Annotated in this window: 460 protein-coding genes, 7 tRNA genes and 5 pseudogenes (2 of these 472 cut by a window edge); 188 read left to right on the top strand and 284 right to left on the bottom strand. The window is 64.6% G+C overall.

The window, feature by feature from the left end:
- The 18 genes from IVB23_RS38320 to rpoZ all read right to left on the bottom strand — a co-directional run.
- Window positions 1–39, bottom strand: the beginning of a protein-coding gene (locus tag IVB23_RS38320; protein ID WP_082822287.1) for a hypothetical protein. The gene continues 705 nt to the left of window position 1, outside the view; the window shows 39 of its 744 coding nt (coding positions 1–39); the start codon lies at window positions 37–39; its stop codon lies off the left edge, out of view.
- 87 nt (window positions 40–126) lie between these two features.
- Window positions 127–342 (bottom strand): hypothetical protein, encoded by a 216-nt coding sequence (locus IVB23_RS38315; protein WP_247802045.1) that lies wholly within the window; start codon window positions 340–342, stop codon window positions 127–129.
- A gap of 35 nt (window positions 343–377) precedes the next feature.
- Window positions 378–1,097, bottom strand: coding sequence for a cytochrome c biogenesis CcdA family protein (locus IVB23_RS38310; RefSeq protein ID WP_061883119.1), 720 nt, complete (start codon window positions 1,095–1,097; stop codon window positions 378–380).
- 2 nt (window positions 1,098–1,099) lie between these two features.
- On the bottom strand, window positions 1,100–1,477 hold the full coding sequence (locus IVB23_RS38305; protein WP_247802044.1) for a thioredoxin family protein: 378 nt from the start codon (window positions 1,475–1,477) through the stop codon (window positions 1,100–1,102).
- Window positions 1,478–2,170: 693 nt separating this feature from the next.
- Window positions 2,171–2,572, bottom strand: a complete 402-nt coding sequence (locus IVB23_RS38300; protein WP_247802043.1) for a hypothetical protein — start codon at window positions 2,570–2,572, stop codon at window positions 2,171–2,173.
- Window positions 2,573–3,812: 1,240 nt separating this feature from the next.
- A complete protein-coding gene (locus IVB23_RS38295) occupies window positions 3,813–5,357 on the bottom strand; it encodes a GMC family oxidoreductase N-terminal domain-containing protein (protein WP_247802042.1) in 1,545 nt (514 codons plus the stop codon).
- A 4-nt stretch (window positions 5,358–5,361) separates the two neighbouring features.
- A complete protein-coding gene (locus tag IVB23_RS38290; RefSeq protein ID WP_247802041.1) occupies window positions 5,362–6,912 on the bottom strand; it encodes an ABC transporter substrate-binding protein in 1,551 nt (516 codons plus the stop codon).
- 293 nt (window positions 6,913–7,205) lie between these two features.
- On the bottom strand, window positions 7,206–9,464 hold the full coding sequence (parC, locus tag IVB23_RS38285) for a DNA topoisomerase IV subunit A (RefSeq protein ID WP_061877339.1): 2,259 nt from the start codon (window positions 9,462–9,464) through the stop codon (window positions 7,206–7,208).
- Between the two features lie 61 nt (window positions 9,465–9,525).
- Window positions 9,526–9,816, bottom strand: coding sequence for a hypothetical protein (locus tag IVB23_RS38280; RefSeq protein WP_247802040.1), 291 nt, complete (start codon window positions 9,814–9,816; stop codon window positions 9,526–9,528).
- Between the two features lie 99 nt (window positions 9,817–9,915).
- The gene (gene recO, locus IVB23_RS38275) at window positions 9,916–10,668 is read right to left on the bottom strand and encodes a DNA repair protein RecO (RefSeq protein WP_247802039.1); all 753 of its coding nucleotides are present in this window, start codon (window positions 10,666–10,668) and stop codon (window positions 9,916–9,918) included.
- Between the two features lie 88 nt (window positions 10,669–10,756).
- Window positions 10,757–11,137: a hypothetical protein gene (locus tag IVB23_RS38270; RefSeq protein ID WP_197969566.1), complete on the bottom strand. Its 381-nt coding sequence runs from the start codon at window positions 11,135–11,137 to the stop codon at window positions 10,757–10,759.
- 21 nt (window positions 11,138–11,158) lie between these two features.
- Window positions 11,159–12,085, bottom strand: coding sequence for a GTPase Era (gene era, locus IVB23_RS38265; protein ID WP_247802038.1), 927 nt, complete (start codon window positions 12,083–12,085; stop codon window positions 11,159–11,161).
- The gene (gene rnc / locus IVB23_RS38260; protein ID WP_247802037.1) at window positions 12,075–12,911 is read right to left on the bottom strand and encodes a ribonuclease III; all 837 of its coding nucleotides are present in this window, start codon (window positions 12,909–12,911) and stop codon (window positions 12,075–12,077) included. The genes era and rnc overlap by 11 nt, the downstream gene beginning before the upstream one ends.
- Window positions 12,908–13,672 carry a signal peptidase I gene (gene lepB / locus IVB23_RS38255; protein WP_061877333.1) on the bottom strand — a complete coding sequence of 255 codons (765 nt, stop codon included), beginning with the start codon at window positions 13,670–13,672 and terminating at the stop codon, window positions 12,908–12,910. Before lepB ends, rnc begins: the two co-directional genes overlap by 4 nt.
- 249 nt (window positions 13,673–13,921) lie before the next feature.
- On the bottom strand, window positions 13,922–14,341 hold the full coding sequence (gene acpS, locus IVB23_RS38250; RefSeq protein ID WP_131868067.1) for a holo-ACP synthase: 420 nt from the start codon (window positions 14,339–14,341) through the stop codon (window positions 13,922–13,924).
- A complete protein-coding gene (locus IVB23_RS38245) occupies window positions 14,338–15,090 on the bottom strand; it encodes a pyridoxine 5'-phosphate synthase (RefSeq protein ID WP_197969564.1) in 753 nt (250 codons plus the stop codon). The genes acpS and IVB23_RS38245 overlap by 4 nt, the downstream gene beginning before the upstream one ends.
- Window positions 15,091–15,135: 45 nt before the next feature.
- A complete protein-coding gene (locus tag IVB23_RS38240; protein ID WP_061877330.1) occupies window positions 15,136–17,424 on the bottom strand; it encodes a bifunctional (p)ppGpp synthetase/guanosine-3',5'-bis(diphosphate) 3'-pyrophosphohydrolase in 2,289 nt (762 codons plus the stop codon).
- Between the two features lie 205 nt (window positions 17,425–17,629).
- Window positions 17,630–18,022 (bottom strand): DNA-directed RNA polymerase subunit omega, encoded by a 393-nt coding sequence (gene rpoZ / locus IVB23_RS38235; RefSeq protein WP_007603391.1) that lies wholly within the window; start codon window positions 18,020–18,022, stop codon window positions 17,630–17,632.
- Between the two features lie 327 nt (window positions 18,023–18,349).
- Here rpoZ and IVB23_RS38230 point away from each other — a divergent pair, with 327 nt between their 5' ends.
- Both IVB23_RS38230 and IVB23_RS38225 read left to right on the top strand, forming a co-directional pair.
- Window positions 18,350–18,994, top strand: a complete 645-nt coding sequence (locus tag IVB23_RS38230; protein WP_028179699.1) for an NYN domain-containing protein — start codon at window positions 18,350–18,352, stop codon at window positions 18,992–18,994.
- Window positions 18,975–19,649: a uracil-DNA glycosylase gene (locus IVB23_RS38225; RefSeq protein WP_197969563.1), complete on the top strand. Its 675-nt coding sequence runs from the start codon at window positions 18,975–18,977 to the stop codon at window positions 19,647–19,649. The genes IVB23_RS38230 and IVB23_RS38225 overlap by 20 nt, the downstream gene beginning before the upstream one ends.
- Window positions 19,650–19,732: 83 nt before the next feature.
- Here the strand turns inward: IVB23_RS38225 and IVB23_RS38220 are convergent, their stop codons facing one another.
- Genes IVB23_RS38220 through dapA form a run of 4 tightly spaced genes read right to left on the bottom strand, consistent with a single transcriptional unit; the run spans window position 19,733 to window position 22,213 of the window.
- Window positions 19,733–20,314 carry a peroxiredoxin gene (locus tag IVB23_RS38220; protein WP_247802036.1) on the bottom strand — a complete coding sequence of 194 codons (582 nt, stop codon included), beginning with the start codon at window positions 20,312–20,314 and terminating at the stop codon, window positions 19,733–19,735.
- 4 nt (window positions 20,315–20,318) lie between these two features.
- The gene (smpB, locus tag IVB23_RS38215; protein ID WP_024341117.1) at window positions 20,319–20,792 is read right to left on the bottom strand and encodes an SsrA-binding protein SmpB; all 474 of its coding nucleotides are present in this window, start codon (window positions 20,790–20,792) and stop codon (window positions 20,319–20,321) included.
- 60 nt (window positions 20,793–20,852) lie between these two features.
- Window positions 20,853–21,266: a large conductance mechanosensitive channel protein MscL gene (mscL, locus tag IVB23_RS38210; protein WP_061877353.1), complete on the bottom strand. Its 414-nt coding sequence runs from the start codon at window positions 21,264–21,266 to the stop codon at window positions 20,853–20,855.
- 56 nt (window positions 21,267–21,322) lie between these two features.
- Complete coding sequence (gene dapA / locus IVB23_RS38205) at window positions 21,323–22,213, bottom strand: 4-hydroxy-tetrahydrodipicolinate synthase (protein ID WP_197969561.1); 891 nt, start codon at window positions 22,211–22,213, stop codon at window positions 21,323–21,325.
- Window positions 22,214–22,440: 227 nt separating this feature from the next.
- On the opposite strand from dapA, the gene IVB23_RS38200 reads away from it, so the two are divergent.
- Window positions 22,441–24,891 (top strand): transglycosylase SLT domain-containing protein, encoded by a 2,451-nt coding sequence (locus tag IVB23_RS38200; RefSeq protein WP_247802035.1) that lies wholly within the window; start codon window positions 22,441–22,443, stop codon window positions 24,889–24,891.
- A gap of 478 nt (window positions 24,892–25,369) precedes the next feature.
- Here IVB23_RS38200 and IVB23_RS38195 read toward each other — a convergent pair whose 3' ends face one another.
- Entirely contained in the window at window positions 25,370–26,926 is a 1,557-nt protein-coding gene (locus IVB23_RS38195) for a porin (RefSeq protein ID WP_247802034.1), read from the bottom strand.
- Between the two features lie 832 nt (window positions 26,927–27,758).
- Here IVB23_RS38195 and IVB23_RS38190 point away from each other — a divergent pair.
- The 3 genes from IVB23_RS38190 (at window position 27,759) to IVB23_RS38180 (ending at window position 29,281) form a co-directional block, all read left to right on the top strand.
- Window positions 27,759–27,851 (top strand) — tRNA-Ser (locus tag IVB23_RS38190).
- Window positions 27,852–28,047: 196 nt separating this feature from the next.
- On the top strand, window positions 28,048–28,545 hold the full coding sequence (locus IVB23_RS38185) for an N-acetyltransferase (RefSeq protein WP_247802033.1): 498 nt from the start codon (window positions 28,048–28,050) through the stop codon (window positions 28,543–28,545).
- Between the two features lie 307 nt (window positions 28,546–28,852).
- Complete coding sequence (locus IVB23_RS38180) at window positions 28,853–29,281, top strand: VOC family protein (RefSeq protein WP_247805030.1); 429 nt, start codon at window positions 28,853–28,855, stop codon at window positions 29,279–29,281.
- 347 nt (window positions 29,282–29,628) lie between these two features.
- On the opposite strand, the gene IVB23_RS38175 is transcribed toward IVB23_RS38180, so the two are convergent.
- The 8 genes and pseudogenes from IVB23_RS38175 to IVB23_RS38140 all read right to left on the bottom strand — a co-directional run bounded on the left by IVB23_RS38175 (window position 29,629) and on the right by IVB23_RS38140 (window position 37,456).
- Window positions 29,629–29,895: a hypothetical protein gene (locus IVB23_RS38175; RefSeq protein ID WP_061877321.1), complete on the bottom strand. Its 267-nt coding sequence runs from the start codon at window positions 29,893–29,895 to the stop codon at window positions 29,629–29,631.
- Window positions 29,896–31,403: 1,508 nt separating this feature from the next.
- A complete protein-coding gene (gatB, locus tag IVB23_RS38170) occupies window positions 31,404–32,882 on the bottom strand; it encodes an Asp-tRNA(Asn)/Glu-tRNA(Gln) amidotransferase subunit GatB (protein WP_061877320.1) in 1,479 nt (492 codons plus the stop codon).
- Window positions 32,879–33,181, bottom strand: coding sequence for a hypothetical protein (locus IVB23_RS38165; protein ID WP_247802032.1), 303 nt, complete (start codon window positions 33,179–33,181; stop codon window positions 32,879–32,881). The genes gatB and IVB23_RS38165 overlap by 4 nt, the downstream gene beginning before the upstream one ends.
- Window positions 33,172–34,647, bottom strand: a complete 1,476-nt coding sequence (gene gatA / locus IVB23_RS38160; protein ID WP_061877319.1) for an Asp-tRNA(Asn)/Glu-tRNA(Gln) amidotransferase subunit GatA — start codon at window positions 34,645–34,647, stop codon at window positions 33,172–33,174. The genes IVB23_RS38165 and gatA overlap by 10 nt, the downstream gene beginning before the upstream one ends.
- Entirely contained in the window at window positions 34,644–34,856 is a 213-nt protein-coding gene (locus IVB23_RS38155; RefSeq protein WP_027547180.1) for a hypothetical protein, read from the bottom strand. The genes gatA and IVB23_RS38155 overlap by 4 nt, the downstream gene beginning before the upstream one ends.
- 18 nt (window positions 34,857–34,874) lie before the next feature.
- Entirely contained in the window at window positions 34,875–35,162 is a 288-nt protein-coding gene (gene gatC / locus IVB23_RS38150; RefSeq protein WP_061877317.1) for an Asp-tRNA(Asn)/Glu-tRNA(Gln) amidotransferase subunit GatC, read from the bottom strand.
- A gap of 76 nt (window positions 35,163–35,238) precedes the next feature.
- Window positions 35,239–36,315 carry a nitronate monooxygenase family protein gene (locus tag IVB23_RS38145; protein ID WP_247802031.1) on the bottom strand — a complete coding sequence of 359 codons (1,077 nt, stop codon included), beginning with the start codon at window positions 36,313–36,315 and terminating at the stop codon, window positions 35,239–35,241.
- A 104-nt stretch (window positions 36,316–36,419) separates the two neighbouring features.
- Window positions 36,420–37,456: pseudogene (locus IVB23_RS38140) on the bottom strand (nitronate monooxygenase).
- Window positions 37,457–37,553: 97 nt separating this feature from the next.
- Here IVB23_RS38140 and IVB23_RS38135 point away from each other — a divergent pair.
- Together IVB23_RS38135 and IVB23_RS38130 are read left to right on the top strand one after the other, a co-directional pair.
- Window positions 37,554–38,444: a LysR family transcriptional regulator gene (locus IVB23_RS38135; RefSeq protein ID WP_197966102.1), complete on the top strand. Its 891-nt coding sequence runs from the start codon at window positions 37,554–37,556 to the stop codon at window positions 38,442–38,444.
- A gap of 186 nt (window positions 38,445–38,630) precedes the next feature.
- Window positions 38,631–39,566 carry a cyclase family protein gene (locus IVB23_RS38130; RefSeq protein ID WP_247802030.1) on the top strand — a complete coding sequence of 312 codons (936 nt, stop codon included), beginning with the start codon at window positions 38,631–38,633 and terminating at the stop codon, window positions 39,564–39,566.
- A gap of 57 nt (window positions 39,567–39,623) precedes the next feature.
- Here IVB23_RS38130 and IVB23_RS38125 read toward each other — a convergent pair whose 3' ends face one another.
- Window positions 39,624–39,839, bottom strand: a complete 216-nt coding sequence (locus tag IVB23_RS38125) for a hypothetical protein (RefSeq protein WP_061877313.1) — start codon at window positions 39,837–39,839, stop codon at window positions 39,624–39,626.
- A gap of 46 nt (window positions 39,840–39,885) precedes the next feature.
- Here IVB23_RS38125 and ruvX point away from each other — a divergent pair, with 46 nt between their 5' ends.
- Both ruvX and IVB23_RS38115 read left to right on the top strand, forming a co-directional pair.
- Window positions 39,886–40,377, top strand: coding sequence for a Holliday junction resolvase RuvX (gene ruvX / locus IVB23_RS38120; RefSeq protein WP_197966104.1), 492 nt, complete (start codon window positions 39,886–39,888; stop codon window positions 40,375–40,377).
- A 3-nt stretch (window positions 40,378–40,380) separates the two neighbouring features.
- Complete coding sequence (locus tag IVB23_RS38115; RefSeq protein ID WP_197966105.1) at window positions 40,381–41,301, top strand: AEC family transporter; 921 nt, start codon at window positions 40,381–40,383, stop codon at window positions 41,299–41,301.
- Window positions 41,302–41,346: 45 nt separating this feature from the next.
- Here IVB23_RS38115 and IVB23_RS38110 read toward each other — a convergent pair whose 3' ends face one another.
- The 3 genes from IVB23_RS38110 to IVB23_RS38100 form a co-directional block, all read right to left on the bottom strand.
- Entirely contained in the window at window positions 41,347–42,117 is a 771-nt protein-coding gene (locus IVB23_RS38110; RefSeq protein WP_197966106.1) for a type II CAAX endopeptidase family protein, read from the bottom strand.
- A 115-nt stretch (window positions 42,118–42,232) separates the two neighbouring features.
- Window positions 42,233–43,876 (bottom strand): isovaleryl-CoA dehydrogenase, encoded by a 1,644-nt coding sequence (locus IVB23_RS38105; RefSeq protein ID WP_247802029.1) that lies wholly within the window; start codon window positions 43,874–43,876, stop codon window positions 42,233–42,235.
- 18 nt (window positions 43,877–43,894) lie between these two features.
- Window positions 43,895–44,653, bottom strand: a complete 759-nt coding sequence (locus IVB23_RS38100) for a M15 family metallopeptidase (protein WP_197966108.1) — start codon at window positions 44,651–44,653, stop codon at window positions 43,895–43,897.
- A gap of 178 nt (window positions 44,654–44,831) precedes the next feature.
- On the opposite strand from IVB23_RS38100, the gene IVB23_RS38095 reads away from it, so the two are divergent.
- The 4 genes from IVB23_RS38095 to IVB23_RS38080 all read left to right on the top strand — a co-directional run bounded on the left by IVB23_RS38095 (window position 44,832) and on the right by IVB23_RS38080 (window position 49,137).
- A complete protein-coding gene (locus tag IVB23_RS38095) occupies window positions 44,832–45,779 on the top strand; it encodes an aspartate carbamoyltransferase catalytic subunit (protein ID WP_061877308.1) in 948 nt (315 codons plus the stop codon).
- Between the two features lie 5 nt (window positions 45,780–45,784).
- On the top strand, window positions 45,785–47,086 hold the full coding sequence (locus tag IVB23_RS38090; protein WP_061877350.1) for a dihydroorotase: 1,302 nt from the start codon (window positions 45,785–45,787) through the stop codon (window positions 47,084–47,086).
- 47 nt (window positions 47,087–47,133) lie between these two features.
- The gene (plsY, locus tag IVB23_RS38085; RefSeq protein WP_247802028.1) at window positions 47,134–47,730 is read left to right on the top strand and encodes a glycerol-3-phosphate 1-O-acyltransferase PlsY; all 597 of its coding nucleotides are present in this window, start codon (window positions 47,134–47,136) and stop codon (window positions 47,728–47,730) included.
- A gap of 216 nt (window positions 47,731–47,946) precedes the next feature.
- Window positions 47,947–49,137: a patatin-like phospholipase family protein gene (locus IVB23_RS38080; protein ID WP_061877306.1), complete on the top strand. Its 1,191-nt coding sequence runs from the start codon at window positions 47,947–47,949 to the stop codon at window positions 49,135–49,137.
- Window positions 49,138–49,146: 9 nt separating this feature from the next.
- Here the strand turns inward: IVB23_RS38080 and IVB23_RS38075 are convergent, their stop codons facing one another.
- From IVB23_RS38075 to IVB23_RS38065, 3 genes are all read right to left on the bottom strand, one after another.
- Entirely contained in the window at window positions 49,147–49,743 is a 597-nt protein-coding gene (locus IVB23_RS38075; protein WP_197966111.1) for a cupin domain-containing protein, read from the bottom strand.
- Window positions 49,744–49,785: 42 nt separating this feature from the next.
- Window positions 49,786–50,643 carry an AraC family transcriptional regulator gene (locus IVB23_RS38070; protein ID WP_247802027.1) on the bottom strand — a complete coding sequence of 286 codons (858 nt, stop codon included), beginning with the start codon at window positions 50,641–50,643 and terminating at the stop codon, window positions 49,786–49,788.
- Window positions 50,644–50,713: 70 nt separating this feature from the next.
- Window positions 50,714–51,955, bottom strand: coding sequence for an amidase (locus tag IVB23_RS38065; RefSeq protein WP_247802026.1), 1,242 nt, complete (start codon window positions 51,953–51,955; stop codon window positions 50,714–50,716).
- Window positions 51,956–52,046: 91 nt separating this feature from the next.
- Between IVB23_RS38065 and dprA the strand changes: the two genes are divergently transcribed.
- Window positions 52,047–53,189: a DNA-processing protein DprA gene (dprA, locus tag IVB23_RS38060; RefSeq protein WP_247802025.1), complete on the top strand. Its 1,143-nt coding sequence runs from the start codon at window positions 52,047–52,049 to the stop codon at window positions 53,187–53,189.
- On the opposite strand, the gene IVB23_RS38055 is transcribed toward dprA, so the two are convergent.
- The gene (locus tag IVB23_RS38055) at window positions 53,186–53,608 is read right to left on the bottom strand and encodes a helix-turn-helix domain-containing protein (RefSeq protein ID WP_197966115.1); all 423 of its coding nucleotides are present in this window, start codon (window positions 53,606–53,608) and stop codon (window positions 53,186–53,188) included. The two genes, dprA and IVB23_RS38055, sit on opposite strands and share 4 nt — an antisense overlap.
- Window positions 53,609–53,691: 83 nt before the next feature.
- Here IVB23_RS38055 and IVB23_RS38050 point away from each other — a divergent pair, with 83 nt between their 5' ends.
- The gene (locus tag IVB23_RS38050) at window positions 53,692–54,300 is read left to right on the top strand and encodes an FMN-dependent NADH-azoreductase (protein WP_197966116.1); all 609 of its coding nucleotides are present in this window, start codon (window positions 53,692–53,694) and stop codon (window positions 54,298–54,300) included.
- Between the two features lie 78 nt (window positions 54,301–54,378).
- Here the strand turns inward: IVB23_RS38050 and IVB23_RS38045 are convergent, their stop codons facing one another.
- Window positions 54,379–54,546 carry a hypothetical protein gene (locus IVB23_RS38045; protein ID WP_061877300.1) on the bottom strand — a complete coding sequence of 56 codons (168 nt, stop codon included), beginning with the start codon at window positions 54,544–54,546 and terminating at the stop codon, window positions 54,379–54,381.
- A gap of 176 nt (window positions 54,547–54,722) precedes the next feature.
- The gene (locus IVB23_RS38040) at window positions 54,723–55,496 is read right to left on the bottom strand and encodes an SDR family oxidoreductase (RefSeq protein WP_247802024.1); all 774 of its coding nucleotides are present in this window, start codon (window positions 55,494–55,496) and stop codon (window positions 54,723–54,725) included.
- Window positions 55,497–55,617: 121 nt separating this feature from the next.
- Between IVB23_RS38040 and IVB23_RS38035 the strand changes: the two genes are divergently transcribed.
- A complete protein-coding gene (locus IVB23_RS38035; RefSeq protein WP_247802023.1) occupies window positions 55,618–56,082 on the top strand; it encodes a helix-turn-helix domain-containing protein in 465 nt (154 codons plus the stop codon).
- A 47-nt stretch (window positions 56,083–56,129) separates the two neighbouring features.
- Here IVB23_RS38035 and IVB23_RS38030 read toward each other — a convergent pair whose 3' ends face one another.
- On the bottom strand, window positions 56,130–56,519 hold the full coding sequence (locus IVB23_RS38030) for a hypothetical protein (protein ID WP_197966118.1): 390 nt from the start codon (window positions 56,517–56,519) through the stop codon (window positions 56,130–56,132).
- A gap of 9 nt (window positions 56,520–56,528) precedes the next feature.
- Entirely contained in the window at window positions 56,529–56,732 is a 204-nt protein-coding gene (locus tag IVB23_RS38025; RefSeq protein WP_247802022.1) for a hypothetical protein, read from the bottom strand.
- 264 nt (window positions 56,733–56,996) lie between these two features.
- Here IVB23_RS38025 and topA point away from each other — a divergent pair, with 264 nt between their 5' ends.
- The 6 genes from topA (at window position 56,997) to rpmG (ending at window position 65,352) form a co-directional block, all read left to right on the top strand.
- Entirely contained in the window at window positions 56,997–59,768 is a 2,772-nt protein-coding gene (topA, locus tag IVB23_RS38020; protein ID WP_247802021.1) for a type I DNA topoisomerase, read from the top strand.
- Between the two features lie 7 nt (window positions 59,769–59,775).
- The gene (gene rnr, locus IVB23_RS38015; protein ID WP_247802020.1) at window positions 59,776–62,118 is read left to right on the top strand and encodes a ribonuclease R; all 2,343 of its coding nucleotides are present in this window, start codon (window positions 59,776–59,778) and stop codon (window positions 62,116–62,118) included.
- Entirely contained in the window at window positions 62,112–62,552 is a 441-nt protein-coding gene (locus IVB23_RS38010) for a DUF983 domain-containing protein (protein ID WP_061877294.1), read from the top strand. The genes rnr and IVB23_RS38010 overlap by 7 nt, the downstream gene beginning before the upstream one ends.
- A gap of 31 nt (window positions 62,553–62,583) precedes the next feature.
- Window positions 62,584–63,336: an NUDIX domain-containing protein gene (locus IVB23_RS38005; RefSeq protein ID WP_061877348.1), complete on the top strand. Its 753-nt coding sequence runs from the start codon at window positions 62,584–62,586 to the stop codon at window positions 63,334–63,336.
- 315 nt (window positions 63,337–63,651) lie between these two features.
- A complete protein-coding gene (locus IVB23_RS38000) occupies window positions 63,652–64,977 on the top strand; it encodes an LLM class flavin-dependent oxidoreductase (RefSeq protein WP_247802019.1) in 1,326 nt (441 codons plus the stop codon).
- Window positions 64,978–65,184: 207 nt separating this feature from the next.
- Window positions 65,185–65,352, top strand: a complete 168-nt coding sequence (gene rpmG, locus IVB23_RS37995; protein ID WP_007603295.1) for a 50S ribosomal protein L33 — start codon at window positions 65,185–65,187, stop codon at window positions 65,350–65,352.
- Between the two features lie 1,080 nt (window positions 65,353–66,432).
- On the opposite strand, the gene IVB23_RS37990 is transcribed toward rpmG, so the two are convergent.
- Complete coding sequence (locus IVB23_RS37990) at window positions 66,433–67,665, bottom strand: MFS transporter (protein WP_247802018.1); 1,233 nt, start codon at window positions 67,663–67,665, stop codon at window positions 66,433–66,435.
- A gap of 129 nt (window positions 67,666–67,794) precedes the next feature.
- On the opposite strand from IVB23_RS37990, the gene IVB23_RS37985 reads away from it, so the two are divergent.
- Window positions 67,795–68,400 carry a TetR/AcrR family transcriptional regulator gene (locus tag IVB23_RS37985; RefSeq protein WP_061877291.1) on the top strand — a complete coding sequence of 202 codons (606 nt, stop codon included), beginning with the start codon at window positions 67,795–67,797 and terminating at the stop codon, window positions 68,398–68,400.
- 351 nt (window positions 68,401–68,751) lie between these two features.
- Here IVB23_RS37985 and IVB23_RS37980 read toward each other — a convergent pair whose 3' ends face one another.
- Window positions 68,752–70,125, bottom strand: coding sequence for a PleD family two-component system response regulator (locus tag IVB23_RS37980; protein ID WP_061877290.1), 1,374 nt, complete (start codon window positions 70,123–70,125; stop codon window positions 68,752–68,754).
- Between the two features lie 14 nt (window positions 70,126–70,139).
- The gene (locus tag IVB23_RS37975) at window positions 70,140–70,505 is read right to left on the bottom strand and encodes a response regulator (protein ID WP_035709808.1); all 366 of its coding nucleotides are present in this window, start codon (window positions 70,503–70,505) and stop codon (window positions 70,140–70,142) included.
- 239 nt (window positions 70,506–70,744) lie between these two features.
- On the opposite strand from IVB23_RS37975, the gene IVB23_RS37970 reads away from it, so the two are divergent.
- Genes IVB23_RS37970 through IVB23_RS37960 form a run of 3 tightly spaced genes read left to right on the top strand, consistent with a single transcriptional unit; the run spans window position 70,745 to window position 72,749 of the window.
- A complete protein-coding gene (locus IVB23_RS37970; RefSeq protein ID WP_061877289.1) occupies window positions 70,745–71,056 on the top strand; it encodes a DUF3572 domain-containing protein in 312 nt (103 codons plus the stop codon).
- A complete protein-coding gene (locus tag IVB23_RS37965; RefSeq protein WP_247802017.1) occupies window positions 71,053–72,342 on the top strand; it encodes a DNA polymerase IV in 1,290 nt (429 codons plus the stop codon). The genes IVB23_RS37970 and IVB23_RS37965 overlap by 4 nt, the downstream gene beginning before the upstream one ends.
- Window positions 72,342–72,749 (top strand): ACT domain-containing protein, encoded by a 408-nt coding sequence (locus tag IVB23_RS37960; protein ID WP_247802016.1) that lies wholly within the window; start codon window positions 72,342–72,344, stop codon window positions 72,747–72,749. Before IVB23_RS37965 ends, IVB23_RS37960 begins: the two co-directional genes overlap by 1 nt.
- Before the next feature lie 30 nt (window positions 72,750–72,779).
- Here IVB23_RS37960 and IVB23_RS37955 read toward each other — a convergent pair whose 3' ends face one another.
- Together IVB23_RS37955 and IVB23_RS37950 are read right to left on the bottom strand one after the other, a co-directional pair.
- Window positions 72,780–73,181, bottom strand: a complete 402-nt coding sequence (locus IVB23_RS37955; protein ID WP_247802015.1) for a RidA family protein — start codon at window positions 73,179–73,181, stop codon at window positions 72,780–72,782.
- 204 nt (window positions 73,182–73,385) lie between these two features.
- Window positions 73,386–74,231, bottom strand: a complete 846-nt coding sequence (locus IVB23_RS37950; protein WP_247802014.1) for a cell envelope integrity EipB family protein — start codon at window positions 74,229–74,231, stop codon at window positions 73,386–73,388.
- 223 nt (window positions 74,232–74,454) lie between these two features.
- Between IVB23_RS37950 and IVB23_RS37945 the strand changes: the two genes are divergently transcribed.
- The 4 genes from IVB23_RS37945 to IVB23_RS37930 all read left to right on the top strand — a co-directional run bounded on the left by IVB23_RS37945 (window position 74,455) and on the right by IVB23_RS37930 (window position 77,637).
- Complete coding sequence (locus tag IVB23_RS37945) at window positions 74,455–74,922, top strand: RidA family protein (protein WP_061021329.1); 468 nt, start codon at window positions 74,455–74,457, stop codon at window positions 74,920–74,922.
- 5 nt (window positions 74,923–74,927) lie between these two features.
- Window positions 74,928–75,674, top strand: coding sequence for a glycerophosphodiester phosphodiesterase (locus IVB23_RS37940; protein WP_247802013.1), 747 nt, complete (start codon window positions 74,928–74,930; stop codon window positions 75,672–75,674).
- Window positions 75,675–75,891: 217 nt separating this feature from the next.
- A complete protein-coding gene (locus tag IVB23_RS37935; protein ID WP_247802012.1) occupies window positions 75,892–77,148 on the top strand; it encodes a GNAT family N-acetyltransferase in 1,257 nt (418 codons plus the stop codon).
- Between the two features lie 60 nt (window positions 77,149–77,208).
- Window positions 77,209–77,637 (top strand): HIT family protein, encoded by a 429-nt coding sequence (locus IVB23_RS37930; protein WP_247802011.1) that lies wholly within the window; start codon window positions 77,209–77,211, stop codon window positions 77,635–77,637.
- A gap of 120 nt (window positions 77,638–77,757) precedes the next feature.
- On the opposite strand, the gene tsaA is transcribed toward IVB23_RS37930, so the two are convergent.
- The 4 genes from tsaA to IVB23_RS37910 all read right to left on the bottom strand — a co-directional run bounded on the left by tsaA (window position 77,758) and on the right by IVB23_RS37910 (window position 80,578).
- A complete protein-coding gene (gene tsaA, locus IVB23_RS37925) occupies window positions 77,758–78,249 on the bottom strand; it encodes a tRNA (N6-threonylcarbamoyladenosine(37)-N6)-methyltransferase TrmO (protein WP_197966130.1) in 492 nt (163 codons plus the stop codon).
- Window positions 78,250–78,279: 30 nt separating this feature from the next.
- Complete coding sequence (locus IVB23_RS37920; protein WP_061877280.1) at window positions 78,280–78,630, bottom strand: AzlD domain-containing protein; 351 nt, start codon at window positions 78,628–78,630, stop codon at window positions 78,280–78,282.
- Entirely contained in the window at window positions 78,627–79,367 is a 741-nt protein-coding gene (locus IVB23_RS37915; protein WP_061877279.1) for an AzlC family ABC transporter permease, read from the bottom strand. The genes IVB23_RS37920 and IVB23_RS37915 overlap by 4 nt, the downstream gene beginning before the upstream one ends.
- Before the next feature lie 257 nt (window positions 79,368–79,624).
- The gene (locus IVB23_RS37910; RefSeq protein WP_061877278.1) at window positions 79,625–80,578 is read right to left on the bottom strand and encodes a transglycosylase SLT domain-containing protein; all 954 of its coding nucleotides are present in this window, start codon (window positions 80,576–80,578) and stop codon (window positions 79,625–79,627) included.
- An 88-nt stretch (window positions 80,579–80,666) separates the two neighbouring features.
- On the opposite strand from IVB23_RS37910, the gene IVB23_RS37905 reads away from it, so the two are divergent.
- Window positions 80,667–81,305: an HAD family hydrolase gene (locus IVB23_RS37905; RefSeq protein ID WP_061877277.1), complete on the top strand. Its 639-nt coding sequence runs from the start codon at window positions 80,667–80,669 to the stop codon at window positions 81,303–81,305.
- 26 nt (window positions 81,306–81,331) lie between these two features.
- Here the strand turns inward: IVB23_RS37905 and IVB23_RS37900 are convergent, their stop codons facing one another.
- Window positions 81,332–82,348, bottom strand: a complete 1,017-nt coding sequence (locus tag IVB23_RS37900) for a carbon-nitrogen hydrolase family protein (protein ID WP_247802010.1) — start codon at window positions 82,346–82,348, stop codon at window positions 81,332–81,334.
- 190 nt (window positions 82,349–82,538) lie between these two features.
- Here IVB23_RS37900 and IVB23_RS37895 point away from each other — a divergent pair, with 190 nt between their 5' ends.
- The 4 genes from IVB23_RS37895 to IVB23_RS37880 all read left to right on the top strand — a co-directional run bounded on the left by IVB23_RS37895 (window position 82,539) and on the right by IVB23_RS37880 (window position 86,636).
- The gene (locus tag IVB23_RS37895; RefSeq protein ID WP_061877275.1) at window positions 82,539–83,495 is read left to right on the top strand and encodes a helix-turn-helix domain-containing protein; all 957 of its coding nucleotides are present in this window, start codon (window positions 82,539–82,541) and stop codon (window positions 83,493–83,495) included.
- A gap of 150 nt (window positions 83,496–83,645) precedes the next feature.
- Window positions 83,646–84,671, top strand: a complete 1,026-nt coding sequence (locus tag IVB23_RS37890) for an aldo/keto reductase (protein ID WP_247802009.1) — start codon at window positions 83,646–83,648, stop codon at window positions 84,669–84,671.
- Window positions 84,672–84,891: 220 nt separating this feature from the next.
- On the top strand, window positions 84,892–85,083 hold the full coding sequence (locus IVB23_RS39530; RefSeq protein ID WP_311976943.1) for a hypothetical protein: 192 nt from the start codon (window positions 84,892–84,894) through the stop codon (window positions 85,081–85,083).
- Window positions 85,084–85,214: 131 nt separating this feature from the next.
- On the top strand, window positions 85,215–86,636 hold the full coding sequence (locus IVB23_RS37880; protein WP_247802008.1) for an MFS transporter: 1,422 nt from the start codon (window positions 85,215–85,217) through the stop codon (window positions 86,634–86,636).
- 100 nt (window positions 86,637–86,736) lie between these two features.
- Here IVB23_RS37880 and clpA read toward each other — a convergent pair whose 3' ends face one another.
- The 3 genes from clpA to IVB23_RS37865 all read right to left on the bottom strand — a co-directional run bounded on the left by clpA (window position 86,737) and on the right by IVB23_RS37865 (window position 90,852).
- A complete protein-coding gene (clpA, locus tag IVB23_RS37875) occupies window positions 86,737–89,145 on the bottom strand; it encodes an ATP-dependent Clp protease ATP-binding subunit ClpA (RefSeq protein WP_247802007.1) in 2,409 nt (802 codons plus the stop codon).
- 290 nt (window positions 89,146–89,435) lie between these two features.
- Window positions 89,436–89,768: an ATP-dependent Clp protease adapter ClpS gene (clpS, locus tag IVB23_RS37870; RefSeq protein WP_212377472.1), complete on the bottom strand. Its 333-nt coding sequence runs from the start codon at window positions 89,766–89,768 to the stop codon at window positions 89,436–89,438.
- Between the two features lie 745 nt (window positions 89,769–90,513).
- Complete coding sequence (locus IVB23_RS37865; protein WP_061877269.1) at window positions 90,514–90,852, bottom strand: phasin family protein; 339 nt, start codon at window positions 90,850–90,852, stop codon at window positions 90,514–90,516.
- 387 nt (window positions 90,853–91,239) lie between these two features.
- Between IVB23_RS37865 and IVB23_RS37860 the strand changes: the two genes are divergently transcribed.
- On the top strand, window positions 91,240–93,105 hold the full coding sequence (locus IVB23_RS37860; RefSeq protein ID WP_247802006.1) for a D-alanyl-D-alanine carboxypeptidase: 1,866 nt from the start codon (window positions 91,240–91,242) through the stop codon (window positions 93,103–93,105).
- A 238-nt stretch (window positions 93,106–93,343) separates the two neighbouring features.
- Here IVB23_RS37860 and IVB23_RS37855 read toward each other — a convergent pair whose 3' ends face one another.
- The 4 genes from IVB23_RS37855 to IVB23_RS37840 all read right to left on the bottom strand — a co-directional run bounded on the left by IVB23_RS37855 (window position 93,344) and on the right by IVB23_RS37840 (window position 97,166).
- A complete protein-coding gene (locus IVB23_RS37855; protein WP_247802005.1) occupies window positions 93,344–94,069 on the bottom strand; it encodes a DnaJ domain-containing protein in 726 nt (241 codons plus the stop codon).
- A 73-nt stretch (window positions 94,070–94,142) separates the two neighbouring features.
- On the bottom strand, window positions 94,143–94,892 hold the full coding sequence (locus IVB23_RS37850; protein WP_247802004.1) for a VWA domain-containing protein: 750 nt from the start codon (window positions 94,890–94,892) through the stop codon (window positions 94,143–94,145).
- Window positions 94,893–95,035: 143 nt separating this feature from the next.
- Window positions 95,036–95,896: an alpha/beta fold hydrolase gene (locus IVB23_RS37845; RefSeq protein WP_197966140.1), complete on the bottom strand. Its 861-nt coding sequence runs from the start codon at window positions 95,894–95,896 to the stop codon at window positions 95,036–95,038.
- A gap of 346 nt (window positions 95,897–96,242) precedes the next feature.
- Entirely contained in the window at window positions 96,243–97,166 is a 924-nt protein-coding gene (locus IVB23_RS37840) for a division plane positioning ATPase MipZ (protein WP_061877347.1), read from the bottom strand.
- A 285-nt stretch (window positions 97,167–97,451) separates the two neighbouring features.
- Between IVB23_RS37840 and panC the strand changes: the two genes are divergently transcribed.
- The gene (gene panC / locus IVB23_RS37835) at window positions 97,452–98,303 is read left to right on the top strand and encodes a pantoate--beta-alanine ligase (protein WP_061877264.1); all 852 of its coding nucleotides are present in this window, start codon (window positions 97,452–97,454) and stop codon (window positions 98,301–98,303) included.
- 83 nt (window positions 98,304–98,386) lie between these two features.
- On the opposite strand, the gene IVB23_RS37830 is transcribed toward panC, so the two are convergent.
- From IVB23_RS37830 to IVB23_RS37815, 4 genes are all read right to left on the bottom strand, one after another.
- On the bottom strand, window positions 98,387–98,827 hold the full coding sequence (locus IVB23_RS37830) for a DUF1489 domain-containing protein (RefSeq protein WP_091889570.1): 441 nt from the start codon (window positions 98,825–98,827) through the stop codon (window positions 98,387–98,389).
- A gap of 42 nt (window positions 98,828–98,869) precedes the next feature.
- On the bottom strand, window positions 98,870–99,838 hold the full coding sequence (locus IVB23_RS37825) for a hypothetical protein (RefSeq protein ID WP_247802003.1): 969 nt from the start codon (window positions 99,836–99,838) through the stop codon (window positions 98,870–98,872).
- A gap of 154 nt (window positions 99,839–99,992) precedes the next feature.
- Entirely contained in the window at window positions 99,993–100,196 is a 204-nt protein-coding gene (locus IVB23_RS37820) for a hypothetical protein (protein ID WP_085966667.1), read from the bottom strand.
- A gap of 304 nt (window positions 100,197–100,500) precedes the next feature.
- A complete protein-coding gene (locus IVB23_RS37815) occupies window positions 100,501–101,163 on the bottom strand; it encodes a glutathione S-transferase family protein (RefSeq protein ID WP_247802002.1) in 663 nt (220 codons plus the stop codon).
- A gap of 135 nt (window positions 101,164–101,298) precedes the next feature.
- Between IVB23_RS37815 and IVB23_RS37810 the strand changes: the two genes are divergently transcribed.
- Complete coding sequence (locus IVB23_RS37810) at window positions 101,299–102,015, top strand: DUF599 domain-containing protein (protein ID WP_197966145.1); 717 nt, start codon at window positions 101,299–101,301, stop codon at window positions 102,013–102,015.
- A 752-nt stretch (window positions 102,016–102,767) separates the two neighbouring features.
- Here IVB23_RS37810 and IVB23_RS37805 read toward each other — a convergent pair.
- From IVB23_RS37805 to mgtE, 5 genes are all read right to left on the bottom strand, one after another.
- Window positions 102,768–103,700: a hypothetical protein gene (locus tag IVB23_RS37805; protein WP_247802001.1), complete on the bottom strand. Its 933-nt coding sequence runs from the start codon at window positions 103,698–103,700 to the stop codon at window positions 102,768–102,770.
- Between the two features lie 49 nt (window positions 103,701–103,749).
- Window positions 103,750–104,568 carry an aldo/keto reductase gene (locus tag IVB23_RS37800; RefSeq protein WP_247802000.1) on the bottom strand — a complete coding sequence of 273 codons (819 nt, stop codon included), beginning with the start codon at window positions 104,566–104,568 and terminating at the stop codon, window positions 103,750–103,752.
- 121 nt (window positions 104,569–104,689) lie between these two features.
- Window positions 104,690–104,986 (bottom strand): helix-turn-helix domain-containing protein, encoded by a 297-nt coding sequence (locus tag IVB23_RS37795; RefSeq protein WP_061877258.1) that lies wholly within the window; start codon window positions 104,984–104,986, stop codon window positions 104,690–104,692.
- A gap of 206 nt (window positions 104,987–105,192) precedes the next feature.
- A complete protein-coding gene (locus IVB23_RS37790; protein WP_247799878.1) occupies window positions 105,193–106,464 on the bottom strand; it encodes an IS110 family transposase in 1,272 nt (423 codons plus the stop codon).
- Window positions 106,465–106,752: 288 nt separating this feature from the next.
- A complete protein-coding gene (mgtE, locus tag IVB23_RS37785; RefSeq protein WP_061877257.1) occupies window positions 106,753–108,174 on the bottom strand; it encodes a magnesium transporter in 1,422 nt (473 codons plus the stop codon).
- A gap of 116 nt (window positions 108,175–108,290) precedes the next feature.
- Between mgtE and IVB23_RS37780 the strand changes: the two genes are divergently transcribed.
- The gene (locus IVB23_RS37780) at window positions 108,291–109,064 is read left to right on the top strand and encodes a polysaccharide deacetylase family protein (RefSeq protein ID WP_061877256.1); all 774 of its coding nucleotides are present in this window, start codon (window positions 108,291–108,293) and stop codon (window positions 109,062–109,064) included.
- A gap of 161 nt (window positions 109,065–109,225) precedes the next feature.
- Window positions 109,226–110,563: a polysaccharide deacetylase family protein gene (locus IVB23_RS37775; protein ID WP_197966148.1), complete on the top strand. Its 1,338-nt coding sequence runs from the start codon at window positions 109,226–109,228 to the stop codon at window positions 110,561–110,563.
- 4 nt (window positions 110,564–110,567) lie between these two features.
- Here IVB23_RS37775 and IVB23_RS37770 read toward each other — a convergent pair whose 3' ends face one another.
- A complete protein-coding gene (locus IVB23_RS37770) occupies window positions 110,568–110,942 on the bottom strand; it encodes a hypothetical protein (RefSeq protein ID WP_061877254.1) in 375 nt (124 codons plus the stop codon).
- 292 nt (window positions 110,943–111,234) lie between these two features.
- On the opposite strand from IVB23_RS37770, the gene IVB23_RS37765 reads away from it, so the two are divergent.
- Window positions 111,235–111,492, top strand: a complete 258-nt coding sequence (locus IVB23_RS37765; protein WP_193374346.1) for a hypothetical protein — start codon at window positions 111,235–111,237, stop codon at window positions 111,490–111,492.
- 45 nt (window positions 111,493–111,537) lie between these two features.
- On the opposite strand, the gene IVB23_RS37760 is transcribed toward IVB23_RS37765, so the two are convergent.
- Both IVB23_RS37760 and IVB23_RS37755 read right to left on the bottom strand, forming a co-directional pair.
- Window positions 111,538–112,803, bottom strand: coding sequence for an ABC transporter substrate-binding protein (locus IVB23_RS37760; RefSeq protein ID WP_247801999.1), 1,266 nt, complete (start codon window positions 112,801–112,803; stop codon window positions 111,538–111,540).
- A 59-nt stretch (window positions 112,804–112,862) separates the two neighbouring features.
- On the bottom strand, window positions 112,863–113,549 hold the full coding sequence (locus IVB23_RS37755) for a DJ-1/PfpI family protein (protein ID WP_061877252.1): 687 nt from the start codon (window positions 113,547–113,549) through the stop codon (window positions 112,863–112,865).
- 92 nt (window positions 113,550–113,641) lie between these two features.
- Here IVB23_RS37755 and IVB23_RS37750 point away from each other — a divergent pair, with 92 nt between their 5' ends.
- Window positions 113,642–114,580, top strand: a complete 939-nt coding sequence (locus IVB23_RS37750) for a GlxA family transcriptional regulator (protein WP_247801998.1) — start codon at window positions 113,642–113,644, stop codon at window positions 114,578–114,580.
- 19 nt (window positions 114,581–114,599) lie between these two features.
- Here the strand turns inward: IVB23_RS37750 and IVB23_RS37745 are convergent, their stop codons facing one another.
- The 6 genes and pseudogenes from IVB23_RS37745 to IVB23_RS37720 all read right to left on the bottom strand — a co-directional run bounded on the left by IVB23_RS37745 (window position 114,600) and on the right by IVB23_RS37720 (window position 117,606).
- Entirely contained in the window at window positions 114,600–114,788 is a 189-nt protein-coding gene (locus IVB23_RS37745; RefSeq protein ID WP_247801997.1) for a hypothetical protein, read from the bottom strand.
- Between the two features lie 43 nt (window positions 114,789–114,831).
- Window positions 114,832–115,068 (bottom strand): annotated as a pseudogene (locus IVB23_RS37740) (four-helix bundle copper-binding protein); the annotation flags it as partial.
- A 90-nt stretch (window positions 115,069–115,158) separates the two neighbouring features.
- Complete coding sequence (locus tag IVB23_RS37735; protein ID WP_247801996.1) at window positions 115,159–116,061, bottom strand: NAD(P)/FAD-dependent oxidoreductase; 903 nt, start codon at window positions 116,059–116,061, stop codon at window positions 115,159–115,161.
- A complete protein-coding gene (locus IVB23_RS37730) occupies window positions 116,058–117,134 on the bottom strand; it encodes a flavodoxin family protein (protein WP_247801995.1) in 1,077 nt (358 codons plus the stop codon). Before IVB23_RS37730 ends, IVB23_RS37735 begins: the two co-directional genes overlap by 4 nt.
- Before the next feature lie 62 nt (window positions 117,135–117,196).
- A complete protein-coding gene (locus IVB23_RS37725; RefSeq protein ID WP_061877247.1) occupies window positions 117,197–117,397 on the bottom strand; it encodes a hypothetical protein in 201 nt (66 codons plus the stop codon).
- Entirely contained in the window at window positions 117,397–117,606 is a 210-nt protein-coding gene (locus tag IVB23_RS37720; protein WP_247805029.1) for a hypothetical protein, read from the bottom strand. Before IVB23_RS37720 ends, IVB23_RS37725 begins: the two co-directional genes overlap by 1 nt.
- 197 nt (window positions 117,607–117,803) lie before the next feature.
- On the opposite strand from IVB23_RS37720, the gene IVB23_RS37715 reads away from it, so the two are divergent.
- Window positions 117,804–118,088, top strand: coding sequence for a hypothetical protein (locus IVB23_RS37715; protein WP_061877246.1), 285 nt, complete (start codon window positions 117,804–117,806; stop codon window positions 118,086–118,088).
- Window positions 118,089–118,249: 161 nt separating this feature from the next.
- On the opposite strand, the gene IVB23_RS37710 is transcribed toward IVB23_RS37715, so the two are convergent.
- Together IVB23_RS37710 and IVB23_RS37705 are read right to left on the bottom strand one after the other, a co-directional pair.
- Window positions 118,250–118,447: a hypothetical protein gene (locus tag IVB23_RS37710; RefSeq protein ID WP_131868321.1), complete on the bottom strand. Its 198-nt coding sequence runs from the start codon at window positions 118,445–118,447 to the stop codon at window positions 118,250–118,252.
- 828 nt (window positions 118,448–119,275) lie between these two features.
- Entirely contained in the window at window positions 119,276–120,058 is a 783-nt protein-coding gene (locus IVB23_RS37705) for an SDR family NAD(P)-dependent oxidoreductase (protein WP_247801994.1), read from the bottom strand.
- Window positions 120,059–120,225: 167 nt separating this feature from the next.
- On the opposite strand from IVB23_RS37705, the gene IVB23_RS37700 reads away from it, so the two are divergent.
- Entirely contained in the window at window positions 120,226–121,401 is a 1,176-nt protein-coding gene (locus IVB23_RS37700) for a zinc-dependent alcohol dehydrogenase (protein ID WP_197966159.1), read from the top strand.
- 11 nt (window positions 121,402–121,412) lie between these two features.
- Window positions 121,413–121,982, top strand: coding sequence for a hypothetical protein (locus IVB23_RS37695; RefSeq protein WP_061877243.1), 570 nt, complete (start codon window positions 121,413–121,415; stop codon window positions 121,980–121,982).
- A gap of 177 nt (window positions 121,983–122,159) precedes the next feature.
- Here the strand turns inward: IVB23_RS37695 and IVB23_RS37690 are convergent, their stop codons facing one another.
- The gene (locus IVB23_RS37690) at window positions 122,160–122,768 is read right to left on the bottom strand and encodes a cysteine hydrolase (RefSeq protein ID WP_247801993.1); all 609 of its coding nucleotides are present in this window, start codon (window positions 122,766–122,768) and stop codon (window positions 122,160–122,162) included.
- A 372-nt stretch (window positions 122,769–123,140) separates the two neighbouring features.
- Between IVB23_RS37690 and fdhD the strand changes: the two genes are divergently transcribed.
- Window positions 123,141–123,830 (top strand): formate dehydrogenase accessory sulfurtransferase FdhD, encoded by a 690-nt coding sequence (gene fdhD / locus IVB23_RS37685; protein WP_346659160.1) that lies wholly within the window; start codon window positions 123,141–123,143, stop codon window positions 123,828–123,830.
- Between the two features lie 52 nt (window positions 123,831–123,882).
- Here fdhD and IVB23_RS37680 read toward each other — a convergent pair whose 3' ends face one another.
- Window positions 123,883–126,666 (bottom strand): VCBS domain-containing protein, encoded by a 2,784-nt coding sequence (locus tag IVB23_RS37680; protein WP_247801992.1) that lies wholly within the window; start codon window positions 126,664–126,666, stop codon window positions 123,883–123,885.
- Window positions 126,667–127,228: 562 nt separating this feature from the next.
- On the opposite strand from IVB23_RS37680, the gene IVB23_RS37675 reads away from it, so the two are divergent.
- Both IVB23_RS37675 and IVB23_RS37670 read left to right on the top strand, forming a co-directional pair.
- Window positions 127,229–127,861, top strand: coding sequence for a FecR domain-containing protein (locus IVB23_RS37675; RefSeq protein WP_247801991.1), 633 nt, complete (start codon window positions 127,229–127,231; stop codon window positions 127,859–127,861).
- 5 nt (window positions 127,862–127,866) lie between these two features.
- The gene (locus IVB23_RS37670) at window positions 127,867–128,787 is read left to right on the top strand and encodes a tetratricopeptide repeat protein (protein WP_247801990.1); all 921 of its coding nucleotides are present in this window, start codon (window positions 127,867–127,869) and stop codon (window positions 128,785–128,787) included.
- Window positions 128,788–128,877: 90 nt separating this feature from the next.
- On the opposite strand, the gene IVB23_RS37665 is transcribed toward IVB23_RS37670, so the two are convergent.
- From IVB23_RS37665 to IVB23_RS37650, 4 genes are all read right to left on the bottom strand, one after another.
- Entirely contained in the window at window positions 128,878–129,069 is a 192-nt protein-coding gene (locus IVB23_RS37665; protein WP_061877237.1) for a hypothetical protein, read from the bottom strand.
- Window positions 129,048–129,278, bottom strand: coding sequence for an aminotransferase class IV (locus tag IVB23_RS37660; RefSeq protein ID WP_061877236.1), 231 nt, complete (start codon window positions 129,276–129,278; stop codon window positions 129,048–129,050). The genes IVB23_RS37665 and IVB23_RS37660 overlap by 22 nt, the downstream gene beginning before the upstream one ends.
- Before the next feature lie 75 nt (window positions 129,279–129,353).
- Entirely contained in the window at window positions 129,354–130,898 is a 1,545-nt protein-coding gene (locus IVB23_RS37655; protein WP_247801989.1) for a calcium-binding protein, read from the bottom strand.
- Window positions 130,895–137,848, bottom strand: coding sequence for an ExeM/NucH family extracellular endonuclease (locus IVB23_RS37650; RefSeq protein ID WP_247801988.1), 6,954 nt, complete (start codon window positions 137,846–137,848; stop codon window positions 130,895–130,897). Before IVB23_RS37650 ends, IVB23_RS37655 begins: the two co-directional genes overlap by 4 nt.
- A gap of 436 nt (window positions 137,849–138,284) precedes the next feature.
- Here IVB23_RS37650 and IVB23_RS37645 point away from each other — a divergent pair, with 436 nt between their 5' ends.
- Both IVB23_RS37645 and IVB23_RS37640 read left to right on the top strand, forming a co-directional pair.
- Window positions 138,285–140,144, top strand: a complete 1,860-nt coding sequence (locus tag IVB23_RS37645) for a type I secretion system permease/ATPase (RefSeq protein WP_247805027.1) — start codon at window positions 138,285–138,287, stop codon at window positions 140,142–140,144.
- 10 nt (window positions 140,145–140,154) lie between these two features.
- On the top strand, window positions 140,155–141,477 hold the full coding sequence (locus tag IVB23_RS37640) for an HlyD family type I secretion periplasmic adaptor subunit (protein WP_131867879.1): 1,323 nt from the start codon (window positions 140,155–140,157) through the stop codon (window positions 141,475–141,477).
- Between the two features lie 249 nt (window positions 141,478–141,726).
- Here the strand turns inward: IVB23_RS37640 and IVB23_RS37635 are convergent, their stop codons facing one another.
- The 5 genes from IVB23_RS37635 to IVB23_RS37615 form a co-directional block, all read right to left on the bottom strand.
- Window positions 141,727–141,816: a hypothetical protein gene (locus IVB23_RS37635; protein ID WP_247801987.1), complete on the bottom strand. Its 90-nt coding sequence runs from the start codon at window positions 141,814–141,816 to the stop codon at window positions 141,727–141,729.
- A gap of 198 nt (window positions 141,817–142,014) precedes the next feature.
- Window positions 142,015–143,331: an aspartate aminotransferase family protein gene (locus tag IVB23_RS37630; RefSeq protein WP_247801986.1), complete on the bottom strand. Its 1,317-nt coding sequence runs from the start codon at window positions 143,329–143,331 to the stop codon at window positions 142,015–142,017.
- A gap of 21 nt (window positions 143,332–143,352) precedes the next feature.
- Window positions 143,353–143,562: a hypothetical protein gene (locus tag IVB23_RS37625; protein ID WP_246515367.1), complete on the bottom strand. Its 210-nt coding sequence runs from the start codon at window positions 143,560–143,562 to the stop codon at window positions 143,353–143,355.
- Window positions 143,563–143,929: 367 nt separating this feature from the next.
- Window positions 143,930–144,014 (bottom strand) — tRNA-Leu (locus IVB23_RS37620).
- Window positions 144,015–144,196: 182 nt separating this feature from the next.
- The gene (locus IVB23_RS37615; protein WP_011088012.1) at window positions 144,197–144,439 is read right to left on the bottom strand and encodes a FliM/FliN family flagellar motor switch protein; all 243 of its coding nucleotides are present in this window, start codon (window positions 144,437–144,439) and stop codon (window positions 144,197–144,199) included.
- Between the two features lie 68 nt (window positions 144,440–144,507).
- On the opposite strand from IVB23_RS37615, the gene lipB reads away from it, so the two are divergent.
- Together lipB and IVB23_RS37605 are read left to right on the top strand one after the other, a co-directional pair.
- Window positions 144,508–145,257 (top strand): lipoyl(octanoyl) transferase LipB, encoded by a 750-nt coding sequence (lipB, locus tag IVB23_RS37610; RefSeq protein ID WP_247801985.1) that lies wholly within the window; start codon window positions 144,508–144,510, stop codon window positions 145,255–145,257.
- Window positions 145,258–145,429: 172 nt separating this feature from the next.
- A complete protein-coding gene (locus tag IVB23_RS37605) occupies window positions 145,430–146,143 on the top strand; it encodes a DNA helicase (protein ID WP_247801984.1) in 714 nt (237 codons plus the stop codon).
- A 50-nt stretch (window positions 146,144–146,193) separates the two neighbouring features.
- On the opposite strand, the gene IVB23_RS37600 is transcribed toward IVB23_RS37605, so the two are convergent.
- Window positions 146,194–146,616 carry a tautomerase family protein gene (locus IVB23_RS37600; protein WP_247801983.1) on the bottom strand — a complete coding sequence of 141 codons (423 nt, stop codon included), beginning with the start codon at window positions 146,614–146,616 and terminating at the stop codon, window positions 146,194–146,196.
- A 114-nt stretch (window positions 146,617–146,730) separates the two neighbouring features.
- Between IVB23_RS37600 and IVB23_RS37595 the strand changes: the two genes are divergently transcribed.
- Together IVB23_RS37595 and IVB23_RS37590 are read left to right on the top strand one after the other, a co-directional pair.
- Window positions 146,731–147,585, top strand: coding sequence for a LysR family transcriptional regulator (locus tag IVB23_RS37595; protein ID WP_247801982.1), 855 nt, complete (start codon window positions 146,731–146,733; stop codon window positions 147,583–147,585).
- A 129-nt stretch (window positions 147,586–147,714) separates the two neighbouring features.
- Window positions 147,715–149,232: a PAS domain-containing sensor histidine kinase gene (locus tag IVB23_RS37590; RefSeq protein ID WP_247801981.1), complete on the top strand. Its 1,518-nt coding sequence runs from the start codon at window positions 147,715–147,717 to the stop codon at window positions 149,230–149,232.
- A 94-nt stretch (window positions 149,233–149,326) separates the two neighbouring features.
- On the opposite strand, the gene IVB23_RS37585 is transcribed toward IVB23_RS37590, so the two are convergent.
- From IVB23_RS37585 to IVB23_RS37570, 4 genes are all read right to left on the bottom strand, one after another.
- The gene (locus IVB23_RS37585) at window positions 149,327–149,626 is read right to left on the bottom strand and encodes an acylphosphatase (protein WP_057751581.1); all 300 of its coding nucleotides are present in this window, start codon (window positions 149,624–149,626) and stop codon (window positions 149,327–149,329) included.
- Complete coding sequence (locus IVB23_RS37580) at window positions 149,623–150,489, bottom strand: isocitrate lyase/PEP mutase family protein (RefSeq protein ID WP_247801980.1); 867 nt, start codon at window positions 150,487–150,489, stop codon at window positions 149,623–149,625. Before IVB23_RS37580 ends, IVB23_RS37585 begins: the two co-directional genes overlap by 4 nt.
- Before the next feature lie 158 nt (window positions 150,490–150,647).
- On the bottom strand, window positions 150,648–152,663 hold the full coding sequence (locus IVB23_RS37575) for an acetyl/propionyl/methylcrotonyl-CoA carboxylase subunit alpha (protein WP_247801979.1): 2,016 nt from the start codon (window positions 152,661–152,663) through the stop codon (window positions 150,648–150,650).
- A 165-nt stretch (window positions 152,664–152,828) separates the two neighbouring features.
- Window positions 152,829–153,920 carry a putative zinc-binding peptidase gene (locus IVB23_RS37570; RefSeq protein ID WP_061881309.1) on the bottom strand — a complete coding sequence of 364 codons (1,092 nt, stop codon included), beginning with the start codon at window positions 153,918–153,920 and terminating at the stop codon, window positions 152,829–152,831.
- A gap of 215 nt (window positions 153,921–154,135) precedes the next feature.
- Between IVB23_RS37570 and IVB23_RS37565 the strand changes: the two genes are divergently transcribed.
- From IVB23_RS37565 to IVB23_RS37550, 4 genes are all read left to right on the top strand, one after another.
- A complete protein-coding gene (locus tag IVB23_RS37565) occupies window positions 154,136–156,613 on the top strand; it encodes a PAS domain S-box protein (RefSeq protein ID WP_247801978.1) in 2,478 nt (825 codons plus the stop codon).
- Window positions 156,614–156,838: 225 nt separating this feature from the next.
- Window positions 156,839–158,122, top strand: coding sequence for an MFS transporter (locus IVB23_RS37560; protein WP_247801977.1), 1,284 nt, complete (start codon window positions 156,839–156,841; stop codon window positions 158,120–158,122).
- 26 nt (window positions 158,123–158,148) lie between these two features.
- On the top strand, window positions 158,149–159,399 hold the full coding sequence (locus IVB23_RS37555) for an arsenic transporter (RefSeq protein WP_247801976.1): 1,251 nt from the start codon (window positions 158,149–158,151) through the stop codon (window positions 159,397–159,399).
- A 121-nt stretch (window positions 159,400–159,520) separates the two neighbouring features.
- Window positions 159,521–159,757 (top strand): hypothetical protein, encoded by a 237-nt coding sequence (locus IVB23_RS37550; protein ID WP_247801975.1) that lies wholly within the window; start codon window positions 159,521–159,523, stop codon window positions 159,755–159,757.
- Between the two features lie 113 nt (window positions 159,758–159,870).
- Here IVB23_RS37550 and IVB23_RS37545 read toward each other — a convergent pair whose 3' ends face one another.
- Complete coding sequence (locus IVB23_RS37545; protein WP_197966178.1) at window positions 159,871–161,235, bottom strand: MFS transporter; 1,365 nt, start codon at window positions 161,233–161,235, stop codon at window positions 159,871–159,873.
- Between the two features lie 25 nt (window positions 161,236–161,260).
- Window positions 161,261–162,028 carry a GntR family transcriptional regulator gene (locus IVB23_RS37540; RefSeq protein ID WP_197966179.1) on the bottom strand — a complete coding sequence of 256 codons (768 nt, stop codon included), beginning with the start codon at window positions 162,026–162,028 and terminating at the stop codon, window positions 161,261–161,263.
- Between the two features lie 177 nt (window positions 162,029–162,205).
- Between IVB23_RS37540 and IVB23_RS37535 the strand changes: the two genes are divergently transcribed.
- Genes IVB23_RS37535 through IVB23_RS37525 form a run of 3 tightly spaced genes read left to right on the top strand, consistent with a single transcriptional unit; the run spans window position 162,206 to window position 165,237 of the window.
- Window positions 162,206–163,405, top strand: a complete 1,200-nt coding sequence (locus IVB23_RS37535; protein ID WP_197966180.1) for a mandelate racemase/muconate lactonizing enzyme family protein — start codon at window positions 162,206–162,208, stop codon at window positions 163,403–163,405.
- A 12-nt stretch (window positions 163,406–163,417) separates the two neighbouring features.
- Window positions 163,418–164,185 (top strand): SDR family oxidoreductase, encoded by a 768-nt coding sequence (locus IVB23_RS37530; RefSeq protein WP_247801974.1) that lies wholly within the window; start codon window positions 163,418–163,420, stop codon window positions 164,183–164,185.
- A 20-nt stretch (window positions 164,186–164,205) separates the two neighbouring features.
- Window positions 164,206–165,237 (top strand): L-idonate 5-dehydrogenase, encoded by a 1,032-nt coding sequence (locus tag IVB23_RS37525; protein ID WP_247801973.1) that lies wholly within the window; start codon window positions 164,206–164,208, stop codon window positions 165,235–165,237.
- A 6-nt stretch (window positions 165,238–165,243) separates the two neighbouring features.
- Here IVB23_RS37525 and IVB23_RS37520 read toward each other — a convergent pair whose 3' ends face one another.
- Window positions 165,244–166,110: a DUF3280 domain-containing protein gene (locus IVB23_RS37520; RefSeq protein ID WP_061881302.1), complete on the bottom strand. Its 867-nt coding sequence runs from the start codon at window positions 166,108–166,110 to the stop codon at window positions 165,244–165,246.
- Window positions 166,111–166,300: 190 nt separating this feature from the next.
- On the opposite strand from IVB23_RS37520, the gene IVB23_RS37515 reads away from it, so the two are divergent.
- Window positions 166,301–167,683 carry a histidine kinase gene (locus tag IVB23_RS37515; protein ID WP_247801972.1) on the top strand — a complete coding sequence of 461 codons (1,383 nt, stop codon included), beginning with the start codon at window positions 166,301–166,303 and terminating at the stop codon, window positions 167,681–167,683.
- Complete coding sequence (locus IVB23_RS37510) at window positions 167,680–168,327, top strand: response regulator transcription factor (RefSeq protein WP_247801971.1); 648 nt, start codon at window positions 167,680–167,682, stop codon at window positions 168,325–168,327. Before IVB23_RS37515 ends, IVB23_RS37510 begins: the two co-directional genes overlap by 4 nt.
- Before the next feature lie 11 nt (window positions 168,328–168,338).
- Here IVB23_RS37510 and IVB23_RS37505 read toward each other — a convergent pair whose 3' ends face one another.
- Window positions 168,339–169,301 (bottom strand): MBL fold metallo-hydrolase, encoded by a 963-nt coding sequence (locus tag IVB23_RS37505; RefSeq protein ID WP_247801970.1) that lies wholly within the window; start codon window positions 169,299–169,301, stop codon window positions 168,339–168,341.
- A 38-nt stretch (window positions 169,302–169,339) separates the two neighbouring features.
- The gene (locus IVB23_RS37500) at window positions 169,340–170,323 is read right to left on the bottom strand and encodes a VOC family protein (RefSeq protein WP_247801969.1); all 984 of its coding nucleotides are present in this window, start codon (window positions 170,321–170,323) and stop codon (window positions 169,340–169,342) included.
- A 147-nt stretch (window positions 170,324–170,470) separates the two neighbouring features.
- On the opposite strand from IVB23_RS37500, the gene IVB23_RS37495 reads away from it, so the two are divergent.
- Window positions 170,471–171,262, top strand: coding sequence for a DNA-binding transcriptional regulator (locus tag IVB23_RS37495; RefSeq protein ID WP_061881297.1), 792 nt, complete (start codon window positions 170,471–170,473; stop codon window positions 171,260–171,262).
- Window positions 171,263–171,317: 55 nt separating this feature from the next.
- On the opposite strand, the gene IVB23_RS37490 is transcribed toward IVB23_RS37495, so the two are convergent.
- Both IVB23_RS37490 and IVB23_RS37485 read right to left on the bottom strand, forming a co-directional pair.
- Window positions 171,318–172,502 carry a cytochrome P450 gene (locus IVB23_RS37490; protein WP_247801968.1) on the bottom strand — a complete coding sequence of 395 codons (1,185 nt, stop codon included), beginning with the start codon at window positions 172,500–172,502 and terminating at the stop codon, window positions 171,318–171,320.
- 32 nt (window positions 172,503–172,534) lie between these two features.
- Window positions 172,535–173,683 (bottom strand): ABC transporter substrate-binding protein, encoded by a 1,149-nt coding sequence (locus IVB23_RS37485; protein WP_061881295.1) that lies wholly within the window; start codon window positions 173,681–173,683, stop codon window positions 172,535–172,537.
- 204 nt (window positions 173,684–173,887) lie between these two features.
- Between IVB23_RS37485 and IVB23_RS37480 the strand changes: the two genes are divergently transcribed.
- The 3 genes from IVB23_RS37480 to IVB23_RS37470 are packed head-to-tail and all read left to right on the top strand — an operon-like array spanning window position 173,888 to window position 177,523.
- On the top strand, window positions 173,888–175,396 hold the full coding sequence (locus IVB23_RS37480) for a bifunctional 3-(3-hydroxy-phenyl)propionate/3-hydroxycinnamic acid hydroxylase (protein WP_247801967.1): 1,509 nt from the start codon (window positions 173,888–173,890) through the stop codon (window positions 175,394–175,396).
- Window positions 175,397–175,418: 22 nt separating this feature from the next.
- On the top strand, window positions 175,419–176,270 hold the full coding sequence (locus IVB23_RS37475) for a fumarylacetoacetate hydrolase family protein (RefSeq protein ID WP_247801966.1): 852 nt from the start codon (window positions 175,419–175,421) through the stop codon (window positions 176,268–176,270).
- Window positions 176,271–176,311: 41 nt separating this feature from the next.
- A complete protein-coding gene (locus IVB23_RS37470) occupies window positions 176,312–177,523 on the top strand; it encodes an ABC transporter substrate-binding protein (RefSeq protein ID WP_247801965.1) in 1,212 nt (403 codons plus the stop codon).
- 3 nt (window positions 177,524–177,526) lie between these two features.
- On the opposite strand, the gene IVB23_RS37465 is transcribed toward IVB23_RS37470, so the two are convergent.
- The gene (locus tag IVB23_RS37465; protein WP_247801964.1) at window positions 177,527–178,369 is read right to left on the bottom strand and encodes a hypothetical protein; all 843 of its coding nucleotides are present in this window, start codon (window positions 178,367–178,369) and stop codon (window positions 177,527–177,529) included.
- 213 nt (window positions 178,370–178,582) lie between these two features.
- On the opposite strand from IVB23_RS37465, the gene IVB23_RS37460 reads away from it, so the two are divergent.
- Genes IVB23_RS37460 through IVB23_RS37445 form a run of 4 tightly spaced genes read left to right on the top strand, consistent with a single transcriptional unit; the run spans window position 178,583 to window position 182,953 of the window.
- Window positions 178,583–179,470 (top strand): IclR family transcriptional regulator, encoded by an 888-nt coding sequence (locus tag IVB23_RS37460; RefSeq protein WP_247801963.1) that lies wholly within the window; start codon window positions 178,583–178,585, stop codon window positions 179,468–179,470.
- A 1-nt stretch (window position 179,471) separates the two neighbouring features.
- On the top strand, window positions 179,472–180,668 hold the full coding sequence (locus IVB23_RS37455) for a CaiB/BaiF CoA-transferase family protein (protein ID WP_247801962.1): 1,197 nt from the start codon (window positions 179,472–179,474) through the stop codon (window positions 180,666–180,668).
- Window positions 180,669–180,725: 57 nt separating this feature from the next.
- Complete coding sequence (locus IVB23_RS37450; RefSeq protein WP_247801961.1) at window positions 180,726–181,712, top strand: tripartite tricarboxylate transporter substrate binding protein; 987 nt, start codon at window positions 180,726–180,728, stop codon at window positions 181,710–181,712.
- Window positions 181,713–181,732: 20 nt separating this feature from the next.
- Window positions 181,733–182,953: an ABC transporter substrate-binding protein gene (locus IVB23_RS37445; protein WP_061881287.1), complete on the top strand. Its 1,221-nt coding sequence runs from the start codon at window positions 181,733–181,735 to the stop codon at window positions 182,951–182,953.
- 122 nt (window positions 182,954–183,075) lie between these two features.
- On the opposite strand, the gene IVB23_RS37440 is transcribed toward IVB23_RS37445, so the two are convergent.
- Window positions 183,076–183,573 (bottom strand): ferritin-like domain-containing protein, encoded by a 498-nt coding sequence (locus IVB23_RS37440; RefSeq protein ID WP_197966193.1) that lies wholly within the window; start codon window positions 183,571–183,573, stop codon window positions 183,076–183,078.
- Window positions 183,574–183,781: 208 nt separating this feature from the next.
- Here IVB23_RS37440 and IVB23_RS37435 point away from each other — a divergent pair, with 208 nt between their 5' ends.
- Entirely contained in the window at window positions 183,782–184,099 is a 318-nt protein-coding gene (locus IVB23_RS37435) for a hypothetical protein (RefSeq protein WP_197488748.1), read from the top strand.
- Between the two features lie 197 nt (window positions 184,100–184,296).
- Here IVB23_RS37435 and IVB23_RS37430 read toward each other — a convergent pair whose 3' ends face one another.
- The 3 genes from IVB23_RS37430 to IVB23_RS37420 form a co-directional block, all read right to left on the bottom strand.
- Window positions 184,297–184,788 (bottom strand): SRPBCC family protein, encoded by a 492-nt coding sequence (locus tag IVB23_RS37430; protein ID WP_197966195.1) that lies wholly within the window; start codon window positions 184,786–184,788, stop codon window positions 184,297–184,299.
- On the bottom strand, window positions 184,788–185,177 hold the full coding sequence (locus tag IVB23_RS37425; protein ID WP_061881283.1) for a metalloregulator ArsR/SmtB family transcription factor: 390 nt from the start codon (window positions 185,175–185,177) through the stop codon (window positions 184,788–184,790). The genes IVB23_RS37430 and IVB23_RS37425 overlap by 1 nt, the downstream gene beginning before the upstream one ends.
- Before the next feature lie 311 nt (window positions 185,178–185,488).
- The gene (locus IVB23_RS37420) at window positions 185,489–186,193 is read right to left on the bottom strand and encodes an SDR family oxidoreductase (protein WP_247801960.1); all 705 of its coding nucleotides are present in this window, start codon (window positions 186,191–186,193) and stop codon (window positions 185,489–185,491) included.
- Window positions 186,194–186,307: 114 nt separating this feature from the next.
- Between IVB23_RS37420 and IVB23_RS37415 the strand changes: the two genes are divergently transcribed.
- Window positions 186,308–187,150, top strand: coding sequence for a GNAT family N-acetyltransferase (locus tag IVB23_RS37415; RefSeq protein WP_247801959.1), 843 nt, complete (start codon window positions 186,308–186,310; stop codon window positions 187,148–187,150).
- Between the two features lies 1 nt (window position 187,151).
- Here IVB23_RS37415 and IVB23_RS37410 read toward each other — a convergent pair whose 3' ends face one another.
- The gene (locus IVB23_RS37410) at window positions 187,152–187,598 is read right to left on the bottom strand and encodes a hypothetical protein (protein WP_197966198.1); all 447 of its coding nucleotides are present in this window, start codon (window positions 187,596–187,598) and stop codon (window positions 187,152–187,154) included.
- A gap of 285 nt (window positions 187,599–187,883) precedes the next feature.
- Here IVB23_RS37410 and IVB23_RS37405 point away from each other — a divergent pair, with 285 nt between their 5' ends.
- The 3 genes from IVB23_RS37405 to IVB23_RS37395 all read left to right on the top strand — a co-directional run bounded on the left by IVB23_RS37405 (window position 187,884) and on the right by IVB23_RS37395 (window position 192,717).
- A complete protein-coding gene (locus IVB23_RS37405; RefSeq protein ID WP_197966199.1) occupies window positions 187,884–188,165 on the top strand; it encodes a hypothetical protein in 282 nt (93 codons plus the stop codon).
- 1,029 nt (window positions 188,166–189,194) lie between these two features.
- Window positions 189,195–190,466 carry an IS110 family transposase gene (locus IVB23_RS37400; protein WP_247799878.1) on the top strand — a complete coding sequence of 424 codons (1,272 nt, stop codon included), beginning with the start codon at window positions 189,195–189,197 and terminating at the stop codon, window positions 190,464–190,466.
- A gap of 397 nt (window positions 190,467–190,863) precedes the next feature.
- Window positions 190,864–192,717: a nucleotide pyrophosphatase/phosphodiesterase family protein gene (locus IVB23_RS37395; RefSeq protein ID WP_061882741.1), complete on the top strand. Its 1,854-nt coding sequence runs from the start codon at window positions 190,864–190,866 to the stop codon at window positions 192,715–192,717.
- Window positions 192,718–192,773: 56 nt separating this feature from the next.
- Here IVB23_RS37395 and IVB23_RS37390 read toward each other — a convergent pair whose 3' ends face one another.
- Window positions 192,774–193,346, bottom strand: a complete 573-nt coding sequence (locus IVB23_RS37390; protein ID WP_061882742.1) for a hypothetical protein — start codon at window positions 193,344–193,346, stop codon at window positions 192,774–192,776.
- Window positions 193,347–193,739: 393 nt separating this feature from the next.
- On the opposite strand from IVB23_RS37390, the gene IVB23_RS37385 reads away from it, so the two are divergent.
- Window positions 193,740–194,399 (top strand): peroxiredoxin, encoded by a 660-nt coding sequence (locus tag IVB23_RS37385; protein WP_061882743.1) that lies wholly within the window; start codon window positions 193,740–193,742, stop codon window positions 194,397–194,399.
- 115 nt (window positions 194,400–194,514) lie between these two features.
- Here IVB23_RS37385 and IVB23_RS37380 read toward each other — a convergent pair whose 3' ends face one another.
- Window positions 194,515–196,239: a Cache 3/Cache 2 fusion domain-containing protein gene (locus IVB23_RS37380; RefSeq protein ID WP_061882744.1), complete on the bottom strand. Its 1,725-nt coding sequence runs from the start codon at window positions 196,237–196,239 to the stop codon at window positions 194,515–194,517.
- 170 nt (window positions 196,240–196,409) lie between these two features.
- On the opposite strand from IVB23_RS37380, the gene IVB23_RS37375 reads away from it, so the two are divergent.
- Window positions 196,410–197,801, top strand: coding sequence for a deoxyribodipyrimidine photo-lyase (locus IVB23_RS37375; RefSeq protein WP_247805026.1), 1,392 nt, complete (start codon window positions 196,410–196,412; stop codon window positions 197,799–197,801).
- 66 nt (window positions 197,802–197,867) lie between these two features.
- Window positions 197,868–198,170, top strand: a complete 303-nt coding sequence (locus IVB23_RS37370; RefSeq protein WP_247801958.1) for a histone — start codon at window positions 197,868–197,870, stop codon at window positions 198,168–198,170.
- Window positions 198,171–198,281: 111 nt separating this feature from the next.
- On the opposite strand, the gene IVB23_RS37365 is transcribed toward IVB23_RS37370, so the two are convergent.
- Both IVB23_RS37365 and IVB23_RS37360 read right to left on the bottom strand, forming a co-directional pair.
- Complete coding sequence (locus IVB23_RS37365; protein ID WP_247801957.1) at window positions 198,282–199,154, bottom strand: DMT family transporter; 873 nt, start codon at window positions 199,152–199,154, stop codon at window positions 198,282–198,284.
- Between the two features lie 96 nt (window positions 199,155–199,250).
- Window positions 199,251–199,697: a hypothetical protein gene (locus IVB23_RS37360; RefSeq protein WP_061882748.1), complete on the bottom strand. Its 447-nt coding sequence runs from the start codon at window positions 199,695–199,697 to the stop codon at window positions 199,251–199,253.
- A gap of 301 nt (window positions 199,698–199,998) precedes the next feature.
- Here IVB23_RS37360 and IVB23_RS37355 point away from each other — a divergent pair, with 301 nt between their 5' ends.
- Window positions 199,999–200,262: a hypothetical protein gene (locus IVB23_RS37355; RefSeq protein WP_061882749.1), complete on the top strand. Its 264-nt coding sequence runs from the start codon at window positions 199,999–200,001 to the stop codon at window positions 200,260–200,262.
- Window positions 200,263–200,286: 24 nt separating this feature from the next.
- Here the strand turns inward: IVB23_RS37355 and IVB23_RS37350 are convergent, their stop codons facing one another.
- Together IVB23_RS37350 and IVB23_RS37345 are read right to left on the bottom strand one after the other, a co-directional pair.
- A complete protein-coding gene (locus IVB23_RS37350; protein WP_061882750.1) occupies window positions 200,287–200,748 on the bottom strand; it encodes a host attachment protein in 462 nt (153 codons plus the stop codon).
- Between the two features lie 40 nt (window positions 200,749–200,788).
- The gene (locus tag IVB23_RS37345; protein WP_197966222.1) at window positions 200,789–201,199 is read right to left on the bottom strand and encodes a DUF3775 domain-containing protein; all 411 of its coding nucleotides are present in this window, start codon (window positions 201,197–201,199) and stop codon (window positions 200,789–200,791) included.
- A gap of 269 nt (window positions 201,200–201,468) precedes the next feature.
- Here IVB23_RS37345 and IVB23_RS37340 point away from each other — a divergent pair, with 269 nt between their 5' ends.
- A complete protein-coding gene (locus IVB23_RS37340) occupies window positions 201,469–201,747 on the top strand; it encodes a hypothetical protein (protein ID WP_082822250.1) in 279 nt (92 codons plus the stop codon).
- A gap of 107 nt (window positions 201,748–201,854) precedes the next feature.
- Here IVB23_RS37340 and IVB23_RS37335 read toward each other — a convergent pair whose 3' ends face one another.
- On the bottom strand, window positions 201,855–202,076 hold the full coding sequence (locus IVB23_RS37335) for a hypothetical protein (RefSeq protein WP_197966203.1): 222 nt from the start codon (window positions 202,074–202,076) through the stop codon (window positions 201,855–201,857).
- A gap of 33 nt (window positions 202,077–202,109) precedes the next feature.
- Between IVB23_RS37335 and IVB23_RS37330 the strand changes: the two genes are divergently transcribed.
- On the top strand, window positions 202,110–203,075 hold the full coding sequence (locus tag IVB23_RS37330) for an AraC family transcriptional regulator (RefSeq protein WP_247801956.1): 966 nt from the start codon (window positions 202,110–202,112) through the stop codon (window positions 203,073–203,075).
- A gap of 70 nt (window positions 203,076–203,145) precedes the next feature.
- On the opposite strand, the gene IVB23_RS37325 is transcribed toward IVB23_RS37330, so the two are convergent.
- From IVB23_RS37325 to IVB23_RS37315, 3 genes are all read right to left on the bottom strand, one after another.
- A tRNA-Arg gene (locus IVB23_RS37325) sits at window positions 203,146–203,222 on the bottom strand.
- Between the two features lie 150 nt (window positions 203,223–203,372).
- Window positions 203,373–203,897, bottom strand: a complete 525-nt coding sequence (locus IVB23_RS37320; protein ID WP_061881400.1) for a hypothetical protein — start codon at window positions 203,895–203,897, stop codon at window positions 203,373–203,375.
- Window positions 203,898–204,057: 160 nt separating this feature from the next.
- Window positions 204,058–204,630 (bottom strand): hypothetical protein, encoded by a 573-nt coding sequence (locus tag IVB23_RS37315; protein WP_247801955.1) that lies wholly within the window; start codon window positions 204,628–204,630, stop codon window positions 204,058–204,060.
- A gap of 180 nt (window positions 204,631–204,810) precedes the next feature.
- On the opposite strand from IVB23_RS37315, the gene IVB23_RS37310 reads away from it, so the two are divergent.
- Window positions 204,811–205,197, top strand: coding sequence for a VOC family protein (locus tag IVB23_RS37310; RefSeq protein WP_247801954.1), 387 nt, complete (start codon window positions 204,811–204,813; stop codon window positions 205,195–205,197).
- 53 nt (window positions 205,198–205,250) lie between these two features.
- Here the strand turns inward: IVB23_RS37310 and IVB23_RS37305 are convergent, their stop codons facing one another.
- Window positions 205,251–205,748: a hypothetical protein gene (locus tag IVB23_RS37305; RefSeq protein ID WP_247801953.1), complete on the bottom strand. Its 498-nt coding sequence runs from the start codon at window positions 205,746–205,748 to the stop codon at window positions 205,251–205,253.
- Window positions 205,749–206,002: 254 nt separating this feature from the next.
- On the opposite strand from IVB23_RS37305, the gene IVB23_RS37300 reads away from it, so the two are divergent.
- Window positions 206,003–206,356 carry a GrlR family regulatory protein gene (locus tag IVB23_RS37300; RefSeq protein WP_028178611.1) on the top strand — a complete coding sequence of 118 codons (354 nt, stop codon included), beginning with the start codon at window positions 206,003–206,005 and terminating at the stop codon, window positions 206,354–206,356.
- On the opposite strand, the gene IVB23_RS37295 is transcribed toward IVB23_RS37300, so the two are convergent.
- The 8 genes from IVB23_RS37295 to IVB23_RS37260 form a co-directional block, all read right to left on the bottom strand.
- Window positions 206,357–209,044, bottom strand: a complete 2,688-nt coding sequence (locus IVB23_RS37295; protein ID WP_061881404.1) for a PAS domain S-box protein — start codon at window positions 209,042–209,044, stop codon at window positions 206,357–206,359.
- Between the two features lie 212 nt (window positions 209,045–209,256).
- Window positions 209,257–210,054 carry an NUDIX hydrolase gene (locus IVB23_RS37290; protein WP_247801952.1) on the bottom strand — a complete coding sequence of 266 codons (798 nt, stop codon included), beginning with the start codon at window positions 210,052–210,054 and terminating at the stop codon, window positions 209,257–209,259.
- 4 nt (window positions 210,055–210,058) lie between these two features.
- Window positions 210,059–211,012 (bottom strand): dihydrodipicolinate synthase family protein, encoded by a 954-nt coding sequence (locus tag IVB23_RS37285; RefSeq protein WP_247801951.1) that lies wholly within the window; start codon window positions 211,010–211,012, stop codon window positions 210,059–210,061.
- A gap of 149 nt (window positions 211,013–211,161) precedes the next feature.
- Window positions 211,162–212,040 carry an SDR family oxidoreductase gene (locus tag IVB23_RS37280; protein WP_247801950.1) on the bottom strand — a complete coding sequence of 293 codons (879 nt, stop codon included), beginning with the start codon at window positions 212,038–212,040 and terminating at the stop codon, window positions 211,162–211,164.
- Between the two features lie 194 nt (window positions 212,041–212,234).
- Entirely contained in the window at window positions 212,235–213,095 is an 861-nt protein-coding gene (locus tag IVB23_RS37275) for a MaoC family dehydratase (RefSeq protein WP_197969430.1), read from the bottom strand.
- A 205-nt stretch (window positions 213,096–213,300) separates the two neighbouring features.
- Complete coding sequence (locus IVB23_RS37270) at window positions 213,301–213,690, bottom strand: OB-fold domain-containing protein (RefSeq protein ID WP_014494555.1); 390 nt, start codon at window positions 213,688–213,690, stop codon at window positions 213,301–213,303.
- The gene (locus IVB23_RS37265) at window positions 213,690–214,847 is read right to left on the bottom strand and encodes a thiolase domain-containing protein (RefSeq protein ID WP_247801949.1); all 1,158 of its coding nucleotides are present in this window, start codon (window positions 214,845–214,847) and stop codon (window positions 213,690–213,692) included. The genes IVB23_RS37270 and IVB23_RS37265 overlap by 1 nt, the downstream gene beginning before the upstream one ends.
- Window positions 214,848–216,278: 1,431 nt before the next feature.
- Window positions 216,279–219,770 carry an indolepyruvate ferredoxin oxidoreductase family protein gene (locus IVB23_RS37260; protein WP_247801948.1) on the bottom strand — a complete coding sequence of 1,164 codons (3,492 nt, stop codon included), beginning with the start codon at window positions 219,768–219,770 and terminating at the stop codon, window positions 216,279–216,281.
- 291 nt (window positions 219,771–220,061) lie between these two features.
- Here IVB23_RS37260 and IVB23_RS37255 point away from each other — a divergent pair, with 291 nt between their 5' ends.
- Window positions 220,062–221,282: a c-type cytochrome gene (locus IVB23_RS37255; protein WP_247801947.1), complete on the top strand. Its 1,221-nt coding sequence runs from the start codon at window positions 220,062–220,064 to the stop codon at window positions 221,280–221,282.
- A gap of 55 nt (window positions 221,283–221,337) precedes the next feature.
- Here the strand turns inward: IVB23_RS37255 and IVB23_RS37250 are convergent, their stop codons facing one another.
- Window positions 221,338–221,982 (bottom strand): trimeric intracellular cation channel family protein, encoded by a 645-nt coding sequence (locus tag IVB23_RS37250; protein ID WP_197969425.1) that lies wholly within the window; start codon window positions 221,980–221,982, stop codon window positions 221,338–221,340.
- 167 nt (window positions 221,983–222,149) lie between these two features.
- Here IVB23_RS37250 and IVB23_RS37245 point away from each other — a divergent pair, with 167 nt between their 5' ends.
- Window positions 222,150–222,575 carry a hypothetical protein gene (locus IVB23_RS37245; protein ID WP_061881412.1) on the top strand — a complete coding sequence of 142 codons (426 nt, stop codon included), beginning with the start codon at window positions 222,150–222,152 and terminating at the stop codon, window positions 222,573–222,575.
- A 58-nt stretch (window positions 222,576–222,633) separates the two neighbouring features.
- Here the strand turns inward: IVB23_RS37245 and IVB23_RS37240 are convergent, their stop codons facing one another.
- The 3 genes from IVB23_RS37240 to IVB23_RS37230 are packed head-to-tail and all read right to left on the bottom strand — an operon-like array spanning window position 222,634 to window position 224,176.
- Complete coding sequence (locus tag IVB23_RS37240) at window positions 222,634–223,443, bottom strand: isocitrate lyase/phosphoenolpyruvate mutase family protein (RefSeq protein WP_197969424.1); 810 nt, start codon at window positions 223,441–223,443, stop codon at window positions 222,634–222,636.
- 50 nt (window positions 223,444–223,493) lie between these two features.
- The gene (locus IVB23_RS37235) at window positions 223,494–223,844 is read right to left on the bottom strand and encodes an antibiotic biosynthesis monooxygenase (protein WP_027574093.1); all 351 of its coding nucleotides are present in this window, start codon (window positions 223,842–223,844) and stop codon (window positions 223,494–223,496) included.
- 23 nt (window positions 223,845–223,867) lie between these two features.
- Window positions 223,868–224,176 (bottom strand): NIPSNAP family protein, encoded by a 309-nt coding sequence (locus IVB23_RS37230; protein ID WP_194393389.1) that lies wholly within the window; start codon window positions 224,174–224,176, stop codon window positions 223,868–223,870.
- 164 nt (window positions 224,177–224,340) lie between these two features.
- Between IVB23_RS37230 and IVB23_RS37225 the strand changes: the two genes are divergently transcribed.
- From IVB23_RS37225 to IVB23_RS37215, 3 genes are all read left to right on the top strand, one after another.
- On the top strand, window positions 224,341–225,039 hold the full coding sequence (locus IVB23_RS37225) for an ArsR family transcriptional regulator (RefSeq protein WP_247801946.1): 699 nt from the start codon (window positions 224,341–224,343) through the stop codon (window positions 225,037–225,039).
- Between the two features lie 194 nt (window positions 225,040–225,233).
- Entirely contained in the window at window positions 225,234–226,244 is a 1,011-nt protein-coding gene (locus IVB23_RS37220; protein ID WP_247801945.1) for an alpha/beta hydrolase, read from the top strand.
- A gap of 190 nt (window positions 226,245–226,434) precedes the next feature.
- Window positions 226,435–226,686, top strand: a complete 252-nt coding sequence (locus IVB23_RS37215) for a hypothetical protein (protein WP_028182358.1) — start codon at window positions 226,435–226,437, stop codon at window positions 226,684–226,686.
- A gap of 160 nt (window positions 226,687–226,846) precedes the next feature.
- Here IVB23_RS37215 and IVB23_RS37210 read toward each other — a convergent pair whose 3' ends face one another.
- Complete coding sequence (locus IVB23_RS37210) at window positions 226,847–227,131, bottom strand: twin-arginine translocation signal domain-containing protein (protein ID WP_247801944.1); 285 nt, start codon at window positions 227,129–227,131, stop codon at window positions 226,847–226,849.
- A 111-nt stretch (window positions 227,132–227,242) separates the two neighbouring features.
- A complete protein-coding gene (locus IVB23_RS37205; protein ID WP_247801943.1) occupies window positions 227,243–227,557 on the bottom strand; it encodes a hypothetical protein in 315 nt (104 codons plus the stop codon).
- A gap of 124 nt (window positions 227,558–227,681) precedes the next feature.
- On the opposite strand from IVB23_RS37205, the gene IVB23_RS37200 reads away from it, so the two are divergent.
- Together IVB23_RS37200 and IVB23_RS37195 are read left to right on the top strand one after the other, a co-directional pair.
- Window positions 227,682–228,335 (top strand): glutathione S-transferase family protein, encoded by a 654-nt coding sequence (locus tag IVB23_RS37200; RefSeq protein ID WP_247801942.1) that lies wholly within the window; start codon window positions 227,682–227,684, stop codon window positions 228,333–228,335.
- 76 nt (window positions 228,336–228,411) lie between these two features.
- Window positions 228,412–228,564 carry a hypothetical protein gene (locus tag IVB23_RS37195; protein ID WP_197488612.1) on the top strand — a complete coding sequence of 51 codons (153 nt, stop codon included), beginning with the start codon at window positions 228,412–228,414 and terminating at the stop codon, window positions 228,562–228,564.
- Window positions 228,565–228,685: 121 nt separating this feature from the next.
- Here IVB23_RS37195 and IVB23_RS37190 read toward each other — a convergent pair whose 3' ends face one another.
- From IVB23_RS37190 to IVB23_RS37175, 4 genes are all read right to left on the bottom strand, one after another.
- Complete coding sequence (locus tag IVB23_RS37190) at window positions 228,686–229,033, bottom strand: hypothetical protein (protein WP_247801941.1); 348 nt, start codon at window positions 229,031–229,033, stop codon at window positions 228,686–228,688.
- Between the two features lie 55 nt (window positions 229,034–229,088).
- Window positions 229,089–229,760 (bottom strand): Fic family protein, encoded by a 672-nt coding sequence (locus IVB23_RS37185; protein ID WP_061876863.1) that lies wholly within the window; start codon window positions 229,758–229,760, stop codon window positions 229,089–229,091.
- A complete protein-coding gene (locus IVB23_RS37180) occupies window positions 229,757–229,933 on the bottom strand; it encodes a hypothetical protein (protein ID WP_197488613.1) in 177 nt (58 codons plus the stop codon). The genes IVB23_RS37185 and IVB23_RS37180 overlap by 4 nt, the downstream gene beginning before the upstream one ends.
- Before the next feature lie 64 nt (window positions 229,934–229,997).
- Entirely contained in the window at window positions 229,998–231,530 is a 1,533-nt protein-coding gene (locus IVB23_RS37175) for an acyl-CoA carboxylase subunit beta (RefSeq protein ID WP_028182322.1), read from the bottom strand.
- A gap of 139 nt (window positions 231,531–231,669) precedes the next feature.
- Between IVB23_RS37175 and IVB23_RS37170 the strand changes: the two genes are divergently transcribed.
- Window positions 231,670–232,074: a DUF4260 domain-containing protein gene (locus tag IVB23_RS37170; RefSeq protein WP_197969418.1), complete on the top strand. Its 405-nt coding sequence runs from the start codon at window positions 231,670–231,672 to the stop codon at window positions 232,072–232,074.
- A 102-nt stretch (window positions 232,075–232,176) separates the two neighbouring features.
- Here IVB23_RS37170 and IVB23_RS37165 read toward each other — a convergent pair whose 3' ends face one another.
- From IVB23_RS37165 to IVB23_RS37130, 8 genes are all read right to left on the bottom strand, one after another.
- A complete protein-coding gene (locus tag IVB23_RS37165; RefSeq protein ID WP_247801940.1) occupies window positions 232,177–232,995 on the bottom strand; it encodes a penicillin-binding transpeptidase domain-containing protein in 819 nt (272 codons plus the stop codon).
- A gap of 73 nt (window positions 232,996–233,068) precedes the next feature.
- The gene (locus tag IVB23_RS37160; RefSeq protein ID WP_061876866.1) at window positions 233,069–233,332 is read right to left on the bottom strand and encodes an EscU/YscU/HrcU family type III secretion system export apparatus switch protein; all 264 of its coding nucleotides are present in this window, start codon (window positions 233,330–233,332) and stop codon (window positions 233,069–233,071) included.
- Window positions 233,329–234,921, bottom strand: coding sequence for a flagellar hook-length control protein FliK (locus IVB23_RS37155; protein WP_247801939.1), 1,593 nt, complete (start codon window positions 234,919–234,921; stop codon window positions 233,329–233,331). Before IVB23_RS37155 ends, IVB23_RS37160 begins: the two co-directional genes overlap by 4 nt.
- Window positions 234,922–234,976: 55 nt before the next feature.
- The gene (locus IVB23_RS37150; RefSeq protein ID WP_247801938.1) at window positions 234,977–235,771 is read right to left on the bottom strand and encodes an ATP12 family protein; all 795 of its coding nucleotides are present in this window, start codon (window positions 235,769–235,771) and stop codon (window positions 234,977–234,979) included.
- Between the two features lie 137 nt (window positions 235,772–235,908).
- Complete coding sequence (locus tag IVB23_RS37145) at window positions 235,909–236,205, bottom strand: hypothetical protein (RefSeq protein ID WP_197968300.1); 297 nt, start codon at window positions 236,203–236,205, stop codon at window positions 235,909–235,911.
- Window positions 236,206–236,250: 45 nt separating this feature from the next.
- On the bottom strand, window positions 236,251–237,465 hold the full coding sequence (locus IVB23_RS37140; protein WP_247801937.1) for an RluA family pseudouridine synthase: 1,215 nt from the start codon (window positions 237,463–237,465) through the stop codon (window positions 236,251–236,253).
- A gap of 52 nt (window positions 237,466–237,517) precedes the next feature.
- Complete coding sequence (locus IVB23_RS37135) at window positions 237,518–238,855, bottom strand: replication-associated recombination protein A (protein ID WP_247801936.1); 1,338 nt, start codon at window positions 238,853–238,855, stop codon at window positions 237,518–237,520.
- Window positions 238,852–240,258 (bottom strand): DegQ family serine endoprotease, encoded by a 1,407-nt coding sequence (locus tag IVB23_RS37130; RefSeq protein ID WP_247801935.1) that lies wholly within the window; start codon window positions 240,256–240,258, stop codon window positions 238,852–238,854. Before IVB23_RS37130 ends, IVB23_RS37135 begins: the two co-directional genes overlap by 4 nt.
- Before the next feature lie 312 nt (window positions 240,259–240,570).
- On the opposite strand from IVB23_RS37130, the gene IVB23_RS37125 reads away from it, so the two are divergent.
- The gene (locus IVB23_RS37125; RefSeq protein WP_247801934.1) at window positions 240,571–242,184 is read left to right on the top strand and encodes an OprO/OprP family phosphate-selective porin; all 1,614 of its coding nucleotides are present in this window, start codon (window positions 240,571–240,573) and stop codon (window positions 242,182–242,184) included.
- A 42-nt stretch (window positions 242,185–242,226) separates the two neighbouring features.
- On the opposite strand, the gene IVB23_RS37120 is transcribed toward IVB23_RS37125, so the two are convergent.
- On the bottom strand, window positions 242,227–242,604 hold the full coding sequence (locus tag IVB23_RS37120) for a helix-turn-helix domain-containing protein (protein WP_197968304.1): 378 nt from the start codon (window positions 242,602–242,604) through the stop codon (window positions 242,227–242,229).
- 121 nt (window positions 242,605–242,725) lie between these two features.
- On the opposite strand from IVB23_RS37120, the gene IVB23_RS37115 reads away from it, so the two are divergent.
- Complete coding sequence (locus IVB23_RS37115; protein WP_247801933.1) at window positions 242,726–243,739, top strand: zinc-binding alcohol dehydrogenase family protein; 1,014 nt, start codon at window positions 242,726–242,728, stop codon at window positions 243,737–243,739.
- Window positions 243,740–243,796: 57 nt separating this feature from the next.
- Here IVB23_RS37115 and hisC read toward each other — a convergent pair whose 3' ends face one another.
- The 49 genes from hisC to IVB23_RS36870 all read right to left on the bottom strand — a co-directional run bounded on the left by hisC (window position 243,797) and on the right by IVB23_RS36870 (window position 289,103).
- Complete coding sequence (gene hisC, locus IVB23_RS37110) at window positions 243,797–244,855, bottom strand: histidinol-phosphate transaminase (protein WP_247801932.1); 1,059 nt, start codon at window positions 244,853–244,855, stop codon at window positions 243,797–243,799.
- Window positions 244,852–246,177 (bottom strand): chloride channel protein, encoded by a 1,326-nt coding sequence (locus IVB23_RS37105; RefSeq protein WP_247801931.1) that lies wholly within the window; start codon window positions 246,175–246,177, stop codon window positions 244,852–244,854. Before IVB23_RS37105 ends, hisC begins: the two co-directional genes overlap by 4 nt.
- A gap of 10 nt (window positions 246,178–246,187) precedes the next feature.
- A complete protein-coding gene (locus tag IVB23_RS37100; RefSeq protein WP_247801930.1) occupies window positions 246,188–246,529 on the bottom strand; it encodes a DUF1330 domain-containing protein in 342 nt (113 codons plus the stop codon).
- Window positions 246,530–246,539: 10 nt separating this feature from the next.
- Window positions 246,540–247,328 carry an SDR family oxidoreductase gene (locus tag IVB23_RS37095; RefSeq protein ID WP_247801929.1) on the bottom strand — a complete coding sequence of 263 codons (789 nt, stop codon included), beginning with the start codon at window positions 247,326–247,328 and terminating at the stop codon, window positions 246,540–246,542.
- 169 nt (window positions 247,329–247,497) lie between these two features.
- A complete protein-coding gene (gene rplQ, locus IVB23_RS37090) occupies window positions 247,498–247,914 on the bottom strand; it encodes a 50S ribosomal protein L17 (protein WP_061876877.1) in 417 nt (138 codons plus the stop codon).
- A gap of 189 nt (window positions 247,915–248,103) precedes the next feature.
- Complete coding sequence (locus IVB23_RS37085; protein WP_061876878.1) at window positions 248,104–249,135, bottom strand: DNA-directed RNA polymerase subunit alpha; 1,032 nt, start codon at window positions 249,133–249,135, stop codon at window positions 248,104–248,106.
- A 112-nt stretch (window positions 249,136–249,247) separates the two neighbouring features.
- Window positions 249,248–249,637, bottom strand: a complete 390-nt coding sequence (gene rpsK / locus IVB23_RS37080; RefSeq protein WP_007603045.1) for a 30S ribosomal protein S11 — start codon at window positions 249,635–249,637, stop codon at window positions 249,248–249,250.
- Window positions 249,638–249,759: 122 nt separating this feature from the next.
- Entirely contained in the window at window positions 249,760–250,128 is a 369-nt protein-coding gene (gene rpsM / locus IVB23_RS37075; protein ID WP_028137012.1) for a 30S ribosomal protein S13, read from the bottom strand.
- Window positions 250,129–250,313: 185 nt separating this feature from the next.
- Entirely contained in the window at window positions 250,314–251,204 is an 891-nt protein-coding gene (locus IVB23_RS37070) for an adenylate kinase (RefSeq protein WP_247801928.1), read from the bottom strand.
- 277 nt (window positions 251,205–251,481) lie between these two features.
- Entirely contained in the window at window positions 251,482–252,813 is a 1,332-nt protein-coding gene (gene secY, locus IVB23_RS37065; RefSeq protein WP_028177975.1) for a preprotein translocase subunit SecY, read from the bottom strand.
- Window positions 252,814–253,060: 247 nt separating this feature from the next.
- Window positions 253,061–253,546 carry a 50S ribosomal protein L15 gene (gene rplO / locus IVB23_RS37060; protein WP_247801927.1) on the bottom strand — a complete coding sequence of 162 codons (486 nt, stop codon included), beginning with the start codon at window positions 253,544–253,546 and terminating at the stop codon, window positions 253,061–253,063.
- Window positions 253,547–253,621: 75 nt separating this feature from the next.
- Window positions 253,622–253,816 (bottom strand): 50S ribosomal protein L30, encoded by a 195-nt coding sequence (gene rpmD, locus IVB23_RS37055; protein ID WP_027554162.1) that lies wholly within the window; start codon window positions 253,814–253,816, stop codon window positions 253,622–253,624.
- Between the two features lie 25 nt (window positions 253,817–253,841).
- Window positions 253,842–254,438, bottom strand: coding sequence for a 30S ribosomal protein S5 (rpsE, locus tag IVB23_RS37050; protein WP_014494507.1), 597 nt, complete (start codon window positions 254,436–254,438; stop codon window positions 253,842–253,844).
- A 47-nt stretch (window positions 254,439–254,485) separates the two neighbouring features.
- Window positions 254,486–254,848, bottom strand: coding sequence for a 50S ribosomal protein L18 (gene rplR, locus IVB23_RS37045; protein ID WP_024342458.1), 363 nt, complete (start codon window positions 254,846–254,848; stop codon window positions 254,486–254,488).
- A gap of 11 nt (window positions 254,849–254,859) precedes the next feature.
- Entirely contained in the window at window positions 254,860–255,393 is a 534-nt protein-coding gene (gene rplF / locus IVB23_RS37040; RefSeq protein ID WP_061876880.1) for a 50S ribosomal protein L6, read from the bottom strand.
- Window positions 255,394–255,409: 16 nt separating this feature from the next.
- Window positions 255,410–255,808, bottom strand: a complete 399-nt coding sequence (gene rpsH, locus IVB23_RS37035; RefSeq protein WP_018322269.1) for a 30S ribosomal protein S8 — start codon at window positions 255,806–255,808, stop codon at window positions 255,410–255,412.
- A gap of 14 nt (window positions 255,809–255,822) precedes the next feature.
- Window positions 255,823–256,128: a 30S ribosomal protein S14 gene (gene rpsN, locus IVB23_RS37030; RefSeq protein WP_024342455.1), complete on the bottom strand. Its 306-nt coding sequence runs from the start codon at window positions 256,126–256,128 to the stop codon at window positions 255,823–255,825.
- A 46-nt stretch (window positions 256,129–256,174) separates the two neighbouring features.
- Window positions 256,175–256,732, bottom strand: coding sequence for a 50S ribosomal protein L5 (gene rplE / locus IVB23_RS37025; protein WP_018647250.1), 558 nt, complete (start codon window positions 256,730–256,732; stop codon window positions 256,175–256,177).
- The gene (gene rplX, locus IVB23_RS37020) at window positions 256,725–257,039 is read right to left on the bottom strand and encodes a 50S ribosomal protein L24 (RefSeq protein ID WP_028177970.1); all 315 of its coding nucleotides are present in this window, start codon (window positions 257,037–257,039) and stop codon (window positions 256,725–256,727) included. Before rplX ends, rplE begins: the two co-directional genes overlap by 8 nt.
- Entirely contained in the window at window positions 257,039–257,407 is a 369-nt protein-coding gene (gene rplN, locus IVB23_RS37015; protein WP_007603030.1) for a 50S ribosomal protein L14, read from the bottom strand. The genes rplX and rplN overlap by 1 nt, the downstream gene beginning before the upstream one ends.
- 84 nt (window positions 257,408–257,491) lie before the next feature.
- Window positions 257,492–257,740, bottom strand: a complete 249-nt coding sequence (gene rpsQ, locus IVB23_RS37010; RefSeq protein WP_028177969.1) for a 30S ribosomal protein S17 — start codon at window positions 257,738–257,740, stop codon at window positions 257,492–257,494.
- Window positions 257,741–257,753: 13 nt separating this feature from the next.
- Entirely contained in the window at window positions 257,754–257,960 is a 207-nt protein-coding gene (gene rpmC, locus IVB23_RS37005; RefSeq protein WP_011088144.1) for a 50S ribosomal protein L29, read from the bottom strand.
- Between the two features lie 5 nt (window positions 257,961–257,965).
- Window positions 257,966–258,379 (bottom strand): 50S ribosomal protein L16, encoded by a 414-nt coding sequence (rplP, locus tag IVB23_RS37000; protein ID WP_008136349.1) that lies wholly within the window; start codon window positions 258,377–258,379, stop codon window positions 257,966–257,968.
- A gap of 30 nt (window positions 258,380–258,409) precedes the next feature.
- Window positions 258,410–259,135 (bottom strand): 30S ribosomal protein S3, encoded by a 726-nt coding sequence (gene rpsC, locus IVB23_RS36995; RefSeq protein WP_061876881.1) that lies wholly within the window; start codon window positions 259,133–259,135, stop codon window positions 258,410–258,412.
- Window positions 259,136–259,152: 17 nt separating this feature from the next.
- Entirely contained in the window at window positions 259,153–259,536 is a 384-nt protein-coding gene (rplV, locus tag IVB23_RS36990) for a 50S ribosomal protein L22 (protein WP_061876882.1), read from the bottom strand.
- Window positions 259,537–259,546: 10 nt separating this feature from the next.
- Window positions 259,547–259,825 carry a 30S ribosomal protein S19 gene (rpsS, locus tag IVB23_RS36985; protein WP_008136357.1) on the bottom strand — a complete coding sequence of 93 codons (279 nt, stop codon included), beginning with the start codon at window positions 259,823–259,825 and terminating at the stop codon, window positions 259,547–259,549.
- Between the two features lie 12 nt (window positions 259,826–259,837).
- Window positions 259,838–260,671, bottom strand: a complete 834-nt coding sequence (gene rplB, locus IVB23_RS36980; RefSeq protein WP_028177967.1) for a 50S ribosomal protein L2 — start codon at window positions 260,669–260,671, stop codon at window positions 259,838–259,840.
- 12 nt (window positions 260,672–260,683) lie between these two features.
- Entirely contained in the window at window positions 260,684–260,986 is a 303-nt protein-coding gene (locus IVB23_RS36975) for a 50S ribosomal protein L23 (protein WP_008136362.1), read from the bottom strand.
- A complete protein-coding gene (rplD, locus tag IVB23_RS36970) occupies window positions 260,983–261,603 on the bottom strand; it encodes a 50S ribosomal protein L4 (RefSeq protein WP_018647243.1) in 621 nt (206 codons plus the stop codon). The genes IVB23_RS36975 and rplD overlap by 4 nt, the downstream gene beginning before the upstream one ends.
- A gap of 1 nt (window position 261,604) precedes the next feature.
- Entirely contained in the window at window positions 261,605–262,318 is a 714-nt protein-coding gene (gene rplC, locus IVB23_RS36965; RefSeq protein WP_247801926.1) for a 50S ribosomal protein L3, read from the bottom strand.
- A 98-nt stretch (window positions 262,319–262,416) separates the two neighbouring features.
- Window positions 262,417–262,725: a 30S ribosomal protein S10 gene (rpsJ, locus tag IVB23_RS36960; protein ID WP_002712302.1), complete on the bottom strand. Its 309-nt coding sequence runs from the start codon at window positions 262,723–262,725 to the stop codon at window positions 262,417–262,419.
- Between the two features lie 83 nt (window positions 262,726–262,808).
- Complete coding sequence (gene tuf, locus IVB23_RS36955) at window positions 262,809–263,999, bottom strand: elongation factor Tu (RefSeq protein ID WP_028177965.1); 1,191 nt, start codon at window positions 263,997–263,999, stop codon at window positions 262,809–262,811.
- 40 nt (window positions 264,000–264,039) lie between these two features.
- Window positions 264,040–266,112: an elongation factor G gene (gene fusA, locus IVB23_RS36950; RefSeq protein ID WP_197968314.1), complete on the bottom strand. Its 2,073-nt coding sequence runs from the start codon at window positions 266,110–266,112 to the stop codon at window positions 264,040–264,042.
- A 33-nt stretch (window positions 266,113–266,145) separates the two neighbouring features.
- Window positions 266,146–266,616: a 30S ribosomal protein S7 gene (rpsG, locus tag IVB23_RS36945; protein ID WP_018647239.1), complete on the bottom strand. Its 471-nt coding sequence runs from the start codon at window positions 266,614–266,616 to the stop codon at window positions 266,146–266,148.
- A 15-nt stretch (window positions 266,617–266,631) separates the two neighbouring features.
- Entirely contained in the window at window positions 266,632–267,003 is a 372-nt protein-coding gene (gene rpsL, locus IVB23_RS36940) for a 30S ribosomal protein S12 (protein WP_007603006.1), read from the bottom strand.
- 851 nt (window positions 267,004–267,854) lie between these two features.
- Window positions 267,855–269,852, bottom strand: a complete 1,998-nt coding sequence (locus IVB23_RS36935; RefSeq protein ID WP_061876884.1) for an ABC transporter ATP-binding protein — start codon at window positions 269,850–269,852, stop codon at window positions 267,855–267,857.
- A gap of 131 nt (window positions 269,853–269,983) precedes the next feature.
- A complete protein-coding gene (locus tag IVB23_RS36930) occupies window positions 269,984–272,038 on the bottom strand; it encodes an FAD-dependent oxidoreductase (RefSeq protein ID WP_247801925.1) in 2,055 nt (684 codons plus the stop codon).
- A 193-nt stretch (window positions 272,039–272,231) separates the two neighbouring features.
- Window positions 272,232–276,428: a DNA-directed RNA polymerase subunit beta' gene (rpoC, locus tag IVB23_RS36925; RefSeq protein WP_061876886.1), complete on the bottom strand. Its 4,197-nt coding sequence runs from the start codon at window positions 276,426–276,428 to the stop codon at window positions 272,232–272,234.
- Between the two features lie 128 nt (window positions 276,429–276,556).
- Window positions 276,557–280,681: a DNA-directed RNA polymerase subunit beta gene (rpoB, locus tag IVB23_RS36920; RefSeq protein WP_247801924.1), complete on the bottom strand. Its 4,125-nt coding sequence runs from the start codon at window positions 280,679–280,681 to the stop codon at window positions 276,557–276,559.
- A 517-nt stretch (window positions 280,682–281,198) separates the two neighbouring features.
- On the bottom strand, window positions 281,199–281,576 hold the full coding sequence (gene rplL, locus IVB23_RS36915; RefSeq protein ID WP_061876888.1) for a 50S ribosomal protein L7/L12: 378 nt from the start codon (window positions 281,574–281,576) through the stop codon (window positions 281,199–281,201).
- A 54-nt stretch (window positions 281,577–281,630) separates the two neighbouring features.
- Entirely contained in the window at window positions 281,631–282,149 is a 519-nt protein-coding gene (gene rplJ / locus IVB23_RS36910; protein ID WP_061876889.1) for a 50S ribosomal protein L10, read from the bottom strand.
- A gap of 588 nt (window positions 282,150–282,737) precedes the next feature.
- Window positions 282,738–283,691 carry a 2-hydroxyacid dehydrogenase gene (locus tag IVB23_RS36905; RefSeq protein ID WP_247801923.1) on the bottom strand — a complete coding sequence of 318 codons (954 nt, stop codon included), beginning with the start codon at window positions 283,689–283,691 and terminating at the stop codon, window positions 282,738–282,740.
- A 90-nt stretch (window positions 283,692–283,781) separates the two neighbouring features.
- The gene (gene rplA / locus IVB23_RS36900; RefSeq protein WP_247801922.1) at window positions 283,782–284,474 is read right to left on the bottom strand and encodes a 50S ribosomal protein L1; all 693 of its coding nucleotides are present in this window, start codon (window positions 284,472–284,474) and stop codon (window positions 283,782–283,784) included.
- Between the two features lie 6 nt (window positions 284,475–284,480).
- Window positions 284,481–284,909, bottom strand: coding sequence for a 50S ribosomal protein L11 (gene rplK, locus IVB23_RS36895; protein WP_008136439.1), 429 nt, complete (start codon window positions 284,907–284,909; stop codon window positions 284,481–284,483).
- 135 nt (window positions 284,910–285,044) lie between these two features.
- Window positions 285,045–285,599, bottom strand: a complete 555-nt coding sequence (gene nusG / locus IVB23_RS36890; protein WP_028177956.1) for a transcription termination/antitermination protein NusG — start codon at window positions 285,597–285,599, stop codon at window positions 285,045–285,047.
- The gene (secE, locus tag IVB23_RS36885) at window positions 285,599–285,790 is read right to left on the bottom strand and encodes a preprotein translocase subunit SecE (RefSeq protein ID WP_007611620.1); all 192 of its coding nucleotides are present in this window, start codon (window positions 285,788–285,790) and stop codon (window positions 285,599–285,601) included. The genes nusG and secE overlap by 1 nt, the downstream gene beginning before the upstream one ends.
- Before the next feature lie 339 nt (window positions 285,791–286,129).
- Entirely contained in the window at window positions 286,130–287,326 is a 1,197-nt protein-coding gene (locus IVB23_RS36880; protein ID WP_246790105.1) for a class I SAM-dependent methyltransferase, read from the bottom strand.
- Window positions 287,327–287,480: 154 nt separating this feature from the next.
- Entirely contained in the window at window positions 287,481–288,503 is a 1,023-nt protein-coding gene (locus tag IVB23_RS36875) for a lysylphosphatidylglycerol synthase transmembrane domain-containing protein (protein WP_061876892.1), read from the bottom strand.
- Window positions 288,504–288,515: 12 nt separating this feature from the next.
- Window positions 288,516–289,103, bottom strand: a complete 588-nt coding sequence (locus IVB23_RS36870) for an SIS domain-containing protein (RefSeq protein ID WP_246515753.1) — start codon at window positions 289,101–289,103, stop codon at window positions 288,516–288,518.
- A gap of 165 nt (window positions 289,104–289,268) precedes the next feature.
- Between IVB23_RS36870 and IVB23_RS36865 the strand changes: the two genes are divergently transcribed.
- From IVB23_RS36865 to IVB23_RS36780, 18 genes are all read left to right on the top strand, one after another.
- The gene (locus IVB23_RS36865; protein ID WP_061877030.1) at window positions 289,269–290,297 is read left to right on the top strand and encodes an SDR family oxidoreductase; all 1,029 of its coding nucleotides are present in this window, start codon (window positions 289,269–289,271) and stop codon (window positions 290,295–290,297) included.
- Window positions 290,298–290,381: 84 nt separating this feature from the next.
- Complete coding sequence (locus IVB23_RS36860; RefSeq protein ID WP_061876894.1) at window positions 290,382–291,947, top strand: PfkB family carbohydrate kinase; 1,566 nt, start codon at window positions 290,382–290,384, stop codon at window positions 291,945–291,947.
- Between the two features lie 26 nt (window positions 291,948–291,973).
- Window positions 291,974–292,975 carry an SDR family oxidoreductase gene (locus IVB23_RS36855; RefSeq protein WP_061876895.1) on the top strand — a complete coding sequence of 334 codons (1,002 nt, stop codon included), beginning with the start codon at window positions 291,974–291,976 and terminating at the stop codon, window positions 292,973–292,975.
- A gap of 5 nt (window positions 292,976–292,980) precedes the next feature.
- Window positions 292,981–293,592: a hypothetical protein gene (locus IVB23_RS36850; protein WP_245311856.1), complete on the top strand. Its 612-nt coding sequence runs from the start codon at window positions 292,981–292,983 to the stop codon at window positions 293,590–293,592.
- Complete coding sequence (locus IVB23_RS36845) at window positions 293,589–294,626, top strand: aminoglycoside phosphotransferase family protein (protein ID WP_247801921.1); 1,038 nt, start codon at window positions 293,589–293,591, stop codon at window positions 294,624–294,626. The genes IVB23_RS36850 and IVB23_RS36845 overlap by 4 nt, the downstream gene beginning before the upstream one ends.
- On the top strand, window positions 294,601–295,449 hold the full coding sequence (locus IVB23_RS36840) for a transketolase (RefSeq protein WP_082821902.1): 849 nt from the start codon (window positions 294,601–294,603) through the stop codon (window positions 295,447–295,449). The genes IVB23_RS36845 and IVB23_RS36840 overlap by 26 nt, the downstream gene beginning before the upstream one ends.
- Before the next feature lie 10 nt (window positions 295,450–295,459).
- The gene (locus IVB23_RS36835; protein ID WP_061876898.1) at window positions 295,460–296,419 is read left to right on the top strand and encodes a transketolase C-terminal domain-containing protein; all 960 of its coding nucleotides are present in this window, start codon (window positions 295,460–295,462) and stop codon (window positions 296,417–296,419) included.
- A gap of 8 nt (window positions 296,420–296,427) precedes the next feature.
- On the top strand, window positions 296,428–297,534 hold the full coding sequence (locus IVB23_RS36830) for a DegT/DnrJ/EryC1/StrS family aminotransferase (RefSeq protein ID WP_061876899.1): 1,107 nt from the start codon (window positions 296,428–296,430) through the stop codon (window positions 297,532–297,534).
- Window positions 297,524–298,642, top strand: a complete 1,119-nt coding sequence (locus IVB23_RS36825) for a DegT/DnrJ/EryC1/StrS family aminotransferase (RefSeq protein ID WP_247801920.1) — start codon at window positions 297,524–297,526, stop codon at window positions 298,640–298,642. The genes IVB23_RS36830 and IVB23_RS36825 overlap by 11 nt, the downstream gene beginning before the upstream one ends.
- Entirely contained in the window at window positions 298,639–299,445 is an 807-nt protein-coding gene (locus tag IVB23_RS36820; protein WP_247801919.1) for a sporadic carbohydrate cluster 2OG-Fe(II) oxygenase, read from the top strand. Before IVB23_RS36825 ends, IVB23_RS36820 begins: the two co-directional genes overlap by 4 nt.
- Complete coding sequence (locus IVB23_RS36815; RefSeq protein WP_247801918.1) at window positions 299,438–299,830, top strand: LIC12192 family sporadic carbohydrate cluster protein; 393 nt, start codon at window positions 299,438–299,440, stop codon at window positions 299,828–299,830. Before IVB23_RS36820 ends, IVB23_RS36815 begins: the two co-directional genes overlap by 8 nt.
- 25 nt (window positions 299,831–299,855) lie before the next feature.
- Window positions 299,856–300,521 (top strand): class I SAM-dependent methyltransferase, encoded by a 666-nt coding sequence (locus IVB23_RS36810; protein ID WP_247801917.1) that lies wholly within the window; start codon window positions 299,856–299,858, stop codon window positions 300,519–300,521.
- The gene (locus tag IVB23_RS36805; RefSeq protein ID WP_247801916.1) at window positions 300,499–301,071 is read left to right on the top strand and encodes a WbuC family cupin fold metalloprotein; all 573 of its coding nucleotides are present in this window, start codon (window positions 300,499–300,501) and stop codon (window positions 301,069–301,071) included. Before IVB23_RS36810 ends, IVB23_RS36805 begins: the two co-directional genes overlap by 23 nt.
- A 63-nt stretch (window positions 301,072–301,134) precedes the next feature.
- Entirely contained in the window at window positions 301,135–302,115 is a 981-nt protein-coding gene (locus IVB23_RS36800) for a lysylphosphatidylglycerol synthase transmembrane domain-containing protein (RefSeq protein ID WP_247801915.1), read from the top strand.
- Window positions 302,116–302,143: 28 nt separating this feature from the next.
- Window positions 302,144–304,432: a hypothetical protein gene (locus tag IVB23_RS36795; RefSeq protein ID WP_247801914.1), complete on the top strand. Its 2,289-nt coding sequence runs from the start codon at window positions 302,144–302,146 to the stop codon at window positions 304,430–304,432.
- Window positions 304,433–304,648: 216 nt separating this feature from the next.
- Window positions 304,649–305,866 carry a class I SAM-dependent methyltransferase gene (locus IVB23_RS36790; RefSeq protein ID WP_247801913.1) on the top strand — a complete coding sequence of 406 codons (1,218 nt, stop codon included), beginning with the start codon at window positions 304,649–304,651 and terminating at the stop codon, window positions 305,864–305,866.
- On the top strand, window positions 305,859–307,064 hold the full coding sequence (locus IVB23_RS36785) for a class I SAM-dependent methyltransferase (RefSeq protein WP_247801912.1): 1,206 nt from the start codon (window positions 305,859–305,861) through the stop codon (window positions 307,062–307,064). Before IVB23_RS36790 ends, IVB23_RS36785 begins: the two co-directional genes overlap by 8 nt.
- A 3-nt stretch (window positions 307,065–307,067) precedes the next feature.
- A complete protein-coding gene (locus IVB23_RS36780; RefSeq protein ID WP_247801911.1) occupies window positions 307,068–308,102 on the top strand; it encodes a Gfo/Idh/MocA family oxidoreductase in 1,035 nt (344 codons plus the stop codon).
- Here the strand turns inward: IVB23_RS36780 and IVB23_RS36775 are convergent.
- Entirely contained in the window at window positions 308,092–309,753 is a 1,662-nt protein-coding gene (locus IVB23_RS36775) for a hypothetical protein (protein ID WP_247801910.1), read from the bottom strand. The two genes, IVB23_RS36780 and IVB23_RS36775, sit on opposite strands and share 11 nt — an antisense overlap.
- 166 nt (window positions 309,754–309,919) lie before the next feature.
- On the opposite strand from IVB23_RS36775, the gene IVB23_RS36770 reads away from it, so the two are divergent.
- From IVB23_RS36770 to IVB23_RS36760, 3 genes are all read left to right on the top strand, one after another.
- Window positions 309,920–310,426, top strand: coding sequence for a hypothetical protein (locus IVB23_RS36770; protein ID WP_247801909.1), 507 nt, complete (start codon window positions 309,920–309,922; stop codon window positions 310,424–310,426).
- Window positions 310,427–310,434: 8 nt separating this feature from the next.
- Window positions 310,435–310,941: a hypothetical protein gene (locus tag IVB23_RS36765; protein WP_247801908.1), complete on the top strand. Its 507-nt coding sequence runs from the start codon at window positions 310,435–310,437 to the stop codon at window positions 310,939–310,941.
- Between the two features lie 142 nt (window positions 310,942–311,083).
- On the top strand, window positions 311,084–311,845 hold the full coding sequence (locus IVB23_RS36760) for a glycosyltransferase family 2 protein (protein ID WP_245524696.1): 762 nt from the start codon (window positions 311,084–311,086) through the stop codon (window positions 311,843–311,845).
- 118 nt (window positions 311,846–311,963) lie between these two features.
- Here IVB23_RS36760 and IVB23_RS36755 read toward each other — a convergent pair.
- Window positions 311,964–312,039, bottom strand: a tRNA-Trp gene (locus IVB23_RS36755).
- Window positions 312,040–312,186: 147 nt separating this feature from the next.
- Between IVB23_RS36755 and IVB23_RS36750 the strand changes: the two genes are divergently transcribed.
- Window positions 312,187–313,422: a serine hydrolase domain-containing protein gene (locus IVB23_RS36750; protein WP_247801907.1), complete on the top strand. Its 1,236-nt coding sequence runs from the start codon at window positions 312,187–312,189 to the stop codon at window positions 313,420–313,422.
- 149 nt (window positions 313,423–313,571) lie between these two features.
- Here the strand turns inward: IVB23_RS36750 and IVB23_RS36745 are convergent, their stop codons facing one another.
- Together IVB23_RS36745 and IVB23_RS36740 are read right to left on the bottom strand one after the other, a co-directional pair.
- Window positions 313,572–314,339: an SDR family oxidoreductase gene (locus IVB23_RS36745; RefSeq protein ID WP_061876915.1), complete on the bottom strand. Its 768-nt coding sequence runs from the start codon at window positions 314,337–314,339 to the stop codon at window positions 313,572–313,574.
- Window positions 314,340–314,481: 142 nt separating this feature from the next.
- Window positions 314,482–315,180 carry a histidine phosphatase family protein gene (locus tag IVB23_RS36740; protein WP_061876916.1) on the bottom strand — a complete coding sequence of 233 codons (699 nt, stop codon included), beginning with the start codon at window positions 315,178–315,180 and terminating at the stop codon, window positions 314,482–314,484.
- 133 nt (window positions 315,181–315,313) lie between these two features.
- Here IVB23_RS36740 and IVB23_RS36735 point away from each other — a divergent pair, with 133 nt between their 5' ends.
- From IVB23_RS36735 to IVB23_RS36725, 3 genes are all read left to right on the top strand, one after another.
- A complete protein-coding gene (locus IVB23_RS36735; RefSeq protein ID WP_061876917.1) occupies window positions 315,314–316,099 on the top strand; it encodes an SDR family oxidoreductase in 786 nt (261 codons plus the stop codon).
- A gap of 1,134 nt (window positions 316,100–317,233) precedes the next feature.
- On the top strand, window positions 317,234–318,406 hold the full coding sequence (gene argE / locus IVB23_RS36730; RefSeq protein ID WP_247801906.1) for an acetylornithine deacetylase: 1,173 nt from the start codon (window positions 317,234–317,236) through the stop codon (window positions 318,404–318,406).
- Between the two features lie 282 nt (window positions 318,407–318,688).
- Entirely contained in the window at window positions 318,689–318,985 is a 297-nt protein-coding gene (locus IVB23_RS36725; protein WP_061877010.1) for a GIY-YIG nuclease family protein, read from the top strand.
- 127 nt (window positions 318,986–319,112) lie between these two features.
- On the opposite strand, the gene IVB23_RS36720 is transcribed toward IVB23_RS36725, so the two are convergent.
- Window positions 319,113–320,171 carry a phosphotransferase family protein gene (locus tag IVB23_RS36720; protein ID WP_061877011.1) on the bottom strand — a complete coding sequence of 353 codons (1,059 nt, stop codon included), beginning with the start codon at window positions 320,169–320,171 and terminating at the stop codon, window positions 319,113–319,115.
- 131 nt (window positions 320,172–320,302) lie between these two features.
- Window positions 320,303–321,538, bottom strand: a complete 1,236-nt coding sequence (locus tag IVB23_RS36715; protein ID WP_197967611.1) for an acyl-CoA dehydrogenase family protein — start codon at window positions 321,536–321,538, stop codon at window positions 320,303–320,305.
- A 206-nt stretch (window positions 321,539–321,744) separates the two neighbouring features.
- Between IVB23_RS36715 and IVB23_RS36710 the strand changes: the two genes are divergently transcribed.
- Window positions 321,745–322,410 (top strand): TetR/AcrR family transcriptional regulator, encoded by a 666-nt coding sequence (locus IVB23_RS36710; RefSeq protein WP_247801904.1) that lies wholly within the window; start codon window positions 321,745–321,747, stop codon window positions 322,408–322,410.
- A 90-nt stretch (window positions 322,411–322,500) separates the two neighbouring features.
- Here IVB23_RS36710 and IVB23_RS36705 read toward each other — a convergent pair whose 3' ends face one another.
- From IVB23_RS36705 to IVB23_RS36695, 3 genes are all read right to left on the bottom strand, one after another.
- Window positions 322,501–322,716, bottom strand: coding sequence for a hypothetical protein (locus IVB23_RS36705; RefSeq protein ID WP_014494475.1), 216 nt, complete (start codon window positions 322,714–322,716; stop codon window positions 322,501–322,503).
- 168 nt (window positions 322,717–322,884) lie between these two features.
- Window positions 322,885–324,114 carry a CaiB/BaiF CoA-transferase family protein gene (locus IVB23_RS36700; RefSeq protein ID WP_247801902.1) on the bottom strand — a complete coding sequence of 410 codons (1,230 nt, stop codon included), beginning with the start codon at window positions 324,112–324,114 and terminating at the stop codon, window positions 322,885–322,887.
- A 180-nt stretch (window positions 324,115–324,294) separates the two neighbouring features.
- Entirely contained in the window at window positions 324,295–325,500 is a 1,206-nt protein-coding gene (locus tag IVB23_RS36695; RefSeq protein WP_247801900.1) for an MFS transporter, read from the bottom strand.
- A gap of 187 nt (window positions 325,501–325,687) precedes the next feature.
- Between IVB23_RS36695 and IVB23_RS36690 the strand changes: the two genes are divergently transcribed.
- Together IVB23_RS36690 and IVB23_RS36685 are read left to right on the top strand one after the other, a co-directional pair.
- The gene (locus tag IVB23_RS36690) at window positions 325,688–325,945 is read left to right on the top strand and encodes a type II toxin-antitoxin system Phd/YefM family antitoxin (RefSeq protein ID WP_061877016.1); all 258 of its coding nucleotides are present in this window, start codon (window positions 325,688–325,690) and stop codon (window positions 325,943–325,945) included.
- A complete protein-coding gene (locus tag IVB23_RS36685; RefSeq protein WP_061877017.1) occupies window positions 325,942–326,325 on the top strand; it encodes a type II toxin-antitoxin system VapC family toxin in 384 nt (127 codons plus the stop codon). Before IVB23_RS36690 ends, IVB23_RS36685 begins: the two co-directional genes overlap by 4 nt.
- 66 nt (window positions 326,326–326,391) lie before the next feature.
- On the opposite strand, the gene IVB23_RS36680 is transcribed toward IVB23_RS36685, so the two are convergent.
- The 5 genes from IVB23_RS36680 to IVB23_RS36660 all read right to left on the bottom strand — a co-directional run bounded on the left by IVB23_RS36680 (window position 326,392) and on the right by IVB23_RS36660 (window position 329,463).
- Entirely contained in the window at window positions 326,392–326,562 is a 171-nt protein-coding gene (locus IVB23_RS36680) for a hypothetical protein (protein ID WP_197488619.1), read from the bottom strand.
- A gap of 23 nt (window positions 326,563–326,585) precedes the next feature.
- A complete protein-coding gene (locus IVB23_RS36675; protein WP_061030115.1) occupies window positions 326,586–326,789 on the bottom strand; it encodes a hypothetical protein in 204 nt (67 codons plus the stop codon).
- 26 nt (window positions 326,790–326,815) lie between these two features.
- Window positions 326,816–328,150: a sorbosone dehydrogenase family protein gene (locus IVB23_RS36670; RefSeq protein ID WP_197967614.1), complete on the bottom strand. Its 1,335-nt coding sequence runs from the start codon at window positions 328,148–328,150 to the stop codon at window positions 326,816–326,818.
- Window positions 328,147–328,599 (bottom strand): DUF2231 domain-containing protein, encoded by a 453-nt coding sequence (locus IVB23_RS36665; protein ID WP_061877019.1) that lies wholly within the window; start codon window positions 328,597–328,599, stop codon window positions 328,147–328,149. Before IVB23_RS36665 ends, IVB23_RS36670 begins: the two co-directional genes overlap by 4 nt.
- 297 nt (window positions 328,600–328,896) lie before the next feature.
- A complete protein-coding gene (locus tag IVB23_RS36660; protein ID WP_061877020.1) occupies window positions 328,897–329,463 on the bottom strand; it encodes an HPF/RaiA family ribosome-associated protein in 567 nt (188 codons plus the stop codon).
- 174 nt (window positions 329,464–329,637) lie between these two features.
- Here IVB23_RS36660 and IVB23_RS36655 point away from each other — a divergent pair, with 174 nt between their 5' ends.
- The gene (locus tag IVB23_RS36655) at window positions 329,638–330,066 is read left to right on the top strand and encodes a DUF2267 domain-containing protein (RefSeq protein WP_245311862.1); all 429 of its coding nucleotides are present in this window, start codon (window positions 329,638–329,640) and stop codon (window positions 330,064–330,066) included.
- A 312-nt stretch (window positions 330,067–330,378) separates the two neighbouring features.
- Here IVB23_RS36655 and IVB23_RS36650 read toward each other — a convergent pair whose 3' ends face one another.
- On the bottom strand, window positions 330,379–330,570 hold the full coding sequence (locus IVB23_RS36650) for a hypothetical protein (protein ID WP_247801898.1): 192 nt from the start codon (window positions 330,568–330,570) through the stop codon (window positions 330,379–330,381).
- A gap of 332 nt (window positions 330,571–330,902) precedes the next feature.
- Here IVB23_RS36650 and IVB23_RS36645 point away from each other — a divergent pair, with 332 nt between their 5' ends.
- Complete coding sequence (locus tag IVB23_RS36645) at window positions 330,903–331,139, top strand: hypothetical protein (RefSeq protein ID WP_028182355.1); 237 nt, start codon at window positions 330,903–330,905, stop codon at window positions 331,137–331,139.
- A gap of 278 nt (window positions 331,140–331,417) precedes the next feature.
- Here IVB23_RS36645 and IVB23_RS36640 read toward each other — a convergent pair whose 3' ends face one another.
- Window positions 331,418–332,614 (bottom strand): ferric reductase-like transmembrane domain-containing protein, encoded by a 1,197-nt coding sequence (locus tag IVB23_RS36640; RefSeq protein WP_346659131.1) that lies wholly within the window; start codon window positions 332,612–332,614, stop codon window positions 331,418–331,420.
- A gap of 334 nt (window positions 332,615–332,948) precedes the next feature.
- On the opposite strand from IVB23_RS36640, the pseudogene IVB23_RS39525 reads away from it, so the two are divergent.
- Window positions 332,949–333,557 (top strand): annotated as a pseudogene (locus IVB23_RS39525) (DUF6789 family protein); the annotation flags it as partial.
- Window positions 333,558–333,737: 180 nt separating this feature from the next.
- Here the strand turns inward: IVB23_RS39525 and IVB23_RS36630 are convergent.
- On the bottom strand, window positions 333,738–336,023 hold the full coding sequence (locus IVB23_RS36630) for a heavy metal translocating P-type ATPase (RefSeq protein ID WP_247801892.1): 2,286 nt from the start codon (window positions 336,021–336,023) through the stop codon (window positions 333,738–333,740).
- Window positions 336,024–336,448: 425 nt separating this feature from the next.
- Here IVB23_RS36630 and IVB23_RS36625 point away from each other — a divergent pair, with 425 nt between their 5' ends.
- Genes IVB23_RS36625 through IVB23_RS36615 form a run of 3 tightly spaced genes read left to right on the top strand, consistent with a single transcriptional unit; the run spans window position 336,449 to window position 340,584 of the window.
- Window positions 336,449–336,628: a hypothetical protein gene (locus IVB23_RS36625; protein WP_156504708.1), complete on the top strand. Its 180-nt coding sequence runs from the start codon at window positions 336,449–336,451 to the stop codon at window positions 336,626–336,628.
- Entirely contained in the window at window positions 336,625–337,908 is a 1,284-nt protein-coding gene (locus tag IVB23_RS36620; protein ID WP_247801891.1) for a DUF4010 domain-containing protein, read from the top strand. Before IVB23_RS36625 ends, IVB23_RS36620 begins: the two co-directional genes overlap by 4 nt.
- Before the next feature lie 21 nt (window positions 337,909–337,929).
- Window positions 337,930–340,584 carry a cation-transporting P-type ATPase gene (locus IVB23_RS36615; protein WP_247801889.1) on the top strand — a complete coding sequence of 885 codons (2,655 nt, stop codon included), beginning with the start codon at window positions 337,930–337,932 and terminating at the stop codon, window positions 340,582–340,584.
- A 73-nt stretch (window positions 340,585–340,657) separates the two neighbouring features.
- Here IVB23_RS36615 and IVB23_RS36610 read toward each other — a convergent pair.
- A tRNA-Gly gene (locus IVB23_RS36610) sits at window positions 340,658–340,731 on the bottom strand.
- A gap of 570 nt (window positions 340,732–341,301) precedes the next feature.
- The gene (locus tag IVB23_RS36605) at window positions 341,302–341,487 is read right to left on the bottom strand and encodes a hypothetical protein (protein WP_247801887.1); all 186 of its coding nucleotides are present in this window, start codon (window positions 341,485–341,487) and stop codon (window positions 341,302–341,304) included.
- 199 nt (window positions 341,488–341,686) lie between these two features.
- Here IVB23_RS36605 and IVB23_RS36600 point away from each other — a divergent pair, with 199 nt between their 5' ends.
- Window positions 341,687–342,067: a YciI family protein gene (locus IVB23_RS36600; RefSeq protein ID WP_061880604.1), complete on the top strand. Its 381-nt coding sequence runs from the start codon at window positions 341,687–341,689 to the stop codon at window positions 342,065–342,067.
- A gap of 3 nt (window positions 342,068–342,070) precedes the next feature.
- On the opposite strand, the gene IVB23_RS36595 is transcribed toward IVB23_RS36600, so the two are convergent.
- Window positions 342,071–342,661, bottom strand: a complete 591-nt coding sequence (locus IVB23_RS36595; RefSeq protein ID WP_131871370.1) for a TMEM175 family protein — start codon at window positions 342,659–342,661, stop codon at window positions 342,071–342,073.
- 123 nt (window positions 342,662–342,784) lie between these two features.
- Between IVB23_RS36595 and IVB23_RS36590 the strand changes: the two genes are divergently transcribed.
- The 3 genes from IVB23_RS36590 to IVB23_RS36580 all read left to right on the top strand — a co-directional run bounded on the left by IVB23_RS36590 (window position 342,785) and on the right by IVB23_RS36580 (window position 347,005).
- Window positions 342,785–344,842, top strand: coding sequence for an ATP-dependent helicase (locus tag IVB23_RS36590; protein WP_247801885.1), 2,058 nt, complete (start codon window positions 342,785–342,787; stop codon window positions 344,840–344,842).
- A gap of 56 nt (window positions 344,843–344,898) precedes the next feature.
- Window positions 344,899–345,879 (top strand): NADPH:quinone oxidoreductase family protein, encoded by a 981-nt coding sequence (locus tag IVB23_RS36585; protein WP_061880595.1) that lies wholly within the window; start codon window positions 344,899–344,901, stop codon window positions 345,877–345,879.
- A gap of 94 nt (window positions 345,880–345,973) precedes the next feature.
- Entirely contained in the window at window positions 345,974–347,005 is a 1,032-nt protein-coding gene (locus IVB23_RS36580; protein WP_061880602.1) for an LLM class flavin-dependent oxidoreductase, read from the top strand.
- A gap of 121 nt (window positions 347,006–347,126) precedes the next feature.
- On the opposite strand, the gene IVB23_RS36575 is transcribed toward IVB23_RS36580, so the two are convergent.
- Window positions 347,127–347,212, bottom strand: a tRNA-Tyr gene (locus IVB23_RS36575).
- 206 nt (window positions 347,213–347,418) lie between these two features.
- Between IVB23_RS36575 and rlmB the strand changes: the two genes are divergently transcribed.
- Window positions 347,419–348,249, top strand: a complete 831-nt coding sequence (gene rlmB, locus IVB23_RS36570; protein WP_061880594.1) for a 23S rRNA (guanosine(2251)-2'-O)-methyltransferase RlmB — start codon at window positions 347,419–347,421, stop codon at window positions 348,247–348,249.
- A gap of 265 nt (window positions 348,250–348,514) precedes the next feature.
- On the opposite strand, the gene IVB23_RS36565 is transcribed toward rlmB, so the two are convergent.
- Entirely contained in the window at window positions 348,515–349,039 is a 525-nt protein-coding gene (locus IVB23_RS36565; RefSeq protein WP_061880593.1) for a hypothetical protein, read from the bottom strand.
- A gap of 41 nt (window positions 349,040–349,080) precedes the next feature.
- On the bottom strand, window positions 349,081–349,560 hold the full coding sequence (locus IVB23_RS36560) for a hypothetical protein (RefSeq protein ID WP_061880592.1): 480 nt from the start codon (window positions 349,558–349,560) through the stop codon (window positions 349,081–349,083).
- A gap of 282 nt (window positions 349,561–349,842) precedes the next feature.
- Between IVB23_RS36560 and IVB23_RS36555 the strand changes: the two genes are divergently transcribed.
- Window positions 349,843–350,316: a hypothetical protein gene (locus IVB23_RS36555; RefSeq protein WP_061880591.1), complete on the top strand. Its 474-nt coding sequence runs from the start codon at window positions 349,843–349,845 to the stop codon at window positions 350,314–350,316.
- A 162-nt stretch (window positions 350,317–350,478) separates the two neighbouring features.
- Window positions 350,479–350,553 (top strand) — tRNA-Thr (locus IVB23_RS36550).
- Window positions 350,554–350,933: 380 nt separating this feature from the next.
- Here IVB23_RS36550 and IVB23_RS36545 read toward each other — a convergent pair.
- From IVB23_RS36545 to IVB23_RS36535, 3 genes and pseudogenes are all read right to left on the bottom strand, one after another.
- Window positions 350,934–351,190, bottom strand: a pseudogene (locus IVB23_RS36545) (aldehyde-activating protein); the annotation flags it as partial.
- Window positions 351,187–351,873, bottom strand: coding sequence for a class I SAM-dependent methyltransferase (locus IVB23_RS36540; protein WP_247801884.1), 687 nt, complete (start codon window positions 351,871–351,873; stop codon window positions 351,187–351,189). The pseudogene IVB23_RS36545 and the gene IVB23_RS36540, both read right to left, overlap by 4 nt.
- A 72-nt stretch (window positions 351,874–351,945) precedes the next feature.
- The gene (locus IVB23_RS36535) at window positions 351,946–352,665 is read right to left on the bottom strand and encodes a class I SAM-dependent methyltransferase (protein ID WP_247801882.1); all 720 of its coding nucleotides are present in this window, start codon (window positions 352,663–352,665) and stop codon (window positions 351,946–351,948) included.
- Window positions 352,666–352,932: 267 nt separating this feature from the next.
- Between IVB23_RS36535 and IVB23_RS36530 the strand changes: the two genes are divergently transcribed.
- A complete protein-coding gene (locus IVB23_RS36530) occupies window positions 352,933–353,160 on the top strand; it encodes a hypothetical protein (RefSeq protein ID WP_247801880.1) in 228 nt (75 codons plus the stop codon).
- Window positions 353,161–353,163: 3 nt separating this feature from the next.
- Here IVB23_RS36530 and IVB23_RS36525 read toward each other — a convergent pair whose 3' ends face one another.
- Window positions 353,164–353,430 carry a hypothetical protein gene (locus IVB23_RS36525; RefSeq protein ID WP_156505153.1) on the bottom strand — a complete coding sequence of 89 codons (267 nt, stop codon included), beginning with the start codon at window positions 353,428–353,430 and terminating at the stop codon, window positions 353,164–353,166.
- Here IVB23_RS36525 and IVB23_RS36520 point away from each other — a divergent pair.
- Together IVB23_RS36520 and IVB23_RS36515 are read left to right on the top strand one after the other, a co-directional pair.
- Window positions 353,429–353,797: a hypothetical protein gene (locus tag IVB23_RS36520; protein ID WP_247801878.1), complete on the top strand. Its 369-nt coding sequence runs from the start codon at window positions 353,429–353,431 to the stop codon at window positions 353,795–353,797. The two genes, IVB23_RS36525 and IVB23_RS36520, sit on opposite strands and share 2 nt — an antisense overlap.
- Before the next feature lie 299 nt (window positions 353,798–354,096).
- Entirely contained in the window at window positions 354,097–354,351 is a 255-nt protein-coding gene (locus IVB23_RS36515) for a hypothetical protein (RefSeq protein ID WP_061880587.1), read from the top strand.
- A gap of 25 nt (window positions 354,352–354,376) precedes the next feature.
- Here IVB23_RS36515 and IVB23_RS39520 read toward each other — a convergent pair whose 3' ends face one another.
- From IVB23_RS39520 to IVB23_RS36495, 4 genes are all read right to left on the bottom strand, one after another.
- A complete protein-coding gene (locus IVB23_RS39520) occupies window positions 354,377–354,619 on the bottom strand; it encodes a DUF6719 family protein (RefSeq protein ID WP_061880586.1) in 243 nt (80 codons plus the stop codon).
- Between the two features lie 244 nt (window positions 354,620–354,863).
- Window positions 354,864–355,571: an outer membrane protein gene (locus IVB23_RS36505; RefSeq protein ID WP_061880585.1), complete on the bottom strand. Its 708-nt coding sequence runs from the start codon at window positions 355,569–355,571 to the stop codon at window positions 354,864–354,866.
- A gap of 286 nt (window positions 355,572–355,857) precedes the next feature.
- Window positions 355,858–356,253, bottom strand: coding sequence for a hypothetical protein (locus IVB23_RS36500; RefSeq protein WP_061880600.1), 396 nt, complete (start codon window positions 356,251–356,253; stop codon window positions 355,858–355,860).
- A 232-nt stretch (window positions 356,254–356,485) separates the two neighbouring features.
- Entirely contained in the window at window positions 356,486–356,869 is a 384-nt protein-coding gene (locus tag IVB23_RS36495) for a hypothetical protein (RefSeq protein ID WP_061880584.1), read from the bottom strand.
- Between the two features lie 249 nt (window positions 356,870–357,118).
- Here IVB23_RS36495 and IVB23_RS36490 point away from each other — a divergent pair, with 249 nt between their 5' ends.
- Together IVB23_RS36490 and IVB23_RS36485 are read left to right on the top strand one after the other, a co-directional pair.
- Window positions 357,119–357,661 (top strand): tetratricopeptide repeat protein, encoded by a 543-nt coding sequence (locus IVB23_RS36490; protein WP_247801877.1) that lies wholly within the window; start codon window positions 357,119–357,121, stop codon window positions 357,659–357,661.
- 106 nt (window positions 357,662–357,767) lie between these two features.
- Window positions 357,768–359,153, top strand: a complete 1,386-nt coding sequence (locus IVB23_RS36485; RefSeq protein ID WP_247801876.1) for a serine hydrolase domain-containing protein — start codon at window positions 357,768–357,770, stop codon at window positions 359,151–359,153.
- On the opposite strand, the gene IVB23_RS36480 is transcribed toward IVB23_RS36485, so the two are convergent.
- Window positions 359,143–360,711 (bottom strand): peptidase S10, encoded by a 1,569-nt coding sequence (locus tag IVB23_RS36480; RefSeq protein ID WP_247801874.1) that lies wholly within the window; start codon window positions 360,709–360,711, stop codon window positions 359,143–359,145. The genes IVB23_RS36485 and IVB23_RS36480 overlap by 11 nt on opposite strands.
- Window positions 360,712–360,951: 240 nt before the next feature.
- Here IVB23_RS36480 and IVB23_RS36475 point away from each other — a divergent pair, with 240 nt between their 5' ends.
- The 3 genes from IVB23_RS36475 to IVB23_RS36465 all read left to right on the top strand — a co-directional run bounded on the left by IVB23_RS36475 (window position 360,952) and on the right by IVB23_RS36465 (window position 362,958).
- Entirely contained in the window at window positions 360,952–361,731 is a 780-nt protein-coding gene (locus IVB23_RS36475) for an NAD kinase (RefSeq protein WP_061880580.1), read from the top strand.
- 74 nt (window positions 361,732–361,805) lie between these two features.
- Complete coding sequence (locus IVB23_RS36470) at window positions 361,806–362,351, top strand: response regulator (RefSeq protein WP_008549760.1); 546 nt, start codon at window positions 361,806–361,808, stop codon at window positions 362,349–362,351.
- Window positions 362,352–362,379: 28 nt separating this feature from the next.
- Window positions 362,380–362,958: an Hpt domain-containing protein gene (locus tag IVB23_RS36465; RefSeq protein ID WP_247801872.1), complete on the top strand. Its 579-nt coding sequence runs from the start codon at window positions 362,380–362,382 to the stop codon at window positions 362,956–362,958.
- Window positions 362,959–363,069: 111 nt separating this feature from the next.
- Here IVB23_RS36465 and IVB23_RS36460 read toward each other — a convergent pair whose 3' ends face one another.
- The 4 genes from IVB23_RS36460 to folE form a co-directional block, all read right to left on the bottom strand.
- Window positions 363,070–364,245, bottom strand: a complete 1,176-nt coding sequence (locus tag IVB23_RS36460; protein ID WP_247801870.1) for a DUF2336 domain-containing protein — start codon at window positions 364,243–364,245, stop codon at window positions 363,070–363,072.
- Between the two features lie 287 nt (window positions 364,246–364,532).
- Window positions 364,533–365,594: a lytic transglycosylase domain-containing protein gene (locus IVB23_RS36455; protein WP_247801869.1), complete on the bottom strand. Its 1,062-nt coding sequence runs from the start codon at window positions 365,592–365,594 to the stop codon at window positions 364,533–364,535.
- Between the two features lie 120 nt (window positions 365,595–365,714).
- A complete protein-coding gene (gene hisI, locus IVB23_RS36450) occupies window positions 365,715–366,137 on the bottom strand; it encodes a phosphoribosyl-AMP cyclohydrolase (protein ID WP_247801867.1) in 423 nt (140 codons plus the stop codon).
- A gap of 27 nt (window positions 366,138–366,164) precedes the next feature.
- A complete protein-coding gene (folE, locus tag IVB23_RS36445; RefSeq protein ID WP_061880575.1) occupies window positions 366,165–366,854 on the bottom strand; it encodes a GTP cyclohydrolase I FolE in 690 nt (229 codons plus the stop codon).
- A 253-nt stretch (window positions 366,855–367,107) separates the two neighbouring features.
- Between folE and IVB23_RS36440 the strand changes: the two genes are divergently transcribed.
- A complete protein-coding gene (locus tag IVB23_RS36440) occupies window positions 367,108–367,563 on the top strand; it encodes an iron-sulfur cluster assembly scaffold protein (protein ID WP_024340718.1) in 456 nt (151 codons plus the stop codon).
- Between the two features lie 114 nt (window positions 367,564–367,677).
- Here the strand turns inward: IVB23_RS36440 and IVB23_RS36435 are convergent, their stop codons facing one another.
- The gene (locus tag IVB23_RS36435) at window positions 367,678–368,577 is read right to left on the bottom strand and encodes a hypothetical protein (protein WP_247805025.1); all 900 of its coding nucleotides are present in this window, start codon (window positions 368,575–368,577) and stop codon (window positions 367,678–367,680) included.
- Window positions 368,578–368,808: 231 nt separating this feature from the next.
- On the opposite strand from IVB23_RS36435, the gene yidD reads away from it, so the two are divergent.
- Both yidD and IVB23_RS36425 read left to right on the top strand, forming a co-directional pair.
- Entirely contained in the window at window positions 368,809–369,147 is a 339-nt protein-coding gene (gene yidD / locus IVB23_RS36430; protein ID WP_061880573.1) for a membrane protein insertion efficiency factor YidD, read from the top strand.
- A gap of 91 nt (window positions 369,148–369,238) precedes the next feature.
- On the top strand, window positions 369,239–369,445 hold the full coding sequence (locus IVB23_RS36425) for a hypothetical protein (protein WP_061880572.1): 207 nt from the start codon (window positions 369,239–369,241) through the stop codon (window positions 369,443–369,445).
- Between the two features lies 1 nt (window position 369,446).
- Here IVB23_RS36425 and IVB23_RS36420 read toward each other — a convergent pair whose 3' ends face one another.
- The 3 genes from IVB23_RS36420 to IVB23_RS36410 are packed head-to-tail and all read right to left on the bottom strand — an operon-like array spanning window position 369,447 to window position 372,285.
- Window positions 369,447–370,403: a PDR/VanB family oxidoreductase gene (locus tag IVB23_RS36420; protein ID WP_061880571.1), complete on the bottom strand. Its 957-nt coding sequence runs from the start codon at window positions 370,401–370,403 to the stop codon at window positions 369,447–369,449.
- Complete coding sequence (locus IVB23_RS36415) at window positions 370,400–370,921, bottom strand: MOSC domain-containing protein (protein WP_247801865.1); 522 nt, start codon at window positions 370,919–370,921, stop codon at window positions 370,400–370,402. Before IVB23_RS36415 ends, IVB23_RS36420 begins: the two co-directional genes overlap by 4 nt.
- Before the next feature lie 50 nt (window positions 370,922–370,971).
- The gene (locus IVB23_RS36410) at window positions 370,972–372,285 is read right to left on the bottom strand and encodes an MFS transporter (protein ID WP_247801864.1); all 1,314 of its coding nucleotides are present in this window, start codon (window positions 372,283–372,285) and stop codon (window positions 370,972–370,974) included.
- A gap of 356 nt (window positions 372,286–372,641) precedes the next feature.
- Between IVB23_RS36410 and IVB23_RS36405 the strand changes: the two genes are divergently transcribed.
- The gene (locus tag IVB23_RS36405; protein WP_061880568.1) at window positions 372,642–373,199 is read left to right on the top strand and encodes a cupin domain-containing protein; all 558 of its coding nucleotides are present in this window, start codon (window positions 372,642–372,644) and stop codon (window positions 373,197–373,199) included.
- Window positions 373,200–373,219: 20 nt separating this feature from the next.
- Here IVB23_RS36405 and IVB23_RS36400 read toward each other — a convergent pair whose 3' ends face one another.
- Together IVB23_RS36400 and IVB23_RS36395 are read right to left on the bottom strand one after the other, a co-directional pair.
- Window positions 373,220–374,434, bottom strand: a complete 1,215-nt coding sequence (locus IVB23_RS36400; protein ID WP_197967647.1) for a hypothetical protein — start codon at window positions 374,432–374,434, stop codon at window positions 373,220–373,222.
- A 2-nt stretch (window positions 374,435–374,436) separates the two neighbouring features.
- A complete protein-coding gene (locus tag IVB23_RS36395) occupies window positions 374,437–375,804 on the bottom strand; it encodes an APC family permease (protein ID WP_247801862.1) in 1,368 nt (455 codons plus the stop codon).
- Window positions 375,805–376,131: 327 nt separating this feature from the next.
- Between IVB23_RS36395 and IVB23_RS36390 the strand changes: the two genes are divergently transcribed.
- Window positions 376,132–377,469 carry an alpha/beta hydrolase gene (locus tag IVB23_RS36390; protein ID WP_247801860.1) on the top strand — a complete coding sequence of 446 codons (1,338 nt, stop codon included), beginning with the start codon at window positions 376,132–376,134 and terminating at the stop codon, window positions 377,467–377,469.
- Window positions 377,470–377,529: 60 nt separating this feature from the next.
- Here IVB23_RS36390 and IVB23_RS36385 read toward each other — a convergent pair whose 3' ends face one another.
- Complete coding sequence (locus IVB23_RS36385; protein ID WP_131871150.1) at window positions 377,530–377,904, bottom strand: hypothetical protein; 375 nt, start codon at window positions 377,902–377,904, stop codon at window positions 377,530–377,532.
- Between the two features lie 90 nt (window positions 377,905–377,994).
- Window positions 377,995–379,170, bottom strand: a complete 1,176-nt coding sequence (locus IVB23_RS36380; RefSeq protein ID WP_247801859.1) for an MFS transporter — start codon at window positions 379,168–379,170, stop codon at window positions 377,995–377,997.
- 185 nt (window positions 379,171–379,355) lie between these two features.
- Here IVB23_RS36380 and thrS point away from each other — a divergent pair, with 185 nt between their 5' ends.
- Window positions 379,356–381,398 carry a threonine--tRNA ligase gene (gene thrS / locus IVB23_RS36375; RefSeq protein ID WP_247801857.1) on the top strand — a complete coding sequence of 681 codons (2,043 nt, stop codon included), beginning with the start codon at window positions 379,356–379,358 and terminating at the stop codon, window positions 381,396–381,398.
- Window positions 381,399–381,404: 6 nt separating this feature from the next.
- On the opposite strand, the gene IVB23_RS36370 is transcribed toward thrS, so the two are convergent.
- Together IVB23_RS36370 and IVB23_RS36365 are read right to left on the bottom strand one after the other, a co-directional pair.
- Entirely contained in the window at window positions 381,405–381,776 is a 372-nt protein-coding gene (locus IVB23_RS36370; protein WP_061880598.1) for a hypothetical protein, read from the bottom strand.
- A gap of 10 nt (window positions 381,777–381,786) precedes the next feature.
- A complete protein-coding gene (locus tag IVB23_RS36365; RefSeq protein ID WP_061880562.1) occupies window positions 381,787–382,089 on the bottom strand; it encodes a type II toxin-antitoxin system HigB family toxin in 303 nt (100 codons plus the stop codon).
- A 146-nt stretch (window positions 382,090–382,235) separates the two neighbouring features.
- Here IVB23_RS36365 and IVB23_RS36360 point away from each other — a divergent pair, with 146 nt between their 5' ends.
- A complete protein-coding gene (locus IVB23_RS36360; protein ID WP_247801855.1) occupies window positions 382,236–382,799 on the top strand; it encodes a nitroreductase in 564 nt (187 codons plus the stop codon).
- A gap of 63 nt (window positions 382,800–382,862) precedes the next feature.
- Window positions 382,863–384,131: a serine hydrolase domain-containing protein gene (locus IVB23_RS36355; protein ID WP_247801853.1), complete on the top strand. Its 1,269-nt coding sequence runs from the start codon at window positions 382,863–382,865 to the stop codon at window positions 384,129–384,131.
- Here the strand turns inward: IVB23_RS36355 and IVB23_RS36350 are convergent.
- The gene (locus IVB23_RS36350; RefSeq protein ID WP_247801852.1) at window positions 384,117–386,579 is read right to left on the bottom strand and encodes an EAL domain-containing protein; all 2,463 of its coding nucleotides are present in this window, start codon (window positions 386,577–386,579) and stop codon (window positions 384,117–384,119) included. The two genes, IVB23_RS36355 and IVB23_RS36350, sit on opposite strands and share 15 nt — an antisense overlap.
- 820 nt (window positions 386,580–387,399) lie before the next feature.
- Here IVB23_RS36350 and IVB23_RS36345 point away from each other — a divergent pair.
- Window positions 387,400–388,362 carry an IS110 family transposase gene (locus IVB23_RS36345; protein WP_247801851.1) on the top strand — a complete coding sequence of 321 codons (963 nt, stop codon included), beginning with the start codon at window positions 387,400–387,402 and terminating at the stop codon, window positions 388,360–388,362.
- Window positions 388,363–389,193: 831 nt separating this feature from the next.
- On the opposite strand, the gene IVB23_RS36340 is transcribed toward IVB23_RS36345, so the two are convergent.
- The 25 genes and pseudogenes from IVB23_RS36340 to IVB23_RS36220 form a co-directional block, all read right to left on the bottom strand.
- Window positions 389,194–390,003 carry a DNA adenine methylase gene (locus IVB23_RS36340; RefSeq protein WP_247801849.1) on the bottom strand — a complete coding sequence of 270 codons (810 nt, stop codon included), beginning with the start codon at window positions 390,001–390,003 and terminating at the stop codon, window positions 389,194–389,196.
- Between the two features lie 165 nt (window positions 390,004–390,168).
- On the bottom strand, window positions 390,169–390,939 hold the full coding sequence (locus tag IVB23_RS36335) for a phage minor head protein (RefSeq protein WP_247801848.1): 771 nt from the start codon (window positions 390,937–390,939) through the stop codon (window positions 390,169–390,171).
- Window positions 390,932–392,535 (bottom strand): annotated as a pseudogene (locus IVB23_RS36330) (DUF935 domain-containing protein). Before IVB23_RS36330 ends, IVB23_RS36335 begins: the two are co-directional and overlap by 8 nt.
- A complete protein-coding gene (locus IVB23_RS36325; RefSeq protein WP_247801846.1) occupies window positions 392,535–394,169 on the bottom strand; it encodes a terminase family protein in 1,635 nt (544 codons plus the stop codon). Before IVB23_RS36325 ends, IVB23_RS36330 begins: the two are co-directional and overlap by 1 nt.
- Window positions 394,166–394,669, bottom strand: a complete 504-nt coding sequence (locus IVB23_RS36320) for a hypothetical protein (protein ID WP_247801845.1) — start codon at window positions 394,667–394,669, stop codon at window positions 394,166–394,168. Before IVB23_RS36320 ends, IVB23_RS36325 begins: the two co-directional genes overlap by 4 nt.
- On the bottom strand, window positions 394,666–395,493 hold the full coding sequence (locus IVB23_RS36315; protein ID WP_247801844.1) for a hypothetical protein: 828 nt from the start codon (window positions 395,491–395,493) through the stop codon (window positions 394,666–394,668). Before IVB23_RS36315 ends, IVB23_RS36320 begins: the two co-directional genes overlap by 4 nt.
- Window positions 395,490–396,107, bottom strand: a complete 618-nt coding sequence (locus tag IVB23_RS36310) for a DUF3486 family protein (protein ID WP_247801842.1) — start codon at window positions 396,105–396,107, stop codon at window positions 395,490–395,492. The genes IVB23_RS36315 and IVB23_RS36310 overlap by 4 nt, the downstream gene beginning before the upstream one ends.
- 6 nt (window positions 396,108–396,113) lie before the next feature.
- Window positions 396,114–396,410, bottom strand: a complete 297-nt coding sequence (locus IVB23_RS36305; protein WP_247801840.1) for a hypothetical protein — start codon at window positions 396,408–396,410, stop codon at window positions 396,114–396,116.
- Window positions 396,407–396,781: a hypothetical protein gene (locus IVB23_RS36300; RefSeq protein WP_247801838.1), complete on the bottom strand. Its 375-nt coding sequence runs from the start codon at window positions 396,779–396,781 to the stop codon at window positions 396,407–396,409. The genes IVB23_RS36305 and IVB23_RS36300 overlap by 4 nt, the downstream gene beginning before the upstream one ends.
- A gap of 3 nt (window positions 396,782–396,784) precedes the next feature.
- Window positions 396,785–396,970 (bottom strand): hypothetical protein, encoded by a 186-nt coding sequence (locus IVB23_RS36295; protein ID WP_247801837.1) that lies wholly within the window; start codon window positions 396,968–396,970, stop codon window positions 396,785–396,787.
- Window positions 396,924–397,520, bottom strand: a complete 597-nt coding sequence (locus tag IVB23_RS36290; protein WP_247801835.1) for a hypothetical protein — start codon at window positions 397,518–397,520, stop codon at window positions 396,924–396,926. The genes IVB23_RS36295 and IVB23_RS36290 overlap by 47 nt, the downstream gene beginning before the upstream one ends.
- Window positions 397,517–398,377 carry a glycosyl hydrolase 108 family protein gene (locus IVB23_RS36285; protein ID WP_247801834.1) on the bottom strand — a complete coding sequence of 287 codons (861 nt, stop codon included), beginning with the start codon at window positions 398,375–398,377 and terminating at the stop codon, window positions 397,517–397,519. Before IVB23_RS36285 ends, IVB23_RS36290 begins: the two co-directional genes overlap by 4 nt.
- Window positions 398,378–398,397: 20 nt before the next feature.
- The gene (locus IVB23_RS36280; RefSeq protein WP_247801833.1) at window positions 398,398–398,736 is read right to left on the bottom strand and encodes a septal ring lytic transglycosylase RlpA family protein; all 339 of its coding nucleotides are present in this window, start codon (window positions 398,734–398,736) and stop codon (window positions 398,398–398,400) included.
- 156 nt (window positions 398,737–398,892) lie between these two features.
- Entirely contained in the window at window positions 398,893–399,303 is a 411-nt protein-coding gene (locus IVB23_RS36275; protein ID WP_247801831.1) for a helix-turn-helix domain-containing protein, read from the bottom strand.
- Window positions 399,300–399,551, bottom strand: a complete 252-nt coding sequence (locus IVB23_RS36270; RefSeq protein ID WP_247801829.1) for a hypothetical protein — start codon at window positions 399,549–399,551, stop codon at window positions 399,300–399,302. The genes IVB23_RS36275 and IVB23_RS36270 overlap by 4 nt, the downstream gene beginning before the upstream one ends.
- 3 nt (window positions 399,552–399,554) lie before the next feature.
- Window positions 399,555–400,148: a GcrA family cell cycle regulator gene (locus IVB23_RS36265; RefSeq protein ID WP_247801828.1), complete on the bottom strand. Its 594-nt coding sequence runs from the start codon at window positions 400,146–400,148 to the stop codon at window positions 399,555–399,557.
- The gene (locus IVB23_RS36260) at window positions 400,145–400,870 is read right to left on the bottom strand and encodes a regulatory protein GemA (RefSeq protein ID WP_247801826.1); all 726 of its coding nucleotides are present in this window, start codon (window positions 400,868–400,870) and stop codon (window positions 400,145–400,147) included. The genes IVB23_RS36265 and IVB23_RS36260 overlap by 4 nt, the downstream gene beginning before the upstream one ends.
- A 3-nt stretch (window positions 400,871–400,873) precedes the next feature.
- Window positions 400,874–401,347 carry a hypothetical protein gene (locus IVB23_RS36255; RefSeq protein WP_247801825.1) on the bottom strand — a complete coding sequence of 158 codons (474 nt, stop codon included), beginning with the start codon at window positions 401,345–401,347 and terminating at the stop codon, window positions 400,874–400,876.
- Window positions 401,344–401,727 carry a hypothetical protein gene (locus IVB23_RS36250; RefSeq protein WP_247801824.1) on the bottom strand — a complete coding sequence of 128 codons (384 nt, stop codon included), beginning with the start codon at window positions 401,725–401,727 and terminating at the stop codon, window positions 401,344–401,346. The genes IVB23_RS36255 and IVB23_RS36250 overlap by 4 nt, the downstream gene beginning before the upstream one ends.
- Window positions 401,724–402,293, bottom strand: coding sequence for a host-nuclease inhibitor Gam family protein (locus IVB23_RS36245; protein WP_247801822.1), 570 nt, complete (start codon window positions 402,291–402,293; stop codon window positions 401,724–401,726). The genes IVB23_RS36250 and IVB23_RS36245 overlap by 4 nt, the downstream gene beginning before the upstream one ends.
- Window positions 402,294–402,299: 6 nt before the next feature.
- Entirely contained in the window at window positions 402,300–402,668 is a 369-nt protein-coding gene (locus tag IVB23_RS36240) for a hypothetical protein (RefSeq protein ID WP_247801821.1), read from the bottom strand.
- On the bottom strand, window positions 402,665–402,985 hold the full coding sequence (locus IVB23_RS36235) for a hypothetical protein (RefSeq protein ID WP_247801820.1): 321 nt from the start codon (window positions 402,983–402,985) through the stop codon (window positions 402,665–402,667). Before IVB23_RS36235 ends, IVB23_RS36240 begins: the two co-directional genes overlap by 4 nt.
- A gap of 5 nt (window positions 402,986–402,990) precedes the next feature.
- Window positions 402,991–403,653, bottom strand: a complete 663-nt coding sequence (locus IVB23_RS36230; protein ID WP_247801818.1) for a hypothetical protein — start codon at window positions 403,651–403,653, stop codon at window positions 402,991–402,993.
- Complete coding sequence (locus IVB23_RS36225; RefSeq protein ID WP_247801817.1) at window positions 403,650–404,312, bottom strand: hypothetical protein; 663 nt, start codon at window positions 404,310–404,312, stop codon at window positions 403,650–403,652. Before IVB23_RS36225 ends, IVB23_RS36230 begins: the two co-directional genes overlap by 4 nt.
- On the bottom strand, window positions 404,312–405,085 hold the full coding sequence (locus IVB23_RS36220) for an ATP-binding protein (RefSeq protein ID WP_247801816.1): 774 nt from the start codon (window positions 405,083–405,085) through the stop codon (window positions 404,312–404,314). Before IVB23_RS36220 ends, IVB23_RS36225 begins: the two co-directional genes overlap by 1 nt.
- Before the next feature lie 107 nt (window positions 405,086–405,192).
- On the opposite strand from IVB23_RS36220, the gene IVB23_RS36215 reads away from it, so the two are divergent.
- Window positions 405,193–406,034 (top strand): IS5 family transposase gene (locus tag IVB23_RS36215; RefSeq protein WP_247801096.1). Its coding sequence is split into 2 segments (ribosomal slippage): window positions 405,193–405,565 and window positions 405,565–406,034, totalling 843 coding nucleotides; the frame shifts between segments, so codons are not numbered across the junction.
- A 13-nt stretch (window positions 406,035–406,047) separates the two neighbouring features.
- Here IVB23_RS36215 and IVB23_RS36210 read toward each other — a convergent pair.
- The 6 genes from IVB23_RS36210 to IVB23_RS36185 form a co-directional block, all read right to left on the bottom strand.
- On the bottom strand, window positions 406,048–408,225 hold the full coding sequence (locus IVB23_RS36210) for a DNA-binding protein (RefSeq protein WP_247801814.1): 2,178 nt from the start codon (window positions 408,223–408,225) through the stop codon (window positions 406,048–406,050).
- Window positions 408,226–408,347: 122 nt separating this feature from the next.
- Window positions 408,348–408,824, bottom strand: a complete 477-nt coding sequence (locus IVB23_RS36205) for a hypothetical protein (protein WP_247801813.1) — start codon at window positions 408,822–408,824, stop codon at window positions 408,348–408,350.
- Window positions 408,821–409,261: a hypothetical protein gene (locus tag IVB23_RS36200; RefSeq protein WP_247801812.1), complete on the bottom strand. Its 441-nt coding sequence runs from the start codon at window positions 409,259–409,261 to the stop codon at window positions 408,821–408,823. The genes IVB23_RS36205 and IVB23_RS36200 overlap by 4 nt, the downstream gene beginning before the upstream one ends.
- Window positions 409,258–409,512 carry a hypothetical protein gene (locus IVB23_RS36195; RefSeq protein WP_247801810.1) on the bottom strand — a complete coding sequence of 85 codons (255 nt, stop codon included), beginning with the start codon at window positions 409,510–409,512 and terminating at the stop codon, window positions 409,258–409,260. Before IVB23_RS36195 ends, IVB23_RS36200 begins: the two co-directional genes overlap by 4 nt.
- Window positions 409,509–409,670 carry a hypothetical protein gene (locus IVB23_RS36190; protein WP_247801808.1) on the bottom strand — a complete coding sequence of 54 codons (162 nt, stop codon included), beginning with the start codon at window positions 409,668–409,670 and terminating at the stop codon, window positions 409,509–409,511. The genes IVB23_RS36195 and IVB23_RS36190 overlap by 4 nt, the downstream gene beginning before the upstream one ends.
- A complete protein-coding gene (locus IVB23_RS36185) occupies window positions 409,667–409,891 on the bottom strand; it encodes a hypothetical protein (RefSeq protein WP_247801807.1) in 225 nt (74 codons plus the stop codon). Before IVB23_RS36185 ends, IVB23_RS36190 begins: the two co-directional genes overlap by 4 nt.
- Before the next feature lie 104 nt (window positions 409,892–409,995).
- On the opposite strand from IVB23_RS36185, the gene IVB23_RS36180 reads away from it, so the two are divergent.
- On the top strand, window positions 409,996–410,247 hold the full coding sequence (locus IVB23_RS36180) for a hypothetical protein (protein ID WP_247801806.1): 252 nt from the start codon (window positions 409,996–409,998) through the stop codon (window positions 410,245–410,247).
- Window positions 410,248–410,258: 11 nt separating this feature from the next.
- Here IVB23_RS36180 and IVB23_RS36175 read toward each other — a convergent pair whose 3' ends face one another.
- Entirely contained in the window at window positions 410,259–410,480 is a 222-nt protein-coding gene (locus IVB23_RS36175) for a helix-turn-helix transcriptional regulator (protein ID WP_247801805.1), read from the bottom strand.
- A 93-nt stretch (window positions 410,481–410,573) separates the two neighbouring features.
- Between IVB23_RS36175 and IVB23_RS36170 the strand changes: the two genes are divergently transcribed.
- The 4 genes from IVB23_RS36170 to IVB23_RS36155 all read left to right on the top strand — a co-directional run bounded on the left by IVB23_RS36170 (window position 410,574) and on the right by IVB23_RS36155 (window position 412,435).
- On the top strand, window positions 410,574–411,230 hold the full coding sequence (locus IVB23_RS36170) for a S24 family peptidase (protein ID WP_247801803.1): 657 nt from the start codon (window positions 410,574–410,576) through the stop codon (window positions 411,228–411,230).
- A gap of 20 nt (window positions 411,231–411,250) precedes the next feature.
- Window positions 411,251–411,667, top strand: a complete 417-nt coding sequence (locus IVB23_RS36165) for a hypothetical protein (RefSeq protein ID WP_247801801.1) — start codon at window positions 411,251–411,253, stop codon at window positions 411,665–411,667.
- A 250-nt stretch (window positions 411,668–411,917) separates the two neighbouring features.
- Window positions 411,918–412,181 (top strand): hypothetical protein, encoded by a 264-nt coding sequence (locus IVB23_RS36160; RefSeq protein ID WP_247801800.1) that lies wholly within the window; start codon window positions 411,918–411,920, stop codon window positions 412,179–412,181.
- On the top strand, window positions 412,178–412,435 hold the full coding sequence (locus IVB23_RS36155; RefSeq protein WP_247801798.1) for a hypothetical protein: 258 nt from the start codon (window positions 412,178–412,180) through the stop codon (window positions 412,433–412,435). Before IVB23_RS36160 ends, IVB23_RS36155 begins: the two co-directional genes overlap by 4 nt.
- A 93-nt stretch (window positions 412,436–412,528) precedes the next feature.
- On the opposite strand, the gene IVB23_RS36150 is transcribed toward IVB23_RS36155, so the two are convergent.
- Window positions 412,529–412,867, bottom strand: a complete 339-nt coding sequence (locus tag IVB23_RS36150; RefSeq protein WP_247801796.1) for a hypothetical protein — start codon at window positions 412,865–412,867, stop codon at window positions 412,529–412,531.
- 89 nt (window positions 412,868–412,956) lie between these two features.
- On the opposite strand from IVB23_RS36150, the gene IVB23_RS36145 reads away from it, so the two are divergent.
- From IVB23_RS36145 to IVB23_RS36135, 3 genes are all read left to right on the top strand, one after another.
- Entirely contained in the window at window positions 412,957–413,223 is a 267-nt protein-coding gene (locus IVB23_RS36145; protein ID WP_247801795.1) for a hypothetical protein, read from the top strand.
- Complete coding sequence (locus IVB23_RS36140; RefSeq protein WP_247801793.1) at window positions 413,220–413,690, top strand: hypothetical protein; 471 nt, start codon at window positions 413,220–413,222, stop codon at window positions 413,688–413,690. Before IVB23_RS36145 ends, IVB23_RS36140 begins: the two co-directional genes overlap by 4 nt.
- Window positions 413,691–414,246: 556 nt before the next feature.
- Window positions 414,247–414,447: a hypothetical protein gene (locus tag IVB23_RS36135; RefSeq protein ID WP_247801792.1), complete on the top strand. Its 201-nt coding sequence runs from the start codon at window positions 414,247–414,249 to the stop codon at window positions 414,445–414,447.
- A gap of 135 nt (window positions 414,448–414,582) precedes the next feature.
- On the opposite strand, the gene IVB23_RS36130 is transcribed toward IVB23_RS36135, so the two are convergent.
- Window positions 414,583–415,875, bottom strand: coding sequence for a hypothetical protein (locus IVB23_RS36130; protein ID WP_247801791.1), 1,293 nt, complete (start codon window positions 415,873–415,875; stop codon window positions 414,583–414,585).
- Between the two features lie 363 nt (window positions 415,876–416,238).
- Between IVB23_RS36130 and IVB23_RS36125 the strand changes: the two genes are divergently transcribed.
- From IVB23_RS36125 to IVB23_RS36025, 21 genes are all read left to right on the top strand, one after another.
- Entirely contained in the window at window positions 416,239–417,327 is a 1,089-nt protein-coding gene (locus IVB23_RS36125; RefSeq protein ID WP_247801790.1) for a phage protease, read from the top strand.
- A 43-nt stretch (window positions 417,328–417,370) separates the two neighbouring features.
- Window positions 417,371–417,796, top strand: coding sequence for a hypothetical protein (locus IVB23_RS36120; RefSeq protein WP_247801789.1), 426 nt, complete (start codon window positions 417,371–417,373; stop codon window positions 417,794–417,796).
- A 47-nt stretch (window positions 417,797–417,843) separates the two neighbouring features.
- Window positions 417,844–418,749: a Mu-like prophage major head subunit gpT family protein gene (locus tag IVB23_RS36115; RefSeq protein WP_247801787.1), complete on the top strand. Its 906-nt coding sequence runs from the start codon at window positions 417,844–417,846 to the stop codon at window positions 418,747–418,749.
- 15 nt (window positions 418,750–418,764) lie between these two features.
- Window positions 418,765–419,271 (top strand): hypothetical protein, encoded by a 507-nt coding sequence (locus tag IVB23_RS36110; protein WP_247801786.1) that lies wholly within the window; start codon window positions 418,765–418,767, stop codon window positions 419,269–419,271.
- The gene (locus IVB23_RS36105; protein ID WP_247801784.1) at window positions 419,271–419,519 is read left to right on the top strand and encodes a hypothetical protein; all 249 of its coding nucleotides are present in this window, start codon (window positions 419,271–419,273) and stop codon (window positions 419,517–419,519) included. Before IVB23_RS36110 ends, IVB23_RS36105 begins: the two co-directional genes overlap by 1 nt.
- A 151-nt stretch (window positions 419,520–419,670) precedes the next feature.
- Window positions 419,671–419,871 carry a hypothetical protein gene (locus tag IVB23_RS36100; RefSeq protein ID WP_247801783.1) on the top strand — a complete coding sequence of 67 codons (201 nt, stop codon included), beginning with the start codon at window positions 419,671–419,673 and terminating at the stop codon, window positions 419,869–419,871.
- A 12-nt stretch (window positions 419,872–419,883) separates the two neighbouring features.
- Window positions 419,884–420,042 carry a hypothetical protein gene (locus tag IVB23_RS36095; RefSeq protein ID WP_247801782.1) on the top strand — a complete coding sequence of 53 codons (159 nt, stop codon included), beginning with the start codon at window positions 419,884–419,886 and terminating at the stop codon, window positions 420,040–420,042.
- Window positions 420,039–420,212 (top strand): hypothetical protein, encoded by a 174-nt coding sequence (locus tag IVB23_RS36090; protein ID WP_247801780.1) that lies wholly within the window; start codon window positions 420,039–420,041, stop codon window positions 420,210–420,212. The genes IVB23_RS36095 and IVB23_RS36090 overlap by 4 nt, the downstream gene beginning before the upstream one ends.
- Complete coding sequence (locus IVB23_RS36085) at window positions 420,209–420,637, top strand: DUF1320 domain-containing protein (protein ID WP_247801779.1); 429 nt, start codon at window positions 420,209–420,211, stop codon at window positions 420,635–420,637. The genes IVB23_RS36090 and IVB23_RS36085 overlap by 4 nt, the downstream gene beginning before the upstream one ends.
- Window positions 420,637–421,197, top strand: a complete 561-nt coding sequence (locus IVB23_RS36080; RefSeq protein ID WP_247801777.1) for a phage virion morphogenesis protein — start codon at window positions 420,637–420,639, stop codon at window positions 421,195–421,197. The genes IVB23_RS36085 and IVB23_RS36080 overlap by 1 nt, the downstream gene beginning before the upstream one ends.
- Window positions 421,194–421,634 carry a hypothetical protein gene (locus IVB23_RS36075; RefSeq protein ID WP_247801775.1) on the top strand — a complete coding sequence of 147 codons (441 nt, stop codon included), beginning with the start codon at window positions 421,194–421,196 and terminating at the stop codon, window positions 421,632–421,634. Before IVB23_RS36080 ends, IVB23_RS36075 begins: the two co-directional genes overlap by 4 nt.
- Entirely contained in the window at window positions 421,631–421,798 is a 168-nt protein-coding gene (locus IVB23_RS36070; protein WP_247801774.1) for a hypothetical protein, read from the top strand. The genes IVB23_RS36075 and IVB23_RS36070 overlap by 4 nt, the downstream gene beginning before the upstream one ends.
- 3 nt (window positions 421,799–421,801) lie before the next feature.
- Entirely contained in the window at window positions 421,802–422,731 is a 930-nt protein-coding gene (locus tag IVB23_RS36065) for a hypothetical protein (RefSeq protein ID WP_247801773.1), read from the top strand.
- 39 nt (window positions 422,732–422,770) lie between these two features.
- Window positions 422,771–423,070 (top strand): hypothetical protein, encoded by a 300-nt coding sequence (locus IVB23_RS36060; protein WP_247801771.1) that lies wholly within the window; start codon window positions 422,771–422,773, stop codon window positions 423,068–423,070.
- A gap of 98 nt (window positions 423,071–423,168) precedes the next feature.
- On the top strand, window positions 423,169–423,546 hold the full coding sequence (locus IVB23_RS36055; RefSeq protein WP_247801770.1) for a DUF1799 domain-containing protein: 378 nt from the start codon (window positions 423,169–423,171) through the stop codon (window positions 423,544–423,546).
- Entirely contained in the window at window positions 423,543–426,128 is a 2,586-nt protein-coding gene (locus IVB23_RS36050) for a phage tail length tape measure family protein (protein ID WP_247801768.1), read from the top strand. Before IVB23_RS36055 ends, IVB23_RS36050 begins: the two co-directional genes overlap by 4 nt.
- Before the next feature lies 1 nt (window position 426,129).
- Window positions 426,130–426,765: a hypothetical protein gene (locus IVB23_RS36045; RefSeq protein WP_247801766.1), complete on the top strand. Its 636-nt coding sequence runs from the start codon at window positions 426,130–426,132 to the stop codon at window positions 426,763–426,765.
- Window positions 426,762–427,442 carry a hypothetical protein gene (locus IVB23_RS36040; RefSeq protein ID WP_247801765.1) on the top strand — a complete coding sequence of 227 codons (681 nt, stop codon included), beginning with the start codon at window positions 426,762–426,764 and terminating at the stop codon, window positions 427,440–427,442. Before IVB23_RS36045 ends, IVB23_RS36040 begins: the two co-directional genes overlap by 4 nt.
- Entirely contained in the window at window positions 427,439–427,897 is a 459-nt protein-coding gene (locus IVB23_RS36035; protein WP_247801764.1) for a GNAT family N-acetyltransferase, read from the top strand. The genes IVB23_RS36040 and IVB23_RS36035 overlap by 4 nt, the downstream gene beginning before the upstream one ends.
- A 1-nt stretch (window position 427,898) precedes the next feature.
- Window positions 427,899–430,814 carry a phage tail protein gene (locus tag IVB23_RS36030; RefSeq protein WP_247801763.1) on the top strand — a complete coding sequence of 972 codons (2,916 nt, stop codon included), beginning with the start codon at window positions 427,899–427,901 and terminating at the stop codon, window positions 430,812–430,814.
- Between the two features lie 24 nt (window positions 430,815–430,838).
- Complete coding sequence (locus IVB23_RS36025) at window positions 430,839–432,914, top strand: hypothetical protein (RefSeq protein WP_247801762.1); 2,076 nt, start codon at window positions 430,839–430,841, stop codon at window positions 432,912–432,914.
- A 450-nt stretch (window positions 432,915–433,364) separates the two neighbouring features.
- Here IVB23_RS36025 and IVB23_RS36020 read toward each other — a convergent pair whose 3' ends face one another.
- Window positions 433,365–434,225, bottom strand: a complete 861-nt coding sequence (locus tag IVB23_RS36020; RefSeq protein WP_247801761.1) for a LysR family transcriptional regulator — start codon at window positions 434,223–434,225, stop codon at window positions 433,365–433,367.
- Between the two features lie 102 nt (window positions 434,226–434,327).
- Between IVB23_RS36020 and IVB23_RS36015 the strand changes: the two genes are divergently transcribed.
- Window positions 434,328–435,320 carry a zinc-dependent alcohol dehydrogenase family protein gene (locus IVB23_RS36015; RefSeq protein WP_245312223.1) on the top strand — a complete coding sequence of 331 codons (993 nt, stop codon included), beginning with the start codon at window positions 434,328–434,330 and terminating at the stop codon, window positions 435,318–435,320.
- 144 nt (window positions 435,321–435,464) lie between these two features.
- Here IVB23_RS36015 and IVB23_RS36010 read toward each other — a convergent pair whose 3' ends face one another.
- On the bottom strand, window positions 435,465–435,704 hold the full coding sequence (locus tag IVB23_RS36010; protein WP_239624609.1) for a hypothetical protein: 240 nt from the start codon (window positions 435,702–435,704) through the stop codon (window positions 435,465–435,467).
- A gap of 378 nt (window positions 435,705–436,082) precedes the next feature.
- Complete coding sequence (locus IVB23_RS36005) at window positions 436,083–437,156, bottom strand: hypothetical protein (RefSeq protein WP_247801760.1); 1,074 nt, start codon at window positions 437,154–437,156, stop codon at window positions 436,083–436,085.
- 251 nt (window positions 437,157–437,407) lie between these two features.
- Here IVB23_RS36005 and IVB23_RS36000 point away from each other — a divergent pair, with 251 nt between their 5' ends.
- On the top strand, window positions 437,408–438,439 hold the full coding sequence (locus IVB23_RS36000; protein ID WP_061882820.1) for a patatin-like phospholipase family protein: 1,032 nt from the start codon (window positions 437,408–437,410) through the stop codon (window positions 438,437–438,439).
- A 6-nt stretch (window positions 438,440–438,445) separates the two neighbouring features.
- Here IVB23_RS36000 and IVB23_RS35995 read toward each other — a convergent pair whose 3' ends face one another.
- A complete protein-coding gene (locus IVB23_RS35995) occupies window positions 438,446–438,874 on the bottom strand; it encodes a CBS domain-containing protein (protein ID WP_061882821.1) in 429 nt (142 codons plus the stop codon).
- Window positions 438,875–439,065: 191 nt separating this feature from the next.
- Window positions 439,066–439,887, bottom strand: coding sequence for a rhomboid family intramembrane serine protease (locus IVB23_RS35990; protein ID WP_247801758.1), 822 nt, complete (start codon window positions 439,885–439,887; stop codon window positions 439,066–439,068).
- A gap of 570 nt (window positions 439,888–440,457) precedes the next feature.
- Here IVB23_RS35990 and IVB23_RS35985 point away from each other — a divergent pair.
- Window positions 440,458–441,012, top strand: a complete 555-nt coding sequence (locus IVB23_RS35985; RefSeq protein ID WP_061882823.1) for a PAS domain-containing protein — start codon at window positions 440,458–440,460, stop codon at window positions 441,010–441,012.
- A gap of 131 nt (window positions 441,013–441,143) precedes the next feature.
- Window positions 441,144–442,277: a DJ-1/PfpI family protein gene (locus tag IVB23_RS35980; RefSeq protein ID WP_247805024.1), complete on the top strand. Its 1,134-nt coding sequence runs from the start codon at window positions 441,144–441,146 to the stop codon at window positions 442,275–442,277.
- 64 nt (window positions 442,278–442,341) lie between these two features.
- On the opposite strand, the gene IVB23_RS35975 is transcribed toward IVB23_RS35980, so the two are convergent.
- On the bottom strand, window positions 442,342–442,728 hold the full coding sequence (locus IVB23_RS35975; RefSeq protein ID WP_197488807.1) for a hypothetical protein: 387 nt from the start codon (window positions 442,726–442,728) through the stop codon (window positions 442,342–442,344).
- A gap of 144 nt (window positions 442,729–442,872) precedes the next feature.
- Between IVB23_RS35975 and IVB23_RS35970 the strand changes: the two genes are divergently transcribed.
- Entirely contained in the window at window positions 442,873–443,379 is a 507-nt protein-coding gene (locus IVB23_RS35970; protein ID WP_247801756.1) for a GNAT family N-acetyltransferase, read from the top strand.
- A gap of 85 nt (window positions 443,380–443,464) precedes the next feature.
- Here IVB23_RS35970 and IVB23_RS35965 read toward each other — a convergent pair whose 3' ends face one another.
- A protein-coding gene (locus IVB23_RS35965) for a DEAD/DEAH box helicase (protein ID WP_247801754.1) crosses the window boundary here: on the bottom strand, window positions 443,465–444,983 show its 3' portion. Its footprint extends 428 nt past the window's final position; the window shows 1,519 of its 1,947 coding nt (coding positions 429–1,947); its start codon lies beyond the right edge, outside the window; its stop codon occupies window positions 443,465–443,467.

Raw genomic sequence — 444,983 nt, 5'->3', positions numbered from 1 at the left:
GTGGTCGATGTGCTGCTGTCGTGCTGCAGTCATGGCCATGACAGAACTCCTGATTGCTTGATTGGGCAAGGCGGAGACGGCTTGCCGCCGTCTCCTCCCGGGGTGTTCCTCACGTCTATGCACGTGTTACTTCTTCGGTGCGCACGGGTTGGCCATTCCCGGCTTCGGGGCGCAGGGATTGGCCTTCTTGCCCTTCGACGCGCAGGGATTCGCCATCGAGCCGGACTTGGGCGCGCAGGGATTGCCGGCCTGGGCCTTGGCAGGGACCGGGGCGGCCGCGATCACGCCGCCGACGGCTGCAATGGCGCCGAGGGCCTGAAGGGATTTGCGCAGTGTCGTCATCGTTGAGTCTCCTTCTCGGGTGAAAAGACGCAGCGTCAGAGCCGCGTCGTTACGGCAACCAGCCAGTCCGGCATGGCGCGCGTCAGGGAAGCCTCGACCGTCTTGTCGAAGCCGGTAAGGATGAAAAGACCGGTCAAGACCAGCACGGCGCCCATCGCAGGCTTGGCGACATGCGCGACCCGCATCATGCCGTCGCGCCGGGCGAGAATGGCCTGGCGCGAGCCGTACGCGAGCAGCAGGATCGGGGTTGCGGCGCCAAGCGCGAAGGCGGTCATCGTCGCGGCCGCGGAGCCGAGATTGCGGCCCTGCGAAGCGAGGCCGACCGCTGCTCCCAGCGTCGGTCCCGTGCAGGGTGACCAGATCACGCCGAGCAGCGCGCCGATGATGAACTGGCCGGCCAATCCCTGCGGCGTCATCCGATCGAGAATGGTCTGACCGCCCGCAGCCAGCGGCGCGGCAAATGCGGCCAACCGGCCTTGCAACGCAGGGACCAGCAGCACCAGCCCCATCGCAGCCAGCAGCGCCGCGATCGCCAGCCGCAATGCGGCAGGATCGATTCCGGCACTGAACCCAACCGTCGCCAGCGCGATGCCAACGGCAGCGAATGACAGCGCCAGCCCGGCCGCCAGCGCAATCGGCCCCCACGCATGGCGCTCGATGGCTGCGAACAGCACGATCGGCAGGATCGGCAGGACGCAGGGCGAGAGCGTCGAGAGCGCGCCCGCGGCATAGCCGAGCGCCAGCGTGGCCGACATGATCAGAACGCCTTGCCGATCATGCCGCGGATCGCAGTCGGATCCGTTTCGCCGGTCGAGCGGGCCAGCTCCTTCGCGCCGCGATAGACGATGAGGGTGCTCTGGTGCTGCACCTTGAGCTGCTTCAGGACATCCTTGGCGCTGTCGAAATCGACATTGAGAATGACGAGGTCAGGCTTCTCCCGCGCGATCTGCTGCACGATCGGCTTCTGCTGGCGGCAGGTGGGGCACCATGGTGCCGTGACCTCGACCAGGATCGGCTTGTTGGCCGCCTGAGCGGCCTGGAAGGGTTTCGGTTCATAGGGTTGGGCGGCATGGGCGAGGGTCGGCAGGATGAAGGCGACTGCGACCAGCAGGGCCCTGGAAAAAGTGGACGGCATGCGTCTCTCCGTTCGAACGCGGTCTCGGGGCACTTCAGCCCTCGGGAAGACGGTTCGAAGCGAAGGAACAGAAGGTTACACGGATCGGATGAGAAATCTGGTCGATCCGGGATTGACGCCCTGTCGTCCGCTATGGGTCACAGCGCGAAGAACTCAACCTGCGCAGATCTTGTCCGCCATGCGTCAACAAGCGGGCCTCGTGGAGCGATATTGTCACTTCGACTTTGGGGCCAATAGCGGACCTTTGGGGCGCCGAACTGGCGTCTGCTTTATGACGGAAGGGACAACATCATTTTTAGATCGCCAGATTGAGCTGATAAGCTCGCACCACTACTCGGCCCTCCACCAGCGTCGAATGTTGGAGAACAGCCGTCCGAAAATGAACAGCCCAAAAGCAGTCAAGAGCACAGCTGTGACGAGAGCCGATACAAAGGAGATTGGGTCGCTCCCAAAGCTGATGAGTCTTGACCAACCAACGTAACCAGGGCCGTATCCGCGCGAGTACAATTCTCCTGTCGTGAACACGCGAAATAGTTGAGCTAGCCCTAGCCACGTCGCGAACGCGATGAAAGGCAGACCAACGACGAATGTGGCTATCGTCTTAACAATTTGCAGTTTCTGCATTTAACTCGTCAGTCCATCCACACTAAACATATCGCTCGCATCGGCAGACTCGTTGCAACAGCTGTCACCCTAACCGTAGAAGCTCCGCTCTTCGGTCACCGAGAACAGGATGCGCGTTAGCAACTGGCCGACAAAAATGATGATCGCGCCCACGATAATGAGCAGCGAGATATACAAGGAAGAGCCAATTGGAGCCACGGTAGGAACCATGTAGGAAACCAAGTACAGAGCGGCGAGGCTTGCACCACGAAAGAAGAAATAGACCGGCTTCCTAAGCCTCTCCAGCGAACTCATCCAATCACAAAAGGAAAATAGGCAGCCGTAGATAAAAATCGATGAGAGGTATGCCGCCGAAGCCAAGTTCAGCCCCCACGACGATAGCAAGAACAACGACTGCCTGTTCACGAAAAACAAGATGCCGGCACCCGCGAGGAAAAGAACGACGCGATGGACTTTATCAACGGCGGCCACACTCGGTCTCCTTGGGAGAACAAGCGACAGATAAGCTGGTAGCAACAAGTAGAGCTAAGACTGCGGCTTTGCGGCGAGGGATCACGCTAACCTCGGTTTCTGACCGGCGACAGCAACATCACACGTTTTGGTGGTACCTAAGCATTGCGTCAACCCATGCCGCAGCAAATGCTCAATTTTCCATGAACTGAGGAAGTCCGCTAAGGGGTCACGAGCGGCCACATCGTCGCTGTCCGACCTTGTCCGGTCGCCGTCCGAAAGCGGACATTCAGACGGTTGAGATAAAGGCAACTCCGGCCTCGATCACCTCTTTCAGAGCGGCCACTGCCCGTCGGGCAAAACAGCCCGGTCAGTTTGAGCACACCGCCTGTCAAGCCCCATCACGCAAAATATTCCACTTTACCGAAATTCGGATTTGTCGTACACACGAAACACCTGGCCTGAGACGAGGGGCGGATCGCGATCGTCACGAACCGCGGGCCGGGCAGCGATGGACGCGACGGCGTCGGGCGCGAGCGGCATTGCAGGGCGGGACACCGTGAGCAATCGTCTTCGCGCATACGACACGGCGCTGACAGCGTCTTCGCATGGCTTCGGGGGCGAGCACACGCCACCCCTCGGAGCGACATGCGAGGACGTGCGCGGACGGAGAAGTCGTGTGGTCCCGACGCCCGGGGTTCTGGCGTCAAATCTCGCGGTGATGTGGCGGCCGACCGGCACGCGCATCGATCAGCCGCGAGGCGACGGGGGCAATAGTGCAACGCTCCCCGAGGAGAGCACGAAGGACACCGTTAAAACCATTCGCGCAGGGAAGGCCGGGCGACCGGTACACCTGTGGTCCACCCCGTGTGCATTTCTACCGCGCACGGATCTCGGGTGCCGCCGGCGCCCGGCCTTCTCTGCGCCCTTGTCTCTTTGGGCGCAGCACATTAAGCGAAACTCGGGCGAAACGCGCCGCGGGAATGCGATGGTGCGTCTGCTGTTTGAATGTGAATTGGAGAGCGGCGGCCCGCCCCTTGCTCCGTCATTGCGAGGAGCTCGCGACAAAATTGCGAAGCAATTTTGCGCTGATGCGACGAAGCAATCCAGACTGCACCTGCGGAGAGATTCTGGATTGCTTCGCTACGCTCGCAATGACGCGGAGGAGCCGCGAGCACCACACTCGGTGTCATCGCCGGGCTTGACCGGGCGATCCCTGGATGCCCCGGTCGAGCCGGGGCATGATACCGTTGTTGTCGCGCTACCGCATCATCATCCGCGCGATCGCTTCCCCAATCACCACCGTCGTGAAATGCGTATTGGCGCGGCAGTCGGACGGCATGATCGAGGCGTCGGCGACGCGCAGGCCCGTGATGCCCTTCACCGTGCCATCCGGATTGACCACGCCGTCCGCATCCCCAACGCCGCTCATGCGGCAGCTGCCGGCGGCGTGCTGGATGTCGCCGGTCTCACGGCGCAGCACCGCGTCGAGCTCGTGATCCGGCAGGCTGGCGGCCTGCGGCAGCGTCAGATCGGTGTCCGCGAGCCGGATCCAATCGGCAACGCCCGCCAGCGCCGGCTGCGACGTGATCACAGCGAGGCGCCTCACCGCATCCATCATCCGCAGCATGTCACGGGGATCGGCCAGCATGTTCTCCTCGACGACGGGATCGATTGCGGGATCGGTCGAGGCGAGCTTCAGCGTTCCGCGAGAATACGCGTTGAACAGCCCGGCACCGATCGCGCCTGTTGCCCCGATGCCGCGGTGATTGAACGCGATCAGGATCATGTCGCGCTTGCCGCCGTTGGCGAGGCCCGACGAGTAGGTCACGCAGCAATTGGTGTGACGCGTGTCCGGGTCGGTCGGCCGCAGGTCCTCGCGAAGTTGGATCGTGGCGCGAAACAGCGGGTGGTCGAAGAAGTGGCGGCCGACCGGCAGATCGCGCGCGATTGCGATCCCCATCGCCTTCAGCTCCTCGGCAGGTCCAACACCCGAGCGCAGCAGGATCGCTGGACTGTGAATGGCACCGGCACAGAGCACGATCTGGCGCGCGCTGATCTCGCTTGTGCCCTGCCCCTCGATATGAACGCGGACGCCGGTCGCGCGGCCGTCGCTGATCAGCACGCGATCGACCAGCGCATGGCCGCGGATCTCCAGATTGGCGCGGCCGCGCGCGGGCTCGAGATAGCCCTCATTGGTGGTGATGCGGCGACTGTCGCGGCTGTTGATGGGATAGCAGGCGACGCCCTCGCCATCAGGACCATTGACATCGGCACACCAGGGGTAACCGCTCGCCAGCGCCGCGTCGCGCAAGCCGCGATCGATCGGGCCCCATTTCTCGGGCGGCGCGCGATAAACAGGCAGCGGCCCGCCGCGTCCGTGTCCCTCGGCATCGCCGAATTCCAGATCGTCCTCGATCACGGAGAACAGCGGCATCACCTCCTTCGCCGACCAGCCGGTGCAGCCATTGGCCGCCCATTCGTCGAAGGCGTCCGCAACGCCGCGGATGGCGATCTGGCCGTTCATCATCGATGAGCCGCCGAGACCCTTGCCGCGCCAGTAGAAGCGTGGCTCCTGCCCCGCCACCCGGCGCGTCAGAAGGTCAGGCCATTGCCATTTCTCCTGGTATTCGCGCTTGTGGATGATCGGGATGGGATTGGGCGTCCGCACCTCCCAGGGCGCCTCATCGGCGCGCCAGTCGCGTCCCGCTTCGAGCAGCAGGACGCGCCGTGCGGGATCCTCGGACAGCCGTGCCGCAACAGCGGCGCCGGCAGAGCCGCCGCCGACAACAATGACATCGTACATCGCGTTACTTCTCAACGTTCCAGAACACCGGGATGGCGGACGGTATCAGACCGCGCAACGTCGCGCGATAGGCGGCCGGCTGCGCGAACTGGCCCCAGGGAATCGCGGGTGCCTGATCGTACATGACAGCCTGGATCTCGCCCGCGATTGTCTTGCGGTCCTCCTCGGCCGGCGCCTTGGCGAAGGCTTCCAGCAACGGCGTGATGCGCTGATCGCATTGCCAGCCGGTGAAATCGGCGCAGTTGAAGGCAACCATGACATTGGTCAGCGGGGAGCCCAGATCGAAGCCGCCGGCGTGAACGCCGTAGACGCTCCAGCCCTCCTTCTTGGCACGGCGCGCCAGCACGCTCGCCCAGTCCATCACCTGCAGATCGACGTTGAAGCCGGCAGCCTTGAGCCGTTCCGCAAGCACCTGCGCCGAGACGCGCGGGGCTTCGAGATCGTTGGCCTCCATGACGACGACGGGCTCGCCGGCATATTTGGTCGCCTTCAGCGCGGCCTTCGCCGCTTCGATCGAGGGCTTGGCGGCGGCCTCGGTGCCGGCCTTGCTTTCATAGGTGGTGCCGCAGGTGAAGAACGTCGCGCAAGGCGTAGCGTATTTGGCATCGAGCCCGAGCGCATCCAGCACTTCGCGCTGATCGACCAGCTTCCACAGCACGCGCCGGATCGCGGGATCGTCGAACGGTTTCGACGCGGCGTTGAGGCGGTAGGCGCCTGCGAACATGTTGCCGCCGGTGAAGTTGACGAGCTTGACGCGGGAGTTCTTCTCCAGCTGCGGCAACAGATCGAACGGGGCGTATTGCATGAAGTCGACTTCGCCGGCCTGCAGCGCGGAGGCTGCGGTCGCACCGTCGGGAATGACGCGGACCTCCAGCGTGTCGACATTGACGCGCTTGCCGCCGGCGAGGAAGTCGGCGGGCTCGGGGCGCGGCACATAATCGGCGAACTTCTTCAGGATCATGCGATCGCCGGTGCGGTGATCGGCCTTGCTGTAGACGAACGGGCCGGAACCAATCACCTCGGTGATGCGCTGATCGCCGGGGGTCTTGGCGATGCGCTCGGGCATCATGAAGGCGACGGGGCTGACGGGATTGCCGAGCGCGTCGATGACGAGACCCGACGGCTCCTTCAACGTCAGCACGAAGGTCTTGGCGTCGGTCGGCTCGAGCGACGCGGTGATCGCGAAGATGCGACGGCCGAGCGCGCTGCGAGTGCCCCAGCGGCGCAGCGAGGCCACGCAATCGGCCGCAGTGACCGGCTGGCCATCATGCCACTTCAGGCCATCGCGCAGGGTGAAACTGTAGGTCAGGCCGTCGGGCGAGACCTTCCAGTCCTGCACCATCTGCGGTTTGATGTCGCCCTTGGAGTCCTTCGCAAACAGCGTATCGAACACCATGTAGCCAAACGTGCGCGAAATATAAGCCGTGGAGAAATGCGGATCGAGTGTGACGATTTCCGCCTCGAGCACCGCGACGAGATTCCCCGCCGCATGCCCAGGCGCCGCGGCCAGCGCGAGGCCGAACAGCGCGGGAATCATAGACTTGAGTTTGAACATTGGTTTCTTCTTGCCTTGGCGAAACGGTTACGGTCGCCAGCAAAAAGCAATGTTCGTGCCCACACGGCTGAATCACGTATGCGCACACGGCTATCAGCCGCGCGTTTGCGGGATGCGCACTTCTGGGTTGGAGCGCGACTCCATCGCATCCCGTCATTGCGAGCGCAGCGCTTCTTCAGCGGTGCGCTGCTGAGCCGGGGCCCATGCCGCCGAGCATCGTCCGCGCAACATGGGTCCCGGCTCTGCGCGGCAACGCAAGCGCGTTGCAGCGCGTCCGGGACACGGGACCGTCCCTACCCGATGCCCCGGCCGAACTTGTTCGACTTCGGAAAACCCTTCGGAGGCAGGCGGCCGGCGTCAGCGCGGGTGCCTTGCCACTCGGCGAGCTCCTTCATGGTCGCGGAGAATTCGCGACCGGCGGAGTCCTTCCAGGTCAGGCCGGCCTTGGCGTCGAACACGGCAATATCCGAGAGGCCGCCATCCTTGTACTTCTGCAGGCGAACGCCGCGGCCGCGCGCCATTTCCGGCACCTGGTCGAGCGGGAAGACCAGCATCTTGCGGTTGTCGCCGATGACCGCGACGGTGTCGCCGAGCACTTCGGTGATCGCGCGCGCCTCGTTCGGCATGTCGACATTGAGGACCTGCTTGCCCTTCTTGGTGGTGCCGACGCAATCGTCCTCGTTGACGACGAAACCCTGGCCCTCGTGGCTGGCGACCAGAAACTTGCGCCCGCCCTTGTTGACGAACAGCGCGACGGGCGCGGCTTCCTGCTCGAGGTCGATGAACAGGCGGATCGGCTCGCCGTGACCGCGGCCGCCCGGCAGCTTCGCGACGTCGAGCGAGTAGAACTTGCCGTTGGTCGCGAACAGCAGCAGCTTGGAGGTCGTCTCCGCGAAGAAGGCGAAGCCGAGCTTGTCGTCCTGCTTGAAGGCGAGCCCCGAGAGATCCTCGACATGGCCCTTCATGGTGCGGATCCAGCCCTTGTCGGAGACGACGACCGTCACCGGCTCGCGCTCGACGAAGGCCTCCTCGATCGCGGCGAGATCGTGCTCGGGCGCGTCGGCAAAGGTGGTGCGGCGCTTGCCGAGCGGCGTCTTCGGCCCGAACATGTCGCGGACCTTGCCGACCTGCTCGCTGACCTTCTTCCACTGCTCAGGCTCGGAGGCGAGCACCGCATTGATGCCCTTGAGCTCGCCGCGGAGGTTTTTGTCCTCGGTGCGGATCTCCATCTCCTCGAGCTTGCGCAAGGAGCGCAGGCGCATGTTGAGGATGGCTTCGGCCTGCACCTCGGTGAGCTTGAACGCCTTCATCAGCTCCGGCTTGGGCTCATCCTCGGTGCGGATGATCTTGATCACCTTGTCGATGTTCAGATAGGCGATCAGGAACCCGCCCAGGACCTCCAGCCGGTGCTCGATCTGCGCCTTACGATAATTGCTGCGCCGGATCAGCACGTCGCGCAGATGGTCGAGCCATTCGCGCAAGCACTCGGCCAGGCCGACCACCTTGGGCACCTTGCCCTTGATCAGCACGTTGAGGTTCAGCGGAATCTTGTTTTCGAGCTCGGTCAGCCGGAACAGCGATTCCATCATCAGCGCGGGATCGACGTTCTTCGATTTCGGCTCGATCACGATGCGGACGTCTTCGGCCGACTCGTCCCTGATGTCGCCGACCAGCGGCAGCTTCTTCTGGTCGAGCAGCTCGGCGACTTTCTCGATCAGGCGCGACTTCTGCACCAGGAACGGGATCTCGGTGACGACGACGACCCAGGTGCCGCGCGCGCCCTCCTCCTGCGTCCACCGCGCACGGACACGGAACGAGCCGCGGCCGGTGGAGTAGGCTTCGGCAATGGCCTGCTTGGAATCGACGCAGATGCCACCGGTCGGGAAGTCCGGGCCCTTCACCCACTTCATCAGCGCCTTGGATTTCGCGTCGGGCTTCTCGATCAGATGCAGCGCAGCATCGCAGAGCTCGGCGGCGTTGTGCGGCGGGATCGAGGTCGCCATGCCGACCGCGATGCCCTGCGCGCCGTTGGCGAGCAGGTTCGGAAAGCCGCCGGGCAGCACGACGGGCTCTTTCGACTGGCCGTCGTAATTGGCGCGGAACTCGACACCGTCCTCGTCGATGCCATCGAGCAGAAGCCGCGCGACGTCGGTCATGCGCGCTTCGGTGTAACGGTACGCGGCGGGGTTATCGCCGTCGATATTGCCGAAATTGCCCTGGCCGTCGACCAGCGGATAGCGCGAGGAGAAATCCTGCGCGAGGCGCACCATGGCGTCGTAGATCGCCTGGTCGCCGTGCGGATGGAACGAGCCCATCACGTCGCCGACGATCTTGGCGGATTTCTTGAAGGCCGTGCCGGGGTCGAGCCTGAGCAGCCGCATGCCGTAGAGGATGCGCCGGTGCACCGGCTTCAGGCCGTCGCGTGCGTCCGGCAGCGCGCGGTGCATGATGGTCGAGAGCGCATAGGCGAGATAGCGCTCTTCCAGCGCCTCGCGCAGCGGCACCTCATGGATCTCGGCCGGTTCTTCCGGCGGAACGATTCGTTTTCCCATGCCGCCCGGTTAAACCGTGGAAGCGAATCGGGCAAGGATCGAATGGTTCCCCGGGGGCGGCCTAGTGGCCTGCCCAGCCGGCCGTGAATGTCTGGGTTTTGGCCTGACCAGGCGTTTGGGCGGGTGCCGGCGCATTATTGCTCACGCAACGGCGGGCGGCCTCGATCTCAGCCTCGGTCGCGCCATGGGCCCGCGCCCATGTCTCTGCGGCAGCAGCAGAATATTTTGCCACATAATACCGGACGACCGTGCAGGAAGCCCGGCGAAACAAGCCGGGTTGCGGCTCGCCGGCCATTGCATCGGGCGCAAACGCAAGCAGCGCCGTGGAAAAGGCGAATCCCCTGATCAACATTTAGGCTGTCCCCGTTGTGGAACCTGAAGGCGAACTCGACCGGCCCGATTTGGTTCCTGGGAACTTCATGCCAACGGGCAGTGCAGAGTCCCGATGAGCTCATGGCGCGGGAATCGCTGCCCTCGCCTGCTGCCGTATCAGGGCATTGATGAAGCCGGCCCGCGCGTCGGAATGGCCCTGACCGCGCGGCTCCAGCACGTGACGCAGCAGGAACAGGCCGGTGAGCCGGAAGCCGTCCTGGAGATCCTGATCGGTGAGATCGCTCGCGGTCTCGCCATGGCGCAGAAAGGCCGGCAGCCGCAACAGCCGGTCGCGCCACGGCTCGCCCGCGCCGCGCGACACCGCGCCGCCGGATTTCGGCGAGACGTAGATCAGGTCCGTGGTCTCGCCGGTCACCGCGCAATTGTCCAGCGCCAGGCCGAAACCCAGCTCGGCGAGCATCGCCAGCTCGAAATGGATCAGATGCACGGCGGCGCTACCGATGTCGTCGAAATCGTCGAGCGAATGTTCGAGCAACGCAAAGATCTCTTCGTGCGGATCGCGCTCCGGCAAGAGCCGCGCAACCGAGGCGAGATGAGTGACGCCATAGACCCCATGGGACGATGCCAGCAGCGTCGCCGCGCGCAGCTTCAATCCCTCGACAGCATAGGTACCGAGATGTTCGTCGAGCCGCGCCCGCCACACAGCGCTGACGCTGTTGCCGGGCTGCAAGAGGGGCCGCATCCGCGAGCCGGCGCCGCCGCGGACGAGGCCGAGATGCCGGCCATGGGCGCGCGTCAAGAGCTCGACGATGGCGCTGCTCTCGCCATGCCGCCGCACCCCCAGCACGATGCCCTCGTCGGTCCATTCCATGAGGAAATATTACAGGATTCCGGTGAGGAGCGCAGTGCCTTCTCCCCGTCATTCCGGGTTCGCCTCTTCGAGGCGCCCCGGAATGACGCTAGGCGTTGAACCAGCCCTGCGCATCGCCGGTGAAGGAGAAATAAAGTCCGACCGCGGTCAGCGCGCAGGAGACGATCTCGATGGCGCTGTCGAGCTCCAGGCCCCTCTCCCCGATGATCTGGCCGAGCGAGATCACCGACAACACCAGGGCCGCCGCCAGCACCCAGCGCGGCCAGTTCTTGCGCCGATGCGCGGCCAGCCAGACGAAATAGACCAGCAGCAGGATCATGCCGCCGGCGAGCAAGGTCGCCGTCATGATCATCTGCTCGGTCATCTCGGTGTTGGGCGTGCGGTCCTGCGCCGCGACCGAGAGGGCATCCAGCATCAACGATGCATAGAGCAGCGCTTCGAAGCGCCGGACGTTGCTGGGCACGCTCATCGGATACCGATCTTTTCTTGGTTATTCCCTGGGGAAGTCCAGGCCCATCTCGCGGTAGCGATCGGGGTCGTCACCCCAATTCTCGCGTACCTTGACGAACAGGAACAGATGCACCGGCACGTCGAGGATCTGCATCAGTTCCTTCCGCGAATCCGCGCCGATCGACTTGATGGTTGCGCCGCCCTTGCCGAGCACGATCTTGCGCTGGCTTTCGCGCTCGACGAAGATCGTCTGCTCGATCCGCACCGAATGATCCTTGCGCTCCTCCCACTTGTCGGTCTCGACCGTGGACTGGTAGGGCAATTCCTGGTGCAGCTTCTGATAGATCTTTTCGCGCGTGATCTCGGCCGCGAGTTGCCGCATCGGCGCGTCCGACATCTGGTCCTCGGGATAGAGGAACGGGCCCGGCGGCACCATTTCCGCGAGCGTCTTGCGGATGTCGTCGACGCCGTCGCCCGAGATCGCCGAGATCATGAAGGTCCGCGCGAACTTCATGCGCTCGTTGGCGGCTTGCGCCAGCGCCAGCAGCTTCTCGCGCTGGACCAGATCGACCTTGTTGATCACCAGGATCTTCTCGTGATTGACGCCGGCGGCCTTGGCGAGGATCGCCTCCGCTTCCTCGTCGATCCCGGTCTTGGCATCCAGCAGCACGCAGACGAGGTCGGCATCATGCGCCCCGCTCCAGGCGGTCGAGACCATGGCGCGGTCGAGCCGGCGCTTGGGCGAGAAGATGCCGGGCGTGTCGACCAGGATGATCTGCGCATTGTTCTCGATGACGATGCCGCGGATCAGCGCGCGCGTGGTCTGCACCTTGCGCGAGACGATCGTGACCTTGGCCCCGACCAGCGCGTTGACCAGCGTGGACTTGCCGACATTCGGCGCGCCGATCAGCGCAACGAAGCCGCAGCGCGTACCAATGGGCGCCTCGCCGCTTGCTTCAGCCGTCATTGCCGCCGCCAACGCCTTCGCGTTCGATCATCACTGAAGCTGCCACCTTCTCTGCCGCGCGTTTGCTGCCGCCGATGCCTTCCGCCGGCGCAAGCCCCGGCAGATCGACTGCCACGCGGAACTGCGGGTCGTGATGCGGGCCGGTGCGCTCGACCTCGCGGTAAACAGGCGTCGGCAGCCCCTTCCCTTGCGCCCATTCCTGCAGCACGGTCTTGGGGTCGCGCAAGGGACGGCGCGGCTTGTGCATGCGCTCGGTCCAGTTGCGCTTGACGAATTCGGCTGCCGCCACATGGCCGCCGTCGAGGAAGATGGCGCCGATCACGGCCTCGCAGATGTCCCCCAGCACGCTCTTGCGCAGGCGCGCATCGGCGCTGGATCCGACCGATCCCAGCTTGATGTCGTCGACCAGACCGAGCGACTTGGCGACGTCGGCGCAGCTTTCCTTGCGCACGAGCTCGGCCAGACGCTTGGACAGTTCGCCTTCGTCGGCGTTCGGGAAGGCGTGATAGAGCATGTCGGAGACGACGAGCCCGAGCACGTGGTCGCCGAGGAATTCCAGCCGCTGATAGCTGTCGCCGCGCTTGCGTCCGGACTTCAGCGCCGAGACATGCGTGATCGCCTGCATCAGGAGGTTCGGGTCAGCGAAGCTGTGGCCGATGCGCGCCTCGAGCGCCGCGCTCGCATCCGTGGCCTTGGCCTTGCTGCTCCGCACCCGCTTCTTCTTCGCAGGCGCCTTGTCCGCAGCTGTCTTGGTCGCAGTTGCCCCTTCGGGGCCCGCTTGCGCCTCGGTCGGTTGGGTCGCGATGTCCTTGGCTTCGTCTTTCATCGGACGATTTTGAAGAAACGATTCCAGCGTACCGCCCACGGCCAGCGCCAGAACATCCAGGCATGCTCGCCTTCGGCGATGGAGAAGAAGATCATCTGGGCGCGGCCGATCAGATTTTCCTGCGGCACGTAGCCGACCTGGCCGAGGAAGCGGCTGTCGGTGGAGTTGTCGCGATTGTCGCCCATCATGAAGAAGTGGCCGGGCGGCACCGTGTAGACGTTGGTGTTGTCCATGTAGCCGTTGTCGGCGCAGTCCAGCGTCTCATAGGACACGCCGTTCGGCAGCGTCTCCTTCCAGCGCTTCACCCGGGAGATGCCGCCGCCTTCTGAGCCGCAGGGGTCTTCGCCGACATACTCGCTCATGCGCTGCCGCTCGACCGGCGTGTCGTTGATGTAGAGCAGCCCGTCGCGCATCTGGACGCGGTCGCCGGGAAGGCCGATCACGCGCTTGATGTAGTCCGTCGAATCGTCCTTCGGCAGGCGGAACACGACGATGTCGCCGCGGTTCGGATCCGAGCCCCAGATTCGCCCCGAGAACAGCGGCGGCGAGAACGGAATCGAATAGTGGCTATAGCCGTAGGAATATTTCGAGACGAACAGATAGTCGCCGACCAGCAGCGTCGCCTTCATCGAGCCCGACGGAATGTTGAAAGGCTGAAACAGGAAGGTGCGGATCACCAGCGCGATCAGGAGAGCATGAATGACGACCCGGATCGTTTCACCGACGCCGCTCTCAGTTTTCGTTCCTGAAGTCACGCTCATTGCTCTCTCAATTCCGGCCGGCGGTCACAGAGCGCCCTCCTGGCGCGAACAGCCCATTGCTTCGCGGCCCATGGAGATTGTCCTGATTCTGATAGTGAGGGCCAATTCCGGCGTAAAGCCGAATTCGCCCAAGCTGATTTGCGACGGCGGACTTTTAGACGGTTGTCGGAGGCCACGCAATCAAGGATCGCATCAAAACTGATTAAGATATTGATTTTACATATGAATTATAAAATAAGGCGGATCTCCTCAGGGCTTCGCAGGTGGCACGGCGGAAATGATGACAAAGGCCTGCGCCAGCGGCCAGTCGTCGGTGATCGAAACGTCGATCCGCGCCTCGAATCCGTCCGGCGTCAGGGCCTGAAGCCGGGCCAGCGCGCCGCCGGTCAGCTGCATGGTCGGCCGCCCCCCCGGCAGGTTGACCACGCCCATGTCGCGCCACCAGACGCCGCGCCTGATGCCGGTGCCGAGTGCCTTTGAGCAGGCCTCCTTGGCGGCGAAGCGCTTGGCGTAGGTCGCCACCACCATCTTCTCGTTCTTGGCGCGCCGTTCCGCCTTGGCCCGCTCGGCCGCGGTGAAGATGCGGTCGAGGAAGCGCTCGCCATGCCGTTCGATCACCTTGGCCACGCGGGTGATGTCGATCAGGTCGGAGCCGATGCCGATGATCATGCCCGGCCCCGGCCACGGTCCATCGCCGCGCGCATGTTGCGCACGGTCTCGGCCAGACCCACGAACAGCGCCTCGCCGATCATGTAGTAGCCGATGTTGAGCTCCATGATCTCAGGCAGGGCCGCGATCGTCTCCGCCGTGGCATAGTCGAGCCCGTGCCCGGCATGGACCTCGAGCCCGGCATCCCTGGCCAGCTTCGCCCCCGCCACGATCCTCCGCCATTCGGCCTCGGCCTTGTCGGCGTGGCCGTCGACGACGGCGTCGCACCATGCGCCGGTGTGGATCTCGATCACGGGCGCGCGCAGCCGTGCCGCCATTTCGATCTGGGCGGGGTCGGCGGCGATGAACAGCGAGACCCGGATGCCGGCATCGTTCAGCCGCGCGATATAGGGCGCGAGCGCGTTGTGCTGGCCGACCACATCCAGCCCGCCTTCGGTCGTCACCTCCTGGCGCCGCTCCGGAACCAGGCAGACTGCATGCGGCTTGGTGGCGAGCGAGATGCGCAACATGTCGTCGGTTGCCGCCATCTCGAAATTGAGCGGCTTCGAGATCTCCGCCTTCAGCCGCGCCATGTCCTCGTCGCGGATGTGCCGGCGATCCTCGCGCAGATGCGCGGTGATGCCGTCGGCGCCGGCCTCGATCGCGAGCAGCGCCGCGCGCACTGGATCCGGATTGCGGCCACCGCGCGCGTTACGCAGGGTCGCGACATGGTCGACATTGACGCCGAGGCGGAGCGGAGTTGCGGGCATTTCAGGACTCACGAAATCGGGGCGACAGGCGCATACGCAAGGCGCCTATCCATTAACACGTTCGACTTTGGCGACGACCGCCTTCGCGCGCAACTGAGCCAGGATCGCGCTGAGGTGCTTCAGATCGTAGACTTCGAGATCGATCGTCGTCTCCGTGAAGTCCGGCGAGCGGCGCTGCATGCTGATATTGTCGATGTTGCCGTCGTGCTCAGCGATCACGGTCGCGATCTGCGCCAGCGCGCCGGGCTCGTTGACGTTCTCGACCCTGATGCGGGCCGGGAAGCGCTGCGGCGCGGAATCCTCGATGTCCCAGCGGACGTCGAGCCAGCGCTCCGGCTCCTCCTCGAAATCCTTCAGCGCCGGCGCCTGGATCGGATAGATCGTGATGCCCTCGCCCGGCGTGACGATGCCGACGATGCGGTCCCCGGGCACGGCGCCGCCATTGGGAGCGAACTTGATCGGCAAGTCGGAGTTGATGCCGCGGATCGGGATCGCGACTGGGCTGCGCGGCGGCTCCGAGGCGCCCTTTTCCTTGAGCTTGGCGGCGAGACCCTTCTTGACGCCGTAGCGTGCGATGCGCTCCTCCTTGTAGTCGGGATACATCGCACGCGCGACGTGGGAGGCCTTGATCTCGCCGCGGCCGACCGCCGCCATGACGTCCTCGATCGAGGTGCGCGCGAGCCGCGGCAGCGCGCCCTTGAGCTTGTCGTCGGCATATTCGATCTTGGCGCGCTCGAACAGGCGCTCGACGATGCGCCGGCCGAGACCGACATATTGATCGCGCACGGCGGTGCGCGTGGCGCGGCGGATCGCGGCGCGCGCCTTGCCGGTGACCGCGAGCGTTTCCCAGGCCGATGGCGGCGCGGACTGCGCCTCCGAGGTCAGCACCTCGACCTCGTCGCCGTTCTGGAGCTCCGAGGACAGCGGCGCGAACTTGCCGTTGATCTTGCAGCCCACCGCGCTGTTGCCGACGTCGGTGTGCACCGCATAGGCGAAGTCGATCACGTTGGCGTGGCGCGGCAGCGCGATCAGCTTGCCCTTCGGGGTGAAGCAGAACACCTGGTCGTGGAACAGCTCGAGCTTGGTGTGCTCGAGGAATTCCTCGGGATTGGCGCTCTCGGAGAGGATTCCGATGGTGTGGCGCAGCCAGGAGAATGCGTTGGACTCGCGCTTGAGGTATTCGGTCGGCGAGCCCACGCCTTCCTTGTAGAAGACATGCGCGGCGATGCCGCGCTCGGCGATCTGGTCCATCGCCTCGGTGCGGATCTGGAGCTCGACGCGCTGGTTGCCGGGGCCGATCACGGTGGTGTGGATCGAGCGGTAGTCGTTCTGCTTCGGCGTCGAGATGTAGTCCTTGAAGCGCCCCGGCACGACCGGCCAGGTGGTGTGGACGATCCCGAGCGCGCGATAGCAGGCCTCGATGTCGTTGACGACGAGGCGGAAGCCGAAGATGTCGGACAATTGCTCGAAGCCGACCGACTTGCGCTCCATCTTGGTCCAGATCGAGAACGGCTTCTTGCGGCGGCCATAGACCCGCGCGCCGAGGCCCCTGTGCCGCAGATTGTTGGAGAGCTGGTCCTCGATCTCGCCGATCAAATTGCGGTTGCGCTCGGCAAGCGCGTCGAGCCGCTGCATCACCACCGAATAGGCTTCGGGATCGAGGGTGCGGAAGGACAGATCCTCCAGCTCCTCGCGCATTTCCTGCATGCCCATGCGTCCCGCCAGCGGCGCATAGATGTCGAGCGTCTCCTCGGCGATGCGCCGGCGCGATTCCGTCGGCACGAATTCCAGCGTGCGCATGTTGTGCAGGCGGTCGGCGAGCTTGACCAGAAGCACGCGGACATCGTCAGCAATGGCCAGCAACAATTTGCGCAGGTTCTCGGCCTGCTTGGCCTCGCGTGACACCAGCTCGAGCCGCTTCAGCTTGGTCAGGCCCTCGACCAGCGCACCGATCTCCGGCCCGAAGATCTGGTCGATCTCGGCCCGTGTCGCCTCGGTGTCCTCGATCGTATCGTGCAGCAGTGCTGCCACGATGGTGGCGTCGTCGAGCTTCAGGTCGGTGAGAATGGCCGCCACTTCGAGCGGGTGCGAGAAATACGGATCGCCCGAGGCGCGGGTCTGCGAACCATGCGCCTTCATGGCGTAGACATAGGCGCGGTTCAGCAGGTCTTCGTTGGTGTTGGGATTGTAGGATCTGACGCGCTCTACGAGGTCATATTGACGCATCATGCGCGCGCGGGGCCTGGCGGGGCGCGCGACCGGCGCAGTCGGGGCCACGGCAACCGATTCGGTTGCGGCCTGCATCTGCGTGGATCTGCGGCGCCGATATACCATTCCGTCCTGCTTTCAAACGGGCCCGAGGCGGTCCGTTGTATACATCCTAGCTCCGATCGCGCGTGTGTCCGATCAATTCAGTGACAGGCGCAGCGCCAACCGGCAACACTTTGGTAACCACGAAAACGTCAACAAAAGCAAAGGCCCGAACACGGGTTCGGGCCTTTGGTAAGATCACAAGCAGTCGATGATCACGATGGAGGAATTACTCGTCTTCTTCGGGCTGCTCCTCGGGAGGCGCGAGGCCTTCCAGGCCCTTCAGCAGCTCTTCTTCGGTCATGCGCTCCACGGCGACCTCGGTATCGTCCGCATCGACACTCGCCCCTGCGGAACCGATCAGCGGCACCGTATCCGGCTCGGGCTCGTCCACCTCGACGAACTTCTGGAGCGAGTGCACCAGCTCCTCGCGGAGATCCTCCGGCGAGATCGTCGTCTCGGCAATTTCACGCAAAGACACAACTGGGTTCTTGTCGTTATCGCGGTCAACCGTTAGTTGTGAACCGGACGAAATCATGCGGGCTCGGTGGGCGGCCAGCAGGACCAAGTCAAACCGGTTGTCGACCTTGTCGATGCAATCTTCTACGGTGACGCGAGCCATGGACTGTCGCTCCGTTGTGGGTGGGACGAAATATGTGGATGATTGGGGCTAGTTATAGGGACCGGGACGATTTCGCAAGGCTAATTTGTGATTTGGTCTCGCCAAACGGCTCTGCTAACGCCACATTGGGGCTGGGACGGGGTTTTCTGGGCTGCCATCGGGGGCAGCCCCGGGTGTATGCAAGTCCGCCATAACTATACCTTGATTGCCCCGACTTCTCCGGACTTGCGGTTTCGACGGGTCTCAGCGGCACTTTAGAACTGCGCGGCTTGCTGTCGCCGCGCCAACAAAAAACGATCAATCACGAACACTACGCGAGCAAACTGAATGTCACCTTCTCCTACCAACAAGATCGCGCTCTTCATCGATGGGGCCAATCTCTACGCGACCGCGAAAACGCTGGGCTTCGACATCGATTACAAGCGTCTACTGAAGGAGTTTCAGGGCCGCGGGACGTTGTTGCGGGCGTTCTATTACACCGCCATCATCGAAGACCAGGAATACTCCTCGATCCGCCCGTTGATCGACTGGCTGGATTACAACGGCTACACCGTCGTCACCAAGGCGACCAAGGAATTCATCGACGCCTCCGGCCGCCGCAAGGTCAAGGGCAACATGGACATCGAGCTTGCCGTGGACGCCATGGAGCTCGCCGAGCATATCGACCAGATGGTGCTGTTCTCGGGTGACGGCGACTTTCGCTCCCTGGTCGAGGCCGTGCAGCGCCGCGGCGTGCGGGTCACGGTGATCTCCACCATCGCCAGCCAGCCGCCGATGATCGCCGACGAGCTGCGCCGCCAGGCCGACGTCTTTACCGACCTCGTCGAGCTGCAATCCAAGCTCGGCCGCGACCCGTCCGAGCGCCCCGCCCCGCGCGACCGCGGCGAGCGTGGCGAACGTCACCACGCCCCGCAATTCCTCCAGCGCGCAACCACGATGGCGCCGAGGGGCGATGAAGACTTCGAGGAGTGAGGCGGCCCGGTCAAGCCGCCGGCCTCTCGCCGTCGTTCCCGACCGTGACTGTCCGCTCTGTTCGCGCCTGGTCGCGTTTCGCGAGGCGAACCGCACGCGCGAGCCGTCGTGGCACAATGCGCCGGTTGCGCCCTTCGGCGACCTCGAAGCACGCCTCCTGATCGTGGGCCTCGCGCCGGGAATGCAAGGCGCCAACCGCACGGGACGGCCTTTCACCGGCGATTATGCCGGCGACCTGCTCTACAGCACGCTGCTCGAATACGGCTTTGCCAGGGGGACCTATCAGGCGCGCCCCGACGACGGCCTGCAACTGGTCGACTGCCGGATCGCCAATGCCGTGCATTGCGTGCCGCCGCAGAACAAGCCGCTGCCGGTCGAGATCAACACCTGCCGCCAGTTCCTCGTGGCGAATCTGGCGTCGATGCCGAACCTGCGCGCGATCGTCGCGCTCGGGCGGATTGCGCACGACAGCGTGCTCAAGCCGCTGAATCTGAAGGGCTCGCAGGCCCCCTTCGGCCACGGCGCAGTGCATCAGGCAGGCCGGTTCAAGCTCTACGACAGCTATCATTGCTCGCGCTACAACACGAACACCGGCGTGCTGACGCCGGACATGTTCCGAAGCGTGTTCGCGAAGGTGAAGGCCGGTCTCGATTAGGGCCTGAGGGAGTCAGGGGTTGTGATCCCCTCACCCGGATCGCATCGGTTTCGACCGACATCATTTCACCCTGGGCGGGCGATCTAGGCCTTGGCGGGATTGGCCTTCAGCCAGTCGAGCACGTCGCCGGCGTTCCGGTCGGGTGGAAACACCGGATAGAACACATGCGTGATCCTGGCGTCGTCGATAACCAGCGCGAGACGCTTGATCAGCGTCAGGCCCGCGACCTCCATGGTCGGCAGGTTCAAGGCGCGCGTCAGCGCCAGCTTCTCGTCCGAGAGCACCGGGAACGGCAGATGCAGGCGCGAGGCCATCTCGGTCTGGTAGGCGTTGCTCTGGGTCGAGAGGCCGAACACGTGTGAGGCGCCTGCGGCTTTCAGCTCTGCGAACAGATCGCGAAATGCGCACGTCTGAGGCGTGCAGCCGCGCGCCCCCGGGATCATGTCCCAATCGTCGACCAGCGCGATCTTGCCGGGCTCGCCGGTGCGGGGATAGGCGAACACCACGGTGCGGCCGCGCAGCGCCGACAGCGTGACCGACGTGTCGTCGGTGGCGAGCAGGCCGATCGGCGGCAACGTCATGCCCTTGAGATGCGCGGCGCCGCCGTCGTCGGCAGGCGCGGGAATCTGGCTCCAGTCGACCTCGAGCAGGTTCCGTTGATTCATTTCATCATCCCCTCGCCCGCATCAGCCGGCCCTTCTCCCGGCTCCAGTCGCGCTTCTTCTCGGACTCGCGCTTGTCGTGCAGCTTCTTGCCTTTAGCAACCGCCAGCTGCAATTTGGCACGACCACGCTCGTTGAAATAGAGCTTGAGCGGGATCAGCGTCATGCCCTCGCGGTCGACCGCGCCCATCAGCTTGTTGATCTGCCGGCGGTGGAGAAGCAGTTTGCGCGGCCGCTTGGGCTCGTGGTTGAAGCGGTTTCCTTGCAGATATTCGGGAATGGTGGCGTTGATCAGCCAGATCTCGCCGTTCTTGGAATCGGCATAGGATTCCGCGATCGTGCTCTTGCCGTTGCGGATCGACTTGACCTCGGTCCCCGTCAGCGCAATCCCCGCCTCGATCGTGTCTTCGATCGCATAGTTGAAGCGGGCCTTGCGATTTTCCGCCATGACCTTGATCGGACGCTCGTTCTTGTCGGCCATGACGGATAAAACCTGATTGAGATGCGCGCGGAATCTAACAGTTCGGATGAAGCGCGCGCGTCACTTCTTGAGGAGATCGCGGATCTCGGTCAGCAGCTCGACCTCGGCCGACGGCTTCGGGGGAGCGGCCGGCGCCGCCTCTTCCTTGCGCTTCAGCGTGTTGATGGCGCGGATCACCAGGAACAGCACGAAGGCAATGATGATGAAGTTGATCGTCAGCGTGAGAAAGCTGCCCCAAGCCAGCACGGCGCCTTGCTTTTTCGCATCAGCTAAGTTGGTGGCTGTGACCTTCGCCGACAAGGGGGTGAAGTAGTTCGAGAAGTCGAGGCCGCCGGTGACGGCACCGATGATCGGCATGATCACGTCGCCGACCAGCGAGTTGACGATGCCGCCGAAGGCCGCACCGATGATGACGCCGACCGCGAGGTCGACGACGTTGCCTTTCATGGCGAACTCGCGGAACTCCTTGAGCATCCGCCTGCCCTTTTCCTCGACCGCGCTCATGAACGCTCCCCGGAAAAGCTAACGCCTCAGTTGATCAGACCCGCGTGCACCATCGCGCTGCGCACGGCAACGCGGGTCGGCTCGGAGACCGGCACCATCGGCAGCCGCAGCGTCTCCTCCAGCTTGCCCAGCAGCGACATCGCGTACTTGATCGGCGCCGGATTGCTCTCGATGAAGAGGTTGTTGTGCAGCGGCATCAGCTTGTCGTGGATCGCGAGCGCCGCCTTGGTGTCGCCCTTCTGCCAGGCGGCGTGGAACTCCGAGCACAGGCGCGGCGCGACGTTCGAGGTCACCGAGATGCAGCCATGGCCGCCATGGGCCATGTAGCCGATGATGGTGGCGTCCTCGCCCGAGAGCTGGTTGAAATCCTCGCCCATCGCCGCGCGCTGCTGCGACACGCGAACCATGCTCGCGGTGGCGTCCTTGACGCCGGCGATGTTCTTCAGCTCCCACAGCCGCTTCATGGTGTCGACCGACATGTCGATCACCGAGCGCGGCGGGATGTTGTAGATGATGATCGGAATGCCGATCGCGTCGTTGATCGCCTTGAAGTGCTGGTACATCCCTTCCTGGGTCGGCTTGTTGTAGTAGGGGGTGACGATCAACACGGCGTCCGCACCCGCCTTTTCGGCGTGCTGCGAGAGCTCGATCGCCTCCTTGGTCGAGTTGGAGCCGGCGCCCGCGATGACCGGCACGCGGCCCTTGGCTTCAGCGATGCACCATTCGACGACCTTCTTGTGCTCGTCATGGTTCAGCGTCGGGCTCTCGCCGGTGGTGCCGACCGGGACCAGGCCGTTGGTCCCCTCCGAAATCTGCCAGTTGACCAGGGAGCGGAACGCCGCCTCGTCCAGCGAGCCGTTCTTGAACGGCGTGACCAAGGCGGTGAACGACCCCCGGAACTTCGTCTTGGCTGCCATGGACTTCCTCCGTACGCGGCTATCTCTTGAGCAAGCCCCATTCATATCGGGTCTATCCTGCCGGTAAAAGGCCCGCTTCCGGGTGAGGGCAACGTTTAGGCCGCGATTTTGCCGCGGTGATGGTGCAAATCGGCCCGAGGTAAGCGGCTGTTGGTATTTTGTCCGCATATTCAATCAAACTTAGCTAGGTCTTGAGCCACTTCACTGATTCGGGGCGACGAAACGCCGTGACCTCCCTTGCACGTGCCGCATGGCGATCCACCGGTCTTGTCGTGTGCCTGACGGCAGGGCTGTCGCTGGGCTGCGCCGCTCCGGCCAAGTCCAATGAGACGGGCAAGGAGACCGCAAAGCCAGCGGCCAAGGACGCCGCGAAGGGACCGGCCAAGGACTCGAACAAGGGCTCGACCAAGGAAACAACAGCCAAAGGCACGGTCCAGGGAGCCGGCAAGGACGCAGCGAAGGGCGCGAGCAAGGGTGGCACCCCGGCCAAGGAAGGCGCGAAGACGCCAGCCAAGGATGCCGCCGCCAAGGAACCGGCGAAGGACAAGCCGAAACCCGCGGCAGCGGTCTCCTCGCCGAAGCCACACCCGGCGAGCAACGGATCGCCGCCCAAGACCGCAAAGCCTGCAAAGACCGCACCCGTGGCGGCCACCGACAGGCCCACTGCCCCGGCCTCCGCCAGGCCGCTCGCAGCTCCCGTGCTGGCCCCCGCGACCCGCCAGCATGCGGCGCCACGCAAGCCGGTCATCCCGGCCGCGGTTGCGGCGACATCATCGACGTCGCAAGCCGACAAGGACACGCTCGAGAGCGTCATCGAGCTCGTACGCAAGCGCAAGGCCGGCGATGCCACCGATGCCGCGGCCGGCATTTCGGATCCGGTCGCGCGAAAGCTCGCCGAATGGATCATCCTGCGCAGCGAGGACAACGGCGCGACCGTGGAACGCTATCGCGCCTTCATCTCCGCCAATCCGACCTGGCCGTCGCAGACCTTCCTGCGCCGGCGCCTCGAGGCCGCGATGTGGGACGACAGGCGCGACGATTCGGTCGCGTGGTCGTGGTTCGAGAACGAATCTCCGATCTCCGCTAAGGGCCGCTTCACGCTCGCCAAGGCGATGCTGGCGCGCGGCGACCGCGCCAATGCCGAGCGGCTGGTGCGCGAGGCCTGGCGCAGCGATCCGATGTCGGAGGACACCGAGAACAACGCGCTCGACCAGTTCGGTGCCCTGCTGACGCCGGGCGACCAGAAAGCGCGGATGGACACCCTGCTCTACGGCAGCGAGACCGAGGCGGCCCTGCGCGCCGCAAAGCGCCTCGGCGCCGGCTATGTCGCGCTCGCCAAGGCCCGCATCGCCGCCGTCAAGAAAGCGCCGAACGCGCGGGCGCTGCTCGACGCCGTGCCGCGCGAGCTGCACAATGACCCCGGCTACACCTTCAGCAAGATCCAGCTCCTGCGCCGCGAGGAGAAGTTCACTGAAGCCGCCCAGCTGATGCTGTCGGCGCCCAAGGATCCGGGTCGCCTTCACAATCTCGACGAATGGTGGATCGAGCGGCGCCTCCTGGCGCGCAAGATGATCGACACCGAGGAATTCCGCTCGGCCTATCTGATCGCGCGCGATGCCGCCCTGCCCTCGCGCGACATCTACAAGACCGAGCAGGAGTTCACCGCCGGGTGGATCGCGCTGCGATTCCTCAACGACCCCGCGACCGCCGCCCAGCATTTTGCCCGCATCGGCGTCGGCAGCGTCAATCCGACCGCGCTGGCGCGCGCCGGCTACTGGCAGGGCCGCGCGGCCGAAGCGATGGGGCGTCAGCAAGAGGCGCGCAACGCCTATGCTCGCGCCGCCGAACAGTCGACCAGCTATTACGGCCAGTTGGCCCGGGCCAAACTCGGCCTGCCGCAGATCGAGCTCAACAGCCAGCCGCGCGGGCGCGGGGCCGATCGGCTTGAGATCGTGCGCGCTGCGCATCTGCTCTATGAGCTCGACGAGCGCGAGCTCGCGGTGCCCATGCTCGCCGACATGGGCGAGAACGGCGATCCCGAAGCGGTTGCGGGCCTCGGCGAGCTCGCCCAGCGCTATAGCGATGCGCGCGGCATGCTGCTGGTCGGCAAGGGTGCGCTCAACCGCGGCCTGCCGTTCGATTTCTACGCCTATCCCGTCAACGGCATTCCGCAGTTCACGCCGATCGGCCCCGACGTCGAGCGCAGCATCATCTATGCGATCGCGCGACAGGAGAGCGCGTTCAATCCACGCGTGGTTTCGCCGGCGCAGGCCTATGGACTGATGCAGGTGACGCCGGACGCCGCCCGCTACGTCTGCAAACGCCACGGCGCGACCTACGACCTGGGGCGGCTGAAGAACGATTCGGTCTACAACGCCGCGCTCGGCTCGGCCGAGCTCGGCGGATTGCTCGAGGATTATCGCGGCTCCTACATCATGACCTTCGCCGCCTACAATGCCGGCCGCGGCAGCGTGAGGAAGTGGGTCGAGCGTTACGGCGATCCGCGCGACCCGAAGGTCGATGCGGTCGACTGGGTCGAGCTGATTCCGTTCTCCGAGACGCGCAACTACGTGCAGCGGATCATGGAGAACCTTCAGGTCTACCGCGCCCGCTTCGGCGGCGGCACGCGCTTGCAGATCGAGGCCGATCTGCGTCGCGGCGCCGTAAGCGTGGAATGACGCTGCCCCGTTCCGACTCGCGGCCGAGCATGGCGACGAGCGTCGCCTTCGTCAGGACCTTAAGTCGCCGAGGAATATCCGGCGCCCGGCCACGATCCGCAGGCGAGCCCTTCCGACGCGCGCCCTGAGCGCTGCGACTGTTGCGGTCCGATCGGCGCGCTCGCCGGTGCGCCAGCTAGCGGATGAACGGTGCCCTGACAGATGAAGGCGTAGGTCGATCCTGCTGCAGGGCGAGATCGTCGGGGCGCTTGTACGGTTGGGCCGGGCACCGGCGGGCTTCTCTGCGCATCCCGGTCGGAGACCGCTTGCAGCGCATCCCTCCACAGTGACTTCCATCAGGTCGCAACCAAGACCGCGAAATCAACGGAGAGTGGCGGTACCAGGTCGGACCTGCCCCAAGCGAACCAGCATGCGATCGCCAAAAGAAAAACCCCAGCGGTTGCCCGCCGGGGTTCTCTGTCAGGTCGTTAGACCAAACTTACCAGTTGCGCTGAGCGCGGAGGAGCAGGGTGAACGAGTCCTGATCCTTGAGCTCATACGACGCGGTCGGCTTGGCAACACCAGCGGCCGGTGTAACCAACCCGGTCACGCCTGCGTACTTTTGATCCAGACGGGTCCAGTTGAAGTCGGCCGAGAACGTCAGGTTCTTGACCGGAGTCCAGCGGGTGATCAAACCGACCTGGCCGATGTTGAAGTCAGGGTTACACGAGGTAACGCCCGGCGTTAACAAGACGCCGGCGAAGCCGCCACCGCCGCAGAGGAAGTTCTTGGCAAGCGATCCGAAGGACGCATGCGCATAAGCACCGTAGAGCGCGGTGTTCCAGTACGGATCCCAGTTATGGGTGTACGCACCACGGAAGCCCCAGGTCTTGACGGTTTCCTGCGAGCTGAAGCCCGTCGCTGCAGAGCCGACAAATACGGTGTCCGGCGCATTGGCGAAGCCGATGCTCTGGTAGGCGACGTTCGAACCGCCGTACATGGAGTACGAGCTACCCGCGAGGTTCTGGAAGTTGTAGCGGGTCGCACCATCGGTGTAGACGCCTGAAATGTTGATCGTGTCACCCGCGCCGGTCGGGATGTTCTTGATCGACAGAGCGAGCTGAACCGCCCAACCCCACTTGTCGTCGGGGTGGCCAGTGGTTTCGTCTGCGCCGTAGTAAGCGACGTGGTTGTCGTGCGCCGCGACCGACGCCTGGAACAGACCCCAAGCCTGGTCAACGCGGACCATACCGACGAGGTTCGGCGAACGCGAGCCGCCGATGGCGTTGGAGCCATAGGAACCACCGAGCACGCCGGCCGTCGTGATACCGGCAAGGTTGAGATTGCCAGCCTGATAGTAGGCAGTCGCATCTTCCGCCGAGAACGACGCCGTGATGCCCTGACCGAAGTCAGCGGTGTAGGTGAACTGGTTGACGCCAGTGACCGTGCCGCTGCCACCGACGAGACCGTCGAAGTTGTTGCCGGGATAGTTGGTCCAAGGCGCGTCGAACTGCGACACGGCCTTACCCATGGTGAAGCCGGCGAACTGGATGAAGGCGTAGTACACGCCGAGCGAGCCGCCCGAGGTACCGCCATCCGTCGGGTTGATGGTGGTCGTACCAGCAGTGGTAGCCGTGTAGCCAGTCGCGCCAGTGGCCGAGCCCTGACCGGTGTAGCCACCGGTGGTCCAGGAGAACGTCGCATCGAAGAACGTGCGGACGACGCCGTATTCGGTCGCGGTGCGCGTGTCGATGTTGAGATCTTGACGAGCGCGCATCGTGTAATAGTTGCTCAGGCGGTTGTGGGCGCCGGCCGGCGATCCGTTCTGAGCTCCGTAAACGCTGTTGGTGTTCAGCGCGACTTCAGCGCGCAGATAACCACCCAGCTTGATGCAGGTGTCGGTACCCGGGATGTAGTAGAACCCAGCACCGTACAGGGAGCAGATCTTCACGTATTCGACCGCCTTGGCCTTCACGGGGAGATCGGCTGCCTGCGCTCCGCCCACGGCGATCAGACCCGCCGCTGAGCCGAGCAAAAGGCTCTTAACCAACTTCATGTTAAACCTCCAAGTTGCTCTTCAGGGAAGGTCACTGACCGGACGGCCAATTCCCAAACCCCCTCTAAATCACCGCTCTAAGTCCCTTCGCGCCTTCGGACACACCCGCATGAACGCGAGGGACTTAAGCGAAAGACCTAAACGGGACGACCTCGGGATGCCCCCCTCCGTCGCTCAGCCACAATTACCGAACGCCCTTGCACACACAACAAGAGAACGCTCCGAAACGGGCCGATGAAGCGTGTTTTCCAACGGGTGTTGCACAAATAACACGCAGATGTGATCAAACCGCCCTCGCAACATATTGTTTACATTGGCATTTTTTCAACGGTTCCATTCGCCATCAAAGTTCCCCACATGAGGCGCCCAGCCGAGACGTCGGCCTGGAGGGGCTTTGACGACCTCGAATCGTGGAATCAGAAACGAGACTCACCGAGGCGTATCGACCGCCTCCGCGGCAGCCAGTCGGATGCAAGCTGGGCCGCCTGCTGCGCCTGAGGCGGCCGGCAGACACTCTTTATGGAGGCGGGATCATTGGAAGCGGGGCCGGCAGCTGGGCGAGCCGAGACGCGGGCTGCCAAGTCTCTATAGCCCCTTCTCGTGAGCCATTGAATTTCCTAGCAAATCGGCTTCCGACGTGAGCAAGGACGTTTCCATGCGGGGAACACCCTTGCAGTGTGCCCGAGGTTCAAGCTTCGCGTCCGCTCTCGCAGCGCCACACTCTCGCCGCGACAACAGCCGTCTTGCGGCGAAGATCACTGGGAATATTCGAGCGAAATCACACGCTTCTAAATTGACCGGCCCAAGTAATTAGAGGCATAAGGCTCGCACCGGAGAGGTGGCCGAGTGGCTGAAGGCAACGCTTTGCTAAAGCGTCATACGGTCTCAAGCTGTATCGAGGGTTCGAATCCCTCCCTCTCCGCCACACCCCGCCGATTGCCCTCCATGGCGCGATGTTGCCGCCGATCACCACATGCCGCCGGGTGAGATAGGAAACCGCCGATTCTACGCTGTGGCCCGATATATCTTGAGAGCAGCGACAGCAGCTAACGATCCTCATCACTGAAAGTACACCAGCATATGTTGACGCCCGATAGACGACATCTGATGGGCTCTGCACTATGATGATACGGCAAGAACAAGAAGGCGACTATTCCGCCATCGCTGACGTTACAGCGCGGGCATTTGCAGGCATGGAACACAGCGATCAAGCCGAACCTGAGATAATCAAGAGACTGCGGGCGAGTGATGCGCTCTCCCTTTCGTTGGTCGCGATCGAAGGCGGCATTTTGATCGGACATGTCGCCTTCTCACCTGTCACGATAGACGGTGCGCATGACGGATGGTTTGGCCTCGGTCCAGTATCAGTTGAGCCTGATCATCAGCAAAAGGGCATCGGTTCTGCCCCCATCCGCACTGGTCTTGAGCAGCTTCGTTCGTCAGGTGCTGCGGGATGCGTGGTCCTTGGTGATCCTGCCTACTATCGCCGCTTTGGTTTCGATCGCGATGATGACTTGCGGTACGAAGGAGCGCCGCCAGAATATTTCATGCGCTTAAATTTCATTGCCGATCAACCGCCAACCGGTAGAGTCGACTACGCCCCTGCTTTCGCGGGGTAGACCACGTCCGATTTCCTTATGCTGCTCACCGCTAATGACTGTAGACTACTCCTTCTAAATATTCCCTCGTACGTCAATTTTGGAAGGCTATAGAGTAGACGTAGTTCTCGGTTTCGTCGGCTTTGGCCCGCCACCCTCGCCGCTTCCCTCCACAGCGATATTCCCGCCTATTGCCGCATGAAGCCATGTGGAGTGGCGAACAGTGTGGAAGCGTCTTGTCACAGGCTGAGGAATGACCTGACCGTCATCGACTGGACTGATGCTCAGCAATGAACTTTATCAGCCAGCTTTGACAAGGAGAGCGATCATCGAGATTCATCAATTGCATCGAGGTCGGCTTATCGACCACATCCAGCTTGTGGTGCAGGATCTCAAGGCCAGCCGGGATTTTTACACTGCTATTCTGGCTGTGCTGGAGATTCCTGTTGTCGACACCGCCGATGGATATTTCTGGGCTGACGAACTCGTCGTGTCTTCGGCAGAAAGTCCGGCGGCGCTGGGTGTTCTGACGGGACGACACCACCTTGCCTTCCAGGCGAGAGACCGCGCGACAGTGGATGCCTTCCACAACGCGGCGCTGACCCATGGCGGGCGCGACAACGGTGCGCCCGGCGAGAGAGCCTATCATCCCGGATATTATGCGGCTTTCGTGCTCGACCCTGATGGTAACAACATCGAGGCCGTTTTCCACGGCGAGGCGAAGCGCAGTGCGCCGTCGGTGGTGGTGGATTTTTAGGGTTCAGTCCGATTCGCGTGCTCCTTATATACGTGTGCGCGCACCTAGATACCGGATCGCCATATCCGCCAATGCGAGGGCGATATCAGCACAGCCTCGCCGGCCCAGACGTTGAACCAGACGCCGCCCCTGCGCCGGCACGGGAAGGACCAGGACACAATTCCCGTCTTGTGCAGACGCCCTAGTTCCAGATCGCACTCGTCGGGAGCGATCTGGATCGGAAGCCATCGTCCATTCGTGTTTTGGTCGCCCATGCCATGCGGTTTTATGCGGCGGCACGACCAGCAAACTTGATTCAGCGCAACCGGACCCACCCGTGCAAACACGGGTCGGAGGCGGTTCTCATCTCAGTGCGCGGAGACCCAGGCCCTCGCCTCGCGCTGGGCGATGGAGATCTCGGCATCCGACATCTGCCCGGCGACTTCCTGGCGCAGCGCCACCGCGTCCTTGCGGCCCTTCAACGCCGCGAGGTTGAACCATTTGTGCGCGGCGACGAGATCGACGATCCCGGAGCGGCCGCTCGCCCAATAGATCCCGCGCTCGAACAGCACGTCCGACAGCGCGCTCGCGTCGATCGGCGTCGCCGTCTCCAGATCGAAAGTACCCTGAAACATCACGCATCCCCTCTTATTCTTGTGCCGTCCCGCTCCACCGAGCGCGGCTCCCGTCCAAATAGCTGTTCAACTCTTCCCCGAGTCTTCCTGCCCAAGCCGTTTGCCGGCTTGTTGGAGGTGATGATGGCGGGCAAATTTGAATGGCAGTTTAAGTATCGCGATGAAGCAGACGTAAACGCGAGCGCGCGACCCGCGCACGGGAAATTCAAGAAGTCCCTGATTTGCAGGCACTTTTGCAATTCGTCAGATTCGGTTTACCCTGGGATTTTGGCAGATCGATAACCATCGCGCGCGCTGGCGCGTGCTACGGCTCCAATTCATGGAGCGGCGCGCCGTCGTGGCCGCACCCGCCTGTCATTCCCCGCGTAGGCGGGGAATCCAGTACGCTGCGGCCCATCGTTTCAACCACGACCGTCTCGGCGCACTGGATCGCCCGGTCGGAGCCGGGCGATGACACCGCGCCTGGAGAAGCGGCACGCAGACGGCGTGCAATCATGCCCGGCCTCGCCTACCTCAAGGCAGCGCGGACGCGTCGCGGTCAGATCAGCAATGTCGGGGGGGAGGAATGCCGGCAATACCCCGGCGTCAGGAGAACGAGGGCGTCGGCGAACACGTCAGGACCAGATTCCACGCAAGCCCGAAGGCCGCTTGTGAAATTGCGGAGCTCCTTTTCGGAGAACCGCACCGAACGAAGAAAACTCGTTTCTTCTGCCGGACCGCGAAAGAGAACGGTCCGACCGTTGACCTGATGTCTCGCCGACACCCTCTATCGTCGACCAGAACCCTCTAGGAGGCGCTGATGACGTGCCGGCTATCTGGAGCCGGCAACTTCAGAAGCGAAGTTACTTCTTCTTCTTCGCGACCTTGCGGGTCTTCTTCGCAGTCTTCTTCACTGCGCTCTTCGCCTTCTTCGCCTTCGCCTTCTTCGCTTTCTTGGCCATGTTGCCCTCCGATGTGTGAGATGGCTTTAATCGCTGCGTGCACTCGGGGATCGAATGCACTTCATCCCGAATACACCAACACGAAGAAAAAAACAGCGTCTCGCTTAAAGAAGTGTTGACGGCGCAACGCGCCTGCGCTTGGCGAGCGCGACGCAAACGCGCCGCACGAGGTGTAGCTGCGATCACGGAGAACAGGCGCAGCGCCGACGTTCGCGACTGATGCGATTGCAGAAAAACACTATGCAGCAAGTATTTTTCTGCACGTGCGCATCGCCCGCGACCGACGCGATGATGTGCGTCGCCATTCCCCCGATTGCCTCGCAGAGGCACTTCGCGGACTCTGAGTCGTGAATTTTGGCAACGAAAATATTTTCATCCTTAACGGCGCGAACGCTCGTCTGAGCGTGTGCAAGCCGCCGTTTTGCGCGAATCGCGTGACGGCGATTCGGTCGCCGCGGCACTGTCGATCGGGATGAAGTTTGCTGCCGAGGATGCGCGCGAGCGTCGCACCGAGAGCAGAAAGCGAGGCGGCGAAGCATGTCCGCCACCTCGATAGAACGCGTGCGGCTAGAGGCCGAGCTTGGACTTGAGCAGGTCGTTGACGCTCTGCGGGTTGGCCTTGCCGCCGGACGCCTTCATCACCTGGCCGACGAACCAGCCGAGCGACTGCGGCTTGTCCTTCACCTGCGCGGCCTTGTCGGGATTGGCAGCGAGGATGTCGTCGACAACCTTTTCGATCGCCGAAAGATCCGTCACCTGCTTCATGCCGCGGCTTTCCACCAGCGCGCGGGGATCGCCGCCTTCCTGCCAGACGATCTCGAACAGATCCTTGGCGATCTTGCCGGAGATCGTTCCCTCGCCGATCAAGTCGATAATCGCTGCCAGCTGCTCCGCATTGACCGGAGAGCCCGTAATGTCCCGTCCTTCCTTGTTGAGACGGCCGAACAGCTCGTTGATCACCCAGTTCGCCGCCAGCTTGCCGTCGCGGGCGCGATTGGCGAGCTTGTCGAGCACTGTCTCGTAGAACACCGCGCTCTCGCGCTCGGCGACCAGCACGCTCGCATCGTAAGCCGACAGGCCGAAATCGGCGACGAAGCGCGTCTTCTTCTGATCCGGCAGCTCCGGCAGCTTCGCCTTCAACGCGTCGACGAATTCCTGGCTGAACTCCAGCGGCAGCAGGTCGGGATCGGGGAAGTAGCGGTAGTCGTGCGCCTCTTCCTTGGACCGCATCGAGCGTGTCTCGCCCTTGTTGGGGTCGTAGAGCCGCGTCTCCTGCTCGATCTGGCCGCCCTCCTCGAGGATTTCGATCTGGCGCCGCGCCTCGTACTCGATCGCCTGGCCGATGAAGGTGATCGAGTTCATGTTCTTGATCTCGCAGCGGGTGCCGAGCGGCCCGCCCGGCTTGCGCACCGAGACGTTGACGTCGGCGCGCAAGGAGCCCTTCTCCATGTCGCCATCGCAGGTGCCGAGGTAGCGCAGGATCGAGCGTAGCTTGGTGACATAGGCCTTGGCCTGCTCGGCGTCGCGGATGTCCGGTTTTGACACGATCTCCATCAGCGCCACGCCGCAGCGGTTGAGATCGACATTGGACATGGTCGGCGACCGGTCGTGCAGCAGCTTGCCGGCGTCCTGCTCCAGATGCAGCCGCTCGATGCCGATGGTGACGCTGCGGCCGCCGTCGAGTTCGACCAGCACCTCGCCCTCGCCCACGACCGGCGACTTGTACTGGCTGATCTGGTAGCCCTGCGGCGAGTCCGGATAGAAATAGTTCTTCCGGTCGAACACCGAGCGCAGATTGATCTTCGCGTTGAGACCGAGCCCCGTCCGGACAGCCTGCCTGACGCATTCCTCGTTGATCACCGGCAGCATGCCCGGCATCGCCGCATCGACCAGCGACACGTGCGTGTTCGGCTCGCCGCCGAATTCGGTGGAGGCGCCGGAGAACAGCTTCGCGTTCGAGGTCACCTGGGCGTGGATCTCCATGCCGATGACCATCTCCCAGTCACCAGTAGCACCCTTGAGAAGCTTGTGCGTGGCCGTGCTCATGTCCTGCTCCCGAGCAGCGTGGCAGCGATCCGCTGCCACTCTGCCTCCAATGAATCCTTTGCCGCCGGCTGTCCGGCCTGGCGATACCAGTAGCCGGCATTGCCGAGATCGCCTTCGACGCGGTGCAAGTAAGCGTGCACCCAGGCCGCATCACGGCCGTTGTCGTCCTGAACGATCCTGTGCGCCTGGTCCCAGTCGCCCTTGCCGGCCCACCAGAGACCTGCGAGCGGCGCGGTCAGATCCGGCGCGGGCGCCGCGCCGCCGAGGCTCGCGATGAAATCAGCGACATTCACCACCACCTCGCGGGCGTGAAGCGGCCGGCGGCCTGCTCGATCACCTCGCCGAGCGAGAACAGCGTCTCCTCGTCGAACGGACGGCCGATCAATTGCAGGCCGAGCGGCAGGCCCTGCGCGTCCTTGCCGGCGGGCACGGCGATGCCCGGCAGGCCCGCCATGTTCACGGTCACCGTGAAGATGTCGTTGAGATACATCTCGACCGGATCGGCGCCGCCCTTCTCGCCGATGCCGAAGGCCGCCGACGGCGTTGCGGGTGTGAGGATCGCGTCGACGCCCTTCGCGAAGCAGTCCTCGAAGTCCTTCTTGATCAGCGTCCGCACTTTTTGTGCGCGCAGATAGTAGGCGTCGTAATAGCCGGCCGAGAGCACGTAGGTGCCGATCATGACCCGCCGTTTCACCTCGGCGCCAAAGCCCGACGCACGGGTATTCTCGTAGAGCTCGATGATGTTCTTGGCCGGCTCGCGCAGGCCGTAGCGGACGCCGTCATAGCGCGCGAGGTTGGAGGAGGCCTCCGCCGGCGCCACGATGTAATAGGCCGGGAGCGCATATTTGGTGTGCGGCAGCGAGACTTCGACCAGCTCGGCGCCGGCCGCCTTCAGCCAGGCCGCGCCCTCGCTCCAGAGTTTCTCGATCTCGGCCGGCATGCCGTCGAGACGATACTCCCGGGGGATGCCGATCTTCATGCCCTTCACGGACTTGCCGATCGCCGCCTCGTAATCCGGCACGGGAATGTCGACTGACGTCGTGTCCTTGGGGTCATGACCGGCCATCGAGCGCAGCAGCATCGCCGCATCGCGCACGCTGCGCGCGATCGGACCGGCCTGGTCGAGCGACGACGCAAAAGCGACGATGCCCCAGCGCGAGCAGCGACCATAGGTCGGCTTGATGCCGACGGTCGCGGTGAACGCCGCCGGCTGGCGGATCGAGCCGCCGGTGTCGGTCGCGGTCGCGCCCATGCAGAGCAGCGCGGCGACGGCCGAGGCCGAACCGCCGGACGAGCCGCCCGGCACCAGCGTGGTGTTGCTGCCGTCGCGCCGCCAGGGATTGCCGACGGGGCCGAAGCAGGAGGTCTCGTTCGACGAGCCCATGGCGAACTCGTCATTGTTGAGCTTACCGAGCATCACCGCGCCGTCGCGCCAGAGCTGCGAGGTCACGGTCGACTCGTAAGTCGGCACGAAATTGCCGAGGATCTTCGAGCACGCCGTGGTGCGCACGCCCTTGGTCGCGAACAGGTCCTTGATGCCGAGCGGGATGCCCGCGAGCGGGCCGCCCTCACCCTTGGCGATCTTCTCGTCCACGGCCTTCGCCATGTCGCGCGCGCGATCCGGCGTCTCCATCACGAAGGCGTTGAGCACGCGCGCGGCTTCGATCGCGGAAAGATGCGCGTCGGTCAGCTCGAGCGACGTGAAAGTCTTGTCGGCGAGACCCTTGCGGGCCTCGGCGAGCGTCAGCGATGTCAAATCGGTCATTTATTGATCGGGCTGCAGAAGAACGGAGACAGGGTCTTGTCGTTGGCCGGGTCGTCTTTTTTGGCGGCGGCTTTCGCAGCGGCCTCGATCTCGTCGAGCACGGCATTGACGGCGACATTGGGGTCGGCAGCCTTGCCCTGCCGCTCCATCTTGTCGAGGTAATTCATGTAGGCCTGATAGGCCTTCTCATCGTCGCATAGCAGGCACATCGGACAAGGTCCTAAAAGTTACTCGACAACCTTCGGCACCAGGAAGAAGTGCCCCTCGGTTGCGGGCGCGTTGGCAACGATATCGTCGGCGATCTCGCCGTCATCGACCACGTCCTGCCGCTTCTTCATCTGCATCGGGGTGACCGAGGTCATCGGCTCCACGCCCTCGACATTGACCTCCGAGAGCTGCTCGACGAAAGCGAGCATGGCGTTGAGCTCGCCCTGCAGATGCGGAACCTCGTCCTCGGAAACCGCAATGCGCGCCAGATGCGCGATGCGGCGGACGGTAACGGCGTCGACGGACATTATATAAGGCCTCTCACGGCAAAACCATGTGCCGTATAGCAGAGGCCGGTTTTGCGCCGCAACCGGCGCTTCCCACCTATCCGGCGAGGGCCTTCATGCGGGCAAGCGCCGATTTGGCGAGATCCCGGGTCAATTCAGCGGCGGGGAGCTCGCGGCCGAGCGCGATGGCCTGCCCCGCCCAGAGATTGGTAAAATCCACCCTGCCCTGCTTTTCGGCAGCCGCCTTCAGCGGCCCCAGCGCGGTCGCAGCATGGGGAAACGGCGGCGCATCCGGCGAGACCGGACCGGCCTCGCGCATCAGGCGGTTCTGGACGCCGCGCGCCGGCCGGCCGGTCATGACATTGGTGATGACGGTGGAATCGTCCCGCGCCTCCGCGAGCGCCTTGCGGCCGCCCGCGCTGACCCTGGATTCCGAACAGCGCAGATAAGCGCTGCCGATCTGCACGCCGGATGCGCCGAGTGCGAAGGCCGCGGCGATGCCGCGGCCATCGGCGATGCCGCCCGCCGCGATCACCGGCACCTTCACGGCATCGGCAACCTGCGGCACCAGCGCGAACGTGCCGGGCTGTTCTGCGATCCTGTCGGTGAGGAACATGCCACGATGACCGCCCGCCTCGGCGCCTTGCGCGATCACGGCGTCGACGCCGCGCTCCTCCAGCCAGACCGCTTCCTTCACCGTCGTGGCGGAGGAGATGACGCGGCAGCCGGCCGCCTTGACCCGCTCGAGCAGCGCCTGCTCCGGCAGACCGAAATGGAAGCTGACGACCTCCGGCTTCAGCTCCTCGACAACCTCGCAGAACGCCGCGTCGAATGGCGCGCGGTTGGCCGCGGCGATCGGTGCTGCGGGATCGAGACCATGCTCGGTGTAATAGCTCGCGAGCCGCTGCTTCCAGCGCGCTTCGGCCTCGGCTGTCAGCTCGACCGGCGTGTGGCAGAAGAAGTTCATGTTGACCGGCGCCTTCACGCGCTGGCGGATGAGACCGACCTGCTCGCGCGCCTTCTCGGCCGACAGCATCGCGCATGGCAGCGAGCCCAGCGCGCCGCCTTGCGCGGCCGCAATCACCAGCTCCGCATCCATGGCGCCGGCCATCGGCGCCAGCACGATCGGGAATTCGGTCTCGAACAGATCGATCAGTCGACGGTCAGGCCACATGGTTATTGCCTCATATTCGCTCTTTCCCTCTCCCGTTATGGGAGAGGGTGGATCGCCGCGCCAGCGGCGAGACGGGTGAGGGGTATTTCTCCTCAATCACCATGCTAAGTTTGCGGAGAGATACCCCTCATCCGGCGCTTCGCGCCACCTTCTCCCACAAGGGGAGAAGGGAAGGCACCGTTCACCGAATTGCGTCTTCCTTCCAGCAACTGCTCCGCCTCGGCCGCAATCCGTTCGACGATCTCGGCCGCCGGGGGAATATCATCAATCAGCCCGACCGCCTCGCCCGCGATCACGGCCGCGACGTCGAAATTGCCGGCCGCTTTCGCCGCGGCATAGTCCACGGCAACTGCGGCGACATTCTGCATCAGCTCGACCTCGCGGCCGATCCAGCGCCGGGCGTGATCATTGATCAGGCACCGCCCGGTGAACGGCGCCGGCCAGACATTGTTGCGCGAGAGATCGAAGATGATGCCGCGCACTGTCGAGCCGCTGTTCGCTGCGCAGATCCGCCGCTTCGCCTCCTCCGCGCCGTCGGCCTCCTGACTCGCATAGAAGCGCGTGCCGAGCAGCACGCCGCTCGCGCCCAGCATCATCATGGCGGCGAGCCCGCGCCCGTCCGCGATGCCGCCGGCCGCAACCACCGGTACGCGGCCGGCGGCGAGATCGACGATCGCTGGCACGAGATCGACGGTGGTGCGCGAGGCACCATGCCCGCCCGCCTCCGTTCCCTGCGCGATCAGGACATCGGCGCCGGCATCGAGCGCCTGTCGCGCCATCGCCTCGTCCTGCACCTGGCAGATCAGGCGTGAGCCGGCGGACTTGATCCTGGGCGCGAACGGCGCGGGATCGCCGAACGACAGCATGATCGCCGATGGCTTCGCGCCGAGCGCGATGTCGAGCAACTCGGGCCGCTTGGCGAGGCTCCACGTGATGAAGCCGATGCCGAACGGCTCACGCAGTTCGGCGAGCTTCGCAGTCTCCTGTTCGCTCGCTCGCCATAGCCACCGCCGAGAATTCCGAACCCGCCGGCGCGGCTCACAGCCGCAACCAGGCGGCTGCCGGCGACGACATCCATCGGCGCCAGCAAGATCGGATGCGCGATCTCCAGCAGCGTTGTCAGCGACGTCGTCATCGGCATGGCTTGTCCCCGATCTGGACAGCGAGACTAGGCGCGACTAACATTCTCCACAAATGAATTGTTGCGAACGCTGCCATCTCGAAAGCGAAACGACGCCATGGAACTCAGCGATATCAAGACCTTCGCCGCCGTCGCCCGCACGGGCGGCATCACCCGCGCCGCCGAAGAGCTCAACACCGTGCAGTCGAACGTCACCCAGCGCGTGAAGGCGCTGGAGGCGGAGATCGGCACTGCGCTGTTCGAGCGCCACAGCCGCGGCATGACGCTGACCGGCGCCGGCAAGCGCCTTCTCCCCTACGCGCAAAAGATGGCAGCGCTCTCGCGGGAAGCCCTGCTCGCCGCTCGCGACGATGGCGCGCCGAAAGGACCGCTCGCAATCGGATCGATGGAGACGACGGCGGCCGTGCGTCTGCCGCCGCTGCTCGCCGACTTCCACCGCCGCTTCCCCGCCGTGCGCCTTTCCTTGCGGACCGCGCCGACGGCCGACCTCGTCACCGGCGTGCTTGAAGGCTCGCTCGACGGCGCCTTCGTCGCGGGTCCCATCACGCATGCCGATCTCATCGCGACGAGCGCCTTCCGCGAGGAGCTGGTGCTGGTCAGCGCACGGCGCTGGGCCTCGATGACCGAGCTGCGCGCGGGAACGCCGGAGTCCGGGCCGACCGCGCTGGTTTTCCGCACTGGCTGCACCTACCGCCAGCGGCTCGAACAAGTGTTCGTCGAGTACGGCTGGCCATCGGCCGCGCGCTTCGAGCTCGGCACGCTCGACGGCATGATCGGCTGCGTCGCCGCCGACATGGGCGTAACGTTGCTGCCGCGCGCGGTCGTCGAGCGCAGCGCGATGAACGGCAGCATCGCGATCCACGCGCTGAGCCCGGCGCACGCGCGCGTCGAGACACTGTTCATCCACCGCCGCGCGGGCCATCAAACCAGCGCGCTGAGCGGCTTTGCCGATTGCCTGAAGAAGGACGACGACGTCATCGCGGCCTGACGCGACGCAGCGTTCCACTGCACGAAATTCGTCACAAATCCATCGCGTTTCCACGCTGCCCTACGCGGCAACGCAGCACATCAAAAAGCTTTGAAGCCCGCGATCATTCTACGTTAGGATGACTGACTGGCCAGCGCAAAACCATAACGAAGCCAAACATCGGCAAGAACATCGGGAGGACTATCGATGCGCAATACGCTCGTGTTGTGCTGTGTCGCTGTGTTGTCGGCGATATCAGGAACTGCAAGCGCACAGGACTGGACCAAATCGAAATGGGGCCCGAACGATGAGGTCGGCGCCGCCAACTACATGACGCCCGAGCTCGTGGTGAAGGCGGCATCGCTGGTGAAGACCGGCAAGACCTACGCCCTCGGCATTCCCGTCACGTCGCAGACGCCCGCCTATCCGCCGCGCACCTACAAGATCACGGTGGTGCAGCCGGGACAGGCCGGCATCGCGGGGCTTGGTCCGAACAAGGCCACCTACAACGATGACATCCTCGACAGCTGGGTCGGCATCGGCAGCCAGCTCGACGGGCTCGGCCATCTCGGCATCGAACACGTCTATTACAACGGCAACAAGCTCGCCGACTTCGCTGATCCGACCGGGCTGAAGAAGCTCGGCATCGAGAAGGTTCCGCCGATGGTCACGCGCGGCGTCCTTCTCGACATGGCCGCCTATTTCAAGACCGACGTGGTGAAGGAAGGGACCGCCTTCAACGTCAAGGAGATCGAGGAAGCCGCCAAGCAGCAGAACGTCGAGATCCGCCAGGGCGACGTCGTCATCTTCCACACCGGCTGGCTCAGCTTGATCGGCAAGGACGACAAGCGCTATTCGGCCGGCGAGCCCGGCCTCGGCGTCGAGGGTGCAAAATATCTGACCGGCAAGGGTGTCGTCGCGGTCGGTGCCGACACCTGGGGGCTCGAGGTGCTGCCGTTCGAATCCAAGAACGTGTTCGAGGTGCACCAGATCCTGCTCGCGATGAACGGGACCTACATCCTCGAAAACATGGATACCGCCGCGCTGGCCCGCGACAAGGGGTATGAATTCCTGTTCGTGCTGGGACAGCCGCGCTGGACCGGCGGCGTGCAGGCGATGATCAACCCGATTGCGATCCGCTGACTTGAGACCGGGCGAGGAGCCGCTTGCCGCGCGGCAGGCCCCTCGCCCACCCCTCCGTCACCGCGGCTTCAAATGCCACCGCCGCAATGCCACCACCGCCCAGATCGCCTCGACGAGGCCGAACGGCCAGGCGCCTTGCAGGAAGCCATAGGCCGACCCCAGTGCGCAGGACGCCGCGAACAGCAGCACGAACCAGTGGCTGCGATCCTCCAGGGCATAGCAGACCAGCATCGCCGTCACGGCAAACAGGCCGAATAGTGTCAGTGCATCCATGGTTACCAGTTCACCCCGCAGCGCGACGCGTGATATGCGCTACGCCATGCCGGCTCTTATCCTGCCTCTCGTCTATGCTGCAACCCACTGGCCCGCGCGCGGCGCTCTGGTCGGGCTCGATCTCGGCACCAAGACCATCGGTGTTGCCGTGTCCGATCCGGACCGGCGGCTGGCGACCGGCGTCGAGACGATCCAGCGCAAGCAGTTCAAGCAGGATGCCGCCAGGCTGCTGGCCATCGCCACTGAGCGCAAGGCGGTCGGATTCGTGCTCGGCCTGCCCATCAACATGGACGGCAGCGAGGGCCCGCGCGCGCAATCCACCCGCGCCTTTGCCCGCAACCTTGCCGGACTGACCCAGCTCCCCATCGGCCTCTGGGACGAGCGCCTCTCGACGGCGGCGGTCGAGCGCGAGCTGATCGGCATGGACGTCAGCCGCGCCAAGCGCGCCGAGGTGATCGACGAGCACGCCGCGATCTTCATCCTGCAAGGCGCGCTCGACCGTCTGGCAAATCTGCGCGCGGCGCCGGGGACGGACTGATCCATGCCGGTCGTGGTCGCGGCGCTGCTGCCGGTCTTCATCCTCATCGTGCTCGGTGTCGTGCTGAAGCACAGCCTGATGCGTCTCGACACGCAATGGCACGGGCTGGAGCAGCTGACCTATTTCGTGCTGTTTCCGATGCTGCTGATCCAGACCCTGGTCAAGGCCGACCTCTCCAGGGTGCCGGTCGCCGGCGTCGGCGGCGCGCTGCTGCTGTCGGCGCTCGCGATGTCGCTGCTCTGTCTCGCGCTGCGGCCGGCCTTGTCGCGGCTCGGCATCGATGGCCCCGCCTTCACGTCGATCTTCCAGGGTGCGACGCGGTGGCAGACCTTCGTTGCGCTGTCGATCGCCGCCAACATGTTCGGCGATCTCGGGCTGGCGCTCGCCTCCGTGGCCATGGTCGCGATCATCCCGCTGGTCAACGTGTTCAGCGTCTCGGTGCTCGCTCGTTACGCCGCACAGGAGAAGCGATGCCCGCGCGCCATCGCCATGACGGTGATCCGCAATCCACTGATCTGGGCCTGCGCAATCGGCCTTGCCGTCAATCTGATGCACCTGCCGTTGCCAAAAATCTGGCACGAGGTGGCGGACGCGCTGAGCCGGTCCTCGCTCGCCATCGGCCTGCTCGTCACCGGCGCGGGGTTGCATCTGAAAGGCCTGTTGCGTCCCAGCCTGGGCGCAGCCATCGGCGTCGGCCTGAAGCTGGTGCTGATGCCCGCGCTCGCGCTGGGGCTCGCGGCCTGGTTCGGCATCACCGGCAACAGCCTCGCGATCGTCGCGATCTGCGCGGCCGTGCCGACCTCGCCCAGCGCCTATGTGCTGGCCCGCCAGATGGGCGGCGACGCGCCGTTGCTGGCGCAGATCATCACGCTGCAAACGATCCTGGCGGCAATCACGATGCCGATCGCGATCGCGCTGGCCTAGGATTCTGGGTTACTTTGCTGCCCTCGCAACGACGGAGTATGAGGCCTAGCTCCCCAGCCACATCGTCAGCACCACCGCGGTCAGATTGTTCAGCGCGTGGAGCACGATGGTGAGCCAGAGCGAGCCGGAGCGATAGCGCATGTAGCCGAACCACAGGCCGATGGCGAGGACCTCGGTGAGGAAGTACAGGTCGTATTGCAGGTGCACGACCGTCCAGATCAGCGACGACAGCAGGATCGCCCCGGGCAGGCGCAGGAAGCTCGCCGACCAGCCGCGATAGAGGAAGCCTCGCGCCAGAATTTCTTCCGACATCGGCGCGGCCACGCTGAAAGCGAACAGGAGCAACAGGGCAGCGCCCTTGTCGCGTCCCGATTTCAACAGATCGGTCATGAAGCCCGGCGTCGCCTCGCGCCCGAGCGCGCGCGACATCGTCTCCCAGACCAGCACGATCAGGATGAGGCCGACGGCGCCGAACAGCAGCTGCTTCCAGGTAGGCCAGTACAGCGCGAGATAATCGACGAAGGACGCCTTCTTGATGCGAATGGCGAGCCAGACCGCAAGAAGCGTCGCGGGCAGCCCCATGATCACCGAGAGCGCAAGTGTCTGGGGCTCGCGGCCGATGAGTTGGAGCGAAGAGAGGTCCATCGGAAGACCGCGCTGCGCCGCCAGCAGAAAGACGGCGCCGATCTGCCCGACGAACATCGCGACGAAGATGAAGACGCCCCACAGCGCCGTGCCCCAGAACATCCAGACACGAGGCGCGAGGTCCGCAGGCGCCGCTGTGATCGGCGGATGGTCGGGATTGAGGGAGTCCATCAGGAGGCTTTCGTTAGAAATTCACCGTCATTCCGGGGCGGTCCGAAGGACCGAACCCGGAATCTCGAGATTCCGGGTTCGCCCTTCAGGCGCCCCGGAATGACGGAACAAACAATCACGGCAGCGCCCGTTCCAGCAGCGCGCGCACCTCGCCGCTGTCCAGCTCCACGGCGCCGTACATGCTGGCGTGATTGGCGGCGAGACGCGTGCTCGCGAACAATTCGGCGTTGTGCGGTGACACGCCATTGAGGGCCGCAGCCGCGGCAAGCAGCGCCAGCTTCTCGACGGCAAGGCGCGCGACGCGTTCGCCGTCGGCGCGGCGAAAAGTCTTGCCGATGAACGCGACCGCCTCACCGGCTCCCGGCAGGCCCTTGGTCTCGGCCGCCAGCGCCTGCAGCACCGTCATCGCCGCCTCCGGCTCGCGCGCGAGCGCGCGGAGCACGTCCAGGCACATCACGTTGCCCGAACCTTCCCAGATCGCGTTGACCGGCGACTCCCGATAGTGGCGGGCCAGGATGCCGTCCTCGACATAACCGTTGCCGCCGAGGCACTCCATCGCCTCGTAGAGGAACGGCGGCGCGCTCTTGCAGGTCCAGTATTTGATCGCGGGCGTCAGCAGCCGCATATAGGCCGCCTCCGCCGCATCATGGGGCGTGCGGTCGAAGGCGCGGCAAAGCCGCATCACCAGGGCCGTGCTGGCCTCGACATGCAGCGCCATGTCTGACAGCACGGCCTGCATCAGGGGCTGGTCGGCAAGATGCTTCTGGAACACGCTGCGGTGCCGCGCATGGTGCAGCGCATGCGCGAGCCCCGAGCGCATCAGCCCGACGGACGCAATCGCGCAATCCTGCCGCGTCAGCTGCACCATCTGGATGATGGTGCGGATGCCCTTGCCTTCCTCACCGATCCGCTCGGCATAGGCGCCGACGAACTCGACCTCGGACGAGGCGTTGGAGCGATTGCCGAGCTTGTCCTTCAGCCGCTGGAACTGGATGGCGTTGACCGAACCGTCCGGCGCGAAGCGCGGCATGAAGAAACAGGTCAGCCCACCATCTGCCTGCGCCAGCACCAGGAACGCATCGCACATCGGCGCCGACATGAACCATTTGTGACCGGTGATGCGGTAGCCGTCCCCCTCGCGCACGGCCCGCGTCATGTTGGCACGCACGTCGGTGCCGCCCTGCTTCTCGGTCATGCCCATGCCGAGCGTCATGCCGCGCTTCTGCCACCACGGCGCAAAGCTGGGATCGTAGCTCTTCGTCGACAGAACCGGCATCACGCGCGCGAGCAAGTCGGGCTGCATTGCCAGCGCCCCCACGGAGGCGCGCGTCATCGTGATCGGACAGAGGTGGCCGGTCTCGACTTGCGCGGCCATGTAGAATTTCGCGGCACGAATGACCTCGGCCGCATCGCCCGCTTGCCGTCCATCCACCGTCCAGGTCGAATTATGCACGCCCGCATGCGCACTGTGCGCCATCAGTTCGTGATAGGCGGGATGAAACTCGACCTGGTCGCGGCGATTGCCCTTGGCATCGAAGCTGCGCAGCTTCGGTGTGTTCTCGTTCGCGAGGCGCCCGCGATCGGCCATCGCGGCCGAGCCCCATTGCTTGCCGAACGCCGACAGCTCGCGTTCGGCCGCCGCCCCGCCATTGGCCCTGACTGCTGCGACCAGCGGCAGGTCCGCGGCGAACAGGTCGACGTCCTCGAACGGCGGCGACTGGTTGAAGACCTCATGGGTCGCAAAGCTCGGCTGGGTCATCAGGATTCCTCGGCGCGTTCAGTTCCGGCGCGGCTGGATCGGGAAATCATAGGCCGCCCCGCCTGCCCCCGGCAGGGAAAAATGCCACCACTCCTTCGAATAGTTCACAAAGCCTTGCCTGGCCATGGCAGCGACCAGCCGCTTGCGCCAGGTGCGTTGCTCCGGATTGATCGACGTTACAGCGGTATGCCCCTTCGCGTCGGTACAGTCGTAGCCTGTGCCCATGTCGACGCTGCCCTCCGGCGCGCGCATCGCGACCGGCGCCGTGCAGTCGGCATAGGTTTTCGACGGATCGTATTTGGCGGAATTGTCGGCCTTGAGATCGACCAGCGTGAGATCGAGCGCTGCACCCGTGGAATGCTGCGAGCGGTTCGCAATGTAGCCGAGGCGGAACAGCTCGGTCTTCGGAATGTTCGGATTGTAGCGCCGCTCGGCCGCCGTCTCATGACCGTTCTGCGACCATTTCACCATGTCGAGCGAGGCCCGCGCCGGCCGGTAGCAGTCGAACATTTTCAGCGACAGATTCTGCGCGGCCAGTTCCTGCTGGACCGCCTTCAGCCGCAGCCCCACCTCGCGCTTCACCACGCATTCGCCGGCGCCGTAGCCGGCGAGCGGACGGCCGACGAAATTGTTCGACGTGGCGTAGCGGATGTCCTGGATGATGCTGGGATCGATGTCGCGCAGGTACACGAAGCCGCCGGGGAGCGATTGGGCGGACGCGGATGAGATTAAGCTGAATGCTACAAGTGCGATCAAAATTAATCTGACGGCGCGCATCTGAATTTCCCTGTTATTCCGGGGCGGCGCGAAGAGCCGAACCCGGAATCTCGAGATTCCAGGCTCGATGCTTCGCATCGCCCCGGAATGACGACAGGGAGACAGATCAGGGGATAACTCCCATCCCCGCCTTTGCCCCTTGCTCCCCCCGCCATCCGCCCCTATAGCTCTGCTTTTAATGACATCGAAATCGACCTTCGTCCTCGGCCACCGGCATTTGCTGGGCATCGAGGGCCTTTCCGCGGCCGACATCAGCGGCCTCCTCGACCTGTCCGAAGAATATGTCGAGGTCAACCGCCAGGTTGACAAGAAGCGCACCGTCCTGCGTGGACGGACGCAGGTGAACCTCTTCTTCGAGGCGTCCACCCGGACCCAGTCCTCGTTCGAGCTCGCCGGCAAGCGGCTCGGCGCTGACGTCATGAACATGTCGGTATCCTCGTCCTCGATCCGCAAGGGCGAGACCCTGATCGACACCGCCGTGACGCTGAATGCGATGCACCCGGACATCCTGGTGGTGCGCCATCACGCCTCCGGCGCGGTGGAACTGCTGGCGCGCAAGGTTGACGGTTCCGTGATCAATGCCGGCGACGGCGCACACGAGCATCCGACGCAGGCGCTGCTCGACGCGCTCACCATCCGCCGCAACAAGGGCCGGATCGAGGGCCTCGTGGTCGCGATCTGCGGCGACGTGCTGCATTCGCGCGTGGCCCGCTCCAACATCATCCTGCTCAACACCATGGGCGCCCGCGTCCGCGTCGTCGGGCCTTCCACCCTGCTGCCGACCGGCATCGAGCGGATGGGCGTCGAGGTCGCGCGCGACATGCGCGAGGGTCTCGAGGGCGCCGACATCGTCATGATGCTGCGGCTGCAGCGCGAGCGCATGAACGGCTCCTTCGTGCCCTCGTCATCGGAATATTTCCATTATTTCGGGCTCGACCAGAAGAAGCTCGCCTACGCCAAGCCGGATGCCCTCGTGATGCATCCGGGTCCCATGAACCGCGGCGTGGAGATCGACTCGATCGTGGCCGACGGCGCCCAGTCCCTGATCCGCGAACAGGTGGAAATGGGCGTCGCCGTGCGCATGGCCGTGCTGGAAGCACTCGCCCGCAACCTGCCGAACGCGTGATGCCGATGCTGACCGATCGCCGCCCCATCCTGCTCGCCAATGCCCGCGTCGTCGATCCCTCCAGGGATTTCGACGGCATCGGCGACGTTCTCATTGCGGACGGCACCATCCGCGAGACGCGACGCGGCATCGGCGCGGCCGGCGTCCCCGAGGGCACCGACATCGTCAACTGCTCCGGCAAGATCGTGGCGCCGGGCCTGATCGACATGCGCGCCTTCGTCGGCGAGCCCGGCCTCAGCCATCGCGAGACCTTTGCCTCCGCGAGCCAGGCCGCCGCGACCGGCGGCATCACCACCATCATCTGCCAGCCGGCCACCTCTCCCGTCATCGACAATTCGGCAACCGTCGACTTCGTGATGCGCCGGGCCCGCGACACCGCGATCGTCAACATCCAGCCGATGGCGGCGCTGACAAAGGGCATGCACGGCGAGGAGATGACCGAGTTCGGCCTCCTGAAAGCAGCCGGCGCGGTCGCCTTCAGCGACGGCGACAAGAGCGTGACCAACGCGCAGGTCATGCGCCGCGCGCTGACCTACGCCCGCGACTTCGACGCGCTGATCGTGCATCACACCGAGGACCCCGATCTGGTCGGCGAAGGCGTGATGAACGAGGGCGAGTTCGCGACCCGGCTCGGCTTGATGGGCATCCCCAATGCTGCCGAGGCCGTGATGCTGGAGCGCGACCTGCGCCTCGTCGCCCTCACCGGCGGCCGCTACCATGCGGCCTCGCTGACCTGCATCGACTCCCTCGACATCCTCCAGCGCGCCCGCGACGCAGGGCTCGCGGTCAGCGCCTCGGTCTCGATCAACCATCTGGCGCTGAACGAGAACGACATCGGCCCCTATCGATCCTTCCTGAAGCTGTCGCCGCCGCTGCGGACCGAGGACGACCGCCGCGCGCTGGTGGCGGCGATCGCATCCGGCCTCCTCGACGTCATCATGTCCGACCACAATCCGCAGGACGTCGAGGTCAAGCGCCTGCCGTTCGCGGAAGCCGCGCCCGGCGCCGTCGGGCTCGAGACCATGCTGCCAGCCGGCCTGCGGCTGGTGCATAATGGCGAATTGGAGCTGAAGACGCTGATCCGGGCGATGTCGACCCGTCCGGCCGAGCTGCTCGGGCTATCAGGCGGGACCCTGCGCGCCGGCAGCCCCGCCGATGTCATCGTGATCGACCCCGACACGCCCTGGGTGGTCGATCCCGCAGACCTCAAATCACCCTGCAAGAACACCCCGTTCGACGAGGCCCGCTTTACAGGCCGCGTGGTGCGCACCATTGTCGGCGGCCGGACGGTCTATGAGCATGTCTGACATACGCGATCGTTCGACACGCGAATCCTGCCTTTGGAGCTGCCGTCATGGGGCTTGAAGCATTCTTGCCGGTGGCCTTCGTCATCGGCTATCTCCTCGGCTCGATTCCGTTCGGGCTGATCCTGACCAGGCTCGCAGGCACGCAGGATATCCGCTCGATCGGCTCCGGCAGCATCGGCGCCACCAATGTGCTGCGCACGGGACGCAAGAGCCTTGCCGCGGGCACCCTGCTGTTCGATGCGCTCAAGGGCACCGTGGCCGTGGTGATCGCCGGCTACATCGCGGGGCCCAATGCCGCCATGGTGGCCGGGCTCGGCGCCTTCCTCGGCCACCTCTTCCCGGTCTGGCTCAAGTTCAAGGGCGGCAAGGGCGTCGCCGTCTATATCGGCGTCCTGCTTGGCCTGTTCTGGCCGGGCGCCATCGTGTTCTGCGTGCTCTGGCTGGCGACCGCCTTCACCACCCGTTATTCCTCGCTCTCCGCGCTGGTGGCGGCGTTCATCACGCCCATGTTCCTGTGGTGGTTCGGCCACCTCGCATTGTCGGCGCTGACGGCGGTGCTGACGCTGCTCTTGTTCTACGCGCATCGCGAGAACATCCGGCGCCTGCAAACCGGCAAGGAAAGCCGGATCGGCGAGAAGGCCTAGCTAGAGCGCTTTAGAGCGAAGTGGATGCCGGTTCGCGTCAAGAAACCGCGTCAAACAAGAATCTGAAGCCGGAAAAAGTACGGATATCGCCGCACACCTTCCGCATTATATGCCAAATCCTGTTCGCAACTTCGGCACCGCTCGCTGCAGACAGTAGCGAACGGGTTCCATGCCTGTCATCCTGACACAGGAAACGGCGTTACGCGGTTGCTCAGAATGAGCGAGATGATTGTCGACGCACATGACGGGGTTGGTTCGCTCAGTGCTTCCGGCAGCGCGGCAAGCCGGCTGCTCTCGGCGACCAATATCTGGTCCGATGCGTCGCCGCCCGCCCACGCGCCCGTTTCGCCGCAAGTGCCGCGGCCTGAGCCCGTCGTGCAGGCCGACGCTCCGCGTGACGTCGTGGTCCCCAGGGCTGCACCGGTCGCACTCCCGCAGGCGCGTTCCGGCCAATGGCCGCCGCGAAGACTCTCGCTCGCCCTCCAGGGCGGCGGCACCTTTGCCGCCTTCACCTGGGGCGTGCTGGAGCGGCTGCTGGAAGAGCCCGACATCGCGATCGACACCGTCAGCGGCGCCAGCGCCGGCGCCATCAATGCGCTGCTGCTCGCCTGCGGCCTTGCTGAAGGCGGCCGCGAAGGCGCCCGCAGCCGGCTGAACCGGTTCTGGGTCCGGCTGATGCACGAGGCCTCGTTCCGCTCGCTGATGCTGGTCGGCGGCTTTTCGCCGGCGGGAAGTTCGGTCGCGTTCGGCCCGACGCTGCGCTCCGGGCAGTTCGATCCGTTCGATCTCGACCCGCTGCGGCAGGCGCTGGCACGCGACATCAACTTTTCCATCTTGCGCGACGCGCGCTGCCCGAAGCTGCTGATCGCGGCGACGCGGATCCGCGACGGGCAGCAGCAGATCTTCGCCAACGACGCCATCACCGCGGACGTCGCGCTGGCCTCGACCTGTCCGCCGCTGGTTCACTGCGCCGTCGAGATCGACGGCGAAGCCTATTGGGACGGTGGCTTCGGCGGCAATCCGCCGCTGCTGCGGCTGGTCCAGGAAACCGCGGCGACGGATCTGCTGCTCGTCCAGGTCACGCCGACCCGCGACAGCTATGTGCCGATCACGCTTGCAGCGATCGACCGCAGGCTTGACCAGATCGTGGCCAACGCCGCCCTCAATGCCGAGATCGCGGCGATCGAATGGGCGCAGTCGTGCGCCACAGCATCGCTGCGCCTCACCAGGATCGCGGCGGAAGACTCCGTTGACGGCCTGGCGCAGCGCTCATCGACCGATCTCGGCCGCGGCTTCATTCGCCTGCTGCACCGGAACGGTCGCGAGGCCGCCGCGCGCTGGCTCGGGCAAGGCGCGGGTGCGACGCAGGGAGCCGCACCCGCGGCAGCCGAGCCGGCACTGGTCTGATCCCTCGCCTCACGCGGCAAGGCTTGACCTGGCCGGCGCCTCACGCAACGGCTCGATCGCCAACCGATAGCCGACAAGGCGCGCCATCGGCGCAAGCACGGCGAACAGCAGTTTTTGCAGCCAGATCGGCACGCCGGCCAGATACATGTGCTTGCGATAGGCGTGTAGCACCAGTGCGATCAGCAGGAAGTTCGGATCGCCGGCGCTGGAGAACCATTTGGGCTGCTTCGCCGTGAGCGTGACGAAATTGGCGAAGAAGCGCAGATGCTGCTGCGCCGGCGTGAACGAGACCTCGAGCTCGGCACTACCCTCGCCGACGTTGGCGAAGTAGTGCGGCCGGCCGCGGGGTACGGTCACACCGCCGCCCGCCTCCACCACTTGCTCGCACCCGTCGACGACGATCTTGACGCGACCGCTCTTCACCGCGAAATGCTCGTCCGCGCCGGGATGGACATGCACCAGCGCATTGCCGCCGCCCGAGCCGCCCTTTTCGAGAATCACGCCGAACCGCGCGACGTCGAGATTGTCGAGCGGGCCGGAGAAGACGAACGTCTCCTTGTTGAAGGCATTGCGCAGCCGCGTGCCGCGGGCGATCTCGGTCAGCATGTTATGTCTCCTTACAGGTTCAGGAGACGCGCTGGTAGCGGCCTAGGCGATGAACGTATTGTAAAAATCCGACGCAGCGAGTTCCGTATTCCAGGCCTGCACGCGCTCGGCCGCGGCACGCCGGCAGAATGCCTCCGGCGGCACACCTGCGAGCGCGCGGAAATCGTGGATCAGGTGCGCCTGGTCGGTGAAGCCGCTCGCATGCGCGACTCCGGCCCAATCAAGGCCGGCGCGATGTGCGGCGACCGCCTGCTGCATCCGCTCGATCCGCGCAAACTGCTTTGCGCTCGCGCCGGTCTCCGCCTTGAAACGCCGTTGCAGGCTGCGCTCGCCGATGTCGAGAAGTCCGGCAAGCCTGCGCATGGAGATTGACGGATTGCGCTGGATCGCGCGCATCGCCTGCACTGCCAGCGGATCGAGGCGGCCCGGCCCTGTCCTCGTCCGGAGAAAATCCCGCATGCAGGCAACGCGCGCAGCTGCGCTGCCGGCCTCGGCCAGTTGCGCCTCGAGCCGTGCGGCGGCGCCGTCACCAAAGATGTCCGACAAATCGATGCTGGCATCGAGCAAGTCGGCAGGCCTCACCCCGAGCACGCGGTCGGCCGCGTCGGCCTTGAGCCGAACCAGCACGGCGCCCACCGGACCGCACGGCTTCAGCGCCGCGGCACGGGTGTGCATGCCGTTGATGGTGCGCTTGTAGGTGCCGCGCTGCGAGGCCATCGGCGCGCGGTAGTGCACGATGACGACCGGCGACGTCGTCGGCAGCACGTTGATGGTGCGCGCACGCGCGATCGCGGCGTCGGCGAGATCGACATCGCAAAACGACTCGACGATGCCTTCGAGGCCTTCGCCTGCGCCGAAGAACTGCGTGCCGGCTGTGCAGTGTGGGTTCGGCTGGGTCATGAGTTCAATTGGTCGGGCCAGCTGCGGCACGGTTGCATCCGCAGCGCTCACATAAAATTGAGGCGCACGCTCACGCCCGCGCGAGCGCGTGCTCCAGAAACCAGGCCGCCGCAAGCGCGAGCGGATCGTTGCCGAAGCGGGCGATCACCTGCACGCCGATTGGCAGGCCGCCGACCTTCAGCACAGGCACGTTGACGCAAGGATTGCCCATCAGCGTCCAGAGCCGGTTGTAGCGGGGATCGCCAGTGCTCGCGAGCTCCTTGGCCGGCGCCGTGCCTGGCGCCGAATAGGTCAAGAGCACGTCGACACCTTCGAACAGTTCGCCGAGCTCGCGACGGCCGCGACGGCTGATCCGGCGCGCCTCGTCATATTCCTTCGGCGTCAGATGGGCCGTCGCATCGAGACTGGCGCGCAGCATCGGCGCGATCTCGTCATGCCGCTCGGAGAACTCCCAGGCGAGCGCGCGATGCGCCTCGAAATCCTGGACGATGGGGTGAATGCGCCAGGCTTCCTGCACCGCCTCGGGCAGATCGATCACCTGCACGCTGGCGCCGGCGCGCTCGGCCGCCTTGATCGCGGCCAGCAGCCCCTCTTCGGCCGCCGGCTCAACCGCGCCGGCAAACTCCTGCCTGACGACGCCGATGCGGGGCGACTTCGCCGGGGCGATGCCCGAAAATTCGGTGCGGCCCGTCATCGCCAACAATCCGCGCGCGAGATCCTCGGCGCGCGCGCCGAACAGGCCGACGGTGTCGAGCGCCCACGAGTAGCACTTCACACCGACCGTCGGCAGCATCCGGAACGACGGCTTGATCGCGGCCGTCCCGCAATAGGCGGCGGGACGGATCACCGAGCCGCCGGTCTGGGTGCCCAGCGCCAGCGGGATCATCCCGGCGCCGACGGCCGCCGCCGAACCCGAGGAGGATCCGCCCGGCGAATGACCTGTATTGTGGGGATTGCGCGTCGGCGTCGGATCGCGCGAGGCGAACGCGGTCGTGGTGGTCTTGCCGATGATGGTGGCCCCTGCCCGCTTCAGCATCATCACCACAGGTGCGTCGGCGCGCGGCTGCCAGCCGCGATAGATCTCCGAGCCCATCTCGGTCGGCATGTTGGCGGTGTCGATGATGTCCTTGATCCCGACTGCGATGCCGCGCAGCGGCCCGGAGACTTGCGCCTTCGCCGACTTGTCGTGGCGGACGAAGGCGTGGACGTCGTTCTCCCTGGCCTCGATCGCCGCATGCGATTGCGCGATGGCGGCGTCAGGCGAAATCTCCCCCGCTTCGATGCGGCGCTGGAGGTCGGCAAGTGAGATCATGGCAAAACCCTTCTTATTGGGATCGCTTTTAGCATCGCAGCAAGGTCGCGCAAGCGCAGGTGACTGTTGCGCAACGCCCTCAGATTGTTCCATGCTGTCGCTGCAAGGAGACACCGTGGACGCCATCAATCCCAGCGTGGAGCTGACCGAGGCTGAGCGGATCGACCGCCTGCGGCTGATCCGCTCCGACAATGTCGGGCCGCGCACCTTCCGGTCGCTGGTCGACCATTTCGGCACCGCGCGGCTGGCGCTGGAGCGCCTGCCGGATCTGGCGCGCCGCGGCGGTGCGCAGCGAACGGGCCGTATCTGCAGTGCCGATGAGGCGAAGGCCGAGCTGGCCGCAAGCCGCAAGTTCGGCATCGCCTGGCTGGCGCCCGGCGAGGACGGCTATCCGGCACGGCTGGCGATGATCGACGATGCGCCGCCGCTGCTCGCCGTGCGCGGCGACACGAAAACCCTGATGCGGCCGATGATCGCCATCGTCGGCTCGCGCAACGCCTCCGGCGCGGGGTTGAAATTCGCCGGCCAGCTCGCGCGCGAGCTTGGCGAAGCCGGCTTTGTCGTCATCTCGGGCCTCGCCCGCGGCGTCGATCAGGCCGCGCATCGCGCGAGCGTTGAGAACGGCACGATCGCCGTGCTCGCGGGCGGCCATGACTGCATCTATCCGCCCGAGCATGACGACTTGCTCGCCGCGATCCTCGGTCACGCGGGTGCGGCGATCTCGGAAATGCCGCTCGGCCACGAGCCGCGCGCCCGCGACTTTCCCCGCCGCAACCGGCTGATCTCGGGCGCCTCGCTCGGCGTCGTCGTGGTGGAAGCGGCGCACCGCTCGGGCTCGCTGATCACCGCGCGCATGGCAGCCGAACAGGGCCGCGAGGTGTTCGCGGTGCCTGGCTCGCCGCTCGATCCGCGTGCCGCCGGCGCCAATGATCTGATCAAGCAGGGCGCGACGCTCGTCACCGAGGCCGCCGACATCATCAACGCGGTTCAGCCGATCATGGAACGGCCCCCGATGCACCCCGCAGGCGAGCCGGACAGCGAGCCGTTCGAGAGTGATCCGCAGGGCCATGACCGTGATCAGATCATCAACCTGCTCGGCCCAGCCGCTGTTTCGATCGACGATCTCGTGCGAATGTCCGGCGCCCCGCCCGCGATCGTGCGCACCGTGCTGCTGGAGCTCGAGCTCGCCGGCCGGCTCGAGCGCCACGGCGGCGGGTTGGTCTCGCTGCTTTAGCCGTCGTTGCGCGCGTCGAACCGCGTGCGCGCGGCCGCGATCTGCTCCTGATGTTCGATCGCCCACTCCCCGAGCGCCTTCACCGGCTGCTGCAAACCGCGGCCGAGATCGGTGAGCTCGTAATCGACGCGGGGCGGGATGGTCGGGAAGATCGTGCGCGTGACGAGGCCGTCGCGCTCGAGGCCGCGCAGCGTCAAAGTCAGCATCCGCTGCGAGATGCCGTTGATCATCCGCTTCAGCTCGTTGAAGCGCTTCGGCCCGTCGCTCAGCATCATGATCACGAACACGCTCCATTTGTCGCCGACGCGGGACAGCACGGAGGCGACCCCGCGGCAGTCCGCGTGGTCCGGATGCGGCATGGGATCGGGCCTCGGCGTGGCAGGAAAACCGGTGTTCTCAGGTTTCAAAGATGTGCCCATGGCTCAAAAAAGTGCGTTCTTGCGGGGATTTCAACAGTCACTCATGTAGCTCTGGTTACAAACTTATACCAGGGTGACCCCACATGAAACTGCTCCATATCGACTCCAGCGTGCTCGGCCCCCACTCCGTCAGCCGGCAGGTTTCCGCCGCCATCGTCGACCGGCTGCGCCAGGCGACGCCTTCGCTCGAAGTCGTCTACCGCGACCTGACCCAGACGCCACTTGCCCATCTCTCCGGCTCGCATCTCGCGGCCGCGCAAGGCGCCCCCGCACCGGCGGAGCTTGCGTCCGACCTTGCCGCAAGCGCGGCCGTGCTGGACGAGTTCCTGAGCGCCGACGTCGTGGTCATCGGTGCACCCATGTACAACTTTACGATTCCGAGCCAGCTCAAGGCCTGGATCGATCGCATCCTGGTGGTGGGGAAGACTTTTAAATACGGCGCGGCCGGGCCGGAGGGGCTTGCCGGGGGCAAGCGCGTGATCGTCGCGATCTCGCGCGGCGGCTATTACGGCGCGGGCTCGCCCGTCGCGGCGCTGGAGCATCTCGAAAGCTATCTGCGCGGGGTGTTCGGCTTCATCGGCATCCACAATGCCGAATTCATCATCGCCGACGGCATCCAGGTCGGACCAGATCACCGCGAGAAAGCGCTAGCGGGCGCGCTTCAAGCGGCCACCAGCCTGCGGGCGGCCTGACGCCGCGCCGAGATCGGCCGCCGCCGAAATACGCGGCGGCTGACGGCTGCACGATCTGCAAAGCTGGAACCAGACGCCCTAAATGCCCAGGATCACGGCAACGAGCGAGACGAACAGGCCGATCCCGCAAAACAACGCGATGGCGACGAACTCGGACGTGTCTGAGCGCCTGGCCGGAACGGCGGATCTTTCGGTGAAGATGCGCGGCGATGACAGCGACGAGAAAAAACGGGCTGCTTTCGGCATGCTAGACTCCTTATAAATAATGAGTCTGCCCCGCCCCATAAGAGAGTCTTTCCAGCTCACGCGAAGGTTCAACGCCGCGTGCCAAGGTTAGGTTCAGCCAATGATCCCGCAGGACGTCGGAACCAGGCGGCGCAACCCACAGGCTGCGCCGGCCAGTTCGATTGCGCCTGGCTTGATCAGCCGCGATAGATCGGCGCGCCGCTCGGGGAGGCCACCGCGCCGCCATCGACAAAGATTTCCTGGCCCTGCACATGCGCGGAATCATCTGAGGCAAGGAAAAGCACCGTCTTCGCAACGTGATCCGTTTCGCCGATGCGGCCGAGCGGCGTCGATAGCGCGATCCGCTTCTCGAACGCCTTCTCGGCTTCGGGCGTCGCGGTCGCGGGGCCCCAGATCGGGGTGCGGATCGCGCCGGGCGCCACGACATTGACGCGGATTCCGCGCGGCGACAGCTCCGAGGCCATGATCCGCGCCATAGCCCGCACGCCGGCCTTCGCGGCACCGTAAGCGGAGTAGCCGGGAATGCCGAGCACGGAGATCACCGAGCCGTTGAGGATGATCGAGGCGTTGTCGTTGAGATGAGGCAGCGCCGCCTGCACGGTGAAGAACACGCCGGTCAGATTGGTGCTGATGACCTTCTCGAAGACCTCAGGCGTCGCCGAGCCCAGCGGCGTGCCGCCGGCGATACCGGCATTGGCAAACACGATGTCGAATTTGCCGAACTTTTCCGCGCCCTGCTTGATGGCGGCTTCGGTCGCGGCGATGTCGGTGGCATCGGCGGCGAGTGCGAGTGCGTTCGGCCCGAGTTCCTTCGCGGCAGTCTCCAGCGTCTGCTTGTTGCGCCCGGTGATCACCACCTTGGCCCCTTCGGCCGCGAACAGCTTTGCCGTTGCAAGCCCGATGCCGCTGTTGCCGCCCGTAATCAATGCCGTCTTGTCCTTCAGTCTCACGCTCGCCTCCAGTAGTTGCATGATGAAACTAGATTGCCATCTAGGGCATATGGTTTTATGATGCAACCGCACAAGCGCGTGATCGGCGCCGGCGCCGTGCGAACGCGATAGGACGAAGGTGATGGTGAAACGAACCAGCTTCGAAGGCGATTCCTGCCCGATCGCACGCTCGCTGGAGGCGCTCGGCGACTGGTGGTCGCTGCTGATCATCCGCGAGGCGCTGTTCGGCGTCCGCCGCTTCGGCGAATTCCAGAGCAAGCTCGGCATGGCCAAGAACATCCTGTCGGCCCGCCTGCGATCGCTGGTCGACCACGGCATTCTCGAGACCGCCCCCGCCTCCGACGGCAGCGCCTATCAGGAATATCTGCTGACGCCGAAGGGCCGCGGCACCTTCCCGATCCTGGTCGCGCTGCGGCAATGGAGCGAGGCGTTCGACGACCACCCCGAGGAGATCGCGACCATCCTGGTCGATCGTGCGAAAGGCCGCCCGGTGAAGATGCTGGAAATGCGCGCCGAGGACGGCCGGCTGCTCAGTCCCGCCGACACCACGCTGAAGCCGCGGCCGGCGCGACGGCGGTCGGCCTGATTGCGGCGGCGAACTGCCACCACACCGTCAATGCGCGCGAACTCTGGCTAGCATCCGACCAGGGTAGCCCTGCGAACCATTTTCAGGCGATCGGCGCGTTGGCGCCGGCCGAACTCGGCCTCGTAGTTCAGATCGTAAACGCAGCCGACCTTCATGGCGGCAAAGTCCGCATTCCGCTCGATCGTGTAATGACCGGAAGGCTCCGTCTTGAGATGGACGCGACCGGGCTCGAACCAGGCTTGATCGACGCCGCGATAGGTCACCCGATCGGTCCAGCCGACGGTCGCAAACCAAAGGATCAAGCCTCCGATCAATGCCACCATGATCACGAGGCTACGAACATCGTTGCGGAGCTTGTCCGCAAGGCTCGAGAGATTGAATGCGTTCTCCACATTGGCTTTGTCGTCGGTCGAACGCGATAGTTCACGCCAAGCCAACCAGCCTCGTCACGACAGCTTGCGCTTGGTCCGCAGCCGCAGATGCTCGTCGGCCTCCAGCTTGGTCATGCCCAGGAGATAATGCAGCACGTCGAGCTTGTGGCGCTCGGCGAGCTTGCGCAATGCTCCGGTCTGCTCGGCGATGAAGGCGACCGCCTCGTCCGCGCCGCCCTCCCCTGGTTCCTCGTGGCGCGAGCCTCCCCGCGCGCCCAATGCGGCACGCTTCCGTTTCTTTGGCTTAGTTACCAAGACCCCCACCCGAATCCATGGCCCCAGCAGCAACATTACGCCCACATCGACCGCAACTCCAAGGTGGTATTTTGCAACTTTCTCGATATGAAACTTTTCCCATCGAGGCGGCTTTCAACACCCCTCGATTTGACAGCGGAGGCCGCACCACCCATGTTCGGGTCGAAACGGCCGACCCGAGTCCTTTCGTTTTCGGCCCAAGATTTCCCCGTAAGTTACTGGAACTACATGAATATCGTCATCGTGGAGTCGCCGGCGAAAGCCAAGACGATCAACAAATATTTGGGCTCGTCCTATGAGGTTCTGGCCTCATTCGGCCATGTCCGCGACCTACCCGCGAAGAACGGCTCCGTCGATCCCGATGCCAATTTCAAGATGATCTGGGAGGTCGATCCCAAGGCGGCCGGCCGGCTCAACGAGATTGCCCGGTCCCTGAAGGGCGCCGACCGTCTGATTCTCGCCACCGACCCTGATCGCGAGGGCGAGGCCATCTCCTGGCACGTGCTGGAGGTGCTGAAGGAAAAGCGCGCACTGAAGGACCAGAAGATCGAGCGGGTGGTGTTTAACGCCATCACCAAGCAGGCGGTCTCCGACGCGATGAAGCATCCGCGCCAGATCGACGGCGCGCTGGTCGACGCCTACATGGCGCGGCGCGCGCTCGACTACCTGGTCGGCTTCACCCTCTCCCCCGTGCTTTGGCGCAAGCTCCCGGGCGCGCGCTCGGCCGGCCGCGTGCAGTCGGTGGCGCTGCGCCTCGTCTGCGACCGCGAGCTCGAGATCGAGAAGTTCGTGCCGCGCGAATATTGGTCGCTGATCGCGACCCTGCTCACCCCCCGCGGCGACACCTTCGAGGCCCGCCTCGTCGGCGCCGACGGCAAGAAGATCCAGCGTCTCGACATCGGCACCGGCGCCGAAGCCGAAGACTTCAAGAAGGCGCTGGAGGCAGCCAGCTACACCGTGACCGCGGTCGATGCCAAGCCGGCGCGGCGCAATCCGCAGGCGCCCTTCACCACCTCGACGCTGCAGCAGGAAGCCAGCCGCAAATACGGCTTTGCGCCGGCGCACACGATGCGCATCGCCCAGCGCCTTTACGAGGGCATCGACATCGGCGGCGAGACCACCGGACTCATTACCTATATGCGTACCGACGGCGTGCAGATCGATCCGTCCGCGATCACCCAGGCGCGCAAGGTGATCGGCGAGGATTACGGCAACGCCTATGTTCCGGATAGCCCCCGCCAGTACCAGGCCAAGGCCAAGAATGCCCAGGAAGCGCACGAAGCGATCCGCCCGACCGACCTCTCCCGCCGCCCCGACAGCTTGAGCCGCAGGCTCGATGCCGATCAGGCGAAGCTCTACGAGCTGATCTGGAAGCGCACGATCGCAAGCCAGATGGAATCCGCCGAGCTCGAGCGCACCACCGTCGACATCACGGCGAAGGCAGGCTCCCGCACGCTGGAGCTGCGCGCCACCGGCCAGGTCATCAAGTTCGACGGTTTTCTGGCGCTGTACCAGGAAGGCCGCGACGACGAGGAAGACGAGGATTCCCGCCGCCTGCCCGCGATGAGCCCGAACGACGCCCTGAAGCGGCAGAGCCTGTCCGTCACCCAGCATTTTACTGAGCCGCCGCCGCGCTTCTCGGAAGCATCCCTGGTCAAGCGCATGGAAGAGCTCGGCATCGGCCGGCCCTCCACTTATGCCTCGATCCTGCAGGTCCTGAAGGACCGCGGCTACGTCAAGCTGGAGAAGAAGCGCCTGCACGGTGAGGACAAGGGCCGCGTCGTGATCGCATTCCTGGAAAGCTTCTTCAGCCGCTACGTCGAATACGATTTTACGGCGGGCCTCGAGGAGCAGCTCGACCGCATCTCCAACAACGAGATTTCCTGGCAGCAGGTGCTGAAGGACTTCTGGCGCGACTTCATCGGCGCCGTCGACGACATCAAGGATTTGCGCGTGGCGCAGGTGCTCGACGTGCTCGACGAGATGCTGGGTCCGCACATCTACCCCGCCCGCTCCGATGGCGGCGACGTCCGCCAGTGCCCGAACTGCGGCACCGGCCGGCTGAACCTGAAGGCCGGCAAGTTCGGCGCCTTCGTCGGCTGCTCGAACTATCCGGAATGCCGCTACACCCGCCAGCTCGCCGCCGACAGCGAGACGACTGCCGACCGTTCGCTCGGCCAGGATCCCGACACGGGTCGCGATGTCTGGGTCAAGGCCGGCCGCTTCGGCCCCTATATCCAGCTCGGCGAGCAGAAGGATTATGAAGAAGGCGAGAAGCCCAAGCGCGCGGGCATTCCGAAGGGCACCTCGCCCGGCGATGTCGACCTCGAGCTCGCGCTGAAACTGCTGTCGCTGCCGCGTGAGATTGGCAAGCATCCGGAAAGCGGTCTTCCGATCACCGCCGGCCTCGGCCGCTTCGGACCGTTCGTGAAGCACGACAAGACCTACGCCAGCCTGGAAGCCGGCGACGAAGTGTTCGACATCGGCCTCAACCGCGCGGTGACATTGATCGCCGAAAAGGTCGCCAAGGGCCCGAGCCGCCGCTTCGGCGCGGATCCCGGCAAGGCGCTCGGCGATCATCCGACGCTCGGCACCGTCACCGTCAAGAGCGGGCGCTACGGCGCCTATGTCACGGCCGGCGGCGTCAACGCGACGATCCCGGCCGAGTTCGAGAAGGATACGATCACCCTGCCACAGGCGATCGCGCTGATCGACGAGCGCGCGGCCAAGGGCGGCGGCAAGAAGACCACCAAGGCGGCGAAGAAAGCGGCCAAGCCGGCCAAGGCCAAGAAGACTGCAGAGAAAACGGCGGACGGCGAAGATTCCGCGCCAAAACCGAAGAAGCCGGCCGCGAAGAAAGCCGCGGCCAAAACCAAATCCGAATCCACCAGCAAGGCGCGCGCCGCCGTGCCGTCGACCGCCAAGACGTCGCCGACCAAGGCCGCCGCCACCAAGAATCCTGCAAATACTCCGGCCAAGAAGAGTGCCGGCAAGAGTTAGAGGCTAAGTGAAACGCAAGAATGACCATGGCTTTCCCGACAGGAACGCCATCGTCGCCTTCATCAAGGCAAATCAGGGAAATGTCGGGACCCGCGAAATTGCACGCGAGTTCGGCCTGAAGAACGCCGATCGCGCCGAGCTCAGGCGCATGCTGCGCGAGCTCGCCGATGACGGCATCGTCAAGAAGAAGCGCCACAAGATCTCGGAGCCGGATACGCTTCCGCCGACGCTGCTCGCGGACATCACCGGCCGCGACTCCGACGGCGAATTGATCGCCTCCCCCGCCGAATGGGACGAGGTCGAGAGCGGCGAGCCGCCGAAGATCCTCATCGAGATGCCGCGCCGGCCAAAACCCGGCACCGCCGCCGGTGTCGGCGACCGTGCGCTGCTGCGCGTCGAGCGCTCGGAGGAGACCGAAGGCCCGGCCTGGCGCGGCCGCATCATCAAGGTCATCGACAAGGCCAAGAGTCGCATCCTCGGCGTGTTCCGCGAGCTTCCCGAAGGCGGCGGACGGCTCGTTCCCGTCGACAAGAAATTCGCCGACCGTGAGCTGAACATCGCCAAGGCCGATTCAGGTGGCGCGCAGGATGGCGACCTCGTCAGCGTCGACATCGTCCGCTCGCGCGGCTTCGGCCTCGCCTCAGGCCGCGTCAAGGAGAAGCTCGGCTCGGTCAAGTCCGAGAAAGCGATCAGCCTGATCGCGATCTACGCTCACGACATCCCGCTGCAATTCTCCGCCGCCGCCGAGCACGAGGCGGAGGCGGCCGAGCCCGCCAATCTCAGGGGACGCGAGGACTGGCGCGACGTCCCGCTGGTCACGATCGATCCGCCGGACGCAAAAGACCACGACGACGCGGTCCACGCGCAGCCCGACGACGATCCCAACAACAAAGGCGGCTTCATCGTCAACGTCGCCATTGCCGATGTCAGCTTCTACGTCCGGCCGGGCACCGCGCTCGATCGCGATGCGCTCGATCGTGGCAACTCGGTCTATTTCCCCGACCGCGTGGTACCGATGCTGCCCGAGCGCATCTCCAACAATCTCTGCTCGCTGGTGCCCGGCGAGCCGCGCGGCGCGCTCGCGGTTCGCATGGTGCTCGGCCCCGACGGGCGCAAGCGCTCGCACAGCTTCCACCGCATCCTGATGCGCTCGGCCGCGAAGTTGAGCTACGCGCAGGCCCAGGCCGCGATCGACGGGCGGCCGGACGACACGACCGGCCCCCTGCTCGATCCGATCCTGAAGCCGCTCTATGCCGCCTATGCCTGCGCCAAGCGCGCACGCGACGAGCGCGATCCGCTCAATCTCGATCTGCCCGAGCGCAAGATCCTGCTCAAGAGCGACGGCACGGTCGATCGCGTCGTCGTGCCTGAAAGGCTCGATGCACACAAGCTGATCGAGGAGTTCATGATCCTCGCCAACGTCGCGGCAGCCGAGATGCTGGAGAAGAAATCGCTGCCGCTGATCTACCGCGTGCATGACGAGCCGACGCTGGAGAAGGTCCACGCCCTCGCGGAATTTCTGGAGACGCTCGACGTCCCCTTCACGAAATCGGGCGCGCTGCGCCCGACGCTGTTCAACCGCGTGCTGGCCCAGCTCGAAGGCCATGACTACTATCCGCTGGTGAGCGAAGTCGTGCTGCGCGCCCAGGCGCAGGCCGAATATTCCTCCGAGAATTACGGCCATTTCGGCCTGAACCTGCGCCGCTACGCGCATTTCACCTCGCCGATCCGCCGCTACGCCGACCTCGTCGTGCACCGTGCGCTGGTTCGTGCGCTCGGCCTCGGTGAAGGCGCCCTGCCCGACAGCGAGACGCCGGAGAGCTTGAGCGAGGTCGCCGCCCACATCTCTGTGACCGAACGGCGCGCGATGAAGGCGGAGCGCGAGACAGTCGACCGCCTGATCGCCCATCACCTCGCCGATCGCATCGGCGCAAGCTTCCAGGGCCGCGTCTCCGGCGTCACGCGCGCAGGCCTGTTCGTCAAGCTGAGCGAGACCGGCGCCGACGGATTGATCCCGATCCGATCCCTCGGCACGGAATATTTCAACTATGACGAGAGCCGTCACGCGCTGGTCGGCACACGCAGCGGCACGACGTATCAGCTCGGTGACGTCGTCGACGTCCGTCTGATAGAAGCAGCCCCGATTGCGGGCGCACTGCGCTTCGAGCTGCTGTCGTCGGAGAGCGACAGCTCGCCACGGGAGCGCCGGCCGTTCCGCCCGCAGCGAAAATCATCCAAGCCGCATCCTGGACGCAGCCCGGAGAGAAAACGCAAGCCGGAGAAGAAAAAGCCCGGCAAGGGGAAGAAGAGCAAGAGCAAAGGCAAGGGACAGAAGGGCAAGGCATGGTGACGATGAGCACGGCCCCGAAGATCTGGACGCGCGAGAGCGGTCTCGTCGAGAAGCGCGACCTCTGGACGGCAATGAAGCGCGGCTTTCGCGGCCGCTGCCCGCGCTGCGGCGAGGGAAAGCTGTTCCGCGCCTTCCTGAAGACGGCGGACAATTGCGCGACATGCGGCCTCGATTTCACGCCGCATCGCGCCGACGATCTGCCCGCCTATCTCGTCATCGTCATCGTCGGCCACGTCGTGGTGCCGGGCGTTTTGTGGATCGAGACCAACTACACCACGCCGGTCTGGATCAGCTTTGCCGCCTATCTGCCCTTCACCTTCGTCGCCTCGCTCGCGCTGCTGCAGCCGGTAAAGGGAGCTGTGGTCGGCTTGCAATGGGCTCTGCGCATGCACGGGTTTGACGAGAACCCTCCGGATGGTATTCCGCCTGTGTAAGCAACAAGCAAGAAGCGGTTTGGGTGAGGACATGACGGATATTGCGCAGGCCGAGGAGAAGGCAAAAGTTCACGAGGCGAAGGAAGCCGACCATCATCCCTATTTCCGCCCGCGGGATGCGGCGACACTGATCCTGGTCGATCGCAGCGGCGCCATTCCGAAAGTGCTGGTCGGCAAGCGCCACGACAAGGTGGTGTTCATGCCCGGAAAATTCGTCTTCCCGGGCGGCCGCGTCGACAAGGCCGACTATCGCGTGCCATGTGCTGCGCCGATCACCGCGGAGCTGGAGGCCAATCTCGCCAAGGGCAGCCCGAAGACGCCGGCCTCGCGCGCGAAATCGCTCGCCATTGCCGCGATCCGCGAAGCCTGTGAGGAAACCGGCCTGTGCCTCGGCCGCAAGGCCGAGGGCAAGGTGACGAGGCTCGATGGCCCCTGGAAGCCGTTTGCGGATGCGGGCCTGCTGCCTGATCCGTCCAGCCTGTTCCTGATCGCGCGCGCGATCACCCCGCCCGGCCGCGTCAAGCGGTTCGACACGCGCTTCTTCACCGCCGATGCCTCCGCGATCACCCACCGCGTCGAGGGCGTGATCCATGCCGATGCGGAGCTGGTCGAGCTGGTCTGGGTCGAACTCGGCTCGAAACCGCTCGCCGACCTCCATCCGATGACGCGCAACGTGCTCAACGAGCTCGACACCCGCCTTGCCACCGGCCCGCTCAGCCACGAGGCGCCGGTGCCGTTCTTCCATTTCTACGGCGGCAAGATGCAGAAGGATATTTTGAGCTAGGCCGCCATTGCGCGGCGCGCCCATCCCCGCTCGTCGTCCCGGACAAACGCGCCTCAAGCGCGCGCAGATCCGGAACCCATAGCCACAGGCAGACGTATGGCGCGAGCAGGCAACCGCGAGTCCTCGCAAAACCAGAGCCGGTGGATATGGGTCCCGGATCTGCGTTTGCGCTTGTCCGGGACGACAGCGGAGAGGCTGGCGCGAACATGCTGAGATAACGCTCAAGAACGAAAAATTCTTCCTGCCCTCCCCAATGGCGGAGCTCCGCCGCGTCCCTATGTCTTCCCGAGCGTCACCAAGAACGGACCCCGGGCGATGGCACAACGGCAACTCAAGCTTGGCGCGTTCATGCGCCCGATCAGCATCCACACCGCCGCATGGCGCTATCCCGGGGCCTGGCCCGACGCCAATTTCAACTTCTCGCACATCAAGACGCTGATCCGGAAGCTCGAGGCCGGCAGGTTCGACGCCTTCTTCATGGCCGACCACCTCGCCGTCCTCAACATGCCGATCAACGCGCTCAAGCGCAGCCACACCGTGACCTCGTTCGAGCCGTTCACGCTGCTGTCGGCGCTCTCGGCCGTCACCGAGCGCATCGGCCTGATCGCGACGGGTTCGACCACCTTCGACGAGCCCTATCACGTCGCACGCCGCTTCGCCTCGCTCGATCACATCAGCGGTGGCCGCGCCGGCTGGAACATCGTCACCACCTCGAACCCTGACGCCGCACTCAACTTCGGCCTCGACGACCACATGGAGCACGCCGAGCGCTACAAGCGCGCCCGCGAATTCTACGACGTCGTCACCGGCCTCTGGGATTCCTTCGCCGACGATGCCTTCGTGCGCGACGTCGAGAGCGGCCTGTTCTTCGATCCGCAGAAGATGCACACGCTCGACCACCACGGCAAATACCTGAAGGTGCGCGGCCCTCTCAACATCGCCCGGCCCGTGCAGGGCTGGCCGGTGATCGTGCAGGCCGGCGCGTCCGAAGACGGCAAGCAGCTCGCGGCCGAGACCGCCGAAGCCGTGTTCACCGGCGGCGGCAGCCTCGCCGACGGCCAGAAGCTCTACGCCGACATCAAGGGCCGCATGGAGAAGGTCGGCCGCGATCCCGAGCACCTCAAGATCCTGCCCGGCGCCTTCGTCGTGGTCGGCGACAGCGTCGACGAGGCCAGGGAGAAGCGCGCCCTGCTCGACAGCCGCCTGCATTACGACAGCGCCATCGCCTCGCTCTCCGTCATCCTCGGCACCGATGCTTCCGGCTTCGATCCCGACGGCCCTCTGCCTGATATCCCCGAGACCAACGCCAGCAAGAGCGGCCGTCAGCGCATGGTCGATCTCGCCGCCCGCGAAAAGCTCACCGTGCGCCAGCTCGCCCAGCGCGTCGGTGGCTATGGCGGCCTGTCCTTCGTCGGCACCGCAAAGACCATCGCCGACCAGATGGAGGAATGGCTGGTCGGGCGCGGCTCGGACGGCTTCAACATCATGTTCCCGTTCCTGCCCGCCGGCCTCGACGATTTCGTCGACAAGGTCGTCCCGGAGCTCCAGAAGCGCGGGATTTTCCGCAAAGAGTATGAAGGGGCCACCTTGAGGGAGAATCTGGGCCTGCCGCGGCCGAAAAACCGGTTCTTCGAGGCCTGATCAGGCCGTTTTGAGTGGTTTTCCGGGGCCTAGAGCCCCTTCGTGGCTCTAGGTTGTTGTTTTGACGCGTTTTCTTGACGCGAACCGGTGTCCACTTCGCTCGAAAACGCTTCGAAACCTTGACATCAGGCGGTTTCTGGCTAGGTTGCCGGCCAACGCGGGCCGTTTGGCCGGCTCCAGATTCCCCGATATTCTGAGGTTCAGAACATGGCCAAAGCGGTCACCATCAAGGTCAAGCTCGTGTCCTCGGCCGACACCGGCTTCTACTACGTCGCCAAGAAGAACTCGCGCACCATGACCGACAAGCTGGTCAAGAAGAAGTACGACCCGGTTGCGCGCAAGCACGTCGAATTCCGCGAAGCCAAGATCAAGTAAGATCGCGGGACGTTGAAGACTTTGACGGGGCCCTCACGGGCCCCGTTCTCATTTTCTCCGCTACGGACGCTGCGCTGCGTCCGGGGCACGAGAAGGAGATCGACGCGCCACTCTTTTTCCACGGCGTCATTGCGAGTTTGGCGCTGGCTTGCCTTGCTCGATGCTGTCGACCACGCTCAGCGCATTTATGGCGGCGGAACCAGGCGCAGTAAAAAATGTGAGCCAGCCCACAGATTTTCGCTCGGAAGAATGTCAAGCTAGTGGACAGGTTTGGCCATTAGGGTGGGGAGCATTCATGGAAACGGTGAAACATTGTCGAGCCCAGTCCATTGAATGCCTAAGCTTGATGCAATCAGCCCGCGACGAGACTGAAGCAAGGCTTCTGAAGTCTCTGTCGCAAAGCTGGGTCCGCCTTGCAAACCAGATTGATCGGTACAAATCGTTTCGTTCGGCGCGTGACAAGGGGCCTACCGCTTAGCTACACGCGCCGCTGCACGATCCACTCCGAGCCGGGAAATCCGCGAGGCGATAGGCGTGAAGCGCCCGGCGTCAGACCTCGGAGATGACCGTCGTCCAGCTCGAGGACAAGTTTGCTCGGCGACGAGCTCACCACCCGCGTGCTGATGACAGTTGCATCACCGAGTATGATCGGCAGGTCGGTTCCTGCCGGTGGATAATCGTGAAATCCGGAATTGGTCCTCAGCCACACCTTAGCTCCGGTCTCAAGTGTCCAATGTGTCGTATGGCCCGCCCATTCCATGTCTTAGTCCCTGTGGCGAGGGGCGTGCTAGCGGTTTTGTGATCAGTCGACTTGACGTCCGACAACTCCTGGCAAGGCAGACTGCGACATGGCGTCCGATTGGGCTACGCCGGGGCGCCATTCCTGGTCATCCAGGAGCCTTTCCCGTTCTGATGGAATCGGAACGGCTCTGCATTCTGGCCTTGACGCGTCTTCTTGACGCGAAGCGGTGTGCGCTTCGCTCGACAACGCAGACCTCAGCCGAAGCCCTGGACGTCCGCTCCTAACAGCGCGGCGTCCGCTGTAAGCTCCCAAGCTGACGAAAGCGACCGGTCGCCCTGCTACGCCGTCCGCAACACCGGCGGCTGCGACGGCCTGATCAGCGCGAACGCGACCTGCACGATGCCGCCGGCGAGGCCGAGCGCCACGCCGATGCGCCAGGCCATGGTGTAGGAGCCGAGCGCGTCGTAGAGCACCCCTCCCCCATAGGCGCCGAGGAAGCTGCCGATCTGGTGGCTCATGAAGGCGAGGCCCTGGATCATCGCCTGCCAGCGCAGGCCGAACATCTCGGCGACCGCGCCCGCGACCAGCGGGCCGACGCCCATCCACAAGAAGCCCATGATCGCGCCGAACAGCAGCGTCGAGAACGGCGTCGCCGGCAGCATGAAGTACCAGGCGAGCGCCAGCGAGCGCAGGATGTAGATGCCGCCGAGCAGTGCCAGCTTGTTCCAGCGCTGGCCGGCCCAGCCGAAGAACAGCGAGCCCAGCACGTTGAAGCCGCCGATCATGCCGAGCGTCTGCGCACTGAGCATGGGATCGAGGCCGCAGATCGCCAGATACGACGGCAGATGCGTGGTGAGGAACACGAGCTGCATGCCGCAGACGAGATAGGCGCAGGTCATCACCACGAAGGACGCATTGCCGAATGCGGTCCTCGCCGCGGCCGCCGCCGTGGCATCGTCGATCTCGTCGGCGGCCGGCTTCGGCAGCGGGATCCTGTCGACGCGACCGGCATACCAGGCAGCGGGGATCATCAGCACCGACATAATGACGAATCCAGCAAGGCCGATGCGCCAGCCGAAACCCTCGTTGAGCATCTGCCCGATCGGCGCCGACAACAGCGCGCCGAGCGAGCCCGCGCCGGAGACGATGCCGAGCACGGTGGAGCGCACCGTTTCCGGCACCGCACGCGCCGCCACCGACATCGCGATCGCCGCGGCGGTGCAGGCCAGGGACGTGCCGATCAGCACGCCCGCTCCGATCATGATGCTGACGAGCCCGTTCGCGGTTGCCATCAGCGCGAGCCCCGCAATGTACATCAGCGCGCCCGCGATCATGATCGGGCGGAAGCCGTAGCGCGCAGTGAGCGCGCCGGCGGGCGGCTGGAGAAAGCCCCAGGCGAGGTTCTGCACGGCCAGCGCCAGCGTGAAATCCGAGATCGAAATGTGGATGTCGTGCGTCAGCGGCTGCATGAAGATGCCGAGGCTCTGCCGCAGCCCCATGCTCAGCGTCAGCATGATCGAGGCGCCGATCAGGATCGGCAATGTCGGACGCAGGACCTGCAGCAGGGGCATTTTCTTCTCCCTCGTCGGCACGGCGCAAATGCCGTCGTCTGCTTTTGCCGTTGATTTTGGGTACACAGACCTGTTTACAGAGGCTATGGATGTCAGGTGCTGTCAAGCGAACAGGACGCGTGCTGCCGCATGGCTCCCCCGCCCAAACAACAGACGATGAAAGCGCGGATCCTCGAGACCGCCGACAAGCTGTTCTATCTGCAAGGCATTCGCGCCATCGGCGTCGACACCATCGCGGCCGAGGTCGGCATCTCCAAGCGCACGCTCTACAACCACTTCCCCTCCAAGGACGCGCTGATCGCGGCCTATCTCGAGCGCCGCTTCGTCAGCGCACGCCCCTCCGACAAGCCGCCGGCCGAGCAGATCCTCGCAACGTTCGATTCGCTCGAGCGGCGCTTCGCGGCGAAAGACTTTCGCGGCTGCCCGTTCGTCAATGCGGTCGCCGAGCTCGGCCCCGCCGACCGCGCCGTGAAGAAGATCGCGATCGCCTTCAAGGAAAGCCGCCGCATCTGGTTTCGCGAGCGGCTCACCGAGCTCGGCGTCGCCGATGCCGAGGCGCTGGCGACGCAGCTGGTGCTGCTGGTCGACGGCTCCATCGCGCAGGATCTCGTGCGTGACGACCCCGCGATGGCGCGCGCCGCGAAGGAAGCGGCAAAGGTGCTGCTGCGCAATGCGGGTGTGGATCTGGGTGGTGATGCGGAGCCGGTGAAGGGACGCAAGTCCGCGCCACAATAATCACTGTCGTCCCGGACAAGCGCAGCGAAGCGGAGCGCAGAGCCGGGACCCATAACCACAGGGAGAAGTTGGGCGAAGACTCGTGGTTGCCAGCTCACGCCATAACCGCTCCCTGGGGTTATGGGTCCCTGCGTTCGCAGGGACGACGACTGAGGATGTGGAGGAAGCGCGGACGCCTGACTACTCGTCAGGACCATTTCGCGACCTTACCAATATGCTCCTGTTTTGCCCGACGAGTCAAATGACGCTGCCGCCGACGCAAGCCGGTCCGCCACCCGCGCAAGCCATTGATCCAGCTGGCGCCGGCTACTGTGCATGGGGTTGTTTTCGCAGTTTTGTGTCGCGGCGGCCTCACGCCGCCTGCGACACCACCCGATTGCGGCCGTCGTGCTTGGCGCGATAGAGCGCGGTGTCGGCGCGCTTGAGGACATCGGCAACCGCCTCGCCCTTCCGCTCCAGCGTGGTGAGGCCGATCGAGATCGTGACCTCGATGCGCTTGGTGCCCTTGTGGATCGCGAACGGCTCGCCGGCGATCGATCGGCGCAGGCGCTCGGCGACCATGCCGGCGACGTGAAGATCGGTCTCCGGCATCACGATGACGAACTCCTCGCCGCCGTAGCGGCAGGCGAGATCGATGCCGCGGATCGACTTGCGAACGCGCACCGCGAACTCACGCAGCACGTCGTCGCCGGCGTCGTGGCCGTAATTGTCGTTGATCGACTTGAAGTAGTCGATGTCGAGGATCATCAGCGCCAGGGGCTTGCCGCGGATCGAGGCCTGCTCGGCGAGGGTCGCGAGATGGCTCTCCATGTAGCGGCGATTGTGCAGGCCGGTGAGCGCGTCGGTGATCGCCATCTCGATCGAGTTCTGCACGTTGTCGCGCAGATGATCGGTGTAGCGGCGGCGGCGGATCTGGGTGCGGGCGCGGGCCAAGAGCTCGGTCTTGTCGATCGGGCGCAGCAGGTAGTCGTTGACGCCGATCTCGAGGCCGCGGAGCAGCCGCGTCGAATTCTCGGGGTCGGCGATGGCCAGGATCGGCACATGCCGCGTGCGCTCCAGCGAGCGTGCCTGGCTGCACAGCCTGAGGCCGTCGAAATTGTTGAGGTCGAGCGAGACGATCAGGAGGTCGTAATTGCCCTCGGCGGCGTGGAACAGCGCCTCCGTCGGGTTCGGCTCGACGTCGATGGTGTGCTCGGCAGCGAGGATCGTCGCCAGCCGCTCGTAGGAGGACTCGCGATCATCGACCAGAAGGATGCGGCCGCCCTTGCCGGTGTCGGCGACGGCGCTGCGCTCGGGCGCCTGCATGCCGATCTCGAGCGAGGTGATGGCGCGCATGCGCAGCTCGTCGGTCATCATCTTCAGCCGGGTCAGCGAGCGCACGCGCGCGATCAGCACGACGTCGGAGACGGGCTTGGTGAGGAAGTCGTCGGCGCCGGCTTCCAGGCCGCGGTTGCGGTCGGCGGGGCTGTCGAGCGCTGTCACCATGACGACGGGAATGTGATGCGTGGCCGGATCGGTCTTGAGGCGGCGGCAGACTTCGAAACCGTCCATGTCGGGCATCATCACGTCGAGCAGGATGATGTCGCATTCGGCGCGCCTTGAGATCGCCAGCGCCTCGGTGCCGTTCGAGGCGGTCATCACGTCGAAATATTCGGCGGACAGGCGGGCTTCGAGGAGTTTGACGTTGGCAGGAACGTCATCGACAACCAGGATACGCGCGGACACTTTGAACTCACTTCCTATCCGATAAAACGCCGGACCGTCTCAATGAATTTGCCGACCGAGATCGGCTTGGACAAATAGGCCTCGCAGCCGCCCTCGCGGATGCGCTCTTCGTCGCCCTTCATCGCGAATGCCGTGACCGCGACGATGGGAATGGTGCGCAGCTCCGGATCGTCCTTGATCCAGCGCGTCACCTCGAGGCCGGAGACCTGCGGCAACTGGATATCCATCAGCACGAGGTCGGGCCGCATCTTGCGAACGAGATCGAGCGCCTCGTACCCGTTGCTGGTGCCCGAAGTCTGATAACCATGCGCCTCCAACAGGTCGCGGAAGAGCTTCATGTTGAGCTCGTTGTCTTCCACGATGAGGACGGTCTTAGCCATCCCGTCCTCCTGATTGGCGCGAAGCCGGATACATGTGACGCCTCAGGCGCCGCTTTCCGGCGCTTCGAAAACTGGATTCAAACTAGCCTCAGATTCGCTCTAGTTTCGTTAAAGCCGAGGGGCCACTTTCTGCGATGTGGTTTCCGGTTGCTTGCCCCCGGGGTCGCAAGACTCAGGCACGAGACTCGGGCATGATGCAAAGTAGACACCGAAAGTTAACGGAAAGGCAAATCGGGCCCGTGAAAAAGCCTGTTCACAACCCCCGCGAAGTCGCTGAAATCGTTGCGATTCAGGCGCTGTCCTTCGTCGCGAGCGAGCCCGAGCGGCTGGGCCTGTTCCTGGCTGAGACAGGTGTGGGCCCTGAGACCCTCCGGAACGCCGCCTCGGACCCGAACTTCCTCCTCAACGTGCTCGATTTCGTGCTGCGCGATGACGCCACCGTGAAGGCCTTCGCGAGCGCCTCGGAGCTGCATCCGACCAACGTTGCCGCAGCGCGGCAGGTCCTTGGGGACGCGCTCGGCGACCCCTCCTGGGAGCGCGACGTGCCGTGACGGCCGCCGACCCGGCCGGGCCCCGCTGCTTCTGCCGGGATTGTCTGGCCGACCTGGATATGGAGGTGCGGCGCTGCTCGGCCTGCGGTTCCCCTCGCCTCGTCCGCCACCGCGCGCTGGCTGGCCTGACCATCGCCCATATCGACTGCGACGCCTTCTACGCGACGGTCGAGAAGCGCGACAATCCTGACATCGCCGACAGGCCCGTCATCATCGGCGGGGGAAAACGCGGCGTGGTGTCAGCCGCCTGCTACATCGCCCGCACCTATGGCGTACGCTCCGCGATGCCGATGTTCAGGGCGTTGGAGGCCTGCCCGCATGCGACCGTGATCCGGCCGGACATGGCCAAATATGTCCGCGTCGGCCGCGAGGTGCGCCAGGCCATGCAGGCGCTGACGCCGCTGGTCGAGCCGCTCTCGATCGACGAGGCCTTCCTCGATCTCTCCGGCACCGAGCGCGTGCACGGCATGATCCCCGCAAAGGTGCTGGCGCGCTTTGCCCGCGACGTCGAGCGCGACATCGGCATCACCGTCTCGGTCGGCCTGTCCTGCAACAAGTTCCTGGCCAAGATCGCCTCCGACCTCGACAAGCCCCGCGGCTTTGCCGCGCTCGACCAGGAGGAAGCCCGGTCGATGCTGGCGGAAAAGCCGGTCGGCTTCATCTTCGGCGTAGGGCCAGCGACGCAGGAGCGCCTCGTGCAGCGCGGCTTCCGCATCATCGCCGACCTGCAGAAGGCCGACGAGATCGAGATGATGCGGCAGTTTCCGAGCGACGGACGCCGGCTGTGGCGGCTCGCGCGCGGCATCGACGACCGCCGCGTCGAGCCTGACCGCGGCGCCAAGACGATCTCCAGCGAAACCACCTTCGAGACCGACATCCGCGATTTCGCGACGCTGGAGAAGATCTTGTGGGGGCTGTGCGAGAAGACGTCGTCGCGGCTCAAGAGCAGCGAGTTCGCCGGCTCCACCGTGACGCTGAAGCTGAAGACCGCCGACTTCCGCCAGCGTACCCGCTCGCAGTCCATTGCGGCCCCGACCCAGCTCGCCGCGAAGATCTTCTCGATCTGTCGCGAGATGCTGGCCAAGGAGATCGACGGCACCGCCTTCCGCCTGATGGGCGCCGGCGTCAGCGCGCTGCGCGAAGGCTCAGCGAGCGACGATACCGACATGCTCGACCGCCGCGCCGCGCACGCCGAGCGCGCAGTGGACAGCCTGCGCAAGAAGTTCGGCAGCGCCGCGGTGATCCGCGGCATCGCCTATGACGGACCGGAGAAGGCGCAGGAGTGATGCCGGGTGAACGCGATCTCGACGCGCTGCTCAAACACATGAAGCCGGTGATGCAGCCGGGCATCTTCGTGTTCTGCACGATCCCGGCAAACGAAAGCATTCCCACAGGACTCAATCCGCTCCTGACGTTCCGCGAGCGGGAAGGAACGACCTGTGTTGTCCTGCGCGAGGAAGCCGAAGCGACGGGATTGCGTTACGCATTCCCCTCGCACCTCATCACCTTGACGGTTCACTCCGCACTCGATGCGGTCGGCTTCCTGGCAGCCATCACGGCGCGCCTGGCCAAAGCCGGCATCAGCGTGAACGCCGTATCGGCCTTCCACCACGACCATCTCTTCGTGCCCGCCGACAGGGCCGACGAGGCGATGGCTGCTCTGCAGGAGTTGTCTGGCGCGAAGCGCCTTTAGCCCGGAGGCATCCGGGCTAAAGGAAAGACCTCAATCCGCGACTGCGACCGCCTCGATCTCGATCAACCATTCCGGCGCGGCGAGCGCAGAGATGCCGACGAGCGTGGAGGCCGGCGGCTCCATGCCTTCGAAGAAGGCGGAGCGGGCCTTGCCGATGATCGGGCGCAGCTCCGGCTTGTAGTTCACGACGAACGTCGTGATCTTGACGATGTTGGCGTAGGTCGCCCCGGCCGCCTTCAGGGCGTGGCCGAGATTCTGCATCACCTGCGTCGTCTGCGCGGCGATATCGCCCTCGCCGACGATGCGCCCCTCCTCGTCCACCGACACCTGGCCGGAGATGTAGATGGTGCGCGCACCGGTAGCAGTCACGACGTGGGAGTAAGCGGGATTGTGATGCAGGCCGCTGGGGCGGAGATGGTCGAGCTTCGGCATGGAGGCGCTCCCGGAGTTTGTCGTTCGGAGGAGCGTAGCTGGAGAGCGAGCTGAGAGCTAGCCCGTCATTGCGAGGAGCGAAGCGACGAAGCAATCCGGAATCGTTCCGCGGAGGGATTCTGGATTGCTTCGCGGAGCCTGTCATCGGGCCGCGCGCCGCGCGGACCCGTTGGCTCGCAATGACGGAGGAGAGCGCGCGCCCCCTCAATTGCAGGGCTTGCTATCCTTGACGTCGAACTTGCCCATCGAACCCGAGATCACGAAATCGTTGTAATCGAGCACGAGCTGGCGCGAGACGCCGTTCTCGTAGAGCTCGAACGACATCGCATAGACCGGCGTCTGCTCGCCCTCTTTCTGCTGGGCGTCGCGATCGAAATAGCTGACGGTGACGGGCCAGCGCTTCATCGACTTCATGTGCTCGTCCGAGGTCGACGGATCGGACGAGGTGGCGCGGTCGGCGGGGATCGGCTGGCCGATCACGGTCAGCGTGTTGTAGACCTTCTGGCCGTCGTCCGAGCCGTCATAGACGGAGAGCTCGAGCAGCGACTTGCCCTCTTTGGCGGCGGCGATGATGCGCTGGATCTGCTCGGTCGGGAACACGATCTTGCCGTCGAGGGTAAAGCTCTTCGGCGCCGGCAGCTTCAGCTTGACGTTGATGTGGTCGCCGTCGCGCTCGGCCGAGCCGTCGACGCGGCCGGCATCCGCCTCATTCATGCGCGTCTCGATCTTGAAGCGGTAGCTCTTGCCGGCGGCGTCCTCCCAGGAATTGGAGCGGAGATCGCTGAGCGTGACCTTGCCCTCGCCGCTGTCGAGCTCGGAGACCTGGCGGAATTCCGAGGTATAGCCCTCGCAGGCGTTCCCCGTGAAATTGTAGAGGATGCGGCCGCGGGCACTGTTGACCGAATTGGAGCGCGATTTGACGAGGTTGAGGTCATACAACGCCTGGTGCGCGAGGAACGGACCATTGGCGGCCAGCGCCCCGCCGCCGGGGCCGAAAACGGCCGCCGCGAGCGCCATCACACCGAGCGAAGTCCGGAAAAGGTGCACCATGTCTGTTCCCTGAGGAAAGCGCAGATTCGACATTTTAATGACCGTTCCATTGCGTCGCAACTGAGGCCGTTTCACGTAAAGTTACCCCTTCGCGTTGACCAGCCTCAACAAAATGCGCCCCCCTTCCGGTTGCTTGCATGTGACGGCACGATGGGCGAAACAGGGCGCGCCCGGCCTTCAAACGGACGCGCCGGGGCAATGATTTTGGACAACGAGGTCGGACATGGCGGGCACGGTCGAGCAGAAACTGGCGGAACAGGGCATCAAGCTGCACGAGGCCCCCACCCCCGTGGCCAATTACGTCCCGTTCGTGCGCACCGGCAATCTGCTGTTCGTCTCCGGCCAGGTCTGCTTTGATCCCGCCGGCAAGCTGATCGCCAAGGGCAAGCTCGGTGCCGGCGTCTCCATCGAAGAGGGCGCGGCGGCCGCGCGTGGCTGCGCGGTGAACCTGCTGGCCCAGGTCAAGGCGGCGCTCGGCGATCTCGACAAGGTCGTGCGGGTGGTGCGCCTCGGCGGCTTCATCAACTCGGCGCCGGACTTCCTCGACGGACCGAAGGTGCTCAACGGCGCCTCCGACCTGATGGTCGCCGCGTTCGGTGACAAGGGCCGCCATGCCCGCACCACCGTCGGTGTGGCCTCCCTCCCCGCCGATGCGGCGGTCGAGGTCGACGGCGTGTTCGAGGTCGCCTGACGCGAATGCGTGCTCCGGATTGGCTGACAGCGCGGCCGGTCGCACATCGCGGCCTGCACGACATTTCGCGCGGCATCGTCGAGAACATGCCGGGTGCGGTGCAGGCTGCGATTGCGGGCAATTTTTCCATCGAGGTCGATATCCAGCTCTCGGCCGACGGCGAAGCCATGGTGCATCACGACCACGCGCTGGGCCGTCTCACCGAGGCCACCGGGGACGTCATCTCGAAGACCGCGGCGGAGCTGAAGGCGGTCAGGTTCAGGGATACCGATGAGCGGATGATGTCGCTCAGCGATCTCTGCGCCATGGTCGCCGGCCGCGTGCCGCTGGTGATCGAGGTGAAGAGCCATTTTGGCGGCGACCGTAAGCTGGTGAAGCGAATGGCCGAGGTACTGGGATCCTATGACGGCCCCGCGGTCGGCATGTCGTTCGACCCCGACCAGGTGCTGGCGCTGCGCGAGCTATTGCCCTCCCGCCCGCGCGGCATCGTCGCGCAACGGACCTATGAGGATGAGTATTGGGCTAACCTGACGCAGCAGCAGCGCGACAGCATGCTGTACCTGCGCCACGGCCTGCAGACCCAGCCGCATTTCGTCGCTTTCAAGATCGATCACCTCCCGGCCCCTGCCCCCTGGATCGCCCGCAACGTCTTCGGCTGCGCCCTGCTCGGCTGGACCGTGCGCACCCCGGAGCAGCGGACGCGGGTCGCCCAATATGCGGATCAGATGATCTTTGAGGGGTTTGTGCCGTAGGAGGCGTTGTCGTCGGCGCACATAAGCTCTCGTGTCCCGGACGCGCTGCAACGCATCGCGTTGCTGCGCAGAGCCGGGACCCATCTCTTCGCGAGCGCGCTGCCACATGGGCCGCGGCTCAGCAGCGCACCACCAAGTGCTGCGCTGCGTCCGGGGCACGAGACCTGTGTTCCTCCACCCCTTGAAGTCGCTGCTGCAATGCACGATCTTGGGCGCAATGGCATCATCCGACATTACGCTCGAGGCCGTACCATCCATCGGCGAAGTCTCGCCCGAGGATTGGGACGCCTGCGCCAATCCCGGCAAGGCTCTTAACGAAAAGGCTTGCAAGGGGCATGGCCTGGGAGCCTCATCCGCCCTTCCAGCCGATTCCCTCAGCCTCTCAAGTCCTGCCTATAACCCGTTCGTCTCGCACGCATTTCTTTCCGCCGCCGAGAAGTCGGGTTCGGCGACCATCCGCACCGGCTGGGGTCCGCGGCATCTGGTGGCCAAGCTCGACGGCCGCGCCGTCGGCGTCGTGCCCTGCTATCTGAAATCGCACTCGCAAGGCGAATACGTCTTCGACCGCGGCTGGGCAGACGCTTATGAGCGCGCCGGCGGGCGCTACTACCCGAAGCTTCAGGTCTCGGTTCCCTTCACGCCGGCAACGGGGCCGCGGCTGCTGGTACGCGAAGGCGTCGACCGTGCGCAGATCACCGACGCCCTGGCGAGCGGCCTGGTGGCGCTGTGCGGCGTCAGCAAGGCGTCCTCGGTCCACGTCACCTTCGCGCGCGAGGCCGAATGGAAGCTGCTCGCAGAGCACGGCTTCCTCCAGCGCACCGACCAGCAGTTCCACTGGCACAACGAGGGGTTTGCGAGCTTCGACGACTTCCTGGCGACGCTGAACTCCCGCCACCGCAAATCGATCAAGCGCGAGCGGCGCGACGCACTGGCCGCGGGGATCACGATCCACTGTCTCACGGGCAAGGACATCACCGAGGATGCCTGGGATGCGTTCTTCCAATTCTACATGGAGACCGGCTCGCGCAAATGGGGCCGGCCTTACCTGACGCGCGAGTTCTTCTCACTGATCGGCGAGACCATGAGCGAGGACGTGCTGCTGGTGATGGCCCGCCGCAACGGCCGCTGGATCGCGGGTGCGATCAACTTCATCGGCTCGGACACGCTGTTCGGCCGCAACTGGGGCGCGGTCGAGCATCATCCGTTCCTGCATTTCGAGGTCTGCTACTATCAGGCGATCGACTTCGCGATCAGACACGGCCTGAAGCATGTCGAGGCCGGCGCGCAGGGCGAGCACAAGATCGCGCGCGGCTACCTGCCGCGCACCACCTACTCCGCCCACTTCATCGCCGATCCGGGCCTGCGCCGCGCCATCGACGATTACCTCAAGCGCGAGCGCGCCTATGTCGCGGAGGCCGGACGGGAGCTCGCCGAGCTCGGCCCGTTCCGCAAGGGCGCCGATGAGGCGCCTTGACGCCTCGCCGCCGCTGGTGACAGTAAGTGCAAAATCTCGAGGAGCCGCCGAGGAGCTACCATGACCGCCTACGACACCAACAACATCTTCGCAAAGATACTGCGCGGCGAGCTGCCCTGCTACAAGGTCTACGAGGACGGGCACGTGTTGGCCTTCCTCGACATCATGCCACGCACGCCCGGCCACACCCTGGTGATCCCCAAGGCCCCTGCCCGCAACATCCTCGACATCAAGCCGGACGACTACGCCCATGTCGCCCGCGGCGCGCACAAGATCGCAGCCGCCGCGATGAAGGCGTTCGGGGCCGACGGCATCACCGTGCAGCAATTCAACGAGCCGGCCGGCGGACAGGTGGTGTTTCACCTGCACATGCACGTGATGCCGCGCCACGACGGCGTCGCGATGCTGCCGCCGGCGAGCCGCAAGGAAGACGCCAAGGTGCTGGAAGAGCACGCGGCCAAGCTGATCGCGGCGTTGAAGGCCGGGTAGCCCCACAGACTCCGTCATTGCGAGGAGCCCTTGCGACGAAGCAATCCAGAATCCCTCCGCGGAGGCAGTCTGGATTGCTTCGTCGCTTCGCTCCTCGCAATGACGACGGAGAGAGCGTGACTACCCCGTCTCGAAATCGCCCTTCTGCGGCGCGGCCAGTGGCGTGAACTCGCAGCGGTCGGGCTTGAGATCGATCAGCGGTGTGTTGTCGAGGCAATCGAGCCCACGCACCAGGATCGCATTGCCCTCGATGCCGACCAGCTTCACGATCGACGTGCCGATCGGGTTGGGCCGAACCGGCGAGCGCAGCGAGAACGTGCCGCGGGTCTTCTCGTTGTTCTTCGGGCTTTGCAGGATGATGTCGCGGCGCGACTGGTCGAGCCAGTAGAGCACTTCGAGATTGCTGTAGAAATCGACGCCCTTGATCGCCGGCACGAACGGCTCGAAGATCTCGAGGCGGCATATCGGGCCGTCCTGACGCCCCTGCCGCGGCGTTTCCAGGCGCGACGTCCAGGGCGTGCGGATACGGCCGATGAAGACGAGGCCGGCATCTTGCGTCGGCGGCAGCTCGATGGCGACCTCGCCCTCGCGTAGCTCCTGTTCGCGAACCATGTTTCAGTTCCTTGCTGTTCGCCGGCGGTTTTAGCCCAACCACCACTTGCCGGCCAGCATGAAGACTTCGCCCGTGACCACGCCGGCGAAGATCGAGCGGCGGGTCAGCAGGAAGACGACGAGCCCGGCGCCGACCGCGCCATAGCGCAGCACGTCAGGTACAGTGGCAAGCGCCCCTGGCGGCTCCACCACGATCTGGGCGATGACACCGGCCAGGATCGCGGTCGCGACCGCACGCACCCAGACCAGGAGCTCCGAGCCCTCGTCGATGCCACCGCCGAACCACAGCCCCAGCATGCGCCAGATCTGGTTCGGAACGACGCCGGCGACGAACAGCACGGCGAGCGCGTGCCAGTCGCCGATGAGCTGCGCAAAGCTCATGCGCGCACCTCCCGCCACCAATGCACGCCATAAGCGATCGTGCCTGCAACGACGCCGCTGACGAGGATGTCGAGGCCGGAGTTCATCCTGGCGGCCAGCGGGTAGAGCAATATCCCGAGCGCCAGCGCAACGACATCGGCGACCTCGCGGCTGTTGCGTGCGGTCGAGAACAGGAAGGACAGCGGGGTCAGCAGCAGGATCGCCGCACCAAGCGTCTGCGTCAGGTTGGCGGCGAGGAAATAGCCGACCGTGTTGGCGACGAGGCACACCGAAACGAGGCCGCAGCCGAGCCCGTGGACGAAGGCGATGCGACGCTCGCGCGGCACAAGCGGCAGGAAGCGATGGCACTCGACCCACAGCGTCACCGCCGTCAGATGCGCGGCGAAGACCAGCTCGCGTCGTTTCGTCGTCGGCGTCCGCATCAGCGGCAGCACCGACACGACCATCGGAAACAGCCGAATGGCGCTCACCGTCACCGCGATCGCGGACTGGATGATGGTCGCGCCCGAGCCGAGCGTCGTGATGAGAATGATCTGCGCGGGACCGGCCCAGACGAACAGCGTCGAGGCGAGCGCCCAGACCAGGCTGAAATGGGTGTCGTGAGCAAGCGCGCCGATGCCGAGATAGGTCACGAACAGCACGATGGTGAGGATCGTCTGCGTGATCGAACGCAGTCCCCACGCAAACGCGCGCCACGGACTTTGCCACTGAGGGGAATCGAGCGGAGGAAGCGCCACGGGAGTGTCGGTCGGGGTTTACGGAATCGTGCCCGCATAACGGGCAATGGGGGCATCCGCGTCAAGGAAGCCCGCGGCGGGGCTGGCATGCGCGAGGCCCAGGCCCACCGTCGTCATTCCGGGGCGCGCCACTTGGCGCGAACCCGGAATCCATCTCGCGACGGTCTCTGTGGCCCGATGGATTCTCAGGTGCGCAATTGCGCACCATAGTTCGATGCTTCGCATCGCCCCGGAATGACGGCCAGAGCGAATGCGCTCTACCCGCTCACACCGCGGTTCTTCAGCACGAAGCAGGCACCGCCCGCCTTGCGGATGCGGTTGCACAGATCATCGGCCTCGGCTCGGGTATCCGCGCCGATGCGCACCTGGTAGAAGGCGCGCGTGCCGCGGCTGCGCATCACCGAGCTTAGCAGGCTCGGGTCACGCTCGCCGACCACGGCGCTCAGTTTCGTGACCGCCCTGGAATACATCGCCAGCGCCTTGTTGCGGTCGAAGCCGGCCGCGAGCTGCACCCCCCAGATCTTTGCAGCGGCAAGCTCCACATGCTGCTCGAGCTCGGCGACGAACGGATTCGGCGCGCGCTTGAGCAGCGCCATCAGATCACGGCAGCTCGTCGGCGGCGAACTCGGCGGTCCCTTGCCGGTGCTGCCCGCCTTGGCCCAGGCATCGACGCTCGTGCCGGTGATGGCGAAGACGTAGTTGCGGGTCTGCTCCGGCATCGGCCCGGTGCCGGCGAGCCATTCCTGCACACGCCGCGGACCGGCATTGTAGGCCGCCGCGGCGAGGCCGAGATTGCCGAACTGGTTGCGCAGCTCGTTCAAAAACTCGGCCGACTTCGGCAATGCCTGCACCGGATTGAATGGATTGAGCAGCCCGCGCTCGCTTGCAGTCCCCGGCATGAACTGCGCGATCCCTTGTGCGTGCTCGCCGTTGCGCGTCATCGGGCCGACCGCATCGGCCTGGAAGCGGCTCTCCTGCCAGATCACCCGGGCGAAGAATTCGAGCGGGAGATTGGCATCGCGCGCAGCCGCCTCCACGATCAGGCAGATCGACTCCCGCGTGTCGCTCTCACGCGCATCCGCGGGTTTCTCCCCAGGCTTCTGGGCGTCCTCGGCATTGGAAGGCACGACAGGGGCCGGCGTCTCGTCTGCGAGCACCGGCGACAGCACGAAGGCGTGGCACAAGACGGCGATGACCCGAGCTATTCGCATGGCACTGACGCTATCGGACAAATCGGACCTTGACTTGGAACCCCAGCCAACTAGCACAAGCGGCAGTATCAACGCAGGTTTCGCCCGAATGGTGACAATCTTTTTTGATCTCGACGGCACGCTGACCAATCCCAAGCCGGGGATCACGCGATCCATCCAATACGCGCTGGAGCGGCTCAACCAGCCTGTCCCGAGCGAGGACGAGCTGACCTGGTGCATCGGGCCGCCGCTGCATGCCAGCTTGAAAAAGCTCACCGGAACCGACGAACTCGCCGACCGCGCGCTGCTGCTCTATCGGGAGCGCTTCAGCGATATCGGCCTGTTCGAGAACGAAGCCTATGCCGGCATCATGGACACCCTCACGAGGCTTACTGCGACAACACCGCGCATGTTCGTCGCGACCAGCAAGCCTGCGGTCTACGCCACCCGCATCGTCGATCATTTCGGCCTGAAGCCGTATTTCGAGCGCGTGTTCGGCTCCGAGCTCGACGGCACCCGCGTCGACAAGCGCGACCTGCTCCGCTATGCGCTCGACGAGGCCAGAGTCGACGCGAACAACGCGATCATGATCGGCGACCGCAGCCATGACGTGGTCGGAGCCAGGACCAACGGGATGACCGCAATCGGCGTGCTCTATGGCTATGGCAGCGAGACCGAGTTGCGGGACGCCGGCGCGCATCATATCTGCGCCGCACATCCCGAACTGCTAGGACATTGTGTGGCTTGACGTAAGCCCGTTCCGCGCAGCGACGCTCAGCTTGCCGCCGCCGCGATCTCCGTGGGCTCGACGGTGTCGACCGGCAGCGCGAACTGCTCGACGCGCTGGTACCGCTTCTTGTTGAGCAGCAGCCGCGTGACGTCGGGCCGCGAATAGTGGCCGGCGGGGTCAGCGGCGTTCTTGGCAACGCCGATGGCGCCAAGATCGATCTCGGCGATCAGCAGCCCTTCCTGGTCCGGCGCCAGCTTCTCGCCGATCTGGCCGCCGTCGGGGCCGTAGATTGCGGCAAACCCGCCGCCAGCATGCAGCAGCGCATGCTTGTCCGGCCGGTCGCAGAGCTCGTCGATCATGGCCTGCGACACCGTCGCGCAAGGCGCCAGCACGAAGCAGGAGCCCTCCACCGCATAGACACGCGAGGCGGCGTTGTTGACCTCGGCACCCAGCGCCGGCGCGAAGGGATCGTAGAGCGAGAAGCTCGGCCAGGCCGCGACGTGGACCTGCTCGTTCTGGGCATACATCGCGTATTTCGACAGCGGCTGGAGATGCTCCCAGCAGCACAGTGCGCCGAGACGGCCGATGTCGGGCCGCGCATGCACGGCAAGGTCGCTGCCGTCGCCCTCGCCATAGACCGTGCGTTCGGCATGGGTCGGCCGCAGCTTGCGGCGCTTTGCGATGGTCTCGCCATCAGGGCCGATCAGCCATTGCGCCAGATATAGGCTGCCACCATCCCGCTCGGACAGGCCTATCACGGCGGTGAGCTTTGCCTTGCGCACGGCCTCGCGCAGCCGCTCGGCCTGCGGGCTGTCGTAGGACAGCGAATTGTCGAAATAGCGCTGCACGAAGCCGCGTCCGATCGCCCAGGCCGGCGAGTCCATCCAGATATGCCAAGGGTAACCGGGGATGAAGGCCTCGGGAAAGGCGATCAGCTTGGCGCCCTTTTCCGCGGCCTCCTTGATCAGAGCGATCGACTTGTCGATCGAGGCCTCGAGGTCAAGCCAGGCCGGCGCCGCCTGCACCACCGCGACCTTGTATTTCGGATGCTCGATGCCCATTCCCGCCTCCATTGCCGGTTGATCGGAAACCACGTCCGATGCAGTCTATTTGGCCAAGCCGGGCGGCCGGGCGCTCGACCACGGCGGAACAAAAACTCGACTGGGAAGGGACCGTCGGTCGGTACGGCATTTGCCTGCGGCAGGCTGGATCCCCGGCGATTTTGCGGGATGTGAAAGGGAGGCTGTCCAGATGACAATCCAGTTCACGACAGACGGCAGCCCCGGCTATCGGCGGCTCGCCCTCTGGCAGGACATCGTCTGCGACGTCTTCGTCGGCCTCGACTGCAAGTCCGACCTCGGCAGCGCCTTTCGCGGCTCGGTCACGCAGGCTTCGCTCGGCAAGGCGGCATGCTCCGAGGTCTGCTCGGACCGCCAGCACGTGTTCCGCACGCCCTCTCGCATCGCGCGCTCGGGCCAGGATTTTGTTCTCATTGCCCTCGGCAATCGCGGCAGCGGCGGCGTTGTGCAGGACGGCCGGGAGACCGTGATCCATCCCGGCGAGTTCGCGCTCTATGACACCACGCGTCCGTATGAGCTGAAGTTCAACGACGCCTTCACGCAGACCATCTTCAAGGTGCCGCGCGAGATGCTGCGGCGCCGGCTCGGCGGCACCGAGACGCTGACGGCGACGTCGTTCGGGGCCGACGCGCCGCTCGAGCGGCTCGCCTATGATTTCATCTTCCGGCTTTGCCAGAGCGCGGACGGGCTGGCCCCGGACACTGCCGCCGCGCTGTCGGAGCAGGCGGTCGATCTGCTCGCCATGGCTTTGAGCGAGCGGCTCGGCAGGACATCGCTGCCGTCCTCGACCCACCGCTCGGCCCTGCTCTACCGGTTGAAGGCGCACATCCGCGCGCATCTCTCCGATCCCAACCTCACACTCGCGGAGACCGCCGGCGCGCTCGGCATCTCGCCGCGCTACGTCAACGATCTTCTCGCCGACGAGGACACCTCCTTCCAGCGCCATGTTCTTGCCGAACGCCTCGCCCGATGCCGGCGCGACCTCGCTTCGCCCGTGCTCGCCCATCGCCACATCAGCGAGGTCGCGTTCGGCTGGGGCTTCAACGACCTCTCGCATTTCGGCCGCGTCTTCCGCGAGCATTTCGGAATGTCGCCGCGCGACTTCCGGCAGAGCCAGTTGCGGCATTGAGATCCCTTTCAGTCAGCGATCCCCTGCACGACCAGGTCATCCCGAAGCAAGGCCGGTATGTGAGCGCGTGATAGGACGCGGGCCCTGCTTGCACTATCCTTTGCCACTGAGCCGCAATGATCAATCAGCGGCCAGCCGAGGAGCACATCGATGGAATACCGACGCTTGGGCAGTTCAGGCCTCATGGTGCCCGCCCTCAGTCTTGGCACCGGCACCTTCGGCGGCGTCGGCCGCCTTGCGGCTTGGGGCGCGACCGACGCGACCGAAGCGCGGCGCCTTCTGGACATCTGCCTCGAGGCCGGCGTGTCGATGTTCGACACTGCGAATATCTATTCTCTCGGCGAGTCCGAGCGGGTGCTCGGCGAAGCGATCAAGGGCCGCCGCGACAAGGTTCTGATCTCGACCAAGGCGACGTTCCGCTTCGGCGAGGGCCCCAACGATATCGGCTCGTCGCGGCAGCATCTGCTCGCGGCCGTCGACGGTTCGTTGAGCCGGCTCGGCACTGACTACATCGACCTGTTCCAGCTGCACGGCTTCGACGCCTTCACCCCGCCTGAAGAGGTGCTCGCAACACTCGACGTGCTCGTGCGCGCCGGCAAGATCCGCTACGTCGGCGTCTCGAATTTCTCGGGCTGGCACCTGATGAAATCGCTCGCCGTCGCCGACAAGCACGGCTTTCCGCGCTACGTCGCCAACCAGACCTACTATTCGCTGATCGGGCGCGACTACGAATGGGAGTTGATGCCGCTCGGGCTCGACCAGGGGTTAGGTGCCGTGGTCTGGTCGCCGCTCGGATGGGGACGCCTCACCGGAAAAATCCGCCGTGGCCAGCCGAAGCCGGAAGTCAGCCGACTGCCCAAGACGGCCGAGTTCGGACCGCCCGTGCCGGACGAGCATGTCTACCGTGTCGTCGAGGCCATCGACGAGATCGCGAAGGAGACGGGCAAGAGCGTCTCGCAGATCGCGCTCAACTGGCTGCTCCAGCGTCCGACCGTTTCGACGCTGATCATCGGCGCGCGCAACGAGACCCAGCTGCGCGAAAATCTCGGTGCGGTCGGCTGGTCCTTGACCAAGGACCAGGTCGCAAAGCTCGATGCCGCGAGCACGGTGACCCTGCCCTATCCCTATTGGCACCAGCGCGTGACCTTCACCGAGCGGAATCCGCCGGCGGTGTAGGACATTTGAGCTGCATCAAGCCCGCCTGCGTCGGCCGTGACACGCTGCGGCACTCGCGAGGCTGTCGCGCCGATTTGCCATGAAGGCCGTGCGCCGGGAATGATGGACATGAGCGATGAATAGGATCGCGCCAGCGCTGCTCGCCGTTGGCGTTCTGTGGAGCACGGCAAGTCAAGCCCTGGATCTCGAACAGCGGCGCGCCTAAGCACTGCTGCAACGGATGTGCGCGCAGTGCCACGCGGTCGGCAGGACGGGCAAGAGCCGGAACGAGCTGGCACCGCCCTTCCGGAACCTCGGCGAGAACAAGCTCTACGACCCCGACTTCATGCAGCGCCTCCAGGACGGCTACGGCAGCATCCACCGCTCGATGCCACGGCTCGATTCGGCCGAGACGACGCTGAGGCCGTGGTAAGCTACCTCAAGGCGATTCAGGCGCCACGGAAGCCGAAACAGGACTGAAACCGCCAAGGCTTTGGCTGGAACCATCCCGGGTCGGATCAGGTTGCGGACCAGCAACCGCATCTCGAGCAAGCACGCTTCACGATGTCATCGACCACCATCGAGCATGCCGACGGCCTGCCGCAGCCACAGCGCAACCAGGCGGTGCTGACAATTGCGCTCGGCATCATCATGGCGGTGGTCGACAGCGCCATCGCCAACGTCGCGCTGCCGACGATCGCGGCCGACCTCGATGCAAGCCCGGCCTTCTCGATCTGGATCGTCAACGGCTACCAGCTCGCGATCACGATCTCACTGCTGCCGCTGGCTTCGCTCGGCGAGATCGTCGGCTATCGCCGCGTCTATCTGGTCGGACTGGTGCTGTTCACGCTGGCCTCCGCATTGTGCGCGCTGGCGCACACGCTGCCGCTGCTGACGGCCGCGCGCATCCTGCAGGGCTTTGGCGCGGCCGGCATCATGAGCGTCAACGCGGCGCTGGTGCGCTTCACCTATCCGCGCAGCCAGCTCGGCCGCGGCATCGGGCTCAACGCGCTCGTGGTCGCCTTCTCGGCCGCGGCCGGACCGACGCTCGCGGCCGGCATCCTGGCCGTCGGAAGCTGGCCCTGGCTGTTCGCCATCAACGTGCCCCTCGGGGCGGTGACATTGCTGATCGGCCTGCGCAGCCTGCCGCACACCAGGCCTGCGAGCCGTTCCTTCGACTGGCAGAGCGCGGGCCTGTCCGCGATCACGTTCGGTGTCGGCATCGCGGCTGTCGACAGCGTCGGTCATGGCGAGGCCGCCATCACCTGCCTCGTGCAATTCGCCATCGCCATCGTCGCCGGCGTGCTGCTGATCTATCGCGAAACCCACATGAGCTCGCCACTCTTGCCGGTCGATCTGTTGCGCATTCCGGTGTTCGCGCTGTCGATAGCGACCTCGATCGCATCGTTCTGCGGGCAGATGCTGGCCTTCGTCGCGATCCCCTTCTATCTCCAGAGCCGCTTCGGCTATTCGGCCGTGCATATGGGGCTCTTGATCACGCCCTGGCCGATCGCGGTGGCATTCGCAGCGCCCCTTGCCGGCCGCCTCGTCGAGCACTATCCGGCGGGCCTGCTCGGCGGCATCGGCCTCACGCTGTTCGCCTGCGGCCTTGCCGCGCTGGCTTTCCTGCCTGCGACGCCGACCCCGTTCGACGTGATCTGGCGCATGGCGCTGGCCGGTGCCGGCTTCGGCCTGTTCCAGACCCCTAACAACCGCACCATGATCGCGGCCGCTCCGCGCGAGCGCGCCGGCGGCGCAAGCGGGATGCTGGGCACGGCGCGCCTGCTCGGCCAGACCACGGGGGCAGCGCTGGTGGCGCTGCTGCTCGGACGATATCCGGTTGAGGGCACCAGGCTGGCGCTCCTCGTCGGCGTCGGATTTGCGCTCTGCGGCGCGGCGCTGAGCATGCTGCGGCTGTCTCCCGCGGGCGCGCGCGGCGCCGAGCACGTCCGTGTCCAGGACGATCAGCGCCTGCGGGGAGACTAAAAGGAGCCAGGCCCAGGTTCCCGCGGCCCTCGACGCCGACATCGGCGCCAACAAAAAGGCCGGCTTTGCAGCCGGCCTTTTCGATTTCATCGCGCGCAGATCAAGCCTTGACCAGCGGGCCCTTGGAGGTCGGCCCCTTCGAGCCGCCGGGACCGCCGGGCTTGGACTTGCCCGGCGGGCGCTTGCGAGCACCCGGCAGCTTCTCCTGCTTCGGCGTGACCGGGCCTTCGACGAATTCGAAGCCGATCTTCTCCTTGGTCTCGTCGGCCTCGTCCTTGATGAGAACGACACGGACGTGACCGCCGCCCTTCAGCTTGCCGAACAGCACCTCGTCGGCCAGCGGCTTCTTGATGTGCTCCTGGATCACGCGGGCCATCGGGCGCGCGCCCATCTGCTCGTCGTAGCCGTGCTGGACCAGCCAGGTCTTGGCGGGTTCGGACAGCTCGATGGTCACGTCGCGGTCGCCGAGTTGCGCTTCGAGCTGAAGCACGAACTTCTCGACCACGGTGCCGATCACCTCGACGCTGAGATGGCCGAACGAGACGATGGCATCGAGACGGTTGCGGAATTCCGGCGCGAACTGCCGGTTGATCGCCTCGTGGTCGTCGCCTTCCCGCTTCGAGCGCGTGAAGCCGAACGCCTGCTTGGCGAGATCGGACGCACCCGCGTTCGTGGTCATGATCAGGATCACGTTGCGGAAGTTGACCTGCTTGCCATTGTGATCGGTGAGCCGGCCGTGATCCATGATCTGGAGCAGCACGTTGTAGAGATCGGGATGCGCCTTCTCGATCTCGTCGAGCAGCACCACGCAATGCGGATGTTGGTCGACGCCGTCGGTCAAGAGGCCGCCCTGGTCGAAGCCGACATAGCCGGGAGGCGCGCCGATCAGGCGCGACACGGTGTGCCGCTCCATGTATTCGGACATGTCGAAGCGCAAGAGCTCGACGCCGAGCGACGCCGCGAGCTGTTTTGCCACTTCCGTCTTGCCGACGCCGGTGGGCCCGGAGAACAGGTAGCAGCCGATCGGCTTCTCCGGTTCGCGCAGACCCGCGCGTGCGAGCTTGATCGAGGCGGCAAGCGATTCGATCGCCTTGTCCTGGCCGAACACGGTACGCTTGAGCGTCGTCTCAAGATGCTTGAGCACCTCGGCGTCGTCCTTCGACACGCTCTTCGGCGGGATCCGCGCCATCGAGGCGATCGTGGTCTCGATCTCCTTGATGCCGATGGTCTTCTTGCGCTTGTTCTCGGCCACCAGCATCTGTGCCGCACCGGACTCGTCGATCACGTCGATCGCCTTGTCGGGCAGCTTGCGGTCGTGGATGTAGCGCGAGGAGAGCTGAACGGCAGCTTCGATCGCCTCATTGGTGTACTTCAGCCGGTGGTAGTCCTCGAAATATGGCTTGAGGCCCTTGAGGATCGCGATGGCGTCCTCGACCGTCGGCTCGTTGATGTCGATCTTCTGGAAGCGCCGCACCAGCGCGCGGTCCTTCTCGAAGTGCTGGCGATATTCCTTGTAGGTGGTCGAGCCCATGCAGCGGATGGTGCCCGACGCCAGCGCCGGCTTGAGCAGGTTCGAAGCATCCATCGCCCCGCCCGACGTCGCGCCCGCACCGATCACGGTGTGAATCTCGTCGATGAACAGGATGGCGTTGGGATGCGCCTCGAGCTCCTTCAGCACCTGCTTGAGGCGCTCCTCGAAGTCGCCGCGATAGCGCGTGCCGGCAAGCAGCGTGCCCATGTCCAGCGAGAACACGGTCGCGGCCGCCAACACCTCAGGCACCTCGCTGTCGACGATGCGCTTGGCGAGGCCCTCCGCGATCGCGGTCTTGCCGACGCCGGCTTCGCCCACGAACAGCGGGTTGTTCTTCTGCCGCCGGCACAGCACCTGGATCGCACGGTTGATCTCGGAATTGCGTCCGATCACCGGATCAATCTTGCCGTCCCGTGCCTTCTTGTTGAGGTTGACGCAATAGGTCTCGAGCGCCTCGCCCTTCTTCTTGGCGTCCTCGTTGCCCTTGGTCTCGGTCTCCTCGTCGACGCCGCGCACGGGCCGCGCCTCGGAGACGCCCGGCCGCTTGGCGATGCCGTGGCTGATATAGTTGACCGCGTCATAGCGCGTCATGTCCTGCTCCTGCAGGAAATACGCGGCATGACTCTCGCGCTCGGCGAAGATCGCGATCAGCACGTTGGCGCCGGTCACCTCTTCGCGACCGGACGACTGCACATGGATCACCGCGCGCTGGATCACGCGCTGGAAACCGGCGGTCGGCTTGGCGTCGTCGGCGCCATCCGTTACCAGGTTCTCGAATTCGGTCTCAAGGTAGTTGACGAGACTCGTGCGGAGCTTGTCGAGATCGACGCTACAGGCGCGCATGACCGCGGCTGCATCGGAGTCGTCGATCAGTGAGAGCAAAAGATGCTCGAGCGTCGCGTATTGGTGATGACGCTCGTTTGCGATCGCCAGCGCACGATGCAGGGATTGTTCAAGGCTTTGGGAAAAAGTCGGCATTCGCGTCCTCTATGGCCCCCACCATCATGATCGTCCTCGCCCGGTCAGGCAACAACAACCTTTGTCACATATAGTTATACAAGACCGCGGCGAAAGACCGGTTCCGCGACTCGACGGCGACACACCTGCGGTAATTTCAATGCAAAACCCGTTCCGATTTGGGCGGGATCGGCGCCGGCGCGGAATTCCGTAGTTTTGCCGGCCAGCAACGGGACTCGCCCGCAGCCGTGACCGCAACAATCACGCCGCGACTTGCACAAGAGCCGGCTTCAAACGCGCCGCAAGGCGTCTTACTTCTTTTCCATCACGCATTGCAGGGGATGCTGATGCTTGCGGGCAAAGTCCATCACCTGCGTCACCTTGGTCTCGGCGATCTCATAGGTAAACACGCCGCACTCGCCGATGCCGTGATGATGGACGTGCAGCATGATCTTGGTCGCCGCTTCGACGTCCTTGTTGAAGAACTTCTCCAGCACGTGGACGACGAACTCCATCGGCGTGTAGTCGTCGTTCAGGATCAGCACGCGATACAGGTTCGGCCGCTTGGTCTTCGGCTTGACCTTGGTGATGACCGACGTGTTCGGACCCGAGGGGGTGCCCGAACGGTTCTCGTCATTGCTCATGCGAGGAGCGTCGGCGGCGGCTGGCGCGGACAGGTCGATACTGGAAGTCAATTGCGGCATGGCACAGGCGTTCAAATTCCCCACGGAAGCGCATGGCGGTCACCGCGCGACTCCGCCCTTCGGAGCCTGGCGCAGGCGCGCCGCCTTGTTGGATCGCCGCTCCCGACACATCCGGCTCGAGCCGGACCGTTCGCCAGCAATATGGGCCTGCCCTCGGCTTGCCGCAAGCTTGCGGAGATCGGGCCGATGCGGCCGTGGCAGTCCCGATTCCCGGTCCGGGCGATCCTCGTCAGGTTAATCAATCCAGACCGATTTGACAAAAATTTCCGCCCGGCATGTTTAGAACATGTTGACCAGGAACCGGGTTGTTAACCCGCCTCCGGCTCCGGTTTCCTACGGTTCAATATTCTACCATTCAATGGCGTGGCGCGAAATCGGGCAACCACCAGATCCGGGATCGTCGTGTCCCGTCATCAACGCGCAGGCCAGGGGCGCGAACTGCATCTACAGGGACACGATCATCCTGATCCTCCGACGGTCTCGAACGCAAAACCGAAGGTACGGCAACGCTTCGCAGATCGACGCCCGACAGAACATCCGCCGCGACAGCGCCAACGCAGGTGAACACCGGCAGCGATCGGACTTCGAGCGAGCTGCTGCGCGCAGCGCGCTGACGGATCATCGCACACAGCAAAAAGCCCGGCTGGTGCAGCCGGGCTTTTCGATTCCAGGATGTCCTGAAACCTTACTGAGCGGCCGGGGTGAACTTCGACACGATGGTCTCGACCGGCTTGAACGCCTGCTTGGCGAGGTCGCTGTAGAGGCCGGCGATCTTCTGCGATTCCGCAACGAAGGTCTCGTAGGAGGAACGGGCAAAATCGGTCTGCGCTTCCATGGCCTTGTCCAGCGACTTCACGCCGGAAAGCTTCTCGACGAAGGACTTGGTGTCTTCGAACGACTTCTTCGTATAGTCGCCATAGGCGCTGGCGATCGCCTGGAGGCCGTGCTGCACCGAGGTCGCGGAGGCAACGCACTGCTCGAACTGCTCTTTCCCGTAGTTCTGAAAGTCTTCAACCTTGAACATGTCGGAATCCTTTTCCCTGGCTCGCGTCGGGAAGCCCCGGCTCCCTGACTGTGCCCATAATTAGTGCAACGCACAATAAAGTCAAGAATCTTGTGCGACGCACAAAAGCTAGATGTAAATCGCAGAGATTCCCGGGGTTTCCCGCAAGGGTTCCTTAAGCTTTTGGAAACCGCGGCGCCCTACCCTGATTCCCTGGACGTGTTCACTTCCGCAGGCGGCCAAAGCCGTTTGAGAACATCACCTTAGCCAGAACAGCGGCTCGGGTCCAACGTCCCCCGTGGCGAACACCAGCGGAGGGACAGCCTGAGCAGGTAATGATCCCGGGACCATTGGGCACAATTTCGCCTCACGGGCCGGTGATCAAGTCAGAAACGGGGACGGGGTTCCATGCTTCGTAACAACTTGTCTTCCTCGCGCTTGGCGCGGGTTGGCGTTTTGGGGCTTCTTACGGTCACCATCGCGGTCATCATCACCACCGATGCAGCGGAGGCGCGGCGCCATCGCCGCCAGCATGTGCATCACCGCGTCCAGCGCGATGTGTCCGAGAGCTCGAGCCCGAAATTCGCGTCCATCATCGTCGACGGCAATTCCGGCGCGGTGCTCCAGGCAACAAGCCCTGACGGGATCCGCCATCCGGCGTCGCTGACCAAGATCATGACGCTCTATCTGCTGTTCGAGCGCCTCGAATCCGGCAAGATGAAGCTCGACACCGAGATGCCGGTGTCGCAGCACGCCGCCAATCAGGATCCGACCAAGCTGAATCTGCGTGCCGGCCAGACCATTCGCGTCGAGGACGCGATCAAGGGCCTCGTCACCCGCTCAGCCAACGACGCTGCGGTGGTGATCGCGGAAGCGATCGCCGGAGACGAAGACGACTTCGCCCAGATGATGACGCGCAAGGCGCGCTCGCTCGGCATGTCCAGGACGGTCTACCGCAATGCCAACGGCCTTCCCAATGACGAGCAGGTCACCACCGCGCGCGACCAGGCGACGCTCGGTCGCGCCATCCAGGAGCGCTTCCCGCGTTACTATCGCTACTTCGCGACCTCGACCTTCAATTGGCGGGGACAGTCGATCCGCAACCACAACCACCTGCTCGGCAGCGTCGAGGGTGTGGACGGCATCAAGACCGGCTACACCCGCGCCTCCGGATTCAACCTCGTCACCTCGATCCGCCGCGGCAACCGCCACCTGATCGGCGTGGTGCTGGGCGGCCGCAGCGGCGGCTCGCGCGACGCCATCATGCGCAGCCTGCTCGCGGAGAACCTCGACAAGGGCGCGACCGTCCACACCGTCGCCGCGGTCACGGAGCGCAACGGCGCCGAGGCCAATACCAACGTCGCCGATGCGTCGGATGCTTCCCGTTCCGCCCTGCAGGTCCAGGCCGGCGCGGCCCCTGCTCCCGAGGCGGCCCCGTCGCGCCTTGCCGCGCGTCTGTCGACGCTGGCCGCCGCGACTGCCGCGATGCCGCCGGCTCAGCACCGGTCTGATGCCAACAAGCCCGAAGTTCGGCCGACGGAATCCAAGGTCGAGCCTGCACCGCTCACCAATGGCGTGATCTCGAGCCAGCCGCTCTCCATCGTCCCCGGATCGTCCGAGCCGATGAAGCCGGTTCGGGTCAAGACGGTTCAGGTCAAGGCCGGCGCCGTGAAGGTCGCTTCCGCCGCCCCGGCCCAGGTTGGCGTCCAGGTCGCCCCGCCGGTCACCAGCACCATCCCGCCCCGTTCCGACGTCGCGGAAACCTCCGGCGCCGTCGTCGCCCGGGCGGACCTCATCAACAAGCCCGAGGCGGTCAGCCAGCCGGAAGCACCGAAGGCCGAGATTGCCCGCACCGAACTGCCGCGGCAGCCGGCGGGCTTCGGTACCGGCAACGGCATCCTCGGGGTCCTGCCGGCGGCAACCGCCGCTGCGCCCGCCCCCGCCGGTCCCAAGCTCGCGTCCGCCGACCCGGCGCCGCAGCCGATCCAGATGAGCACCACCACCGCCACCAAGCCGGCCGTCGCTCACAGCGGCTGGATCGTCCAGGTCGGCGCGCTCGAAAGCGAGAACGAAGCCCAGCAGCGTATCGACGCTGCCCGCAGCTCCGCCCGCGGCCTGCTCAGCAAGGCCGATCCGTTTACCGAGCCGGTTGTCGCCAAGGACAATCGCAAGCTCTACCGCGCCCGCTTCGCCGGGCTCGAGCGCGACCAGGCCGAAGCCGTCTGCCGCACCTTGAAGCGCGCCGAGATCTCCTGCATCACCGTGCGCAACTGATCTCCCTTCTCCATTCCGAGCCAAATGCCCGCGCCCTTGCGCGGGCATTTCGTTTTGGGGATGCGGTGATGCCGAGGCTATTCCTGACAAGGCCGTTCCACGACAACCTCTCGTCAAGGATTTACGGTTAAAACTTTACTCAAGGGATCACCACGCCGACAATGGCGGGCATCGAGGCGACGGCAAACGGAGCGAACGGAGCTCACGCGGTACGGGCGTTTGTAGCGTAGTGCCGGAGTTAGCCGTTATGCGTGCGAAGCAGAGTATCCTTGGCCTCGTTTACCCGGGCAGCGAGATACGTCGAGCCCCCCTGGTCGGGATGGAGTTTCTTCATCAGGGCTTTGTGGGCCCGGCTGATGTCGTCGCGTCCCGCTCCCGGCTGCAAGCCAAGGATCTGATACGCTTCCTCCGCCGTCATTTTGCCGCTCGCCGCCGTGCGGCGCTGCCGCCCTGCCGCATCGCCCTGCGCGTTCTGACGCCAAGCGGGAAACCGGCGGTCCAGATAGCTTTCAAGTAAGGCCACGCTCTCGGCGTCGAACGTCGGAACCATTGCCAGCAGGCTGGCGAGATCGAAGTCGCCGAGATTGCGCCCGGCGTGAGGTCCGGCGACGATCTGGCCTGTAAGCTGCCCGGAATCGTGGTCGAGCCGCATGTCGAGGAATTGCGAGCGCACGCGCGAAACCTGCCCTTGCGCCGGCGCCGCACCGCCACCGAATAGCCCGCCGATATTGCCGAAGCCGGCATTCGCCAGTGGCGTCCAGCCAAGCAGCCCCGCGCCGAAGATTCCGAGCGGGATCGCAACCGCCAGCTCGCCCCGCAAACCCGTGAAGGCCGCGACCGCGAGCGCGAGCACGCCGCCCCCAAACCTGATGGTTCGCGCCAGCACCGCCGGATTGGCCGCGCGGAACATCTGAAGCAGCAGATAAAGCGTGATAACGGCGACAGCGCCGGCGATCAGGGTCATGACCGGAATATAGTCGCCCTCGCCGCAAAATGCATCGCATCCACCGCCGCCGCGAGCCGCGCCTGCCCGATCGCTACTTCATCTGGCCGATCAGAATCGCCGCGCCGCTCGCGGTCTTCGCCAGTTTCAGCAACGCTTCGCGTCCGCCGGCTGCATAGGCCGCAGCTGCCCGCAACAGCTCGCGCAGCTGCGCCGCCGCGCCGGGATCGAACCGGCACCAGGCGCCACCGGTCAGGCGCGCGATCTGGCGGAAGGCCTGCTCGGCGACGGCGTCACGGCCCTCCTGAAACACGAACACGGGCACCTTGAGCATGCCGAGCTCGCCGGCCTTGGTGCAGAGCTCGTCGACGTTTTCCTCCATGGCATCCCCGACGAAGACCACGGCCCGCACGCCGGACGCCACCGCTTCGCGCCGGGCCTCGCTCAGCACCTTGCCGATCTGGGTATCGCCGCCGCGGCAATCGATCTTGCTCATCAGCGCCGCCAGCTTGGCGCTGTCGGAGATCCAGCCCGTGGTACGGCACTCGTTGAAGCCGCGATAGTAGACCAGCCGGATGTCGAGACTGCCGAGCGCTGCGGCCTCGCGAAACATGTCGGCCTGGAGCGCGCAGGCCAGGTCCCAGGTCGGCTGCCGGCTCATCGTCGCATCCAGCGCGAAGATCAGCCGCCCCTTGGAGCCCGGTGAATGTGGTGAAAGCGCCCGCGCCTTGGCGACGAAGGCGGCGATGTCTTCCGAGGTTGAGGTCGCCGCTTGCGGCAGCGCGCCGTCTGCTTGCGCCGAAGCGGCATCGCGACCGCGCGGTTTGATGGGTTCGCCCGACATCGCTGCTTGCACCTTGCGTCAGCGACTAATGTGGTCAGCGCATGCGGTCCGGTCAATGTGCAAAGCCTCCGCGGGAAGGCCGGCGGAGGCTTTGACGATCGGTGCAGTCGAGCGGTGACGTCTTGTGCGTCAGCTCTTGTAGGTCAACCTTTGGCGGGTGCCATCAGAGCGACCGGACCAGGCTCGAGGATCTTGGGCGGGGACGATTGCGTGTCGACCGGCGCCGCTTCGCTGTCGGTCGTGCTCAGAAACTTGTCGAGCATGCTCTGGATCGAGTTCTTCGCCACATCCGGACCGGTGTCACGCATGTCGTTGTGCTGGAATTCGGTCTTCACGACCTGGATGCCCGCCTTCTCGCATTCCTCGTCGGTCGGAAGCACGCCCGCATCGGTCTTGAACTGCGGATCCTGGGAGCGGAACGACAGGATCTTGAACTTGCCGGCGGTGACGAAGGGCACGCGCAGATTGTCGAGGGTGACGACCTTCTTGACCTCATCCGGATACTGCTTGGCGAAGTACATCGTGATGTCGCCGCCCATGGAGTGGCCGACCATCGTCACCTTGTCGTAGTCGGCATTGGGCTGAACCTTCTTCATCTCCTGCATGGCGAGATGAATGTTGGCGACGCCGCGCAGGATCTGCGGCAGGCGGCCGACATAGAGCTCGCCGGGCTTCGTCACCATCGGAGGATCCGTCGGCAGGTCATGCTGCGGGCTCAAGACCATGTAGCCGCGCGCAGCGAAGATGTTGGCGAGGAAGCCGTACTCGGTGTTCTTGACGGTGTTGCCGTGATTGATCACGGCGACCGGCAGCGTGATCATGCCGGCGTTGGCCTGCATTTCCTTGTCGCGGCGCACCGCGACGTAGACGGGCACCGGACGATTGTCGCGCGAGGCGTCGTAGAAGGTGATGGTCTCGTGCTTGATGGCCCACTTGCTCGCCGTGAAATAGGCGATGCCGCAGAGGGCACTGACCGAAACCAGAACGGCAATTCCACGCTTCATTTTCGTCCTCAGCCTCAGGCTTAGTGGCCTGAATCCCTGTTGAAAATCGTGTTCTTCCGGAGCTCTTTGGCCCCTTGTCGCCTATTCCCTAATATATGTCACAGCAGCGTGACAGGAAGGCTAAATAATGTGAAATCGCAGCCCTTCCATTGTGCGACGCACACGTTTTCTGTGCACCCCATTCTCATACCACTACGTCAGGTGCAGCTCACCATCCGACGCAACCGGCCCCTAATTGGGTTGGTTTCGCAGTCAACACGGAGTGAAAACGCGTCGAGCGCAGCCACGGTTCCCGCAGGAACCGGCTGCTTGGATCGGTGGAAAGTAGCAGCTTACCGCCGCCGCTTTAGACGCCCAGGATGTCGTGGACCTCGAGCGGCTTGTCGACCTGGTTGAACCACTCGGCCCGGTTGGCGGCGCGGCGCCGACCGCGCTCGTCGAGCGGCAGCTTGAGCTGGCGGAGCAGGCTCGTCACCTCCTCCCGCGCGGTAAGATGGCCGAGATTGGGCCGCATGCCGAGCGTGGCCTCGTCGATTTCGTCGAGGGCGGTCAGACCACGCGGAAAGAATTCGCGGTAGACGACGCGTTCGGCGAAGCCGTCGACGTAACGGAAGCCGAGCCGCAGCGACAAATCCTTCAGTCCCTCGGCGACGAGCTGCTTGTTGCGGGAGCCGAGCATCGACAGGCGGTTGCGCACGACGATCCAGTCGGTGGTTGCGCCGTCGAGCTGGCGGCGCTTGCGCCTGACGTCTCGCACCATCTCGGCATAGTGGCTCTCACCCGTCACCGCGTAGTTGGCGGGATCGACGGTACCGAGCACGTCGAAATCCAGGAAGCTGTCGTTGAGCGGGGTCACCAGGGTGTCGGCCATCGAATGGGCGAGCCGCATGAGATAGCTGTCAGTGCCGGGCGTATCGATGACGATGAAGTCGAAGCTGCTCTCGACCGCCGAGACCGCCTCCATGAACTGCTGGAACTCGGAATGCTCGTTCTCGGCGATCTGCATGGTCTCGCCGAGCTTGATGCAGCGATGCACCGGCAGTTCGAGATCGAGCTTGGTGCGGCGGGCCCAAGCGGCGCGGTTGTCGATGTAGCGGGTGAAGCTCTGCTGGCGGCAGTCGAGATCGATCGTGGCGACGCGCTGGCCGGCTTTGAGGAGCGCAACGGCGATGTGCAAGGCGGTGGTCGATTTGCCGGAGCCGCCCTTCTCGTTGCCGAGCACGACCACATGCGCCGAGCCCGATCGGCCTTGGCTAGCCTGCACAAGCATGGTGATCCTCAACGCCGCTCGCGAATATCTTCGAGTTGACCGCGTCTGCGGTCAAGTGAAATGCGTGACAGATCATGCAAATCGCAACGCGCCCTGTTTCATCGTGAATCGTTGCGCCGTCCTTCGTCTGTTGATCCGGTCTGCAATGTCGCGACGTCCTGCGCCACCTTGCGCGGGATGCTGTGCCGCATCCGGATGCATGGCGTCCACGATCGCCACTTGTTAAGGTTAGCCGGTCGGGCACGATGCCCGCACCCGCGCCGATTCCCAATCCATCGAGTCCTGATGTCAGCAAGCCCATTGATCGCCCGCACGGTCCCCGCCCTGCGACGCGCCGTCGACAATCTCCGCAAGCGAAAAGCCACGATCGCGCTGGTCCCGACCATGGGGGCCCTCCATGACGGCCATGTGTCGCTGGTCCGCCTCGCCAAGCGGCGCGCCAGCCGCGTCGTGGTGTCGATCTTCGTCAACCCGACTCAGTTTGCCCCGACCGAGGATTTTGGCGCCTATCCGCGCACCTGGAAGGCCGACATCGCCAAGCTCGCGGCCGAGGACGTCGATATCGTCTGGCACCCGGGCGTCGAGGCCATGTATCCGGAGGGCTTTGCCACCCGCATCGTGCCGGAAGGACCGGCGCTGGCTGGCCTCGAGGACCGCTTCCGCCCGCACTTCTTCGGCGGCGTCGCCACCGTCGTCGGCAAGCTGTTCACGCAGTGCCGGCCGGACTTTGCGATCTTCGGCGAAAAGGATTTTCAGCAGTTGCGGGTGGTGACGCAGATGGCGCGCGACCTCGACCTCGGCGTCAAGGTCCTCGGCTCCCGCACCGTGCGCGAGCGCGACGGGCTCGCGATGTCCTCGCGCAACGTCTACCTCTCACCGGAGGAGCGGCAGACCGCCGCCGTCCTCTACCGCGCCATGAAGGAGAGCGCCGGGCGCATCCGGGCCGGCGATTCGATCGCACCTGCGATGGCTGGCGGCGCCGAAATGATCAAGGCGGCCGGCTTTGCGCTCGACTATTACGAGGTCCGCCACGCCGAGACGCTGGCGCCGGTCACCTCGCGCAAGGACGGGCCCCTGCGGATCCTGGTCGCAGCCAAGCTCGGCACCACCCGGCTGATCGACAATATCGCGGTCTAAAGCGCGATGACGCCATCGCGCTTTAGGTTATTGTTTGAGCATGATCTTTCCGGAAAACCGCTGCACACTTTTCCGGATCATGCTCATAGCAGCCCGAGATCACGCAGCTCGCGCCGCATCGGCTCCGGCATCGCCGCGATCGAGCCGGCCGCGGACTTGCCGAGATCGGCCGGAACGGAATCGTCGGTGAGATAGCGCCAGCCCTGGAACGGGCGCATCGGCCGCGGCGAGACCGAGATCACTTTCGGCTGCATCACGATCCGGCAGCGCCCGATACCGTCCTTGTCGCGGAACGGCTCGATGCCGATGATCTTTTCCCGCGCGGCGATCTCGCCCTTGATCACCCAATAGAGCGAACCGCCGGCGAGGATTTCGGCGTCGCGCTTGGGCACCATGCGGGTGATATGGATGTGACGTTGCGGCAGACCCTTCTTCTTGGCGGTCTGCATCCGTTCGGCCACCCACTCCTTCAATTCCTTGACGGAGTCGCAGCCGACGGCGAGCTTGATCAGATGGAGTGGCATGCCCAAGCATTAGCCGGGCAGCCACGCATTGGGAATGCCGATCTACTCGTTATCCGCAGCTGCCGGAGCCGGCGCCGAGGCCGGTGGCGCGAGAGGAACCGGGGCGGCAGCCGGCGCACGCGCGGCCTTCGGCGCCGGCGGTTTCTTGGCGGCGGGTGCCGCAGCCTGCGCCGAGGTTGCGGCCGGCGTGCGCGGCGCTGCGTTGGCTGCAGGCGCGGCCTGGCGCGATGTCGGGGACGGCTCCGCACTCATGATGCTTACCGGCGGCGTCGACGCAGCGCTCGGGAACTCCGCATTGGTCGGCCTGCCCGTCGGCACCGACGGCGGCAGCCCGGCAAGCGCGGCAGTGGCCGGCATCGCCGGCGCTGTTGCGGGCGTATTCCAGGTCGGCGCGTAGCGCGCGACCAGCGTGTCGTAGAGATGGGAGCCCATGTTGGCGGCGACCTGCTGCTGGTCGGTCAGCGAGCGGAACGCGGCGCAATCGAACTGCGTGCAGCCGTCGCGCACGATCAGCACATGCGCGACAAGGCCGTAGCGATCACGCTCAAGCGACTTGCGCAGCACCTTCATCTCGAGTGTCAGGTTCCTCTCCGCCGTGGCGACGTCGCCGAGCGCGGTCAGCCGGTCGATCCTGGCGGCCGTGTAGGACACGGCGGCGGCCGCGGCGTCAGGCGCGCCGAACAGCGCCTTCTCGCAACCAGCGGCGACGGCATCGCCCGCGAGATCGTCGAGACAGGACAGCGCCGGCAGGTTCGCGGTCACTGCGCCTTGCACGCGCGCTTCGGCCGGGGCGGCCTGCCCGTCCGGTGTATAGACGCGCACGGCGGCTGCCCCGGCGATCGCGATGGATAGCAGCGTAATGACGGTCAGCACGCCGTTGGCGACCGATCTATCGGCGCGCAGCAGCGTGACCAGGAGAATCAATCCGAAGAATCCGGCGACCGCCAGCGTCATCCACGTCGGGAAGGCCGACGAGTGCCCGTCGAGCGAATTAACCCATGCCCAATTCATGCGCGGCGTCCCCTCACGCGAGCAAAGAGCGAATGGTCAAGCGAGCACCGCGGGTCGGCAACTGCCCCGGCCCACCTTGTGAAGGTGAAGCGGGCCTTTTGACGGCGCGGGACACAAATCCCTGATGGCACCAATGCGCTGGTGCGGACAGCCTTCAGGAGAGCGCGAGCTGGCTTTCCTTGGCGACGCGCTCGAAGGCTTCGGTCGAGCTCTTGATCCGGTACTGGCAGTCGTCGCCGTCGGTCGGCAGCAGACGGATGACTTCGTACGAGCCGCTGGCAGCGGGACGCGCGACGTTGCTTGCCGTGAACAGGACGCGCGATCCCACGGGAAATTTGTGCTTCAACACCCTCTCCATTACTCAAACAGCGCCTACCTCGCCCAGTGTCCCACTGCGATGGCCGGCCGGAAACCCGGGCTGCTGTATAGCACGCGACTCGCCGTTTTGGCCAGCGCCATGGCAGCATGGCAAGCACCCAAATTTTTCAGTCATTTCAGAACGATAACGGGACAAATGGCGGGCCGATGATACCAGCGGAGCTGCTCGTTCCGCCGGCATGTCGCAGGCCGGTGTCGCACCCCCGATCCACCGCCCCTCGCTCATTGCCGGCCTGAGGCCGCCGGCCGGCGGGCCGGTCGGCAGCCCCCGTCAAAGCCTGCGGTCAGGCGTCCTCGAACTTCGCGATGACGAGCGTTTCGGCAAGCCCGTCGCGCGTCCATTCCTGGAATGCCGGCAGTGCCATCATCGTCTCCATGTAGGCTTTGGTGTCCGGCGTCACCTCGATCGCGTAGGTGCGAAACCGGTGCACGACCGGGGCATACATGGCGTCCGCCGCGCCGAAGCGGCCGAACAGGAACGGTCCCTTCGCGCCATAGCGGGCGCGGCACTCGCGCCAGATCGCCTCGATGCGCGCGACGTTGTCCTTGGCGTCCGCCGACAGCGCCACGGGGCGGATCGGTCGATGCAGGTTCATGCCGCATTCGTTGCGCAAGGCCATGAAGCCGGAATGCATCTCGGCGCACACAGAGCGGGCATGCGCGCGCGCAGCGACATCGTCTGGCCACAGCTTCACTTCCGGATAGCGCTCGGCGATGTACTCGATGATGGCGAGCGAATCCCACACCGTGATGTCACCGTCGACCAGCACCGGCACCTTGCCGGCGCGGCTGAAGGACAGGATCTGCTCCTTGTCGGCGGGATTATCGGTGTAGAGCGGGATGAGCGTCTCCACGAACGGAATGTCGTTGGCGCGGAGCGCGAGCCAGGGCCGCATCGACCATGACGAGTAGTTCTTGTTGCCGATCGCGAGTTTCAGCGGAGCCATGTCATCCATCCTTCCCGAGACGCTTTGAAGCGAGCCGCTTTTAACGCCATCGCCTGCTGCCAATCAATCGTTGCTGCGCCCCGTCATGCGTGGCAATCGTTGCGGTCCTCGCCAAGAGACAGACATGAGACAGACATGAGCAGGCACTGGGTCGACATTACCGCCGTCGGCTTCTTCATCATCGAATGGCTGGTCTACGCGCTGACGCTGGAACATTCGACCTATGGCCGCGACAGCCTGTCGGCGCGCATGAACCGCTATCGCGAGGTCTGGGTGCGCCGGATGCTCCACCGCGAGACGCGCATGGTCGACATGCAGATCATGGCCTCGCTGCAGAGCGGCACCGCCTTCTTCGCTTCCACCAGCCTGTTCGCGCTCGGCGGCGCGCTGGCGCTGCTGCACGCCACCAACGACGCCATCACGATTCTGAGCAAGCTGCCGGTCGACCTCAGCACCTCGCCCGCGATGTGGGAGCTGAAATGCGTCGGCCTCGTGCTGATCTGCGTCTACGCCTTCTTCAAATTCGCCTGGGCCTATCGCCTGTTCAACTACGTCGCGATCCTGTTCGGCGGCATGCCGCCGGCCGACCGGCGCGACACGTCGGAGGCCGAAGCCCATGTCATCCGCACCTCCCGCCTGTTCGAATCCGCCGGCCGCCATTTCAACCGCGGCCAGCGCGCCTTCTTCTTCGCGCTCGGCTATCTCGGCTGGTTCGTCAGTCCCTGGGTGCTGTTCGTGACCACGGCGGCGGTGGTGGTCGTGACCTGGCGACGGCAGTTCGCGTCCAGTGCATGGGCCGCGATGGCGCCGGAGGTGGTGAATGGTGAGGAGTTGCGGAAGCGCGGTCATTGAACACGTGCTGCTCTGCGTCCGCATTTCAACTCGCAGACACGCCTTCGCGTTCTCGCGGCTGAATTCGCCCGAGCCTTGCTTCGTCGCTCACCCTCTCGAGCCAAGAGGGCACAGGGAAGACCGGGTGCCGGCCGGCACCCGCGGTCCGCTGCGCGAAATGCACACGCAGGAAGAACCGCACAGCAGCATACAGGTGTAGCCAATCACTCGGCCTTCCCTGCACGATGGTCGGACGGCTTATGCCGTGCTCTCCCGGGAGCCGAGTTCGTTCTGGCCTCCCTCGCTCCCGCGAAATTCACCGGCACCGCGCCGGTTGACGCGACTGCCGCCTCCGCAGGAGCTTGACCGTAGCAACGACGGCCAGGACCACACGGTTTTGCCGTACGCGCGGCTCGCTTGACCCCACCGGCTCCGACGACGTTGTGCACGTTGCCATCGAATACCGCCGGGACGAACCTGTCAGCGCCGCTCGTCCGCACGCCGTTCCGGGCTCACGGAGAGCAATCCGCCCTGCCCTTCACATCTCGTGCACGACGCTGCCGCGTCCACCGCAAGCCCGGCTCGCGAAAACGACGACCTCATGATCGCCCCTCAAGAATGAGCCGGGATGGGCGACAAATACGCCATTTCCGAACTTCGGTAAAGCGGAATATTTTCGATGCGGCGGCTTGACAGCCGGCGACACAGCCAGATCCCGTAGCCCGCGATGAGCGAAGCGACATCCGGGATCTTTGCGAGTGGCTTCCCGGGAGCTAGCTTCCAAAATCCTTCGGGCTGAACGGCAAATCCAACACCTTCCATTCCCCGTACAAATTGGCCGGCAGCATCTTGTAGGGCTGGCAGTTCTGGAGCGCGCTCGTTGCGGACTTGACGATAGCCACGCCCTTCACGGACGGCGGAGCTTCGAGCAGGATCGGCTCGCGTGCCAGCGTGCCGTCGGTGGCGAACACCGTGCGCAGCTTGACCTGGACGTTGTCGGTCGGCGCGACCCCCGCCGGCAGCTTGGCGCAGCTTCTCAGATGGCGGCGAAGCGCGGCGATGACCTCGGGTGGAAGCTTCGCGGCGATCGAATCCTTGGCGTCGCCGCCATCGTCCTTGGGGACATCTTTCAGCTGCTCCGTCGGCAGTTCAGGCGGAAGGCCCAGCATGACGCCGTATTTGACGGTGACATCCGGCTCCGGAGGCAGATAGGCCGGCGGCGGCATGGCCTGTGGCTGCTGCATTGCCTGAGGTGGCGGTTGCGACTGCGACTGCTGAGGCAGCTGAGGCTGCGGTTGCACATTGGCCTCGTGCTGCTTCTGCGGCTGTGAGGATGGTGGCTGGTTCTGCCTTGCCTCAGGCGATGCCTGCGGGGATGGCGATGGTGCAGCAGCCTCCTGCTTGGCCGCGGGCTTGGGCGCTGCGTCGGCCTTGTCGGTGACATCCAGCTTCGGCAGCTTCAGATCGGGGAGCGGCTCCGGCGGCTTCTCCTTTGCCTCGTCCTTGGACTTCTCCTCGACCTTCTCGTCCGCTTTGGCCTCTTCCTGCCTGACCTGCTCCGGCGTGACGATGTCCACCATCACGGTCTCGGGCGGCGCGGCGTGGAACGGATGGACTTCGCTGATCAGGATGATCAGCCCCACCAGCGTCAGATGCGCGATCGCCGACGCCGCAATGTCCGTCCGTATGATCTTCCGCAGTTCCATCGACCGATCTTGGGTTGCTGCCGCGGTCCTAGCATAACGGAAGTCCCCCTCAATCCCATTTCGGCGCGAAGCCGAAATCGGTCAGGCGTCCCCTGGGATTGGCGAGCCCGGCGACCCGGCTCATCTCGTCCTCCGACAGCTCGAAATCGAAGATGTCGATGTTTTCCGACAGACGCTCGACGCGCGAGGTGCGCGGGATCGCAGCGACATTCTGCTGCACCAGCCAGCGCAGGCAGACCTGCGCCGGCGTCTTGCCGTGGGCGCGCCCGATTTCGGCAAGCGTCTGATCGGACTTGATGCGGCCCCTCGCAATCGGGCTGTAGGCGACCAGCGCGAGGCCGTGCTGGTCGCAGGCTGCCCTCACCTTCGCCTGGTCGAGATAAGGGTGATATTCGACCTGGTTGCAGACGAGCGGCTCGGCCGACAGCGCGACCGCCTGCTCGATCAGCGCCACCGTGAAATTGGAGACGCCGATGTGGCGGGTCAGTCCCATCTGCCTGGCGTGCGACAGCGCGCCCAGCGTCTCCGCCAGCGGCACGTGGGAGTTGGGCCAGTGCAGCAGCAACAGATCGACGCAGGGAAGCCGCAACCGGGCGAGGCTCTCCTTGACCGAGCGTTCGAGATCGTTGGGCGCGAAATGGTTGGTCCAGACCTTGGTGGTGAGGAAGACGTCGTCGCGGCGCACGCCGGAGGCGCGCAAGCCGTCGCCGACCTCCCGCTCATTGTCGTAGACCTGCGCGGTGTCGATGTGACGATAGCCGAACCGCAGCGCCTGCTCGACCACGCGCGCGGCAGGCCTGCCGCTCAGCTCCCAGGTCCCGAGCCCGATCGCCGGGATTCTCGCGCCATTGGCCTCGACGAACAGCATGAGGAATCCTCTCTGTTGCGGCAGCCCGAAATATCATTATGGACCCGGCCGATGATGCTGCCAACGGACGCCGCAACGATCGGCGCGAATATTCAGGTGCAGGACTAACGAGAGGTGTGCGTCAGACCTTGGCGAGCGCCTGGAACACGGTGTCCGGCGCATGCGCGATCACCGCGAGCAGCGCGCGGGCAGGCCCCCGTGGAGCGCGCTTGCCCTGCTCCCAATTGCGGATGGTCTCGACGGGGACGCCGAGCTTGGCGGCGAACTCCATCTGGGTCAGGCAGGCGCGGCGCCGCAGATCGCGCACCGCGAGCGGGCCGGTATCGCCCGGCGCGGCATTGGCCGCAGGCTGAACCGGAAATTCCTGCCCATCCCGCAATTCGACGATCCGTCCGTCCGCCTTCAGCCGCAACCGCATGCCGATTCCCCCAAGCACAGCGATGATGCGGCAGGTCGCTTAAGGTGGGATTAAAAACGCAGCGCAGTCGGGGCACGAGGGTTAGAGTGCCCCGCCGCCTCCCCGTCATTGCGAGGAGCTCTTGCGACGAAGCAATCCAGGATCTTTCCGTGGAGGGATTCTGGAATGCTTCGCTGCGCTAGGAAGAAACTGCTGGTTGTTTAGGGTCAGGCCGCCTCCGCGATGTGCTGGAGTTGGACGGTGAAGCCGAGCTTTTTGAGGCGCGCGACCAAGCGGCTTGCCTTGACCTCGGTGGGCCGACGGTCGAAGTAGGCGGCGCCGAGGTCGTGGTGCTCGGTGCCGTTTTTGAGGATGTGGTAGATGGCGGTGAGGAGCGAGGCGGCGACAGCGCAGATGGCTTTTTGAGGTCCGCGTCTGGCCTGCAAGCGGAAGAACTGCGCTCGGTAGTAACTGTTCTTTGAGCGCTTGGCGGCCCAAGCACATTGAACGAGCATCGTCTTGAGCCACGGCGCCCCCTTGCGCAGGCGCGAGGACTTGCGCTTGCCGGCGCTCTCGTTCTGCCCGGGGCACAGGCCGGCCCAGGCAACGAGATGGCCGGCAGTCTCGAAGCGGCTCATATCGGCGCCGATCTCGGATAAAATTGCCGGCGCTGCCACCGCGCTGATCCCGGGGACCGTGGTCAACAATCCGATCAAGTGGCGAAAGGGGATCTTGCCACCGCCTGCCTCCGCTTCCATGCCCTCGATCCGCTGAGCGATTTCGACATCAAGCTTGCGGATCGTCTCATCCAGACCATCGCGTTGCTTCAGGTGAAGCGCGAGCAGAAAGCGATGGTGATCCGTCAGGCGCCCGTGCAACGCATCGTAAAGCTCCTTCGGCGACGCCTTGAGCTGCTTGCCGGCAAGCTCGGCCAGCTTGTTCGGCTGCCGGACGCCGTCGATCATCGCCTGGATGATCCGCCGGCCGCTCGCGCCCATGATGTCGGAGATCACCGAGCCGAGCTTGATGTTGGCTTCCGCCAGCGTCTTGTCGATCCGCTGCACGTGCCGCGCCTGCTCGCGCACCAGTTGCTTGCGCGTTCGCGTCAGCGCGCGCAGCTCCTGTACCTTCTCCTCGGGAATGAAGCTGCCTTTGATCAGCCCGCAGGCCAACAGATCGGCGATCCACATCGCATCGTTCATGTCGGTCTTGCGTCCCGGCACATTCTTGATATGCGCCGCATTGGCGACGATCAATTCAAAGGCGCCTTCGCCCAGGATCCGGAACACCGGCATCCAGTAGACGCCCGTCGCCTCCACCGCCACATGCGTGCACCGGCTTTCTTCCAGCCACCTTCTCAGCTCCACGAGCGGGTCCGTCGTGGCCGCAAAAGTCCGGCACTCCCGCTGCGCCTTGCCATCGACCATGATCCGCACGCAGGCCACGACCGTGTCCCTGTGTACATCCAGCCCCGCCACCCGCTCATACAAAATATCCATGCTCCTCTCCTCAACAGTTAGCGCCGGCGGCATAGGCGCCTGTCAGAAAAGAATGCTAGGAAGCGTGCTCGAGGGCCATGCAGCCCCTCCGCGCCAGTGTGGGTTATCCAGGCAACCCGGGTCCAACTCGCAACCGGGCTCTCGCGCACCAGAGAGTAATCGACCTCTTTGCCGACGGCCTCTCAAAATACCGCATTTGCCCACGCTCCGACAGTTTCATCCAGCGCGCGTCGGCTCCTCAATGCCGGTCCCAACTCGCAATGACGTGGAGAGAGCGTGCGCCGTTCGCTACTTCAGCCCGAACCACAGGGTCGCGATACCGAGGAAGGAGAAGAAGCCGACCACGTCGGTCACAGTGGTCACGAAGGTGCCAGACGCCACCGCCGGGTCGGCCCGGACGCGATCCAGCGCCATCGGGATCAGGATTCCGCCGAGCGCGCCGGCGACGAGGTTGCAGATGATGGCGAGCCCGATGACGATGCCGAGGCCCGGGATCTTGAACCAGGCGACTGCGGCGATGCCGGTGATCACGGCGAAGGCGAGGCCGTTGACGAGGCCGACCAGGGCCTCGCGCAGCACCACGCGCCAGGCGTTGGAGGAGCCGAGCTCGCGCGTCGCCAGCGCCCGCACCGCCACCGTCATGGTCTGGGTCGCCGCATTGCCGCCCTGGCTCGCCACGATCGGCGCCAGCACCGCGAGCGCCACCATCTTTTCCAGCTGGCCCTCGAACAGGCCGAGCACGGATGACGCCAGGAACGCGGTGGCGAGATTCACCAGCAGCCAGTTGAAGCGGCCGCGCGCAATCGTCAGGAAGGTGTCCGACAGCTCTTCGTCGCTGGTGACGCCGCCGAGCGCCTTGAGGTCCTCGTCCGCCTCCTCCTCGATGACGTCGACGACGTCGTCGACGGTGATGACGCCGACCAGACGGTCCTGGGTGTCGAGCACGGGCGCGGCGACGAGATTGTACTTGCCGAACATGCGCGCCACCTCTTCCTGGTCCTCCAGGACGGAGACGCGGCGGCGGTCTTCGTCGGTCAGCTCGGTCAGCGCCACCGGACGGCGCGTGCGCAAGAGTACGTCGAGCGGCACCGCGCCCAGCCAGTGCTGGTCCTTGTCGACGACGTAGATCTCGTAAAAACGGTCGGGCAGATCCGGCGTCTCGCGCATGTAGTCGATCGCCTGGCCCACGGTGAAATCCTGGGGCACTGCGATGAACTCGGTCTGCATCCGGCGGCCGGCGGAGTTCTCCGGATAGAGCAGGCTGCGCTCGAGCGCGACGCGCTCCTTGAGCGGCAACTTTTCGAGGATCTGCTCCTGCTCGGCCTCGTCGAGGGTTTCCAGGAGCTCGACCGCATCGTCGGATTCGAGCTCGCGGACGCCCTCGGCGACCGTCTCCGGCGGCAGCTCCTCGAGGATCTCCTCGCGGACGGCCTCGTCGACCTCGTTCAGGGCCGAGAAGTCGAAATCGCGCCCCGTCAGCTCGACCAGGCGGACGCGGTCGTCGGGCTCCAGGGCACCGATCAGATCGCCGAGATCGGCCTCGTGCAGTTCGGCGACGCAGGCACGCAGCGCAGCGCTGTCGCCAGCCTCGATCGCCCGGGCAATTTCTTCGACGAATTCGTGCCGAATTTCGCCGTTCTCATTGCGCATCGGCACGTGGTCGAGTACCGAATCCGAGGCGGATGGGGCAACGTCCATATGTTCATCCATGGCGCGCCTCGCCGGTTGACAGGTTGGAACCAGTGGTCTGAGCTGATGGCTCAGGCAATACCCACAAGGCAACTCTGGGCGCAATGACAAAGATGCTTGGATTGAAATGGACATCGATGACGGCGGGCGCGATCGTTGCGGCCCTCACCGGCATTGCCTCGACCCATGCCGCCGAGTGCCCGCGCAAGGATGCGCTCGGCACTTCGCGCATCCTGACCGTCGACGCCAAGACGTATCCGCGCGTCGGCTTGAAGAGCTTTCCCCAGACGCTGCCGCTGGCGGATCACGAGGTCGTGCTGACCTTCGACGACGGGCCGTACCCGCCGACGACGTCGAAGGTGCTGGCGGCGCTGGCGAACGAGTGCGTGCGCGCGACCTTCTTCCTGATCGGCCAGCACGCCGCAGAGTTTCCCGACATGGTCAAGCGCATCGCCCGCGAAGGCCACACCGTCGGCCACCACACCTGGTCGCATCCGTTCATGGCGCATATCCCGTTCGACAAGGCGATGGCCGACCTCGACCGCGGCATCGCTGCCGTCGAGATGGCGCTGCACGGCACCTCGACGACGACGCCCTCGACGCCGTTTTTCCGTTTTCCCTATTTCGAGTCGACGCAGGCAGAGCTCGACCTGCTCCAGTCGCGCGGCATCGTCGTGTTCGGGGCCGATCTCTGGGCGAGCGACTGGGAGGAGATCACGCCGGAGCAGGAATTGAAACTCGTCACCGACCGCCTGGCGGCGAGCGGCAAGGGCATCATCCTCTTCCACGACAACAAGGTGCGCACGGCCGCAATGATGCCGGCCTTCCTGCGGTATCTGAGGGAGAACGGCTATCGGGTGGTCCACGTGGTACCAGCGGGCACGTCACAGAAGAGCGCCGATGCACATTGATGCCGGAATGTCACGCCAGCGCAAAATGGGGTGATCCCGGCCCAATTAACACTCTGTTCATGCTACCTCCTGCAAAGATGGTTGGGGCATCGCCCCTGAACCATTCCGGGGCGTCTCCGACCTACTAAGGCGGCAATCACGCACGAGGGCAGACGAGGTTCATGATCGGAATTAGCGTTGTTTTGCGGACGCGATCGTGGATCGTCCTCTGTCTGGGAATGCTGACTGTCGGCGCACCGGCGGCCTTCGCGGCCGACTGTCCCGGCCACCCGGACGCCCTCGGCACCTCCCGCACCCTCGTGGTCGATCCGCGCGAGCATCCGCTGATCGGCACCATGCAATACCGCGAGACATTGCCGCTGAAGGACCATGAGGTCGTCCTGACCTTCGACGACGGTCCGCTGCCGAAATATTCCAACCAGGTGCTCCAGATCCTCGCCGACGAGTGCATCAAGGCGACCTTCTTCATCATCGGCAGCCAGGCCAAGGCCAATCCGGAAGGCGTGCGCAAGCTGGTCGCGGCGGGCCATACCGTCGGCACGCACAGCATGGACCATCCGCTGACCTTCGACCGGATGCCGATCGACAAGGCCGAGGCCGAGATCAACGGCGGAATCGCGTGGACCTCGGCCGCGATGACCGATCCGTCCCAACTCGCCCCGTTCTTCCGCATTCCGGGCCTGATGCGCGCCGAGGGCGTCGAGAATTATCTGATCTCGCGCGGCATCCAGGTCTGGAGCGCCGATTTCCCTGCCGACGACTGGCGGCATGTGTCGTCCGACCGCGTCTACCAGCTCGCGATCCAGCGGCTGGAGGCCAAGGGCAAGGGTATCCTGCTGCTGCACGACATCCAGGCCCGCACGGTGGCGGCGCTGCCCAAGATCATCCGCGACCTCAAGGCGCGCGGCTATCGCATTGTGCATGTGGTACCCGCGACCGCCGAGCGGCCGGCGACGCCGACCACGACGGTGGAATGGCTGCTGCATCCGCCGACCGAGACGACGCCGATCGCGCGCTGGCCGCGCGTGCCGAATTTCGTGTTCACGCAGACCCGGGCGCTGCCGGCGCCCGCTCTTGCCGACCTCAATGCGCTGGCCGAGCATCAGCCGCTGCTGCCGCTCCGGACCATGGCGCAGGCCAATGTCGCAGCCACCCTGCCCGCGCCCGGCCGCGCGCTCTTTGCGATCCCCGAAGGCTCGGTGGAGGTGCTGCTGTCGACGACCCTATCTCGGCGTGCCGCGACGCGGCTGGCGATGGCGGCCGAGGCAACTCGTGCGGCCAAGGACAAGGCTGCACATGCCAAAGCAGCAAAGGGCAAGGCGGCCAAGCTGCAGGGACGGCGCACGGCGCATGCGGCGGCGGCACCGGATCATGTCGAGCAGCCCAAGGGCACGACGGCCAAGGGCACGACAGCCACGGGCACTGCACCCAAGGGCCCGGCATCCAGAAGCGCCACCACCCGACCGACCCGCGTCGCCAGCCTGAAGAAGCGCGCCTGAGCCCTCACTGCCGCATGATCGCGGCGACGCAGAGCAGCACGATCAGCGCCAGGAAGAACAGGTCCATATAGGACTTGAGCTCGCCATCGCGCCGCAGCCGCGCCACGTCGGCGACGACCTGCCTGCGCGCAGAGGCTCCGCCTGAACCGTCACTGATCGAGGTCTGCAGGCGCTTGGTCTCGGCCTCCAGCTTCTCGATCTTCTGAAAGAAGTAGAACGCGCGCAGCGTCGAAGCGGCGCGCATGCCGGCATAGACCAGCACCAGGATCGCCAGGATCGCCCGGTTCGGATACTTCTCCATGAAGTTCAGGCTGAAATAGACCACCGCCATGAACGCGAAATTGGTGAGGAAGCGGTAGACGAAGCTAAGAAAGGCCATGCTGGCTCGAACCTTTGAGGGGCGCGCAACTCGATCGTGTTGCGAAATTTCGGGATGGGGGACCCGGACCGGAACGGCCGGCCTGGATGCGGCAGCGGCCCGTCTACGCCAAGTTTGTTTCAACAAAGATACTATCGCCCCGAAACTTGCCGCCTTTTAGCCAGACGCGGCCACAACACAGGCCGGAATATGGCCGATCGGACTGCCCGCGCGGCATGCCCGCGACGGCTTAATGGCGATTTGGCCGAAGTCGCGGTAAACTGCCGGCCGCCGCCATATGTGGGGTCTGCCGATGCCGAAGAAGGGAATCACGGGCCACGACGAGTGGGTTCTGACCGAGGCGCTCGCAACCGCCCTGGTCGCGCTGGAGCAACTCGCACCGAAGCACCAGCCGAACGCCCATATGGACGACATCCGCAAGCTGCTCGCGAACGGCAAGGAGCCGGCGGCAGTGAGCCTGCATCTCGCCCAGGCCAAATGCCGCCTGTTTCCCGAGATCGACCCGCTGGAGATCTACCGGGAATACGGCATCGGCGAGGAGTATGGCTGAAGAGGCGCCGTTCGAGGAACCGCAAGGCTTGCACGGGGCAATGCGCTAGTTCTGCGAGGTCTTCAGCAGTGGGCACTCGCTCTGGCTCAGGGGAAGATAGGCTTCCTCGGCCGGAATGGTCTCGACCACATTGTAATAGTCCCAGGGGACTTTCACGTCCGCAGGCTTTTTGACCTCGACGAGATAGAAATCGTGCACGAGCTTGTTGTCGGCGCGCAGCCGCGCGCCGGGCGCATAGAAATCGTCCACGGGCATCGACCGCAGCTTCTCCAGGACCGCGTTGGTTTCATCCGTCCCTGCGGCAGCCGCAGCTCTCAGGTAGTGCAGCACAGCCGAATAGACGGCGGCCTGCGGCGCGGTCGGCATGGCGTTGTGAAGCTTGTAGAAGCGCTGCCCAAAGGCCCGCGTTGCCTCATTGAGAGCCCAGTACCACGCAGTGACCGTCGTCAATCCCTTGGCCGTTTCGGCGCCCATGGCGTGCACATCGGTCAAAAACATGAGCTCCGCAACGGCCTTCTGAGACCCGGCATTCATTCCGAACTCATTCCATTGCTTCATCGAGGTCACGAGCTGTTCGCCAGCATTGGCGAACGCGACCACTTTGGCCTTCGAGGCCTGGGCCTGGAGCAGGAAAGAGCTGTAGTCGGCATTTCCCAGCGGATGAAAGACCGCGCCGAGCGACTTGGCACCAGTCGCCGCGAGCACGCGCTGAGACACTTCGACCATATTGCGCCCAAACGCATAGTCGGACGCGATGAAGAACCAGCTGTCGTATCCTTGCGACACCAGCTTTCGGACCGAGCCGGCGACCAGATTGTAATTGTCGTGCAACCACATCAGACCGGCGCGCGAACATTGCTTGCCGCCGATTTCGGTGGTCCCGACCGCCGAGTAGATGACGATCCGGTTCTTGTCGCGCGCGATCGACTGGATGGCGAGTGCGACCGCCGAGTTGCCGACGTCGACCACCATGTCGACGCCGTCCACGTCGAACCATTTGCGGACGATCTGGGCGCCGATATCCGGCTTGTTCTGGTGGTCCGCGACGACGATGTCGACCTTCAGGCCCGGCGCGACCTTCTGGAAATCCTGGACCGCCATCTTCGCGGCGACGACGGAGCCGGGTCCGGCAAGGTCGGACAATGGTCCCGCCTGGTCGTTGATGATGCCGATCCGGACAACGTCACCGGAAAAATCGGCGGCCAGGCTCCGTTCGGCGAATGCGACCGGACCCAGCGTCAGGATGATGCCGAAGACCGACCGGCAAAGTCCGATGCGCCATGACTGCAACGCCCCAACGTGATCCACCATCTTCCCCTCCGCTCTGGCACCGCGACGACTGTCGGCGATGATTGCCTCGAAACGCCGCGCTATCCCTCCTGATGAATGGCTCTCCTGACGAACTCCAGACGCCTCGCCTGCGCGGGCGCGACCAGCTCCTTCATCGCAGCAACGATCGCCGCCGGTGCGGTATCCGGCGAACCGGCCCGGAAAGGCGGTACCGGATTGTACTCCATGCGCAGCTGGATCATTTCCGCAGCCGCGCGGCCTCTCAACATCGAAACGAGCGTGAGCGCGAAGTCGATTCCGGCGGTGATGCCGCCGCCCGTCATGCGATTGCGATCGATGCAGACCCTCTCGCGCGACACCTCGGCTCCGAAGAGCGGCAATGCATCGGTCGCCGTCCAGTGCGTGGCCGCGCGATATCCTTTCAGGAGACCGGCCGCACCGAGAACGAGCGAACCCGTGCAGACCGAAGTCAGGTATTTCGCGTCCCGCGCCTGCGCTTTCAGAAACGCAAGCACCTCCTCGTCCAGCATCAGCTCGTCGGTGCCATAGCCGCCCGGGACGCAGATCACGTCGAGTTGCGGGCAATCGGCGAAGGTGACGGTCGGCGTCAGCGCAATCACGGAATCGCTCGGCACGGGCTCGATGCGTTTCCAGATCAGATGCACGGTCACATCAGGCAGGCTGGAGAAGACCTGGGCGGGACCGGTGAGATCGAGCTGGGTCACGCGGGGAAAAACCAGAAGACCGATCTGCAACGGACCCGACATATCCAACCTCGACATCGCGCTTGACGGTGGCAGCCTGCCATGTTGGCCTTGGGGGCGGAAACGGCGTAATTCCCTCATTTTTGGACGCGTTCATGATCGGCTTCCTGATCTTTCCCGAATTCCAGTTGCTGGATGCCGCCGGCCCGATATCGGTGTTCGAGATCGCAAGACGCCACACGCCGCATGCGCCGCGTGTGATAACGGTTGCCACGAAGGCCGGCGCCGTGCGCAGTTCGTCGGGCACCGAGATGCTCGCGCGCAACTTGCGATCGGCAAGCTCGGTCACGACGCTCTTCGTGGCAGGTGGCGAAGGCGTCGAGGACGCGGTGCGCTGCAAGACGACGATCGCATTCATTCAGAGATTGGCGCGCCGCGGCGTGCGTCTGGCCAGTGTCTGCTCGGGGGCCTATTTGCTCGCCGAGGCGGGAGTCCTGGACGGTCGTTGCGCGACCACGCATTGGTCCTGCACCCGTGACTTCATCGGACGGTACCCGAAAGTCCGGCTCGAGCCGGACCAGATCTTCACCCGCGATGGCGGCGTGTGGACATCGGCCGGAATCACCGCAGGAATTGATCTGGCGCTCGCCATGATCACCGAGGACCACGGTGAAGAGATTTCGCAAGCGACCGCCCGGCAGCTGGTGCTGTACCATCGCCGCGGCGGCGCACAATCGCAGTTCTCGACCTTGCTCGAATTGAAGACGCCGAACGGGCGCTTCGGCAACCTTCTTTCATGGGTGCGCGAGAATCTGGATGCGCCTCTCACGGTCGAGGCACTTGCCGAGCGCGCGGGCCTGAGTTCACGGCATTTCGTCCGCTCCTTCATCGCCGAAACCGGATCCACGCCAACGAAAGCCGTCGAGCGCTTGCGGGTCGAGGTGGCACGGGAGCGCGTGCAGTCCTCCGGAGAAGCGATCGAGCGCGTCGCTCAAGCCACCGGCTTTCGCGACCCCGAGCGGATGCGCAGAGCCTTCATCCGCGCATTCGGTCAGCCGCCGAAGTCCTTGCGGCGTTCCGCCCGAACTGCATGAGAGCTGCAGTTGACCGGCGCTAAGGCCCGCCCGCGACCGATCCTGCGATCACCATGACCAGCGCACCAAGGTCGATCTTGCCGTTGACGGTCAGCTCCTCCGAGCCCTTCGCGTCTCCCGCGCCCTGGACTTTCAGCGCCTGCGGCCGGTCGGCGGCTTGGCGCTTCAATTCGTCGATGATGGCGCCCTTGAGCTTCTCTTCCAGCATCAGCGCCTCCTCAGGCCGCCATCGCGCGGCAGGACTGGGCGCATTCGCTGCAGATTTCGGCGCACTCAGCGCAGGTATGCCGGTGATGCGGCGTGTTGATCAGCATGAAATGCGCGGCCGTCCGGCACATCTCGGCGCAGGCCATCATCAGGCGGAAGTGCCCCGGCTCGACGTGCTTGCCGCCGGTCTCGAGGCAATGGTTCATCGCCGTGCCGAGGCATGTCCGGTAACAGCTCATGCAGAGGTCGATGCAGCGGGTCATGTCTTCGGATTGAGCCATCGGTTGTCTCCAATTGCGCGCCCCATTTGGGTCGACCAAAGCGGAGCAACGCGCTTCGTTCCAGGTTCCGGTCGATTGTGACGGGACCGGCTATGCAAAGCGCTGCGGCAGGCTGCTGTGGATCGTGCAGGCGGCAACCGCCGCGTGGCCGAACGCGACCGAGATCTGGTGCAGGTCGGTGACGACGTCGCCGATGCCGTAGAGCCCATCGATCGACGTGCGCTGATGGTCGTCGACCTTCAGATAGCCCTCTCCGGTATGTTCGGCGCCAAGCGACACCGCGAGCCGCGAGCGCACCTCTGCCCCCATCGCGGGATAGATCGTGTCGAATTGCGCCGTGCGGCCATCGGTGAAGATGGCTTCGACGCCCTCGCCTCTCCGCCGCAAACGCAGATCGGGCGCGAACAGGACGTCCACATCCGCCTCGGCCAATCGTGACGTTGCGACCGGATCGTCATCCGGCGCGGTTGCGAGCAGCGTCACGTCGTGCGAATAGCCGCGCAGGAACAGCGCCTTGCCCGCGGCGCGCGCGAGCGGGCCGATCACGCCGATGCGGCGGCCGGACGCCTCGAAGGCGTCGCAGACGGGGCAGTAGCGCAACAACCCATCCGCAACGGCGGCGCGCCATTCGTCGAACGGCGGATGGGTATCGACGATGCCGCAGGCGAGAATGACGGCGGCGGCCGCATGCGCGCGGCCATTCCAGCTCGCCAGAAAGCCCTGATCGTGCCGCTGCAGGGCGGTGACCTCAGCGTCCACGCGCGTAGCGGCGAGCTCGTGCAGCTGGGCCGACATCCGTTCGATCAGTTCAGCGCCGGACAGGCCGTGGACGAAGCCCGGGACATTGTGGCTGCGCGGGATCAGCGCCGCCCGGCTGGCGCCCGCGTCCACGATGCAGACGCGGCGGCGAAACCGCGCCAGATAGATCGCGGCCATCAGCCCGGCCGGCCCGCCTCCGATGATCAGGCAATCGAGCGGCGGCGCGCCGGTCATTTCGGGTTCGGGTCCGCAAGTCCGGCGCCGGGCTCCTCGAGGCGCCCGCTCCGCGCGAGCCGGACCGCGTTGCCGAGCGCGCGTGCCGCATTCTGCACCTCCTGCTGGAATTCCCTGTCCTCATCGAGATCGCGATGCGAGGTGGCGTATGGCTCCATGTAGCCGACATAGCCGTCGAGCTCGGCGAAGCGCCCCGCCGAGATCAGCTGCATGTCGGTCAGCCAGTCGGACAAGGCGCGGCGCACGCCCTCGGCGCCGACCGCATCGCCGTGAACGACGACGCCGAAATGACGGCCGGCGAGATGGCGGGGATAGGGCCAGCCCTTCAGCTCCATCGCCTTGGCTTCGGTGGCGTTCTTGCCGTGGGTCGAGGTCGGATCGGGATTGCCGCCGTCGGCGCAGACCATGCGGTCCATCATCGCCTTGAGCCCGGCGGGCACGTGATACCAGTTCACCGGCGTCACGATCAGGATGCCGTGGGCGGCAACCCAGAGCGGATAGATCTCGTTCATCCAGTCGCCGGTCTGGCCCAGCGAATGGTTCGGATAGCAGCTGCACGGCCAGTGGCAGAGCGGCATGGCGGTGCCGACGCAGGCCTTGCAGGGATGAATGGTCTTGCCGAACTCCGAGGCGAGGCGCGACAGATCGAGGATGTCGACGGCAAATCCCATCTCGATGAAGACGGGCTCGGCCAGCTTGACCAGCCGCCAGGTCTTGGACATCTCGCCAGGACAAGTGTGCTCGCTGCGCGCCGAGCCGTTGATGACGAGGATGCGCGGCGTCTCGTCCGCATCGTCGTGGCGCCGCTGCGCTTCCAGGATTTTTGCGCGCGCATCGAGCCAGTCGAGGGCAAGATCGTAATCGGGGTCGGAGAAGCCTGCACCCGCCCTCCGCGTCAACGGCGCCTTGCGCGAATGGCTGTAGGCGTCCCAGGCCGCAGCGGTGATGGTATCGAGCTCACGTTGCAGCGGTGCAAAGGCGGGGTCGACGAACTGCTCCTTGTAGCGCCGCTCGAACTCCTCGCGCGACAGCTTGACGGGCGGCATTCCCTTGCGAACGTCGGCTTCCGTCATGCTGGCTCCTGGCGAAGTCGGTCATCGACCAACCCGGCGCGCAGCGCGCGGTTCCCTCTGCTCTACTGCCGAGCAGCCTCAAGCGGCAGATCGAATTGCGCGATCCGCCGGTCGAGCCGCCACAGCTCGATGCGGTGGACCAGCATGAGCGCGGCCGCTTCACGTTTGGCCTGCTCGTCATCGTCGCAGACCAGATTGATGCATCCGAACACGTGGCCATCCGGATCGATCTGGAATGCGCGGTAATGCTTGATGCTCCCCATTACGATTGTCCTCGTCTTGGGAAGACGGGCGCGCTCAGCCACTCTGTCAGGTTCGAGGTCGCCTCGTTCTGCTTGGCGCGTCGCAGCAGCATCTCGCGTTCCCTGCCGGGTGGCAGGCTGCGCGCGCGCTCGCGGGCGCTTTCGGCGAAGGCGGCCAGCCGCTCCTGGAGCGATTGGGTCTGTTTCCTGCGGTTACGTTTGGCGGCCATTTTCACGTTCGCACTCTCGCGGATAATTCGGTTGGAAGGAACTTGCAGCTTCCGCCGCAACTTGCGGTTCCGGCATTTCAATAAGTTAACGCTGAGCGATTTTGCGCGAGCGACAGGCGCAAGACCGATAGATCCGCGCTGCGCCGGAACCGAATTGCCGATTCGCATGTTCAAGAACGACTTGAAGGAGGACCATCATGGCAAAAGCAGCATGGAAGCGGCCGGGCTCGCCGATCGGCCGCAAGGGACCGCGCAAGGCAAATCCCGCGTACAAGCGCCGCGCCCGCGAGCCCTGGACGGCGGCGGACGTGAGCAAGCTGAAGCAGCTCGCCAAAGGCAACACGCCGACCGGCGTGATGAGCATCAAGCTTCAGCGGCCGGTCGCGGCCATCCGCAGCAAGGCGCAACGCGAAGGGATTTCGCTGAGGCCCGTCAACCGCTCGCCCTATAGCAGGCGAACCAAAGCGGCGAAGCGGCGTTGATCTCCCGCACCGCCGGGTGACAACCGGACGCAACGGGGAACGATGGACGTGGTGCTCATTTTTCCGGTTTCTGCCCACGACACCAGCGCATCGTTACGCGCCGACATCTGACCCGTTCCCGGCGCGTGCAGCCTGACCAGCTGACGCTGCAGCGGCGGTCGCTAATTCGGCGGCTGCAAGCCCGGCGACCGCAGCCATTCGCTCATCTGCGATCCCGTCTCGGCCTGCCGCGCCTTGCGCAGCATCTCCTCGCGCGCCGGGCCCGCCGGGAGCGATTTGGCCTCTTCGCGCAGCCGCTCCGCTTCGGCGGCCAGCCGCGCCTCCAAACTATCCACGTGCTTGATCCGACGCCGCATCATCGTCATGGACGTATCCCTGTCAGTCAGCGGAGCGCGCCATTGCGTTCACATGTTGATGATGCCAGCAAAATCGCGCTGGCGTGCATCCAACGTTCCTAACGTGGAACGGTTTCTCGGCTCGTCGAAAAACTCCGGCACGGCGCTGCGCAAATTACTCAAAAGACGGCACTTGCTCAGAAACGCTCCGGCTCCGCCAGCGCGAGCTAGTTGTCCTGATTGTCTCGGCGAGCCTTGATTTCCGTGCGACCCATGGCGCTCTCCATGATGGCCAGGCGCCGACCAGCCACGATCGGATCGTGATGCTCCATCAGCAGTCGACGTCCTCCCGCAAAGCGCGGCTGGCATCGATCGCACAAGTTGCTCGGGAAATAAGCGCCTCGCGCATCCAACAACTCTAAGCCAATTCCGCGAGCCGCTCATTTACGTAGGTTACTCAAATTGAGCAAATTGGCAAAAAGTGCACATAGCACCGAGATTCTCGTTCGAACGTGCGCTGGTCAGAGCAGACGCGCGAATGCGAGCCAGGCGCTCATCGCCATGCACAGCATAACCGCGGCGTAAGGTAGCGCGACGCGCAAGACGGCGAGCTCCCCCGGTTCAGCTCATCATTCAGATAGTCGCCACCAACATCACGACAAAACCCGTGACCGCGGTCGCGACAAAGGCCCGCTCGATGCGATCCATCGCCATCGAGGCCCCTTTTCGGCTTTCAGCCCGTACAATTTGACGTTTCGGGGCCGCTGCGCATTGGGCTATGTGAATCGGCGGTCTCGTTTGCCGTCCGCAAGACGGTTGGCGCCGCTCCGCGGGATTTGCGCCGGCCTAGTCCTACGACCGCGCGGTGCCCGGCTCAGCCATCTTGCGGTGCTGCTTGGCCAGCACCTCGTTCGGCGTGACGTTGGCGACCGTCGTCTGGATCTTGTTCGTCAGCCCGGTGACGATGTCGGACTCCCCGCGCAGCATTGCGTCGAACCCGGCCTTCGCGACGTCGTAGGCGCTGTCCTTCTTCTCGGTGCCGACCTTGGTGTCCATCATGTCGGCACGGCGGAAGAACTCGGTCTCGGTCGCACCCGGCATCAGGCAGGTGACGGTGACGCCGCTGTCGCGCAGCTCCTCGCGCAGCGCAAACGAGAATGAATCGAGGAACGCCTTGCTGGCGTTGTAGGCCGCCTGGAAACTGCCCGGCATGAAGCCCGCGATCGAGCCGGTGATCAGGATGCGACCGGCATTGCGGCGGAGCATCTCATTGCCGACACGGTGGATCAGATACAGCGTGCCGGTGATGTTGGTGTCGATGAGGCGTCTCACCCTGGCGAAGTCTTGGTCGAGGAAGGCCCTGCCGAGACCGATGCCGGCATTGGCCAGCAGCGCATCGATCGGCCGGTCGGCGACGGCGTCGCAGAGCTTGTCGACGCCCTCGGTGGTGGCGAGATCGGCCTCGACCGGCTCCACGCTGCCGCCGAGCCGGCGCAGATCGACGGCAACCCTTTCGATCTGAGGCTCGTCCGCTGCGATGACGAGGTTGAAACCTGCCTGGGCGCAGCACCTGGCGAGTTCCAGGCCGATACCGGTTGAGGCGCCTGTGACGACGGCGAGTTTATTGGCGGACATGCGCACATCCTTGAAATCGAGGTCTTGGAATTAGAGGTGTTGACGCTCAATCGCCGCCCTGCTCCCTCGTTCCTATTTGCGCAGTGCGAAGAATTTGCGCGCGGCGATAGCAACCATCGTTCGTGCCTGGACTTAGATGGCACGTGGCTCAACCGGGAGGACGGACGATGAAGGCGCTGGTCTGGCACGGCAAGGAGGACATCCGCTGCGACACCGTCACCGACCCGGAGATCCAGGATCCGCGTGATGCCATCATCAAGGTGACGAGCTGCGCCATCTGCGGCTCCGACCTGCACCTCTTTCACAATTTCATCCCGGGCATGCTGCCCGGCGACATCATGGGCCACGAGACCATGGGCGAAGTGGTCGAGGTCGGCTCGGGCGTCGACGGAAAGCTCAAGAAGGGTGACCGTATCGTCGTCCCGTTCACGATCATTTGCGGCGAATGCGACCAGTGCAAGCGCGGCAATTTCTCGGTGTGCGAGACCACGAACCGCAAGCGTCATCTGGCCGACAAGGTGTTCGGACACACGACGGCCGGCCTGTTCGGCTATACGCACCTGACCGGCGGCTATCCCGGCGGCCAGGCCGAATATCTCCGCGTGCCTTTTGCCGACGCCACCCACATCAAGGTTCCGGCAGGCATCCCGGATGAGCAATTGCTGTTCCTCAGCGACATCTTCCCGACCGGCTGGCAGGCCGCCGCGCAATGCGACATCGAGCCGACCGACACGGTCGCGATCTGGGGCTGCGGCCCGGTCGGGCAGATGGCGATCCGCAGCGCCATCCTGCTCGGCGCCAACCAGGTGATCGCGATCGACTGCCTGCCCGAGCGGCTCAGCATGGCCGAGGCCGGCGGCGCCACCACGATCAATTTCGAGACCGAGAGCGTGCTGGAGCGGCTCCAGGAACTGACCGACGGCAAGGGCCCGGAAAAATGCATCGACTGCGTCGGCATGGAATCGCATGTGATGGCTTCCCTGCCCGACACCCTGCTCGACCGCGCCAAGCAGATGGTGATGGCGGAGAGCGACCGGCCTCACGTGCTGCGCGAGATGATCTATGTCTGCCGTCCCGGCGGCATCATCTCCGTGCCTGGCGTGTACAGCGGCCTGTCCGACATGCTGCCCATGGGCGCCTTCATGAACAAGGGCCTGACGATGCGGACCGGCCAGACCCACGTCAACCGCTGGACCGACGACCTGCTCCGCCGCATCGAAGACGGCGAGATCGACCCGTCCTTCGTCATCACCCACACCGTCCCGCTCGAGCAGGGACCGGAGATGTACCAGGTGTTTCGCGACAAGCGGGATTCCTGCGTCAAGGTCGTGCTGAAGCCCTGAAGGAGCTAGTCATGTTTCATTTCTCCAACATCATGCGCACCAAGGGCGACCCCAAGATCGTCGAGGGCGGACCGAGCCTGAAGCAGCCGGCGGACCAGCTCGCGCGCGCACTCGGCTGGTTCAGCATCGGCCTCGGCGTGGTCGAGCTCTTCGCGCCAAGGCGCGTCACGCACACGCTGGGCATGGAAGGCCGCGAGACGCTGGTGCGCGCCTTCGGCGTACGCGAGATCATGGCCGGGATCATGTCGCTCTCGGTCGAGAAGAACGCCGGCCTGTGGGCCCGTGTCGGCGGCGACGGCCTCGATGCCGCCGCGCTGCTGTCGGGTCTGACGTCGGACAATCCCAAGAAGGGCAACATCGCGCTGGCACTGCTGATGGTCGGCGGCATCGCCGTGCTCGACTACCGTGCCGCGCAGGACACCAAGCCGCGCCGCCCGCCGCGCGATGCACGACGCAAGCTCTATCCGAACCGCAGCGGCTTTCCGAAGGGCATCGAGAGCGTCCGAACTGCGGCAAGGCAGATCGCGGCGCATGCCGGGCAGAACGAGGTGAAGCAAGGCGATGAGCGCCGGGTCCCGTGACGAAGCGGCGTGGTGGGAACCCGCCGTTATCTACGAGATGGTTACGACCGCTGCGGTCGCAGGACGATGTCCTTGCCTACAAGGCGGACGGAGGGAAGCAACGCAATACCCATCTCAAAGGGCACCGGGCGCGCATTGCGCGCCTGCGCGATTGCGGATCGTATCCCGCTTCACTTCCTACTCCCGCCAGAATTCGGCCAGCTCTTCCGCTGTCAGCAGGTCGACCTGGCCGTGAAAGCGGGTGCGATACATCGTCATGAGCGCATCGTGCCCGACATCAGACGAGCTGCACAGCGCGTCCTCGACAATGACGACCCTGAAGCCGAGATCGACGGCGCTCAGGACCGTCGAAAGCACGCAGACGTCCGTCTCTGCGCCCGATATCACGACGGTACCGATGTTCTTTTCGACCAGCACGCTCGCGAGACCGGGATTGCTGAAGGCCGAATAGGCCGGCTTGTCGATGACGGCCGCCGGCGGAACGAAGCGGCTCAAGGCCGGCACGAGTTCGAGCGCCGATAACGGCAGATGCCGGCGGGTCGCCTGGTGCCAGCGGCGAAAATAGCTCTGCCATTGCCCCGGACGATCCTCCGGATCCTGCGGAGTGATGAAGCGCGTGAAGATCGTTCTCACTTGATAGCGCGAAACAATCGAAGCGATCGTCGGCAGGACGCGCTCCATCCAGGGAGTCGCCCAAAGGCCGCTGGGAGCGAAGATGTTCTGCATGTCGATGCACAAGTGAACGGCATCTCTGATGTCGGCGACATCCGACGTGCTGTCCCTCATCGTCGTCCACCCCTGACCATGTTGCCCTCATCCAGAATTCACGATGCCGAAATCGGCGCCTCTCCGCCGTCGATGATTTCGGGTGGAACGTCCTTGAACAGCAGGCCCCGCACCAAAACCCGAGATGCCATCGCAAGTTCCTAAGTGCCCGGAACCTTGCGCCGGCTCGCGCGTCATGACGGGACGCAGGACGAGCATCCATGCACGGCTCTCAACTTGGCGATCGCGCATCGCCGCCCACGGCCATGGTCAAGATGCCAAGACTAACCTCGAGCGGTGCGCATGATGTGCGCATCGTGGCAGAGGAATGTCCCGTGGCATTCGTCTACGATGGAACGACCGCCGCCGTTCTGATGGCCACCCCCTACCGATCTGACCGACATCGCCCGGGGATTTAGTCTCACCGAGAGGATCATTCGCGACCTCGGCGAGATCGAGGAACTCACGGTCGTGCCCGGTCCCGACGGAATCGAACTGCGTCTCTGGCTACGACCGGACGCGGGGCGCAGGTTGAAGGAGCGACGGCGGCAGCTCGTCGGGCCGAAGGGGTGCGGGCTGTGCGGCATCGACAGCCTGCGCGAAGCCGGCCGGATCGCGCAAGCTGTCGAGCACGGCACGTGTCTCACCTCCGAACAGATCGGCACGGCGATTGCGGCCCTCACCGCGTCTCAAGTCCTCAATCACTGGACTCGCGCCACCCATGCCGCGGGGCTCTTCGAACCCGACAGAGGGACCATGCTGGTCCGCGAGGACGTGGGTCGCCGCAACGCGCTCGACAAGCTTGCCGGCGCTCTCGCCCCGAAAGGAAGATCCGGATGCACGGGCGCCGTCATCCTCACCAGCCGGATATCGGTCGAGATGGTGCAGAAAACGGCAGCGATCGGTACCGGCATCGTCGTTGGCATGTCAGCGCCGACCGCACTTGCAGTCCGAACAGCCGAGGCGAGCGGCATCACGCTTATCGGTATAGCGCGGGGAAACGAGTTCGAGATCTTCAGCCATCCGACGAGGGTCGGGATGCTCGCAACCGAAATGGATCGCGCCCACAAGCCTCGACCGTAGCGCTGGATTAGCCTTGACCCTCTGCGCTGCTCTAACCCAAAGCCCTCGACGGTCAGAGCAGCTGGAACTCCGAGCCATGCAGCTGCGCTGGTGATACCCCCTTCAGCACAATAGCATCGTGAGTGGCGGGCGATGTAATGATCGTGTCCGGGCCGGCGTCGGTTGCTGCAGCCAAGATCTCGGCAACGCTGCCGAACAAGTTACGACTGATCGCTATCGTGTCATTATCGACATCGAAATCGCCGATTGTTGCGGTGCCAAAATTCTCATTGAACACGAAATTGTCGCTTCCTCCTGCGCCGAAGATCGTGACGCCGTTGCCGACGTTCTGAAATGTCTCGTCTGCACTGGTACCATTGACAACGCTTAGGTGCGACATGTCTTGTGACGCATAGGTACCGACTATCGTAATCGTCAGCGCCTGACTTCCCACATTGCCGTGCCCGTCATTGACCTGCGCCGTATATCTAATGGTCAATTCATCGCCGGCTTTGAGAAAATCGAGATCGGCATCAGTCGGACTGTAGGTCCAATTCAACGTCTGCGTCGCACCATTTGTCTTGACGATGTCGAACGCGATGTAGCTGGCATCGACCAGCGTTGCGATATCGGCGCCGAAGGGCAGCGTCGTTGAGCCGTTCGAGCCGCTGAATTCAACGCTGGCGTTTCCGATCACTGACGCGGTGAGCGTGTCGCCGATATCGACGTCGTTCACGGTCAGCGTTCCCGATACTGGTCCCGCGAGGCCGGCGTGGCGATCGAGGACAACTCCCGCAGAGATGTTTTCGAGCTCAAATGCGTTGAAGTTGCCCGTTTCTAGAACCACCCGGTCGAAGGGGTTGATTCCGACAAATTCCAAATAGCCATTCGAAGCGAACACACCCTGATGTGCGCTCAAGAGCGCCGCAACTTCGGCGCCGGTGTAGGATACAACAAGATTCACGCCGTTGTAGAAACTGACCTTGTTCATTGGGTCAATCGTACCCCAATACAGGCCAAACGTGTTTCTCTCCGAGCCAAAGGTGATTGTCTCGGTGCTGCCCGCGCTGAGGCTCAAATAGTCGGTGGTATCCGCGCCGCCTGGCAACGGTCCGAGGAACAGAGCGACCGCGACGCCGGGGATCGATCCATTGATGACGCCGACATTTCCCGATCCCGAAAATGTGGCATCCAGCGAAGCACTATAAAAGTTGCCGTGGAACGCGTCGGATCCGCTTGGCAGGTCATCGAACGACTCTGTCGCCAGGCCCAGCGAGTTTGTGTTTACCCCCTCGGCCAGCGCGATTGGATTGACCACGACGGCCTGCACCGGTGGATCGGTCTCGCTGAGAATTGTCGGTGGATCGTTGATGCCCGCTACGACCAGCGTCACGGTCGCCGACGCAGTCGCACCATGAGTGTCAGCTATCGTATAAGCGAAAGAATCGGTGACGGTCTGCCCGGCCCCGAGGGCGCGAAGGACAGCGGCGCTCGTCGATTCGTAGATGATGTCAGTGCCGGAGAGCGACACCGCCGCACCGCTCGCACTGAGTCCACTCACGGAAAGGACCGCCAGATGATCGCCGGTATCGGGGTCGGTGTCATTCGCAAGCAGAGTGCTTGCGGCGATCGTCAGCGAGCCGCCCTGGCTCACATTCGCCGCGCTCGGAGGAAGCAACGGCAGCACATCAGCGTGTGCGATCGGCCCGTCATTAGCGCCGCGGATGGTGATTGTCACCGCCTTTCGTGTGTCGTCGATTGTCGCCACCGTGAAGCTGTCGGTAAGGGTGCCACCGACATCAAGCGCCTTTACCGCACCCCTGGTATCGGTCAGCACGTAAGTCCACACGCCATCCACCGTCATCGTGAAGACACCGTACCCACCATCGCTCGCCTGAGGCGCACTGACTGGCTTAAAGGCGTTGGGCGGGTTATCGACATCCGTATCGGTAAGCGTGCCTGTTGCCGTCGCCGTGCCGGCGGCAGCATTGGCGGCGGCACCTGCCGCGTCCACCGCGCCCGTCGCGTCGCCGGCGATAATCGCTGCGTCATTGACACCGTTGATGGTGACCGTGAAGGTCTGATCGGCCCTGGATGCACCGTCCGAGACCGTGACAACGAAACCTTCGGTTGTCGTCGCAGTCAGCGCATTGATCGCGTGATTATCCGGAGCGAACGCGTAGGCGCCGGTCGAGCTGTTGACGTAAAGCGTGCCATATTGACCGGCTTTGGAAACATCATATGTCACACCGCCCAGTTTCGCGGCTCCAGTGACCCCGCCGCTTATGCTGTAGCTCAGCGGAGCGCCGGTATCAAAGTTGATCGCCTTCAGAGCACCGGCAGTCGAGGGGAAATGGTCAAGGGCAGACGTGTCGGTAACAATCGGCAAAGCCGTGGCGGTCAACGACCGCACGGGAGGATCGACGATAGCGGGAACGACAAAGAGCGTTTGTATCGCCGGCGGAAGCTGCGGAAGCGGGGCATCAGGCCTGATAAAATCGATGCGTTGAGGCGTCAGGGGGTTAACGGACGGAGGTGTGCTTGATCCCTTTGCTCCTGTCTCCTTCGAAAAATTGGCGAGCACGTCCTGTTGTGCGGCGCGGAGCTCCTCCATCTGAGCGGCAGTATTGTTGACCTTGTTTACGGCGAACGAGGATCCTTTTTCGTGCAGAACAATAGTCTGTCCGGGATCGTCAACCAGAATATGTCGCGGGATCGCCTCTTTGGTTACGAGTTCGAACTCGCCATGCGCGAGGTCCTTGTAGGTAATGATACCATCATCCAGGAATGTGGCTTCGGGGTCGGCCGCACGAGCTTGCTTTGACTCAGCCAAGATCAGGGCTGTGAACCACAGCATGCCAGTTACCTCGGATGGGGCTCGGCTTCCCCCAAACGTCCCAACGAACGCGAGTCCTCTTGTCATCCAACTCGCGAACGAGGCGCGCGCACGACTAAGAAAAGTCGTGGTCCGGGGATTGTCGACAAGTTGACAACGCGGAACCGCAATTGCTTCACCTGCGTTCTCCAACTCAGCATGGTGGCAAATTGACATTGCCTCAGCCTCGGCTGTCAAAATCCGCGCGCCGCCCGTGATTGCCAAATATGCCTGTTATATCGCCTGCGCCTTGAACGGACGCCCTGCGCCGCAACCGACATCTGCCCGTCGAAAATGACTTCGCGCGCATGAAAAAAAATCTGGTGCCATGTGACCTGCACAGAGCTCAGCGCTTCACAGAAATTTGTTCAATCAATGTACTCGACCGAGATGCAGCCGTCTATGCGCGGCGCAACACCGGCACGGGCATCGGAAACCTAGGTCGCTCAGTCTAGCCCGAGAGGCCTAGTCGGTCCGCGATATTCGGAATCGAAAGGCGCGTTGCTTGTGTTATAATTGGTGATCTTCTCGGAAGGGGGAGATTATGTTCGTTCGCACGATTACCGCGCTGGCGACCTATTTCGTTTTGACTCTGCCAGGCTCGTTCGCCGGACCAGCAGAAGCGCAAGTCAATGCAGCGCCGCCCGCGATCCAGGATGCAGCGAAGCTCATCGGAAAGGTCGTCAGCGTCACCGGCGCGGTGGCCATCGAACATGCGAACGCAGTCGTCATCGAGGCCAAAGCGTCTGGCTCGACGAAGGTTGGAGACCCCGTCTATGTAGGCGATGTCATCCGGACCGGGGCTGACGGCCGGGTCGGCATCAATTTTACGGATGGCACAACTTTCAATCTATCGACCAACGCCCGGATGGTCCTGGACGAGTTCGTGTATGACCCTGGAGGAAACTCGAATTCGACCTTGTTTAGTCTAACCAGGGGGACGTTCACCTTCGTCGCCGGAAAGGTTGCCAAAACAGGCGATATGAAGGTCGACACTCCTGTCGCGACCATGGGAATTCGAGGGACCACACCGCACGTCGCAATCTCGGATGATGGCTCAGTCAAATTCTCCACGCTTATCGAGGAGGGCAGGAAGAAAACGGAGGCACCCGCGACGCGAGAACCCCGCCAGAACGCTACCCGCAAGTTCGATCTCAACATCTGTCGAGGCTGCTAGGATCATTGCCATACGCGCAACCGTCGTTCAGCAAATGCCCACAAGGTTCGGCGCACGCCCGCCACGCTGCGGCCGCGCAAACCCGCCGATCGAGAGGCATCGTCGTCATATGCGCCCTGGCCTTGCTACTCCTGCCGTCGTTGGCTGCCGCGCAGAACCCGACGGCCAACAGCCTCCGGGATCTTGAACTCTGCAATGGCTCGGAGCGCAGCTCGCTCGACTCACGGATTTCCGCTTGCTCGACGCTGATCGACTCGCACCAGAGCACGGCAGCAGGCCTGGCGATTTCCTACAATAATCGTGGGAATGCCTACGTTGCGAAGGGCGACTACGACCGCGCAATCCAAGACTTCAATGAATCGATCAAGCTGGCACCTGAATTCGCCAAGCCCTACAATAATCGGGGTGTGGCCTACCTGCTGAAAGGCGAATACGACCTCGCGATTCAGACGCTCGACCAGGCCATCAGGCTGGACCCCGGCTACGCCAAAGCCTTCGCCAATCGTGCGCAAGCGCACCTGAAGAAGAATGAGTACGATGCCGCGTCGTCCGACCACGACGAGGCCATCCGTCTCACATCGGATCTTGACGAGGTATGGAGCGGCCGCTGCTGGACCAGAGCCGTGCTTGGCGCCCTGCAGGCAGCGCTGGAGGATTGCAACAGATCGCTTCGATCCCAGCTGAACAAGGCGGCCACGTACGACTCGCGCGGGATGGTCCATCTAAAGATGGGCGCGCTCGACGCGGCCGTCGCAGACTACAGCTCGGCGCTGACATTTGACCCAAAGCTTGCAAGTTCCCTCTACGGAAGGGGCTTGGCCAGACTGAAGAAGGGCGACGCGATCGGCGGCGACGCCGACATTGCAGCCGCAAAAGCCATTCGCCCCACGATCGTCGAGGACTTCTCGCGGTACGGCGTGCGATAGGCGCTAGTGTCTCGATAGTGCGACCTCATTGCCCGCGATCGGCGCCGTCGCTGTGGCCAGCCACGCCTCATGCGAGGCGTTCCTCGCACGCTATTCGGCCGCAACGCTCAGCAATTGCGCAGACGGCCTGCAGTCCATATCAACGGCCGGATGAACCTCGACGCCGTGTACGGCGCTGCGATACCGCTCGGCGATACTTTTCAGCACGCCGGATTCGTCGGGCTTATTGCCATCAACCTCGCTGATCAGCGTGATTTCATTCAGCGTTCCAACAAACGCCATTCATCCGCGATAATGAGCTCCGTTCGCTCGATCGGGCGACACTCGAATGGCATCCTCATTGTCTTGCACAGCTCTTCAACGATGTCGATCGTGATGCTCTCGAGTGCGCCTTCGGACCACGGCGGCGTTATGACCTTCCCATTACGCACCAAGAGCACGCGCGATCCGATCGCTTCTGCCACACGACCATGCTGGTTCAACAGCACCATCTCGGTGAGCTCGCATGATCCAGAAAAACCACGGAACGCTGCTGCGTTCCGTGGTTCGGTTCAGTCGGCGATGGATCAGACGAAGCGGAAATCGTCTGCCGCGAGCGAGGCCATCTGCAGATTGGCCAGCGTCACGGTGTTGTCGGCATCGAGCGTCACGACGACGTTGTTGCCGACCTGCGTGGTGTGCGACATCACTTCGGCGAAGTTGGAGAACAGGCTGCTCGAGAATTGCAGCACGTCGGCCGAGGAACCGGTGGTGGCGAAGTCGGTGACGGTGTCCTTGCCGAATCCGGCGGCGAACATGAACACGTCGGCACCCGAGCCGCCGGACAGGATGTCGTTGCCGGCATCGCCCGCGAGGATGTCGGCACCCGAGCCACCCTTGATGGTGTCGTTGCCGGCATCACCATTGAGCATGTCGTTCTCGGAGCCGCCATCGATGTTGTCGTCGCCATCGCCGCCGGAGATGGCGTCGACACCCGAGCCGCCCTTCAACGCGTCCTTGCCGAGGCCACCCTCGATCACGTCGTTGCCGGAGCCACCGTCGACGCCGTCGTCGCCGTCGCCGCCGCGCAGCGTGTCATTGCCGGCACCACCGGCGATGACGTCGTTGCCGGCTCCGCCATCGAACATATCGGCGCCGTTGCCGCCTGTAAGATGGTCTGCACCAGCGCCGAGCACGAAGCCCTCGATGCCGCTGAAGTGGTCGGTGCCGATGCCTGCGCCGGTCGCGATGCCGGACGCCAGGTTGATCGTGACTGCACCGGTGGCGTCGGACAGATCCAACACGTCCTGACCGCAGCCGCCGTCGATGGTGTCGTCACCAGCACCGCCTCGGAGCACGTCGTCGCCGAAGCCGCCGAGCAGCACATCATCACCGGCGCCGCCGATCAGCAGGTCGTCACCGAGGCCGCCGTTCAGGGTGTTGGCTCCGGCCGAGCCGATCAGCGTGTCGCCGAACGCCGTGCCTACCGCGTTCTCGATCCCGGCGAGATGGTCGGCGCCCGGGAGATAGCCCGGATAATAGGCCAGCCCGGAGTCGAGGTCGACCGTCAGCTCGAACAGGATGTGACTGTAGTCGATGGTGTCGACGCCGTCGCCGCCGTCGTAACGATCCAGACCATGGCCGCCGATGAAGGTGTCGTCGCCGGCGCCGCCGAACACCAGATCGTTGCCGAGGCCGCCGACGATCGTATCGCTGCCGCCGGTTCCGATGCGCAGCTTCCAGGTGCCGTCGGCGAAGCCGAGTTCCTCGATGTTGCCGAGCGTGTCGGTGCCGTCGCCGCCGACCTGATCAGCGATGTTGATCGAGCCGTCGGCATTGAGCGTCATCGCGTATCCGGCAATCGCGCCGGAGAAGGCCGCGATGTCGGCCCCCGCCCCGCCGTCGATGGTGTCGTCGCCGGCACCACCAATGATCAGGTCGTCGCCGTCGTTGCCGTAGATCTCGTCGTTGCCTGCATCGCCGTAGACGGTGTCGTTGCCCTGGTTGGCGTAGATCCGATCGTTGCCTTCGCCGCCGTGGATGGTGTCGTTACCGAACGAGGTGTAGATCTCGTCGTTCCCGGAACCGCCGTCGATCTCCATGTTGGTCGAGATCCAGTCGTTGGAGATCAATATATCGTTGCCGTCGCCGAGCAGGATCTGGCCCTGGATATCGGACCCGATCCAGATGTTGACGAAGTCGTCGCCGGCGCCGAGATCGACCTTGCCGACGATCTTGCCGGTGTTGCCGAGCCTGTCGTTGCCGTCGCCGAAGCTGACGTCGCCGGTGATGACGCCGGAGCTCTGGTTGACAGCTCGTCGGCACCGGCGCCGAGCAGGACGTCGCCGGTGATGATGGCGCGGTTGACGATCAGATCGTCACCCTCGCCCATGTTCACCGCTGATCCGCCGGTGGCGGTGATCGAGCCGTCATTGCTCAGCGTGTCGCTGCCGCCGCCCATCGAGACGCCGCCGACGATCTGACCGGTGGCGCTGTTGGTGAGGCTGTCGGCATAGGTGCCGACCAGGTTGATCGCCTCGTTGCCGCGCAGGTCGAACCGCGCCGCATCCTCGGGGGTGACCCCTTCCGGACCGTGGCCGTCGCCCTTGATCAGGCCGTGGTTGACGATGGTCGTCACCCCCAGCGCGTTGGCGTTGCTCGAGTTGTCGACCTGGATCGCACGGCCGTAGCCGTAGATCTCGCCGCCGGCATTGTTGACGATGCTGCCGCCGCCGATCGCGATCGCTTCGGAGACGTTCGGCTCGCCGTCGTGATAGCCCTCGGCGCCGAGGCCCGAGATCTTGCCGTAGTTCACGATCTGCACCAGACCGTCGACATCGATGGCGTCGCCGTCGCTGTCGGACAGTTCGGCGGAGCGGCCCTCCATCACGCCGTGGTTGGTGATGAACGCCTTCTGCGCTTCGGTTCCGTCGGTGTCGAGATTCACCGCCGAGCCGTTGCGGCCGATCATCGTGCCGCTGTTGATGACGGTGACGGCATTGTCACCGGTGACGGCATGACGCGAAGCTTCCATCCAGCCGCCGGCGTAGTTGTTGACATTGCCGCCGGTGTCGCTCTGGAAGTCGATCAGATCGCCTCCGCCCACGAAGGTCGGATCCGTCGTGATCGTCCCCCAGTTGTTGACGACGCCGTCAGCGCCCGGGCGGATCACGTCGGTGTCGCTGCCATGCTGGCGGATGACGCCCCCGGCAAGGTTGTTGATCACCGCCGACGCGCCGTTGTTGTCGAAGGTGCGGAAGTCGAGGACGCGGCCGTTCGCTTCGATCACGCCGGCGTTGTTGACGGTGATGGTCGCGTCGGCGTGACCGGCCCGTTCCGGGGTCAGCGCGCCGCGGACGACGCCACCGGCCTGGTTGTTGAGGGTCACCGAGCCGGTCGCCCCCGCCGTGGTGGTGAGCGCACGGGTCGAGCCTGATATCTCGCCGGCATTGTCGATGACCGCGTTGCCACCGCCCTGCCAGACGATCGCATTGCCCGACACCGAGAGCGCGCCGCCGGCCTCGATGGCGACGTGGTCGTTGTTATCCACAACGAGGCTCGAAGCCAGCGTCGCGCCGCCCTGGATCGTCACATCGTCGTAGGATGCCGATCCAGCCACCGACCAGGCGCCTGCGGCCACCAGCAGGTTCTCGACATTGAGCGTGGCGATCAGTTCCGCCGTGCCGCCGCCGATCAGCTTGACGGTGTCGTTGCCGGCGCCGCCGTCGATCAAGCTCGGCGCGGGATCGTCGGTGGAGACGATGATGAGATCGTCGCCCTCGCCGGCTTCAGCAGTGTCGCCGGCGCCAGCCACCAGCTCGTCGTTGCCGTCGCCACCTTGCAGGGTGTCGTAGCCTTCGCCGCCGACCAGGACGTCGTCGCCTTCGCCGCCGGTCAGGGTGTCGTCACCGTCGCCGCCCTCCAGCCGGTCGTCGCCGGCGCCACCGTCGAGCGTGTCATCGCCTGCACCGCCAAGCAGCGTGTCGTCGCCGTCGCCGCCGGACAGGGTATCATCGCCTTCGCCGCCATCGAGCTGGTCGTCGCCACCGAGCCCGGCGAGGACGTCGTCGCCCCCGAGGCCGGTGAGGACGTCGTCACCGAGCGCGCCGGTGAGTTCGTTGTCACCGTCGTCACCGACCAGCACCAGCGCCTCGGTTTCGAGCACCGTGTCCTGGCGATAGTCGAGGTTCTGGATGCGTTCGTCGTGCGCCCGGTCGGTGTCGGCGACGTCATAGGCCGTGTCGGAGTAGTTCGCCGCCATGTATTCGGCGAAGGCATCCTGCTCGGTGCCTTCGGTGGCGAAGTTCGCCCCCTGCCCGGCATCCGGAACCAGGTCTGGCGACAGATTGACGACGTTGGCAAAGGCGGGATTGGCCGCGACGAAGCTCGCGAACGGATAGCCGTCGCCGCCGGTGAGCAGGAAGCTCAAGGTCACGACCCGGATCGCCATCTCCGGATCGACCACCAGCTCGCCGTTCGCGACCAGCGCCAGCACCGGATTGCCGTTGTCGTCGATCAACGCCGCCGACTGCACGCGGTTTCCGGCCGGCAAGTCCATGTCGAACGAGAACGCGATGCCGCCGACCTGGGCGAACTGGCCGGGCGTCGCGGTCGCCGTGGTCGCCGCCACCGCGTGCTCAAGCACCTCGAGCAGCTGATCCGCAGTCACCGTGACCATCGACAGCGCGTTGTTGAAGCGCAGCGAGTTGGCGATATCGAGCTGCGACACCTCGCCGGCTTCCTTGCCGACGCTGGTGTTCGCCAGCGGCGGGCTCTCCACCGCTTCGCCGCCGACCGCATAGACGTAGCCGATCGAGTCGCGGATGCCGCCGCCGTTCTTGATTGAAACGAGCACGGTCGGGTCGACCTTCTGGGCGTACCAAAGGTTCGCATCGGCGGAGAGGTCGCCGAGGTTGGTCTCCTCGGTGCGCGCCTCGCTGCGGCGGCCCTCGAGATAGACGTCCGTCTTGCCGAAGGTGTTACCGTCCTGCACGTCGATGATCCCGCCCACCGCCTGGGCGACGTCGTTGACCAGATCGCCGCGGCCGCCGTCGGCAAGCGGATCGGCGTCGTCGGCGTCCACGTCGCCGTCATCGTCGACATCGACCGTGGTGTTGCCATCGTACAGCGACCCGACCACCTCTTCCGTGCTGGCGTAGGCACCGTTGACTGCCGTGTTGGCGGTGTAGATCACGTTGCCTTCGGCATCGAAATCGACCACCAGTCGTCCGACATAGGAGTACTCGCCGGAGGTATTGACGATCAGCGTGGTTTTGCCGTCGGCGTTCGCGGTGACGATCGGATAGGTGTCGGCAGCGGTGTCGCCGGCACGGAGCGCGTCGGTCTCGTCCGCCAGCAGCGTGTGCGAGCCGCCGGCGACGATGACGTCGACGCCGTGCAGCAGGGGCGCCAGCGCCTTTTCGAGCGCGAGCTGCTGCAGATGGCTGACCAGGATGATCTTGTTGATGCCCTGGGCCAGCAGACCGTCGATCGTCGGCTGCAGGATTGCCGCCAGCGCCGCCATGTCATCGACATTGTCGCCGATCACTTCGACGCCGCCGGTCGAGGAGATGCTCTGCACGATCTGCGTGGTCGCGCCGATCACGCCGATCTTTTCGCCGTTCTCCTCGATGACCGAGGCTGGCGCGATCTTCTTGCCGATGCCGGCCGCCGGCGGGAAGCCGGTGTAGGCGTCGGAATCCTGAATCGTGCCGGTGTAGACCGAGGCGAGATTGGCATCGGCCGAGAAGTCCAGATTGGCCGCGAGGTACGGGAACTGCGCGCCGGGATAGCCGGCGGTCTGCTTGATGATGTCGGCGAACGCCTTGGTGCCGGCGTCGAATTCGTGATTGCCGATCGCCGAGGCCTGCACGCCGATCATGTTCAGCATCGCCATGTCGGCGGTGCCGAAGCCCGGCGAGATGTTCAGCGTCCCGGCAGCGAGGCCGTAATAGGTCTCCAGCGCGGTTTCGTAGACCTCCTTCAGCGAGCCGTCGCTGCCGGCGCTGAAGAACGGGCTGGGAATGAAATTGTCGCCCGACGACAGCGTGATCGAGTTGTCATAGGTCTCCTCGAGATAGTCGACGATCGCCGCGAAGTTGCCGGCGCGATCGACCGCGTTCAGGCCCGCCTCGAAGTCCGATGCATGCAGGATTTGCAGCGTGTAAGCCGGGGTCGGCTCCTGTTCCCCGAGATTGAGGCCCACGACCACCGGATCGTGGTCGGACACCCGGATCGCGGAGTCGCCGTCGAAGATCGAGGTGTCGCGGCCGTAGTCGGTGTTGTAGTCGAGCGCGTCGGCCTCGTCGGCGTTGATGTGCCAGGTGGTCACACCGGACACCTGCCCGCCGAGGCTGGCATTGGCGAAGGCATAGTCGAGCGTGCCGGTCTGGCCGTCGAACACATAGGAATAAGCGTCGTCCTCGCGGTCGTGCAGATTCTCATAGCCGGCGCCCTCGATGAGCGCGGTCGACTGCTCCTTAGCGTAGCCGTTGAAGTCGCCGAGCAGCATCACGTCCGGATCGCCCGAGCCGGTCGGATCGCTCGCCGCCCACGCGGTCAGCGCGGTGGCGGCCAGCTCGCGCTGGTTCTGCCAGTTGCCCTGGCCGTCGCCCTGATCGGAATCGGCGCCGGAGCCGGTACCGCTCTTGGACTTGAGATGGTTGGCGATCGCCGTGAAGGTTTCGCCGGTCGCAAGCTCCTCGAAGGTCACCGCGATCGCGTTGCGGCTGGTGTTCTCGCCGTCGAACACCGCCCCGACCGTGCTCTGCCCGAGCAGGCCGCCGAGGCCGAGCCCGGGCAGGTCGGCGTCGTTGAGGGTCTCGATGGTCGTACCGTCGGCGATCTTCACCGCGGTGGTGTCGTAGATGAAGCCGACCGCGATGGCGTCGCCGCCAACGAACTGCTGGCCGGGATCGACCCAGGCATAGGTACCGGCCCCAGCCACGGCATTGAGCTGTTCGACCAGATACTTGATCGCGTTGCCGGAGGATGCAGCGGAGAAGTCGTTCTCCAGTTCGGTCAGCGCCAGCACGTCGACGTCCATGTCGAGGATGGTCGCGACCAGCTTCTCGGTCTGACGCGCGAACTCCACGGCGTTGTCGGCGCCGCGCGGCGCTTCGCCGATCGCGGTGGTGCCGCCATTGTCCAGCGTCGTGAAGTAGTTCAGCACGTTGAAGCTCGCCACCTTCAGGCGGCCGCCGACGTCTTCCGGCGCATCGGTGCGCGGATTGTCGCCGGCCCCGAAGGTGTTGGCGCCGTCCTCGACCGAGCGGATCCGCCAGGTCGCTCCCGAGGCGGAGTTGCCGGCCCATTGATAGTCGAGCACGCCGGTCAGGCCGGTGACGGTGTCACCCATCCGGACCGCGTCGGCAGTGCCGTAGTTTGGCGTGGCGGAGGGGTTGTCGTTCGGATCGAAGCCGTCGAGGTTATTGATCGCGGCGTTCTGGACGTTCAGGCCATCGTCATAGGTGATGGTGCGAGCCCCGAGCTCGGCCAGATGCGCCTGGTAGGCGGCGGCGTCGGGCGCGTTCTCCTGCGTGAACTGTTCGGGCCGTTCGCCCGCTACAAGCTTGATCTCGTTGAAACGGTCGAGATTGAACTGCTCGGTGACGGTCAGGGTCTGCGGAATCGTGACCAGCATGCCTTCATAGGCTTCAAGATCAGGCTGGTAGTCGCCGTCCTGGCTCAGCGTAGTGCCCATCGACGGCAGGTTGATCTGCGCCGCCATCGCGCCGACGTCGGCCACCGCGCCGGCCTGGACGACCGAAATGTTGCTGGCGGTGAGCTCAGTCAGGCCGAAATATTCGCTGATCGAGCCGGTGACGCGCACCCGGTCGCCGATCTGGACGTCGGTGGCGCTGCCGTAGACGAATATCGCCTCGGAGGTCAGTACGTTGCCGTCGGAATCGGTGGTTTCCTCCTGGAGATAGAAGCCGTTGAGATTGCGGTTGGCGTCGGCATCGCCGTTCTGGAAGTCGCCGACCACGATGGCTTCGACGGTCACAGTCTGGCCGACCATGGCGCTGCTGGCTCCGCTGCCCTGAATCGTGCTGATCTTGGTGATGCCGACATCGTCGTTGACGATGGTGCCGGTCGCCGTCGCGGCGCTGCCGATCGTGGTGGTCACGGCCGCCGAATTGGAAACGTCCTGCAGCGTCAGCGTGAAGCTCTCGTTCGCCTCATTGTCGGCGTCGCCGGCGACGGTGACGGTCACGATCGCGGAGGTCTCACCCGCCGCGATGCTACCGCTGAAGCTGACCGGCTTGCCGCCGACGTAGTCGGCCGCATCGGTCTGCGCCGAAGCGATCGTTCCCGAGAACGCGACGTCGCCCGTGGTGCCGCCGCTACGCTCGACGGTGAACTGATAGACGGTCGGACCGCTGTTACCTTCGTCATGCGACACCGTAAGCGAATCCGGCGCGAAGGCGACGTGCTGAGTTTCGATTGACGATTCGGACGAACTGGTGACGCGGATGTCGTCGATGCCGACCCACTCGTCATTGCCGACGGCGTTGGTGGTGAGAATGCGTACCTGGAGGTCGCTGCGGCCGTTGACGGCGTCAGGCAGCAGCAGATCGAACTGCGTCACCTGGGTCGCGGCACCGCCGGTGGTGACGTCGGCGGCGTAGCCGCTCGGAACGTTGCTCCACGCCCCGCTCGAACCGAGCCGATACTGCACGTTGATCTGCTGCGCGGCGTCGTCCGTGCTGGCGTCGAGGTCGCGTGCGTCGAAGCTCAGCCGGACATCCTTGCGGCCGGTGGCGTCGAGATGGATCACGAGGCTGGGGGCATCCGCACTGTTCGAGCCGTTCAGCGCCACCGTCGGGTTGGCAATCTGGAATTCGGCCACACCGCCGTTGGTGATCGCGGTGTTGGTCTGGTTGGCGACGACGTCGACATCTCCTGACGACGGTCCGGTAGCCGTACGCGCGTCCACCCCGGTGGCCGAAACGACATCGTTGCCGAGATAGCCGACGATCGATGCGACCCCCGACCAATCATCGTTGGTCGTGATAAGGCCAGTATTGGACCAATCCTGCAGGAAATCGCCGGTCGCCAGGACATGAGGGGTCGTCGACATGGATAGCCACTCCAGCGCTTGAGAGAAGACGTCGCGGATCACCGCCTCACGGCATGCGCGAGGGCGTGGTCCAGACGGCCGATTGTTAACGGATCGTTAATGGTTAACGTATCGTTACTGATTTGATAGAACGCCGATGACAACAGATCGGTGACTGCTTGTTAACGGGCCGGTGAAGTTGCCGCCCGAAGAGCCCCGCGAAGACCGACAGAACCAACTACCAGCTTTGCGCGGGACGGCGCGCTCGACCTCTCGGCCGGCAGCAATCGCCAATGGGTCATCGCGTTACAGCTCAATCAGCCCGCCGCGAGGAGCGACCACGCCAGGTTTCGATTCCCGGTCTACGCGGCCGAACTTCCGAACCATGGCGGCGTTTCGTCGCAGGAATCGCGGCTTCGTTGCCGCCGGCCCGCGTTTTCGCGCACCGCGCTTTGTCATGCGCCTGACGTTGAACCTCGCTAACGAACGCCGACCACATCCGACCGTGACGATCCGACGTCGTTTTGAATTGAGTAAGATGACCGCAACAACGTCCTCCGCGTCGACTCCCGCGTCCGGCGATCTCGCGTCGGCCGCGATCGCCTCCTGCAGAACGGCCTTTCTGACGGTGGGACTGTTCTCGGCGGTGCTCAATCTGCTGATGCTCACCGGCTCGATCTACATGCTGCAGGTGTACGACCGGGTCATCCCATCGCACAGCATTCCGACCTTGATCGCGCTGTCGATCGCGGTGGCGGCGGCGTATGCGATGCAAGGGCTGTTCGACCTGCTGCGTCAGCGCATTCTGACCCGGATCGGATCGGCACTGCACGCCGCGCTGTGGCAACCGGTCGTCTGCAACATCCTGCGCGGGCCGCTACGCGGCGGCGGCGCGAATCGCGGCCTGCAATTGTCACATGATCTGGACTCGGTCCGGTCGTTCCTTTCCGGGCTCGGCCCGACGACCCTGTTCGACTTGCCGTGGATGCCGCTGTATCTCGCCGGCTGCTTTCTCTTGCATCCTTATCTCGGCTGGACGCTGGTCGTGGGCGCGGTGCTGCTGTTCGGGATCGCGCTGCTCACCGAGGTGCTGACGCGGGCGCCGACCCGGGACGCCTCGCGTGCCGGCGCAATCCGCGGCGTCCAGCTTGAAGCCGGTCGGCGCAACGCCGAAATCGTGGCCGCGCTGGGGATGGAGCAGCGGTTGATCGACCGGATCGGAACCGCCAACGACGATCTCGTCGCCGCCCAGCAGCGCAACGCCGATATCGCCGGATCGCTCGGTGCGTTGTCGAAGACGCTGCGCTTCATGCTGCAATCGGCGCTGCTCGGCCTCGGCGCCTATCTGGTGATCGAGGGGCAGGCCAGCGGCGGCGTGATGATCGCCGCGTCGATCATGGGCAGCCGCGCGCTCGCGCCGGTGGAACTGGCGATCTCCATCTGGCGTCCATTCCTCGGCGCGAGACAGGCGGGCCAACGGCTCCGAGCTGCCCTGCGCGACGGCGACGCCCCGAAGCCCGACGTCGCACCCGAACGCGCCGTCCATCGGCTCACGGTCGAGCAGGTAACGATCGCCGCCCCCGGCGGCACCACCGCGATCGTGCACAACGCGTCGTTCGCACTCGAAGCCGGCCAGGCGGTTGGCATCATTGGCCCGTCAGCCGCCGGCAAATCGACGCTGGCGCGGGCGCTGGTCGGGATCTGGCCGATCGCACGCGGCGAGATCCGCCTTGATAGCGCCACCCTCGACCAGTGGCCGGCAGAAATTCGCGGCGGCATGATCGGCTATCTGCCGCAGGACGTCGAATTGTTCGACGGAACGGTGGCGGAGAACATCGCACGCTTCGACCCTGAGATCGACGAGGCGGCGGTGATCGCCGCGGCGAAGGCAGCCGGCGCCTACGAGATGATCCTGAAGCTGCCGAAGGGGTTCGAGATGCGGATCGGCGAAGCCGGCGCCACCCTGTCGGGCGGCCAGCGGCAGCGGATCGCGCTGGCGCGCGCGCTCTACAAGGATCCGTTCATGGTGGTGCTCGACGAGCCGAACGCCAGCCTAGACGCCGAAGGCGACGCCGCGCTGACCGACGCCATCCGGCGCGTCCGGGCTCGCGGCGGCATTGCCGTCATCATCGCGCATCGACCGGCGGCGCTCGCCGCGGTCGATCTCGTGCTGACGCTGGCGACCGGCCAGGTGCAGGCGTTCGGCCCGAAGGACGAAGTGCTGCGCAAATCGCTCGCCGCTCATCCGGTGCCCGGCGGAGCGGCGCTGCAGGCGGTGCCCGATGCGCGCTCGGTTCCGGCCGCCGCCGCCAGTTGAGGACCTCCATATGACCGCACCCCGCACGCCCGATGCTCGCCGCAACAATCCGTTTCGCGATATCCGGCGCGCCACCGGATTCGGGATCGGCACGCTGGCGATCGTGGTGTCCACCGCCGGCGTTTGGGCGATGACCGCGCCGCTCGCCAGCGCCGTGATCGCGCCGGCACAGGTGGTGGTCGACAGCAACGTCCGCCGCGTTCAGCACCCGACCGGTGGCGTGGTCGCCGACATCTACGTCAACGACGGCGATCAGGTTCGGGCCGGCGACATGCTGGTCCGCCTCGACGAGACGCTGCCGCGCGCCAACCTTGCGCTGATCGAAAACCAGCTCAACCAGCTAGGGGTGCGTCGTGCCCGGCTGCAGTCCGAGCAGAACGGCCGCGACGCGGTGGCGCTGCCCGGCGAGATCGCCGCCCGCCGCGCCGTCGCCGCGATCGCGGAGATGATCGAGGGCGAGACCACGCTGTTCGCCCGGCGGCGCGAGGCGATCAGCGGCCAACAATCGCAGCTGCGCGAACGAAAGGCGCAGATCGCGGACGAAATCCGCGGCCTGGAGGCGCAGATCGCGTCGAAGCGCGAACAGATCCGCTGGATCGACACCGAGTTGGAGGGCGTCCGCGAGCTTTACGAAAAGCGTCTGGTGCCCTATGCGCGCCTCACTGCGCTCGAGCGCGAGGCCTCCCGCCTGACCGGCGAGGAAGGCCAGCTGATCGCCGAGATCGCACGCGCCAAGGGCCGGATCACCGAAACCGAACTGCAGATCATCCAGCTGGTCCAGGACCAGCGCCGCGAGGTCGCGACCGAACTGCGCGACGTCGAGACCAAGCTTGCCGATCTCGGTGAACGCCGCATCGCCGCGATGGACCAGCTCGATCGCGTGGTATTGCGCGCGCCGCAGGACGGTCTGATCCACCAGAAATCGGTCTTCACCGTCGGTGGCGTGATCACCGCGGGCGAACAGCTGATGCTCATCGTGCCGAAGGATTCGCTTGTGGTCGAGGCCCGGGTCGATCCGCAAATGATCGACCGGCTCAAGGTCGGGCAATCAGCCAAGCTCCGCTTCAGCGCGTTCGACGCCGCTGTGACCCCCGAGCTCGATGGCACGCTGACGCGGATCGCCGCCGACCTGACCAAAGACCCGCAATCCGGCGCGGCTTACTACGTCGCCCGCATCAGCCTCGACGCGAGCGAACTCGCCAAGCTCGACGGCAAGGCGCTGGTGCCCGGTATGCCGGTTGAAGCCTTCATCCAGAACGGCGTGCGGACGGCGCTCGCCTACCTGCGCAAGCCGCTGGAAGATCAGCTCGCCCGCGCGCTGCGGCAGAAATAGTCCAAGTCCCCATCGCGATCGTTGCCCAGCATGCGTCCGCATTGCCGTCAGCACGGTATCCCAATTTCCGAACGAGTCAGATCTGCGGATCCTCGCCAGGCGAGCAAGCCTGGTGTGCCGATGTTGCCGGAGTCCGCCGCAGGCCGGCCCTAAGGCGAAGATCGCGGTCGCGCTCGGCACGTCACCAGTTCAGGCCGGACCCAACCGACGGAGTGGCGCACCCAAACGCCGAGCGGCCTCATCATTCAATCACCTGAGCCCGATATCGAGCCATCCCAGATCATTGACCTCGATCTGCTCGCCGTCACCAATCAGGACGGTCGTCGTCTCAGCTTCCACAATTGCGGGACCTTCGACCTTGTTGCCTGGACGAAGTTGATCCGCGGACTGGTCTGCCGGCGTTGTCGGCTATTTTGCGAACACGGTGTTGCGAACGATCGCGACGAGGTCATCGCAAGCCTGCTGGTAGGAATGAGGATCTCAATCCGGCGTCAAGCGAGCGCCGGTCGGAACAGTTCCCGGGTACGGAGAGCCTGATCAGCCGAACGCGGCGACCTCCTCCAGGGACTCCGCAGCCGCCTTCACAATCGTATCCACGTCAGCATCGGTCATCGGCAACGACAGCGCCATCAGGCCATAGCTCGCGACCAATATCCCGCGATTGAGCAGCCCGGCGGTGAACACGGCCTGGCGCTTCGCTTCCATCTCGCTCAAGTAGGCTGAACGATAATCCCGGACGTTGCGATCCGTAAAATGAATCTTGAGAAGCGAGCCCAATCCGACCGCGGTCCCGGCAACGCCGGTCTTGCGGAAAGCCGCATTGATACCGTCGCGTACCGCGGTGCCGATCCTATCGAGGCGTGAATAGGCTGCTGTGTCGAGCAGCTTCATAGCGGCAAGACCGGCGCGCATGGTGACGGGATTGGCCGAGAAGGTGCCACCGTGCGGGAGCTGCGGCTTGCCGGAGGATGGATCGAACACCGACATGAACTTCTTGCCGCCGGCGATCGCGCCGACCGGAAAGCCGCCGCCGATGATCTTGCCGAGCGTAGTCAGGTCCGGATCGATCCCCCAAAGCCCTTGCGCACCCTCATAGCCGAGACGGAATGTGATGACTTCGTCGAATACAAGCAGCGCGCCGACTTCCCGCGTGACCTGACAGAGCGCTTCCACATAGGCTCTGTCCGCCGGAACCAGACCTGCTCGGTTCGGCATCGGATCAACGAGTACACAGGCGAGTTCGGGACCATGCTCGCGGATCAAGCTCACTGCCGCCTCGACGTCGTTGAACGGAATGGTCACGACGTCCGCGAGCACGTTGTCGGGCGTGCCTTTGGCATAGGCTACCGATACCGGGGCGTTGCCGCCCCAAGCCGCGGGTGTCGGATCGAGGCTGACTTCAGCGTAGTCATAGGAGCCGTGATAAGCACCCTCGCACTTGGCGATCTTCGGACGACCCGTGTAGGCGCGGGCAGCTTTCAGCGCCATCATCACCGCCTCCGTGCCCGAATTGCAGAAACGGACATGGTCTACCGATGGAAGCCTTGCTGTCAGCAATTCGGCGAGCTCGACCTCGGACTCCGTCGGCATGCCGAAGGCCGAGCCCAGCGCGAGCTGCTTGGTCGCCGCCTCGATCAATGCGGGATGAGCATGGCCATGGATCAGAGACGTGAAATTGTTGATGCAGTCGATATATTCATTGCCATCGACGTCCCGGACTCGGCAGCCGGCGCCTGAAGCTGCGTAGATCGGAAACGGCTTCATGTAGACCGTGGTGCGCGTATTGCCACCCGGCAGGCTCTTCAGCGCTCGCTGATAGAGATCTCGCGATTGAGAATGATTGGCGGGATACATCTTGCCTCCTTGATCCCGGGTTCAACGGCCCAGATAAGCTTCGCGCACGCGCGCATTGTGCTTGAGTTCGCCTGCTGGTCCTTCGAGCACAATGCGCCCTGTCTCCAGCACATAGGCACGATCGGCGACCGAGAGCGCAAGCACCGTGTTCTGCTCCACGACCAGGATCAGACCGGCCTCGCCAATGCACCTGACTTGTTCGTAAACCTCTTCGGCGAGCCGCGACGCCAAGCCGAGCGATGGCCACTCTTCTCTTTCGACCTCGCTAGGGGGCTCGCGGAGTCGATCCGGCTGCAGCGCACCGGACCGGTCGAGTCATGACTGCCCGAGAATGGCGAGAATCCGTTCGCGGTGCTAACGTGCAAGGTCATCAAGGCAGAGGTGAAGGCGCTTACCTCATCGCAGGCGGGCGCAGGCGAATCGAGAGAAGCTCGGCTTCAGCGGCATGGAAGAGATCGTCGCATTCGATCAGAGCCGTCACTCGACGACCTTTTGCGGGGACCCGACGCGAACAGCGTGCGAACGCGGCGCGGGAACAGAGCGGTAACACCCCCGGACACCAAAAATATGAATGATTTCAACGCCAATCGTGGGTCTATGGTGCGCTCGGAGGGACTCGAACCCCCACGATTTTACTCACTGCCACCTCAAGGCAGCGCGTCTACCAGTTCCGCCACGAGCGCTTTGGGGATGCCGACTTGAGGCTTGAGGGCCAGCCGGATCAACGGCGCCGATCTAACAAATCCATCAGAGGGGTACAAGCCTGCAAAGGCCCTGAATTCCACAAGCTTTGCAGGAAAGTTCCAGCCCTCTGCCCGAATCGGCAAGTGCTGGTCCCCAGGCCGCTACCGCCTGCCCCGCGGCCTTACCGGGTCCCCGGCGTGCGCGGCAGCATCTGCTTGACCTCGACCGCTATCCGGTTGCGATCGACCAGCACGACGCCGGAGGCAACAGGCAGATTATTGGCCAGGACCTTGACCTCGTCGGCCTCGGTAGCATCCAGCTCGATGATGGCGCCGCGGGAAAGACGCAATACTTGATGGATCGGCATGGTGGTGGTCCCGAGGACGACCATGAGATCCACGGTGACTTTATCGAGAGTGGGCACTGTCAGGACCGCCGCGACATGGGACTCTTCATTTGCGCCTGCGATCATCACCACGTTATGGTTAGCCAATGGTTAATTCGCCTGAAAACCCCCGCCAAAGCCAGCGGCAAGAGCTCGATCTGACGTCGTTTTCCGCCGCAGGCGGCGAGCCCGTCGAATGGCTCATCTCGGATGCACCGGTGCCGTATCCGGATGCCGTGGCCATCATGGAGGCCCGGGTCGCCGCGATCGCGGCGGGCGAGGCCCCGGAACTGGTCTGGCTGCTCGAACACCCCCCGCTCTACACCTCGGGCACCTCGGGCAAGCAATCAGACCTGCTGGATGCCCGCTTCCCGATCTTCGCGAGCGGGCGCGGCGGGCAGCTCACCTATCACGGGCCGGGCCAGCGGGTGGCCTATGTCATGCTCGACCTCAAGCGCCGCCGGCCTGACGTGCGGGCCTATGTCGCGAGCCTGGAGGAATTGATCCTGCGCACGCTGGCTGCCTTCAACATTCGCGGCGAGCGGCGCGAGGACCGGGTTGGCGTCTGGGTCAGGCGCCCCGACAAGGGAGCCGATCACGAGGACAAGATCGCGGCGATCGGCGTCCGCCTGAAGCGCTGGGTGTCGTTCCACGGTATCGCCATCAATGTCGAGCCGGAGCTGTCGCATTTCGCCGGCATCGTGCCCTGCGGCGTTGCCGATCCCCGCTATGGCGTCACCTCGCTGGTCGATCTCGGTCAGCTCGTGACCATGGCCGATGTCGATATCGCGCTCAGGCGGACGTTCGAAGAAGTGTTCGGACCAACCCGCGCGCTGCTGCCGGAAGCGGTCGCCTAGCGCTACCGCGTTCTGCGCGGAATCGGCTATACTTGATTCCGGCGTCGCCCACGCCTCCCCCCTCCGCCGGGAAAGCAGACTTCATGCTGGGCGAATTGATCATCGGACCGACTGTTCGAGCGCTGGGCATAAGGAGGGATTGCGATCATGCTCGCAATGGGAGGTTCTCACGATGAGACTGTCTGCGCCGATCTATCATCTCAAGCGCAAGGCGAAGCGCCTGTCCCGCGAGGAAGGCATTCCACTCCACGACGCGCTTGACCGCGTCGCCACAGCGGAAGGGTTTTCCGCCTGGAGCTTGCTGGCGGCAAGAGCCGCGGCGGAGACGCCGGCCGGCAAGCTGTTTCCTCAATTCCGGCCGGGCGAGCTGGTGCTGCTGGGTGCGCGACCCGGTCATGGCAAAACCCTGATGAGTCTCGAACTCGCGGTGGAGGCCATGAGGAAAGGCAGCCGTGCCGCGTTCTTCTCGCTCGAATACACCGAGAGAGACGTTCTGGACCGCTTGCGGGCGATCGGCGTGGAGCCTGCGCAGTTCGACAAATTGTTCGAGCTCGATTGCTCCGATGCGATCAGCGCCGATTACGTCGTCAAGCAGATGGCCCCCGCCCCACGCGGCACATTCGTGGTGATCGACTATCTGCAACTGCTCGACCAGCGCCGGGAAAATCCCGACCTGACCGTTCAGGTGCGCGCGCTGAAATCGTTCGCACGTGACAGGGGGCTGATCATCGTCTTCATCTCCCAGATCGATCGATCCTATGATCCCGCAGTCAAGCCCTGTCCTGATCTCAGCGATGTCCGCTTGCCGAACCCGTTGGACCTGAAGCTGTTCGACAAGACGTGCTTCATCAACAATTCCGAAGTTCAGTTCCGCGCAGCGAGCTGACGATCCCTCGCAACCGGTCGCGGGTGAGATTGCTCACCCGCGATCAGGCATCACGCCGCCTGCAGCGAAACCTCGAGCTTGCCGGCAATGTAGCGCCGCTCCTGGGTCAGGCCGCCAAAGCCGTAGGCATCGCCCTTGACCTCGTCGACATGCACATAGGTCTCGGGATGCAGCGGCCCCAGGACCTCGGCCATGCGCTTGAACATTGCAGCGAGATAAGCCGCCTTCTCGTCCTTGGTGTTGGTGCCCTCGGTGACGTGGATGTCGATCCAGTAGCTTGCGAGCTTCTGCTCGGCGAGCGACTTGCCGCCCGCGAACCAATCGCCCGCATCCACGGACTTCACGATGATGGCGGTGACTTTGGGATCCTTGTGCAGGATCTTTGCCGTGAGCTCGGACACGGCATTGGCGATGTCGGCCTTCAGCGACGGCGACTGGCGAGACGTGGCGTAGGACACTTTGATCAGGGGCATGGTGGTTCTCCTCAAGATGCTGCGCCGGGCCTTGCGCGGCGTTGGTGAGAAGCTAGACCTGGGACCATGATTTTGGTATCTTATCGAGACTTATATCAGTGATAACAATCCGTAATGAACGCAACGCTCGACATCGCCACGGTCCGGGCCTTCCTGCTGGTTGCCGACCTCCAGAGCTTTACCCGGGCGGCCGAAGCACTCGGCACGACGCAGGCGGCTGTCAGCCTCAAGCTGCAACGGCTGGAGACGTTGCTGGGGAAACGCCTCGTCGAACGCTCGCCGCGCGCCGTTCGGCTCACTGCCGATGGTGCTGATTTCCTCGATCGCGCCCGCGCGCTCATGGAAGCGCATGACCGTGCGTTCTCCGGCGAGGCTTCCGCCGCGCAGTCGCTTTCGCTCGGCATCTCCGACCATGCCGCGGGCCCCGAACTGGTGACGCTGCTCGAACGGCTGCACGCGATGTCCGCGAATCTCACGCTCGCCGTCACCATCGGTTTCTCGCGCGAGATGCAGGACGCCTATGATGCGGGCGAGCTGGACGCGGTGATCGTCCGCCAGGAGGGCAGCCGCCGCGGCGGCGAGAAGCTGGCTGATGACGAGTTCGGCTGGTTCGCGTCACGGCGTTTCACGCTCCCGAAGGGCGAAGCACTGCCGCTGGCAACGCTCGCCCCGCCCTGTGGCGTCCGCGCCATCGCCGTGCGCGCGCTCGACAAGGCCCGCACTCCCTGGCGCGAGCGTTTCGTCGGCGGCGGTGTCACGGCCGTGGTTGCGGCGGCGCTTGCCGGACTTGCAATCACGCCGCTAGCGCGGCGGATCGCGCCTCCGGGCTTGGTCGATATCGGGCCTGCGCACAAGCTGCCGAAGCTCGGCAGTTCGAAGGTGATGCTGCATTCGAAAGTCAGCGATCCCGCCAAGCTCGCGGCACTGCGCGCTGTGGCCGCGACGTTCCGGAGCCTGGCGACGAGCTAGCGGCCAGTCCGAGGAGCCTGATCGCCCGGCGGCCACTGTATATGATGCGGATATTGCCTAAAAATTTCCCACAGAATGGGAACTAATCCGCCATGTGCGGCGTTTGCCCCCGTCGAGGCGGGGTCCGGAATGACCGAAAAGTTCAGTCAACAGAGAGACTTGTTCGAGAGCGAGCGCAGTTTCCGGCTGTTGGTTGAGGGAGTCGCCGACTACGCCCTGTACATGCTTGATCCCAAGGGGATCATCACCAGCTGGAACATCGGCGGCGAACGCATCAAGGGCTATTCGCCCGAGGAGATCCTCGGCCAGCATTTTTCCCGCTTCTACACCGAGACCGACCGCGCCAATGGCAAGCCTGCGCGGGCGCTCGGTATTGCCCGGGAAAAGGGCCGATATGAGGAGGAAGGCTGGCGCGTCCGAAAGGACGGCACGTTCTTCTGGGCCAGCGTGGTGATCGACCCGATCTACGAGGGCGGCGCGCTGATCGGCTTCGCCAAGATCACGCGCGACATCACCGAGCGCCGCAACGCCCAGCTCAAGCTCGAGGCAATGCAGAAGCAGCTCGCCGAGTCGCAGAAATTCGATGCGCTCGGACAGCTCACCGGCGGGGTTGCCCACGACTTCAACAATCTTCTGATGATCATCAGCGGCAGCCTTCACATCCTGAAGAAGGGCGCTTCTGGCGACCCCAAGCTCGAGCGCGCCATGTCCGCGATCGAAACCGCCACCAAACGCGGCGCCGCGCTGACGAACCAGCTCCTCACCTTTGCGCGGCGGCAAAGCGTCAACCCGCAGGCGATCGATTTCGCCGAACGCGTCGCGGCCATCCGCGAGGTGCTCGACGCCGGCGTGGGCAGTTCCGTGCGCCTCGCCTTCGACATTCGCTCCGACACATGGCCGATCAAGGCCGACGTCTCCGAGCTCGAGACCGCGCTGCTCAACCTCGTCATCAATGCCCGCGACGCGATGCCGGACGGTGGCACGGTGACGATCGGCGCGCGCAATGTCGCGCTGAACGAACCTCCCCTCGCCGGCGACTTCGTCGCAATCGACGTCACGGATACCGGGCTCGGAATTCCCTCCGACGTTCTCGACAAGATTTTCGAGCCGTTCTTCACGACCAAGCCGATCGGAAAAGGTACCGGCCTCGGCCTTTCGCAGGTGCACGGCTTCGCTCATCAGGCCGGCGGCACGATAACGGTCGCAAGCGAGCTCGGAAAGGGCACGACATTCACCATCATCCTGCCGCGCGGCACAGATGCGCCGTCGCGCGAGACATCGGGGACGCCTCTCCGCGGCAGCGGCACGGTGCTGCTGGTCGAGGACAATCCCGACGTTGCTCTGGTCAGCATCGGTCTTCTGGAGCAGCTCGGCTATCAAGTGCGCCGGGTCGCCGATGCCGAAGCGGCATTGCGCGAGATCGAGAGCAACGGCGTCGACTTCGTGTTCTCGGACATCGTCATGCCCGGCAAGATGGATGGGCTCAGCCTCGCCCATCGCCTCCGCCAGATCCGCCCCGGCCTGCCGATCCTGCTTGCCACCGGCTACAGCGAGGTCGCCGCCGGCGTACGCGGCGATTTCCCGATCCTGCGCAAGCCCTATGAGATCCACGAGCTGAGCGAGGCGATCGCCAAGCTGCCGCGATGAGGGCTCACTTGGAGAGCTTGGGGCACCTAAGCCTCCTCGCCATCATGACCGGGCTTGTCCCGCCTGCCCGGGCATGACCACCTCTTGTGAGCGCTTACACCGTCGGCAGCACCGAGAACGCTTCCCCTGCCCTGCGCAAATTCAGCTCATCCACGCTCGCGGTTTCACTGGTGACGCTGTCGACGCGCGAGGACGGCGGGCCGTGGCGGCACAGCGCGACCATGTCGGCAACGTGCTTCGGCGCACCAGCGAACAGCGCTTCCACGCTGCCGTCGCGACGGTTGCGGACCCAGCCTTCGAGGCCACTCGCCGTCGCCTGATACTCGACCCAGGCCCGATAGCCGACGCCCTGCACGCGTCCGCGGATCATGACCTGGAGAATTGCCCGGCTCACTTGTTCAGTCCGAGGACATCGGCGCTGCGCACCCTGGCCTCGCCTTCGCGCATGACACGGGCCATCAGCTCCGGCGACGCCAGGCCCTTGAGGCTTTTTGGCGCCATGCCCTCGCGCAACGCCTTCTGTGTCTCATAGATGGCCTGCGTCGCGGCGGCGATCGGCGCATGACCCTGGAGTGCGATGCGTACGCGCCGGCTCGCAAGGTAATCGAGCGCGTTCAATTCGTCCGGCGCACCGCCGAGCACGATCGGCAGGCGCGTGGCAGATGCGATGGCCTCGAGCTCGGCGCGCGACTTGATGCCGGTGAAGAACAACGCATCGACCCCGGTGGCCTCATAAGCCTTGGCGCGGCGAACAGCATCCTCGATCGAGGTGATCGCGGCAGCGCCCGTGCGGCCCATGATCACCAGCGACGGATCGCTGCGGCCGCCAAGCGCCGCCTTCATCTTGCCGACGCCTTCCTCGAGCGAGATCAGCTGCGTCTTGGTCTCGCCAAAGGCAGCCGGCAGCAGCGTGTCCTCGATGGTGAGACCGGCCGCGCCCGCCATCTCCAGCTCCTGCACCGTGCGGCGCACGTTGAGCGCATTGCCGTAACCATGATCGGCGTCGACCAGAACGGGGAGTGTTGCGGCGCGCGACATCCGCCGCATCTGCTCGGCAAGCTCGGTGAGCGTGATGAGGGTGACATCGGGATCGCCGAGCACGGCGAGCGAGGCCACTGATCCCCCGAACATGCCGAGTGGAAACCCGAGGTCCTCGGCAATGCGGATCGAGATGGCGTCGTAGACCGAGCCGGGATGGACACAAGTCCCGCCCGACAGGATGGAGCGAAGTTTCTCGCGGCGGGAACGAAAGGCCATGGGTGCCCTCTCATTTGTAGCGACGCAGCCGCAACATACTCGGTCATTGCGAGCGCAGCGAAGCAATCCAGGATCTTTCCGCAGAGGCAGTCTGGATTGCTTCGCTGCGCTCGCAATGACGGTGTTCGTGGGGACGCTGAGATCCCCACGAAGACGCTTTACGCAAACTCCAGGATCAGCGCGTCCACCGCGAGTGTCGCGCCCGCGCTGGCGTGGATCTTCTTCACGGTGCCGTCCTGCTCGGCACGCAGCACATTCTGCATCTTCATGGCTTCGACCACCGCCAGCGTCTCGCCGGCCTTGACCTCCTGCCCCTCGGTCACCGCGATCGAGACGACGAGGCCGGGCATCGGACAGAGCAGCTTCTTGCCGGTGTCGGAGGCCGTCGTCACCGGCATCAGCCGGGCAGAGGTCGCTTCTGTCTCGGTCCAGACATAGACCGGCACCTCGACGCCCTGATGCGCGAGGCGGATGCCGTTGGCGATCGGACGCGCCTGCACCGCGACGAGGTGACCGTCGATGGTGCCCTGCCAGACCGGATCGCCGGGCTTCCACGGCGACTGCAAGAGATTCGCATTGCCGGCCTTGCCGTCGGGATCGATGAAGCGGATCGCGATTGCCTCGCCCTCGCGTCCGACCTCGAGCAGGATCTCCTGGCGGTCGAGCCAGACCGAGCGGCGTCGCTCGCGCTGCACGATGCGGCCGCCCATCTGGCCCGAGATCTGCCGCTTGCGCTCACCGAGCACGTGATCGATCGCGGCGCCGACCGCGGCGATGCGACGCGCGACCTCGCCTTCGGGCACGCGCACAGCAAAGCCCTTGGGGAATTCCTCGGCGATGAAGCCGGTCGAGAGTCGTCCCTCGCGCCAGCGCGGATGGTGCATCAGCGCGGACAGGAACGGGATGTTGTGCCTGATGCCGTCGACGTAGAACGAATCCAGCGCGGTCGCCTGCGCCTCGATCGCAGCCGCGCGCGACGGCGCATGGGTGACGAGCTTGGCGATCATCGGATCGTAGTGGATCGAGATCTCGCCGCCCTCCTGCACGCCGGTGTCGTTGCGGATGGTGATGCCGTCCTTGCTGGCTTCCGCCGGCGGGCGATATTTCACCAGCCGCCCGATCGAGGGCAGGAAGTTGCGGAACGGATCTTCGGCGTAGAGGCGCGATTCCACCGCCCAGCCGGTCAGCGTGACGTCCTTCTGCGCGATGGCGAGCTTCTCGCCGGCGGCGACGCGGATCATCTGCTCGACGAGGTCGATGCCGGTGACCAGTTCCGTGACGGGATGCTCGACCTGGAGGCGCGTGTTCATCTCCAGGAAGTAGAAGCTCTTGTCCTGCCCTGCCACGAACTCGACCGTGCCGGCGGAGTCGTAGTTCACGGCCTTGGCCAGCGCGACCGCCTGCTCGCCCATCTTGCGGCGGGTGGCCTCATCCAGCAGCGGCGACGGCGCCTCCTCGATGACCTTCTGGTTGCGACGCTGGATCGAGCATTCGCGCTCGCCGAGATAGATCACGTTGCCGTGCTTGTCGCCGAGCACCTGGATCTCGATGTGGCGGGGATCGACGATGAACTTTTCGACGAAGACACGGTCGTCGCCGAACGAGGCCTTGGCCTCGGCCTTGGCGAGGTTGAAGCCCTCGGCGACCTCGGCCTTGGAATGGGCGATGCGCATGCCCTTGCCGCCACCGCCGGCGGAGGCCTTGATCATGACGGGGTAGCCGATCTCGTCGGCGATGCGGACCGCGTGCTTGTCGTCCTCGATGACGCCGAGATAGCCCGGCACGGTCGAGACTTTTGCTTTTGCGGCGGCCTTCTTGGACTCGATCTTGTCGCCCATCGCGGCGATCGCGCCCGGGTTCGGGCCGATGAAGACGATGCCGGCCGCTTCCAGCGCGCGCGGAAACGCCTCGCGCTCGGACAGGAAGCCGTAGCCGGGATGCACGGCCTCGGCGCCCGTCCTGCGGCAGGCCTCCACGATCTTCTCGATCACCAGATAGCTCTCGGCCGCAGCCGGCGGACCAATCAGCACCGCCTCGTCGGCCATCTCGACATGGAGGGCATCGCGGTCGGCCTCGGAATAGACCGCAACCGTTTGAATTCCCATCTTGCGGGCGGTCTTGATGACCCGACAGGCGATTTCGCCGCGATTGGCGATCAGAATCCGTTTGAACATGCTTTTCTTGAGTCTCGACCTTGGGCGGGACCCGTCTCCTGGCCGTTGGGGCCTATGGGGACGGGCCGTGTGGCTCCCGTGGTACATCAAAATGGGCCGGAGGCAACGGTCTAAATCCGGGGCCTCTGGCGTACCAGCGCAAGACCGAAATGGGCCCGGCGAGCCCTAGGGACGCCGTGCCGCTTCCCGGGGCTTCCCGGCCTTGGCCACGTCCCGGACCAGGCCGTGAATGAAGCCGAGTTTGGCGACCACCGCGGGCGACAGGATGAAGGGATAGAGGTCGCGCAGACCCATGGCGCGGTTGACGCTGTTCATGGCGAAGGTGAAGGGCAGCCATGCGTTGACCAGCGCCTCGATATCCCTTGCCTCGTAAGGGTTGAAGCGGATGCGCGCCGTCAGTTCCCCATCGCGATCGACCCTGGGGCGCACCTCCATGCCGAACTCGGCGGCCATCTCCAGCGTGTCGACGATGTGGAGGTAGTGCGCCCAGGTCTCGGCGAAGTCTTCCCAGGGATGCATCGTGGCGTAGGCCGAGACGTAGCTCTGCTGCCAGTCGGGCGGCGGGCCTTCGGCATAATGGCGCTGCAAGGCCTGACCGTAATCGGCCGCATCGTCGCCGAACACGGCGCGGCATTGGTCGAGCTTGCCGCCGTCGCGCACCAGCACGTTCCAGAAATAGTGTCCGACCTCGTGGCGGAAATGCCCGAGCGGCGTCCGGTAGGGCTCGCCCATTTCGAGCCTGCGCCGCTCGCGCTCGATGTCGTCCGCCTCCTTGAGCGCAATCGTGATCAGGCCGCTGTCGTGGCCCGTCATGACCTTCTGTCCGCTGTTCGGATCGTCGGCAAGGAAATTGAAGATCAGCCCATGTTCGGGATTGTCCTGCCGGGTCTGGAGCGGCAGCCTCCAGCGGATCAGGGCATAGAGTAGACGGTGCTTGGCCACCTCCAGCTCACGCCATCCAGCAAGCTGCGCCGGATCGGAGAGGTTCGGTACCGTCCCATTGTGGCGGCAGGCGCGGCAATAGCCGGTGGTATCGTCCGTGTCCGTCAGCCAGTTGCAGGCGTCGTACTCGGCATTCCGGCACAGCATCCGGCCTTCGCCATTGTCGGCCAATGTCCGCCAGGCTTCTCCGTCGGGCTCGATCGCCGACATTGTCTCCTTCTCCGGCATGAAGGCGACACGATGGCCGCAGCGTTCGCAGGCACGATTCTCGAAATAGAGAACGTTGCCGCAGGCCTGACAGACGAAGAGCTTCAAGATTTAGCCTCTTTGGAAAGGAATTCTTACGAGAGAGTTGGCACCCCGCGAAGACGCCTCGATCGGCAGATCGTTCCAGTCTCCGGAACAAATTGCCGGACCAGACGTTGCCGCGGGGTCGTTCCTCGCGTTCAGGCACGCGCTCCTATTTTCCGATACTTTACCCTCTAAACAATGGTCATCACGTTCCGTCTGTGTGAATATCGGTCCGGCACGTGCGCACCCGCATCACAACGGCCGATGCCTTGAACGATCCCTTGCCCGAGACCATCGCCGCCGAAAGGCTGCGCCAACACCTCGAAGACGTCGCGCGCGAGCGCGATTACGCCTATCGCGCGCTGCAGGAGCGCGAGGCCGAGCTGGCACGCATCCAGCGTATCGGCAAGGTCGGCGGCGTCGAGGTCGATTTCCGTGAAGGCTTCAAGAACCGTCGCTCCCCCGAATATCTGATGATCCACGGCCTGCCGCCGGAAGCTGCCGAGGAGTCGCACGAGGATTGGGTCAACCGCATCCATCCCGACGATCGCGACGCGGCCGTCAAGCATTTCTTCGAGGCACTCGCCGGAACGAGCGAAGACTACAGCGCTGAGTACCGCATCATCCGTCCCAGCGACGGCGAGACCCGCTGGATCCGGGTCGTCGCCAAGATCGAGCGCGACAAGGACGGCCGCGCCATCCGCCTCGTCGGCGCCCATATCGACATCACCGACCAGGCGCTGGCGCGCGAGACGCTGCGCGAGAGCGAGGAGCGCTTTAGGCTGATCGCCGACAGCGCGCCGGTGCCGATCTGGGTCACCAAGCTCGATCGCAAGCGGTCCTTCGCCAACCAGGCCTATGTCGATTTCGTCGGCCTGCCCCACGATCAGGCCATCGACTTCGACTGGCGCAAGGTGCTGCATCCCGACGACCTGCCGCACGTGCTTCAGCAATCCGTCCAGGGTGAAGCATCCCTCAAACCCTTCGTGCTGGAAGCGCGTTACAGGAACGCAAGCGGCGAATGGCGGTGGCTTAGATCGGAATCGCAGCCGCGCTGGGACCCGACAGGCAAGCATATCGGCTTCATCGGCGTCGCCCACGACATCACCGTCGCCAAGCAGGCCGAGATCGAGCTCAGGCAGCTCAACGAGACGCTGGAACAGCGCATTGCCGAGCGCACCGCCGAGCTCGAATCCAACGAGGCACGGCTACGCGCGATCCTGGAGACCAGCAATCAGTATCAGGGCCTGGTCAATCTCAGCGGTGAGCTGCTTTACGCCAACAAGACCGCGCTGGACGGCATCAAGGCACGCTCGTCGGATGTGATCGGAAGGCCGCTCTGGGACACGCCCTGGTTCACCGGCACGGACGGCATGAGTGCCGCCGTGCGAGAGGCCTTCGACAAGGTGCTCAAAGGCGAAGCCGTGCGGCTGGAAATGCGCCTGCGCCTTCCCATCGGCGAGCGCGATTTCGATTTCGGCATGCGGCCCGTGCTCGACCGGCACGGCAACATCACCGGCGCGGTGCCCGAGGCGGTCGACGTCACCGAGCGCCGCCGCGGCGAGGAAGCGCTGCGGCAATCGCAGAAGATGGAGGCGATCGGCCAGCTCACCGGCGGCGTCGCGCACGATTTCAACAATCTCCTCACCATCATCCGCTCGGCCACCGACTTCCTGCGCCGCCGCGAGCTGCCGGAGGAACGCCGCCGCCGCTATGTCGATGCCATCTCCGAGACGGTCGAGCGCGCCTCCAAGCTGACGGCGCAGCTTCTGGCGTTCGCGCGCCGGCAGCCGCTGAAGCCGCAGATCTTCAACGTCGGCAGCCAGGTCGAAGGTGTGGCGCAGCTGGTCCGGCCGCTGGTCGGCAGCCGCATCGAGATCGCCGTGGAGGTTCAGGATCCCGATTGCTTCACCGTGGCCGACATCGCCCAGTTCGAGGCCGCGCTGATCAACCTCGCCATCAATGCCCGTGATGCCATGAATGGCGAAGGCCGCCTCACCATCGCCGTGCGCAAGGTCCAGGGTATCCCTCAGCTGCGCGCGCAATTGGCGCGCAGCGGCGACTACGTCGCCATCTCCGTCACCGACACCGGAAGCGGCATCGCGCCGGAGCATCTCGATTCGATCTTCGAGCCGTTCTTCACCACCAAGGAGGTCGGCAAGGGCACCGGCCTCGGCCTCAGCCAGGCCTTCGGCTTCGCAAAACAGTCCGAGGGCGACATCGCGGTGACGAGCACGCAAGGCAAAGGCGCAACCTTCACCATCTATCTGCCGCAGGCCCAAAGTCCCGCGACGGACAAGGAAGCCGCGGCACTGACCCATGAGGTCGCGGCGACCGGACGCGGCTATCGCGTGCTCGTGGTCGAGGACGACGACGAAGTCGGCCGCTTCTCCACCGAACTCCTGGAGGATCTCGGCTATGTCGTCCGCCGCGTCGCCAACGCCAACGCGGCACTGGCGATCCTCGGCGAGAACGAATTTGCCGTCGACCTCGTGTTCTCCGACGTCATCATGCCCGGAATGAACGGCGTCGAGCTAGCCGGCATCATCCGCGAGCGCTATCCGGGCCTGCCCGTGGTGCTCACCAGCGGCTACAGCAACGTGCTCGCCGAAAGCGCCCATCGCGGCTTCGAGCTGATCCAGAAGCCCTACTCTGTGGAGTCGCTGTCGCGCATATTGCGCAAGGCGATCACGGAGAAGCTATCCGTGGTGCGGTGAGCGTGAACCAAAGAACGCGCTGTCGTCCCGGACAAGCGCGCAAAAAGCGCGCGCCGATCCGGGACCCATACTCCGAGACCGACGGTGTAGCGTGAGCTGGTAGCCGAAAATCTTCGTCCAACTTCATCCCGTGGCTATGGGTCGCGGATCTGCGCTTACGCTTGTCCGGGGCGACAGCGGAATGTTTGGCGGGCCGCGATCCACACAACGACGATCGAGGAACCAATGTCCAGCGAAAATCCCGATCAGGCGAGGCGCGCCGGCCGCGCGCTGGATGCGGCCAATTTCTTCCTCGCCGACGTCCGCGACGGGCTCGGCCCCTATCTCGCAGTCTATCTTCTCACCGAGCAGCATTGGAACGAGGCTCGCATTGGCCTCGTGATGTCGATCGCGACGATCGCCGGCATCGTCGCGCAGACGCCGGCCGGTGCGCTGGTTGACGCCACACGGGCGAAGCGGCTGGTGATGGTGGCCGCTGCGATTCTGGTGACGCTCGCCTCGCTGTCGCTGCCGTTGTTCCCCAACCTCCTGCCGGTGATCATCTCGCAAGGCATCGCGCAAGCCGCTGCCGTGGTCTTCCCGCCGGCGATCGCCGCGGTCTCGCTTGGCATCTTCGGGCATGCCGCATTTGCCCGGCGCACCGGCCGCAACGAGACTTTCAACCACGCCGGCAACGCCGCCGCGGCGGGCATCGCCGGCCTATCCGCCTATTGGTTCGGACCGACCGTCGTGTTCTACCTTCTCGGCGCCATGGCGATCGCGAGCCTCGTCAGCATCCTGGCGATCCCCGAACGGGCCATCGACCACGATCTCGCACGCGGACTGCACCACGCTCGTATCAATGGCGCACCCGAACACCCCTCGGGCCTTGGCGTGCTCCTGACCTGCCGTCCGCTGCTCATATTCGCTGTCTGCGTCGTTCTGTTTCACCTCTCCAACGCGGCGATGCTGCCGCTCGTCGGACAGAAGCTCGCGCTCCAGGACAAGAACATCGGCACCAGCCTGATGTCGGCATGCATCGTTGCGGCGCAAGTGGTGATGGTTCCGTTCGCGATGCTGGTCGGCGCACGGGCCGACCGCTGGGGGCACAAGCGGTTCTTCCTTGCCGCATTGTTGATCCTGCCGATCCGCGGTGCGCTCTATACGCTCTCCGACAATCCGTTCTGGCTGGTCGGCGTGCAGCTGCTGGATGGCGTCGGCGCCGGCATTTTCGGGGCGATCTTCCCCGTCATCGTCGCCGACCTCATGCGCAACACCGGCCGCTTCAACGTCGCACAGGGCGCCGTCATCACGGCCCAGAGCATCGGCGCGGCACTGTCGACAACACTGGCGGGCGTGATCGTGGTCGGCGCCGGCTACAGCGCAGCATTCATCACGCTCGGCGCCGTAGCGGCGATCGGTGCCGTGATCTGCCTCCTCGCCTTGCCCGAGACGCGGCAAGGCGACGACGGCGATCCGCGCCCGCGGGGGAAGACAGCGGCGTCTGCATCGGCTATCGCTGCCGAATGAATCTACTCCCATTCGAGAACTGAGCCGTGCCGTCTGACGCCATCTGGACCTGGAGCATCATCGTCGTCGCGACCGCAGGCGTCATCGTCCGGCCCTTTCGCCTGCCCGAGGCGCTCTGGGCCGTGATCGGCGCCAGCGCGCTGCTGCTGTTTGGTTTGCTGCCGTGGCCCGATGCGTTGACCGGTATCGAGAAGGGCGTCGACGTCTATCTCTTCCTGATCGGCATGATGCTGATCGCCGAGCTGGCGCGGCTCGAAGGCCTGTTCGATTATCTCGCCGCGCTTGCGGTGGAGTATGCACGTGGCTCACCGCAGCGGCTGTTCCTGCTGATCTATCTCGTCGGCACCCTCGTCACCGTGCTGCTCTCCAACGATGCCACCGCGATCGTGCTGACTCCGGCCGTCTATGCCGCGACGCGCGCCGCCGGCGCAAAGCCGCTGCCCTATCTGTTCGTCTGCGCCTTCATTGCCAATGCCGCAAGCTTCGTGCTGCCGATCTCAAATCCGGCCAATCTCGTCGTGTTCGGCGCGCGCATGCCGCACCTCACCGAATGGCTGCGCCTGTTCGCCTTGCCCTCGGCGGCCTCGATCCTGCTCACATACGTGGTCCTGCGCCTGAGCCAGCACCGCGCGCTGAAGGAGGAGACGATCGCCCGGAGCGTGCCGCATCCGAAGCTTGGACGCGGCGGCAAGCTCACGGCAATAGGCATCGTCGCGATCGGCATCGTGCTGGTCACCGCGTCGGCGCTGGACAGGCAACTGGGCCTGCCGACCTTCATCTGCGGCGTCGCGACGGCGGCGATCGTGCTGCTGATCAACCGGCAATCGCCCTTACCCGTGCTGCGCGGTGTCTCCTGGAGCGTGCTGCCGCTGGTCGGCGGGCTCTTTGTCATGGTGGAAGCGCTGGTGAAGACCGGCGTGATCGCGCAGCTGAGCGCGTTGCTGCACCAGGCGGTCGCGCAATCGGTGCCCCAGGCAGCCTGGAGCGTCGGCATCGCCACCGCGCTCGCCGACAACATCGCCAACAATCTTCCGGTCGGCCTCGTCGCAGGCTCGGTCGCCGCCAGCGATCATCTGCCCGCACCGGTCGTCAGCGCCATCCTGATCGGCGTCGATCTCGGCCCCAATCTGTCGGTGACCGGATCGCTCGCCACCATCCTCTGGCTGGTCGCGCTCCGGCGGGAGAAGATCGAGGTCGGCGCCTGGCCGTTCCTCAAGCTCGGTCTGCTGGTGACGCCGCCTGCCCTGATCGGTGCACTGGCGGCTGCCATCAGGTAGCGGCAAGGCGGGCCGGCCAAATAAGTACAGCCGTTTGCGGTGCATCAAGGCCGGCATTGCGGCGACGGCTAGAGTTCGTTTGTCGCGAGCTTCAGACAGCTCGCGGCAAGGAAGGTTGATCATGCAGATTCGATCAAAGTCGCTGCCGCAGAGGTTCTCACTGCGTCGCGGAATTCAGAACTTCGTCGCGCCCGGCCAAGGCCGCACGGAGACGTCCCATCCCCTGCTCATCTTCTCCGTCGTGGTGCTGCTGGCCTTGTTCGCCATCCTGGAGGTCGACGTGCACACGGCGCAGCTTCAGGCCATCGGCCTGCTCGGCCATGGCACCGGGATCGATCCCGTCTTCCTGAGCCCGTAGCGGACGGAGCCCGATCGCGGCCACAAGGCCGCGACCGGGTCACACGTAGGCAGACTCCATAGTTTGAGCATGATCTTTTCGGAAAACCGCTACGCACTTTTCCGGATCATGCTCTAGTCGTTCTCGTAGCCGTAGACTTCCGGCAGAATGAAGATCGCGGCGAGCAGTCCGATCAGCGGGAAGATTGCGACGAACAGCGTGGCGTTGGCCTGTCCGATCGCCGCGAACAGCGACGGGAAGAGGAAGATCGCCAGGAACGACGGCAGCTTCACGAACATGTAGGCGAAGCCGCTGGCGGTGCCGCGATATTTCGGCCTGGCGACCATGGTCGGGATCGTCATGCAGTTCGACGCGTCCCAGTAATGGCCCCACAACATGGCGGCGGCCGCAAACGGCAGCAGTATCTTGTTGTCGGTGTAGAGCGCGAAGGCCGCGACCAGAAGTGAAGCCAGCACGATGCCGAAGCCGGCGATGGCGATACCGCGATGGCCGATCTTCGGCGTCAGCAGCGGACCGACCCAGCCGGACAACGCGGCGAAGCAGAACAGTCCCATCGTCACCAGGTTGTTGCCGAGCACGCTCGACACGCCGACCATCACGAACAGCACCGGCAGGTAGAACGCGAAGGTCGAGAATTCGCTGCCTTGCGCGAAGCAGGCGATCCAGCCGTAGATCGTCGCGCGCCAGCGGATCGGGTCCTTCTTGAGGTCGGCGAGGAACGCGCGGGTCGAGACCTTCGGCACCTGGACGTCCCGGTCCGGCAGCATGTCGAGATTGTCGTTGAACATCTCGCGCGCGACCTGCTTGGCCTCGCGGTAGCGCCCCTTCTGCACCAGCCACACCGCCGTCTCCGGCACGTCGTGGCGCATGATCAGGATGATCAGCGCCGGCACCGCGCCGAGACCCAGCGTCACGCGCCACAGCATCTCGTGGTTCATGTCGGTCAGGAGGAAGATCACGATGACGCCGATGGTGAGCACTTCACCGACGGCGAACATGAACTGCCAGCGGTTGCCCATGACCTCGCGCTCGCCCTTCGCCATGGATTCCATGATGTAGGTGTAGCCGGTCGAGATGTCGGAGCCGAGCGGGATGCCGAGCAGGAAGCGGATCACGACGAGCCAGGCGACGTCAGGCACGAAGGCCTGCGCCAGCGCCAGCACGATGAACATCACCATCGTCACCAGGAACATCACGCGGCGCCCGATCTTGTCGGACAGCCACCCCCCGAGCAGCGCGCCGATCAGGGCGCCGCCTTGCGTGCCGGCCGCCGCAAGGCCCAGCATCAGCGGATCGGGATTGTACTGCTCCTTGATGAAGATCAGCACGAAGGCGATCGAATAGAGGTCCCAGGCCTCGACCAGGATCGAGGCCATCATCAGCCAGCCGACCTTGTTGCCCTTGGGGCTGTAGTTCGTGATGAGGTAGCGGACCGCGGCTTCGCTCGCGGTCGGTTGTGGCATCGCCATCGTTGACATTTCTTGGTCCTCTCTTCGAAACTCTCTACGTGCCGAGCAGCGGCTCGATGCTGCAATCGAGCAGGCGCGGATCGATCCCAGCCTCCATGCCCGTGAACATCGAATCCATGTAGTCGATCAGGGCATCGCTCGCCCTCACCGCATCCTCGACGCGGCGGTTGGCGACGGCTGCGAGAATGGCGAGATGATGATCGATCGTGCCTGACAGATCCGCCTGCCCCGGCATGAAGCGGTGGTGGATGTAGCCGATGCGCCGATACAGCGTGTGCAGTGGGCGCATCGTATGCACCAGGAACGGCTCGCCGGCCGCCTCCAGCACCAGCGCGTCGATGCGACGGTCGATACTGTTGAATTCGTCGAGCGTCAGGCTGGCGCGGCGCTCGCGCAGCAGACGTTCAATGTGCAGCGCCTGATTGCGATGCGAGAGGCTGGCACGATCGGCGGCGAGGCGGATCACGAAGCGCTCCATGTCGCGGCGCAGGCCGAGCAGCATGCGCTCGCGCGCCAGATCGATCGGAGCGATGTGCAGACCGTGACGGGGCCGGATGATGATCAGGGTATCGGCCGAGAGACGATTGACGGCGTGATGCACCGGTGTGCGCCCGAAGCCGGTGATGTGCTGCAATTCCAGCATCGTCATGAATTGTCCGGGCTTGAGCTCGCAGTGAACCAGGAGCTCTTCGATCTTCTGGTAGGCCAGCTCGAAGAAATTGAGCCGGTTGCGCCGCGAGGGCTTGCCCTCGCCGTCGTCGTCGTTTCTCACCACCTCGAGCGCGCGCTTGCGCTTTGCCATGTCGTTCTCTCCCGTCGGCCCGCGCTCTCGTTGCTGGATGGCGCCCTGTTTGTTGGAGCCTTAAAACATGTTGTGATATATTACAAGCCGGCGTAAGACTCCCGCGCGACCTGCAACATGTTGCAGTGCGAAATGAGACGACGGACGCGCGACGTCTGTGATGGGAGGACAATTGCCGTGAAGATCACGTCGATCGAGACGCTGCGTACGGAGGAATTTTCCAACGTCATCTGGGTCCGCGTTCACACCGACACGGGTGTGATCGGGCTCGGCGAAACGTTCTACGGCGCGGGCGCGGTCGAGGCGCAGATCCACGACACCTTTGCCGGCCGCCTGCTCGGCCGCAATCCCCTGCACATCGAAGCCATCCATCGCGACATGCTGAACCTGCCGATGGCGCAGTCCTCGACCGGCGTCGAATATCGCGCCGCCTCGGCGATCGACATCGCGCTGTGGGACCTGTTCGGCAAGGTCTGCGGCCAGCCGGTGCACCAGATGCTCGGCGGCCTCTGCCGCGACAAGCAGCGCATCTACAACACCTGCGCCGGCACGCAATATGTTCGCTCGACCAATATCAGCCCGGTCGCGAACTGGAATCTCGGCGCCTCCAAGGGACCTTACGAGGATCTCGACGGTTTCATGCATCGCGCCGACGCGCTCGCCGAGAGCCTTTTGGAAAGCGGCATTTCCGCCATGAAGATCTGGCCGTTCGATCCGGCCGCGCAGGAGAACAAGGGCCTCTACATCACCGCCGCGCAGATGAAGCAGGCCATCGAGCCTTTCGAGAAGATCCGCAAGGCGGTCGGCGACAGGATGGAGATCATGGTCGAGCTCCACTCGCTGTGGAACCTGCCGACGGCCAAGCAGATCGCACGCGCGCTCGAGCCCTACAAGCCGACCTGGTACGAGGACCCGATCCGCATGAACTCGCCGCAGGCTCTGGCCGAGTATGCGCGCTCGACCGACGTCTGGGTCTGCGCCAGCGAGACGCTGGGCTCGCGCTTCCCCTACAAGGACATGCTCGACCGCGACGCGATGCACGTGGTGATGGCGGATCTGTGTTGGACCGGCGGCCTCACCGAGGGCCGCAAGATCGCCGCGATGGCCGAGACCTATCACCGGCCCTTCGCACCGCACGATTGCATCGGCCCGATCGGCTTCATCGCCGCCATCCACATGTCGTTCAGCCAGCCCAACACGCTGATCCAGGAATCGGTGCGCGCCTTCTACAAGGGCTGGTACAATGAGCTCGTCACCACGATGCCTGTCATCAAGGACGGTTACGTCTATCCGATGGAAGGACCCGGCCTCGGCGTCGATCTCCTTCCCGCCGTATTCGACCGTTCCGATCTCACCGTGCGCCGTTCCAACGCCTGAGGACCTCTCAAGATGAGCACCTCCCTCTTCGATCTCTCCGGCCGCACGGCGCTCGTGACCGGCTCCTCCCGCGGCCTCGGCCGCGCCATCGCCGAGGGCATGGCCAAGGCCGGCGCCAGGATCATCATCAATGGCGTCGATCCCAAGCGCGTCGAGCAGGCCGTCGCCGAGTTTCGGGCCGCCGGGCATCAAGCCGAAGGCGCTGCCTTCAACGTCACCGACGAGCCCGCGATCGTCGCGGCGTTCGATGACTTCGACAAGTTGGGCATTGCGGTCGATATCGTCGTCAACAATGCCGGCATCCAGCACCGCAAGCCGCTGGTGGAATTCACCACCGACGAGTGGCGCAAGGTGATCGAGACCAATCTCACCAGCGCCTTCGTGATCGGCCGCGAGGCGGCCAAGCGCATGATCCCGCGCAAGCACGGCAAGATCATCAACATCGGCTCGCTCGGCAGCGAGCTCGCGCGTCCCACCATCGCGCCCTACACCGCGGCCAAGGGCGGCATCAAGAACCTGACCCGCTCGATGGCGGTGGAATGGGCCCAGCACGGCATCCAGGCCAATGCGATCGGCCCCGGCTACATGCTGACCGACATGAACGAGGCGTTGGTCAACAACGCCGATTTCAACAACTGGCTGATGGGCCGCATTCCCTCCAAGCGCTGGGGCAAGCCGGACGAGCTGGTGGGCGCGGCGATCTTCCTCGCCTCGGACGCCTCGACCTATGTCAACGGCCAGATCATCTATGTCGATGGCGGCATGATCGCCGCCATGTGACCGCGAACCAGGAGCAGCCCATGCGCGCCGTCGTCATCCACGCCCCGAAGGATCTGCGGATCGACCTGTATCCCGATCCGGCGCCCGGTCCGGGCGAAGTCCGCGTCAAGATCGCCAATGGCGGCATCTGCGGCTCGGACCTGCACTATTACCATCACGGCGGTTTCGGCGTCGTCCGCATCCAGCAGCCGATGGCGCTGGGGCACGAAATTGCCGGCGTGGTTGCGGCGGTCGGTGACGGCGTCAGCAGCGTGAAGCCCGGCACCCGCGTTGCAGTCAACCCGAGCAAGCCGTGCGGGGTGTGCCTGCATTGCCAGGAGGGAATGCGCAACCAGTGCCTCGACATGCGCTTCCTCGGCAGCGCGATGCGCTTTCCCCATGTGCAGGGCGGCTTTCGCGAATTCATCACGATCGATGAGACGCAGGCCGTGCCGATCGCGGACAAGCTCTCGCTCGCCGAAGCCGCAGTCGCCGAGCCGCTCGCGGTCTGCCTGCATGCCGGCAAGCAGGCCGGTCCCCTGCTCGGCAAGCGCGTGCTGATCACCGGCTGCGGTCCGATCGGCGCGTTGATGATCCTGGTCTCGCGCTTTGGCGGCGCGGCCGAGATCGTGGTGACCGATGTCGCGGACGCGCCGCTCGCGGTCGCCAGAAAGCTCGGCGCCACGCACGCCATCAACGTCGCGACCAATGCCAGCGCGCTCGATCCCTGGCGCGCCGGCAAGGGCGTGTTCGACACGCTGTTCGAAGCCTCCGGCAACCAGGCGGCGCTGCGCACCGCGCTCGACGTGCTCAGGCCGGGTGCGACGCTGGTGCAGCTCGGCCTCGGCGGCGAGATGACGCTGCCGATCAACGCCATCGTCGCCAAGGAATTGCAGCTCCGCGGCACCTTCCGCTTCGACCCCGAGTTCGAGCTCGCGGTGCGGCTGATGGGCGAAGGCCTGATCGACGTCAAGCCGCTGATCACGGCCACCATGCCGTTCGAGAACGCGGTCGCCGCCTTCGAGCTTGCCAGCGACCGCTCGCAGTCGATGAAGGTGCAGCTGACGTTCTGAACCGCGCTACTGGCTCTCGATCAGCCGGTCGCTGACCAGCCGCACGGCCCCGCGCTTCCAGGAATAGTCCGCGCCCATGCGCAGGCCGCTGTCGCCACGCGTCAGCACCGTGCCGGTCCTGGCGTCGCGCACCTGGAAGCCGAATGTGTATTCGGTGCGGCTCACCCGCCGCACCACGCCGATCAGCGACTGATCCGCGCCGAGCTCTTTCGCGATCGCCGCCTCGCAACCGCCGCAATCGCGCAAGGCACGCCCCCTCTCCGCCTCGCCGCGCGCGCCGCCGACATCGACGATGCGGTAGCGGCCGGATCGGCCCAGCGCCTCGCGCACGCCGCCGGTGACCTCGGCCATGTATGCCGCGTCCGATGCCGCCGATGCGCCGGCCGAGGCGGCCGTCGTATCCTCCAGCTCGAAATCGAACACGGCGAGCGCGACCGGCGCGGGCGTTGCGAGCGCAGCCATGATCTCGCGGGACACGAAGATCTCGGCGCGCTCCCAGGATTCATCATTGTCGCCGCGGAAGCTGTAGAGCTTGTCCATCACGAGCTTCTTGGCGCCGATTTCGATCACGGCAACCTTGGCCCATTGCACCAGCGTGCTCGTCTTCTGGATGCCGCCGATCACCTTGAACGCCGCGCCGTTCTGGGCGGACGGAACCAGCCGATAGCGCGGGTCCGCACCGATGTCCCTTCGAAGCGCGGCCATGAACGCCGCCAGCCGCCGCTCGTGGGCGGCGGTCTGGTCGGCCGGCTCGGCCGAGGTATCGGTGTAGCTGAAATCGTCCATGGCCACGCCAATGGCGTCCGCGGCATCGGCCCGCGAGCCAGAGAGGACGCAGAGGACAAAGACGAGAATCAGCCGGGAGCGGTGCATGAACGGGCCTCGTCGATGGAGCGGCCCGCAAATCTGGACGGGTCGCCTGAGCCATGCAGCCGTGACCGTCCCGACGAATGCCGGGAAAATTTCACGAGTTGCACTGCGGTAAGGCGGGAACGCTTCCCGCCGCTTGCGTTCTGCCCTTTAATGCGCGAGCGACAAACCCGTTCGCACCAGGTGTCCGCCCATGTGGAATCGCCCGAGGTTCGATCTCAAGATCCGTCTGACGTTGCGCTTGGCCGCGATATCGGCTGCCTGCTTCGCCGCGATTTCCGCCTATTTCCTCGTGTCGGCCGACCGCGCCGCGCATGCGCGCATCGACAGTATCGCCGCCATCGTGGCGAAGTCGCTGGAGTTGCAACAGGGCAAGGTCCAGTGGGTGGCCAGCCCGCGCTCGGACTTTCCGAACCTCGATCCTGTTTCCGCCTATGTAATGACGCCCGGCCTGTGTCTGGCATTCCGCGGCACGAGCGGCGACATCCTTCAGCGTTTCTGTAGCGGCGCCCCTGCCCCGGCGAGCCCGCCGCCGCAGGCCTTCACCGCCTTCTACCGCAGCCTGTTCGACCCCGGCCGCGAGGCGGCACGGCCCGTGATCGTGCGCGGAACGAAGCTCGGCGAGACCGTGGTCTCGGTCGATGCGGCCGTGCAGACGGCCGAAGCCTGGCACGAGGCCGGCCGCCTGATGATCGCGCTTGCGATCGCGCTGCCGCTGCTCTGCGCGCTGGTCTATGCCGCGCTGGCCCGCGCCCTGCGCCCCACCCGCATGATCGGCAACGGTCTCGAGCGCATCGCTGCCGGCGATCTCACGACGCGGCTGCCGCCATTCGACCTTGCCGAGCTCTCCGCCATCCGCGACGTCTTCAACCATCTCGCCGAAAGCCTCGACACCGCGCTTGCCGAACGCAACGAGCTGACGCGGAAGCTGATCGCGCTCCAGGACGAGGAGCGCCGCCATCTCGCGCGTGAGCTGCATGACGAGTTCGGCCAGTCGCTCGCCGCGATCCGCGCGCTTGCCGCGTCCGCCCGCCAGACTGCGGCGCAGGACTGTCCCGCCTTGCTCGGAGAGTGCGACGGCATTGCCCGGACCGCGACCGGCATGATGGAGACGCTGCGCGGCGCGCTGTTCCGGTTGCGGCCGCCCGATGTCGACGAGCTCGGCCTCGTCGCGAGCCTCGAAGGACTGGTGTCGGGGTGGAACGGCCGCAGCCGCGGCCAGACCCGCTTCGATATCCGGTTCGACGGTGCCTTCGAGAGCGTGCCTGCCTCGGTCAGCGCCAATCTCTACCGCATCGTGCAGGAGGCGCTCACCAACGCGGCCAAGCACGCCGGCGCAACGAAGGTCAGCCTGCATCTGACGATGGACGACAGCGAGATCGCGCTCGCGATCGAGGACGATGGCCGGCCCAACGAGGCTGCTGCCAAATCCGGCATGGGCCTGCTCGGCATGCGCGAGCGCGTCGCCGCGCTGCGCGGCCGGCTGAGCTTCGAGACCGGCCCTCACGGCTCGGCGCTGCGCGTGTTCATTCCGCTCGCGGCCGCCGATCGGCAGGCGCTGGAGCACGCGGCATGAGCGCGGCCGACGCCACCATCCTGCTGGTGGACGACCATTCCGTCGTCCGCGAAGGCTACCGCTCGGTGCTCCAGAAGCAGCCGGGCCTGCGCGTCGTCGCCGAGGCCGCCGACGGCGAGGAAGCCTACCGGCTGTACAAATCCGAGGCGCCCGACCTCGTCATCATGGACCTCACCATGCCCGGCATCGGCGGCATCGAGGTCGTCAGGCGGATCAGGCAGTGGGACAAGACGGCGCGGATCCTCATCTTCACCATGCACGAGACTGCCGGCTTTGCCGTGCAGGCGATCCGCGCCGGTGCGAGGGGTTACGTCACCAAGACCAGCCCGCCCGAGACACTGGTGCGCGCAGTCAAGGACGTGCTCGCCGGCAAGATCGCGATCAGCCCCGATATCGACCACGAGCTTGCGCTCAGCCGCATCAGCGGCGAGAGCTCGGCCGCCGACGTGCTGACGCCGCGCGAATTCGAGGTGTTGCGGCTGCTGCTCGCCGAGAACACGACGGAGGAGATCGCCGAGACGCTGCATGTCAGCCCGAAGACGGTGGCGAACCTGCATTCCCTGATCAAGGACAAGCTCGGCGTCGGCTCCGACATCGAGCTGGTCCGCCTGGCGCTGCGCCAAGGACTGTTGACCGAGGTCTGATCGCCGTTGCCTTACGGCTCCAGCCTCGCGCCGTCAGGAGAGAACGCCTCCACCGTGTCACCGATCCTGAACCACATCATGTCACGGCCGACGAGCAACGGGCCCTTGTAAGCGGTGCGCGTGCGCAGGATCAGCGGCTCCTCGGGAATATCGGGCGCGGGCTTCACCGTGCCGAACACGATGTGGGAATAGACCGCGAGTTTTGGCCTGGCGGCCGCAAAGATCTGGCCGGCCTCCTCGGGCGAGGTATGGTGCGCCTGAATGTCCTTGTAGACGGGATTTTTGACCAGCAGCTCCGGTTCGATGACCGCGACCTCGTGGATCAGCAGGTCGGCGCCCTCGGCCGCCTTCGCGATGCGCTCATCATACTTGGTGTCGCCCGACAGCACGACCTTGTGGCCGCCATATTCGACGATGTAACCGAACGAAGGCTTGATCTTCTCGCCGTGGTTCACCTCGATCGCGCTGACTTTCACGCCGTTGTTCTCATAGACCCGCCCGGCTTCGATATCCTTTGCCGCGAACGTGACCGCTACGGGATCGAGATGCTCGTCATCGATGCGGATGCGGACGTCGTCGGCGAAAGCTTTGGTGAGGTTTTCCGCCATGGCGACGGTTCCCTTCGGGCCATAGAGCTTCATCGGCCCCTTGCGCGAAGCCCAGGGCGTGGCAAGCCACCCTGTCAGCCACATGTCGGGAAGGCCGACGACGTGGTCCGAATGCAGATGCGTGATGAAGTTCGCGGTGATCGCGCCGAGTGGAATCTTCAGCTTGTAGAGCTGGATGGTCGCGCCGCGGCCGAGATCGAACAGCAGTTTTTCGCTCCCTGCCTCCACGAGCGTCGACGCGCTGAAGCTGGTCGGTCGCGGCGTCGGCACGCCCGTGCCGAGCAGCGTCACCTTCATCGGTTCGGCGGAGGCGACCGTGGTGAACGCGAGCAGCACAAGGCCCGCCCGCAGGAGCGTTTTGAGCATATTTCCTCTTCCTGAGTATTGGATTGTTGGCCCGCGGATCATTCGCGCGCGATCACCTGGTCCAGCCACGCGCAGTTGAGCGGCGGCACGCGCGGGTCGGCGACGCGCACGCCGCGCGCGGCCGCATCCAGTCGCATGTCGCGCAGGCGCTTGCGTTGCTCTTCCGGCATGTGGAGCCGCTCGTGGCCCCATAGGGAGGGCCCATCAAAGGTCTCGTGCGGCTGCCAGGACTCGGGATCGATGACGCGCGCGCCCCAGCCGTATTCGATGAAGAAGCCGGACGGCGTATTCACGTAGAACGAGGTCATGTGGTCATTGGTGTGCCGGCCGAGCGTGTAGGCGATGCGCCCCGCGTCCAACTGCGCGAGGTCGTAGCCCTGCCCGACGTCATCGAGACTGCCGAGCTCGACCATGAAGTGATGCATCGCCTTCCGCCCCGAGCCGACCATCGCAAAGGAATGGTGGCGGCCATTGACGTGGAAGAAATAGAGCCCGTAGGGCTTCAGCCCGAAATCAGAGACGTGAAAGCCGAGCACGTCGCGATAGAACGGCAACAGAAGCTCGACGTCCTCCACGTTGAGCACGACGTGCCCCATGCCGAGCGCGCCGGTGCGGAAGCCCGAGATCGGACGGCCCGGCCTGAACGGCTCGCTCGCAAGCTCCGGCTTACAAAAGGCTTCCAGCCGGTTGCCGGCGGGATCGGCAAACGCGATCAGTTCGGCGACATGCCGCTCGTCAGCCAGCGCGCGCGAGCCCCGGACCACCTTGATGCCATGGCCTTCCAGCCGTCCTCCCAACTGGTCCAGTTCGGCAGTCGAAGGCACTTCCCATCCCATCACCGCAAGGCCGGCATCGCTGCCGCCGTCGACGATCAGCCGCTGCTTGCGATCGTCCATGCGGAAGGCGCGCATCTTGCCGCCGCGATCGACCTGCTGCATGCCGAGCAGCCCGGTCGCCATCCGGCTCCACTGGTCGAGCTGGGATGAACCGATTCCGATATAGCCGAGCGCTGTGATTTCCATCGACGTCCTCCCGAAGGCATCGCGATCGCCGCACTGCGGCGAGCTTGATACCGGCCGCGCGCGATCCTACGGTGGCGGTCCGCAATCGCTTCGCGTTCGCAATGACGATAGCCGCGCCGCGATGTGCCACAAGGGAGGAAATACGAAGTGTCCAAGGAGCGGACGCGGAACGGCCAGCCGCGGCAGTCCGAGGGCGTCCGCGCCTTCAAGCGCGGGCTCGACGTGCTGCACGAGGTCAACCGCTCCGGCGGCATTCGCGCCGGCGACGTTGCCCGCGCGCTCGACCTGCCCCGACCCACCGTCTATCGCCTGCTCGAAACGCTGGAGGAACTCGGCTATATCGCCCGCAGCGCCAGCGACGACCGATTTCGAGTCACCCGGCGCGCGCTGAGCCTCGGCGACGGCTACGATCCTGGCGTGGTGATCTGCCAGGCGGCGGCGCCTTATCTCGCCGATCTCAGCAAGAAGCTGGTCTGGCCGGTCGATCTCTCCACCTATGAGAACGCGGCGATGGTGGTGCAGGAGACCACACACTCTCGCAGCCCGCTCTCGATTGACCGCGGCATGATCGGCAAGCGCTTGCCGATGCTGCGCACGTCTGCGGGCCGCGCCTATCTCGCCGCCTGCCCCGCGCGCGAACGTGATCTGATCGTCAATCATCTGCGTCGGATCGACGAAGCCGACGACCGCCCCTTCCTCGACCAGGGCCGGCTCGACCGCATGATCGCCGAGACGGCCGCGCGAGGTTACGCAATCCGCAGCGAGGGCGAATTCAATCCCAAGACGGCTTCGATTGCCGTTGCCATCGTGCGGGACGGCTCCGTTTTCGGCTGCATCTCGATCATCTGGATCCGTTCGGCGCTGGGCATCGAGGAAGCCATCGCAACCTTTGTCGATCCGATACGCCGAGCCGCGGGAGCCATCGACGTCGGAGCCTGAAGCAACGCCAGAACTCCTATCAGAGGGATACCGAAAGGTGCGCGGCAGCGACGTGCTATGCCCGCTTCACCCGAACCGGCAAGGAAGCGAGGCCACGCAGCACGTTGTTGAGCGCCAGCACGGGTTCGCCGATCTCGAAACCGGCAACACGTTCCACCAGAACCTCGAGCAGTGCCGTCATCTCCAGCCGGGCCAGATGAAGGCCTGCGCACATGTGCGTTCCATTGCCGAACCCGAGATGATCGTTGGCGCGACGTTTCACGTCGAAGCGTTCCGGATCTTGCCATTTTTGTTCGTCGCGATTGGCTGATGCGTACAGCAGCAGCAGGCGGCTCTCGCGCGGAATGGTCAGGCCGCCGATCGTCGCATCGGCCGCAAGATGGCGCGTGAATCCGCGCACCGGCGATTCCAGCCGCAGCGCCTCGTTGATCGCGTTCGGGATCAGGGGCGGATCGTTGCGGACCAGATCCCATTGCGCGGGATGCCGGCCGAAGAGCAAGACGAGGTTGGCGGTTGCGAAGATGGTCGTATCAAGGCTCGGGCCGAGGTAGTCCCGCATCAGCACCGGACAGCGCTCCGGCTCGACCTCGCCGCGGTCCGCAGCAGCGAAGATGCGGTCGCCCCAGCTACCGGACCGCAGACGGCCCCTGATCTCGTCGCCGCCGAGATAGGCGCGCATCTCTTGAACATCCTTCAGCGCCGTACAAGCCCGTGCATTCATGCTGCCGAGCACGTTGAAGGTCGCGGCAGCCCAGCGCAGCATGCTGCTGCGGCCATGATCCTCCAGGCCCACCAGCTTGGAGACGATCGTCAGCGGCAGGTGCTGAGCCAGGTCCGATACCGCATCGAACTGGCCGCGGTCGACCAGTTCGTCGACGAGCCAGCGGGCCTCCGTCCTGATCTCAGGTGCAATCTCCTCAAGTGCCCGCGGCAGCAGCGGAGCCGCTATGATCGCACGAAGCCGATCATGCAAGGGCGCATCGCTCGCCAGCGTCGTGCCTCGCGAGATGGTGTTGACGTGGTCGTTGGCGGCAACCCCCTGTGCCGACGAGAACACGGCCGGGTTTCGCAGCGCGGCGCGGACGTCCTCGAAGCGAGCCACCGCATGAAGCCCGTTTCGCGGCAACCAGACCACGGCGCCCAGCTCGCGAAGGGCTTTGTAGTGCGGGTATGGGTCGCGCAGGACTTCGTCGCTGTAGAGATCGACGTCGTAGATGGGTTGTCCGGGAACTGCCGGCATCCTCTATTCTCCCTCCTGTCCCGAAGTCCCCCTCAGGGGACGGCCACCCATTCGCCCTTCTCGAGCCGGCCAAGCGTCAGCGCACTCTGGTCGAGGCCGGTATGGTCGTTGGGTCCGTAGTTGTAGACACCGCGGGAGCCAGCCTGGCCTTTGAGGCCTTCGATCGCGCTGCGGAGGCCTTCGCGGAATTCGGCGGTCCCGGGCGCGCCGGACTTGAGCGCGGCGGGTGCGGCGCGCTCGATCAGCAGCAGGGCATCATAGGCGGATCCCGCAAAGATGTTGCGGCTTCCCGGACCGAACTTGGCTTCGTAGCGCCGAATGAACTCCAGCGCGGCCTGCTTGGCGGGATGGTGATCGGGCAATGAGGCGGCGCCGACTGCCGGGCTCAGCGGCACGAAGATGCCGTCACCTTGAGTGCCCGTCAGCTTCCGGAAATCTCCGAAGGTGGCGCCGAGCGTGCCGTACACCTTGCCTGCAAATCCCTTTTCGCGAAGCTGAAGCAACGGCAGCGCCGCAGGGGCGCCCGAGGCTGCAATGAGGACGGCGTCGGGTTCGGCGGCAACGATCTTGAGAATCTGTCCGACGACGGTGTTGTCGGTCCGTGCATATTTCTCGTCGGCGACGAGCGCGATCCCCGCGGCCGCGCACATCTCCGCACTGACCTTGCTCCAGGCATCACCGTAGGAGTCGCCGAAACCGATCAGGGCGAGCTTCTTGACGCTGCTCTTCTTCATGTGCGCGAACAACGGCGCCGCTTCGTGATCGTCGTTGGTGGTCGTCTTGAAGATCCAGCGCTTCCTCGCATCGACCGGCGACACCAGAGCATTGACGGGGGCAAGCGTGATGACCGGAAGCCGGTATTCGACGGCGGGATCGATGACCGCGAAAGATCCGGGCGTCGTGGTTGGACCGACGAGGATATCGATGTTGCTGCCCTGGAACAGCTTTCGCGTCGCCGCGACAGCCGCGGTGCTGTCCGAGGCTTCGTCGAGGAACAGATAGTTGACCTTGTGGCCCGCAATTTCGGTTGCGCCAAAGCTGGCCCCATTGCGCTCGGCACTTCCGATCGCCGCGGCCGGACCGGTCGTGGACAGCAGGATTCCGACATTGATGTCCGCGGCCGAAGCCGACGCCACGACCAGTTGGATGGCAAGGCACGCTACTCCCGCGCATTTCAGCATCGTCGTTTCCTCCGCGGCTGCCCGGATCGACAACCTGCACTTTTTTTCCTGATCCTAAGTAGCCAGGGCAGACCGGGCGAAGTAGCGCCTTTGCGGAAATGTCCGGCTGGCGGACAAGACCGGCTTTGGAGCAGGTCGTCCGCTGGGCGGACACTTGGCGCGCCGGCGTTGAAGGGTCGGTACCGCTTCGGGAAGAGATGGCCCATGCAAGATAAATCCACCGCTGAAGACTTCGACGTCGTGATCGTCGGCCGCGGGCCGGTCGGCGCCACGCTCGCTAACCTGCTCGGCCTGTGCGGCGTACGGACGCTGGTATTGGAGCGCGAGGCGCGGGCCTATCATTTGCCGCGAGCGGTGCATTTCGACGACGAATGCATGCGCGTGTTCCAGACGATCGGACTTGCCGAGACGATCCTGCCGCATGTCATTCTCAGTCCCGGCATGCTCTTTCTCGATGCCGCCGGTCGCATGCTGCTGGATTGGTCCCGTCCACAGACGCTGACGCTGATGGGCTGGCATCTCAGCTACCGCTTCCACCAGCCGGATCTGGAGAACGTGTTGATCGGCGGGCTCGCCCGCTGGCCACGCGTCAGCCTGCGCAACCGCTGCGATGTGTTCGCGCTCGATCAAGACGAGGATGGCGTGCGCGTCCGCTACGAAGATCTCTCCAACGGCAGGCTCGGCGAGGTCCGCGCCGGCTACGTGATCGGCTGCGACGGCGCCCGCTCGCTGGTGCGCCGCTTCATCGGCTCGGGGATGGATGACCTCGGCTTCCACGAGCGGTGGCTGGTGATTGACGTCCTGCTCAAGCGCGACCGCGACGATCTCGGCGATTACAGCCTTCAGCATTGCGACCCGCGCCGTCCGGCGACCTACGTGCGCGGCACCGGCACGCGGCGGCGCTGGGAGATCACGGTCCTTCCCGACGAGGATTCCCAGGAGGTCGCGCTACCCGCGAAGGTGTGGGAGCTATTGTCGCGCTGGATCACTCCCGACGATGCCGAGATCGAGCGAGCCGCGGTCTACACGTTTCATTCCGTCATCGCACAGCAATGGCGGAACGATCGACTGCTGCTCGCGGGCGATTCTGCGCACCAGACGCCGCCCTTTCTCGGCCAGGGCATGTGCGCCGGCATCCGCGATGCCGCCAACCTCGCCTGGAAGCTTGCCGCGGTCATTCGCGACGGCGCCCCGCCCCACCTGCTCGACACCTATCAGAGCGAGCGCCAGCCGCATGTGCGCGAATTCATCGAGCTCGCCATTCGCCTCGGCGGCGTCATCAACACCAAGGCGATCGAGGCCGGCCTTGCCGCCGGCGAGGTGCGCGAAAATGCGCCGGTCAAGCTGGAGGTGAAAAAGCCCCTGCTCGGCCCCGGGCTCGCGCTCGGCGATCTGCCTCTCGCCGGACATCTCGCGCCGCAATTCGCGCTGCGAGACGGCAGCCGAAGCGACGACCGGATCGGCTACGGCCATGTCCTGCTCGTCGATAGCTTGGCCACGCTTCCTTCGCGTCCCGCTCATTCACTGCCGGGGATCAAGATCCTGACCAGCAATGATGCCGAGGCCGTCGGCCCTTGGCTGCGCGAGCGCGGCATCATCGCCGCACTCGTTCGCCCCGACCGCTACATCCGCGGCACCGCCCGTAACGAGACCGACCTCGACCGGCTCATGGCCGCCATCACGCCTCCAACCCACGTGCCGTCCGCGGCCTGAGCGAACATCCCAAGGATACCCCATGAAGCTGCTCTCTTTTATCGCCGACGGCCGCACCTCGTTCGGAGCCGTCAAGGACAATGGCGTCGTCGATCTGGGCTCGCGCATGACGGGCTGCACAACGCTACGACAGTTGCTTGAGGCTGGCCGCGTCGCCGAAGCGGCCAAGCTTGCAGCCTCCACTGCCCCCGACCATCCGCTCGACAGCATCACCTTCGCACCCGTGATCCCCGATCCCGGCAAGATCATCTGCGTCGGTCTCAACTATCGCGACCACGTGGCCGAGACCGGCCGCACCGTCACGGAGAAGCCGGCTCTGTTCGTACGCTTCCCATGCAGCCAAGTCGGCCATCTCCAGCCCATCGTGAAACCGAGGGTCAGCGACGACTTCGACTATGAAGGCGAGCTCGCGCTCGTCATCGGCAAGGAGGGCCGTCACATTCCCGCCGGCCGCGCCCTCGACCACATCGCCGGCTATTCCTGCTACAACGAAGGCAGCATCCGCGACTGGCAGCGCCACACCAGTCAATTCCTCGCCGGCAAGACCTTTGCCGAGAGCGGCAGTTTCGGCCCGTGGCTGGTGACGACGGACGAGATTCCCGATCCGTCAAAGCTCACCTTGCAGACCCGGCTGAACGGCAACGTCGTGCAGGACACCACGACGGATCTCCTGATCACCGCCATCCCCGAGCTGATCGCCTACATCTCTACCATCTGCCCGCTCGTGCCCGGCGACGTCATCGTCACGGGTACGCCGGGCGGTGTCGGCGCCAAGCGCACGCCGCCGCTGTGGATGCGCCCCGGCGATACCGTCGAAGTCGAGATTTCCGGCATCGGCACCTTGCGCAACACGGTGATCGCCGAGCCGGCCTGACCGTCAAGACCGATCAATCAACGATAAAATCAGGAAACGCCATGGGCACGACCCGCACCACCTCCGCCGCCACCCTGCTGATGACACTCGCGCTCGCCGGCTCCGCTGCGCGGGCCGAAATCAAGGGCGACGCCATCCGCATCGGCGTGCTCACCGACATGAACGGCGTGTTCGCGACCGCGATGGGTCCGGGCTCGGTCGAGGCGGCGCGCATGGCGGCGGAGGAGTTCGGCGGCAAGATCAACGGCAAGCCGATCGAGATCCTGCAGGCCGATCACCAGAATAAGCCGGATCTCGCGGCATCCCTCGCGCGAAAGTGGTTCAGCGACGGAGTCCAGGCGATCGCCGATGGCGGCAGCTCCGGCGCGGCGCTGGCGGTGCAAGAGCTGGTGCGCGGCAACGGCAAGATGTTCCTCATCTCCGGCGCCGGCGCAAACCAGCTCACCGACGAGGCCTGCGCGCCGACCAGTGTGCAATGGACCCAGGACGCCTACTCCACGGCGACTGCGGTGGTCTCCGGCATCATGCAGACCAGCAAGGAGCCGTGGTTCTTCATCACCGGCGACTACGCGTTCGGCCATTCGATCGAGGCGACCGCACGCGACCGCATCACCGCGCTCGGCGGCAAGGTCGCCGGCAGCGTGAAGGCCCAGCTCGGCACGCCCGACTACAGTTCGTTCCTGCTCCAGGCGCAGTCGTCCGGCGCCAGGATTCTCGCCATCAACGTCGCCGGCGACAACGCCACCGCGATCAAGCAGGCCGAGGAATTCGGGCTCGCTGACCAGGGCATGAAGATCGTGCCGATGTCGTTCCAGAATGTCGACATCGAGTCCGTGGGCTTGAAGGCGACGCGCGGTGATCTCATCGTCACCTCGTTCTTCGAGGATGTCTCGCCCGCCGCCCGAAAATTCTCGGATGCATTCTATGGGCGGCGCAAGGCGATGCCCTCGCAGATCCAGGCCGGCGTCTACTCCGCCGTGCGCCATTATCTGCAAGCGATCAAGGACACCGATTCCGACGACAGCGCGACCGTGATGGCGAAGATGAAGGCAACCCCGGTGTCGGATGCCTACACACCCAACGGCCGCATTCGCGAGGACCAGCGCATGGTGCACGATCTCTATCTGGTCCAGGTCAAGACGCCGGAGGAATCGAAAGGCCCATGGGATTTCGTCAAGCTGGTCGCGACGATCCCGCCCGATCAGGCCTTTCGTCCGCTCGACCGCAGCAAATGCGGGCTGGTCGGCAAGTAATCGCTAGGCCAGATAGCGCGTGAGATAGCCTTCCATCGCGTAGAGCGCGCAGAGCGCGAGGCTCGACCAGACGGCTGCGCTGAAATACAGGAACATCCAGGTCAGCTCGCCCTTCCAATGCGCGATGTCGTGGGTCACGACCCAGCGCGTCGAGACGTCATGCAGGCCTTCGAGAAAGCCGAGGAACCTGTTGCCCTCGGCGTGCCCTGCCCGCCAGCGGCTGAGATACATCGGCACGTCGACGGTGATGAGGAAGGCGAGGAAGCAGGCGATGCCGACGATCCCTGACATCAGCGCCCAGCGTACCACGCCCTGGAATTCCGGCATCAGGCGGCACAGCGCGATGCCGGCGAGGAAGAAGGTCACCGCCCACAGCGAGTTCTCGATCGCGTTGTAGAGATAGTTGGTGGTCACCACCGCGTACCAGGAGAAGCACTCGGCGATGAGGATGATCGGCACGATCACGAGCGCGATGTTCACCGCGGTCTCCGCGCCCGTCATCTTGCCGAGTTGATGCAGGATGATGGCCCATTGCGCCGCGAAGCAGACCTCGGCGACGGTCGCGACCGAGCGTCCCACGAAGACGCTCGATAGCCAGGTGTCGAACAGGCAGATGCGCTGCACGTCGGCGCGCGGCAGCACCGAGCGGAAGGCGCAGCCGAACACATAGCCGGCGCACAGCAGGAACATCAGCCCGATATCCGAGCCGCCACTGATGCTGCCCGCCACCGTCGGATAGAACTCGCGATAGAGCATGAACCAGACAAGAATATTGGCGCTGCTCACAAGCGTAAGGGATCCCCACCACCACGCGAGGGGATTTGACCGCGCCTGCCACTGCAACATGAGCCGCTCCGCAAAATTATCGAACTGACATGCCGTCGTAATAATCCTGTCACAGGACGGCATGCAATCGCGACAAAAATCTGTCTGCACGCTCGTTTGAGAGCGGTCTCTCACGGAAGTGTCCCAGGCACAGTTGCGTCCACATATCGGACAATTTCTACGCAATTGGCAAATCTATTGGACATCTGAGCCGCGCCTGTCTGATAATTAAGAATGGCCCCGACGAGCTCATCCAAGCCACGACATCCGCCCTCCTCCGCCGCAGCCGTGCTGGCGGACAGCGCCGACGACGCCGCTTTCGCCACGACGCTGGCAAAAGGGCTCGTCGTGCTGGAGGCGTTCAAGGCCGGGAGCACGCTGCTCGGCAACATGGAGCTGTCGACGCTGACCGGCATCCCGCGGCCGACAGTGGCGAGGCTGACCCATACGCTGGCCGAGCTTGGCTATCTCCGTTACGACGCCGAGCGCTCGAAGTACCGCGTCGGTGCGCGGGCGCTGCGTATGGCGCATCCCCTGCTCGCCGGCATGCAATTCCGCCAGGTGGCGCGGCCGATGATGCAGGAGCTGGCGCACAGCGTCCGCGGCACGGTCTCGATCGGCCTGCTCGACGCGACCTCGATGATCTATGTGGAGACCGCGCGCTCCGGCGACGTCGGCCCGCACGTGCCCGACATCGGGATGCCCATTCCCGTCGTGATGACCGCCATGGGCCGCGCCGCGGCGTCGACCTTGCCGCCGGCTGATGCAGACCGGCTGGAACGGAACATCGCCGCCGAAGACGCCGGGCTGTGGTCGACGTTCCGGGACAACTACCGCGCCGGGATTGCGCAATGCAAAAACCGCGGCTTCTGCACCTGCTGGGGCGAGTACATGGCCTCGATCCATGCCGTCGCCGCGCCGCTGTTTCATGCGAGTGAATCGAAGCAGTCGTTCTCGATCAATTGCGGCATCCCCGCCTTCCGGCTCCAGCCGGGCCAGCTCGAGGGCGAGATCGGTCCGCGCATCGCCGCGCTCGCCGACAGCATCCGCGCCATCGTCGGGCAAGCCGAGCCCACGACGACGCCGCGCAAGACCAAGAAGATCACAAGCGGCGGGACATGACATGGCTGGGCCGCTCGAAGGATTGAAGGTTCTCGACATCGCGACGATCATCGCCGCGCCGTTCGCCGCCACGCTGCTGGCCGACTACGGCGCGGACGTGCTCAAGATCGAGATGCCCGGGCATGGCGACGGCGTGCGGTCGTTTCCGCCGTTCAAGGACGGCAAGCCGCTGTGGTGGAAGGCCGCCAACCGCAACAAGAAGTTTGCCACGCTCGACCTGCGCACGCCGGAAGGGCTTGCGCTGTTCAAGCAGCTGCTTCCGCGCTTCGACGTGCTGATCGAGAATTTTCGTCCGGGAACGCTGGATCGCTGGGGCCTTCCCAAGGAGGTGCTGTGGTCGATCCAGCCGCGCCTCGTGATTCTGCGCGCCACCGCCTTCGGGCAGGACGGCCCCTATCGCGAGCGCCCCGGCTTCGCCCGCATCTTCGAGGCCATGGGCGGACTCACCTACATCACCGGCGAGAGCGAGGGCGAGCCGACCCATCCCGGATATCCGATCGGGGATTCGATCGGCGGCCTGTTCGGCGCCGTCGGCGTGCTCGCGGCTCTATGGAAGCGGGCACGCGATCCGCATGCGCCGGGCGAGGAGATCGATCTCGCACTGACCGAGGCCGTATTCCGCCTGCTCGACGTTCTCGCCATCGAGCATGACCAGCTCGGCGCCGTTCGAGAGCGGATCGGCAACGCCAACGGCTATTCGGCGCCGGCCGCCGTGTTTCGCACCAGCGACGATCACTGGGTGACGCTCGCAGGTTCGACCAACGCCCTCTTTGCCGCGAACTGCCGGGCGATCGGCCGGCCCGACCTCGTCGATGATCCGCGCTTTGCCAGCAACGGCCAGCGCGTCAAGCACGCCGCCGAGCTCAACGACATCTTCGCGGCCTGGTGCGCCGCCCATCCCCTCGACGAGGTCCTCGCGAGGTTCAACGCCGCGCAGGGAACGCTCGCCCCGATCTATTCGATCGATCAGATCGCCGCCGACCCGCAGGTGCAGGCGCGCGAGGTGATCACCCGCGTTGCCGACCGGGATTTCGGCACGGTCGCCATGACCAATGCCGTTCCTCGCTTCACCGTCGACCCCGCGCGGTTGCGTCACGCCGCGGGCGACGTCGGCCAGGACAATGACGAGGTGTTCCGGAACTGGCTCGGCCTGTCGGACCATGAGATCGAACAGCTCACCCAACGAAAGGTGATCTGACGTCGCAAGAAGACCAACAACACAAGAACACCAACAACAAGAGGGAGGACGACAACGGTGGCATCATTCAAGGTCACACGCCGAATCCTGCTGGGCACGATCGCAGGCGGCCTCGCAGCAGGATCAGGCTTGGCGGCGCATGCCGAGGACGCCTGGCCGTCGCGCATGGTGCGGCTGATCTCGCCCTACGGGCCCGGCGGCTCCAACGACATCTCGCTGCGCCTGCTGGCCGAGGAGTTCGGCCGCAGCCTGCGTCAGCAGTTCATCGTCGAGAATAAGCCGGGTGCCGGCACGCGCATCGCCAACGACATGGTCGCCCATGCGCCGGGCGACGGCTACACGATCCTGTACGTCGCGGCGCCCTACGCGACCGCCGAGGCGCTGTTCGGCAAGCTGACCTATGACCGCAAGGATCTGCAGCCGGTGGCGATGGCGGTGATCGCGCCGTTGTTCCTCATCATCAGTGCCGACGCGCCGTTCAAGACGCTGCCCGAGTTGATCGCCTACGGCAAATCGAAACCGGACGGGCTGACCTTCGCCTCTCCCGGCGCCGGCTCGCAGCCGCACCTCGCCGGAGAGCTTCTGTTCCGCGATGCCGGCGTCAAGGGGCTGAACATCCCGTTCCGGGGCGATGCGGCCTCCTACACCGAGCTGCTCGCCGGCCGCGTCGATGCGACGCTGACGGCGCTGCCGACCGCCCTGCCCTACATCCAGAGCGGCAAGTTCACCGTGCTCGGCGTCGCCTCGCCCGAGCGCAGCGCGCTCTATCCGCAGGCGCCGACGCTGCGCGAGCAGGGCTTTCCCAACGTGGCCGCCGCCGGGTGGTACGGCTTCATGGTGCCGTCCACGACACCGCGCGCGATCGTCGACAAGCTCCAGGCCGAGGTTCTGCGCGCGCTCGCCGAACCCGCAATCAAGGACAAGCTGACCGCCCAAGGCCTCGAAGTGCGCGCCGGCACTGCGGCCGAGTTCGGCCGGTTCATCGACAACGAGACGCAGAAGTGGACCAGGCTGATCCGCGACGCCGGCCTCAAGGGCGAATAGCAAGCGGGAGGGACAAGCACATGACTAGCACTCTTCTCAAACGCATCGCAGCTTCCGCGCTGCTCCTCGCGCTCTCGATCACGGCAGCGCAGGCGCAGAAGAAATACGACCCCGGCGCGTCCGACACCGCAATCAAGGTCGGCCAGACCGTGCCGCTCAGCGGCCCGGCCTCGGCCTACGCCGTGATCGGCAAGACCCAGGCCGCCTATATGCGGATGATCAACGACCAGGGCGGCGTCAACGGCCGCAAGGTGGAGCTGATCCAGTATGACGACGCCTATTCGCCGCCGAAAACGGTGGAGCAGACCCGCAGGCTGGTCGAAAGCGACGAGGTGCTGCTGACGTTCCAGATCATCGGCACGGCGCCGAACGTCGCCGTACAGAAATATCTCAACGCCAGGAAAATCCCGCAGCTCTTCGCAGCGACCGGCGCGGCGCGCTTCACCGACCCGAAGAACTTCCCGTGGACGATGGGCTTCAACCCGTCCTACCTCGTCGAGGGCCGCATCTACGCGCAGTACCTGCTGAAGAACCACCCGAACGCGAAAATCGGCGTGCTCTACCAGAACGACGACCTCGGCAAGGATTATCTCGCCGGCCTCAAGGCCGGCCTCGGCGAGAAGGCGAACATGGTCGTGGCCGAGACCTCCTACGAGATCACCGAGCCGACCATCGACTCGCAGATCCTGCGGCTGAGGGACGCGGGTGCCGACGTGCTGTTCAGCGCGACGACGCCGAAGCAGGCGGCCCAGGCGATCAAGAAGGTCGCCGAGATCGGCTGGAAGCCGCTGCACATCATCGACATCAACGCCTCCTCGGTCAGCGCCGTGCTGAAGCCCGCGGGGCTCGACAACTCGAAGGGCGTCGTCAGCGTCGGTTACGTCAAGGATGCCGCCGATCCCGAATGGAAGGACGATGCCGGCATGAAGCGCTATTTCGCCTTCATGGCGAAGTACTATCCCGAAGGCGACAAGGATTCGAACCTGAATGTCTATGGCTACATCACCGCGCAGCTGCTGGTGCAGGTGCTGAAGCAGTGCGGCGACGATCTCACCCGCGACAATGTCATGCGACAGGCGGCCAACCTCAAAAACGTCGAACTCGACCTGACGCTCCCGGGGATCTCGGTCACGACCTCGCCGACCGATTATCGGGTCAACAAGCAGTTCCAGATGGTGCAGTTCGACGGCCTGCGCTGGCAGAAGCTCGGTGACATCGTGTCGGATGAGGCCAGGGAGTGAGACGGCGAGAGGCCGTTTGGCCGTGATCGTTCCTGCCGGTCAACGCACGCAAAGCAAAGGCACGAAAGAGCCACCGGCCGCCCTGGCGCGCCGGTGGTTCGATATCGGCGGGAATCTCCGAGCTACGCGGCCTGGCGCTGATGCGTCAGGTACTCCATCGTCACCTTCTCGACATTGGAGTCGATCCAGGCCGCCATGCGCTGCTCTTCCTGCAACGACGTCTCGAGCGGCGCCTTGGCCTCCGGCATGCCGGCGGCGGCGCAGAGCGCGAGCAGCGACTTGTAGGCGGCGATCTCGAAATTCTCGAACGCATTGTTCGCGAAGGTGTTCTTGAGAATCTCGTCGCCCGCAGCCGAATGCGCCATGGCCGTCATGTTGGCCATCACCGACTGCGCCGTGTCCTTCAGTGTCGACGTGCTCTCGCCACAGGCTTCCAGGCATTTCTCCAGCCGGCGCAATTGCTCGTTGGTCTCCTGAAGGTGAGCGGTGACCTTCGCCTTGACCTCGGGATAGTCGTCGAGCCGCTCTGACTGGCGCTCCATCAATTCTCGCGCCTGTACTTCCATCGCATGCGCATTGCGTAGTCCCACCACGAACGTATCGCGGGCTGCATTGGCCATCTTCCTGTCCTCCGTTTTGACTGGCTTCGTTCGCGCAAACCGGGAAGCACGGGCGATTGTTCCTAGGAGGACCGGGCTGATTGCCGCAGGAGACCCGACTATCTCACGCGCGTTCCGGCCAAAGATCGCTTTGCCTTCTCATCGACGAGCATAGGAACAGTCGCCGCCGCGTACGATTGGTTCGCCGTAGACATCAAGGAGAAACAACATGCGTAAGACTGTTCTGACGATCTTCACAGCTGCGATGCTGGCCGGCGCTTCGGTCGGCGCAGCGTTCGCACAAGGCGCCGGCGGTGGCGGCGGTGCTGGCGGAGCCGGCGGCGGCGCAGGTGGTGCAGGCGCCGGTGCTGGCGCGGGTGCCGGTGGCGGCGCTGGAGCCGGAGCAGGCTCGGGCAGCGGCGGTGCGGGTAGCGCCGGCGGCGGCGGTGGCGTCACGCATGTCGAGCGTGGCGGACAAGGCGCTTCCAGCCCTCCGGGCATGCGCAATGAAACCACTCCACGATCCGACGGTACAACGCGGCGCTAGGAGAGCGGCGGCGACCCAACCCGGGGCTTCATTGCACAACTGCAGTGAAGCAGATGCAGGAGCCCCCGAGTCACCAACGCGCTCACGTGACCCTGCGCGAGGCAAGCCGCCAGCTGCGACGACGGCTTGCCTCGCAGACCGCGCTTACCCCGTCATTCCGGGCACGCCCCATTGAGCGTGCCGGAATGACGCTGCCCTCACCGGCTCATGGCGGCGACATAGGCGGCAAGCTTGTCCAGCGTCTGGTAGCCGTATTCGACGGCGCCGAAGCCGATCATGCCGTCGCGCTGCTCGGTGCTCGAGGCCAGCTGGCGCATCATCAGAACGGTCTTGCCGTTGCTCTGTTCGGCAAAGGTGACGGTGAAGCGGAACATGCCGGGATCATCGTCCTGGTCGAGGCCGTGATCCATCTCCATCAGAGAAGGCCGTTCGATGCGGCGGAACCGCATGCGGTTCGGGTACACCGTGCCGTCGGGACCGATCATGTTGAAGCGCCAGACGCCGCCGACGCGCACGTCGATCTCGAAGGTCTCGACCTTGAATCCTTTCGGCCCGAACCATTGCGGCAGATGCTTCGGGTTGGACCACGCCTCGAACACCAGATCGCGCGGCGCGTCGATCACGCGCGACATCACGATCTCGCGGTCGAGCGACCATTGCGACAGGGCGGGATTGGCAGAATTGGTCATCACTCGGAACCTTTCCGTTTGGTTGTTCGGGACGGCCGCTTGGCGCCCGCCCTCTCCTTCTCTTTCTTGAGTTTCATCACGTAGGCCTCGAACCGGTCGAGCCGCGCCTCCCACACCGCGCGCTGCTGCTGGAACCAATCCTCCGCGCCCAGAAGCGCATCTGGACTGAGACGGCAGGTGCGCACGCGGCCGGTTTTCTCCGACAGAACGAGCCCGCTCGTCTCCAGCACGTGGATGTGTTTCATGAAGCTCGGCAGCGCCATGTCGAAGGGATCGGCGAGCTCGCCGACCGACGCCTCGCCCGCGCAGAGCCGCATCACGATCGCCCGCCGCGTAGGGTCGGCGAGCGCTGCGAAAACATGGTCGAGGCGGGACGATTGGTTAGCCATGACGCTAACTATAGCGCCGTCGTGCCGCGCGGTCAATATTCGTTAGCTCATCGGCTAAGTATTTTGTCGGGCACGTAACTGCCCCGCCTCAGATCCCAGGGCAACGGCATATGGCTTTTGGAAAGACCTGAGCGCGCGCCTCGTCCTTCGAGACGACCGCTTCCGCGGTCCCTCAGGATGAGGCTAACCGGGCATCCGCGCCTGCCAAAATAGCCGCCACACACTCCGCCCTCATCCTGTGGGCCCGCCGAAGGCGGGCGTCTCGAAGGATGCGCCGCAAGGGACACGCCACCATATGCGATAGCCCCGCCTCAGACCGAGCGCGTCAGACCGCCGTCGACGCGGATGTTCTGGCCGGTGATGTAGGCCGCGCCGTCGGAGGCGAGGAACGATATCGTCGCCGCGATCTCCTCGACCTTGCCGTAGCGCTTCAGCGGCACGCTGTCGCGTCGCGCGTCCTGCTGCGGCAGGCTGTCGATCCAGCCCGGCAGGACGTTGTTCATGCGAATGTTGTCGGCGGCGTAAGTGTCGGTGAAGATCTTGGTGAAGGCGGCAAGGCCGGCGCGGAACACCGCCGAGGTCGGGAACATCGCGCTTGGCTCGAACGCCCAGGCCGTCGAGATGTTGATGATGGCGCCGCCCTTCTGCGCCTGCATCACCGGCGTCACCAGCCGCGTCGGACGGATCACGTTCAGCAGATAGGTGTCGAGGCCGGCGTGCCACTGCTCGTCGGTGATCTCGGTGATGGGCGCACGCGGCCCGTGCCCGGCGCTGTTGACGAGCACGTCGATCCGCCCCCACTTCGCCATCGCGGCGTCGACGAGGCGCTTCAGATCGTCGTTCGACTGGTTCGAGCCGGTGATGCCGCAGCCGCCGAGCTCGGCCGCCAGCGCCTCGCCCTTGCCGGAGGACGACAGGATCGCGACGCGAAACCCGTCCGCTGCCAGCCGGCGTGCAGCTCCCGCCCCCATGCCGCTGCCGCCGGCGGTAACGAGCGCGACCTTCTCTGCTGCCATGACCGATCATCCCTGTGTTGAGGCGAGCCGCAGGCTCGGCCTATCATGGGGCCTTCTACAGCCAGACCTCGCGGCAGGTCCATGGTCGAGGGCATCCATCATGAGCGACTCGAGATGAGTGATCTGCAGATCCGCAATCTGCGCCCCGAGGAAATCGCCCTCGCCGTCGACTGGGCCGCGGCCGAGGGCTGGAATCCGGGCCTGGCCGATGCCGCCTGCTTCGCCGTCCCCGATCCGCAAGGCTTCTTCGTCGGCGAGAGCGACGGCGAGCCGGTCGCGACCGTCTCCTGCGTCAATTACGACGAGCGCTTCGCCTTCCTCGGCTTCTACATCGTGCGCCAGCGCTTTCGCGGCGCCGGCCATGGCCTGCGCATCTGGAACGCAGCGATCGCGCATGCGGGCGGGCGCGTGATCGGGCTCGACGGCGTCGTGGCGCAGCAGGACAATTACAAGAGGTCCGGCTTCCAGCTCGCTTACGCCAATATCCGCTATGGCGGCGTCGCGGCCGCGCCACCGAGGCCACCTGCCGAGGTCGTCGCCCTCGACAAGGTCCCATTTGCAATGGTTGAAGCCGACGACGCCACCGTGTTCCCTGCCGCGCGCGGCGGCTTTCTGCGCGCCTGGATCAACACATCAGGCCATATCGGCCATGCGCTGCTGCGCGGTGGCAGGCTAGCCGCATGGGGCGTGATCCGTCCGTGCCGGACGGGCTACAAGATCGGCCCGCTCGTCGCCGACAATCGCGCGGCGGCGGAAACCGTCATGCAGGCCTTGCTGGTAAGCACGCGCGGCGGCGAAATTTTCCTCGACGTTCCCGCCGTCAACCGCGAAGCGATTGCGCTCGCGGAGTCGCTCGGCCTGATGCCGGTTTTCGAGACGGCGCGGATGTACACCGGGCCGATCCCGCCGCTGCGCATCGACCGCGTCTTCGGCGTGACCAGCTTCGAGCTGGGTTAGCTCAGTAGCAGCGCATGATGTTGACGGTGTGCTCGCTGCCGCCGCGGCCGGGCACGGTCACCTGCTCCGTCGGGCAGCTCGGCACATAGGGCCGGTTGGACGGCACGACGTTCGGCGGGTAGCGATGCGTCCAGTCCCAGGGAACATCATAGGTGTAGGTGTAACGCACGTCGCGGGAGAGTGGCTGGGCGGCATCAACAAAGGGCTGGCTGTAGCCAGCGCCATCATACAAGAAGCTGCCGCCGCCCGGCCAATAGACCCACGGAGCGCTGCGGCGATGGAACCGGGCGCCCGGCGCGATCGGCGGACGTGCTCCAACCGGCGGCGCGGTGGCAACGACACCGGGCGCCGCGGCGACAGCGGGTCCGGCAGAGCTGTCACTTGCAGTCAGGAGCAGCGCGGCTGCGCTGAGCGAGGCGAACAACGCCCCATGTGATCTGGCAATCATGATACGCACCACACTCGTTTGGCTTCGCGATAGCGGCTCCCCGCAGGAGGCTAGGCCGGGCTGCCGCCCACCCGCAAACATATATTTAACTATTGGTTAAGGCACGCGATTAGGGGGGAACATGGTGCGGCAGAACGCCCGGGATTCTCATCTCGTTTCAGCCACTTCGTTCCGCGGCGGGCGCATCATAACCAGTTGATTGGAGTTGACCGCTCCTGGCCCATGCGTCCGGAACGCTCCCGCATTGCAACCGTTGGCCCCCGACACAAGCAAGGAGCATCTCCAATGCAGAACAAGTCAAAACTCCTCTGCCTGGTCACGGCATCACTGGTCGCGGGCACCGCGGCCGCCTCGGCGCAGGGCTACGATTGGAACGGCCGGTCCGTGGGCTGGGACCGCACGGCGCCCGCCTATGAACCAGTTCAGCCGCGCGCATACTATCCGGACGTGGCCGGGCCGTATGGCGCACTCAACGGCACCAACCATCCAACTCCGAGTTCGACGCAGGGCGATGTCGGCCCTGGCGGCAACAACAACGGCACGCTGACCGGCAGATATCGCTGGTAAGATCGCCTGACGCGAGGCCCACCGTCCGTAGCGGGCGGTGGGCCTTCGTCCGTCAGCGGCCTGCCGCCCGCGCAGCCGACCGCACCGGGTCGCGTCTCCGGGCACAATCCCTTGCGTTGCCTGTCGGGCAAAACACCCAAACCGTCGGTCAAGACGCCTCGCCGAAAATATTCCGCTTTACCGAAATTCGGAAACGGCGTATGTGTCGCCGCAACCCGGCCCATGGAAGAGGGGCGTATCGCGATCGTCACGAACGCGGGCCGGGCGGCGGTGGACGCAGATGGCGTTGGCACGAACGGGCTTGCAGGGCGGGAGACCGTGAGCAAGGTCGTCGTGCATGCGACCGGTGCCATCAGCGTACGGCAAAATCGTGTGGTCCTGGCGCCCGGGGTCTGTGCGCCAAGTCTTGCGGTGACGTTGCGGCCCGACCGGGCTCGCAGCGTCAGTCATCCGCAAGGCGACGGGGGCAATAGTGCATCGCTCCCCGGGGAGATCACGACATAAGCCGTAAAACCACTGCGCAGGGAAGGCCGGGATGTCTCCGGTTGCCCTGTTACCCGCTATGCATCGAAGCGCACGCAGTTTGCGTCCGGCATGGCGGTCGATGGGAGCCAACCGGCTCCCGGCCTTCCCTGCGCCCTCTTTCATTTGAGGGCGAGACAACCAAGCAAAGCTCGGGCGAGATGAGCCGCGAGAACGAGAAGATGTGTCTGCAGGTGAGATGCGAATCGAAAGAGCGATGTCCGCCGCCGCCCCTACACTCCGTCATTGCGAGTTGGGACCGGCATTGAGGAGCCGACGCGCGCTGGATGAAACTGTCGGAGCGTGGGCAAATGCGGTATTTTGAGAGGCCGTCGGCAAAGAGGTCGATTACTCTCTGGTGCGCGAGAGCCCGGTTGCGAGTTGGACCCGGGTTGCCTGGATAACCCACACTGGCGCGGAGGGGCTGCATGGCCCTCGAGCACGCTTCCTAGCATTCTTTTCTGACAGGCGCCTATGCCGCCGGCGCTAACTGTTGAGGAGAGGAGCATGGATATTTTGTATGAGCGGGTGGCGGGGCTGGATGTACACAGGGACACGGTCGTGGCCTGCGTGCGGATCATGGTCGATGGCAAGGCGCAGCGGGAGTGCCGGACTTTTGCGGCCACGACGGACCCGCTCGTGGAGCTGAGAAGGTGGCTGGAAGAAAGCCGGTGCACGCATGTGGCGGTGGAGGCGACGGGCGTCTACTGGATGCCGGTGTTCCGGATCCTGGGCGAAGGCGCCTTTGAATTGATCGTCGCCAATGCGGCGCATATCAAGAATGTGCCGGGACGCAAGACCGACATGAACGATGCGATGTGGATCGCCGATCTGTTGGCCTGCGGGCTGATCAAAGGCAGCTTCATTCCCGAGGAGAAGGTACAGGAGCTGCGCGCGCTGACGCGAACGCGCAAGCAACTGGTGCGCGAGCAGGCGCGGCACGTGCAGCGGATCGACAAGACGCTGGCGGAAGCCAACATCAAGCTCGGCTCGGTGATCTCCGACATCATGGGCGCGAGCGGCCGGCGGATCATCCAGGCGATGATCGACGGCGTCCGGCAGCCGAACAAGCTGGCCGAGCTTGCCGGCAAGCAGCTCAAGGCGTCGCCGAAGGAGCTTTACGATGCGTTGCACGGGCGCCTGACGGATCACCATCGCTTTCTGCTCGCGCTTCACCTGAAGCAACGCGATGGTCTGGATGAGACGATCCGCAAGCTTGATGTCGAAATCGCTCAGCGGATCGAGGGCATGGAAGCGGAGGCAGGCGGTGGCAAGATCCCCTTTCGCCACTTGATCGGATTGTTGACCACGGTCCCCGGGATCAGCGCGGTGGCAGCGCCGGCAATTTTATCCGAGATCGGCGCCGATATGAGCCGCTTCGAGACTGCCGGCCATCTCGTTGCCTGGGCCGGCCTGTGCCCCGGGCAGAACGAGAGCGCCGGCAAGCGCAAGTCCTCGCGCCTGCGCAAGGGGGCGCCGTGGCTCAAGACGATGCTCGTTCAATGTGCTTGGGCCGCCAAGCGCTCAAAGAACAGTTACTACCGAGCGCAGTTCTTCCGCTTGCAGGCCAGACGCGGACCTCAAAAAGCCATCTGCGCTGTCGCCGCCTCGCTCCTCACCGCCATCTACCACATCCTCAAAAACGGCACCGAGCACCACGACCTCGGCGCCGCCTACTTCGACCGTCGGCCCACCGAGGTCAAGGCAAGCCGCTTGGTCGCGCGCCTCAAAAAGCTCGGCTTCACCGTCCAACTCCAGCACATCGCGGAGGCGGCCTGACCCTAAACAACCAGCAGTTTCTTCCTAGCGCAGCGAAGCAATCCAGAGTCTTTCCGCGGAGGGATTCTGGATTGCTTCGCTGCGCTCGCAATGACGGCGTTGATGCAGTTGCGCGCGAACACTCCGCTCTCGTGCCCCGGACGCAGCGGCAGCGCGAAGCGATGCGCTGCAGAGCCGGGGCCCATGTTGTAGCGACCCGTGCGGCCTCCAGGGTCCCGGCTCTGCGCAGCAACGCTTATGCGTTGCAGCTTGTCCGGGACACGAGAGTGACGACAGCGTCCCTCCCCAGCCCTTGCAGCGGCAACGGGCCTTGTAACAAGACTGTCATCCCGCGAAACTAAACGAAGCTAGGGGGCCGCGGTCGCGGCCACGCCGCCTTCACCGCTAGGAGATCCTGATGCGCCGTTCACTGGTGTTGCTATCCGCCGGACTGACCGTGCTGTCCACCGGACTGGCCTCTGCCCAGAACAGCACGCCCCGCAACCTGATCCTGTTCATTCCCGACGGTCTGCGTGCGCTGAAGGTCACGCCGGAAACCGCGCCGGCGATGGCCGAAGTCCGCGACAAGGGCGTCAACTTCAAGAACCCGCATTCGCTGTTCCCGACCTTCACCATGGCCAACGGCTCGGCGATGTCGACAGGTCATTATCTCGGCGACACCGGCGTGTTCTCCAACACGATCTGGACCAACTACACCTCCGCACCCGCCGGTGACACCGTCGTCCCCTTCATCGAGAACGACGCCGTGCTCGGCGACATCGACGAGCATTTCAAGGGCGACTACCTCAACGAAGAGACCATCCTGAAGATGGCTCGCGACAAGGGGCTAAGCACCGCGGCGATCGGCAAGGTCGGCCCGACCTACCAGTTCGACCACACCGACAAGCCTGAAAAGCCCGGCCAGCATTCGATCGTGTTCGACGATTCCACCGGCGGCAAGAACGGTGTCGCATTGTCCGACGAGGTGAAGGACGCCTTGACCAAGGCCGGCCTGCCCCTCGCCACGCCGCCGCGCGGTGACAACTCCAAGGCGGGCGATGCCAGGACGCCGGGCACCACGGTCGCAAACGTCGCGCAGCAGGCCTATTTCGCCGACGTCGCCGCCAAGGTGGTGCTGCCGATGTTCAGGGCGCGCAACAAGCCGTTCGTGCTGGTGTTCTGGTCGCGCGATCCTGACGGCAGCCAGCACAATACCGGCGACAGCCTCAACCAGATCATGCCCGGCATCAACGGGCCGACCTCGATGGCCGGCATCAAGAACGCCGACACCAACCTCGCCCAGCTTCGCAAGGCACTCGACGAGCTCGGGCTCGCGGCCTCGACCAACATCATCGTCTCGGCCGACCACGGCTTCTCGACCATCTCCAAGGAGAGCAAGTCCAGCCCCTCGGCCAAGGTCGGCTATGACGACACGCCGAAGGACTTCCTGCCGATGGGCTTCCTGGCGCTCGATCTTGCGAAAGCGCTCGATCTGCCCCTGTTCGATCCCAACGACAAGAACGCGAAGATCGAAGGCAACAAGCATCCCAGGGCGGGCAACGGCGTGCTCGGCAAGGATCCGGAGAAGCCCGATCTCGTCGTCGCCACCAATGGCGGCTCCGACCTGATCTATCTGCCGAACAAGGACAAGAAGCTGGCGGCGAAGACGATCAAGGCACTGCTCGAACAGGATTACGTGTCCGGCCTGTTCGTCGAGGACTCGCTCGGCCGCTTCCCCGGCACGCTGCCGCTGTCGAGCATCAACCTGCGCGGCAAGGCGGCGACGCCGACGCCGTCGATCGTCGTCAACTTCCGCTCCTATGCCAGCGATTGCGGCGAGGCGCCGACCAACTGCTCGGTGCAGGTTGCCGATACCGTGCTGCGCCAGGGCCAGGGCATGCATGGCAGCTTCAGCCGCGGCGACACCATGAATTTCATGGCCGCGATCGGTCCGGACTTCAAGGCGGGCTATGTCGACGAGATTCCGGTCAGCAATGCCGACGTCGGCATGACGGCCGCCCGGCTGATGGGCCTGCGCGGCTCGCAGAACGGCGGCCTGATCGGCCGCGTGATGTCGGAAGCCATGCCCAACGGCGTTGTGCCGAAGGCTTTTGTCGGCACGCTGAAGTCCAAGCCCGCCGAGGGCGGCCTGATGACGGTGCTGAACTTCCAGCGCGTCGGCAGCCAGCGCTATTTCGATGCCGCCGGTTTTCCGGGCCGCACGCTCGGGCTCGAGCCTGACACCGGCAAACAAAAAACGGCGGGGAAATGACCCCGCCGCTTCATCGAGCGCGCGATTGAGGCGCGCAAACTCACATGCCCCGTCTCTTACATCCCAATGTCGAACACGTTCGGCAATTGGCCCGCCAGAGGCAGCGCGGTGGCGCCGAGGAAGGTCGCCACCATCGCCATCAGGCGACGGTTGTTCTGGCGCTTGCCGCGCATCTGGCCGGCGATCCACTCCAGCATCTCGCTGTTGACCTTGGACGCATAGGACGGCGCCCAGCTCTCTATCTCGGTGTCGGCCGACAGCGCGACGCTGCGCGGCGGCACCTTCATGCCCGAGGCACTGGCGGCATAATGGGCAACGGCCTTGGCAAGCAGGTCGTCGAACCGGCCACCATCGGTGCGCTCGGTCGCGGCCTCGTTGATCTCGAACAGCACTTCGGCTTCGGCGCGGCTGACCGGCTGGTCGTTGACGGCGGTGGCGGTGAGGATGCGCGCGCACCAGGCGGTGTCATCGGCATCCAGCGAACGGGAGAAATGCACCCTTCCCTTGGTCGTGGGGCCTTCGCCCGTGATCACGCCGTCGCGCACGATGCTCAGCGCATGGGCCGCAGTATCGCGGCAGGATGGTTCGAGGGACGACGACTCGGTAGGCTTAGGCGCAGCGGCAGACATAGTTCACTTCCAGACTTCTTCTGATCGGCCAGCATTTCCATGCCGGCGTAAAGGGGTGGTTAACGATTCGATACGGGTATCGCGACTTTTCGAGATGGTTGCCAATTGGTCGCTGTCAGGACCAATCTGGTTCTAGGACGCGCCGGGCGGGCGTGATGGAAGTCATAAAAGGCATTATCGGGGCGAGCGAGACCGTGTGACCCCGGGTGGAGCCGTTTCGCCGCAGGTGCGGCTGTAACAATAAGTTGCTAGAAAATCGGCCCTTCAGGGAAGGAATTCACATTTTACTTGAGCCGGTTCAGTTGGCGTTCACTTGGTCTTGTAAGGCCCCTATAATGAGGACAACGGCCAGAGACGAATTCCCAAGTAGATTCAATGCGATGAGGTAAAATCATGACACTTCCGATCGGCACCACCGCACCCGACTTCGAAGCCGAGACCACCGAAGGGAAGATCAAGTTCCATGACTGGATCGGCAACAGCTGGGCACTGCTGTTCTCGCACCCGAAGGACTTCACGCCGGTTTGTACGACCGAGCTTGGCGCTCTCGCCAAATTGAAGCCGGAGTTCGACAAGCGTGGCGTCAAGCTGATGGGACTCTCGGTCGATCCGGTCGGCAACCATGCCAGATGGTCGGAAGACATCAAGGAGACCCAAGGCGCCGCACCGAACTATCCGATGATCGGCGACACCGATTACAACGTCTCCAAGCTCTACGGCATGCTGCCGGCCTCGACCTCGGGCGATCCCCTCACCCGTACGCCGGCCGACAACCAGACTGTCCGCAACGTCTTCATCATCGGCCCGGACAAGAAGATCAAGCTGGTGCTGGTCTATCCGATGACCACCGGGCGGAACTTCCAGGAGATCCTGCGCGTCATCGACTCGCTCCAGCTCACCGCCAAGCATCGCGTTGCCACGCCGGCCGACTGGTCGCAGGGCGATGACGTCATCATCGCGGGCTCGGTGTCCAACGACGAGGCCAAGACGATCTACCCGCAGGGCTGGAAAGAGCCGAAGCCCTACATCCGCATCGTGCCGCAGCCGAAATAACCAACTGTCATCCCGGGATGGTCCAAAGGACCAGACCCGGGATCTCGAGATTCTCTGGTGCGCAATTGCGCACCATAGTTCGGTCCTACGGACCGCCCCGGAATGACTGTAGCGATTACGCCGTCCGCACGCGGTCGAGGAAACCGTCGACCTCGGCCTTCAGATGCAGGCTCTCGCCGGACAGCGCCTGGGCCGAGGCAAACATCCGGCTCGAGGTCTCGCCCGTCTCGCTGGCACCCTTGGCGGCGTGCCGGACGTTGACGGCGACCTCGGTCGTGCCTGAGACCGCCGCGCGAACGCTCGCCACGATGTTGTGGGTTGCGCTTTTCTGCTGCTCGACCGCAGCCGAGATTGAGCCGGCAATGCCGCTGATGCGCTCGATGGTCTCGCTGATCGCCTTGATGGCCGCGACCGATTCCTCGGTCGCAAGCTGCATGCTCTCGATCTGGTTCGATATCTCGTCGGTCGCCTTGGCGGTCTGGCCGGCGAGCGTCTTGACCTCCTGAGCCACCACCGCAAAGCCGCGGCCGGCATCGCCGGCGCGAGCGGCCTCGATGGTGGCGTTCAGCGCCAGCAGGTTGGTCTGCTCGGCGATCGAGGTGATCAGCTTGACGACGTCGCCGATGCGCGTGCCGGCCTCCGAGAGCTGCGCAATGCGCTGGTCGGTCGCCTCTGCCTGCCGCACCGCGTCGGCGGAAATCTGGTTCGATTCCTGCACCCGGCGGGTGATCTCGGAGATGGATTGAGATAGCTCCTCGGAAGCCGACGCCGCCGAACGCACATGCTCGGAGGCGGTTTCGGACGCTCCGGCCGATTGCGCCGACAGATCCGCCGTGGCACGCGCGGCATCGGTGAGTTGTCGCGCAGCGCGCTCGAACTCGCCGGACGATGCGAGCACCTTGTCGAGAATGCCGCCGACGCTGCCGCGGAACTCCTCGACGAAGCTGCGCAGCTCCGCCTTGCGCTGCTCGGCTGCGGCAGCGGTTGCCGCCGCCTGCTCGCTACGCAGGCGCGCCCGCTCCTGCGAGTTGCTCCTGAACACCGCAACCGTGCGGGCGATCTCGCCGATCTCGTCGGCACGGTCCTCGCATTCGATCGCGACGTCGCTCTGGCCCTCGGCAAGCGCGGTGAGCGAGCGCGTGACTGAGGTGAGCGGCCGGGTGATCCGGCGGACGACCAGCAGGGTCAGAGCCAGCACCAGAAGCGCGGCAAGCCCGGCGGCCGCCGCCATGCTCTCGATGGCCTGGGCCAGCATGTTCTCGTACTGGATCATCGGGATGCCGACATAGAGAATGCCGGCGACCTTGCCGGTCGAGTCCAAGATCGGGAAATAGGCGGTCATGAACGTCTTGCCGAACAGCGTAGCCGGCCCCTTATAGGCTTCGCCACGGCGTAGCGCGGCCTGCCCCGGATGATCGGCGGCAAGCTGGGTGCCGACGGCGCGGTCGCCGTTTTCCTTCTTCACATTGGTTGAGCGGCGGACAAACTGGCCGTTCGCCGCGTCGAACACGAACAGGGTCGCATTGCCGCCGACATAGGACACCGCGCGATCGACGATGGCATGGTCCTTGAAGTCGGGCATCTTGGGGATCTCCGCGCGCACGACCGCGCCGTCCTGAACCGTGATCTTGGCCTCGGGAACGGTCTCCGCGAACGCCAGCGCCAGCGTGCGCAGGCTGACGTCGATGTCGCGGAGCGCGCGATCATTGAAGGCGGAGGTCAGCGACCAATAGCCGGCGCCGACCACGAGCCCCGTATTCATGGCGATCAGCAGCACGGCGCACAGGACAGCCTTGGTGCCCAGCTTGAACTGCGGCAGGAACTTCGAAGCTTTGAACATGGATGGAATGGCCCCAGTAATTCCTGCATAATCGTGCAATAGGTTTACGGCGGCATTAACGACCATCATACCGCTGCAGGCGGCACGCCTTTCCAAATCGTAAACGAGGACATCCCCTGACCGCGCCAAACGTGCCGCCCATCATCGTCTGGTTTCGCGACGATCTCCGCCTGTCCGACCACCTCGCCCTGCACGCCGCCGCGAAGACCGGAGCGCCGGTGGTCTGCCTCTATGTGCTCGATGAGACGACCGGGCGGGCACCGGGTGGCGCGGCGCGCTGGTGGCTGGCGCAGTCGCTGCGGGCGCTCGGAACCGAGATCGCCGAGCGCGGCGGATCGCTGGTCCTGCGCAGGGGACCGGCCGCCAGGGTCATCCCCGAGGTGGTGCGCGAGAGCGGCGCCCGCGCCGTCTACTGGAACGGGATCGCCCAGGCGCCGCATCAGTCGGTTGAGCGAGCGCTCGAATCGGCGCTGGCAAAGCTCGGAGCAGACTCGCAAAACTGTCCCGGCGATTTGCTCGTCCCACCCTCGGCGATCCGCAACAAGGACGGCCGGGGCCTGCGCGTGTTCACACCATTCTGGCGGCGCGTGCTGTCGCTCGGCGATCCGCCAAAGCCGCTGCCCGCACCGAAGGCGCTGCGCCCTGCACCAGGGATCGACGGCGATCGTCTGGAGAGCTGGAAACTCGAGCCGGCCAAACCCGATTGGGCGGGTGGCCTGCGCAAGGCATGGAGTCCCGGCGAAGCCGCGGCACGAAGCCGCCTCCGCCACTTCCTCAAGCGCACCGCACGCGCCTATGCCGGCGACCGCGACCGCCCGGACCGGGAGGGCACCTCGCGGCTCTCGCCGCATTTGAGGTTCGGCGAGTTCAGCCCTCGCCAGGTCTGGCACGCCGCGCGGTTCGCCGCGGCTGAAGATCCGGCGCTCCGGCCGGGCATCGAAAAATTCCTGAGTGAGCTCGGCTGGCGCGAATTCTGCCGCCATCTCCTCCACGACCATCCCAACCTCGCCACTGAAAACCTGCAGACCAACTTCGATGGCTTCCCCTGGACGCGCGATGACAAGGCGATCGCTGCCTGGCAGCGCGGGCGCACCGGCTATCCGATCGTCGATGCCGGTCTGCGGGAACTCTGGCACACCGGCGTGATGCACAACCGGGTCCGGATGGTGGTCGCCTCCTTCCTGGTCAAGCACCTGCTGATCGATTGGCGCGAGGGCGAAGCCTGGTTCTGGGACACGCTGGTCGATGCGGACCCCGCCAGCAATCCCGCTAACTGGCAGTGGGTCGCCGGCTGCGGTGCAGACGCAGCGCCCTATTTCCGCGTGTTCAATCCGGTGCTCCAGGGCGACAAGTTCGATCCGGACGGCGCCTACGTTCGGCGCTGGGTGCCGGAACTGAAGAACCTGCCGGCCAAGCTGATCCACCAGCCCTGGCAGGCAACGCCGATCGAGCTTGCGAGCGCGGACATCACGCTCGGCAAGAGCTATCCGCAGCCGATCATCGATCATGCCAGGGGACGCGAGCGTGCGCTCGCCGCCTACGCAAAGATCCGCAGAGGTTGAGCGCCGCTTTGACACAATTTCGAAACCCGCTATCGTCATCTCCTCAGTCAAACCGCGGGGGACGATATGGACGACGAAAAGCCGATCACCGAACAGGCGATGGACACAATCACCAGCGCCGTGGAAGGGACCAAGGACGCGGCGGTCACCGCCGTCAAGCAAGTCACGAAAGCCGCCAAGAAGGTCGCGAAGAAAGTAGGCCCGAAGAAGACGTCCAAGAAGAAGGCCAAGAAGAAAGCGAAGACGTCCTCAAAGAAAGCGGCCAAGAAGACCGCGAAGAAGGCCGGCAAGACATCTGCGAAAAAGGCTGCCAAGAAAGCCGTCAAGAAAGCCGGCAAGAGGAAGAAGGCCAAGAAGGCGAAGCGCTGATCACGACGCTCAGAACAGGTCTCCGGGAGTGGACATCCGCCTGGAGACCTGCCCCAGGATACGCGACCCTTGCCGCGCGGCGGCCCGCTGCGACCTTTTCCGGATCATGCTTCAGAAGCGCCGGTTGACGACGAACACCGCCGCCGCGCACATCGCCATGCCGGCAATCGCCAGCGCATCGAGTCTTTCCCCGAACAGCAGATAGGCCATCAGCGCGGTGACGGCGGGCACCAGGTAGAACAGGCTCGCGACCGAGGTTGCTGCAGCGTGGCGGATCAGCCAGTACAACAGCCCGATCGAACCGATCGAGAGCGCTACGGCGAGCCAGGCGAGCGCGAGCACGAACTCCTGTGTCCAATGCACCACCCGGTCTTCGAACAGGAATGCCCCGATCGCGAAGAAAATGGTGACGGCAACGTATTGCAAGAGATTGCCGGCTCGCCAGTCGATGTGGTTGCAATAGCGGCGCTGATAGAGCGTACCGAGCGTGATGCTGATCAGCGAGACCACCGAGGCAAGCCAGCCGAGCCCGGCTTCGCCGGTCATGGGACGGTTGTGCAGGATCAGCACGACGCCGCCGAGGCCGAGGACGAGGCCGGCCCATTGCACCGGCGTCACCTTCTCGCCGAGCCAGCGATTGGCGATGGTCGAGGTCAGGATCGGCTGCAGTCCCGGAATCAGCGCAGAGAGTCCGGCGGGAATCGAATGCGCAATCGCGATCGCGGTGCCGCCGAGATAGAAACCGTGGACGAGGATTCCGGCGACCGCGCTGTGCGCGATGCCGATCCGGTCGGGCCATTTCGGCCGCGCGATGCCTGCGATGATCGCCATCAGCCCGACCACGATGGCCATGCGGATGGCGAGATAGGTCAAGGGATCGGCATCGTTGACCACGTATTTGGTGCCGATGAATCCCGTGCTCCAGAGCAGGACGAACAGGATCGGCGCGGCGCGGGCGGTCAGGTTTTCTTGATTATGGTTCATTGCCGCCTCATTGCCTCAGCGAAGGCCATGCGGCAATGCGAATTTCGTCCGGACGATGTTGCGCTGCGGCGGATGACAGCGGTCTAGGTCAGCTCATCACCATTCTTCCGGGCAGGGATCGATGATCTTCCAGAGCTCGACGCCGTTCTTGATCTTCTTCATGTCGGTGGTGAGTCCACCATTGCGACGAATCCAGTCCTTCACCTTGTCGGGGTAGTAGGACATGAGATCGGAGGTGCCTTCGGCGCTGGTGACCTTGATGCCGAAGGTGAACGCCTTGTCGTAATAGGCCTGGTGGAAACCGAGGCTCGCGCGCGGCGTCACGCAAATCTTGTTCATCGGCACGATGCCGAGCACGAGCGTGCAGGCCGAATTGCAGATGCCGTCGATGATGACGCGCTCGCCTTTCTCGCGCACGCGCTTGTACTTGGCCTTGTACTCCTCGACATAGCCGCCATGGTCGCGGGTAATGTGCAGCTCGGCGCGCGCCGGCGTACCGGCAGCGACGGAGAGCAACAGCAGGCTCAGAAGCGTGATGCGCATGGCGAGGTAACGGCGATGGCCTTCAGGAAGGCACCGACCTTGAAGGACCCGCAAGTGATCCCGTGGGGACGGCGGCAGGATTCTTGAGCAAATACTCTTTGGTCATACTTGTGTGGGGAATTCGTTAAGCATCCGGAAAAGGCCAAAAATGGGCAGCTTTCGACCGCATGTCCGGCAATTCTGTCACACCCACCCGAAAATCTGCAGGACCGGCCATGATTTCGGGCCTCCGCAGCGATGCCTGACCGCCCGAAATTGCTATAGATGGCTGATCTGTTCGAGCGGGTTCCGGAGAATCGAGATGAGCAAGTTGACGCTTGTAGCCGCGGTTGCGGCCCTGACGGCTGCAATCCTGGCCCCTGGCCTTGCGGAGGCGAATGGATATCACCGGCACCACCGCTCCTATGCCAACCCGCTACCCTACCCGATCAGCTATCTGCACAATTACGGACCCGGCATCACCCCCGGCACCTTCGCTTATTACGACGGTCCGTCGACCAACTACTGCTACCGCAGCGCGGCCGCTTATATCGGGCAGGACGGCCGGCGGCACCCCTGCTACTGAGGCGCCGCGCCCTGTGCGGGTGCCCTATTTCGCGGCACCCGACAGCAGCAACTGCTTCTCAATCTCGTAGACCGGCAGCTTGACGAGGTCCTTGCTGACCTCCCCCTGAAGCGCCTTGCGCACGGCGTCCGAATAGTCGGCGCGGATCATGCCGAGCGCGCGCGGTGAGGCCACCATGGTCAGGGCCTTGGTCTCGCCGGAGCTGACGGCAGCATCGAGCCGGCCCGCCAGTCCCCGCAAGAAGGCGCGCTCGGCCTCATCGTGCCAATCGGTCTGCTCGACTGAGCTGCGCGCCCCGCCGGCCGCCGGGTGCAACCGGCCCGGCGCGTCGCTGCCTTGCGCGGTAGTCGAGGGGTTGGACTGCTCATGCACTTCCCTGGTGTGGAGATTCGGAAACTTGTCGTCGCCGAGGTTCTCCAGAATGAGCGCCTTGCGCCCGTCGCACACGACCAGCCAGTCGCCCTTGGCCATTCTCATCTTGTCCATCACACCTTCTCCTTGATACTTGCAGGCGCAGCATCCGGCATCAGAGCTGTTCTTCGAATTCCTCGAAGGACTTGCCGAATTGCGCCATCGCCTCTTCCAGATAGTCGGCGAGCATGGGCGTGCCGATCAGGTAGGAGGCAGTGCGCTGGTTGTGCGCCTGCGCGGCCTGAGCGCGCAGTTCGCGCCAATCGGAGAGATCGCCGTCGCCGCGGCCAAGCCAGGTCAGCGCCACGAGATCGATCTGCTCGTCGATATTGAGGTCGCGGATGAAGCCCACAAGCTCGGCACGATCGGTGGTTGCGCCGCGTCCACCGCGGCCGAAGCTCATGTCGTCGTCACCGGACTCCAGGATGACACCGTTCCCGGCCGCTTCGCTGTCGGACCGGCGCGACTTCGAGATGACGAAGAAGACCTTCTCCGGCGAGATCGACAGATTTGGAATGACTCGCATCCAGCTCACCTTCTCCGGCAGCACGCACAACGCCGCTGCCATGTCGTCGACACTAAAAGCCAAGGCAGACTTGCGAATTGCGCAGGATCAAGGTCCAAGTCACAGGTCCAAGTCACGGGCATACCCTCGTGGCCCAAGCCAGCTGGCCTGCTGGGGTCGGGGCCGGGCCAGCTAGCTGAAGGTTTATTCATCAGCATTACATTTCGGGTCCGCCACAATTGATCCGAACAACTTCGATATCCTGCATCGCGTAAGCGGAGGAAGACATCATGAATTTCAAGACTGGCCTCGTCGCCACGTCCCTGCTCGGCGCCCTCGCGGCGTCGTCGGCGGCATCCGCCATGCCCATCGCTCCTGCACCGGCGACACCGCAGATCTCCGGCGTCGAGCAGGTCCGCATGGTCTGCAACGCCTGGGGGCGGTGCTGGTGGCGCCCGAACTACTACGGGTATTACGGGCCGCGGCCATATTACGGCCCACGGTACTATGGGCCGCCGCGCTATTACGGCCCGCGCTATTATGGTTACCGCGGCTATCGTCGCTGGTGACGGTTGAAGGGGCCCTCAGGGCCCCTTCGCTTTTGCAGGATCATTTCTTGCGCGGCCGTCCCCGGCCTGGTTCTGATCCAGATCAAAGATGAAATAAGCCGATACCGTCATTCTACATGGTGACGAAGCGACGGGGTTTCGTCCTTCGCCAGTGACGCTTGCATGCAGCATTTCATCGATCTCGCCTCCGGCGAATCGATGAGTCGAAACGTGTCGGAGACATCGATCCGGCGCGGATCTGATGGCATGATGTCCGCAATACTACGGTCCGGAATCCGGTTTACTGAAACGCGATGTTTCGCCATTGATGGCGATGCATCGACATTCATTTGATTTTCTCATTTCAGCAGCTGGCCGGAACCATGTTGTTCGACGACCTCGCTCCGTCCTCCGCGCTTCAACTGATCGGGTTTTCCGATATAGATGCGTTTCGGCCGATCGAGACGATGGAAGATGCGAGAAGCATTCCATTGGACATCCCGAACTTCGCGGCGGCCCGTGCCGTCGTCTCCCTGCCGGCGTGCCGCATCATCATGATGAGATCGTTCGCACGCATCCTCGATACCGCCTATCGCATGCCGGGTGGGATGGTGATCCTGTCCATGACCGACGACCTCCAGGTCAACTTCAAGGGAATGGATCTCGACGCCCGCTTCTTCGTTGCGCTCCGCGGCAACGATGAGTGCCATTTCGTCGAGCCGCGGACCAATCATCATGCCATGATCATCTTCTCCCCTGCGCTGAGAGACCGGGGCTGGTTCGACCACGTCGACGATTTGCGGGCGCATGTCGCGAACCGGCCCGCCCTGCTGCACACGCGACAACTCTTGCTCGACATCCTGCGCACCGCGTCGGTGCAGCCGGGCCTGTTCGAAACCACCGAGGTTGCGGCCCATCTCCAGGAAGGCCTGCTGCTCGCTCTCGACGATCTGTTCCGGATCGATTCGATCCCGGATCGGAGCATCTCCGTCCAGGGCGAGCGAGCGATCAAGCTCGTGCAGCGCATCGACGACTACGTCGCGACCTATCCGACCACGCCGATCTATACCGCCGATCTCGCCCGCGCGTTTGGCGTCTCGATCCGGACGCTCGGCGGCGCCGTCAGCATTGTGCGCGGCATGAGCCTGCACCAGTACATTCGCCTGAAAAGGCTGTGGGCGACCCGCTCCCGCCTCCTCAAGGGCGGCGGCGTCACCGTTGCCACCTGCGCACGCGCCCACGGCTTCCTCCATCTCGGTGAATTTGCCGCAGCCTACCGCGCGATCTTCCACGAGGCGCCCTCCGACACGCTGTCACGCGGCCGGCGAAGCGGTGTGTCGGCAGGCTGATTGACGCCGCGGGCACCGCGACCGTGCCGGCATTAGCGCCGTTTCGGAACATATCTAGAACACCAGGGACTGGCGCGCTCGGAAGGATTCGAACCTCCGACCCTCGGAATCGAAATCCGATGCTCTATCCAGCTGAGCTACGAGCGCCCTGGCCCGGGCACCGGGCCACCGAGATTCGCCAGACCGCGCTAGTGACGGACCAGCACACCGGACGGCGTTCGGATTGGTTCGAATTAGCAGAGAGCCCGGCCAATAAAAAGCCCTTCCGACCTCGATCGAGGCGGGTCGAAGGCGCTGTCACCAGGTCGTGTTGAAGAGACCGAAATGCGGCTGCTGAGCGACCTGCATCATCGGCCGGCCGGGCTGCGGCGCCGGATGCGTCCTGACGACCTTGCGCTTGGGCTGTGGAGCCGGCACAGGAGAAGCTTGAGCCTGAGCGATCTGAGATTGCGTGGCCCCTGCCTTCTTGGCGGCGGCGGTATTGGTCCTCGGCTCCGGCGTGAACTGGGCGAAGGTCTCGCGTACCCGCGTCTTAGCCGAGATCTCGGCTAATGCCGGCGAGACGCCGTCCTGTACCGGCGGCTGGGGAGCCGCAACAGCGGCAGTCTTCACCGCAGGTGCAGCAATCGTCGGCTGGCTGGTGTCGAGCACGACACGCTCGGGCAGATGCCGATTGGAGCGGATTCGGATCATGGGCTGGTCGTTGCCCGCAGTGGTCGCGACGGCTTGTGCTATGGGCGCCGCCGGGAAGACGAAATCCGCCGCGAACAACAGTGCGAGCAAGGCTCCACCGACAAAAATGAAATACCTAAAGATGGGCATCGGCCGCGCTCCGCCCCCCGCATCCCCGCGTGGGCTCTCCGCCTCAACAGGCGATCTCTCAATTGGTTCCTGACCCAGCCATTTGGTTCAAATGGCGATGCAGAGTTTCTTGGCCAAGGTCCGCGTAGAGTAACTTTTCCGCTACCGGAACGTGCCGCCTTTAAGCGCGGCGCGCTGCGACCAGCGAACATCTCGCCTGATCGGCATTCACGTTAACGAAGCCGACGGGGATACGCGCAAACGTCTTGCGGCTCTTCATGCTGACTGCATCCGCCAATACCCGGCTACGGTTGGTAAGATGACTGCCGTCGCGCCGCGTAAACGCGCAGACGATCTCGACATCTTTAACGGCATAGTCATTGTCGTTTCGCAGCGTTAACGTCACCAGGGCTTTGGAGCCGAGGCCGCCGCGGCGCCAGGTCTGCGATGAAATCCTGAGCCGACTGAGTTCCGCCGTTGCAGGTGCCGGAGCTTCGGACGCCGATGACACCACCGCGGACGCATCGCCCGAAGGAGCCGACTCAACAGCCGCCAGCTCCGGCCTCGCCGCCTCAGCACCATTGCCCTCGGAAAGGGGCAGCAGCATCCAGATGCCGCAGCCGACGATGATTGCCGCCAGCAGCCACAGAAGACCACGGCCAAACAAGACGCTTGCGATCGTTACGGCCCGCGCCAATCGTTCGCCGGTTCCGGCGAAGCTCCACAATCCGATCCGGTCGAGCCTGGCACTCATGGTTGCAGCACCGATCGCAGCCGAGCACCATGAACGTTGGACTTGGCCACTGTTACCTTAATCCGGGCGAGGAACTAAGGTTCCCGCACGTGATGCGAGTCGGCAAGGACGGTGGCGACCACCGACCGAGGCCGCTAACATGCGCCGCAACATCGGAAGGCCCCGTTGGGAGAATATGAAATGCCAATCGCCGTCACTTGGGATCACGTCCATCTGCGCAGCCCCGATCCGGAGGCCACCGCGACCTGGCTGCGCGACATCCTTGGTGGCGAGATCGTGCGCGCGCCAGGACGGATCGACGTGAACCTCGGCGGAGCCAGGATCTTCATCGCACCGCTCGAGGGCGACAACGCCGTCAACCCGCCGCCCCCGCATCCGCATCAGGGTCTCGACCATTTCGGCCTGACGGTGAAGGACATCGATGCCGTCGCCGCCGAGATCAAGGCCAAAGGCGTCACCTTCACGCGCGAGCCGACGACCATTCGGCCCGGCGTGCGCATCTGCTTCATCCGCGGCCCCGAAGGCATCTCCATCGAACTGCTCGAGCGCGACAAGAAGTACACCTGACGCGGCGCCGCCGCCTCAGGCATGCCACCGGGACGACGTGAGCCCGCGCGGGGCTAAGTCATGCTACCGGGCATAAAGCAGCGGATGGTGACGCCCATGTAGCCGTAGATCGGCCAGACCATGGTGCGTCCCACTCGGTTCGGCTCCGAGATCACGGCCTCCTGGGGCACGTCGACCCAGACGAGTTCCTGCTGCTGGCCGTCGAGCGCGTAGCCGTAGCGCGGGACGCGGACGCGATAGTGCCCGTCCTTGCTGTCCCAGTCGGAGTCCGAGAGCGCCGAACCGTCGGCATCGGAGCAGCAAGGCCCCTTGCCGCTGCGCAGACTGTCGAACCAGGCCTTCAATTCGGGATTGGTGTTGGCGAACTGCCCGCGGTCGCGCGCGTGCCCCGAGGAGGCTGCGAGCGCGATCAAAGCCAAGGCGGGCGCCAGCCGCGTCAGGTTTCCCCGGTGTATCGCGTCGCCAATCCGCCGTTGTTCGCTTTTGCAATTCGTGGGACGCGCACTGTACAGACGCGGCTCATTGCCGCCGGAATCGATCCAGTTGGTCACGTTCGTCTTGCTCCAGCACCCCGCGGCCAGTGCAACAATGGTTATGCATTTCGCGGGCCAACTCTGATTCGCAACGTCGAGCCTCGCCTCACCATCAGAGCGTCATGATGGTGTCACTGACAAGCCGGGACAACTACGGCTCGCAGGTCGGCGCGCTGACCGGCAAACTGCCGCGTTGCGCGAGGAGATCGGCTTTGGCATAAAAGCCGGACCGGTTACGCCATTGGGCGATGGCGGCCGGCCCACGGGACGTTATGAAGAACGGCCTCTATTCAATTCACGTGACCCTGCTCGATGGTCGAGTCGGCAAGGGCAGCGGCGTGATTCTTTTCCGCGACGGCAAGATTCTTGGCGGAGATGCCTACCTCTATTACACCGGCAGCTACACGGTGAAGAACAACAACACCTTCAAAGGCGAGGTGCTGGTGCAACGGCACACTTCGCCTCGGGGCGACGACAATCCGCTGTTCGGCGGCCCTGCCCCGGTCGGCATCGGCGTCAGCGGCACCTACACGGACACGCGCGCGGAGATGACGGGCACAGCGCTGGTCGGCAAGGCCAGCCTGATTTTCGGCGCCACCCTACACAAGCTCGCAGAGGTCGATTAGCTATTCCGCAGCCTGCTCGAGCGGCGCCACGCGCGGCAGGATGATCTGGATACACGTGCCGCCGCCCGGTTCGGAATCGAGATCGAGCCGTCCGCCGAGCCGGTTCGTAACGATGCTGTAGACGATGTGCAGCCCAAGGCCGGTGCCGCCCTGGTCGCGCCGCGTCGTGAAGAACGGATCGAAGGCACGGCGGCGGACGTCGAGCGACATGCCGCAGCCGTTGTCAGAGAAGATGATCTCGACATTGTCCTTGCCGGACTCGCGCACCTGGATCTCGATGGTCCCCGGCCGGCCGTCCGGGAAGGCGTGTGCCACCGAATTGAGAAACAGGTTGGTCAGCACCTGGCCGTACGGACCAGGATAGCTGTTCATGGTCAGGTCCGGCTGGCACTCGACGTTGAGCGTCAGATTGTGCTTGCGCAGGCCCGGCCGCAGGCTCATCACCACCTGCTCGGTGAGGTCGCCGAGATCGAAAGTACGCTGGTCGGAATAGTTGCGGTCGGCTGCGACCTGCTTGAACGATTGGATCAGCTCGGCGGCACGGTTGAGATTGGAGACGAGCTGCGAGGACGCATCGCGGCTGGTGTTGAGGAAGTCGTTGAGCGTGGAGCGGCGCAGCTCGCCACGCTCGACTTCGGCGGTGAACATCGCGGTCTTGCGCTCCAGCGCGGAGGCGACCGTGAGGCTGATGCCGACGGGATTGTTGACCTCGTGGGCGACACCGGCGACCAGGCGCCCGAGCGCGGCGAGCTTCTCCGCCTCGATCAACGAGGCCTGGGTTTCGCGCAGATTGCGCAGCGCGGTTTCGGCGGCTTCCTTGGCCTTGCGCATTTCCTGCTCGCCGCGCTTGCGCTCGCCGATGTCGAGCGCGACGGTCACGATCCGCTCGATCTCGCCCTCGGCATCGAGCAGCGGCAGCTTGTTGACCAGCCATTGCCGCATGTTGCCTGCCGCGTCCTTGTACTCCTCCTCGTAGAAGCCGAGCCCCTTGCGGAGCTTGAGCACCCTCTTGTCGCTCTCGTCGGACTTGGCCGCGCCATAGCGTGACATCAGATCGGCCGTGGTGCGGCCGAGCGCATCGCCGGGCTCGATGCCGAAGATGCCCGCCATGTAGCGGTTCATCAGCACGTAGCGGAGCTCGCGGTCCTTGACGTTGATCACCGCGGGCACGGTGTCGATGACCTGCTGGAGCAGGCGCCGGCCTTCGGCGATGGCGTCCTCCGCGCGCTTCTGGTCGGTGATGTCGCGCAGCGTACCCTCGTAGCGGACGATGTTGCCCTGCTCATCCCGCACGCCCGTGGCGCTGTCGGAGAGCCAGAGGATGTTGCCGTTGCGCTGGCGTACCTGGTACTCGAATTCGCGCACCATGCCGTCGCGCGCCATCAACCGCTGGTATTCGGCACGCGCCTCGGGATGGACGTAGATCGTGTGGGCGATGTCGTTGATGCTGTCGATCAGCTGCTGCGGGCTGTCATAGCCCATCATCCGCGCCAGCGCCGGATTGGCATTGAGGAGGTCGCCGGCCGGCGTCGTCACATAGATGCCGTCGACCGAGCCCTCGAACAGCTTCCGGTAGCTCTCTTCGGCGAGGCGCTGCTCGGTGAGCGCGTGTACCGCCGCCTCGCGCGCCGTGTCGGCTTCCTCCAGCGCGCGGCGGAACACTTCGGCCGCCCGCGCGATGTCGCCGATCTCGTTGTCGAGCTCGGCGGACGGAATCGAGGTGTCCTTCCGGCCGGCCGCAAGCGCGCGGATGGATCGCGCGATCTGGGCGAGCGGACGCACCGTCCTGCGTACGACGAACAACGCAGCGGCGATGCCGATCAGCACGCCGATCGTACCGAGCACGATGCTCTGCCACCGCGCCTCGGTCAGGGTGCGGGCAAAGTCGCGCGACAGCACGTGTCCGCGCCTTGCGCTGACCTCGCGCAGCAATTCGGTGACGCGGCCGATCAATCGGCCCTCGGTGCCCAGCACCTCGCGATCGATGTCGGCGATCTGCCGTTCGCGGACGGCGACGGCCATGATAGCCTCGGCATAGTCGTTCACCGCAGACTTCAGCTTGGCATCGCCAATATCAAGCGCCCGCATCCCTTGCGCGGCCTGCTCGGCCGCGGACGGGTTGCGCGCGAGCAGCCCGACCGCGATCCGGCTCTGCGCCTCGGACAGGCGGGATGCCAGCTCGCGGTCCGCAGTGCCTGCGATGGCTGCATCGAACCGTTCGCGCAGCGGCGGCAGGCCGGCGAGCAGCTGGGCGCGGCGGTCGATCAGGGTCGAGATCCGCTCCAGACCGTTACGATAGGTCGCAAGCCGCTCGGTGACCCCGTCGATCATGTCCTGCTGTTCGGGCGCGAGCTCGATGCGGGTCTTCTTCAGGATGTCGCTCAGGGTCGAGGCCGCCTCGCCCACCTGCTGGAACTGGATGCCGGCGCCGGGGTCTGTGACGAAGTCTCGCGCGGCGACGCGCAGCTCGTTCATGCGGCGATCGATGTCCTCGGCGAGATCTCCGACGCTCTGGAGCCGCTGCAGCTCGGCGAATGTCGTGTCGATGTGCCGGATCGCGATCACGCTCGCGGTCGAGGTGACGATGATCACCGCCAGCATCAACAGAAAGCTGCCGAAGGTGAGCTGGCCGATGGAGAGCGAAAATGTTCGCCTTTTCTCAGGGGGCGGCGTCAATTCGGCGGACATTGCTGGTTTGAGGACCGGGCTGCTGGAGACCCAATATACGACGTATTGCCGCCCGGGGGGAACATGCCTCGGGGCGCGGAATATCGTTAATATCGGGTCATGCCGCCCGAGCGCTGCCGCGGTCGAAAACACCGCGAGCGCCGACAGCTGATGTCATGGACGGAACCGAGCGCATCCGCGGTCGTCGATACTTCGCTACCTATCGAAGTGTGTCAGCCGACAGCCCCCACCTCGAACACCTCGCCGTCATAACCGGCTTCGCGGGGGATGCGGAGCTGGCGGCCGGCTTCAGTCTTGGTCATGACCGGCATGACCGTGACGATGGACAGGCCGCGGGCGTGCTCCAGCGCCGCGCTCACGTTGGGCTGCTTCGCAAGCCGGATCAGATTGCGCGTGGTCGGAAACGGCAGCTTAAAGCGGCCGCTCTCACCGCCCTCCACCGCTTCGCGCGGCGAGACCCAGATCGAATCCGTGGACTCGCGGCCGTCGTGGGCGCCGAGTTGATCGGGCGGAGCTGCCGCGAGGAAGAACCACGTGTCGAACCGCTTTGGCATGCCCTCCGGCGTGATCCAGTGTGCGTAGGGCACGAGCGTGTCCAGCGCGAGCTGGAGGCCATTGTCGGCGAGAATGTCGAGAAAGCTGATCTTGTGCTCGTTGAGCGCGACCCGGTGTGCGTCGGCGATCTCGCCGGCACGCTTGGCGTCGACCGGCGCGCCGATATCCTTCGATCGCGCCAGCAGGATGCCGCTCTCTTCAAAAGTCTCGCGGATCGCGGCGATACGAAATCCGCGGTCCGCTTCGCTGAGGCCCTCCCCGCCGGAATACAGGTCCGAGCGCGCGACGATCTCCTTGTCGCCGGCGTCGACGCTCCCGCCGGGGAACACCAGCGCGCCCGAGTTGAACTCGATCTGATGATGGCGAACCATCATGAACACCTCGATGTCCCGTGCTGCGCCGTCGCGCAGCAGGAGGATCGTCGACGCCGGGCGTGATGCTGATGTTTCGGCCATTCGACTAGCCTGCGGCGCTGGATTGGGGGCCGAGATTGGCGCGCTTGTCGACACGGGCCACGCGCGACAGCAGGTACTCGACTTCAGCCTTCGCCGCCGCCGTGATGGTGGCGCCGGGCTTGCGCTGGGCGCTGGAGGCGATGACGCCGCGCTTCTGCAACACGTATTTGCGCACGGCAAGGCCGGCGCCCGGTTGCTGCTCGTAGCGGATCAGCGGCAGGTGCGCGTCGAACAGATCATGCGCGGCATCGCGCTTGCCTTGCTTCGACAGGCGCACGACATCGATCAGAAGCTCGGGGAAGGCGTAACCGGTCATGGCGCCATCGGCGCCGCGCTCCATCTCGAAATCCAGGAAGAGCCCGCCATTGCCGCAGAGGATCGAGAGTGGCCGGAGCGAACCGTCCTTCTGGAAATTGCGTAGCGCCGAGATCTTCTCCAGGCCCGGCCAGTCCTCGTGCTTGAGCATCACGCAGTTCGGATTGTCCATGACGATCTTGCGGATCACCGCAGGCGTGAACACCACCGACAACGTCAGCGGATAATCCTGGAGCACCCAGGGCACGTCGGGGCCGATCGCCTCGGCCGCCTGCTTGAAATAGCCGATAGTCTGATCGTCGGTGCGCAAGCTGGGCGGCGGCGCGATCATCACGCCGGCCGCGCCCGCATCCATCGACGCCTTCGCCAGCGAGCGCATGGTGGCAAAGCCCGGCGCGGAGACGCCGACGATCACCTGCATCTTCTTGGCGCGCTTGACGAAGCGCACCGCCACCTGCTCGGCCTCGGCCGCGTCGAGCTTGGGGGCTTCGCCCATGATGCCGAGCACCGTAACGCCGTCGCAGCCGACCTCCTCGTAGAAGTCGGTCAGGCGGTCGATCGAGCGCTCGTCGATCCGGCCGTCGTCGTGGAACGGCGTCGGCGCGATTGCGAAGGTGCCCTTGGCGTCGGCGGTTAGTTTCATCGTCTTTCCTGTCTCTCTCTATTCGTCATTCCGGGATGGCCGTGGGCCAGGCCCAGAATCCATAACCACAAGCCGGGGTTATGGATTCTCAGATACGCAATTGCGTATCATAGCTCGCGACTTCGTCGCGCCCCGGAATGACAGTGTGGCTAAAACCGCCGCGCCCCCATCTTGATCTGCTCCTCGGAGAAGAAGATCTCCTTGGCATGATCGGCGATGTCCCGGGCGTTCCAGCCCGTGTGCGGCGGTTTCCAGCCTTCCATTTCCATCATCCGCATCTCGCGCACGCCGCGGGGCCCGGACACGCCCAGCACCTTGCCGGTCTGGTCGCCCGACAAATCGCTGACCATGTATAGCACGGCCGGCGCGATGCCGTCCGGCCCCAGCGCCGCGCCGGGGTTCTCCTTATAGCGGGGCAGGTCTGCGGTCATGCGGGTCAGGGCCCCCGGGGCCAGCGTCCAGACCCGGATGTTGTACTTGCGGCCCTCGATCGCCAGCACGTTCGACAGGCCCCAGATGCCGCCCTTGGCCGCACCGTAGTTGCTTTGGCCGAAATTGCCGATCAGCCCTGATGTCGAGGAGGTGTTGACGATGACGCCACCGCCATTTTCCCGCATCCAGCGAAACACCGGCAGGGTGCAACAAAAGGTGCCCTTCAGGTGCACCTTGATGACCTTGTCCCAGTCGGCTTCCGAGGCCTTGGCGAAGGTCTGGTCACGCAAAATGCCGGCATTGTTGACGAGGATGTCGGCGCGGCCAAAGTGCTTGATGGCGTCGTCGAACACCGACTGGCCGCCTTCCATGGTGGAGATGTCGGCACCGTTGGCGACCGCCTTGCCGCCCTCGGCCTTGATCGCGTCCACCACCTGCTGCGCCATGGACCTGTCGGCGCCGGAGCCGTCGCGTGGCCCGCCGAGATCGTTGACGACGACCGAGGCCCCTTCCCGCGCGAACAGTCTTGCGTAGGCCTCACCGAGCCCCCTGCCCGCGCCGGTGATCAGCGCAACCTTGCCGTCGAGCAGTCCCATGATGGCTTCTCCCTGTTTGCTCTTCTTCCTTCGCCTCTCCCCGCTTGCGGGGAGAGGCCTGAAATCAAGCGCAGCTTGATTTCAGGGTGAGGGGGAGCCTCCGCGTACTCGACTGTCACCGTCCCCGGGGAGACTCCCCCTCACCCCACCCTCTCCCCGCAAGCGGGGCGAGGGAGCGCGCCGCCGGTGTCCGCCTAACCCAGCACCGTCTTGCCGTTCTTGATCACGGTGACGCCGCGCGACTTCACCTTGGCTTCGAACGAGATCACGTTGCCGTCCTTCCAGAGGTCCATGGTCACGGTCTCGCCGGGATAGACCGGCGAGGAGAACCGCGCGACGTGCTGGCGGAACGCGCTTGCGTCGTAGTCGGCATAGGTCTGGAGCACGCCGCGGCAGGTGATGCCGTAGGTGCACATGCCGTGCAGGATCGGGCGCGGGAAGCCGGCCTTCTTCGCGAACTCCGGATCGGAGTGCAGCGGATTGCGGTCGCCGCAGAGGCGATAGACCAGCGCCTGGTCCGGACGCGTCGTGATGTCGATGGTCTTGTCGGGCGCGCGCGAGGGGATCTTGTGCGGATCGGGTTGACTCAGGTTCGGCCCGCCGAACCCGCCGTCCCCACGCGCAAAGCGCGAGGCAACCAGCGTCGCCAGCTTCTCGCCTTTCTCGTTCTTCAGCACGGTCTGGTGAACGATGACGACGCCCTTGTCCTTGCCCTTGTCGTAGACCTCGACGACGGAGGAATCGGCGGTGATGTTCGCGGCGACCGGCATCGGCTGGTGGAAGGTGATGTCGCGCTCGCCGTCCACCACCATGACGCGGTTGAGATTCATCTCGCCCGGCCCCGAGCCCCACGCCGCGACGGAGGCAAAGGTCGGCACCACCTTCAGCGGCCGCGGCGTCAGCGTGCCCTCGTTGACGAAGGCGAGTTCCTTCTCGTCCATGGGATCGGCGCCGAGCCCGATGCCGTAGGCGTAGAGCATCACTTCACGGTCGGTGTAGGCGTATTTCTGGCCGATGTTCTTCAGGCCTTTGAGTTCTTCGTATCTGGCGGACATTCTCTGGTTTCCTCCCGGCGTTTCTTCGGCGGGCGGCGGCGCCTATTGATGCGCCCTCTCCCCTTGTGGGAGAGGGCCAGATGCTGCCCGCAACAAACTCATTTGGGTGAGGGGTTGGCTCCACATCGAAAGCTTTCTCCGCGGAGCGATACCCCTCATCCGGCGCTTCGCGCCACCTTCTCCCACAAGGGGAGAACGGAAGATGCTAGGCCGGCGTGAAGAACGGCAGCGGCGCGCCGTCGGTCGGCTTGAACACCACTTTCACCTTCTGGCCGATCTTCAGCTTCTCCAGATCGCAATCGACGAAGTTGGTCTGCACCGACGGCCCCTCCTTCAGCGTGACGTAGCCGATGGCGTAGGGACCGGTCGGCGATTTCCGCATCAGGCTCCAGGTGTAGATCGTGCCCTCGCCCGACGCCTCCTCCCACACGGTCTTGTCGGAGTAGCAGAACGGGCAGATCGAGCGCGGGAAGTAGTGCGCTTCGCCGCAGGCGGTGCAGCGCTTGATCATGAACTTGCCCTGCTTCGCCGCGTCCCAGAACGCTGCGGTTTCCGGGTTCGTCACCGGCGCCGGATATTTCTTTGCATCTACCATCACACGCGCTCCAGAATGGCCGTCGAGGCGGCGTGGCGGACGCCCAAAAGCCCGCCGGTGCCGTGAGCGATCGCGAGATCGCAGTTCTTGACCTGCACCTTTGGATGCGCCTCGCCGCGCAGCTGCCGCACGGCCTCGAGGATCTTGGTCATGCCGCCGCGGTTGACCGGATGGTTGCTGCAGAGGCCGCCGCCGTCGGTGTTGAACGGCAGCTTGCCGACGCCCGAGATGAGGTTGCCGTCGGCGACGAACTTGCCGCCCTCGCCCTTCTTGCAGAAGCCGAGGTCTTCCAGCTGCATCAAGACGGTGATGGTGAAGCTGTCGTAGATCGAGGCGTATTTGATGTCCTTCGGCGTGATGCCGGCTTCCTCGAACGCGCGCGGGCCGGACCAGACGCCGGCGGAATAAGTGAGGTCGAGATCCTTGCCGCCGCGCGGACCCTTCATCGCCTCGCCATGCCCGATCAGGCGCACCAGCGGCTTCTTCAGGCTCTTGGCGATCTCGGGCGTCGTCACGATCAGCGCGCCGCCGCCGTCGGAGACGACGCAGCAATCCATGCGATGCAGGGGATCGGAGATCATCGGCGAGTTCAGCACGTCCTCGACGGTGACGACGTCCTTGAGCATCGCATGCGGATTGTATTGCGCGTGGTGCGATGCTGCGACCTTGATCCAGGCGAGCTGCTCCGAGGTGGTGCCATAGTCGTGCATATGGCGCATGGCACACATGCCGTAGGCATTGTGCGTGGTCGCGCCGTAGGCCGTCTCGAAATCGACCTCGGCGCCCGCCGCGCGCGGCGGCATCGCCCCGGTGCGCGGCTTGCCGGCGAGCGTAACAAGCGCGATCGAGCATTTGCCCGCCGCGATCGCCTCGGCGGCATGGCCGAGATGGATGATGTAGGAACAGCCGCCGGTCTCGGTGGAATCGACGTGACGAAGCTTCTTGGTGTTCAGGCCGAGATAATCGACCATCGGCCAGGCACCGCCGGGCGCATCGCCCGCGCAGAAATAGGCGTCGATATCGTCCTTGCTGATCCCGGCATCCTCGATCGCGCCCTTGGCGACCTCGGCGTGGAGCTGGGCGGTGGATTTGTCCGGCGCATGCCGGGTCGGGTGTTCGTAGATCCCGGCAATGTAGGCCTTGCCCTTGATGGTCAAACTTCAGTCTCCGCTCGCGTGGCTTGTGGCGTCGTTTTTTCTGAACCGCGGGGGGCGGATTGGCAAGCGAGGAAATATTCCGCCCTGCGAGAGGGTAGCGGGGCGGCGAAGGAGCCCGTCCAAAGCCAGGCCGCAGACAGGAAGCGACCCTGCCCGCCGCGTCGTCATTGCGAGGAGCCCTTGCGACGAAGCAATCCAGAGTCCTTCCGCGGAAGGATTCTGGATTGCTTCGCTGCGCTCGCAATGACGGAATTCGCGGAGAACGACGCCGCATTTCCACTCACAACTGAATCGCAGACACACGCTCGCATCCTCGCGGCGCATGTCGCCCGAGTTTTGCTCCCGTCTTGCTCCCTCCAAAAACAAAGGGCGCAGGGAAGACCGGGTGCCGGCTGGGCACCCACGGTCCGCTGTGCGCGAATTGCGCGAAGAACAGATGCACAGCGGCATACAGGTGCGGCCCAACATCCGGCCTTCCCTGCGCAGTGGCTTTACGGCTTATGTCGCGCTCTCCCCGGGGAGCGATGCACTATTGCCCCCGTCGCCTTGCGAGAGATCCGCAAGACTTGACGTACAGACCCCGGACGTCAGGACCACACGATTTTGCCGTACGCGAGACCGCGCCCGTCGTGCGCGCGAGAGACTCGCGCGACGCAGCCCGCGTCCACCGCCACTCACCCCGCGTTTCGTGACGATCGCGATACGCCCCTTTGAGTGGGATGAGGTGGCGGATGGATACGACGATTCCGAATTTCGGTAAAGCGGAATGTTTTTGTGCGCGCGGCTTGACCCACGGCCTGGGTGTTTTGCCCGACGGGCAGCACAACGGATGGTGCCGCGGGTCTACGAGCTAGCTGGAACGTCTTAACCTCCAGAACGAGCCAGCAGCTTCGAAATTCTGATCTCAGCCGCTCCGGCGCCGAATAAGCCATCGCCGTCCAATCCTTGCAGGTCGTCGTAGTCCAAAAGGGGCTCGGACACGCTCTTTACGGGATCACTGTCCGAGTACCGAACCAACCAAGCCCTCTTTGATATCGGATCTCGCCTGACAAAGTCGGGGATGGGCCAATCTGACCGATCCCAGTTGGGCACCTTGCCGATGATCACCCACCGCCCCTCAATCAGTCCGAGGTCTCCGAAGCGAATTCTAGCCACGGCCTGGTCAGGATGAAGATGATCGAGCGTTGCCGACGCTGACGTTTCAAGACGCGGACCGAAAAAGTAACCCAGCAGAACCCTTCCCACGTGGGTCGACCTCGCGACGACTCCACGAGCAAATCCGCCATTTCGGAGCGGCATTGCGAACACGGAGCCTTCTTCATAGGGCAGCTTCATCTGCTGTCGATGGTACGGTACGTCACCTTGCGAGAAGCACGCGTCGAAGGAAGCTGGTGGGTTACGCAAGCGCTAACCCACCCTGCACAGCAGCCCCTACTCCGCCGCGATCTGCCGCGGCGCCGGCGGCGGGCTCGCGAGGTCGGCGGCGAGCTGGGCGTAACGAAGCTTGGCGTCGGCTACCGCCTTCTCCTTCACCGGGCCGTAGCCGCGGATGCGGTCGGGCAGTGAGAGCAATTCCACTGCGGTGTCGATCGTGACGGGGGACAGCAGGCCGAGCACGGTGGCGACGTCCTTCTCGTAGCCCGTGATCAGGTCACGCTCGAGCTTGCGGTCGGCGCTGCGGCCGAAAATGTCGAATGGCGTGCCGCGCAGGAACTTGAATTTCGCCAGCACGCGGAAGACGTTCAGCATCCACGGGCCAAAGGCGCGCTTCTTCGGGCGGCCGAGCGCATCGACGCCGGACGCCAGGATGGGCGGCGCGAGGTTGAAGCTGAATTTGAAGTCGCCCTCGAACTGGTCGCGGAGCTGCTGCTCGAAGGCCCCGTTGGTGTAGAGGCGCGCAACTTCGTATTCGTCCTTGTAGGCGAGGAGCTTGGCGTAGTTCACCGCGACCGCCCGCGGCAGCGCATCGCCATAGCCGGCTTGCATGGCAGCATCGCGAACCTGGTCGACCAGCTTGCGATAACGTCTTGCCAGTCGGCCATTCTGATAGGCGGTCAGGTGCTTGACGCGATGCTCGATCACCTCATCGAGCGTCATCGCGTCCAGCGTCTTCGGCGCGACCACCTCGTCCGTCCCCTTCAGCATCGCGGCAAGACGCGCGGGGTCGGCGACCGCGAGGCGGCCGAGGCGGAAGGCTTCCTTGTTCATCTTGATCGAGACGCCGTTGACCTCGATCGCCTGCTCGATCGACTCTGCCGAGAGCGGAAACAGCCCCTTCTGATAGGCGTAGCCCATCATCATCATGTTGGTCGCGATGGCATCGCCGAGGAGCTGTTCGGCCGGTCTGGTGAAGTCGAAGAACACGGAGTCCTTGTGCAGCGCCGTCTCCAGCACCGAGTTGAGCTTGCGGGTCTGGAAGTTGAAGTCGCGGTTGAGGACGAAGTCGGCGGTGGGAATGACGTGGCTGTTGATGATGCCGCGGGTGCGGCTGGTGTCGCAGAGCGAGATCGTATCCTTGGCGACCGCAACCACCTCATCGGCCGCGAGCACGAGATCGGCCGTGCCGGTGACGATGCGCGAGCAAGTCACCTCCGCCGGATGATCCGATAGGCGAACGTGGCTGAGCACCGCCCCGCCCTTCTGCGCAAGACCGGACATGTCGAGGATCATCGAGGCCTTGCCCTCGATATGGGCGGCCATGCCGAGCAGCGCGCCGATGGTCAGCACGCCGGTGCCGCCGACACCGCCGACCGCGATGTTGTAGGGCTTGTCGAGAGTCGGTCGCGAGGCCGGCTCAGGCAGCTCGCCGATCTCGCTGAGCTCGGCCGGCGCACGGTGACGCGGCTTGCCGCCGTCGACGGTGACAAAGGACGGGCAGAAGCCGTTGAGACACGAATAGTCCTTGTTGCAGGAGGACTGGTTGATGGCGCGCTTGCGGCCGAACTCGGTCTCCAGCGGCTCGACCGAGATGCAGTTCGACTGCACCGAGCAGTCGCCGCAGCCTTCGCAAACAGCCGGATTGATCATGACGCGGCGCGCTGGATCCTCCATCAGGCCGCGCTTGCGGCGGCGGCGCTTTTCGGCGGCGCAGGTCTGCACGAAGACGATCGCCGAGGTGCCCTTGTACTCGCGGCACATCTTCATGACGCTGTCGAGCTCGTCGCGGTGATACTTCTTCACGCCGGGCGCGATGGTGTCGGCCGGATAGGCGTCGGGCGCCTCCGAGACCAGATAGATCTCGCGGATGCCTTCGGCGTGGAGCTGGAAGGTGATCTGCTGCGGCGAGAGATCGCCGTCATGGCGCTGGCCGCCGGTCATGGCGACGGCGTCGTTGTAGAGGATCTTGTAGGTGATGTTGGTCTTGGAGGCGACCGCCTGGCGGATCGCCAAAAGCCCGGAGTGGAAGTAAGTGCCGTCGCCGAGATTGGCGAAGATGTGGTTCTCATTGGTGAAGGGCGCGATGCCGACCCAGGGCACGCCCTCGCCGCCCATGTGCGTAAAGGTCTCGGTCGAGCGGTCCATCCACAGCGCCATGAAGTGACAGCCGATGCCGGCGAGCGCGCGGCTGCCTTCGGGGACTTTTGTCGAAGTGTTGTGGGGACAGCCGGAGCAAAAGTAGGGAGTGCGGGAGACAGGGGCGACCGCCTGCATCTGGGTCGCCTGACGGCCGTTGAACCAGTCGGCCTTGACGCGGAGCATCTCCGCGATCTCAGGGTTGAGATTAAGTCGAAGCAGGCGTTCCGTGAGCGAGGTCGCAAGCGAGGCGACGCTCAGCTCGGCGGCGAAGGTCAGGAAGCGCTTGTCGTGCTCGTCCATCTTGCCGACGATGCGCGGGCGGACGTCGTCGCGCCAGTTGAACAGCTCCTGCTTGACCTGGTTTTCGACGATCTCGCGGCGCTCCTCGACAATGAAGATCTCTTCGAGCCCGACCGCAAACTGCCGCACGCCTTCCGGCTCCAGCGGCCAGGGCATGCCGATCTTGTAGAGGCGAAGGCCGATCTTGGCGGCGACCTCCTCGGTAATCCCCAGCTCGCGCAGCGCCTGGCGCACGTCCTCATAGCTCTTGCCCGACGCCATGATGCCGAAGCGGGCGTTCGGCGAATCCATGGTGACGCGGTTGACCTTGTTGGCACGCGCGAAGGCGATGGCGGCAAAGCCCTTGTAGTCCTGCAGGCGCCGGTCCTGCTCGAAGCGGTCGTCGGGCCAGCGCAGGTTGAGACCGCCGGGCGGCAACTCGAAATCGGTGGGAATGATGAAAGGCTTCATCTCGTCGGTGAGGTCGATCTCGGCGGTGGTCTCCACCGTCTCGGTGATCACCTTCATGCCGACCCAGCAGCCGGAATAGCGCGACATCGCGATGCCGAGCAGGCCCATCTCGATCATCTCGTGGATGCTGGAGGGATAGAGATAGGGCATCAGCGCCGAGATGAAGGCGTGGTCGGACTGATGCGGAACGGTGGAGGATTTTGCGCCGTGGTCGTCACCGGCAAGGCACAGCACGCCGCCGTTCTTGGCCGAGCCGGCGGCATTGCCGTGGCGGAACACGTCACCACAGCGGTCGACGCCCGGGCCCTTGCCGTACCAGATGCCGACGACGCCGTCGTATTTGGCGCCGGGCGAGAGGTTGAGCTGCTGCGAGCCCCAGACGGCGGTCGCGGCGAGGTCCTCGTTCACGCCGGGCTGGAACTTGATGTTGTACTGTTCCAGATGCTTGCGGGCGGCGAACAGCTGCTGGTCGTAGCCGCCGAGCGGCGAGCCGCGATAGCCGGAGATGAAGCCCGCGGTATTGAGGCCGTTGGCGCGGTCGCGCCGGATCTGGGCCATCGGCAGGCGGACCAGGGCCTGGATGCCCGTGGTGAAGACGTGACCGGTTTCCTGGGTGTATTTTTGATCGAGACTGATCGGACCCTGGTTGATGCCCATGCTGTCCTCGTTTGGCCCTGCTCAGGCCTTTGTTACTTAAGCTCGCTTAAGCCGTTGCCTTCCCGTCGTTTTTAGCTAGGGCGCGCCGACCATCACCGCCACTCTATGTCGGATATTTCATGATCCGCACCACAAATCTGGATGAAAGGGCGCGCCGGGTGAAAATCGCAATTTCGTGGCCGCAAACACGCCGGGCATTTTCAATTTGTGTCACCATACCCCCGCCGTCGCGAAATGAATGGCCGCCCCCATGGCGCCGATGACGGCGATTGGTCGCAGGAGAGGCCGAGCATGCGCACGATTCTGGCCGTGATCGCGTTGTGCAGTGCAGTTGCTGGCGCGGCCCTTGCCGCCGAGCCATCGCCGGAACTGATCGCCTATGGCAAGGCGCTGGTCGAGGCCGGCGACTGCGCGGGCTGCCACACCGCCGATCCAGCCAAGCCGTTCGCGGGCGGCAAGCGCATCGACACGCCGTTCGGCGCGATCTTTGCGCCGAACCTGACGCCTGACCGCGACACCGGAATCGGCGCCTGGAGGGATGCCGATTTCGTGCGCGCGGTGCGCACCGGCATCGCGCCCGACGGCTCGAACTATTACCCGGCCTTCCCCTATCCTTACTTCACCAAGATGACGAAGGACGACGTGCTGGCGATCCGCGCCTATCTCGGAACGCTGGCGCCCGTGGCGAGCCGCAACAAGCCGCCGGAACTGCGCTGGCCGTTCGGCTATCGCGGCCTGATGCGGCTGTGGAACGCCATGTATTTCAAGCCCGGCCTGTTCGAGCCGGACCAGAGCAAGAGCGCGGCCTGGAACCGAGGCGGCTATCTCGTCACCGGGCTCGGTCATTGCGGCGCCTGCCACACGCCGAAAAACTACTTCGGCGCCGACAGGAACGCGCAGGCGCTATCCGGCAACGAGGTCGGAGGCTGGTTTGCCCCCCGCCTTGATGGCGCCGTCCGCACCGGGCTGAAATCGTGGAGCGAGGAGGACATTACCGAGTATCTGCAAAGCGGGCGCAACGCCAAAAGCCATGCCGGCGGGCCGATGGCGGAGGTCGTCGTCAACTCGACCGCTAAAATGAGCGATGCCGATGTGCGCGCAATCGCCATTTACCTGAAGAGCCTGCCGTCGACGCGACGCGAGACGATCGTGACGCCGCCCGACAATGCCGAGATGAAGGCCGGCCAGGCCGTCTACGCAAAACTCTGCATCGCCTGCCATGAGGCCGACGGCTCCGGAGCCCCGCGCATCTATCCGCCGTTGCCAGGCAATGCGCTGCTGCAATCCAACAACCCATCCTCCACCTTGCGCATCATCCTCGACGGCGCCCACACCGTGACCACGCCGCGCGCGCCCAACACCGGGGAGATGCCGGGTTATGCCAAACAACTGTCCGACGACGAGATCGCGGCGGTGACGAATTACATCCGCAATTCCTGGGGCAATGCGGGCCTGCTGGTGACGCCGGCCCAGGTGGCGAGGGCGAGGAAGCGAGAGGCGAATGGGGAATAGTGAGTAGCGAATGGCCCAGAACCATTCGCTATTCGCCATTCGCGCGCGACAGCGCTCACCTCTCCTCATCCCCGGTGAACACGAATTTCGGCATCTCCCATCTGTAGTGCACCGCGAGCAGGCGGAAGCTGAGGCCGAGCACGAAGGTCAAGATCGTCCAGAGCTCGGCATGGAGATTGAAGCCGAACGCTGTGGCGTAGAACAAGCCCGTGACGACCGAGACGCTGGCATAGAGCTCGGATCGGAACAGCAGCGGCACGTCGTTGCAGAGCACATCGCGCAACACGCCGCCGGCGCAGCCCGTCACCATGCCCGAGACGATCACGATCGGCAGCGAGGCATCCATCTGCCAGCCGACGTTGCAGCCGATCATCGTGAAGACGACGAGGCCGATCGCATCGAGCACGATGAAGGCGAGGTGCAGCCGATGCACGAGGCGCGCGATCAGGATCGTCAGCAGCGCCGCCCCGCCCGGCAGTGCAAGGTAGATCGGGTGAGCCACCCATACCAGCGGATAGTGACCGAGAAACAGATCGCGCAGCGTGCCGCCGCCAAGCGCGGTGATGCAGGCGAGAAGACAAACGCCGACATAATCCATGCTGCGCCGCCCCGCGGCCAGTGCTGCCGTCATGCCCTCCGCCGTGATGGCGACGAGCGCCAGAAAGTGCAGCACGCTATCGGTCGGCGGCAGACTCCACATCGGCTTCGTCCCCTCGTCGCGGCCATGGAACTCGCGTTCAGTTCCCCACCGAACAGGTTCCCGATTCCCGGCGTGAGAGCAACATGCGACGAAAGCATTGGGTGGCGGGGAACGGAATCTCGCACCTGAGGGTTGTCCCGGCGTCATAACCCGAGGAGATCCAATCGATGGCTGACGACCGTTTTCCCAACGATCCGTACCGCCCGAACCTCGCCGACGATGAGTTTGCTCGCGCGGCGCGCCGGGATGCCGACCTTCAGGCCGATCCCGAGCTCGGGGAAGGCCCTGCCTCCAGCGGCAAGATCGCGCTGTTTGCGGTAGCGGTCGCCCTGGTGCTGGGCGCGGTGTTCTACGGCTTGAACAATACCACCACGACCAACCAGGCCAGCAACACGCCGGCCTCGCAGACTGCGCAAACGCAGCCGACCAATCCGGCGGCGCCTCCCGGCATGCGCGACGTGACCCCGCGCAACAACACCGAGCCGGGCGTGACCACGGGTGCCGCGCCGAGCAGGCCTGCTGCCCCGGCTCCCGATACGCCTGCTGCAAAGCCGGCGCCGGATGCACAGACGCCGGCCAGCGGCGCGAAGTAACGGTTCACAATGAGACGTGAGAGCGGCGGGATGCAACATCCCGCCGCTTTTCGTTTGCCTAGCTGAACATCTTGTTGAGCTCGCCGCCGGAATAGCCGCCGGCAAGCTCTGTGAACGTTCCCTTCTCCGCCATCTCCTTTGCTGCGCGCATGAAGCCGCCCCAGGCGGCGCGGGCTAGCGAGCCCCCCACACTGATGCGGCGCACGCCGAGATCCCGGGCTTCCTGCAGCGACAGGCCGGACGCGCCGATCAGGAGATTGAACGGCTTTGGATGCACCGCCTTCACCACCGCGGCGATGTCCTCGCGGCTCTTCAGGCCCGGCGCGTAGAGACAGTCGGCGCCGGCATCAGCATAAGCGGTCAACCGATCGATGACGAGCTTGAGGTCGGTGACGCCCCACAAGTACGCCTCGCAGCGGCCGACCAGCAGCGTGCCGCTGTCGCCGATCGCCTTGCGCGAGGCCTTGATGCGCTCGACCGCAAGCGCGCTTTCGTAGAGCGGCTTGTCCTTGTCGCCGGTGGAATCCTCGATCGAGAGGCCCGCGACGCCGGTACGCACACAGCGCTCGACATTGTCGGCGACCCTGTCCGGCTCGACGGCAAAGCCGCCCTCGAAGTCGGCGTTCACGGGGATGTCGACGGCCGAGCTCAATGCTGCCAGATGCTGACAGACGTCCTCGACGGTGACGTGATTGTCGGCCTTGCCGATGGTCCAGGCAAAGCCCGCGCTCGAGGACGCGATCGCCTTGAAACCGAGATGCTGCAAGGCCTTCGCGCTGCCGACATCGACCGGATTCGGCAGAATGAAGCAGCCGCTCTCGTGCATTTTCCTGAATGTCGCGCGCTTGTCCGCGGTCGTCACGTGCATGTTTCTCTCCCTCGTTGCTGCGCAGAGATAGGCGCGCATCTTCAAGTGCGCTAGTGCGCGTCGTGCACCGCGCGGCTGTCCTTCGGAGCCTGCTCGCGGTCGGTCATGCTGTAATCCCGGATCACGCTGGCGATGCGCAGATGATAGTCCGCGAAAATCTTTGCGCGGCCTTTTGCCTGGGTGCGGCGATGCTCCATCGTGTTGCGCCAGGCCGCGACTGCTGCCTCATCCCGCCAGAACGACACCGACAGGATCTTGCCCTTCTCGGTCAGGCTTTCGAAGCGCTCGACCGAGATGAAGCCGTCGATGGTTTGCAGCAACGGCTTCAGGTCGGCCGCGAGGTCGAAATAGTCCTGGCGGTGTTCCGGCTTGGGCCAGACCTCGAAGATCACGGCGATCATGGGCATCTCCTTGCGTTGATGGCCTACAATACCACCTTGCGCAGGAAGGTGCGCTCCTCGGCGAGGATGAATTTCTCCGCCTCCGCAAAGTTGAAATTTGCGGTGCCGTCGAGATCGGCGCGCAGCCGCTTGCGATAGGACTCGTACGCCGCCAGGCTCTCGAACGAGATCAGGGCGAACGCGATGTTGTTGGTGCCCTCATGCGGCATGAAATAGCCGATCAGCTCGCCGCCACATCTCGGGATGATGGTGAGCCAGCGCTTCGAATATTCCTCGAACTGCGGGCGCTTGAACGGATCGAGCTGATAGCGGATGAAGACGGTGACGGACATGACAGGCTCCTGTGTTTCCGCCGTCATTGCGAGCGCACCGAAGCAATCCAGGAATCCCTCCGCGGGAACAATCTGGATTGCTTCGTCGCTGCGCTCCTCGCAACGACGGCGTAGTGAGAAGCTACGCCCTTGCCCGGCCACAATGCTTCGGCTACCATCGAAGCATGAAATCAGGTCCTGATATCGCCATGGTCGCCTCCCTCGTCGGCGACCCCGCGCGCGCCAACATGCTCACGGCGCTGATGAACGGCCGTGCGCTCACCGCGAGCGAGCTGGCGCAGGAGGCCGGCATCACGCCGCAGACCGCAAGCTCGCATCTTTCGAAGCTCGAGGCCGGCGGCCTCGTCGAGCCGGAGAAGCAGGGTCGCCACCGCTATTACCGCCTCACCGATGACGACGTCGCCGGGGTGCTCGAAGGCCTCGCGGGCCTCGCCGCGCGGACCGGCCACATGCGCGTGCGCACCGGACCGAAGGATCCGGCGCTGCGGCGGGCGCGGATCTGTTACGACCATCTCGCCGGCGATCTCGGCGTGCAGATGCTCGACACCATGCGCGAGCGAAACCTGGTCAGGCAGAAGAAGCAGGATATCGAGCTGACGGCCGAGGGCGAGCGCTTCCTCGCCAAGCATCTGCAGATCTCGCCAGACATGCTGGCCCATCCGCGCCGCCCGGTGTGCAAGGCCTGCCTCGACTGGAGCGAGCGGCGCCACCATCTCGCCGGCACGCTGGGCGCGGCCTTGATGCAGCGTTTCGCCGAGCTGAAATGGGCCTCGCGCGATGCCACGCCCGGCAGCCGCGTGGTGAATTTCACCCGCACCGGCGAGAAACAGTTCGCCGTGCTGTTCGGTGGCGTGCAGGACTGATCACGCAGGGCGCGTGGGTTCGCACGTTTGCGTGTGAATGCGCGCTCTTGTCGCGACCGGGCTTGACCCGGCCATTCACGCGTTTATGGCCACGTCATTCCGGGGCGGCTCGTAGAGCCGAGCCCGGAATCTCGAGGTTCCGGGTTCGATGCTTCGCATCGCCCCGGAACGACATGGCCAACCACGAGACCTCCATGATCCGCATCCTCTCCGCCGCACTCGCGGCCGCCCTCCTCGCTTTCCCCTTCATGCCCACGCGCGCCGCGGACACGCCGCCCCGTGAGCCCTATGGCATCGCGCTCGAAGGCTTTGCCTATCCCTACCCGGTGCACCTCCTGCCTGTTATCAACGACGGCGAGCAGCTCAGCATGGCCTACATGGATGTCGCCGCCGCGCAGCCGAACGGCCGCACCGTGGTGCTGCTGCACGGGCGCAATTTCCCGTCGAGCTATTGGGCCCCCGTGATCAAGATGCTCGGCGAGGCCGGCTTCCGCGTCGTGGTGCCGGACCAGATCGGATTCGGCAAATCCTCCAAGCCGCAGGGCGAACTGCATTTCGACAATCTGGCGCGCAACACCATTGCGCTGCTCGATCACCTCAAGATCGACAAGGCCGACATCGTCGCCCACTCGCTCGGCGGCATGCTCGGCGTGCGCATCGCCCGCGCCTATCCCGACCGCGTCGCCCATCTGGTGCTGACCGCGCCGATCGGGCTGGAGGATTACCGCCTCTACGTGCCGCCGACGCCGACCGCGAAGATGATCGAGACCGAGGACAAGCTCACGGCGGAGGGCTATCGCAAGCAGCTCCAGACCAATTACGCGATCAAGCTGCCAGCCGAGGCGATCACGCCATTCATCGATGCCCGATTCAACATCAAGGGCAGCCCCGACTATCCGCGCTGGCTGCGCGCCTTCGTCAGTTCCGGCCAGATGATCTACCGAGAGCCGGTGGCGCACGAGATTCCACTCATCGCGCTGCCCACGCTGTTCATCATGGGGGCCGACGACCACAACGCGCCGGGCCGGCCACTAGCGCCCGAGGCGCTGCGGGCCAAGATGGGGCAGAACGCCGAACTGGCGAAGGCGCTGGCGGCGAAGATGCCGAATGCGCGGGCCGAGGTGATCCCGAACACCGGGCATCTCGTCTTCCTGGAGGCGCCCGAGAAGTACAAGGAGCTGGTGCTTGGTTTTCTCGGCCGCTAGCGACGCTTGCGTGTCGTCTGAGGCAGGATGCGCGGACCGTTCATGCCGCATTCAGGTCATGATTGGCAGGTTTGGATCGCAACGTGTCGGCACGCCCCAGATTTAACGTGTCGAATCGTGTCTCTTGAATCATTGTGCGCCAAAAGCGCCATTCCCCTAGCCTGCCTCCAAGGACGAGAAGGAAGACCCAATGAAATACCTGTTTGCCGCCGTCATGCTCGCCAGCGCGGTCGTCGGTTTCAGCGAGGCGGCCAGCGCCGCCGGCGGTTGCGGCCCGGGTTGGTATCGCGGCCCCTATGGCGGCTGCCGTCCGATGCGCGGCCCGGTCGTCGTTCGCCCCGCTCCGGTGGTGGTCGCCCCGGCGCCGGTCGTCGTTGTGCCTCGCGCGCGTGTGTGCCCCTACGGCTTCCGCTGGTACGCCGGCCGCTGCCGCCCGTTCTGAGCTCGTCCATTTGCGTTCAAAGTGGCCGCGCGGCGAAAGCCAGCGCGGCCATTTTTTTAAGTTGCTGCCAACGCTTCGTCGCCATGGACTTGGGGCGCTCCCAGAATCGAAACGGGGACCGCTTGTGGCGATCCCCGTCCAACCCGCGAACGTCGCGAGCTTACCAGTGATGGCGGCGGTGCCAGCGGCGGCGATGCCGGCGCCAATGACGGCGGTGCCAGCCCCAGTGACGGTGATGGCCGTAGTGAACCTGCTCCGGCGTCAGCTTGGCGGCTTCCTCGCTGGTGGTGACCGCGGGATGAGCGTCGGAATTGCCCTGAGGCACACGGGCGGGATCACCGACCGGCTGCGGTGACAGCGGCGCGGCCTGCGCGGCCGTTGCGGCGAAGGCGGCTGCGCCCGCTGTCACCCCCAATGCAAGTTTCAGAAAGTTCCGGCGCTCCATCATTTCTTCCTTTGGTCATCGTGACTGTGATGCAGAGGAAGTGTCGCGTTCACGACATGAACCGAAGCTGAATCGCGCGTTCAGATTTGTTGAGCCGCGGATGTCTCCCGACTATTTCGCAAACTCCTGTGCCAGCACCAGCGTTTCGCGCGTGCGCTTCACGTCGCGCCAGTCGCGATTGAAGTCGGCAACGAGCTTTTGTAGCGTGTCACCTTTCAGCATCGCATTCAGCCTTGCCTCGTCATCGAACTGATACATCGCCTGGTGCACCGAGGGATCGTCGAGGTTCCAGAACCGCCAGGCCTTGCTTACGCCGAACGCCTTCACCGCATCGGGCAGATGTTCCGTCTCGTACCATCTGTCGAAGGCGGCGCGCTTGCTGGCGTCGGGGACGGTGGCGCGGACGACGAAGAAGGCTGCTCGCATCGGGTTTCCTCCTGTTGTTTGGGGCAAGCTTAGCCGGTTAAGCCGACGACGACAAAAAATGCCGGCCCCGATGTCGGAACGGGCGCCCTTCGCTCGTCCTTTGCTTCGAACACGGAGACAGCAAATGACCGACCTCACCCTGACCACCTTCAATTGGGTTCCCGAAGCACCGCGAGGCTTTGTGCGCGACCTTCGTGTGCGCTGGGCCCTCGAAGAGGCGGCGCTGCCCTATCGCGTCGCCAGCGCCCCGTTTGACGATCGCGGGCCTGCGCATTTCGCGCACCAGCCGTTCGGCCAGGTGCCGTGGCTGACCGACGGCGACATCTCGATCTTCGAGACCGGCGCGATCCTGCTGCATCTCGGTGGGCTCAGCGAGAAGCTGATGCCATCCGATCCGCGCGGCCGCGCCGAGACGACGGAATGGGTGTTCGCGGCGCTCAATTCAGTGGAGATGGCGAGCCTGCCCTGGGGAATGTCGAAGTTCATGGGACATCCGACTGACACGGCGGCGTGGAAATTCGTGGACGACTTCCTCAAGCTTCGGCTCAAGCATCTCGAGCCGGTGCTGGCCGGCCGCGAATGGCTGGCGGGCTCGTTCTCGGTCGCCGACATCCTGATGTCGGACGTGCTGCGCGTCGTCGATGGCTTCGGCGGCCTGGCGGACCATCCGGCCTGCCGCGCCTACGTCGCGCGCGCCATCGGCCGCCCGGCGTTCGCCAAGGCCCACGCCGACCAGATGGCGCATTTCGCTGCGGCGGATAAGGCACGTGGGGCGTGATGCGGCTCACACAATCGATCCAGTGCCCAGCATACAACTCGTCGCCATCGGAATGAAGCAATTCGACAGGTGACACATGGTCCGCCTCGAATATCTCAAACGACAGATCGCCCGCGCCGAGCGGCTGGCAAAAGCCATCCTCGACCGCCAGACCGCCGATCGGCTTCAAGCCTTCGCAGCCGAATGCCGCACGGAATTGTCGGAACTAACGCTCAAGACCGCAGCGTGAGGCGTGCTGTCGCCGGATGCGTGAGATAGGTAGGGCGGATTAGCGACAGCGTAATCCGCCACTCCTCCATCCGGTGACACATACCTTGGTGGATTACGCTGTCGCTAATCCACCCTACGCGTCACACCAGCTTCAACGGAGCATCGACGACCAGGCGAAGGTCGATGCGTCCGATCAACGCCGCACGCCGCGCCTCCGCAGCACGAATGGCCTCATCCGTCTGCCGCAGCGTGCTGACGTTCGAGCCGAGCGAAACGATCCCGCCGAGAACCAGGGCGATCGAACCGAGCGCCGCTGTCTGACCCGTGCCAAATAGGCCGAAGATCGTGATCAGCAGTAGCGCCGCGCCACTGCCGATGGCGATCTTGGAGGCCAGGATGTACTTCCGGCACCGCTCGGCGATCTCGGCAAGCGCCTCGATCCGATCTTCGATATCGGAGATTTCGTCGGTCGGTTCGTCTTCGGTCATAGGGCTTCGGATCTGGGAGCTTGCCTACGAATGAAGCTAGCGCCAAGGGTTGTTCTTAGCCGGGTAGTTTCCCGCCAACCGATCTATAGAATTCCGCGAGTTGGTTCGCCAACAATGAAGCTAGCAAATCTTCCATTTTCGAGACATCGATCCGGCCACCATCGCGAAAAGCTAAATCGGCCGCATCCAAGGCATCGAAATAGGGCCGCCGGTTATCGACTATTTGATCTGGAATCGTCGGGGTGCCCGGCAAAAGAGTGCCGGCCCGAATTGAGAGCACAACGTACGAGACAATTCGGGAAGTGCGCCCATTCCCGTCCGCGAACGGATGAATCCAATTTAGCCGCCACATGACATAAGCAGCTAGGTGAATCGGCGTGCTGAGTTCCCAGTGATCATTGACGTAGTCGCACATGTCCTCAATGAGTTCTGGGACGAGATGTGCGCCGACAGGCTCATGCTTGCTTCCCTCGATGGCAACGCCACCGGGGCGATAGTTGCCAGCATAAGAGCTGATGCCCGCCAAGGCTTCCCGTTGCAGACCGAGGATGAGCGAGGGACGGAGTTTGAATGAGCCCCGTTCAAGGGCGGTCTGGATCACGCCAATAGCCGCGTCGTACTGGCGGAACCCGTTCCGGGCTTCCGCAGCGGCCTTCGCTTGCGGATCTGTAATCAACTCAGGTTCGAGCGCCCGGCTATCACGCCGTTCGCGCTCGTCGCTTGTCACTTCTTTTCCTTGGCCAATTTCTCGGCCTCACGATCCACCATTTCTCGCGTTATAAGCTCATTTTCGAAATGGGTATTGCCATATACGAAGCTACGCCGCTGCTCCTCCCGGTGTTCCGGGGATGGATTCGCGGTTTTTGCAGCCTCGATGAGTTTCTTGAGAGCGTCGGTCATGCCGTTAATATAGTCGAATCGGCTCGACCGTACCACGCCATTTTTCCAGCGGGCCGACTCCCCCTCACAACGGCAAATTGTCGTGCTTCTTCGCCGGCATCTCGGTCTTCTTGTCCTTCAGCATAGCCAGCGCGCGGGCGATGCGCTTGCGAGTCGAGTGCGGCATGATGACGTCGTCGATGTAGCCGCGCTCGGCGGCGATGAAGGGCGAGAGGAAGCGGTCTTCGTATTCCTTGGTGCGCGCCGCGATCTTGTCGGGGTCGCCGATGTCGGATCGGAAGATGATCTCGACCGCGCCCTTGGCGCCCATCACCGCGATTTGGGCGGTCGGCCAGGCGTAGTTCATGTCGGCGCCGATCTCCTTGGAGGCCATGACGTCGAAGGCGCCGCCATAGGCCTTGCGGGTGATGATGGTGACGAGCGGCACGGTGCACTGCGAGTACGCAAACAACAGCTTTGCGCCATGCTTGATCAGGCCGCCATATTCCTGCGCGGTGCCCGGCAGGAAGCCCGGCACGTCGACGAAAGTCACGATCGGGATATTGAAGGCGTCACAGAAGCGGACGAAGCGGGCCGCTTTCCGCGAGGCGTCAGAATCGAGCACGCCGGCCAGCACCATCGGCTGGTTGGCGACGAAGCCGACGGTGCGGCCGGCGATACGGCCGAAGCCGGTGACGATGTTCTTGGCGAAGGCTTCCGCGATCTCGAAGAAGTCGCCCTCGTCCACGACCTTCAGGATCAGCTCCTTCATGTCGTAGGGCTTGTTCGGATTATCGGGGATCAGCGTGTCCAGGGACATGTCGACCCGCCCGATATCGTCGAAGCTCGGCCATTCCGGCACGCCGTCGGTGTTGTTGGACGGCAGGAAGTCGATCAGGCGCCGCATCTGCAAGAGCGTCTCGACGTCGTTCTCGAAGGCGCCGTCGGCGATCGAGGAGCGCGTGGCGTGCACCGAGGCGCCGCCGAGTTCTTCGGCGGTGACGACCTCGTTGGTGACGGTCTTCACCACGTCGGGGCCGGTGACGAACATGTAGCTGGTGTTCTTCACCATGAAGATGAAGTCGGTCATGGCCGGCGAATAGACGTCGCCGCCGGCGCAGGGCCCCATGATGACGGAGATCTGCGGGATCACGCCCGAGGCCAGCACGTTGCGGCGGAAGACGTAGGAGTAGCCGGCGAGCGCGGCGACGCCTTCCTGGATGCGAGCGCCGCCGGCATCATAGAGGCCGATGATGGGCGCCCTCGCCTTCATCGCCATGTCCTGGAGTTTCGTGATCTTCAGCGCGTGGGTCTCGGACAGCGAGCCGCCGAACACGGTGAAATCCTTGGCGAAGACAAACGTCTTGCGGCCGTTGACGGTGCCCCAGCCGGTGACGACGCCGTCGCCGGGCACCTTGGTCTTCTCCATCCCGAATTCGGTGGAGCGGTGCTCGACGAACATGTCGAACTCCTCGAACGACCCCTTGTCGAGCAGCAGCTCGATGCGCTCGCGCGCCGTCAGCTTGCCGCGGGCGTGCTGCGCCTCGATGCGCTTTTCCCCGCCGCCGAGTTTTGCGGCGGCGCGACGGTCTTCGAGGGCGTCCAGGATGTGTTTCATTTGCTCCCGCCAGTTCTTAAGTGATGCGGGGTTCTAACACGGCATTTTGCGGGCCGGAAAGCGGCTTTCGGCGTCGCAGGGCTGCCCTGCCGCAGCGTGAAAGCGCAAGGAATTACAGAGCTTTGCCTAGGAGACGAACATGAGCGAAGGAATGGCCGAGACGGGCGCGGCGACGGGCAGCGTTAACATCCTGTTGCGGCTGGAGGGCCTGACCCTGTTCGCAGGGATGGTGACGCTCTACGCCGCCTGGGACGGGTCCTGGCTGGTTTTTGCCTTGCTCTTCTTCGTGCCCGATCTGAGCTTCCTGGCATACCTGTCCGACGCCAGGTTCGGCGCGATGGTCTACAACGCCGCTCACAGCTACATGGCGCCGGTGGCGCTGCTGACGCTGGGCTTCGGCCTCGCCTCGCCCCTCACTTTGTCAATTGCCTTGATCTGGCTTGCCCATATCGGCATCGACCGGGCGCTCGGCTACGGCCTGAAATATTCCGCAGGGTTCTCCTTTACCCATCTCGGCCGGATCGGGCGGCAGAAGGCCGCCTGATCGGCGCGCGACCCTGCGAAGCTTGGACTCCCCGCCCCCTCCGCCGTGGAGGAGTTCTTACAGGCGCCGTTCAAGCCTGGTCAGGGGCAACGGGCGCTGGAGTCAGATCGCGCCGATCTCGGCAAGACAGGCTTGCGTCAGCGGCATGCGCTCGCCGACCAGACGCGGCTCCTTACAATCCATGTTGAGCGCGAACACGGTGTGCGCCTCGCCCTTCTCGGCCCAGCCGACCATCCAGCCGAGCGACGGCTCGCCGCGCTCGGCCCCGAGCAGGCCCGACTTGGCGCGGATGATGCTGTCGCCCAGTTTGGTCACCGGCAGGATGTCGGCGACGAGATCCTGGCTGCGCTTTGAAATCGGCAGCACGCGGCGGCGCAGCCGGTCGACGAAATCGACCTGCTCGACCGGATCGATGCGCAGGGCGCCGGTGAGCCAGAACTGGTCGATGCCGCCGCCGATGTCGCGATTGCCGTAGTCGAACTCGTCGACATATTTCTGCATGCGTTCCTGGCCAATGCGCCGTGCAATCTCCTGAAAGACCGGCACCGCGCTCACCGCGATGGCGCTGCGCAACGTGTGATCCTTGTTCCAGACTTCGATCGGGCGCTTGACGCCATCCCAGGGAAACACGTCCTTGTCGGGGTCCGCGACCACGCCGGTCTCCAGCGCAATCAGCGCGTTCGGAATCTTGAAGGTCGAGGCCGGCAGCTTGCCCTCGCCCGAGCGCTCCTTGTCGCTGGCGACGATCAGATAATCCTCGACCTTGTAGCCGACGAAGGTGCCTGAAGTGCCGAGATCGGTGAAGCGTTTTGCAAGACTCTCGCGGATTTCATTGCGCGGCGGCGCGACGTGGGCGAGCGCGCGGGACGGCAGCACCGCGGCTGCGGCGAGAAGACCGAGGGTGGAACGACGGGTCAGCAAAGCGATATCCGTGAACTGTGAGAAGCCGCGCGACCATGCAGCCGCTACGTGGTGAAACGATGACAGGTTATGCTTACCGCCCCCGGCCCGACAGCCGCAGCACGAACACCAGCACCTCGGCGACGGCCTTGTAGAGATCCGGCGGGATCTCGTCGCCGAGCTCGACCCTGGACAGCGCGCCGGCCAGAATCTCGTTCTCCTCGATCGGGATGTCGTGGGCCTTGGCGATCTCGACGATCTTTTCGCCGATCGCGCCCTTGCCCTTGGCGACGACGACAGGCGCGTTGGTGCCCTTCTCGTAATGGAGCGCGATCGCAAGCTTGGACGGATCGCTCATGTCGCGCGATCCAGGAAGTGCCCGGCGCGGGCCGGTGCCGGTTGCGGCGGCGTGCCGTCGCGGACCACGATGTCGCCAGGCTTGAGCTCGGCTCTCGTCAATGCCTGGCTGAGCTCACCGACGCCGGCACGGAGCTGCTGCGCCGTCGCCGGCCGCTCCGCCCACATCCGCACGAACGTCTTGTCGCCGTTCAGCGTAATCAACGCATGCACGGGTCCGGCCGGATCCACATTGAGGGAGAAGCGCGCGCGCCAGGTGCGCTGGGCGGGATCGCCGGACTCATTGCCGCCGTCGCGCGAGATCTCGAACTGCGCCATCGCGGTGCCCTGCGGGGTCGCGAACGGAATCTCGAAATTCCACTGCGGCAGGGCCGGATCGATGCGGTGCCCGCTGGCATCGATGCGATCGGGGAGCGACGCAATTTGCAGCAGCGTCTGCCGCGCGATCGCCGCATCGGTGTCGTCGAGCAGGCGATGCACGGTCGCAGCGAGCGGCGTATCCGGCGCGAACGATGGCGCGGCGATGGGCTGCGGCGTCGGCAGCGCACCGCGGAATGGCGGGGGCGTCGCGTGTGCGGCAGCCTCGAAGACGTGGCCATCCGGTACGGCCTTGTTGGAGCCCGGCACGTTGCCGGTCAGGCGCGGCAGGTTCTGTGTGACCTCTTGCAGCAGGCTCGTGGCAAGGCCGGCAGACATGATCCGCGACGTCGCCGCCTGCGAAGCCCCGTCGGCGAGCACGGCAGCGGCGGGATTGGCGCGGCCCGGCGTTTGCGGCTGTTGCGCGATTTCGGCTGATGGTGATGCCGCCTGCGCCGTCCCGGCGGCCGGGGCCGGTGCGATGCCGGCCTGCGGTGTCCCCGTAGCGCCGGCAGGAGTCGAAGCGCCTTGCGTCGGTGGCACGGCTCTCTCAATCGTGGACAGCGCCTGGCGCAGCACCAGCAGCGCCGCCTTCAGATCTGGCATTGTGCCTGACGACGGCGTCGCGCCTGCGGCGAGCGAAGCCTCGAGGAACAGACCCGACTTCTGGAATGCGGATTCGATATCGCCGCCGGCAAGCCCGGTATCGAGCGGCGTCTGCTGCGCCAGCACGGCCAGCACCGCCTGCTTCAAGCCCGCGGGCAGATCGCTGCCGGTAACGACGGCGGCCAGATTGGCAAACAGCGGCGCCTGGCTGCCCTGCCTGGTGACGGCCTCGGCCGAAGCCACCGTGACGGCGACTTGCTCCGGAGGTGTCAGCGTGCTGCGCGCGGCGCCCGCCGACGGCGCAAGCGGCGGGCTCTCCACCAGCGAGGCCGCACGCGGCGTCAGCGTGACCACGTCGGCGGCCGCCTCGCCCACGACGGCAAGACGGACGGTGCCGTCGTTCCGCGACACCGCCAGCTGGAGATTTTGCCCGGGCGACAGCGCGATTTCCGACATCACGTCGAGCGATAGATTTGCGATCGCGATCCGCACCAGATTGTCGGCGAGGACGCTGACGACTCTCGCATCGACGACACTGCCGGCTTGAAGCACAAGATCGGGCGTCGCCGCATCAGCCGAGGGGCTGGCGGCGCTGACGGGAGCAATGGAAGTGACCGGCGTCGGCATCTCAGCGGCCTCAGGAAGCGCCGGCCCACCGTAACGCCGCGTCGTAAACCTCTCGTTAAGGACCTGTGGTCCCGGCCGGGCTTGCGGCCGCCAGCACAGCGACGGCGGCCTCGAAATCCCTGAGGCGGATGGCCCGGCGGCTGGCTGCCTCCTGGTCCACGCCCCATTGCTCGGCGTTCCAGTCCTCGTCGACATGGGCGGCGGCCCAGACCTGGTTGGCGTCCCGCGCGCCATGGGCGAGTGCCAGCGCCAGCAGCGCCGAGCCGGTCAGGGTCGTCACCACATGGAGGGCGGCGACCGACCAGGCATCCTGCGGCAGCGCGGCGCGAGCCGCCCGAAGCGCCTGGTCCGGCTGCTTCACATGCATGATGCCCTCGGACAGGATGAAATGCGCACCCAGCGTCTCCGCCGCCCAGAACAGCACGGGATCCCAATGCGCGGCCTCGCGGGCGACCAGTCCCTCGGGATGGCCGGCACGATAGAACAGCAGGTCGGACTCGAAATATCTGGCGAGGTCGTCGCTGACGAGCTCGACGCGATCGACGACACCCTCCACCACGCTGTTGGCGATCCGCGTCAGCGGCATGCTCATGGGATCGATCGTCTCGCCCTGGGCCGCCCATTCCGCGGCCACCGCTTCGGCAAGGTCGCGCGAAGGGATGATCACCTGCCGACCGGACGGCGTACGGATCGGCTTGCCGTCGAGCACGACGGCATACCCGCCATCGGCCTCGCTCACGCCCGCCTCCTTGTAGAAGCGCTTGCGCTGCGGTGGACGCGCCGACGGGCGTGCCGCCTCGCGCGGATCGGGCGGGGTTTGCCCCGCAGCTTCATCGAACAATTCGCGCATCTCGGTTTTTCAGTCTCTGCCGCTGAATGCCAGGCTTTTAGGATAAAACCGGCAGCCGATAAAGCGAGCGGCGGGCATGAGGGAACTTGGCCGGCGTTGCGGCCCTGTTGGCCGGGGCGTTGGCCGCTAGATCGACCCTAGTTCGCGCATCTGAGCGCATAGGTGCCGCGGTGAGCGGGGCCCAGCCCCGCGCCAGCGGCGTCCTCGAGGCACTTTGAAAAGCGATCACTGAACGAATTACGCGGGAGCGGCCGGTAGTTATAGCTCGGCTGCGCATCGATCCGCGGCATCTTCGGCACCTCGAGCTTCGGCGGCGGTGGCGGCGAAGGCGGCGGAACGACCTGCGTGGGGCCCGGCAGCACAATCTGTGCCTGAGCCACCTGCCCCAAGAGCAGTGCGGTCAAAACCATGAGACAGAGCGAGAACCGTTTCATGGTCGATATGTTGTGCTCCGATCGCCCCCGTTCAACCTGACTTAACTATTCTTCAGGCGCGTTCTCGATCGGATCAAATCTGGTTGCATCCAGTCCGAGCAGGTTCCACGACTGCTGCATATGCGGTGGCAACGGCGCGGTGGCGTCGATCACGCCGCCGCGCGGGTGCGGGATGACGATGCGGCGTGCCAAGAGATGCAGCCGGTTCTGCAAGCCGCCCGGCAGCTGCCAGTTCTCGATGTTGAAATATTTGGGATCACCGACGATCGGATGGCCGATATGGGCCATGTGGGCACGCAACTGGTGGGTGCGCCCCGTCACCGGCTTCAGCGACACCCAGGTCAGCTTGTTGCCGGCGGTCTCGACCACTGCATAATAGGTCACCGCGTGGCTCGCGCCCTCATCGCCATGCTGGGCGATGCGCATGATGGTGTCGTCCTCGCTCTCTTCCTTGGCGAGGAAGGTCGAGATGCGGCCCTGCTTGGGCTTCGGCAGGCCCGGCACCAGGGCCCAATAGACCTTTCGTGCCGAGCGCGAGCGGAATGCACCGGTCAGATGCGAGGCCGCGAAGCGCGTCTTGGCGATCAGGAGACAGCCCGACGTCTCCCTGTCGATGCGGTGCACGAGCCGCGGCTTCTGGCCCTTGGCGTCGCGCATCACCTCCAGCATTTGATCGATGTGCCGCGTCATGCCCGACCCGCCCTGCACCGCAAGGCCGGCCGGCTTGTTCAGGACGAGGACGTCGTCGTCCTCGTAGATCGTCATCTCCTTCAGCGCCTTGAGCGTCTTTTGCGCAGCGTCCGAGAGCTCCCCGACGACCTTCGGTGCGTCGAGCTTCAGCGGCGGAATGCGGACGCTCTGCCCCTCCTCGAGGCGATCCTTGCTGTCGACGCGCTTGCCATCGACGCGCAGCTCGCCTTTGCGGACGACGCGCTGGATGTGGGAGAACGACAGGCCGGGAAAGCGCGCTTCGAGGAAGCGGTCGACGCGCATGTTGTTCTCGTCGGCCGTCACCGTGACGGTCTGCACCTTGGTCGGCAGCAATGCTTCGACCGGCTTTGCCGGAACGGCCTTTTCCAGCACAACCTTGGGCGCGCGCCGCTCGGCCCGCTCGCCCACAAAGCGCGGCGGCTTGCTGCCGGGCTTGCCGCCCGGCCGCGGCCCGGCCTTCTTCGCGCTGCGCGCCTGATGCGGACGCGCGTCCTCGCGCTCGTCTCGCGAACGCGGCCTTGGATTCATTCTCTTGATGCGGCGGCTCATGATTGCCTGCCTAGCCTAAAAGCGGCCATTCGTCACGACGAAATGGTCGCCTCTAGCGCGAACCGCCCCGCTCCTTCCGAAGCTTGGCCCAGTAATCCAGCCGCTTCCTGATCTCCCGCTCGAAGCCGCGCTCGGGCGGGTCGTAGAAGGTCTGGCGGCCGAGAGCCTCCGGAAAGTAGTCCTGGCCGGAGAAGGCATCGGGAGCGTCGTGGTCGTATTCGTACGCTGCACCGTAGCCTTCCGACTTCATCAGCTTGGTCGGGGAATTGAGGATGTGCTTCGGCGGCAGCAGCGAGCCGGCCTGCCTGGCGACCTGCATCGCCGTGCCGAAGGCGGTGTAGACCGCGTTCGATTTCGGCGCGGTGGCGAGATAGACGACGGCCTGCGCGATCGCGAGCTCGCCCTCGGGATGGCCGAGGAAGTCGAAGGCATCCTTGGCGGCATTGGCGACGACGAGCGCCTGCGGATCGGCAAGCCCGATGTCCTCGACCGCCATGCGCACGACACGACGGGCCAGGAACAGCGGATCCTCACCGGCATCGAGCATGCGGGCGAGGTAATACAGCGCCGCGTCGGGATCGGAGCCGCGCACCGACTTATGCAGCGCCGAAATCAGGTTGTAATGGCCGTCGGCCGACTTGTCGTAGATCGGCGCGCGGCGTTGCAGGATGTCCTGCAACTGCGCGGCATTGAAAATCTCGTTCGCCCGCGCCGAACGCCATACCTCTTCGGCAAGCGTCAGCGATGCGCGGCCGTCGCCGTCGGCCATGCGCACCAGCACCGCGCGCGCCTCCGCATCGAGCGGCAGCTTCCTGCCCTCGACCGCCTCGGCATGTGCGAACAGCTTTTCGATCGCGGCGGCATCGAGCGAACGAAACACCAGCACGCGCGCGCGGGACAGGAGCGCCGCGTTGAGCTCGAAGGACGGGTTCTCGGTGGTGGCGCCGACCATGACCACGGTGCCGTCTTCCATCACGGGCAGAAAGGAATCCTGCTGGGCGCGGTTGAAGCGATGCACCTCGTCCACGAAGAGCAGCGTGCCCTTGCCCATCTCGCGGCGGGCGCGCGCGGCATCGAAAGCCTTCTTGAGATCGGCGACGCCGGAGAACACCGCGGAGATCTGTTCAAAATGCAGATCGGTGGCATCCGCCAGCAGCCGCGCGACCGTTGTCTTGCCGGTGCCCGGCGGGCCCCAGAACACCAGCGAGCCGAGCGTGCGCGTTTCCAGCATGCGCGTCAGCGCACCATCGGGGCCGAGGATGTGGTCCTGGCCGACGACCTCCGACAGCGCGCGCGGACGCAGCCGGTCCGGCAGCGGATGCGGCGCCTCGTGGTCGAGCCCCGCCGCGGCAAAGAGAGTCGGCGTCTGCTGTGGTCGCTTCGGACTCATCCGCCCAACGTGACGTTGATCTGCTGGCCGCCGCGCACCAGCGTGATGCGCCAGATCCGCGCCCGCTCGCCTGCGGCCTTCTCGAGATCGCCGGTCTTGCTGATCTTCTGGTTGTTGACGGCCAGGATGATGTCGCCTTTCTGGAAGCCGACATTGGCCGCCGCGGTATCGCCGCCGATATCGGTGATCACGACGCCTTCGGTGTCGGCGTCCAGACGCAGCTCGTCAGCGACCGCGGGCGTGATGGTCGAGACCTTCGCGCCCTGGAACGGCGAGCGAGCGGTGACGACGAGCTCGCTGCGCCCGGTATCGGGCGCGGTCTCCAGCGCCACGGTCAGCTTGACCGGCTTGCTGCCGCGCTGCACGTCGATCTGCGCGGTGCCGCCGAGCGGACGGGTTGCGAAACGGTAGTCGAAGGCGTTGGGATCATCGACGGTCTGGCCGTCGATGCCGGTGATGAGGTCGGAGGATTTCAGACCGGCCTTCGCTGCGGGGCCGTTGGGTACCACGCTTGCGACCAACGCACCGGTCGGCGAGCGCAGGCCGAGGCTTTCCGCGATCTCCGGCGTCACCGCCTGCAATTTTGCCCCGAGCCACGGCCGCTTCACTGCCTTGCCGCCGCTCTTGGCTGATGCGACGACGACGCGCACCATGTTGGCGGGAATCGCAAAGCCGATGCCCTGCGAGCCGCCGGAGCGCGAATAGATCGCGGTGTTGATACCGGCGAGCTTGCCGCTCATGTCGACCAGCGCGCCGCCGGAATTGCCGGGATTGATCGGCGCATCGGTCTGGATGAAGAACTGGTAGTCGGTGATGCCGACTTGCGTGCGCGCCAGCGCCGAGATGATGCCGTGGGTCACGGTCTGGCCGACACCGAAGGGATTGCCGATCGCGAGCACGACGTCGCCGACCAACAGTTCATCGGAATTCGTGAAATCGAGGGTCGGAAATTTTTCCTTGGCGTCTTTCAGGCGCAGCACGGCGAGATCGGTACGCGAATCCTTCAGCAGGATCTCGGCCTCGAACTCGCGCTTGTCCGACAGCGACACCTTCACCTGGTCCGCGCCTTCGATGACGTGGACGTTGGTGACGACGAGACCGGAGGCATCGACGATGACGCCCGAGCCGAGCGAGCGCTGCATCTGCTCGGGCTGCTGACCCGGCACGCCGAAGAAGCGGCGGAAAATCGGGTCGTCCAGCAGCGGATTGCGGCTCTGCACCACCTTGGCGGCATAGACGTTGACGACCGCGGGCTGCACCCGTTGCACGATCGGCGCATAGGACATCCGCAGCTCGGCCGGCGACGACGGGACGCGGCGGTCCTGCGCTGAGGCGGGATTGAAATGGGCCGAAAAGGCTATGCACAAGGCCGTGAGGACGGCGGTCCAGGTCGATCGAAACATTCCTACCTCTCGGAAAAGACGCCGGAATATAGGCGCGTTCGCCCCTCAATAGAAGGCCGCCGGGCGGCAATATTCGGCCCTTCGCCGCCGTGTCCGGCATGCAAGGGTGTCGTGCGAATCGGCAATTTGCCCGGGCGGCGGATTGGCATGATGTGCGTCATCTTGCATGGTGGTGTGAAGCGGATTCGGTTGCGGCGAATTTGCATCAGTGGGAACCCACGCAACCGATCGCAGCGTCGCGGGGCAGTCATCGATCACACTTAGGCTCTCCGTTCGCGACTTGGGGAAGACAGTCAGATGATGGAGGCGTACGTGAGCACAACACGAATTACGGCTGCAGCGATTGGTCTCGCCGGCGCACTGGCAGCCTCGCAGGCCCAGGCCCAATCGGCAAGCAGCAGCGAGCAGGAGATCGCGCTGCTGAAGCAGCAATTGAAGATGCTGGAGCAGAAGCTCGACAAGCTCCAGAGTCAAACCGCGGCGAACACGGCGGCCGCGGCGAAAGCCAGAGCCGAAGCGAAGGCTGAAGCGAAGGCCGAAGCGCGTTCGGAGGCAAAGGCCGTCGTTGCCAACGCCAATGCCGCGATTCCGGTCAAGGGGCCGGCGCCGGCATCCGGCGTCGTCGTGACGATGCCGAACAACCGCCCGACGATCTGCACCGCCGACCAGGCCAATTGCGTCGCCATCACCGGTCGCCTGCACTACGATGTCGGCGGCTATGACTATCGCCCCAATACCGCGGCCACCGTGCCGCAGAAGCTCGACAGCGGCCAGAACGTCCGTCGCGCGCGCATCGGCGTCGCCGGCAAGTTCTTCAACGACTGGAACTTCGCGCTGATCTACGATTTCGGCGGCTCCTCCGACGGATTTGGCGGCGCCGCACCAGGATCGCTGCCGGGCGGCGGCCTCTCCGGCGTCGAGAATGCCTATGTCAGCTACACCGGCCTGAAGCCGTTCGGCGGCAAGATGGCGATCGAGGCCGGCATCATGGATCTGCCCTACACGCTCGACGAGGCGACGAGCTCAAACGACATCATGTTCATGGAACGCGCCTCACCCGGTATTATCGCCACCAACATCGCCGCCGGCGACTTCCGCTCCGCGGCCGGTGCGCGCTGGTTCAACGACCAGCTCTGGATCGGCGGCTATGTCACGGGACCGTCGACCGGAGCGATCCATTCCGCCTCGAGCGCTTCGCCGCCGGGCACCAGCGAGCAGTACGGCGCGGTGGCGCGCGTCGCCGGCAACCCAATCAGCGGCAAGGACTATTCGGTGCACATCGGCGCCGACGCCCAATGGCTGATCCAGCCGCCGCGCAACCTGATCGCCAACACGCAGACGGTCACGCTCAGCGATCGTCCGGAATTGCGTCTCGACCCGACAACGCTGGTTTCCACCGGCGCCATCGCCAATGTCTCGGGCGCGCAGGTCTACAGCATCGAAGCGGCGGCGACCTACGGGCCGCTCATCGTCCAGGGCGAGTACTTCTGGTACAACGTCGATCGCACCGCCAATACCGGCGTGCCGCTGGTCGGCGCACCGAGCCTGAAATTCCAGGGCGGCTATGCGCAGGCCGGCTACGTGTTGACGGGCGAGAGCCGGACTTACAATGCCGCGGCCGCGGCCTATCATGGCGTCAAGCCGGCGCATCCGTTCTCGCTCGACGGCGGCGGCTGGGGGGCGTGGGAGATCGCGGGGCGTTTCTCGACGATTGACCTCAACGATCAGCTCGCAACCGCGGCCGGTGTCGCAGGCGGGCGGCAGACCGTCTACACGCTGGCGCTCAACTGGTACGTCAACGGCAACGTCCGCTTCATGCTCGACTATCTGCACGGCACGGTGTCGCGACAGGCTTCGCCGATCTCGACTGCCGATGTCGGCTCGAAGTTCGACGCGGTCGCGATGCGCACGCAGTTCGCGTTCTGACGCTCACCTTTTCCGGGAGCGGTACGATCCGCTCCCGGAGGCTCACGCCGCGCGCTTCGGCTTGCTCACCACCACCGGCGGCGGCGCGCAGGACAGCCGCTCCTGATGGCTCTCGCCCCAGGCCTTCAGAATGTCGATGACAGGCCTGAGGCTCTCGCCGAGCTCGGACAGGCAATATTCCACGCGCGGCGGCACCTCGGCATAGACCTTGCGGATGACCAGCTTGTCCTCCTCGAGCGCGCGCAGCTGCTTCGTGAGCATGCGCTGGGTGATGCCGGGCATCCGGCGGCGCAGTTCGCCGAAGCGCTGGGTGCCGCTCTGGAGGTGGTAGAGGATCACGCCCTTCCACTTGCCGTCGATCAGGTCCAGCGTCGCCTCGACCGAGCAGCCGGGACGACGGGCAAAATTGCGCCGCTTCATGCGTGTTTTCCCAATAGTATCCAAACAGGGACTATATCCCCGAATTTACAGTACTTGCCAATTTGAAGCCAGGGCGACAGTTAGAGCGGCAGGCGAACAGCCCATCTAATGGAGACAAGCCATGAAGGCCGTCGGCTACAAAAAATCGCTTCCGATCGAGGATGCGGATTCACTGATCGATTTCGAGACCGCCAAGCCCGAGCCCGGGGCGCGCGACATCCGCGTCGCTGTGAAGGCGATCTCGGCCAATCCGGTCGATTACAAGGTGCGCAAGCGCGCGAGCCCGCCCGAGGGCGAGACGAAGATCCTCGGCTATGACGCGGCCGGTGTGGTCGATGCCGTCGGCCCCGACGTGACACTCTTCAAACCGGGCGACGAGGTGTTCTACGCCGGTTCGATCCTGCGCCAGGGCACCAACGCCGAATTCCACCTGGTCGACGAGCGCATCGTCGGCAACAAGCCGAAGAGCCTGTCGTTCGCGCAAGCCGCCGCCCTTCCGCTCACCTCTATCACAGCCTGGGAATTGCTGTTCGACCGGCTCGGCGCGATACCCGGCAAGAGCGTCGATCCGCGCACGCTTCTGATCACGGGCGGTGCCGGCGGCGTCGGCTCGATCCTGATCCAACTTGCCCGCCGCCTCACCGGGCTGACGGTACTTGCCACCGCGACACGGCCGGAGTCGCAGAAATGGTGCCTCGATCTCGGCGCTCATGCGGTGATCGACCACGGCAGACCGATGAAGGAACAGATCGAGAAGCTGAAGCTGCCCCCAGTCGCGCTGGTGGCGAGCCTGACCTACACCGATCAGCACTACAAGGCGATTGCGGACTTCATGGCCCCGCAGGGAAGGTTCGGCCTGATCGACGATCCCCCGGAATTTGGCATGAGCACGTTCAAGGGCAAGGCAATCTCGGTGCACTGGGAATCGATGTTCACGCGCTCCTCGTTCCAGACGCCAGACATGATCGCGCAGCATCATCTGCTCAATGATGTCGCCGACCTCATCGACAAGGGCGTGCTGCGCACCACGCTCGACCAGACCTTCGGCACGATCAACGCCGCCAACCTCAAGCGAGCCCATGCGCTCTTGGAGAGTGGCAGGTCGCGCGGCAAGATCGTGCTGGAGGGGTGGTAGCCGGCGTTGCTGCGTAGGGTGGGTTGCGCTTCGCTCGTCCAACCCACCCTGCGATGCTCAGCCCAGGATTCGCGACAGCGCCGACAGCAGTCGGTCGGTCTGCTCGTCCGTGCCCACGGTGATCCGCAGGTGGTCCGAGATGCGGGCAGCGCCAAAGTGCCTGACGATCACGGCCTGCTGGCGCAGCGCTGCCGCAAGCGCAGCACCATCGTGGGCGGGATGGCGCGCGAAGACGAAGTTGGCCTGCGATGGCAGCACCTCGAAGCCAGCTTGCTTCAGTCCGCGCGTCAGCCGCTCCCTGCCCTCGATCACGCGAACGCGGCTCTGCTGGAAATAGGCTTCGTCCTCCAGAGCGGCGATGGCGCCGGCTTGGGCGGGCCGACCAAGCGGATAGGAATTGAAGCTGTCCTTCACACGGGTGAGCGCCTCGATCAGGTCGGAGTCGCCGATCGCAAAGCCGACCCGCAGTCCGGCCAAGGCGCGGGACTTGGACATGGTTTGAACGACCAGTAGATTTCGATGGGAAGCCACCAGCGGAATCGCCGTCTCGGCACCGAAATCGACATAGGCCTCGTCGACCACCACGGGCACGTCCGGATGGTCCTCCAGCAGCGCGACGATCTCGCTACGCGACAATGCGATCCCCGTCGGCGCGTTCGGATTGGCGAGGATGATCGCGCCGGCCCGCCGCCGATAGTCGGCCACACGGATTTGCATGGCCTTGTCGAGCGGGACCGTTTCGTAGGAGATGCCGAACAGACGGCAATAGACCGGGTAGAAACTGTAGGTGATATCGGGAAAGAGCAACGGCGCTTCAAGCTTGAGCAAGGCGGCAAAGGCATGCGCCAGCACCTCGTCCGAGCCGTTGCCGACGAAAACCTGCTCGGGTCTCACCCGGTGATACGCGGCCAGGGCCGTCCGCAGCGCGGTGGCCTGCGGATCCGGGTAGAGACGCAGCGTGTCGGCGGCCTCGAAGCGGATCGCCTGCAGCGCGCGCGGTGAAGGGCCAAACGGGCTTTCATTCGTGTTGAGCTTGACCAAGTCCGCCATGCGGGGCTGTTCGCCCGGCACGTAGGGTCTCAGCTCATGCGTCAGCCTGCTCCAGAAACGGCTCATCTTCTCTCCGCCTGCGATCGCTCCGGCGGCAGGATCGCCTGCTCGACAAAGCCCTTGGCGAGCGCGTGGTAGATGCCCTCTTCGCAGACCATGCGTGAAACGAGATGAGCAATCAGCGCGGCCGCCATTAGCGGAACGACCATTCCGTGATTGTCGGTCATCTCGGTCACGATCACGAACGCGGTGATCGGCGCCTGCACGACGCCGGCGAAATAGGAGACCATGCCGAGCAGCATGATCGCCCCGAGGGGAGCGTCATGAAAGAACGAGGCAATGTTGCTGCCAAGGCCGGCACCGACGGCGAGCGAGGGTGCGAAAATGCCGCCAGGGACCCCGCTGATCGCGGCGAAGGTCGTGGCGAAGAGCTTGAGGATGCCGAAATCCTGAGGCAGCGGTGAGCCATTCTCGAGGGCCGTCTTCACTTGCGCGTAGCCGGTGCCATAGATCGTATCCCCGGACGCCAGACCGCAGATCGCGACGGCGAGCCCGCAGGCGAATGCGAACCACAGCGGATGGCTCTTGAGCGCGCGCCCGAGCGGATGCCTGACGCCGCGCGCCATGAGGATGACGACGCGGCTGAACAGCCCACCACCGAGGCCGCCAACCACGCCGCAGACCGGAACCGCGAGCCAGTCGGCACCGCGCGCCAGCGACATCGCGCTGCTGCCAAAATAGGTGTAGTTGCCAGTCAGTGCCAATGACGTCAGGCCGGCCGCGATCACGGCAGCGATGATGAGGCTGCTGGTACGCGTCTCGAAGGCGCGGCTCATCTCCTCGATTCCGAACACGATGCCCGCCAACGGTGTATTGAAGGCCGCGGCGACCCCGGCCGCCGCACCGGCCAGGATCAATCCGGGTTGCCGGCGCGGCGACACCCGCCCGATCGCGAACATGACGGAAGCGCCGACCTGCACCGTCGGCCCTTCCCGTCCGATGGAAGCCCCGCACAACAGTCCAAACAGGGTGAGGATCATCTTGCCGGTGGCAATGCGCAGGGACACGAGCCGCGCTCGCGCAGTCTGATCGTTCAAATGGCGCGCGGCGATGGCCTGCGGAATCCCGCTGCCCTGGGCGCCGGGAAACAGGCGGATGGTGAGATAGGCCGATAACATGAAGCCGAGCGGCGTCACCACCAGGACTACGTAGCGCGACTTTGCGAGCAGCAGCCCGAAGGCATCCTGGGCGAGATCGGCGAGTTGCGCCAGCACCACGGCTGCGGCGCCAATGACGATGCCGCCGAGCAGGAAGATCGCCCGCCGCTGCCATCGGGCGGAAGCGATCCTCAACAGCCGCTTGTTGCGTATGAATCGAGCCGTGACCATCCACCGAGTTTTAGCCGGTCACGCCCGGAATTGAAGGGGTCGGGGAACAGACCAGCTCGGCCGGAACCACACCTTCGACGAAGATCAGCCGGCGCTCCAGCGCCGTCCGCCGCAATTTCAGGGCCTCGGCATAGTCCGGCGAGCCGTACCATTCGCGTGCCCGTGCCATCGACGGAAACTCGACGATGATGACGGTCCCCGGCGGCGAGCTGCCCTCCACCACCTCGACGGCGCCGCCGCGCGCGAGATAGCGGCCACCATATTGGGCAATGGTCTGAGCCGCGAGCGTGCGGTAGGCCTCCATCGCGGCTCCGTCCCGCACCTCGACCTCGGAAATCACATAGGCCGCCATGCGCGCCGCCTCAGGCGATCGTGTTGACGATGCCGCCCTCGGCGCGCAGCGCCGCACCGTTGGTCGCGGACGCTTCCTTGGATGCGACATAGACCACCATGTTGGCGATCTCCTCCACGCTGGCGAAGCGCTGGATTAACGAACTCGGCCGATGCTGCTTGACGAAGTTCGCAGCGGCCTCGTCCACCGACTGTCCATTCTGCTTGGCCAGATCCTTGACGAACGTCTCGACGCCCTCCGACATGGTCGGGCCCGGCAGCACGGAATTGACCGTGACGCCGGTGCCGCGAGTGAGCTGCGCCAGGCCGCGCGCGACAGACAGCTGGGCCGTCTTGGTCATGCCGTAATGGATCATCTCGACGGGAATGTTGAGACCCGACTCCGAGGAGATGAAGACGATGCGGCCCCAGTTGCGCTCGAGCATGCCCTTCATGTACGCGCGCGACAGCCGCACGCCGCTCATCACGTTGATCTCGAAGAAGCGGGTCCAGTCCTCGTCCGGGATGTCGAAGAAGTCCTTGGGTTCGAAGATGCCGGCATTGTTGATGAGGATGTCGACGTCTGGCAGCGCCGCAACGAGCGCCTCGCAGCCTGCCGCGGTCGAGACGTCGGCGGCGATGCCGCGGACCTTCGCCCCTGCCCCTTCCAGCTTGCGGACGGCCGCATCGACCTTGTCCTTACCGCGCCCGTTGATCACGACACTCGCGCCCGAGGCGGCGAGGCCCATGGCAACGGCGTGGCCGATGCCGGCGGTCGAGCCGGTGACGAGGGCGGTCTTTCCGGAAAGGTCGATGTTCATGCGATGTCTCCATGGATGATGATGGAGATATCGGGAGCGAACTGTGATGCCGCAATCGGGCTCACTGACGCGTGAGGAAGCGCATGTACACGGGCGAACCACTCGCGCATCCCCAAACAAAAACGGCGCCCGGAAAGGCGCCGCTTTCAATTCATAGAAGCTGATCGGCTTACGCCGCCTCGGCTTCCTTCTCCTGCACCGGGCCGGAATCCTGGCCCTTGGCATCGACGTCGCGATCGACGAACTCGATCACGGCCATCGCGGCGTTGTCGCCGTAGCGGAAGCCGGCCTTGATGATGCGAGTGTAGCCGCCCTGCCGGTCCTTGTAGCGGGTCGCGAGCGTGTCGAAGAGCTTCTTGACCATGTCGACGTCGCGCAACTCCGCGATCGCCTGGCGGCGTAGCGACAGGCCGCCCTTCTTGCCGAGGGTGACGAGCTTCTCGACGATCGGGCGAAGCTCCTTGGCCTTGGGCAGCGTGGTGACGATCTGCTCGTGCTTGATCAGCGAGGCCGCCATGTTGGCGAACATCGCCTTGCGGTGCTCGGCCGTGCGGTTGAGCTTCCGATGAACCTTGCCGTGACGCATGTGTGTAGTCCTTCTTCGCTTGTGTCGCGGTGGTTCAGCGACTGGTTTTCAGGTGGGCTTCCTGCGTTCGCCCGGTCGTCATTCCGGGGCGGCTCGCAGAGCCGAACCCGGAATCTCGAGGTTCCGGGTTCGATGCTCCAGGGCCACGCCTCGCGTGGTCCCTTCGCATCGCCCCGGAACGACGAATTCTCAGTAATGATCCTCGAAGCGCTTGGCGAGCTCGTCGATGTTCTCCGGCGGCCAGCCCGGCACTTCCATGCCGAGATGCAGACCCATCTGGGCCAGCACTTCCTTGATCTCGTTCAGCGACTTGCGGCCGAAGTTCGGGGTGCGGAGCATTTCCGCTTCGCTCTTCTGCACGAGGTCGCCGATGTAGACGATGTTGTCGTTCTTCAGGCAGTTGGCCGAACGCACCGACAGCTCGAGCTCGTCCACCTTCTTGAGGAAGGCCGGGTTGAAGGCGAGGTCCGGGATGATCTCCTGGGCGACTTCCTTGCGCGGCTCTTCGAAGTTGACGAACACGTTGAGCTGATCCTGCAGGATGCGGGCGGCATAAGCCACCGAGTCGTCCGGCGTGATCGCGCCATTGGTCTCGATCGTCATGGTCAGCTTGTCGTAGTCGAGAATCTGGCCCTCGCGAGTGTTCTCGACCTTGTAGGAGACCTTGCGGACCGGCGAGTACAGGCTGTCGACCGGGATCAGGCCGATCGGCGCGTCCTCGGGACGGTTGCGCTCGGCGGGCACGTAACCTTTGCCGGTGGCGACCGTGAACTCCATGCGGATCTCGGCGCCCTCGTCGAGGGTGCAGATCTGGAGGTCCGGGTTGAGCACGACGACGTCGCCGACGGTCTGGATGTCACCGGCGGTGACGACGCCGGGGCCCTGCTTCTTCACGACCATGCGCTTGGGGCCTTCGCCCTGCATCTTGATCGAGATGTCCTTGATGTTGAGCACGATGTCGGTGACGTCCTCACGGACGCCCGCGATCGAGGAGAACTCGTGCAGGACGCCATCGATGTGCACCGACTGCACCGCCGCGCCCTGGAGCGAGGAGAGCAGGATGCGGCGCAGCGCGTTGCCGAGGGTCTGGCCGAAACCACGCTCGAGCGGCTCGGCGACGATGGTCGCGAAACGCGAGGGATCGCTGCCGGGCGTGACCTGGAGCTTGTTCGGCCGAATCAGTTCTTGCCAATTTTTCTGGATCGTCACTGTTTCACCCATACAGGCCAGTCAATTTGAGAGTTCAAATACTGGCGTTGGAGAAAGGCCGCAGATCATTCCCGCGGCTTCTTACAAAAGTCATCGCGGGCGCCGATGCGCCCGCAACTTGGTATCAAACGCGCCGACGCTTACGGGGACGGCAACCGTTGTGCGGGATCGTGGTCACGTCACGGATCGAGGTGACGGTGAAGCCCGCGGCCTGGAGCGCGCGGAGCGCCGACTCACGGCCCGAACCGGGGCCGGCGACCTCGACTTCCAGCGTGCGCATGCCGTGCTCCTGCGCCTTCTTGGACACGTCTTCGGCGGCGACCTGCGCGGCGTACGGCGTCGACTTGCGCGAGCCCTTGAAACCCATCGTGCCGGCCGAGGACCAGGCAATCGTGTTGCCCTGCGCGTCGGTGATGGTGATGGTCGTGTTGTTGAACGACGAGTTCACATGCGCGACGCCGGAGGCGATGTTCTTGCGCTCACGACGACGAACGCGGGTGGCTTCCTTGCCCATTGAGTCCCTTTCCTGAAGATCTCAAACGCCGCCGTAATGCCAGCGGCTACACCTGTGGAACGAAAAGCGCGTGGCGAACGGGTGATCCCCTCTTCGCCACACGCCATGACTGAATTCGAAACTTACTTCTTCTTGCCGGCGATGGCCTTGGCCGGACCCTTGCGCGTGCGCGCATTGGTGTGGGTGCGCTGGCCGCGCACCGGCAGACCGCGACGATGACGCAGGCCGCGATAGCAGCCGAGGTCCATCAGACGCTTGATGTTGATACCGACCTCGCGACGCAGATCGCCCTCGACGAGATAGTCGCGATCGATGACTTCGCGGATCTGGAGCACTTCGGCGTCGCTGAGCTGATTGACGCGACGATCCACGGGGATCTTCACTTTCTCCAGGATCTCACTGGCGATCTTCTGGCCGATGCCATGGATGTACTGGAGCGCGATCAGCACGCGCTTGTTGGTGGGAATGTTCACGCCGGCAATACGGGCCACGGCCTTCTCTCCTGTCGCCGATCCTCGTCAGGATCGGGCTTTAAGTGCTTGTGTTCTCGGGCAGGTGTTCACAAACGCGAACACGACGCCCACCCCCGGTCTTCCTGGGGCCCGGCATCGTCTGAAACTATCCGACTTGGATGCGGGGCTTATTAGGGGATTCCAGGGGCTTTCGTCAACCGCTGCTAGCGCTTGGCTCGCTTTTTCGTGACCTTTTTTGCGGTCTTTTTGGCACCCTTTTTGACGGCCTTCCTGGCGGTCGTTTTTGCGGCCTTTTTGGCCGTTTTCCTGGTCGCGGTCTTGGTCGCAGTCTTGGTAGCAGTCCTGGAACCCTTCACGGCTTTCTTGGCCGCCTTTTTGGCGGCTTTGGCCGATTTGACCGCCTTTTTGGCTGCCTTCGCCGGCTTTTTGGCCGATTTCTTCGCCGCCTTGGCCTTTTTGGCCGGCGCCGTCTTGGCCGCGCTTCTCGAGTGGGTCTTGGGCTCGACCGCGCCGAGCGCCAGAAGCTGGCGGTGGATGGCGCGGGTGACCTCATCGATGGCCATCATGCCGTCGATGGTCGAGAGCTTCCGACGCTCGGAATAATAGTGAATCAGCGGCTCCGTCTGGCTGCGATAGCTGGCCAACCGCTTGGTCAGGACCTCAGGGGTGTCGTCGACCCGGACCTCCTCGCCGCGCTCGCGCATCTGGGCGACACGGGTCTCGACGCGGCTCAGGAGCGCGCTCTCGTTGACGCGGAGCTCGATCACGGCGTCGAGCTTGAGATGCTTCTGCTTGAGCAGCTCATCCAGCGCCTCGGCCTGCGGCACGGTGCGCGGGAAACCATCGAGGATGAAACCGTTCCTGGCGTCCGGCTGGTCGATCCGGTCGGAGATGATTCCGACCACGACATCGTCCGGAACGAGGCCGCCACCGGCCATGATCTCCTTGGCCTTCAGCCCGACCGGCGTTCCGGCCGCAACCGCCGCGCGCAGCATCTCGCCGGTCGAGAGCTGGAGGATGCCGTAACGCTGCACCAAAAGTTGCGCCTGGGTCCCCTTGCCCGACCCCGGCGGTCCCAGAAGTATAATTCTCATCGGCGTACGCCCCCCCGGATTGGTGAGCGATACGTCGCGCACCTGCGTTTGAAGATCAAGAACAGTGCAAACCATAATCGGCGCCGCACCGCTACCCATATCATAGGGGAGCGAATGGCCGGACGCCAAGAAGGCCTTTGAAATCAGTGATTGCATCGACGTGGGAGCGTCTCTGCTCATGCGACCGAGCCGCTGACTGATCGCCTCTGCGGCGCCGCGCATTGCTCGAGCGGCGAATCGGCGGCGCGGTCGCGCCGCCTCTCGAGCGACTCTGTACTTAGCGGCGGCGCCCCCGCAGCTTGGACTTCCGGATCAGGCCTTCGTACTGGTGCGCCAGCAGATAGCCTTGGACCTGCGCCACGGTGTCCATGGTGACGCTGACGACGATCAGCAGCGAGGTGCCGCCAAAATAGAACGGCACCGACGCGTAGGAGATCAGGATCTCGGGAATCAGGCAGACGATCGCCAGATAAATCGCGCCGAGCACGGTAATGCGCGACAACACGTAGTCGATATATTCGGCGGTGCGCTCGCCCGGGCGGATGCCCGGAATGAAGCCGCCGTGCTTCTTCAGATTGTCCGCGGTCTCGGTCGGGTTGAACACGATCGCGGTGTAGAAGAACGCGAAGAACACGATCAGCGCCAGATACATGATCAGGAACAGCGGGCGACCATGGCCGAGCTGGGTGTTGATCCACTGGAACCATTCCGGCCCGCTGCCCGCATTGAAGTTCGCCACCGTGGTCGGCAGCAAGAGCAGCGAGGACGCGAAGATCGGCGGGATCACGCCCGAGGTGTTGAGCTTGAGCGGCAGATGCGAGGACTGGCCCTCGAACATCTTGTTGCCGACCTGGCGCTTCGGATACTGGATCAGGAGGCGGCGCTGCGCGCGCTCCATGAACACGATGAAGGCGATCACGGCGACCGCCATGATGATGACGACCAGGATCAGGCCGGTCGACATCGCACCCTGACGGCCGAGCTCGAGCATGCTGGCGAGCGCCGCGGGCAGCTCGGCGACGATGCCGGCGAGAATGATCAGCGAGATGCCGTTGCCGATGCCTCGCGAGGTGATCTGCTCGCCCAGCCACATCAGGAACATGGTGCCGCCGGTCAGCGTGATCGCCGTGGACAGGCGGAAGAACATTCCGGGCTCGCTGACGACGTTGCCGGCGCCTTCGAGGCCTACCGCGATCCCGTAGGACTGGAATGCGGCCAGGATGACCGTCAGATAGCGGGTGTACTGATTCAGCGTCTTGCGGCCCGCCTCGCCCTCCTTCTTCAGCGCCTCGAGCTGCGGCGAGACGGTGGTGAGGAGCTGGATGATGATCGAGGCCGAGATGTACGGCATGATGTTCAGCGCAAAGATCGCCATGCGGTGGATGCCGCCACCGGCGAACATGTTGAACATGCCGAGGATGCCGCCCGCCTGCGATCGGAACACCTGTTCCCAGATGTTCGGATCGATGCCGGGCAGCGGGATGTAGGTCCCGAGCCGATAAACGAGCAGCGCACCCAGGGTGAACCAGATGCGCTTCTTCAGTTCGTCGGCCTTGGCAAACGCGCCGAAATTGAGATTGGCTGCCAGTTGTTCCGCTGCAGAGACCATCTTTGACTTTCTCCCGCCGCCTGTTGCGCCGTCATGCCCGCGGCCGGGCTACTAAAGCGCGACGAAACTAGGATGCCTCATCATCGCGCTCTAGGTTGTCATTTAAGCATGATCTTCTCGGAAAACCGCTTCACACTTTTCCGGATCATGCTTGAGCGGACGCCGGACATTATCTGGGGCTCGGCTTCGATAAGTCCACGTCCCGCATGCGTAAAGGCCCGCGAGCCGCGGGCCAATGACGCAGTTGTTACGCCGCCTCGCCTTCTTCCTTGGCAGGGGCGAGGATCTTCACCGAGCCGCCGGCCTTCTCGACCGCCGCGATTGCGGTCTTGGTGGCGCCATGCACTTCGATGTTGAGCTTGGACTTGAGCTCGCCGCGGCCGAGCAGCCGCAGGCCGCCCTTGGCGCGGCGCAGCACGCCGCCCTTCACCAGGGCCTCGACGTTCACGACGCTGCCGGCGTCGATCTTCTTGACATCGACCGCTTCCTGGAGCCGGTCGAGATTGATCTCGGCGAACTCGACGCGGAAGATGTTGTTGAAGCCGCGCTTGGGCAGACGGCGATGCATCGGCATCTGGCCGCCTTCGAAACCCTTGATGCGCACGCCCGAACGCGCGGTCTGGCCCTTGCCGCCGCGGCCGGACTGCTTGCCCTTGCCGGAACCGATGCCGCGGCCGACGCGCATACGCTTCTTGCGCGAGCCGGCGTTGTCGGCGATATCGCTGAGCTTCATCGCCCTTCTCCTTGTGTCTTGCGCACGATCTTCACCGAAAACCGCTTCCCGCTCTTCGGGATCGTGCGCCTTTGCTTACTTCTCGTCGACGATGCGGACGAGATGGTGAACCTTCTCGATCATGCCGCGGACCGCCGGGGTGTCCGGCAGTTCGCTGATACGGCCGATCTTGTTGAGCTTGAGCCCGATCAGCGTCGAACGCTGCGAGTGATGGCGGCGGATCGCGCTGCCGGTCTGCTCGAGCTTGATCGTCTTTGCGGCCTTGGCCATCGTGGTCTACTCCGAAAAGCTTCCGTTAGTCGGCAGCCGCCTCTGCGTCGCCACCGATACGGCGGGACTGGAGGGTGGACACCTTGATGTTGCGGCGGGCAGCGACCGAGCGCGGCGAATCCTGATGCTTCAGCGCGTCAAAGGTCGCGCGCACCATGTTGTACGGGTTCGACGAGCCGATCGACTTCGCCACAACGTCCTGGACGCCGAGCGTTTCGAACACGGCGCGCATCGGACCGCCGGCGATGATGCCGGTACCGGCCGGAGCTGCACGCAGGTAGACACGGCCCGCGCCATGACGGCCGGCGATGTCGTGATGGAGCGTGCGGCCCTCGCGCAGCGACACGCGCGTCAGGTTGCGCTTGGCGGACTCGGTCGCCTTGCGGATCGCCTCGGGCACCTCGCGCGCCTTGCCGTGACCGAAGCCGGCACGACCCTTCTGGTCGCCGATCACGACCAGCGCTGCGAAACCGAAGCGCTTGCCGCCCTTGACGACCTTGGCCACGCGGTTGATGTGGACGAGCTTGTCGACGAACTCGCTGTCGCGCTCCTCGCGCTCCCTGCGTTCACGTCCGCCGCCGCGTTGATCGCGTCCACCACGTTGTTCGCGTTCAGCTGCCATGGTTTTTCCAATCCTTCAGAGGCTTGCGCCCCAATCCTCAAATTCTGTTAGAAGCTCAGCCCGCTCTCACGCGCCGCGTCGGCCAGAGCCTTGACGCGCCCGTGGTAGAGATAGCTGCCGCGATCGAACACGACTTCCTTGACGCCCTTCTCGGCCGCGCGCTCGGCCAACAACTTGCCGACCGCCTTCGCCGCATCGATGTCGGCGCCGGTCTTGCCACCGTCGCGCATCGACTTCTCGAGCGAGGAGGCGGAGGCCAGCGTCTCGCCCTTCAGGTCGTCGATGACCTGGGCGTAGATGTGCTTGGACGAGCGGAACACTGACAGGCGCGGACGGCCGCCGGCGGAACGGCGCAGCTTCAGCCGCACACTCCGCTTGCGCCGGGCATTCGTAACCTTGGCTTTCGACATGACCGGCTCCGTTACTTCTTCTTGCCTTCCTTGCGGAAGATGAATTCGCCCACATACTTGACGCCCTTGCCCTTGTAGGGCTCCGGCGGACGATAGGAGCGGATCTCGGCGGCGACCTGTCCGACGCGCTGGACGTCGCTGCCCGCCACCGTGATCTCGGTCGGCTTCGGCACGGTGATCGTGATCCCCTCGGGGATCGGATAGATCACGTCGTGACTGTAGCCCAGCGCGAGCTGCAGGTTCTTGCCCTGCATCGCGGCGCGATAGCCGACGCCGGTGATCTCGAGCTTCTTCTCGAAGCCCTTGGTGACGCCTTCGACCAGATTCGCGACCTGGGCGCGAGCAGTACCGTACAGCGCCTGCGCGCGGTTGGTCTCGGCTCGCGGCTTGACCTTGATCTGGCCGTTCTCGAGCTTCACCTCGACGTCGTCGTGGACGACGAACTGAAGCTGACCCTTCGGCCCCTTCATCTTGACGGTCTGCCCATCGACGGTCGCGGTAACGCCCGACGGCACCGCCACAGGCCTTTTGCCAACACGTGACATGGATGAAAAATCCTTCTCAGAACACCGTGAAGAGGACTTCACCGCCCACATTCGCATCGCGCGCGCTGTGGTCGGCCATGATCCCCTTCGGCGTCGACAACACCGAAATGCCGAGTCCGTTGTTCACCCGCGGCAGATTCTTCACCGAGGCGTAGACTCTGCGCCCGGGCTTGGAAACGCGTTCAATCTCGCGAATGACGGGCTCGCCGTCGAAATATTTCAGCTCGATCTCGATCTCGCTGCGGCCCGAGGAATGCTCGAGCGTGGCGTAACCGCGGATGTAGCCTTCGGACTTCAGAACCTCGAGCACGTTCTCGCGCATCTTCGAGCCGGGCGTGGAGACCTTGGTCTTCGAACGCATCTGCGCGTTGCGGATACGAGTGATCAGATCGCTGATTGGATCGTGCGTAGACATCTAAACGACCCTCCTTACCAGCTGGACTTCACGAGGCCCGGGACCATGCCCTTGGAGCCAAGATCGCGCAGCGCGATACGGGACAGCTTGTTCTTGCGGTAGTTCGAGCGCGGGCGGCCCGACAGCTCGCAGCGCAGGCGGATGCGGGTCGCCGACGAGTTGCGCGGCATTTCCGCCAGCTTCAGGGTCGCGGCGAACCGCTCTTCCATCGGCAGCGTCTTGTCGGCGATGATCGCCTTCAACCGCTCGCGCTTGGCGGCGGCGTTCTTCACCATCCGCTTGCGCCTGTTGTTCTTCTCGACTGAACTCTTCTTTGCCATGCTTGGCTCCTGGGTATCCGCGTTTGAGAGGCTCTAGGTCAGCGTCTCACTGCCGGAACGGGAAATTGAAAGCGGTCAACAAGGCCCTCGCCTCTTCGTCGGTCTTGGCCGTGGTGCAGACGGTGATGTCCATACCGCGGGCTTCCGTGACCTTGTCGAAGTCGATCTCGGGGAAAATGATGTGCTCCTTGATGCCGAGCGAGTAGTTGCCGCGGCCGTCGAAGCTCTTCGGGTTCAGGCCGCGGAAGTCGCGGACGCGCGGCAGCGCGACCGTCACCAGGCGATCGATGAACTCGTACATGCGAGCCTTGCGCAGCGTGACCTTGCAACCGATCGGCTGGTTCTCACGCAGCTTGAAGGTCGCGATCGCGATACGCGAATAGGTCACGATCGCCTTCTGGCCGGCGATCTGGGTCAGCTCGGCAGCGGCGGTCTCGGCCTTCTTGCGGTCGTTGACGGAATCGCCAACGCCCATGTTCAGCACGACCTTGTCCAGGCGCGGAACCTGCATCACGTTCTCATAGCCGAACTTCTCGGTCAGAGCCGTGCGGATCTTCGCATCATATTCCGCGCGCAGGCGCGGCGTGTAAGCGGCCTCAGCCATCGATCTCAGCTCCCGAGCTCTTGGCGATGCGGACCTTCTTGCCGTCCGCCAGAATCTTGAATCCGATGCGGGTCGGCTTTCCGTCCTTGCCGACATACGCGATGTTGGACAGTTGGATCGGCGCCTCTTTCGAGATGATGCCGCCCTCCTGGGCCTGCGTCTGCTTCTGATGACGCTTGACCACGTTGATGCCGCGCACGAGCGCGGTACCGGCGTCGGGGCGCACCTCGAACACTTCGCCGGTGCGGCCCTTGTCACGGCCGGTCAGCACGACGACCTTGTCGCCCTTGCGGATCTTCGCAGCCATCACAGCACCTCCGGCGCGAGCGAGATGATCTTCATGTGGTTCTTGGCGCGCAGCTCGCGCGGCACGGGCCCGAAGATACGGGTGCCGACCGGCTCGGACTGGTTGTTGATCAGCACGGCGGCGTTGCGGTCGAAGCGAATGACCGAACCGTCGGCGCGGCGGATGTCCTTGCGGACGCGCACCACAACGGCCTTCATCACGTCGCCCTTCTTCACCTTGCCACGCGGAATCGCTTCCTTGATCGACACGACGATGATGTCGCCGATCGTGGCGTAGCGGCGCTTGGAGCCCCCGAGCACCTTGATACACATGACACGGCGTGCGCCAGAATTGTCGGCCACGTCGAGGTTGGTCTGCATCTGAATCATTGATGCACCTCGTCCTCTTTCTCTTTGCGCCAGCCCAGCCGGCGCTCAACATTTCCCTGAAGTCAGTCGGCTAGAGCCAACAGATCAGGCGCTTTTCTTGTGTTCGCCCCGGATCACGACCCAGCGCTTCAACTTCGAAATCGGCTTCGTTTCCTCGATCCACACCATGTCGCCCGGCTTGAACTCGTTGCTCTCGTCGTGCGCGTGATAGTTCTTCGACCGGCGGATGGTCTTCTTGTAGATCGGGTGCGTGAAGCGGCGATCGACACGCACCACAATGGTCTTGGCTTGCTTGTCGCTGACGACCACGCCCTGCAAAGTACGTTTCGGCATCTTCGTAAGCCTCTTACTTCTTCTTGGCGCGCGTCTGCGCGGCGACGGTCTTGATCCGGGCGATGTCACGGCGGGCCTCGCGCAGGCGCGAGGTGTTCTCGAGCTGCCCGGTGGCGCGCTGGAAGCGCAGGTTGAAGCGCTCCTTCTTCAGGTTCAGGATGGCGTCATCCTGCTGGTCGGGGCTCATCGCGCGGATGTCTTCGATCTTCATCTGGGCCATGGCCATTACTCCGCAATGCGCTCGACGAAACGCGTCTTGATCGGCAGCTTGGCGGCCGCCAGGGTCAGCGCCTCACGCGCGGTCTGGGTGTTGACGCCGTCGATCTCGAACAGCACCCGGCCCGGCTTGACGCGCGCGACCCACAATTCCGGCGAACCCTTGCCGGAACCCATGCGGACTTCGGCGGGCTTCTTGGACACCGGAACGTCGGGAAACACGCGGATCCAGACGCGGCCGGCGCGCTTCATGTGACGGGTCAGCGCCCGACGGGCGGCTTCGATCTGGCGCGCGGTGACGCGCTCAGGCTCGGTCGCCTTCAGGCCGAACTGGCCGAACGCCAACGTCGCGCCCGAAGACGCAACGCCGTGGATGCGGCCCTTATGCGCTTTCCGGAACTTCGTTTTCTTAGGTTGCATCATGGCTTTAAGCCCTCAAATTCCTGTCTGGCCTTAGGCAGCGGCCGTCTCGCGGCGCTGACGGCCACCGCGATCACCACTGCCGCCGGTCTCGCCTTCGGCCATTCTCTTGTCCTGGGCCATCGGATCGTGCTCGAGGATCTCGCCCTTGAAGATCCAGACCTTGACGCCGCAGGTGCCGAAGGTCGTGAACGCGGTCGCGACGCCGTAGTCGATGTCGGCGCGCAGCGTGTGCAGCGGCACGCGGCCTTCGCGGTACCACTCCATGCGCGCGATTTCCGCGCCGCCCAGACGTCCCGAGCAGTTGATGCGGATGCCCTCCGCGCCGAGACGCATCGCCGACTGCACGGCGCGCTTCATGGCACGGCGGAACGCCACGCGGCGCTCCAGCTGCTGCGCGATCGACTCGGCCACCAGCGTCGCATCGAGCTCCGGCTTGCGGATCTCGACGATGTTGATGACGACGTCGGACGAGGTGATGTCCGCGACCTTCTTGCGCAGCTTGTCGATGTCGGCGCCCTTCTTGCCGATCACCACGCCCGGACGGGCCGAGTGGATGGTGACGCGGCACTTCTTGTGCGGACGCTCGATCACGATGCGGGCGACGGCCGCCTGCTTGAGCTCCTTGTGCAGGATCTCGCGGATCTTGACGTCCTCGTGCAGCAGCTTGCCGTATTCCTGCTTGCCGGCGAACCAGCGGGAATCCCAGGTCCGGTTGATGCCGAGACGCAGACCGATCGGATTGATCTTTTGACCCATCGTGTTCTCCTGCGCCCTTAAGCGGCTTCAGCTTCGACCTGACGAACGATGATCGTCAGCTGCGAAAACGGTTTGTACACACGGCCCGAGCGGCCGCGGCCGCGGGCGGCGAAGCGCTTCATCACGAGGCCGTTGCCGACGAAGGCCTGCGCCACGACGAGATCGTCGACGTCGAGGTCATGATTGTTCTCGGCATTGGCGATCGCCGATTCCAGGCACTTCTTGACGTCGACCGCGATCCGCTTGCGCGAAAACTGCAGGTCAGCGAGCGCGGCAGACGCCTTCCGGCCGCGAATGAGCTGGGCGACCAGGTTGAGCTTCTGCGGGCTCACCCGCAGCATCCGGGCGACCGCCTTGGCCTCGTTGTCGGCGAGGCTCCGTTCGCGCTTAGGTTTGCTCATCGTTTAATCCTCAAGCCTTCTTGGCTTTCTTGTCGCCGGAGTGGCCATGGAAGGTCCGGGTCGGCGAGAACTCGCCGAACTTGTGACCGACCATTTCCTCGTTCACGGCCACCGGCACGTGCTTCTGCCCATTGTAGACGCCGAAGGTCAGGCCGACGAACTGCGGCAGGATCGTCGAGCGACGGCTCCAGATCTTGATGACGTCGTGACGGCCGGACGCGCGCGCGGCATCTGCCTTCTTGAGCAGAGAACCCTCGACGAACGGGCCTTTCCAGACTGAACGAACCATGTCCGGCGTTCCTTACTTCTTCCGCTTGTGGCGGCTTAGGAGAATGAATTTGTTGGTCGACTTGTTGGTACGGGTCTTCTTGCCCTTGGTCGGCTTGCCCCACGGGGTGACCGGGTGACGGCCGCCCGAGGTACGACCTTCACCACCGCCGTGCGGATGGTCGATCGGGTTCATCGCGACACCGCGGTTGTGCGGCCTGCGGCCCATCCAACGCTTGCGACCGGCCTTGCCGATCGAGGTGTTCATGTGATCCGGGTTCGACACCGCGCCGATCGTGCCGCGGCAGCGGCCGTGCACAAGGCGCTGCTCGCCCGAATTCAGGCGGATGATGACGTAGTCCTGGTCGCGCCCGACGAGCTGGGCATAGGTGCCTGCGGAACGGGCGAGCTGGCCGCCCTTCCCGATCTTGACCTCGATGTTGTGGATGATCGTGCCGACCGGCATGTTGCCGAGCGGCATGACGTTGCCCGGCTTCACGTCGACATAGTTGCCGGCGACGATCGTGTCACCCACGGCCAGGCGCTGCGGCGCCAGGATGTAGGCCTGCTCGCCGTCCTGATACTTGATCAGCGCGATGAAGCCGGTGCGGTTCGGATCGTACTCCAGCCGCTCGACGGTCGCGGGGACGTCGACCTTCTCGCGCTTGAAATCGACGGTACGCAGCGTCTGCTTGTGACCGCCACCGCGGAAACGCACGGTGATGCGGCCGGTGTTGTTGCGGCCGCCCGAGGACTTCTTGCCCTCGGTGAGCGCCTTGACCGGCTTGCCCTTGTACAGGGCCGAACGATCGACCATGACCAGCTGGCGCTGGCCGGGCGTCGTGGGATTGAATGTCTTTAGTGCCATCGTCGTACGACCTTACAGACCGGTGGTCACGTCGATCCGGTGACCCTCTTCGAGGGTCACGATCGCGCGCTTGGAATTCGACTGCGAGCCGAGATTGCCGCGGAAGACCTTGGTCTTGCCCTTCCGGACCAACGTGTTGACGCTCTTGACCTTGACGTCGAACAACTTCTCGATCGCTTCCTTGATCTGCGGCTTGGTCGCCTTTGCGGCCACCTTGAACAGCACCTTGTTGTGCTCCGAGGCGATCGTCGCCTTTTCGGTCACGACCGGCGACAGGATCACGTCGTAGTGGCGAGGCTCGATGTTCTTCGTCATTTGAAGCGCGCCTCCAGCGCATCGATGGCGGCCTTGGTCAGAACGAGCTTCTGACGGCGCAGGATGTCATAGACATTGATGCCCTGGATCGGCAGCACGTCCATGTTCGGAATGTTGCGGGCCGCAGCGGCAAAACCGTTGTTGAGCTCGGCGCCGTCGATGATCAGCGCGTTGGTGAGCCCGAGGCCCGAGAAGTGACCGAGCAGCGCCTTGGTCTTGGCGGCTTCCAGCGCGGCCTTCTCGATCACGACGAGATCGCCGTCCTTGGCCTTGGCCGAGAGCGCATGCTTCAGAGCGAGCGCGCGGACCTTCTTCGGCAGGTCGGTGGCGTGCGAACGCACCACCGGACCGAAGGCACGGCCGCCGCCGCGGAACTGCGGCACGCGGGCCGAGCCGTGACGAGCACCGCCGGTGCCCTTCTGCTTGTACATCTTCTTGCCGGTGCGCCAGATCTCGGCGCGACCCTTGGCCTTGTGCGTGCCGGCCTGGCGCTTGTTGAGCTGCCACTGCACGCAGCGCGCGATGATGTCCTCGCGCGGCTCGAGACCGAAAATGGCGTCGGAGAGCTGGACCGAGCCGGCTTCCTTACCTTCGAGGGTGGTGACCTTCAATTCCATCTCACGCCTCCTGCGCAGCCGGAGCGGCTTCCGCGTCGCCAGCAACCTTGAACTTGCCGGGCTTCGGAGCTTCCTTCGGCAGCGGCTTTTTGACGGCGTCGCGCACGCGGATCCAACCGCCCTTGGAGCCGGGAACGGCGCCTTCGACGAGGATCAGGCCGCGCTCGACATCGGTCTGGACGACGCGAAGGTTGAGCGTGGTGATGCGGTCGACACCCATGTGGCCGGGCATCTTCTTGTTCTTCCAGGTCTTGCCGGGGTCCTGACGGCCACCGGTCGAACCGATCGAGCGGTGCGAGATCGACACACCGTGCGTGGCGCGCAGACCGCCGAAGTTCCAGCGCTTCATACCGCCGGCGAAGCCCTTACCGACCGAGGTGCCGGTGACGTCGACGAACTGACCGACGACGAAGTGATCCGCCTGGATCTCGGCGCCGACCGGGATCATCGCATCCGCGCTGACCCGGAATTCCTCGACCCGGCGCTTCGGCTCGACCTTGGCGATCGCGAACTGGCCGCGCTCCGCCTTCGGCATGTAAACGGTCTTGCGGCTGCCAGAACCAAGCTGGAGCGCGACGTAACCGTTCTTCTCTTCGGTACGGTGACCTACGACCTGGCAATTGCCGAGCTTCAGCACGGTCACGGGGATATGTTCGCCGGCCTCCGTGAAGACCCGCGTCATCCCGACCTTTTGTGCGATCACTCCGGAGCGCATCGGCTTGCTTCCTGTTCTTTCTGTCCTTGCGGACTAGCTAATCTTCGTAGTGAGCAAGTCCCGGTCCGAGAACCGGTGCCCACTCCTCGGGGTCTTGCTCAGAGCTTGATCTCGACGTCGACACCGGCGGCCAGGTCGAGCTTCATCAAAGCATCGACGGTCTGCGGGGTCGGATCGACGATGTCGAGCAGGCGCTTGTGGGTGCGCATCTCGAACTGTTCGCGGCTCTTCTTGTCCACGTGGGGCGAACGGTTGACGGTGAACTTCTCGATGCGCGTGGGCAGCGGAATGGGTCCGCGGACCTGCGCGCCGGTGCGCTTCGCCGTGTTCACGATCTCACGGGTCGACGTATCGAGGATACGATGGTCGAACGCCTTGAGACGGATACGAATGTTTTGGCCGTTCATTGCCGTGCTTTCTCTAGTGAGTGGCGAGTAGCGAGTAGCGAATAGAATCCCCTATTCGCCACTCACCATTCCCTATTCGCTTGTTACTCGATGATCGAGGCGACGACGCCGGCGCCGACGGTGCGGCCACCTTCGCGGATCGCGAAGCGGAGCTTCTCTTCCATCGCGATCGGCACGATCAGGTGCACTTCCATCGCGATGTTGTCGCCCGGCATCACCATCTCGGTGCCTTCCGGCAGGTGCACGACACCGGTCACGTCGGTGGTGCGGAAGTAGAACTGCGGACGGTAGTTGGTGAAGAACGGAGTGTGGCGACCGCCCTCCTCCTTGGTGAGGATGTAGGCCTCAGCCTTGAACTTGGTGTGCGGCTTGACCGAACCGGGCTTGGCCAGAACCTGGCCGCGCTCGACGTCCTCGCGCTTGGTGCCGCGGAGCAGCGCGCCGATGTTGTCGCCGGCCTGGCCCTGATCGAGCAGCTTGCGGAACATTTCAACGCCGGTGACGGTGGTCTTCTGGGTGGCGCGCAGACCGACGATCTCGATTTCCTCGCCGACCTTGACGACGCCGCGCTCGACACGGCCGGTCACCACGGTGCCGCGGCCCGAGATCGAGAACACGTCTTCAACAGGCATCAGGAACGGCTGGTCGATCGGACGCTCCGGCTGCGGGATGTACTCGTCGACGTTGCGCATCAGTTCGAGGATAGCGTCGTGGCCGAGCTTCTTGTCGGAATCTTCGAGAGCGGCGAGCGCCGAACCCTTGATGATCGGGATCTTGTCGCCCGGGAATTCGTACTTCGAGAGCAGTTCGCGGACTTCGAGTTCGACGAGCTCGAGCAGCTCCGGATCGTCGACCATGTCGCACTTGTTGAGGAACACGACGAGCGCGGGAACGCCGACCTGGCGGGCGAGCAGGATGTGCTCGCGGGTCTGCGGCATCGGGCCGTCAGCGGCGGACACGACCAGGATCGCACCGTCCATCTGGGCGGCGCCGGTGATCATGTTCTTCACGTAGTCGGCGTGGCCGGGGCAGTCGACGTGGGCGTAGTGGCGGTTCTGCGTCTCGTACTCGACGTGCGCGGTCGAGATGGTGATGCCGCGGGCCTTCTCTTCCGGCGCCTTGTCGATCTGGTCGTACGCGGTGAACGTCGCACCGCCGGTCTCGGCGAGGATCTTGGTGATCGCCGCGGTCAGCGACGTCTTGCCATGGTCGACGTGACCGATGGTGCCGATGTTGCAGTGCGGCTTGTTACGTTCAAACTTTGCTTTGGCCATTTGACTCTCCGTTCAATCGTCAGCTTGAGACCGACGACAATCAGGCAAACTTCTTCTGGACTTCTGCCGACACGTTGGCCGGCGCTTCTGCGTAGTGGTCGAACTGCATGGTGAAGGTCGCGCGACCCTGGCTCATCGAGCGCAGATTGTTCACGTAACCGAACATGTTCATGAGCGGCACCATCGCGTTGATGACGTTGGCGTTGCCGCGCATGTCTTGTCCCTGGATCTGACCGCGCCGGGAATTCAGGTCGCCGATGACCGAGCCGGTGTAGTCTTCCGGGGTCACCACTTCGACCTTCATGATCGGCTCGAGCAGAACGGACTTGCCCATCTGCAGCGCTTCGCGGAAGCAGGCGCGCGAAGCGATTTCGAAGGCGAGCGCCGACGAGTCGACGTCGTGATACTTGCCGTCGACGAGCTGCACCTTGACGTCGACCACGGGGAAGCCCGCGACCACGCCGGACGACAGCACGCTCTCCAGACCCTTCTCGACGCCGGGGATATACTCCTTCGGCACCGCGCCGCCCACGATCTTCGATTCGAACTCGTAGCCCTTGCCGGGCTCGTTCGGCTCGACGATGAACGACACGGCCGCGAACTGGCCGGTGCCGCCGGTCTGCTTCTTGTGGGTGTAGCTGTGCTCCACCCGCTTGGTGACGCGCTCACGGAAAGCCACCTGCGGCGCGCCGATGTTGGCGTCGACCTTGTAGGTGCGCTTGAGGATGTCGACCTTGATGTCGAGATGGAGTTCGCCCATGCCCTTGAGGATGGTCTGGCCGGACTCGTGGTCGGTCGACACGCGGAAGGACGGATCCTCGGCCGCGAGCTTGGCCAGCGCCACGCCCAGCTTCTCCTGGTCGGCCTTGGACTTCGGCTCGATCGCGATCTCGATGACCGGCTCGGGGAATTCCATTTTCTCCAGGATGACCTGCTTGTCGGGATCGCACAGCGTGTCACCGGTGCGCGCTTCCTTCAGGCCGGCCAGCGCGACGATGTCGCCGGCATAGGCTTCCTTGATGTCCTCGCGGTTGTTCGCATGCATCAACAGCATGCGCCCGATGCGCTCTTTCTTCTCGCGGGTCGAGTTCACGACGCCGGTGCCGCTCTGCAGCACGCCGGAATAGATGCGGCAGAAGGTGATGGTGCCGACGAACGGGTCGTCCATGATCTTGAACGCGAGCAGCGCCAGCGGCTCCTTGTCGTCCGCCTTGCGCACGACTTCGTTGCCCTTGTCGTCGGTGCCCTTGATCGCGGGCACATCGAGCGGCGACGGCAGGTAGTCGACGACGGCGTCAAGCAGCGGCTGCACGCCCTTGTTCTTGAAGGCCGAGCCGCACAGCACGGGATAGAACGCGCCGGTCAGCACCGCCTTGCGGATCAGACGCTTCAGGGTCGCCTCGTCCGGCTCCTTGCCGTCGAGATAGGCGGCCATGGCGTCATCGTCGAGCTCGACGGCGGCTTCCACCATCTTCTCGCGGTATTCCTTGGCCTGGTCGACGAGGTCTTCCGGAATGTCAACGTAGTCGAACTTGGCGCCGAGCGATTCATCGTTCCAGACGACGCCCTGCATCTTCACGAGGTCGACGAGACCCTTGAAGTTGTTCTCGGCACCGATCGGAAGCTGGATTGCGACGGGCTTGGCGCCCAGACGGTCGACGATGTCCGCCAGACACTTGAAGAAGTCCGCACCGATCTTGTCCATCTTGTTGGCGAAGACGATGCGCGGAACCTTGTACTTGTCGCCCTGGCGCCAGACGGTCTCGGTCTGGGGCTCGACGCCCTGGTTCGAGTCGAGCACGCAGACGGCGCCGTCGAGCACGCGCAAGCTGCGCTCGACCTCGATGGTGAAGTCGACGTGGCCTGGCGTATCGATGATGTTCAGGCGCTTGCCGTTCCAGAACGCGGTGGTGGCAGCCGAAGTGATCGTGATGCCACGCTCCTGCTCCTGCTCCATCCAGTCCATCGTCGCGGCACCTTCGTGCACTTCGCCGATCTTGTGGCTCTTGCCGGTGTAATAGAGGATGCGCTCGGTCGTCGTGGTCTTGCCGGCGTCGATATGCGCCATGATACCGAAGTTACGGTAATCCTCGATGGCATGTTGGCGTGGCATGGGTCGTTCCTTGCGAGTCCGAGTGTGGCGCCGTTACCAGCGATAGTGCGAGAAGGCGCGGTTGGCTTCCGCCATGCGGTGCACGTCTTCGCGCTTCTTGACGGCGTTCCCGCGGTTGTTCGATGCGTCCAGGAGCTCCGCCGAGAGCCGCTCGGTCATCGTCTTCTCGTTGCGCTCGCGCGCAGCCGCGATCAGCCAGCGGATGCCCAAGGCCTGACGGCGGGTCGAACGAACCTCGACCGGAACCTGGTAGGTCGCGCCGCCGACGCGACGGGAGCGCACTTCGATGGTCGGCATGACATTCTCGAGCGCCTGCTCGAACACGCCGAGCGGGTTCTGCTTGGTCTTGCTTTCGATGATGCCGAACGCGCCGTAGACGATACCTTCGGCGACCGACTTCTTGCCGGCGTACATCACCGAGTTCATGAACTTCGTGACGATGATGTTCCCGAACTTCGGATCGGGAAGGACTTCACGCTTTTCAGCAGAATGGCGACGAGACATGGACCTGGTTCCCGCTTACTTCGGACGCTTGGCGCCGTACTTCGAACGACGCTGCTTACGGTTCTTGACGCCCTGGGTATCCAGAACGCCGCGGAGGATGTGGTAGCGCACGCCCGGCAAGTCCTTGACGCGACCGCCGCGGATCATGACCACCGAGTGCTCCTGGAGGTTATGGCCCTCACCGGGGATGTAGCCGATCACCTCGAAGCCGTTGGTCAGGCGCACCTTGGCGACCTTACGAAGCGCCGAGTTCGGCTTCTTCGGGGTCGTGGTGTAGACGCGGGTGCAAACACCACGCTTCTGCGGCGACTGCTGCAGCGCCGGCACCTTCTTGCGCGACTTCTGCACTTCACGCGGTTGAGCGATCAGCTGGTTGATCGTCGGCATCCTGGCCTTACCCTTTGTTCTGCCGCGGCCCCTTCCGGGCCCGCTGTCTTGCCGCGGCCCGTCGCCGGAACCGCAAATTCTTTCGAGCCACCCGCCCGACGAGGCCGCCTCATGCGAACAATCCGCACAAAGCGAAATTGCGCCAACCGCTCCATCACCGAGCGGAAAGCGCTTCGACGCCACAGAGGACCGCAGTATCGAGGCCGCTCGGCGTAAAGCCGCGGCCCGTGCACCGAGGTCATGCATCCGAATTCGATCTCAAGAGAACGTGCTCAAGAGAACTAAAATCGCACTGGCATTGCCTAGCTATGATCGACAGCGTTTGAGCGGCATTCGTCGAGGTTGGTGCCCGCCTTGAGCGATCCCTCGTGGAACTGGTCCTTTGGGATCAACGGGTGGCCCGTTCCGACGCTGGCGATGCTCACCGCCTGTCGTTAAGTGAGGCGCTTTCTATAGGCGAGAATCGGTCCAGTCAAGGCGAAACGACAGTCAGAAAGCGCTTCCTGCGCCTGCAGAAATAGCTTCTTCGGTGCCCTCGCCACGCCAGCCCGTTCGTTGAACGAAAGGCCCGCTCCGTCAACTCCGACGACATTATGCCCGGATTAAATATACTTTTATTACCAAACCGAAGCTCTTTTCCCGGCTTATGAACGAATCCGCCTTCTGCGGCGGAGATCCAGGGCAATCGCCTGCCGTGACACCCGGTCGCGCCAGCGATCTCCGGGCAGCGTGGATCGATCGGCGGGAGTTGCTGCGGCCAACCTAAGGAAACCAAGAATCAGCGGCTCCGCTCCGGCCGAACGATTTGCATCCGGGAATCACCGAGCCGGAGCTGCAGTGCCCGGCCCCGGTCACTCCTCTTCGTCATCGTCTTCGTCGTCGTCGTTTCTGTCGTCGCGAGCCGGCGCGCCATGCGGCTGGTGGATCTGGTCGTTCCACAGCTTGCGATAGGTACCGTTCTTGGCGAGCAATTCGGCATGGGAGCCGCGCTCGATCGCCCTGCCCCCTGAAATCACGATGATCTCGTCCATCTCGACCACCGACGTCAGGCGGTGAGTCGACCAGATCATGGTGCGGCCCTTGGCGATCTTGAGCAGCGTGCGGTTGATCGCGGCCTCCGTGGTCTGGTCGAGCGCCGAGGTGGCTTCGTCCAGCAGCAGTACGGACGGGTTGCGGATGATTGCGCGTGCGATTGCGATGCGCTGGCGCTGGCCGCCAGACAGCGTGTCCCCGCGCTCGCCGACCGGCGTGTCGTATCGCTGCGGCAGGCTCATGATGTAGCGGTGGATCTCGGCCTTCTTGGCGGCATCCTCCACCTCCGCGTCGGTCGCCCCCTCCTTGCCGAGCCGGATGTTCTCGCGGATCGACATGTTGAACAGCATGTTCTCCTGGAACACCACCGCCATGCTCCGGCGCAGCGAATCCAGCGTCACCTTGCGAACGTCGACGCCGTCGATGGCGACGCGGCCTTCGTCGGGCACGTAGAGCCGCAGGATCAGGTTGAGCAGCGTGCTCTTGCCGGAGCCGCTCGGACCGACGATCGCGATGCGCTTGCCGGCGTTGAGCTTGAGGCTGAGATTGTCCAGCACCGGCGTCTGACTGCCCTCGTACCGGAAGGTGACGTGATCGAAAGTGATGTCGTTGGTGATACGCGGCAGATCGGGCGCGCCGGGACGATCGGCGCTCCGGGTCGGCTCGTCGAGCAGTTCCTGGATGTGGCGGATCGCGGCGGCCGACGAGATCGACACCGGGATGAAATGCATCACATGAGCGATGTTGTAGGAAACCTCCCAGAACGCGCTCTCGAAGGTGACGAAGGTGCCGATGGTGATCTGGCCCTTGGTCGCGAGATACGCGCCGATCGCGAGCACCACGAGGTGCAGGAGGAGCACCGAGATGGTGACCGTCCGCTCCACCATGGTCGAGAGGAACGCGGCCGAGGCGATCTTGTTTCGGGTCTCGTCGTTGCGCAAGGCGAAGAAGCCGAACATCTTGCGTTGCAGGCTGAACGCCTTGATCACAGCCTGGGCGGCCACGTTTTCCTGCACCATGCCGAGCAGCGCCGACTCGTTGAGCTTCTGCTCGTAGTTGGCCTGCACCGCCTTGGACGTCAGGATCCGCGGGCCGATCAGCGTGATCGGAAACACCAGCAGCGCGACGACGGCGAGCTGCCAGTTCAGGAACAGCATCAGGATGATGCCGGCCACCAGTTCCAGGAACGGCAGCGCGGCACTGTTGGCAAAGGTCTTGACCGAGCCTTCGAAGGCCGAGAGGTCGACCGAGAAGCGCGACAGGATCTCGCCGCGCCTGGTGCGGCCGAAATAAGCCGCCGGCAGGTCCTGGACGTGCTCGAACAGGCGCTTGCGGACGTCGGAGATGATGCAGGCGGCGAGCCGCGCATCCCAGCGCTCGTACCAGACGGCAACGATCGAGGTAAAGATGCCGGCGACCGCAAGCACGCCGAGGATCTTGTACAGCGCCTGGAAATCCTCCTCGCCGAGCGCTTCGTCGATCAGGAACTTGAGACTTAGCGGCATGATGACGTTGAACAGCGTCTCCACGAAGACGCCGAACGCCACGAATGACAGCATCCGCTTGTAGTTCGTCAGATAGGGCCTGACGAACCCGACGATGGTCGCGAGCGCGCCGGCGGCTTCGCTCGCGGTGAAGACGACGAGATCCTCGTCCTCATCGTCCTCGTCGCGCTCCAGCTCGTCGTCCCCCTCGTCTTCACCGTCCTCGTCGTCTTCGAGGTCTGGCTTGGCAGCGGAGGCGAGCTTGTCGTCGAGCTCGGCCGCCTCTTCCGCGGCGAGCTTCTGTTTGTCGGGCGAGGGAGGCTTGGACGCCATGAAACCAACCGATGCTGACGGCCGGCATGACCGCAGAGAATGCAGGAATAGCGGCAACCGCTATTGCACCGATTCTATGCGATCAGGATGAATTCGGCAAAACAATTGGCCAATCGATCCGCGTCCCGCGGCTAGTCCTCGTCCTCGACCTTGTCGAAGAAGGAATAGCGCAAACTGTCGGCGTCGGCGTACCACTGCCCCGGTCCCTTGTTGGCGGCGAGCGTCGCCTCCCAGAGCGCATCGGTGCAATCCTTGCGGTGCATCGACAGGTCGAAGCCATTGCCGAAGAACAGTTCGGACCACTCCCACCAGGTGCCGAGCTTCTTGACTCCGCGCAGCAGGTCGTAGCGGTCGATCAGCGCCGGCGCCATGTCCGAGGTGATCGAGCCGAACACGAGGCCGGTCTTGACGACGCGGTTGAGCTCGCGGATCGCACGGGCCACCTGCTTCGGGGAAACGTGGCAGAGGCTGGTCTCGAACACGAAGTCGAACGTGCCGTCCTTGAACGGCATGTCGGTGATCGAGCCGAGCTTGTTGTACTTCTTCAGCGCTTTCGGCGTCTTGGCGTGGATGGCGCGGTTGTTCTCGATTCCCCACGCATCGATGCCGCGATCGCGCAACGCGCCGACCAGTTCGCCGCTGGCGGCCCCCGCGACCAGTAGCTTGGCGCCCGTTGCCTTGCCCCAGACGATCCCGATCAGCCTGCTGAGGTAATCGGGGTCGGTGAAGTGCTGCCACGCCTCGTGGTAGGGACCGAGGCCGCGATAATTCTCGAAATAGTCGCGGTCGATCTTGTCCGACAGCGGCTTGTCGTCTTGTGCGCGCTCGCGGCGCAGGCGCATCATCTCGGTCAGGATGATGTCGGTCGCCGCATCCGAAGAATCGAGCAGGCCATTCAGCGTCGAGTCGAACAGGTAGTCGCCGACAACCACGATGCCGGGATGCTCCTTCGGCTCGGGCCGGTGGTTGGTCATCACGTCGCGCACGGGCAGACCGCCGGGAATCGCGTTCACCGACGACAGCCAGCGGTGGATCTTGCCTTCCATGAAATGCGAACGCGCATCGCCGAGAGAAGCCGGCAGCGATTTCAGGGCAGCATCGATCAGCTCCTGGTCCGACAGATTGGCGAAAGCCAGCGCGTCGGAGCCCGGAATGAGCCAGTTCAGAACGCCATGCTTGCCGACGTCGTGGCGTGCGCCCTCGTTGTAGACGCAGCAGCCGCCGAAAGCCTCCGACATGAACCAGGCGCCCGGAATCTTCTCGCCCCAGAACGGCTCGTCGAACAGGATCGAGACGCGCAGATAGTGCGCGGGGCGATCGAAATAGGCGACGTGCTTGACCATCGACTTGCGCAGCTGCTCGCCCTCCCAGCTGAGGGTGGCGAGCCAGGAATGCGGCAGGCAGACCAGGACGAGATCGAAGTCGCGAGTCTCCGGTCCCTTGCCGTTCATCATCTTGAGCTGATAGCGGCCGGTCGGCGCCTTGCCGACGGTGAGCACGCGGTGATTGAGCTGGATGTCGGCGTTGACCTCCGACTGCAGGCACTCGATCAGCTGCTCGTTGCCGTTCTGAATGGAATAGAGGCCGATATAGCCGTCGACATCCATCAGATAGTTCTTGAGCGCGTTGAGACCGTTGGTGTTGTGGCTCTCGGTCGCGATGTCGGAGCGGGCCATGACCTTGAAGAAACGCTTTGCCGTCTCGTCCTCGACCTCCTCGTCGAGCACCTGCTCGGCGGTCTTGTAAGCCCAGGGATTCTCGTTGTCGTGCGCGCCGACGCCCTCGTAATATTCAATCGGCGACATCAGCTCGGTGCAGCGCTCGCGGAATGTCTCGATCGCGGCCGCGGTCTTGGCGCCGTATTTGCGGCGCATGCCGGGCACGTCATTGAGGAGCTCGCCGCCGAAATGCACCTGCTCGGCGTCCATCGGAATGGTCTGGAGGCCGAAATGCTGGATCAGCTCGCGCAGCGGGTCCGGGCCCGTCATCGAGTAGTCGTAGATCTCGGCAACGCCGGCCTCGTACATCGCGGGCGCCGAATCGAATTTGCGCGTGACGATCTTGCCGCCCAGCCGGTCGGAGGCCTCGTAGATGGTGACGCGGCAGAGATCGCCGAGCTTACGCTTCAGATACCAGGCGCTCATCAGCCCGCCGGGGCCGCCGCCTACGATTGCGAGATCAAGCATGTGAGTTCCGTGGTCCTCCGGCGCTCCCCCCATCACGGGACCACCGGTCTAAGCTCTCCTAGCAGAAGCGCTTTTACGGCTGAAGGAAAGATGAACAAAGGCTGATCCTTCATCCCAGCAAGCAAAGAAAGCAGCAAAAAGGCCGGCAAAAGCCGGCCTTTTCATTGTCCTCGGTATTCCTACGGATGAACCATCATTCCGCAGGCGGCAGCGCCGGAAGCTCGGCTTCCGGTGCCGGCGACACGACGGCCGCCTGCTTCTCGCGCTCGTCCAGGATCAGCTTGTCGCGCTTCATGGCGACTTCGCGGATCTTGGCCATGGAGGCGCCGGTGCCCGCCGGGATCAGCCGGCCGACGATGACGTTCTCCTTGAGGCCTTCGAGCGGATCGATCTTGCCGTTGACCGCCGCCTCGGTGAGGACGCGTGTGGTCTCCTGGAACGATGCCGCCGAGAAGAAGGATCGGGTCTGGAGGCTCGCCTTGGTGATGCCGAGCAGAACCGGCGTTCCCGTGGCGGGCTTCTTGCCCTCTTCCTTGGCCTTCTCGTTCAGCGCGTCGAACTCGATCTTGTCGACCTGCTCGCCGGAGATCATGTCCGTATCGCCCTGATCGGTGATTTCCACCTTCTGGAGCATCTGACGGACAATCACCTCGATGTGCTTGTCGTTGATGAGCACGCCCTGCAGCCGGTAGACCTCCTGGATCTCGTTGACCAGATAGGCCGCGAGTTCCTCGATGCCCTTCACCGCAAGGATGTCGTGCGGTGCCGGATTGCCCTCCACGATGAAGTCGCCCTTTTCGACGACGTCGCCGTCCTGAAGGTGGATGTGCTTGCCCTTCGGGATCAGGTACTCGCGCGGCTCGTCGGTCTTGTCCATCGGCTCGATCGAGATGCGACGCTTGTTCTTGTAGTCGCGCCCGAACCGGATGGTGCCCGCGATTTCGGCGATGATCGCCGCATCCTTCGGACGCCGAGCCTCGAACAGTTCCGCCACCCGCGGCAGACCGCCGGTGATGTCACGCGTCTTGGCGCTTTCGGTCGAGACACGGGCGAGGATGTCGCCCGGCTGTACCTTGGCTCCGATGTCGACCGACAGAATGGCATCGACCGACAGCATGTAGCGGGCATCGCCGCCACGGGCGAGCTTGAGCACCTTGCCGTCCTTGCCCTTCACCACGATGGCCGGACGCAGGTCCGCGCCGCCGCGCGTCGAGCGCCAGTCGATGACCACGCGCTTGGCGATACCGGTGGCTTCGTCGAGCGTTTCCGAGATCGACTGCCCCTCGACCAGATCCTCGAAGCCGATGGTTCCTTCGACTTCGGTGAGCAGCGGACGGGTGTAGGGATCCCACTCGACGATGCGCTGGCCGCGCTTGACCATGTCGCCTTCGTCGACGTGCAGGCGCGAACCGTACTGGATACGGTGCGTCGCACGCTCGGTGCCGTCGGCATCGACGATCGCGACAACCATGTTGCGCACCATCGCGATCAGGTGACCTTCGCTGTTGCGGGCGATGGCCTTGTTCCGGATCACGATCTTGCCGTCGAAATTGGCTTCGACGAACGACTGCTCGTTGAGCTGCGCCGCACCGCCGATGTGGAAGGTGCGCATGGTGAGCTGGGTGCCCGGCTCGCCGATCGACTGCGCCGCGATGACGCCGACCGCTTCGCCGTGGTTGACCGGCGTGCCACGGGCGAGGTCGCGGCCGTAGCACTTGCCGCAGATGCCGTTGACAAGCTCGCAGGTCAGCGCCGAGCGGATCTTCACCTCCTGCACGCCACCCTGCTGAATGGCCTCCAGATGGCTCTCTTCCATCAGCGTATCGCGCTTGATGATCACCTTGCCCGAGCTGTCACGCACGTCTTCGCAGGCCGTGCGTCCGAGGATGCGCGAGCCGAGCGAAGCGACCACGGTGCCGGCATCGACGATGGCGCGCATCTTGATGCCGAGCTTGGTGCCGCAGTCGCTCTGCGTGATGATGCAGTCCTGCGCCACGTCGACGAGACGACGGGTCAGGTAGCCGGAGTTCGCGGTCTTCAACGCGGTGTCCGCGAGGCCCTTGCGGGCGCCGTGGGTCGAGTTGAAGTACTCGAGCACCGAGAGGCCTTCCTTGAAGTTCGAGATGATCGGCGTCTCGATGATCTCGCCTGACGGCTTGGCCATCAGGCCGCGCATGCCGGCGAGCTGGCGCATCTGGGCCGGCGAACCGCGGGCACCGGAGTGGGCCATCATGTAGATCGAGTTGATGTCGGCGTCGGCTCCGCTCGCCGTCTTCTTGGTGGCGGAGATCTCCTTCATCATCGCCTTGGCGATTTCTTCCGTGGCCTTCGACCAGGCGTCGACGACCTTGTTGTACTTCTCGCCATGCGTGATCAGACCGTCGTTGTACTGCTGCTCGAAATCCTTCGCCAGCGTACGGGTGGTGTCGACGATCTTCCACTTGCCGTGCGGCACGACCATGTCGTCCTTGCCGAACGAGATGCCGGCCTTGAACGCGTTGTAGAAGCCGAGCGCCATGATGCGGTCGCAGAAGATCACCGTCTCCTTCTGTCCGCAGTGACGGTAGACCTGGTCGATGACGCCGGAGATCTCGCGCTTGGTCATCAGCTTGTTGATGATCTCGTACGAGATCCGCGGATTCTTCGGCAGCAAATTGCCGAGCATGACGCGGCCCGCGGTGGTCTCGATCCAGCGCCTGGAGACCTTGCCGGTCTCGTCCATGCCTTCCCACCGGTACTTGATCTTGGTGTGGAGGTGGATGACCTTCGCGTGCAGCGCGTGCTCGAGCTCGGCCATGTCGCCGAACACCTTGCCCTCGCCGGGCAGGCCTTCGCGCATGATCGAGACGTAGTAGAGACCGAGCACGATGTCCTGCGACGGCACGATGATCGGCTGGCCGTTCGCCGGATGCAGGATGTTGTTGGTCGACATCATCAGGACGCGCGCTTCCAGCTGCGCTTCGAGCGACAGCGGAACGTGCACGGCCATCTGGTCGCCGTCGAAGTCGGCGTTGAACGCGGAGCAGACCAGCGGGTGGAGCTGGATCGCCTTGCCCTCGATCAGCACCGGCTCGAACGCCTGGATGCCGAGGCGATGCAGCGTCGGCGCGCGGTTGAGCAGCACCGGATGCTCGCGGATCACCTCGTCCAGGATGTCCCAGACCTCGGGACGCTCCTTCTCGACCAGCTTCTTGGCCTGCTTCACGGTCGTGGACAGGCCCTTGGCGTCAAGCCGCGAGTAGATGAACGGCTTGAACAGCTCGAGCGCCATCTTCTTCGGCAGGCCGCACTGATGCAGGCGCAGCTCGGGACCGACCACGATCACCGAACGACCCGAATAGTCGACGCGCTTGCCGAGCAGGTTCTGACGGAAGCGGCCCTGCTTGCCCTTGAGCATGTCGGCGAGCGACTTCAGCGGGCGCTTGTTGGCGCCCGTGATGACGCGGCCGCGGCGGCCGTTGTCGAACAGCGCGTCGACCGCTTCCTGAAGCATGCGCTTCTCGTTGCGGATGATGATGTCAGGCGCGCGCAGCTCCATCAGCCGCTTCAAGCGGTTGTTGCGGTTGATGACGCGGCGGTAGAGGTCGTTGAGATCCGAGGTCGCGAAGCGGCCGCCGTCGAGCGGCACCAGCGGACGCAGGTCCGGCGGGATCACCGGCACCACCGTCATGATCATCCATTCCGGCTTGTTGCCGGAGTGGCGGAACGCTTCCACGATCTTCAGGCGCTTGGCGAGCTTCTTGTGCTTGATGTCGGAGTCGGTCTCCTGCATCTCGACACGCAGCGAGGCCTCGAGCTTCTCGAGGTCCATGCCCTTGAGCAGCTCGCGGATCGCTTCGGCGCCGATCATGGCGGTGAAGGAATCCTGGCCGTATTCGTCCTGCGCCTTCAGATACTCGTCTTCCGACAGCAGCTGACGGTCCTTCAGCGCGGTGAGGCCCGGCTCCAGCACGACGTAATATTCGAAGTAGAGGATCCGCTCGAGATCCTTCAGCGTCATGTCGAGCAGGAGGCCGATGCGCGAGGGCAACGACTTCAGGAACCAGATGTGGGCGACGGGAGCTGCGAGCTCGATATGGCCCATGCGCTCGCGCCGGACGCGCGACAGCGTGACCTCGACCGAGCACTTCTCGCAGATGATGCCCTTGTACTTCATGCGCTTGTACTTGCCGCACAAGCACTCGTAGTCCTTGATCGGCCCGAAGATGCGGGCGCAGAACAGGCCGTCGCGCTCGGGCTTGAAGGTGCGGTAGTTGATGGTCTCCGGCTTCTTGATCTCGCCGTAGGACCAGGACAGAATCTTCTCTGGGGACGCGATCGAGATCCGGATCTGGTCGAAGACCTGAGCCGGCGTCGTCGGATTGAAGAGATTCATAATTTCTTGGTTCATCGTCTTCTCCTCGCGTGCCGGTCGCCTCCGGCCGCAAATTCGAAAATCATTCAACGAGGCGCCCTGCCCTCAAGGCCTCGGGAAGGGCGCCGATGCCCGGCCGCGAAGGCCGGGCATGAAAGGTCGAATTACTCGGCCGCTTCCGACGTCGGCGCCGGTCCCATCTTGGAGTTGTGCAGGTCGACGTTGAGGCCGAGCGAGCGCATTTCCTTGACCAGCACGTTGAACGATTCCGGAATACCGGCCTCGAACGTGTCGTCACCGCGCACGATCGCCTCGTACACCTTGGTACGGCCGGCGACGTCGTCCGACTTCACCGTCAGCATCTCCTGGAGCGTGTACGCCGCGCCGTAAGCCTCGAGCGCCCACACCTCCATTTCGCCGAAGCGCTGGCCGCCGAACTGCGCCTTGCCGCCCAGCGGCTGCTGGGTGACGAGCGAGTACGGACCGATCGAACGCGCATGGATCTTGTCGTCGACCAGATGGTGCAACTTGAGCATGTAGATGTAGCCCACCGTCACCTTGCGATCGAACGGATCGCCGGTGCGGCCGTCATAGACGGTCGACTGACCCGACGCGTCGAGACCGGCAAGCTTCAGCATCTCCTCGATGTCGGTCTCCTTGGCACCGTCGAACACCGGCGTCGCGATCGGCACGCCGCGGCTGAGGTTATGGCCGAGTTCGAGCAGCTCGTTGTCGTTGAGCGACTTGATCGTCTCGTCCTCGCCGTAGACCTTCTTCAGGGTTTCCTTCAGCGGCTTGATGTCCTGCTTCGACAGGTACGCATCGACCGTCTGGCCGATACGCTTGCCGAGGCCGGCACAGGCCCAGCCGAGATGGGTCTCGAGGATCTGTCCGACGTTCATGCGCGAAGGCACGCCGAGCGGATTGAGCACGATGTCGGCATGCGTGCCGTCTTCGAGGAACGGCATGTCCTCGATCGGCACGATCTTCGACACCACGCCCTTGTTGCCGTGGCGGCCGGCCATCTTGTCGCCGGGTTGGATCTTGCGCTTCACCGCGACGAAGACCTTGACCATCTTCATCACGCCGGGCGGCAATTCGTCACCGCGCTGAAGCTTCTCGACCTTGTCGAGGAAGCGCTGCTCAAGCCCCTTCTTCGACTCGTCGTACTGCTTCCGCATGGCCTCGATTTCGGCCATCAGCTTGTCGTTGGGCGAAGCGAACAGCCACCACTGCGACTTCGGGTACTCCTCGAGCACCGCACGGGTGATCTTGGTGTCCTTCTTGAAGCCCTTCGGACCCGCAATGCCCTGCCGCCCCTCGAGAAGCTCGGCAAGACGGTTGTAGACGTTGCGGTCCAGGATCGCCTGCTCGTCGTCGCGGTCCTTGGCAAGGCGCTCGATCTCTTCCCGCTCGATCGCCAGCGCACGCTCGTCCTTGTCGACGCCGTGACGGTTGAACACGCGCACTTCGACGATCGTGCCTTGCACGCCCGGGGGGACGCGCAGCGAGGTGTCGCGGACGTCGGAGGCCTTCTCGCCGAAGATGGCGCGCAGGAGCTTCTCTTCCGGCGTCATCGGGCTTTCGCCCTTCGGCGTGATCTTGCCGACCAGGATGTCACCGGCCCGCACTTCCGCGCCGATGTAGACGATACCGGCTTCGTCGAGGTTCTTCAGCGCTTCTTCCGAGACGTTCGGAATGTCGCGGGTGATTTCCTCAGGTCCGAGCTTGGTGTCGCGGGCCATCACCTCGAATTCCTCGATGTGGATCGAGGTGAAGACGTCTTCCTTCACGATCCGCTCGGAGAGCAGGATCGAGTCTTCGAAGTTGTAGCCGTTCCACGGCATGAACGCGACCAGCACGTTGCGGCCGAGCGCGAGTTCGCCGAGATCGGTCGACGGACCGTCAGCGATGATGTCGCCCTTCTTGACGATGTCGCCGACCTTCACCAGCGGACGCTGGTTGATGCAGGTCGACTGGTTCGAGCGCTGGTACTTCATAAGACGGTAGATATCGACGCCCGACTTGGTCGGATCGAGATCTTCCGTCGCGCGGATGACGACGCGGGTCGCATCGATCTGGTCGATCACGCCTGAACGGCGCGCCGCGATCGCGGCGCCCGAGTCACGGGCAACCACGCCCTCCATGCCGGTGCCGACGAACGGCGCCTCGGCGCGAACCAGCGGCACCGCCTGGCGCTGCATGTTCGAGCCCATCAGCGCGCGGTTGGCGTCGTCATTCTCGAGGAACGGGATCAGCGCCGCGGCGACCGAAACGAGCTGCTTCGGCGACACGTCCATGTAGTCGACCTTGTCGGGCGTCATCGGCACGACGTCGCGGGTCCCGCTCGAGCGGCAGACCACGAGGTCTTCGGTGAAGCGGCCCTTGGCGTCGACCGGCACGTTGGCCTGGGCCACCGAATAGCGCCCTTCTTCCATCGCCGACAGGTACACCACCTCGTCGGTGACGCGGCCGTCCTTGACCTTGCGGTACGGCGTCTCGACGAAGCCGTATTTGTTCACGCGCGCGAAGGTCGCGAGCGAGTTGATCAGGCCGATGTTCGGACCTTCCGGCGTTTCGATCGGGCAGATGCGGCCGTAATGCGTCGGATGCACGTCGCGCACCTCGAAGCCGGCGCGCTCGCGGGTCAGACCGCCCGGTCCGAGCGCCGACAGGCGGCGCTTGTGGGTGATCTCGCTGAGCGGGTTGGTCTGGTCCATGAACTGCGAGAGCTGCGAGGAGCCGAAGAACTCGCGCACGGCGGCGGCCGCCGGCTTGGCGTTGATCAGGTCCTGCGGCATGACCGTGTCGATATCGACCGAGGACATGCGCTCCTTGATCGCGCGCTCCATGCGCAGGAGGCCGATGCGGTACTGGTTCTCCATGAGCTCGCCGACCGAACGCACACGGCGGTTGCCGAGATGGTCGATGTCGTCGATCTCGCCCTTGCCGTCGCGCAGATCCACCAGCGTCTTGATGACGGAGAGGATGTCTTCCTTGCGCAGCGTGCGCTGGGTGTCGGGCGCATCGAGGTCGAGGCGCATGTTCATCTTGACGCGACCGACCGCGGAGAGGTCGTAGCGTTCGGCGTCGAAGAACAGCGACTGGAACATGGCCTGCGCCGATTCCAGCGTCGGCGGCTCGCCCGGACGCATCACGCGGTAGATGTCGAACAGCGCATCCTCACGCGTCATGTTCTTGTCGGCCGACAGCGTATTACGGATGTAGGGGCCGACATTGACGTGGTCGATGTCGAGCAGCGGCAGCTCCTTGTAGCCCTGCTCGTTGAGCGCCTTCATCAGCTTGTCGGTGATTTCCTCACCGGCCTCGGCGTGGATCTCACCGGTCTTCGGGTTGACGAGATCCTCGGCGACGTAGTTGCCGACCAGCTCCTCGTCGGCCATGCGCAGCGCCTTCAGCCCCTTCTCCTGGAGCTGGCGGGCGGCGCGGACGGTGAGCTTCTTGCCGGCCTCGAGCACGACCTTGCCGGTATCGGCGTCGATCAGGTCGTTGACGGTCGAGTAGCCGCGGAAACGGTTGGCGTCGAACGGAACGCGCCAGCCTTCCTTGGTCCGCTTGTAGAGAATCTTCTTGTAGAACGTGGACAGGATCGCCTCGCCGTCGAGGCCGAGGGCGAACATCAGCGACGTCACCGGAATCTTGCGGCGACGGTCGATACGCGCATAGACGATGTCCTTGGCGTCGAACTCGATGTCGAGCCAGGAGCCGCGATACGGAATGACGCGGGCGGCGAACAGCAGCTTGCCCGAGGAATGGGTCTTGCCCTTGTCGTGGTCGAAGAACACGCCGGGCGACCGGTGCATCTGCGAGACGATGACGCGCTCGGTGCCGTTGACGATGAAGGTGCCGTTCATCGTCATGAGCGGGATGTCGCCCATGTAGACGTCCTGCTCCTTGATGTCCTTCACCGACTTCGCGCCGGTTTCCTCGTCGATATCGAACACGATGAGGCGCAGCGTCACCTTGAGGGGCGCAGCGAAGGTCATGCCGCGCTGGCGGCACTCGTCGACGTCGTATTTGGGCTGCTCGAACTCGTAGCGGACGAATTCCAGCATCGAGGTGCCCGAAAAGTCGGAGATCGGAAACACCGAGCGGAACACCGCCTGCAGACCCTCGTCGAGACGGCCGCCCGGGGGCTCGTCGACCATCAGGAACTGGTCATAGGACGCCTTCTGAACCTCGATGAGGTTCGGCATCTCGGCGACTTCCTTGATGTGTCCGAAGAACTTGCGAACACGTTTGCGACCGGTGAATGTCTGCTGCGCCATCGTGGCCTCTCATTTTCGTCGCCCGCTCTGGGCGCGCCGTCCGGAACGCGGCTGCCACCGCTCTCCGGGTTGAATTTTCGAACCCGCCTTGGGGGCCAGAGACGCAGCTTCAGGCTTGAATGTCCTGAATCTGTTCTTCAGACCTTCAAAACGCAAAACGACGCGCGGGGCGCAAGAGCGCACCCGCCCGTCACAACGATCGTCTTCACGGACTGCAAAAGCCCGAAATAGCCTGCTCTCCCAACGGCTTACAGGGAAATCCGGCATCCCCGCCCACCGCGCTTTCGTGCTGCCGACCCGATATGGGGCGACAATAGTGCAGATTCGAGGGGTAAACCCTCAAATCCCCACACTTTTTCGTGTTCGGCCTGCGTCGGGACGTTCCGTCGCACGCCTTTTGCATCTGGCGCCGGTCCTTCCGATCGTCATGGCCGGGCTTGACCCGGCCATCCACGATCTTGGGACGAGATCCCGGGTCTCGCTTCGCGAGCCCGGGATTTCGCCGAAGCAACTTGCGTTACTTCAGCTCAACCTTGGCGCCAGCCTTCTCGAGCTGGGCCTTGATCTTGTCGGCTTCGTCCTTGTTCACGCCTTCCTTGACAGGCTTCGGCGCGCCCTCGACGAGGTCCTTTGCTTCCTTCAGGCCGAGACCGGTGATGGCGCGGACTTCCTTGATGACCTCGATCTTCTTGTCGCCGGCGCTGGCGAGAACGACCGTGAACTCGGTCTTCTCTTCCGCCGGAGCGGCAGCGGCGCCACCGGCAGCCGGGCCGGCCACGGCGACAGCCGCGGCGGCCGAAACGCCCCACTTCTCTTCGAGGAGCTTCGCCAGTTCGGCAGCTTCGAGCACGGTGAGGCTCGAGAGGTCGTCAACGATCTTCTGCAAGTCAGCCATTGTTCAGTTTCCTTGAGTGTAAGTCTGGTTCGGGTTTGAGTTTTGCGAAGGGCGTCAGGCCGCTTCGCCCTTTGAGGCATGAGCCTGGATGACGCGCGCGAGCTTGCCCGCGGGCGCGTTGGCGAGCTGGGCCAGCTTGGTCGCCGGGGCCACAAGCAGGCCGACGATCTTGCCGCGCAGTTCGTCAAGCGACGGCAGCGAGGCAAGCGCCTTCACGCCGTCGACATTCAGGACGGTCTTGCCCATCGACCCGCCAACGATGACGAACTTTTCGTTCGCCTTGGCAAATTCGATGGCGACCTTTGGCGCCGCTACCGGATCGTTGGAAGTTGCGATCACGGTCGGCCCCTTCAGCATGGGGCCGATGGCTACGACGTCAGTGCCTTCAAGAGCAATTTTGGCGAGACGGTTCTTCGAGACCTTCACCGACGCACCCGCCTGCTTCATCTGCTGGCGCAGCTTCTGCATTTGGGCGACGGTGAGGCCGGAATATTGAGCAACGATCGCGACGCTCGTGGTCTTGAAGACCTCGTTGAGCTGTTCGACCGCCTCTTTTTTTGCCGCTCGTTCCACAGCAAGCTCTCTCCGGTTGGCGGTCATCGCGAGGAGCGGGACCGCCGGGTTTCACCCATCGTCCCGCCCGAACCTGAACCTCCGGGCCAAAAAACCCATCGGACACGCCGGGCAAGACGACAATTCAAAGCCTGCCCTCCGGGAGCCCCCTTGGAGGCCCACGGCGTGTCGAGGTCCGAACCAGACCCGTTTCGCTAACCCTACCGTTAAGGCTGGGCGCGAAGTGAAATCCGGTCTTCACCCGTCTATGCAGGCCATGCGATTAAGCCATTGAGAAATCGAAATTTCCCGCAGGCGCCTGCAGTCTTGGACAGGACGAGGCCAGCCGGCGAACCGTCCGACCTCTGCCCGCACCCCAGCCCACCGACGGGTTTCCTTCCTTTTCCGGGCAAATCCTTGCGGACGTCCTGAAAAGGAATGATCTCCTGTCATGCCGGTTTTTCGGAATGCGTGCACGAACGCGCCAGCCGAGGCCGGTACGTTCGGAGGCGGTTCTTTAACCGCTCCGGGCCTGCTTGCCAAGAGCAAAATTCACACCAGTTCCAATCGATTGCCGGCCAGGCTTGATCTCGGCTGACAAGGCCCGATTCAGGACGATTTGACCGCGTAAGGGAGCGGTCTACCCTCGAAGAACGCGGTCAGGTTGGCCAAGACGCAATTCTGCATGGCAACGTGCGATTCCAGGGTGTGGCCGCCGATATGCGGGGCGAAGACCACGTTCCGCAGCGCCGTCAGCGCATCGGGGGCGTGCGGTTCCTGCTCAAAGACATCGAGGCCGGCGCCCGCGATGGTCTTGTCGGCGAGCGCGGCGACCAGGGCTTTCTCGTCGATGACGGAGCCGCGGGAAATATTGACGACATAGCCGTCCGCGCCGAGTCGCCGAAGGATATCGGCATTGACGACATGCTGGGTCTCGGCCCCTGCCCGGACCGCGATCATCAACACGCTGCACCAGTCGGCCAGCGCCTCCAGCGACGAGAAATATCGATACGGCAGATCGTATCGGGTGCGGCTGAAATAGCCGACCTCGCTCTCGAAAGCCGCGCAGCGCGCGGCGATCTTGCGGCCGATCTCGCCCATGCCATAGATGCCAACGCGGCGGCCGAGCATGCCGGCCTGAGGCCGCATCATTGGCGACTGTTTTGACGCCGCCCAGTCGCCACTGCGGACATATTGGTCGGCGACCAGGAGCCGCCGCGTCGCCGCCAGCATCAGGGTCATTGCGATATCGGCGACCGAAGCCGCATTGGCGCCCGGGCTGTGGCCGACGGCGATATTGCGCGCGGCGGCCGCCTTCAGATCGACGCCGTCATAACCGGTACCGTAGCAGATGATGGCGCCGAGCTTTGGAAACAGATCCATCGCCTCCGCGCCGAGCGGGGTCCCGCCCGCGGTCAGCATCGCGCGGATACCCCTGAGCTCGTCCGCCGGAAAAACCTCGTGTGCGGGCTTGCCAGCGGTGTCGAGAAGTTCGAACCGCTCGGCGAAACGCGCCATCATCGTCTTGGGAAAGCGCGAGTAGATCAGGACCTTGTCAGCCATTGTTCTTGCTTCCGGAGAGCGCCGCCACAAACGACGAGGGGCGGAATCGGTTGCCCAATTCCGCCCCTCGCCTCATGCAATTTCCAAACCTTAGCCGAGAATGGTGCCCGGCTCGACCTTCACGCCCGGGCCCATGGTCGAGGACACCGCAACGCGCTGGATGTAGGTACCCTTGGAACCAGCCGGCTTCGCCTTGGAGACGGCATCAGCCAGGGCCTTGATGTTCTCGACCAGCTTCTCCTCGGAGAACGAGGCCTTGCCGACGCCGGCCTGCAGGATGCCGGCCTTCTCGACGCGGAACTCGACCGAGCCGCCCTTGGCACCCTTCACCGCGCCGGTGACGTCCATGGTCACGGTGCCGATCTTCGGGTTCGGCATCAGGCCGCGCGGGCCGAGCACCTTACCGAGACGGCCGACCAGCGGCATCATGTCGGGGGTGGCGATGCAGCGGTCGAAATCGATCGAGCCGTTCTGCACCTTCTCGACCAGGTCCTCGGCGCCGACGACGTCAGCACCGGCCGCCTTGGCTTCGTCGGCCTTGGCGCCACGGGCGAACACGCCGACGCGGAGCGTACGGCCGGTACCGTTCGGCAGGGTCACGACGCCGCGAACCATCTGGTCGGCGTGACGCGGATCGACACCGAGATTGATCGCGACCTCGATGGTCTCGTCGAACTTCGCCTTCGCGCGTTCCTTGACCATCTTGATGGCGTCCGCGAGCGCGTAAAGCTTTTCGCGATCAATGCCTTCGCGGGCTTTGTTCAAACGCTTTCCGATTGCCATGACCGCTTACCCCGCAACTTCCAGACCCATCGAACGGGCAGAGCCCTCGACCATCTTCATGGCCGATTCGATGGTGTCGCAATTCAAGTCCTTCATCTTCTTCTCGGCGATCTCGCGCACCTGCGCCTTGGTCACCTTGCCGGCCTTGTCGCGGCCCGGCGCCTTCGAGCCGGACTGGATCTTGGCAGCCTGCTTGAGGAAGAAGGACATCGGGGGGGTCTTCATCTCGAACGTGAACGAACGATCGGCGTAGATCGTGATCACGACGGGAATCGGGGTGTTCTTCTCTTCCTTCTGGGTCTGGGCGTTGAATGCCTTGCAGAACTCCATGATGTTGAGACCGCGCTGACCAAGCGCGGGACCGATCGGGGGCGAAGGATTCGCCGCGCCGGCCGGGACCTGAAGCTTCAGGTATCCGGTCACTTTCTTTGCCATGTATCACTCCTGTTGTGCCGGCATGTCGCCGGCGGTTTCAGGTTCGTGGTCGGGATCGACGGGCGGCTGGCAACCGCCCTCGTCCTCCCACGGCCTCTCTTTGCGCAAAGCGTTTCGGCTTCACGCGCGACCCGATCAGACCTTCTCGACCTGACCGAATTCCAGCTCGACCGGCGTGGCGCGGCCGAAGATCGACACGGCGACCTTCACGCGCGAGCGCGCCTCGTCGATTTCCTCGACCACACCCGAGAACGAGGCGAACGGGCCATCGGCCACGCGCACATTCTCGCCGATCTCGAACGACACCGACGCCTTCGGCCGTTCCACACCCTCCTGCACCTGGTGCAGGATGCGCATGGCCTCGGCCTCCGAGATCGGCATCGGCTTGTTTTCCGCGCCGAGGAAGCCCGTCACCTTCGGCGTGTTCTTGATCAGATGAAACGCCTCGTCGGTCAGCTTCATCTTCACCAGCACATAGCCCGGGAAGAACTTGCGCTCGGCGTCGATCTTGCGGCCGCGGCGCACTTCCGTGACCTTCTCGGTCGGAACCAGCACCAGCTCGAACAGATCCTCGAGGCCGCGCTGTTTGGCCTGCTCGCGGATCGATTCGGCGACCTTCTTCTCGAAGTTCGAATAGGCGTGAACGATGTACCAGCGCTTGTCGGACAATTGAGCGGTTGCCGTTGCCATCAGTGAATGCCCAGGAGGAAGGTGATGAGGTAGCGGATGATCTGGTCGGCGGCGAAGAAGAAGATCGAGGCGACGGCGACCATGACGAACACCATGATGGTGGTGATCGTGGTCTCACGACGGGTCGGCCAAGTGACCTTGGCGGTCTCCGAACGCACTTCCTGCAAGAACTTGAACGGGCTGACTGCCATCGTTTTGATGTCCAACGTCCGTCGACAGACGCGAATGAATTTCGGGGATCCGAACAGCCGCCGTTGGCCCAGCCCTCTGTCTCGAAGGATGAGCCGGAAACCGGGCTCGATTGTTCGGGGATTTCAAAGCCGCGCCGGAGATCCGCGTCTAACGGGCCGGCTGCGAGTGCCGGGTAAATACTGCGGATGGGGCCAAAGGTCAAGATACGGGGCTTCGCGGCGAGAAGCCGGCGTCCTCAGGCGACCCATGCACACCCCAAGGAGGATCAAGGACTTATCTCCCGTCCCAGCGGGGACGAGATCAGCCCCGGAACCTGCCTGACCAACCCGCCGCCCGGATCAGTCGGCCCGGTCGACCATGGAGACACCCGGGAGCGGCACCACGAATTTTCCACCCTCGGCAAAATAGCGGGCGTGCTTGGCCCGGATCGGGTCGACATAGCGCCAAGCGAAGACCACGACAAACGCTGGCTTGCGCTCATAAAGGGCCGCCGGGGGCAGAATCGGAATGTCGTAACCCGGGCCCGCCATCACGTTCCCCTTCTTGGGGTCGTCGTCCACCAGGAAGTCGATCTTGTTCTCCAGGCCGAACTGCGGGAGCAGCGTCGTGGTGCCGACCGACACACCGTAGCCGGCGACCAGCTGCCCCCGCGCATGGGCGGCATCGGCCATCGCGACCAGCTCGTCGCGGATGGCCGCGATCCTCTTCACATAGGGCGCATAATAAGCCGGCTGATCGACGCCGAGCCGGTCCTCCTCGGCGATGAACCTCGCGACCTCCGCTGACGGCTTCTTCGCACCGCCGGCGCGCTGGACAGTCACGCGGATCGAGCCGCCCTTGGTCCAGATGTGCTGAACGTCGATCACTTCCATGCCGAGCCGCGCGAAGAAGCGCGTCAACGGCTTGATGTTAAAATAGGACAGATGCTCGTGATAGACGGTGTCGAGCAGGTTCTTCTCGGTGACATCGACGCCGTACTGCGTCTCGAAGACGAACAATCCGTCCGGTGCAAGCACGTCGCGAACCCCGATCACGAGCGGATCGAGATTGTCGACATTGGCGATCATGTTGTTGGCGATCACGACGCTCGCCGCACCATGGCTTTGCAGGATGCGGTGCCCGATCGCGTCCGTGAAAAAATCGCCGATGGTCTCGATCCCGGCTTCCGTCGCACGCCGCGCGATGTCGACGGCGGGATCGACACCCAGCACCCGCATGCCGCGCTCCCTAAAGAAGCCGAGCAACGATCCGTCATTGCTGCCGAGTTCGACGACGAGCGAGCCCGGCGCGATCCCAAAGCGGCTGACGACGTCGTTGGCATAGCCTGCGAAATGCTCCCGCAAGCCGAGCGAGAGCGAGGTGGTATAGACGTAGTTGCGGTACTGGATCTCCGGATTGCCGACATGGAGAATCTGGAGGTGGCCGCAGTCCCGGCACAGATGCAGCGCCATCGGTACCGCGGCCCGGAAGACGGGATCGTCGACGCTGGCGTCCGGCACCTGGAAGTTCGGCGTGCCGATGGGCATGCCTGCCATCGGAACGACCAGCTCCTGCTTGTCCGAATGGCAGAGGCGGCAAGTTTGGCGGACGTAGAACAGGTTTTTCATCGTGGAACCGAGATATGAGATACGCGAGCGAATGAGATAATCCCATCCTGTGAAGACCAGATCGGCAATGGGCTTGCGCAGATCATGAGTGGCTCGAGACTTCCGTGCCCTGCCCCAGCGCGAAACCGGGCGCTTCCTCCGCCGCCCTTGCGGCCTTGTCAGCGGAATACGACCCACGCTCCGGACTCGCCAGCCAGATCACGCCGCCGACGAGGCCAACAATCACGCTGATGGCACCTAGCAGGAGTGAAACCGACAGCGCTTCCTCGGACGGCACACCCGCAAGACCGAGGCAGGCGACCATCGCCCCTTCGCGAACGCCCCAGCCGCTGATCGAGATCGGAACGGCTGTCAACAGCACGACCGGCGGAATCAGGATGCCGGCGTCGAGGATCGATAGCTGCGCTCCGACACCGCGCGCCAGGGTGTAGCAGGCCGCCGCCGTCACGAGATGGATGAGGAGCGCGGATCCGAACAGCAAACCGCGGCGCTCGGATTGCAACAGAAGAAACCTGACGAGCGTTCCGAACCGGACGAAGCTTGCGATTGCGGGGAGCGCAATAAGGCGTTTCGGCAAACGGTCGAGCGTCAGCAGGACCACGGTGCCGGCGACGCCCGCCAGCGTAAGTCCGCCGATGGCCAGGATCGCTGCCGCATTGGACACCCGTGACAGCAGAAACGGCAATCCGGCCACCATCAGCACGATCAGCCCGATCAACGCCGTGAAGCGGTCTGCCGCAACGCCCTTGACCGCCTCCGACCACTGCACGCCACGTTGGCGGAGCAGCCACATCCGCACCGCGTCCCCGCCGACCGACGACGGCAACACCTGATTGAACCAGAGGCTGATCATGAGGATCCGCCAGCCCGCGAGCCAGTTCAGCGGCACGCCGAGCGCGCGCATGATCAGCTCCCACCGGCCGTTGAGCACGAAGGTCTGGAAGAAGATCAGCGCAAACGCGACGACGAACAGGACAGGATCGACCGAGATGAGATGAGTTCGCAATTGGCGCAGGTCGAGGCCGCGCGCGATATAGACCAGCACCGCGACCGACAGCAGCAGCTTCACCGAAAACAGGGCCGCATGCTTGAATCGCGACTGCATCGGATGCCCGCCTCAGGACGCCGGATATTCCGCACGACCGATGACGAGGTCGATCGCGGCCATCATCCAGAACTGGTGCGTGGTCTCGACAATGTTGTAGCTGCGGCTGTCGACCCAGAAATTGACGTCGCCGAGGCTGCGCAGCGGATTGTCCGCATTCATGCCCGATAGCGTGATCACGCCGAGCTTCATCGTGCGCGCCTGCGCAACCGCATTGAGGATGTTCTTCGAACGTCCGGACGAACTGATCGCGACGAGGCAATCGCCGGCGCGGGCATTCAGGCGTACTGCGTGCGCGATCCAGTCCTCGAAGCCGTAGTCGTTGGCAAGGCACGACATCATGCTCGCATCGCTGAAGCAGAGTGCAGGCACCGACGCATTCTTCGCCAGATCGATCGCCAGATGCGAGGCGATGCCGGCTGAGCCGCCATTGCCGATGAAGATGACGCGACCGCCCTGCTCTCGCGTGCGCAACCAGGACGCGCGCGTGGCGGAGATCCTGGCAAAAATACCGTCGTCGATCGCCGTCGCGCGATGCAGGCGGCCCACGTAGTCGTCGAGAAAGGCCTTGTGGTCGGGATCGACGGACTCGGCGGGCATGGGCTGGCGGCTCGATTGCAACATGTCCGGGTGATACCGGCTATTACCAAGGATTGCAAAGGTATAATACTTGCAAAGTTTGCGAGCGGCTGGTAGTCGGCTTTCGGGTTTCACTCAACATTGGCGAGCCTGTTTCGCTGGGCATTCGCGTCACGGATGTTCCCCATGAAATGCATCGTTACTGGCGGCGCCGGTTTCATTGGCAGCCACCTCGTCGATCGCCTGCTCGACGATGGCCATGAGGTCATCGCGCTCGATAATTTCGTTATCGGACGCGCCGAAAATTTGGCCGCGCGCGCCAGTTCGAGCCAGTTGAAGGTCGTACGGGCGGACGTCACCGACCTCGACGCGATCAAACCGTATTTCCACGGTGTCGATTGGGTCTTCCATCTCGCGGCACTGGCTGACATCGTTCCCTCGATCGAGTCCCCGATCCCGTATCACCGCGCCAACGTCGACGGCACGGTCAACGTTCTTGAGGCTGCGCGGCACGCGGGCATCAGCCGCTTCGTCTATGCGGCGTCATCGTCCTGCTATGGTATCCCCGACGTCTATCCGACGCCGGAGAGTGCCGAGATCCGGCCGATGTATCCCTACGCCCTCACAAAGAATCTCGGCGAGCAGTGCGTCATGCACTGGTGCCAGGTCTACAAGCTGCCTGCCGTGGCGCTACGCCTGTTCAACGTGTACGGGCCCCGCCATCGCACCACGGGCACCTACGGTGCCGTGTTCGGCGTGTTCATGGCGCAGAAGCTCGCGGGCAAGCCCTTCACCGTGGTCGGCGATGGCGAGCAGACCCGCGACTTCACCTTCGTCAGCGATGTCGCCGATGCCTTCGTGACCGCGGCGCGCTCCGATGTCTCCCATGAGATATTCAACGTCGGTTCGGACAACACCTACAGCGTCAACCGGCTGGTCGAGCTTCTTGGCGGCGACAAAGTCCATATTCCCAAGCGTCCCGGCGAGCCCGATTGCACCTACGCCGACATCACCAAGATCAAACGGGTCCTGAAATGGATGCCGAAGGTGAAGTTCGAGGACGGCGTCGCGACGATGCTGAAGTCGATGGACCAGTACAGGGACGCGCCCCTGTGGACGGTGGACAAGATCGCCGATGCCACCAAGGACTGGTTCAAATATCTCGGCGACGACGGCGATGCGGCGTCCGGCACTGTGCAGAAGGCGGGCCGTTGAGCAGACTCGTTCGACCCCGACATTCGTGCCGCCAACCGATCATTTCCGGGCCGGCCAGACCGACCCGCGCTTTGGATAATTCTCATGGGTAATATTCCGACGGACAAGCTGACCGTTCATCCGGCACCGCACCAGAAGATCAAGACGGTCGAGGAACTGGGCGAGATCGCGCGGGCCGCGCAGGCCGAGGGCCGGACCGTTGCGCTCTGCCATGGCGTGTTCGATCTCGTGCATCTCGGCCACGTCCGGCACATCCTGGCGGCACGCAACGAGGCCGATGTGGTCATCGTGACCGTCACGGCGGACCGCTTCGTCAACAAGGGCCCGGGACGGCCGATCTTTCCGGAGAACATGCGCGCCGAGATGCTGGCCGCGCTCGGCACTGTCGACTGGGTCGGCATCAACCGGACATCGAGCGCCGAGCCGATCCTCGATACCGTGCGCCCAGACATCTACGTGAAGGGCTCCGACTACGAGAATCCGGAGGATGACGTCACCGGCAAGATCGCGGTCGAGCGGGAGGTCGTCGAACGCCATGGCGGCCGCATCGTCTTCACCCGCGACGTGACCTTCAGCTCGTCGTCGCTGATGAACCGCTACTTCGACATCTACGATCCCCCTCTGCGCGATTACCTCCAGAAGGTGCGCGAAGGCGGTGGCGCCGAGCGCCTGCTGAAGCTGATCGACAAGATCCAGGACATGCACGTCGTTCTGGTCGGCGATACCATCATCGACGAATACCAGTATGTCACGGCGCTCGGAAAGGCCTCGAAGGAGAACATTGTCGCCACTCTGTTCAAGAACGGCGAGCAATTTGCCGGCGGTGTCATTGCCGCGGCCAATCACGTGGCGAGCTTCTGCAAGTCGGTGGAGATCGTCACGACGCTGGGTGGCAAGGACTACCCGGAAGAGTTCATCCGCGCGCATGTCCGCCCGAATGTCACGCTCACCCCGATCCGCATTCAGGGCCGCCCGACCACCCGCAAATTGCGGTACGTCGAGATGGGCTACCTGCACAAGCTGTTCGAAGTCTACACCATGGACGACACGCCGCTCGACGAGGCCGAGCGCAAGGAGATCGACCGCGTCACCGCCGAGCGCGTGCGCGGCGGCGACGTGGTCATCGTCACCGATTTCGGCCACGGCATGATCGCACCCAGCACGATCGACACGCTGATCGCGAACTCCAAGTTCCTTGCGGTCAACGCCCAGAGCAACAGCGGAAACCACGGCTACAATCTGATCACGAAATATCCGCGCGCCGACTACGTCTGCATCGACGCGCCGGAAGCGCGCCTGGCGGCCACCGACAAGTTCAGCGACATCGCGTCGGTGATCCAGGACCGCCTGCACCGCAAGATCGATTGCGACAACATGATCATCACGCACGGCTCCTTCGGCTGCTACCCCTTCTCGTCGAAGACCGGCGTCGCCCGCGTGCCCGCCTTCACCAAGACCGTCGTGGATACCGTCGGTGCCGGCGATGCCTTCCTGACGATTACGGCGCCGCTGGTGGCAGCCGGCGGCAACATCGAAGACGTCGCCTTCATCGGCAACGCGGCGGGCGCGATCAAGGTGGGCATCGTCGGCCACCGCAGCTCGGTCGAAAAGGCGCCGCTGGTCAAATTTGTCACCGCGTTATTGAAGTGACGCGAACGGGAATCTGGAGAACGACAGTGATTGGTCAGAAATGGAATGTGATGGTCACCGGTGGGGCCGGCTATGTCGGCAGCGTGCTGGTTCCCCAGTTGCTGGCGGCGGGCCACAAGGTCACGGTGCTCGACCTCTTCATGTACGGCGACGACGTCTTCAACGCCGTTCGCGACAATCCAAATCTGCGCCTGATCAAGGGCGACATCCGCGACGAGGCCGCGATCAACGAAGCCCTGCGCGGCAACAATGCGGTGATCCACCTCGCCTGCATCTCCAACGACCCCTCGTTCGAGCTGGATCCGGGGCTCGGCAAGTCCATCAACTACGACTGCTTCCGTCCGATGGTGCGCGCCGCGAAGAAGGCCGGCATCAAGCGCTTCATCTACGCCTCCTCGTCGAGCGTCTACGGCATCAAGGACGAGGCCGAGGTGACCGAGGAACTGTCCTGCGAGCCGCTCACCGACTACTCCAAGTTCAAGGCGATGTGCGAGACCGATCTTGCCGACGAAGCCGCATCCGGCTTCGTCACCTGTACGGTTCGTCCCGCCACCGTCTGCGGCTACGCACCGCGGCAGCGGCTCGACGTCGTCGTCAATATCCTCACCAATCTCGCGGTCAACACGGGCCGCATCCGCGTGTTCGGCGGAACGCAGAAACGGCCCAACCTGCACATCGAGGACATGTCCGCGGCCTATCTGTTCCTGCTCCAGCAGGATGACGCGAAGATCGACGGCAAGACCTACAACATCGGCTACGAGAACCACTCGCTGATGAAGATCGCCGACATCGTCAAATCGGTGGTCGGAAACAACGTCGACGTGGCCGTCGAGCCGACCGACGATCTCCGCTCATACCACGTCTCATCGGAGAAGATCCGACGCGAGCTCGGCTTTGCGCCGACGCACACGATCGAGCAGGCCGTGTCCGGTCTCGTCGACGCCTTCAAGGCGGGCCGCCTGCCGAACTCGCTCAACGACCCCAGGTATTTCAACATCAAGATGATGCAGAACATCAGCCTGAAGTGAGCGGCGTGCGGATCGGCATCGACTTCGACAACACGATCATCTGCTACGACAAGGTCTTTGCCGCCGTCGCGCGGCAGCGTGGGCTGGTGCCGGAGGGCTGGGACGGGCTGAAGACCGAGGTGCGGGATTATCTGCGGTCCCGCGCGGGCGGCGAGCTTGCCTGGCAGGGGCTGCAAGGGTTCGTCTATGGCAAGGGAATTGGCGGCGCCGGGATCTATCCTGGAGTCCGCGAGTTCCTAGCAACGTGTCGCACGGCCGGCGCGAGCGTCTATATCGTCAGCCACAAGACGCAGTTCGGCCATCAGGATCCCGACCGCGTCGACTTGCGCGAGGCCGCGCGTGGCTGGTTGAAGGGGGCGGGTCTCATCGACGCCGCCGACGCGGCGCTGGCCGTGGGCAATATCTATTTCGAGGACACGCTGGCGGCCAAGGTCGAGCGGGTTGCGAGCCTGCAGCTCGATATCTTCATTGATGATCTCGTCGATGTGTTCGAGCAGCCGCATTTTCCGAAGACGACGCGATCGATCCTGTTCACGCAGTCGCTGCTTCCCCATCCTGCTCATTGCGAGCCGATTGCGACCTGGACCGACATCCACCGCGGAGTGTTCGCGCGATGAGCGAGCCGGACATCAGCGTCCAGGATGCGGTCTCGATCGGCGGCCGCCTCTCTGGCGCGCGGGTCGCGGCCGCCCAACCGGCGCGGTCCGGAGGCAACAACCGGGTGTTTCGGCTGGAGATGGCGGAGGGACCGCCCCTCGCCCTCAAGCACTATCCGTCCGACGGGCGTGATCGCCTGGGACAGGAATATGACGCGCTCTCGTTTCTGTCCCGCCACGGCATCACGTCGACGCCGCGGCCGATCGCGAAAGATCCGGCTGCGTTCTGCGCGTTGTATCAATGGTTCGACGGTGATGCGGCAGTTCTGCATCCTCAGGACGATGATGCCGATCAGCTGGCCGATTTCCTGATCGGGCTGCAACAGCTGCGCAGCGCGGACGGCGCACAGAATTTGCGAAGCGCGTCAGCCAGCATCTTTTCGCCCGAGGAAGCCATCGCGCAATACGAGCAGCGCCTGGACGGACTACGGCGCGCATCGCAGGATCATCCGGACCTGCGCGCGTTCATGGACGGCAGCCTGGTTCCCAGCACCGCCGTCGCAATTCGGCAACTCCGTCGCCGTTATGCGGAACTGGGCCTGGATCCCGCAGCGGCCCTTGCGCCCGCCCATCGTGCATTGAGCCCGTCGGATTTCGGACTGCACAACGCACTGCGCACCGACGACGGCAAATTGCGTTTCATCGACTTCGAGTATTTCGGCTGGGACGACCCGGTCAAGCTCGTGACCGACACCGCGATCCATCCCGGCAGCGATCTGCCCGCTGCCGGCGCGAACCGATTGATCGAACGGCTCTCGCGCGCGTTCGAAGCTGGGGATGACGCGTTTGCGATCCGCCGTGACGTACTGTATCCTGTGTTCGGGGCGATTTGGTGCCTGATTGTCCTGAATGCCTATTTGCCGGAAAGCCGCTCCCGGCGTGCCCTGGCTGCGCAAGGTGGCGATTTGACGGTCCGCCTCGCCGGCCAGCTCGACAAAGCCCGCCGGCGCCATCAAACGATTTGCCAACGTGATCCAGATCTCACCCCACGCTGAAGCCGCCCTCACCTGCACGCTGGACGAGCGCAGCCTTTATTTGCGCCGCCTGGTCCTCGGTTCTGTCCGCTCTGCCGGACGCGGACATGTCGGTCCGGCTCTGTCGCTGATCGAGATGGTCCGCGTGCTCTACGACGACGTGTTGCGGATCGATCCCAAGAACCCGCGCGATCCCGATCGCGACCGCGCGATCCTGAGCAAGGGACACGGTTGTCTGGCGCTCTATGCGCTGCTGGCCGATCGCGGCTTCTTTCCCCTGTCGGAGCTGGACGGCTTCTGCGGGTCCGACAGCATCCTGGGCGGACATCCCGAATACGGCATGGTGCCGGGCGTCGAGGCCTCGACCGGCGCGCTTGGCCACGGCCTGTCGATCGGCGTAGGCCTCGCGCTCGCAGGGCGCATGCGCGAGCGCAGCTACCGGACCTTCGTGCTGCTCGGCGATGGCGAGATCAACGAGGGATCGGTATGGGAAGCCGCGATGGGCGCGGCCAAGCACGGGCTCGACAACCTGGTCGCGATGATCGACTACAACAAGCTCCAGAGCTACGGTCCCACCGACTACGTCCTGCCGCTGGAGCCGCTTGCGGACAAATGGCGCAGCTTCGGCTTTGCCGTGCAGGAGCTCAACGGCCACGACGTCGGCGCGCTGCGCACCGTCCTGAAGCAGGTCCCGGCCGTTCCGGGCAAACCCACCGCGATCATCTGCCATACCGTCAAGGGCAAGGGTCTGCCGCCGGCGGAATCCAACGCCGATTGGCATCACAAGAACAAGCTGACCGACAGCGAGCTCGACGCCATCCGCGTCGCCGTCGGCGATTTTTGATCGGCTCCCCATGCGCAACACAGCGATGAACATGGTCCACAAGCTCGCCGCGCGCGACGAGCGGGTGCTTTACATCGGCTCCGATCCCGGCGCTGGCACCCTGCGCGCGATGAGCAAGGAGTTTCCCAAGCGCCACCTGATCGAGGGCATTTCGGAAGCGCACATCATCGGCATGTCGGCCGGTCTCGCGATGGAGGGCTTCGTGCCCTACGTCAACACCATCGCGACCTTCCTCACCCGCCGCTGCTACGAGCAGGTGGCGGTCGATCTCTGCCTGCACAATCTGCCGGTCCGGCTGATCGCCAATGGCGGCGGGCTCGTCTACGCGCCGCTCGGCCCCACGCACCAGGCGATCGAGGACATCGCCATCATGCGCGCGCTGCCCAACATGACGGTGATCTGCCCGTGCGACGCCGACGAGGCGGCGCGCATGATGGAGCAGACGCTCGACTGGAAGGGTCCGATCTACATCCGGCTCGGCAAGGGCGGCGATGCCGTCGTTTCCAAGGCCGAGCACGGCTTTGAGATCGGCAAGGCCATCCTGATGCGCCCGCAGGGCGACGTCCTCCTGGTGACCACCGGCATCATGCTCCAGCGCGCCCTCGCCGCAGCCGACCTGCTGGCCGCGCAAGGCATTCGCGCCGGCATCCTGCACATGCATACCGTGAAACCGCTCGACACCGCCGCCCTGCTGCAGGCGATCCGCGGCACCAGGCTCTTGGTCACGCTGGAGGAGCACGTGCCTTCCGGGGGCCTCGGCAGTGCGGTCGCGGAGACGCTGATCGACAAGCTCGGTTCGGGCCTGCCGGCGATGCTGCGGCTGTCGCTGCCGGACCGCTTCATGCACAATTACGGCTCGCAGGACTCGCTCCTGAAGAAGCACGGCCTTTCCGCTGGTGCGATTGCGACCTCGATCGAGCATGCGCTCGCCGCCTCGCGCACCTCCTCCCCTCAACTTCATTCCACCTGACGGGTCACATGTACGACGTTCGATATTCCTATCTGCTCGAGCAATTCGCCGACCCCGCTCCGATCCTGGCCGAGATCGGCAGGCTGGTGGCGACCGGTGACTTCACCCTTGGCAAGCCCGTCGCCGAATTCGAAAAGCGCTTTGCCGAGCTGATCGGCGTGCGTCACGCCATCGGCGTCGGATCGGGCACCGACGCGCTCAAGCTGCCGCTCAAGGCGCTCGGCATCGGTCATGGCGACGAGGTCATCACCGCCGCCAACACGTTCATCGCCACGGTCGGCGCGATCGCGGAGACCGGCGCGACGCCCGTGCTGGTCGACTGCGACGATTCCTTCTGCATGAACGTCGACTACGTCGAAGCCGCGATCACTGAGAAAACCAAGGCGATCATGCCGGTCCAGCTGACCGGCGAGGTGACGGACATGGGCAAGCTGATGGCGATCGCCCAGCGCCACAACATCCCCGTGGTCGAGGATGCCTGCCAGGGCATCCTGTCCGAGTTCGCGGGAAAACGCTCGGGCACCCACGGCATCGCCGCCGGTTTCTCGCTGCATCCGCTCAAGAACCTCAACGTCTGGGGCGATGCCGGCGTCGTCGTCACCAATGACGACGGGATGAACGAGCGGCTCCGCCTCATCCGCAACCATGGCATGAAGAACCGCGACGAGATCGCGATCCTCGGCTGCAACTCGCGGCTCGATTCCTTGCAGGCCGTGGTCGGCAACTGGCTGATCGGCCAGACCGGCGAGATCACGCGGCGCAGAATCGAGAATGCGGCCTATTACGACGCGGGCCTCGCCGGCCTGCCCGGCCTGCGCATCCCGCCGCGCCGGCCCAACGTGAAGCACGTCTACCATCTCTACATGGTGTTCGCCGAGCGCCGCGACGAGCTCTACAAATACTGCCTGGACAACGGCATCGAGGCGAAGATCCATTATCCGATCCCGCTGTATCAGCAGGAAGGTCTCAAGCATCTCGGCTACGCGCCCGGCACCTTCCCGGTCACCGATCGCCATGCCAAGGAAGTCATCAGCTTCCCCGTCGACCAGCATCTGACGCGCGCACAGCAGGACCGCGTCATCGAGACCGTCCGGAAGTTCTGCCATGGACGCTGACACCGGCCGCCGGCGCATCGGTTACGTCAATCTTCCCGCGCAATTCGAGGAAGAGCGCGGCGAGATCATGCAGGCGGTGGAGGGCGTGTTCCAGCGCGGCGATTTCATCGGCGGGGCGGCGGTTGCAAAGCTCGAGGAGGAATTGTCCGCCTATCTCGGCTCGCCGCATGTCGTGACGTTGAATTCCGGCACCGACGCGCTGATCCTCGCCATGCGGGCACTCGACATCGGCCCCGGCGACGAGGTCATCACCCCGCCGAATTCGTTCGTGGCATCGACTGCGGCAATCATCGCAGTCGGCGCCACGCCGGTCTTCGCGGACGTGCTGCCGGACCAGAACATCGATCCCACCGCAGTCGAGGCCGCCGTCACGTCGCGCACCAAGGCGATCATGCCGGTGCATCTGACCGGGCGCATGGCCGACATGACCCCGCTGATGGCGATCGCGGACAAGCACGCGCTCGCCGTGATCGAGGACAGCGCCCAGGCGATCGGCTCGACCTATGACGGCCGGATGAGCGGCACCATCGGCACGTTCGGCTGCTTCTCCGCGCATCCCCTGAAGAATCTCAATGCCGCGGGCGATGCAGGCTTCCTCGTCACCGCCGACGCCGAGCTCGCCGGGCGAATCCGCCGGCTGCGCAACCACGGCCTGATCAACCGCAGCGACGTCCAGGAATGGGGCATCGTCTCACGGCTCGACACGCTTCAGGCCGAGGTGCTGCGCATTCGGCTGCGTCACCTGCCGTCGGTGATCGAACGCCGGCGGCGCAACGCCGCGCAATACCGCGCCGAGCTCGCCGGCCTGCCGCTGTTCATTCCGCCCTGCCGCAACATCGAGTTCAATACCTTCCACACTTTCGTGGTGCAGACCGAGCGCCGCAACGACTTCCAGAAATATCTTGCCGACAAAGGCATCGAGACCGCGATCCACTATCCGGTCCCGATCCACCTGCAGCCGGCGGCCGCGCATCTGGGTCATGGCCGCGGCGCGTTCCCGGTGACCGAACGGCAGGCGGACCAGATCCTCACACTTCCCATCAACCAGTTCCTGTCGGCCGCCGACATCAGCTATATTTGCGCGACCGCCCGGGAGTATTTTGCATGACGGACACGGACTTCCTGCACGCCGACGAGCAGGCGCTGGCGCAACGCTTCATCGACCATGGCTTCGTCACCACCCCGGCCGACGATCGCGCCGGGCTCGACCGGATCCAGCGCCGTGCCGCCGAGCTCGCGGCGGACTATCTGAAGCTGCCGCACAGCAACGATCCCTACGCGATGCTCGACACCATCCACACGCGGGTGAACGTGGATGATCTCAACGGCCTGCGGCTGCACGTCTTCAACGGCCTCAACGCCGAGCCCTGGTTCCGGCCGACCTACTTTCGTCTGGCGCGCTCGACGATCGAGACCATCGTCGGCAATGAGCTCTGCATGCAGCGCCGCGTCAATCTCAGCATCCAGCTCCCCGGCGACAGCTCCTCGCTGCTGGCCACCCATTCCGACGTCTGGTCGGGCGACTCGCCGTTCGAGGTCGTGGTGTGGGTTCCGCTCGTCGACGTCCGCCGCACCAAATCGATGTACCTGCTGCCGCCGTCCCTGAACGGCGAGATGCAGGACCGGATGGCCAGCCTGCGCAGTGCCGAAGAGCTGTACAAGACCATCAAGCCGCACGCGACCTTCATCGAGATCCCCTACGGTCACGTGATGCTGTTCAACCAGACCCTGATGCACGGCAATCGCGTCAACGAGGAAGCCGGCACGCGCTGGAGCATGAACTGCCGCTTCAAGAGCATCATGTCTCCCTACGCGGACAAGCGCTTCGGCGAGTTCTTCGAGCCGATCCTGCTGCGGCCGGCGACGCGGGTCGGCATGCAGTACAAGCTGCCGGGAGGCTTCCATGGCTGAGCGAGCCGGCCATCGCGGCTATATCGGCGCCCGGCCGCTGAACGGCAGCCGCACCCCGCAGCACGTCCAGAACATCGTGATCCGCGACTACGCGCGGCGGAAGAATCTGCATTATCTGCTGAGCGCCGCCGAGCACACCATGCCCGGCAGCTACATGGTGCTCGAGGACATCCTGGACGAGTTGCCGCAGCTGCGTGGACTGATTCTCTACAGCATCTTCATGCTGCCGCCCGACGAGGCACGGCGGCGGCAGATCTACGACCGCGTGCTGCGCGAGCGCTGCGACCTTCACGCCGCGGTCGAGGAGATCACGCTCTCGTCGCAGAAAGACATCCAGGCCATCGAAGACATCCTGCTCGTCAACAAATTCGCGACCATCCTGTGACGATGTCGCGGACCGGTTGGCCCCCATGACCGAGATCAATCTGCTCCAGCCGATGCACGCATCGACCAAGCGGAACTACGTCCAGCGCGTGGTCGAGCACGACAAGGCGGAATCCGCTACCGTCGCGCGGCAATGGGGGCGCGATTACTGGGATGGTAACCGGCGCTACGGCTACGGCGGCTATCGCTATGACGGCCGGTGGCGCCCGCTGGCCCAGACCCTGATCGATCGCTACGGCATCAAGCCGGGCATGAGCGTGCTCGACGTCGGTTGCGGCAAGGGCTACCTGCTCTACGAGTTCACCCAGCTCGTCCCCGATCTCAGGATCGCCGGCATCGACATCTCCGAGTATGGCATCGCCAACGCCAAGGAGGAGGTGCGGCCGCATTTGAAGGTCGGCAGCGCCGTCGAGCTCCCCTACCCCGACCACAGCTTCGACCTCGTCGTCTCGCTCGGCGTGCTGCACAACCTTCCGCTCGAGGACGTGTTCCGCGCGGTGCCCGAGATCGAACGCGTCGGACGCGGCACCTCGAAATATCTGATGGTCGAATCCTTCCGCAACGAGTGCGAGAAGGCCAATCTGCTTTACTGGCAGCTCACCTGCCTGAGCTTCCACGGTCCGCAAACATGGGCCTGGATCTACGACAAATGCGGGTATCGGGGCGACCATGGGTTCATCTTCTTCGAATGAGGCGGGCCTGCGCCGGCCGACCTCGATGCGCGCGCAAAATCCGGAAGTGTACTATTCGGACGACGCCATCGTCGCCGCGGACGACGCCACGATCGCGGAGCTGAAGCGCATCGCCGCCGGCAACCCGCGCCTGCGCAGCCGACTGTGCACGCATCCCGATCCCTCTTCCGGCCTGCACGAGATGCTGATCGTGCATCATCGCGAGGCCTATGTGCGGCCGCACAAGCACCTTGGCAAACCTGAATCGTTCCACGTGATCGAGGGCACCGCGCAGGTCGTGATCTTCGAGGATGACGGCCGCATTCGCGACGTGCTCGAGATGGCGCCCTACGGTCAGGGCAAGCGCTGCTACTATCGCATGCCGGAACAGGTCTTCCACTCGATCCTGATCACCTCGGAATGGCTGGTGTTTCACGAAACCACCGCCGGCCCGTTCGATCCCTCCCGCACCGCATTTCCCGACTGGGCACCCGACGGCGGCGACGCTGCCGAGGTTCAGGACTATGTCACTGGGATTGGTGCTCTGGCAGCGGAGCATCTGGCGAGATAGTAGACTTCGAACACTGTCGCTATCGATGGTCCCACCGCGAATGATCGAGAACGAAACCAGCCGATGAAGCCGCCTGCAAAAGCAATGGTAACCCTGGCCAAGTTCGCCGTGTCGGCCGGGATCCTGGTATTGCTGTTGCGCAGCCAAAATCTGTCGTCCCTGAAAGCCGATCTTCTCGCCGTCAATCTGAACGTGCTGGCGCTTGCGGTGCTGCTGCTGTTCACCCAGACCGTCGGTCTTTGCCACCGCTGGATCCTGATCCTCCGCGCCATGAACGTGCCGCTGGATTGGCTGCCCGGCTGGCGCATTGTCATGGTCAGCAACTTCTTCAATCAGGTGCTGCCCGCGGGCGGCGACGCGGTGCGGATCTGGATGCTGCGGCGGCAGGGCGTGCAATGGTCGCCGACCATCAGCAGCATCGTGGCGGATCGCTTCCTGGCGTTGCTGGCTCTCGGCGTCATCGTGCTGGCGGGAATGCCGTTTCTGCTGCATCGCGTCCGCGACAACTCGCTGCTTTTCGCGATCTTAGCCGTTCTGGCGGCTGCATGCCTCGGCGCAATCGCCTTGGTGACGTTGGACCGCTGGCCGCAGCGCCTGATCGCGGCGGTGCCGGCTAGGATCGTGCAATTTGCGATGCTGATCCGGGCTCCGTTGCTGGCGGCCGATGGGCGAGCCATGCTGGTCGTGTCAGCCATTGTCGTCCACCTGATCACCGTCTTGACATGCTATCTCCTCGCGATCGGGCTGCAGGCCCCCCTCTCCGCACTTGACGCCTTCGCGCTCATCCCGCTCGTCATTCTGTCTTCCGCGGTTCCCATCTCGATCGGGGGCTGGGGCGTTCGCGAAGGCGCGATGGTTGCCGCGCTTGGTTTCGCCGGAATCGGATCCGACAAGGCGCTCGCAATATCGGTCTTACTGGGACTTGGCGGCCTGATCGTCGGGCTGTTCGGCGGGCTGGTTTGGCTGCTCGCGCCCGAGCGCACCGGCTTCAGCCCCGAGCAGGCGCGGGCCATCGCCGAACGAACGGATGCGGCGCCAGTTTAGCATGAGCAACCCTGGACAAGAACAAGCGATGACAACTGCCGAAGTGCGTTTGCGCACCAGCGTCGAGGCCTGGTGGTGGCGTATCCTCATTTTCGCGCCTGTAGCACTTTCCATCTGGTTCGTGAACCGGACCGGCACCTACCGTACCCTGCTGTTCGACGGCGGCTGGACGACGCGATTTTACGTCCTCGCCTGGATCGTCCTGACACCGTATCTCGGCTGGCTCATCATGGCGACCGGACGCCTGACGTTCTCGCTTATCAGGCACGAGCCCACTCAGCGCGTCGACGAGTTCTTTGTCGGCGCGGCCACGCTCATCCTGACGGGATTCGGGCTCGGCGCTCTTTCCATCCTCTATCCGCAAATCGTTCTCGGATTTGCGATCGCGGTTCTGCTGTGGGACGGCCGCGACCTCAGGGCGCCGCGCAAGCTCACGGTGACTTTGCCGCTGGTCGCAACATCGTTGCTGGGTCTTTGGCTGCTGGCAACGGTGTTCCTCGATCGCGCCGTCATACCCGACGTCATTTCGACCGACGTTCAGCAACTCTACGCGCCGTATCTTGCGGAGGTTGCGAGAAATCACAGCATCTGGCTTGCGGCGGACAATCCCATTTTTTCCGACTTCGAAATCGGCCGCGGAAACGGGCTGCATCTGTTCCTGGCGGCGTTCCTGCCGCCTCATGTCGCCCAGATCATTTCGTTTCTCTACTTCGTCGGAATCGGCGCGGTCATTTTTGAGCTCGCCCGTCTCATTGTGCCGTTGCAGGCTCTTGGACGCCGCTGGGAAGACGCCGCGATACCGATTGCACTCGGATTGGCAATCCTCGGGCTAGCGTGGCCACGGACGATGCCGAGCATCAAGGCCGGCCTCTACATCATGGAGTTCGGCAAGTACCACCTGCAGACGGCAGCCTTCTTCGTCTATTTCCTGCTGGTCGTCATTCGGTCGTCCCAAAGTCGCGACAGGTTTGCCGCCGGCATTTGTGGCCTTGCCGTCGCCGCCTCCTATCCGCTCTACGCGGCGTTCGTCTTCCTGATCTCGTCGCTGGGCGTGCTCACCAAGGCGCTTCAGCGAGACCGATCCGGCCTCGTCACCAGTCTGCTGCTGGGGTTGGGGGCGATTGCCGGATGCATCCTGGCTTTCGCCATCAACTATTTCTATCTCGGAATCCCCGCGACCAATCCATACTCGCTCTTTCGAAAGGTCGCGTCAGTCGAACGTTTCTCACAATTCGGCAGCCTGGACATTCTTGATTTCTTCGTGGTGGCGCAGTCGATCGAGGTCACCAACTTCCTCAGCAAGTCGGGATTGGTCGCCGTCGGCAGGCAAAGCCAGTCGGTTCTCCTGGTTGCAGCTCTCCTCGCGGCGGTAACTTGTGCGATCGCTTTCGTCGACTCGAAGCGGTTTCCTGATCGCCCCAGCGCCACGACATCGCGGGCATTGCCCGGCATTGCCGGACTTTTCATCGTTGTCGCCTATATCGCCAGCGTGCGGCTGCTGGACATGACGCTGAATATTCCCAGCCTGATCAGACTGTCCATTCACGTCACCGCGCTGTTCCCGCTCGCAACTGTCGCAATCGCTTGCTGGGCGCTCGTCATCGTGCGGCGGCTGGTCCCGGCGCTGTTCGTCGGGCGCTTTGCACCCAGTGTCGCCATTTTGGCGCTGCTGGTCGCTTGCACCTGGATATTGATCTCGTTTCCCTGGCAGAGCTTCAAAGAGGACCAGGCCATCGCCTTTCCGCGTGGGCGTCCCCTCGATCAGATGCCCCGCGTCACCCTGAACTGGCGGCGCTGTGACGAACTGCAGCAAGCGACCGGCTCCGACCGCATTCTCCCCCTTAATGGCTACCGCGCGATGGTGCCGTGCTATTTCTCGCCTCTGCTCACACGCGGCAAGATCATCCACACCTACGAGAGCGACGTTGCGCGCGACTTCAGGAAGATCGCGCTGGGGAATGCCGACACGGCAGAGGCCGCCCTTCGATCCCTCGGCGTCAAGCTGTTCTATGTCCAAAAGCAGAATTGCGATTTCTGGCTCAACGGCTTCTCTGACCTCTTTCAGGGCGCCGAGCTGCAGAAGCGGCTCGCCCTTTTCAGCGAAACCCCGAACTACTGGCTGTTGACGTGGAGGGATGGCGAGCAAACATTGAGCCCACAAGTCGCGGCCGGTATTTCCGAGCTCCGAACGAGGTCGAAAGACATCTACCGGCAGGCCTACGGGATCGAGCCGTTCGAGGTGGTGAAGCACCGCCTGCCTCCCAACGGCCAACGCGCAGATATCAGGGCGCTCGACCAGCTCTTTACCTGCCACTGAGAGTCGTGTTTCGCGTGCGATCCCCTCGGTTCCGCGCATGTTCGGCAAGATCGAAGCCTGCGATAGGGGCCGCGGGGTACCAGCTTTAGTTGTGTATAGCCCGCCCGGGGCAACTTAAGAATTGTGGCGCGGCCTGTGGCCCTATATAGGCTTCAACTGCGCCCGCATTGCTTCGAGGCGCCGACGTTACCTGCTTTCCTGCGAAGAGCCAAAGCCGTGACCGACCATTGCCGCCTTTGCCATTCGACCAACCTGCGACCGGTCATCGACCTCGGCCTGATGCCGATTGCGCATCGGCTTCGGCACAGCCGAAACGAGCAGGACGAACGATTCCCGTTCGAGGTGCTCGCCTGCGGCGAGTGCGGCCTGCCGCAGATCGTCAAGCCGATCGATCCAGACATCCTGTATCGCCAGTTCAACTACAATTTCAGCAGCTGGAAGCCGGAGCCGCATCAGGTCGACGAGCTCGACACCATCGCGAAATTGTCGAAGCACCAGTCCGTGTTCGAGATCGGGTGCAACGACGGCCTGTTCATGGACAAGCTGCGCGAACGCGGCGCGAAGGTCCTCGTGGGCGTGGAGCCCAACCCCGTGTCGGGCAAGATTGCCCGCGAACGCGGCATCAAGGTCTATTCCGACATGATCAGCCCGGCCCTGTGTGACGACGCAGTCGCCCAGGCCGGCAAGTTCGATCTCGTGGTCTCGCGTCAGGTGCTGGAGCACATCGTCGACTTCGAGAACTTCTTCGACTGCGTGAAGATCGCGCTGCGCGACGACGGGCTGCTGTTCATCGACGTGCCTGATTTCGCGCCCGGGTCGACGGCAGGCGATCTTTCCGTCCTCTGGGAGGAGCACGTCAGCTATTTCACCGAACCGACCCTGCTCGCCTTGTTGGCGCGCCACGGCTTCGAGGCGGTGTCCGTGAAGAAGTACAATTTCAGCGGCGGCAGCCTCGCGGTCGCAGCCCGCCGTGCCGGGGGCAGCGTGACGCCCCCGCCCGCACCGTCGGGCGTCGGCGAGGCATTCGGTCAACGCGCACGGGAATATGGCGCGCGCCTTCGTCCGATCCTCGCGAAGGCCCGCGCCAATGGTGCCGAGATCGCCATCTATGGCGCCGGCTGCCGCGCCTGCACCTTCACCAACGCCCACGAGCTGGCGGATCTCGTCGACCTCTCGGTCGACGACCAGAAGGAGCGCCAAGGCTTGTTCCTGCCCGGCACCGGCATTCCGATCCGCTCGCCGGAGGATTTCGCCGGCAAGTCGGATCCGCTCGTCTGTCTTCTCGCCGTGAACCAGGAGAACGAAGCCAAGGTCAGTAGCCGGCTGCGCGAGAACGTGAAGCGGCCGCTGCACATCGTTTCGATCTTTGCGCCCTCCGACATCTGGAGCGAGCTCGATCGTCTCGAGGCGGCCGCAGGGTCGCGGCATGGCTGAGGACAAGCTCTTCAACTACTACGAACGTCAGGACGTTCTGCCGACGTTCGGAAATTTCAAGTCGTCCGCCGAGCTCGAAGCCTACGCCAGCCAGCGGCGCGAACTGTTCTCGGACAAGCTGGTGCTGCCGCCGCGGCTGTTCCGCAATGCCGAGGTGCTCGAATTCGGTCCTGATTCCGGCGAGAACGCTCTGGTGTTTGCGAGCTGGGGCGCGAACATGACGCTCGCCGAGCCGAACCGGCATGCACACCCGAAGATCCAGGCCTATTTCGATCATTTCGGCCTGACCGAACATCTCCGCGAGCTCGCATTGGCCGATGTCGAGGGATTCCGCAGCGACCGCGGGTTCAACATCATCGATGCCGAAGGATTCATCTACACGGTGCAGCCGACCGAAAATTGGCTCGGCGTTTTCCACCGGCTGCTCAACCCCGACGGTTACGCCGTCGTGTCCTATTACGAGCGCCATGGCGGATTCTTCGAGCTCGCGCTCAAGGCGATCCATGCGGCCGGCAAGGCGTTGACCGGCCGTCCTGCGCTCGAGACGGCGAGGATGCTGTTCGATGCGAAATGGAGCAGCATTCCGCACACCCGCAGCTTCGAATCCTGGCTGATGGACGTTCTCGAGAATCCCTTCGTCCGGTACCGGTATTTTCTCGATGCGGCAGCCCTCTGCACGGCGGCGCATGAGCAAGGCTTCGACATCCATTCGGCATGGCCAGCCTATCGCGACAGCTTGGACGTCTACTGGCACAAGAAGGTTCTGCCCGACGACGAGAAGCTGCGGCGCGCGGCGCGCCACCTCGACCGCAGCCGCCTGAGCTTCCTTGGCGGACGAAAGCTCTATCTGGTCGGCAACGCCGATGCAGTGGAGGCGATCTCGGCATCGATCGAGACGCTGGTTCTCGACGTCGATGCGATGATCGACGATCCCTTCGCCGGGAGCCTGCCGCGCGTGGTCGCGAGCCTCGCGTCCCTGCGCGAGACGATCCGGACGACGGACATTCTCGCCGACGATGCTGCCGACATCGAAGCCATCACGGCAACGCTCGACAGTTTCCATCGCATCTTTGGCGCGATCTTGCGACGGGAGGCGTCCGCGGTCACTGCCCTCACCCAGACGGATCCGGCGTTCATCAACACCTGGGGACAGCCGGCGCACTTCCTCGTCATCCGAAAGCGCTCCAAGGAATCATAGCCAGTGAAGCCAGGCATTGGCATCATCGGGACGGGCATGGTCGGCCAGATGTGCCACCTCGCCAATTTCGCGGCCAATCCCGCCTGCCGCGTCGTCGCGATCGCCGATCTCCGGCCGGATCTTGCTGCCGCCGCGGCGCAGAAGTTCGGCATCTCGCGGGTCTACGGCACGCACCGGGAATTGCTTGCGGACAGCGAGGTGTCCGCCGTGGTCGTCGTGACGAAGCGGCGCGCGACCGGACCGATCGTCCTGGACGCGTTGAACAGCGGCCGCCACGTGCTGTCGGAAAAGCCGATGGCCTACACGACGGTTCAAGCCGAGACACTGGTCGAAGCCGCGCGGCGACAGGACCTTATCTACAGCATCGGTTACATGAAGCGACACGATGCCGGCGTGGCACGCGCGCTGGCCGAGCTGGCGCGCATCCGCACAGACCAGTCGCTCGGCCGCATCGTCGCCGCGCGAGGCTGGTGCTTCGGCGGCGACACGGGCCGCGCGCAGGACAATTTCGTGATGACCGGCGAAGCACGGCCGGACGGGCTCGAACTCTGGGAGGATGGTCCCGACTGGATGCCGCGCGCGGTGCGCCCCGGCTACGACAATTTTCTGAATGTCTTCAGCCATATCATCAATCTGGCGCGCTACCTGCTCGGATCCTCGCCGACGGTCACCGACAGCTCCGTCGAGACCTCGGGAGCCGCGCGCGTCACGCTCGACTTCGACGGCATCGCTTGTGCGCTGGATCTCGTGAACGGGTCCGAGGGAGCCTGGCGGGAGGGACTGACGATCGATTTCGAGCGCGGCGCCCTGACCATCGAATTGCCCGCGCCCTTCGCCGAAGAGGAGGCACGGGTCATCGTCGATCATCAAGACGAGTCCACGCAGCTCATACATGCAACCAGCTGGGCATTTCGGCGCCAGGCCGTTGCCTTTGTCTCCGATATTATCGAACGACGGATGCCCCTCGCGTCTGGCCAAGACTCGGTGACCGACATCGCGCTTGCAGAAGCGATCTGGAAGCGGCGAGCTAGCGGCTAGGCGAGACATCCTCGCTGGCGCCGTTGAGCGGCAAGATTCCAGCGATCGGGCCGACCGTGATCTTGACCTGCGCGAGTTGAGCCAGAAACTCTGCAACGTCACAGCGCGCCAACAACCGACACGCGTAGTACTTTCGCACCAATGCCCGGTCCGACGCAGCTCCAGAGCCCGCGTTCAACGAGATCGTCGCCTGCGGTCCCGACGGATCGAAATGACGGAATGCAGTTCCCGGAGCAGCCCGCTTCCACTCCATCTCCTGGAGGATGTCGGGCCGCTCGGCACGCAAGGCAAACCCGAAGAAGGGCTGATTGCCCCAGGCGAGCCGGAGCATACCGGTGACTTCGGCCAGGCCGAACGGCACGTCCCGTGACCGATAGTCGAAGAATTGGTCGTCGAGCGCGTAGACCGTCGCCGCGGGCTGGATCCGGTCGGCGAGGCTGCGCGTCAGAGCCTCCTGCTTCAGCGTTCTCGCCTGCATGAAGACGTAGTCATTCCACAGCATTCCGATCCACAGGATCGAGCCCAATCCGAACAACATCGCAACGGCGGCGGTGGGGCCGATCCAACGTTCGGCCTGACGCTTGAACGCGAGAAGCGCCAGCCCCGCCGGCACGCCAAACAGCAGCAGGTGACGGCTTTCGTAAAAATGCTGGGACGAGGGTCGCAGGCCGGCAATCAGATAGGGCGAGGACAGCGCGAGGAACAAAACAACGGCGAGGATGAGCGGCAAGGCGGTTGCCCGTCTGAGTGCAGTTGCCTCCGTGCCGGGACGAAGTAGCAACAATGCGACGCCGACGAGCACCGCAGCCAGGATGAAGGACGCCGGGACCTGGATCGCCGCCCCGATCGCGTGGGCCACGACGTCCCTGTAGCCGGCGTCGAAGAACGCCTTCCATCCGTTCGCCAGCTCCCCGAGCGTCGGCAAATGGGCATCATAATGCTGCGCGTACAAACCGATGCGCTTGAACCAGATACCAAGCGCGCCCGCATAGACAAGAGGAAGCGCGATCAATTCCGGATAACCCAAAGTGCAGCGCCAGGCTGCGAGCCATGCACGACGAATGAAGCCATGCGCAACGGCTCCGCTCCGCCATGTTGCAACGAACAGTCCAAGCATGACACAGGCATAGAGCACGACCGTCGAGTTGAGCGCGAAGCTGAGCACGAATAGGCATGCACAGGCCACGCGAAGCAACACACGCCGCCAGCCCTGCGCGTTGAAGGCAAGCGTCAGCAGCCATGCGCCGACGAACAGGAGTCCGAAGCTGAAGACATAGACCGCGTTCGCCTTGCCGGCCCACAGTTGATAGCCGGGATAGGTCCAGACGATCAGGGCGAAGCCGACCGCCTCGGCGCGGTCGAGCAGATCGAGCCGTGTCGCCGTCAGCATCAGGCACACCGCGCCGAAGACGATTCCGGCGAGCGCCAGCGATACCATCACGACGACCGGGGCGCCCGTCCAGTTCGCGAACGTGTCGTAGCTGAAGAAGATCGGATGACCGGCGCCATTCAGCAGGAAATCGATGTCGACGAAATAGTCCGGACGCGGCTTGAGCACCAGCCAGTCGTCCATGAAGAGGCCGTCATTCAGGAGCATCGGCGCATGTGCAACCAGCAACACGACGATCAGAATGGCTATCGCGCGCAGCAACGGGGGCAAGCTCGGACGGGAAAAGGAGGACATCGCCAGCCAGGATTCGCACGCCCACGTGGCGACCGCAAGTCCGGGCCGCCGGGCTCTCTTGACCGGAAAAATGCGACCTCCTATAGACTTTCGCTCTGGCTGGGCCTGAGAGGCGTCCGGGGCGATTTACGCAATGAACATGCTACCGGGCCCGGCGCAGGCCGCTGCGATTGGTCTCAGCATCGCCTTTCCACTGCTGTTGCTGTGCTACGCGCGCATCGCCGCCACCGGCGGATCCGGCCGCCGCTTCCGGCTGGCCTGCGTCAGCGTCGTCGTGTTTTTCGTGATCGCCTGTATCGCGCTTCCAGGTCAACGCCGCGTCGACGACGTGCTTGGTGGTCTGCTCCTGTTGGCGACGGCGATGATGTTTTGCTACATCCTGTTCAGCCTGCTGGCCTGGGGCTTTACGGTCACGCTGCTCACGGCGCTGGTGAAGTCCGGACGTCCCCTCACTTTGGACCAATGGGCTGCGGCCTACATGCAGGGCGGCGACCTCGGCACCTTCGCGCACAACCGCCTGAAACTCCTGATCAGCTCGGGGCTGGTGGTGACGGCGGACGGCTGGCTGGCCCCGACGGCCAAGGGGGTCGCGGTCGCACATCTGGTCAAACTCGTTCGCCTGTCGACGGGTCTTCGGTGAGCGGCACAATGTCCTTCGCTGTCGGACTTGTCGCCGTCGTCGTCTTCGCCCTGCTGGCGCCCGCCTTGCAGCTCATGGCCCGCGCTCGCGCATGGGCGTTCGGACCCGTGATCCTGCTCGCGATCGCCGCGGTCGTCTCGCATGGTCTCGGCGTGATGCTCGGAATTTTAGCCGTCCCGCAATTTCAGTATTGGGATGCCGCGTCGATATTCGGATTTTGCGTCATAGCTTACGTTTTCGCCTTTGGCGCAGTGTATAAATCGGTTTCCCTGGACCTCCTGCGCGGCCTCGTCGACCGGCCCGACCGGAGGGCCCCGGTTTTGGAGATCGCTGAAAGGCAGGTTCCAGATCTGTTCCGGGGACGAATTGGGAACCTGGTCGATGGCGGCTTGGTCGAACCGGTCGATTCGTACTTCAGGGCGACCGCCGAGGGCCGGAACATGGCAGGCCGCATCGGACGGCTGCGCCGTGCCTTCGGCATTGGCGATACCGGACTCTACGATTTTTCCGACTAGTTGCATGAAACACACAGATCCCGGATTTCGTGTCCGGTTGTGTGGACGACGTCCGGCAGCCACATTGTTCGCCCGGTTTAGATGACCTAGACTTGCATGGGGGCCATCGGGACAGAGTGGCCCCGCCAACGGGCGGCATATGATGACACCTTCCAGAGCGGCAAAAAGGCTTACGATCGTCATCCCTGCACTGAACGAGCAGGACAAGATCGCCGACACCATCGGCGGTGTGCTGCCGCTCGCACGCGAGCTGCTCGACGATTTCGAGATCTTCCTGATCGACGACGGCAGCACCGATGCCACCGGCACGATCATGGACGAGTTCGCCGCCGGCGAGCCGCGCATCATCGTGCAGCATAACCCCGAACGGCGGGGTGTCGGCGCCGGCTTCGAATTCGCCCTGTCGCGCGCGAAGTTCGATGCCATCACGCTCATTCCCGGCGATCACGCCTTTCAAAACGAAGGGATCGCCCGGATGTTCAAGGCGGCGGGCGCCGCCGACATCGTCATCACCTATCGCGACAACCAGTCGGACCGCTCGATCAACCGCTCGATCCAGTCGCATTCCCTGCGGTTCATCCTGAACTGCCTGTTCCGCTTCTGGCTGTCCGACTACCACAGCATGATCGTCTACCCCGTGAAATGGCTGCGCCAGATCGCGGTCAAGGCCGACGGCTACGGCTATCAGATCTGCGCATTGATCTCGCTGCTCCAGCTCGGGCTCACCCACGTCCAGGTCCCCGTGAGCCTGAATGCCGAGCTGAAGGGCTCGTCCCGCGCGCTGCGGCTGCGCACCTATTTCGAGCTCGTCGGGACCATCGTCTCGCTGCTGCGTCGCGTTCCCATCCGGAATGTCGATCTCAGTCAGATCCCCCTCGACGCGGAACGCGCCCCCGCACGTTAAGCGACGCCTCGCAGGCCTCGGCGCCGGACTGCGGACATTTGGGCCGGCTTTTGGCTGTTCGTACGTGGGACGCCATATCCCTATCCCGCCAGCATCTAATCTAAGTGACTGATTTTACTGGCAGGAGTGGCAGGGCTCGAACCTGCGACCCCCGGTTTTGGAGACCGGTGCTCTACCAATTGAGCTACACTCCTACGAACCCGCGTCACCGCGGATCAGGGGCGCTTTCAAGCACAAGGGACGGCCGGTTTGCAAGGGTGAACCGCGCCGGCTTCGCTTGTTTGTGCCGGGGTTTCTGGGCCACAGTCCGTTGGCGATAACAAAAACAACCGGGAGTGCCCATGACCACGACAGCGACCGCCACAGCCGCCCCACAGGCCACGACCGCGCTGCAGACCCCGCCTGTGCCGGATGCACGTCCCGAGACGCTCGGGCTGTCGCGTTCCCGTCTCCAGGCCATGTCGGACGCGTTCAAGCGCGAGATCGACAAGGGAACCGTTCCCGGCGTCACCGTGCTGGTGGCAAGGGGCGGCCAGATCGGTTGGTTCGAGGCGCTCGGCAAGCAAGGCCCGGCGGGCCCGGCGCCGATGGCGCGCGATTCCATCTTCCGCATCTTCTCGATGACCAAGCCGATCGTCTCGGTCGGCATCATGGCGCTGGTCGAGGATGGCCTGCTCCTGCTCAGCGACGCCGTCGCAAAATTCATCCCGGAATTTGCGAGCCAGCAGGTCGGCGTCGTCAAGGACGGCAAGTTGGAGTTGGTGCCCCCGACGCGGCCCATGACCGTGCAGGACCTGCTCCGCCACACCTCCGGCCTCACCTACGAGCACCAAGGCGACGGCCCCGTGCACAAGCTCTACCAGGAGTCCCGCGTCCGCAGCCGCAAGATCAGCAACGCCGAGCATGCCGCGCTGGTGGCGGGCTTTCCGCTGGTCTGCCAGCCCGGCGCCGAGTTCAACTACAGCCGCTCCACCGACATCCTCGGCCGCATCATCGAGGTCGTCAGCGGCAGGACGCTCGGCGCGTTCCTCACCGAGCGCGTGCTCGCGCCGCTTCAGATGGCCGAGACCGGCTTCTCGACCAGCGAGGCCAATGCCGGCCGGCTCGCCGAGCCGTTCGCGGCCGATCCCTGGACCGGCGACAAGGTCGCGCTGTTCAACATGCTGGAGCAGCCGGTGATGGAGTCCGGCGGCGGCGGCCTGGTCTCGACCACGATGGACTATGCCCGCTTCTGCCTGATGCTGCGCAATGGCGGCACCCTCGACGGCAACAGGATCATCGGCCGCAAGACGCTGGAGCTGATGGCCTCCGATCACCTCGGGCCAGGCGTCGCGATCAACGGCACCCTGCTCTCGCCCGGCCACGGCTTCGGGCTCGGCTTCGCCGTGCGCAAGGAGGCCGGCATCGCGCCGTTCCCCGGCAGCGTCGGCCAGTATTTCTGGAGCGGCATTGCCGGCACGTTCTTCTGGATCGATCCGAAGGAGGATCTGTTCGCGGTGTTCATGAGCCAGGGCCCGGGCCAGCGCGACTACACACGGACCTTGGTACGGGATCTGGTTTACGCTGCGGTGGATTGAAGTCTCGCTCGTGCCCCGGACGCGACGCAGCGCGTAGCGGTGCGGCGCAGAGCCGGGGCCCATGCCTCTGCAATCTAGCCCTTGGCTTTCTGGGTCCCGGCTCTGCGGAGCGGCACTGCGTGCCGCACCGCGTCCGGGACACGAAACCATCAACTGATCGTCGCGCCGCCGTCGATCACCATGGTCTGGCCGGTCATGAAGTCGCCGGCCTTCGAGCCCAGGAACACCGCCGCGCCGGCGATCTCGTCGGGGATGCCGATACGCAGCAGCGGCGAGCGCGAGGTCGAGGCCTTCAGGTTCTCCGGATTGTCCCACAGCGCCTTGGCGAAATCGGTCTTGATCAGGCCGGGCGCGATGCAGTTCACGCGGATGTTGTGCGGGCCGTATTCACAGGCGAGGTTGCGCGCGAGCTGCATGTCGGCGGCCTTGGAAATCGCGTAGGCACCAAGGATGGTCGAGCCCTTGAGGCCACCGATCGAGGAGACGATGATGATGGAGCCGTCCTTGCGCTCGATCATCTGCGGCACGACCATCGAGATCAGCCAGTTGTTGGCGACGATGTTGTTGTCGAGAATCTTCCTGAACTGATCGTCGGAGATGCCGGCGAGCGGGCCGTAATACGGGTTCGAGGCGGCGTTGCAGACCAGCACGTCGATCTTGCCGAAGGCGCGGTTGCTCTCGTCGACGAGGTTTTGCAGGTTTTCTTTCGACGAGATGTTGGCAGCGATCGCGACCGCGGTGCCCTTGCCGTATTTATCGTTGATGCCCTTTGCCACCTGTTCGCAGACATCGGCCTTGCGCGAGGAGATCACCACCTTGGCGCCGTGCTCGGCCATGCGCTCGGCGATCGCAAGCCCGATGCCGCGCGTCGATCCCGTGATGACGGCGACTTTTCCCTTCATGTCGAACAAGGTCATGTGTCTCTCCCTGATTGATCTTGAATATTCAACGTCATCCCGGGGCGATGCTAAGCATCGAACCCGGGATCTCGAGATTCCCCGGTGCGCAATTGCGCACCTGTGGTCTGGTCCTTCGGACCATCCCGGAATGACGGCCTACTCAGGCCAGCTTCTTGACTTCCGGCCCCGCCGGCTGATGCATCGCCGCGTGCGCAGCATCCGCGATCCACGGCTGCTGGTTCACCATCGGCAGCCGCCAGACCTTGCGCTCTGGACTCGCAAAATAGTCCAGTCGCGTCACCGAGCAATTGTCGATATCGAACGACAGCCCACGTTCCGGCTGGCCATCGAGCGCGAGCCCCAGCGCCGCCTTGATGGTGCCGCCATGCGCGACTGCGATGATGTCCTGTCCGGCCGCCTCGTTGGTGATCCGCTCGATGGTGCGGCGCGTGCGGTTGTAGAGGTCCATGAAGCTCTCGCCGCCGGGCGCGGGCTCGTTGATGTCGGCGAACCAGCTGGCGCCGACGGGGCGGCTCGCGATGAACTGGGCCCGGTTCATGCCCTGCCAGCGGCCGAGATTCTGCTCGGCGAGATCCGCTTCCCACTTCATCGACGCAGGCCTTGGAAAGCCGGCCGCCCAGATCGCCTCGGCGGTCTGGTGGGTGCGCATCAGGTTGCTCGAATACCAGACCGCCGTGCGTGGCAGCACCTTGGCAACAGCATTGAACACATAGGTATCGCTGGTATCGCAGGCGATGTCGGACTGTCCGTAGATGTTGCCGCCGTCATTGCGCACCGGCGCGTGTCGGACCCACCACCATCGCGTGACGACCACATTTGGCTTGTCTGCACCCGCCATCGAAACCCTTCCATCCCGTCTGATGTCGCTGTACGTCAGTAACGAACGTGTCTCAAGACACTTTACCGTTTGAAATCTTGTTTGAAATTCCGTCGCGCGGCAAGCGTCGCGCGCCAGCAAAAGGGAGAAACGCATGGGCCGCCTGCAAGGCAAATCCGTCATCATCACCGGCGCGGGCAGCGGCATCGGTCGCGCGGCTGCGCTGCTGTTCACCAGGGAAGGCGCCAAGCTGATCGCAGTCGATCGCACCGAGGCGGTGAAGGAGACCGTCGACGAGGTGAAGAAGGCCGGCGGCATCGCGGAAGCCATGATCGCGGATGCCGGCTCCGAAAACGACGTCATCGCCGTGATCGACAAGGCTGTGAAGACGCATGGCCGGCTCGACGTGATCTGGGCCAATGCCGGCATCTCCGGCGGCCTCGTTCCGATTCCCGAGCAGACCGTCGAGCACTGGCAGGAGATCCTGCGCATCAACCTGATCGGGCCGTTCCTCGCGGTGAAACATGCGATGCCGCACATGATCAAGCAGCAGTCGGGCGCGATCGTGCTGACGGCGTCCGTCGCGGGCCTCAAGGCCGGCGCCAGCGGCCATCCTTATGCGGCGAGCAAGGCCGGCGTGATCAGCCTGGTGCAGACCACGGCCTATTCGCTCACCGGCACCGGCGTGCGCATCAACGCGGTCTGCCCCGGCCTGATCGAGACCGGCATGACCAAGCCGATCTTCGACCGCGCCAAGGAGCGCGGCACCCAGGACAAGATCGGCCAGCTCAATCCGCTCAAGCGCCCGGGCCAGCCGCACGAGCTCGCGGCGATGGGACTGTTCCTGGCGAGCGACGAAGCCTCGTATGTCAACGGCCAGGCGTTCCCGGTGGACGGCGGCCTCACGGCGTCGATGCCGTATACGGGCAAGCCGGTTTAGCGGTCTCATGTCCCGGACGCGGTGCGGCACACAGTGACGCGCCGCAGAGCCGGGACCTAGCAAGCCGCAGCACCCGCTGCAACATGGGCCCCGGCTCTGCAGCGCACCGCTGAAGGAGCGCTGCGCTGCGTCCGGGGCACAAGAGCGGAGTGTTCGCGCGCAACTGCATCAACGCCGTCATTGCGAGCGCAGCGAAGCAATCCAGAATCCCTCCGCGGAAAGACTCTGGATTGCTTCGCTGCGCTCGCAATGACGGAGCGTGGGGCGGCGGACATCGCTCTTTCGATTCGCATCTCACCTGCAGACACATCTTCTCGTTCTCGCGGCTGATCTCGCCCGAGCTTTGCCTGGTCGCTTCACCCTCAAATGAAAGAGGGCGCAGGGAAGGCCGGGAGCCCGCTGGCACCCGAGGTCCACTGTGCGGAATCTGCGTAACAAGAAGCTGCACAGCGGCATACAGGTGTAGCCAGGACATCCCGGCCTTCCCTGCGCAGTGGTTTTACGGCTTATGTCGCGATCTCCCCGGGGAGCGATGCACTATTGCCCCCGTCGCCTTGCGGATGACTGACGCTGCGAGCCCGGTCGGGCCGCAACGTCACCGCAACACTTGACGCACAGACCCCGGGCGCCAGGACCACACGATTTTGCCGTACGCTGATGGCACCGGTCGTATGCGCGACGACCTTGCTCACGGTTGCCCGCCCTGCAAGCCCGTTCGTGCCAACGCCATCTGCGTCCACCGCCGCCCGGCCCGCGTTCGTGACGATCGCGATACGCCCCTCTTCCATGGGCCGGGTTGCGGCGACACATACGCCGTTTCCGAATTTCGGTAAAGCGGAATATTTTCGGCGAGGCGTCTTGACCGACGGTTTGGGTGTTTTGCCCGACGGGCAACGCAAGGTCTGGTAGCTCTTCCCTCGTCATTCCGGGGCGCGACGAAGGCGCGAACCCGGAATCCATGTCACCGCGGGTGATGCGGCCCGATGGATCCTCAGGTGCGCAATTGCGCACCATAGCTCGATGCTGCGCATCGCTCCGGAATGACGGTTGCGATGTTGATTTGCCCGACCGAGCACCACATTGGTATGGTTCCTGCAAGCGTTTCAGCCTCCATTCCCTCGACAGAACGAGACAATGCCAAGCTCAAGACCCGACCGGATCCGAAAACTCCTCGCCGACCTCGTCGGTTTCGACACCATCAGCGACCGCACCAACCTGCCCCTGATCGCCCATATCGAGAGCTACCTCGCCACATTCGGCATCAAGGGCGAGCGCGTTACCGACGAGACCGGCGAGAAGGCCGCGCTGTGGGCCACGATTGGCCCCGAGGACCGGCCGGGCCTCGTGCTGTCGGGCCATACCGACGTGGTGCCTGTCGTGGGCCAGGACTGGAGCTATGATCCGTTCAAGCTGGTGGAGCGCGACGGCAAGCTCTACGGCCGCGGCACCACCGACATGAAGGGATTTGTGGCGGTCTGCCTCGCCATGGTGCCGGAGATGGTGGAGGCGAGACTCAAAACGCCGATTCATCTGGCGATCTCCTATGACGAGGAGATCGGCTGCGTCGGCGTGCGGCCGATGCTGCACGAGGTCGCGAAGAAGAAGGTCAAGCCGCTCGGCGCCTTCATCGGCGAGCCGACCCAGATGCAGGTGATCATCGGCCACAAGGGCAAGCACGGCGTGCGCGCCACCTTTCGCGGCCTCGCTCGGCATTCCTCGATCGCGCCCGACGGCGTCAACGCGATCGAATATGCCGCCGAGCTGATTGTCGAGATCCGCCGCCGCGCCGAGAAGCTTGCGGCCGTGCGCTCGACGGACAGCCTCTACGACGTTCCGCACTCGACGCTGCTCACCAGCATCGTCCACGGCGGCGCGGCGCTCAACATCGTGCCCGACACCTGCACGGTGGATTTCGAATGCCGCGGCATCGGCATCACTGAGTCGCGCGAGGTCACGGATGCGATCGTCGCCTGGGCCAAGGCCGAGCTCGAGCCGGCGATGAAGGCGAGGCATCCGGAGTGCGGCATCGATTTCGAGGAGATCCTCGACTACCCCGCCCTCGACACGCAAGCAGATGCCGCGATCGTCACGCTCGCCAAAAGCCTGGCGGGACGCAACGACCATGCCAAGGTCGCCTTCGGCACCGAGGCGAGCCTGTTCTCCAGCATGGCCGATATCCCGTCGGTGGTGATCGGCCCCGGCTCGATCGCGCAGGCGCATACGCCCGATGAGTTCGTGGAGATGGCGGAGCTGGAGAAATGCGCAGGATTTGTGGAGAGACTGATCGCGCATTGTAAGAACGCGTAGGCAATATCGGCGACGTGACTGGGTCCCGGCTCTGCGGAGCAGCACTTCGTGCTGCACCGCGTCCGGGACACGAGAGTATGGTCAGAGGGCTTGCTGCTCAGACTAATTTTGCCGCTTCTTCGAGCTGAGCGCAGCGTAATCGTCGAAGCCACGACCCGGATCTCGTGTCCCGGACGCGGTGCGTCACGAAGTGACGCTCCGCAGAGCCGGGACCCAGAATGCTTGGCGAAGGCATCGAACCATGCAACTCTTGGGCGCATCTCCGGCCAAGATTGCACGACCATGCCTTACTTCGTATATATCCTTGCAAGCAAACGAAACGGTACTCTCTACATCGGCGTTACGAACGACATCGTCCGCCGAGTCGGCGAGCACAAAGCCAAGCTCATCCCCGGATTCACGCGGCAGTATGACGTGACACTGCTCGTCTATTTCGAAGCGTTTGAGTCGGTACTCGAAGCACGCTCACGCGAGCATTCGCTAAAGCGCTGGCGACGTGCGTGGAAGCTCAAGCTAATCGAAGGGCTCAATCCGGATTGGCGCGATCTAACGGATGAGCTGAATACTTTGGCAACATGACTGGGTCCCGGCTCTGCGGAGCAGCACTTCGTGCTGCACCGCGTCCGGGACACGAGCGGGGTGCGGAACAGCACAAGAGTGCGCCACAAAGCAAGAACGCGCGGCCATCGGCCGCGCCATTGATTCCCTACACCGCGCCCGCCTTCTGCGCGTATTCCCACGACGCCTTCGACAGCGGCACGGTGCGCTTGGCGGATTCGAGCGCCTTGGCGTTCGCCGCGGTGCCGTCGCGGACGCGGCCGGCGATTCCTTGCGTGATGCCGGCGAGACGGAACAGATTGTACGAGAAATACCAGTTGAGATCGGGCACCGTCATCTTCGTGACGTTGCAGTAGATCTGGGCGGCCTCTTCCAGGCTCGGGATGTTGAGCGCCTTGAGGTCGGCGCCCTCGAGGCCCGGCATGATCCACTGCATCAAAAGATAGGTGAAGTCGGCCATGGGATCGCCAAGCGTCGACAGCTCCCAGTCCAGCACCGCCTGCACGCGCGGTTCCGTCGCGTGGAAGATCATGTTGTCGAGGCGATAGTCGCCGTGGACGATAGAGACGCGCGCCTGCTCCGGCACCGTCCTCGGCAGCCATTCGGCGACCTTCTCGAACTCGGGAATGTGCTGGGTCTCGGATGCCCGATACTGCTTGGTCCAGCGATCGATCTGGCGCGCGAAATAGTTGCCGGGCTTGCCGAAGTCACCTAGGCCGATCGCGTTGGGATCGTACATGTGGAGCTTCGCCAGCGTCTCGATCTTGCTGGTGAAGATCTTGCGCCGGTCGTCCGGCGCCTGGCTCGGCAGCGTCGGATCCCAGAACACCCGCCCCTCCTCCATCGACATGATGTAGAAGGCCGCACCAATGACGCTGTCGTCCTGGCACAGCGCATAGGCGCGCGCGACCGGAAAGCCCTGTTTACCGAGCGCGGCGATCACGCGATATTCGCGGTCGACCGCATGCGCCGAGGGCAGCAATTTGCCGAACGGCTTGCGGCGCATCACGTAGGAGCGGTTCGGCGTGTTGAGGCGATAGGTCGGGTTGGACTGGCCGCCCTTGAACTGGAGCACGACCAGCGGGCCTTCGAAGCCTTCGACGTTCTCGCGCATCCACGCCTCGAGCCGCAGTTCGTCGAAGCGATGACGCTCCTCGACCGGCTTGGTGCCCGAGAACTCCTCGTCTTTCCTGACGCCGTCAGCCACGGTGACGCTCCCTCTTCAGTCCGAACATGATCCTAATCGGTAACCGCTGACGCACTTGCGTCAAGCGGTTACCGCAATTGGATCATGCGCCGTCGTTTCTTCAAGTCGGGAGCGCCGCAGGGCTCCCCCGCTTAGTGATTGGGAGAGTTGGCATACTTCCGAACTTCGAGCCTGGCAATGGCGCGGTTATGCACCTCGTCCGGACCGTCGGCGAGACGGAGCGTGCGGATGTGGGCATAGTCCTTGGCAAGACCCGCCTCGTCCGACACTCCGGCGCCGCCGAACGACTGGATCGCCTCGTCGATGATCTTCAGCGCCATGTTGGGAGCGGCGACCTTGATCATGGCGATCTCGGCCTGCGCGGTCTTGTTGCCGACCTTGTCCATCATGTCGGCCGCCTTGAGGCAGAGCAGACGCGTCATCTCGATGTTGGTGCGGGCTTCGCCGATGCGCTGCTCCCACACGGAGTGCTCGACGATCTTCTTACCGAAGGCGGTGCGCGAGGTGAGCCGCTTCACCATCTTCTCCAGCGCCTCCTCGGCCTTGCCGATGGTGCGCATGCAATGATGGATGCGGCCGGGGCCCAGACGGCCCTGCGCGATCTCGAAACCGCGGCCCTCGCCGAGCAGGATGTTCTCCTTCGGCACGCGGACGTTCTCGAGCAGCACCTGGGCGTGGCCGTGCGGGGCGTCGTCGAAGCCGAACACCGGCAGCATCTTCTCGACCTTGATACCGGGCGTGTCGAGCGGAACCAGGATCTGGGACTGCTGCTGGTGCTTGGCCGCCTTGAAATCGGTCTTGCCCATCAGAATCGCGATCTTGCAGCGGGGATCGCCGACGCCGGACGACCACCATTTGCGGCCGTTGATGACGTAGTGGTCGCCGTCGCGCTCGATGCGGGTCTCGATGTTGGTGGCGTCGGACGAGGCGACCGCCGGTTCCGTCATCAGGAAGGCGGAGCGGATCTCGCCGTCCATCAGCGGGCGCAGCCATTTGCGCTTCTGCTCCTTGGTGCCGTACCGCATGAACACTTCCATGTTGCCGGTATCAGGCGCGGAGCAGTTGAACACCTCGGAGGCCCAGGTGATGCGGCCCATCTCTTCGGACAAGAGCGCGTATTCGAGATTGGTCAATCCCGCACCGCGGAATTCATCATCTTCATGCTCGTTCGGCGGCATGAACATGTTCCAGAGGCCTTCGGCCTTCGCCTTCTTCTTGAGGTCCTCGAGGATCGGGATCACCTTCCAGCGCTCGCCACTGTGGTCCTGCTGATCGTAGATCGGCACCGCCGGGCGCACGTGCTTGGCCATGAAGGACCGCACGCGGTCGAGCCATTCCTTCTGCTTGGTGGACAGATCAAAATCCATGGGACGCTCCTCGTTTTTCTCTCTCGCAAACCCTTTTGCGCCGGACTGTCCTCCCGCCGCGCGCGGCCCGCAAGCGCGAAGCTGCGAGGCGCACCGGAACCCATCACAGTTGCGAATGAGTTCTGATTGCGGATTGACTTTCCCGGCCTTCAAACGATAGTTTCATACAACTGTTTGAATTGCAACTCCCCTCCCTGAGGGCTCCCATGGCCAGCGATCATACGAGGTCTGCCATTCTCGCCGCCGCCGAACGGCTCTACGCCGATCGCGGCTTCGGCGACGTGACGCTGCGCGACATCGTCGCGGAGGCCAATGTCAACCTGGCGGCGGTGAACTATCATTTCGGCTCGAAGGACGAGCTGATCGCGGAGCTGTTCGTCACACGCTCGATCGCCACCAACCGCGAGCGCCTGCGCGAACTGAAGGCGGCGGAAGAGCAAGGCGGCGGCCGCGCGCCGATCGAGGTGATCCTGCGCGCGCTGGTCGGGCCGACCCTGCGCGGCTGCCTTGGCCCGCAGAACCAGCGCTCCACCGCCGCGCGCTTCATGATCCGCGCCTCGATCGAATCCGTGCCGCCGATCCGCCGCATCAAGAACCGCGAGATCGACCATTTGCGGAAATTCGCCGGCGCGATGCGCCGCGCCCTGCCCGAGCGCAGCGAGGTCGATATCTACTGGGGCCTCAACTTCGCGCTCGCGATGGCGCACCACACCATCCGCGAGAGCGAACGGCTGACGAAGCTGTCTGAAAGCAAATGCGACCTCGACGACGTCGAGGACGTGGTCGCGCGCGTGGTCAGCGTCGCGACGATGGCGCTGACGGCGGGAAAAGTCGAGGCAAAGCCGCGCGCACTGGCGCGGGATGCGCGCTGATCGAGAATATCGGTCGAAAGCCGTGCGAGGTCAGTCCCGCTTGCGGCAAGACCTCGGACATCCGCAGTCTAAATTAGCGGCGACAGCGGGCTACACCCGCTGCGGCATCTCCTCGGCCTCTTCCTTGGCGAGCAGCAGCAGCATCTCGATGCCCATCTCGCCTTCCTGCGGCGAGCGGATGAACTTTATTTCGTCGGCGCTCTGCCGCAGCGCAGCAATGATAGCGACGGCCTGATTGGCGGTGGCCGCCTCGGTCGCCAGAATGGCCTTCTGGTCCTTGGCCTGGAACCCGATCGTGTAGGACATTCACTTCCCTCCCGAACTCAAGTGGAGGGATCGAATCAGAGTCTCGCGCGAAGGGGAAGCCAGTGCGACTACGGACCGGGATTATTTGGGGATTGCGCGCAAGCTTCAGGCAAGCCCCAGCATCCTCGGCCGTCGCACGGTCGCGCCGAGGCTTGCGCTCCCCTCCGGCTAGATGATCCCCTGCTTCTTCAACGCCTCGATCTTGCCGGCATCATAGCCGAGCTTGCCGCCGAGCACCTCCTGGGTGTGCTCCCCTAGCAGCGGCGGAGCGCGGTAGGTCTGGATCGGCGTCTCCGAGAGGGTCAGCGCGTTGCGGACCAGCGAAAGATCGGGCTTGAAGGGGTGGTCGACCTTCACCCGCATGCCGCGCGACTGGACGTGCGGATCGGAAAACACCTGCTCGAAATTGTTGATCGGACCTGACGGCACGCCGGCCTCCTCCAGCCTCTCCAGCCAGTAGGCCACGGGCTGTTTCAGGAACAGGCCGGCGAAGATCGCCATGATCTCCTTGCCGTGCACGACGCGATCGTTGTTCTTGACGAAGCGCGGATCGTTCGCGAGGTCGGGCTCGCCGAGGACCGCGCAGGTGCGCTGAAACTGGCCGTCATTGCCGACCACCAGCATCAATTCGCCGTCGGCGCAGCGGAACACGCCGGCCGGCATGCCGCCATTGCCCCAGGTGCCGCGGCGCGGCGGCGTCTTGCCGTTGACGAGATAGATCTGCAGCCAGTGCGACAAGGATGCGATGACGGTATCGAACAGGCAGACGTCGATGTGCTGTCCCTGCCCGCCATTGGCGTCGCGATGGTAGAGCGCCGAGAGAATCCCGATCGAGGCGTTCATGCCGGTCATGTAGTCGACGATCGACGGGCCGACCTTCATCGGGCCCTCGCCCGGCTCGCCGTCGATATGGCCGGTGACGCTCATCAATCCGCCCATCGCCTGCAGGATGGCATCATAGCCGGCACGCGGCGCATACGGCCCGGTCTGGCCGAAGCCCGTCACCGAGCAATAGATGATGCCGGGATTGATCGCCTTGATGGTCTCGTAGTCGAGGCCGTAGCGCTTGAGATCGCCGACCTTGTAGTTCTCCATGAAGACATCGGCGTCCTTGGCGAGCTCGCGGACGATCGCCTGCCCTTCCGGCTTGGCGATGTTGACGGTGACGGACTTCTTGTTGCGGTTGGCGCAGAGATAGAACGAATTGTTGTTGTTGGCCTTGCCCTCGGGGTCGGTCAGGTAAGGGGGGCCGAAGGCGCGCGCGTCGTCGCCGGTGCCCGGCCGCTCGATCTTGATCACCTCCGCTCCGAGATCGCCGAGCATCTGGGCCGACAAGGGCCCGGCAAGCACGCGGGTGAGATCAAGGATCTTGATGCCTGAGAGCGGCAAGGCCGACATATCGATTTCCTCCGGGGAACTGGTCTTGGCGCGGCGGCGAGATCGAAAGGCCGCGCTCCCTGCGGATACACTATTTTCGTGCTCTGAGCACTGCACTGACGGCATACGGCCATCCCCTGCGGGGCAGCGGCGCCAATTCCAGCCCGCAACTTTCCGCACCGCGAATTTCGTCTCGAGGTCTCAGGTTGCGCCTGCAGCGACCACCCGCGGCCGGCGGCGGCCGAGCAGGGCCAGGATCAGCACCGCGGCGCAGGAGAAGACAAAGGTGAGACCGAGCGCACCGCGGCTGCCGAACTGGGTCAGCAGGCCGACGAGGAGCGGCGGCGAGACCGCCGATGCCAGATTGAGCGGCAGTGCGATCATCGACATCGCCTTGGCGAACTCGGCCTGGTCGTAGAACACGAGCGGGATGGTCGCCCGCGCCACGGCCATCGCGCCGCTGCCGGCACCATAGAGCAGGATGAACACCGCGACCGCCCAGGTGGCGCCCTCGCTCATCATCAGCAGCAGCATGGCGATCGGCAATGCGGTGCCCGCCACGAGCCCGGTCGTGATCCCGTCCCACCGCCCGCCACCGAGGAAATCCAGCCCGCGGGCGCTGACCTGGATCACGCCCAGCATCGAGCCGAAGGCGAGCGCCTGCGCCGGCGTCAGCCCCTCCGCCCGCAACAGCTCGATCAGGGTGGCGCTGATGCCGAAAGTGACGAAGGCGTTCAGCGTGATCGCCGCAACGACGAGGCCGAACGTGCTCCTTGGGATCGCAGGCGGCGGCGACCGCCTGGCCGGCTCGGCGCCATCATCCATTGCGATCTGCCGGCGCGGCGCGAAAAACGCATAGAGCGGGAGGCTGACGACGAGCATCATCGCCGCGTAGACGAGGCACGTCCCCCGCCAGCCGAGGTGACCGCTCAGGAACGAGGTGGTCGGCCAGAAGATGCTGCTGGACAGGCCCGTCACCAGCATGAGCGCGCCGATCGCGCTCTTGGCCCGCCGCCCCGCGACCTCGTTCAGCATGATATAGGCGCCGGTCGACAGCGTGGCGCTGCCGGCGATGCCGAGCACGATCCACGCTGCAAAATAAAGCATCGGCTCGCGCGCGAGCGAGAGCAGCACGAAGCCCGGCGCAGTGACGATCGTGCCGACCATCATGACCGTCCGCGCGCCATGCCGCGCAAAGGATTTGGCGAGCAACGGGCCGCACAGTCCCATCGAGACGTAGAGAACGGATGTCCCGGCGAACACCGCCGGCAGGCTCATGCCGAGATCGGCCGCGAGATCGCGCCCGACGATGGCGGGAAGGCCTATCGTACCCCATCCGACCAATTGCGTGATCGCGAGCACCAGCAGGACGCCGATCAGCCTGCCGTCAGATTTCAAGAAGTGCATTCCAAACGTCGCCTGCCTGCCGGGCGCAGATCGCGCCGGCTCACATCTCTTAGCGGCAGATCGCAGGATCGAGGAATGTAAGTTCCGAATGGTAAGAAGCCGCATTCGCAGAGCCGAAGAAGCTCCGCCCGATTGACACGGACCATTCTCTGGTCCATTTTGTGGAAACTCCAAAAGGGACAATGAGATGCGAGTCTCCGTCACCGAGGCCAAGGGACAGTTGACCGATCTCGTCCGCCGTGCAGAAGCCGGCGACGAGGTAATCCTGACGCGACACGGACATCCTGCGGTGCGGCTCGTTCCGATCAAGCTTCCGCCGGACCTTACGACCCGCCGCGCGGTGCTCGAGGCTGCGCGCAAGAACGGCGCAGCCAAAGCCCTTCCCGGCCCGGATGCGGCCCGCAGTCAGGACTTTCTTTTTGGTGACGACGGACTGCCGGAATGATCGCGGTCGATACGTCGGCACTCATGGCAATCGTGCTCGACGAGCCCAAAGCCGATGCCTGCATCGCTGCCCTGGAGACCGCTGACGAAATCCTGATCTCGGCCGCCACCGCTGCCGAGAGCCTGATCGTCGCTGCGCGCCGCGGCGTGCACGAAGAGATGCAGAACCTGATCGCAAATCTCGGCTTCAACGTGATTTCGGTGACCCGAGCCTCCGCTGAGCGCGTAGCGCAGATCTACTCACGTTGGGGCCGAGGAATCCATCCTGCCGGCCTCAACTTTGGCGATTGCTTCGCTTACGATGTCGCAAAGGAGAATGGCTGCGCGCTGCTCTATATCGGCGATGGCTTTGCGCAGACTGATATTACCGCGGCGGTGTAAGTCGCGTGCGAAGCGCTGCGGTGTCTTGCGCGCCGAATTCAAAGAGCTGAGAGCTCGCCCGCCGCATCACGCGGTGTGGCCGGGATCGATGTGCTTCGGCGTCTTCTTGTCCCGCTGCGGCGTCATCTTGGCCGGGTCAGGCGCACCGGGCACGCCGCGCGGCCCGAGCTGCTCGCGCTGGATGTCGTCCTCCGACAGCGGCGGCTCCACGCCGTTCTGCTCACGGGGCTTGGTCACCTCGGCCTCCTTCTCTCGGTGCTCTACACACCGAGCGCGTTGTCGCCGGCTTCGCGGCCGGGCACGCTGACATGGACTTCATGCCCCTCGCGAAGGGCCAGGGATGCCGCGGCCACCGCCGACTCGAAGGCGGCTTCCTTGGTGGCGTATCGGCTCTTGACGTCGCCGTCATGCAGCACGCCCCATTCGTCCTGCACCGGTACGATGGCATATTGAGCAAGGCCCATTGTCGAACTCCTCCCGTTCTCGATGTCTAATGTTGCGTCAGCTGCGGATGCGGCGCGCTCACCCGCCAGACCGTGTTGCCGCTGTCGTCTGCGATCAAAAGCGCGCCGGTCTTGTCGATGGCGACGCCGACGGGGCGGCCGCGCGCCTGGTTGTCGCCGTTGAGAAAGCCCGTGACGACGTCCTGCGGCGGACCGCTCGGCTTGCCATCCGCGAACGGCACGAACACGACCTTGTAGCCGTTGAGCACGTGCCTGTTCCAACTGCCGTGCTCGCCGACGAACGCGCCGCCACGATAGGCCGCGGGCAGACCGGTGCCGGTATTGAAGGCGAGCCCGAGCGGAGCGACATGCGAGCTCAGGGCATAGTCCGGCACGATCGCCTTGGCGACGAGATCCGGCCGCTCCGGCTTGACGCGGGGATCGACGTGCTGGCCGAAATAGCTGTAGGGCCAGCCGTAGAAGCCGCCGTCCTTCACCGAGGTCATGTAGTCGGGGACGAGATCGGGGCCGAGCTCGTCGCGCTCGTTCACCACCGTCCACAGCGCGCCGGTCTGCGGCTCGAAGCTGAGGCCGTTCGGGTTGCGCAGACCGCTTGCGAACACGCGCCAGCGGCCGCTGGCGCGATCGATCTCGAGGATGGCGGCGCGGTTGTGCTCGGCCTCCATGCCGTTCTCGGTGATGTTGCTGTTGGAACCGACGCCGGCATAGAGCTTCGAACCGTCGGGGCTCGCCACCAGGCTCTTGGTCCAGTGATGGTTGATCGGTCCGCCCGGCAGCGGCGTCAGCACCGTGCCCGGCGCGGTGATCTTCGTATCCCCTTCCGTGTAGGGATATCTGACGATCGCGTCGGTGTTGGCAACATAGAGATCGTTGCCGACCAGCGCGACGCCGAACGGCGAATTGAGATGGTCGAGGAACACGCTTTGCGTGTCCGGCACACCGTCGCCATTGCTGTCGCGCAGCAGCGTGATGCGATTGCTCGCGCCGGTATCGCCGCCGGAGGTCGCCCAGGATTCGACGAAACCCATCACGATCTCTTTGGGCCGCTTGATCGGTGCGCCCTTCGGCGCCTTGGATTCCACCACCAGCACGTCACCATTGGGCAGCACGTAGAGCGAGCGCGGGTGCTGCAAGCCCGTGGCAAAGGCCTTGGCCTGCAAGCCCTGCGCAACCGTCGGTGTCTCATCCTTCTTCCAACCGACGATGCGGGCGATATGGATCGGCGGCAGCAAATATTGCTGGATGTCGGGGAGTGTCGGGTTGGCGCCTACTTGCGCCCTGGGATCGCCGCTGCCGTCATTGCAGCCGGCCAGAAACAGCAGCGACGAGCACAACAGCGCGTGAGTGAACAAGTGCTTCATCGCGCAACTCCCACGCCGTGGCGATAGACCATGGCCCAGCCGAGCCAGCCCGTGATCGGCAGGATCAGCACGGTGATCGCGGACAGAACGAGCCCGCTCGGCCACACCGAGGTCCAGGCATCGCGCGTGTGGATCATCGTGTTGAAGATCGCCAGGATCAGCACCACCGCATTGCCGATCAAATGCGGCCAGGCCGGCGCCTGCGCCCGCACCAGCCGGTTACCGAGGAAATCGGTCAGGCCCGCGATGGCCGCCAGCACGCCGAAGATGACGCCGACGAGCAAAAGCCAAGCCGAAAAATCCGCCCACATGATCTCGGCGCTGACGACATAGGCGATGTCAGTCAGCAGCGCCCCGACAAAACACGCGATCGGGATCGGCACCAGCATCGGATGAATGGGATGACCCGCGATCTGCGCGGTGCTGCGCACGCGCACGTCTTCTTGCACGATTGGCCTCGTGTGACTTTTGGCCCCTGCCCGTGCGGCCAACTCAGGCCCGCGATGAAGGTTCCTACCGTTGTGCAGCAAGCCGTGCGCCGACCTCACACGCCGCCCTTGCGCGCTTTCGCCATCGTGAAGCGAGGCCATGGCTCTCCCGCCCATATCCGACGGGAACAACGGCCGGGCCAAATCCTTCACGTAGTCGCGAGCTTCGAGCCCCAGGGCGCAGCCGATCGCTCCGCGCCAATGCGGCCCGAGGCATCCAGCTACTAAACCATCATGCACGATTCAGTGATGGAGCACCTACGTCCGCAAGCTGTGCTTGTTCAGAACCCTGACCGTGCTGGCCCGTGGTCCCTTCTCTCCGAGATCCTCAACAAAGCTGACACGCGAGCCGACAGCGATGCTCGCGCGCCCCTCCACAACGCTGTTACGATTGAAATAGACCTCCTGGCCGTCGGTCCCCTCCAAAAAGCCGAACTCGCCGCTGGGATCGATGCGCACGACGGTCCCAACCGGCAATCCTTCGTGGAGCTTGGTCTGGCCGTGCATCACATGCACCTGGTCCTGCAGCTGCCGCCGTGCGCGCTTGAATGCATCGTCCACCGCAAAGGTCAGATCGGCGTACCGCTCGTCCTGCTTGGGCGTCCGCCCGACATTGACTTCGCGCCCTTCGGGAAGGCACAGGCGGATGCTCACCTGGTATTGACCGCCCGTCTTGTGACGATCACCAGGGCCTCTCACGATGATGCGGCCCGCGGTCGCTCGACCGTAGCGCTTTTCCAGCTCAGCGATGTGCCCGTCGATCGCAGCTTGCAGCTTCGGGGACGCCGTCACGTGCTCGAACTCGATTTGAGCCGGGGTTTGCATGGTCGCGCTCCTCTTATCGGACGGACATTCTGAGCACACGATGCGCCCAAAACTTTGCGTGAGATCAACCCGATCCGATTGGCAATCCGCCGTGGGAACCTTGCGGCACGTCAAAGCATGCCAGCCCGAACCCGCGAATAATCAACGATCGGTCTCTGGTCCGGGAGCAACATCATGAGCATGTCCACTGGTGTGACTGCGTTGGATCATTCGGTCCAGGAAATAAATGTCTGGCTCAAGGCCATCGACGAGCAGCTGGCCCTGGAGAACCGCCACCAGGCCTACAGTGCATTGCGAGCCGTTCTGCATGCGTTGCGTGATCGGTTGCCGCCGGAGGTGGTGGTCAAGCTCGGGGCTCAGCTGCCGATCATGGTGCGAGGTATCTACTACGAGGGCTGGCGCTTGGCGGCAACGCCGACCAAGGAACGGCATATCGAGGAATTTGCGGCACATGTCGCCAGGGAGCTTCCGCCGCAGTTCCCGCTCACTGCGCTCGGCGCCGCCCGCGGCGTCTACGAAGTGCTGTGGGAGAAGCTGGATCCCGGCGAATTCGAGAAGTTGATGGCCCATCTTCCGGCGCCGCTCAGAAATCTACAGGGCTGACCAGACCGGGGGGCGGTGCATGAAACGCGATCAATCGCTCGACGTTTCTGATCGTCACGGTTGCCGATCGACTTCTGGGGGAAGAGGTTCGGCAACTTCCGCACGGCGGAGCCACCGCCGGTGAAACCGCGGATGAAGCGACAGGCCGCCCGAAGGAGTCAGCATGGGATCGCGATGCGCGCGGCGAGCGTCCTTGGGAGGATGGCCCGGACGGCCAGACGTGAGGCAGCATCGTTGTCCTCGTGCGCTTTGCTTCGCTATGAGCGCCTCTCCATCCCTGACGTCGAAACAGCAGCGCTGCCGAACACGTCCCTATTTGCGTCGACCAGTCGACTTGGCCTCCCGAGCCAAGCGCTCCGCCTTCAAGCGCTCGCGGTTGTCTTGAAACGACTGTTGCGCGATTTCATAGTCACTCGGCTGCTTCGTCTTCGTCGTGTCGACCTGCTTGAACAGCTTGTCGGCCTCGCGCTTGGCACGATCCGTGCGATGGTCATTCGTCCTCATTTCGTTGTCCTTCGATTGAGTGAACGCGGCGTCTGCCGGTCACGTTGCCTGATTGTCTGAGGCGAATAGCGCTTGCAGGCGGCTGGACGATCGTCGTGGCTGGCCACCACAGTGCTCGCGCTCATGGCATCTTCGGGCGCGGCTACTCGCAAGCGGGTCCAAGTTAACTCATCGTTCGACCATGAGTTCCCTACCGAGCCCGGATCGAAGAAGAATTAGCTTGGAACATCGGAGCTCTTGCCCCATATTTTCAGGTATCATCGACATCAGCCAACCAGGGCGTCGGTGGCTGAGAGACCGCGCGCGCTCCCGCCTGCAGAGGGTGCGCCGTGATGACCCGGTACTACTTCGACATTAGAGACGGCCAGGATCTCTACCCCGACGAAGAGGGCCTTGATCTCGCCGATCAGAAGGCGGCCGAGATCGAAGCTGCAAGAGCGTTAGGCGATCTGGCCAAGGACCTTCCCCCACTCGATGAGCGCCAGCACATGGCGATCGAGGTTCGAACGATGAGCGGACCAATCTTCCAGGCCGCCTTTGTATTTGAGATTGCCCGGCTGAAGCAATAGGCCGGGTGCTTTCGAGATGGCGCTCGTCTTGCGATCCGCCTGCCGTCTCTGCCCAGCAAGGGACGGAGATACTCTCTTGATGCGATCCAAAACAATAGCAGCGCCGACGCTGGATGCTTGCCACTGGCTCAACAGCGGCCAGCATCCCGACTGGATTTTGATCACCTATTGGTGCAAGCGGAAGATGACTATGCTGGCGTCGCCTCCCTCCAGCTCGCCGCAGGGCACAGCATTCTGGCATTCCGACAGCGAAGTGCGCGGCAGTTTCGATCTCTGCGCTATCGCATCGCGAAGATTTCCTGATGGAACCTGTCGCCGACAGGAAAGCCGTGCGTGGCAAAGTCTCGCCTGAGCGCTTCACCGAAGGCGGTCGGGCCACAGAACCAGATGCTTGCCGTGCGCCATTCCGGCGCCGCTTCGCGAATGCGCTCGCCACTCAGTCGTCCATCACGGGCGTCGACAAGAACGTGCAGGCGTACATCAGCCGAGTGCGCATCTGCTGCAAGCTTTCCCAGCGCCTCCTCGTCGACATCAGCCGTGGTGTGAAAGAGGTGAACCGTCGGCGCAATGGTGCAAGCGGGAGTCCCCGTCTGCATGGCCAGCTCCTTCATGCGGGCGACGAAAGGCGTGATGCCAATGCCGCCACCGATCCAGATCTGGTGCGCGCAATCGTCGTCGAAAGTGAAGCAACCATAGGGCCCTTCCACCTTTACTTCCTGCCCGACGCGGAGCTTCTCCCGCAGCCGGCTGGTGTGGTCGCCCAGTTCCTTGGTGATGAAGGTGATCCTGGGGCTTTCAGCGCTCCAGGCGGACGCGATCGTGTAGGGATGGGCACCCTCCGAGGTGTCCGACGTGGCGAAGGCAAACTGGCCCGGTCTGTGTCCCGGCCAGCCGTGCGGCACCTCGATTTCCGTCTCGATTGCTCTGACGCCGGGATAGTATTTCAGAGAGGTGATCCTGCCATTGACCTGCCGCCCAGCGCCCACACGTCGCAGGAGCGCAAGAACGGCCGCCCACGTGCCGCAGGCAAGCAGCCCGCCCATGATCCAGCCGAGCGGGGACATCCAGTAGCTGAACTTCATCAGAGTGACGGCATGAAAGACCAGCACGAGGTACGCAAGGGCGATGAGCCGATGCGTCTTGTAGAACAGCCGGTAGGGAAACGACTGAACGAGTGCCAGAACGATCAGCACCACAGTCCCATAGAATGCCCACTCGCCGAGCCCCTCCGCCAATCCGCGCAGGCTGGCAAAGAAGGCTTCAATGGGATTCTCGATGATGGGCCTCGCCCCCCGCTCCGGTCGCGCCAGCAGACCCCAGCCAACTGCCCATTTCGGGCCATTGGCCCATAGCCAATGAACAATGGCCGTCACAAGGGCCGTGATGCCGAGCCATTTGTGCAAGCGGTACATCTTGTCGAGGCCGCCGAGCCACGCCTCCGGCCAGCGCGGTCGCAATGCGAGGATCATCGCCATGCTCATGCAACCGATTGCCAGGACGCCGCTTAACTGCACCATCCTCTCGCGAAGCGGGAAAAAGGGACCGGTCCCGAATGGACGGGGTTCCGCAACCAGCCAGAGCAGGACGAGAACCGCCAGACTACCCCAAAATGCCCGCTTTGGATTTTGCATGTGGGCCCTGTCTCATGCCGACATCGGCGTGACCGATCGCAAGGCACAATGCAGCCGATCGAGCCGTGTCGCATTGAGCTCACTCAATGCGGCGCACATCAGAAGCCACAAAGGCAGTTGTGGGAGGCCAGCTCCTCCTGTCTGGCAACCCTTCCAGCGTTGATCCACGTCAAGACAAATGGATCGAACTGCGGGCAGGCTTTCGCTGAACTGGGGTACCGCGATGAGAATGCTGTTCGTCGCAGTTACAGGTGCGGCTTGCACCACAACTTCAGCATTTGGTCCGACCGGTCCTGTCGCCGCGCTATGCACGCAAGATATCCAAGGGCCGGAGCAAATAGGGAGCCAAGTTTCCGGGCCAGCCACTGCGGCTCCGGATGCGCCGCCGATGTCTCGACGAACAGTCGATCGGATATGGAAGTCGATTGCCGCAGGTATTGCGGGCAGTATCGCCCATTCGCTGCTGATGTATCTCAAATCTCGCGCAGGGCTGCTTACATCGTTTCAGCCCTACGACAATCTCCAAGCAACGCTCAGTCATTTGGTTGGGAGCGCCGTCGATCCGATGGTGCCGTGGGCGCTATCATTCCTGAACGGTTCCACACTGGTCGGGCTTGTTTTCGGATACTCTTATCAGCGGTTACCCGGCAAGACTGGGGTGACGAAGGGGGCTGTGTTCGGAGTCTTCGGATGGATCATCATGGGGCTGGCATTCTTCCCGATCATCGGCCTCGGCTTCTTTGCCCTCGATGCAGGGCTCGGCATTTCGCCGGCATTGTTCTCTCTGATGATGCTGCTCAGCTACAGCATCGTCATGGGCATTGTCTACAATGCGCTCTACGCCAGGGACGGAAAGACCGGCTACAGCATTGGTGAGATCGCCGGTACACTTCCCATATTCGAGCGACAGGAGGAGCAAGGGATTCCTCCAGATCAACCTTGGCCCGCCCGCATATCGAGCTTTCGCCTATGCCGCCACGGCTTCGTAGATATCCTCCTCCTGAGCCGTGTGCATGCGCACCAACGTTTCAATCGCCTCGATGACCCGCTGAGCGTCCCGGACCAGATAGCGGTCGATCTTCTCAGACGGAATGTCCTCGACGATCCGAGCGAGCAGCCGGGCGAGGTGCAGGATCTCGCGATGCGCGCGGCTCATGGCAGACAGGCCATGGCGGTCGCGCAGAACCTCGGCAAGCTTTGGATAGACGCTGTCCTCATCCTCGCGCTCGTGCATCACGACGCTAGTCTGAACCAGGCGGTGGGCTTCCCCGATCAGTGCCGCGGCGGATTCGGGCGTCACGTCGTCCAGCGCGTCGACGATATCGCGCAGGCGATCGAGATCCCTGAAGAGGGCCTGATGATCGTGATGCAAGGACAAGCCTTGCTCCGTCGTGATGCGCGGGCCGCCCCTGACCAGGGCCGGCGTGAGCGCCCGCAGCGCATTCAGAATGACCGCAACATCGATCACCTCCTGGACGATCGCCGCGGGCACGGGATCGAGCCAGCCAAGCGTGGCGGCGACCATTGCCGCCAGTGACAGCCCCATGCCGACGACAATGCTCTGCACGGCGATACGCCGTGCCCGCTGTGCAATCACGATCGCCTCGCCAACCCGATCGAGCCGGTCCGCCAGAATCACCACGTCTGCGGCCTCGGACGAGGCGCTCGCGCCGCGAGCGCCGAGCGCGACCCCGATGTCGGCCACGGCCAGCGCCGGGGCATCATTGATGCCGTCGCCGACCATGATGGTCGGATGCTGGCGCTGCTCGGTACGAACCGCCTCGACCTTGTCCGAAGGGACGCGGTCGGCCAGCACGGCATCGAGATCGAGCGCCGCACCGATTGCCTGCGCCGCTGCGGCGCGATCGCCGGTGACCATCACCATCCGCACAATGCCGGCATCGCGCAGCAGCCGGATCGCGCGTGGCGTATCGGGACGCAGCTCGTCGGCCAGCAGCAGTGCGCCGATTGGTCGCCCATCGACAGCAACGAATACGATCAACGCCGAACGCCACGAGGCGCGCCGGATGGCGCGCAGTTCCCACGGCGATAGCTCGGCATGTGAGAGAAGCATCTCTCGCGAGCCGGCGGTGACCCGGCGTCCATCGATCAGGCCGCTCAGGCCAGACCCCATGGTCTCCTTGACATGTTCCGGCGGCCTCAGCTTGAGACCGCGATCGACGGCGGCGGCAACGACCGCCTTCGCGAGCACATGATGCGAGGCTTGCTCGAGCGATGCCCCAAGCGTCAGGACCTCGTCCGCGTCCTGCCCTGGCGCGACCTCGACGGAGAGCAATCGCGCCCCTCCCACGGTCAGGGTGCCGGTCTTGTCGAGCAGGACGGTGTGCGCGCGCGCCAGCGCCTCCAGCGCCGCTCCGCCCTTGACCAGGATGCCGCGGCGGGCCGCCTGCGCCACGCCGGCGATGAAGGCGACCGGTGCGGCCAGGATCAGTGGACAAGGTGTCGCCGCCACCAACACGGCAAGGCTACGGGTCAGATCGCCGGAGATGCGCCACGCCACGAAGGCCATGACGAGCGTCACCGGCAGAAAGATCAGCGCATAGCGGTCGGCCATTCGCACGAAGGGAGCCTTCGCCGTCTGGGCCGCCGTCACCATCCGCACGATGCCGGCATAGGTGCTCTCGCCAGCCGGCGCGGTCACGGTCAACTCGAAGGTCTCACCCGCATTCAGTGAGCCCGAAAGCACTGCGCTGCCGCGTGTCTTCTCGACCGGAATGGGTTCGCCTGTTACCGCGGACTCGTCGATCGTGGCCGAGACCGAGCCCACGATACCGTCGACAGGCACAATCTCGCCTGCCCGCACCAGGAGCTGTTCGCCGACTGCGACTTCCTCGATCGGCACGTCCCCGATCCGCTCGTCGTTCTTGCGATGAGCGTGCCGCGGTGCCCGATCGACCAGGGATCGCAGGTCGCGCTCCGCCCGCGCGATCGCGATGTCCTCCAGCACATTTCCGCCGGAATACATCAGCGCAACGACGGCGCCGGCAAGCGGCTGGCCCAGTGCCAGCGCCGCACTCATCGACAGCAGCGCAATCGCGTCCACGCCCAGACGGCCGCCCAGCAGGTCCCTGACGATCGAGACCGCCAGTCCGCCGATCACGGGCGCAGTGCCGAGCGCCCATGCGAGATCGGCCAGATCGAGGCGGCCGGCGGTTCGCGCAAGAATACCTGCGGCCAATCCTGCGATTGCAATCGCAACCAGGGTCCATCGCAAGACCCGCTCAAACGACATGGTTTGGTCCCACAGCTAACGGAACGTTACTCTCGCCCGAAACCAGCACCGTTGTTTGAGCAGGATCAACCGCAGAGATGAAGAAACACCAATTCGCAAGCGCTCTTTTTAGAGCGATCATTGCAAGGCTGGCCGCAACTGGCGTATGCGGGGCGACAACGAGAATCTCTCCCCTCACGGACCGCGACGTCTCGGGTCCCATCCACTTCGCCCGAACGAAATCCCGTGCGGCGGCAACTTTCTCAGCCACGTTCAACGAGATCCTGCGACATCTCTGCGGCCGTCAGATTGAGCGAAATCAAGAGGCCTGGCGGCGGCCTCGTCGATAGTTCCAAGCCGCTGGTCCTTGCATGAGATAACTCAAAGTGGATACCGTGCCGGGATCTCCTGTCGCATCTCCGGCACGCTCGCGGCGGATGCATGCGATGCTGCCGTTCATTGCTGTCGTCGTCGGCCTCACTTTTCTCGAGCCAGCGGGCGTCGCACTTGATCTATTGCTGCCGGCGGTGACCATGACGTTGATACGAATCCGGCGGGATTGGGCAGCAGTCGCGATCGAAGCACCGCCACAAGCACAAGAACGTGACGCCGTGCAGTACACATGATGGATTTTCTGAAGCCGAGCCTCAGCCCCGACGTCATCGCCATCATTGTTGCACTCGGCATCGGGCTCCTGATCGGTCTCGAGCGAGAACGCCGCAAGGGCGAGGGACCGGGGCGCTCGCCTGCCGGGCTGCGTACCTTTGCCGCGGCATCACTCGCCGGCGCCGTCAGCGTCATGATCGGCGGCAAGGGCCTGCTGGCGCTCGTGACCGCCGGGATCATGGCCATGATCGCGATCGCCTATCTCCGGTCCAGGAGCGACGATCCCGGCTTGACTTCGGAGATCGCACTCATCCTGACGGTTCTGCTTGGCGGACTGGCCACCCAGCGTCCGCTTTTGGCCGCGGGCGTTGCCGTCATTCTGGCCATCCTGCTTGCAGCCCGTACGGCATTGCACGACTTCGTCCGGAAGGTGCTCAGCGAAGGCGAGGTCAAGGACGGCCTGATCTTTGCCGCCGCCACGCTCGTGGTCCTCCCCTTGCTTCCGGATCGGCCGTTGGACCCCTATGGCGCGCTCAATCCACGCGCGATCTGGATCATCGTCATTCTGGTGATGGCCATCGGCGCCGCTGGGCATGTTGCAATACGCCTGCTCGGCGCAAGAGGCGGTCTTGCTGTCTCAGGCTTCGCCTCGGGCTTTGTCTCCAGCACGGCCACGATCGGAGCGATGGGGGCGCGGGCTCGAAGGGCACCGGAGCTGCTTGGCGCCGCCACCGCCGGCGCAACGCTTTCGACCGTCGCAACGATCGTTCAGCTCGTCGCGGTGCTCGCAGCGACAAATCTCGCGACGTTGCAGAGTCTGATGATTCCCCTCCTCTGTGCCGGTGCCGCGGCAGGTCTCTATGGCGCGATCTTCACGGTGAAGGGCATGCGAGAGACGAGCGCCGCCGAGCTCCAGCTCGGACGTGCTTTCAGCCTGCCGTCGGCCTTGTTGCTGGCGCTGACGCTCTCCGGAGTCCTCGTGCTCGCTGCCGGCCTGCGGGACGCGTTTGGGGAAATCGGTCTGCTGGTCAGCGCGGCCGTAGCCGGGCTCGCAGATACGCATTCGCCGGCCGTCGCCACAGCCACCCTCGCCGCCTCGGGAAAGATCAGCTCCGCCGACGCTGTGACTCCGATTCTGGCGGCGCTGTCGACAAATACGCTCAGCAAGATCGTCGTTGGCTGGGTCAGCGGCGGGCGCTCGTTCGCGCTGCGGCTGATCCCCGGACTGGTGCTGGTCATCGCGGCCGCATGGGCCGGTGCAGTCGGTCCTGATGTCGCTCACCAGATGTTTCAGAGATAGCCGGGAAGAGGCGCAGGTCTGATGCCGAAAGGCGATTTGATGCATGAAGTTGGACTGACAACGGCGACCGCGCATTCGTTGCCGGCGAGCGACATCCTTCGCGCGCTTCAAGTCGAGCCGGAGCAAGGCCTCGCGGAACATGAGGCGACGGAGCGCCGCATCCGCTTCGGGTCGAACGCGATCGCTGCAAGGAAGCGGATCAGCGCCCTGACCATACTTCTTCACCAGCTGCAGACCCCGGTGGTCTACCTGCTGGCGGCAGCCGCTGCGCTCGCCTTCTGGTTCGTCGAACTCGCGGAAGGCGTGGCGATCGTCGCGGTTCTTGTCCTCAACACCCTCATCGGCTTCCTGACCGAAATCAGGGCGGCGCGATCGATCGAGGCCCTGCGCGCGCTTGGCCGGACATCGGCTCGCGTGCGACGCGACGGTCACACGCGCGTGCTCCCGGCGGCGGACCTCGTACCCGGCGACATGCTCCTCGTCGAGGCCGGCGATGCGATCTCGGCCGACCTGCGCATCGTGGAAGCCTCGCGGCTTGCGGCCGACGAGTCGACCCTGACGGGCGAGTCGGTGCCGGTCGACAAGTCGCCCGAGCCGGCCGCCGAAGATGCGCGGATCGCCGAACGCACATCGATGCTGTTCAAGGGCACGGCCGTGACGCGCGGCAGCGGTCTTGGCGTCGTCGTCGCGACGGGCTCCCGGACGGAACTCGGCCGGATATCCCACCTCGTCGAACAAGCGGAGCCTGAGAGCTCACCGGTTGAACGCAGGCTCGCACGGTTGTCCGGGCAGCTCGTCTGGGCGGTCGGGCTTCTGACCGTCGTGATCGCGGCGGTTGGAATGGCGAAGGGAGAAGATGCTTTCCTGGTTGTGGAATCGTCGATCGCGCTCGCGGTGGCCGCCATTCCCGAGGGCCTGCCGATTGTGGCCACACTCGCGCTCGCCCGCGGGATGTGGCGCATGGCCCGCCAGAATGCGCTGCTGGAGCGGCTCTCCGCGGTCGAGACATTGGGCGCGACCACGGTGATCCTGACCGACAAGACCGGCACGCTTACCGAGAACCGGATGGCCGTGCGGCGGTTGTGGGTCGAATCCGGCGAAGTCGAAGAGGCCGGCGCGAAGGAGCTTGCCGGCGATGCGCTGCTCCAGCGGCTACTGCATACAATGGTACTTTGCAACGAGGCCTCGCTTGGCCATGGGGGAGTAGCCCATAGCGGTGATCCCATGGAAGTGGCGCTGCTGCTGGCTGGCCGGGCGGCAGGTTTGAATCGCCGCGAGCTGCTGCGCGGCTTTCCGATCGCGGCCAAGCACGCTTTCGACAACGAAAGCAAGATGATGGCGACCGTGCACCGGCACGGCGACGCGTATTTCTATGCCGTGAAGGGTGCACCGGAGCATGTGCTCGCCGCGTGCACCGGCATGCTCACCGAGAACGGCGAGACGACACTGGACGAAGCCGCGCGCCGTCTATGGAGCGGGCGGATTGCCGAGCTCGGGCAGCACGGCCTGCGCGTGCTCGCCTGCGCGACCAAACTGGCGACATCCGCAGATGCTCAGCCCTATGGCGAGCTGGTATTCGTGGGCCTCGTCGGCCTGGAAGACCCTGCGCGCGCCGACGTTCCGCAGGCGATCCGCGATTGCCGTCATGCCGGCATCCGCGTCGTCATGGTGACCGGCGATCATGCCGTCACGGCCCGCAGCATAGGCCGTGCGATCGGGCTCGAGGCTGACCATGTGGCGGAAGGCCGCCATGTCGAGCATCTCATCGCAAAGCATCCGCAGGAGCTGAAGCGCGTCGGCATCTTCGCCCGCGTCAGCCCGGCGGAGAAACTTGCGATCGTACGCGCGTATCAGGCGTCCGGTGAAATCGTCGCGATGACCGGGGATGGCGTGAACGATGCACCGGCGTTGAAGCAGGCCGACATCGGCGTGGCCATGGGCCTGCGCGGAACGGACGTCGCGCGCCAGGCGGCGGCGATGATCCTGCTCGACGACGCCTTTCCGACGATCGTCAAGGCGGTTCGGGAAGGCAGAGTCATTTTCGGCAATATCCGTCGGGCCGCCGCTTACCTTCTGTCCTGCAACATCAGCGAGGTCCTGGTTGTCGGGATCGCGATCGCGGCGACACTGCCCCTGCCGATCCTGCCGCTGCAGATCCTGTACCTGAATCTCGTGACCGACGTATTCCCCGCTTTCGCACTGGCAATGGGCGAGGGAGAACGCGACATTCTCGAGCGGCCGCCGCGCCATCCGAAGGAGCCGATCCTCGGTCGCCGGCAATGGACAACGATCGTGCTGCAGAGCATTCCGCTGGCGGGCGGAACTTTCGCGGCGCTTGGGCTGGCGCTTTCGGCCGGCTGGACCGGCGAGGCAGTGGTCACCACCACATTCCTGACGATCGCATTCGCGCAACTCTGGCACGTTTTCGACATGCACAGCAGCCGCTCCGGCGTCGTCGCCAACGAGGTCACGCGCAATCCATGGATCTGGGCTGCCGTCGGCCTCTGCGGCGCTCTGCTCGCGGTTCCTCCCTACTGGCCGCTGATGGCGGAGGTCCTGCACGTCACCCCGCCGACGGCGGCGATGTGGGCCGTCATCATGGGCTGCAGCCTGGCGCCATCGCTGCTCATTCAGGTCGGCCGCGCCATCATCGCGCTTGCCAATCGAGATCACTAAATCGCCGCCGCCTGCAATGTTCTCCGCGAGCACCGCCGCGCGGCACTTTGGATCCGGAGCCACGGGATCGGGATGGAGCGGGTGAAGGGAATCGAACCCTCGTATTCAGCTTGGAAGGCTGCTGCTCTACCATTGAGCTACACCCGCGTCGGTCGATCCCCTAACACGGCCGGGCGGCGGTCTCAACTGCCGAGGGGGTTGCTTTCTCGGCCCTCACGCGCTTCGCGGACCGCCCCGGTTCCTCCGGACCCGCCGCCCTTAACAGCGGCGGCAAGGCTGCCTATATTGATGTTTCCCGAAACCAACGAAAGGAGGTGATCCAGTGTCTTATCTCAAGCGCTGTCACCTCGCTGGGATCGCCCGCTGAGCTTTGACTAAAGGCTTGGCATCGGGGCGCTCTCAGCCCTGGACCAGCGAGCAAGAAATCGGGCGCGACGGGGCCTCCCCGCCGCGCCTTTTCCTTGCGGTTTCTTTGAAACTGGAAGCCGGTCAGCCGGCCCGAAGCCGCTCGCGCGACGCGGCGATCAGCATGCCGAGGCACCGGGCCCACGACTTGCACGGTGCGGCTCCCCGCCAAGCAGCACCGTGAAGAAGCCTCGTCAGAAAGCACGGGACGGACCGCCTTGCCCGTCCGGCTCATGATTGCGAGCAGGAACGGCATCGCCGCGATCGACAATTGCAGGACGTTCATATGAACCACCGGTTCGCCGAAAGGCTTCAGAAGCCGCCGATGTTGAGCGCGCGCGGCCGTTTGCCACGCCGGCTTTCCACGATCCGCTCGCCGCCGTTCTCGGCCGAGCTGCCATAGTAGCGGTGATGGCCGGCCTGGTCGTGCAGGTCGGCCGGCTCGGATTGCCCCGCCCGCCGCGCGTCGCAGATGATCTTGATGGTGTGACCCCACATTGCCGCCTCCAGCAAAAAGCTTGTCGTTTGTGGTCCATCAGTCGCGACTAGTTCCGGCGGCGTTCACATGGCAAGGCCGCAATCGGGTTTCGGGACGGTTTCGCCGCTTGCCGGCCACGCAATATTTTGCTTCGGAATTGTCGGCACGGGCTGCCGTGCCACGTCCTTGGGACTTGCGCAGAAAAGAAACGAGGTGACGATGCTCTACGCCATCCTGGCCTATCACGTGGAAGACGAGATCTTGTCCTGGACGCCGGAGCAGGACGCCGCAGTCGTGGCCAAAGTCATCGAGGTTCAGGCGCCCCTCCGGGCAAGCGGACAGTTTGGGCCGGCGGCCCGCCTGGATGAGACCCGAAAGGCACGCACCTTGCGCGGCCCCGGCGCGGGAATGGTGCTGGACGGGCCGTTTGCCGAGACCAAGGAACAGCTTCTGGGCTTCCACCTGATGCAATGCGCCACCGAGGATGAGGCAATCGCGGCGGCGCGGAAGCTGCGTGCGGTCAATCCGACGGCGGTCTACGAAATCCGGCCGGTCAAGCTTTACGTGCCGGCCGATGGGTTCGGGGCGACAGAGGGGTGAGTCCTACGCGCCCGGCTCGGTTCGCTTGGGAAGGAAGCGCTGGATCACGATGCCGCCGAAAGCGATGAACCACAGGAAGGGCGCGACCCGCGGCGCGAACGCCGCAACGATCGTGCCCGGAATGAACATCAGCAGCGGAAACAGCGAGGCCACCATTTCGCTGCGCCAGCCGCCCAGGATCGTCCACCACAGCCAGGCGTTGAGGCCCGCGATCGCGGTCAGATGCAAGCCGTAGAGCACGGCGACGGCGCTGCTCATGCCGTAATTGGTGTAGAGGCCGTTGGTGACCGGCAGCAGCACGATCGAGAGCAGAAAGAACAGGTTGAGGATCACGTCGCCGCGGCTGCCGACCGGCTGGCGCGCCAGCCGCCGGTGATGGCTGATCCAGAACACGCCGGCGATGATGAAGCTGAGCGCAAAGCCTATCAGCTTGCCCGAATAGACCCGGGCAAGATCGTTCCAGTCCGGCGCGCTGGTGAACACAGCGGCCTTGGGCAGATCATAGGCGAGAAGCGTCATGCCGACACCGAAAATGGTGTTGCTGAGCGATTCCAGCCGTCGCATCTCGAACTGGTCGGGCTTGAGCTCGGTCATGTCGGGCATGGGGTGCACTGGAACTGGGGGCCGTCTTCCCCTAAATCCTAAACTCGTCCCCGTCCAGCTGCATTGCGATTCGCGCCGGGATCGCCGACTCTCATCCTTTCACCGGGGCGATTCGTGGCGACATATCTGGACACGCTCAATGCGGAGCAGCGCCGCGCCGTCGAGCATGGCGTGGCCGAGGGCTCGACCGTGGGCGGCCCCCTGCTCGTCATCGCCGGCGCGGGCTCCGGCAAGACCAACACGCTGGCCCACCGCGTCGCGCATCTGATCGCCGCAGGCAGCGATCCCCGCCGCATCCTGCTGATGACGTTTTCGCGCCGCGCGGCAGCCGAGATGGCCGGCCGCGTCGAGCGCATCGCCCGAAAGGTGCTGGGCGAGACCAACGCCGCGATCATGCGCGATGCCCTGACCTGGGCCGGCACCTTCCACGGCATCGGTGCGCGGCTCTTGCGCGAATATGCCGAGCGGATCGGCGTCGATCCCGCCTTCACCATCCATGACCGCGAGGACTCTGCCGACCTGATGAACCTGGTGCGGCACGAGCGCGGACTGTCGAAGACCGCGAGCCGCTTCCCCGCCAAGGGCACCTGCCTGTCGATCTACTCCCGCTGCGTCAACGCCGAGATGGAGATCGAGAAGGTGCTGGGGGTGCACTATCCCTGGTGCAGCGGCTGGGCGGCCGAGCTGAAGGGCCTGTTCGCCGCTTACGTCGAGGCCAAGCAGGCCCAGCACGTGCTCGATTACGACGACCTGTTGCTCTACTGGTCGCAGATGATGAGCGATCCGCTGATCGCGGAAGAGATCGGCGGTCGCTTCGACCACGTGCTGGTCGACGAATATCAGGACACCAACCGCCTGCAATCCTCGATCCTGCTGGCGCTCAAGCCCGACGGGCGCGGCCTCACCGTGGTCGGCGACGACGCGCAGTCGATCTATTCGTTCCGGGCCGCCACCGTGCGCAACATCCTGGAGTTTCCGCAAAGCTTCTCGCCGCGCGCGGAGATGATCACGCTCGACCGCAATTACCGCTCGACGCAGGCGGTGCTGTCGGCCGCGAACGGCGTCATCGGTCTCGCCCGCGAGCGTTTCACAAAAAACCTCTGGACCGAGCGCACCTCCGGCCAGAAGCCGCAGCTCGTCACTGTGCACGACGAAGCCGACCAGGCGCGCTACATCGTCGAGGCGGTGCTGGCGAACCGCGAGCAAGGCATGCTGCTCAAGCACCAGGCGGTGCTGTTCCGGACGTCCTCGCATTCGGGCCCGCTGGAGATCGAGCTGACCCGCCGCAACATCCCCTTCGTCAAGTTCGGCGGCCTGAAATTCCTCGACGCCGCACATGTCAAGGACGTGCTGGCGCTGCTGCGCTTCGCCGAAAATCCGCGCGACCGCGTCGCCGGCTTCCGCATCCTGCATCTCTTGCCCGGCATTGGACCTGCGACCGCGCAGCGCGTGCTCGACCAGATGGCGGAGAGCACCGACCCGCTTGCCGCGCTCGGCCGGCTACCGGGGCCGGCGCGCACGGGCGAGGACTGGACCGACTTCGTCCGTACGGTCGAAAACTTGCGCTATTCGGAATGGCCGGTCGATCTCGAACGGGTGCGGCTCTGGTACGAGCCGCATCTCGACCGCATCCACGAGGATTCCGAGACGCGCCGCGCCGATCTGATGCAGCTCGAGCAGATCGCGAGCAGCTATGCCTCGCGCGAAAAATTCCTGACCGAGCTGACGCTCGATCCGCCGGATGCGACCAGCGACAAATCCGGACCGCCCCTGCGCGACGAAGACTATCTGATCCTCTCCACCATCCACTCCGCCAAGGGCCAGGAGTGGAAATCGGTGTTCGTGCTCAACGTCGTCGACGGCTGCATGCCGTCCGATCTCGGCGCCGGCACCAGCGCCGAGATCGAGGAGGAGCGCCGCCTGCTCTATGTCGCGATGACCCGCGCCAAGGACGATCTCCACCTCGTCGTTCCCCAGCGCTTCTTCGTCCACGGCCAGGCCGCCAAGGGCGACCGCCACGTCTACGCCTCGCGCACCCGCTTCATCCCGGAGCAGCTGGTCCATCTGTTCGAGCGCACCGCCTGGCCGAAGGCCGCCGCACGTGCGGCCCGTACCGCGGCGCAGGGGCCGAAGATCGATATCGGCGCGAAGATGCGCGGGATGTGGCGGTAGACACAAGAGGCTGGTCTCGGGATCTGTCAGGATAACTGGAACAACCGAGGTCCGATATGAAAGCCGTTGTCGTCGAGCAATACGCACCGATTGATCAAATCGAGCTGAAGGAAATTTATCCGCCCGTCATGGAGCCGGGACAGTTGCGCATCCGGGTGGAGGCGGCGGGAATTGGCTTTGTCGACGGCTTGAAGATCGAGGGACGCTACCAGACCAAGGATCCCCTGCCCTTCATTCCCGGGACCGAGTTCGCAGGCGTGGTGCAGGAAGCTCCCGGCAGGCCGGGCGGCTATCAACCCGGCATGCGCGTGATGGGCATGACCCGTTCGGGCGCGCTTGCCGAAGAGATCGTCGTCTATCCCGAAGCGATCTATCCGTTGCCCGACGGCGTTGCGGCCGAGGTCGCCGCCTCGTTTCGCGCCAACTATCTGACCGCTCTCTATGCCCTGAGCGCCCGCGCCATGCTGGTCCCAGGCGAGCAGCTTCTGGTGTTGGGGGCGTCCGGCGGCACCGGGACCGCGGCGGTGCAGATCGGCAAACTGCTCGGCGCGCGGGTAATCGCAGCGGCATCGACACCGGAGAAGCGCGAATTCGCGCAGGCGCGCGGCGCCGACGCGGTGGTCGATTATACGCAAGCCGGCTGGCGCGACACGCTGAAAGAATTGACCGGAGGACATGGCGCCGACGTGATCTTCGATCCTGTCGGCGGCGAGATCTCGGTGCAGGCATTTCGATCCATCGCCTGGCGCGGACGCCATCTCGTGGTCGGCTTTGCCGCAGGCTCCATTCCCGCGCTGCCGTTCAATCTGCCGCTTCTGAAAGGCGGCGCCTTGCTCGGTGTCGATCTCGCGCAGATTCCCGTGCGCGAGCCCGACGTGCAGAAGCGCCTGATGTCGGAGCTGACGAGCTGGCTCGCCGACGGCAAGCTGAAGCCTATGGTCGGTCGCGTCTTCGCGCTGGAGGATTTTTGCGAGGCGTTCAAGGCGATGCAGACGCGCTCTGCGATCGGCAAGATGGTAGTTCGCATCTCGGGATAGGACCTACAAACGGAAACCGAGCATTTCCGAAAGCCACCTTGTGGGCTCGCCGTCGTCCATTAAGTCTTATCGTTCCTCCACAGAGACCTGAATGATGACCGCACCGCTCGAATTCGGACTGGATACCTTTGGCGACGTCACAACAGATGCGTCCGGCGCCATGATCACGCATGCGCAGGTGATCCGCAACGTCGTCGACGAGGCGGTGCTGGCCGACGAGCTCGGGCTCGACTTCATCGGGCTCGGCGAGCACCACCGCGCCGATTTCGCGATCTCCTCGCCGGAGACCGTGCTGGCCGCGATCGCATCCCGCACCAGGCGCATCCATCTCGGCTCCGCCGTGACGGTGCTGTCTTCGGACGACCCCATCCGCGTGTTCCAGCGCTTTGCCACGCTGGATGCGCTATCGAATGGTCGCGCCGAGGTGATCCTCGGCCGCGGCTCGTTCACGGAATCCTTTCCGCTGTTCGGCTTCGACCTGCGCGAGTATGAAGAGCTGTTCGAGGAGAAGCTCGATTTGTTCGCCGCGCTCTTGTCGCAACAGCCGGTGACCTGGGAAGGCAAGCTGCGTCCGCCGCTGCGGGATCAGCTGGTCTATCCGCCGGTCGAGAACGGCACGCTCAAAACCTGGATCGGCGTCGGCGGCAGCCCGCAATCGGTGGTGCGCGCTGCGCATTACGATCTGCCTTTGATGCTGGCGATCATCGGCGGCGATCCCGCGCGCTTTGCGCCTTACGTCGATCTCTATCACCGCGCCTTCAGGGAGTTCGGCCGCCCGTCCAAGCCGATCGGCGTGCATTCGCCGGGCTACGTCGCCGAGACGGATGCGCAAGCGCGCGAGGAGTTGTGGCCCGACTACAAGGCCATGCGCGACCGCATCGGCAAGGAGCGCGGCTGGCCGCCGATGGGGCGCGACGAGTTCGTGAGCGAGGCCGAGCATGGTTCGCTCTATGTCGGCTCGCCGGAAACGGTGGCGCGGAAGATCGCGAAGACGGCAAAGGCGCTCGGGATCTCGCGGTTTCAGCTGAAGTACTCGGCCGGGCCGCTGCCGCACGAGAAGCTGATGCGGAGCATCGAGCTCTATGGGCGGAAGGTGGTGCCGATGGTGCGGGAGATGATGGGGTAGCGTACGTTGAGAGCCAGTCCGTCTACGCCCTGTGGGCTACGGCGCGGCAGCCTTCGCTCACTTCGCGCCACGAGCACTTATGCTGGCTTGCCGAGCCGTAGCTCGCGAAGCGAGCGAAGGCTGGTGGGGGAGGCAGGACTCGAACCTGCGAAGCCATGAGGCGGCTGATTTACAGTCAGCTCCCTTTGCCACTCGGGACACTCCCCCGCTCGACGGCAGCACAATCGGGCCGGACCTTGCCGGCGACCGAAGTCGGCCATGGAACGTGAAGGCCGCGACAACCCGGATCGGGGCGCGACCGGGCGCGTTTATGGGCGATGCGGTGGGGCAAAGTCAACCGAGGCGGACAGCTAAAATCGCCCTCGCAGCCACCGAAATTGCCATATTCCGGAACCCATGACAGAAGCGAGCCCATGAAGGATCGAAAATTCGGCCCCAAGGGGGCTCGCGGCGGGGCTAAGCCCTTCAACCGGCCCGGGAAATCGGCCGGCCGCTCGGCGTGGCGCGACCGTGATTCGCAGCTCGACGGACCCGTCATCCTCTATGGCTGGCACACCGTCACCATGGCGCTGGCCAACCCTCGGCGCCGGATCCGCAAGCTAACGCTGACCGAGAACGCCGCAAGGCGCCTTGCGGAGGAGAACATCGAGGCCCGCGTGGCGCCGGAGATCGTGCGGCCCCAGGAGATCGACCGGCTGCTGTCGCCCGATGCCGTGCACCAGGGCCTCTTGGCCGAGGCCGATCCCCTGCCCTCGCCGGATATCGAGACCCTGACGCAGGAAGGCATGGTGCTGGTGCTCGACCAGATCACCGATCCCCACAATGTCGGCGCCATCCTGCGCTCGGCCGCAGCGTTCGCGGTGAAGGCGATCGTCACTACTGCGCGGCACAGTCCGGAAGCGACCGGCGTGCTGGCCAAGGCCGCCTCCGGCGCGCTGGAGCTCGTCCCGATGATCACCGTGCAAAACCTCGCCCGTGCACTCACCGCGCTGAACGATCGCGGCTTCCAGACCGTCGGCCTCGACAGCGAGGGCAGCGAGGATATCAGCGATGTCGTGTTGCGCCAGCCGCTTGCACTCGTGCTCGGCGCCGAAGGCAAGGGCCTCAGGCAATTGACCCGCGAGACCTGCAGCGTCGTAGCCCGGCTCGACATGCCCGGCGAGATCAAGAGCCTCAACGTCTCGAACGCTGCCGTGCTCGCGCTCTACGTCGGCGCGAGCCGGCTGGGGCTGATGAAGCGCTAGCTAGCGCTTTAGCGCCGCGCATATCCGGACGATGCCATACTACGCCTGTTTTGCCCGACGGATCAATCGAAATCTCTGTTTTTCCGAAATTGGGGCTCGAACAACGAGCCAGTAAGCGAGGATCGCTCATGTCGGGCTCATTGCGCTTCAAGTCCTTGATTTCACTGTTCCCGGCTACTGTGCATGGGGTTGTTTTGAAGATAAAGCAAAGCGCCCGTCCGCATCACGCGAACGGGCGCTTCGCAAATCTCGACCCGATCAGAGATCAGTAATGGCGGCGCAGCGCGCGGTGACCGCCGTGATAATGCGGCGCGTTGCGATAGGCGTAGCCGTGGCGATGAGCGTAGCCATAACGCGGACCGTGGCCGTAGTGCACGCGCGGCAGATAGCCGTAGCGGGGGCCGTAGCCGTAACGATACGGACGGTAGTACGGGCGGCGATAGGGGTAAGCGGCCGGCGGCGCGACCGCGGCGGCACGATAGCCGTAGCCGTAATTGGCGGGCGCAACGACCGCATCCTCACGGTAGGTCGGATACGGCGCGAACGCGCCCGGACCGGTATAGGTCGGGCCCTGGTTCACGTAGTAATACTGCGTGGTCGGCTCGGCGAGACGCTCATAGGCGCCATAACCGTAGCCGTAGCCATACCCATAGCCGCCGCAGCCGGTGTTGCAGCCGGAATAGACCGGCGCAACGGGCGCGCAGGTGGTGAAGCCGCAGGCCGCGGCGGGCGCGGTGGCTGCGAACGTCACGGCTGCTGCCGCGACCAGTCCCGAAATCATCTGACGCATTACTCTCTCCTGTTGATTTCCGTTTTTTCGATTTACGTTTTTCAACCCGGCGGCCTGCCGGGCAGCTCTGTGTGCGGCCGCGGCCGAGGCGGCCGTGGACGCTCGTTGATCTCGGGCGCGTAGATCACCGGCGGAGGATCGACGGGCGGGTCCATCTGCACGGGCAGCGGCGCGGACGACGCACCCCAGCTCTCGTGGTAGCTCTCGGCCGGTTTCGGCAGTTTGCGGTTCGCAGGCGGCTCGACCTCGAGCCGGCCATAGCCGGGCCGCAAGCCCAGCGTCGGATAATAATGACCGACGTTATCGGGCTGCCGCTCTGCGATATAGCGTCCGCCATAGATCGTGGGCTGCACCTGCTGGTTCTTGCCCAGGCCCCAGACGCCCTCGACCACGGCGTAGGACGCATCGATGTTGTTGATGATGATCGGCACGCCGGGACGGCCCGGAACGACGATTTCGGATTCGGCAAACACCGTTGCAGGCAGTCCGATGAGAAAGGCGGCGAGCATCACAGCGCGCATGAGAGGATCCCGGTTGTCCGGCGCCACGCTATCTGATCGCAACGCAGAGAGGGTTAAGGCCTGCTCACCAATTTCCGGTAAGCCTAATGCGTAAGGGTTGCGCGCCGCTCAAATGCTGCAAAGCAAGCTAGCGAAGTGTTAACGGCGCGGGCTCCGCCGCCGGAACAGCGCCGCCGCGCTCACATCCGTTTGACTGTTCGCTCGCGAAAATCCCACGGTTGCATCGGAACGTCCTGCGCCGTCAGCGTTTAGCTCCCGTCAACAAAATGGGAGCGAACAACCATGAACATCAAGCTTCTCGGGGCCACGGCGATTGCAGCGACCATGCTGGCAGGCTCCGCCATGGCGCAGGCGGTCGTCACCAATCCCGGCCGCTGCTCGGCGCAATTCCCCAACGCCAACTGCCAGAACCTCGGCCCCGGAAACCCGTACACCGATAGCGGCTATCGTCATCGCCGCGCGTCCTATCGTCAGGCCAATAGCGACTGGAATAACGACTGGAACAGGAGCCGCACCGGCTTCTGGCCGACCGACGTCGCCGCGGGCGTTGCCGGTGCCGCGATCGGCACCGCTGGCGCGATCGCCTCCGCCCCATTCCGCGCCTGGGACAATTCCTACGCCTATGACAATTCGTGGGACCGTGGCTGGAACAATCGTGGATGGGACAACCGCACCTACGCCCAGCGCAACGGCTTCGTCTGTACGCCCGGGACCTGGTTCAAGGGCGAAGACGGCCGCCGGCACATCTGCCAGTAGGTCAACGAGCGCAAGCGCGATGAACCAGGCGGCCTTCGGGCCGCCTGTTTCGTGCCTGCATCAATCATCGCGGGTTCTGGCACTTCCCGACCAAGTCTGATATTGCGACGCCCGGGCGGACAACCGGCGCATATGCCGGGCCCCGCTCCGCTTTCAAGCGTCGCCGGCTTAGCTCAGCGGTAGAGCAGCGGTTTTGTAAACCGAAGGTCGGGGGTTCAATCCCCTCAGCCGGCACCATGGATTTTGCCGAGACCGCGTCGTGGCCTGACGCAAGAACCAAATCATCGGTTCTGCGTTATCCTTTTGCCACAGAGCCGTCTCGCGGAGGTCTGGCGTTGGACCCGAATGATCGAGCAGCCTTAGCCCTATCCGCTGTCGCCTTGGCCATCGCCATTGTGGTTGCATCGACAGTCACGTTAGAGCGCGTCAATACCCGTACCGCCAGCAACGACGCACCTCCCGGAACGGTAGGACTTGCGAGGCCTCACCCGCCGCTGGACCGTGCTCCCGGTGAACCGATACAGACAACAGGAACGCCGTCTAACGCAAGGCTGCGCCCCTGACCGAACACCGGCCGCGCCGGCACCAGCGCTCGATGCTCCAGCCTCGACCTGAACTCTTGCTGCGCTGCTCTGTTCGAAGTGCTCGACACCCGAGCCGCCGATCTCGACCCAAGCATGTTTCGATCCCTCGAACGCACTCCTTCAGCATACCGGAAATCGATCCTGACGGTTTCGACCGGGTCGAACGTACCGACACCGAAGGGCGCTCCCGTTCGCCGCTGGCAGTCGATGCAATGACAGGCCGCGACTAGTCTGCTCTATCTTGGAAGCGATAGTGAAACAGCGTCGCAACTGCATCTGGCATCGATCATCCGACATCCTCCAGCAGCCAGAGCCCGAGGCTCTTGTCGCGCCAGCCACCACCGCCCTCCTCGCAATGCTCGTTGATCAGCGCGTCCGGCGCGGGCCAGTCGAACGGCGCCTTCTCCATGTTGAGCGCCCGCCAGTCGCCGTCCTCGCAATCGCGGTTGCCGTCCCATTCGGGAAAGGTGGTGACCAGCAGGAAGCGCGCCCCGCTCATCCGAAATTGCGCGAGGGCGCGATCGATGTTCGCAAAGCTCAGATGCACCAGGCAGTCCCGGCAGAGAACGATGTCCGCACGCGGCAATGCATCGCGCGTGATGTCGGCGACGAGAAACCGGCCAGGCAAAGCGCCGTCTGCGACACGCCGGCGGTTGGCTTCGATCAGCGACGGCACGATGTCGATGCCGGTGTAATCGACATCGAGCTCGAGCCGGCCAATCCACCCGGCATCGCCGCAGGGCGCATCCAGCAGCGAGCGCACGCGGAGCCGTTGCAGCAGTGCAGGAAGCGCCTCGCGGATCGCGGCGGTCGCGGAATCCTCCGAGCCGAGGCCGGATACCGAAGTGGCCGCGCCCCAAAGGTTGGTCCGCTCGATACGCTCGAACCGTGCGGCGAGATCGAGGCCCGCGAAGTTCTCCCGGTCGGCAAGGAAACGTTCATGGGCGAGCACGGGAGGACGACAGGAGATCATCGGACGAGCCTCAAGCAAGTCATGAGCCAGTGTACAGGCGATGCGTCGCCGCCGAAATCACCTGCCTTGCCCTCAGGCCGGCTTCTGCCACTCCATGACGTGGAAGAAGGGCACGCGGCGATGACGGGCGACCTGCTCGGGACTGCCGCCTGTCGGCTGCGGCTCGACGAACAGACGCAACTGCAGACCGTGATCGAGCAACAGGGTCATGTAGGTGCTGAGCGGACGGTGCCAGTTCTGGATCCGGATGCCGTGCCAGGCGGCCCAGATCGGCCGCTCGTCCATGTAGTGATCGATGGCGAAGCGCATCTCGCCCTCGCTATCGCGTGTCCAGCCGTCCGGCTGGCCGGCGGTGTTGAAGCTCGTCAGGTTGGCGATCAGCAGCGTACCGCCCGGGCGCAGCGCCGCCACCATCCTTGCGATCGCAGTATCGAGATCGGGCATGTCGATCAGGCTGAGATAGCTGACGACCAGATCGAAGCTCCCATCGACCTCCATCGTCTCGGCGCGGCCGAGCCGATAGTCGCCGTCCGGGTCCAGCTCGCGGGCGCGCGCGAGCAACGCCTCGGTCGGATCGATACCGGTGGTGCGGATGCCGGCCCGCTGCATGATGCGGCAGAAGCGCCCTTCCCCGCAGCCGACGTCGAGCGCGTTGCGGAAGCCGCGCCCTTCGATGCGCTCCTTCATCGGCGCGTCCAGCACGAAACGGCGACCATAGTCGCCATCTTGTCCCTGCTCGACGATCCAGGCGGCCGCGGACGCGGCCCAGCCGTCGCTGACGTCCTCGTTCATAGGCAGACCTTCAGGAGTGGATGTTGGCCGCGCGCATCGCAGGCGCCGCTACCGATCATAATTTGGATCCGAGTTCAACATGAGGTAGCGTGCGTGTACGATGCGTCCCACCACGGTCAAAGAGAAAGCCAGGATCGCCGCCGGTGCGGTTGCGGCCGTCGTAATGACGGCCGTGCTGTTCGCGATCGCAATGGGTTTTCTGCTGGCACGATAGGTCGATGAAATGCCGGACCGGAACCAAAGACGTGCGTCGCTCGTTCTTGACCCATGCGGATCAGGGAAGAAAACCGAAACATCATTCTGCTGGTGACGGTGATGCTGTGCTGTGGCGCCGTGGCCGGCACGTTGGCGCTGCTCGGGCCGGAGCTGGTGCCGGCCCCTGAAAAGCGCGTCGCCGAGAGAGCCGTGATCGACGTCGCCCGGACATCGCTCCAGGCTCCAGTCCGGGTGGTCGGCGCGCCGTTCGAGCCCAACGTCAATCCCCGCGAGCGGTAGCGCTCACCGCGGCGAGGCCTCCCTGCCCTCCGTGGTCAGGGCGTGGGCACGCACCAATTCTTCCGCGAACGCGATCACCTCCGCCCGCTTGTCGGGCGGCAGCGACAGGAACGCGCGGATGAGCCTCAGCCCCTCCACTTCGTCCGACCGTTCTTCTCCCGCAACCATTCTCTCAATGTCGGGCGATCGGGAAAAATATGCAATCCCTTTCGAACCTCCTTGATTCGATGCGGCCGCTTTGCTGGAATGAGCGCGGCTGAGGTGGATCATGAAATGGATCAAGGAGCGCGACGCACTGATCGCGCAGACGCTGGCCTTCGTCCAATCGGTAACCGGCAGGAAGGATGACGCCCTGCAGCCGGATGCGCCCGCGGTTGGCTCGCCCGTCGCGGTGGAGATCGTGGCCACGGAGGAGGCCGCCGTCGAGGTCGAGCTGCCACAAGTTCCGCTTCCGCCCCGGCCCGCACCTCTCGCGGCGCGGGCAAGCGGCGATTTCCGCACCGAGATGCAGGCTCGCCTTGCCAGTTTCCGGAAGCATCAGGAGCGCTTCGAGCGCGAGCGTGAGGAATACTGTACGGCGACCCTGACCAGATTGCGTGCCGCCATCCGCGACGCCGGTCCCCCGGCCAAAAAATAGCGCCCGGTCAAAGGCCTATAGCCAGAACCAGACCAGCCAGAGATTGGCCGCGCAGGCGCCGAGCAGCGCCAGCGTGAGCGGCAGGAGCATGTGCCCGCAGGATGTCTTCAGGTCGCTCGTCATGGCGGAAAACATCCGCTGATTCCGGGCGACGAGTCCCAGGGATTCTTTTTTCCGGGATTTAGGACTCGTTAAGGACTCAAGGACCAGCGGCGGCCGATCACGGCTCCGTGATCTGGCGGCGGGCCGGAACCCCTGGCCGGGCAAGCTCGTTGACCGGGTTTCTTGGAGCGGGAAGAATGCCCTACGCCCTGTTCTGCAACGATGCCCAGATCAGCAAGGCCTATCCCAGTGAGTCCGACGTCTGGAAGCTTGCGCAGCGAAGCGGTCTCGTCGTGGACGTGGTTGCGGACGACGAGCGGCCGGGACCGCGCCGGGTGCTCGACAACGGCTACGAGATCGCCCCGTGCCAGGCAGCCCAAGGCGAGGACCCCGCCAAGAACAAGGCTGAGGCCGACCAGCAGGCGAGGATGGAGCTTGAGCTGAATTCCTGAGTCCGGCACGAAACCGGAGCGGGGCTCAGGGCGTCGCGGCCGCCAGCGAGGCCTGCTCGCCCGGCATGGCCACGCAGGTCTTGCGGCGATGTAACCCACGGATGGCGCCGGTGACCTTCATGACCTTGCCCGACGGACAGGAAGCATCCTTGACGAAGGCCACCTCATAAGGTGCCAGCATCAGAGGCTCGGATCTGAGGATTGTCTGTGCAGAGCACGGCAGGAGAGAGAAGCATGAGAGCACCACTGCCGACACCAAGATACGCATGTCCGTCGTCCCACCAGCCCGATAAATGTCATATAACGCGTTCCGGAGCGCGAGTTCCGTAGATCGCAAAAATTATTTTTGCTTTACCCCGCCCCCATGACGCGCGTGAGAAGGCGCGCCAGCCATCATTTGCAAGCAAATGACGCGCCAGATGGTTCACGCAAAGCAAACAATCGGCTGACAAACCGGCAAATCAAAGGCCGGCGGAGCCGGCCTTTGTCGGGTCTTCGATCGCCGCTGGCAGTCAGTAGCGGGAGCCTGCCGGACCGCCCCAGCCGAAGCGGTAGTTCACCCCGACCTTGACGGTATGCTCGTCCTCCCGGCCGCGGGCACCGACGATGTCGGCCGGGCCGGACGTAAAGGTGGTGCTGCCGAAATTGTAGTACTGGTACTCGGCCTTGGCCGACCAGCTCGGCGCGAACATGTATTCGAGGCCGGCGCCGACGGTATAGCCGTCCTTGTTGTTGCCGGTGGTGGTGAAGGCCTGCGGCACCCCGGCGATGTTCACGCCAAGGCCGTTATTGCGCCAGGCATAGCCACCCTTGGCGTATAGCAGCGTCGGTCCCCAGGTGTAGCCGATGCGACCGGTCACCGACCCGATCTGGTCGGTGTTGGAGGTCACCTGCGTGCCCAGCGGGAAGGTGGCACCGTTGTTGTTGGTCGGCAGCCAGGAATACTGAGCTTCGATACCCACCACCCAGTTGGGCGCGAACTGGTAGTCGAAGCCGCCCTGCACGCCGCCCATGAAGCGAGCGTCGCTGGATTGGAAGCTGTTGTCGCCTGCAAACGCGCCGCCGACATGGCCGCCGATGTAGAAACCGGTCCAGTTGTAAATGACCTGCGGCGGCGTATAGGCCGGAGCCTTCGTGTAGGTGCGCGGCTGAATGTCCGCGGCGGCGGCCGGCGCGGCCAGCGCAAGCACAGCGGCTGCACCCAGCAAAATCGATTTCATGATCGTCCCCGTTCTTTCATAACGACACTCAGGAAACAACGTGGCGTGAATTGGGTTGCCTCGCGGCGATGCCGGAACGTTGATCGTTCGTCACTGTGACGGGGTGGCAACAACGCGATTTTGTTCCGTCACACCACCCCAGAGCTAACTGTTTTTGTTGCGTTCACAAGGCTTGGCGCAACGATTCGTCTCAAGAGGAAATCACCTCGTTCAAAGCTCGCCGAAATGTGATCCAGCGGCTCCGGCTGCGTCTATCTAACATCAGGCGATGAAGGCGGGCTTTGCGCTACCGCGTCATCTTTTCCAGTTCCGGAAAGGGGGCGTAAACCGCACCGGCGCAGAGATCGCTGGTCCGGTCGACCACGCGGTCCGCCCGGCCGTTGACGAAGATCACGGCCCGTTCGCGCATGGCCTTGTAGCTGCCATCGGTCTCGCGCGGGGTGAAGTGCAGGCAGCTTACATAGAACTGCCGGCCGCCGACCTCGCGCTGCACCGGTTCGGCCATGCTGGCGTCGCGCACGCCGACCGGATTGTTGAGATAGGTCCGCATCAGAGCCAGCGTGTCGCTCCGGAAGTTGTCGGGAAACGGCTGCGGCCCGCCGGCCTGGGTCCCGCCCATCAGCGTTGGACGGTCACCGTCGCTGCCGAAACAGCCCGCAAGCGCCAAGGGCAATGCCACTATCACCGCACATCTCGCCAACCGCCCCACAGGCCCCGCTCTCCGCTCGATCAGATCAGGAGACGTTCTAGCTCCAAGCCTGCACGAAGGGAATTCGCTTGCCGCGGCGCAAGCAGCGCACCGGCCCGCCGCCGGCACCTCGGGCTTTCGCACGAGACTGGGCGAGCGGACCGGGCCTGAAGTCCGCGCGCGGCGGCGGGGCAATGCCAGGGATGCCGCCGCGCGGGATCAGCCGTCAGTTGCGCTGGTCTGATGCCGCCGGCTTGGTCACGTCCGGCTGCGCTTTCTGCGACTCCTTGGCCGTGACCTGCTTGTGATCATGGCGATCCTTGCGCACGGTCTTGTGCTCGCCGGTGGTGACCGCGGCGTTCGCATTCATCGCCTTCGACTTGGCATCCACCTTGGGATCCACCTTGGCGTCGGTGGCCTTGACGTCCGTAGGCTTGAGATCGGCCTTGACGCCGGCGTCCGGTTTCGCGGCGGTGGTCGACGCCTTGGTCTGGCTCTGGTCCGCCTTGATCACCGGGGCAGTCGTGGCGGACTTTCCGGCCTCGGCAGCGAAGGCCGGGGCTGCGATCACGGATGCTGCGAGCAAGGCTGCGGAGATGGTCTTCAACATGGTGGTCTCCTCTTGAAGGATCTCGAGGCGGCGCCCTCTCGCCCACCTTTCGATCGTAGGTCGCAGCCTAGGCGGGGCACATTGAACCCAGTCTGAAGTCCCCAGCAGGCTTCCGTTCATCTGGATGACAAGTTTGTCATCAGCGACCGGGCCAATAGATCGTGCGAAGCGGGAATGTTTTTGCGCGATGGGGGTTCTGGTCTTCGGGCAATCGTGTAGGATCGCCACGTTCCATACGGGAGAATTTCGATGCGCAAACTCTCAATGCTTGTTGTGCCAGGCCTCGTCGCCATGACGCTGGCGGCGGCGCCGGTACTGTCGAGCGCCTATGCCGCAGGCAGCGACGAGCCGTCCTCGCCGCCGAAGTCGGATAGCTCGTCCAAAAAGGGCAAGAAGAAGAGCTCTTCCGTCAGCGATCCCAAGTTCCTCGCGGCCTATCGCACCGCCTACACCGCGATCTACGACAATCACGATTACACGGGCGCGATCGGCCAGTTGAAGTCGCTCAAGCGCGACGACGTCGCCGACGTCGCCAATCTGATCGGCTACTCCTATCGCAAGCTCGGCGACTACCAGTCGTCGAAGGTCTATTACGAGCTGGCGCTGAAGGACGATCCGAACCACGTCCGCACCTGGCAGTATTACGGCCTCTGGCAGCTCGAACAGGGCAACCGCGAACAGGCGCAGTATCATCTGAACAAGATCGCCTCGCTTGCCGGCACCGACAGCTTGGAGTATCGCTCGCTTGCCGCAGCGCTCGACAAGCCGACCGGCGCGACGCTGGTCTACTGAGACACCATATCCTTGAACGAAGTCGGCGGGCACAACCTTTCGGTTGTGCCCGTTCCGCTTTCTCGGCTAGCCTCCGCCACCATTCTTCCCTGCAGATTGGTGTGCAATGGACACGTGGCTGCGATCCGCGATCGACTACATCGGCTCCTGGATCGAATTCCAACTGACGACAATTCAGCAGCCCGGCGTCATCGTCGCATTCGCCCATCGCGGTGAGGTCGTCGCCGAGCATGCGTTCGGCCTCGCCAATCTCGATACCGGCGAGAAGCTCACCCCACGCCACCGCTTCCGCATCGCCTCGCACTCCAAGAGCTTCACCTCGGCCGGCATCATGAAGCTGCGGGAGCAGCGCAAGATCCGGCTCGACGATCCCGTGGGCGATTATGTCGGCGGCCTGCATCCGCGCGTCGCCGAGACGACGATCGCGCAAGTGCTGTCGCACAGCGCGGGATTGACGCGCGACGGCACCGATTCCGGCCAGTTCATCGACAGCCGCCCCTATCTCGGCACGAAAGAGTTGCTCGCCGAATTGAAGCTGCCGACCGCAATCGAACCCGGCACCCGCTTCAAATATTCCAATCACGGCTTTGGGCTGATCGGCCTCGTGATCGAGGCCGTGACGAGGGAGTCCTACCCGGTCTGGATCAAGCGCGAGATCATCGAACTTGCGGGCTTGCGCGAAACCGAGCCGAATGCACCGCTTGCCAGGGGCACGCCGTTCGCGTGCGGTCATACGCGCATCGTCCCGCTGGGCGAACGCTGCGTGATCCCCGGCGACAATCCCGCACATGCGATGGCATCCGCCGCAGGCTTCGTCGCCACCGCCGCCGACACCGCCCGCTTCTTCGCGCAGCTCGCACCCAACGCGAAGAAGAGCGTGCTGTCGGTCGCGAGCCGCCGCGAGATGACGCGGCACCATTGGCGCATCCCGCAGAGCTTCGAGACCTACTACGGCCTGGGCGTCAATGCCGGCAAGACCGACGGCTGGGACTGGTTCGGCCATGGCGGCGGTTTCCAGGGCTACATCTCCCGAACCTGCTCCATTCCCGCTTGCGAGCTCGCGATCAGCATCCTCAGCAACTCCATCGACGGCGCGGCCCCGTTCTGGATGGATGGCGCGATGCAGATCCTGCGCACCTTCAAGACCCGCGGCGCACCCGACCGCCGCGTGCGCGACTGGACCGGCCGATGGTGGACGATCTGGGGCGCGACCGATCTGGTCCCCGCGGGCAACCGCGTGCTTGTCGCCAATCCGCAGTTCAACAACCCCTTCATGGACGCCGCCGAGATCGAAGTCATCGGCCGCGACACCGGCAGGCTCGCCTGGGCCGCCGGCTATTCCAGCCATGGCGAGCCGGTGCGCCGGATCCGTGACAAGCGCGGCAAGATCAGCGACATCTGGATCGCCGGCGCGAACGTGAAGCCGGAGCGCGTCGTGGCGAAGGAAATCGCCCGCCGATATCCGTCGCGCAAACGAAGGCCTACTCCCTGATCAATCGCTCGACCTCGCTACGGAACGCCTGCCGCGATCCGTCGCGCGAGTAGAACATGTGGCCGCCGGGATAGACGACGAACTTCACGCGTTGCGTCACGAAGGCCGGCAGCTGGTCGAGCACCCGCTTCGTTCCGAAATAGGGCGTGGCGAGGTCGAACAGCCCGTGCCCGACCAGGACGTTCAGCTTCGCATCCGTGGCGAGGATCTGGCGCATCTCGGACACCGATTGCGGCGGGTTGATGCCTCGGCCGAAGTCCCAGTTGCCTTCCACGGCGCCGTTCAGGACTTCGTAGGAGCCGTCGGGCCGCCAGTTGAGCTTGCGCGTCAGCACGTCGACCGCTGCGCTCGTCAGCGGCGCCTGCAGCGAATCGCCGGAGGGATCGCCGAAGCGCGAGCTGCTGGAATCCGGATAGGGATCGAAGCCACGCACGGAGGCGTCGTAGCGCCCCGTCACCTTGCCGTTCTTGCGGTCGAACTCGCGGCGGAATTCACCGACGTCGAAGCGGCCGGCGAGCCTGCGGCTCACCGCCTGGTCGATGCCGGTGAGTTCAGCGACCTTGTCGGCCAAGCGATTGGTGGCTTCCTTGTCCGCCTCGCCCTTGACGAGGTCGGCCAGGAACTCGCCGCGCGCATAAGCCTCGACGTCGGCGAGGTCGGCTCGCTTGACCGGTCCCTTGGCCTCGCGCGCCACCGCGACATAGCTTGGCAGTGTCGCAACATATTGCAGGAGGCTGGTGCCGGTGAACTCGCGAAAATCCAGCAAGGGCGACACCATGATCAGTCCCCTGACGCCGACACCGTGCTGAAGCTGCAACTGGCGCACCACCTTGGGCCCGCGGATGCCGCCATAGCTTTCGCCAGCGACGTATTTCGGCGAGGTCAGCCGATCGTGTTTCTCCAGCCAGCGGCGGATCACGAGCGCGATCGAATTGGCGTCAGCGTCGACGGAGTAGAAGGATTTTCGCGCGTCCTCGCTGCTGGCGACAAAGCGGCTGTAGCCGGTGCTGACGGGATCGATGAAGACGAGATCGGTGAAGTCGAGCCAGGTCTCCGCGTTCGGCTTCACCTCGGGCGAGGCCGAGGGCGACAATGCTTCGCCATCGAGCGGCAGACGCCAGGGGCCGGCCGCGCCGAACTGAAGCCACGCCGAGGACGCGCCGGGACCGCCATTGAACAGGAACGTCACGGGGCGCGTGGCACGATCGGCACCATCGAGTTCGTAGGACGTGTAGGCGATGTCGGCCAGCGGCTCGCCCTTGCCGTCGAACACGCGGATCGAGCCGGCGGTCGCGGCGAAATTGAGGGTTCGGCCGGGCAGATCGAGCGTCTGCTTCGTGGTCGAATCCGGCGGGAGACGGTGCAACTCGGCCGCCGACGGCGACGCCTGCGACGTGTTCTGCGGACCACCGCCGCGACTACCCTTCTGCCCGGACGGAGCAGCTGTCTCCGGGCGCGGCTTCGGCGGATCGTCGGCGCGCGCAAATCCAGCAAGCGCGAAAGCCGAGATCGCCAGCGCCAGGACCGTTCGACGGAGCACCGGCAAATTCGTGATCATGATCGTTCTCCCTGCCCGGCTGTGACAGCCGGTGAGGACAGAAAGGTTAGCCCGGAATTGCGACGCTTTGGGGAATCCTTGGTCTGGCGGGGGCCTGAACCGGCCGCAGAGGGTCAAATCACCAGGAGCGACAGTCCTCCGTCAGCTTTGGAGGGCGGTCCTCCTCGACAATGCAGGCCCACCTCGTATAGACGAGCCCGGCGGAACTTACTCGAGCCAGCGGCACCTGCCCGGGAAGCCATGACAAAGCCCTCGCGATACGACCGGATCGCCTTCGTCGCCAGCCCGAGCAGCGAGGCGCAGGCCGCCTTTGGCCAGCTCACCAGGGACTATGGCAATTACGACCCGAAGGATGCCGACGTCGTCGTCGCGCTCGGCGGCGACGGGTTGATGCTCCAGACGCTGCACCAGAACATGCACACGGGAAAGCCGATCTACGGCATGCACCGCGGCACGGTCGGCTTCCTGATGAACGAGTACTCGACGCACGATCTGCGGGCGCGGCTCGAAGCCGCGCATGAATCCGAGATCAACCCCCTCCTGATGCGCGCGACCGACATGCATGACCGGGTGCATCTGCACCACGCCATCAACGAGGTCGCCCTGTTCCGGCAGACCTACCAGGCCGCGCGCCTGAGGATCCTGATCGACGAGCGCGAGCGCATGTCCGAGTTGATCGCCGACGGCATCATGGTGGCGACGCCGGCCGGCTCGACCGCCTATAATCTCTCCGCCCAGGGACCGATCCTGCCGATCAACGCCGCGCTGCTGGCACTGACACCGATCAGCGCCTTCCGTCCGCGCCGCTGGCGCGGCGCGCTGCTGCCCAACACGGCCTATGTCGTGATCGAGGTGCTGGAGGGCGAGAAGCGTCCCGTCGCGGCGGTCGCCGACCACGACGAGGTCCGCGACGTCCGCCGCGTCGAGGTGCTGTCCGACAGGACCATATCGATGCGGATGCTGTTCGATCCCGGCCACAGCCTCGAAGAGCGCATCCTGCGCGAGCAGTTCGGCTACTGAACCCCGGTCGCAACGCTTCGTTAACTCCCGGCGCGATATGGTTAACGAAGGTTGACCGCTTTGGCCCGGGCGTCATGTTTCGCATCGACTTCAACAAGCTGCGCTTCCTTGTCTGCGACGACAATCCGCACATGCGCCGCATCCTGCGGACGCTGCTGCATTCGTTCGGCGCGCGCGAGGTCTATGAAGCCGAGGACGGCGCCACGGCGCTCGAAATGTACAGCCATTACGTGCCCGACATCGTCATCACCGATTGGGCCATGCCGATCTTCGACGGGCTCGAGCTCGCGCAGATGATCCGCCAGCCCGAATCGAAGGGCAATCCCTACGCACCGATCATCATGCTGACCGGCCACTCCGAGAAGCGTCGCGTCACGGTCGCGCGCGATGCCGGCGTCACCGAATTCCTGGCCAAGCCGATCTCGGCCAAGGGCCTCTATCAGCGCATCCTCAACGTGGTCGCCAATCCCCGCCCCTTCATCAAGACCAAGACCTATTTCGGGCCGGACCGGCGCCGCAACACCAACTCCGCCTATATGGGACCCGAACGCCGCGTCGGCGAAAAGCACGAGGTGCTGCAGCAGCCCTCGCTGCTCGACAAGGCCCGCTCCTCCATCTAGCGCAACGTCTTCAGGCGAGGCAGGTATCATGGCGAAGAACAGCGCAAAGGACATCGAGGTCAAGGCCTTCGCCACGCACCACGTCATCACTCAGCCCAACCCGCTGCGCAAGGTCCTGCGCCGCGTCGAAGAAAAGGACATGGACGATCCGGTCGGCCGCGCCGAACAAGCGCTCGCGAGCCTCTCCGGTGAGTTCAAGGACTGGATGGCGATCGAGGTCCAGAGACTGTCCACCGCCTGGACCGCCGTGCAGAAGGATGGCTTCACGAAGAATCTGCGCGACGAGCTGTTCCACGCCGCACACGACATCAAGGGCGATGCGGCGACGTTCGGCTTTGCTTCGGCAGCGGGAATTGCCGAGAGCCTGTGCCGTATCATCGAGCACGCGCCTGATCTGGAAAAGGTGCCGGCCGAGCTGTTCACGCACCACATCAATGCCATTCTCGCCATCGTGCACGAGAACACGAGGCTCGACAGCCTCAGCGTTTCCGCCGAGCTCAGCCGCCGCCTGCGCAAGGTCGCCGACGACTATCTCGCCAACGTCAATCGCGACCGCCCAGAGCATCTCGAGGTCATCCTGGCGCCGAGCATCGCGCCGGTGGAGTAGGCGCTCCGCTCTTTCGTCAATTGCGAGCGCGGCCAAGTAATCCAGACTGCCTCCGCGGCGGGATTCTGGATTGCTTCGCTGCGCTCGCAATGACGGAGCGCGCAGATCCAGTTACGCCGCGATCAGGTCGTCGTACAGCGGATCGATCGCATCATCCGCAACGAGCTCGTCGCAGAACAGCCGTGCCTCTTCACGCGCGGATTCGGTAGCGAAGCGGCGCAGCAGGACCATCAGCGGCTCGGTGGCGCCCCGGTCGGTCTCGCAGTGGGTGAGCACGCGCTCGACCATGCGCCGGCGCAGCCGCGCCGCGCCGTCGTCGCTATCGACGAAGCCTTGCTCGTGGCTGGCATCGAGCGCGACCTGGAACGCCGCAAACGTCGCCTCCGGAAGCCCGGCGCGACGGAGCAGCGCGTACAGGCTGTTGCCGCCGCGATCGTGCAGCAGCGCGGAGACGCGCGCCAGCGGCAGATCGGCGAGCTCGGCGAGGGCCGCGTCGAACAAATCGAGATTACCCGAGAGCAGTGCACGCAGGATCAGCCCCGCGGTCAGCTGGCCGGTGATGCGCAAATGCCTGACCAGGCCTTGCATGTCCTCGCCGCGCGAGCGCGCCGCGATGTTCATGGTGGAGCGATCACGTGCCTCGATCGTGATGCGGTCCGCGCGGTCGGCGCTGAGCCAGTTCCGCGCCACGACGAATTGCGCCAGCGTCTGCGAGAGCTTTGCCACCAGCGCCGCGCGCGTTGAGGACGGCAGATCCTCCAGCACCAGCATCGCCTCGCGGATCGCGGCGAGATGGCCGTGGCGCTCGACGATGCGGTCCCAGGAGAACGGGGCGAGTTCGGCGTTCGGATTCTCGATCAGCTCAAGTGCGGCAGCTGCGCAGCCGACTTCAGCGATCGCGGCGCACACCGACACCGGCAACGCGATGCGGCGGGCCACCGCGCATTGCACCTCCTCGTTGCCGGTCGCAACGATGTCGACGAGGTCGGCGTCGATCAGCAGCGGGGAATGTTCGAGCACCGGCAGCGCGACGGTCGGCTGATCTGCTGACAGCGCCCGCACGATCGCGGCCGGCGCCTCGGCACTGCGGGCAAAGGCCTCGGCCATCGCCTGCCGCACCAGGGGCGAGGGATCGTCGAGCAGCATCAGAAGCGCGCCTTCGGCGGCGATGCGGTCGTCTGCAGAAAGGTCTGAGATCAGCCAGGCCCGCGCCAGCGCCCGTGTTGCCTCGGCCCGCTCGCCTGCGGGCGCCGTCCTGATCCAGTTAATAAATTGCCGAACAATCATCCTGCTTCCGGCTTACACAAACAAACGAAAAGAGTGACGGCTCGTCACCTGCAACACAAAATAAACCATGACGCTTAACAAAGCGTTCACCATAACTGACTGGTTTTATTGACGTTTTGTTAATGGAACAAGAGCACTACCCATACGTGCGCCGACAGCAACGCACGCCTTCGGCGAATGCGCTGCCGAGCCGGGGCCCTGAATTTCGAGAGAGGTTCGCAGCACTGGATTCCGGCCCAGCGCAGCACCGTTTCACGCTGCAGCGCGTCCGGGACACGAGACGGCGACTAGCTCGAGAACGTGCCGCTACGATCGCTGAAGAGATCGAGCGGCTGCGGCGGCCGCAGGTCCGGCGTCGCCGACGCGACCGAGGTGAGCGAGGCGTTGTTCCCCCATAGTTTCTGCACCGTGGTCGAGACCGGCTGCGTGGCATCGCCGGGCTGATAGATCGAACGAAACACCGGCGTGCCCGCCGCATTGTCCGCGAGCGTCGACGGCGAGGTTACACTGACGGGCGTCGCGGCGCGTGTGTTCGGGAAGGTCTGAAGATAGACGGCATTGTCGATCACCGGCGCCGTCGGCTGCACGCCGATCGCACTCGCGACCTCGGTGGTCGACGGCGTGTCGCCGTACATCGCCATCGCGCTGCGCGTCACTTTCGAATTGGCGGCACCGGCGTAGCGTGCGTCGAGCACCGAATAGACTTCGGAGACGCTGCGGGCGCGGCCGTCCTTGGCGTAGAAGATTGAGCGATTGGCGGATGCCGCATTGGGAAACAGCCGCGCACCGACCGCCTGTGGATTGTCCTCGGCATTGGCGATCAGCCTGGCCGCACCGCCGACACCCATGAAATGCGCCATATAGAGCTCGCTGTCGGACGGCCTGCGGCCGAGCAGGCCGGTGAGCTTGAAGCTGTTCGACTGCGTCAGCGCCGCCGCCATGGTGGATGCGGCTTCGGGGTCGTCGCGCAGCTTCATGATCGACCGCTTCATCACGGGATCATCGACGGTGTAGGTGCCGGCCGAGGTTCTGGTGATGGCGTCGGCGTAGCTGCCATAGCCGAGTTGGGTGCCGGCTTCCTTCACCGTGCCAAGCCAGGTCTGGTCGATGAACTGGTAGAGCCCGTGCGCGGACGAGGTGGTGGCCCCCGCCGTCGGATCGAAATCCGATTCCATCTTGGCGGTGGTCAGCATGTACTGGAAGCTGACGCCAGAGATATTCGAGGCCTGTTTGATCGCACCGGCGACACGCGCGCGCGACGGATCGAGTCCGACCGTCTGCGTGGCACTGGAATTGTCGATCGACATGATGAAGTGCCCGCCCCGCGCGGCATTGAGCGACGCCGGCAATTCGGCGCCCGTCGTCTCACCGTGGGACAGGCATGGTTAATGCGGGGTTAATTGGCTTTCCCCGCCCGCCCCGAGCCATTTCGGGGCGCACCGTAGGTGCGAGCCCCGGAATGACGGTGGCTACTTCCTATAGACGTCGTTCGGATCGAACAGCCGATCCGCATTGGCGAAGACCAGCTTCGCTCCCCCACCGTCCGCCTCGACCTTGCGATAGAAGCAGGACCGGCGCCCGGTATGGCAGGCCGCGCCGACCTGCTCGACCCGGATCCAGACCGCGTCCTGGTCGCAATCGGTGCGCATCTCGACCACGCGCTGGGTCTGACCTGAGGTCTCACCTTTTCGCCACAAGGCATTGCGCGAGCGGCTGAAGTACCAGGCTTCGCCGGTCGCAATGGTCTTGCGCAGCGCCTCCTCGTTCATGTGGGCGACCATGAGCACATCGCCTGTGGCGACGTCGGTCGCGACGCAGGTCACGAGGCCGGCGGCATCAAAGCGCGGCTGGAAGGAAAGCCCTTCCTCGATCTCATGGGAGTGAGCGGACATAATGACCTCGCCGATCTAGTCGCGAGGTCAGCGCGTGCCTCGCACCAGGGACAGGAAACGGGCCTGCTCCGCCGGATTGTCGCGGAACATGCCGGTGAAGCGGCTGGTGAAGGTGGAGGCGCCATGCTTGGCGACGCCACGCACCGACATGCAGGTATGCTCGGCCTCGATCAGCACCGCGACGCCGCGCGGTTTGAGGATCTCGTCGATGGCAGCTGCGATCTGCGCCGTCAGGTGCTCCTGGGTCTGGAGCCGGCGGGCAAAGATGTCGGTCAGGCGCGCAAGCTTGGACAGGCCGACGACACGTTCCACCGGCGTATAGGCGATGTGCGCCTTGCCGTAGAACGGCATCATGTGGTGCTCGCACTGCGAGGTGAATTCGATGTCGCGCACCAGGACGAAATCGTCATAGCCGGCGGTCTCGCCAAAGGTGCGGTCGAGCACCTCGGCCGGGCACTGGTGATAGCCCTGATAGAGTTCGTCGAAAGCTTCGACGACACGGCGCGGCGTGTCGAGCAGGCCCTCGCGCTCGGTGTTCTCGCCGATATAGGCAAGCAATGTCTTCACCGCGGCTTCCGCCTCGGCACGTGCCGGGCGCGGCTGGTCAGCGCGAACGGCGGCAGCAAGGAATTCTGCAGGATCAAGCTCGGCCGGGCGGCTCTCGGGCTGCCGGTCGGCGGGCTTGTTGGGGCGGATGGATTTGATTGCAGCGTCCATATCGACTCCGTTCGACGGCCTTGCGGCCGGAGTGTCACCGGCAGACGGGGCGGCCAAGCCGCCGGACGCCTGAACAGAACAAGTTTCGGCGGAAAGTCCTGAGGCGATAACGCCGGCAGCGCATATCTGGATCACCGCCACCGCACCGCTGGACTGTTTTTCCACCAGTTCCGTCTCTATATAGGACCGTGGGCGGCGCCCGCCAAGGCCGATCCGGCCCGGAAGTGGCCGTGGACGTGTTGGACTCCATCACATGCTGAACGACATCTACAACAAGCGGATCATCGAACTGGCCGGGAATATTCCGCGCCTCGGGCGGCTGTCGGACCCCGACGCCTCCGCCACTGCCCACTCCAAACTGTGCGGATCGACCGTGAAGGTCGACCTCAAGATGAATGGCGATACCGTCACCGACTTCGCGCATGACGTGAAGGCGTGTGCCTTGGGCCAGGCCTCTTCATCCATCATGGCAAGTCACGTGGTTGGCTCGACTGCGAGCGAACTCCGTGAGTTACGCGAAACCGTTCGCAAGATGCTGAAGGAGAACGGTGCGCCTCCCGAAGGCAAATGGGAAGAAATCAAGTTCCTCGAGCCGGTCCGCGACTACAAGGCGCGTCATGCCTCGACGCTTCTGACCTTCGACGCCGTGGTCGATGCCATCGGCCAGATCGAAGCCAAGGCCAAGCAGCCGGCCGCTGCACAGGGCTGATCCCAAGCCGATGTCATTCCGGACTGCCCAAAGGCGAGCCCGGAAATCATGCCTACAACAGCTGGATTCAGGGTTCGTCGCTTCGCGACGCCTCGGAATGACCGTGCGGGAAGCTTACTTCTGCGTCGCCGCAGTCGGCGCGGCCACGCCACCCGTCGGCACAAGGGCTTCCGCGGTCTTGGTCGATTTGGCAGGCTGCGCCTGCTCCGGTTCCGTGCCGAACCTGGCCTGCGTCTTCGGTGCCAGCTCCGCCATTGCCGGCGCTGAAAGATCCACATGGGGGAGCACATCTGCCACGAGATCGGTCGTGACCAGATTGGTGAGCTTGAGCTCGCCAGCGTCGAGCTCGTGCAGGTCTTCCCAGGGCGGAACGCTGAGCGCAAGCGACAGCAGGTCGCCGGCGCCGCCCATGTCGAACGTGTACTTGGCGAGTCGGCCGATGTCGCGCTCCACGATCATGAGATCCTGCGCGCTATAGCTCGCCGCCTTGGCATCGTCAGCCCGGTCGCCCATCCAGATCTGGTGGACCCGGACATGGGCGGCTTCCGGCACGTAGCGCTTCTTGCCGGCGAGCAGCAGGAACACGCACATGGATTCGCAATAGGCCTCCGGCGCGACTGCCGGGCGGGTCGACGGCCCGCCGCGGAGGCTGACGCCGACCGTGGTCAAAAGCCCGAGATTGCGAAAGCGCCGGCCGAGCGTGATCGCGTCGTTGACGGACCCGCCGCTCGAATCAAGCACGACGGTCGCGCCCCCGAGCTGACGTCCGCGCGAAAACTCTTCGAATTCCCTTGGCGTGTCGGCGGTGATGATGCCGACCGCGCTGACCCAGCCGCGGCAGTTCGGCTCGCAGGCGACCCAGCTGAACTTCATCGGCAGCTTGCGCTCTTCGAGGGTGTTGCCTGCCCGGGCCGACGACCCGAAAGTCGCGATGGCGCCAGCCAGCGCGACGCCACAGACGGCGGTTCCTACCAGCAACCAGCCGCGAAGATTGAGCGACGTCAGACGTTTCAAACTGGTCCCTTCCCCAAGCCCCAAGGCGAATTCAGGCAAGCCCCGTTTTGCGCGTTCAATGAGTCTACACATGAACGTCATAAAAATGGTATCCGTGGGAATACAGTTCGTCCATAGATACTTGCTGCACTGCTCCCAAAAAGCATGCAAAATATGACGCGTAAACAACAGCTTACGGTTCCCTGCGCCGGAACCGGGCAACACCTCGCTTAACGTTGCAGCAAGGCGCACATGAAGCATTCAGCCTGCGAGCATTGTTCCAGCTCCGTCGACGGTGCGCTCCGGCTGCCCCGCAGATTCGGGCGTGCGCTGATCTGGCTCTATCGCCATACGCTGTCGCCCCTGGTCGGTTACAACTGCCGGCACTTGCCGACATGCTCCGTCTACGGCGACGAGGCCATCGAACGGTTCGGGCTCTGGGCCGGCGGCTGGATGACCCTCGCGCGCCTGCTCCGCTGCAATCCCTTCGGCACGTCCGGCATCGACAACGTCCCCCTCACCGCACCCCAAGGCGCACGCTGGTATCTGCCCTGGCGCTACGGCCGCTGGCGCGGGGTCAATGCGCCCTGATGGAGGCTGCAGTGCTGGTGCATCGCCGCCCTGACTGGAACCGGCACTTTCCGCTCGCGTTGTTTCGATGCTCCCACGGGAGGAAACAACAATGCGCTGGAGAATCAGCCCTCATTTTCACTTCCGGCCTGGTCCGAATTTCGGTCACAGAGGACACGATCCCAGAACCATCGACCTGATCGCCGTCATCGCGCTGCTCGCGCTCGTCCTGGGCTCAGGCTGGTATCTGGCGAGGAGCTTTGCGCCGCAGCCAAGCACGACGACGTTCATCGTGCCGAGCCAGAGCGTGCATTGGTAGCTCAGAGATCCAGCACCAGCCGCTCGGCGTCCGAGCCCGCCACGCAAACCATGAGATAGCGTTCGCGTTCATACGGCGACAGGATGCGGTCGCGGTGAACCGGCTTGCCCTCGATCCATCCGACCTTGCAGGCACCGCAGATGCCGCCGCAGCAGGAGGTCGCGATGTCGATGCCTCCCTCCTGCAATGCGGCCAGCATGGTCTGGCCGGCCCGCACTTGAATCTCCGCGCCCGAACGCGCCAATGACAGTGTGAACGGTTTGGCGTCGGGATCGATGATCGGTGGCGGTGCGACGAACCGCTCGATATGGACGCTCGCAGCGGGCCACGCTGCGGTCACCCGCTCGAAATCGTGGGTCATGCTTTCCGGGCCGCAGCAGGCGACCATCGTCTCGGATCCGCCCTCTCCGACGAGCGCTGCGAGATCGGGACGGCCGGTCCGGGACGTCCGATGCACGATGATACGCCCCTCTTCGACCAGTGAGCCGAGATGCGTGGGGAGCGGCACCTCCTCACGCACGATCAGGTGCAGCATGAAGTCGGCTTGCTTCGTTCGTTCGAGGTGCCGCGCCATGGACAGGAACGGCGTCACGCCGATGCCGCCGGCCAGGAACACGTAGCGCGCGATGCGCGCTTGGGGCTCAAGTCCGCCGCGTGGCAGCGACACGCCGATGACATCGCCGATGCCGATTTCGTCGTGCAGCGCCCGCGAACCGCCGCGTCCATCCGCTTCGCGCTTCACCGCGATGACATAGCGCGTGTTGTCCGCGGGCTCGTTGCACAGCGAATAGGTGCGGACCAGCCCGTTCGGCAGATGCAGATCGATGTGCGCGCCGGGTTTGAACGGCGGCAGTTCCCACCGGTCGGGATCGGCGAGCGTGAACAGTTTGATGCCTGCCCCCGCCTCCTCGATGGCGGTGACGACCGTCTTGACCGTCGTGATCGGGCGCGCGCTCATGCCGCATTCCGCACGGTATCGCCGACCCTGACGACGCCGCCTTGCAGGATCTTGCAGTTGAGGCCGGAGCGATTGATCAGGGGATCGAAGATCGCCTTGCCGGTGATCTCCTCGATGTGCCGGCACGGCACCGACAGCCGCGTCGCTTCCAGCAGGGTCTCGCCCAGCCAGAAGCGGCGGCCGACGAGATGATTCAGCGGCACGCCCTCCACCGTGACGTTACGCCGATGCTCTTCCGGTCCGAGCTCGATCCCGGCGTCGCGCTTCAGCGCAACCAGCGTCTCGAGTTCGAACAGGGTGACCTGCCGGCCCTCTTCCGGCTTGTGCGAATAAAACCCCTCTTCCTTGCCGATCATGTATCGGTCGCCCTCGATTCCTTTCCCGGCGACGAGGGTGATGGTCCCGGCTGCGCGCATCGGCAGGAACGCGCGTGGGGTGAGATGGAGGAAGCGTACCACGCCGGTCCAGCCGAGCTGTGCTGCGCCCTGCGCCGCGCCGGCGCTGATCGTATCAAGCATGATAAATCCTTTTGAGAAGTCGTGGCGCCGCCGGCAGCGGCGCCGCGGGATCAGGTCAGTTCCTTGTTCGCCATCTCCGGCGCGAACGTGGTCGCGATCGCGGTGATGGCGGCGCAGACGACGAGCAGCAGCGAGACCGGCCAGGTTGCGCCGCCGCTCCAGGCCATCAGAGAGGCCGCAATCAGCGGCGTCAACCCGCCGCTCAGGGCCGCACCGACCTGGAACCCTAGCGACGCACCGCTGTAACGCAGCCGCGCGGTAAACAGTTCGGAGTACCAGGGCGCGCCGATAGCGAACATGACCATCTGACCGAAGGTGATCGCGACCACGATGGTGCAGACAACGATCGTCGGATCGCGGGTGTCGAGCAGCCAGAACAGCGGGAAGGCGAACAGCGCCGAGAACAGACAGCTCGCATAGAACATCGTCTTGCGGCCGACCAGGTCGGACAGCCAGCCGAACAGCGGGATAGCGAGCAGCGCGACCAGCGATGCGGCGAACGCCCCGTTCAGCACCACCGCGCGCGGCAGGCCGAGATTGGCGGTGGCATAGGACATCACAAACACGCCGCCGATGCTGGCATAGGCAATTTCGGAGATCTTCAGACCGACCGCGGTGAAGAACGGCCGGCGGTGGTGCCTGAAGATCTCGAGCAGTGGCAGGCTTGCGACTTCCTTCTTGGCCTGGACCTGACGGAAGGCGGCGGTCTCCTCCATGTTGAGGCGGATGTAGAGACCGACGCCGACCAGGAGGATCGAGATCAGGAAGGGGATGCGCCAGCCGTAAGTCATGAAGTCGCTCTCCGGCAGGCTCGCCACCAGCGCGAACATGCCGATCGCGGCGAGATTGCCGATGGGGTTGCCGACCTGCACCATGCTGCCGAGCAGGCCGCGGCGATGCGTCGGGCAGTTCTCGACCACCATCAGCACGGCGCCGCCCCATTCGCCGCCGAGGCCGATACCCTGGAGAAAGCGCAATCCGATCAGCAGCACCGGCGCGGCAATGCCGATCTGCTGGTAGGTCGGAAGCAGGCCGATCAGGAAGGTGCCGATGCCCATCACCATGATCGTGATCGCGAGCATCGCCTTGCGGCCGACCCGGTCGCCGTAATGGCCAAAGATCGCGGCACCGAGCGGGCGCGCCAGAAATCCGACGGCGTAGGTGCCGAAGGCCGCGATGGTGGCGAGCGCGGGGTTGCCGGCGGCGAAGAAGACCTTGTTGAACACCAGCGCGGTCGCCGTGCCATAGATGAGGAAGTCGTACCATTCGACCGCGGTGCCGATTACGCTCGACCACACGATCCGTCGCAAGCTCGCCGCCTCGTCCGGCGCTACGTTCAGGGTTACGTCGTCTGCTACGGTCATCGATCTCTCCAAAAGGTACCGGCGCCTGGGAAAAGCAGTTGGCTCGGTCGCGGTGCTCATCGGCAGCCGCGACGGTAAAAATCGATCATGTTTACTATTGGAAATCAACGCCGCGGAACGCGGCAAATGCCGACGATCGCGGCAATACGGTCGAATTGCACGAAAATTCGGCGATTTTCCGCGTTGTACCAGTTCACCTGCTCATAATATCCGCGCCCTTGCCCGAAATTTCTGCTCAGAAGTTTTCCAATGGAATATGCTTACGGGCGACCGGCATCGGGCCTTGCCGGCCGCCGGGCTGGCAGTCCGGCGGCTTCTGTTGCAAAACAGGCTTCAGCAGTTCGGGAGACTCATGCGTGCTTGACGTCAGCAAAGCGACAGCGGTCGGGGCCAACATTCGCCAGGCGCGGATCGCCAAGGGCCTGACGCTGGACCAGCTTGCGAAGCAAAGCGACCTCACCCGCGGCTACATCTCGCTGGTCGAGCGCAACCTCAAGATCCCCTCCCTCGCAGCTCTGCTGCGGATGGCCGCCGCGCTCGAGGTCAATGTCGCGAACTTTTTCGACCCGAACGCCGAGCCGGCACCGCGCTACACGCTGTTCCGCCGCCAGGACGGCAATGTGCCGCTGTTCCAGGACACGTTCGGCGTAGTCCCGCTGGCGACCGGTCGCACCCGCAAGATGATGGAACCTTTCCTGCTGAGTCCGCCGCACAAGTCGGCGACGCGCGCCTCGCATGCGGGCGAGGAGCTGCTGTTCGTCATCAACGGCAGGATCGCGATCAAGCTCGATGGCGAAGAGCTCGTCCTCGGCAGGGGAGATTGCCTGTATTTTTCAGGCGAGACGCCGCACGAGGTCAGGAGCCTCGGCCGGCAGAAGGCCGAAGTGCTGGTCGTCGTGGCCCAGACGTCTTGACGCCCAGCCTCGGCAATAGCCTAGCGGAACCAGAAGAAACGTCCCTGTGACGGCGGAATCGACTCCGGCGGCCGCAACCGCTTCGGGCGCGGCGGCCTTGGCGGCGGCCCGGTAGCCGAGGTGGTCTCCGCAGTCGGCGCAGTCTCGCTGCCCAGCACCTTCACCGACAGCAGTAAATTCGATTCGCGCATCCGCCAGCGATAGCCGACGCCGAAATCGATCGGCTGGGCGCGCGTGAACAGTTCGGCATAGCGCTCCTGATAACGGCCGGGGAATTCGTCGATGGGACCGAGATAGCGGCCAAATGGGAAGAACCGCCATTGCCGTGCGTTGTAGTTCGCGAGCGGAATGCCGGAATCGTCCTGGATGATGGTGGCACTATTGGCAAGCAGCCAGTCGCGCACGACGGAGAAATTGCCGGAGTGCAACAGATAGGACGCACTCTTGAGCAGGCTGTTGCCGGGCCCGAGCGTCTCGCAGAACTTCAGGAAGCCTGCGGCGCGCGCGCCGGAATTGGATAGATCGGTCGAGAAATAATACAGCGTGCGCGCTTCCCCGTCGCTGCCGGCGAAGGTGATGCGGACGCCGCGCGTCGCGTTTCGTCCCGGATTGTCGTCGCCGACATGCACCCCGCCCTTGTCGTCGAGCGCGATCATCTCGACGTTGCGGATGGTCTTGCCGGAGCGCGCGAGGAAGACATAGAGGATCGGCAAGGTGCCGTTGACCTGGTTGGCGCGCAGGTCGACCTTCATCTGCTTGGTGATGAAGAAGGAGAAGCTCAGGATCGAACCGAGCGAACGCTCGACATTGTAGAGCGCGGCGGCGACCGAACCACGCGGCAGCCGCGTCAGGTCGGGCACGGCGCCGACCGGCTCCAGCGCGCCGAGCACATACGTGCTGGCCTTGGAATAGAAGGCATCGGCGTAGAGGAAATCCGGGCCACTGAACATGTAGAACATGGTCGGCCGTGGCGCGGCGAGATTGGCGTCGGCCCAGCTGCGGATCTTGGAGAGCTGCCGCTGTTCGAGCTGGGCGAAGGCGCCGTCGAAGAACTTTGCATGGCGCTGCCAGCCCGGATCCCTGGTGAGCGGCACCAGCGGCGAGTCCGCCGAGGGCTGCATGCCCGCAAGGAAGCGCGCGGTGTCGTCGAAGCTGGCGTCGGCAGCATGCGCGGACGAGACGACCGCAGCCAGCAGGGCGAAAGCGATGGCCGCAATTCTCATGGATCGAAACATCTCTATTCGCGGTGTGACGAGTTGCCGGCGGCAGCCGGCCGCCTGCGGAACGCAGCATAGATCAACAGGCCCGCGAGCATGACGAGCATCCCCGAGAGCGACTGCACCGGCCGCTCGGTCAAGAGGTAGTACATCATGAACGCGGTCACGAGCAGGAAAACGAGCGGTGTGAACGGGTATCCCCAGGTGCGATAGGGCCGCGGCAGGTCGGGATCTGTGATGCGCAGCTTGATGACGCCGGCGACCGTGAAGAACGAGCAGAACAGCAGCGCGAACTGGATGAAGTCGAGCACCGCCTCGAAGCTGCGCGTGAACAACAGCAGGTTGGCGATGGCGAGCTGGAACAGGACGGCATAGGCCGGCGCGCCGCTCGCCGATCGCTTCGAAAACACGCGCAGGGCTGGAATGTCCTCCCCCATCGTCATCATCACGCGCGGTCCGATCCACATCATCGCGCTGATCGAGGAGATCAGGCCGACGCAAATCATGGCGCCGACGATCCGGCCGCCGAGGCTGCCGAAGATGGCACTGCCGGCGACGCTGGCGACGTCGAGCTGGCCGGCGAGCGCACTCACCGGCGTGGAATAGAGAAAGACCGCGTTCAGCGCGACGTACAGCACGAGCACGATCAGCGTACCCGCAAGCAGTGCGCGCGGCAGGCTCTGCTGCGGCGTGTTCATCTCGCCGATGATGTAGGTCGCGGCATTCCAGCCCGAGAAGGAATACATCACGAAGACGAGGCCGATCGCGAACGGCGCGCTGACGATGTGGGCGAGATCGCCCGGCTGCGGCGTGAAGGCGATCGGCTGCTGCGCGCCGACGACGAAGCCGGCGACCAGGAAGGCGACGATCAGGACGACCTTGAGGATGGTCGAGATCAGCTGGAAGGTCGAGGAGTGCCGGACTCCGGTCAGTTGCACCAGCGAGACCAGCCACACCACGCCGATGGCAAGCGGAATCGGCGGCAGATCCGGGACAACCGATTTGGCGTATTCGCCGAACGCCATCGCCGCGAGCGCAACCGGCGCCGCGAAGCCGACCGTGGCCGACACCCAGCCGGCGAGAAAGCCGAAGGCCGGATGATAGGCGCGGCCGAGGAAATTGTACTCACCGCTCGAGCGCGGAAACATCGCGCCCAACTCGCTGTATGCGAACACCCCGCACAACGCGACGATGCCGCCGACGGTCCAGAGCAACAGGATCGAGAAGCCGGACGGGATGTCCTTGACCTGGAAGCCGAGGCTGGTGAAGACGCCGACCCCGATCATGTCGGCCACGACGATGGCGGTTGCGACCGGAACGGAGACCCCGGCCCCGCTCCCGGTCAGCCGGCCGATCCAGGCTGCGGTTCCCGCATGTGATGCCGTCATCGCGGTCCTTAACCTCAGGCGTCTCGCCTCGCAGGTCATCGTGCAGTTCGCCCCAGTCAATTCAAGCAGAGTTAACAAGGGTTAAATGAGGCAACGGCAGCGGGTACCAAAACACCGACTAACCACGCTTTTGGACAATGACGCCTGGATTACCCCGAAATTTCCCGTTCGCGCTCCCCACAATCAGGACACGATTGCATGGTCCTTTTGAGCGTTCCGGATGTGGGGAAGTTGCTCCGGACGCTTAACGTCGCCTAAACGCCAGTCGGCTCAATTGTCTTAAAGCATGCCGACAGACTTGATGTCGTGACTTGGGGTCATCGGTGGATGTTCGGGGCCGTTCCGACACTGACAGCTGACTTTCGTGCCGATCGGACGACGTCCGGCGCGCGCAGTCGCGCGCGACGCGTCGGCCTGATCTCGGCCTTGGTGCCGCTGTCGCTGACGCTGGTTCAATGCGGCAAGGCGCCCGATCCGGCGGCGCTGGCAACGAGTTCGCAGGCGAATGTCCAGGTCGTCGCCAAAAACAATTCGCAAGCCTCCAACCCACGCGTGGCAAGCGGCGACACGTTCGAGGACCGCTTTCCCGCCCCGCAGTTCAGGGAGCGCTTTCCCTCGGCGAGCGAAAGCTTCCTGCAGCGGCAGATGTCGGACTTCTCGCCCAGGCGCGCCGTTCAGCAACAGCCGCCGGAGCAAGCGCCTTACAAGGTGGCGTCGCTGGAGCCGCAGGTCCCCTACAAGCGTCCGCCGCGCGACGACCTGACGACACTCGTCAGCATGAAGTCGTCGGCCTTCCCTTACTTCGGCAACAACCCCGCCTCCGACGCACCCTTCCTCAACATTTCCAAGGGCGACCGCCGCGGCCACCGCAGCTATTCCGGTCGCGTGTTCTGGCAGGATGAGACCTACAGCGACAGCCGGGTGTTGGTGCACGTGCCCGAGCATTTCGACGTGCACAAGCCCGGTGTGATCGTGGTGTTCTTCCACGGCAATGGCGCGACGCTCGAGCGCGACGTACGCGACCGCCAACTGGTGCCCAAGCAGATCAGTGATTCCGGCGCCAATGCCGTGCTCCTTGCACCGCAAATGGCCGTCGATGCCGCCGATTCCAGCGCCGGCAAGTTCTGGCAACCGGGCGGGTTCAAGCGCTTCATGGCGGAATCGGCCGACCATCTCGCCCGCCTCAGCGGCGATCCCGAAAGTGCGCGCGCCTTCGCCAACATGCCGATCGTGATCGTCGGCTATAGCGGTGGCTTCCTGCCGACGGCTTGGAGCCTGGAGGTCGGCGGCATCGGCGACCGCGTCCGCGGCGTGGTGCTGCTCGACGCCATCTACGGCGAACTCGACAAGTTCGCCTCCTGGATCGAGAGCCACCGCTCCGGCTTCTTCGTCAGCTCCTACACCCGCTACACGGCGCGGCGCGACCGTGAGCTGATGAGCATGCTGCGGCAGAAGGGCATCAGCGTCGCGGAGGACATGGAGGGTCCGCTCCGTCCCGGCAGCGTGGTGTTCGTGGAGACCGGCGACGGCATCACCCATCGCGATTACGTGACCCGCGCCTGGACGCGGGATCCGCTCAAGGACGTGCTGGTGAAGATGTCGGCAACGCCGTCGCTCGCGCTCACGCGCGTCGCCTCGACCAATCCATCCGCATCGAGCCGCTAGGCCCAATTGCTCAGGTCGATCAGCGACTGAGCCCTGACCTGGCGAATATCAGTGCGAATATCAGTTCTTGGGCAGCTTCGGAATGCTCTCGGCAAAGCCGTTGAAGCAGGTCAGCCGCTCGTCCTCTTCCTTGAAGAAACGGCAGTCGGCGTAGCCCTTGGCCTTCGCCGGCTTCGGCTTCGGCGCCGGCGGGATCACGGCGTCGTAGCAGTTGAGGCGATCCTTGGTGCCGTCGTCGATCTCGAGGCAGGCCTGGAGCCGGACGGCGATCGACTGCGGCTTGCCCTTCGCCGCGGCGGGATTGGCCGCTGCCTCTTTGGTTCCCTTCGGCTTGACCTGCACCAGCGGCTTGTCTCCCACCATCGGGGGCTTGTCGGCTTGCGCAAATGCGGAGGTTGAATAGAGCACCGCGGCAACCGCCAGAATCATCCTCATCTCAGTCAACTCTCTTTGGTCCCCATGACCGGCCTTCTAGCGCCCTCACGCGAGGTTTGCCAAGCACCTTGCGCACAGGAAAGACGGCCTTCAGGCGGTCGTGGCAGCCCCCGGCCGTGGCCGGGTCAGCACCAACAGGATCAGCGCCAGCACGACGAACCCGACCGCGACGAAGCCGAGCGTGTGCAGGAGCCCGCGGGCAAACAGCAGCCCACCGACAGCGGAGCCGATCGCCTGGCCGATATAGAGGACCGAGGTATTGAGCGCGACGGTCGCCGATGCCAGCGGCGGCGCGGCCGCGACCAGCCGCACCTGCTGCATCGAATTGGTCGACGCGAATCCAAGGCCCCAGGTCGCGACCGCGCCCGCCATCAGGACGAGCGAGCCGGCGCCGAGCGCCCAGCCGCTCATCCCGGCAAGCACCAGGCAGGTGAACAGCAACGAGGTGCGATAGGGCCCCGAGGTGTCGACGATGCGGGTCGCGATGACAACGCCAAGAAAGCCGCAGATGCCGTAAAGCGCGAACACCATGCCGATCGCATCGGCACCCGCGCTGGTGAGCCTGTTGAGCAGCGGGCCCATGTAGGTGAACACCACGAACTGCCCCGACATCTGCAACATCGTGATCGCAAGCAGCAGCAGGATCGTCCTGCTCCGGCCGACCGCGGCCCACGTCTTCAGATCCACCGGAGCGCCCTTCAGGCCCGCCGGCAGACGCAGCAGCAACAGCAGCAAGCTGATGCAGCCGAGCGCGCCGATGCCGCCATAGGACGCGCGCCAGCCATAGCGGCTGGCAATGAAGGTGATCAGCGGCAGGCCGACGGCGGCCGCCAACGACCAGCCTAGGAAAATGTATGCAATGGTGCTGCCGCGCCGTTCGGCCGGCACGATCAACGCTGCCGTGCCGGCGGCCTGCGGCGTGTAGAGCGCGCCGACCGCGAGCATCACGAGGCGAATGACGAGGAGGCTGGCGTAGTCGGGCGCAAAGGCCGAAGCGAGATTGCCGAAGGCGAGCACCGCAAGCGTCGTTGCGAGCAGCGTCCGCCGCTCCATGCGGCTGGTGAACCAGGCCGTCAGCGGCGAGCCGATGCACAGCGTGACCGCGCCGAACGTGATCAGGAGCCCGGCCGCATGGATGCTGACCTGAAGTCCCGTCGCCAATTCCGGCAGCATGCCTGCCGGCGCCAGCACCGAGCAGCCGGTGACGAGATTGCCGAGCATCAGGGCGGTTGGCGCGAAACGGCCGGCGGCGGGAGCTTTTTCCATGCAAGTGCATGTAGAGCAGGCCTGCGGCCAGTTGAAGGGCGCTGCTCGAGATAGTTGGTGCAAAGTCGCGGGTTTTGCGCGTCACTTTCTTGGAAATGCCGGATTGCACGGGCCGAATCGCCTGATATATCGCTCGTTCCCGCTTACCTGCGCTCGTTCGCAGGAGTGAGCCTCAGGAGAAAAGCATGACCGACCAGCCCAAATCCGAGTCCGGCTTCCAGTATAGCCTGTCCAATCTGAAGCCCGTGACCCCTGCCGCCAAAGTCACCCTCACCTTCCCCGACGGCGCCCAGCGCCAGTTCGACAAGGGCATCACCGGCCTCGATATCGCCAAGGGCATCTCGCCGTCGCTGGCCAAGCGCACGGTTGCGATGGCGCTCGACGGTGCGCTCGCCGATCTCAACGACCCGATCGAAGATGACGCCAAGATCGAACTCGTCAATCGCGACGATCCGCGCGCGCTCGAATTGATCCGCCACGACTGCGCACACGTGCTCGCGGAAGCCGTGCAGACGCTGTGGCCGGGCACCCAGGTCACCATCGGTCCCGTGATCGAGAACGGCTTCTACTACGACTTCTTCCGCAACGAGCCGTTCACGCCGGAAGACTTTGCCGCGATCGAGAAGAAGATGCGCGAGATCATCGCGCGCGACAAACCGTTCACGAAAGAGGTCTGGGATCGCGAGAAGACCAAGCAGGTGTTCCGCGACAAGGGCGAGGCCTTCAAGGTCGAGCTGGTCGACGCCATTCCCGGCACCGAACCGATCAAGATCTACTACCAGGGCGACTGGTTCGATCTGTGCCGCGGTCCGCACATGACCTCGACCGGCAAGGTCGGCAATGCCTTCAAGCTGATGAAGGTGGCCGGCGCCTATTGGCGCGGCGACAGCAACAACCCGATGCTGACCCGCATCTACGGCACGGCCTTCGCCAAGCAGGAGGACCTCGACGCCTACCTCAAGCAGATCGAGGAAGCCGAGAAGCGCGACCATCGCAAGCTCGGGCGCGAGCTCGACCTCTTCCACTTCCAGGAAGAAGGTCCGGGCGTCGTGTTCTGGCACCCGAAAGGCTGGACCATCTTCCAGCAGCTGATCGCCTACATGCGCCGACGCCTGACCGGCGACTACAACGAGGTCAACGCGCCGCAGATCCTCGACAAGGTGCTGTGGGAGACCTCGGGCCATTGGGGCTGGTATCGCGAGAACATGTTCGCGGCGCAGTCGGCCGGCGACGAGGCCGAGGACAAGCGCTGGTTTGCGCTGAAGCCGATGAACTGCCCGGGCCATGTGCAGATCTTCAAGCACGGCCTGAAGAGCTACCGCGACCTGCCGCTGCGCCTCGCCGAGTTCGGCGTGGTGCATCGCTACGAGCCCTCCGGCGCCATGCACGGCCTGATGCGCGTGCGCGGCTTCACCCAGGACGACGCGCACATCTTCTGCACCGAGGACCAGCTCGCCGAGGAATGCCTGAAGATCAACGATCTGATCCTGTCGACCTATGCCGATTTCGGCTTCACCGGCGATCTCACCGTGAAGCTGTCGACCCGGCCGGAAAAGCGCGTCGGCACGGACGAGATGTGGGATCACGCCGAGCGCGTGATGGCCACCGTGCTGCGCGAGATCCAGTCGCAGAACAATCACATCAAGACCGAGATCAACCCGGGCGAAGGCGCCTTCTACGGGCCGAAGTTCGAATACGTTCTGCGCGATGCCATCGGGCGCGACTGGCAGTGCGGCACCACGCAGGTCGACTTCAACCTGCCGGAGCGGTTCGGCGCGTTCTACATCGACCATGACGGCGGCAAGAAGCCGCCCGTGATGGTGCACCGCGCGATCTGCGGCTCGATGGAGCGCTACATCGGCATCCTGATTGAGCACTATGCCGGCAACTTCCCGCTCTGGCTCTCGCCGGTGCAGGCGGTGGTCACGACCATCACTTCGGAAGGCGACGAATACGCCAAGCAGGTTCTCGAGCAGGCGCGGCGCGCCGGGCTTCGGGTCGAGATCGATCTGCGCAACGAAAAGATCAACTACAAGGTCCGCGAGCATTCGCTGGCCAAGATCCCGGCTCTGCTCGTGGTCGGCAAGAAGGAAGCCGAGACGCATTCGGTCTCGGTTCGCCGGCTCGGCAGCGACGGCCAGAAGGTGATGACGACGGCCGAGGCGATCGCTGCCTTGGTCGACGAGGCCACCCCTCCGGATGTCCGGCGGGCGCGCGGCAGCGTCTGACGGCGCTCAAGCGGCTCTATCTTGCCCAACTTTGATGAGGGACTCGGCAGGAATGCCGAGCCCCACATGCAGGCGTCGGATCATGCTGAGCGTCAATTCGCGCCGCCGGTTAAGCACTTCGTGGACCCTGTTGCGGCTGCCAATGAAAGGAATCAGGTCCCTCGGCTGCAGGCCGCTCTGTTCCATATGATACTTGATGGCTTCGACCGGGTCTGGAAGGTCCAGCCGATAATGCTTCCGTTCCCACGCCTCCACGAGCGTCACAAGCACATCCAGCCGATCGCCCTCAGGCGAGTTCCGGCGCGCACTCATCAACGTCTCGATCTCCTTGAGCACGCGACGATAGTCCCGGTTAGACTTGATTGGCGCGATTTCCATCATCGACCTCTTAAATGGTTTGCGCATCGATTGCGTCGTACTGCCGATGTGTTCCAACAAAACGGACATAGACCACGCGGTATGGATAGTTGATCCAGACTACGACGCGATATTTGTTGCCGGCGACGTTGAAGACGACACGGCCATCCCTGAGGATACTGGCGGTTCGGATATCTCGCTTCACGTCCGCGGGCTTCGCCCAATCGGCCTGCTTTACCTGCCGAAACCAGGCCATCAGGGGTTCGCGGGCATCGGAGACCTCGCCCGCTCGATCGAGAAAAGCCTTGATCGTGCTGAGCGCGATGATCCTCATTCATGTCATCTTAGCATAGTCCCAACCTGGGACCACAACTTTCTGGCCGGAGCGCCAGCAGACCTCATAATCACTCTAAATCCCTTCCATTCGTCCTCTGGCGGGCCTATCTCCTGGCGAGAACAGCAAGCCACAAGGACCTGCCCGTGCCCGACGCCATCGAACTCCTGAAGACACGCCGCTCGGTCAAGCCGCGCGAGATGACCGGCCCCGGCCCCTCGCCGGCCGAGCTCGAGACGATCCTGACCATCGGCGCGCGCGTGCCCGATCATGGCAAGCTCGCGCCCTGGCGCTTCATCATCTTCGAAGGCGATGCCCGCCAGCGTGCCGGCGAGGTGATCGCGAGGGTCTTTACCCGGAAGAATCCCGGCGCGCCGGCGGCCGACGTCGAGATCGAGCGCAAGCGCCTCACCGATGCGCCGTTGGTGATCGGCATCGTCAGCTTCACCAAGCCGCATCCGAAGGTGCCGGCGTTCGAGCAGGAATTGTCGGCGGGCGCCAGCGCCATGAACATCGTCACGGCCGCCACCGCGCTCGGCTACGGCGCCTGCTGGCTGACCGGTTGGTTCTCGTTCGACCGCGACGTGCTGGACGGGCTCGGCCTCAAGCCGGACGAAAAGCTCGCCGGCTTCATCCATATCGGCACGCCGACCAAGCCGAGCGAAGACCGTCCGCGACCGTTCCTTTCGGAAATCGTGACGCGCTTTTAATCGATGTCTTGTTGACGACTCGAACGTTGCGCGGCTTAGATCCCGGCGGGGGAGGAAGCCCGGATGCGACGGCGTGAATTTCTTGTCGGGGCCGCAATGCTCGCCAGCTCGATGGCGCAAAGCCGTGCTGCCGATATTCCCGCCCCCTCGTCCGAGGGGCTCGACCGCATCACGGCGTATTTCGACAACGAGGTGACAAGCGGCCGGCTGCCGGGCGCGGTGGTCCTGATTAAGCAGCACGGCAAGCCGGTCTATCTGAAGACCTTCGGCGTGCGCGACACCAGGACCGGCCTCGCCATGACGCCGGATACGATCTTTGCCATCCATTCCATGACCAAGCCGATCACCTGCCTTGGCGCGATGATGCTGATCGACGAGGGCAAGCTTGCGCTCACCGATCCCGTATCCAAATACGTTCCCCTCTTTGCCAAGACCAAGGTGGGCGTCCAGACCACCGATCTGCACGGCGAGCTCGAACTTGACTTCGTGGCGCCGGTCCGTCCCGTCAACATCGAGGATCTGCTGCGGCACACCTCGGGTATCAGCTACGACTATATCGGAGCCGAATGGGTCGAGCATGCCTACAAGGCGGCCGACATCTTCGAAGGTCCTTTCAACAACAGGGAGTTCGCCGACCGGATCGCCAGGCTGCCGCTGGCGCGTCAGCCTGGAACGCTGTGGCGCTACGGCCATTCCACCGACGTGCTCGGCAGCATCATCGAGATCGTCTCGGGCCAGACGCTGTATCAATTCCTGAAACAGCGCATCTTCGACCCGCTCGGCATGAACAGCACCAAATTCGTGCTCGCGACCGAGGACGAGCTTGCGCGGATGGCGCGGCCGCTGCCGAACGACTTCATCCTGCTTGCCGGCGAACGCGATCGCCTCGCCCATCCCGAATGGCAATCCGGCGGCGGCGGCCTGCTCTCGACCATCACCGACTATCAACGCTTCTCGCAGATGCTGCTCAACGGCGGCGAGTTCGCGGGCAGGCGCTATCTCAGCCCGTCCGCGTTCGAGGCCATGACGACCGATCACATCGGACCGGGCTCCGGCGTCGCACGCGACTATTTCTATTTCCCCGGCGACGGCTTCGGCTATGGCTACGGCCTTGCGGTGCGGACCGATCCCGGCAATGCGAAACCGCCGCCGCCGGGCTCGCTCGGCGAGCTGAAATGGGACTCCGGCAGCGGCACCTATTTCGGCGTCGATCCCAAGCTCGACATGGTCTACCTCATGATGCAACAGACCCAGAACGAGCGCAGCCGCATCACACCGGCGTTCAAGGCGCTGGTTTACGACTGCTACCCGCCCCCACTACGCCGCCCGTGAGGTGCGCTCACCGAAATCGGCAAGGAGCTTTCCGATCTCGGCCGCGGGCCGCGCGGCACTGAACAGGAATCCCTGCACCTCGTTGCATCCTTCGGCGCGCAGCCAGTCGAGCTGATCTTCAGTCTCCACGCCCTCCGCAGTCGTGGTGATGTTGAGGCTGCGGCCGAGCCCGGAGATCGCGCGCACGATCGCGCCGCAGTCGGGCCGCTGCGCCAGATCCTTGACGAAGGAGCGGTCGATCTTGATCTTGTCGAATGGAAAGCTGCGGAGATAGCTCAGGCTGGAATAGCCGGTGCCGAAATCATCCATGGAAATGCCGACGCCGAGCTCGCGCAACTGATGCAGGGTCGCGAGATTGGCCTCGGTCTCGGCGAGAAAGATCGACTCGGTGATTTCGAGCTCGAGCCGCTTCGGCGACAGGCCGGACTGCGCCAAGGCCGAAATCACCACCTGAACCAGGTTGCGGCTGCGGAATTGCGCCGGCGACAGATTGACCGCGACCTTGACGTCGGCAGGCCATTTGACGGCCTCGGCGCAGGCCTCGCGCAATACCCACTCGCCGAGCTGGATGATGAGGCCGATGTCCTCGGCAACAGGGATGAACTCCGCCGGCGAGATCATGCCTTTGTCGGGGTGATGCCAGCGCAATAGCGACTCGAAGCCGGAGATGCGGTCGGAAGCGATCGACACCAGCGGCTGATAGTGCAGCTCGAACTCGCCATTGGCGAACGCACGACGCAGGTCGAGCTCCATGTCACGGCGCCTCTGCGCCTGGAGGTCCATCTCGCGCTCGAAGAAGCGGTGGACGCCACCGCCATCGGACTTCGCCCGGTACAACGCCATGTCGGCATTGCGCATCAACTCTTCCGGCGTCGTCCCGTCGCCCGGCGACAGCGCGATGCCGATGCTGGCGCCGATCACCATCTCCTGCCCCTCGAGATCATAAGGTGCCTTCACCATGTCGATCAGCAAGGACGCGCAGGCGCTGGCCTCGTTCGGCGAGACGTCGGCGGCCAAAATGACGGCGAACTCGTCACCGCCGAGCCGCGCCGCGAGATTGGCGCCGCGGACCGCGGTAGTCAGGCGCCCGGCGACCTGCTTCAGCAGGCAATCGCCCACCGGATGACCGAAGGAATCGTTGATGTTCTTGAACAGGTCGAGATCCATGTAGAGCACGCCGACCCGTTTTCCATCGGCCTGGCCCAGCGCCTGCTTCAGGCGCTCCTGGAAGAACTCGCGGTTCGGCAGGTCGGTGAGCCCGTCATGGTGCGCCATATGGGCGATGCGGGCCTCGGCCTTGCGCCGTTCTGTGATGTCGACCACCGCCACCAGATAGCCGTCGCGATCGTCGAAGGCGACGCGGCGGCCGAAGGTGAGCACCTCGATCTCGCTGCCGTCGGCGCGCAGATGCCGCCAGTTGCGCGAGGAGTGATAGGCGTCGCCGAGGCGCTCCAGCGCTTCGGCGTGGCTGTCCCACTCGTCCTCCGGCCAGATCTCGTGCAGCTTCATGCGCAGGAAGGTGGCGCGGCTGTAGCCGTAGTGCTGAACAGCGGCGTCGTTGACGCTGAGGAACGCCTTGGTCTGCGCGTCGAACACCCACATCGGCATCGGGTTGTTGTCGAACAGCAGGCGGAACGAGGCGTCGCGCCGCTTCAGCGCGGTAACATCGGAGATCGTCAGCGAAACCACGTCGGCGAAGGCGATCGCGCTGAGCCTGAGGTCGCGTCCCTCGCTCTCGATCTCGAGCTGTTCGCCGCGGCCGCTCAGAACGGCCTTGAACAGGAATTCCATCACCTCGGGCGAAGCCAGCAGCGTGCCGCCCTCGCCGATCCGTCGCCACAACAGGCTTCCGCTCGCAACCTTCAGCAGTGCGCCCGCGCTCTTGTTGTGATGCACGACCTGAAGATCGAACGGCTTGCCACCCGCATCGCGCAGCATCACGAGGGAGACCACCGCATCGTCGGTCGAGGAAAAGATCGCGTCGAGGAGATTGTATTGCGCGCCGCGCTCGTTGACATAGGCGCCGACCAGCGTCGCGCCCCAGCGCGAGGACGTCGGCAACGCCAGCACGTCGTAGGTCCTGACCATGCCGTCGCGCACGCAATGCGCTCTTCCCCGGTGCGGCCGTCCGGTCGCAAGCGCGCTCGCCGCGGCTTCCGACAGCGCCGTGGCGCAATCGGGCGACAGCGCGGCGACGGGAATGTCCCAGGCTTCCTCGCCGAGCCATTTCTGCACGTAGCGTCCGCTGCGCGACAGTTCGAGCGCGCCGTCGTTCTTCAGCAGCGCGATGTGGTCGGAGAGCCGTCCGAGGCTGCCGAGCATCACGTCCTCATAGCGCGGCAGCCGCTCGCCCGGCTTCAATGCCGCATGCCATTTGCGCTGAAGCACCGGGATGTCGTCAAACATTTCGGTGGCCGGCTTTCCCGGCACCCTCTTCGCGGCATTCATGGCAGTCCCCAACGCACTTTGCCGGCGCATCCAATGCAGACGCGCTTAACGACGTGTAAAAAGCGCGCAGGCGCGGGTTCCATTCGGCGATTATGACAGTTTTAAGTCAGGCGTTGGTTAGTGGGCGTTAGAGACTATGACAGTTGTGCAAAGGCGATGCGCTCGTGTCCCGGACGCGGCGCAATGCCGCAATTGCATGGGCCCCGGCTCTGCAGCGCATCGTCGAAGAGACGCAGCGCTGCGTCCGGGGCACAAGAGCGGAGTGTTCGCGCGCAACTGCATCAACGCCGTCATTGCGAGCGCAGCGAAGCAATCCAGAATCCCTCCGCGGAAAGACTCTGGATTGCTTCGCTGCGCTCGCAATGACGGAGCGTGGGGCGGCGGACATCGCTCTTTCGATTCGCATCTCACCTGCAGACACATCTTCTCGTTCTCGCGGCTGATCTCGCCCGAGCTTTGCCTGGTCGCTTCACCCTCAAATGAAAGAGGGCGCAGGGAAGGCCGGGAGCCCGCTGGCACCCGAGGTCCACTGTGCGGAATCTGCGTAACAAGAAGCTGCACAGCGGCATACAGGTGTAGCCAGGACATCCCGGCCTTCCCTGCGCAGTGGTTTTACGGCTTATGTCGTGATCTTGTGTCCGCAAAATCTGCCAGGATGTGACAACGGGCGGTTCTGACCAACCACCCGTCGCTGGATCCGAGCCCGTTCGTGCTCAAAGGCCTAGAGCCTGTCGGGGAGCGTGGGACGGATTCGGCGTGTCTTCCTCAACCCGAACAGTTGCATGGGCTTCGAGCCCGAACCGAGCAAGGAAGGGAGTGGATGATGGCACAAAACAGTCGCGTTGTCGTCGGGATTGATGTGGCCAAGGACGAGGTGGATGCATGCATTCGCTCGCTGTCGCAACGGCAAGCGTTCCCGAGCGGTGCGAAGGGGCGGCGCAAGCTGGTCGCCTGGCTGCGCAAGCACAAGGTCGACAGAGCGGTGATGGAGGCGTCCGGCGGCTACGAGCGGGACTGGGCCAAGGCGCTGCGCGAAGCCTGCTTCGCGGTGCGGATCGTCGATCCACGGCGAGTGCGTAACTTCGCCCGATCGGCGGGGCGGCTCGCCAAGAACGATACGATCGACGCGGACACGATCGCCTGGTTCGCTGAGACGTTTGAAGATGCGCCGAGCCAAACCCACGATGCGGCGCGCGAGGAGCTGGCGGCACTGGTCAAAGCACGCAAAGCCGTGATCGATCTGAAGACCCGCTTGCAGAGCCAGAACGAGCACGCCGTGCCGGGAGCGGTGCAGAAAGCCCACGCCCGCGTCTTGAAGGGCCTGGATGCTGAGATTGCCAAGCTCGAGGATGCAATCGTTGTCACGGTCAAGGCCACACCGGCATTTGCCGCGCGCGCCGAGATCATCGAGAGCGTGCCGGGCCTCGCCGAAACGGCCTCTGCGGTCCTCATTGCGGGGCTCCCGGAACTCGGGACGGTCCGCGAGGAGATCGCCGCCGCGTTGTTGGGCGCTGCGCCTTATGATGACGACAGTGGCAAGCGACGTGGCGAGCGCCATATCAAGGGCGGCCGCCGCTGGGTACGCAACGCCCTCTACATGCCCTGTCTCGGCGCAGCCACCCAGAACAACCCGGTGCTCAGGGCGTTCTATCAACGGCTGATTGCCAAGGGCAAGGAACCGAAAGTTGCGCTCATTGCCTGCATGCGCAAGCTGATCGTCATCCTCAATACGATGATCGCCCGCGGCGAGAAATGGGATCCGAGCCGCTACGCGTTGCGGTGAGCTGATCGAGCGCGCCCTACCGCGCTCGGTCCTCGACCGAGCGCATGCCAAGCCGACAGACCGGCGAGCGGACGGGGTCAAGGCCGTCAGCCGCCAAAGGCGGTGGCGCGTCCAGCGCCAGCCTTGAGGCCGGCCGATCGGCGGTCTACCTCAGCACAGTTGCTCCCCGGGGAGCGATGCACTATTGCCCCCGTCGCCTTGCGGATGACTGACGCTGCGAACCCGGTCGGGCCGCAACGTCACCGCAAGACTTGGCGCACAGACCCCGGGCGCCAGGACCACACGATTTTGCCGTACGCTGATGTGACGCGCAGGTTCGTATGACACCTCCCGGGATCAGCCGGGATTATCCGGGAAACGGCGGGAAGTTATTGAAACGCAAGGGCTTGGGCGGCCCTCGGCGCGAATTGACGGCAAAGGCAGCGCGCAAGTTCAAATGTCACCCTTGGGCGCCGCTGCGGGAAAAACGCCCCGAAATCTCCGGTTCGGCTGGCGAACATGGAATCAAATCAGGCCTCTGCGACTGGCGATTCCAAGTTCGGCCGAACAGCCGTGAAGCCATTGCAACTCCATAACTTTCGGCGAAGCCATCGATGTAGCCGAAGGGCAAACTCGGAATCGGAACCTAGAAGTATCCGGGAGCACCAATTCCCTTGATTTAGCGCAACGTCTCCCCCCGTCCGCGGCTGATCATCCGCCTATGCAGGAGCCCGACAAACAGGCTGACGGTAGGCGCACCAAGCCATCGCGCACCGACGAGGCAATACGCATGATTGAGGAGTACGCCGCCGATCTGCGTGAGATCATCAGGAAGCTGGCTCCTAAAGCGCACTAGCGCCTCCATCGGCCCGCGGTGATGATCAGCTCCCGCGCCTGGTGCGCCTTGTTGCTGCGGGCGACCGAATAGGTCAGCCGCACCGGCCGTAGGCGAAAGCCCGCGAAGGTCTTGCGGATCTTCGGGACGTCGTTGATCGACATGATGAAGCGGCCTTTCAAGGCCCTTAAAACCTCCGCCATCTGCGCATATTCCGAGCGCTCGAACAGGCCGGCACCGTAGTCCTTCTCGCCGCCCCAATACGGCGGGTCGAGAAAGAACAGCGTGCCCGGCCGGTCGTATCGGGCAATGAACTCGGCCCAGGGCAAGCACTCGATCGTGACGCCGGCGAGCCGCTCGTGCAACTCGTCTAGCATCGGCGCGAGCTTCGCCACGTTGAAGCGCGCGCCGGCCGGATCGACGCCGAAATTGCGGCCAGCGACCTTGCCGCCGAAGGCCGTGCGCTGGAGGTAGAGGAAGCGCGCAGCGCGCACCAGATCGGTCAGCGTCGACGGGTCCGTCGCCTTCAGCCGCTCGAACTCCGCGCGCCCGGTGATCTGCCACTTCAGCAGGTCCATGAAGGGCACGTAGTGGCGCTGCAGGATGCGGAAGAACGTCGCCACGTCGCCAGAGCGGTCGTTGATGATCTCGCCCTTCCTCGGCCGCCGCCGGCGCAGGAAAACGCCACCCATGCCCACGAACGGCTCGGCATAGGTCTCGTGCGGAATCCGCTCGATGCTGGCGACGATCGTCTTCGCCAGTTGCTTCTTGCCGCCGATATAGCCCGCGGCCGGCTTCACCGGCTTGTAGACAACTCTTGAACCCATCTCTTCGAATCGCTCCGGCCCGCCTACGGTCGCCGCGCTGCGCAGCAGCGGCGGGTCGGCGAGGACGGTTTCTCTCGTCGTGCGGGTCAGTCTGCCAGGATCGGCCCGCGGTTGGCAGCGTTCGCGCGCTGTCGGCCCCCGCCACTTCCATGCCGGAGGTAACTCTCATTCGTCCAGCGCCTCATCGAGGCTCGCCGGCATCTCGCCGGGCCGGTAGGCGAAGCCTGGATCGATGCCTTCGGGCACCGAGATCGTGCGCGTGCTGCCGTCTGACAGCGGCACGGTCTTCTCCACCATCTTCGACGCCGGTGCCTCGTCGGAAACCTTGTAGCCGTAGCGCCGCAGGTCGTCGTCGGAGAGGCTGTCGACCCAGCAATGGCAGCCCCAGCCGTTCGGCGGGTAATGAGTCTGCCACCATGGATGGTCGACCGGCAGAATCGTGCCGTGCCAGCTCTCGTGCAGCGGGCGCGGATATCTCTGGCCTTCGAGATGACGATAGATCAGGTACGGCCGCGTGCGCTTGACGCGCTGGATCTGCTCCCACCGACCGGCGGCGTAGGCCGTCGACATGTTGGTGTCGAAAATGACGCGGCTGCGCCAGCCCCGCGAGCCATTGTAGCTCCAGCCGTGGTCCTCGACGATGCGATCGAAGTCTTTGCGGAAGGTCTCGATGGTCTCGCCTTGCTCGATCGCCTTCATCACGGCGTCGTGGAAGTCCGTAACCAGCGAATCCGTCATCGCACCCGCGACGGTGAAGCTCGCCGAGTGCTCCTGCTGCCAGAGATCGGTCCAAGTCGCGGTCGGAACGTTCGCTTTTCGCCTGAGGAAGTCGATCGCCTCGATCGGATTGACGGCAAACGGCAGCACCTCGGCATGCAGCGATGCCCATGAGCAGCCGCAAGCGCGCGCGATGGTGTTGCCGCGGTACTTAAGCATCCGGAATCTGTGCCCGGCCGGTCAAATTCGCGAGCGTTCGTGCCATCCGCATCAAACCGGCAAGATTCCGCTCGGCAATACCGGGTTTCAGCTTGCGCAGTTCCTCCTGCACCTGGTGCAGCGACGTCGAGCGCTCGACGACAGCGCGGACTTCGTCGATAACGGCGTCGGTGCCCGGTCCGCAGAGACGTTCGGCCTCTTCAGTGAGCGCCGCAATCGGATCGTGCGTCTCCTGCATGCGCAAAGCCGCGTGCAGCGCCGGCGCGCTCGGCATTGTCTCGCCCGGAAGCGCAAGCGAAGGCGCCTGAGACGGCGCAGCGAGCAATTCCTCGCCGTCCTCCGGCACGGGTATGCCGAGGAGATCGTTGAAATAGGTCTTCTTGACCTTCAGGCCCATCGGTACAAGCTTCACCGCGCTCTCGACCGTCAGTTTGACGTCGGTGTCTTCGGAGCGGCCGATGCGCAGGCGCGGATAGGCCTTCTGCGCGCCGAATTGCAGGTCGATACCTGGCCGCACCAGGTCGCGATTGAGGATCGCGCTGAGAGCCTTCGCATCCGCGCGCTCGATGTCCTCTTGCACCTGCCGGTGCTCCTGCCCGACAGCATGCCCGCCGGCAATCGCGTCGGTCGTCGCAGTCTGGCCGAGCACCGCCTTCGAGACCTGCTGATCCAGCCAGTCGCAGCGCTTCTGATAGAGGTCACTGCCAGGTCCGACGTTCTTCGATTCGATGAACTCGATCGTCATCGTCTCCGGGATGATCGCGGCGCAATCGCCGGCGATGTTGGCGACGGCCGTGAACAACGTGTCCTTGTCACCCTGCGAGGAGCCGGCCGGATACTTGCCAACTCGCACGGGCTGACCGAAAGTTTGCGTGAAGATCGTCCAGTCCCGTTGGGTGAAGGCCTTGAACATCCACGCCCACGCAACCAGGCGCGAGAGGCCGGAGCGGATCGGCAATCCTGACTTGGCACGGATGACCGTGGTGATGAACTTGAACGGCGCGAGCGGCGTCTCGCCGGACGATGTCATGGGCAGGGTGCCGACGCCATCGGCGCTGTAGTCGCCGAGCAGCAGCGGCGTCTCGCCGTCGTTGCGATCAAACCGGAACCAGCGCGGATCGCGCCAGGCGAGCTTCTTGATCGCCCAGTCGCCCTCCGAGGTGTCCCAGATGATCTCGGTGATGCTGATGCCCTTGCCGATGGCATCGAGCATGTCGAACAGCTCGTCCTGAACGTGTCGCGCTTCAACACGCCTTCAACCCAGGCCGCATGCGCCTTCGCTTCAGCGGTGTCCTCGGCCGGCTCGACGGTAATGTCGAGCTGAGATACCTGACGCTTCCGCGTGCCGAGCACGCCCGCATAGTGCAGGTCGCGCTCCTCGATCTGCTCGGCCATCTCGAAGAAGCGCAGTGGGTCATAGGCGTCGGCCGCCTTGAGGATACTGGCAAGCCGAACCGGATTGAGACCGTCGGCCGGATAGCCGGAAATCGGCGAGCGCACGCTGCCGACGCGCGGGCCGGCGATCTCCTCGGTCAGCACCTCGCGCTGGATGGCGCGGCCGAATTGATCGAGGATCGGTGACGTCTTAAGGGCCATCAAAAGCCTCCTCGAATGCGCGCGCCGAGCGGCGCCTTCCACCAAGCGCGGCCGGTGTCGTTGTCCTCATCGCCGGACGGGTCCTCCGGGTCTTTCGTCGCCGCCGATCGGTAGTCGAACTCGACCAGCTTTGCGCGGGTCTGCGCATAGGCGAGCACCAGGGCGATGGCGACGTCGCCGTGCCGTTTCTTGCCATCCGCGCCCTTGGTGCGGACATCGGGCACGCGCGGCACGCCCTTGATGGTCTGCACGGCCGCGAGATCGTCAACGCCGTCCGCGTCCTTCGGCAGCAGGATGCTGCCCTCCTCGAACGCGCCCTTGAGCGGCGGGAAGTTCTCCAGATACCACTCGGTCGACATCTTGACCTGCTCGATTCGGAGCGGGCCGTACTTCTGCGCTGCGACCTCGGCGAGATAGGCGCCGTTGCCGGAAGCGTCCATCTTGCCGCCGATGAAGCGTGGCAGGCCGTCGCACAGATAGAACAGCACCTGCCGCTGCTGCTCGAACGGAATGTTCGACATCTCGATCCAGAACGGCACGGTGCGCCGCAGCGTCTTGCCGATCTCGATCGGGATCAGCACCGAGAGGTCGACGTTGCGCGCGAAGTCCTGGCCGAAGCCGTGTTGCCGCTCCTGGTCGAGCTTCTTCAACAGCGGTTCAAGATGCTCCTTGCACCATGCCAGAATATCGGCCTCGCGGCGCTCCTTCGGCAGGAAGGTGAACTCGGCGGGCCGGGACAGCCGCAGCACCGGCGCGTCGAGCACCATGCGCGCCTCGATCAGCGTGCGGGCCAGGTAGACGCCGCCACCTTCCGAGGGAACGCAGAACAGCTCCTCGTCGGCGGCATCGCCGTAGGAGGCAACGATCTCGGCGCGCCACTTCGCTTCGTTCTCCGGCGTCCATTCCTTACCGGTGACGAGGCAGATGCGCTGATAGAGCCCGTCCTTCAGAGCGTCGTCGAAATCGTACTTCTCGACGTGGTAAGGCTTGCGGCCCGCGCGCGCGTCCTCGATCAACTTGTTGAAGGGATTGGCGACGCCGAGATGGGTGGAGATGACCAGCACCCGACCGCCCCACATCAGCAGCGCGAGCGCCGCCTTCATCATCGCGTCGAGATCGTCGTGGAACGCTGCCTCGTCCAAGATGACGAAGCCCTGCATGCCGCGCAGCGAGCGCGGGCGCGACGGCAGCGCGATGATCTCGAAGCCGGAGGCGAAGCGGATGCGGAACGCCTGGATGTTGCTGTCGGGGTCGCCGTCGTCGAAGACGAACTCCTGCACCTCGGTCGCGGCTTCCTCGAAGCTCTTGGCCCACATGCCGCAGACGTCGATGAACTCCCGCGCCATCTCCTTGTTGTAGCCGATGTAGAACACGTCCATGCCGCCGGCCGACTTGACGGCCGCGGCCGTCAGCGCGGCATCGGAGGCAACGCCCCAGGTCGCGCCGATACGGCGGGACTTCTCGCAGATCGTGACGGCATGCTCCGACGTCGAGCGAAGCAGCCGCTTCTGATAGTCCAGCAGCACACCCTCGATGCCGCCCGCGTCGCGCGCGAGCTGCGCGCCGACGGCAAGGCCAGCGCGCCGCGTCTCTGCCCATTCGGCGTCGGTGATGGTGCGGGCGGAGTCGGTCACTTCGCACCGCCGCCTTTGATCGCGGCCGTCATGTGCTCCGGCAGGGCACGGCCGCGGCTGTCATCCTCTTCGATATCGGCCCACTTCGGTTCAGCGGCGAGCAAGCGACGATCCAGACGCTCGCGCTCCTGTCGAATGCGGTCAGCCGCTTCCGGCGATCGGAGCGAGCCATAGAGATGGTTATCCGGCGTCCACGGCCGCCCGGAGATCGCCTCGACCAGGCCGATAACGTCGCCGCGCGTGGTGACGTGGCGGAGGTGTATGAAGCGATGATAGCGGCCGGCAGCGTCGCTGCGCAGCCAACAGAACCACTCGGTGTCTCCGAAGCCCGGCGCCAGCTCGATGCCGAGATCCTCATAGTCGGTCAGGCTCGGCTTCTGCCGAAGTCCGCCGCCAAGCCACAGCAACCAGTGCTTGGCGTTCTGGCGTTCGAACTCGTGCCATTTGAAGCCGACTAGCTTTAGCCAGTCCTCGGTAATCAGCTCACCGGCCTCGCTCATGACCAGTTCCAGAAGCCCTGCGCCCCAGCGGACGGGATCGGCTGGGCAAACGGTTTGACGTCCATCATCGGCCAGCCATAGAGGTTGTGGTCGAGCCGGCCGCTGTCCGCGATTGCAGTCCCCTTGAAGATGTCTAGAACGCTGCGGGGCTCGCCGATCACTGCCGTGCCGAGCGCGACGCTAAGGGGCGCGATCTGGCTGAGATCGGCGTCCTTGCCGCGCGCCTTCAAGGCCGCGCGCAGTTTCCAAATCAACGGCCGCGCGATGTCGTCCTTGAGCGCGCTTTCCCCGCCGTCGATCCGCCGGAGGATATCGTCAAGCTCGCCGATCGGCGGCCTCCGCGCGCTGGCGTGGACGACGATGCGCTGCCCGACGAGCTTCGCCAGCGCCGGCTTGTCGGTGAACTTCCATTTGCGGAACTCGTGGGGCTTTGCACCAAGCATCACGAGCGTCGCCCACGGCTGATAGATCGTGAGCGCTTTGGTGCCTGCTGGCAGGTCGAACCTCTTGAGGCCTTGCTCCGCCTGCTCGACGACGCGCTTCGCCTCGCGGTGATTGTCGCTGATGCGGCCCGTCGCGCGAAAGCTCGCGTAGACGGCCGACTGGAGTGGCTTCGGGACGAGGCGCCAATGGCGCGGGCACATGTAGATGCCTTGCGGCACCGTCGTCTTGCAATTCTCGATCGGGCACTCGTGGCTCATGTCGCATCTCCCTCCTGACTGAAAGATGTGGTTGACGACGAAACGGATCGACGCCGCGACGCCGATCCCCGCGAAGACGATCCAGAGCAACAGGACCAGGGCGCCGCGGACGTTTTCGCTCATGACGTCTTCCTTTCGATGCCGAGGATCTTGCTCTTGATCGCGTCCACGGTGTCGGCGGACAGGCCCTTGACCTTCGCCACGGTCTCCACGGCCTCGGTGGCCTTGCTCTTCAGCTCGGTCTCGATCTTTCGCCGGCCGTCCGCGCTGATCCGCTTGGCTTCCTCGGCGTGCTTCAGCGCGCGCGACGTAAACATCAGCATCTCAGCGGTGCCGCCGTCGGCCGCGAGCTCGCCGGCGTTGCCGAGCATTTCAGAGATCAGCGTCTTGATGGTCTCGGCCACCATCAGCGTGATCGAATTGTCGCCGGCCTCGTCCAGCTTCGGAGCGATGATGGCTGCGATCTCGCGGGTCTCCTCCAAGCGACGGCCGAGCAGCGCCACGCGCATGGCGGTCCGGTTGAAGGCCGAACGCGAGATCTCCGGCACTTCGGCGCTGGCATCATGCGCCAGTGAAGCGGCTCTCAAACGGGCGTTGAACTCGTCGAGGATCTCGAGCTGGCTGAGCTTGCGCTCCTTTAGCTGCTCGAACGCCCAGACCTTGGCTTCGTCCGCCCAATCGGGCAGCTTGTCGATTTCCGACAGCCGGCCGCGGCGCGCCTTTGCATGGTGAGCCATCGGGCGTCAGCCCTCCGGCGGGCTGGGACGCTTGACGCCTTCGATCAACAGGCGCCGCTCGACGTGCTCGACGCCCTTCGGCGCAAGCGTAACGATCCAGACGGTGCCGGCGCTCGTCTTGGTCAAGGCGCTCATGTCGGCGAGCCAATCCAGCTCGCCGCGAATCCAGTCCCGCGTCTTGGCGATGCCGAAGGACTCCAGAACTTGCTGCAGCATGCTGTCGTTCGAGGTGTAGTTCGACTGGTTGTGCAGCTCGCGCAGGATGATCAGCCGCGCGTGCTCTCGAATGATGTCCCGGCTCATCGGTCAAACCCCGCCTGTTCCAAAATCTTCTCCTGAAGCCGATCGGCAATCGATGCGATCGGGCGGATGCGCTCTGAAAGCACGGCGACATCGCCCGTCAGCTTGCCGATCATGCCCTGCAGCGTCGTCACCATCTGATGGTCAGGAAGGTGGTCCATGTTGGTTTCGATGCGCGTGGCGCGATCCTCCAGCAGGTCCAACTTTCCGACCGCGATGGCGACGGTCTCCGTGCTGGCCTTCTTGTCGATCAGCTCCTGCAGCTGCGTGAAGCGCTTGTCGTTATCCTTCGAGCGGCCTGTGACGATCGCGTAGAGGAACGAGGCCACCGATACGGCGATGGCGACCCACGGCGCCCAATCGTTGACGTTCACGCTTCACTTCCCTTTGCTGAGCCGCTCGCGCTGCCGTCTCTGGCACTCGCGCGAGGCGTCGATGTTGGCGTTGGTTTCACCGAGCGCGACGGCGTATTCGCCGACCTTCTGCCACGGATCGCTTGTCTCGGTGACGACGGGATCATCGACGTTGCCCGCCAGATCCTCGCAGGCGCGCGACAATGCCACGCTTTGGCTTGCTCGCGCCGGCGCCGGATCTCTGCTTTCGACGCTGGAGGTCGTGCACCCACTCGATGACGCCAGCACGAGGAACACAAGCGGCAGCGTTTGGATCGCTGCCGAACTTCGCCTGATACACACTGAGCTTGCTCCTTGCCTCTTGCGCCTCCGCATCGGCGTCCGCCTTGAGGTCCGCCGCATCGGCTGCGGCGCGCACCTGGTTGCCGAGCTGGAACTCCTTGAAGGCGAGATCACTTCTGACGCGCTCCAGCTCCGCCCGCGTCCGCTCCGACTTGACGCCGACCAGATAGAGCAGCGCGGCGAAGCCGATGATGGTGACCAGCGAGGCGGCCCTGGTGAAGGCCGCGGCCTTGGGAAACACCATCGCGACGAACGGCAGATGCGCCACGGCGAAGCTGACCACGACGATCGCGGCGATCACGACCAGCACGGGCGGCGACGTGGCGATCTGCCAGAACACCTCCGCGCTGAAACTGTTGGCGGCATCGAGCGCGGATACCACCCAGGCGGCCGGATCGAACCAGATGAACAGGGTCATGCCGGCTGCCCTTCCGGTACGTCCGCCCGGATCTCGCCGTCGATCGCCTGCCGCGCCTTCTTGGCCTTGAAGCTCGACCACAGCGAATAGAGCAAAGCCCCGACGCCGGCGAGCAGGCACAGGATGACGATCGCCGTGTAGATCTTCATCAGCCAGTCGGACGCGCCGGCGATCGGCTCGATCTGGTCCTTCACGCCCTGGAGCATGGTGCCGACGGTGCCGGAGCCGACGCCGCCCTTGACGGCATCACCGGCGTCGATCGCCGGCTGCGCGACGTCGCTGGCGTAGGCCTTGGCGTCGCCCTGGGCGAGATACGCCTCGATCGGCTTCGGTCCGACCGAGCCGGTCGCCCAGGCCTGACCGATCTGCTTGGCGTTGGCGACGCGCTTGCTCCAGCCCGCGCCGAAGGTCGACCAGGTCGAGAGATGCTGCAGCATGCCGAGCCGCAGTGCGCAGATGTCGCCAACTAACCTGTCATGATCTGGATGCGCGTTGAGAGCCGCGAGCGTGGCTTCGCCCAGGTGGCCGTCGCAATCGTTCATGCGCAGCGCGCGCTGCAGCCACTTCACCGCCTGGAACGGGCCCGAGTTGACCGCCGAGTCGAACATGACGAGATCGACGCCGGCGGGCAGATCGTCGCCGCGGACCGCATTCCAGTACTGGATGCGGAAGATATCGTCGCGCTCGCGCTTCCATTCGGCGGTGCCGCGCATATCCGGCGTCAACGCCCGGCGCGGCTTGCCTTTCCGGTCGCGATAGCCGTCATAGACGCGCTGGATGATGCCTTCCAGCGTCACGCCGCCCGGATCGCGCTTGTGGTTCGACCAGCCGCCCTCGTAGCGCAGGATGACTGGCATGCACTTAGCGAAGTCGGTTCTCATTCGAGCATCTTTCCGAGCTTCTCGATGATGACGTGCACGCGACCGGCGTCGATCATGCGCAGGCCGCGTGCGGAGCCCCGTGAGAGGTCGATGTCGACGCCGGTGGATTTGGCGGGACCGCGGTCATTGACGCGGCAGATGACGCTCCTGCCGCGCCAGTGCACCCGCACGAGCGTGTCGAAGGGAAAGGTCCGGTGGGCGCAGGTGAGATCGTCGGCGTCGTAGGTCTCGCCGTTCGCCGTGTAACGGCCGCTCTCGTCACCGTACCAGGTGGCGACACCGGGATAGATCGTCTCGGCATGGACGGGCGCGGCAAAGGCCAGCGCGAGGGCCACGCATGCCCGTTTCAAAGCTCGTTTGAATGAAGGTTGAAGCAAGCTGGCCCCCGGCTGAGGAGGCCACAATCCCGGAATTGCTCGGAATTACCGACCCTGACAGGTGTCAGGTCGGTGATGATCCGGTCCGCTACTCTCGCACAGCCGGCGCGGAAGTCAAAGCAGCCTGCCTTGCTTGTCGTTCTTCGGCTTGCCATGCCGAGCGCGATGCCGGTGCACGGTGCGCTGGGTCAGGCCGAGCGTTTGCGAGATCTCGGTCGACGACTTGCCCTCTCGATCGAGAGCATGGACGCGCTCGGCAACCGAGCGGACGAACTGCCGGTAGGTTCCGCCGACATGCAGGGGAATGTCGATACGCTGGCCGCGGCCATCGACTTCGAAATGCGCGCAGATCTTTCGGGCTGTCTCGGCGCCGACGCATTCGAACAGCCACTGGCCCTCGTGCAGCGCCTTGACGCTGGGGAAGTACACCCGCCGCCCGCCATGCTTGGCGGCGATCATCAGGGCAGCGGTCTCACCCGCCACCTCCGCGATCTCCGCCAGCACGCCGGGCAGGCTCTCGGTCATCGTCGGGCCTTCATCCGCTTGGGTTTCATCTGCGGCGTGAGGACAGTCACGACGACGCCCTTCATGACGACGTAGTGAAAGCCGTCCGCGGCGATCGTCATCTCGCGCGCGCCGAGCTGCTCGGCCGCGCCGGCGGCGCGATCGAGGGACTCGGCCAGGTGCCGGCGCAGGCCTTCGACATCAAGGCCGCCGACACGCTCGATGAAGCGGAGCAATGCATGGTCGCAGACGCGCAGCGGGCGGGCCATGGCTCACCTCGCGCGCCAGGGCGCATTTGGTGGGGCGTTCAGGAAGGCGGCTCCGACGGGCTTGCTCGGCCGGACGTCGCGTTGCCGCGACCGGACCAGGTGCGACGGGCAATAGGGAATTCCCTCGTCATTCGCCTTCGGCGCGCCACAGAAGAAGAAATCCGGCGTTTGCGGATCTCCGACCGGCCAGTGACAGCAGGCGCTATCGAGCTGGGCCAGCGTGCGGCGCTGCTCGGCCGGGATCTTCTGGTCGGCGATGCTCGGCGGCGGCGCCTCTTCCGGCGAGGGTTTCGGTCGCACGATCGACCTACGCGAAGATGCGTCGGCGATGCGTTTGCGCCGGCTGGCACGGGCCTCGCCGGCAGCGCGGCTCGCTTTTCTGTTCGCCTCGGACAGGCCGCTGCGATGGACCTTTCCGATGACGCCGTTACGGCTGATGCCCCCAATCTCGCGAGCGACCTCCGCCGCCGAGAGGCCGCTGTTGAAGAGCGCGATGGCGACGCGGGTTCGCGTTGCCGTCCAGCCATTTTCGCGCCGTGCCTGGTCGAGATCGCCGCCAGCGATGTCCGCGCGTGTGGTCGTCGCCCCGCCGATCATGCCGGATCTCCCGCTTGCTGGTCGCGTCGCGCCAGCGCGCCGCGGAGCTTGTTGCCGAGCGATTTCTGGACTTCGTCGTAGTCGCGGCTGGACATGGTTTCCCACGGCCGGTTCTGGCGCACGATCTTGCCGGCGTAGAACTGGAGATCCTCCATGGGGTCGACGGCCTGGCCGACCGCCTTGACGGCGCCGATCGCGATCAGCCGTTTCCATTGTGCGTCGAGGATGGCGCGCTTGCTGGCGATGACGCGGCCAGATTCGGAAAGGTCTGCGAGATCCTTGCCGGGCCAAGCGACACCCGCGCTGCGTTCGAGCCACGCTTTCAACCCCTCGATCGCGCCCGTAGCGACCTGTGCGTTCTGCAGAAAGCGCGTGTGGGATACGCCGGTCTGGCGTTCGAGGAAGGCCAGCATGGCGCGATCGGTACGATCCCGCACGATGCCGAGATCGTGGCCGGCGATCCACAGCGCGCGGAGCTTGCCGCCGATCGCGCTGTCGAGGCCGGCGACCGCGCCGCGGATCTCCGCCTCGCCGGCGACGCTGCGCAGGTCCTCGATCACGCGGGCGGCCTCGCTGGTCGTCAGCTCCTTGGCGGAGCGCTTGCCGTTGGCGCGCCGTGCGAGGAAGTCGCGATAGGTGTCGTCGTCGAACTTGGCTTTCGCCTTCAGCACGTGGATGGTCGAGATCATCGACGTGGTCGCGAGATGGGCAGACAAGGGCATGGGTTACTCTCCTGTTGAACTTTTCCTGGTGGTGAAGCCGTTGGGACCGCGCCGGCCTTTCGGCACGATCGCGAGTTCGAAGCCGAGCACATTGAGCGCGGCGTCGAGGGCATCGAGCTGCGGCATGTGATGCCGGCGCCAGCTGACGACGGTGGTGCGGCAGACGCCGGCCGGCGCCGCGATCCGCTCGCAGGAGGCGCGCTGCTTCTTCATTTCGAGGAACAACCCCCGCACCAGCGGGTGAACGTGCCGCTCGGCCACGTCGTCGGGCCCTTTGGCGACGCCGATGCGCCGCTTGGCCTGGAAGGCCGGATCGAGATTGCGAGCCTTCAGCTCGGCGCTCTTCGCCATGCGCCGTGCCTCGGTCCAGCCGGCACTGCGGCGCGCCTTCGTGAGCACCGTGGTGTTGAGCGCCGTCATGCGCGCGGCCTGCGCCGCGCGCCGCTCCGGCGTCCAGCCTGCCGACGTACCGCTCATGCTGCGACCTGGCCTTCGGCTTCGTCGAGCAGCAAGGCGACCGCGTCGACGACGACGTCTTCCGGCTTCTCGCCGGTGCCGGTGCAGTAGCGTCGCAGCGCAGCATCGAGCGCAAGCGGCAGCTCGTAGCCGCCGGTGCGCGGGCTGGCCTTGTCGAGCACCGTGATCGAGCGCGCGCGGCCAGGCAGGAAGGTGATCCAGCCGCGCTCCTGCAGGGCGCGCAGAACCTCGGTGACGCGGCCGGTCGATTTGAAGCCGAACATCTTTGCAATCTCCCTGTAGCTCGGTGGTTGACGGTGTTGGGCGATATGGCCTTCGATCGCCTCAAGGAACTCGCGCTGGGCCGTGGTGAGCCCGATGCGGATCGGTGCCTGCGTCATGCCGCCGACTCCGAGATCTCGGCGCCGAACGGCTCGACCTCGAACATCTCGCCGCCCTTCGGGATCGAGACGCCGGAAATCGTGCGCGCGAGGTCCGGGTTCTTCAGCATCGCCTCGCGGTCGATCTCGACCTTGACGCGCAGGAAGTTGCCGTAGGCAGCCTCGGTCGCGGCATCCTTCTTCGCGACCGCCGCGGCCTTCTTCTGCGTGATCAGCTCGATCACGCCTTCTTCGCCGCCGCTGATCTTCACCTTGGGCGGGTTGTGGCGCCACTTCACGGTGCCGGTGCCGAAGTCGACCGTCTTGGTGCCGCTGTTGCCGAGCAGCTGCTGCCGGTTGGCCGCGCAGTACACATGCAGGCCCTTGTAGATGTCCTCGGCCTTCTTCAGGTACGGCGCGGCGAGATCCTCAGCGGCCTTCTTTTCGTCCGCCAGCTTCTGCTTCAGCTCGGCTTCGATGCGCAGCACCTCGATTGCCGCGGCGCCGTACTCCGAGATCATCGCAGCCGCTTCGTCGCGGTTCTGCGGAATGCGGACGTCGGCTGCCGCGGCCTTAGCTTTCACCATGGTGGTCTACTCCTGACTTTGGGTTGGGACGGTGGTGGGCGAGCGGCCGAAGCCGAGCGCCTCTAACGAGGCGCCGACGACGGCGATCTTTTCGCGGGTTTCTCGGAGCAGCTCGGCGCGCGCGGCGCTGCCGCGCGGCTGCTCGTCCATGAGGTCGGCGGTCTTGAACATGTCGTAGGTCATGTCCGCGACGTCCTGCAGGCGCAGCAGGTAGGCCGCCATCGCGATGATATCGACGGTCGAGGCCTGCATCGCGAAGCGCTGCTTGGCCTGGTGCGAGGAATGGCCGGTGATCTGTTCGGCCACGGCGCCGGCGTCGACCGCAGAGATCTGCGCGGCGAGCCTGCTCTCGACGAGTTCCGCGGCGGTGCTCACAGTGCGCCTCCGTCCGGCCTCTGACCTGAGAGGATGCGGGCGACGATCCGGTCGAGCCGCACCTTGGTGAGCGAGACGACATTCGGGCCGCCATCGGCGCCCATGTCGATCGGCACCACGTTCGAGGCGGGCAGCTCGGCTGCTTGTGCCATCGCGTCGAACGTGTCGTTTGCGATGCCGAGCTCCATCAGTCCGACGCGGGCCATCGCCGAGCGCAGCTCGCGCTTGAACTCGGCGGCCTCGTAGGTCGTCATCGGCGCGCGGCCGGTGATCATGGCGTCGAAGCGCTCATAGAGAGCTTGCAGTTGTCTGGTCACGCCCATCATCGTGCACCGTCCGTGATGCGCGAGTTCGGGCACTTCGCAATTCCGCCGATGCCGCGGCAGGAGCGATAACAACGGCTGCTGGCCTCGGAGGAGAACGGCGGCTGCACCTTTTGCAGATCCAGGCATTGGTCCCGCCCGATCTCGCCGTAGACGGGGCACATGACTTTCGCGCCGAGCAAAAAGCCGCGAACCTTGCCCTCGATCCGGGTGACGTCGCCGGCGTACTTCTTCGACAGGACGGTCGAAATGGCCGCCTGCGAATAGTCGAGCTTGCGCGCAATGCCGGCCAGTTTGATGCGGTCAGCTTCCTCGGCGAGCGCCTGTATCCAGTCAGGCAATGGATCGCCCCAAGCACCCTTCGCCTTCTCGACAAAGGTCCCTGGATGCCGTTGGGGCGCTTGAGGTGCTGCAGTGGGTACTTTGGTCCATAGGCGTCCGTTCCCAAGAGACGCTCGTGCAGCAGCTTCTACCTCCTGGGTGTTCGGGTACTTGTTGCGTAGCACCGCCGAAACGATTCCCGGCGAGTATCCAAGGGTCCGAGACACGGACTTGGCGCCGACGAGATCGGCGTCACGCGCGATCGCTTCGATCCAGTCCGGAAGCGGATCGCCCCACGCCACTTGCGCCTTTTGCACAAAGGTCTGCTTCTGATGCCTCACGACTTCACCTCCCTTGCGATCGGCGCGCCGCCCATGAACTTCTTCAGGTTCGGGTCCCAGACCGATTTGCCGTTGATGTGCTTGAGGATCGGCGGCAGCGGCCCAGTGTTCATGCCGGGCTTGAGCCGCCACGCCGCGGCGCCGCCGCCTCCGTTGACACCGCCGCGCCGCGTCGTTCGGGTGACAGCGAGATAGCCGGCGCTGTGCAGCTGGCGGACGAACCGGCCCGCGGTCTGCTTGTCCGGCTTCACGTCGTCCGTCGTCGCGGCGAACATCAGCTCAGCCAGGTTGAAGCCAGCTGCGAGGTTGCGCATCGCAATCCAGAGCTGCTCGTGCACTGTCGAGCCCGGCACCAGACTGCCGTCGGGACGCAGCCGCGGCGCCTTCGGCGGGTGCTTCAAGAGCTTGTATAGCGGCGTCGGGTACTTGCCCTTGATGGCGTGGTGCCTGGTCCCGATCGCCTCGACGTAGCCGGCGTTGACCAGCGCCGTCAGGTATTTCGAGATGCACTTGACCGAGACGTTGCTTTCGCCGTCGACGTCGGCAACGGTGAAGCAGCCTTGCTGCTTGTCGAGCTTGAGCATGATCGCCCAGAAGCCTTCGTAACCGCGCGGGACGCGGACCGGAAGGTGGGCTGCCTGGAAATGCTCCTTGTGCATCAGGCGACCCTCAGCGTCCGGCGCGGAAACTGCTCGATGTCGCGTTGCGCCGGCGGCTCACCGGTGTAGAAATCCTGGCTGCCCCACAGCTTGAGATCGAGCGCCTTGTGGCTGCGGTTGCGCGCGTACTCGGCCGCCTTTTCGAGATTGACGACGATGCGCCGTGCCCGGCCGCCGGAGCGCCGGCGGATGGTATCGAGCAGATCGTCATCGATCCTCACCTTCGGCACGAAAGCGTTGGCGAGCACGCGGGTGTCGTCGAGATCGCAGGGTTGAGCCGGAAACCAGTCCAGCACGCGGTTGTGCATCCGCTCGACCGTGAGCAGCTTGGCCGGAAGCTTCTCCTCGCCGATCAGAATGATCGGGATGCCGGATTCCTGCTGAAGCTCGCGGATCACCTCGATCATGTTCTTGTCGACCAGCTTGTCGGCCTCGTCGACGATCAGCGGGCGCGTCGTATCGGCGCCGAGCGATGCCTTTGCCAGCTCGGCCAGGTCGGAGGCACTCCAGCTCTTGCGCACCGTCTCGCCGCACTCCTTGAGGATGTGTCGCAGCAGCGTGCGGCGCGTCCAGGTCTCTCCGACCTCGATGCGGCGTGCCTTCACCTTCATCTGCACGAACATCGAGGCCCAGCTCTTGCCGAGACCGGAGGGGCCGTGGCAGACGCCGAAGCCAGGCAGGTGCGGTGCGCGCTCGATCAGCTTGGTCGTCATCGCCATGAAGGAAGCGACGTTCTTGAGGGCGACCGGGCCTTGTACGTTTGTGTTTGTCATGGAGTCCTGACCTTCCATTGGTGGTTCTAAGTGTCTGTCCGGGAACATCTTGAATCATCGGAATCATTTGTGATTCAAGGGTGGCGGTCCGATTCGAAGGGGCGCCCATGTGGACGAAGGAGAACCGCGGTCGTTACGACCGAAGCCGGCTACGCTATCCAAGCGATTTGACTGATGAGGAATGGGCGTTGGTGGAGCCGCTGATTGCGCCAGCCAAGCGAGGCGGCAACAAGCGCACGGTCGATGTGCGCGAGGTGATCAATGGCCTGATGTATGTGCTGAGCACCGGTTGCCAATGGCGAGCGATCCCGAAGGACCTGCCGCCACGCAGCACGGTGCACGACTATTTTGACTTGTGGGCTTGGAACGGCACGCTCGATCGCATCCATCACGCGCTCTATGTACAATGTCGAGAATTGGCCAACCGAGAACCCAGCCCGAGCGCCGCCATCATCGACAGTCAAAGCGTCAAGAGCGCGGAAAAAGGGGGGCGTGGATCGACCCGCATGGCTACGATGCGGGCAAGAAGATCAAGGGCAAGAAGCGCCACATCCTAGTCGATACTCAAGGCTTGCTGCTCCACGCCCTCGTGCATTCGGCGGACATCCAGGATCGTGACGGTGGGGTGCTGGTGATGGCCACGCTGTTTGGCCTGCATCCATTCCTGCTGAAGCTTTATGCTGACGGCGGCTATCAGGGGCCGATCTTTCAGTCCGCCGTTCGCAAAATCCTCCGGCAAATCGACGTCGAGATCGTCAAGCGCTCCGATACAGCAAAGAGTTTTGCGATCTTGCCCAAGCGATGGATCGTCGAACGCACCATCGCCTGGCTCAACCGCTGCCGCCGTTTGGCCAAGGATTGGGAGTGCCTCAACCGAAAGGCATTGGCGTTCTTGCGCCTCGCCTCAATCCGCCTCATGCTGCGAAAGCTCTGCCAAAAAACAGCATGATCCCGGACAGACTCTAAGAAGACGAGGCAACCTCGTCGGTTGATGCGATCTCGCCGGCGACGCCATCAAGCGCGCCGTAGACGGCGAGGAAGCCGCGGTACACAGAGCCTTCGCGGAAACTGCCGAGCCACAGCAGCTCGTCCGGTTCGACGAATTCCTTTGCAGCGATGCGCGCTTCGATCGCGCGGGCGCGATTCCAGAGCTGATGGTCGGTCTCGACCGGCCGCAGCGCCTGCACGTTCGCGCCTTGCATCGTTGGCTCGGCGCGGAGCTGCTCGGCCAGTGCCGCGATCTCCGGTGCGTGCGTGGGTTCGACGACGGTATGGGCGTCGCGCGCCGCGGCGAGCGCCGGGGTGTCGTGCGCTTCGACCGCCTTGGGAAACTCGATCAGCTTGCCGCCGGCCTTGGCCTGGTCGAGCAGCGCCTGGCGGTGGATGGCGCCGGCGAAGTCCTTGGCCCTGATCTTGCGTGCCGTCTTCTTGACCTCGTCCATGCGCTCGTTGATCAGCCGCTTCTGCTCGGCACGGGCCATGGCAATCGCCTTGACGGGATCGACGCCGGCGAGATGCGGCGCGACGGCTTCGCCGAGATAGGTCTCGCCGTCCTCGCTGAAGACGTAGGCGCGGCCCATGTCGGTCGGGTCCATGCGCACCATCACGGTGTCGCCGACGTCGAGGAAGCCGCCGATGTAGTAGCTGCCGTCGATGCGCAGGCCGGTCTTGGTGACGGTACGCAGGCCGTCCTTACCGGCGACGGGCGCCAGCAGCATGTCGAGCGCGCGGACGTCCTCGATCTTGCGGACGCTGCCGGCGGCCATTGCCGCGACCTCGAACGGCGTGCGGCCCTTCAGGCTGGCATGCGACCTGGTGCCGTAGACGTCGCTGCACCAGGCGTCGAGATGGTCTTGCAATTCCGCCGCGGACAACGCGACCTGGAAGGTATCCTCCGGGGCCTCGCCGAGGCGGGCGGAGAATGCCTTGCGGTTCTCGATCACCTTACGGTCTGCGACGCTGTGGCCGATGAAGCCGGGGAGCGTGCGCATCAGGCCGCGCTGGAGGGTACCGATGGCGCGCTCGACATGGCCCTTCTGCTCGGGGCTGAAGGGCGCGGACGTCTCGTGGTCGATGCCGAGGGCGGCGAACAGGCGCCGCGTCGTATGCGCAATGAAGTCGCTGCCGTTGTCGGTCTTGATGCGCTCCGGCACGCCCCAGGCGAGGATGGCCTTGCGGATCAGGAGTCCGACCGCCGCGGCGCGCGGGGTCTCGGTGACCAGCGCAACCATGCGGCGCGAGAAGATGTCCTCGCAGACATAGATCGCCTGGCGGCGGCCCTCGGTGGTCATCACGTCAGCCGGCGAGGCGTCGATCTGCCAGAGCTCGTTGAGGCGGGTCGCCGGGTTGGCGACGCGGGCGGCGAACCGGATCCTGCTCTTGAAGCCGTCGGGGTTGCGGATCTGCTCGATCTCGTTGCGGAAGGCGGTTCGCCAGCTCTTCAACGCCGCTTGAAAGGTGCGGATCGGCGGCAGCGGGACCTGGTTGCCGGCGATGGTGACTTCAGGGAATGCGTCGGCAACGAGGGCGCGAATGTGATGCGCGGTGAGATGCGGCTGCTTGGCGATCAGCGCGAGCATGTGCACGCGCAACCTTCCGTCATTGGCGCGGTCGAGGATGCCGGTGCCGCGGCGGGCGGCGGCGCGGTCGACGGCGAGCTTGTTCTTGTGGCCGGCCTTGGCGGCGGCGCGCCAGCGCGCCAGCGTGCGCGGCGTGAGCCCCTTCACCTCGGCCCTGATCCAGGGCGCGACGTCGAGCTGGCCGGTGTTGTAGAGATCGCAGAGCTGCCGATCGGCGCGCTTGTGGCCGACACCGGCGTCGCGCGCGATGCGCTCGGCCTGGCCGAGCAGCGCCAGGCGCGCGTCACGCGCCTCGGCGGCGCCGGCGCTGACGCTGGCCGCTTCAGGTTCGCTCGCGGCCTCGCGCGCCATCGCCGCCGGGATCTCGACGGCTTCGATGTGCCGGCCGACATAGGCCGCGCGCGCTTCGGCCGGCAAAGACTCCAGCGCGTACTCGACACCGCCGCCACGGCCCTGCCGTGCGCGCGTCTGCCAGCCGCCGCGTTCTGCCGCAAACTGGACGCCGCGCTGCGAGGCGGGCAAGCCCGGCAGCTTCTCTGCGGCGATCTCTGCGGCTGACAAGAACATCTTCACAGTCCGAAATTCCCCCGTGCCCGTGCTGGGCAGATCCCCACGCCGGCGCGTTCAGCGCAGGCGGTCTTTCGTGAGCGCGAACGGAGCAGGCTCCGCGCGCGCGTCGTCGCTCACGCGCGCATCTCCGGCTTGCGGATCTGCGGATGTTCATCGAACCAGCGGCACTCGAAGCAGGCCGGGAAGCCGAAGCCGTCGTCGACGGCCTGGAACACATGCTGCCCGCAGCCGGCGCAATTAAACTCGATCGAACCATCGGCGTTGTGCGTGATCTCCGGCACGGGCTCGTTGGCCTCGGCGGCGAGCTGCTTCAACGTCTTGGCGCCGACCGGCAGCTTGACCCGCTGGCGGCGCTGCTCGTGGAAGTCGATGGCGTCATAACCGGCTTCCGTGATCTGGACCCGCTTTGCCCCGATGCGCCGCATCAGCCCGGCTGCGACCAGCTGGTTGATGACCGTCGGGGCATGCCATAGCGGTGACGTTCGGTTGACGCGCCAGCGATTGGAGAACAGGAAGAGAGCCTGGAGATGATCCTGCTTGGCGTTCGAGAGCGCGCTGTATTGCGCGGTGGTGAGAAGTAGCGTCGTCACTTGCTGGCCCTCCATTGTGCGTCGGCGATCTCGATCCGGTTGTTGAGCAGATCGGCGAGTTGCTCCTTGCGGACCTCGCGTTCGAGCAGCGGCTCGTACTTGGCTTTGATGGCGACGAAAGGCGTGCCTTCGAGCGCCGCGTTGAGCACGCGGGCATCGCCGGTCACCATCGCGAGCGCGATCAGCCGGTGCGCCGGGATGTTGTTCTTCAGGTTCGCTTCCGACGAATACTGGTAGAGCGTGCCTGGCGTCACGCTCTCGTCGAGAAAGGCGGCCATACCGGCGGCGATCTGCTCACGTGACTGGCCAGAATCCTTGATTGCTGCCGCGACCGCTTGCGAGATCCGGCTGGCCACCTTCGGCGAGCGGACACGCTCGGCATCGAAGCGGTCGACGACCGGCGCAAGAATATCCAGCTCGTCGCGGCGCCGACTCACCTGCGACCCTCCGGCAGCGGCATGATGGCCCAAGGCTTAAGGCCGATCGCGGCACTGGTGACGATGTTGAGGTAATCGCAGACGAGCCGCGCAACGTGCTGGTCGTCGTAGGCTTGCGCCTTGTCGTGTCGGCCGGTCGTCTTCGGCGATGGCAACAGCTGGACGGTGGCGTAGCGGCAGGTGTTGGCGAAGCGACCTGTGAAGAAGCGCTGCCGCGGTCCATCCATCCTCGTGATGCAGTGCTTCGTCATGGCCGCACCGTCGCGATCGAGACGGCGGGCTGCACACGCACGACGCCGGCGGCGCGACGCTGGTCGTGCGCGCTTGCGGCGATCAGCGTGAGTCCGGCGACGGTGAGCACGGCGACCGCGACCAGGCAGCGCAGATGCAGGGCGGTGCGCGTGCTCATTCGCAAAACCCCTGCATCCTCGCGAGCACGCGCGGCATGATCAGCGTGTAGGCGTCGCCCTCGTCATTGGCGCCGATGGCGATGCCGTCATAGGCGAGCGCGTGCTCCCGCCCGTCAGCGCGGTCGCGCACCACCAGGTGGAAGCGGTTCACGGCGATCAGGTCGACCGTGACTTCGACATTGGCGTCGGGATCGAAAGCGGAGCGCGGCCCGTGGCTCATGTGCGCCTCCGCGTCGACTCAAGGCGCGAGCGCGTTTCTGAGTCTCGCCGCGCAGCGAGGCCGGTAGAATTACGGGCGCCGGAAAGATTGTTCAGGAGTTCTTCATGGCGCGCCGCCCCGACAACCGACGACCGCTGCTCGACCCCAACGGGCTCAGTGACGACTTCGCCTCCGGCTGCGACGTGCAGGACCACGAAGACTGGCTGCGCGTGGTGTTCTGGGTGGACGTGCCCGGCAACGGCCACGGTGCGCGGTGCAAGGTGCGCAGCCTCGTACTGCCGCGCAGCGCGCTGCCGAGCGTCTTGCAGGAATTGCGCGGTGGGCCGGCTCACGGCCGCGAAGCGCGGCGGCACTGACGATGAAGCGATCATGCAGCGCGCTCTCCTTCAGCCGAGAAGAACCAGCCGTCGTCCCATCGCAGCTTGCGGCGGCGAGCCTCGGCGCGGATGCGTTGAAGATGGCTGAGGTCGGGCTTTCGCAACCCGCGCTCCCAGCGCGAGATCGTCGGCTGCTTGACGCCGGCGATCTCGGCCATCTCGATCTGGGTGATCCGGAAGACGTTCCGGCGGATGCGAAGCATCTGGTTCATGCCAACTGGCATATACCAAATGACATAAATGTAAAGTTAAAAGAATGCCGCCTGGTGTTAGGCTGTGAATATTCCAATAGGTATAATTGGGGAATGGATGTTCCGACCGTTCTCAAACAGCTCGTCGAAGACGGCATGACTCAGGCCGAGTTGGCCGAGGCATTGAAGACGAATCAGCCCACCGTTTCCCGGTGGATGCGCGGCGAGCGCGAGCCCATGGGCAACAGCATGGTGCGAATTCGCGCTCTAGCAGTTAGGCGCGGCATCGCCGGCATAGATTCGCAGACGCGGACCAGAGTGCCGATCATGGGGTTCATCGGCGCTGGGGCTGAAATCGATCCGGAGTACGAAAGCGTTCCCCCTGATGGGTTAGAGCAGGTCGATCTCCCGCTCCAGCTCGACGACGATGTCGTTGGGTTTCGAGTGCGAGGAGACTCGATGCTGCCGACATATGACGCCGACACCGTTGTGGTCGTCTATCGCGACAAGGGAATTGCCACCTCGAGCTTGCTGGGTGAGGTGGTTGCGGTTCGAACGGCGGACAACAAGCGATACCTGAAGCGACTGATGCCTGGCCCGAAGCCTCACCTTTACACGCTGGAGAGCACGAACGCGCGGCCGATCGTTGGTGCGCGAATTGTGTGGGCTAGCGAGGTGGTCGCGATCATTCCAGCGCGGCAGGCGAGACATATTGCTCGCGCAAAGCCTGCGCGACCATCGGCTCGGCCGCAACGGGGAGCAACAAAGTAGCAGTTTGCGGGGGCAACAAAATGGACTTGAAGGGATATCGCTTCATTGGCGCGGCATTGATTTCGGCAGCGCTGGCCTCGTGCTCCAGCACGCCAGCGCAGCTGGAGCAAAAGGCGGAGCCGACGGTCCGATCCTTCACAGAAAACTACCAGGAGATCTATCGCAGGGTTTCCAGCAGCGCGCGTCGGTGCATGGCCGGTAACATCAACGCCTATGCCTCCTATGCCGTAGACACGGACCTGTTTCCGGATCTGGGATATGGTGAGACCACGTTCTCCCTGATCAATCTGGGTGCTCGCAATTATTACCTCGCGGCGAAGATCCAGCGAACGGGCACAGGGTCCACACTCACGATTCGGGCTGGCAATACTGTGGATGGCGGGACCGTTCTTACTGGAAAGGTGCTGAGGTGGGCCAGCGGCGACGAAGCCTGCTGAACCTCGCAAAGGCCCGACCCACTAGGAAGCCCGCCCATGCAGATTTAGTCCCGGGGGCACATCGGTACCGGACGGAATCGTTTAAGTGGAAATTGAAGGGCCTCTGCCCGGTGGCGGCCGTTTCAAGAGGGTGATGCTCGGACGGTTTGCCCCCAGAGCCGCCCGGCCGGTTGTTTCACGGGAAACCCGGCTTCGCCGAAGGCTACGCCGGGGCAGGCCGGGTGTTTCACGCCCCCAGAGGACCCTAGCCATGCCCATCATCCCCGACCGCGACCCCAACGAGGCCTATGAGGTGGTGCCGATGAAGGCTGAGCCCTACGGCCCGCCGCCCACCTGGTGGACGGTCACCTGCAACGGCATCCCGGTGCACCACTTCACCCCGGAAGCGCGGGGCGACGCCGAACGCTATGCCACCGACCCGGCGTATAGGCTGAGCCGCGAGCGGCAATATGCGCATGATCGGCCTTCGCCCTCGCGGGTTACGGCCCGACAAACCAGAGGACCAGGACGATGAAAGAGCAATTCGAATTCACGGCAGACCTCACCGCCGCGCAACAACGGCTGGTGATGATGCTGTTCATGCAGTGCTACCAGCAGGCCATCATCCAGATCAGCCGCAAGGCCGGTCCGCTAGTCGCGGCCGAGATTCACCGGGCGATCGTAGCTGCCCTCAAGAATGCTGACATCGTCGCGCCGATCGACGACGAGGCGAAGGCGACCCAATTCGTGGTCACGATGCTGAACGGGATCATCGAGATCAAGGGTTAGCTTCGGAACGATGACGGTGAACTTGGAGCCGGGCTGGGTCATGGCGGGTCTCTCGTTTGCAAGCGGCGAGCGGCTTCGACGGCGACTGACGAACTAGTTGCTGACGAACGGCGTCCTGATGTGAGGGTCGAGCTTGATCACGTGGGGCGCAAACGCGACGGACGTTCCATCCGGTTCGGCCGTCTCCGTCGCCGCGAGCAGCGCGAGAGCCTCGAAGCCCTGGTCGCGCAGGCGGCCATCGAGCACACCAAGGCAAGCCTTGATGCCCTCGTCGAGGAAGCCCGGGCGAAATACCGCGCCCGGGCGAAGGGCTGACACCTCGCCACGGGCATTGATGGCGACGACGCGCTTGTCACGAAGATGCATCCAGGAGCCGTGCCAGTGAACCAGATGGATGGGCGGCGGCGGGTCGACGATCTCGGCAAGGGTCATGCGGCGGCCTCTCGTTGCAAGCGGCGGATCATCCGCGCGCGCGCGAGGCCATGCCACCCTGACACCTGTCAGCCAGCCTCGCTGCACTGATGGGGTGGTCGGCGCGCTTCGACGATCCCATCCCGCTTCCCGATGGCCGGGAGCTGACGACGCTGCTCGATGCCGGCAACTACATCACCGCGCTGCCGGCGAAGATCCAGAAGCGGCCGGAATGGCAGGCGGCGACCGAGGTGCTGCTCCTGGTCGCCGAACGCGGCGGACCGACGATGATGGCGCGGATCGGGATGATGCGGGCGCTCCACAGCGAAGCGCCGGGAACGGCGATGGTGAAACTCCCGGCGAAGCCGCTCCGTTGATCGCGCTCCGTGGAAAACTGGATATTGCCGGCCGCGCATCGCCGCGATCTCTGTCACTCTTCGTTCTCGGCGAATCGAAAGGGACAGCCATGGCAACATTGGGTAAGACGATGCTTCAATACTCCGGCGGGCAATTGAAACTCCTGGAGGAGATTCCGGGGTGGCTCGACAAGGCAGGCGCCGCTGATGCGGATGATTGGGAGAAGGCTCTCGCGAGCGTCGGATGCGAGCACGTCGACAAGTTCGGCAACGAAGGCGATCGCTTTGACGTCTACCGAGTGCCCGGCGACGGCTATTTGGTTGAGATCTGGGACGTCTTTAGGCCCGTTGCCTATATCCTGATCGATCAGGTCTACGATTACCTTCGTTTCCGGGTCGAGTTCTTGAAGCCACTCCTTGAGCTCAGCGATCGGATCGACGCGCAAGTTCGCCGCGAGGTGGCCGAAGCCGCGAAGCGCTCAAGGTAGTAGGGAGTCGACGGGAGTCCGGGTCAGCCCTGAGGGAGTGGACCGAGACTTTTGATCTGGATCAACGGGCGCAGTGCCGTTGAGGTGAGTACTGCCAGGCATTCGAGCAACGGACTCACGCAATGACACACGACAGAGAGTGGGTAATGCATGCGCTGGCTGGGCACTGGCCATTGTCGGGCTACTTACTGTCCTCTCGATGGCGCGGTGAGCCGAGGTAGATACATCGTCCGTCCTAAGGGGAATGGACGAGTATCGCTCGTTGTTGCAATCTCGGCTTGATGAGCCAAGAAGACGTAGTGCGGTTCCGCGAACAGGCGGAAGAATGCCGCCAGCAAGCCGAGAAGGCCGTGAGCCAAGATGCAGCGGAAGCATGGCTGCGGCTCGCTGGCGACTGGATGAAGCTGGCCGAAGCCGCCGAGAGGCGCCGAGGCCGATTTGACAGAGGTCCCCATCAATCCGGAGAAAATTGACGCAGCCATGACCGTTCCCGCGACGGAACCAAGTCGATCCGAACCCGTTATGGCTGGGGGGTCAGGTTCCAAGGAACGTCACCATGGCGAAACGCCGTCGAGTGAAACAGACCCGCTCCCTTGAAGAACGATTGGCCGACAATGCGGCTAAGCTGAAGGAGCAGGCCAGCCAATTGCCCGCGGGAGCCGAACGGGAAGCGCTGCTCAGGAAAGCCCGGTTAGCCGAGACCGGCGCCCATTTGAGCGACTGGCTCAGATCACCTGGATTGCAGCCGCCAAGGTGACGCGATTCACCTGAGTTGCTGCTCCGTTCTTCGGGCAATCATGCGTTCGCGAAATTTCGGTCGCCTTGGCACGATTTGTTCTTTGCCATGTATCGGGAAACGGAACGCCTTTTGCACCCCTGAAGGGAGTGACGGTTAAGTCGGCCGCGCGATCAGCCACTCGTCGTAGACCAACATCCCCTTGGTGATGTCCCCGGCGTATCCGCTCACGTTGCCGCCGTCAGCCTTGGCGACGCCGAAGGCCGGGTAGATCATGTTCGTGCTGTCCGAGGTGAAATCTTCCTGAATTTGGAAGAAGCCATTGCCGAGCGGGTAAAGCATCGAATACCGATCCGTTGCCAAACCGGCCTGGCTGGCGCCGAGCGCCTGCGTCGTCAGGTTATAGTCGCGCGGCGACAGGTCCGTGAAGCTGGCGTTCTTGGTGATCAAGCTCGCCCAGTCTCGCCCGATCAACTTGACCTTGGCACGATGCGTATAGCGCACAGGAGCGGCGGACTTGGAAATGCCCTGGTAGAAGAACTGGAACTGGTTTGCCGCACCTTCCATCATCTTTTCGGCGAGCATGCCGCCATCGGCATCGGGCTGATCCGACGTCGGGCCGGTCAGGAATTTCGACCACGCGGCGTCAGCCAGGTTGTTCGACCCGACGAGCAAGTTGCTGCGTCCCGCCGCGGTCGGGTTGGCAAAGACGTTCGCGGCCACGCCGAAGAATTTGCCACCGGGCACGCCGCCACCGTTTCGGTAGTGCTCGAACATGATGCAGTGGTTGCCACGCGAAGCAGTGTTCGGCGCGGAAATGAACGACGACCGAGTACCGAACCGACTGTCGGGAACGGTGATGTAGAAGCCGGAGCCAGGGACGAGTTCAAAACCCATCCGGGTCTTGGAACCATAGGTCGCGTTCGGGAAGCTACCGGATTGCTCGTCGACCTTCTCCAGCCCGCTGAAATAGGACAGCACCCATGCGGACGGACTGAAGGAAAGATGGATGCACGTCGTTCCTACCGCCGGCTGTCCCTCGCCGGGCGTCACGATCAGCGCCATCACATCGTTTGTGTCGCTGAACGACACATCCGAGAGCGCTGATTTGATCTCCTCCCGGCCCTTGAGGGTGTTGTAGGTTGCCGAAGCGGTGGGGACGATAAGTGCGCCGTCCTGCACGGTCGCATTGCCGACGCCGGCGTAATCGAGGTAGAGCTTCTCGCCCGATTGAGCGTTGCCGGGCACACCATCCGACATCGTGGTGAAATCGATCCACATGTCGCCGCGCAAAGCGCCGCCGCCCACTCCCCCAAGGTCAGTCGACCACGCCGGCACAGCCGCGATCGGCTGGATCGGTGATCGTGTCAGCAGCTGCGTCGGCTTAGCCACTGAAGACACCGCACGCAGCACCGGCAGGCCGACTAAAGCGGTACGTGCCAGGCGCAACGATCATCAAGGCGGGCCTGGTCGTCGCGACGAGCGAGTCCACCTGAAAGTACTGGCCGGCATCGTCCTTCAGGAGGATGTCTACTCTGGCTGATGGGTCGAGCGTGGGACCGCCTGCATCCTTGAGGCAGACCGTGAGAGGCGTTCCGGCCGAGACGACCTGGTCGGCCGAGTCCAGGGCGGAAGAACCCACAGCGAGGATCTGAGTTGGCATCGCGCAATGCTCCAGCGTTGAGGGCGAGCGTTGCGCTAACTGTTACGGCGGCGGCTTCGAATTCCGCACCCTGACACGTGTCAGGGTTACGAACACCGCGTCGCTGCGGCCATTGTGGTCGCATGTCGGGACAAAACACAAGCACAGCTTTGTTCGTTGCATTGGCGCACAGCCAGGCGCCCAGCCTGGTGCGCGGCGTCGGCGTTGAAATCGCCTTGAACGCCGAAGGCAACGCCGCCGCGGACTGGATCATGCTGGTGCCGATCGGCGCCGGCGGACTCGTCAGCACCGTCGACGGCCGAGGCCCGTATCGCATCGCTGACGCCGGCAAGCTCGTCGCCGCTTCGCTCAATGCGCATGGTGGTCGCATCCCGATCGACGAGAACCACGCCACCGATCTGGCCGCACCCGAAGGCCGTCCGGCACCTGCGCGCGGCTGGATCACGGCGATGGAAGTGCGCGCCGACGGCATCTACGGCCAGCCCGAATGGTCGAGCGCCGGCACCGCGCTGATGTCCGAGCGCGCCTATCGCTTCATCTCGCCCGTGCTGATCCACGACAAGAACGGCGTCGTGCTGGATCTGCCGCGGGTCTCGCTCACCAACCTGCCCAACCTGCGCGGCATGGCTGCGCTCAATTCAGAAGGAAGTGATTCCATGGATCTTCTCGCCCAGCTCCGCCAGCTGCTCGGCCTCGGTGACGAAGCCGATGCCGGCTCGGTCGTCGCCAAGGTCAAGGACATGTGCGGCACCGGCACCGCCATGCAGTCGATCGCGAAGGCGGCGGGCCTCAATGCGGATGCCACGAGCGAGACCATCATCACGACCGTCACCACGCTTGCGACCACCGGCAAGGACAACGGCGCCGCCACGATCGCGGCGCTTCAAAGCGAGATCAAGGATCTCGGCGGCAGGCTTCAGACCGCGCTGACCGCGACCGCGACCGAGAAGGCCACCGCCTTCATCGACAACGCGATCCGCGAAGGTCGCGTCGGCGTCAAGCCGATGCGGGAGCACTACATCTCGCGTCACGCCGCGAGCCCGGAAGGCGCCGCCGCCGTCGAGAAGGAAATCGGCGCGCTGCCGAAGCTCGGCAGCAATTCCACGCTGACCATCGAGCCGCCGGCGAAGGACGGCATTCCGTCGCTGAACGCCGCGCAGCTCGAGTCCGCGCGCCTGCTCGGCATCAAGCCGGAAGATTACGCCAAGACGCTCGCTGCGGAAGCCGCGAGCGCCTGACACCCGAACACAGCCAAACACGACAGACCAACCGGAGCCTTAGATGACCGCTCTCACTGCCGACCGCGCGACGGTGCGCCAAGCCGACAAGCAGATGCACGACTATCCGATGAAGGCCGCGACCAAGGCCTACGCCGGCGCGATTGCGGTCCTCAACGGCGGCTGGGCAGCGCCAGGGGCCACCGCGACGGGCCTCGTCGCAGTCGGCGTGTTCGAGAAGGCGGCCGACAATTCGGCGGGCGCCAATGGCGACATCACCGGCCGCATCCGCTCCGGCGTCTACCGCTTCAACAACTCGGCATCCACCGACCTGATCGCGATGACCGAGGTCGGCAGCGATTGCTACATCGTCGACGACAACACGGTCGCCAAGACGAACGGCTCGTCGACCCGCTCCGTCGCCGGCAAGGTCGTGAACGTCGATTCCCAGGGCGTCTGGGTCGCGATCGGTCCCGGCGGCGTCCACTGATCTCCCCGCAACCCAGCTCACTCGGCTCAACACGGTAGCAAGCGTCCATGCTCATCAATCGCCAAAACCTCGACGGTCTCCGCGTCGGCTTCAAGACGACGTTTCAGCAGCAGCTGCAGCAGACCGCAACGATGTACAATCGCATCGCCACGGTCGTGCCCTCGACCGCCAAGAGCGAGACCTACGGCTGGCTCGGCAAGATCCCGAACGTCCGCGAGTGGCTCGGCCCGCGCCTGGTGCAGAGCCTCTCGGAGGCCAGCTACTCGCTGAAGAACAAGACCTACGAGCTGACGATCGGCGTCGACCGCGAGGACATCGAAGACGACAATCTCGGCATCTACACGCCGATCTTCGCGCAGTTCGGCGAAAGCGTCGCCGCCTGGCCCGACCAGCTCTGCTGGCCGCTGCTGCTCGCGGGCTTCTCCACCAACTGCTATGACGGGCAGTACTTCTTCGACACCGATCATCCGGTGCTGGATGCCAACGGCGCCGTCACCCAGGTCGCCAACACGGACGGAGGCTCCGGCACGCCGTGGTTCCTGCTGGACTGCTCCAAGGTGATCAAGCCGATCATCTGGCAGCTGCGCAAGGCCGGCCAGTTCGTCTCGCTCGACAATCCGACCGACGAGAACGTCTTCAACAAGAAGGAGTTCTTGTACGGCTGGGACGGCCGCGGCAACGCGGGCTATGGCCTCTGGCAGTTCGCCTGGGGCTCGAAGCAGACGCTCGACGAAGCGCACTACATCACGGCGCGCGCCGCGCTGATGGGCATGAAGGGCGACTTCGGCCGGCCGCTGAACGTACTCCAGGGCGCGAGCAAGCCGCTCCTGGTCGTGCCGCCATCGCTCGAGTCCGCGGCGCTGAAGCTCGTCAATGCCGACGTCAACGCCGCCGGCGCCACCAACGTCTACAAGAACACGGCCGAAGTCGTCGTCGTGCCTTGGCTCTCCTGAGCCGGAGGCTGATCCATGGCAGGCAAGAAGACCGACAAGGGCGGCCCCGACGTCGCCGCGCTCCACAAGACGATCAACGAGCTGCGCGAGCAGCTCGCTGCCGCCACGGCAGGTACCGCCGCCGCCCAGCTCGAGGCGGAGTTGGCCGCGCTCAAAACCGACCGCGACCAGGTCATGGCTAACCTCGCTGATGTCAGCGCCAAGCTGGAAACCTCGATCGAGAAGCGCACCGAGCTCGCCGAGGCGCTCGAAGGTGCGCAGCGGCAAATCCGCGACATGCAGAACGCGGGCGCGGGTCCGGTTGCGTCGGCTGCGGCGCCGGTGGCGATCGTCATCACCGGCCCGGCGATCTCGGTCCGCACCAGGCCCGGCCGACAGCAGACGCGCTATCGCGCCGGCCGCGCGTTCGGTCCTGAGGCGGTACCGCTCGCGCTCACCGATCTCACCAAGGATGATCTCGAAGCGCTGCAGAACGACCGCGAGCTCGTCGTCACCGACCACAAGCCCAGCCAGGAGGCCTGATGTCGTTCCGCGTCGAATTCCTCGCGCTCTCGCGCAGTCACGCGCTCCGGATGCTGGAGACGTATAAGGCCAGCCTGCCGGCGCCGGTGTTCGATTTCGTCGCGATCGGCATCAACAACCTGCCGCCGCAACCGCGCGATCACTCGCAAGCGGTCACCGTCAAGGCCGTCGGTCATCTCTGTTCCGGCGGCGACTACGCGCTGTCCTCCGCCGAGATCGAGGTCAAGGCGACCAACGTCCCGGACTGACGTCGCAATCTTCGAATTCGTGTGGCGCTCCAGATCAACCACGCAACTTGATCCGGGTCCTGACAGACAGCGGCCACACGAGTCACCTCGGCCGGCGGCTTAGCCTTTCACCGCCGGCCGAGGATCCATCTTCTCACGGGAGACCGCGCTCATGGAATCCGAGATCGACGAGCAGGCGTACCAGTTGGGCAAGCAGGCGTTCGAAGCCGGGGCATCGCTGCGCTCGATCATCGCGGCCTGCCACGCGGTGCCGCCCGCCGACGAGGAGAAGACGTTCAGCAGCCTGGTCGGCTATGTCGACGCCGCGTTCGATCAGCTCCGCGCCGTAGCCAAGGCCTTGAAGGTCTCTTGAAGGAGGGCATCCATGTTCTTTGTGGTGAGAACCGACGTGTCCGCGCAGGACGGCCTGCAACGCGTGTTTGGCGCGTTCGATACGCAGTTAGAGGCCGAACGGTTCATGGCCGGCTTGCAGGCTCACATGCGCGGCGAGTTCGCCGTCTTCGAGGGGCATCCCGTCGCATGACCCGAGCGATCTCCTTCCCGGGACGGCGCGAGCCGCGTGAAGTCGTCGTCGACCACGGCGACGGCACGGTCTCGTCGTTGATGGATGCGAAGTTCCTCGAAGTCATCGACGGCATCGTGCGCGGCCGTCGCGCCGGCGACGTCTTTCGCAAGCGCGCGGAGGCGGCATGACCTACGCCACGCAAGACGACCTGGTCAAACGCTTCGGCGAGGAGATGCTGATCCAGCTCACCGACCGCGCCGAGCCGCCGGCGGACGCGATCGACGCGGCCGTCGTCGCGAAGGCGCTCGCGGACACCGATGCGCAGATCGACGGTTATCTGCTCGGCCGCTACCTGCTTCCGCTGGCGTCCACACCCGACCTGATCGTCGATCTCGCCAAGGCGATCGCGATCTACAAGCTGCATCGCGATTCCGTCGCCGACAAGATCCGTGACGACTATACCGACGCGCTGAAGACGCTGCGCGACATCTCGAACGGCACCATCCGCCTCAACGTCGCCGGCGTCGAGCCGGCCAGCTCCGGCGCGAGCGGCGTCCGCACCACCGACCGGCCGCGCGACTTCACGCCCGACAATCTCAAGGGCTTCATCTGATGGCCGGCGTGCAGCTCCAGGTCGACCTGAAAGACGACGAGATTGCGCTCGCCGTTATCGGAGAGCTGACCGCACGTCTCGATGATCCGACGGCGGTCTACGAGAACATCGGCCTGGCTCTCGCCACGTCGACGCATCATCGCTGGGACCAGGGCATCTCGCCATCGGGTTCGCCGTGGCCGAAAAGCCTGCGCGTCATCAAGCACGGCGGCAAGACGCTGATGCTGTCGGCGCGGCTCTATCGATCGATTGCGACCAACGCCTCGCGGACCGGGGTCGAGATCGGCACCAACGTCGTCTATGCCGCGATCCATCAGTTCGGCGGGGTCGTCAACAAGGACGCGCGCGACGCGGTGCTGCACTTCAAGGTGAACAAGCGCACAGGCACCTGGCGCTTTGCCAAGGCGAACAAGAGGGCGACGCTGGCGCAGAAGCGGCGGATCGGCGCGCACAGCGTCAGGATCCCGGCGCGACCGTTCCTCGGCCTCGACCAGGACGATCCACGCACGATCCGCACCATCTTCGAGAACTACCTGTCGATCGGAGGCAAGCTGCAATGAGCACCCTGGAGCAGCTCGTCGCTGATCGGATCAAGGACCTGGTGCCGGCGCTCGCCGGCCGGGTCGAGGACATCGCGGCGCTGGCGGCGCTGATCGCCGCTGACGCGCTGCCACAGCACGACGTGTTCGCGTTCGTCTGCCCGCTCGGCTTCGACGACAAGGGCGGCGAATCCGCGACCGGCTTCCACACGCAGATGATCGAGGACGCCATCGGCGTCGTGCTCGGCATCAAGGCGCGCGGCGACGCCAAGGCGAAGAAGGCGCTGCCGACGATCAGCGAACTGAAGAAGGCCGTGATCGAAGCCGTGGCCGGCTGGGGGCCTGACGACAGCGTCAACGTCTTCTTCGTGCGCCGCGGCCGGCTGCTGTCGGCCGACAAGGGCCTGGTGCTCTACCAGGTCGATTTCTCTCTGACCGACCAGCTGAGGATCACATGAGCGACGAGATCAAGCACGAGCAGCCCTCCGCGGGCGGCCGTTACATCCGGCAGCCCGATGGCTCGCTGGTGCGCGAGCAGACCGAAGCCGCGATGCCGGCAGTGACCGAGACCACCACCGAGGCGGCGCCGGCGGCGCGCGCCAAGCCGACCAGGGGGAAGTGAGCCATGCCGATCTATTACCGCAAGATGGTGCTGCTCGCGAAGATCGAGACGGCTTACGCGACCGACCCGACGCTGACCGGCGCGGCGAACGCTGTGCTGGCGAAGAACGTCACCATCGCCGACATGGAGGGCAACGACGTCTCTCGCGACCTGGTGCAGCCGAACTTCGGCAACCAGCCGACAGTGCCGGCGGATCTGCACGTGACGATCGAGTTCGACACCGAGCTGGCCGGCTCCGGTACCGCCGGAACGGCGCCGTCCTGGGGGCCGCTGTTCCGCGCCGCCGGCTGCGCCGAGGTCATCGTGGCGGACACGTCGGTGACCTATTCGCCGATCACGGACTCGATCGAGAGCGCCTATCTGAAGTTCTGGATGGGCGCGACCCTGCACGCGATCAAGGGTGCTCGCGGCACCGGCAAGCTCAACGTCAACGCACAGGGCATTCCCTTCGTGCATTGGAAGTTCTGGGGCCTCTACACGCCGCCGAGCGAGGTGGCCGCGGCGGTGCCCGTGTTCACGGCCTGGAAGAAGCCGCTGGTCGTGAACAAGGCCAACACGCAGTTCACCGTCAACAGCGTGGCGCTGGTCATGCGCAGCTTCTCGCTCGATCTCGCCAACCCGGTCGAGCCGCGTCTCCTCGTCAACAAGGAGAGCATCGAGCTGACCGACCACAGGGAAGAGATCGAGTTCACCGCGGAGGCGGTGCCGGTCACGACGATGGACATCCACGGCCTCGCCAACAGCCAGGCGACCGTCCCGGTGTCGCTGATCCACGGCGTCACGGCCGGCAACATCATCACCTTGAGCGCCCCGACCGCGCAGTTCCAGCGGCCGAGCGGCTATCAGAACAGCCAGGGCATCGCCGAGCGCGGACTGAAGATGCTCGCGCTGCCGGACGCCGGCAACGACCAGTGGTCGCTCGCTGCGACCTGATCCAACCGCAAACGTCCACACATCCAGTCAGGAGGATTGATGTTCAAGATCGTCGACAAGCGCACCTTCACCCACGACGTCAAGATCATGTTGCCGGTCGACGGCGGCTTCGTTGAAGAGACGTTGAAAACCACCTTCAACTACCTGCCGGCCGATCAGCTTGGCCCGGGCTTCCTGGAAAAGGCCGTGGTCACGTTCCTCGACCTGGTCGGCGACGACGAGCAGCCGGTGACCTGTACCGACGAGGTGCGCGCCAAGATCCTCGCAAACCCGAACGTCGTGCATGGGCTTACCGATTATTATTCGCGCGTCATCCACAAGGTCGCGCCGGGAAACTGAAATGGGCTGCCAGGCGCTGGGTCGCCGATGCGCGATCGGCAGGGTCCGAGCAGCCCGCAGCCGACGACGATCTGATCCAAGGCATGGCCGAGACGGGCATGGATGCGACGTCACTGGCAAATCTGCGCGATGCGCTCGACGACGATGCGAGCGCTGCACCGGACCGTGATCCCTTCGCGAAGGTGTGGGCGAGGGCCAATGCCTTCGAGGGCATCTGGCCGGAGAACGTCGCGGTCGTCAGGGCCTTCCTGGCGGTCTGTTCGCAATGGCGGGTCACGCCGGTGAGCGGCGGCGGCATGATGACGCCGGCTGGCAATGTGATCGCGCCGACCGTGCCGCTCTACATCGGGCTCGACTATGCGGCGGCACGCGCCGGGCTCGATGCCGAGCTGATCGAGGTGACGCCCACGCTGTGGCAAGGGCTGCGGGTGATGGAAGGCGAAGCCTGCAAGGCGCTGAACGAGGATCTGAAGTGAGAGTCTCGCTCGTCATCGACGGTGACGCCTCCGGCGCCAAGAAAGCGGCGCAGGATGCGAGCGCGGCCGTCACCGGCGTGACCACTGCTGCGGCGAACGCAAATACTGCGACGAAGTCGGCGAATGACAATGTCGCCAAGAGCGCCGGGCTCGCGCGGCACGAGATGGTCAACCTCTCGCGCCAAATCCAGGACGTCGGCGTATCGCTCGCGTCGGGCCAATCGCCGTTCACGGTGCTGGTGCAACAGGGAACGCAGGTTGCGGACATCTTCGCCAGCTCGACCGGCACGGTCGGCGGCTTCTTCGGCCAGGTCACCTCCGGCCTCGGCAAGATCCTGACGCCGGCGCGCCTGGTCGCGGGCTCGATCGCCGCGATTGCGCTGACCGCGGCAACGGCGACGATCAGCTGGCAGGATTCCCAGAAAGCGACGGCCGCCGGCCTGCAAGGCATCGGGCGCGCATCCGGCGCGACCATCGGGGATATCAACCGCATTGCGGAGTCCAGCCGATCATTCGGCTCGGTCTCTACGTCGAGCGCGCGCGAGTTTGCGATTGCGCTGGCAGCGACCGGCAAGATCGGCGTCGAGAACATCGAGCTGCTCACCTCCCAGGCCAAGAACTTCTCCAACATCCTCGGCACGGACATCCCGAAGGCCGGGGAATACGTCGCCAAGGTGTTCGCCTCGCCCGGCGAAGGCGCCAAGGAGTTGGCGCAGCGCATTGGCGGCATCGACGCTGCCACGATCAAGTATGTCGCGACGCTTGAGCAGCAGGGCGACCGGCAAGCCGCCATCAAGGCGCTTTACGATGCCGTTGCGCCGTCGATCGCCAAGACGGTCGACCAGACCGGCTTCTGGGGAAAGGCGCTGAATGTCGTGTCGGACAGCGCAGGCCGCGCTTATGATTCGACCGGCAAGCTCATCAGCCAGCTCGGCGTCAACGGTGTGAACCAGCAGACCGAGTCGGTGCTCGAAAAGCAGCGGAAAGAACTGGAGGCGCTAATCCAGACGACGGCGAACGCGGGGCTTCCCGAGTTCGACGTTTCGCAGATGCGCGAGCAGCTCAATGCGGTCAATGACGCTCTGCTCAAGATCCAGCAGAGTCGCAAGGCCGCGCTTGGCGTTGATGCCGCGCAGACCACCTTGCAGGCGTCGCCGATCGTCGATGCGCTGGCGCCGGCGCCGGCGATCATCCGTAACGTGACGGCCAACCTCGAGCTGCTGACCAAGGTCATGAACGACCCGGCGTTCGAGTCCTTCCGGCAGAAGGTCGGCGAGCAGCTGCCGCTGGCGCTCGCGCGGCTGCAAAATCAGGCATCGGCACTGGCGCTCAATCCGCGCCTCGCCGATCCGATCCAGTCGCAGATCGACAATCTCACGATCCAGAACAAGCTGCTGTCGGATCAGTCGCCGGCGATGCGCCAGCGCGTCGAGTCTCAGCTGGCCTACAACGAGGCGATCAAGCAAGGCGCTTCAGCCGAGGAAGCCGCGGCGCTCGCGACTGCGAAAGGCAAGCAGGCTTACGGTGGCGTCGCGACGGATATCCAGCAAGCGCAGACGCGGTTGTCGCTGTATGGCCAAACCACGACGGCCGCTGAGGCGCAGCGCGCAGTCGAACTGAATCTTCAGGCCGCGCATTTGCAAGGCATCTCGATCGACAGCCAGCGCGCCGCACTGCTGAAGCAGCTTGCGGCCGACCAGGCGATCGGCGTGACTCAGATCCGGGCGAGCACCGACGCGCAGAACGTCGAGGCCGCGACTGTCGGCATGTCCGCGGGCAAGGCAGCCGAGTACGCCGCCGCGCAGAACGCGATCAACGAGGCGCGGCGCTCGGGGCGCGAGCTCACGCCGGAGAACATCAGCCAGATCGAGCGCGAGGCCGCGGCGTTCGGCCGGGCGACGGCAAATGCCGATCTGTTGAAATCGGCTTACACCGGGCTCGTGCAGGGGCCGTGGCAGACCTTCAATTCGTCGATCGCCAGAGGGTCGACGGCATGGGACGCTTTCAAGAAGGCCGGCACGAGTGCGCTCACGGCAGTGTCGAGCAAGCTGATCGATATCGCGGCGCAGAACCTTTGGGGCTCGGCCTTCGGTGGCTCCGGCGGCGGCGGGTTGCTCGGCCTGCTCGGCATCGGCGGCGGCGGTAGCGGCGGTGGAATCGGCACGATGCAGGTCGGCAGCCAGCTGTTTCCCACGATCGGCTTCGACGCCGGCGGCTACACCGGACGCGGTGGGCGCCTAGAGCCCGCTGGCGTCGTGCACAAGGGCGAGTACGTGTTCGACCAGGCCTCGGTCGGCCGCGCCGGCGTGGGCTTCTTCGCCGGTCTCCACCGTAGCCTGCGCGGCTACGCCGACGGCGGCCTGGTCGGCGGTTCATCCGGCGGCGGCTGGAGCGGCGCATCCGGCCGCCAGAAGGTCGACGTCGTCGTCTCCTTCGACAACAACGGCAATCTGCAAGCCTTCGTGAAGAACGTGTCGATGCAGTCGGCCTCGGACACGCTGGGCAGCTATGTCGGCAGCCCGCAATTCGTCGATCACGTCGGCGACGCCGCGACCCTCGCCAGAACGCAGCGGAAGCTCTGACATGCCGATCACCTTTCCCCGCTCGGACATCCTCACCCTGGTCGGCTTCGAGCAGCCGTTCACGTTCGAACCGGTGTCGCAGCAGGAGCAGAGCCGGCTCGCGAGCGGCGTGACCATCGGCAAGGATCTCGGACCGGCGCTGTGGTTCGGCAGCTACACCACGGAAGAACTGAAGAACGACGACATGGTCGACTACCAGGCCGTGCTGGCCTCGCTCGACGGCATCGTCAACGTCTTCGAGGGATGGGATCTGCGCCGGCCGGCACCGCGGCTCTATCCTGACGGTATCGGGGCGAACGACGGTGTGCTGGCTTCGGTCAATGCCAACAACAAGGCGCTCGCATTGTCCGGCCTGAGCGCCGGACAGGTGGTCTCGCGCGGCGACTATCTGTCGTTCGACTACACCGGCGGCCGCGCGCTGCACCAGGCGATGGAGACGGTGACGGCGAACGGCGCCGGTGTGACTGCGCAGTTCGAGGTGCGGCCGCATTTGCGCGCCGGCTGGGCGCTGTCCGCCGCGGTGAACCTCAAGGCGCCGCGCGGCCTCTTCACGCTTATGCCGGGCTCCGTGGTGCCGACGCAGACGCGCGGCAAGTTCGGTCGGCTCACCTTCAAGACGGGACAGTATCTCGCATGACGCTGTCCGTCGACGCACCGGGTCATTCCGAGAATTTTACGGCGCTGCAGGCGCGCCGGCTGTACAAGCGAGACTTCATCTGGTTCGTCGTGCGCGACCGCGGCACCGGCAATCCCGTCACGGATGGCTATTGGTCCGACGTCGGCAACATCGAGGCACAGGTGATTGATCCCGATACGGGGTCGACCGTGACGCGCACCTTCGCCGGAGCCGGCGGCCTGATCTCGATCTCGGACATTCCGCGGGTCTCGAACCTCACGGTCCAGAACGTCACCATCAAGCTTTCGCAGGTTGCGGACCGCGTCAACAATTTGGTTCGGGGCTACGACTGCAAGCAGGGCAAGGTGCAGATCTTCTGCGGCTTGTTCGACCTGTCGACGCACGTGATGGTCGCTCCGGCCTTTCCGCGCTTTGCCGGCACGATCGACAGCGCCCCCATCACCACGCCGCCGGCGGGGCAGACCGGCGACGTCACGCTGACCTGCACCAGCAACACGATCGAGCTGACGCGGTCAAATCCAGACACGCGTTCGGATGCCTCACAGCGGCTGCGCGACCCATCGGACGATTTCCTGCGCCACACGGCGACGGTGGCGGAGTGGCAGCTGTATTGGGGGAAGCAGAGTGGACCGATCGACGTTCTGGGCATTGCCAGGTCTGCGGGGCTGTTCAAATGATCCGCAGCGCAAGCCCATCCGACACCGCACGTGCTATCGAGCTGCTCCGCGATTCCCACGCTGCGGCGGGCTTCGACGGCACGGGCGGCAGCGGTTTTGAGGTGCCCTTTGAGACCTGCTACGCCGAGCGCCTGTTCGTTCAACATCTGGAGATGATGAACGGCTGCGCGTTGGTTCACGATATCCAAGGCCGGGCCGAAGGCATCCTTCTCGCGATCGCCTACGAGCACAAGTTCGGACCGGTGTGGCTCGCCAGCGAGACGGCATGGTGGATCGATCCTGCACATCGCGGAAGTTCCGCCTTCGCGATGCTCGACGCCTACGAGGCATGGGCGCGCGGCAAGGGATGCAGATTTGCCGGCATGGTCGCCATGGGCGACGATCCCGTCATCGCCAGGCTCTATGAGCGCCGCGGCTATCGGCGTGCCGAGACGCACTTCTTGAAGGCGATTTGAGATGGCGATTTTCACCGCCATCGGGACTGCGTTGGCCGCGACTTTCTTCGCCGGCAGCGCTATCGCCGCGACCGTGATCTCCACCGGTCTGAGCCTGGCGGCTTCGATAGGGCTGTCCTTGGCCGTCAAGGCTCGGTCGGGCAAGCCGGCGCAGAGCACCGACAGCTTCGGCATCCAGGGCCAGATCGCCGGCGGCGGCGCGGTGCCGCGCTCGTTCGGGCTCGGAAAGCACGTCGGTGCCGGCTCGCTGGTCTACGCCAACACGTGGAGCAATGGCTACCAGACGCCGAACGCGTTTCTCTCGCAAGTCATCGCGCTATCGGATGTGCCGGGCGATAAGCTTATCGGGCTCTGGGTGAACGGCAGCAAGGTGACTCTCTCGCTGGGAGACGCGCTCTACACCAATTTCAGCTCCGGAAGCCTCGGCTACCAGGTGCCGGAATATATCAAGCTGCACGACGGCGAGAGCTCGCCGACGGCACACCTGTTCGTGAAGTACTACGACGGCACCCAGACCGCGGCGGACGGCGCCATGATCAACGCGTCGTCGATTGAGCGGCCCTACACCAGCGCGCATGTCGGCAAAGGCATGTGCTATGCGGTGATCCACGCCCTGGTCGATGAGAACCTCTGGAATGGATTCCCGACCTTCAAGTTCGAACTGTCCGGCATTCCGCTGTACGACCCGTCGAAGGATTCTACGGTCGGCGGCAACGGTACGCATCGCTTCAGCGATCCCGCGACCTGGGGCGGCGACGGCGACGACTATCCGGTGGTACAGGCTTACGCGATCCTGCGCGGCATCTCTTATCAGGGCAGCTGGCTGTACGGCTTGCAGAATACGGCAGCGGCGCGGCTTCCGGTCGCCAACTGGATCACGCAGATCGCCAAGTGCCGCAGCACGGTGATCGGCGCGGCCGGGCCGGAGCAGAGCTATCGCACCGGCGTGCAGATCAACGTCGATGCTCAGCCGGCGAATGCGCTGGAAACGCTGATGACCGGCTGCCAGGGCAAGATCTCGGAAGTTGGCGGCTTCTACAAATGCCATGTCGGCGCGCCTGACTCGCCGAGCTTCAGCTTCACCGATGGCGACATCCTCTCGACCGAGAGCCAGACATTCCGGCCGTTCTTCGCGCTGGCGGACAGCGTCAACGGCATCCAGGCGACTTACCCTGATCCGTCGCAGGGCTGGAATACCGCGACGGCGCCGCCTTATTTCCGCACCGACCTGGAGATCCGCGACGGCAATCGTCGGCTGATGGCCAGTCCCGCCTTCGACGCCGTGCCCTATCCGGAGCAGGTGCAGCGGCTTCAGAAGTCAGCGGTCGAGGAAGGCCAGCGCGCGCGCGGACACACCGTCGTGCTGCCGCCGGCGTTCTGGCTGGTCGAGCCGGGCGACGTCGGCGAATGGACCAGCGCGCGCAACGGCTACGTCGACAAGCTGTTCCGCGTCGACGGCGGCACCGACAAGGCCAATCTCGACGTGGTCCTAGTGCTGACCGAGGTCGACCCGTTCGACTACGATTGGGACACGGAGGCCGACTTCAAGCCGGTCACGCACGGCGGCACGGTCTCCAATCCGCCGGCGCCGCAGGGCGTGGCGCTGTGGGACGCGCAACCATACACGCTGACGGACGGCACGGGGCTTGCGCGGCGCCCGGCCATCCTGATCGCCTGGGACGGCTCGCAGCCCGGCTGCAACGGCCTCAAATACGAGGTGCGCCTGGCCGCCGACGGATCGTCGGTGACGCGCGGCACCGTCAACAGCTTCAGTGCCGGCAACCGGATCATTCACGACGGAATTCTGCCGGCGACGACCTATCAGGTGCGCGGGCAATATATCCCGACGACGCCGCGCGACATGTTGTGGTCGGACTACGTCACGGTGACGACGCCGGACATTCGCTATTCGATGGCGGAGTTCGATGCGGCAATCAAGGCCGAGCTGACGACGATCCGGGAAGCGTACCAGGATCAGATCAACGAGGCCCTCAACCGCTTCGCCTCGGTCGCGGCGGACATCGCGGCGCGCGCACCGCTCGACAAGATGGAGATCCGCTCGCAGCTCGCGGCGCGCTCCGCCGATGCGCTGGCGCAGATCGACGATGTTCGCATCGTCGCGGTCACGACCGCGGCCGCCTATGCATCGTTCTCGACCACGGCGACCGCGACCTGGGGCTCGACCAGCGCATTCGTAACGCAGTCGGCGACCGCGATCGCGACGCTGGAGGACTACGCGGCGGCGACATGGGGCGTCTCGGTTGGTGTCAACGGCGTGATCTCGGGCAGCATCCGGATGGATGGCGGCGCGTCATGGTCTGCCGTCACCATCCTGGCAAACAAGTTCCAGCTGCAACTGCCGGGCTATAATGGCGATGCTCCGATCCAGCCGTTTACGGTCGGCCTGATCGATGGCGTGGCAAAGATCGGCATCAGCGGCACCCTGGTGCATGACGGCACGTTCTACGGCTCGCGGATCGTTGCCGGCACGGTCAACACCTTGCAGCTCGCCATCAACGGCGTCGGCATCGATCAGCTGATCGACGGCGCGGCGAGCGGTTCGGCGGCCGCGTCCGGCAGTGCTGGCGAGGGCGGTGGAACCGTCGCCAGCTTGACGACGACGATCAAGGGTGGCCGAGCCATCCTGATCGGCACGTATCAGCAAGGCTATCCCTATCGCGGCAGTGCGACTGCCGAGTGCGTGCTCTTTGTCGACGGCTCCGGCGTCAAGTCGGCCACCGCGCAGCCAGCCATAAACTTCGTTTCGCTGAGCACCGGAGAGGTGGCCTATGCGACTCTGCCGCCGATTACGTTCGCCGTCCTGGTGACCGGCCTTTCGGATGGATCTCATAGTTTCGCGCTGACATCCAACACCGGCGGCGAAGGCACCCTGATCGTCCTCAACCCGCGGCGGTGATGTTTTTTCAAGGGATCGAAGAAAATGACTGCACTTGTCCCCTATGAGACCGGCACGATTTCTGTTGAGGCTGACGGCACTGCCGTCGTCGGTGACGGGCCGAATTGGTCCAGCACCAATGTTCGTCCGGGCGATCGGCTGGACAGTGGTCATTTCACCGCGCTGATTGTCGAAGTCGTCGACCAGACGCATCTGACCATCACGCCGTGGCCGGGGTCGACGCTCAGCGGTGCGCAATACAAGATCTGGCCGAACTATCCGCAGCGCGTCGTCGGCGCAGAGGCCATGTCGACCGTCAACAGGCTGGTTGCCGACTTGAGCAATCGCGATATCCCGGTCATCGTTGGCGCGAATGAGACCGAGCCGGACCCGTCGCTCGGCGATGATGATCAATATGCCGACCAGCCGACGACCGGCAAGAAATGGGTGAAGGTCGGCGGCGTCTGGACCTTTATCGGCATTTTCAAGGCGCTGCGTCCTCGTGGAGACTACGATAACGACGCGACCTATTCCGTGGGCGATTGGGTGAACTCGGCGGGGTCGTCCTATGTTTGGAATAACGAAACGCCTGGCTCCGGTCATGCGCCGCCTAACGCTACCTATTGGGATGTGCTGGCGGCCAGGGGCACGGACGGCGACGATGGCGCCGCTGCGACCGTCGAGGTCGGGACCGTCACGACCGGCGCCGGCGGCAGCGCTGCGCACGTGACCAATTCGGGCACATCAAACGCTGCTGTCCTCGATTTCACGATCCCGGCCGGCAAGAGCTACGGCGGCACGTCGACGACGTCGCTCGCGATCGGCACGGGTTCGAAGGTGTTTACGACGCAGGCTGGACTCGCCTATACCGACGGCGGGCGCGTGCGGGCGACGGCAACTGCCGGCGCAACCGGTTGGCTCGAAGGTGTGGCGACCTACAGTGGAACGACGCTGACGATCGCCAGTGACAAGGACAGTGGCAGCGGCACGGGCACAGCCTGGAATTTCAACGTTGTCGGAGAACCTGGCGCTGGCGATATGTCGAGCGCGAACTACGCCTCGGAATACATAGGACACGAGGCAGAAGTTCGCAGAAACCTCGGTATCCAAAGCTGGAATCGCATCATCAATGGAGGCATGATGGTGTCGCAGCAGAATGGTTCGGTGGCCGGAACCGTTTCTGATTATTATGCGGCCGATCAGTGGCCATGCAGTGCGGTTACGTCTGGGGCCTTTTCGTTTGGACAGGTTGCAAGCGCCTCTCCTGGTGGCTCACCAAACCGGCTTCGTTTTACGGTCACGACCGCTGATGCCTCGGTTGCGGCTAGTGACATTGTGGTCATTCAACAGAGGATCGAGGGATACCGGCTTGCGGATCTGAAGTTCGGCACCGCCGCGCCAAAAAGCATCACAATCCAATTTGGTGTAAAAGCGCCGGCCGGAACATATTGCGTCGCGCTACTTAACGGCGCAGCAAACCGCTGCTTTGTTGGTGAGTACACAATCGCTGGCGGCGAAGCGAATACTGACGTCGTCAAGTCGGTCACCTTGGTCGGTGACAGTGCCGGAACATGGGCGAAAGATAATACTCTGGGCATGTATTTGTCGTTCACGCTGATGGTGGGGACGACCTATCAGCAAGCGGCAGGTACATGGCATGCGGCATCCGGTTACGGAACATCCAATCAATTCAACCTTATGGGCACGCTCGGAAACGTGTTCGAATTGTTCGACGTCGGCCTTTATGAAGGTTCTGTCGCACCGCCTTTCCAGCTTCCCGATTTCGAGAAAGAACTCGATGCGTGTCAGCGGTACTGGGAAAAGAGCTATGATTATGCGGTCGCGCCGGGGACGGCTGGCAATTTCAATGGTGTCCGGGCTTCTCTTCAAAATTCAGCGCCGGCTTCCTATGGTGCCGGACACTTCCTCAAGAGAAAGCGGATAGCGCCGACCGTGACGCTTTACTCTCCGAACAGCGGGGCGAGCGGCAACGGTTACGATACTGTCGATCGTGCCGCGACGGCCGCGCGTGTGGGTGAGACTGGCTATCACATCTCCAATGTCTTCGGATCCTCGACGACGCCGATGCTGTATCACTTCACGGCGAATGCGCGGCTCTAAGGGGGGAGAGCTGGCGGCCCGGGAGGGCAGGCCGCCGTGGGGCTGGCGATTGCCCTGGGGCTTGTCCTTTGGAGGCGGAGGAACCCTGGCTTGAAAGGCGCTTCAGGGCCGGTTGGAGGGGGTGACATTTGAAGCTGCGCGAGGTGACATTTGAAATTGCGCGCTACAGCTGATGGCACCGGTCGTATGCGCGACGACCCTGCTCACGGTCTCCCGCCCTGCAAGCCCGTTCGTGCCAACGCCATCTGCGTCCACCGCCGCCCGGCCCGCGTTCGTGACGATCGCGATACGCCCCTCTTCCATGGGCCGGGTTGCGGCGACACATACGCCGTTTCCGAATTTCGGTAAAGCGGAATATTTTCGGCGAAGCGTCTTGACCGACGGTTTGGGTGTTTCGCCCGACGGGCAACGCAAGGTCTGGTAGCCCTGGAATTGGCTCCATCCGGGCTGCTACGGGTGCGTGCCTGCCAACCGCTCGATCACCAGATCCAGCAGCGCGCGCAGGCGAGCCAGGCGCTTGAGGTCGCGGTGATAGCCGACGAAGGTATCGCGGCCGGGCGGCGACGTACCGATGTCAAGCGCGACGAGGCGGCGGTCGCGGTCGCCGAGCGGGCGCGGCAGCACCGCCAATCCGCCGCCGCTCGCGCAGAGCTCAGCCTGCGCCTGCCTGTTGTTGCTGCGCGAAGCCACTTCCGCATTGGGCAGCGCGCGTTTCAGCCAGGCCGCATCGGGCATGTCGGCGAATTCGACGTTCATGGTCACGACGCGGACGCCACGCCCGTCGCCGGCGCGCGGCGGCTTGCTGCCCTTCCTGCCATAGAGCGCGTAGGGAATGTGCAGCAGCTTCCTGGAAATAATCTCCGGCTCGCTGAACGGCTTGATGCGAAAGACGAGATCGGCTTCGCGGCGCGGCAGGCTGTAGAGGCGCGCATCGGTCAGGAGTTCGACGGTCACCCTCGGATGACGCTTGCCGAAGGCGGCGATCACCGGCGCGAGCATCACCGTCCCGAACCAGTCCGACGACGACAGGCGCAAAAGGCCATCGAGCTGCGTCTCCGCGCCGGAGGCGTGACGTTGAAGGGCGAGCGCTTCCTCCTCGATCCGCTCGGCATGGCGCAGCACGGCGGTGCCTTCGTCGGTGAGGACGAAGCCGTCGGCGGTGCGCTGGAACAGCGTCTGCCCCAACGCCTGTTCGAGCGCGCGAAGCCGCCGGCCCATGGTCGGCTGGGTCTGGCCGATCTTTCGCGCGGCAGCCCCAAGCGTGCCTTCGCGCGCGATCGCCAGGAAGATGCGCAGATCGCTCCAGTCCATCGGAAACCCCCATGCAATAATGCACGATGATCGTACATCATCGTTTCTTTCCATGCAAAAATTCAGGGGCATATTGGAGGGCGACAACGGAGCAGAAAGATCATGACCAAACGATCGACAATGCGTGCAGCCGTGCTGGAGGCGCACAACGCGCCGCTGCGACTCTCGATCATCTCCACGCCCGAAATCGGCCCGCGCGAGGTGCTGGTCCGGGTGCGCGCGAGCGGGGTCAATCCGCTCGACACCAAGATCCACGCCGGCGCGGCGCCGCATGCGCGGCATCCGCTGCCTGCGATCCCCGGGATCGATCTCGCCGGCGTGGTCGAGCAGGCCGGGCACGAGGTGACGCGGTTCAAGCCGGGCGATGAAGTCTATGGCATGACCGGAGGCGTCGGCGGCGTGCAGGGATCGCTGGCCGAATTCGCCGCAATCGATGCCGACCTGCTGGCGTCGAAACCCGCCAATCTCAGTATGCGGGAAGCGGCAGCCCTGCCCCTGATCTTCATCACGGCCTGGGAAGGCCTGATCGACCGCGCCTCGCTAGGAGCCGGCCAGAAGGTGTTGATTCATGGCGGCGCCGGCGGCGTCGGCCATGTCGCGATCCAGATCGCGCGCGCTTTCGGAGCGAACGTGTTCGCAACCGGCTCGGCAGCGCAGCGCGCCACGATCGAAGGTTTTGGCGCGATGTTCATCGACCGCAACACGCCTGTCGAAACCTATGTTGCGCAGCATACCGGCGGCCGCGGCTTCGACGTCGTCTACGACACCGTCGGCGGCAAGGTCCTCGACGCCTCCTTTGAAGCGGTGCGCCGCTTCGGCCATGTGGTCAGTGCGCTCGGCTGGGGGACGCACGCGCTTGCGCCGCTGTCGTTCCGCGCCGCAACCTATTCCGGCGTGTTCACGCTGCTGCCGCTGCTGTCGGGCGAAGGGCGCGCGCATCATGGGGAGATCATGATGGAGGCGACGCGCCTGGTGGAGGCGGGCAAGTTGGTGCCGCTGCTCGATCCCAGGCATTTTACGCTGGAGAATGTCGGCGACGCCTATGCGCTGATCCGCGATCACGCAGCGAAGGGCAAACTGGTCGTCGACGTCTAAAGTGCGATGCGATCAGGATGAATCGTCATCGCGCTTTAGTTTGTTGTTCAAGCATGATCTTTTCGGAAAACCGCTGCGCACTTTTCCGGATCATGCTTTGGCCGGGCCTGTAGCCCGAGCCGGATCACGAGGCTGTGCGCGCCGTTAGTCCTCGCTGGACGCGGCGGAGCGGTTGCGCAGATAGGCCTGCGACAACAGAAAGAACAACGCGCGCTCGCCTTGATATTTGGCAGATGGCCGGGTGCGCTCGAAGCCATCGGCAAATATCTTGCCGGACTGGTCGCACACCTGCCAACGCCAGCCAAACCGCTTGCGCCTGGTAAGGATCACTTCGAACATGCCGACGGGCTTGGTCCCTGCTCCTTGCCGGTCTCGCAGACGCACAGGCCTGCTCCGGCTACCCCCATTAGATGGATGACCGACATATAACCCAGCGCGGTGGAAAGAGAATAAAATAGATGATCGGAAATTCGTATCGTGTGCCGCAGTGTGATGAAGCCGCGGTGCGGGAATAAGCCGTGGTCAGCGGTGTTTCCTCCGTCCCCAAGCGGCCATTTGGTCAAAAACACTGGGTGCGGCAGCGAAGAGCGGTTGCTTCCGGCACCCGGTACCGATCTGGCGGTAACAAGAGATGCACATCCGTGCGCTGGATGAGAACCGATCGTGCGGTGCGTCAAGTCAGGCTTGCGCGCAGCGCCGCCTGGGTTCTAAAGCGCGATGCGATCGGTCGGAAAACCGCTACGCACTTTTCCGGATCATGCTTCAGCGCGCGACGACTTCGACTTCGCCGTCGACGCCGTTGACGACGTTGAAACCGCGCTCATAGACCTTGCCCTCGTTCTTGGCGATGGCGCGGTATTCTCCTTCGGAGAGCACGACGCGCGGGAAGGCGCCGATCGATTCCTTGATGACGTCGCCGCCGGGGGTCAGCACCGACCAGGCGGTGTTGGCGAGCGCCTCGCCGCCCCTGTCGCTGACCAGCTTGAGCGTGATGACCGCGGCGCGGTGGGTGATGGTGACGTCGGTGAGCTTGCCGGCCTGGACGCGGATGTCCGAGCGCACCACCGAATTGGCGTCGCCGTAGTTGGAGACGATGTAATAGGTGCCCTCCGGAATCAGCACGACGTCACCGGCGGCGACGTTCGGCACCAGCGATGCGCGCTCGCCGGATTCGAACTGGCTGCCCTTGTAGATCGCGAACGAGATCTGGTTCTGCGGAATGCGGCTGGTGCCGACGCGGCCCTCGATGCGCAGGCCGCCCGCCGGCAGCACGAAGGATTCGCGGTCCGTCTCCGCCTTCAGGGCGACGGTGCGCACCGCACTGACGAGGCCGAAGGCAACATGCACGACGTAATTGCCGGGCGGCAGCACGATGTTTGGCGTGGCGTTGCGGTCCTCGCGGATCAGCTTGAAGGTGCCGTTCTCGTCGGGACGGTCGGCGAACACGCGCCAGACCAGGCCGCTGGTGATGGGCGGAGAGTCCTTGCCGTACTTCGCCGTCAGCGAGAGCACGCCCTGCCCCGGCGCAGCCGCGTTCAGCGGGGCGGGCGGTGGCACGGTCGTGACCGCGGGCGGCGGCATGCTGGGAGTCGTGGGCTGCATCAGCGTCGGCGGCAGGCTTGGGGGTCCGGCGCCAGGGCCGGAGAGCGGCGCCAGGCTGACGGCGCCGCCGGGGTCGGGCACCGATGCCGGCGGTACCGGCGGCGGACGATCGGAGAAAAGCTGCGCCTGCGCAGCAGTTTGGCCTGAGGTAACCAGGCACGCGGCAAGGATCAGCGCCGGCAGCAGCCTGCCGCTGCGCCGCCATCCGATGATGCCGTCACCCCCGCGTGTCATACCCCCTGCTTTTCACCGAAAACGCGGCAAATTCAAGCCTCTGAAACCCCAGGAAATACGGCCTCGCGCGCGATCGCTGGAACCCGATTGACGCTTGCGTGATTACCCCGGAGCCAGCCATCCCTCGCCATACTCCTGCCCCGTGCCCTTCGCAAAGCGGCATAAACCATGCTTCACCCCTGATGTGGCGGAGCGCAGCAGCGGTGCCTAGTCTGGTGATACGGGCTGGCCTCGGCGTTAGGAGGGTTTCGGTGCTGGACAGATTGAAGGGTCGGGGCTCCAATGGCGAGAAGGTGGGACTCGGCAGCATCCGCCGGCCGGTCATCGGCCTTGCCCTCGGCGGCGGCGCGGCGCGCGGCTTTGCCCATATCGGCATCATCAAGACCCTGCTCGCCAACGGCATCGTGCCTGACGTCGTGGTCGGCACCTCGATCGGCGCCGTCGTCGGCGGCCTCTATGCGGCCGGCCAGCTCGACACGCTGGAAGAATGGGGCCGCAGCCTGCAAGGCATGCGCAACATCCTCAGCTATCTCGACATCCGCCTCAACGGCTCCGGCCTGATCGGCGGCGAGAAGCTCGCACTCCGGCTCGAGGATGCCTGCGGCCAAACCCAGATCGAGGACCTTCCGATCAAGTTCGCGGCCGTGGCGACCGAGGTCCGCACCGGCCACGAGATCTGGCTGACGCGCGGCCGCGTGGTCAACGCGATGCGCGCCTCCTATGCGCTGCCGGGCATCTTCGCACCGGTGCTGATCGGCGACCGCTGGCTGGTCGATGGCGCGCTGGTCAATCCGGTGCCGGTTTCGGCCGCCCGGGCGCTCGGCGCCGAAATCGTCATCGCCGCAAATCTTTCCAGCGACATCTTCACCCATTCCACGACGATCTATTCGCACGGCGCGATGCCGGAGACGGTGGCGCCCGAGGCCGGGGAGACGACGGTCAAGCGGCGCTTTCCGCGGTTGTTCTCGCCGGAGAAGACCGTGAAGCGCGAGTTCTTCGGCGGTGGCGGCCGGCCCGGCATCTCCTCGGTGATGGTCGATGCCTTCAACATCATGCAAGACCGCATTACCCGCGCCCGCCTCGCCGGCGATCCGCCTGACATGCTGATCACACCACGCGTCGGCCAGATCGGCTGGTTCGACTTCCACCGCGCCGATGACCTCATCGCCTTCGGCACCCGCGCCGCCGAGCGCGCGCTGGATTCGATCCAGGAGGCCATCCATGTGCTGGCGCCGGCGCCCGAGGGCACCGCGCCGAAAGCACGGGAATCAGGTCAGTTGTGAGGTCGGTCAGGCCGTCTTGATGTAGTCGCGCAGGGCCTCCTGCTCCGACTCGTATTCCTGGACCCGGCGCTTGACGATGTCGCCGATCGAGATCAGGCCGACCACCTTGCCGTTGTCGAGCACGGGCAAATGGCGGAACTTGCCCGACGTCATCATCTCCATCAGCTCGGCCACGGTGTCGGTCTCCTTGCAGGTCACGACCTTGCGGGTCATGACGTCCGAGACCGGCGCCTCCAGCACGCCGGCGCCGCGCTCGCCCAGCACGCGCACAATGTCGCGCTCCGACAGGATGCCCTCGAGCCGGCTCTGGTTCATCACCAGCACCGCGCCGATCTTCTTCTCAGCGAGCAGCTTGATCGTGGCGGCCAGCTTGGCGTCGGGCTCGACGCTCACGATCTGGTGCCCCTTGGTGTTCAGAATGGAACGTACCGTCATTGCAGCCTCCCTGAATCGGAGCCGTCCGCCCTTGAGGCGATCCGAACTTGTTCTTCGAGTCTTCAACTAACAGTTTTGGCGCCGGTTTCACGCTCAGGCGCGTTGCGAAGCATCGCCGCCAGCGGCTTGCTGCTTCGAAACATTGTTCTCGCGGATGATGGATGAATTCGGGCCGCGCCGCAAGCGCCGCTTCAAATACGGTTTGAAATGTCCTGTGATGACGCATCCGCAGCATCGCCTCGAACGCGCGGCACGGGATCGAACAGGGCGAACAGCAGCAGACCGGCAAAGAAGCCGCCGATATGCGCCTGCCAGGCGACGCTCGTGGTCTCGGAATCGATCCCGATCGCGCCGACGCCGAAGATGATGTTGACGCCGAACCAAACGCTGAGGAAGCCGATCACCCGTCCGTCGCGCAGCGCGCGCGACAGCGGCAGCGCTGGAACTTTTGCGGCGGTATCGGCGTCCGAGCGGCTGAAGGACAGGAAGCTGCCGCGGACGAAGGCGAAGCGGATTGCGGCTGCCATCGCGCCCGACACCGAGGCCGAGGCGCCGATCATCGGGGCCACCGCATGCTCGTGGGTGATGAGATGGGCCAGCGCGCCGGCCGCCGCCGTCACCGCCAGGAAGACGAAGAACCTGACCGCGCCGAAGCGCCGCGCCAGCGCGCTGCCGAACGGCAGCAGCCACAGCACGTTGAAGCCGAGATGGGTCAGATTGGCGTGCAGCAGCGAATAGGTGACGAAAGTCCAGACCTTCGCACCCGCCCCGCCCGGGATCTGCAGATTGAGCAGCGAGGAATCGTAGCGCTTCGGGATGAAGCCGAACACGTCGATGGTCCAGTTCTCGAGCTCCGGCGGCAGCAACACCCGCAGATGGATCACCGCCAAAAGCAGGATATAGGCGGTCAGCGCCGCGGGCAGCGTCAGGATCGGCTCGCGCGGAGCCTCCTCGACGACGGCAGGCAAGCCCGGCTGAGGACCTTGCGGTGACGTATCTTGCGGGGAATCCAAGGCAGCTTCGCTTTCAGGCGCGATCGGAGCGTTAGGCTTGGAGATAGTCGCCTTTACCGTCCCTGCGCAAGTGCACAAACGGAAAAGGCGCGAGATGTCCGGCTGCGGTCCGGACGGCCGCTGGGCCCCGGCTCTGCAGCGCATCACTTGAAGACGTGCTGCGCTGCGTCCGGGGCATGAGAGATGCTGTGAAAACGGAAAAGGCAGGGCCCTGGGAAAGCCCTGCCTGTCCGTGTCGGTCTTCCGGTGGCCGGAGAGATAAGGAGCATCCCCACCCCTCCCCGCGGCCCGTGACCAAACTGTTTGACGCCCTAAGTACAGGCCCTGCCGAGAACCTGGAGAAAGCGGCAAGGCTTGCGACCGCGGTCACCATAACAGGCACGCGGCCGGGACAAAGCGCATAGTTAATTTAACGTTAACGACGCAAAGGCGGGCACAAGAGGGCCGAAAACGCCGCTGCGGCATGGACGCTGCAAATCCCCTCCTGCACAACAAGAGAAGGGATCGCGGGTGCACTGAAGCGGGACAGGTTTGTCCCGTGAGGTCGCGCCCGGGGGTTAGCGTTCAGACATGAAACATCCGTCGAGCCGCGCGTTCTTCGCGTATTGGAACAAGAAGCGCGGCACTGCGCGAGCCCCTGACCGGGCCGACATCGATCCGGCTGCGGTCCGCGGCCTGCTCGGCGACATCTTCGTGCTGTCCTGCGAGCCGAACCTCGGCTTCCCGTTTCGCGTCGCCGGCACGCGCGTCTGCGCGCTCGCAGGAACGGACCTCAAGGACCAGAGCTTTGCGGCGCTGTTCACTGACGCGAGCCGCAGCGAGATCGAGGAGATCACGACAATCGTCGCCGACGAGACGCTCGGCGCGATCGCCGGCGTCACCGCGGTGCGCGAGGACGGCAGCAAGGCGCATCTCGAACTGCTGCTGCTCCCCTTCAATGCCCGCCCGCACACGCCGGTGAGCGTGACAGGCGTGCTCGCGCCGTTCGACGACGAATGCGGCATGCTCTCCGCCTTCACCCTCACTTCCTGGCGCTATCTGCACCAGCCGGAAAAACTCCTGCCGCGCGCCATCCGCAAATTGCAGATCGCACGCGGGCTGATGGTGTACGAGGGGCTGAGATAGTCCCCGCCGTTCGCCGCGCGACAAGCCAACGCGCGGATGGCGGTTTTTGCCGGATCTGCGTCATTCCCGATGTCGTTGCCAGCGGTTAGCTTCCGCCTCGCATGAGGCAACGAGGATCGGGCGACACCATGATGATATGGCGCATTCTGGCGTGGTGTGGCGTCGGCTGCGTGGCACTGCTGGCGGCGATCGGTGGAACCTGGCTGTTCCTGCTGCCCGGCTTGCCGGCTCAGGGGACCGCGCCTGCGATATCCAGGGACGAGACCGAGGCGACGCTTGCGGCGTTGAAGCCGCCAAAGCGCAAGCGTCCCCTGATCGCCATCGTCGGTATCAACGAGATGAGCGAGACCACCGACTATCTGATGCCGTACGGCATCCTCGCGCGCGCCGATGTCGCCGACGTCCTCACATTGGGGACGCAGCCCGGACCCGTCGCACTCTATCCCGCGTTGAAAGTGCAGCCGCACGCGACGATCGCCGAGTTCGGTGCTGCGCATCCCGACGGCGCGGATTACGTCATCGTGCCGGCGATGAGCCGCGACGACGATGCCGTGGCCCTGCAGTGGATCAAAGACCAGGCCGGCAAGGGTGCGATCGTCATCGGCGTCTGCGTCGGCGCCATGGTCGTCGCCAATACCGGGCTGCTTGACGGCCGCCGGGCCACCACGCACTGGTATTCGGTGCGCGATCTGCAAAAGCATCCCGCGATCCGCTTTGTCGCGGACCGCAGGCTGGTGGTCGACCGCGGCGTCGTGACGACGACCGGCATCACCGCATCCATGCCGATGGCCCTGACCCTGGTCGAGGCCATTGCCGGCCGCGCCAAGGCGCTAGCCGTCGCCCGCGACATCGGACTTGCGGAATGGGATGCGCGCCACCGCAGCGAAGCCTTCCGGTTCACACGCCCCTTTGCACTGACGGCGATCGCCAACACGCTCGCAATCTGGAACCGCGAGCAACTCGGCATCGCGCTGACGCCTGATATCGACGAGGTGTCGCTTGCGCTGATCGCCGATGCGTGGTCGCGCACCTATCGCTCGCACGCCCTCACCTTCGCCGCCACGGCGGAGGCACGGACGAGCCGCAGCGGCCTCCGCATCCTGCCTGACAGGATCGCGGCCGACTGGCCGGCAAAGCAGACGCCGCCGGCCGCCGTCGACCTGCCGCCGGCGCGAGCGCTGGACCAGACGCTGCAATCCATCGATGCGCGCTACGGGCCACGCACGGCCGACTTCGTCGCGATGCAGCTCGAATATCCGAGATAACGGCACGGCAGCTCGCCGGCTGTCGCGTGCAACGGCCGACGCACCGTGTTTGCGCAGAGCGCCGTTACGGCATCGCCAGATGCCAGGCGCCGTTCAAGAAGCCGTCGCCGGTGATGTCGCCGGGCTTCTGGTCCTTGGCGAAAGTGTAGAGCGGCTTGCCCTTGTAGGCCCACTGCTTCGAACCATCGTCGCGGGTGATGATGGTGTAGCCGTCGCCGGCGGCGTCGCTCGCCTCGGCCTTCAGCACCGGCCAGTTGGTCGCGCACGGACCGTTGCAGGCCGACTTGCCGTCCGCATCCTTGTCGAAAGTGTAGAGTGTCATGCCCTTGGCGTCGGTCAGCACGTTGCCCTTGTCGGTCTTGCCCGTCTTGGTCGGCGGTGCGGCGAAGGCGGCGGGAACGATCGCGAGCGATATTGCCAGCGCGAGCGCGAGGCGGATCGAGGACGTCATGATGTCTCCTGTCATGCAATTGGCTTGCATGGGTAGGACGCCGGACGCGGCCTCGTATTCCTCGGATCGCAGAAAGATATTTTTCGCTGCGCGCGCCAACGCGGTGGAATAAACTGGATGACGTGAGACGGAACGACGGATGAGATGAACAAGCCGCATTGGCGCCCAGCGCGCGTATCAGATTTCCGCGCGATCGTCGCGATCGCCGCGCGCATCCATCCTGATCTGCCGGAACGCCCCGAAGTGTTCATGGAAAAGATGCAGCTTTATCCTGCCGGCTGCCGCGTGCTCGTTGGAGCGGATACGATCGCCGGCTACGGTCTCGCGCATCCCTGGAAGCTGCATCAGATCCCGCCGCTCGACGGTTTCCTCGAGCGACTCCCCCAAGACGCAGACTGCCTCTACGTGCACGATGTCGCCGTGCTGCCCGACCGGCGCGGCGGCGTGGCGCGCGACTATATTGGCGGCATTGCGGAGCTCGCGCGCGCATCCGGCATCGCGGCGCTCGCACTTGTCTCGGTCTACGCCACGCGGCCGCTATGGGAGCATCTCGGCTTTCGTCCGGTGACGGCAGACGCGGCACTGCGCGCGAAGCTCGCCTCCTACGGAGAAGTCGCGACCTATATGCGGCATGACCTCACCGCGGCGTAGCGCTCCTGCCCGACCGCCCCGCTGCAGATGACGTCGCCGGTGCAATCCGGCGGCCTCATCGTCGTCTGTCCTGAATGGCGGCGGCTCAGCCGCGATGCTTCTTCTTCGTCTTCTTTCCCGGCGCGCCCTTCACCGGCCAGGGCGTCACCGACGGCTCCGCGCGGGCCTGCTTGTCGCGATGCTTCTTCTTTCCAAAAGGCGGCGTATCGCCGAATCGCGGTCCGCGCTCGCCGGACGGTTTGCCGCGCGGCTTGAATTCACGTGCCTCGCCCGGGCGCTCGTCGCGGCGTTCGCGACGATCGCCATCGGCTCTCTCGCGAGCCGGCGCGTGTGACCGTTCCTCCGACGGTGCCTGTCGTTGAGGCGCCTCCGCCATCGGCTCGATGCGGATGCTGTCTTCCTTGTCCGGACGCTTGACCTTGGCAGCGAACGACTCCGCGACCCGCTCGGAAATCTCGAACTCGGTCGTGGTGTCCATGATCTTGATGGCGCCGATATCGTGCTTGTCGATGCCGCCGCGGCGGCAGATCATCGGCAGCAGCCAGCGCGCCTCCGCGTTCTTGCGTCGTCCGATGGCGGCGCGGAACCAGACGCTGCCTTCCGCCATGCCGTGTTTCGACGATGCTTTACCAGGCTTCGATCGGAGCCGCGCTGGGCGATCCTCGCTGTCTGCGCCTTGAGATCTGTCGCGACCACGATCGTCGCGCGTCCGGCCGCTTCGTTCGCCGGGATCGATGATGTCCTCGGGCGACGGCAGCCGCGCGCGGTAAAGCCGCGCGAGCGCGGCGGCGATGTCCTCCGCCGAGCGCTCGGCCAAGAGCGCCTGCGCCAGCGCCAGATCGTCGGCCGTCGTCTCCTCGGTGAACAACACGTCCTTCATGCGCGCGTGATCGAGCTTGCGGATTTCGTCGGCTTGCGGTGCCGTGCCCCAAACGGCATCGATGCCGGAGACGCTGAGCAGCATCTCGGCACGCCGCCGACGTGCGGGCGGCACCAGGAGGACGCTCGTGCCCTTGCGGCCCGCGCGCCCGGTGCGGCCGGAGCGATGCTGCATCACCTCGGCATCGTTGGGCAGATCGGCATGAATGACGAGGTCGAGGCTCGGCAAGTCGATGCCGCGGGCGGCGACATCGGTGGCGACGCAGACGCGGGCGCGCCCGTCGCGCAGCGACTGGAGTGCCAGGGTGCGCTCGTTCTGCGTCAATTCGCCGGAGAGGGCGACGACCGAAAAGCCGCGCTCCAGCAGCGCCGCCTGCAAATGCCTGACGGCATCGCGCGTGCTGCAGAACACCAGCGCGCTCGGCGCCTCGTAGAAGCGCAGCACGTTGACGACGGCGTGCTCGACGTCGGCGGGCGCGATGCGGATCGCGCGATACTCGATATCGGCGTGACCGCCTGCGTCACCGGCGACCTCGATCCGGAACGCGTCGCGCTGGTATTGCCTCGCCAGCGCGACGATGCCGCGGGGAAACGTCGCCGAGAACAGCAGCGTGCGGCGCGTCTCCGGCGTGGTCTCGAGAATGAACTCCATGTCCTCACGAAAGCCAAGATTGAGCATCTCGTCGGCCTCGTCGAGCACGACGGCGGCGAGTTCGGAGATGTCG

The organism is Bradyrhizobium sp. 191, from assembly GCF_023100985.1.
Lineage (GTDB): Bacteria > Pseudomonadota > Alphaproteobacteria > Rhizobiales > Xanthobacteraceae > Bradyrhizobium > Bradyrhizobium diversitatis.
This window is presented reverse-complemented; position numbering and strand designations above follow the sequence as displayed.

Excerpts from the sequence above, each read along its gene's own strand:
- IVB23_RS38315 (WP_247802045.1), bottom strand. The coding sequence starts at position 342 with ATGACGACACTGCGCAAATCCCTTCAGGCCCTCGGCGCCATTGCAGCC.
- IVB23_RS38310 (WP_061883119.1), bottom strand. The coding sequence starts at position 1,097 with ATGTCGGCCACGCTGGCGCTCGGCTATGCCGCGGGCGCGCTCTCGACG.
- IVB23_RS38305 (WP_247802044.1), bottom strand. The coding sequence starts at position 1,477 with ATGCCGTCCACTTTTTCCAGGGCCCTGCTGGTCGCAGTCGCCTTCATC.
- IVB23_RS38295 (WP_247802042.1), bottom strand. The coding sequence starts at position 5,357 with ATGTACGATGTCATTGTTGTCGGCGGCGGCTCTGCCGGCGCCGCTGTT.
- IVB23_RS38290 (WP_247802041.1), bottom strand. The coding sequence starts at position 6,912 with ATGTTCAAACTCAAGTCTATGATTCCCGCGCTGTTCGGCCTCGCGCTG.
- parC (WP_061877339.1), bottom strand. The coding sequence starts at position 9,464 with ATGGGAAAACGAATCGTTCCGCCGGAAGAACCGGCCGAGATCCATGAG.
- IVB23_RS38280 (WP_247802040.1), bottom strand. The coding sequence starts at position 9,816 with ATGTTGATCAGGGGATTCGCCTTTTCCACGGCGCTGCTTGCGTTTGCG.
- recO (WP_247802039.1), bottom strand. The coding sequence starts at position 10,668 with ATGGAATGGACCGACGAGGGCATCGTGCTGGGGGTGCGGCGGCATGGC.
- IVB23_RS38270 (WP_197969566.1), bottom strand. The coding sequence starts at position 11,137 with ATGAGCGTGCCCAGCAACGTCCGGCGCTTCGAAGCGCTGCTCTATGCA.
- era (WP_247802038.1), bottom strand. The coding sequence starts at position 12,085 with ATGACGGCTGAAGCAAGCGGCGAGGCGCCCATTGGTACGCGCTGCGGC.
- rnc (WP_247802037.1), bottom strand. The coding sequence starts at position 12,911 with ATGAAAGACGAAGCCAAGGACATCGCGACCCAACCGACCGAGGCGCAA.
- lepB (WP_061877333.1), bottom strand. The coding sequence starts at position 13,672 with ATGAGCGTGACTTCAGGAACGAAAACTGAGAGCGGCGTCGGTGAAACG.
- acpS (WP_131868067.1), bottom strand. The coding sequence starts at position 14,341 with ATGATCATCGGCATCGGCTCCGACCTGATCGACATCACCCGCGTGGCC.
- IVB23_RS38245 (WP_197969564.1), bottom strand. The coding sequence starts at position 15,090 with ATGCCCGCAACTCCGCTCCGCCTCGGCGTCAATGTCGACCATGTCGCG.
- IVB23_RS38240 (WP_061877330.1), bottom strand. The coding sequence starts at position 17,424 with ATGGTATATCGGCGCCGCAGATCCACGCAGATGCAGGCCGCAACCGAA.
- rpoZ (WP_007603391.1), bottom strand. The coding sequence starts at position 18,022 with ATGGCTCGCGTCACCGTAGAAGATTGCATCGACAAGGTCGACAACCGG.
- IVB23_RS38230 (WP_028179699.1), top strand. The coding sequence starts at position 18,350 with ATGTCACCTTCTCCTACCAACAAGATCGCGCTCTTCATCGATGGGGCC.
- IVB23_RS38225 (WP_197969563.1), top strand. The coding sequence starts at position 18,975 with ATGAAGACTTCGAGGAGTGAGGCGGCCCGGTCAAGCCGCCGGCCTCTC.
- IVB23_RS38220 (WP_247802036.1), bottom strand. The coding sequence starts at position 20,314 with ATGAATCAACGGAACCTGCTCGAGGTCGACTGGAGCCAGATTCCCGCG.
- smpB (WP_024341117.1), bottom strand. The coding sequence starts at position 20,792 with ATGGCCGACAAGAACGAGCGTCCGATCAAGGTCATGGCGGAAAATCGC.
- mscL (WP_061877353.1), bottom strand. The coding sequence starts at position 21,266 with ATGCTCAAGGAGTTCCGCGAGTTCGCCATGAAAGGCAACGTCGTCGAC.
- dapA (WP_197969561.1), bottom strand. The coding sequence starts at position 22,213 with ATGGCAGCCAAGACGAAGTTCCGGGGGTCGTTCACCGCCTTGGTCACG.
- IVB23_RS38195 (WP_247802034.1), bottom strand. The coding sequence starts at position 26,926 with ATGAAGTTGGTTAAGAGCCTTTTGCTCGGCTCAGCGGCGGGTCTGATC.
- IVB23_RS38185 (WP_247802033.1), top strand. The coding sequence starts at position 28,048 with ATGATGATACGGCAAGAACAAGAAGGCGACTATTCCGCCATCGCTGAC.
- IVB23_RS38175 (WP_061877321.1), bottom strand. The coding sequence starts at position 29,895 with ATGTTTCAGGGTACTTTCGATCTGGAGACGGCGACGCCGATCGACGCG.
- gatB (WP_061877320.1), bottom strand. The coding sequence starts at position 32,882 with ATGAGCACGGCCACGCACAAGCTTCTCAAGGGTGCTACTGGTGACTGG.
- gatA (WP_061877319.1), bottom strand. The coding sequence starts at position 34,647 with ATGACCGATTTGACATCGCTGACGCTCGCCGAGGCCCGCAAGGGTCTC.
- IVB23_RS38155 (WP_027547180.1), bottom strand. The coding sequence starts at position 34,856 with ATGTGCCTGCTATGCGACGATGAGAAGGCCTATCAGGCCTACATGAAT.
- gatC (WP_061877317.1), bottom strand. The coding sequence starts at position 35,162 with ATGTCCGTCGACGCCGTTACCGTCCGCCGCATCGCGCATCTGGCGCGC.
- IVB23_RS38145 (WP_247802031.1), bottom strand. The coding sequence starts at position 36,315 with ATGTGGCCTGACCGTCGACTGATCGATCTGTTCGAGACCGAATTCCCG.
- IVB23_RS38135 (WP_197966102.1), top strand. The coding sequence starts at position 37,554 with ATGGAACTCAGCGATATCAAGACCTTCGCCGCCGTCGCCCGCACGGGC.
- IVB23_RS38130 (WP_247802030.1), top strand. The coding sequence starts at position 38,631 with ATGCGCAATACGCTCGTGTTGTGCTGTGTCGCTGTGTTGTCGGCGATA.
- IVB23_RS38125 (WP_061877313.1), bottom strand. The coding sequence starts at position 39,839 with ATGGATGCACTGACACTATTCGGCCTGTTTGCCGTGACGGCGATGCTG.
- ruvX (WP_197966104.1), top strand. The coding sequence starts at position 39,886 with ATGCCGGCTCTTATCCTGCCTCTCGTCTATGCTGCAACCCACTGGCCC.
- IVB23_RS38115 (WP_197966105.1), top strand. The coding sequence starts at position 40,381 with ATGCCGGTCGTGGTCGCGGCGCTGCTGCCGGTCTTCATCCTCATCGTG.
- IVB23_RS38110 (WP_197966106.1), bottom strand. The coding sequence starts at position 42,117 with ATGGACTCCCTCAATCCCGACCATCCGCCGATCACAGCGGCGCCTGCG.
- IVB23_RS38105 (WP_247802029.1), bottom strand. The coding sequence starts at position 43,876 with ATGACCCAGCCGAGCTTTGCGACCCATGAGGTCTTCAACCAGTCGCCG.
- IVB23_RS38100 (WP_197966108.1), bottom strand. The coding sequence starts at position 44,653 with ATGCGCGCCGTCAGATTAATTTTGATCGCACTTGTAGCATTCAGCTTA.
- IVB23_RS38095 (WP_061877308.1), top strand. The coding sequence starts at position 44,832 with ATGACATCGAAATCGACCTTCGTCCTCGGCCACCGGCATTTGCTGGGC.
- IVB23_RS38090 (WP_061877350.1), top strand. The coding sequence starts at position 45,785 with ATGCTGACCGATCGCCGCCCCATCCTGCTCGCCAATGCCCGCGTCGTC.
- plsY (WP_247802028.1), top strand. The coding sequence starts at position 47,134 with ATGGGGCTTGAAGCATTCTTGCCGGTGGCCTTCGTCATCGGCTATCTC.
- IVB23_RS38080 (WP_061877306.1), top strand. The coding sequence starts at position 47,947 with ATGAGCGAGATGATTGTCGACGCACATGACGGGGTTGGTTCGCTCAGT.
- IVB23_RS38075 (WP_197966111.1), bottom strand. The coding sequence starts at position 49,743 with ATGCTGACCGAGATCGCCCGCGGCACGCGGCTGCGCAATGCCTTCAAC.
- IVB23_RS38070 (WP_247802027.1), bottom strand. The coding sequence starts at position 50,643 with ATGACCCAGCCGAACCCACACTGCACAGCCGGCACGCAGTTCTTCGGC.
- IVB23_RS38065 (WP_247802026.1), bottom strand. The coding sequence starts at position 51,955 with ATGATCTCACTTGCCGACCTCCAGCGCCGCATCGAAGCGGGGGAGATT.
- dprA (WP_247802025.1), top strand. The coding sequence starts at position 52,047 with ATGCTGTCGCTGCAAGGAGACACCGTGGACGCCATCAATCCCAGCGTG.
- IVB23_RS38055 (WP_197966115.1), bottom strand. The coding sequence starts at position 53,608 with ATGGGCACATCTTTGAAACCTGAGAACACCGGTTTTCCTGCCACGCCG.
- IVB23_RS38050 (WP_197966116.1), top strand. The coding sequence starts at position 53,692 with ATGAAACTGCTCCATATCGACTCCAGCGTGCTCGGCCCCCACTCCGTC.
- IVB23_RS38045 (WP_061877300.1), bottom strand. The coding sequence starts at position 54,546 with ATGCCGAAAGCAGCCCGTTTTTTCTCGTCGCTGTCATCGCCGCGCATC.
- IVB23_RS38035 (WP_247802023.1), top strand. The coding sequence starts at position 55,618 with ATGGTGAAACGAACCAGCTTCGAAGGCGATTCCTGCCCGATCGCACGC.
- topA (WP_247802021.1), top strand. The coding sequence starts at position 56,997 with ATGAATATCGTCATCGTGGAGTCGCCGGCGAAAGCCAAGACGATCAAC.
- IVB23_RS38010 (WP_061877294.1), top strand. The coding sequence starts at position 62,112 with ATGGTGACGATGAGCACGGCCCCGAAGATCTGGACGCGCGAGAGCGGT.
- IVB23_RS38005 (WP_061877348.1), top strand. The coding sequence starts at position 62,584 with ATGACGGATATTGCGCAGGCCGAGGAGAAGGCAAAAGTTCACGAGGCG.
- IVB23_RS38000 (WP_247802019.1), top strand. The coding sequence starts at position 63,652 with ATGGCACAACGGCAACTCAAGCTTGGCGCGTTCATGCGCCCGATCAGC.
- rpmG (WP_007603295.1), top strand. The coding sequence starts at position 65,185 with ATGGCCAAAGCGGTCACCATCAAGGTCAAGCTCGTGTCCTCGGCCGAC.
- IVB23_RS37990 (WP_247802018.1), bottom strand. The coding sequence starts at position 67,665 with ATGCCCCTGCTGCAGGTCCTGCGTCCGACATTGCCGATCCTGATCGGC.
- IVB23_RS37985 (WP_061877291.1), top strand. The coding sequence starts at position 67,795 with ATGGCTCCCCCGCCCAAACAACAGACGATGAAAGCGCGGATCCTCGAG.
- IVB23_RS37975 (WP_035709808.1), bottom strand. The coding sequence starts at position 70,505 with ATGGCTAAGACCGTCCTCATCGTGGAAGACAACGAGCTCAACATGAAG.
- IVB23_RS37960 (WP_247802016.1), top strand. The coding sequence starts at position 72,342 with ATGCCGGGTGAACGCGATCTCGACGCGCTGCTCAAACACATGAAGCCG.
- IVB23_RS37955 (WP_247802015.1), bottom strand. The coding sequence starts at position 73,181 with ATGCCGAAGCTCGACCATCTCCGCCCCAGCGGCCTGCATCACAATCCC.
- IVB23_RS37950 (WP_247802014.1), bottom strand. The coding sequence starts at position 74,231 with ATGGTGCACCTTTTCCGGACTTCGCTCGGTGTGATGGCGCTCGCGGCG.
- IVB23_RS37945 (WP_061021329.1), top strand. The coding sequence starts at position 74,455 with ATGGCGGGCACGGTCGAGCAGAAACTGGCGGAACAGGGCATCAAGCTG.
- IVB23_RS37940 (WP_247802013.1), top strand. The coding sequence starts at position 74,928 with ATGCGTGCTCCGGATTGGCTGACAGCGCGGCCGGTCGCACATCGCGGC.
- IVB23_RS37935 (WP_247802012.1), top strand. The coding sequence starts at position 75,892 with ATGGCATCATCCGACATTACGCTCGAGGCCGTACCATCCATCGGCGAA.
- IVB23_RS37930 (WP_247802011.1), top strand. The coding sequence starts at position 77,209 with ATGACCGCCTACGACACCAACAACATCTTCGCAAAGATACTGCGCGGC.
- tsaA (WP_197966130.1), bottom strand. The coding sequence starts at position 78,249 with ATGGTTCGCGAACAGGAGCTACGCGAGGGCGAGGTCGCCATCGAGCTG.
- IVB23_RS37920 (WP_061877280.1), bottom strand. The coding sequence starts at position 78,630 with ATGAGCTTTGCGCAGCTCATCGGCGACTGGCACGCGCTCGCCGTGCTG.
- IVB23_RS37910 (WP_061877278.1), bottom strand. The coding sequence starts at position 80,578 with ATGCGAATAGCTCGGGTCATCGCCGTCTTGTGCCACGCCTTCGTGCTG.
- IVB23_RS37905 (WP_061877277.1), top strand. The coding sequence starts at position 80,667 with ATGGTGACAATCTTTTTTGATCTCGACGGCACGCTGACCAATCCCAAG.
- IVB23_RS37900 (WP_247802010.1), bottom strand. The coding sequence starts at position 82,348 with ATGGGCATCGAGCATCCGAAATACAAGGTCGCGGTGGTGCAGGCGGCG.
- IVB23_RS37895 (WP_061877275.1), top strand. The coding sequence starts at position 82,539 with ATGACAATCCAGTTCACGACAGACGGCAGCCCCGGCTATCGGCGGCTC.
- IVB23_RS37890 (WP_247802009.1), top strand. The coding sequence starts at position 83,646 with ATGGAATACCGACGCTTGGGCAGTTCAGGCCTCATGGTGCCCGCCCTC.
- IVB23_RS39530 (WP_311976943.1), top strand. The coding sequence starts at position 84,892 with ATGTGCGCGCAGTGCCACGCGGTCGGCAGGACGGGCAAGAGCCGGAAC.
- IVB23_RS37880 (WP_247802008.1), top strand. The coding sequence starts at position 85,215 with ATGTCATCGACCACCATCGAGCATGCCGACGGCCTGCCGCAGCCACAG.
- clpA (WP_247802007.1), bottom strand. The coding sequence starts at position 89,145 with ATGCCGACTTTTTCCCAAAGCCTTGAACAATCCCTGCATCGTGCGCTG.
- clpS (WP_212377472.1), bottom strand. The coding sequence starts at position 89,768 with ATGAGCAATGACGAGAACCGTTCGGGCACCCCCTCGGGTCCGAACACG.
- IVB23_RS37865 (WP_061877269.1), bottom strand. The coding sequence starts at position 90,852 with ATGTTCAAGGTTGAAGACTTTCAGAACTACGGGAAAGAGCAGTTCGAG.
- IVB23_RS37860 (WP_247802006.1), top strand. The coding sequence starts at position 91,240 with ATGCTTCGTAACAACTTGTCTTCCTCGCGCTTGGCGCGGGTTGGCGTT.
- IVB23_RS37855 (WP_247802005.1), bottom strand. The coding sequence starts at position 94,069 with ATGACCCTGATCGCCGGCGCTGTCGCCGTTATCACGCTTTATCTGCTG.
- IVB23_RS37850 (WP_247802004.1), bottom strand. The coding sequence starts at position 94,892 with ATGTCGGGCGAACCCATCAAACCGCGCGGTCGCGATGCCGCTTCGGCG.
- IVB23_RS37845 (WP_197966140.1), bottom strand. The coding sequence starts at position 95,896 with ATGAAGCGTGGAATTGCCGTTCTGGTTTCGGTCAGTGCCCTCTGCGGC.
- IVB23_RS37840 (WP_061877347.1), bottom strand. The coding sequence starts at position 97,166 with ATGCTTGTGCAGGCTAGCCAAGGCCGATCGGGCTCGGCGCATGTGGTC.
- panC (WP_061877264.1), top strand. The coding sequence starts at position 97,452 with ATGTCAGCAAGCCCATTGATCGCCCGCACGGTCCCCGCCCTGCGACGC.
- IVB23_RS37830 (WP_091889570.1), bottom strand. The coding sequence starts at position 98,827 with ATGCCACTCCATCTGATCAAGCTCGCCGTCGGCTGCGACTCCGTCAAG.
- IVB23_RS37825 (WP_247802003.1), bottom strand. The coding sequence starts at position 99,838 with ATGAATTGGGCATGGGTTAATTCGCTCGACGGGCACTCGTCGGCCTTC.
- IVB23_RS37820 (WP_085966667.1), bottom strand. The coding sequence starts at position 100,196 with ATGGAGAGGGTGTTGAAGCACAAATTTCCCGTGGGATCGCGCGTCCTG.
- IVB23_RS37815 (WP_247802002.1), bottom strand. The coding sequence starts at position 101,163 with ATGGCTCCGCTGAAACTCGCGATCGGCAACAAGAACTACTCGTCATGG.
- IVB23_RS37810 (WP_197966145.1), top strand. The coding sequence starts at position 101,299 with ATGAGCAGGCACTGGGTCGACATTACCGCCGTCGGCTTCTTCATCATC.
- IVB23_RS37805 (WP_247802001.1), bottom strand. The coding sequence starts at position 103,700 with ATGGAACTGCGGAAGATCATACGGACGGACATTGCGGCGTCGGCGATC.
- IVB23_RS37800 (WP_247802000.1), bottom strand. The coding sequence starts at position 104,568 with ATGCTGTTCGTCGAGGCCAATGGCGCGAGAATCCCGGCGATCGGGCTC.
- IVB23_RS37795 (WP_061877258.1), bottom strand. The coding sequence starts at position 104,986 with ATGCGGTTGCGGCTGAAGGCGGACGGACGGATCGTCGAATTGCGGGAT.
- IVB23_RS37790 (WP_247799878.1), bottom strand. The coding sequence starts at position 106,464 with ATGGATATTTTGTATGAGCGGGTGGCGGGGCTGGATGTACACAGGGAC.
- mgtE (WP_061877257.1), bottom strand. The coding sequence starts at position 108,174 with ATGGATGAACATATGGACGTTGCCCCATCCGCCTCGGATTCGGTACTC.
- IVB23_RS37780 (WP_061877256.1), top strand. The coding sequence starts at position 108,291 with ATGACGGCGGGCGCGATCGTTGCGGCCCTCACCGGCATTGCCTCGACC.
- IVB23_RS37775 (WP_197966148.1), top strand. The coding sequence starts at position 109,226 with ATGATCGGAATTAGCGTTGTTTTGCGGACGCGATCGTGGATCGTCCTC.
- IVB23_RS37770 (WP_061877254.1), bottom strand. The coding sequence starts at position 110,942 with ATGGCCTTTCTTAGCTTCGTCTACCGCTTCCTCACCAATTTCGCGTTC.
- IVB23_RS37765 (WP_193374346.1), top strand. The coding sequence starts at position 111,235 with ATGCCGAAGAAGGGAATCACGGGCCACGACGAGTGGGTTCTGACCGAG.
- IVB23_RS37760 (WP_247801999.1), bottom strand. The coding sequence starts at position 112,803 with ATGGTGGATCACGTTGGGGCGTTGCAGTCATGGCGCATCGGACTTTGC.
- IVB23_RS37755 (WP_061877252.1), bottom strand. The coding sequence starts at position 113,549 with ATGTCGGGTCCGTTGCAGATCGGTCTTCTGGTTTTTCCCCGCGTGACC.
- IVB23_RS37750 (WP_247801998.1), top strand. The coding sequence starts at position 113,642 with ATGATCGGCTTCCTGATCTTTCCCGAATTCCAGTTGCTGGATGCCGCC.
- IVB23_RS37745 (WP_247801997.1), bottom strand. The coding sequence starts at position 114,788 with ATGCTGGAAGAGAAGCTCAAGGGCGCCATCATCGACGAATTGAAGCGC.
- IVB23_RS37735 (WP_247801996.1), bottom strand. The coding sequence starts at position 116,061 with ATGACCGGCGCGCCGCCGCTCGATTGCCTGATCATCGGAGGCGGGCCG.
- IVB23_RS37730 (WP_247801995.1), bottom strand. The coding sequence starts at position 117,134 with ATGACGGAAGCCGACGTTCGCAAGGGAATGCCGCCCGTCAAGCTGTCG.
- IVB23_RS37725 (WP_061877247.1), bottom strand. The coding sequence starts at position 117,397 with ATGGGGAGCATCAAGCATTACCGCGCATTCCAGATCGATCCGGATGGC.
- IVB23_RS37720 (WP_247805029.1), bottom strand. The coding sequence starts at position 117,606 with ATGGCCGCCAAACGTAACCGCAGGAAACAGACCCAATCGCTCCAGGAG.
- IVB23_RS37715 (WP_061877246.1), top strand. The coding sequence starts at position 117,804 with ATGGCAAAAGCAGCATGGAAGCGGCCGGGCTCGCCGATCGGCCGCAAG.
- IVB23_RS37710 (WP_131868321.1), bottom strand. The coding sequence starts at position 118,447 with ATGATGCGGCGTCGGATCAAGCACGTGGATAGTTTGGAGGCGCGGCTG.
- IVB23_RS37705 (WP_247801994.1), bottom strand. The coding sequence starts at position 120,058 with ATGTCCGCCAATAAACTCGCCGTCGTCACAGGCGCCTCAACCGGTATC.
- IVB23_RS37700 (WP_197966159.1), top strand. The coding sequence starts at position 120,226 with ATGAAGGCGCTGGTCTGGCACGGCAAGGAGGACATCCGCTGCGACACC.
- IVB23_RS37695 (WP_061877243.1), top strand. The coding sequence starts at position 121,413 with ATGTTTCATTTCTCCAACATCATGCGCACCAAGGGCGACCCCAAGATC.
- IVB23_RS37690 (WP_247801993.1), bottom strand. The coding sequence starts at position 122,768 with ATGAGGGACAGCACGTCGGATGTCGCCGACATCAGAGATGCCGTTCAC.
- IVB23_RS37680 (WP_247801992.1), bottom strand. The coding sequence starts at position 126,666 with ATGCTGTGGTTCACAGCCCTGATCTTGGCTGAGTCAAAGCAAGCTCGT.
- IVB23_RS37675 (WP_247801991.1), top strand. The coding sequence starts at position 127,229 with ATGTTCGTTCGCACGATTACCGCGCTGGCGACCTATTTCGTTTTGACT.
- IVB23_RS37665 (WP_061877237.1), bottom strand. The coding sequence starts at position 129,069 with ATGGCGTTTGTTGGAACGCTGAATGAAATCACGCTGATCAGCGAGGTT.
- IVB23_RS37660 (WP_061877236.1), bottom strand. The coding sequence starts at position 129,278 with ATGGTGCTGTTGAACCAGCATGGTCGTGTGGCAGAAGCGATCGGATCG.
- IVB23_RS37650 (WP_247801988.1), bottom strand. The coding sequence starts at position 137,848 with ATGTCGACGACCCCTCATGTCCTGGCGACCGGCGATTTCCTGCAGGAT.
- IVB23_RS37645 (WP_247805027.1), top strand. The coding sequence starts at position 138,285 with ATGCGCCTGACGTTGAACCTCGCTAACGAACGCCGACCACATCCGACC.
- IVB23_RS37640 (WP_131867879.1), top strand. The coding sequence starts at position 140,155 with ATGACCGCACCCCGCACGCCCGATGCTCGCCGCAACAATCCGTTTCGC.
- IVB23_RS37630 (WP_247801986.1), bottom strand. The coding sequence starts at position 143,331 with ATGTATCCCGCCAATCATTCTCAATCGCGAGATCTCTATCAGCGAGCG.
- lipB (WP_247801985.1), top strand. The coding sequence starts at position 144,508 with ATGGTTAATTCGCCTGAAAACCCCCGCCAAAGCCAGCGGCAAGAGCTC.
- IVB23_RS37605 (WP_247801984.1), top strand. The coding sequence starts at position 145,430 with ATGAGACTGTCTGCGCCGATCTATCATCTCAAGCGCAAGGCGAAGCGC.
- IVB23_RS37600 (WP_247801983.1), bottom strand. The coding sequence starts at position 146,616 with ATGCCCCTGATCAAAGTGTCCTACGCCACGTCTCGCCAGTCGCCGTCG.
- IVB23_RS37595 (WP_247801982.1), top strand. The coding sequence starts at position 146,731 with ATGAACGCAACGCTCGACATCGCCACGGTCCGGGCCTTCCTGCTGGTT.
- IVB23_RS37590 (WP_247801981.1), top strand. The coding sequence starts at position 147,715 with ATGACCGAAAAGTTCAGTCAACAGAGAGACTTGTTCGAGAGCGAGCGC.
- IVB23_RS37580 (WP_247801980.1), bottom strand. The coding sequence starts at position 150,489 with ATGGCCTTTCGTTCCCGCCGCGAGAAACTTCGCTCCATCCTGTCGGGC.
- IVB23_RS37575 (WP_247801979.1), bottom strand. The coding sequence starts at position 152,663 with ATGTTCAAACGGATTCTGATCGCCAATCGCGGCGAAATCGCCTGTCGG.
- IVB23_RS37560 (WP_247801977.1), top strand. The coding sequence starts at position 156,839 with ATGTCCAGCGAAAATCCCGATCAGGCGAGGCGCGCCGGCCGCGCGCTG.
- IVB23_RS37550 (WP_247801975.1), top strand. The coding sequence starts at position 159,521 with ATGCAGATTCGATCAAAGTCGCTGCCGCAGAGGTTCTCACTGCGTCGC.
- IVB23_RS37545 (WP_197966178.1), bottom strand. The coding sequence starts at position 161,235 with ATGTCAACGATGGCGATGCCACAACCGACCGCGAGCGAAGCCGCGGTC.
- IVB23_RS37540 (WP_197966179.1), bottom strand. The coding sequence starts at position 162,028 with ATGGCAAAGCGCAAGCGCGCGCTCGAGGTGGTGAGAAACGACGACGAC.
- IVB23_RS37530 (WP_247801974.1), top strand. The coding sequence starts at position 163,418 with ATGAGCACCTCCCTCTTCGATCTCTCCGGCCGCACGGCGCTCGTGACC.
- IVB23_RS37525 (WP_247801973.1), top strand. The coding sequence starts at position 164,206 with ATGCGCGCCGTCGTCATCCACGCCCCGAAGGATCTGCGGATCGACCTG.
- IVB23_RS37520 (WP_061881302.1), bottom strand. The coding sequence starts at position 166,110 with ATGCACCGCTCCCGGCTGATTCTCGTCTTTGTCCTCTGCGTCCTCTCT.
- IVB23_RS37515 (WP_247801972.1), top strand. The coding sequence starts at position 166,301 with ATGTGGAATCGCCCGAGGTTCGATCTCAAGATCCGTCTGACGTTGCGC.
- IVB23_RS37510 (WP_247801971.1), top strand. The coding sequence starts at position 167,680 with ATGAGCGCGGCCGACGCCACCATCCTGCTGGTGGACGACCATTCCGTC.
- IVB23_RS37505 (WP_247801970.1), bottom strand. The coding sequence starts at position 169,301 with ATGCTCAAAACGCTCCTGCGGGCGGGCCTTGTGCTGCTCGCGTTCACC.
- IVB23_RS37500 (WP_247801969.1), bottom strand. The coding sequence starts at position 170,323 with ATGGAAATCACAGCGCTCGGCTATATCGGAATCGGTTCATCCCAGCTC.
- IVB23_RS37490 (WP_247801968.1), bottom strand. The coding sequence starts at position 172,502 with ATGCCGGCAGTTCCCGGACAACCCATCTACGACGTCGATCTCTACAGC.
- IVB23_RS37485 (WP_061881295.1), bottom strand. The coding sequence starts at position 173,683 with ATGCTGAAATGCGCGGGAGTAGCGTGCCTTGCCATCCAACTGGTCGTG.
- IVB23_RS37480 (WP_247801967.1), top strand. The coding sequence starts at position 173,888 with ATGCAAGATAAATCCACCGCTGAAGACTTCGACGTCGTGATCGTCGGC.
- IVB23_RS37475 (WP_247801966.1), top strand. The coding sequence starts at position 175,419 with ATGAAGCTGCTCTCTTTTATCGCCGACGGCCGCACCTCGTTCGGAGCC.
- IVB23_RS37470 (WP_247801965.1), top strand. The coding sequence starts at position 176,312 with ATGGGCACGACCCGCACCACCTCCGCCGCCACCCTGCTGATGACACTC.
- IVB23_RS37465 (WP_247801964.1), bottom strand. The coding sequence starts at position 178,369 with ATGTTGCAGTGGCAGGCGCGGTCAAATCCCCTCGCGTGGTGGTGGGGA.
- IVB23_RS37460 (WP_247801963.1), top strand. The coding sequence starts at position 178,583 with ATGGCCCCGACGAGCTCATCCAAGCCACGACATCCGCCCTCCTCCGCC.
- IVB23_RS37455 (WP_247801962.1), top strand. The coding sequence starts at position 179,472 with ATGGCTGGGCCGCTCGAAGGATTGAAGGTTCTCGACATCGCGACGATC.
- IVB23_RS37445 (WP_061881287.1), top strand. The coding sequence starts at position 181,733 with ATGACTAGCACTCTTCTCAAACGCATCGCAGCTTCCGCGCTGCTCCTC.
- IVB23_RS37440 (WP_197966193.1), bottom strand. The coding sequence starts at position 183,573 with ATGGCCAATGCAGCCCGCGATACGTTCGTGGTGGGACTACGCAATGCG.
- IVB23_RS37435 (WP_197488748.1), top strand. The coding sequence starts at position 183,782 with ATGCGTAAGACTGTTCTGACGATCTTCACAGCTGCGATGCTGGCCGGC.
- IVB23_RS37430 (WP_197966195.1), bottom strand. The coding sequence starts at position 184,788 with ATGACCAATTCTGCCAATCCCGCCCTGTCGCAATGGTCGCTCGACCGC.
- IVB23_RS37425 (WP_061881283.1), bottom strand. The coding sequence starts at position 185,177 with ATGGCTAACCAATCGTCCCGCCTCGACCATGTTTTCGCAGCGCTCGCC.
- IVB23_RS37420 (WP_247801960.1), bottom strand. The coding sequence starts at position 186,193 with ATGGCAGCAGAGAAGGTCGCGCTCGTTACCGCCGGCGGCAGCGGCATG.
- IVB23_RS37415 (WP_247801959.1), top strand. The coding sequence starts at position 186,308 with ATGAGTGATCTGCAGATCCGCAATCTGCGCCCCGAGGAAATCGCCCTC.
- IVB23_RS37410 (WP_197966198.1), bottom strand. The coding sequence starts at position 187,598 with ATGATTGCCAGATCACATGGGGCGTTGTTCGCCTCGCTCAGCGCAGCC.
- IVB23_RS37405 (WP_197966199.1), top strand. The coding sequence starts at position 187,884 with ATGCAGAACAAGTCAAAACTCCTCTGCCTGGTCACGGCATCACTGGTC.
- IVB23_RS37400 (WP_247799878.1), top strand. The coding sequence starts at position 189,195 with ATGGATATTTTGTATGAGCGGGTGGCGGGGCTGGATGTACACAGGGAC.
- IVB23_RS37395 (WP_061882741.1), top strand. The coding sequence starts at position 190,864 with ATGCGCCGTTCACTGGTGTTGCTATCCGCCGGACTGACCGTGCTGTCC.
- IVB23_RS37390 (WP_061882742.1), bottom strand. The coding sequence starts at position 193,346 with ATGTCTGCCGCTGCGCCTAAGCCTACCGAGTCGTCGTCCCTCGAACCA.
- IVB23_RS37385 (WP_061882743.1), top strand. The coding sequence starts at position 193,740 with ATGACACTTCCGATCGGCACCACCGCACCCGACTTCGAAGCCGAGACC.
- IVB23_RS37380 (WP_061882744.1), bottom strand. The coding sequence starts at position 196,239 with ATGTTCAAAGCTTCGAAGTTCCTGCCGCAGTTCAAGCTGGGCACCAAG.
- IVB23_RS37370 (WP_247801958.1), top strand. The coding sequence starts at position 197,868 with ATGGACGACGAAAAGCCGATCACCGAACAGGCGATGGACACAATCACC.
- IVB23_RS37365 (WP_247801957.1), bottom strand. The coding sequence starts at position 199,154 with ATGAACCATAATCAAGAAAACCTGACCGCCCGCGCCGCGCCGATCCTG.
- IVB23_RS37360 (WP_061882748.1), bottom strand. The coding sequence starts at position 199,697 with ATGCGCATCACGCTTCTGAGCCTGCTGTTGCTCTCCGTCGCTGCCGGT.
- IVB23_RS37355 (WP_061882749.1), top strand. The coding sequence starts at position 199,999 with ATGAGCAAGTTGACGCTTGTAGCCGCGGTTGCGGCCCTGACGGCTGCA.
- IVB23_RS37350 (WP_061882750.1), bottom strand. The coding sequence starts at position 200,748 with ATGGACAAGATGAGAATGGCCAAGGGCGACTGGCTGGTCGTGTGCGAC.
- IVB23_RS37345 (WP_197966222.1), bottom strand. The coding sequence starts at position 201,199 with ATGCGAGTCATTCCAAATCTGTCGATCTCGCCGGAGAAGGTCTTCTTC.
- IVB23_RS37340 (WP_082822250.1), top strand. The coding sequence starts at position 201,469 with ATGAATTTCAAGACTGGCCTCGTCGCCACGTCCCTGCTCGGCGCCCTC.
- IVB23_RS37335 (WP_197966203.1), bottom strand. The coding sequence starts at position 202,076 with ATGAATGTCGATGCATCGCCATCAATGGCGAAACATCGCGTTTCAGTA.
- IVB23_RS37330 (WP_247801956.1), top strand. The coding sequence starts at position 202,110 with ATGTTGTTCGACGACCTCGCTCCGTCCTCCGCGCTTCAACTGATCGGG.
- IVB23_RS37320 (WP_061881400.1), bottom strand. The coding sequence starts at position 203,897 with ATGCCCATCTTTAGGTATTTCATTTTTGTCGGTGGAGCCTTGCTCGCA.
- IVB23_RS37315 (WP_247801955.1), bottom strand. The coding sequence starts at position 204,630 with ATGAGTGCCAGGCTCGACCGGATCGGATTGTGGAGCTTCGCCGGAACC.
- IVB23_RS37310 (WP_247801954.1), top strand. The coding sequence starts at position 204,811 with ATGCCAATCGCCGTCACTTGGGATCACGTCCATCTGCGCAGCCCCGAT.
- IVB23_RS37300 (WP_028178611.1), top strand. The coding sequence starts at position 206,003 with ATGAAGAACGGCCTCTATTCAATTCACGTGACCCTGCTCGATGGTCGA.
- IVB23_RS37295 (WP_061881404.1), bottom strand. The coding sequence starts at position 209,044 with ATGTCCGCCGAATTGACGCCGCCCCCTGAGAAAAGGCGAACATTTTCG.
- IVB23_RS37290 (WP_247801952.1), bottom strand. The coding sequence starts at position 210,054 with ATGGCCGAAACATCAGCATCACGCCCGGCGTCGACGATCCTCCTGCTG.
- IVB23_RS37285 (WP_247801951.1), bottom strand. The coding sequence starts at position 211,012 with ATGAAACTAACCGCCGACGCCAAGGGCACCTTCGCAATCGCGCCGACG.
- IVB23_RS37280 (WP_247801950.1), bottom strand. The coding sequence starts at position 212,040 with ATGGGACTGCTCGACGGCAAGGTTGCGCTGATCACCGGCGCGGGCAGG.
- IVB23_RS37275 (WP_197969430.1), bottom strand. The coding sequence starts at position 213,095 with ATGTCCGCCAGATACGAAGAACTCAAAGGCCTGAAGAACATCGGCCAG.
- IVB23_RS37270 (WP_014494555.1), bottom strand. The coding sequence starts at position 213,690 with ATGGTAGATGCAAAGAAATATCCGGCGCCGGTGACGAACCCGGAAACC.
- IVB23_RS37260 (WP_247801948.1), bottom strand. The coding sequence starts at position 219,770 with ATGGGCATCAACCAGGGTCCGATCAGTCTCGATCAAAAATACACCCAG.
- IVB23_RS37255 (WP_247801947.1), top strand. The coding sequence starts at position 220,062 with ATGCGCACGATTCTGGCCGTGATCGCGTTGTGCAGTGCAGTTGCTGGC.
- IVB23_RS37250 (WP_197969425.1), bottom strand. The coding sequence starts at position 221,982 with ATGTGGAGTCTGCCGCCGACCGATAGCGTGCTGCACTTTCTGGCGCTC.
- IVB23_RS37245 (WP_061881412.1), top strand. The coding sequence starts at position 222,150 with ATGGCTGACGACCGTTTTCCCAACGATCCGTACCGCCCGAACCTCGCC.
- IVB23_RS37240 (WP_197969424.1), bottom strand. The coding sequence starts at position 223,443 with ATGCACGTGACGACCGCGGACAAGCGCGCGACATTCAGGAAAATGCAC.
- IVB23_RS37235 (WP_027574093.1), bottom strand. The coding sequence starts at position 223,844 with ATGATCGCCGTGATCTTCGAGGTCTGGCCCAAGCCGGAACACCGCCAG.
- IVB23_RS37230 (WP_194393389.1), bottom strand. The coding sequence starts at position 224,176 with ATGTCCGTCACCGTCTTCATCCGCTATCAGCTCGATCCGTTCAAGCGC.
- IVB23_RS37225 (WP_247801946.1), top strand. The coding sequence starts at position 224,341 with ATGAAATCAGGTCCTGATATCGCCATGGTCGCCTCCCTCGTCGGCGAC.
- IVB23_RS37220 (WP_247801945.1), top strand. The coding sequence starts at position 225,234 with ATGATCCGCATCCTCTCCGCCGCACTCGCGGCCGCCCTCCTCGCTTTC.
- IVB23_RS37215 (WP_028182358.1), top strand. The coding sequence starts at position 226,435 with ATGAAATACCTGTTTGCCGCCGTCATGCTCGCCAGCGCGGTCGTCGGT.
- IVB23_RS37210 (WP_247801944.1), bottom strand. The coding sequence starts at position 227,131 with ATGGAGCGCCGGAACTTTCTGAAACTTGCATTGGGGGTGACAGCGGGC.
- IVB23_RS37205 (WP_247801943.1), bottom strand. The coding sequence starts at position 227,557 with ATGCGAGCAGCCTTCTTCGTCGTCCGCGCCACCGTCCCCGACGCCAGC.
- IVB23_RS37200 (WP_247801942.1), top strand. The coding sequence starts at position 227,682 with ATGACCGACCTCACCCTGACCACCTTCAATTGGGTTCCCGAAGCACCG.
- IVB23_RS37195 (WP_197488612.1), top strand. The coding sequence starts at position 228,412 with ATGGTCCGCCTCGAATATCTCAAACGACAGATCGCCCGCGCCGAGCGG.
- IVB23_RS37190 (WP_247801941.1), bottom strand. The coding sequence starts at position 229,033 with ATGACCGAAGACGAACCGACCGACGAAATCTCCGATATCGAAGATCGG.
- IVB23_RS37180 (WP_197488613.1), bottom strand. The coding sequence starts at position 229,933 with ATGACCGACGCTCTCAAGAAACTCATCGAGGCTGCAAAAACCGCGAAT.
- IVB23_RS37175 (WP_028182322.1), bottom strand. The coding sequence starts at position 231,530 with ATGAAACACATCCTGGACGCCCTCGAAGACCGTCGCGCCGCCGCAAAA.
- IVB23_RS37170 (WP_197969418.1), top strand. The coding sequence starts at position 231,670 with ATGAGCGAAGGAATGGCCGAGACGGGCGCGGCGACGGGCAGCGTTAAC.
- IVB23_RS37160 (WP_061876866.1), bottom strand. The coding sequence starts at position 233,332 with ATGAGCGATCCGTCCAAGCTTGCGATCGCGCTCCATTACGAGAAGGGC.
- IVB23_RS37155 (WP_247801939.1), bottom strand. The coding sequence starts at position 234,921 with ATGCCGACGCCGGTCACTTCCATTGCTCCCGTCAGCGCCGCCAGCCCC.
- IVB23_RS37150 (WP_247801938.1), bottom strand. The coding sequence starts at position 235,771 with ATGCGCGAATTGTTCGATGAAGCTGCGGGGCAAACCCCGCCCGATCCG.
- IVB23_RS37145 (WP_197968300.1), bottom strand. The coding sequence starts at position 236,205 with ATGAAACGGTTCTCGCTCTGTCTCATGGTTTTGACCGCACTGCTCTTG.
- IVB23_RS37140 (WP_247801937.1), bottom strand. The coding sequence starts at position 237,465 with ATGAGCCGCCGCATCAAGAGAATGAATCCAAGGCCGCGTTCGCGAGAC.
- IVB23_RS37135 (WP_247801936.1), bottom strand. The coding sequence starts at position 238,855 with ATGAGTCCGAAGCGACCACAGCAGACGCCGACTCTCTTTGCCGCGGCG.
- IVB23_RS37130 (WP_247801935.1), bottom strand. The coding sequence starts at position 240,258 with ATGTTTCGATCGACCTGGACCGCCGTCCTCACGGCCTTGTGCATAGCC.
- IVB23_RS37120 (WP_197968304.1), bottom strand. The coding sequence starts at position 242,604 with ATGAAGCGGCGCAATTTTGCCCGTCGTCCCGGCTGCTCGGTCGAGGCG.
- IVB23_RS37115 (WP_247801933.1), top strand. The coding sequence starts at position 242,726 with ATGAAGGCCGTCGGCTACAAAAAATCGCTTCCGATCGAGGATGCGGAT.
- hisC (WP_247801932.1), bottom strand. The coding sequence starts at position 244,855 with ATGAGCCGTTTCTGGAGCAGGCTGACGCATGAGCTGAGACCCTACGTG.
- IVB23_RS37105 (WP_247801931.1), bottom strand. The coding sequence starts at position 246,177 with ATGGTCACGGCTCGATTCATACGCAACAAGCGGCTGTTGAGGATCGCT.
- IVB23_RS37100 (WP_247801930.1), bottom strand. The coding sequence starts at position 246,529 with ATGGCGGCCTATGTGATTTCCGAGGTCGAGGTGCGGGACGGAGCCGCG.
- IVB23_RS37095 (WP_247801929.1), bottom strand. The coding sequence starts at position 247,328 with ATGAACATCGACCTTTCCGGAAAGACCGCCCTCGTCACCGGCTCGACC.
- rplQ (WP_061876877.1), bottom strand. The coding sequence starts at position 247,914 with ATGCGTCACGGCAAGGTTCATCGGAAGCTCAACCGCACGGCCGAGCAC.
- IVB23_RS37085 (WP_061876878.1), bottom strand. The coding sequence starts at position 249,135 with ATGGGTGAAACAGTGACGATCCAGAAAAATTGGCAAGAACTGATTCGG.
- rpsK (WP_007603045.1), bottom strand. The coding sequence starts at position 249,637 with ATGGGCAAGGAAGCCACCCGCGTTCGTCGTCGTGAGCGCAAGAACATC.
- IVB23_RS37070 (WP_247801928.1), bottom strand. The coding sequence starts at position 251,204 with ATGAGAATTATACTTCTGGGACCGCCGGGGTCGGGCAAGGGGACCCAG.
- secY (WP_028177975.1), bottom strand. The coding sequence starts at position 252,813 with ATGGTCTCTGCAGCGGAACAACTGGCAGCCAATCTCAATTTCGGCGCG.
- rplO (WP_247801927.1), bottom strand. The coding sequence starts at position 253,546 with ATGAAGCTCAGCGATATCGCCGACAACGCCGGCTCGCGCAAGAAGCGT.
- rpmD (WP_027554162.1), bottom strand. The coding sequence starts at position 253,816 with ATGGCCAAGGCCGCAAAGACGATCAAGCTCGAGCAGACCGGCAGCGCG.
- rpsE (WP_014494507.1), bottom strand. The coding sequence starts at position 254,438 with ATGGCAGCTGAACGCGAACAACGTGGTGGACGCGATCAACGCGGCGGC.
- rplR (WP_024342458.1), bottom strand. The coding sequence starts at position 254,848 with ATGTCGAAAGCCAAGGTTACGAATGCCCGGCGCAAGCGGAGTGTGCGG.
- rplF (WP_061876880.1), bottom strand. The coding sequence starts at position 255,393 with ATGTCACGTGTTGGCAAAAGGCCTGTGGCGGTGCCGTCGGGCGTTACC.
- rpsH (WP_018322269.1), bottom strand. The coding sequence starts at position 255,808 with ATGTCTACGCACGATCCAATCAGCGATCTGATCACTCGTATCCGCAAC.
- rpsN (WP_024342455.1), bottom strand. The coding sequence starts at position 256,128 with ATGGCAAAGAAGAGTTCAGTCGAGAAGAACAACAGGCGCAAGCGGATG.
- rplE (WP_018647250.1), bottom strand. The coding sequence starts at position 256,732 with ATGGCTGAGGCCGCTTACACGCCGCGCCTGCGCGCGGAATATGATGCG.
- rplX (WP_028177970.1), bottom strand. The coding sequence starts at position 257,039 with ATGGCTGCGAAGATCCGCAAGGGCGACAAGGTCGTCGTGCTGACCGGC.
- rplN (WP_007603030.1), bottom strand. The coding sequence starts at position 257,407 with ATGATTCAGATGCAGACCAACCTCGACGTGGCCGACAATTCTGGCGCA.
- rpsQ (WP_028177969.1), bottom strand. The coding sequence starts at position 257,740 with ATGCCGAAACGTACTTTGCAGGGCGTGGTCGTCAGCGACAAGCAAGCC.
- rpmC (WP_011088144.1), bottom strand. The coding sequence starts at position 257,960 with ATGGCCCAGATGAAGATCGAAGACATCCGCGCGATGAGCCCCGACCAG.
- rplP (WP_008136349.1), bottom strand. The coding sequence starts at position 258,379 with ATGATGCAACCTAAGAAAACGAAGTTCCGGAAAGCGCATAAGGGCCGC.
- rpsC (WP_061876881.1), bottom strand. The coding sequence starts at position 259,135 with ATGGGTCAAAAGATCAATCCGATCGGTCTGCGTCTCGGCATCAACCGG.
- rplV (WP_061876882.1), bottom strand. The coding sequence starts at position 259,536 with ATGAGCAAACCTAAGCGCGAACGGAGCCTCGCCGACAACGAGGCCAAG.
- rpsS (WP_008136357.1), bottom strand. The coding sequence starts at position 259,825 with ATGGTTCGTTCAGTCTGGAAAGGCCCGTTCGTCGAGGGTTCTCTGCTC.
- rplB (WP_028177967.1), bottom strand. The coding sequence starts at position 260,671 with ATGGCACTAAAGACATTCAATCCCACGACGCCCGGCCAGCGCCAGCTG.
- IVB23_RS36975 (WP_008136362.1), bottom strand. The coding sequence starts at position 260,986 with ATGACGAAGAACATCGAGCCTCGCCACTACGACGTGATCCTGTCGCCG.
- rplD (WP_018647243.1), bottom strand. The coding sequence starts at position 261,603 with ATGGAATTGAAGGTCACCACCCTCGAAGGTAAGGAAGCCGGCTCGGTC.
- rplC (WP_247801926.1), bottom strand. The coding sequence starts at position 262,318 with ATGCGCTCCGGAGTGATCGCACAAAAGGTCGGGATGACGCGGGTCTTC.
- rpsJ (WP_002712302.1), bottom strand. The coding sequence starts at position 262,725 with ATGAACGGCCAAAACATTCGTATCCGTCTCAAGGCGTTCGACCATCGT.
- tuf (WP_028177965.1), bottom strand. The coding sequence starts at position 263,999 with ATGGCCAAAGCAAAGTTTGAACGTAACAAGCCGCACTGCAACATCGGC.
- fusA (WP_197968314.1), bottom strand. The coding sequence starts at position 266,112 with ATGCCACGCCAACATGCCATCGAGGATTACCGTAACTTCGGTATCATG.
- rpsG (WP_018647239.1), bottom strand. The coding sequence starts at position 266,616 with ATGTCTCGTCGCCATTCTGCTGAAAAGCGTGAAGTCCTTCCCGATCCG.
- rpsL (WP_007603006.1), bottom strand. The coding sequence starts at position 267,003 with ATGCCGACGATCAACCAGCTGATCGCTCAACCGCGTGAAGTGCAGAAG.
- IVB23_RS36935 (WP_061876884.1), bottom strand. The coding sequence starts at position 269,852 with ATGGCGTCCAAGCCTCCCTCGCCCGACAAACAGAAGCTCGCCGCGGAA.
- IVB23_RS36930 (WP_247801925.1), bottom strand. The coding sequence starts at position 272,038 with ATGCTTGATCTCGCAATCGTAGGCGGCGGCCCCGGCGGGCTGATGAGC.
- rpoC (WP_061876886.1), bottom strand. The coding sequence starts at position 276,428 with ATGAACCAAGAAATTATGAATCTCTTCAATCCGACGACGCCGGCTCAG.
- rpoB (WP_247801924.1), bottom strand. The coding sequence starts at position 280,681 with ATGGCGCAGCAGACATTCACCGGTCGCAAACGTGTTCGCAAGTTCTTC.
- rplL (WP_061876888.1), bottom strand. The coding sequence starts at position 281,576 with ATGGCTGACTTGCAGAAGATCGTTGACGACCTCTCGAGCCTCACCGTG.
- IVB23_RS36905 (WP_247801923.1), bottom strand. The coding sequence starts at position 283,691 with ATGGCTGACAAGGTCCTGATCTACTCGCGCTTTCCCAAGACGATGATG.
- rplA (WP_247801922.1), bottom strand. The coding sequence starts at position 284,474 with ATGGCAATCGGAAAGCGTTTGAACAAAGCCCGCGAAGGCATTGATCGC.
- rplK (WP_008136439.1), bottom strand. The coding sequence starts at position 284,909 with ATGGCAAAGAAAGTGACCGGATACCTGAAGCTTCAGGTCCCGGCCGGC.
- nusG (WP_028177956.1), bottom strand. The coding sequence starts at position 285,599 with ATGGCAACGGCAACCGCTCAATTGTCCGACAAGCGCTGGTACATCGTT.
- secE (WP_007611620.1), bottom strand. The coding sequence starts at position 285,790 with ATGGCAGTCAGCCCGTTCAAGTTCTTGCAGGAAGTGCGTTCGGAGACC.
- IVB23_RS36880 (WP_246790105.1), bottom strand. The coding sequence starts at position 287,326 with ATGGCAGGCATGCCCATCGGCACGCCGAACTTCCAGGTGCCGGACGCC.
- IVB23_RS36875 (WP_061876892.1), bottom strand. The coding sequence starts at position 288,503 with ATGCAGTCGCGATTCAAGCATGCGGCCCTGTTTTCGGTGAAGCTGCTG.
- IVB23_RS36870 (WP_246515753.1), bottom strand. The coding sequence starts at position 289,103 with ATGCCCGCCGAGTCCGTCGATCCCGACCACAAGGCCTTTCTCGACGAC.
- IVB23_RS36865 (WP_061877030.1), top strand. The coding sequence starts at position 289,269 with ATGAAATGCATCGTTACTGGCGGCGCCGGTTTCATTGGCAGCCACCTC.
- IVB23_RS36860 (WP_061876894.1), top strand. The coding sequence starts at position 290,382 with ATGGGTAATATTCCGACGGACAAGCTGACCGTTCATCCGGCACCGCAC.
- IVB23_RS36845 (WP_247801921.1), top strand. The coding sequence starts at position 293,589 with ATGAGCGAGCCGGACATCAGCGTCCAGGATGCGGTCTCGATCGGCGGC.
- IVB23_RS36835 (WP_061876898.1), top strand. The coding sequence starts at position 295,460 with ATGCGCAACACAGCGATGAACATGGTCCACAAGCTCGCCGCGCGCGAC.
- IVB23_RS36830 (WP_061876899.1), top strand. The coding sequence starts at position 296,428 with ATGTACGACGTTCGATATTCCTATCTGCTCGAGCAATTCGCCGACCCC.
- IVB23_RS36825 (WP_247801920.1), top strand. The coding sequence starts at position 297,524 with ATGGACGCTGACACCGGCCGCCGGCGCATCGGTTACGTCAATCTTCCC.
- IVB23_RS36820 (WP_247801919.1), top strand. The coding sequence starts at position 298,639 with ATGACGGACACGGACTTCCTGCACGCCGACGAGCAGGCGCTGGCGCAA.
- IVB23_RS36815 (WP_247801918.1), top strand. The coding sequence starts at position 299,438 with ATGGCTGAGCGAGCCGGCCATCGCGGCTATATCGGCGCCCGGCCGCTG.
- IVB23_RS36810 (WP_247801917.1), top strand. The coding sequence starts at position 299,856 with ATGACCGAGATCAATCTGCTCCAGCCGATGCACGCATCGACCAAGCGG.
- IVB23_RS36805 (WP_247801916.1), top strand. The coding sequence starts at position 300,499 with ATGGGTTCATCTTCTTCGAATGAGGCGGGCCTGCGCCGGCCGACCTCG.
- IVB23_RS36800 (WP_247801915.1), top strand. The coding sequence starts at position 301,135 with ATGAAGCCGCCTGCAAAAGCAATGGTAACCCTGGCCAAGTTCGCCGTG.
- IVB23_RS36795 (WP_247801914.1), top strand. The coding sequence starts at position 302,144 with ATGACAACTGCCGAAGTGCGTTTGCGCACCAGCGTCGAGGCCTGGTGG.
- IVB23_RS36785 (WP_247801912.1), top strand. The coding sequence starts at position 305,859 with ATGGCTGAGGACAAGCTCTTCAACTACTACGAACGTCAGGACGTTCTG.
- IVB23_RS36770 (WP_247801909.1), top strand. The coding sequence starts at position 309,920 with ATGAACATGCTACCGGGCCCGGCGCAGGCCGCTGCGATTGGTCTCAGC.
- IVB23_RS36765 (WP_247801908.1), top strand. The coding sequence starts at position 310,435 with ATGTCCTTCGCTGTCGGACTTGTCGCCGTCGTCGTCTTCGCCCTGCTG.
- IVB23_RS36760 (WP_245524696.1), top strand. The coding sequence starts at position 311,084 with ATGACACCTTCCAGAGCGGCAAAAAGGCTTACGATCGTCATCCCTGCA.
- IVB23_RS36750 (WP_247801907.1), top strand. The coding sequence starts at position 312,187 with ATGACCACGACAGCGACCGCCACAGCCGCCCCACAGGCCACGACCGCG.
- IVB23_RS36745 (WP_061876915.1), bottom strand. The coding sequence starts at position 314,339 with ATGACCTTGTTCGACATGAAGGGAAAAGTCGCCGTCATCACGGGATCG.
- IVB23_RS36740 (WP_061876916.1), bottom strand. The coding sequence starts at position 315,180 with ATGGCGGGTGCAGACAAGCCAAATGTGGTCGTCACGCGATGGTGGTGG.
- IVB23_RS36735 (WP_061876917.1), top strand. The coding sequence starts at position 315,314 with ATGGGCCGCCTGCAAGGCAAATCCGTCATCATCACCGGCGCGGGCAGC.
- argE (WP_247801906.1), top strand. The coding sequence starts at position 317,234 with ATGCCAAGCTCAAGACCCGACCGGATCCGAAAACTCCTCGCCGACCTC.
- IVB23_RS36725 (WP_061877010.1), top strand. The coding sequence starts at position 318,689 with ATGCCTTACTTCGTATATATCCTTGCAAGCAAACGAAACGGTACTCTC.
- IVB23_RS36715 (WP_197967611.1), bottom strand. The coding sequence starts at position 321,538 with ATGGATTTTGATCTGTCCACCAAGCAGAAGGAATGGCTCGACCGCGTG.
- IVB23_RS36710 (WP_247801904.1), top strand. The coding sequence starts at position 321,745 with ATGGCCAGCGATCATACGAGGTCTGCCATTCTCGCCGCCGCCGAACGG.
- IVB23_RS36705 (WP_014494475.1), bottom strand. The coding sequence starts at position 322,716 with ATGTCCTACACGATCGGGTTCCAGGCCAAGGACCAGAAGGCCATTCTG.
- IVB23_RS36700 (WP_247801902.1), bottom strand. The coding sequence starts at position 324,114 with ATGTCGGCCTTGCCGCTCTCAGGCATCAAGATCCTTGATCTCACCCGC.
- IVB23_RS36695 (WP_247801900.1), bottom strand. The coding sequence starts at position 325,500 with ATGCACTTCTTGAAATCTGACGGCAGGCTGATCGGCGTCCTGCTGGTG.
- IVB23_RS36690 (WP_061877016.1), top strand. The coding sequence starts at position 325,688 with ATGCGAGTCTCCGTCACCGAGGCCAAGGGACAGTTGACCGATCTCGTC.
- IVB23_RS36685 (WP_061877017.1), top strand. The coding sequence starts at position 325,942 with ATGATCGCGGTCGATACGTCGGCACTCATGGCAATCGTGCTCGACGAG.
- IVB23_RS36675 (WP_061030115.1), bottom strand. The coding sequence starts at position 326,789 with ATGGGCCTTGCTCAATATGCCATCGTACCGGTGCAGGACGAATGGGGC.
- IVB23_RS36670 (WP_197967614.1), bottom strand. The coding sequence starts at position 328,150 with ATGAAGCACTTGTTCACTCACGCGCTGTTGTGCTCGTCGCTGCTGTTT.
- IVB23_RS36660 (WP_061877020.1), bottom strand. The coding sequence starts at position 329,463 with ATGCAAACCCCGGCTCAAATCGAGTTCGAGCACGTGACGGCGTCCCCG.
- IVB23_RS36655 (WP_245311862.1), top strand. The coding sequence starts at position 329,638 with ATGAGCATGTCCACTGGTGTGACTGCGTTGGATCATTCGGTCCAGGAA.
- IVB23_RS36650 (WP_247801898.1), bottom strand. The coding sequence starts at position 330,570 with ATGAGGACGAATGACCATCGCACGGATCGTGCCAAGCGCGAGGCCGAC.
- IVB23_RS36645 (WP_028182355.1), top strand. The coding sequence starts at position 330,903 with ATGACCCGGTACTACTTCGACATTAGAGACGGCCAGGATCTCTACCCC.
- IVB23_RS36640 (WP_346659131.1), bottom strand. The coding sequence starts at position 332,614 with ATGGCGATGATCCTCGCATTGCGACCGCGCTGGCCGGAGGCGTGGCTC.
- IVB23_RS36630 (WP_247801892.1), bottom strand. The coding sequence starts at position 336,023 with ATGTCGTTTGAGCGGGTCTTGCGATGGACCCTGGTTGCGATTGCAATC.
- IVB23_RS36625 (WP_156504708.1), top strand. The coding sequence starts at position 336,449 with ATGCTGCCGTTCATTGCTGTCGTCGTCGGCCTCACTTTTCTCGAGCCA.
- IVB23_RS36620 (WP_247801891.1), top strand. The coding sequence starts at position 336,625 with ATGATGGATTTTCTGAAGCCGAGCCTCAGCCCCGACGTCATCGCCATC.
- IVB23_RS36615 (WP_247801889.1), top strand. The coding sequence starts at position 337,930 with ATGCCGAAAGGCGATTTGATGCATGAAGTTGGACTGACAACGGCGACC.
- IVB23_RS36605 (WP_247801887.1), bottom strand. The coding sequence starts at position 341,487 with ATGTGGGGTCACACCATCAAGATCATCTGCGACGCGCGGCGGGCGGGG.
- IVB23_RS36600 (WP_061880604.1), top strand. The coding sequence starts at position 341,687 with ATGCTCTACGCCATCCTGGCCTATCACGTGGAAGACGAGATCTTGTCC.
- IVB23_RS36595 (WP_131871370.1), bottom strand. The coding sequence starts at position 342,661 with ATGACCGAGCTCAAGCCCGACCAGTTCGAGATGCGACGGCTGGAATCG.
- IVB23_RS36585 (WP_061880595.1), top strand. The coding sequence starts at position 344,899 with ATGAAAGCCGTTGTCGTCGAGCAATACGCACCGATTGATCAAATCGAG.
- IVB23_RS36580 (WP_061880602.1), top strand. The coding sequence starts at position 345,974 with ATGACCGCACCGCTCGAATTCGGACTGGATACCTTTGGCGACGTCACA.
- rlmB (WP_061880594.1), top strand. The coding sequence starts at position 347,419 with ATGAAGGATCGAAAATTCGGCCCCAAGGGGGCTCGCGGCGGGGCTAAG.
- IVB23_RS36565 (WP_061880593.1), bottom strand. The coding sequence starts at position 349,039 with ATGCGTCAGATGATTTCGGGACTGGTCGCGGCAGCAGCCGTGACGTTC.
- IVB23_RS36560 (WP_061880592.1), bottom strand. The coding sequence starts at position 349,560 with ATGCGCGCTGTGATGCTCGCCGCCTTTCTCATCGGACTGCCTGCAACG.
- IVB23_RS36555 (WP_061880591.1), top strand. The coding sequence starts at position 349,843 with ATGAACATCAAGCTTCTCGGGGCCACGGCGATTGCAGCGACCATGCTG.
- IVB23_RS36540 (WP_247801884.1), bottom strand. The coding sequence starts at position 351,873 with ATGATCTCCTGTCGTCCTCCCGTGCTCGCCCATGAACGTTTCCTTGCC.
- IVB23_RS36535 (WP_247801882.1), bottom strand. The coding sequence starts at position 352,665 with ATGAACGAGGACGTCAGCGACGGCTGGGCCGCGTCCGCGGCCGCCTGG.
- IVB23_RS36530 (WP_247801880.1), top strand. The coding sequence starts at position 352,933 with ATGCGGATCAGGGAAGAAAACCGAAACATCATTCTGCTGGTGACGGTG.
- IVB23_RS36520 (WP_247801878.1), top strand. The coding sequence starts at position 353,429 with ATGAAATGGATCAAGGAGCGCGACGCACTGATCGCGCAGACGCTGGCC.
- IVB23_RS36525 (WP_156505153.1), bottom strand. The coding sequence starts at position 353,430 with ATGATCCACCTCAGCCGCGCTCATTCCAGCAAAGCGGCCGCATCGAAT.
- IVB23_RS36515 (WP_061880587.1), top strand. The coding sequence starts at position 354,097 with ATGCCCTACGCCCTGTTCTGCAACGATGCCCAGATCAGCAAGGCCTAT.
- IVB23_RS39520 (WP_061880586.1), bottom strand. The coding sequence starts at position 354,619 with ATGCGTATCTTGGTGTCGGCAGTGGTGCTCTCATGCTTCTCTCTCCTG.
- IVB23_RS36505 (WP_061880585.1), bottom strand. The coding sequence starts at position 355,571 with ATGAAATCGATTTTGCTGGGTGCAGCCGCTGTGCTTGCGCTGGCCGCG.
- IVB23_RS36495 (WP_061880584.1), bottom strand. The coding sequence starts at position 356,869 with ATGTTGAAGACCATCTCCGCAGCCTTGCTCGCAGCATCCGTGATCGCA.
- IVB23_RS36490 (WP_247801877.1), top strand. The coding sequence starts at position 357,119 with ATGCGCAAACTCTCAATGCTTGTTGTGCCAGGCCTCGTCGCCATGACG.
- IVB23_RS36485 (WP_247801876.1), top strand. The coding sequence starts at position 357,768 with ATGGACACGTGGCTGCGATCCGCGATCGACTACATCGGCTCCTGGATC.
- IVB23_RS36480 (WP_247801874.1), bottom strand. The coding sequence starts at position 360,711 with ATGATCACGAATTTGCCGGTGCTCCGTCGAACGGTCCTGGCGCTGGCG.
- IVB23_RS36475 (WP_061880580.1), top strand. The coding sequence starts at position 360,952 with ATGACAAAGCCCTCGCGATACGACCGGATCGCCTTCGTCGCCAGCCCG.
- IVB23_RS36470 (WP_008549760.1), top strand. The coding sequence starts at position 361,806 with ATGTTTCGCATCGACTTCAACAAGCTGCGCTTCCTTGTCTGCGACGAC.
- IVB23_RS36465 (WP_247801872.1), top strand. The coding sequence starts at position 362,380 with ATGGCGAAGAACAGCGCAAAGGACATCGAGGTCAAGGCCTTCGCCACG.
- IVB23_RS36460 (WP_247801870.1), bottom strand. The coding sequence starts at position 364,245 with ATGATTGTTCGGCAATTTATTAACTGGATCAGGACGGCGCCCGCAGGC.
- hisI (WP_247801867.1), bottom strand. The coding sequence starts at position 366,137 with ATGTCCGCTCACTCCCATGAGATCGAGGAAGGGCTTTCCTTCCAGCCG.
- folE (WP_061880575.1), bottom strand. The coding sequence starts at position 366,854 with ATGGACGCTGCAATCAAATCCATCCGCCCCAACAAGCCCGCCGACCGG.
- IVB23_RS36440 (WP_024340718.1), top strand. The coding sequence starts at position 367,108 with ATGCTGAACGACATCTACAACAAGCGGATCATCGAACTGGCCGGGAAT.
- yidD (WP_061880573.1), top strand. The coding sequence starts at position 368,809 with ATGAAGCATTCAGCCTGCGAGCATTGTTCCAGCTCCGTCGACGGTGCG.
- IVB23_RS36425 (WP_061880572.1), top strand. The coding sequence starts at position 369,239 with ATGCGCTGGAGAATCAGCCCTCATTTTCACTTCCGGCCTGGTCCGAAT.
- IVB23_RS36420 (WP_061880571.1), bottom strand. The coding sequence starts at position 370,403 with ATGAGCGCGCGCCCGATCACGACGGTCAAGACGGTCGTCACCGCCATC.
- IVB23_RS36415 (WP_247801865.1), bottom strand. The coding sequence starts at position 370,921 with ATGCTTGATACGATCAGCGCCGGCGCGGCGCAGGGCGCAGCACAGCTC.
- IVB23_RS36410 (WP_247801864.1), bottom strand. The coding sequence starts at position 372,285 with ATGACCGTAGCAGACGACGTAACCCTGAACGTAGCGCCGGACGAGGCG.
- IVB23_RS36400 (WP_197967647.1), bottom strand. The coding sequence starts at position 374,434 with ATGTTTCGATCCATGAGAATTGCGGCCATCGCTTTCGCCCTGCTGGCT.
- IVB23_RS36395 (WP_247801862.1), bottom strand. The coding sequence starts at position 375,804 with ATGACGGCATCACATGCGGGAACCGCAGCCTGGATCGGCCGGCTGACC.
- IVB23_RS36390 (WP_247801860.1), top strand. The coding sequence starts at position 376,132 with ATGTTCGGGGCCGTTCCGACACTGACAGCTGACTTTCGTGCCGATCGG.
- IVB23_RS36385 (WP_131871150.1), bottom strand. The coding sequence starts at position 377,904 with ATGAGGATGATTCTGGCGGTTGCCGCGGTGCTCTATTCAACCTCCGCA.
- IVB23_RS36380 (WP_247801859.1), bottom strand. The coding sequence starts at position 379,170 with ATGGAAAAAGCTCCCGCCGCCGGCCGTTTCGCGCCAACCGCCCTGATG.
- thrS (WP_247801857.1), top strand. The coding sequence starts at position 379,356 with ATGACCGACCAGCCCAAATCCGAGTCCGGCTTCCAGTATAGCCTGTCC.
- IVB23_RS36370 (WP_061880598.1), bottom strand. The coding sequence starts at position 381,776 with ATGGAAATCGCGCCAATCAAGTCTAACCGGGACTATCGTCGCGTGCTC.
- IVB23_RS36365 (WP_061880562.1), bottom strand. The coding sequence starts at position 382,089 with ATGAGGATCATCGCGCTCAGCACGATCAAGGCTTTTCTCGATCGAGCG.
- IVB23_RS36355 (WP_247801853.1), top strand. The coding sequence starts at position 382,863 with ATGCGACGGCGTGAATTTCTTGTCGGGGCCGCAATGCTCGCCAGCTCG.
- IVB23_RS36350 (WP_247801852.1), bottom strand. The coding sequence starts at position 386,579 with ATGAATGCCGCGAAGAGGGTGCCGGGAAAGCCGGCCACCGAAATGTTT.
- IVB23_RS36345 (WP_247801851.1), top strand. The coding sequence starts at position 387,400 with ATGATGGCACAAAACAGTCGCGTTGTCGTCGGGATTGATGTGGCCAAG.
- IVB23_RS36340 (WP_247801849.1), bottom strand. The coding sequence starts at position 390,003 with ATGGGTTCAAGAGTTGTCTACAAGCCGGTGAAGCCGGCCGCGGGCTAT.
- IVB23_RS36335 (WP_247801848.1), bottom strand. The coding sequence starts at position 390,939 with ATGCTTAAGTACCGCGGCAACACCATCGCGCGCGCTTGCGGCTGCTCA.
- IVB23_RS36320 (WP_247801845.1), bottom strand. The coding sequence starts at position 394,669 with ATGAGCGAGGCCGGTGAGCTGATTACCGAGGACTGGCTAAAGCTAGTC.
- IVB23_RS36315 (WP_247801844.1), bottom strand. The coding sequence starts at position 395,493 with ATGAGCGAAAACGTCCGCGGCGCCCTGGTCCTGTTGCTCTGGATCGTC.
- IVB23_RS36310 (WP_247801842.1), bottom strand. The coding sequence starts at position 396,107 with ATGGCTCACCATGCAAAGGCGCGCCGCGGCCGGCTGTCGGAAATCGAC.
- IVB23_RS36305 (WP_247801840.1), bottom strand. The coding sequence starts at position 396,410 with ATGAGCCGGGACATCATTCGAGAGCACGCGCGGCTGATCATCCTGCGC.
- IVB23_RS36290 (WP_247801835.1), bottom strand. The coding sequence starts at position 397,520 with ATGACCCTGTTCATCTGGTTCGATCCGGCCGCCTGGGTGGTATCCGCG.
- IVB23_RS36285 (WP_247801834.1), bottom strand. The coding sequence starts at position 398,377 with ATGCCAGTCATCCTGCGCTACGAGGGCGGCTGGTCGAACCACAAGCGC.
- IVB23_RS36275 (WP_247801831.1), bottom strand. The coding sequence starts at position 399,303 with ATGACCGAGAGCCTGCCCGGCGTGCTGGCGGAGATCGCGGAGGTGGCG.
- IVB23_RS36270 (WP_247801829.1), bottom strand. The coding sequence starts at position 399,551 with ATGGCCCGCCCGCTGCGCGTCTGCGACCATGCATTGCTCCGCTTCATC.
- IVB23_RS36265 (WP_247801828.1), bottom strand. The coding sequence starts at position 400,148 with ATGATCGGCGGGGCGACGACCACACGCGCGGACATCGCTGGCGGCGAT.
- IVB23_RS36260 (WP_247801826.1), bottom strand. The coding sequence starts at position 400,870 with ATGCCCTTGTCTGCCCATCTCGCGACCACGTCGATGATCTCGACCATC.
- IVB23_RS36255 (WP_247801825.1), bottom strand. The coding sequence starts at position 401,347 with ATGAGCGGTACGTCGGCAGGCTGGACGCCGGAGCGGCGCGCGGCGCAG.
- IVB23_RS36250 (WP_247801824.1), bottom strand. The coding sequence starts at position 401,727 with ATGACGCAGGCACCGATCCGCATCGGGCTCACCACGGCCCAGCGCGAG.
- IVB23_RS36245 (WP_247801822.1), bottom strand. The coding sequence starts at position 402,293 with ATGGTGAAAGCTAAGGCCGCGGCAGCCGACGTCCGCATTCCGCAGAAC.
- IVB23_RS36225 (WP_247801817.1), bottom strand. The coding sequence starts at position 404,312 with ATGCACAAGGAGCATTTCCAGGCAGCCCACCTTCCGGTCCGCGTCCCG.
- IVB23_RS36220 (WP_247801816.1), bottom strand. The coding sequence starts at position 405,085 with ATGACAAACACAAACGTACAAGGCCCGGTCGCCCTCAAGAACGTCGCT.
- IVB23_RS36195 (WP_247801810.1), bottom strand. The coding sequence starts at position 409,512 with ATGACGAAGCACTGCATCACGAGGATGGATGGACCGCGGCAGCGCTTC.
- IVB23_RS36190 (WP_247801808.1), bottom strand. The coding sequence starts at position 409,670 with ATGAGCACGCGCACCGCCCTGCATCTGCGCTGCCTGGTCGCGGTCGCC.
- IVB23_RS36185 (WP_247801807.1), bottom strand. The coding sequence starts at position 409,891 with ATGAGCCACGGGCCGCGCTCCGCTTTCGATCCCGACGCCAATGTCGAA.
- IVB23_RS36180 (WP_247801806.1), top strand. The coding sequence starts at position 409,996 with ATGGCGCGCCGCCCCGACAACCGACGACCGCTGCTCGACCCCAACGGG.
- IVB23_RS36175 (WP_247801805.1), bottom strand. The coding sequence starts at position 410,480 with ATGAACCAGATGCTTCGCATCCGCCGGAACGTCTTCCGGATCACCCAG.
- IVB23_RS36170 (WP_247801803.1), top strand. The coding sequence starts at position 410,574 with ATGGATGTTCCGACCGTTCTCAAACAGCTCGTCGAAGACGGCATGACT.
- IVB23_RS36165 (WP_247801801.1), top strand. The coding sequence starts at position 411,251 with ATGGACTTGAAGGGATATCGCTTCATTGGCGCGGCATTGATTTCGGCA.
- IVB23_RS36160 (WP_247801800.1), top strand. The coding sequence starts at position 411,918 with ATGCCCATCATCCCCGACCGCGACCCCAACGAGGCCTATGAGGTGGTG.
- IVB23_RS36155 (WP_247801798.1), top strand. The coding sequence starts at position 412,178 with ATGAAAGAGCAATTCGAATTCACGGCAGACCTCACCGCCGCGCAACAA.
- IVB23_RS36150 (WP_247801796.1), bottom strand. The coding sequence starts at position 412,867 with ATGACCCTTGCCGAGATCGTCGACCCGCCGCCGCCCATCCATCTGGTT.
- IVB23_RS36145 (WP_247801795.1), top strand. The coding sequence starts at position 412,957 with ATGGGGTGGTCGGCGCGCTTCGACGATCCCATCCCGCTTCCCGATGGC.
- IVB23_RS36135 (WP_247801792.1), top strand. The coding sequence starts at position 414,247 with ATGGCGAAACGCCGTCGAGTGAAACAGACCCGCTCCCTTGAAGAACGA.
- IVB23_RS36120 (WP_247801789.1), top strand. The coding sequence starts at position 417,371 with ATGACCGCTCTCACTGCCGACCGCGCGACGGTGCGCCAAGCCGACAAG.
- IVB23_RS36115 (WP_247801787.1), top strand. The coding sequence starts at position 417,844 with ATGCTCATCAATCGCCAAAACCTCGACGGTCTCCGCGTCGGCTTCAAG.
- IVB23_RS36110 (WP_247801786.1), top strand. The coding sequence starts at position 418,765 with ATGGCAGGCAAGAAGACCGACAAGGGCGGCCCCGACGTCGCCGCGCTC.
- IVB23_RS36105 (WP_247801784.1), top strand. The coding sequence starts at position 419,271 with ATGTCGTTCCGCGTCGAATTCCTCGCGCTCTCGCGCAGTCACGCGCTC.
- IVB23_RS36100 (WP_247801783.1), top strand. The coding sequence starts at position 419,671 with ATGGAATCCGAGATCGACGAGCAGGCGTACCAGTTGGGCAAGCAGGCG.
- IVB23_RS36095 (WP_247801782.1), top strand. The coding sequence starts at position 419,884 with ATGTTCTTTGTGGTGAGAACCGACGTGTCCGCGCAGGACGGCCTGCAA.
- IVB23_RS36090 (WP_247801780.1), top strand. The coding sequence starts at position 420,039 with ATGACCCGAGCGATCTCCTTCCCGGGACGGCGCGAGCCGCGTGAAGTC.
- IVB23_RS36085 (WP_247801779.1), top strand. The coding sequence starts at position 420,209 with ATGACCTACGCCACGCAAGACGACCTGGTCAAACGCTTCGGCGAGGAG.
- IVB23_RS36080 (WP_247801777.1), top strand. The coding sequence starts at position 420,637 with ATGGCCGGCGTGCAGCTCCAGGTCGACCTGAAAGACGACGAGATTGCG.
- IVB23_RS36075 (WP_247801775.1), top strand. The coding sequence starts at position 421,194 with ATGAGCACCCTGGAGCAGCTCGTCGCTGATCGGATCAAGGACCTGGTG.
- IVB23_RS36070 (WP_247801774.1), top strand. The coding sequence starts at position 421,631 with ATGAGCGACGAGATCAAGCACGAGCAGCCCTCCGCGGGCGGCCGTTAC.
- IVB23_RS36065 (WP_247801773.1), top strand. The coding sequence starts at position 421,802 with ATGCCGATCTATTACCGCAAGATGGTGCTGCTCGCGAAGATCGAGACG.
- IVB23_RS36060 (WP_247801771.1), top strand. The coding sequence starts at position 422,771 with ATGTTCAAGATCGTCGACAAGCGCACCTTCACCCACGACGTCAAGATC.
- IVB23_RS36055 (WP_247801770.1), top strand. The coding sequence starts at position 423,169 with ATGGATGCGACGTCACTGGCAAATCTGCGCGATGCGCTCGACGACGAT.
- IVB23_RS36045 (WP_247801766.1), top strand. The coding sequence starts at position 426,130 with ATGCCGATCACCTTTCCCCGCTCGGACATCCTCACCCTGGTCGGCTTC.
- IVB23_RS36040 (WP_247801765.1), top strand. The coding sequence starts at position 426,762 with ATGACGCTGTCCGTCGACGCACCGGGTCATTCCGAGAATTTTACGGCG.
- IVB23_RS36035 (WP_247801764.1), top strand. The coding sequence starts at position 427,439 with ATGATCCGCAGCGCAAGCCCATCCGACACCGCACGTGCTATCGAGCTG.
- IVB23_RS36030 (WP_247801763.1), top strand. The coding sequence starts at position 427,899 with ATGGCGATTTTCACCGCCATCGGGACTGCGTTGGCCGCGACTTTCTTC.
- IVB23_RS36025 (WP_247801762.1), top strand. The coding sequence starts at position 430,839 with ATGACTGCACTTGTCCCCTATGAGACCGGCACGATTTCTGTTGAGGCT.
- IVB23_RS36020 (WP_247801761.1), bottom strand. The coding sequence starts at position 434,225 with ATGGACTGGAGCGATCTGCGCATCTTCCTGGCGATCGCGCGCGAAGGC.
- IVB23_RS36015 (WP_245312223.1), top strand. The coding sequence starts at position 434,328 with ATGACCAAACGATCGACAATGCGTGCAGCCGTGCTGGAGGCGCACAAC.
- IVB23_RS36005 (WP_247801760.1), bottom strand. The coding sequence starts at position 437,156 with ATGACACGCGGGGGTGACGGCATCATCGGATGGCGGCGCAGCGGCAGG.
- IVB23_RS35995 (WP_061882821.1), bottom strand. The coding sequence starts at position 438,874 with ATGACGGTACGTTCCATTCTGAACACCAAGGGGCACCAGATCGTGAGC.
- IVB23_RS35985 (WP_061882823.1), top strand. The coding sequence starts at position 440,458 with ATGAAACATCCGTCGAGCCGCGCGTTCTTCGCGTATTGGAACAAGAAG.
- IVB23_RS35980 (WP_247805024.1), top strand. The coding sequence starts at position 441,144 with ATGATATGGCGCATTCTGGCGTGGTGTGGCGTCGGCTGCGTGGCACTG.
- IVB23_RS35975 (WP_197488807.1), bottom strand. The coding sequence starts at position 442,728 with ATGACGTCCTCGATCCGCCTCGCGCTCGCGCTGGCAATATCGCTCGCG.
- IVB23_RS35970 (WP_247801756.1), top strand. The coding sequence starts at position 442,873 with ATGAACAAGCCGCATTGGCGCCCAGCGCGCGTATCAGATTTCCGCGCG.